At 32.3% G+C, this 461,373-nt stretch carries 422 protein-coding genes, 6 tRNA genes and 2 riboswitches; of the genes, 153 read left to right on the plus strand and 275 right to left on the minus strand.

Annotated elements, in window-relative coordinates; translation table 11 throughout:
- Nucleotides 1-95 precede the first annotated feature (95 nt).
- The 4 genes from mazG to AAFP94_RS04485 all read right to left on the minus strand — a co-directional run bounded on the left by mazG (nucleotide 96) and on the right by AAFP94_RS04485 (nucleotide 5,582).
- Nucleotides 96-893, minus strand: coding sequence for a nucleoside triphosphate pyrophosphohydrolase (gene mazG / locus AAFP94_RS04470; protein ID WP_316661278.1), 798 nt, complete (start codon nucleotides 891-893; stop codon nucleotides 96-98).
- 108 nt (nucleotides 894-1,001) lie between these two features.
- Complete coding sequence (locus AAFP94_RS04475) at nucleotides 1,002-3,266, minus strand: aconitate hydratase (RefSeq protein ID WP_316661279.1); 2,265 nt, start codon at nucleotides 3,264-3,266, stop codon at nucleotides 1,002-1,004.
- Between the two features lie 271 nt (nucleotides 3,267-3,537).
- Entirely contained in the window at nucleotides 3,538-4,674 is a 1,137-nt protein-coding gene (locus AAFP94_RS04480) for an acyltransferase family protein (protein WP_316661280.1), read from the minus strand.
- Nucleotides 4,671-5,582, minus strand: coding sequence for a MauE/DoxX family redox-associated membrane protein (locus AAFP94_RS04485; RefSeq protein WP_316661281.1), 912 nt, complete (start codon nucleotides 5,580-5,582; stop codon nucleotides 4,671-4,673). Before AAFP94_RS04485 ends, AAFP94_RS04480 begins: the two co-directional genes overlap by 4 nt.
- 171 nt (nucleotides 5,583-5,753) lie before the next feature.
- On the opposite strand from AAFP94_RS04485, the gene AAFP94_RS04490 reads away from it, so the two are divergent.
- A complete protein-coding gene (locus AAFP94_RS04490; RefSeq protein ID WP_316661282.1) occupies nucleotides 5,754-6,905 on the plus strand; it encodes a hypothetical protein in 1,152 nt (383 codons plus the stop codon).
- 3 nt (nucleotides 6,906-6,908) lie between these two features.
- Here the strand turns inward: AAFP94_RS04490 and AAFP94_RS04495 are convergent, their stop codons facing one another.
- From AAFP94_RS04495 to AAFP94_RS04510, 4 genes are read right to left on the minus strand one after another with little or no spacing between them, the layout of a single operon-like run.
- Entirely contained in the window at nucleotides 6,909-7,862 is a 954-nt protein-coding gene (locus AAFP94_RS04495; protein WP_316661283.1) for an AAA family ATPase, read from the minus strand.
- 1 nt (nucleotide 7,863) lies between these two features.
- The gene (locus AAFP94_RS04500; RefSeq protein ID WP_316661284.1) at nucleotides 7,864-9,357 is read right to left on the minus strand and encodes a peptidylprolyl isomerase; all 1,494 of its coding nucleotides are present in this window, start codon (nucleotides 9,355-9,357) and stop codon (nucleotides 7,864-7,866) included.
- Nucleotides 9,320-10,174, minus strand: a complete 855-nt coding sequence (locus AAFP94_RS04505) for a peptidyl-prolyl cis-trans isomerase (RefSeq protein WP_316661285.1) — start codon at nucleotides 10,172-10,174, stop codon at nucleotides 9,320-9,322. The genes AAFP94_RS04500 and AAFP94_RS04505 overlap by 38 nt, the downstream gene beginning before the upstream one ends.
- Nucleotides 10,175-10,179: 5 nt before the next feature.
- Nucleotides 10,180-12,093 carry a peptidylprolyl isomerase gene (locus AAFP94_RS04510; RefSeq protein WP_316661286.1) on the minus strand — a complete coding sequence of 638 codons (1,914 nt, stop codon included), beginning with the start codon at nucleotides 12,091-12,093 and terminating at the stop codon, nucleotides 10,180-10,182.
- 317 nt (nucleotides 12,094-12,410) lie between these two features.
- On the opposite strand from AAFP94_RS04510, the gene AAFP94_RS04515 reads away from it, so the two are divergent.
- Nucleotides 12,411-12,977 (plus strand): phosphatase PAP2 family protein, encoded by a 567-nt coding sequence (locus tag AAFP94_RS04515; protein WP_316661287.1) that lies wholly within the window; start codon nucleotides 12,411-12,413, stop codon nucleotides 12,975-12,977.
- A gap of 122 nt (nucleotides 12,978-13,099) precedes the next feature.
- Nucleotides 13,100-14,236 (plus strand): putative porin, encoded by a 1,137-nt coding sequence (locus AAFP94_RS04520; protein ID WP_316661288.1) that lies wholly within the window; start codon nucleotides 13,100-13,102, stop codon nucleotides 14,234-14,236.
- A gap of 2 nt (nucleotides 14,237-14,238) precedes the next feature.
- Here AAFP94_RS04520 and guaB read toward each other — a convergent pair whose 3' ends face one another.
- The 5 genes from guaB to AAFP94_RS04545 all read right to left on the minus strand — a co-directional run bounded on the left by guaB (nucleotide 14,239) and on the right by AAFP94_RS04545 (nucleotide 19,100).
- Entirely contained in the window at nucleotides 14,239-15,711 is a 1,473-nt protein-coding gene (guaB, locus tag AAFP94_RS04525; RefSeq protein WP_316661289.1) for an IMP dehydrogenase, read from the minus strand.
- A gap of 57 nt (nucleotides 15,712-15,768) precedes the next feature.
- Complete coding sequence (locus AAFP94_RS04530; RefSeq protein WP_316661290.1) at nucleotides 15,769-16,269, minus strand: hypothetical protein; 501 nt, start codon at nucleotides 16,267-16,269, stop codon at nucleotides 15,769-15,771.
- Nucleotides 16,270-16,797, minus strand: coding sequence for an FMN-binding protein (locus AAFP94_RS04535; protein ID WP_316661291.1), 528 nt, complete (start codon nucleotides 16,795-16,797; stop codon nucleotides 16,270-16,272).
- Between the two features lie 125 nt (nucleotides 16,798-16,922).
- A complete protein-coding gene (locus AAFP94_RS04540) occupies nucleotides 16,923-18,101 on the minus strand; it encodes a hypothetical protein (RefSeq protein WP_316661292.1) in 1,179 nt (392 codons plus the stop codon).
- 135 nt (nucleotides 18,102-18,236) lie between these two features.
- On the minus strand, nucleotides 18,237-19,100 hold the full coding sequence (locus tag AAFP94_RS04545) for a hydroxymethylglutaryl-CoA lyase (protein WP_316661293.1): 864 nt from the start codon (nucleotides 19,098-19,100) through the stop codon (nucleotides 18,237-18,239).
- Nucleotides 19,101-19,188: 88 nt separating this feature from the next.
- Between AAFP94_RS04545 and AAFP94_RS04550 the strand changes: the two genes are divergently transcribed.
- Complete coding sequence (locus AAFP94_RS04550) at nucleotides 19,189-20,106, plus strand: spondin domain-containing protein (protein WP_316661294.1); 918 nt, start codon at nucleotides 19,189-19,191, stop codon at nucleotides 20,104-20,106.
- Here the strand turns inward: AAFP94_RS04550 and AAFP94_RS04555 are convergent.
- From AAFP94_RS04555 to AAFP94_RS04575, 5 genes are all read right to left on the minus strand, one after another.
- Nucleotides 20,092-21,132, minus strand: coding sequence for a quinone-dependent dihydroorotate dehydrogenase (locus AAFP94_RS04555; protein ID WP_316661295.1), 1,041 nt, complete (start codon nucleotides 21,130-21,132; stop codon nucleotides 20,092-20,094). The genes AAFP94_RS04550 and AAFP94_RS04555 overlap by 15 nt on opposite strands.
- A 66-nt stretch (nucleotides 21,133-21,198) precedes the next feature.
- Complete coding sequence (locus AAFP94_RS04560) at nucleotides 21,199-21,861, minus strand: ion channel (protein ID WP_316661296.1); 663 nt, start codon at nucleotides 21,859-21,861, stop codon at nucleotides 21,199-21,201.
- Between the two features lie 4 nt (nucleotides 21,862-21,865).
- A complete protein-coding gene (locus AAFP94_RS04565) occupies nucleotides 21,866-24,979 on the minus strand; it encodes an efflux RND transporter permease subunit (protein ID WP_316661297.1) in 3,114 nt (1,037 codons plus the stop codon).
- A gap of 5 nt (nucleotides 24,980-24,984) precedes the next feature.
- Nucleotides 24,985-26,070, minus strand: a complete 1,086-nt coding sequence (locus AAFP94_RS04570; protein ID WP_316661300.1) for an efflux RND transporter periplasmic adaptor subunit — start codon at nucleotides 26,068-26,070, stop codon at nucleotides 24,985-24,987.
- Between the two features lie 26 nt (nucleotides 26,071-26,096).
- Nucleotides 26,097-28,439, minus strand: a complete 2,343-nt coding sequence (locus AAFP94_RS04575) for a TolC family protein (RefSeq protein ID WP_316661302.1) — start codon at nucleotides 28,437-28,439, stop codon at nucleotides 26,097-26,099.
- A gap of 139 nt (nucleotides 28,440-28,578) precedes the next feature.
- Here AAFP94_RS04575 and pepT point away from each other — a divergent pair, with 139 nt between their 5' ends.
- The 3 genes from pepT (at nucleotide 28,579) to AAFP94_RS04590 (ending at nucleotide 31,058) form a co-directional block, all read left to right on the plus strand.
- Nucleotides 28,579-29,817, plus strand: a complete 1,239-nt coding sequence (gene pepT / locus AAFP94_RS04580; protein WP_316661303.1) for a peptidase T — start codon at nucleotides 28,579-28,581, stop codon at nucleotides 29,815-29,817.
- Between the two features lies 1 nt (nucleotide 29,818).
- Nucleotides 29,819-30,322 carry a DinB family protein gene (locus AAFP94_RS04585; RefSeq protein WP_316661304.1) on the plus strand — a complete coding sequence of 168 codons (504 nt, stop codon included), beginning with the start codon at nucleotides 29,819-29,821 and terminating at the stop codon, nucleotides 30,320-30,322.
- Between the two features lie 136 nt (nucleotides 30,323-30,458).
- The gene (locus AAFP94_RS04590; RefSeq protein WP_316661305.1) at nucleotides 30,459-31,058 is read left to right on the plus strand and encodes a YdeI/OmpD-associated family protein; all 600 of its coding nucleotides are present in this window, start codon (nucleotides 30,459-30,461) and stop codon (nucleotides 31,056-31,058) included.
- A gap of 162 nt (nucleotides 31,059-31,220) precedes the next feature.
- Here the strand turns inward: AAFP94_RS04590 and yajC are convergent, their stop codons facing one another.
- The 3 genes from yajC to nusB form a co-directional block, all read right to left on the minus strand.
- A complete protein-coding gene (yajC, locus tag AAFP94_RS04595; RefSeq protein WP_316661306.1) occupies nucleotides 31,221-31,499 on the minus strand; it encodes a preprotein translocase subunit YajC in 279 nt (92 codons plus the stop codon).
- Nucleotides 31,500-31,505: 6 nt separating this feature from the next.
- On the minus strand, nucleotides 31,506-31,997 hold the full coding sequence (locus AAFP94_RS04600; RefSeq protein WP_316661307.1) for a DUF1573 domain-containing protein: 492 nt from the start codon (nucleotides 31,995-31,997) through the stop codon (nucleotides 31,506-31,508).
- A 113-nt stretch (nucleotides 31,998-32,110) separates the two neighbouring features.
- Complete coding sequence (gene nusB / locus AAFP94_RS04605; RefSeq protein ID WP_316661308.1) at nucleotides 32,111-33,055, minus strand: transcription antitermination factor NusB; 945 nt, start codon at nucleotides 33,053-33,055, stop codon at nucleotides 32,111-32,113.
- A gap of 230 nt (nucleotides 33,056-33,285) precedes the next feature.
- On the opposite strand from nusB, the gene AAFP94_RS04610 reads away from it, so the two are divergent.
- The gene (locus tag AAFP94_RS04610) at nucleotides 33,286-35,046 is read left to right on the plus strand and encodes an ABC transporter ATP-binding protein (protein WP_316661309.1); all 1,761 of its coding nucleotides are present in this window, start codon (nucleotides 33,286-33,288) and stop codon (nucleotides 35,044-35,046) included.
- Between the two features lie 73 nt (nucleotides 35,047-35,119).
- Complete coding sequence (locus AAFP94_RS04615) at nucleotides 35,120-35,515, plus strand: PUR family DNA/RNA-binding protein (RefSeq protein WP_316661310.1); 396 nt, start codon at nucleotides 35,120-35,122, stop codon at nucleotides 35,513-35,515.
- Nucleotides 35,516-35,561: 46 nt separating this feature from the next.
- On the opposite strand, the gene AAFP94_RS04620 is transcribed toward AAFP94_RS04615, so the two are convergent.
- Genes AAFP94_RS04620 through AAFP94_RS04630 form a run of 3 tightly spaced genes read right to left on the minus strand, consistent with a single transcriptional unit; the run spans nucleotide 35,562 to nucleotide 37,841 of the window.
- Nucleotides 35,562-36,551, minus strand: coding sequence for a lysophospholipid acyltransferase family protein (locus AAFP94_RS04620; protein ID WP_409628146.1), 990 nt, complete (start codon nucleotides 36,549-36,551; stop codon nucleotides 35,562-35,564).
- Between the two features lie 38 nt (nucleotides 36,552-36,589).
- A complete protein-coding gene (locus AAFP94_RS04625) occupies nucleotides 36,590-37,501 on the minus strand; it encodes a bile acid:sodium symporter family protein (protein WP_316661312.1) in 912 nt (303 codons plus the stop codon).
- Between the two features lie 4 nt (nucleotides 37,502-37,505).
- The gene (locus AAFP94_RS04630; RefSeq protein ID WP_316661313.1) at nucleotides 37,506-37,841 is read right to left on the minus strand and encodes a tRNA-binding protein; all 336 of its coding nucleotides are present in this window, start codon (nucleotides 37,839-37,841) and stop codon (nucleotides 37,506-37,508) included.
- A gap of 47 nt (nucleotides 37,842-37,888) precedes the next feature.
- Here AAFP94_RS04630 and AAFP94_RS04635 point away from each other — a divergent pair, with 47 nt between their 5' ends.
- The 4 genes from AAFP94_RS04635 (at nucleotide 37,889) to AAFP94_RS04650 (ending at nucleotide 40,236) form a co-directional block, all read left to right on the plus strand.
- Complete coding sequence (locus tag AAFP94_RS04635; protein ID WP_316661314.1) at nucleotides 37,889-38,443, plus strand: thioredoxin family protein; 555 nt, start codon at nucleotides 37,889-37,891, stop codon at nucleotides 38,441-38,443.
- A 118-nt stretch (nucleotides 38,444-38,561) separates the two neighbouring features.
- Nucleotides 38,562-38,966, plus strand: coding sequence for a helix-turn-helix domain-containing protein (locus tag AAFP94_RS04640; protein WP_316661315.1), 405 nt, complete (start codon nucleotides 38,562-38,564; stop codon nucleotides 38,964-38,966).
- A 25-nt stretch (nucleotides 38,967-38,991) separates the two neighbouring features.
- Complete coding sequence (locus tag AAFP94_RS04645) at nucleotides 38,992-39,387, plus strand: VOC family protein (RefSeq protein WP_316661316.1); 396 nt, start codon at nucleotides 38,992-38,994, stop codon at nucleotides 39,385-39,387.
- Nucleotides 39,388-39,552: 165 nt separating this feature from the next.
- Nucleotides 39,553-40,236: a hypothetical protein gene (locus AAFP94_RS04650; RefSeq protein WP_316661317.1), complete on the plus strand. Its 684-nt coding sequence runs from the start codon at nucleotides 39,553-39,555 to the stop codon at nucleotides 40,234-40,236.
- A gap of 286 nt (nucleotides 40,237-40,522) precedes the next feature.
- Here the strand turns inward: AAFP94_RS04650 and AAFP94_RS04655 are convergent, their stop codons facing one another.
- The 4 genes from AAFP94_RS04655 to AAFP94_RS04670 form a co-directional block, all read right to left on the minus strand.
- Complete coding sequence (locus AAFP94_RS04655) at nucleotides 40,523-41,068, minus strand: YfiT family bacillithiol transferase (protein ID WP_316661319.1); 546 nt, start codon at nucleotides 41,066-41,068, stop codon at nucleotides 40,523-40,525.
- A gap of 202 nt (nucleotides 41,069-41,270) precedes the next feature.
- The gene (locus AAFP94_RS04660; protein WP_316661320.1) at nucleotides 41,271-41,603 is read right to left on the minus strand and encodes a hypothetical protein; all 333 of its coding nucleotides are present in this window, start codon (nucleotides 41,601-41,603) and stop codon (nucleotides 41,271-41,273) included.
- Between the two features lie 98 nt (nucleotides 41,604-41,701).
- The gene (locus tag AAFP94_RS04665; protein WP_316661321.1) at nucleotides 41,702-42,403 is read right to left on the minus strand and encodes a tetratricopeptide repeat protein; all 702 of its coding nucleotides are present in this window, start codon (nucleotides 42,401-42,403) and stop codon (nucleotides 41,702-41,704) included.
- A gap of 116 nt (nucleotides 42,404-42,519) precedes the next feature.
- Entirely contained in the window at nucleotides 42,520-43,452 is a 933-nt protein-coding gene (locus AAFP94_RS04670; RefSeq protein WP_316661322.1) for a peptidylprolyl isomerase, read from the minus strand.
- Nucleotides 43,453-43,531: 79 nt separating this feature from the next.
- Between AAFP94_RS04670 and AAFP94_RS04675 the strand changes: the two genes are divergently transcribed.
- From AAFP94_RS04675 to AAFP94_RS04685, 3 genes are all read left to right on the plus strand, one after another.
- A complete protein-coding gene (locus AAFP94_RS04675; protein WP_316661323.1) occupies nucleotides 43,532-44,053 on the plus strand; it encodes a GNAT family N-acetyltransferase in 522 nt (173 codons plus the stop codon).
- 24 nt (nucleotides 44,054-44,077) lie between these two features.
- A complete protein-coding gene (locus tag AAFP94_RS04680) occupies nucleotides 44,078-44,518 on the plus strand; it encodes a hypothetical protein (protein ID WP_316661324.1) in 441 nt (146 codons plus the stop codon).
- A gap of 74 nt (nucleotides 44,519-44,592) precedes the next feature.
- Nucleotides 44,593-46,209, plus strand: coding sequence for a sulfatase family protein (locus tag AAFP94_RS04685; RefSeq protein ID WP_409628152.1), 1,617 nt, complete (start codon nucleotides 44,593-44,595; stop codon nucleotides 46,207-46,209).
- A gap of 30 nt (nucleotides 46,210-46,239) precedes the next feature.
- Here AAFP94_RS04685 and AAFP94_RS04690 read toward each other — a convergent pair whose 3' ends face one another.
- On the minus strand, nucleotides 46,240-48,441 hold the full coding sequence (locus tag AAFP94_RS04690) for a RecQ family ATP-dependent DNA helicase (protein WP_316661326.1): 2,202 nt from the start codon (nucleotides 48,439-48,441) through the stop codon (nucleotides 46,240-46,242).
- A gap of 202 nt (nucleotides 48,442-48,643) precedes the next feature.
- On the opposite strand from AAFP94_RS04690, the gene AAFP94_RS04695 reads away from it, so the two are divergent.
- Genes AAFP94_RS04695 through lptB form a run of 4 tightly spaced genes read left to right on the plus strand, consistent with a single transcriptional unit; the run spans nucleotide 48,644 to nucleotide 51,537 of the window.
- Nucleotides 48,644-49,609, plus strand: coding sequence for a KpsF/GutQ family sugar-phosphate isomerase (locus tag AAFP94_RS04695; RefSeq protein WP_316661327.1), 966 nt, complete (start codon nucleotides 48,644-48,646; stop codon nucleotides 49,607-49,609).
- Complete coding sequence (gene tatC / locus AAFP94_RS04700; protein WP_316661328.1) at nucleotides 49,609-50,442, plus strand: twin-arginine translocase subunit TatC; 834 nt, start codon at nucleotides 49,609-49,611, stop codon at nucleotides 50,440-50,442. The genes AAFP94_RS04695 and tatC overlap by 1 nt, the downstream gene beginning before the upstream one ends.
- Nucleotides 50,426-50,773, plus strand: coding sequence for a carboxymuconolactone decarboxylase family protein (locus AAFP94_RS04705; protein WP_316661329.1), 348 nt, complete (start codon nucleotides 50,426-50,428; stop codon nucleotides 50,771-50,773). The genes tatC and AAFP94_RS04705 overlap by 17 nt, the downstream gene beginning before the upstream one ends.
- A gap of 23 nt (nucleotides 50,774-50,796) precedes the next feature.
- The gene (gene lptB / locus AAFP94_RS04710; RefSeq protein WP_316661330.1) at nucleotides 50,797-51,537 is read left to right on the plus strand and encodes an LPS export ABC transporter ATP-binding protein; all 741 of its coding nucleotides are present in this window, start codon (nucleotides 50,797-50,799) and stop codon (nucleotides 51,535-51,537) included.
- A 50-nt stretch (nucleotides 51,538-51,587) separates the two neighbouring features.
- Here lptB and AAFP94_RS04715 read toward each other — a convergent pair whose 3' ends face one another.
- Together AAFP94_RS04715 and AAFP94_RS04720 are read right to left on the minus strand one after the other, a co-directional pair.
- A complete protein-coding gene (locus tag AAFP94_RS04715; protein ID WP_316661331.1) occupies nucleotides 51,588-52,457 on the minus strand; it encodes a DUF808 domain-containing protein in 870 nt (289 codons plus the stop codon).
- A 24-nt stretch (nucleotides 52,458-52,481) separates the two neighbouring features.
- Complete coding sequence (locus AAFP94_RS04720) at nucleotides 52,482-53,228, minus strand: CDP-alcohol phosphatidyltransferase family protein (RefSeq protein WP_316661332.1); 747 nt, start codon at nucleotides 53,226-53,228, stop codon at nucleotides 52,482-52,484.
- Between the two features lie 117 nt (nucleotides 53,229-53,345).
- On the opposite strand from AAFP94_RS04720, the gene AAFP94_RS04725 reads away from it, so the two are divergent.
- Nucleotides 53,346-54,416 (plus strand): putative type IX sorting system protein PorV2, encoded by a 1,071-nt coding sequence (locus AAFP94_RS04725; RefSeq protein ID WP_409628156.1) that lies wholly within the window; start codon nucleotides 53,346-53,348, stop codon nucleotides 54,414-54,416.
- Between the two features lie 11 nt (nucleotides 54,417-54,427).
- Complete coding sequence (locus tag AAFP94_RS04730) at nucleotides 54,428-55,600, plus strand: lipoprotein N-acyltransferase Lnb domain-containing protein (RefSeq protein WP_409628158.1); 1,173 nt, start codon at nucleotides 54,428-54,430, stop codon at nucleotides 55,598-55,600.
- Nucleotides 55,601-55,626: 26 nt separating this feature from the next.
- Here the strand turns inward: AAFP94_RS04730 and AAFP94_RS04735 are convergent, their stop codons facing one another.
- The 36 genes from AAFP94_RS04735 to AAFP94_RS04910 form a co-directional block, all read right to left on the minus strand.
- On the minus strand, nucleotides 55,627-57,021 hold the full coding sequence (locus AAFP94_RS04735; protein ID WP_316661334.1) for a sugar transferase: 1,395 nt from the start codon (nucleotides 57,019-57,021) through the stop codon (nucleotides 55,627-55,629).
- A 57-nt stretch (nucleotides 57,022-57,078) separates the two neighbouring features.
- Nucleotides 57,079-58,089 carry a glycosyltransferase family 4 protein gene (locus AAFP94_RS04740; protein WP_316661335.1) on the minus strand — a complete coding sequence of 337 codons (1,011 nt, stop codon included), beginning with the start codon at nucleotides 58,087-58,089 and terminating at the stop codon, nucleotides 57,079-57,081.
- Entirely contained in the window at nucleotides 58,052-59,422 is a 1,371-nt protein-coding gene (locus AAFP94_RS04745) for an O-antigen ligase family protein (RefSeq protein WP_316661336.1), read from the minus strand. The genes AAFP94_RS04740 and AAFP94_RS04745 overlap by 38 nt, the downstream gene beginning before the upstream one ends.
- Entirely contained in the window at nucleotides 59,419-60,558 is a 1,140-nt protein-coding gene (locus AAFP94_RS04750; RefSeq protein WP_316661337.1) for a glycosyltransferase, read from the minus strand. The genes AAFP94_RS04745 and AAFP94_RS04750 overlap by 4 nt, the downstream gene beginning before the upstream one ends.
- Nucleotides 60,555-61,658 carry a glycosyltransferase family 4 protein gene (locus AAFP94_RS04755; protein WP_316661338.1) on the minus strand — a complete coding sequence of 368 codons (1,104 nt, stop codon included), beginning with the start codon at nucleotides 61,656-61,658 and terminating at the stop codon, nucleotides 60,555-60,557. The genes AAFP94_RS04750 and AAFP94_RS04755 overlap by 4 nt, the downstream gene beginning before the upstream one ends.
- A 5-nt stretch (nucleotides 61,659-61,663) precedes the next feature.
- On the minus strand, nucleotides 61,664-62,992 hold the full coding sequence (locus tag AAFP94_RS04760; RefSeq protein WP_316661339.1) for a glycosyltransferase family 2 protein: 1,329 nt from the start codon (nucleotides 62,990-62,992) through the stop codon (nucleotides 61,664-61,666).
- Nucleotides 62,992-63,837 carry an FkbM family methyltransferase gene (locus AAFP94_RS04765; protein WP_316661340.1) on the minus strand — a complete coding sequence of 282 codons (846 nt, stop codon included), beginning with the start codon at nucleotides 63,835-63,837 and terminating at the stop codon, nucleotides 62,992-62,994. The genes AAFP94_RS04760 and AAFP94_RS04765 overlap by 1 nt, the downstream gene beginning before the upstream one ends.
- A 29-nt stretch (nucleotides 63,838-63,866) precedes the next feature.
- Nucleotides 63,867-64,415, minus strand: a complete 549-nt coding sequence (locus AAFP94_RS04770; RefSeq protein ID WP_316661341.1) for a class I SAM-dependent methyltransferase — start codon at nucleotides 64,413-64,415, stop codon at nucleotides 63,867-63,869.
- Between the two features lie 208 nt (nucleotides 64,416-64,623).
- Entirely contained in the window at nucleotides 64,624-65,787 is a 1,164-nt protein-coding gene (locus AAFP94_RS04775; protein ID WP_316661342.1) for a glycosyltransferase family 4 protein, read from the minus strand.
- Nucleotides 65,784-66,707 (minus strand): hypothetical protein, encoded by a 924-nt coding sequence (locus tag AAFP94_RS04780; protein WP_409628162.1) that lies wholly within the window; start codon nucleotides 66,705-66,707, stop codon nucleotides 65,784-65,786. Before AAFP94_RS04780 ends, AAFP94_RS04775 begins: the two co-directional genes overlap by 4 nt.
- A gap of 21 nt (nucleotides 66,708-66,728) precedes the next feature.
- Nucleotides 66,729-68,165, minus strand: coding sequence for an MBOAT family O-acyltransferase (locus AAFP94_RS04785; protein ID WP_316661344.1), 1,437 nt, complete (start codon nucleotides 68,163-68,165; stop codon nucleotides 66,729-66,731).
- An 11-nt stretch (nucleotides 68,166-68,176) separates the two neighbouring features.
- Nucleotides 68,177-69,289, minus strand: coding sequence for a glycosyltransferase (locus AAFP94_RS04790; protein ID WP_316661345.1), 1,113 nt, complete (start codon nucleotides 69,287-69,289; stop codon nucleotides 68,177-68,179).
- Nucleotides 69,282-70,676, minus strand: coding sequence for an asparagine synthase-related protein (locus AAFP94_RS04795; RefSeq protein WP_316661346.1), 1,395 nt, complete (start codon nucleotides 70,674-70,676; stop codon nucleotides 69,282-69,284). The genes AAFP94_RS04790 and AAFP94_RS04795 overlap by 8 nt, the downstream gene beginning before the upstream one ends.
- Nucleotides 70,677-70,720: 44 nt before the next feature.
- Complete coding sequence (locus AAFP94_RS04800; protein ID WP_316661347.1) at nucleotides 70,721-71,926, minus strand: glycosyltransferase family 4 protein; 1,206 nt, start codon at nucleotides 71,924-71,926, stop codon at nucleotides 70,721-70,723.
- Between the two features lie 85 nt (nucleotides 71,927-72,011).
- Nucleotides 72,012-72,875: a class I SAM-dependent methyltransferase gene (locus tag AAFP94_RS04805; RefSeq protein WP_316661348.1), complete on the minus strand. Its 864-nt coding sequence runs from the start codon at nucleotides 72,873-72,875 to the stop codon at nucleotides 72,012-72,014.
- A 139-nt stretch (nucleotides 72,876-73,014) separates the two neighbouring features.
- Complete coding sequence (locus AAFP94_RS04810) at nucleotides 73,015-73,929, minus strand: glycosyltransferase family 2 protein (protein WP_316661349.1); 915 nt, start codon at nucleotides 73,927-73,929, stop codon at nucleotides 73,015-73,017.
- A 3-nt stretch (nucleotides 73,930-73,932) separates the two neighbouring features.
- A complete protein-coding gene (locus tag AAFP94_RS04815; protein ID WP_316661350.1) occupies nucleotides 73,933-74,811 on the minus strand; it encodes a glycosyltransferase family 2 protein in 879 nt (292 codons plus the stop codon).
- Between the two features lie 7 nt (nucleotides 74,812-74,818).
- Complete coding sequence (locus AAFP94_RS04820) at nucleotides 74,819-76,327, minus strand: glycosyltransferase (protein WP_316661351.1); 1,509 nt, start codon at nucleotides 76,325-76,327, stop codon at nucleotides 74,819-74,821.
- A complete protein-coding gene (locus AAFP94_RS04825) occupies nucleotides 76,324-77,040 on the minus strand; it encodes an FkbM family methyltransferase (RefSeq protein ID WP_316661352.1) in 717 nt (238 codons plus the stop codon). Before AAFP94_RS04825 ends, AAFP94_RS04820 begins: the two co-directional genes overlap by 4 nt.
- Nucleotides 77,041-77,149: 109 nt before the next feature.
- On the minus strand, nucleotides 77,150-77,770 hold the full coding sequence (locus tag AAFP94_RS04830; protein ID WP_316661353.1) for a sulfotransferase family 2 domain-containing protein: 621 nt from the start codon (nucleotides 77,768-77,770) through the stop codon (nucleotides 77,150-77,152).
- Nucleotides 77,771-77,859: 89 nt separating this feature from the next.
- On the minus strand, nucleotides 77,860-78,861 hold the full coding sequence (locus AAFP94_RS04835; protein ID WP_316661354.1) for a glycosyltransferase family 2 protein: 1,002 nt from the start codon (nucleotides 78,859-78,861) through the stop codon (nucleotides 77,860-77,862).
- Nucleotides 78,851-80,068: a glycosyltransferase family 4 protein gene (locus tag AAFP94_RS04840; RefSeq protein WP_316661355.1), complete on the minus strand. Its 1,218-nt coding sequence runs from the start codon at nucleotides 80,066-80,068 to the stop codon at nucleotides 78,851-78,853. The genes AAFP94_RS04835 and AAFP94_RS04840 overlap by 11 nt, the downstream gene beginning before the upstream one ends.
- Nucleotides 80,069-80,077: 9 nt before the next feature.
- On the minus strand, nucleotides 80,078-80,830 hold the full coding sequence (locus AAFP94_RS04845; protein ID WP_316661356.1) for a hypothetical protein: 753 nt from the start codon (nucleotides 80,828-80,830) through the stop codon (nucleotides 80,078-80,080).
- A gap of 3 nt (nucleotides 80,831-80,833) precedes the next feature.
- Nucleotides 80,834-81,823, minus strand: coding sequence for a glycosyltransferase family 2 protein (locus AAFP94_RS04850; RefSeq protein ID WP_316661357.1), 990 nt, complete (start codon nucleotides 81,821-81,823; stop codon nucleotides 80,834-80,836).
- 8 nt (nucleotides 81,824-81,831) lie between these two features.
- On the minus strand, nucleotides 81,832-82,779 hold the full coding sequence (locus AAFP94_RS04855; RefSeq protein WP_316661358.1) for a glycosyltransferase family 2 protein: 948 nt from the start codon (nucleotides 82,777-82,779) through the stop codon (nucleotides 81,832-81,834).
- A 3-nt stretch (nucleotides 82,780-82,782) separates the two neighbouring features.
- A complete protein-coding gene (locus tag AAFP94_RS04860) occupies nucleotides 82,783-83,574 on the minus strand; it encodes a class I SAM-dependent methyltransferase (protein ID WP_316661359.1) in 792 nt (263 codons plus the stop codon).
- 27 nt (nucleotides 83,575-83,601) lie between these two features.
- Nucleotides 83,602-84,642 (minus strand): hypothetical protein, encoded by a 1,041-nt coding sequence (locus AAFP94_RS04865; RefSeq protein ID WP_316661360.1) that lies wholly within the window; start codon nucleotides 84,640-84,642, stop codon nucleotides 83,602-83,604.
- Between the two features lie 32 nt (nucleotides 84,643-84,674).
- Complete coding sequence (locus AAFP94_RS04870; RefSeq protein ID WP_316661361.1) at nucleotides 84,675-85,895, minus strand: glycosyltransferase family 4 protein; 1,221 nt, start codon at nucleotides 85,893-85,895, stop codon at nucleotides 84,675-84,677.
- Nucleotides 85,896-85,898: 3 nt separating this feature from the next.
- Nucleotides 85,899-86,807 (minus strand): glycosyltransferase family 2 protein, encoded by a 909-nt coding sequence (locus AAFP94_RS04875; RefSeq protein ID WP_316661362.1) that lies wholly within the window; start codon nucleotides 86,805-86,807, stop codon nucleotides 85,899-85,901.
- Nucleotides 86,808-86,810: 3 nt separating this feature from the next.
- Nucleotides 86,811-87,218 carry a GNAT family N-acetyltransferase gene (locus tag AAFP94_RS04880; protein WP_316661363.1) on the minus strand — a complete coding sequence of 136 codons (408 nt, stop codon included), beginning with the start codon at nucleotides 87,216-87,218 and terminating at the stop codon, nucleotides 86,811-86,813.
- Nucleotides 87,215-87,904, minus strand: coding sequence for a WbqC family protein (locus tag AAFP94_RS04885; protein WP_316661364.1), 690 nt, complete (start codon nucleotides 87,902-87,904; stop codon nucleotides 87,215-87,217). Before AAFP94_RS04885 ends, AAFP94_RS04880 begins: the two co-directional genes overlap by 4 nt.
- An 11-nt stretch (nucleotides 87,905-87,915) precedes the next feature.
- The gene (locus tag AAFP94_RS04890; protein ID WP_316661365.1) at nucleotides 87,916-88,983 is read right to left on the minus strand and encodes a DegT/DnrJ/EryC1/StrS family aminotransferase; all 1,068 of its coding nucleotides are present in this window, start codon (nucleotides 88,981-88,983) and stop codon (nucleotides 87,916-87,918) included.
- Nucleotides 88,984-90,267 carry an ABC transporter ATP-binding protein gene (locus AAFP94_RS04895; protein WP_316661366.1) on the minus strand — a complete coding sequence of 428 codons (1,284 nt, stop codon included), beginning with the start codon at nucleotides 90,265-90,267 and terminating at the stop codon, nucleotides 88,984-88,986. It abuts the gene before it with no gap.
- Between the two features lies 1 nt (nucleotide 90,268).
- Nucleotides 90,269-91,132, minus strand: a complete 864-nt coding sequence (locus AAFP94_RS04900; protein WP_316661368.1) for an ABC transporter permease — start codon at nucleotides 91,130-91,132, stop codon at nucleotides 90,269-90,271.
- 83 nt (nucleotides 91,133-91,215) lie between these two features.
- Nucleotides 91,216-92,226: an STELLO glycosyltransferase family protein gene (locus AAFP94_RS04905; RefSeq protein WP_316661369.1), complete on the minus strand. Its 1,011-nt coding sequence runs from the start codon at nucleotides 92,224-92,226 to the stop codon at nucleotides 91,216-91,218.
- A 38-nt stretch (nucleotides 92,227-92,264) separates the two neighbouring features.
- Nucleotides 92,265-92,996 (minus strand): glycosyltransferase, encoded by a 732-nt coding sequence (locus tag AAFP94_RS04910; RefSeq protein ID WP_316661370.1) that lies wholly within the window; start codon nucleotides 92,994-92,996, stop codon nucleotides 92,265-92,267.
- A 304-nt stretch (nucleotides 92,997-93,300) separates the two neighbouring features.
- Here AAFP94_RS04910 and AAFP94_RS04915 point away from each other — a divergent pair, with 304 nt between their 5' ends.
- Nucleotides 93,301-94,896 (plus strand): glycosyltransferase family 39 protein, encoded by a 1,596-nt coding sequence (locus tag AAFP94_RS04915; RefSeq protein ID WP_316661371.1) that lies wholly within the window; start codon nucleotides 93,301-93,303, stop codon nucleotides 94,894-94,896.
- Nucleotides 94,897-94,924: 28 nt separating this feature from the next.
- Nucleotides 94,925-96,370, plus strand: coding sequence for a hypothetical protein (locus tag AAFP94_RS04920; RefSeq protein ID WP_316661372.1), 1,446 nt, complete (start codon nucleotides 94,925-94,927; stop codon nucleotides 96,368-96,370).
- Nucleotides 96,371-96,523: 153 nt separating this feature from the next.
- On the opposite strand, the gene AAFP94_RS04925 is transcribed toward AAFP94_RS04920, so the two are convergent.
- Nucleotides 96,524-96,724, minus strand: a complete 201-nt coding sequence (locus AAFP94_RS04925) for a hypothetical protein (RefSeq protein WP_316661373.1) — start codon at nucleotides 96,722-96,724, stop codon at nucleotides 96,524-96,526.
- Nucleotides 96,725-97,637: 913 nt separating this feature from the next.
- On the opposite strand from AAFP94_RS04925, the gene AAFP94_RS04930 reads away from it, so the two are divergent.
- Nucleotides 97,638-98,387: a hypothetical protein gene (locus tag AAFP94_RS04930; RefSeq protein ID WP_316661374.1), complete on the plus strand. Its 750-nt coding sequence runs from the start codon at nucleotides 97,638-97,640 to the stop codon at nucleotides 98,385-98,387.
- 580 nt (nucleotides 98,388-98,967) lie between these two features.
- Here the strand turns inward: AAFP94_RS04930 and AAFP94_RS04935 are convergent.
- Nucleotides 98,968-99,936 (minus strand): SDR family oxidoreductase, encoded by a 969-nt coding sequence (locus AAFP94_RS04935; RefSeq protein ID WP_316661375.1) that lies wholly within the window; start codon nucleotides 99,934-99,936, stop codon nucleotides 98,968-98,970.
- Nucleotides 99,937-100,116: 180 nt separating this feature from the next.
- On the opposite strand from AAFP94_RS04935, the gene AAFP94_RS04940 reads away from it, so the two are divergent.
- Nucleotides 100,117-100,419, plus strand: coding sequence for a GIY-YIG nuclease family protein (locus AAFP94_RS04940; RefSeq protein ID WP_316661376.1), 303 nt, complete (start codon nucleotides 100,117-100,119; stop codon nucleotides 100,417-100,419).
- A gap of 99 nt (nucleotides 100,420-100,518) precedes the next feature.
- Here the strand turns inward: AAFP94_RS04940 and AAFP94_RS04945 are convergent, their stop codons facing one another.
- The 3 genes from AAFP94_RS04945 to AAFP94_RS04955 are packed head-to-tail and all read right to left on the minus strand — an operon-like array spanning nucleotide 100,519 to nucleotide 105,139.
- Nucleotides 100,519-101,808: a nucleotide sugar dehydrogenase gene (locus tag AAFP94_RS04945; RefSeq protein ID WP_316661377.1), complete on the minus strand. Its 1,290-nt coding sequence runs from the start codon at nucleotides 101,806-101,808 to the stop codon at nucleotides 100,519-100,521.
- A gap of 51 nt (nucleotides 101,809-101,859) precedes the next feature.
- Nucleotides 101,860-104,340: an exopolysaccharide transport family protein gene (locus AAFP94_RS04950; RefSeq protein ID WP_316661378.1), complete on the minus strand. Its 2,481-nt coding sequence runs from the start codon at nucleotides 104,338-104,340 to the stop codon at nucleotides 101,860-101,862.
- Nucleotides 104,341-104,344: 4 nt separating this feature from the next.
- Nucleotides 104,345-105,139, minus strand: a complete 795-nt coding sequence (locus AAFP94_RS04955) for a polysaccharide biosynthesis/export family protein (protein ID WP_316661379.1) — start codon at nucleotides 105,137-105,139, stop codon at nucleotides 104,345-104,347.
- Nucleotides 105,140-105,647: 508 nt separating this feature from the next.
- Here AAFP94_RS04955 and AAFP94_RS04960 point away from each other — a divergent pair.
- The 8 genes from AAFP94_RS04960 to AAFP94_RS04995 all read left to right on the plus strand — a co-directional run bounded on the left by AAFP94_RS04960 (nucleotide 105,648) and on the right by AAFP94_RS04995 (nucleotide 118,927).
- Nucleotides 105,648-107,510, plus strand: coding sequence for an ABC-F family ATP-binding cassette domain-containing protein (locus AAFP94_RS04960; RefSeq protein ID WP_316661380.1), 1,863 nt, complete (start codon nucleotides 105,648-105,650; stop codon nucleotides 107,508-107,510).
- A gap of 56 nt (nucleotides 107,511-107,566) precedes the next feature.
- Nucleotides 107,567-108,340 carry an O-methyltransferase gene (locus AAFP94_RS04965; protein WP_316661381.1) on the plus strand — a complete coding sequence of 258 codons (774 nt, stop codon included), beginning with the start codon at nucleotides 107,567-107,569 and terminating at the stop codon, nucleotides 108,338-108,340.
- Between the two features lie 65 nt (nucleotides 108,341-108,405).
- The gene (locus AAFP94_RS04970; RefSeq protein WP_316661382.1) at nucleotides 108,406-109,113 is read left to right on the plus strand and encodes an ABC transporter ATP-binding protein; all 708 of its coding nucleotides are present in this window, start codon (nucleotides 108,406-108,408) and stop codon (nucleotides 109,111-109,113) included.
- Nucleotides 109,114-109,173: 60 nt separating this feature from the next.
- Nucleotides 109,174-109,743: a cob(I)yrinic acid a,c-diamide adenosyltransferase gene (locus AAFP94_RS04975; RefSeq protein WP_316661383.1), complete on the plus strand. Its 570-nt coding sequence runs from the start codon at nucleotides 109,174-109,176 to the stop codon at nucleotides 109,741-109,743.
- Between the two features lie 155 nt (nucleotides 109,744-109,898).
- The gene (locus AAFP94_RS04980) at nucleotides 109,899-110,120 is read left to right on the plus strand and encodes a DUF2795 domain-containing protein (protein ID WP_316661384.1); all 222 of its coding nucleotides are present in this window, start codon (nucleotides 109,899-109,901) and stop codon (nucleotides 110,118-110,120) included.
- Between the two features lie 164 nt (nucleotides 110,121-110,284).
- Nucleotides 110,285-113,638: a preprotein translocase subunit SecA gene (gene secA, locus AAFP94_RS04985; RefSeq protein ID WP_316661385.1), complete on the plus strand. Its 3,354-nt coding sequence runs from the start codon at nucleotides 110,285-110,287 to the stop codon at nucleotides 113,636-113,638.
- Nucleotides 113,639-113,809: 171 nt separating this feature from the next.
- Entirely contained in the window at nucleotides 113,810-118,153 is a 4,344-nt protein-coding gene (locus AAFP94_RS04990; protein ID WP_409628177.1) for a malectin domain-containing carbohydrate-binding protein, read from the plus strand.
- A gap of 12 nt (nucleotides 118,154-118,165) precedes the next feature.
- Nucleotides 118,166-118,927, plus strand: coding sequence for a T9SS type A sorting domain-containing protein (locus AAFP94_RS04995; protein WP_316661387.1), 762 nt, complete (start codon nucleotides 118,166-118,168; stop codon nucleotides 118,925-118,927).
- Nucleotides 118,928-118,929: 2 nt separating this feature from the next.
- On the opposite strand, the gene AAFP94_RS05000 is transcribed toward AAFP94_RS04995, so the two are convergent.
- From AAFP94_RS05000 to AAFP94_RS05010, 3 genes are read right to left on the minus strand one after another with little or no spacing between them, the layout of a single operon-like run.
- Nucleotides 118,930-120,510, minus strand: a complete 1,581-nt coding sequence (locus tag AAFP94_RS05000) for a hypothetical protein (protein WP_316661388.1) — start codon at nucleotides 120,508-120,510, stop codon at nucleotides 118,930-118,932.
- A gap of 22 nt (nucleotides 120,511-120,532) precedes the next feature.
- Entirely contained in the window at nucleotides 120,533-121,111 is a 579-nt protein-coding gene (locus tag AAFP94_RS05005; protein ID WP_316661389.1) for a hypothetical protein, read from the minus strand.
- Entirely contained in the window at nucleotides 121,095-121,643 is a 549-nt protein-coding gene (locus tag AAFP94_RS05010) for an RNA polymerase sigma factor (protein ID WP_316661390.1), read from the minus strand. Before AAFP94_RS05010 ends, AAFP94_RS05005 begins: the two co-directional genes overlap by 17 nt.
- A 175-nt stretch (nucleotides 121,644-121,818) precedes the next feature.
- Between AAFP94_RS05010 and AAFP94_RS05015 the strand changes: the two genes are divergently transcribed.
- Both AAFP94_RS05015 and meaB read left to right on the plus strand, forming a co-directional pair.
- Nucleotides 121,819-122,376, plus strand: coding sequence for a DUF2911 domain-containing protein (locus AAFP94_RS05015; RefSeq protein ID WP_316661391.1), 558 nt, complete (start codon nucleotides 121,819-121,821; stop codon nucleotides 122,374-122,376).
- Nucleotides 122,377-122,378: 2 nt separating this feature from the next.
- Nucleotides 122,379-123,455: a methylmalonyl Co-A mutase-associated GTPase MeaB gene (meaB, locus tag AAFP94_RS05020; RefSeq protein WP_316661392.1), complete on the plus strand. Its 1,077-nt coding sequence runs from the start codon at nucleotides 122,379-122,381 to the stop codon at nucleotides 123,453-123,455.
- Here the strand turns inward: meaB and AAFP94_RS05025 are convergent.
- Entirely contained in the window at nucleotides 123,450-124,391 is a 942-nt protein-coding gene (locus AAFP94_RS05025) for an NAD-dependent epimerase/dehydratase family protein (RefSeq protein WP_316661393.1), read from the minus strand. The two genes, meaB and AAFP94_RS05025, sit on opposite strands and share 6 nt — an antisense overlap.
- An 89-nt stretch (nucleotides 124,392-124,480) precedes the next feature.
- On the opposite strand from AAFP94_RS05025, the gene AAFP94_RS05030 reads away from it, so the two are divergent.
- The 3 genes from AAFP94_RS05030 to AAFP94_RS05040 are packed head-to-tail and all read left to right on the plus strand — an operon-like array spanning nucleotide 124,481 to nucleotide 127,447.
- On the plus strand, nucleotides 124,481-125,194 hold the full coding sequence (locus AAFP94_RS05030) for a glycosyltransferase family 2 protein (RefSeq protein WP_316661394.1): 714 nt from the start codon (nucleotides 124,481-124,483) through the stop codon (nucleotides 125,192-125,194).
- Nucleotides 125,194-125,817 (plus strand): lipid-A-disaccharide synthase N-terminal domain-containing protein, encoded by a 624-nt coding sequence (locus AAFP94_RS05035; RefSeq protein ID WP_316661395.1) that lies wholly within the window; start codon nucleotides 125,194-125,196, stop codon nucleotides 125,815-125,817. The genes AAFP94_RS05030 and AAFP94_RS05035 overlap by 1 nt, the downstream gene beginning before the upstream one ends.
- Nucleotides 125,810-127,447 (plus strand): ArnT family glycosyltransferase, encoded by a 1,638-nt coding sequence (locus AAFP94_RS05040; RefSeq protein ID WP_316661396.1) that lies wholly within the window; start codon nucleotides 125,810-125,812, stop codon nucleotides 127,445-127,447. Before AAFP94_RS05035 ends, AAFP94_RS05040 begins: the two co-directional genes overlap by 8 nt.
- On the opposite strand, the gene AAFP94_RS05045 is transcribed toward AAFP94_RS05040, so the two are convergent.
- From AAFP94_RS05045 to AAFP94_RS05055, 3 genes are read right to left on the minus strand one after another with little or no spacing between them, the layout of a single operon-like run.
- On the minus strand, nucleotides 127,434-128,006 hold the full coding sequence (locus AAFP94_RS05045; RefSeq protein WP_316661397.1) for a phosphatase PAP2 family protein: 573 nt from the start codon (nucleotides 128,004-128,006) through the stop codon (nucleotides 127,434-127,436). The two genes, AAFP94_RS05040 and AAFP94_RS05045, sit on opposite strands and share 14 nt — an antisense overlap.
- Before the next feature lie 14 nt (nucleotides 128,007-128,020).
- Nucleotides 128,021-128,248: a hypothetical protein gene (locus tag AAFP94_RS05050; protein ID WP_316661398.1), complete on the minus strand. Its 228-nt coding sequence runs from the start codon at nucleotides 128,246-128,248 to the stop codon at nucleotides 128,021-128,023.
- Nucleotides 128,235-129,620, minus strand: coding sequence for an MATE family efflux transporter (locus AAFP94_RS05055; RefSeq protein WP_316661399.1), 1,386 nt, complete (start codon nucleotides 129,618-129,620; stop codon nucleotides 128,235-128,237). The genes AAFP94_RS05050 and AAFP94_RS05055 overlap by 14 nt, the downstream gene beginning before the upstream one ends.
- 340 nt (nucleotides 129,621-129,960) lie before the next feature.
- On the opposite strand from AAFP94_RS05055, the gene AAFP94_RS05060 reads away from it, so the two are divergent.
- Nucleotides 129,961-130,887, plus strand: a complete 927-nt coding sequence (locus AAFP94_RS05060; protein ID WP_316661400.1) for a TolB family protein — start codon at nucleotides 129,961-129,963, stop codon at nucleotides 130,885-130,887.
- 80 nt (nucleotides 130,888-130,967) lie between these two features.
- Here AAFP94_RS05060 and AAFP94_RS05065 read toward each other — a convergent pair whose 3' ends face one another.
- From AAFP94_RS05065 to bshC, 12 genes are all read right to left on the minus strand, one after another.
- The gene (locus AAFP94_RS05065) at nucleotides 130,968-132,200 is read right to left on the minus strand and encodes an FAD binding domain-containing protein (RefSeq protein ID WP_316661401.1); all 1,233 of its coding nucleotides are present in this window, start codon (nucleotides 132,198-132,200) and stop codon (nucleotides 130,968-130,970) included.
- Nucleotides 132,201-132,227: 27 nt separating this feature from the next.
- On the minus strand, nucleotides 132,228-132,551 hold the full coding sequence (locus AAFP94_RS05070) for an EthD family reductase (protein WP_316661402.1): 324 nt from the start codon (nucleotides 132,549-132,551) through the stop codon (nucleotides 132,228-132,230).
- 95 nt (nucleotides 132,552-132,646) lie between these two features.
- Nucleotides 132,647-133,588, minus strand: coding sequence for an NAD(P)H-dependent flavin oxidoreductase (locus tag AAFP94_RS05075; protein WP_316661403.1), 942 nt, complete (start codon nucleotides 133,586-133,588; stop codon nucleotides 132,647-132,649).
- 2 nt (nucleotides 133,589-133,590) lie between these two features.
- Nucleotides 133,591-134,379: a toxin-antitoxin system YwqK family antitoxin gene (locus tag AAFP94_RS05080; protein ID WP_316661404.1), complete on the minus strand. Its 789-nt coding sequence runs from the start codon at nucleotides 134,377-134,379 to the stop codon at nucleotides 133,591-133,593.
- A 24-nt stretch (nucleotides 134,380-134,403) separates the two neighbouring features.
- A complete protein-coding gene (gene mnmA / locus AAFP94_RS05085; RefSeq protein WP_316661405.1) occupies nucleotides 134,404-135,591 on the minus strand; it encodes a tRNA 2-thiouridine(34) synthase MnmA in 1,188 nt (395 codons plus the stop codon).
- Between the two features lie 74 nt (nucleotides 135,592-135,665).
- Entirely contained in the window at nucleotides 135,666-136,364 is a 699-nt protein-coding gene (locus tag AAFP94_RS05090) for a toxin-antitoxin system YwqK family antitoxin (RefSeq protein WP_316661406.1), read from the minus strand.
- Nucleotides 136,365-136,431: 67 nt separating this feature from the next.
- Entirely contained in the window at nucleotides 136,432-138,333 is a 1,902-nt protein-coding gene (gene yidC / locus AAFP94_RS05095) for a membrane protein insertase YidC (RefSeq protein ID WP_316661407.1), read from the minus strand.
- A gap of 65 nt (nucleotides 138,334-138,398) precedes the next feature.
- Complete coding sequence (locus AAFP94_RS05100; protein WP_316661408.1) at nucleotides 138,399-140,042, minus strand: CTP synthase; 1,644 nt, start codon at nucleotides 140,040-140,042, stop codon at nucleotides 138,399-138,401.
- A gap of 92 nt (nucleotides 140,043-140,134) precedes the next feature.
- The gene (locus AAFP94_RS05105; RefSeq protein WP_316661409.1) at nucleotides 140,135-140,680 is read right to left on the minus strand and encodes a DUF922 domain-containing protein; all 546 of its coding nucleotides are present in this window, start codon (nucleotides 140,678-140,680) and stop codon (nucleotides 140,135-140,137) included.
- Nucleotides 140,681-140,727: 47 nt separating this feature from the next.
- Nucleotides 140,728-142,656 carry a LysM peptidoglycan-binding domain-containing protein gene (locus AAFP94_RS05110; RefSeq protein WP_316661410.1) on the minus strand — a complete coding sequence of 643 codons (1,929 nt, stop codon included), beginning with the start codon at nucleotides 142,654-142,656 and terminating at the stop codon, nucleotides 140,728-140,730.
- Nucleotides 142,657-142,671: 15 nt separating this feature from the next.
- A complete protein-coding gene (guaA, locus tag AAFP94_RS05115; RefSeq protein WP_316661411.1) occupies nucleotides 142,672-144,207 on the minus strand; it encodes a glutamine-hydrolyzing GMP synthase in 1,536 nt (511 codons plus the stop codon).
- 55 nt (nucleotides 144,208-144,262) lie between these two features.
- The gene (gene bshC / locus AAFP94_RS05120) at nucleotides 144,263-145,855 is read right to left on the minus strand and encodes a bacillithiol biosynthesis cysteine-adding enzyme BshC (protein ID WP_316661412.1); all 1,593 of its coding nucleotides are present in this window, start codon (nucleotides 145,853-145,855) and stop codon (nucleotides 144,263-144,265) included.
- A gap of 142 nt (nucleotides 145,856-145,997) precedes the next feature.
- Here bshC and AAFP94_RS05125 point away from each other — a divergent pair, with 142 nt between their 5' ends.
- The gene (locus AAFP94_RS05125) at nucleotides 145,998-146,819 is read left to right on the plus strand and encodes a dienelactone hydrolase family protein (RefSeq protein ID WP_316661413.1); all 822 of its coding nucleotides are present in this window, start codon (nucleotides 145,998-146,000) and stop codon (nucleotides 146,817-146,819) included.
- A 30-nt stretch (nucleotides 146,820-146,849) separates the two neighbouring features.
- A complete protein-coding gene (locus AAFP94_RS05130) occupies nucleotides 146,850-148,142 on the plus strand; it encodes a carboxypeptidase-like regulatory domain-containing protein (protein ID WP_316661414.1) in 1,293 nt (430 codons plus the stop codon).
- 171 nt (nucleotides 148,143-148,313) lie between these two features.
- On the opposite strand, the gene rimO is transcribed toward AAFP94_RS05130, so the two are convergent.
- From rimO to AAFP94_RS05170, 8 genes are all read right to left on the minus strand, one after another.
- Entirely contained in the window at nucleotides 148,314-149,621 is a 1,308-nt protein-coding gene (gene rimO, locus AAFP94_RS05135; RefSeq protein WP_316661415.1) for a 30S ribosomal protein S12 methylthiotransferase RimO, read from the minus strand.
- Nucleotides 149,622-149,688: 67 nt separating this feature from the next.
- Nucleotides 149,689-151,374 carry an amidase family protein gene (locus AAFP94_RS05140; protein WP_316661416.1) on the minus strand — a complete coding sequence of 562 codons (1,686 nt, stop codon included), beginning with the start codon at nucleotides 151,372-151,374 and terminating at the stop codon, nucleotides 149,689-149,691.
- Between the two features lie 62 nt (nucleotides 151,375-151,436).
- On the minus strand, nucleotides 151,437-151,865 hold the full coding sequence (locus AAFP94_RS05145; protein WP_316661417.1) for an SRPBCC family protein: 429 nt from the start codon (nucleotides 151,863-151,865) through the stop codon (nucleotides 151,437-151,439).
- A 46-nt stretch (nucleotides 151,866-151,911) separates the two neighbouring features.
- Entirely contained in the window at nucleotides 151,912-152,865 is a 954-nt protein-coding gene (ftsY, locus tag AAFP94_RS05150) for a signal recognition particle-docking protein FtsY (RefSeq protein WP_316661418.1), read from the minus strand.
- 143 nt (nucleotides 152,866-153,008) lie between these two features.
- The gene (locus tag AAFP94_RS05155; protein WP_316661419.1) at nucleotides 153,009-153,161 is read right to left on the minus strand and encodes a DUF4295 domain-containing protein; all 153 of its coding nucleotides are present in this window, start codon (nucleotides 153,159-153,161) and stop codon (nucleotides 153,009-153,011) included.
- Between the two features lie 16 nt (nucleotides 153,162-153,177).
- Entirely contained in the window at nucleotides 153,178-153,360 is a 183-nt protein-coding gene (gene rpmG, locus AAFP94_RS05160) for a 50S ribosomal protein L33 (RefSeq protein ID WP_316661420.1), read from the minus strand.
- Nucleotides 153,361-153,385: 25 nt separating this feature from the next.
- Entirely contained in the window at nucleotides 153,386-153,622 is a 237-nt protein-coding gene (rpmB, locus tag AAFP94_RS05165; RefSeq protein ID WP_316661421.1) for a 50S ribosomal protein L28, read from the minus strand.
- A gap of 70 nt (nucleotides 153,623-153,692) precedes the next feature.
- Nucleotides 153,693-154,949, minus strand: coding sequence for a competence/damage-inducible protein A (locus AAFP94_RS05170; protein WP_316661422.1), 1,257 nt, complete (start codon nucleotides 154,947-154,949; stop codon nucleotides 153,693-153,695).
- Nucleotides 154,950-155,044: 95 nt separating this feature from the next.
- On the opposite strand from AAFP94_RS05170, the gene AAFP94_RS05175 reads away from it, so the two are divergent.
- Nucleotides 155,045-156,076 carry an acetamidase/formamidase family protein gene (locus AAFP94_RS05175; RefSeq protein WP_316661423.1) on the plus strand — a complete coding sequence of 344 codons (1,032 nt, stop codon included), beginning with the start codon at nucleotides 155,045-155,047 and terminating at the stop codon, nucleotides 156,074-156,076.
- 4 nt (nucleotides 156,077-156,080) lie between these two features.
- Here AAFP94_RS05175 and AAFP94_RS05180 read toward each other — a convergent pair whose 3' ends face one another.
- Genes AAFP94_RS05180 through AAFP94_RS05190 form a run of 3 tightly spaced genes read right to left on the minus strand, consistent with a single transcriptional unit; the run spans nucleotide 156,081 to nucleotide 157,813 of the window.
- Nucleotides 156,081-156,422: an Hpt domain-containing protein gene (locus AAFP94_RS05180; RefSeq protein ID WP_316661424.1), complete on the minus strand. Its 342-nt coding sequence runs from the start codon at nucleotides 156,420-156,422 to the stop codon at nucleotides 156,081-156,083.
- Complete coding sequence (locus AAFP94_RS05185) at nucleotides 156,423-157,034, minus strand: fumarylacetoacetate hydrolase family protein (RefSeq protein ID WP_316661425.1); 612 nt, start codon at nucleotides 157,032-157,034, stop codon at nucleotides 156,423-156,425.
- 2 nt (nucleotides 157,035-157,036) lie between these two features.
- Nucleotides 157,037-157,813, minus strand: a complete 777-nt coding sequence (locus AAFP94_RS05190) for a 3'-5' exonuclease (RefSeq protein WP_316661426.1) — start codon at nucleotides 157,811-157,813, stop codon at nucleotides 157,037-157,039.
- A gap of 240 nt (nucleotides 157,814-158,053) precedes the next feature.
- Between AAFP94_RS05190 and AAFP94_RS05195 the strand changes: the two genes are divergently transcribed.
- Both AAFP94_RS05195 and arsB read left to right on the plus strand, forming a co-directional pair.
- Nucleotides 158,054-158,710: a low molecular weight phosphatase family protein gene (locus AAFP94_RS05195; protein ID WP_316661427.1), complete on the plus strand. Its 657-nt coding sequence runs from the start codon at nucleotides 158,054-158,056 to the stop codon at nucleotides 158,708-158,710.
- Nucleotides 158,692-159,753, plus strand: a complete 1,062-nt coding sequence (arsB, locus tag AAFP94_RS05200; RefSeq protein ID WP_316661428.1) for an ACR3 family arsenite efflux transporter — start codon at nucleotides 158,692-158,694, stop codon at nucleotides 159,751-159,753. The genes AAFP94_RS05195 and arsB overlap by 19 nt, the downstream gene beginning before the upstream one ends.
- Before the next feature lie 51 nt (nucleotides 159,754-159,804).
- On the opposite strand, the gene AAFP94_RS05205 is transcribed toward arsB, so the two are convergent.
- From AAFP94_RS05205 to recR, 3 genes are all read right to left on the minus strand, one after another.
- A complete protein-coding gene (locus AAFP94_RS05205; protein ID WP_316661429.1) occupies nucleotides 159,805-161,136 on the minus strand; it encodes a dihydrolipoamide acetyltransferase family protein in 1,332 nt (443 codons plus the stop codon).
- Nucleotides 161,137-161,220: 84 nt separating this feature from the next.
- Nucleotides 161,221-162,318, minus strand: coding sequence for a glycosyltransferase family 2 protein (locus AAFP94_RS05210; RefSeq protein WP_316661430.1), 1,098 nt, complete (start codon nucleotides 162,316-162,318; stop codon nucleotides 161,221-161,223).
- Nucleotides 162,319-162,323: 5 nt separating this feature from the next.
- Nucleotides 162,324-162,941, minus strand: coding sequence for a recombination mediator RecR (gene recR, locus AAFP94_RS05215; protein WP_316661431.1), 618 nt, complete (start codon nucleotides 162,939-162,941; stop codon nucleotides 162,324-162,326).
- Nucleotides 162,942-163,021: 80 nt separating this feature from the next.
- Between recR and AAFP94_RS05220 the strand changes: the two genes are divergently transcribed.
- Nucleotides 163,022-164,485 (plus strand): sodium:solute symporter, encoded by a 1,464-nt coding sequence (locus AAFP94_RS05220; RefSeq protein ID WP_316661432.1) that lies wholly within the window; start codon nucleotides 163,022-163,024, stop codon nucleotides 164,483-164,485.
- Here the strand turns inward: AAFP94_RS05220 and AAFP94_RS05225 are convergent.
- Nucleotides 164,456-164,818: a CoA-binding protein gene (locus tag AAFP94_RS05225; RefSeq protein ID WP_316661433.1), complete on the minus strand. Its 363-nt coding sequence runs from the start codon at nucleotides 164,816-164,818 to the stop codon at nucleotides 164,456-164,458. The two genes, AAFP94_RS05220 and AAFP94_RS05225, sit on opposite strands and share 30 nt — an antisense overlap.
- A 110-nt stretch (nucleotides 164,819-164,928) precedes the next feature.
- Here AAFP94_RS05225 and AAFP94_RS05230 point away from each other — a divergent pair, with 110 nt between their 5' ends.
- On the plus strand, nucleotides 164,929-167,397 hold the full coding sequence (locus AAFP94_RS05230) for a TonB-dependent receptor domain-containing protein (RefSeq protein ID WP_316661434.1): 2,469 nt from the start codon (nucleotides 164,929-164,931) through the stop codon (nucleotides 167,395-167,397).
- Between the two features lie 339 nt (nucleotides 167,398-167,736).
- Here AAFP94_RS05230 and AAFP94_RS05235 read toward each other — a convergent pair whose 3' ends face one another.
- Complete coding sequence (locus tag AAFP94_RS05235; protein ID WP_316661435.1) at nucleotides 167,737-168,741, minus strand: 3-oxoacyl-ACP synthase III family protein; 1,005 nt, start codon at nucleotides 168,739-168,741, stop codon at nucleotides 167,737-167,739.
- Between the two features lie 163 nt (nucleotides 168,742-168,904).
- On the opposite strand from AAFP94_RS05235, the gene AAFP94_RS05240 reads away from it, so the two are divergent.
- The 11 genes from AAFP94_RS05240 (at nucleotide 168,905) to AAFP94_RS05290 (ending at nucleotide 179,705) form a co-directional block, all read left to right on the plus strand.
- Nucleotides 168,905-170,314: an aldehyde dehydrogenase family protein gene (locus AAFP94_RS05240; protein WP_316661436.1), complete on the plus strand. Its 1,410-nt coding sequence runs from the start codon at nucleotides 168,905-168,907 to the stop codon at nucleotides 170,312-170,314.
- 131 nt (nucleotides 170,315-170,445) lie between these two features.
- Entirely contained in the window at nucleotides 170,446-172,356 is a 1,911-nt protein-coding gene (gene htpG, locus AAFP94_RS05245; protein ID WP_316661437.1) for a molecular chaperone HtpG, read from the plus strand.
- A gap of 302 nt (nucleotides 172,357-172,658) precedes the next feature.
- A complete protein-coding gene (locus AAFP94_RS05250; RefSeq protein ID WP_316661438.1) occupies nucleotides 172,659-173,333 on the plus strand; it encodes an SGNH/GDSL hydrolase family protein in 675 nt (224 codons plus the stop codon).
- A gap of 211 nt (nucleotides 173,334-173,544) precedes the next feature.
- Nucleotides 173,545-174,888, plus strand: a complete 1,344-nt coding sequence (locus tag AAFP94_RS05255) for an OmpP1/FadL family transporter (protein ID WP_316661439.1) — start codon at nucleotides 173,545-173,547, stop codon at nucleotides 174,886-174,888.
- A 1-nt stretch (nucleotide 174,889) separates the two neighbouring features.
- Nucleotides 174,890-176,134 carry a type III sulfide quinone reductase, selenoprotein subtype gene (gene sqr / locus AAFP94_RS05260; protein ID WP_316661440.1) on the plus strand — a complete coding sequence of 415 codons (1,245 nt, stop codon included), beginning with the start codon at nucleotides 174,890-174,892 and terminating at the stop codon, nucleotides 176,132-176,134.
- 23 nt (nucleotides 176,135-176,157) lie between these two features.
- A complete protein-coding gene (locus AAFP94_RS05265; RefSeq protein ID WP_316661441.1) occupies nucleotides 176,158-176,466 on the plus strand; it encodes a TusE/DsrC/DsvC family sulfur relay protein in 309 nt (102 codons plus the stop codon).
- A 25-nt stretch (nucleotides 176,467-176,491) separates the two neighbouring features.
- Nucleotides 176,492-177,007 carry a DsrE/DsrF/DrsH-like family protein gene (locus AAFP94_RS05270; protein ID WP_316661442.1) on the plus strand — a complete coding sequence of 172 codons (516 nt, stop codon included), beginning with the start codon at nucleotides 176,492-176,494 and terminating at the stop codon, nucleotides 177,005-177,007.
- A 236-nt stretch (nucleotides 177,008-177,243) separates the two neighbouring features.
- On the plus strand, nucleotides 177,244-177,861 hold the full coding sequence (locus tag AAFP94_RS05275; RefSeq protein WP_316661443.1) for a hypothetical protein: 618 nt from the start codon (nucleotides 177,244-177,246) through the stop codon (nucleotides 177,859-177,861).
- On the plus strand, nucleotides 177,858-178,496 hold the full coding sequence (locus AAFP94_RS05280) for an MOSC domain-containing protein (protein ID WP_316661444.1): 639 nt from the start codon (nucleotides 177,858-177,860) through the stop codon (nucleotides 178,494-178,496). Before AAFP94_RS05275 ends, AAFP94_RS05280 begins: the two co-directional genes overlap by 4 nt.
- A gap of 3 nt (nucleotides 178,497-178,499) precedes the next feature.
- On the plus strand, nucleotides 178,500-179,000 hold the full coding sequence (locus tag AAFP94_RS05285; RefSeq protein WP_316661445.1) for a cupin domain-containing protein: 501 nt from the start codon (nucleotides 178,500-178,502) through the stop codon (nucleotides 178,998-179,000).
- A 153-nt stretch (nucleotides 179,001-179,153) separates the two neighbouring features.
- Entirely contained in the window at nucleotides 179,154-179,705 is a 552-nt protein-coding gene (locus AAFP94_RS05290; RefSeq protein ID WP_316661446.1) for a class I SAM-dependent methyltransferase, read from the plus strand.
- Between the two features lie 6 nt (nucleotides 179,706-179,711).
- On the opposite strand, the gene AAFP94_RS05295 is transcribed toward AAFP94_RS05290, so the two are convergent.
- Nucleotides 179,712-180,122, minus strand: a complete 411-nt coding sequence (locus tag AAFP94_RS05295; protein ID WP_316661447.1) for a hypothetical protein — start codon at nucleotides 180,120-180,122, stop codon at nucleotides 179,712-179,714.
- A complete protein-coding gene (locus AAFP94_RS05300; RefSeq protein WP_316661448.1) occupies nucleotides 180,115-180,768 on the minus strand; it encodes an RNA polymerase sigma factor in 654 nt (217 codons plus the stop codon). The genes AAFP94_RS05295 and AAFP94_RS05300 overlap by 8 nt, the downstream gene beginning before the upstream one ends.
- A gap of 64 nt (nucleotides 180,769-180,832) precedes the next feature.
- Between AAFP94_RS05300 and AAFP94_RS05305 the strand changes: the two genes are divergently transcribed.
- Together AAFP94_RS05305 and AAFP94_RS05310 are read left to right on the plus strand one after the other, a co-directional pair.
- Nucleotides 180,833-181,180 (plus strand): DUF6249 domain-containing protein, encoded by a 348-nt coding sequence (locus tag AAFP94_RS05305; RefSeq protein ID WP_316661449.1) that lies wholly within the window; start codon nucleotides 180,833-180,835, stop codon nucleotides 181,178-181,180.
- Nucleotides 181,181-181,507: 327 nt separating this feature from the next.
- Complete coding sequence (locus tag AAFP94_RS05310) at nucleotides 181,508-182,275, plus strand: ribosome maturation protein SBDS (protein ID WP_316661450.1); 768 nt, start codon at nucleotides 181,508-181,510, stop codon at nucleotides 182,273-182,275.
- Nucleotides 182,276-182,327: 52 nt separating this feature from the next.
- Here the strand turns inward: AAFP94_RS05310 and AAFP94_RS05315 are convergent, their stop codons facing one another.
- Entirely contained in the window at nucleotides 182,328-182,993 is a 666-nt protein-coding gene (locus AAFP94_RS05315; protein WP_316661451.1) for a M15 family metallopeptidase, read from the minus strand.
- Between the two features lie 62 nt (nucleotides 182,994-183,055).
- Here AAFP94_RS05315 and AAFP94_RS05320 point away from each other — a divergent pair, with 62 nt between their 5' ends.
- The 5 genes from AAFP94_RS05320 to AAFP94_RS05340 all read left to right on the plus strand — a co-directional run bounded on the left by AAFP94_RS05320 (nucleotide 183,056) and on the right by AAFP94_RS05340 (nucleotide 188,186).
- Nucleotides 183,056-183,688: an alpha-ketoglutarate-dependent dioxygenase AlkB family protein gene (locus tag AAFP94_RS05320; RefSeq protein ID WP_316661452.1), complete on the plus strand. Its 633-nt coding sequence runs from the start codon at nucleotides 183,056-183,058 to the stop codon at nucleotides 183,686-183,688.
- Between the two features lie 321 nt (nucleotides 183,689-184,009).
- Nucleotides 184,010-184,933, plus strand: coding sequence for an alpha/beta hydrolase (locus AAFP94_RS05325; RefSeq protein ID WP_316661453.1), 924 nt, complete (start codon nucleotides 184,010-184,012; stop codon nucleotides 184,931-184,933).
- 209 nt (nucleotides 184,934-185,142) lie between these two features.
- Nucleotides 185,143-185,877 (plus strand): outer membrane beta-barrel protein, encoded by a 735-nt coding sequence (locus tag AAFP94_RS05330; RefSeq protein ID WP_316661454.1) that lies wholly within the window; start codon nucleotides 185,143-185,145, stop codon nucleotides 185,875-185,877.
- A 242-nt stretch (nucleotides 185,878-186,119) separates the two neighbouring features.
- The gene (locus AAFP94_RS05335; RefSeq protein WP_316661455.1) at nucleotides 186,120-187,430 is read left to right on the plus strand and encodes a DUF819 family protein; all 1,311 of its coding nucleotides are present in this window, start codon (nucleotides 186,120-186,122) and stop codon (nucleotides 187,428-187,430) included.
- 51 nt (nucleotides 187,431-187,481) lie between these two features.
- A complete protein-coding gene (locus tag AAFP94_RS05340; RefSeq protein ID WP_316661456.1) occupies nucleotides 187,482-188,186 on the plus strand; it encodes a DUF4369 domain-containing protein in 705 nt (234 codons plus the stop codon).
- A 45-nt stretch (nucleotides 188,187-188,231) separates the two neighbouring features.
- On the opposite strand, the gene AAFP94_RS05345 is transcribed toward AAFP94_RS05340, so the two are convergent.
- Genes AAFP94_RS05345 through idi form a run of 4 tightly spaced genes read right to left on the minus strand, consistent with a single transcriptional unit; the run spans nucleotide 188,232 to nucleotide 190,432 of the window.
- A complete protein-coding gene (locus AAFP94_RS05345; protein ID WP_316661457.1) occupies nucleotides 188,232-188,498 on the minus strand; it encodes a hypothetical protein in 267 nt (88 codons plus the stop codon).
- A 28-nt stretch (nucleotides 188,499-188,526) separates the two neighbouring features.
- The gene (locus AAFP94_RS05350; protein WP_316661458.1) at nucleotides 188,527-189,498 is read right to left on the minus strand and encodes a type I phosphomannose isomerase catalytic subunit; all 972 of its coding nucleotides are present in this window, start codon (nucleotides 189,496-189,498) and stop codon (nucleotides 188,527-188,529) included.
- On the minus strand, nucleotides 189,498-189,911 hold the full coding sequence (locus AAFP94_RS05355) for a 6-pyruvoyl trahydropterin synthase family protein (protein WP_316661459.1): 414 nt from the start codon (nucleotides 189,909-189,911) through the stop codon (nucleotides 189,498-189,500). Before AAFP94_RS05355 ends, AAFP94_RS05350 begins: the two co-directional genes overlap by 1 nt.
- A complete protein-coding gene (gene idi, locus AAFP94_RS05360; RefSeq protein WP_316661460.1) occupies nucleotides 189,908-190,432 on the minus strand; it encodes an isopentenyl-diphosphate Delta-isomerase in 525 nt (174 codons plus the stop codon). Before idi ends, AAFP94_RS05355 begins: the two co-directional genes overlap by 4 nt.
- Before the next feature lie 125 nt (nucleotides 190,433-190,557).
- On the opposite strand from idi, the gene AAFP94_RS05365 reads away from it, so the two are divergent.
- Entirely contained in the window at nucleotides 190,558-192,147 is a 1,590-nt protein-coding gene (locus tag AAFP94_RS05365) for a peptide chain release factor 3 (RefSeq protein ID WP_316661462.1), read from the plus strand.
- 137 nt (nucleotides 192,148-192,284) lie between these two features.
- Entirely contained in the window at nucleotides 192,285-192,515 is a 231-nt protein-coding gene (locus tag AAFP94_RS05370; protein ID WP_316661463.1) for a (4Fe-4S)-binding protein, read from the plus strand.
- A gap of 50 nt (nucleotides 192,516-192,565) precedes the next feature.
- Here AAFP94_RS05370 and AAFP94_RS05375 read toward each other — a convergent pair whose 3' ends face one another.
- From AAFP94_RS05375 to AAFP94_RS05490, 24 genes are all read right to left on the minus strand, one after another.
- The gene (locus tag AAFP94_RS05375; RefSeq protein WP_316661464.1) at nucleotides 192,566-192,886 is read right to left on the minus strand and encodes a DUF3467 domain-containing protein; all 321 of its coding nucleotides are present in this window, start codon (nucleotides 192,884-192,886) and stop codon (nucleotides 192,566-192,568) included.
- Between the two features lie 5 nt (nucleotides 192,887-192,891).
- Entirely contained in the window at nucleotides 192,892-197,193 is a 4,302-nt protein-coding gene (gene rpoC / locus AAFP94_RS05380) for a DNA-directed RNA polymerase subunit beta' (protein ID WP_316661465.1), read from the minus strand.
- Between the two features lie 75 nt (nucleotides 197,194-197,268).
- Nucleotides 197,269-201,081 (minus strand): DNA-directed RNA polymerase subunit beta, encoded by a 3,813-nt coding sequence (rpoB, locus tag AAFP94_RS05385; protein ID WP_316661466.1) that lies wholly within the window; start codon nucleotides 201,079-201,081, stop codon nucleotides 197,269-197,271.
- A 134-nt stretch (nucleotides 201,082-201,215) separates the two neighbouring features.
- Nucleotides 201,216-201,593 (minus strand): 50S ribosomal protein L7/L12, encoded by a 378-nt coding sequence (rplL, locus tag AAFP94_RS05390; RefSeq protein ID WP_316661467.1) that lies wholly within the window; start codon nucleotides 201,591-201,593, stop codon nucleotides 201,216-201,218.
- Between the two features lie 62 nt (nucleotides 201,594-201,655).
- Nucleotides 201,656-202,177, minus strand: a complete 522-nt coding sequence (rplJ, locus tag AAFP94_RS05395; protein ID WP_316661468.1) for a 50S ribosomal protein L10 — start codon at nucleotides 202,175-202,177, stop codon at nucleotides 201,656-201,658.
- Nucleotides 202,178-202,196: 19 nt separating this feature from the next.
- Nucleotides 202,197-202,886 (minus strand): 50S ribosomal protein L1, encoded by a 690-nt coding sequence (gene rplA, locus AAFP94_RS05400; RefSeq protein ID WP_316661470.1) that lies wholly within the window; start codon nucleotides 202,884-202,886, stop codon nucleotides 202,197-202,199.
- A 19-nt stretch (nucleotides 202,887-202,905) separates the two neighbouring features.
- Complete coding sequence (rplK, locus tag AAFP94_RS05405; RefSeq protein WP_316661471.1) at nucleotides 202,906-203,343, minus strand: 50S ribosomal protein L11; 438 nt, start codon at nucleotides 203,341-203,343, stop codon at nucleotides 202,906-202,908.
- Between the two features lie 74 nt (nucleotides 203,344-203,417).
- Nucleotides 203,418-203,972, minus strand: a complete 555-nt coding sequence (nusG, locus tag AAFP94_RS05410) for a transcription termination/antitermination protein NusG (protein WP_316661472.1) — start codon at nucleotides 203,970-203,972, stop codon at nucleotides 203,418-203,420.
- A gap of 11 nt (nucleotides 203,973-203,983) precedes the next feature.
- Nucleotides 203,984-204,181 (minus strand): preprotein translocase subunit SecE, encoded by a 198-nt coding sequence (gene secE / locus AAFP94_RS05415; protein WP_316661473.1) that lies wholly within the window; start codon nucleotides 204,179-204,181, stop codon nucleotides 203,984-203,986.
- Between the two features lie 71 nt (nucleotides 204,182-204,252).
- Nucleotides 204,253-204,325 (minus strand) — tRNA-Trp (locus AAFP94_RS05420).
- A 63-nt stretch (nucleotides 204,326-204,388) separates the two neighbouring features.
- A complete protein-coding gene (gene tuf / locus AAFP94_RS05425) occupies nucleotides 204,389-205,576 on the minus strand; it encodes an elongation factor Tu (RefSeq protein ID WP_316661474.1) in 1,188 nt (395 codons plus the stop codon).
- Between the two features lie 64 nt (nucleotides 205,577-205,640).
- Nucleotides 205,641-205,712, minus strand: a tRNA-Thr gene (locus tag AAFP94_RS05430).
- Nucleotides 205,713-205,795: 83 nt separating this feature from the next.
- Nucleotides 205,796-205,868, minus strand: a tRNA-Gly gene (locus AAFP94_RS05435).
- A gap of 26 nt (nucleotides 205,869-205,894) precedes the next feature.
- Nucleotides 205,895-205,977: transfer RNA gene (locus AAFP94_RS05440), tRNA-Tyr, on the minus strand.
- A 34-nt stretch (nucleotides 205,978-206,011) separates the two neighbouring features.
- Nucleotides 206,012-206,085 (minus strand) — tRNA-Thr (locus AAFP94_RS05445).
- Between the two features lie 100 nt (nucleotides 206,086-206,185).
- Nucleotides 206,186-206,488, minus strand: a complete 303-nt coding sequence (hpf, locus tag AAFP94_RS05450; protein ID WP_316661475.1) for a ribosome hibernation-promoting factor, HPF/YfiA family — start codon at nucleotides 206,486-206,488, stop codon at nucleotides 206,186-206,188.
- 36 nt (nucleotides 206,489-206,524) lie between these two features.
- Complete coding sequence (locus tag AAFP94_RS05455) at nucleotides 206,525-207,415, minus strand: tyrosine-type recombinase/integrase (protein ID WP_316661476.1); 891 nt, start codon at nucleotides 207,413-207,415, stop codon at nucleotides 206,525-206,527.
- Between the two features lie 110 nt (nucleotides 207,416-207,525).
- A complete protein-coding gene (rpsU, locus tag AAFP94_RS05460; RefSeq protein WP_316661478.1) occupies nucleotides 207,526-207,723 on the minus strand; it encodes a 30S ribosomal protein S21 in 198 nt (65 codons plus the stop codon).
- 82 nt (nucleotides 207,724-207,805) lie between these two features.
- The gene (locus tag AAFP94_RS05465) at nucleotides 207,806-208,975 is read right to left on the minus strand and encodes an acyl-CoA dehydrogenase family protein (RefSeq protein WP_316661479.1); all 1,170 of its coding nucleotides are present in this window, start codon (nucleotides 208,973-208,975) and stop codon (nucleotides 207,806-207,808) included.
- A 20-nt stretch (nucleotides 208,976-208,995) separates the two neighbouring features.
- Nucleotides 208,996-209,865: a ComEA family DNA-binding protein gene (locus AAFP94_RS05470; protein ID WP_316661480.1), complete on the minus strand. Its 870-nt coding sequence runs from the start codon at nucleotides 209,863-209,865 to the stop codon at nucleotides 208,996-208,998.
- A gap of 12 nt (nucleotides 209,866-209,877) precedes the next feature.
- A complete protein-coding gene (locus tag AAFP94_RS05475) occupies nucleotides 209,878-211,515 on the minus strand; it encodes an alanine/glycine:cation symporter family protein (RefSeq protein ID WP_316661482.1) in 1,638 nt (545 codons plus the stop codon).
- Nucleotides 211,516-211,606: 91 nt separating this feature from the next.
- A complete protein-coding gene (locus AAFP94_RS05480; protein ID WP_316661485.1) occupies nucleotides 211,607-212,641 on the minus strand; it encodes a potassium channel family protein in 1,035 nt (344 codons plus the stop codon).
- A gap of 3 nt (nucleotides 212,642-212,644) precedes the next feature.
- Nucleotides 212,645-212,872 carry a PspC domain-containing protein gene (locus AAFP94_RS05485; RefSeq protein WP_316661488.1) on the minus strand — a complete coding sequence of 76 codons (228 nt, stop codon included), beginning with the start codon at nucleotides 212,870-212,872 and terminating at the stop codon, nucleotides 212,645-212,647.
- A gap of 8 nt (nucleotides 212,873-212,880) precedes the next feature.
- Nucleotides 212,881-214,158 (minus strand): DUF2851 family protein, encoded by a 1,278-nt coding sequence (locus AAFP94_RS05490; RefSeq protein WP_316661490.1) that lies wholly within the window; start codon nucleotides 214,156-214,158, stop codon nucleotides 212,881-212,883.
- Nucleotides 214,159-214,262: 104 nt separating this feature from the next.
- On the opposite strand from AAFP94_RS05490, the gene AAFP94_RS05495 reads away from it, so the two are divergent.
- The 5 genes from AAFP94_RS05495 to AAFP94_RS05515 all read left to right on the plus strand — a co-directional run bounded on the left by AAFP94_RS05495 (nucleotide 214,263) and on the right by AAFP94_RS05515 (nucleotide 218,433).
- Nucleotides 214,263-215,123 (plus strand): helix-turn-helix domain-containing protein, encoded by an 861-nt coding sequence (locus AAFP94_RS05495; protein ID WP_316661491.1) that lies wholly within the window; start codon nucleotides 214,263-214,265, stop codon nucleotides 215,121-215,123.
- Between the two features lie 137 nt (nucleotides 215,124-215,260).
- Nucleotides 215,261-215,794 (plus strand): hypothetical protein, encoded by a 534-nt coding sequence (locus AAFP94_RS05500; RefSeq protein ID WP_316661492.1) that lies wholly within the window; start codon nucleotides 215,261-215,263, stop codon nucleotides 215,792-215,794.
- Between the two features lie 174 nt (nucleotides 215,795-215,968).
- On the plus strand, nucleotides 215,969-216,796 hold the full coding sequence (locus AAFP94_RS05505; protein WP_316661493.1) for a cyclase family protein: 828 nt from the start codon (nucleotides 215,969-215,971) through the stop codon (nucleotides 216,794-216,796).
- Nucleotides 216,797-216,893: 97 nt separating this feature from the next.
- Nucleotides 216,894-217,652: a DUF6090 family protein gene (locus AAFP94_RS05510; RefSeq protein WP_316661494.1), complete on the plus strand. Its 759-nt coding sequence runs from the start codon at nucleotides 216,894-216,896 to the stop codon at nucleotides 217,650-217,652.
- A 4-nt stretch (nucleotides 217,653-217,656) separates the two neighbouring features.
- A complete protein-coding gene (locus AAFP94_RS05515; RefSeq protein ID WP_316661495.1) occupies nucleotides 217,657-218,433 on the plus strand; it encodes a DUF6090 family protein in 777 nt (258 codons plus the stop codon).
- A 229-nt stretch (nucleotides 218,434-218,662) separates the two neighbouring features.
- Here AAFP94_RS05515 and AAFP94_RS05520 read toward each other — a convergent pair whose 3' ends face one another.
- Nucleotides 218,663-218,878, minus strand: a complete 216-nt coding sequence (locus AAFP94_RS05520) for a hypothetical protein (RefSeq protein ID WP_316661496.1) — start codon at nucleotides 218,876-218,878, stop codon at nucleotides 218,663-218,665.
- A 330-nt stretch (nucleotides 218,879-219,208) separates the two neighbouring features.
- On the opposite strand from AAFP94_RS05520, the gene AAFP94_RS05525 reads away from it, so the two are divergent.
- The 3 genes from AAFP94_RS05525 (at nucleotide 219,209) to AAFP94_RS05535 (ending at nucleotide 222,764) form a co-directional block, all read left to right on the plus strand.
- Nucleotides 219,209-219,346, plus strand: a complete 138-nt coding sequence (locus AAFP94_RS05525) for a hypothetical protein (RefSeq protein ID WP_316661497.1) — start codon at nucleotides 219,209-219,211, stop codon at nucleotides 219,344-219,346.
- Nucleotides 219,347-219,688: 342 nt separating this feature from the next.
- Nucleotides 219,689-221,554, plus strand: a complete 1,866-nt coding sequence (locus tag AAFP94_RS05530) for a helix-turn-helix domain-containing protein (RefSeq protein WP_316661498.1) — start codon at nucleotides 219,689-219,691, stop codon at nucleotides 221,552-221,554.
- A 169-nt stretch (nucleotides 221,555-221,723) separates the two neighbouring features.
- Nucleotides 221,724-222,764 (plus strand): hypothetical protein, encoded by a 1,041-nt coding sequence (locus tag AAFP94_RS05535; protein WP_316661499.1) that lies wholly within the window; start codon nucleotides 221,724-221,726, stop codon nucleotides 222,762-222,764.
- A gap of 412 nt (nucleotides 222,765-223,176) precedes the next feature.
- Here AAFP94_RS05535 and AAFP94_RS05540 read toward each other — a convergent pair whose 3' ends face one another.
- The 6 genes from AAFP94_RS05540 to yiaA form a co-directional block, all read right to left on the minus strand.
- Nucleotides 223,177-223,959, minus strand: coding sequence for a hypothetical protein (locus AAFP94_RS05540; protein ID WP_316661500.1), 783 nt, complete (start codon nucleotides 223,957-223,959; stop codon nucleotides 223,177-223,179).
- 125 nt (nucleotides 223,960-224,084) lie between these two features.
- A complete protein-coding gene (locus AAFP94_RS05545) occupies nucleotides 224,085-224,489 on the minus strand; it encodes a hypothetical protein (protein ID WP_316661501.1) in 405 nt (134 codons plus the stop codon).
- A gap of 179 nt (nucleotides 224,490-224,668) precedes the next feature.
- The gene (locus tag AAFP94_RS05550) at nucleotides 224,669-225,493 is read right to left on the minus strand and encodes an alpha/beta hydrolase (RefSeq protein WP_316661502.1); all 825 of its coding nucleotides are present in this window, start codon (nucleotides 225,491-225,493) and stop codon (nucleotides 224,669-224,671) included.
- Entirely contained in the window at nucleotides 225,456-226,331 is an 876-nt protein-coding gene (locus AAFP94_RS05555; RefSeq protein WP_316661503.1) for an alpha/beta hydrolase, read from the minus strand. Before AAFP94_RS05555 ends, AAFP94_RS05550 begins: the two co-directional genes overlap by 38 nt.
- Before the next feature lie 78 nt (nucleotides 226,332-226,409).
- Entirely contained in the window at nucleotides 226,410-228,047 is a 1,638-nt protein-coding gene (locus tag AAFP94_RS05560) for a dipeptidyl-peptidase 3 family protein (RefSeq protein WP_316661506.1), read from the minus strand.
- Between the two features lie 153 nt (nucleotides 228,048-228,200).
- Entirely contained in the window at nucleotides 228,201-228,677 is a 477-nt protein-coding gene (gene yiaA / locus AAFP94_RS05565) for an inner membrane protein YiaA (protein WP_316661507.1), read from the minus strand.
- A 148-nt stretch (nucleotides 228,678-228,825) separates the two neighbouring features.
- On the opposite strand from yiaA, the gene AAFP94_RS05570 reads away from it, so the two are divergent.
- Both AAFP94_RS05570 and AAFP94_RS05575 read left to right on the plus strand, forming a co-directional pair.
- On the plus strand, nucleotides 228,826-230,337 hold the full coding sequence (locus AAFP94_RS05570; RefSeq protein ID WP_316661508.1) for a hypothetical protein: 1,512 nt from the start codon (nucleotides 228,826-228,828) through the stop codon (nucleotides 230,335-230,337).
- 74 nt (nucleotides 230,338-230,411) lie between these two features.
- Entirely contained in the window at nucleotides 230,412-230,882 is a 471-nt protein-coding gene (locus AAFP94_RS05575) for a Spy/CpxP family protein refolding chaperone (RefSeq protein WP_316661510.1), read from the plus strand.
- 84 nt (nucleotides 230,883-230,966) lie between these two features.
- On the opposite strand, the gene hemL is transcribed toward AAFP94_RS05575, so the two are convergent.
- From hemL to AAFP94_RS05590, 3 genes are read right to left on the minus strand one after another with little or no spacing between them, the layout of a single operon-like run.
- A complete protein-coding gene (hemL, locus tag AAFP94_RS05580; protein WP_316661511.1) occupies nucleotides 230,967-232,253 on the minus strand; it encodes a glutamate-1-semialdehyde 2,1-aminomutase in 1,287 nt (428 codons plus the stop codon).
- 5 nt (nucleotides 232,254-232,258) lie between these two features.
- Nucleotides 232,259-233,074: a glucosaminidase domain-containing protein gene (locus AAFP94_RS05585; protein WP_316661512.1), complete on the minus strand. Its 816-nt coding sequence runs from the start codon at nucleotides 233,072-233,074 to the stop codon at nucleotides 232,259-232,261.
- 4 nt (nucleotides 233,075-233,078) lie between these two features.
- Nucleotides 233,079-233,990 carry a 1-aminocyclopropane-1-carboxylate deaminase/D-cysteine desulfhydrase gene (locus tag AAFP94_RS05590; RefSeq protein ID WP_316661513.1) on the minus strand — a complete coding sequence of 304 codons (912 nt, stop codon included), beginning with the start codon at nucleotides 233,988-233,990 and terminating at the stop codon, nucleotides 233,079-233,081.
- 445 nt (nucleotides 233,991-234,435) lie between these two features.
- Between AAFP94_RS05590 and AAFP94_RS05595 the strand changes: the two genes are divergently transcribed.
- From AAFP94_RS05595 to AAFP94_RS05605, 3 genes are all read left to right on the plus strand, one after another.
- Nucleotides 234,436-234,594 (plus strand): DUF5522 domain-containing protein, encoded by a 159-nt coding sequence (locus AAFP94_RS05595; protein WP_316661515.1) that lies wholly within the window; start codon nucleotides 234,436-234,438, stop codon nucleotides 234,592-234,594.
- 162 nt (nucleotides 234,595-234,756) lie between these two features.
- Nucleotides 234,757-235,317, plus strand: coding sequence for a DUF4136 domain-containing protein (locus AAFP94_RS05600; protein WP_316661516.1), 561 nt, complete (start codon nucleotides 234,757-234,759; stop codon nucleotides 235,315-235,317).
- Nucleotides 235,318-235,436: 119 nt separating this feature from the next.
- On the plus strand, nucleotides 235,437-237,197 hold the full coding sequence (locus AAFP94_RS05605) for an aromatic amino acid hydroxylase (protein ID WP_316661517.1): 1,761 nt from the start codon (nucleotides 235,437-235,439) through the stop codon (nucleotides 237,195-237,197).
- Here AAFP94_RS05605 and AAFP94_RS05610 read toward each other — a convergent pair.
- The 3 genes from AAFP94_RS05610 to AAFP94_RS05620 are packed head-to-tail and all read right to left on the minus strand — an operon-like array spanning nucleotide 237,190 to nucleotide 239,997.
- A complete protein-coding gene (locus AAFP94_RS05610; RefSeq protein ID WP_316661518.1) occupies nucleotides 237,190-238,260 on the minus strand; it encodes a branched-chain amino acid aminotransferase in 1,071 nt (356 codons plus the stop codon). The two genes, AAFP94_RS05605 and AAFP94_RS05610, sit on opposite strands and share 8 nt — an antisense overlap.
- A gap of 32 nt (nucleotides 238,261-238,292) precedes the next feature.
- Nucleotides 238,293-239,045 (minus strand): enoyl-CoA hydratase/isomerase family protein, encoded by a 753-nt coding sequence (locus AAFP94_RS05615; RefSeq protein ID WP_316661519.1) that lies wholly within the window; start codon nucleotides 239,043-239,045, stop codon nucleotides 238,293-238,295.
- Between the two features lie 10 nt (nucleotides 239,046-239,055).
- A complete protein-coding gene (locus AAFP94_RS05620; protein ID WP_316661521.1) occupies nucleotides 239,056-239,997 on the minus strand; it encodes a pyridoxal-phosphate dependent enzyme in 942 nt (313 codons plus the stop codon).
- Between the two features lie 250 nt (nucleotides 239,998-240,247).
- On the opposite strand from AAFP94_RS05620, the gene AAFP94_RS05625 reads away from it, so the two are divergent.
- Together AAFP94_RS05625 and AAFP94_RS05630 are read left to right on the plus strand one after the other, a co-directional pair.
- Nucleotides 240,248-240,559, plus strand: a complete 312-nt coding sequence (locus AAFP94_RS05625) for a rhodanese-like domain-containing protein (protein WP_316661522.1) — start codon at nucleotides 240,248-240,250, stop codon at nucleotides 240,557-240,559.
- 42 nt (nucleotides 240,560-240,601) lie between these two features.
- Nucleotides 240,602-241,714 (plus strand): pyridoxal phosphate-dependent aminotransferase, encoded by a 1,113-nt coding sequence (locus tag AAFP94_RS05630; RefSeq protein ID WP_316661523.1) that lies wholly within the window; start codon nucleotides 240,602-240,604, stop codon nucleotides 241,712-241,714.
- 176 nt (nucleotides 241,715-241,890) lie between these two features.
- Here the strand turns inward: AAFP94_RS05630 and AAFP94_RS05635 are convergent, their stop codons facing one another.
- Together AAFP94_RS05635 and alaS are read right to left on the minus strand one after the other, a co-directional pair.
- Nucleotides 241,891-242,853, minus strand: a complete 963-nt coding sequence (locus tag AAFP94_RS05635; protein ID WP_316661524.1) for a GSCFA domain-containing protein — start codon at nucleotides 242,851-242,853, stop codon at nucleotides 241,891-241,893.
- 36 nt (nucleotides 242,854-242,889) lie between these two features.
- The gene (alaS, locus tag AAFP94_RS05640) at nucleotides 242,890-245,505 is read right to left on the minus strand and encodes an alanine--tRNA ligase (RefSeq protein WP_316661525.1); all 2,616 of its coding nucleotides are present in this window, start codon (nucleotides 245,503-245,505) and stop codon (nucleotides 242,890-242,892) included.
- A gap of 132 nt (nucleotides 245,506-245,637) precedes the next feature.
- On the opposite strand from alaS, the gene AAFP94_RS05645 reads away from it, so the two are divergent.
- From AAFP94_RS05645 to AAFP94_RS05680, 8 genes are all read left to right on the plus strand, one after another.
- Nucleotides 245,638-246,609: a M23 family metallopeptidase gene (locus tag AAFP94_RS05645; protein WP_316661526.1), complete on the plus strand. Its 972-nt coding sequence runs from the start codon at nucleotides 245,638-245,640 to the stop codon at nucleotides 246,607-246,609.
- A complete protein-coding gene (locus AAFP94_RS05650) occupies nucleotides 246,609-246,938 on the plus strand; it encodes a MerR family transcriptional regulator (protein ID WP_316661527.1) in 330 nt (109 codons plus the stop codon). Before AAFP94_RS05645 ends, AAFP94_RS05650 begins: the two co-directional genes overlap by 1 nt.
- 70 nt (nucleotides 246,939-247,008) lie before the next feature.
- Entirely contained in the window at nucleotides 247,009-247,608 is a 600-nt protein-coding gene (locus tag AAFP94_RS05655) for a LemA family protein (RefSeq protein WP_316661528.1), read from the plus strand.
- A gap of 5 nt (nucleotides 247,609-247,613) precedes the next feature.
- Nucleotides 247,614-248,054 (plus strand): TPM domain-containing protein, encoded by a 441-nt coding sequence (locus AAFP94_RS05660; RefSeq protein ID WP_316661529.1) that lies wholly within the window; start codon nucleotides 247,614-247,616, stop codon nucleotides 248,052-248,054.
- On the plus strand, nucleotides 248,055-248,867 hold the full coding sequence (locus tag AAFP94_RS05665) for a TPM domain-containing protein (RefSeq protein ID WP_316661530.1): 813 nt from the start codon (nucleotides 248,055-248,057) through the stop codon (nucleotides 248,865-248,867).
- Between the two features lie 139 nt (nucleotides 248,868-249,006).
- A complete protein-coding gene (locus AAFP94_RS05670; RefSeq protein WP_316661531.1) occupies nucleotides 249,007-249,786 on the plus strand; it encodes a DUF6090 family protein in 780 nt (259 codons plus the stop codon).
- A gap of 13 nt (nucleotides 249,787-249,799) precedes the next feature.
- A complete protein-coding gene (locus tag AAFP94_RS05675; protein WP_316661532.1) occupies nucleotides 249,800-250,900 on the plus strand; it encodes a hypothetical protein in 1,101 nt (366 codons plus the stop codon).
- Nucleotides 250,893-251,639 carry a DUF6090 family protein gene (locus tag AAFP94_RS05680; protein WP_316661533.1) on the plus strand — a complete coding sequence of 249 codons (747 nt, stop codon included), beginning with the start codon at nucleotides 250,893-250,895 and terminating at the stop codon, nucleotides 251,637-251,639. The genes AAFP94_RS05675 and AAFP94_RS05680 overlap by 8 nt, the downstream gene beginning before the upstream one ends.
- Before the next feature lie 43 nt (nucleotides 251,640-251,682).
- Here the strand turns inward: AAFP94_RS05680 and AAFP94_RS05685 are convergent, their stop codons facing one another.
- Together AAFP94_RS05685 and der are read right to left on the minus strand one after the other, a co-directional pair.
- Nucleotides 251,683-252,654, minus strand: coding sequence for a sugar kinase (locus tag AAFP94_RS05685; RefSeq protein ID WP_316661534.1), 972 nt, complete (start codon nucleotides 252,652-252,654; stop codon nucleotides 251,683-251,685).
- A 95-nt stretch (nucleotides 252,655-252,749) separates the two neighbouring features.
- On the minus strand, nucleotides 252,750-254,054 hold the full coding sequence (gene der / locus AAFP94_RS05690) for a ribosome biogenesis GTPase Der (RefSeq protein WP_316661535.1): 1,305 nt from the start codon (nucleotides 254,052-254,054) through the stop codon (nucleotides 252,750-252,752).
- 79 nt (nucleotides 254,055-254,133) lie between these two features.
- On the opposite strand from der, the gene AAFP94_RS05695 reads away from it, so the two are divergent.
- On the plus strand, nucleotides 254,134-254,628 hold the full coding sequence (locus tag AAFP94_RS05695) for a GTP-binding protein (protein ID WP_316661536.1): 495 nt from the start codon (nucleotides 254,134-254,136) through the stop codon (nucleotides 254,626-254,628).
- A 55-nt stretch (nucleotides 254,629-254,683) separates the two neighbouring features.
- The gene (locus AAFP94_RS05700) at nucleotides 254,684-255,415 is read left to right on the plus strand and encodes an SIMPL domain-containing protein (protein WP_316661537.1); all 732 of its coding nucleotides are present in this window, start codon (nucleotides 254,684-254,686) and stop codon (nucleotides 255,413-255,415) included.
- A 51-nt stretch (nucleotides 255,416-255,466) separates the two neighbouring features.
- Here AAFP94_RS05700 and AAFP94_RS05705 read toward each other — a convergent pair whose 3' ends face one another.
- Nucleotides 255,467-256,321: a hypothetical protein gene (locus AAFP94_RS05705; RefSeq protein ID WP_316661539.1), complete on the minus strand. Its 855-nt coding sequence runs from the start codon at nucleotides 256,319-256,321 to the stop codon at nucleotides 255,467-255,469.
- A 232-nt stretch (nucleotides 256,322-256,553) separates the two neighbouring features.
- The gene (gene era / locus AAFP94_RS05710; protein ID WP_316661541.1) at nucleotides 256,554-257,435 is read right to left on the minus strand and encodes a GTPase Era; all 882 of its coding nucleotides are present in this window, start codon (nucleotides 257,433-257,435) and stop codon (nucleotides 256,554-256,556) included.
- Nucleotides 257,436-257,568: 133 nt separating this feature from the next.
- Here era and AAFP94_RS05715 point away from each other — a divergent pair, with 133 nt between their 5' ends.
- Nucleotides 257,569-257,802 (plus strand): YgaP-like transmembrane domain, encoded by a 234-nt coding sequence (locus tag AAFP94_RS05715; protein WP_316661542.1) that lies wholly within the window; start codon nucleotides 257,569-257,571, stop codon nucleotides 257,800-257,802.
- 97 nt (nucleotides 257,803-257,899) lie between these two features.
- Here the strand turns inward: AAFP94_RS05715 and AAFP94_RS05720 are convergent, their stop codons facing one another.
- The 26 genes from AAFP94_RS05720 to AAFP94_RS05845 form a co-directional block, all read right to left on the minus strand.
- Nucleotides 257,900-259,552, minus strand: coding sequence for a solute:sodium symporter family transporter (locus AAFP94_RS05720; protein WP_316661543.1), 1,653 nt, complete (start codon nucleotides 259,550-259,552; stop codon nucleotides 257,900-257,902).
- Nucleotides 259,553-259,725: 173 nt separating this feature from the next.
- Complete coding sequence (locus AAFP94_RS05725; protein WP_316661544.1) at nucleotides 259,726-260,718, minus strand: T9SS type A sorting domain-containing protein; 993 nt, start codon at nucleotides 260,716-260,718, stop codon at nucleotides 259,726-259,728.
- A 110-nt stretch (nucleotides 260,719-260,828) separates the two neighbouring features.
- Nucleotides 260,829-262,187: a T9SS type A sorting domain-containing protein gene (locus AAFP94_RS05730; protein ID WP_316661545.1), complete on the minus strand. Its 1,359-nt coding sequence runs from the start codon at nucleotides 262,185-262,187 to the stop codon at nucleotides 260,829-260,831.
- Between the two features lie 165 nt (nucleotides 262,188-262,352).
- Nucleotides 262,353-265,646 carry a VCBS repeat-containing protein gene (locus AAFP94_RS05735; protein WP_316661546.1) on the minus strand — a complete coding sequence of 1,098 codons (3,294 nt, stop codon included), beginning with the start codon at nucleotides 265,644-265,646 and terminating at the stop codon, nucleotides 262,353-262,355.
- 121 nt (nucleotides 265,647-265,767) lie between these two features.
- The gene (locus AAFP94_RS05740) at nucleotides 265,768-266,715 is read right to left on the minus strand and encodes a glycoside hydrolase family 17 protein (protein ID WP_316661547.1); all 948 of its coding nucleotides are present in this window, start codon (nucleotides 266,713-266,715) and stop codon (nucleotides 265,768-265,770) included.
- 43 nt (nucleotides 266,716-266,758) lie between these two features.
- Nucleotides 266,759-267,643, minus strand: coding sequence for a glycoside hydrolase family 17 protein (locus AAFP94_RS05745; protein WP_316661548.1), 885 nt, complete (start codon nucleotides 267,641-267,643; stop codon nucleotides 266,759-266,761).
- 34 nt (nucleotides 267,644-267,677) lie between these two features.
- The gene (locus tag AAFP94_RS05750) at nucleotides 267,678-269,240 is read right to left on the minus strand and encodes an MFS transporter (protein WP_316661550.1); all 1,563 of its coding nucleotides are present in this window, start codon (nucleotides 269,238-269,240) and stop codon (nucleotides 267,678-267,680) included.
- Nucleotides 269,241-269,289: 49 nt separating this feature from the next.
- A complete protein-coding gene (locus AAFP94_RS05755; RefSeq protein ID WP_316661551.1) occupies nucleotides 269,290-270,783 on the minus strand; it encodes a glycoside hydrolase family 30 protein in 1,494 nt (497 codons plus the stop codon).
- A gap of 11 nt (nucleotides 270,784-270,794) precedes the next feature.
- The gene (locus tag AAFP94_RS05760; protein WP_316661552.1) at nucleotides 270,795-272,096 is read right to left on the minus strand and encodes a glycosyl hydrolase family 17 protein; all 1,302 of its coding nucleotides are present in this window, start codon (nucleotides 272,094-272,096) and stop codon (nucleotides 270,795-270,797) included.
- Between the two features lie 10 nt (nucleotides 272,097-272,106).
- Nucleotides 272,107-275,568 (minus strand): hypothetical protein, encoded by a 3,462-nt coding sequence (locus AAFP94_RS05765; protein WP_316661553.1) that lies wholly within the window; start codon nucleotides 275,566-275,568, stop codon nucleotides 272,107-272,109.
- Nucleotides 275,569-275,606: 38 nt separating this feature from the next.
- Nucleotides 275,607-277,121, minus strand: coding sequence for a sugar porter family MFS transporter (locus AAFP94_RS05770; protein WP_316661554.1), 1,515 nt, complete (start codon nucleotides 277,119-277,121; stop codon nucleotides 275,607-275,609).
- 138 nt (nucleotides 277,122-277,259) lie between these two features.
- Nucleotides 277,260-280,001 (minus strand): carbohydrate binding domain-containing protein, encoded by a 2,742-nt coding sequence (locus tag AAFP94_RS05775; protein WP_316661555.1) that lies wholly within the window; start codon nucleotides 279,999-280,001, stop codon nucleotides 277,260-277,262.
- Nucleotides 280,002-280,014: 13 nt separating this feature from the next.
- Nucleotides 280,015-280,929 carry a glycoside hydrolase family 16 protein gene (locus AAFP94_RS05780; protein WP_316661556.1) on the minus strand — a complete coding sequence of 305 codons (915 nt, stop codon included), beginning with the start codon at nucleotides 280,927-280,929 and terminating at the stop codon, nucleotides 280,015-280,017.
- 25 nt (nucleotides 280,930-280,954) lie between these two features.
- The gene (locus AAFP94_RS05785; RefSeq protein ID WP_316661557.1) at nucleotides 280,955-282,370 is read right to left on the minus strand and encodes an Ig-like domain-containing protein; all 1,416 of its coding nucleotides are present in this window, start codon (nucleotides 282,368-282,370) and stop codon (nucleotides 280,955-280,957) included.
- Between the two features lie 12 nt (nucleotides 282,371-282,382).
- Complete coding sequence (locus AAFP94_RS05790; protein ID WP_316661558.1) at nucleotides 282,383-285,532, minus strand: glycoside hydrolase family 2 TIM barrel-domain containing protein; 3,150 nt, start codon at nucleotides 285,530-285,532, stop codon at nucleotides 282,383-282,385.
- 383 nt (nucleotides 285,533-285,915) lie between these two features.
- Entirely contained in the window at nucleotides 285,916-287,019 is a 1,104-nt protein-coding gene (locus tag AAFP94_RS05795; RefSeq protein WP_316661559.1) for a glycoside hydrolase family 16 protein, read from the minus strand.
- 97 nt (nucleotides 287,020-287,116) lie between these two features.
- The gene (locus AAFP94_RS05800; RefSeq protein ID WP_316661561.1) at nucleotides 287,117-288,031 is read right to left on the minus strand and encodes a glucan endo-1,3-beta-D-glucosidase; all 915 of its coding nucleotides are present in this window, start codon (nucleotides 288,029-288,031) and stop codon (nucleotides 287,117-287,119) included.
- A gap of 40 nt (nucleotides 288,032-288,071) precedes the next feature.
- Nucleotides 288,072-290,126, minus strand: coding sequence for a PKD domain-containing protein (locus AAFP94_RS05805; protein ID WP_316661562.1), 2,055 nt, complete (start codon nucleotides 290,124-290,126; stop codon nucleotides 288,072-288,074).
- A 17-nt stretch (nucleotides 290,127-290,143) separates the two neighbouring features.
- The gene (locus AAFP94_RS05810) at nucleotides 290,144-291,628 is read right to left on the minus strand and encodes a RagB/SusD family nutrient uptake outer membrane protein (protein WP_316661563.1); all 1,485 of its coding nucleotides are present in this window, start codon (nucleotides 291,626-291,628) and stop codon (nucleotides 290,144-290,146) included.
- A gap of 9 nt (nucleotides 291,629-291,637) precedes the next feature.
- A complete protein-coding gene (locus tag AAFP94_RS05815) occupies nucleotides 291,638-294,670 on the minus strand; it encodes a SusC/RagA family TonB-linked outer membrane protein (protein WP_316661564.1) in 3,033 nt (1,010 codons plus the stop codon).
- Nucleotides 294,671-294,898: 228 nt separating this feature from the next.
- Nucleotides 294,899-297,709 (minus strand): triple tyrosine motif-containing protein, encoded by a 2,811-nt coding sequence (locus tag AAFP94_RS05820; protein WP_316661565.1) that lies wholly within the window; start codon nucleotides 297,707-297,709, stop codon nucleotides 294,899-294,901.
- Nucleotides 297,710-297,818: 109 nt separating this feature from the next.
- Nucleotides 297,819-298,562 carry an NIPSNAP family protein gene (locus AAFP94_RS05825; RefSeq protein ID WP_316661566.1) on the minus strand — a complete coding sequence of 248 codons (744 nt, stop codon included), beginning with the start codon at nucleotides 298,560-298,562 and terminating at the stop codon, nucleotides 297,819-297,821.
- Nucleotides 298,563-298,623: 61 nt separating this feature from the next.
- Entirely contained in the window at nucleotides 298,624-301,545 is a 2,922-nt protein-coding gene (locus tag AAFP94_RS05830; protein ID WP_316661568.1) for an FAD-binding and (Fe-S)-binding domain-containing protein, read from the minus strand.
- Between the two features lie 200 nt (nucleotides 301,546-301,745).
- A complete protein-coding gene (locus AAFP94_RS05835) occupies nucleotides 301,746-302,525 on the minus strand; it encodes a toxin-antitoxin system YwqK family antitoxin (RefSeq protein ID WP_316661569.1) in 780 nt (259 codons plus the stop codon).
- Between the two features lie 215 nt (nucleotides 302,526-302,740).
- Nucleotides 302,741-304,090, minus strand: coding sequence for a toxin-antitoxin system YwqK family antitoxin (locus AAFP94_RS05840; RefSeq protein WP_316661570.1), 1,350 nt, complete (start codon nucleotides 304,088-304,090; stop codon nucleotides 302,741-302,743).
- Nucleotides 304,091-304,118: 28 nt separating this feature from the next.
- The gene (locus AAFP94_RS05845) at nucleotides 304,119-305,558 is read right to left on the minus strand and encodes a toxin-antitoxin system YwqK family antitoxin (protein ID WP_316661571.1); all 1,440 of its coding nucleotides are present in this window, start codon (nucleotides 305,556-305,558) and stop codon (nucleotides 304,119-304,121) included.
- 270 nt (nucleotides 305,559-305,828) lie between these two features.
- Between AAFP94_RS05845 and AAFP94_RS05850 the strand changes: the two genes are divergently transcribed.
- Complete coding sequence (locus AAFP94_RS05850; protein ID WP_316661572.1) at nucleotides 305,829-306,836, plus strand: 2-hydroxyacid dehydrogenase; 1,008 nt, start codon at nucleotides 305,829-305,831, stop codon at nucleotides 306,834-306,836.
- Between the two features lies 1 nt (nucleotide 306,837).
- Here AAFP94_RS05850 and AAFP94_RS05855 read toward each other — a convergent pair whose 3' ends face one another.
- Nucleotides 306,838-307,779: a L,D-transpeptidase gene (locus tag AAFP94_RS05855; protein WP_316661573.1), complete on the minus strand. Its 942-nt coding sequence runs from the start codon at nucleotides 307,777-307,779 to the stop codon at nucleotides 306,838-306,840.
- On the minus strand, nucleotides 307,776-308,195 hold the full coding sequence (locus tag AAFP94_RS05860; protein ID WP_316661574.1) for a CBS domain-containing protein: 420 nt from the start codon (nucleotides 308,193-308,195) through the stop codon (nucleotides 307,776-307,778). Before AAFP94_RS05860 ends, AAFP94_RS05855 begins: the two co-directional genes overlap by 4 nt.
- A gap of 132 nt (nucleotides 308,196-308,327) precedes the next feature.
- Here AAFP94_RS05860 and AAFP94_RS05865 point away from each other — a divergent pair, with 132 nt between their 5' ends.
- On the plus strand, nucleotides 308,328-308,696 hold the full coding sequence (locus AAFP94_RS05865) for a hypothetical protein (RefSeq protein ID WP_316661575.1): 369 nt from the start codon (nucleotides 308,328-308,330) through the stop codon (nucleotides 308,694-308,696).
- A 7-nt stretch (nucleotides 308,697-308,703) separates the two neighbouring features.
- Nucleotides 308,704-310,407 (plus strand): ABC1 kinase family protein, encoded by a 1,704-nt coding sequence (locus tag AAFP94_RS05870; RefSeq protein WP_316661576.1) that lies wholly within the window; start codon nucleotides 308,704-308,706, stop codon nucleotides 310,405-310,407.
- A 78-nt stretch (nucleotides 310,408-310,485) separates the two neighbouring features.
- Here AAFP94_RS05870 and AAFP94_RS05875 read toward each other — a convergent pair whose 3' ends face one another.
- Nucleotides 310,486-311,091, minus strand: a complete 606-nt coding sequence (locus AAFP94_RS05875) for a hypothetical protein (RefSeq protein ID WP_316661577.1) — start codon at nucleotides 311,089-311,091, stop codon at nucleotides 310,486-310,488.
- Nucleotides 311,092-311,299: 208 nt separating this feature from the next.
- Here AAFP94_RS05875 and AAFP94_RS05880 point away from each other — a divergent pair, with 208 nt between their 5' ends.
- The 3 genes from AAFP94_RS05880 to AAFP94_RS05890 are packed head-to-tail and all read left to right on the plus strand — an operon-like array spanning nucleotide 311,300 to nucleotide 313,825.
- Nucleotides 311,300-312,082 (plus strand): MlaE family ABC transporter permease, encoded by a 783-nt coding sequence (locus AAFP94_RS05880; RefSeq protein ID WP_316661579.1) that lies wholly within the window; start codon nucleotides 311,300-311,302, stop codon nucleotides 312,080-312,082.
- Nucleotides 312,079-312,840 (plus strand): ABC transporter ATP-binding protein, encoded by a 762-nt coding sequence (locus AAFP94_RS05885; protein WP_316661580.1) that lies wholly within the window; start codon nucleotides 312,079-312,081, stop codon nucleotides 312,838-312,840. Before AAFP94_RS05880 ends, AAFP94_RS05885 begins: the two co-directional genes overlap by 4 nt.
- A 4-nt stretch (nucleotides 312,841-312,844) precedes the next feature.
- Complete coding sequence (locus AAFP94_RS05890; protein ID WP_316661581.1) at nucleotides 312,845-313,825, plus strand: MlaD family protein; 981 nt, start codon at nucleotides 312,845-312,847, stop codon at nucleotides 313,823-313,825.
- On the opposite strand, the gene AAFP94_RS05895 is transcribed toward AAFP94_RS05890, so the two are convergent.
- The 14 genes from AAFP94_RS05895 to AAFP94_RS05960 all read right to left on the minus strand — a co-directional run bounded on the left by AAFP94_RS05895 (nucleotide 313,822) and on the right by AAFP94_RS05960 (nucleotide 324,238).
- Nucleotides 313,822-314,289, minus strand: a complete 468-nt coding sequence (locus AAFP94_RS05895) for a pyridoxamine 5'-phosphate oxidase family protein (protein ID WP_316661582.1) — start codon at nucleotides 314,287-314,289, stop codon at nucleotides 313,822-313,824. The genes AAFP94_RS05890 and AAFP94_RS05895 overlap by 4 nt on opposite strands.
- A 71-nt stretch (nucleotides 314,290-314,360) precedes the next feature.
- Nucleotides 314,361-315,578 (minus strand): metallophosphoesterase, encoded by a 1,218-nt coding sequence (locus tag AAFP94_RS05900; protein ID WP_316661583.1) that lies wholly within the window; start codon nucleotides 315,576-315,578, stop codon nucleotides 314,361-314,363.
- On the minus strand, nucleotides 315,575-316,165 hold the full coding sequence (locus tag AAFP94_RS05905; RefSeq protein ID WP_316661584.1) for a CDP-alcohol phosphatidyltransferase family protein: 591 nt from the start codon (nucleotides 316,163-316,165) through the stop codon (nucleotides 315,575-315,577). The genes AAFP94_RS05900 and AAFP94_RS05905 overlap by 4 nt, the downstream gene beginning before the upstream one ends.
- 1 nt (nucleotide 316,166) lies before the next feature.
- Nucleotides 316,167-317,075: a mechanosensitive ion channel family protein gene (locus AAFP94_RS05910; protein WP_316661586.1), complete on the minus strand. Its 909-nt coding sequence runs from the start codon at nucleotides 317,073-317,075 to the stop codon at nucleotides 316,167-316,169.
- A 9-nt stretch (nucleotides 317,076-317,084) separates the two neighbouring features.
- Nucleotides 317,085-317,381 carry a chaperone modulator CbpM gene (locus AAFP94_RS05915; protein ID WP_316661587.1) on the minus strand — a complete coding sequence of 99 codons (297 nt, stop codon included), beginning with the start codon at nucleotides 317,379-317,381 and terminating at the stop codon, nucleotides 317,085-317,087.
- Nucleotides 317,378-318,271 carry a J domain-containing protein gene (locus tag AAFP94_RS05920; protein ID WP_316661588.1) on the minus strand — a complete coding sequence of 298 codons (894 nt, stop codon included), beginning with the start codon at nucleotides 318,269-318,271 and terminating at the stop codon, nucleotides 317,378-317,380. Before AAFP94_RS05920 ends, AAFP94_RS05915 begins: the two co-directional genes overlap by 4 nt.
- Nucleotides 318,272-318,325: 54 nt before the next feature.
- The gene (locus tag AAFP94_RS05925; RefSeq protein WP_316661589.1) at nucleotides 318,326-319,018 is read right to left on the minus strand and encodes an ABC transporter ATP-binding protein; all 693 of its coding nucleotides are present in this window, start codon (nucleotides 319,016-319,018) and stop codon (nucleotides 318,326-318,328) included.
- A gap of 1 nt (nucleotide 319,019) precedes the next feature.
- Nucleotides 319,020-320,282 (minus strand): ABC transporter permease, encoded by a 1,263-nt coding sequence (locus AAFP94_RS05930; RefSeq protein WP_316661590.1) that lies wholly within the window; start codon nucleotides 320,280-320,282, stop codon nucleotides 319,020-319,022.
- The gene (locus tag AAFP94_RS05935; RefSeq protein WP_316661591.1) at nucleotides 320,275-321,360 is read right to left on the minus strand and encodes an efflux RND transporter periplasmic adaptor subunit; all 1,086 of its coding nucleotides are present in this window, start codon (nucleotides 321,358-321,360) and stop codon (nucleotides 320,275-320,277) included. The genes AAFP94_RS05930 and AAFP94_RS05935 overlap by 8 nt, the downstream gene beginning before the upstream one ends.
- Nucleotides 321,361-321,362: 2 nt before the next feature.
- Entirely contained in the window at nucleotides 321,363-322,448 is a 1,086-nt protein-coding gene (locus AAFP94_RS05940; RefSeq protein ID WP_316661593.1) for a site-2 protease family protein, read from the minus strand.
- Nucleotides 322,449-322,462: 14 nt separating this feature from the next.
- Nucleotides 322,463-323,065 (minus strand): WG repeat-containing protein, encoded by a 603-nt coding sequence (locus AAFP94_RS05945; protein WP_316661594.1) that lies wholly within the window; start codon nucleotides 323,063-323,065, stop codon nucleotides 322,463-322,465.
- 81 nt (nucleotides 323,066-323,146) lie between these two features.
- On the minus strand, nucleotides 323,147-323,446 hold the full coding sequence (gene trxA / locus AAFP94_RS05950) for a thioredoxin (RefSeq protein ID WP_316661596.1): 300 nt from the start codon (nucleotides 323,444-323,446) through the stop codon (nucleotides 323,147-323,149).
- Entirely contained in the window at nucleotides 323,436-323,834 is a 399-nt protein-coding gene (locus tag AAFP94_RS05955) for a DUF302 domain-containing protein (RefSeq protein WP_316661597.1), read from the minus strand. The genes trxA and AAFP94_RS05955 overlap by 11 nt, the downstream gene beginning before the upstream one ends.
- Nucleotides 323,831-324,238 (minus strand): hypothetical protein, encoded by a 408-nt coding sequence (locus AAFP94_RS05960; RefSeq protein ID WP_316661598.1) that lies wholly within the window; start codon nucleotides 324,236-324,238, stop codon nucleotides 323,831-323,833. Before AAFP94_RS05960 ends, AAFP94_RS05955 begins: the two co-directional genes overlap by 4 nt.
- A gap of 120 nt (nucleotides 324,239-324,358) precedes the next feature.
- Between AAFP94_RS05960 and AAFP94_RS05965 the strand changes: the two genes are divergently transcribed.
- The 14 genes from AAFP94_RS05965 to AAFP94_RS06030 all read left to right on the plus strand — a co-directional run bounded on the left by AAFP94_RS05965 (nucleotide 324,359) and on the right by AAFP94_RS06030 (nucleotide 336,211).
- Nucleotides 324,359-325,603 carry a PAS domain-containing sensor histidine kinase gene (locus AAFP94_RS05965; RefSeq protein ID WP_316661600.1) on the plus strand — a complete coding sequence of 415 codons (1,245 nt, stop codon included), beginning with the start codon at nucleotides 324,359-324,361 and terminating at the stop codon, nucleotides 325,601-325,603.
- Nucleotides 325,600-326,643, plus strand: a complete 1,044-nt coding sequence (locus AAFP94_RS05970) for a response regulator (protein WP_316661601.1) — start codon at nucleotides 325,600-325,602, stop codon at nucleotides 326,641-326,643. Before AAFP94_RS05965 ends, AAFP94_RS05970 begins: the two co-directional genes overlap by 4 nt.
- A 172-nt stretch (nucleotides 326,644-326,815) precedes the next feature.
- Nucleotides 326,816-327,658, plus strand: a complete 843-nt coding sequence (locus tag AAFP94_RS05975; RefSeq protein ID WP_316661603.1) for a universal stress protein — start codon at nucleotides 326,816-326,818, stop codon at nucleotides 327,656-327,658.
- A 12-nt stretch (nucleotides 327,659-327,670) separates the two neighbouring features.
- Entirely contained in the window at nucleotides 327,671-328,057 is a 387-nt protein-coding gene (locus AAFP94_RS05980) for a hypothetical protein (RefSeq protein ID WP_316661605.1), read from the plus strand.
- A 388-nt stretch (nucleotides 328,058-328,445) separates the two neighbouring features.
- Entirely contained in the window at nucleotides 328,446-329,294 is an 849-nt protein-coding gene (locus AAFP94_RS05985) for a universal stress protein (RefSeq protein WP_316661606.1), read from the plus strand.
- Nucleotides 329,295-329,314: 20 nt separating this feature from the next.
- Nucleotides 329,315-330,166 carry a universal stress protein gene (locus AAFP94_RS05990; protein ID WP_316661607.1) on the plus strand — a complete coding sequence of 284 codons (852 nt, stop codon included), beginning with the start codon at nucleotides 329,315-329,317 and terminating at the stop codon, nucleotides 330,164-330,166.
- A 3-nt stretch (nucleotides 330,167-330,169) separates the two neighbouring features.
- Nucleotides 330,170-331,000 carry a universal stress protein gene (locus tag AAFP94_RS05995; protein ID WP_316661609.1) on the plus strand — a complete coding sequence of 277 codons (831 nt, stop codon included), beginning with the start codon at nucleotides 330,170-330,172 and terminating at the stop codon, nucleotides 330,998-331,000.
- A gap of 69 nt (nucleotides 331,001-331,069) precedes the next feature.
- The gene (locus AAFP94_RS06000) at nucleotides 331,070-331,924 is read left to right on the plus strand and encodes a universal stress protein (protein WP_316661610.1); all 855 of its coding nucleotides are present in this window, start codon (nucleotides 331,070-331,072) and stop codon (nucleotides 331,922-331,924) included.
- A 13-nt stretch (nucleotides 331,925-331,937) separates the two neighbouring features.
- Nucleotides 331,938-332,354 carry a hypothetical protein gene (locus AAFP94_RS06005; RefSeq protein WP_316661611.1) on the plus strand — a complete coding sequence of 139 codons (417 nt, stop codon included), beginning with the start codon at nucleotides 331,938-331,940 and terminating at the stop codon, nucleotides 332,352-332,354.
- Between the two features lie 59 nt (nucleotides 332,355-332,413).
- Nucleotides 332,414-333,265, plus strand: a complete 852-nt coding sequence (locus tag AAFP94_RS06010) for an ATPase (RefSeq protein ID WP_316661613.1) — start codon at nucleotides 332,414-332,416, stop codon at nucleotides 333,263-333,265.
- A 1-nt stretch (nucleotide 333,266) separates the two neighbouring features.
- On the plus strand, nucleotides 333,267-334,640 hold the full coding sequence (locus tag AAFP94_RS06015) for an MBL fold metallo-hydrolase (RefSeq protein ID WP_316661614.1): 1,374 nt from the start codon (nucleotides 333,267-333,269) through the stop codon (nucleotides 334,638-334,640).
- Between the two features lie 10 nt (nucleotides 334,641-334,650).
- The gene (locus AAFP94_RS06020) at nucleotides 334,651-335,067 is read left to right on the plus strand and encodes a hypothetical protein (protein WP_316661615.1); all 417 of its coding nucleotides are present in this window, start codon (nucleotides 334,651-334,653) and stop codon (nucleotides 335,065-335,067) included.
- 125 nt (nucleotides 335,068-335,192) lie between these two features.
- The gene (locus AAFP94_RS06025; protein WP_316661616.1) at nucleotides 335,193-335,696 is read left to right on the plus strand and encodes an Hsp20/alpha crystallin family protein; all 504 of its coding nucleotides are present in this window, start codon (nucleotides 335,193-335,195) and stop codon (nucleotides 335,694-335,696) included.
- A gap of 71 nt (nucleotides 335,697-335,767) precedes the next feature.
- A complete protein-coding gene (locus tag AAFP94_RS06030) occupies nucleotides 335,768-336,211 on the plus strand; it encodes a hypothetical protein (RefSeq protein WP_316661617.1) in 444 nt (147 codons plus the stop codon).
- Between the two features lie 436 nt (nucleotides 336,212-336,647).
- On the opposite strand, the gene AAFP94_RS06035 is transcribed toward AAFP94_RS06030, so the two are convergent.
- Nucleotides 336,648-338,612 (minus strand): toxin-antitoxin system YwqK family antitoxin, encoded by a 1,965-nt coding sequence (locus AAFP94_RS06035; RefSeq protein ID WP_316661618.1) that lies wholly within the window; start codon nucleotides 338,610-338,612, stop codon nucleotides 336,648-336,650.
- A 609-nt stretch (nucleotides 338,613-339,221) separates the two neighbouring features.
- Here AAFP94_RS06035 and AAFP94_RS06040 point away from each other — a divergent pair.
- Nucleotides 339,222-339,818 (plus strand): hypothetical protein, encoded by a 597-nt coding sequence (locus AAFP94_RS06040; protein ID WP_316661619.1) that lies wholly within the window; start codon nucleotides 339,222-339,224, stop codon nucleotides 339,816-339,818.
- Nucleotides 339,819-339,872: 54 nt separating this feature from the next.
- On the opposite strand, the gene AAFP94_RS06045 is transcribed toward AAFP94_RS06040, so the two are convergent.
- The 4 genes from AAFP94_RS06045 to AAFP94_RS06060 all read right to left on the minus strand — a co-directional run bounded on the left by AAFP94_RS06045 (nucleotide 339,873) and on the right by AAFP94_RS06060 (nucleotide 343,072).
- Nucleotides 339,873-339,945: transfer RNA gene (locus AAFP94_RS06045), tRNA-Met, on the minus strand.
- A 57-nt stretch (nucleotides 339,946-340,002) separates the two neighbouring features.
- Entirely contained in the window at nucleotides 340,003-340,182 is a 180-nt protein-coding gene (locus AAFP94_RS06050) for a CPXCG motif-containing cysteine-rich protein (protein ID WP_316661620.1), read from the minus strand.
- A gap of 71 nt (nucleotides 340,183-340,253) precedes the next feature.
- The gene (locus tag AAFP94_RS06055; RefSeq protein WP_316661621.1) at nucleotides 340,254-341,066 is read right to left on the minus strand and encodes a leucine-rich repeat domain-containing protein; all 813 of its coding nucleotides are present in this window, start codon (nucleotides 341,064-341,066) and stop codon (nucleotides 340,254-340,256) included.
- A 92-nt stretch (nucleotides 341,067-341,158) separates the two neighbouring features.
- Nucleotides 341,159-343,072, minus strand: a complete 1,914-nt coding sequence (locus AAFP94_RS06060) for an ABC-F family ATP-binding cassette domain-containing protein (RefSeq protein ID WP_316661622.1) — start codon at nucleotides 343,070-343,072, stop codon at nucleotides 341,159-341,161.
- 82 nt (nucleotides 343,073-343,154) lie between these two features.
- On the opposite strand from AAFP94_RS06060, the gene AAFP94_RS06065 reads away from it, so the two are divergent.
- Entirely contained in the window at nucleotides 343,155-343,544 is a 390-nt protein-coding gene (locus tag AAFP94_RS06065) for a DUF983 domain-containing protein (RefSeq protein WP_316661624.1), read from the plus strand.
- Nucleotides 343,545-343,546: 2 nt separating this feature from the next.
- Here AAFP94_RS06065 and AAFP94_RS06070 read toward each other — a convergent pair whose 3' ends face one another.
- The 8 genes from AAFP94_RS06070 to AAFP94_RS06105 all read right to left on the minus strand — a co-directional run bounded on the left by AAFP94_RS06070 (nucleotide 343,547) and on the right by AAFP94_RS06105 (nucleotide 354,000).
- Nucleotides 343,547-344,584, minus strand: coding sequence for an NAD(P)/FAD-dependent oxidoreductase (locus tag AAFP94_RS06070; protein WP_316661625.1), 1,038 nt, complete (start codon nucleotides 344,582-344,584; stop codon nucleotides 343,547-343,549).
- Nucleotides 344,585-344,670: 86 nt separating this feature from the next.
- Nucleotides 344,671-345,561, minus strand: coding sequence for a type IX secretion system ring subunit PorN/GldN (gene porN, locus AAFP94_RS06075; RefSeq protein ID WP_316661627.1), 891 nt, complete (start codon nucleotides 345,559-345,561; stop codon nucleotides 344,671-344,673).
- A gap of 49 nt (nucleotides 345,562-345,610) precedes the next feature.
- Complete coding sequence (porM, locus tag AAFP94_RS06080; protein WP_316661628.1) at nucleotides 345,611-347,158, minus strand: type IX secretion system motor protein PorM/GldM; 1,548 nt, start codon at nucleotides 347,156-347,158, stop codon at nucleotides 345,611-345,613.
- Nucleotides 347,159-347,207: 49 nt separating this feature from the next.
- Nucleotides 347,208-347,846 carry a type IX secretion system motor protein PorL/GldL gene (gene porL / locus AAFP94_RS06085; RefSeq protein ID WP_316661630.1) on the minus strand — a complete coding sequence of 213 codons (639 nt, stop codon included), beginning with the start codon at nucleotides 347,844-347,846 and terminating at the stop codon, nucleotides 347,208-347,210.
- Nucleotides 347,847-347,916: 70 nt separating this feature from the next.
- Nucleotides 347,917-349,284, minus strand: coding sequence for a T9SS ring complex lipoprotein PorK/GldK (gene porK, locus AAFP94_RS06090; protein WP_458256409.1), 1,368 nt, complete (start codon nucleotides 349,282-349,284; stop codon nucleotides 347,917-347,919).
- A gap of 164 nt (nucleotides 349,285-349,448) precedes the next feature.
- Nucleotides 349,449-350,615, minus strand: coding sequence for a formimidoylglutamase (locus AAFP94_RS06095; RefSeq protein ID WP_316661632.1), 1,167 nt, complete (start codon nucleotides 350,613-350,615; stop codon nucleotides 349,449-349,451).
- A 3-nt stretch (nucleotides 350,616-350,618) separates the two neighbouring features.
- Entirely contained in the window at nucleotides 350,619-353,093 is a 2,475-nt protein-coding gene (topA, locus tag AAFP94_RS06100) for a type I DNA topoisomerase (protein WP_316661634.1), read from the minus strand.
- 139 nt (nucleotides 353,094-353,232) lie between these two features.
- On the minus strand, nucleotides 353,233-354,000 hold the full coding sequence (locus tag AAFP94_RS06105; RefSeq protein WP_316661635.1) for a hypothetical protein: 768 nt from the start codon (nucleotides 353,998-354,000) through the stop codon (nucleotides 353,233-353,235).
- Between the two features lie 148 nt (nucleotides 354,001-354,148).
- Here AAFP94_RS06105 and miaB point away from each other — a divergent pair, with 148 nt between their 5' ends.
- The 7 genes from miaB to groL all read left to right on the plus strand — a co-directional run bounded on the left by miaB (nucleotide 354,149) and on the right by groL (nucleotide 360,786).
- On the plus strand, nucleotides 354,149-355,594 hold the full coding sequence (gene miaB / locus AAFP94_RS06110) for a tRNA (N6-isopentenyl adenosine(37)-C2)-methylthiotransferase MiaB (protein WP_316661637.1): 1,446 nt from the start codon (nucleotides 354,149-354,151) through the stop codon (nucleotides 355,592-355,594).
- Nucleotides 355,595-355,596: 2 nt separating this feature from the next.
- Nucleotides 355,597-356,856 carry a sigma-54 interaction domain-containing protein gene (locus AAFP94_RS06115; RefSeq protein ID WP_316661639.1) on the plus strand — a complete coding sequence of 420 codons (1,260 nt, stop codon included), beginning with the start codon at nucleotides 355,597-355,599 and terminating at the stop codon, nucleotides 356,854-356,856.
- A 9-nt stretch (nucleotides 356,857-356,865) separates the two neighbouring features.
- Nucleotides 356,866-357,366: an LptE family protein gene (locus AAFP94_RS06120; protein WP_316661640.1), complete on the plus strand. Its 501-nt coding sequence runs from the start codon at nucleotides 356,866-356,868 to the stop codon at nucleotides 357,364-357,366.
- Nucleotides 357,367-357,369: 3 nt separating this feature from the next.
- Complete coding sequence (locus AAFP94_RS06125) at nucleotides 357,370-358,320, plus strand: hypothetical protein (protein ID WP_316661642.1); 951 nt, start codon at nucleotides 357,370-357,372, stop codon at nucleotides 358,318-358,320.
- Between the two features lie 12 nt (nucleotides 358,321-358,332).
- Nucleotides 358,333-358,686: a preprotein translocase subunit SecG gene (gene secG, locus AAFP94_RS06130; RefSeq protein ID WP_316661644.1), complete on the plus strand. Its 354-nt coding sequence runs from the start codon at nucleotides 358,333-358,335 to the stop codon at nucleotides 358,684-358,686.
- Between the two features lie 145 nt (nucleotides 358,687-358,831).
- Nucleotides 358,832-359,110, plus strand: coding sequence for a co-chaperone GroES (locus AAFP94_RS06135; protein WP_316661646.1), 279 nt, complete (start codon nucleotides 358,832-358,834; stop codon nucleotides 359,108-359,110).
- A gap of 44 nt (nucleotides 359,111-359,154) precedes the next feature.
- Nucleotides 359,155-360,786 carry a chaperonin GroEL gene (gene groL, locus AAFP94_RS06140; protein ID WP_316661648.1) on the plus strand — a complete coding sequence of 544 codons (1,632 nt, stop codon included), beginning with the start codon at nucleotides 359,155-359,157 and terminating at the stop codon, nucleotides 360,784-360,786.
- A 59-nt stretch (nucleotides 360,787-360,845) separates the two neighbouring features.
- Here the strand turns inward: groL and AAFP94_RS06145 are convergent, their stop codons facing one another.
- Both AAFP94_RS06145 and AAFP94_RS06150 read right to left on the minus strand, forming a co-directional pair.
- Nucleotides 360,846-361,073 (minus strand): hypothetical protein, encoded by a 228-nt coding sequence (locus AAFP94_RS06145; protein ID WP_316661650.1) that lies wholly within the window; start codon nucleotides 361,071-361,073, stop codon nucleotides 360,846-360,848.
- A 532-nt stretch (nucleotides 361,074-361,605) separates the two neighbouring features.
- Entirely contained in the window at nucleotides 361,606-362,373 is a 768-nt protein-coding gene (locus AAFP94_RS06150; protein WP_316661651.1) for a hypothetical protein, read from the minus strand.
- 201 nt (nucleotides 362,374-362,574) lie between these two features.
- Here AAFP94_RS06150 and AAFP94_RS06155 point away from each other — a divergent pair, with 201 nt between their 5' ends.
- Together AAFP94_RS06155 and dnaG are read left to right on the plus strand one after the other, a co-directional pair.
- Entirely contained in the window at nucleotides 362,575-363,231 is a 657-nt protein-coding gene (locus tag AAFP94_RS06155; protein ID WP_316661653.1) for a DUF6090 family protein, read from the plus strand.
- Between the two features lie 99 nt (nucleotides 363,232-363,330).
- Nucleotides 363,331-365,283, plus strand: coding sequence for a DNA primase (gene dnaG / locus AAFP94_RS06160; RefSeq protein WP_316661654.1), 1,953 nt, complete (start codon nucleotides 363,331-363,333; stop codon nucleotides 365,281-365,283).
- On the opposite strand, the gene AAFP94_RS06165 is transcribed toward dnaG, so the two are convergent.
- Together AAFP94_RS06165 and nadE are read right to left on the minus strand one after the other, a co-directional pair.
- Nucleotides 365,278-365,904, minus strand: a complete 627-nt coding sequence (locus tag AAFP94_RS06165; protein WP_316661655.1) for a response regulator transcription factor — start codon at nucleotides 365,902-365,904, stop codon at nucleotides 365,278-365,280. The two genes, dnaG and AAFP94_RS06165, sit on opposite strands and share 6 nt — an antisense overlap.
- Before the next feature lie 107 nt (nucleotides 365,905-366,011).
- A complete protein-coding gene (gene nadE / locus AAFP94_RS06170; protein ID WP_316661656.1) occupies nucleotides 366,012-366,800 on the minus strand; it encodes an NAD(+) synthase in 789 nt (262 codons plus the stop codon).
- A gap of 93 nt (nucleotides 366,801-366,893) precedes the next feature.
- Here nadE and gldB point away from each other — a divergent pair, with 93 nt between their 5' ends.
- Both gldB and gldC read left to right on the plus strand, forming a co-directional pair.
- Entirely contained in the window at nucleotides 366,894-367,856 is a 963-nt protein-coding gene (gldB, locus tag AAFP94_RS06175) for a gliding motility lipoprotein GldB (protein ID WP_316661657.1), read from the plus strand.
- Complete coding sequence (gene gldC / locus AAFP94_RS06180; RefSeq protein ID WP_316661658.1) at nucleotides 367,857-368,189, plus strand: gliding motility protein GldC; 333 nt, start codon at nucleotides 367,857-367,859, stop codon at nucleotides 368,187-368,189.
- Nucleotides 368,190-368,194: 5 nt separating this feature from the next.
- Here the strand turns inward: gldC and AAFP94_RS06185 are convergent, their stop codons facing one another.
- The 13 genes from AAFP94_RS06185 to purH form a co-directional block, all read right to left on the minus strand.
- Nucleotides 368,195-369,139 carry an alpha/beta hydrolase family protein gene (locus tag AAFP94_RS06185; protein ID WP_316661659.1) on the minus strand — a complete coding sequence of 315 codons (945 nt, stop codon included), beginning with the start codon at nucleotides 369,137-369,139 and terminating at the stop codon, nucleotides 368,195-368,197.
- 59 nt (nucleotides 369,140-369,198) lie between these two features.
- Entirely contained in the window at nucleotides 369,199-370,257 is a 1,059-nt protein-coding gene (locus tag AAFP94_RS06190) for a formylglycine-generating enzyme family protein (protein WP_316661660.1), read from the minus strand.
- A 44-nt stretch (nucleotides 370,258-370,301) separates the two neighbouring features.
- The gene (locus AAFP94_RS06195; RefSeq protein ID WP_316661661.1) at nucleotides 370,302-371,348 is read right to left on the minus strand and encodes an HAD family hydrolase; all 1,047 of its coding nucleotides are present in this window, start codon (nucleotides 371,346-371,348) and stop codon (nucleotides 370,302-370,304) included.
- Between the two features lie 26 nt (nucleotides 371,349-371,374).
- The gene (locus AAFP94_RS06200; protein ID WP_316661662.1) at nucleotides 371,375-372,178 is read right to left on the minus strand and encodes a hypothetical protein; all 804 of its coding nucleotides are present in this window, start codon (nucleotides 372,176-372,178) and stop codon (nucleotides 371,375-371,377) included.
- Between the two features lie 73 nt (nucleotides 372,179-372,251).
- Nucleotides 372,252-373,820 (minus strand): arylsulfatase, encoded by a 1,569-nt coding sequence (locus AAFP94_RS06205; RefSeq protein WP_316661663.1) that lies wholly within the window; start codon nucleotides 373,818-373,820, stop codon nucleotides 372,252-372,254.
- A gap of 194 nt (nucleotides 373,821-374,014) precedes the next feature.
- Nucleotides 374,015-375,043: a DUF6515 family protein gene (locus AAFP94_RS06210; protein ID WP_316661664.1), complete on the minus strand. Its 1,029-nt coding sequence runs from the start codon at nucleotides 375,041-375,043 to the stop codon at nucleotides 374,015-374,017.
- 31 nt (nucleotides 375,044-375,074) lie between these two features.
- Nucleotides 375,075-375,803: a DUF2092 domain-containing protein gene (locus tag AAFP94_RS06215; RefSeq protein ID WP_316661665.1), complete on the minus strand. Its 729-nt coding sequence runs from the start codon at nucleotides 375,801-375,803 to the stop codon at nucleotides 375,075-375,077.
- Nucleotides 375,804-376,043: 240 nt separating this feature from the next.
- Nucleotides 376,044-377,321, minus strand: coding sequence for a rod shape-determining protein RodA (gene rodA / locus AAFP94_RS06220; protein WP_316661666.1), 1,278 nt, complete (start codon nucleotides 377,319-377,321; stop codon nucleotides 376,044-376,046).
- Nucleotides 377,321-379,180, minus strand: coding sequence for a penicillin-binding protein 2 (mrdA, locus tag AAFP94_RS06225; RefSeq protein WP_316661667.1), 1,860 nt, complete (start codon nucleotides 379,178-379,180; stop codon nucleotides 377,321-377,323). The genes rodA and mrdA overlap by 1 nt, the downstream gene beginning before the upstream one ends.
- On the minus strand, nucleotides 379,177-379,683 hold the full coding sequence (mreD, locus tag AAFP94_RS06230) for a rod shape-determining protein MreD (protein WP_316661668.1): 507 nt from the start codon (nucleotides 379,681-379,683) through the stop codon (nucleotides 379,177-379,179). Before mreD ends, mrdA begins: the two co-directional genes overlap by 4 nt.
- A complete protein-coding gene (gene mreC / locus AAFP94_RS06235) occupies nucleotides 379,676-380,497 on the minus strand; it encodes a rod shape-determining protein MreC (RefSeq protein WP_316661669.1) in 822 nt (273 codons plus the stop codon). Before mreC ends, mreD begins: the two co-directional genes overlap by 8 nt.
- 10 nt (nucleotides 380,498-380,507) lie before the next feature.
- Nucleotides 380,508-381,536: a rod shape-determining protein gene (locus tag AAFP94_RS06240; RefSeq protein WP_316661670.1), complete on the minus strand. Its 1,029-nt coding sequence runs from the start codon at nucleotides 381,534-381,536 to the stop codon at nucleotides 380,508-380,510.
- Nucleotides 381,537-381,590: 54 nt separating this feature from the next.
- A complete protein-coding gene (gene purH / locus AAFP94_RS06245) occupies nucleotides 381,591-383,123 on the minus strand; it encodes a bifunctional phosphoribosylaminoimidazolecarboxamide formyltransferase/IMP cyclohydrolase (protein WP_316661671.1) in 1,533 nt (510 codons plus the stop codon).
- A gap of 204 nt (nucleotides 383,124-383,327) precedes the next feature.
- On the opposite strand from purH, the gene AAFP94_RS06250 reads away from it, so the two are divergent.
- On the plus strand, nucleotides 383,328-384,578 hold the full coding sequence (locus AAFP94_RS06250; protein ID WP_316661673.1) for an ABC transporter permease: 1,251 nt from the start codon (nucleotides 383,328-383,330) through the stop codon (nucleotides 384,576-384,578).
- A gap of 4 nt (nucleotides 384,579-384,582) precedes the next feature.
- Here the strand turns inward: AAFP94_RS06250 and AAFP94_RS06255 are convergent, their stop codons facing one another.
- On the minus strand, nucleotides 384,583-385,044 hold the full coding sequence (locus tag AAFP94_RS06255) for a GAF domain-containing protein (RefSeq protein ID WP_316661674.1): 462 nt from the start codon (nucleotides 385,042-385,044) through the stop codon (nucleotides 384,583-384,585).
- An 89-nt stretch (nucleotides 385,045-385,133) separates the two neighbouring features.
- Here AAFP94_RS06255 and xrtF point away from each other — a divergent pair, with 89 nt between their 5' ends.
- From xrtF to AAFP94_RS06300, 9 genes are all read left to right on the plus strand, one after another.
- Nucleotides 385,134-385,682 carry an exosortase family protein XrtF gene (gene xrtF / locus AAFP94_RS06260; protein WP_316661675.1) on the plus strand — a complete coding sequence of 183 codons (549 nt, stop codon included), beginning with the start codon at nucleotides 385,134-385,136 and terminating at the stop codon, nucleotides 385,680-385,682.
- Nucleotides 385,679-386,107, plus strand: a complete 429-nt coding sequence (locus AAFP94_RS06265; protein ID WP_316661676.1) for an exosortase F system-associated membrane protein — start codon at nucleotides 385,679-385,681, stop codon at nucleotides 386,105-386,107. Before xrtF ends, AAFP94_RS06265 begins: the two co-directional genes overlap by 4 nt.
- A 57-nt stretch (nucleotides 386,108-386,164) precedes the next feature.
- Nucleotides 386,165-386,578: an HYC_CC_PP family protein gene (locus AAFP94_RS06270; protein ID WP_409628255.1), complete on the plus strand. Its 414-nt coding sequence runs from the start codon at nucleotides 386,165-386,167 to the stop codon at nucleotides 386,576-386,578.
- An 85-nt stretch (nucleotides 386,579-386,663) separates the two neighbouring features.
- Nucleotides 386,664-389,168, plus strand: coding sequence for a heavy metal translocating P-type ATPase (locus tag AAFP94_RS06275; protein WP_316661678.1), 2,505 nt, complete (start codon nucleotides 386,664-386,666; stop codon nucleotides 389,166-389,168).
- A 1-nt stretch (nucleotide 389,169) separates the two neighbouring features.
- A complete protein-coding gene (locus AAFP94_RS06280) occupies nucleotides 389,170-391,407 on the plus strand; it encodes a TonB-dependent receptor (RefSeq protein WP_316661680.1) in 2,238 nt (745 codons plus the stop codon).
- Nucleotide 391,408: 1 nt separating this feature from the next.
- Entirely contained in the window at nucleotides 391,409-391,762 is a 354-nt protein-coding gene (locus tag AAFP94_RS06285) for a heavy-metal-associated domain-containing protein (RefSeq protein WP_316661682.1), read from the plus strand.
- A gap of 16 nt (nucleotides 391,763-391,778) precedes the next feature.
- Nucleotides 391,779-391,997 (plus strand): heavy metal-binding domain-containing protein, encoded by a 219-nt coding sequence (locus tag AAFP94_RS06290; protein ID WP_316661683.1) that lies wholly within the window; start codon nucleotides 391,779-391,781, stop codon nucleotides 391,995-391,997.
- Nucleotides 391,998-392,135: 138 nt separating this feature from the next.
- A complete protein-coding gene (locus AAFP94_RS06295; protein WP_316661684.1) occupies nucleotides 392,136-392,810 on the plus strand; it encodes a hypothetical protein in 675 nt (224 codons plus the stop codon).
- Nucleotides 392,811-393,001: 191 nt separating this feature from the next.
- Nucleotides 393,002-393,871, plus strand: a complete 870-nt coding sequence (locus AAFP94_RS06300) for an alpha/beta fold hydrolase (RefSeq protein ID WP_316661685.1) — start codon at nucleotides 393,002-393,004, stop codon at nucleotides 393,869-393,871.
- A 138-nt stretch (nucleotides 393,872-394,009) separates the two neighbouring features.
- Here the strand turns inward: AAFP94_RS06300 and AAFP94_RS06305 are convergent, their stop codons facing one another.
- The 6 genes from AAFP94_RS06305 to AAFP94_RS06330 form a co-directional block, all read right to left on the minus strand.
- Nucleotides 394,010-395,074, minus strand: a complete 1,065-nt coding sequence (locus tag AAFP94_RS06305; RefSeq protein WP_316661686.1) for a coiled-coil domain-containing protein — start codon at nucleotides 395,072-395,074, stop codon at nucleotides 394,010-394,012.
- Between the two features lie 27 nt (nucleotides 395,075-395,101).
- Nucleotides 395,102-395,890 (minus strand): hypothetical protein, encoded by a 789-nt coding sequence (locus AAFP94_RS06310; RefSeq protein WP_316661687.1) that lies wholly within the window; start codon nucleotides 395,888-395,890, stop codon nucleotides 395,102-395,104.
- Nucleotides 395,877-396,452 carry an RNA polymerase sigma factor gene (locus tag AAFP94_RS06315; protein ID WP_316661688.1) on the minus strand — a complete coding sequence of 192 codons (576 nt, stop codon included), beginning with the start codon at nucleotides 396,450-396,452 and terminating at the stop codon, nucleotides 395,877-395,879. Before AAFP94_RS06315 ends, AAFP94_RS06310 begins: the two co-directional genes overlap by 14 nt.
- 53 nt (nucleotides 396,453-396,505) lie before the next feature.
- Nucleotides 396,506-397,483, minus strand: a complete 978-nt coding sequence (locus AAFP94_RS06320) for a polyprenyl synthetase family protein (protein ID WP_316661689.1) — start codon at nucleotides 397,481-397,483, stop codon at nucleotides 396,506-396,508.
- A 77-nt stretch (nucleotides 397,484-397,560) separates the two neighbouring features.
- Nucleotides 397,561-400,152 (minus strand): alkaline phosphatase family protein, encoded by a 2,592-nt coding sequence (locus AAFP94_RS06325; protein WP_316661690.1) that lies wholly within the window; start codon nucleotides 400,150-400,152, stop codon nucleotides 397,561-397,563.
- Nucleotides 400,152-400,310, minus strand: a complete 159-nt coding sequence (locus tag AAFP94_RS06330) for a hypothetical protein (protein WP_316661691.1) — start codon at nucleotides 400,308-400,310, stop codon at nucleotides 400,152-400,154. The genes AAFP94_RS06325 and AAFP94_RS06330 overlap by 1 nt, the downstream gene beginning before the upstream one ends.
- Nucleotides 400,311-400,513: 203 nt before the next feature.
- Between AAFP94_RS06330 and AAFP94_RS06335 the strand changes: the two genes are divergently transcribed.
- Nucleotides 400,514-401,401: a T9SS type A sorting domain-containing protein gene (locus AAFP94_RS06335; RefSeq protein WP_316661692.1), complete on the plus strand. Its 888-nt coding sequence runs from the start codon at nucleotides 400,514-400,516 to the stop codon at nucleotides 401,399-401,401.
- 142 nt (nucleotides 401,402-401,543) lie between these two features.
- Nucleotides 401,544-402,425: a T9SS type A sorting domain-containing protein gene (locus AAFP94_RS06340; RefSeq protein WP_316661693.1), complete on the plus strand. Its 882-nt coding sequence runs from the start codon at nucleotides 401,544-401,546 to the stop codon at nucleotides 402,423-402,425.
- Nucleotides 402,426-402,475: 50 nt separating this feature from the next.
- On the opposite strand, the gene rlmN is transcribed toward AAFP94_RS06340, so the two are convergent.
- The 7 genes from rlmN to rsgA all read right to left on the minus strand — a co-directional run bounded on the left by rlmN (nucleotide 402,476) and on the right by rsgA (nucleotide 408,180).
- Entirely contained in the window at nucleotides 402,476-403,552 is a 1,077-nt protein-coding gene (gene rlmN / locus AAFP94_RS06345; RefSeq protein WP_316661694.1) for a 23S rRNA (adenine(2503)-C(2))-methyltransferase RlmN, read from the minus strand.
- 5 nt (nucleotides 403,553-403,557) lie between these two features.
- Nucleotides 403,558-404,607 carry a tRNA preQ1(34) S-adenosylmethionine ribosyltransferase-isomerase QueA gene (gene queA, locus AAFP94_RS06350; RefSeq protein ID WP_316661695.1) on the minus strand — a complete coding sequence of 350 codons (1,050 nt, stop codon included), beginning with the start codon at nucleotides 404,605-404,607 and terminating at the stop codon, nucleotides 403,558-403,560.
- A gap of 70 nt (nucleotides 404,608-404,677) precedes the next feature.
- Nucleotides 404,678-405,901 carry a 3-phosphoshikimate 1-carboxyvinyltransferase gene (locus AAFP94_RS06355; protein ID WP_316661696.1) on the minus strand — a complete coding sequence of 408 codons (1,224 nt, stop codon included), beginning with the start codon at nucleotides 405,899-405,901 and terminating at the stop codon, nucleotides 404,678-404,680.
- Between the two features lie 37 nt (nucleotides 405,902-405,938).
- Nucleotides 405,939-406,265 (minus strand): nucleotide pyrophosphohydrolase, encoded by a 327-nt coding sequence (locus tag AAFP94_RS06360; RefSeq protein ID WP_316661697.1) that lies wholly within the window; start codon nucleotides 406,263-406,265, stop codon nucleotides 405,939-405,941.
- Entirely contained in the window at nucleotides 406,266-406,781 is a 516-nt protein-coding gene (locus tag AAFP94_RS06365) for a metal-dependent hydrolase (RefSeq protein WP_316661698.1), read from the minus strand. It lies immediately after the preceding gene.
- Entirely contained in the window at nucleotides 406,781-407,233 is a 453-nt protein-coding gene (gene dtd / locus AAFP94_RS06370) for a D-aminoacyl-tRNA deacylase (protein ID WP_316661699.1), read from the minus strand. Before dtd ends, AAFP94_RS06365 begins: the two co-directional genes overlap by 1 nt.
- Complete coding sequence (gene rsgA / locus AAFP94_RS06375; RefSeq protein WP_316661700.1) at nucleotides 407,230-408,180, minus strand: ribosome small subunit-dependent GTPase A; 951 nt, start codon at nucleotides 408,178-408,180, stop codon at nucleotides 407,230-407,232. The genes dtd and rsgA overlap by 4 nt, the downstream gene beginning before the upstream one ends.
- A gap of 79 nt (nucleotides 408,181-408,259) precedes the next feature.
- On the opposite strand from rsgA, the gene AAFP94_RS06380 reads away from it, so the two are divergent.
- Together AAFP94_RS06380 and AAFP94_RS06385 are read left to right on the plus strand one after the other, a co-directional pair.
- On the plus strand, nucleotides 408,260-409,300 hold the full coding sequence (locus AAFP94_RS06380) for a DUF4421 family protein (RefSeq protein WP_316661701.1): 1,041 nt from the start codon (nucleotides 408,260-408,262) through the stop codon (nucleotides 409,298-409,300).
- Between the two features lie 40 nt (nucleotides 409,301-409,340).
- A complete protein-coding gene (locus AAFP94_RS06385; protein WP_316661702.1) occupies nucleotides 409,341-409,790 on the plus strand; it encodes a hypothetical protein in 450 nt (149 codons plus the stop codon).
- A 38-nt stretch (nucleotides 409,791-409,828) separates the two neighbouring features.
- On the opposite strand, the gene AAFP94_RS06390 is transcribed toward AAFP94_RS06385, so the two are convergent.
- From AAFP94_RS06390 to AAFP94_RS06405, 4 genes are read right to left on the minus strand one after another with little or no spacing between them, the layout of a single operon-like run.
- Entirely contained in the window at nucleotides 409,829-410,911 is a 1,083-nt protein-coding gene (locus AAFP94_RS06390; RefSeq protein WP_316661703.1) for a bifunctional 3-deoxy-7-phosphoheptulonate synthase/chorismate mutase type II, read from the minus strand.
- Nucleotides 410,912-410,921: 10 nt separating this feature from the next.
- A complete protein-coding gene (locus AAFP94_RS06395) occupies nucleotides 410,922-411,773 on the minus strand; it encodes a prephenate dehydrogenase (RefSeq protein ID WP_316661822.1) in 852 nt (283 codons plus the stop codon).
- Nucleotides 411,773-412,915, minus strand: coding sequence for a pyridoxal phosphate-dependent aminotransferase (locus tag AAFP94_RS06400; protein WP_316661704.1), 1,143 nt, complete (start codon nucleotides 412,913-412,915; stop codon nucleotides 411,773-411,775). Before AAFP94_RS06400 ends, AAFP94_RS06395 begins: the two co-directional genes overlap by 1 nt.
- Nucleotides 412,912-413,739 (minus strand): prephenate dehydratase, encoded by an 828-nt coding sequence (locus AAFP94_RS06405; RefSeq protein WP_316661705.1) that lies wholly within the window; start codon nucleotides 413,737-413,739, stop codon nucleotides 412,912-412,914. Before AAFP94_RS06405 ends, AAFP94_RS06400 begins: the two co-directional genes overlap by 4 nt.
- Nucleotides 413,740-414,021: 282 nt before the next feature.
- Between AAFP94_RS06405 and gldA the strand changes: the two genes are divergently transcribed.
- From gldA to AAFP94_RS06425, 4 genes are all read left to right on the plus strand, one after another.
- On the plus strand, nucleotides 414,022-414,915 hold the full coding sequence (gene gldA / locus AAFP94_RS06410; protein WP_316661706.1) for a gliding motility-associated ABC transporter ATP-binding subunit GldA: 894 nt from the start codon (nucleotides 414,022-414,024) through the stop codon (nucleotides 414,913-414,915).
- A gap of 12 nt (nucleotides 414,916-414,927) precedes the next feature.
- Nucleotides 414,928-415,992, plus strand: a complete 1,065-nt coding sequence (locus AAFP94_RS06415) for a serine hydrolase domain-containing protein (protein WP_316661707.1) — start codon at nucleotides 414,928-414,930, stop codon at nucleotides 415,990-415,992.
- 219 nt (nucleotides 415,993-416,211) lie between these two features.
- Complete coding sequence (gene pta, locus AAFP94_RS06420) at nucleotides 416,212-418,302, plus strand: phosphate acetyltransferase (protein WP_316661708.1); 2,091 nt, start codon at nucleotides 416,212-416,214, stop codon at nucleotides 418,300-418,302.
- A 3-nt stretch (nucleotides 418,303-418,305) separates the two neighbouring features.
- Nucleotides 418,306-419,493 carry an acetate/propionate family kinase gene (locus AAFP94_RS06425; protein ID WP_316661709.1) on the plus strand — a complete coding sequence of 396 codons (1,188 nt, stop codon included), beginning with the start codon at nucleotides 418,306-418,308 and terminating at the stop codon, nucleotides 419,491-419,493.
- Here the strand turns inward: AAFP94_RS06425 and AAFP94_RS06430 are convergent.
- The 17 genes from AAFP94_RS06430 to AAFP94_RS06510 all read right to left on the minus strand — a co-directional run bounded on the left by AAFP94_RS06430 (nucleotide 419,479) and on the right by AAFP94_RS06510 (nucleotide 440,403).
- Entirely contained in the window at nucleotides 419,479-420,225 is a 747-nt protein-coding gene (locus tag AAFP94_RS06430; protein WP_316661710.1) for a head GIN domain-containing protein, read from the minus strand. The genes AAFP94_RS06425 and AAFP94_RS06430 overlap by 15 nt on opposite strands.
- 77 nt (nucleotides 420,226-420,302) lie before the next feature.
- Nucleotides 420,303-421,397, minus strand: coding sequence for an acyloxyacyl hydrolase (locus AAFP94_RS06435; RefSeq protein ID WP_316661711.1), 1,095 nt, complete (start codon nucleotides 421,395-421,397; stop codon nucleotides 420,303-420,305).
- Between the two features lie 33 nt (nucleotides 421,398-421,430).
- Nucleotides 421,431-422,384, minus strand: coding sequence for a methylenetetrahydrofolate reductase [NAD(P)H] (gene metF / locus AAFP94_RS06440; RefSeq protein ID WP_316661712.1), 954 nt, complete (start codon nucleotides 422,382-422,384; stop codon nucleotides 421,431-421,433).
- Nucleotide 422,385: 1 nt separating this feature from the next.
- Entirely contained in the window at nucleotides 422,386-425,064 is a 2,679-nt protein-coding gene (gene metH / locus AAFP94_RS06445) for a methionine synthase (RefSeq protein ID WP_316661713.1), read from the minus strand.
- The gene (locus AAFP94_RS06450) at nucleotides 425,064-425,345 is read right to left on the minus strand and encodes an antibiotic biosynthesis monooxygenase family protein (RefSeq protein WP_316661714.1); all 282 of its coding nucleotides are present in this window, start codon (nucleotides 425,343-425,345) and stop codon (nucleotides 425,064-425,066) included. The genes metH and AAFP94_RS06450 overlap by 1 nt, the downstream gene beginning before the upstream one ends.
- Complete coding sequence (locus tag AAFP94_RS06455) at nucleotides 425,336-426,346, minus strand: homocysteine S-methyltransferase family protein (RefSeq protein ID WP_316661715.1); 1,011 nt, start codon at nucleotides 426,344-426,346, stop codon at nucleotides 425,336-425,338. The genes AAFP94_RS06450 and AAFP94_RS06455 overlap by 10 nt, the downstream gene beginning before the upstream one ends.
- 52 nt (nucleotides 426,347-426,398) lie before the next feature.
- A riboswitch (SAM riboswitch) is annotated at nucleotides 426,399-426,515 on the minus strand.
- Between the two features lie 57 nt (nucleotides 426,516-426,572).
- Complete coding sequence (cysM, locus tag AAFP94_RS06460; protein WP_316661823.1) at nucleotides 426,573-427,460, minus strand: cysteine synthase CysM; 888 nt, start codon at nucleotides 427,458-427,460, stop codon at nucleotides 426,573-426,575.
- Nucleotides 427,460-428,191 carry a serine O-acetyltransferase EpsC gene (gene epsC, locus AAFP94_RS06465; protein ID WP_316661716.1) on the minus strand — a complete coding sequence of 244 codons (732 nt, stop codon included), beginning with the start codon at nucleotides 428,189-428,191 and terminating at the stop codon, nucleotides 427,460-427,462. Before epsC ends, cysM begins: the two co-directional genes overlap by 1 nt.
- A gap of 61 nt (nucleotides 428,192-428,252) precedes the next feature.
- The gene (locus tag AAFP94_RS06470; protein ID WP_316661717.1) at nucleotides 428,253-429,302 is read right to left on the minus strand and encodes an NAD(P)/FAD-dependent oxidoreductase; all 1,050 of its coding nucleotides are present in this window, start codon (nucleotides 429,300-429,302) and stop codon (nucleotides 428,253-428,255) included.
- A gap of 3 nt (nucleotides 429,303-429,305) precedes the next feature.
- On the minus strand, nucleotides 429,306-429,881 hold the full coding sequence (locus AAFP94_RS06475) for a precorrin-2 dehydrogenase/sirohydrochlorin ferrochelatase family protein (protein ID WP_316661718.1): 576 nt from the start codon (nucleotides 429,879-429,881) through the stop codon (nucleotides 429,306-429,308).
- 26 nt (nucleotides 429,882-429,907) lie between these two features.
- Nucleotides 429,908-430,699 carry a uroporphyrinogen-III C-methyltransferase gene (gene cobA / locus AAFP94_RS06480; RefSeq protein WP_316661719.1) on the minus strand — a complete coding sequence of 264 codons (792 nt, stop codon included), beginning with the start codon at nucleotides 430,697-430,699 and terminating at the stop codon, nucleotides 429,908-429,910.
- Between the two features lie 11 nt (nucleotides 430,700-430,710).
- Nucleotides 430,711-432,822 (minus strand): HEPN domain-containing protein, encoded by a 2,112-nt coding sequence (locus AAFP94_RS06485; RefSeq protein ID WP_316661720.1) that lies wholly within the window; start codon nucleotides 432,820-432,822, stop codon nucleotides 430,711-430,713.
- A 12-nt stretch (nucleotides 432,823-432,834) separates the two neighbouring features.
- Nucleotides 432,835-433,455 carry a phosphoadenosine phosphosulfate reductase domain-containing protein gene (locus AAFP94_RS06490; protein ID WP_316661721.1) on the minus strand — a complete coding sequence of 207 codons (621 nt, stop codon included), beginning with the start codon at nucleotides 433,453-433,455 and terminating at the stop codon, nucleotides 432,835-432,837.
- Between the two features lie 117 nt (nucleotides 433,456-433,572).
- A complete protein-coding gene (locus tag AAFP94_RS06495; protein ID WP_316661722.1) occupies nucleotides 433,573-433,980 on the minus strand; it encodes an RrF2 family transcriptional regulator in 408 nt (135 codons plus the stop codon).
- 27 nt (nucleotides 433,981-434,007) lie between these two features.
- Nucleotides 434,008-435,174 (minus strand): trans-sulfuration enzyme family protein, encoded by a 1,167-nt coding sequence (locus AAFP94_RS06500; RefSeq protein WP_316661723.1) that lies wholly within the window; start codon nucleotides 435,172-435,174, stop codon nucleotides 434,008-434,010.
- Between the two features lie 3 nt (nucleotides 435,175-435,177).
- Nucleotides 435,178-438,582: a bifunctional aspartate kinase/homoserine dehydrogenase I gene (gene thrA / locus AAFP94_RS06505; RefSeq protein ID WP_316661724.1), complete on the minus strand. Its 3,405-nt coding sequence runs from the start codon at nucleotides 438,580-438,582 to the stop codon at nucleotides 435,178-435,180.
- Between the two features lie 66 nt (nucleotides 438,583-438,648).
- Nucleotides 438,649-438,760, minus strand: a riboswitch (SAM riboswitch).
- A gap of 86 nt (nucleotides 438,761-438,846) precedes the next feature.
- On the minus strand, nucleotides 438,847-440,403 hold the full coding sequence (locus tag AAFP94_RS06510; protein ID WP_316661725.1) for a hypothetical protein: 1,557 nt from the start codon (nucleotides 440,401-440,403) through the stop codon (nucleotides 438,847-438,849).
- A gap of 146 nt (nucleotides 440,404-440,549) precedes the next feature.
- Between AAFP94_RS06510 and AAFP94_RS06515 the strand changes: the two genes are divergently transcribed.
- The 5 genes from AAFP94_RS06515 (at nucleotide 440,550) to ppgK (ending at nucleotide 445,745) form a co-directional block, all read left to right on the plus strand.
- On the plus strand, nucleotides 440,550-441,725 hold the full coding sequence (locus tag AAFP94_RS06515; RefSeq protein ID WP_316661726.1) for a 2-isopropylmalate synthase: 1,176 nt from the start codon (nucleotides 440,550-440,552) through the stop codon (nucleotides 441,723-441,725).
- A gap of 2 nt (nucleotides 441,726-441,727) precedes the next feature.
- Nucleotides 441,728-443,110 (plus strand): 3-isopropylmalate dehydratase large subunit, encoded by a 1,383-nt coding sequence (leuC, locus tag AAFP94_RS06520; RefSeq protein ID WP_316661727.1) that lies wholly within the window; start codon nucleotides 441,728-441,730, stop codon nucleotides 443,108-443,110.
- Nucleotides 443,111-443,701, plus strand: coding sequence for a 3-isopropylmalate dehydratase small subunit (gene leuD, locus AAFP94_RS06525; protein ID WP_316661728.1), 591 nt, complete (start codon nucleotides 443,111-443,113; stop codon nucleotides 443,699-443,701).
- A gap of 6 nt (nucleotides 443,702-443,707) precedes the next feature.
- On the plus strand, nucleotides 443,708-444,826 hold the full coding sequence (leuB, locus tag AAFP94_RS06530) for a 3-isopropylmalate dehydrogenase (RefSeq protein WP_316661729.1): 1,119 nt from the start codon (nucleotides 443,708-443,710) through the stop codon (nucleotides 444,824-444,826).
- Nucleotides 444,827-444,995: 169 nt separating this feature from the next.
- Complete coding sequence (ppgK, locus tag AAFP94_RS06535; RefSeq protein WP_316661730.1) at nucleotides 444,996-445,745, plus strand: polyphosphate--glucose phosphotransferase; 750 nt, start codon at nucleotides 444,996-444,998, stop codon at nucleotides 445,743-445,745.
- Here ppgK and argH read toward each other — a convergent pair.
- Genes argH through AAFP94_RS06580 form a run of 9 tightly spaced genes read right to left on the minus strand, consistent with a single transcriptional unit; the run spans nucleotide 445,742 to nucleotide 454,509 of the window.
- Complete coding sequence (gene argH / locus AAFP94_RS06540; RefSeq protein WP_316661731.1) at nucleotides 445,742-447,016, minus strand: argininosuccinate lyase; 1,275 nt, start codon at nucleotides 447,014-447,016, stop codon at nucleotides 445,742-445,744. The genes ppgK and argH overlap by 4 nt on opposite strands.
- 10 nt (nucleotides 447,017-447,026) lie before the next feature.
- Nucleotides 447,027-448,088, minus strand: a complete 1,062-nt coding sequence (locus tag AAFP94_RS06545) for a M20 family metallo-hydrolase (RefSeq protein WP_316661732.1) — start codon at nucleotides 448,086-448,088, stop codon at nucleotides 447,027-447,029.
- Nucleotides 448,085-448,861 (minus strand): acetylglutamate kinase, encoded by a 777-nt coding sequence (gene argB / locus AAFP94_RS06550; protein ID WP_316661733.1) that lies wholly within the window; start codon nucleotides 448,859-448,861, stop codon nucleotides 448,085-448,087. Before argB ends, AAFP94_RS06545 begins: the two co-directional genes overlap by 4 nt.
- A gap of 2 nt (nucleotides 448,862-448,863) precedes the next feature.
- A complete protein-coding gene (locus AAFP94_RS06555) occupies nucleotides 448,864-449,799 on the minus strand; it encodes a Rossmann-fold NAD(P)-binding domain-containing protein (RefSeq protein WP_316661734.1) in 936 nt (311 codons plus the stop codon).
- On the minus strand, nucleotides 449,796-450,923 hold the full coding sequence (locus AAFP94_RS06560; protein ID WP_316661735.1) for an aspartate aminotransferase family protein: 1,128 nt from the start codon (nucleotides 450,921-450,923) through the stop codon (nucleotides 449,796-449,798). The genes AAFP94_RS06555 and AAFP94_RS06560 overlap by 4 nt, the downstream gene beginning before the upstream one ends.
- A complete protein-coding gene (proC, locus tag AAFP94_RS06565; protein WP_316661736.1) occupies nucleotides 450,920-451,720 on the minus strand; it encodes a pyrroline-5-carboxylate reductase in 801 nt (266 codons plus the stop codon). Before proC ends, AAFP94_RS06560 begins: the two co-directional genes overlap by 4 nt.
- A gap of 10 nt (nucleotides 451,721-451,730) precedes the next feature.
- Nucleotides 451,731-452,708, minus strand: coding sequence for an N-acetyl-gamma-glutamyl-phosphate reductase (argC, locus tag AAFP94_RS06570; RefSeq protein ID WP_316661737.1), 978 nt, complete (start codon nucleotides 452,706-452,708; stop codon nucleotides 451,731-451,733).
- Entirely contained in the window at nucleotides 452,705-453,889 is a 1,185-nt protein-coding gene (locus AAFP94_RS06575; protein ID WP_316661738.1) for an argininosuccinate synthase, read from the minus strand. Before AAFP94_RS06575 ends, argC begins: the two co-directional genes overlap by 4 nt.
- Complete coding sequence (locus AAFP94_RS06580) at nucleotides 453,886-454,509, minus strand: GNAT family N-acetyltransferase (protein WP_316661739.1); 624 nt, start codon at nucleotides 454,507-454,509, stop codon at nucleotides 453,886-453,888. The genes AAFP94_RS06575 and AAFP94_RS06580 overlap by 4 nt, the downstream gene beginning before the upstream one ends.
- Nucleotides 454,510-455,097: 588 nt before the next feature.
- Between AAFP94_RS06580 and AAFP94_RS06585 the strand changes: the two genes are divergently transcribed.
- Genes AAFP94_RS06585 through AAFP94_RS06600 form a run of 4 tightly spaced genes read left to right on the plus strand, consistent with a single transcriptional unit; the run spans nucleotide 455,098 to nucleotide 459,771 of the window.
- Nucleotides 455,098-456,807, plus strand: a complete 1,710-nt coding sequence (locus tag AAFP94_RS06585) for a GMC family oxidoreductase (RefSeq protein WP_316661740.1) — start codon at nucleotides 455,098-455,100, stop codon at nucleotides 456,805-456,807.
- 4 nt (nucleotides 456,808-456,811) lie between these two features.
- Nucleotides 456,812-457,399 (plus strand): gluconate 2-dehydrogenase subunit 3 family protein, encoded by a 588-nt coding sequence (locus tag AAFP94_RS06590; RefSeq protein ID WP_316661741.1) that lies wholly within the window; start codon nucleotides 456,812-456,814, stop codon nucleotides 457,397-457,399.
- 4 nt (nucleotides 457,400-457,403) lie between these two features.
- Nucleotides 457,404-458,321 carry a hydroxypyruvate isomerase family protein gene (locus AAFP94_RS06595; RefSeq protein WP_316661742.1) on the plus strand — a complete coding sequence of 306 codons (918 nt, stop codon included), beginning with the start codon at nucleotides 457,404-457,406 and terminating at the stop codon, nucleotides 458,319-458,321.
- A 10-nt stretch (nucleotides 458,322-458,331) separates the two neighbouring features.
- Entirely contained in the window at nucleotides 458,332-459,771 is a 1,440-nt protein-coding gene (locus AAFP94_RS06600; protein ID WP_316661743.1) for a Gfo/Idh/MocA family protein, read from the plus strand.
- Nucleotides 459,772-460,033: 262 nt separating this feature from the next.
- Here the strand turns inward: AAFP94_RS06600 and AAFP94_RS06605 are convergent, their stop codons facing one another.
- Nucleotides 460,034-461,077: a fatty acid desaturase family protein gene (locus AAFP94_RS06605; protein ID WP_316661744.1), complete on the minus strand. Its 1,044-nt coding sequence runs from the start codon at nucleotides 461,075-461,077 to the stop codon at nucleotides 460,034-460,036.
- Nucleotides 461,078-461,373 lie beyond the last annotated feature (296 nt).

The following is a 461,373-nucleotide window of genomic DNA, read 5'->3' on the forward strand; positions in this document are numbered from 1 at the left end:
CTTTGCTTCTTCCATTTTTTTCATTTGAAAATCAGAGATTTTCCAATTCCCTATTTGGCAATCGCTTTGCTTCTTCCATTTTTTTCATTTGAAAATCAGAGATTTTCCAATTCCCTATTTGGCAATCGCTTTGCTTCTTCCCAAAAAATATCCATTTCAGCAAGTGACATTTGTTTTAAAGATTTACTTTGCTCTTTTGCTTTAGACTCCAAATACTGAAACCTTTTAGAAAATTTTTTATTAGTACGTTCTAATGCATTTTCTGGATTAATTCCCAAAAACCTAGCATAATTGACCATCGAAAATAAAACATCGCCAAATTCATTCTCTATTGCGACTTGATTACCTAGTTTAACTTCAGCTTTAAACTCATTAAGCTCCTCTTCTACTTTTTTCCATACTTGGTCTGGTTTTTCCCAATCAAAACCAACTCCAGCAACTTTATCCTGAATTCTATAGGCTTTAACTAAAGCAGGTAAACTCTGTGGCACTCCTTCAAGTACACTTTTCTTACCTTCTTTAAGTTTTAGATTTTCCCAATTTCGCTTTACTTCAGCATCATCTTTTACATTTACATCTCCGTAAATATGAGGATGCCTCCTAATTAATTTTTCACAAATTCCATCGCAAACATCGGCAATATCAAAATGGCTTGTTTCGCTTCCTATTTTAGAATAAAAAACAATATGCAATAAGACATCGCCTAATTCTTTTTTAACTTCTTGCAAATCATTATCCAGAATAGCATCACCAAGTTCATAAACCTCTTCAATGGTTAAATGCCTGAGGCTCTCCATGGTTTGCTTTTTATCCCAAGGACATTGTTCCCGTAACTCATCCATAATAGTCAATAAACGGTCAAATGCCTTTAGCTGTTTTTCTCTAGAATTCATGATCTTCGTTTTTTGTAAAAATACAATTATTAAAAAGTAAAATAGAAAGGATATAAAACAAAAAAGTCCAGTTTTTTAACTGGACTTTTTAACATGCATTGTTTTTTATTAAGAAGCATTTTCTTTCTTAATTAAGTTCAGCGCAGAACCTTCTTTAAACCATTCTATTTGAGAATGGTTATAAGTATGATTCAACTTGATAATATCTTTATTCCCATCAGAATGAACAACTTCTAGAGTTAATTGTTTTCCTGGTGCAAATTCATTTAAATCTAAAAAGTTAAATGTATCATCTTCAAGAATCAAATCATAATCATTTTCGTTAGCGAATGTTAAACCTAACATGCCTTGCTTTTTCAAATTGGTTTCATGAATACGAGCAAAAGATTTTACAATTACTGCTGCAACTCCAAGATGTCTAGGCTCCATAGCTGCATGCTCACGAGATGAACCTTCACCATAATTATGGTCACCAACAACTATAGTCTTAATTCCTTCGGCTTTGTAAGCTCTTTGAACATCTGGAACACCACCATATTCACCAGTTAACTGATTTTTTACAAAGTTGGTTTTTTTGCCAAAAGCATTTACAGCACCTATTAGACAGTTATTGGAAATATTGTCTAAATGACCTCTGAAGCGTAACCATGGTCCGGCCATAGAAATATGATCTGTTGTACATTTTCCAAAGGCTTTAATCAATAATTTCGCGCCTTTTATTTCATTGCCAATAGGTTCAAAAGGTGTTAATAATTGAAGTCTTTCAGAAGTTGGACTTACCGACACCTGAACACCACTTCCATCTGAAACTGGTTCTACATAACCTGCATCTTCTACATCAAAGCCCAAAGGAGGTAGTTCAATACCTCTAGGTTCATCTAGTTTTACATAATCGCCATTTTCGTTAATCAGTGTGTCGTTCATTGGGTCAAAATCCAAACGTCCCGAAATTGCAATTGCAGCAACCATTTCTGGAGAACCTACAAAAGCATGTGTATTTGGATTCCCATCGGCACGTTTAGAAAAGTTTCTATTGAAAGAATGTACTATGGTATTTTTCTCGTCACCTTTTAAATCACTTCTATCCCATTGACCTATACACGGTCCACAGGCATTCGTAAATACAGTAGCATCAAGATCTTCAAATATTTTGAGAATTCCGTCACGCTCTGCTGTAAAACGAATTTGCTCCGAACCTGGATTTATACCAAAATCAGATTTTGCCTTTATTTTTTTATCCACAGCTTGTTTTGCAATTGAAGCTGCTCTAGTTAAATCTTCATAAGATGAATTTGTACAAGAGCCAATAAGTCCCCAATCTACTTTAATAGGCCAACCATTGGCTTTAGCTTTTTCACCAAGTTCACCTACCGGCGTTGCTAAATCTGGTGTAAAAGGACCGTTTAAATGTGGACGTAAAGTATCTAAATCTATCTCGATAAGTTGATCAAAATATTGTTCTGGATTTTCATAAACTTCTGGATCTGCGGTTAAATATTCTTTAACTTGATTTGCAGCATCTGCAACATCTGCTCTGTCTGTTGCACGTAGATAACGTTCCATAGAATTATCATAACCAAACGTCGATGTAGTTGCACCTATCTCTGCACCCATATTACAAATAGTTCCTTTTCCTGTGCATGATAAGTTTTTAGCACCTGGACCAAAGTATTCTAAAATACATCCAGTACCTCCTTTAACAGTTAAAATACCAGCAACTTTAAGAATGACATCTTTAGCAGATGTCCAACCGCTCAATTTTCCAGTTAGTTTAACTCCAATAAGTTTAGGGAACTTTAATTCCCAAGCCATTCCAGCCATCACATCTACCGCATCTGCTCCGCCAACTCCTATAGCAACCATGCCCAAGCCTCCAGCATTTACTGTATGTGAGTCAGTACCAATCATCATACCACCTGGAAATGCATAATTTTCTAAAACCACTTGATGAATAATTCCTGCTCCAGGTTTCCAGAAACCTATACCATATTTATTTGATACAGAGGCTAAAAAATCAAACACTTCACTACTAACATCATTAGCTCTTTTTAAATCTTGAGCTGCTCCTTGTTTAGCTTGAATTAAGTGATCACAATGCACTGTCGTTGGCACAGCTACTTTAGGCTTTCCAGCTTGCATGAACTGAAGTAATGCCATTTGCGCAGTAGCATCTTGGCAGGCAATTCTATCTGGCGCAAAATCCACATAATCTTTACCTCGAACAAATGCTTTAGTTGGGTTGCCATCCCATAGGTGCGAATACAAAATCTTTTCAGATAGTGTTAACGGTTTACCTACAACTTCACGTGCTTTATCAACACGTTTAGCAACATTAGCATAAACCTTTTTAATCATTTCTATATCAAATGCCATAGTATATTTATTGAGTTTATTGTCCTATTTAAAAGTCTAGCAAAAGTACAAATAATAGTATCTTTTTTAAAACTTACACAAAATAGATTAATATTATAAAATATAGCAATTTTAAATGCTATTTTATTGTCAAAAATTATATTTTCTCAATTTGAGATATCGCAAATTATAAATCTGTCAAAAAATCACGCTTAACATATTGTGTTTTATGCTATTTAAATATTTAATAAGCAAATAATTAAAATCTATATCATTCATTTTCAACAAAAAATTATTTGTTCAAATATCGTTTAATAAAAAATGGTTTATCCCTTAAATTCATCATTGGTCTCTCATAAATAGTATATAAGATATAAGACAATAGTACTACTATACACAGATATACCAAAATATAAATTAGAGTATCAAAAATTGCTAAATTTTCAGTAGGTATATAGATTTTAAGCAGTTGTAAAATTATAGAATAGTGTAATAGATACATAGAATATGATATTACACTCAAAAAAGTAATAGGTTTTAAGATTAGTTTTGGTGCTTTAGTTAACTGACTTAAAAAAGGAAGCAAAAACATAATTGCAATAGTATTAATTGGTAGGTAAAATAAATTCCAAAATATATTATGAGACTCAATAAAAATTTGCCTAGCAGATATAAAGACATTCAAACTCAAAATAATTGCAATACCCAAAATTACCGACTTATATTTTATACTTTTCCAAAACTTTGGTTTGACCAATGAAATATAAGCTGCTAAAACACCGTAATAAATAGCATCTATCCTATATAAAACCACAGCTTTTAAATTAAGATTCCAATAATTCATAGTATTCATAGTATTGCCAATTGTATAGATGTATTTAGTGATCGTGAAAAATGAAATAATTATAATTGTTATGCCTAAAAACATTTTTGATCTTGAATATTTAGTTTTAACAAAAAGCCCTGAATACAACATCAAAGGACCAATGATGTACGCAAACTCTTCAATTGACAAACTCCATGATTCAGGAAAAAAATCAGGCATTTGCCAAGCAAAATTTTGAATAAAAAATGCATATTGCCAAAGATGTTCTGGAAATCCAATATTGAGGTAAATAGCAATAAAAATATTTATAGCAAGTACTAAATAATAATTAGGTAATGTTCTAAACCAACGACGAATCCAAAAATAAAATACTCTTGAAAAGTTAAATTTCTCTGATGTGTATAAATTGTATAAAATTCTTCCTATTAAAAACCCACTTAATACAAAAAACACTTCTACACCCAGAAATCCCGACAAACTCATCAAACTTGACAATAAGCCATCCATTTCTGGAACTATCCAATGAATATGTGATATAACAACCATAAAAATTGCCATAGCTCTCATTAAATCTAATCCAAAAATCCTGTTTGATACCCTCACTTTTTATATAACTGAATAGTTGTTGTTCCCCTTCCAGAAAATTGTTCTATATAAGACTGTAAACATGAATATACTCTGTCTTCTGGGTAACATAGCACTTTTACATTATTTACACTCCATTCGTTGACATTTAAATAATATTGTCCTTCATAAGTTCTCACTATTTTTTTTACACCATCAGGTAAGGTTTCAATAGCTTTTTCATTTTTAAAAATGATATTACAATAATCTGGTTTCCCAGAAAAATAACTAAACGCCAGAAAATGATCGTACAATCCCACGAAATTAAACGCTGGAAGAATTAAGGCATAAATCATAATCGATTTTAATTTTAAATTGATGTTTTTAAGATAAATTATCGTCCAATCCATACGATAACACAACCAAAAAAGAAATAGTACATTAATTACATTTAAAGGAAATACTGTAAAACCAATACCACTAACTAAAAATGTTATTAAAATCATTGAATGCATCAAAGCCAACATCCAGATGCCCAGTTTTCTCGTTTTATTGAACAGTAATGCTAACCCAAAACTAAATTCTAAAAAAGGGACCATCCAGGTAAATAGTTGTCTTAAAATTTGTGGGACAAAAGGAATCCTTTTTTCTAAACCTCCATACCACACTTCATAAAAAAAAGGATGTGCTTTGTGTAGACCACTCCAAATATAGGTTCCAGCCATTAGGATTAAAAATGCTGTTTTGAAGTGCTTAAAATCATTCCTAAAAAACCAATAGAGGAAAATAATGATAGCAATTTCAAAAAAAAAGGGTTGGATTCTTGTTTGGTCAAGCAAACATAAAAATACATAAGTGAGAAAAAAAAACAATCCTCCAAATCCTTTATCCTTTATTAAAAACCAGAGCAACGTAATTCCAAACACAATTAATAGAAATAGCTCCATCTGATAGTTTAAAATTTGTTCTGAAAAAATGAGAGGAACTCTTGGAAAAATTCTTTCAGACAGCCACACTGGAAACGTCCAAAAAAAAGGCAACAGAAAACTAATTACCAATAATAATCTAATAACAAAACGTTCTGTTCTTAGTGTTTTAAAAAACATTAATTTTACCTTATGAGAGCTAAAATAGTGAAATATTCAGTCTTGGTATGTCTAGTAGGATTTGTTATTTGCGGAATCTATTATTTAAACCTTTCAAACAGACATAAAGCTATAGTTAAAACGCAATTACTTCACAAACTTTCTATTATTGATAACTCTTGGGAAACTAACAAAACAGATACAATGATTTCTTTTACATCTCCAAGCCTTCTTGTAGATGGTATATATAAATCAATGGAAGGGCCAAAAGCCCAAGGTACATTTCAAATAGATTCAAACAAGGAAGATTTGGTTTGGCTAACTTCTTTCGAAACATTACCTATTAGCAGTAATGAAAAAGACACCCTGTCAACGGGCTTTATGTGTCATAGTAATATTGATTTTTTTGGAAACGATCATTTATTAAAATGGAATTTAAACAGTAGAATTGGAGAACAATACCCAAGATTAACGACAATGAGCAATGGTATTGAAAAATACAAATTACCTGAAGGTTTTGGTGTACCTATTTTTACAAACGAAAACCTGATATTAACTACACAAACATTAAATCACAATATTAAAAACGAAATTATAAATGTAAAGCACAGATTAAATATTGGCTACAAAAACCAAACCAACAAACTGAAGCCTTTAATGAGTAAAACTGTTTTTATAATGCTGCCTTATGATAGTCAAAACCCATTTAAAGGTCCAACCGAAAAAAACCCTTCTTTTTGTTTACCTGTAGAAACCAAGAATCATAGTTACTTAACCGAAAAAGGCGAAAGTCTATCAGGGCATTGGGTAATTTTTCCTGGGAAAGCAACTTTTAGTTATGACATAACGAATCAGTTGCATTTAAAAGATAGTACTACAATGCATTATATTGTTTCTCACTTACACCCTTTTGCAGAAGCATTATCATTTAGAGACAAGACATTAGATTCTACTTTGTTCACTTCCGTTATCAATAACTATAATGATAAAATCGGTTTACAAAAAGTTTCAGATTTTTCCAGCAGAAAAGGCATTATGCTCTATCCTAACCGTAAATATGAACTGGTTTTAAAAACCAATAATACAACCGCAATACAACAAGATATGATGGCAAGTATGTTTGTGTTTTTGTATGATAAGGAAATTGATGAGAAAATACAAGTAGATAAATTAATCAAAGATTAATGACTACAACAAATCTTTTATAATTTGTTCTTCTGAAATGCCTTCTGCATCAGCTTTATAATTCTTTATTATCCTGTGTCTTAAAATACTATCGGTAACGGCCTGAACATCTTCAATGTCTGGAGAAAATTTACCATGAATTGCTGCATGTGTTTTTGCTGCCAAAATTAAATTCTGTGAAGCCCTTGGCCCTGCACCCCAATCAATATAGTTCTTGACAAAATCTGTTGCAGATTCACCATTTGGTCTAGTCTTATTAACTAAATTTACTGCATATTCAATTACATTGTCAGCAACTGGAATTCTACGAACTAAATGTTGATAGCTTATGATTTCTTCAGCAGTAAACAATGGGTTAACAATTACTTCATCATCAGAAGTAGTGGATTTAACAACTTCTACTTCTTCTTTAAAACTTGGGTAATCTAAATTGATAGCAAACATAAACCGATCCAATTGTGCTTCTGGCAAAGGGTATGTTCCTTCCTGTTCAATTGGGTTTTGTGTAGCCAAAACAAAATAAGGCAAACTTAACTTATAATGATGCCCTGCAACTGTCACAGCCTTTTCTTGCATAGCCTCTAATAATGCTGATTGTGTTTTTGGAGGTGTTCTGTTAATTTCGTCTGCTAGAATAATATTTGCAAATATTGGACCTTTGATAAATTTAAAAGCTCTATTTTCATCCAAAATTTCACTTCCTAAAATATCACTAGGCATTAGATCTGGTGTGAATTGAATACGTTTAAAGTCTAGTCCCAATGCTTGGGCAATAGTATTGATCATTAATGTTTTTGCTAGTCCAGGCACCCCAATTAACAGCGAGTGACCACCTGAAAAAATCGAAATCAAGATTTGATTTACTACATCATCTTGCCCAATAATTACTTTGGCAACTTCTGCTTTTAGTTGTTTGTATTTTTTTACAAATTGCTCAATGGCTGCTACATCTGACATGCTATTCTTTTAACCAATTACTTGAAAAATCACAATTTTTATGCTCATCACTTATCTTAATATAAGTGTCCATGATTTTTTCATTTTGCCATTTTTCAATTTCTTTTAACCGTTTTTCGTTAAGCGCTAATTCTTTTATTTTTAGATAATCTCTTGCATAATCTGCTTCATGCTCATCAATTCTATCTGTAACTGTTAGAATTTTGAATTTGATTTTTCCTGTTCTATCTTGATCTGTAAGCACTAGACTAACTTCGTTATCTTTTAAGTTTTGAATTTGGCCATACAATTCAGGATCCATCTTGGTCAATTCAAAGTTATAATCTTGCGTTGCTGGATTTATAAGCTGACCACCATCATTCTTGGTTTCTTTTTCCTCACTAGATTCTCTGGCGGCATCTGCAAAAGATATATCTCCGTTTACAATGCGCTCCCTAATTTTAGTTAATTGTTCTTTAGCTTCATTTATAGCTTCATTGGAAACTTCGGGTATTCGTAAAATATGACTTACATCATATTCTTGTCCTCTAATCTTTTCTAAATAAATAATATGAAATCCAAACTCTGTTTCAAACGGTTCAGAAATTTCTCCTTCTTGTAATGAAAAAGCTACTTCTCTAAACTCTTTAACCATTCTTGGTTGTTTTCTGTTGAGTGTATATTTTCCTCCGCTTCTTATTGATGCTTTATCATCAGAGTACAGTACCACTTTAGACCTAAAGCTTGCTCCATTATCTTCAACATCGGCTTTAAACTCTTTTAACTGGTTTATAACTTTCTGCTTATCTTCTTCACTAACTTTTGGTTCAATAACTATTTGGGCAACTTTAAGTTCTGTACCAAACGTAGGTCTTTGATCTTCAGGTATTTTATTGAAAAATTGTCTTACTTCGTCTGGAGTAATTTCAATTTCATCAATAATCTTTGTTTGCATTTCACTTGAAAGCTTACCGCTTTTATTAATTTCGAACATTTCGTCCTTTAAGCTTTTTTCATCTTCTTTATTATATATTTTCAATAGTTCCTCCATAGAACCGTTGGTTTGTTGTAAAAAAGCCTGAATTTGCTGATCTACATAAGAACGGATTTCGGTATCTGAAACTACAATACTATCTTGAATAGCATGATGTGCATACAATTTATCTTCTAACAACTTACCAAACAATTGACAACGTGTAACGTCTGCCGTTGAAATTCCTTGAGCCTTTAATTGTTGCAGCGTTTGATCAATATCGGATTCCAAAATAATATAATCGCCCACTACGGCTGCAACCCCATCAACTTTAATCGGTTTGAATGAGTTTGTGGTGTCTGCAATTGCATTGGTAGTTTCAGAATTATTTGCGACTAAAGCTAAAGTATCTGCTTTTTTGTCTGTTTCATCTTCAATAACCTCTTGTGAAATTGAGGTATGGATTGTAGATAAAATTATACTTAACGTTAGTATATATTTTAGGCTAATTGTAAATTTCAAATTGTTTATTTTTAATAGCATCTTTTGTAATATCCTTTTCTAATTCTCGTATGAGCTCTAATTTTCTTTTATTAATAACGATTTGATCAATGGTCGGTTTTACATATTCTAATGGAGCTTCACTATTACGCAATAAAACATCATTAATTTGCATCAAATATACTCCTAATGAATCTTTGAGTTGTATAAAATTAGATTTTTTTAACAGTTGACTTTCATTTTCAATAGTAAGCGCAGGAATCTTGTCTATTACTTGTCTTACTTTTATCCAAATAGAATCGTTTAATGAGTACGATTTGAACTGAATTGAAATCGAATCTAATTCTTTTTTATCTTCTGCATTAAAACGTTTAAACTTTGATGTGATTTCGTCAAAATCTTGTCTGTTTTCACTGATATTTATGTATCTAAACTTGATGAGGTCTTCATTGAGTTTAAAGGCATCCGAATTTTGTTCATAGAAAATTTGGGCTTCTTCAATTGTAACAGTGGTATCAATACTTCTTTTGACCAAAGCTTCTAAATATGCTTTCGAAAACAGATCATTCTTGTATTGCTTTACAAGCTTGTTAAAGGTTCTTTGCTTTTCTTCGCTTAAGTTGACCAACGCGCCGTTGACCAGAAGTTGTTGAGTTGCCCAACGATTAATATAATTGGTAACCAATAAAGCACTATCTTCTTTTGTTGAGTTTTCTGGTATAATATTCTCAATGTCTTCTTTATATAAATAAATATCATTAACTCTTGCAATAGGTGTTTTATCTTCTTCCTTTTTAAAAAAATCACAGGAAAAAAATAAAACAAATAAAATAAGTACTATACTATTTTTGCTTTGCAATTCTATTAATTATTTATCTGATCTTTGACTTTGTTTAGAACGTCTTGGTTGACATTTACCTTATACTTGTTATGCAATTCTGAAAGCCATGTTTCTTCTTTGTATGCTTGATAATCGCTGATAATTTTTCCTTTAGAATCATCAAAAGATTTTAACTCTTTAGGCAAAACAGATTTGACTTTAACAATTACGAAACTATCATTATGTTTATATACTTCTGAAATTCCTTCTTTGAAAACAAGCCCTTCTGGAATTGATTGGTGTTTCCTTTCCATAATTCCAGTTGTGAAAATAACGCTAACCTTACCATTAATATTAAGAGTTTCTTTAATCTGGTCAGGTGTTTTGCCTTGTTTTAGCATTTCTAAAACTTTTTGGATGTCTTCCTCGTTTGCCGAAGATGCTACAATGGCATCTAATCTTTCATCGACAAAATAATTTTCTTTATTGCTTTCATAAAATGATTTCAAGCCAATAGAATCTGTTGTTGCAACATTCCAGATTCTGGTTTCCATCATGTCAAATAACAATAATCCATCACGATATTCTCCTACAATATTAGCAAAGTCTTCATTTTCATTCTCCAAATTATCTTCCTGAAACTGAATTAGATTTTGATTAAGAAAAATATTAAAGTTGTCAGAAATGATGTCTTTAAAAGACACGTTGGGCTTCATTCTGCGCTGGATTCTCAATAAAAAATTTCCAAACTCTGAATAAGGTACTGTCTTACTTTCAATTTTTACCAGAGTTTTGGATCCATCAAAATCGGAAGGTAAAGTCCAAGTTTTTTTATAATAATCATCATTTAGTATCGATTCAAAATAAGAAAGATCGTCCTGATTAACAGTAATTTGATATCTCTTCTTCAATTCGTCAACCAATGCATTATTAATTAACTTTGAGCGAGAATCACGTTTTACTTTTACTTCTAATTCTGGTTTAAGCTCTTCAAAAGACTCAACTTCTTTTTTATCAAAAAGCTTTATGATGTGCCATCCAAATTTAGTTTTGAAAGGAGCTGAAACGTCCCCTATATTTTTCAGATTAAATGCTTGATCCTCAAAAATTTCAGAGCTTAACTGTCCTCCTGAAAAAGGCTCCATTTTACCTCCTTTACTTGCTGAACTCTTATCATCAGAAAATTGTTTGGCTAAAGACTCAAAATCTTCTCCTTGAGACAGTTTTTTGTAAATATCTGCTATTCTTTCTTCAGGACTTCCTTGGAGAGAGTCTTTTTCAGTGGTACTTACCATAATATTTCCAACTGTAACTTCTCCTCGAGATTTACGTTTGTCATAGACCTGAACTATATGATATCCAAAATTAGTTCTAAAAGGCATTGATACTTCTCCTATATTGGTATTGTATGCTGCATTTTCAAAATCGTAAACCATTTTAAAACATGAAAAATAACCCAATCCTTCAGCAAAAATTCTTTTGCCATCATGAACATCGTTTTTCACATTTTCAAAGCCTTCATTAACTAATCTATCCCTTAATTTTAGAATTTCGTTATAAACTTCAAGAGTATCTTTTGGACTTGCATCTTCAGACAGTTTAATTAGTATATGACTTGCCTTAACCTCATTGATTGTTCTTTGATAAGCTTCAGCAATTAATTCATCTGTAACCTTATTGTCCGTTAAGTAATTTTTTGCTAGCTGCTTTTTATAATTGGAAAGCTCTCTTAAATATGATGCTTTCTTATCGAACTCTAGATCTTTGGCTTCTTTTAGTTTTAGTTTATAATTTATAAATAACTCTAAATAGGCATCTATATCTTTTTGGGATTCGTCTTGAACCAAATCTAAATTCTTATTATAAACTCTTACAAATTCTGTAGCAAAAACCTTGTCATCATCTACTGTAAAAAGAATGTCATCTTTTGAAACTTGAGCTATAGCTATAGATGACATGAATACGAATAAAAAAGTACAAATATGTTTTAATTTCATTTAATTAACCAGATTATAATTCATGCAAAAATAGGAATATTAACCTATAAAGCAAGCTGCAATATCAAACGATTTGATAGATGATTTAGTATTGACATTTAAGGTTTTAAAGAAACAAATTTTATGAAAATCTTTATAGTTTTTATAAGTAAACCTTTGATCTAACACCAAAATATCAACTTTCTTATGAAACTAAAGCGATTGATAACAATAATTTTTATGCTAATTAAGTTAATAAGACAGAAACATCTTATATGTCTAATTGTAAGAATCTCTGCATGTTAGTTTGCTTTATTATTTCGATAATAGGCATAAAATTCTGTAATAGTCAGGTAAATGATGGAGGCACTCATGAAAAATGGGAATATGTATTGGAAGATACTGGAGATATTTTACAACTTGCTTTACCAGCGGCTGCTGGGCTAACTACTATATTTAAAAAGGATTGGGAAGGAACAAAACAGTTTGCTTTTTCTTATGCTACAAGTTTTGTTGTAACTCAAGCATTAAAAAAGATTGTTAGAAAACCACGGCCTGAAGGTAGAAATCTATATGATGCATTTCCCTCTGGTCATACAACTTCAGCATTTACCGGAGCAGCCTTTATACAAAGACGCTATGGTTGGAAATATGGAAAATATGCTTATTTTCTAGCTTCTATTGTTGGTGTTAGTCGTATGGAAGGTCCTGACGGCTGGCACGATATCTGGGATGTTTTAGCTGGTGCAGGCATAGGAATTGGAAGCACATACCTTTTTACAAAACCCTATGAACAGAGCAAGTATAACATCTCATTATCTTATAATAAAAATCAAATATACTTTAGTTTCAACTATAGATTTTAACACAGCTCTTTTCTTTGTTTAAAACTAAATTTCCTTTATAAAAATCAAATAATATTTAGATGAATTTCTAAATTTAATAAATCTGCATACTTTTAGATTTCAAAATTTTGATTAAACCATTTATGAAAAAAATTGTTGCTGTACTCTTGCTTCTATTTATATATTCATTTTTAATTGCACAAGAGGATCAAAATACTTCAAAATTATCTTTTAACGGCGATTTTAGATTTAGAATTGAACAAGATTGGCATTCAAAAAAATCTGATGGAACTTATCGTGAAGACCGAACTCGTTTAAGATATAGATTAAGATTTGGGATTTCATACAGTTACAAAAATTGGGTATCTTTTGGTGCAAGGATAAGGACTGGTGACCCAAAAAAACAACAAGACCCTCAACTTACACTTGGAAGTGGTAATAAAGAATTTGGTGGTTTGCCAATAGCTCTAGAAAAGGCTTACGCTGAATTTTATCACAATTGGTTAACTGCCTGGATTGGGAAAAATACATATCCTTTTGAAAAACAAAACGAGCTCTTTTGGAGCGACAACGTATTTCCAGAAGGAGTTGCTATAAAAGCTAAATTTAATATTGAAACTTCTTTATTACAATCTATTTCAATTAATGCAGGACATTTTATTGTAATAACTAATGGCACATCGTTTCGCAAAGATAGTTACTTTCAAGGCTTACAAGCTGTAGGATCATTCTTAAATAATAAAATCATTTTTTACCCAAGCATTTATTATTTTAATAAAATGCCTGATATTCCCGATGGAAATGAAACCTATGCTATTAACTACTCCATCCTAAATTTAGGCACAAAGGCTCAAATATTAGATAAACCAAAAATTGTCACAGGCATTGATTACTATTTCAATTTAAGTGATTTGGAGAAAAACAGCTCTATACCTCAAGATTTCACTAATCAAAAAGAAGGCGTCATTGCTTCTTCTAGTTTAGGTAATTTAAATAAAAAAGGGGACTGGAAAGTTCTCGTTACATACACATATTTAGAAAAATATGCAGCTGTGGATTTTCTTGCTCAAAATGATTGGACGCGTTGGGATTATTCCTCTCAAGGCTCACCAGATGGTAGATTAACCAATTTTAAAGGGTTTGAATTTATGGCTGGTTATATGCTTGGCGAAAAAATGAACCTGAAATTAAGGTTTTTTGTAGTTAATCAACTTGTCCCGTTTGGAATAACCAAAGAATCTGGAAATAGAGTTCGGTTAGACTTTAATATAGCTTTATAATTTTACCTGGAATAATTAGGGGACTCTTTGGTAATAGTCACATTATGTGGATGGCTTTCATTAATCCCAGATGCGGTAATTTTCACAAATTGTCCAGATTCCTTTAATGTTGCAATATCCTTCGCTCCACAATAACCCATTCCTGCTCTTAAACCTCCAACAAATTGGTGAATACTTTCATACAACTCACCTTTGTACGGTACACGACCAACAATTCCTTCTGGCACTAATTTTTTGATGTCGTCTTCAACATCCTGAAAGTATCTATCCTTACTTCCTTGTGTCATGGCTTCAACAGAACCCATTCCACGATAGGATTTAAATTTTCTTCCTTCATAAATTATGGTTTCACCAGGAGATTCTTTTGTCCCAGCTAACAATGACCCTAACATCACACAGTCAGCTCCAGCAGCTATTGCTTTAGGGATATCACCTGTATAACGTATACCGCCATCGGCAATGACTGGTACTCCAGTTCCTTTAATAGCATTGGCAACTTCAAGCACCGCTGAAAATTGAGGGAAGCCAACACCAGCAACTACTCTAGTAGTACAAATTGATCCAGGACCAATTCCAACTTTTACAGCGTCTGCTCCTGCTTCAACCAAATATTTTGCTGCTGCTCCAGTTGCTATATTTCCAACTACTATTTCAAGAGAAGGAAATTTAGTTTTGATTTCTTTTAAAACCGAAACTACACCTTTTGAATGTCCATGGGCTGTATCTATAATTATGGCATCAATACTTGCATTTACTAATGCTTCAGCTCTTTTTATGGCATCTGGTGTAACACCAATCGCGGCTGCAACTCTTAATCTTCCATAAGTGTCTTTATTTCCAATTGGTTTTTGCGTAAGCTTTGTAATATCTCTAAAAGTAATTAGACCTACCAATTTAAAATCATCATTAACAACAGGTAATTTTTCAATTTTCTTTTCTTGAAGTATTCCTTCTGCATCTTTCAAAGATGTTCCAACAGCGGCTGTTACCAAATTTTCATTGGTCATCACCTCAACTATAGGTCGATCATTATTTTTTTCAAATCTTAAATCTCTGTTGGTTACAATACCTTTTAATATTCCCTTGTTGTCAACAATAGGAATTCCACCTATACTATGTTCCGCCATGTATTGTTTAGCATCTAAAACTTTAGCTGTTAAAGGAAGTGTTACAGGGTCTATTATCATACCGCTTTCGGCTCTTTTTACTTTTCTAACTTCCTGTGCCTGTTGTTCTATAGACATATTTTTGTGCAATACTCCAATGCCACCTTCGCGAGCGATGGCAATAGCCATTGCACTCTCTGTAACCGTATCCATAGCTGCCGAAGCTATTGGAATATTAATTGTAATATTCTTGGTGAATTTAGTTTGAATATTGACTTCGCGTGGTAAAACTTCTGAAAATGCCGGAACTAAAAGGACGTCATCGTATGTTAAGCCTTCTCCAACAATTTTATTTAGGTGTGATGTCATGTTGCAATTAAGATTTAATTGCGTGCAAATATACAACTTAAATCAGTAAATAAAGTATTATTTATAATGCTTCTTTTTCTCAAAAAGCTGAAAGAAAATTATAAGAATCGAAATTGAGTAAGACAGTACCATAAGCGAGCCAGAAAACATAACAATATATTTCATCCAGAGAATACCTTTCCAAAGTAGATAAATTCCTCCAAAAGTTAAAAGAACTGACACAAAAGGCTCAATCATCAAAAAAAGTTTTAAAGTTTTATTTAGTCGCGTAGTATAAACTATTATTGCTAATAAAAAGAATATGATTGCCATTGAAAGAACATGATTATGCACTAGTGTTAGCATTTCTTGATCGCTTTTCCTAAACTTCATAACTAAAGCATCCTCACTTTCTTCATTTCCTAAATATTGTTCTTCAATACCATTTGGGTTTACTGAAGACGTTTCTTCTACAAAAAGTAAACCTATATAAAAACCAATGCTTAATACTATTAAGAAAACACCTATTAAAAGCTTAATTTCTTTTGGAAATGATAGTATTAGCCCATTAGTATACATTTATATAATGTTTTTTTGATGAAGTATTTTAAGGGATTTCAGCAAGTTATTTATAGCTTTGGTCATTGATCTTACAGAAATTGTTGCTCCAGAAATTGCAACAATATTTTCTTCAAAAATAACTTCATCTGCTTTACTCTTTCCGTTAAACTGTTTGAGCCATCTCCTACTACCAATTTCACCTCCGTATTCTTCTCTATAAATTAGCACTTTTGTTTTAAGTACAAATAGCTCCTTGTCAAACAACACTAAATAATCAAACTCTGCAGTTTTGCTAGGTGCTTTAGAAATATAAGCATACCCTAATAATGAATCTTTTACTTTAATTTCAAATAAGTTTTGTTCTCCAAATGTCGAAGGTAAGTCTTTAGTAATTTCATCTGAAATAATCTTTTCTTCAAATGAAAACATTTCAACTTTAAATGTGGCACTAATCTCTTTATCTACTTTTTTCTGAATAATTTTTGGCAACCCAAATGACAAAAAGATAATTGCACTGGCCGATAAAATTAAATGTTTAAAATTCATTTTGCGAAGTTATTCAAATTTTTTGTTGTTATCAGTAAACAAAATACCAAAAACGAAAGTATAATTTTTGGACAATACTTTAGTTTTAATATTAACCCTTTTAAAGGAATTATAAATTTTACACTTTAGAACCAAACTCCAATTCCAAAGTTTAATCTGTCTTGTACATCTCCACCAGAAACGGCATTATCTCTAAACTGATAATCTCCTTTTAATACAACACCTGGTGCTATGTGATAACTAATGCCAGTAGTAATATCTGTTCTGTTATAAGCGTCATTTCTTATTAAATCTCCATCGGTATCTGCATGAGTATCGTATTTTTCATACCTTACAAAGGCAAATAAACGCTGCTTTTTATCCTGAGACAATAAGTTATAAGCCCCTTCTATATACCAACCTTGAAGCTGACTTCCTAAATCTCTGCCTGTTAATTCGTTATATGCTGCAGTATCGCTCAAACTAGTATGAACAAACTGTCCACGAGCCGCAAAACGTTGATATGCGTAACGAGCATCTAAGCCTATCATTGAAACACCTATGTTTGCGCCATCTATATCTTCAACATCATCTGTTGCTTGAGTCTTTCCAAAATATCCAGATAAGCCTAAACGTAATCCAGGAATTCCGTAATAATCTAATTTCGTTGACAATGTTGGACTATTTACGGTAGATTTAATTCCTTTTTGGCGTCCACCACGTAAACCACTAGATCCACCTAAAAAACCACTAACACCACCTTCACCATCTGCTGTTGTAGATTTAAATCCATTAAAGATATACGCTTGATAACCTAATGAAATATCATTAAATCTTCCCGTAACACCTACACCTATTTCTCGCCAAGTGGTTGGTATAATAACATTATCTACGGCAGGACGTTCTACTCCGTTAAAGGTTGTTGGTTCATGAAACTCGTTAACAATTCCCATCGGTACTAACATTAAACCTCCTCTTACGCTAAAATTAGGTGCAACAGCATAGTTCACAAAAGCCTGCTCTACAAAAACTTCTTCAACATGTTCTAGTTCTACTTCTGTTACAAATTGAGCTTTATCACTAAACTTATATCCAAACAATAATACCAACCTCTGTACATCAAGCTCACCATTAGACCCTTCAGGTTGATTGTAGGTAATTTCTCCATATGCTCCAACGGTCACTGCCTGGCCGTAATTACCAGATAAAAGACGTTGTGCAGCATTCAACTGTTGTTGAGGATTGAAGGTAATTGAATCTTGAACTGTTTGCGCCCAAAACATTGTTGGTATTAAAAATGCAATTGTATATAGTATTTTTTTCATTATTGTTGTTATTTAGACTTAATATAAATAGTTTACTATTTCATTGGCAAAAATAAAAATGAAAATGAAAATATCAAGACTTATTTAGAATTATTTTAAATAAAAAACTCAAGGCTTTGTTTATAAAATAGTTAACTAATGATATTGAGAAAAGATATAAGTCGCTTCATTGAAAGCACTTTCAAAACATAAGGCATTAAGATTGTTTAATTTCTTTGCAGTAAAATAAGATAATAGTTTTTCTGTAGGCATATTTCCTGTGAGTTCATCTTTTGCCATGGGGCAGCCTCCAAAACCTTGAATCGCTCCATCAAATCTAGAACATCCAGCCTTAAATGCTGCATCAACTTTTTCAAACCATGTCATTGGTGTTGTATGTAAATGTGCACCAAACTCAATATCTTGGTATTGTCGTATTAAATTGGAAAATAAATAATGAATATTTTCCGGATCTGAACTCCCAATAGTATCACTCAATGATAAAATCTTTACTCCCATGTTTGAGAGGTGTTCAGTCCAATTACCAACTATATCTACATTCCAAGGGTCTCCATAAGGATTGCCAAAACCCATAGAAATATAAACCACAACTTCTTTATTTGTTTTATTTGCTATTTCTAAAATTTCTTTAAGGGTAATTATAGATTGTGCAATTGTTTTATGTGTATTACGCATCTGAAAATTCTCTGAAATAGAAAATGGATAACCTAAATAATCTATTTGACTAAACTTGGAAGCATCACTAGCGCCTCGAGTATTAGCAACAATAGCAAGTAATTTACTTTTTGTAGTACTCAAATCCAAATGCTCTAAAACCTTTGCGGTATCTGCCATTTGCGGAATAGCTTTTGGCGAAACAAAACTTCCAAAATCTATAGTATCAAAACCAACACGAAGCAATGATTGTATATACTTTACCTTACTTTTGGTTGGAATAAAATCTTTAATACCTTGCATGGCATCTCTAGGACATTCTATGATTTTTATTTCAGAAGACATTCAAAAATTGATATCCTCAAAATTACCACTATTTTTCTGAAAGTAATATCTGTTTGTATCGACATATTTTAACATCAATCCCATTGTTATGAAAAAAAATGTCCTTTTACTTTTTTTAGGTATCAACTTATTAAATTTTCAATTCTTAAACGGTCAAAGTATTGCTACTTACGACATCACATTCACAAGTGTTTGGAATTCTAGTGACCATGGTACTTTGCCAAATAATCCTCACTGGTCTAATTTAGTTGGAGCAACACATAATAATTCAGTTACTTTTTTTGAACTTAATCAGATGGCTTCTTTAGGAATAAAGGATGTTGCAGAAGAAGGTATTAATACTGAATTTATGAATGAAGTAAATACAGCAATCTCAAATTCTTATGCAGACCAATGGTTGCAACAAAGTTTTTCAAGTGGCGCTTTGGGTTCCGCTACATTATCAGATGTTAAAGTGAGTGAAGATTTTCCGTTGTTGACCCTGGTGTCAATGATAGCGCCAAGTCCAGATTGGTTTATTGGATTAAATGGTTATTCGCTTTTAGATATGAGTAATGAATGGAAGACTTCAATTTCTATGGATATGTTCCCAACAGATGCTGGAACAGACAGTGGTGTAAATTATGAATCTCCTAATGAAGTTACCACACCCCAAGGAGATATAATTAGTCTTCAAGGTGTAAGTCCTTTTAATAGTAATAAAATTGGTACACTTACGATCACTTTGGTTTCGGTTTTAAATACAAAAGAATTTGAAAAACTTAATAAGATAGGCATTTCACCAAACCCGAGTCATGGTCTTATTGTGATTAGTAGCATTCAGGAAATGGATTTAGAAACTATTGAAGTGTACAATATTCTTGGAAAAATGGTGAATCGAAAAAAGATAGACAATAATACAGATTCAATACATCTAAATTTAGAATCTCAAATCTCCGGATTGTATCTATTGAAATTTATAACAGTTTCAGGAGAAAGCACCACTAAAAAATTAGTGATTAAGTAAGGCTTTATTTATCTCCTTAATTAATTTAGGACCTTCATAAATAAAACCTGTATAAACCTGAACTAAATCTGCGCCCGCTTTTATTTTTTCTAATGCATCAAACGCAGAATGAATACCTCCTACTCCAATTATTGGAAACGCTTTATTACTTTTATCCGCCAAAAATTTAATGACTTCAGTTGAACGTTTATTTAGTGGCTTTCCACTCAAACCTCCTGTTTCAGATTTATTGTTGCTTGTTAAACTTTCTCTAGAAATCGTTGTATTCGTGGCAATTACTCCATCTATCTTTGTTGTTTCAATAATATCTATAATATCAATTAATTGCTCGTTGGTTAGGTCTGGAGCTATTTTTAAGAGTAAAGGCTTTGGATTTGACCTCTTGAGGTTTTCCATTTTTAAAATGTTTAAAAGTCGTGTCAGAGGTTCTTTATCTTGTAATTCACGGAGATTAGGAGTATTTGGCGAACTTACATTAACCACAAAATAATCTACATAATCAAATAAGGCTTCGAAGCAAATTAAATAATCATCAACAGCATTTTCATTTGGGGTGAGCTTATTTTTTCCAATATTACCACCTATCAAAACACCTTTTGCCTTAAGCGCAGTCGGATGATTATTTTTTTTGAGCCTCTCTACAGCCTCAAAAACTCCGCCATTGTTAAAACCCATCCTATTTATAATTGCCGAATCAGCTTTTAGTCTAAATAACCTTTTCTTTGGATTACCCGATTGTGGTTTAGGAGTTAATGTGCCTATTTCTATAAAACCAAAACCAAAATTTGAAAGCTCATTGAATAGTTTGGCATCTTTATCAAATCCGGCTGCTAAACCAACTGGGTTTTTAAATGTCAATCCAAATAACTGTTTTTCTAATCGCTTATCCTCAACAAAATACATACTTCTTATAAATGAAGATAATAATGGGGTCTTATTCAGAAATCGAATAAGTTTAAATGTAAAATGATGTACTTTTTCAGGATCAAACCAAAATAAGATAGGGCGAATTAAAATTTTGTACATGCTCAAGTATTGAGTTGCAAAAATACAATTCTTATCATTTATTATTTGGCACAATGAAGTAAAATATTACTTGTTGCTGTGCCTAATATATTTTTCTATTACAACAGCTGTAATAATAACCAAATAAAACTGTCCAATCATAGCAAAAAATATGGAAGCCTTTTGTGAAAAAATATTGACTGGTGTAATATCTCCATATCCAATAGTCATTAAAGAAATGTAACTGTAGTATAATAAGGCATCTACTTTCTCTACCCTAATTCCATTATAGTCTATACCACTAAATGATCCTGGAATAATTAATTCGATACAGAAATAAGTAAAAAAACTTAAAAGCCCTAAAGCAATATAACCACTCATTAGGCCATAAATAACGCTTTTATTTACGCGTTCCGCGTTCCAGACTTGGCGAATAATTTCTAATGTTGTAAGGACATAAAAAATAAAGTATGCAATGAACCTTAAATAATTTAAAGATGCATTCTCCAATCGTGTAACCAATTTATAACCTAACACCAAAAGTACTATGAGAAATAATCCAAAAGTTATCCAAGATTGCCTTCTCTTTTCTATAAAGAATAATAAACCGGCTATAATATTAATTAAAAATAATATAGGTAAAATAGTATCTGCAAATAACGCTTTTGGAAAAAAAAGAGAACCAAATAATATGCTGACTATACTGAAAAAAAACAACTCGAAACGGTATGTGTGAAGTTTGTTTATCATACAACTAATCTTCCATTAAGGCATCATCAAACTTGTAATCTAAATAGCTTACCTTAAATAATATACTATAAAATGAAGGTATAAATAACAAAGTAATTATAGTCCCAAACAATAACCCAACCATAATACTCACAGCCATACCTTCCCACATTTCTCCACCACTTAAATATAATGGGATTAAACCAAGTACTGTGGTAAAAGTTGCTAATAAAATAGGTCTGAAGCGCTGCAAACAGGCTGCAATAATAGCATCTTGAATTGGACGTTTAATTTCGCTTTCTTCAATTTGAATTCTATCTATCAAAACTATCGCATTATTAATTACAATTCCAGCTAATGAGATAACACCTAAAAAGGGCATAAAACCAAATGGTTCTTGAAAAATTAATAATCCAATCACTACACCTATAATTCCCAATGGAATAGTAGAAGCCACCATAATAGTCTTTCTAACTGAATTGAACTGAATAATCAGTAAAAGAATAATAATAAATCCTGAAAGCGGAAGATATCCAATAACGGCTCCCATATTTTCTGCTGTATTTTCGGCATCACCACCAAACTTGTAGGTGTATTCTTCAGGCCACATCTTAATTTGTTCAGCCATCCAAGGGTTTAACTCTTTCATAATGGCTGAAGCATTTCCGCCTTCTTTTAACTCACTGGAGACTATAATGGTTCGATCTATATCTAATCGTTTAATTTTGGCATATTGCCATTCCGGTATAATGCTAGCTACCTGCAATAAAGGGACACTTTTACCAGTATTTTGCGCATAAATATTTAAGGTTTCAATAGATGCTAACGTCTGTTGTTGACTCACATCACTACGCATAATTATTGGTATAGACTTATCGTCTTCTCTGTATTCTCCTGTCTTAAATCCATCAAGTACTGTTTGTAAAGATGTTGCAATATCTTGATTGGATACTCCAGCTAATTGTGCTTTATTTTGGTCTATAGAAACTACAAACTTTTTACTTTTTGGTCCCCAATCGTCTTTTACATTTTTAGTTCCTGAAATTTGAGCAAGTTTTTGCTTAACCTGTTCAGAAAGTTCTGCTAAAACATCTGGATTATCACCAGAAATTTTTACTTCAATCGGTGTTCCACCACCACCAGAACCTAAAAGACTTACTTTGACATCTGCATTTGGGAAATTATTGAAACAAAACGCATCAAGTTTACCAACAATCATATTATTATAAATCGCATCAGACACATTTACTAACATATGGGCATAACTTGCATCAGGTTCATCGGGCGTATATCCTAGATCATAAGATTCAGGACCTTTTCCAACATAGGATGACCAATCGGTTATTCCATTTTCTCTGCTCATTGTCACCAATAATGAATCTCTCATAAAATCTTCAATCTCCTCAACTAAATTCTGTGTGGTTTCAATTCTAGTTCCTTGTGTTAAATTAATATCAACTGTTACCATATTCCTATCACTATCAGGAAAAAATATAAAAGCAATTTTTGTGAAACCAAATAAAGAAAGAATGAATAAAGCAACTATTCCGAGTAACACTAATTTTTTATAAGCAAGTGCTTTTAGAATTAAATCTTTATACAAATGCTTAAGTTTAAGAATAGCTTTATCAATAAAACTTGGCTTTTGTTCTGCTTTTGGTTTTACTTTTAAGAACAAATAACAGAGTAACGTAATTACTGTTAGCGCAATAATCCATGAAGAAAGCAATGCTAAAGAAATGACAACAAAAATAGGTCCTACAATATCGCCCATCGTGGATTCTGCTAAATAAAATGCTAAAAATGCCGCCGAGGTTGTTAGCGTAGAGATTAATAAAGGAGTAAATAATTCACCACAAGCTTGAATAGCGGCATCTTTTGCTTTAATACCGTTTTCCATTTTAACCATGATGGTTTCGGCTACAACAATAGCGTTGTCTACCATCATACCTAAAGCCATAATAAGTGCAGCTAATGTTACCTGATTAAGACCCATACCAATTACACCCATTAGCATAAGTGTCATTATAGTTACCATTGGTATAAGGCTAGCAATGATGCCTCCTGTGCGTAATCCTAAAAAGATTAACATGACAACCAAAACAATTGAAATAGACTGAATAAGATTAATAATAAAGTCGCTAATTTTTACATCAATATAGGTGTCCAAAGACGCTAATCTTTCTAATTCAAGACCAACAGGTAACTTCTTTTTCCATTTGTCGATTACTAAATCTATATCTTTTCCGAGCTGAATTACATTTGCACCTTCTTTTAAACTGACATGCATAGAAATGGCATCTTGACCATTGACTTTTACAATCTGTGTTGGTGGATCTATATATCCTTTTACTATGGTAGTTATATCTCCTAAATAAACCATTTGGGAGCCATCTCCAACCGGTACTAAAGTGTTTGAAATATCTTCAACAGAATTAAAGTTTCCCGTTGGTTCTAAAATAATTCGCTCGTCTTCTAAATTGACTTGTCCTCCAGAACTTAAAATATTAGTTGCGCTAATCGCGCTTTGTAACTTCGAAGCCGAAAGTCCATATTCTTTTAATCTAGCGTTATCAAATTCTACAAATACACGCTCATCTTGAACGCCACCTAGTTCAACCTTTGCAGCAAACTCAAGCTTTATTAAATCGTCTTTAATATCATCAACATATTCTTTAGATTCTGCATAAGAAAACCCATCTGAAATTAATCCTACCGCTATACCAAAAACTTCGCCAATGCCATCATCGTCTAAATTTGGACTAACACCAGAAGGTAAGCCTTGAATAGATTCTAATTTTCTTCGTAATCTATCCCAAACAGCTTGTAGTTTTTCTGGTTTAACTTCATCTTTCAATTCAACAGTTACTACAGACAAACCTGCTCTTGACGTACTTGATACTTCTTTAAGTTCTGGTAATTCTTGAGTTACTTTCTCAACTTTATCTGTTACTAAAAGTTCTACACGTTCTGGACTTGCTCCTGGAAAAGAAGATACTATGGTAGCAACTCTTACAGTATATGGTGGCATACTATCTCTAGATAAAGATTGGTACATAACCATACCCATTAATAGAATTGTTGCCAGTACAGTAAGCGTTATTCTATTTCTCTCTATTGAAAACTTGGCTAAATTCATTAAGCTTAATTAAGTTTTACTTTTTGACCATTAAGAAGGGTTTGTAATCCAGCAGTGGCTATTTTTTGACCTGCCTGCAATCCTGAAGTAACTTCAAAACCATCTGGTGTTAAATCACCTATTTCGATGGGTTGTTTTTTTACATAGTAACTATTGTCATTACCTTCTATTAGAAAAACAAAACGACCGTTGGCATCTTCTCCTACGCCGCTTGCAGGAATGATTAATTCTCTTTTAGAAATATCTTCATCTACAAACTCAAAATTTACATTAGCTGCCATACCACTTTTTATTCTTTCATCTGAATCTACAATGGTTATACGGACTGGATATGTAGATGTATTTTGGTCTAAAGCTGGTGCTACTTCCGAAACTATGCCCCTAAAAGTTGTATCATCTATTGCAGTAAACGTAACTTTTACTCCCATATCCTTTTTTACTGCATTTATAATGCTTTCTGGAATACCCAAAGCAATTTCTATAGCTGAACCAGCATTTAAGACACCAATGGTTTGACCAGGAGAAACATTTTCATCTACTTCTGAATTAACAGCAGCAATTGCTCCATCTTCAGGTGCATATAAATAGCCGTATCGTATTTGCTCTTGTTGAATGGCTACACTTCTCTTTGAAGATTCAAAACTTGCAACTGCAGTTCGATATGAGTTTTTTGCTGCCTCATAATCACTTAACGACGAACTTCCTTTTTCATATAGAGTTCTTATTCTATTTAGATTTAGTTTAGAAGTGTTCATTTGCGATTCAGCACTATTTTTCGATTCAATAGCACTTTCGTAATTTAAACGTGATTGAACATTGTCTAATTTTGCTAAAAGCTGTCCTTTTTTTACCTGTTGACCAAGTTTCATATCTAATAATGTTATGATTCCCGTATTTCTGAAACTTAAATTGATAATTTTCTCTGTCTTTGCCGTACCACTAAATATTCTAGCTTTATCACCGCCTAAAAAGGAAACTTCGCTGTATTTTACAGGTCTTAATATTTCTTCAACTAGTTTTTCTTCTTTACAAGAACTATTGAGTATGATTAAACAAAAAATGCTCAATATTCTGATTGTTTGATTTATCATTTTTGACTTCATTTATTAAATAGTCATTAATTATTATTGCTATATTCTAAAAATCGTGTTATAAATTCTTGTCGTTCTTCTTCAGTCTGTAATAAGAAAAAAGTTCCTAGAGCACGCTCTAATTCCATAGAACTTAATAAGTAATTATATGTAGCATTAGAACTGGCTAATTGAGCTTGTATATAATTATTTTGTGCATCTAATAATTGAACAATATTTACAGCACCATTGGCATAAGATGTCTGCGTCAGATCTAATGCCTCTTCTGCAGTCTCTTCAAAAATTTTAGAAAGTTCAATGTTTGCAATTTGATTTATTAATTGCAAAACGGCATCATTCATATTTCTTTGAATACTCAATTTTAAATTATCAATACTTGTATTTAATTGGTCTGATTGAATTGATGCAATTTGTTTATTAATATTTTGCTTATTCTGATTAAAAATTGGCAAAGTAACATTCAATCCAACATTGTAATAGCCATCTGGTGGCGTTGGAAAAATTGTGGGGTACTCAATACCAGCACCAGATCTGCTAAATTCATAATTATACTGTCCTTGTAATGCAATGGTTGGCAAAAATCGTCCAGAGCCATACAAACGTTCACTTCGCTGTGCTGCTTTTAAATTATAATCCAATAACTTTAACTCTGGAGCATTGGTAACAGCTTCTTGGACAAGAAAATCTATAAATGGTTTGCGCAATCTAGGGTCATCTAGAAAACTTCCTAGTTGCTTATAATTGTAATTACTAAATAAGCCTTCCTTTAATTCGGCTTCTTCAACATCAATCTTTGTATCTATTGGATTATTAAGGAGTTCATTCAATACATTAAAACCTTGCTTGAGTCTATTAAGAGCTTCAATCATAGTTTGTGTGTTTTGAGAAGCTTCACTTCTAAAACGCAATACATCAGATTTACCAGATTGACCGGCTTCATAATTGTGTGTTGCAATCTGTAAATTCCTTTTGGTAAGTTCTAAATTTTTACTTTGAATGAGATAGTTAGATTTTAACATCAATGCATTAAAATATGCCGTAGATGCATTAAAAACTGTATTTAATGCTTCACTGTTATAGTTTTCTTTTTGAGCCTGCTGTAATGATCTTTGAATGCTAATATTAGCATTGGCAGCTTCAGAAAAAACAGTTTGACTTAAGGTAATGTTACCAAAAGTAGAAACCTCCGGACTCTGACCATTGGCAACTTCTGCCAGTTTAGGATCTACATAGGCGCCTGTTGCCGAAGCATAAATATCGGGCAAATAATTACTTTTAGCCAATTTTAAATCTTGACTAGATAATAAGGTGTCTTGTGCAGTGGTCTTTAGCTTTAGATTTTCGTTGATAACTTCTTGCATTACATCAACTAAATTGTACTTCTTCTCTGCAATAATTTCAGTTGTATTCCCAATAATATTGGTAGTTGCAATTAAACTGTACTTTAAAGGAATGTCTAATTTCCTGGCTGTATTGTAATTAATTGTAAGATTTCTTTTAAGGTCTATGACCGAACTTGTTTTTGAAAACTCATTGTCTAAAACAATAGCTTCTACGTTTAAAGCGATACGCCTGAAAAATTGACTGATTTCAGTTGCATCATGGTTTGTTGCCAACAATCCATTCTCTACATCAATTAAAGGTGTTGTTGTAAATGAAGCTATTTTCTTTTTAATTAATTCATCCGCTAATGTTTTTATTTGATCATCTGTAAAATAAAATACCCCAACCAAATAAATGGCATCGTATCCATCTACTTTACTTAACAATTCTTCAAGTGTATTAAACGGAAGAATATCTAATTCTAAATTTAATTCATCACTAAAGTCAGCAAATGAATTTTCTAAATCTGATGTTTGTAAAAACGAATTTTCTACCATTACTCCAATACGTTTGGCAGACGTAATCTCTTTTAAAACTGCTAAATCTTCCTTATAAGACTGAACTGTTGCTATTGATGTAAAATTTTCAATTTTTTCTAAACTATTAAAAGGTGGTTGATCAATTAAGTCTTCACCTATTGTTCCAAATAAAATTGTAGGCTTATCGTACTTTTCCAATCCTGAAATAATTACATTGTTAACTGCTCCAAATGCAATAATAATATCTGTTTCATTTTCTAAAAGTTCATTATATCTCTTTAGAGCAAGATCATAATCAAAATTGTTTGTGAGTCTGTTTTTTTTTGAAAACTTGATTTCTGCATCTTCGCCTACAATAGCTTTAATTTCGTCTTCCAATTCATCTAACATTGACTCAAGGCCAGGATTGGTAGTGTCTACCAAAAACCCAATATCGTAAACTTTACTTTGAGAAAAACTTTGAAAAGAAAATAAAAGAAGAATAATGGTACTTAAAAACTTTCGCATTTTCAATTGTTGAATAATAATTAGCTAAAATTAATTGTAATTTATATTAAAACAAAGTTTAAACCAACTTTAAATTAAGGCCATATTATGCAATATTGTTATTTGAAGTTTTTATTTTTGACTAAAATCAGAACTAAACATGAACAAAGATCGAATTACTGATAGATTCATAAGCTATGTTAAAGTAGATACAACTTCAGATCCAGAATCCAGTACAACTCCTAGCACAAAAAAACAATGGGATTTAGCCAATAAGCTTGCGGAAGAGTTGAAAACCATTGGCATGAGTGATGTGACAATAGACGATAATGCTTATGTTATGGCAACATTGCCAAGTAACGTAGAACACGAGGTGCCAACTATTGGCTTTATTTCTCATTTTGATACGTCTCCAGATTATTCAGGCACCAATGTGAACCCTCAAATTATTGAAAATTATGACGGGAAAGATATTGTTCTTAACGAAGAAGACAATATTATTTTATCGCCTGATTATTTTGAAGACTTATTGCTATACAAAGGTCAAACTTTAATTACAACTGATGGTTCTACGCTTCTTGGTGCTGATGATAAAGCAGGTATCTGCGAAATTGTTTCTGCAATGGAATACCTTATTAATAATCCAGAAATCAAACATGGTAAAATCCGAGTTGGTTTTACTCCTGACGAAGAGATTGGTCGTGGTGCGCATAAATTTGATGTAGAAAAATTTGGGGCCGATTGGGCGTATACTATGGATGGAAGTCAGGTTGGAGAATTAGAATACGAAAATTTTAATGCAGCTGGAGCCAAAATACATGTGAAAGGAAAAAGTGTGCATCCTGGAAGTGCAAAAGGAAAAATGATCAACTCCATATACATTGCCACAGAGTTCATCAATTCACTTCCAAGGTTGGAAACTCCAGAACATACAGAAGGTTACCAAGGTTTTTTTCATTTATATTCTATAAAAGGAGATGTCGAGAACACTTATTTACAATATATTATTCGTGACCATGATAGAAAAAAATTTGAAGCTCGTAAAGCATTAATTCAACGCATTGCTGATGAAATCAATAATCAATATGAAGAAGAATTTATTACTGTTGAAATTAAAGACCAATACTTCAACATGAAAGAAAAGGTCGAGCCTGTAATGCATATTGTTGATATTGCAGAAGAAGCTATGAAACAGCTTAATATCAAACCTATTATAAAACCTATAAGAGGTGGTACTGATGGTTCACAATTAAGCTATATGGGTTTACCTTGTCCAAACATTTTTGCTGGTGGTCATAATTTTCATGGTCGTTATGAATATGTGCCTGTAGAAAGTATAATAAAAGCTACACAAGTAATTTGTAAGATTGCAGAACTCACGCAAAAAAAAGCTAAATAATATGAAATTCGTTCTCCAACAGCTCAAACAAAATAAAGAGGTCTTTTTAGGTCTTTTAAAGCATGTGGATAAAGACATGTACTTATGGAAACAAGTGCCTGAAAAATGGTGTTTGCTTGAGATTGTTTGCCATTTATATGATGAAGAGCGTGAAGACTTTCGTTTTAGAACACAATGGGTTTTAGAAAAACCGAACACCATACCTCCAGCTATTAATCCAGTAGGGTGGGTTACAGAAAGACATTATATAGAGCAAGATTATAATACCATGCTCCAAAAGTTTATTGACGAAAGAGAAAACTCAATACAATGGATTGAATCTCTTAAAAACCCTGCCTGGGAAAATGCTTATAATCATCCAAAAGTAGGCATTTTAACTGCAAAACATTTTTACGACAATTGGTTGGCTCACGATTATTTGCACTTTAGGCAGATAACAAAGTTAAAGTTTGATTATCTAAATCATCTTTCAGGAGAAGATTTAAATTATGCAGGAATTTGGTAAACTCATATTATTCAATATATCACATAGGTTGTAAACTTGACTTTCTTAAAAAAATAGACGAACTTCATTTAACTACAGGTATAAACAATTAAAAAAGTTCATACCAAAACATTAAACGAAACACCATAAAATGGCAATGAAAAAAGTAACATCAGTAGAAGAATATATAGAAACCCATGACAAATGGTCTGAAGCATTGGCCATTTTAAGAGACATTATAAATGCTACAGAACTTGAGGAAACACTTAAATGGAGTGCACCAGTTTATAGCTTGAATGGTAAAAACGTTTTGGGTTTAGGAGCTTTTAAGAACCATTTTGGCCTCTGGTTTTTTAATGGTGTGTTTTTAAAAGATGAAAAGAAACTCTTGCTTAATGCACAAGAAAAAACAAAAGCCATGAGGCAAATGCGTTTTGAATCTGTTGATGAGATCGATAAGAATGCTGTTTTAGATTACGTAAAGGAAGCGATAGAAAACCAAAAACTAGGTAAAGAAATAAAACCAGAGAAGACTACCAAGAAAGCCTTTACAATTCCTGATGAGTTACAGCAAGTTCTAAAGAAAAACACAGAATTAAAAACTGGTTTTGAAGCATTATCTCCCTATAAACAAAAAGAATATTGTGAGTATATAACTACTGCAAAGCGTGAAGCTACGAAACAAACCAGAATAGAAAAAATTGCACCAATGATACTTCAAGGAATTGGATTAAATGACAAATACAAGAATTGTTAGCTTATGGTTTAAAGAAAATAATATTCTGTCTGTCATTCCCATGAAAATGGGTATCCACTATTTAAAATTATCATGAATTGTGGATTCCGTATCAAGTACGGAAAGACAAAAAACAAAAAAGGCTTCCTATTTGGAAGCCTTTTAACTCATATTTTTTACAATTTAAGCATTTAACTTATTGCTCATTTCCATAGAAATGGCAGAACGCTCAAATTTAATTTTTCCAGCCATAGTTTCTATCACACAGCTTCCATCTTTTTCATTTAGATCCACAATTTTACCATGTAGACCACTTTTGGTAACCACACGATCACCTCGTTTTAACTCGGCTGCAAATTTCTTTTCTTTTTTAGCGCGTTTCATTTGTGGTGCAATCATAAAGAAATATACAACAACAAACATTAAGATAAACGGTAAAAAAGAACTCATTCCTTCTCCCATAGACTTTTATTGTGCTTGAACTGGAGAAGCTCCAGCAGCTGGTTGAGCATTAGGATCTGGCATAACAAAAGCTGTAATCTTTACAGTTTCTGTTCCTTTTTCTGTATTTGCTGTTACAGTAATGGTTTTTGATACCTTATTAGTTCCGCTACCATTAAACTTTACAGTAAAGTGACCTGTTTGTCCAACAGCCAAAGGCTCTGTACTCCAATCTTTAGGTACTGTACAACCACAAGAACTTTTAATATCTGTAATTACTAATGGTGCTTCACCTACATTGGTATAATTAAAAACCGTTTCAACATTTGTTTTAGCTTCAATCGTACCAAAATCGTGTTCTTGTTTATCAAATTGTATTACCGGAAATTTTGAAGCATTAGCATCTCTTTCTGCAGCTTCTGCTACATTAGTGTCATCAATTTTTTTTGTAGCATCGTCTTTACATGACGTAAATGCAATTAAGCAAACTGCACTTAAACATAACATAAATTTTTTCATAATAAGTATTTTATCGTTCGGTTGGTAAAAATAGCAATTATTTAATGGTTTAAAAACTTTTTATTTCATTCTTAACAATTGTTAGCTATTACAAAGCCTACTACACAGCATATTTATAGTAATCCACGACCAACTTTATTAAGCTTTCCATCGGCTTCATATTCTTTGACCAATTTATCTAAAATACCATTGATGAAATTACTGCTTTTGGGCGTTGAGTATTCTTTGGCAATTTCTAAATACTCATTAATGGTAACTTTTACAGGTATTGAAGGAAAATGTTTCAACTCACAAATCGCCATTTGGATCAAGACAAGGTCAATGGAAGCTAAACGTTCAGAGTCCCAATTTATGGTTTTGTGTTTTATTTCCTCATTTAATTCATTTTGATTAAGAAGGGTTTTTGTAAACAGATCTGTAGCAAACTTCAAATCGTCTTCGTCTCTATACAATTCTGGCAATAAGTAAGTCTTTGTAGGGTTTGGTCTTAACTTTTGCAGCAGCTTTAAAATAGTGGTATTAATTGTTGGTAAATCGTCTAACCAAGTTAGATTTTTGTCTTCTATATAATCATAAAGCTTATCGTTTGGCGCAATTACCTCTCTAAAAACGGTAGTAATAAATTCTTTGTCCTGCTGAAAATTAGACATTCTGGTCTTCATATAACTTTTATAAGCATTACTCGAAACGATGGCTTTGAAAATAATGTCTATGTACTCACTATCTAAATCCCAATCAATGGTTTCTTGTTGTTTAATTTTTTCTAAAATCAATTCGTTATCACCCATGAATTTTAGAATTTCGTTATTAACAAATTTTGTATTTGGATTTTTATCTTCTTTGGTGGCTAGATGCTTTTGTTTTTGTTTTCCAATCTGATCGATTCCTTTGTTTCTAACTTCAATAAAAATAGAAATCAATAAAATATAAAGATCGTACATGCTATATATGCTCTGCATTAAAAACTTTTGGTCTTTACTAAAATCTTCACTTTCTCCACCTAAATTGGCATAGAGCGATTGCATTACTTTTACACGTATATGTCTTCTGTTTAACATATTAACCAAAGAACTTTAAAAATTATGAATATAAAAGCTTAAAAACTTTGTCTGCAAAAATAGTGTTTTTTAATTATGCCAATGTTACAGATGTTTATTTTTCTGTTAAGTCTTATAGTTTTGTTAAATAATGAATACTTTACGATGGTTACTATTTCTATTTGTTCAATATTGTATTTAAACCTATATCTTTGTTCATAATTTGCAAATACTTTTCAGCAAAGTAATAGATGAGAGAACTACAACACTTAAACAAATACTTTTTTAAATATAAATTTAAGCTTCTCATAGGTATTGTCATTACTATAGTTGCAAGGATATTCCTATTATTTACGCCACGACTTGTAAAAGATATTTTTACGGTAGTAGAAAAATATAAAAATGGTTTGGCTTCTGGAGAACGAACCATTCAGTCTGAATTAGGAGAATTGATTCTTTATATTATTGGCGCAGCCATTATTGCTGGGATTTTTACTTTTTTAATGAGACAAACCATAATTAATGTATCCAGGTATATTGAATATGACTTGAAAAATGAGGTTTATCAACAATATCAAAAGCTCTCTCTAAACTTTTATAAAAGCAATAGAACTGGTGATTTAATGAATCGCATAAGTGAAGACGTAAGTCGTGTGCGTATGTATGCTGGGCCAGCAATTATGTACACCATCAATACAGCTACGTTGTTTATTATAGCATTAATTTACATGTTCAACGAAGCTCCAAAACTCACCTTATATACCATTATTCCTTTACCCATTCTTTCTGTAATTATATATAAATTAAGTAAAGAAATACACCAAAGAAGCACTATTGTTCAGGTATATTTATCAAAGCTATCTACGTTTACTCAAGAAACTTTTAGTGGTATTACCATTATTAAATCTTATGGATTAGAACCACAAACCACAACTAATTTTGATAATCTCTCTGAAGAAAGTAAAGAAAAGCAATTGAGTTTAGTTAGAGTTCAGGCATTCTTTTTTCCAATGATGATTTTACTTATTGGTTTTAGTAATTTGATAGTCATTTATATTGGTGGATTACAATATATTAATGGTGAAATTGAAAGTTTAGGAACTATTGCAGAATTCATCATTTATGTTAATATGCTAACGTGGCCAGTTGCCACAGTTGGTTGGGTAACTTCAATTGTACAACAAGCTGAAGCTTCCCAAAAAAGAATCAATGAATTTTTGAAACTACAGCCAGAAATTCAAAACAATGTTGAAGAACCAACCGAAATTCAAGGCAACATCGAATTTAAAAACGTGTCTTTTACTTATGGTGATACCAATATTGAAGCCTTAAAAAATATTAGTTTTAGATTAAAACAAGGTGAAACACTTGCCATTATTGGAAAAACCGGTTCAGGAAAATCAACAATATTAGATCTTATTGGACGCTTGTACGATGTTAGTTCTGGACAAGTTTTAATTGACGGAACAGATATTACCCAAACCAATTTGAGTAGTTTGAGAGAAAGTATTGGTTATGTTCCACAAGATGCTTTTCTCTTTTCAGATACTATAAAAAATAATATCAAATTTGGAAAGGCAGAAGCCACCGATGAGGAAGTTGTTAACGCTGCAAAATATGCACAGGTTCATAAAAACATAGTAAAATTTGCAAATACTTATAATACCATTTTAGGTGAGCGTGGTGTTACCTTATCTGGTGGACAAAAACAGAGACTATCTATAGCTAGGGCTATAATTAAAAATCCCGAAATATTGTTGTTGGACGATTGTCTATCTGCAGTTGATACAGAAACAGAAGAAAAAATATTGAACAATCTTAACGTCATATCAAAAGGGAAAACAACCATTATTGTAAGTCACAGAATTTCGTCTGCCAAAAATGCCGATAAGATCATTGTGCTAGATAATGGAGAAATTGTTCAAGAGGGCACACATGAAAATCTTATCAACACCGATGGATACTACAAAAATTTGTACTTAAAACAATTAAGCACAAAAGAAATACACTAATTTGTTGGCTGGTTTGTTTTTTTTTTAGATTTTTGATTCTTATAATTCAAATCTTATTAATACAAATACACTTATGAGTAACAATGATATGATGGAGAAAGAAGAGATTTTTTCTAAAGTTTTAAGAGCAGGAAGACGAACGTATTTTTTCGATGTAAGATCAACCAAGGCTGAAGATTATTACCTAACGATTACTGAAAGCAAAAAGTTTACTAATGATGATGGGTCTTTTCACTACAAGAAACACAAAATTTATTTGTATAAGGAAGACTTTTCAGAATTTAAAGATATTCTAGCTGAAATGACTGATTATATAATTAGTGAAAAAGGTAATGAGGTCATTAGCGAACGTCATCAAAAAGACTTCAAAAAAGAATATGATCAAGATAAATCTGATCAAACAGACGAAGAAGAAGTGGTTCACAAATCACCTGAAAGTTTTACAGATGTAGATTTTGATGATATATAATCCATTCTTTTAAAAACATAAAACCGTTACTTAAGTAGCGGTTTTTTTATGTCTTTACTGTAAGTAAGCTCAGACCCAAAACAAAGAATAAATACATCATAGCAAGTTGAAAACTCACCATTGAAGCTAATAACATTATGACTGCTAATATCCACATTGGCACCAAACTGATACCAACCGCAAATCTAAAAGTCCCAATAAATTCCTCTTCAATAATTTTTGGTTGTATCAATAATTTCCAAATCGCAAAGGGTACAATTAAGTTTATAATCAATACAAATTTTAAGAAAGTTTTTATAACTGATAATCTTTTAGTTTTCATAAACCCACATTCATTAAAATCATTTTTTATACAGGCATTAACTGCCTTTGGGTTTAAAAAATCGGCATTCAAAGCCTTTAATGTATTCAGCGTATCCTCGTAACCTTCACTTTCAATATGCGTTGTTAGTTTACTAATTTCATCATGAATATCCTCTTTTAAATCAACAACCGATTGGTTTCTGTCTTCAGTAATATACTTTTTAGCAGATATTGCTTTTCCATAAAAAATAGAACAACTATCTCCATAAGCTGTTGCGCTTTCAAAGTTTAAACCAACAGAAACAAGTTGTAATTCGGTTTTCGGATATTTCTCTAATGTATCAAAAACAATACGCGTAAAACCTTTGCTCAATGGTCTTACGGTACGCTTAAGATTATGGCTTCCTTCAGGAAAAATGACTACAGCTTCATTATTTTTTAACAATTCCGTACAACTTTCAAAAATTGGGTTATTATTTGTGAGATTGCTCCAACCATCTCGTATTCGATAAACAGGAAGCATCTGCAAGCTCCTTAAAAGTTTGATCACAATAGGTTTGGTAAAAACGCTAGCTCTGGTCAAAAAATAAGAAAATCTCCCGCTAGTTGTGGCAATAAGAAGCGCATCGAGTAATGCGTTCTGATGGTTGGATAAGAATAAAATAGGCTTGTCCTTTGGTATATTTTCAACTTTATAAACATGAATTCTTCTGTAATAAAAAAACAAACCCAACTTTATATAAAATTTGACACTATGTAACCAAAGTTTTTTCAATATACTTCTGTTTTAGATGACTTATAAGACCAGTAAAAAGCCAAGCACAAACCAGACAAAATATGCCAAATGCCCCAAAAAGCTGCCAAGATCGCCATGCCTCCTAATCCATTAAAAAATGTAAAAATCAATAATAGACCTAAACCAGAATTTTGAATACCAGTCTCTATAGCCAACGTTTTTTGATTCTTAAATGATAACATAAATGCCTTCGCCACAAAAAAACCTAATAACAAAGCTAAAATATTATGTCCTATCCCTATAAATAATACATAGTCAATATAGGAATTAAAAACATCAATGTTATTAGAAAACGCGATCACAACAATGGCTATGAATACTAAAATTGAAAAGGGTTTTAAAATTCTTGATAATTTTTCAGCCAATCTTATGTTTTTACTTCTCCATAACATTCCAAAAAAAAGCGGAATTCCTAAAATAAGAATGACCAGCTTTACTAATTGGAATGGATCCAGTTCAACACTTTTTAAAATTTGTGCAGTTGGTTCATATAACGAACCATAAAACTGAAAATTAAAAGGCGTCATAATCATAGCCAAAAATGTAGAAAATGCAGTTAAACTTACAGATAACGCGGTATTTCCTTGAGATAGATGCGTCATAAAATTTGAAATATTTCCGCCTGGACAAGCAGCAACCATCATCATTCCTAAAGCGATACTGGGCTGTGGTTTTATAAGTAACACCAAACCAAATGTTAACAAAGGTAACAGTACAAATTGCGACAACAAACCAGCAATAACCAATTTAGGCTGTTGCAATAACCGTTTAAAATCTGAAACAGAAATACCCAAAGCTACTCCAAACATAACAATAGCTAGAGCAATATTTAAAATCCATAGTTCACTGTTATCAAAGTTTATTTTTACATCATCAAGTTGTTGCATACACTTAAGCTACTGTAGAGCCATTTTTAACTTGCTGCTCTGGATTTAAGAGAATAACATCTTTTCCATCAACCGCACCAAGAACCAGACATTCGCTCATAAATGTTGCAATCTGCTTTTTTGGAAAGTTTATTATGGCTACAACTTGTCTATTCAGCAACTCTTCTTTTGTATATAAAGACGTTATTTGTGCCGATGACTTTTTAATTCCTAAATCTCCAAAATCTATAGTTAATTGGTAAGCCGGATTGCGCGCTTCAGGAAAATCGTTAACCTCTATAATGGTACCAACACGTATATCTACTTTTGTAAAATCTTCGAAAGTTATTGTATTAGTCATTTTTTAAAAATACGAATATTTGCGATATTTGAGCAAAATACTACAAAATGGCAAGAACTCCATCAAACATGTTACCATTAGGTACAAAAGCACCAGATTTTAGTTTAGTAAACACTATTGATAATACCTTGGTTCGTTTACAAGACTTTAAAGGTGAAAAAGGTACAGTTATCATGTTTATCTGTAACCACTGCCCTTTTGTAATACATGTCAATTCTATGTTAGTCGAAATTGCCAATACCTATTCAGATCATGGTATTGGTTTTATTGCCATATCCAGCAACGATGTCGTAAACTATCCTCAAGATGGTCCAGAATTTATGAAAGCACATGCCAAAATTGAAGGCTATCCATTTCCTTATTTGTATGACGAAACACAAGAAGTAGCCAAAGCTTACGATGCTGCCTGTACGCCTGATTTGTATGTATTTGATGATGAATTAAAATTAGTATATCGTGGGCAATTGGATGACTCACGCCCCGGAAACGACATTTCTGTTACCGGAAAAGATTTAATAAATGCACTGGATTGCCTTTTGGAAAATAAAGATAATACTACTTTACAAAAACCAAGTATTGGTTGTAATATTAAGTGGAAGTAATCATTTTATCATATTTATAAACCATAACTAAAGTTCTTTTTATTCAAAAAATAGTTGGTGATAATGTGTATATTAGTATACATATAACCAATTGGCAGTAATGTAGGAAAACCAAATAATGACATTTTACGAAAAAGAACTTAATAAAATTCGTAGCATTGTTTATTCAAACAAAGGACAAATTAATACAGTAATTGGAATTCGAAACTATATCGAAAATAATTATAATACCAATTTAAATTTGGACTTACTGTCGCACATTCAGAATGTTTCCAAGTATCATATGTTACGCTTATTCAAAAAATATTATGGACAAATCCCAAGACAATACTTAATTGACAAACGAATTGAAAAATCTAAAGAACAGTTAAAAAATGGAATGTCGGTAACTGAAGCCTGTTTTTCTGTTGGATTTGAAAGTTTAAGTTCGTTCAGTACTTTATTTAAAACGAAAACAGGCAAATCACCTACAGAATTTCAAAAAGAGCAACTTTCAAGAAGTAGAATAACAAAAGAATTCTGAAATTTGGAGTATAAATAAATCAAATATGAAAGTAACACTAATTAGCATTCCTGTACGAGACCAAGAAAAAGCTTTTAAATTTTATACAGAAAAGTTGGGCTTCTTAAAGAAGAAGGACTTACCATTAGGAGGTGGAAATAGATGGTTAACCCTAGTTTCACCAGAGTGGCAGGATGGACCAGAATTATTACTGGAACCAGGACCTAATCATTTCGAACCATGCAAAGTCTATCAAGACGCATTGATGGAAGCTGGAATGCCATACACTCAATTTGATGTTAAAAGTGTTGATGCAGAGTATGAGCGATTAACAAAACTTGGAGTAGAATTCAGTGTGAAACCATCCACAATGGGTACTTGGAAGTACGCAGTTTTTAACGATACCTGTGGAAACAATATTCAACTAGTGGAGGAATTGTAAAAACACAACTGCTATCAACGGCTATAAGTAACTCTTGTTCTCACCTACTTCTGAAAAACCTCAAGGATTTTCTATTCGGTTTTTATTTGCTATTTTAGTGTTTAACGAAAGTTTGTTGCTTCATCACAACAAATGTCATTAGCCAATGATGAAATACTTTAGAAAATGAAACAAATTATAGTAGTAATTGCTTTGGCTGGAGTTTTGATGTCATGCAATATATCAGACAAAACCAAAAACACAACAGTAGAATCTTCTGCACAGGAAATAACAAAAGACAGCACCTCAAATCCTATCAAAAACCGATATGTAGCTATTGATACTGACGAAGCTTTAATTGCCACAGCATTAATGGCTGCTCCAGAGGCAAGCCGGGATAAATGTAAAGTTATAGGTTATAATATGGCGGGTGAATTTGTAACGCTCAAAGAAGGAAATAACGAATTTATTGTTCTTGCGGATAATCCAAAAAAAACTGGATTTAATGCAGCCTGCTACCACAAAGATCTTGAACCATTTATGGCTAGAGGTCGAGAACTTAGAGCCGAAGGAAAGACAGCAGTAGAAATTTTTGATATCAGAGAACAGGAGGCAAAATCAGGCAAGCTTGATATGGGAAAACCTGGATCTACCTTGCATATCTATTATGGGCCAAATGAACTGTATGATCCAGAAACTTCCAAAGTAAAGGGAGCGCAATACCGCTATGTAGTATATTTACCATTTGCTACTGCTCAATCTACTGGGCTTCCTGAAAAACCCATAGGAGCAAACCATCCTTGGATTATGAATCCTGGAACACATAGAGCACATATTATGATTTCGCCTTTACCAGAAGATAGTGAATAATATTTAAGATAATTATAATAAAACGAAAGTATAAAAATTGTTGAAAATCGAAAATTCGTACATAAAAACAGAAAACTGTCGGTTATCCAATATCGATGCAAGCAATCTGAAGAAAACCTTTCAGCATAATCTTAATATTTATCTAAATTTATTCAGAGTGGCATCAAAATATAAACCATTTTTTCATAGAAATAGATATAGAAATATTATCTCTTTATTACAACGGTAAGAGAGATGACTGTAAATCTAAAATTCCAAAATCGCAATACCATTAGCATGTTTTTTGCTATAACCACCCTTTTCGCTTTAACAGGTTTTCAATATGCGCATAATGATGATTACTATGCCAAGCGTACACTGCTAAATTCTGCTTTAACTTGACCAATTTATTAGTTTCAGGGTGAACAAAGCCTTTTTCAAAATCTTCTACAGCCATTATCTTCAATAAATAAACCAGTTTTGCATGAATTACTTTTAAATGATCTAATGACATAGCAATTGGCGCCGATTTAGAATCTTCAAGTTCAGCCCAACGTTCTTCAAAATAGGCTTTTATTAATGGAGTATCTTCTGTAAGTGCCCATTTAAAACGCGTATAACTATGATGATGGCTATCAGATACATGATGTACTGTTTGTCTTACAGTCCAACCTTCTGGTCTGTATGGTGTGTCTAATTGTTCATCTGTGAGGTTTTCAACTAATGCATATAATCTGCTTGGAAATTGCTCTAAAATATCGATCCATTGTGCAATCTCGTTTTCAGTAATAGCTTCTGGCAACGAAAATCTTCCAATAGGATAACGTAATTGTTCTAATTCTTGATCTGTCATATTATTATTCTTTTAAACGATTAGCTTCATAAACCCAAATATCCTTCATAAAAATACCATCATCATATATTTTATCTTTTCTTACAGAAAAATGGTAATCAGCAATATTATAAATTACAAGCTTACCTGTATATAGTCCATACCAATCTTTGCCATAATCAATCTCAACAAAATGTTCACCTTGATAGGCTCCTTCTATATTTTAAACATCATGTCCAGATTCAGGATTCCAGCTCACGTCCCATCTTTCAGTTTTGTTATTATAAGTTCTAATGGTAGTTCCTATAACCTCAAAATTCTGGAACTTGACTCTCATATCTGCAAACAAAGAGTCTTTGGACTGATTATAATAGACATTCATTGTGCCTTTGCCATGAATGTAATGGATTTCGTTTTGCCTTATTTTAGCTTCAATATCCCAATTTCCTATCATGAAATTGAAGTCTTCATTAGGTTGAGCATAAGTAACAATTACTAAAAAAAGAAAGTAAAGAGTTAAGTGTTTTTTAATGTTAGTCATTTGATGATTAGTCATTGATTGATTTTACAAATTACAAAATAACACCCATAAAAAAACGTCTTTTTCTTAAAGAGACGTTAAAGTTTTAATAGTGTCACAGAAATTAAGGCAACCTATTTATGACTTTCGGCATAAGCGTTAACATACTTTTTTGCGCGTTCATTATCACTATTCATTTCAGAAGCTATTTTATAGTTGTTATAGGCTCGTAGGCTATCACCACTTTTTAAATAAGCTTCGGCCAAACTATCATACACATTACTACTACCTGGATATAATGCCACATTCATTTTGAATACGTCTATGGCATCCTCATTTTCATTATTACGTAATAATTGATAACCAAGTCTATTCAATTCTCCTTCGTCAATAAGTACACTTGTTGAATCTTGCTTTTTAATCTCTAGATAAGCCTTAAAAGCTTTTTTGTATTCTTTATCATTAAGATACATTCTTGGTGTTTTAAAAGAATCGCTAACTTTTAAATAATCGTAAGTGATTAGGTTTTCATTGTCTTTAGGTATTTTAGACAAGTAACGTTCTTTTGTTTCTGGATGCTGAACAAAATGGAGTTTTGCATACATGTCTGCAACAAAAAATACATTTTCGTTCATAATAACAGGTTTAATCTTTTCTGCACCTTTCCATTTTAAAAACAATTCATTGTCTTCATAATACACATCTATAACTTCTTCTTGATTATACAAATATCGTCCTGAAGTATTCTTAATATGTTCTGGCGAATAATTTACTGTTTTAGAGCAGCTTGAAATAAGAATAAATAGGAATAAAATAAATAATGGTTTGGTATTCATCGGTTTAATTGAATTGATTGATTCAGTATCTTAAATGTTTTGCAAAAAAAAGTCTCATTAAAAATGAGACGATTTATTTTACTATATGTTACTTTTTTCTGAATTAAATACATTAATTATTTAACGTTCATAAGCTCTACATCAAAAATTAAAGTAGCATTTGGTGGAATTACGCCTCCTGCTCCACTAGAACCATAACCTAAATCACTAGGTATGACGAATCTCGCTTTATCACCAACGTTCAAAAGCTGTATACCTTCGTCCCAACCAGAAATAACTTGCCCTACTCCTACTGGAAACTCCAAAGGCTGATTACGTTTGTAAGATGAATCGAAAACTGTTCCGTCAGCTAATTGACCTTTATAATGAACAGAAACCATATTTCCAGATTCTGCTTTTTTACCATTTCCTTTTTGAATAATTTGGTAACGTAAACCACTTTTTGTTTCTTCAAAACCAGCTGCAAGCTTGTCCAATTCTGCACGTTTAGCATCACGTTCTTCAGCAAGCCTTTTTTCACGAGAACCTTCAAAAGTTCTAAAAGCTTCAACAGCATTAAATGCTTCTGCTTCCTTACCGACTCTAACTATTTCTAAACGTTCTATAGCATCGTTTTGTCCGATGGCATTTACAACATCCAGACCTTCAATAACTTTTCCAAACACCGCATGGTTACCATCCAGCCAAGGTGTAGCTACATGTGTAATAAAGAACTGGCTGCCATTAGTTCCTGGACCAGCATTGGCCATAGAAAGGATACCTGGAGCATCATGTTTTAAATCTGGATGAAACTCATCATCAAACTGATATCCAGGATTTCCGGTTCCAGTACCTTGAGGGCAACCTCCTTGAATCATAAAATCTGGAATAACACGATGAAATTTTAAACCATCATAATATGGTGTTCCTTGCGATTTGGCTGAATTTTCTAAATTACCTTCTGCCAAAGCCACGAAATTGCCAACCGTACCTGGTGTTTTTTTGTACTCTAAAGCAACAAGTATTTCACCCTTGCCCGTATTAAATTTTGCGTATAATCCGTCTTGCATAGTTCTAAATTTTGAGGTGCAAATGTAGTGTTTTCATTTCAAAAAAAGAATGAATATATTTAACAAATAATAGTTTAAAATGAGTAATATCACAATTAGAAAAGCTTCAACAGACGATCTTGTTGCTATAGCACTTCTAGCGAGAGTTACCTTTAGAGAAGCATTTGGACATTTGTTTATAGACGATCAGAATTTAATTGATTATTTTTCTAAAACTTTTTCAATTGATGCACTTACCAAAAAAATAAATAATGATAACAATGTGTTTTGGTTGGCATTGTCTGATAATCTGCCGGTAGGCTACGCAAAACTTATCAAAAATTCTCCTACTAAATTTATTCGAGATTCTAAAGTATCAGAACTTCAACGTATTTATATTTTAAACGATTTTTTAAATCAAAAAATAGGACATCAATTACAAAATGTCATTTTTGAAGAAGTAAAGATCTTAAAGTCCAATCATTTATGGTTATCGGTTTATGTAGATAATTTTAAAGCAATTAGATTTTATAAACGATATGATTTTAAACAATTGGGAATTCATAATTTTAGCATTTTAAATCAGTCTTTTGATTTTTATGTTATGGATAAGGAGTTTTAATTAGTTTAGCTAAAAATTATTTGAATGAAATTTAAAATTGATAAATTATTAAGCGCATTTGGAAATAAGAGCGCTATAGAAAGTAATTATGCTGATAGCTTCACTAAAAATATTATCAATTCTATCAATGATGAACCTTATGCCATTTCAAAAGAAAATGTCATGTATGCTGCCGTGAAAGAACTTGGTGGATTTTTTTATTTTAAAACAATAATAGTTGGTTCTTTTAAAATCAAAACCATGAAAGGCGCTACCCTTTTAGTTTCTGGAAATGATATTGAACAAGAATTAAAAACCGATATGGATGAGTTTCAATCTGACTATTCTAACGTTTCTAATTGCTTCATAACAAGAATTGATTTTCAAATTGAAGAAAAAGAAGCGACTATTCTAGAAGCAAAAAATATTAAGATATTAACTTTAAAAGCCAAAAAGCACATTATTATTTTTGAAATGAGCCATTAAGATAACCTTTCATCTATAAAATGATAAATTAAAAGTTCGACTTAAGATATTTTGTAACAATATTTACTTTAATTATGAATATACATAACTTCTCAAGATATTATTTAATTGGCCTTTATTCATTAGTTCTAATGAGTTTAAGCTGCACGACTTCAAAAGAAGAAATTAAAAAGCGTCCAAATATTATATTCATTATGTCTGATGACCATGCTTACCAAGCTATAAGTGCATATAATAATACTCTAATTCAAACACCCAATATAGACCGGATTGCAAAAGAAGGCATGCTGTTTACCAATGCTTCGGTTACTAATTCTATTTGTGGACCTTCTAGAGCTGTAATCTTAACAGGAAAGCATTCGCATATCAATGGTAAAATAGATAATCTTTCTCCATTTGATACTACCAATGTTACTTTTCCACAATTATTCCAAAAAGCTGGATACCAAACCGCTATGTTTGGAAAGTTACATTTTGGAAATAACCCTAAAGGGTTTGATAAATTTAAAATTTTACCCGGCCAAGGTGATTATTACAACCCAAGGTTTATAACGGCCAAAGGAGACACCATTATTAATGGTTATGTAACCGATATAACAACCGATCTCACTTTAGATTGGTTAGAAAAAAGAAGAGATACAACCAAACCGTTTTTGTTGATGTATTTGCACAAAGCTCCGCATAGAAACTGGCTTCCTGCACAAAGGCATTATAAAACATTTACTCAAAATAAGTATCCTGTTCCCGAAACGCTTTTCGATAACTACAATACTAGGGGTACAGCCGCCAAAACTGCTGAAATGAATATTTTGAATCATATGCATTTAGCCTATGATAATAAATTGGATATAGAAACTATTAACAATTCAAATATCGAATACACAGGATTACTCAATAGATCTCTAGAACGGATGTCGGAAATTCAAAGAGCCAGTTGGGATTCAGTTTACGAACCTATAAATGATGAGTTTACAGCACTTTACCCAACCATGAACGATTCTACCCTAATGATATGGAAATATCAAAGATACATGCAGGATTATTTAGGAAGTATCGCTGCTGTGGACGAAAATGTAGGTAGATTATTAAATTATTTAGATACCAAGTCATTAAGTGACAATACTGTTATTGTATACACTTCAGACCAAGGATTTTATTTAGGAGAACATGGATGGTTCGATAAACGTTTTATGTACAACGAATCGTTTAAAACACCTCTTCTTATTAAATGGCCCAATCAAATTACACCGGGAACCACAGAAACAGAAATGGTACAAAACCTGGATTTCGCACAAACCTTTTTAGAAATAGCTGGGATTAAAGCTCCAAAAGATATGCAAGGCAAAAGCATGGTGCCATTATTAAAGGGCGAAAAAGAATTGTGGGAAAGAGATGCCGTTTACTACCATTATTACGAATATCCTGCGGAACACGCTGTGATGTGTCATTATGGTATTGCTACAAAACAATATAAATTAATTCACTTTTACTACGATGTAGATGAATGGGAATTATACGATAGAATTAATGATCCCAACGAAATAAACAATGTATACCAAAACCCAAATTATAGTAATATAGTAAAACAACTGAAAGTAAAGCTTGAAGATTTAAGAAGACACTATAAAGATTCGGATAGCTTAAACAACCACTACATTCAAATTTACAAAGACAAAGGCCTAATAAAATAAACTACTTTTCTATTACAATTAATTTTAGCCTTAATTGGCCACCTCACTAATAAATTTTATTCGATACAGGCGAAGTTCTTCATCATCATAATCACCATCAAACTCATCAATAGCTACATCAATTTTATCCGTGTCAGAATCCATAAAATAATCGTGGATTTCTTCTTGTTGGTCTTCATCAAGAATTTCATCAATCCAATAATTAATATTAAGTTTAGTACCAGAAAAAACAATAGATTCCATTTCTTTTATAAACTCTTTCATACTCATGCCTTTGGCTCTGGCAATATCGTCGAGAGGTAATTTTCTGTCAACATTTTGAATGATATAAAGTTTTAGAGCCGAATTACTTCCTGTAGATTTAACAACCATATCTTCAGGACGAATAATATCATTTTCTTCAACATAGTTGGCAATTAGCTCTACAAAATCCTTACCGTACTTTTTAGCCTTGCCATCACCTACACCATGCACATTAGATAACTCATCTAAAGTAATTGGATATTTTAAGGCCATATCTTCTAACGAAGGATCTTGAAAAATAACAAACGGAGGAACACCTAGTTTTTTCGCATTCTGTTTTCGTAAATCCTTAAGCATTTTCATTAAGGTCTCATCTGCAGACGCACCAGCTCCTTTTGTAGCAGTAATAATATTATCATCATGAATCTCATCAAAAACATGATCTTTAGACATCATAAAGGATTCTGGCTTTTTAATAAATGCTTTTCCTTGATCAGTCAACTTAATAACACCATAAGTTTCAATATCTTTTTTAAGCAATCCAGCAACTAGCACTTGTCTGGTTAATGCCATCCAATACTTATTATCTTGATGTTTTCCTTTACCAAAAAAAGCCTGTTCATTGGTTTTATGAGAGTTTATTAAAGCATTTTCTTTACCAATAATGACATTCACCAAATCCTTTGACTTGTATTTTTCGTTTGTTGCATCAACAACTTCCAGTAATAGTTTGACATTATCTTTAGACTCTTGCTGTTCTTTAGGATGACGAACATTATCATCCATATCACCACCTTCGCCAGTTTCGTTATCAAATTCTTCCCCAAAATAGTGTAGGATAAATTTTCGTCTTGAGATGGAGGTTTCTGCATAGGCAACTACTTCCTGTAAAAGCGCGTGACCTATTTCCTGCTCTGCCACAGGTTTACCGGACATAAACTTCTCAAGCTTTTCAATATCTTTATAGGCATAGAATGCCAAACAATGTCCTTCTCCTCCATCACGCCCAGCTCTACCTGTTTCTTGATAATAACTTTCTATACTTTTTGGAATATCATGGTGTATTACAAACCGAACATCTGGTTTATCTATGCCCATTCCAAAGGCAATAGTTGCAACAACAACATCCACATCTTCCATTAAAAACATATCCTGATGATTGGCTCTTGTTTTACTATCTAGACCAGCATGATAAGGAACAGCCTTAATACCATTTACTTGTAAAACCTGCGCCAATTCTTCCACGCGTTTTCTACTCAAGCAATATATAATACCCGACTTATTAGAGTTTTGTTTTACAAAACGAATGATATCTGCATCAACTTGCTTTGTTTTGGGCAAAACTTCGTAATATAGATTTGGTCTATTAAAAGACGCCTTAAAAGTTTTTGCATCAGGAATTCCTAAATTTTTGAGAATATCTTCTTGCACTTTTGGTGTAGCCGTAGCGGTAAGCCCTATAATAGGAATATTATCTCCAATACGTTTAATAATATGTCTTAAGTTTCTGTATTCTGGTCTAAAATCATGACCCCATTCACTAATACAGTGAGCTTCATCAACAGCCATAAACGAAATTGTAACAGATCTCAAAAATTCTACATTCTCCTCTTTGGTCAATGATTCAGGAGCGACATATAGTAATTTGGTTATTCCATCAAGAATATCAGATTTTACCTGCTTGATTTCGGTTTTTGTAAGGGATGAATTCAATACATGTGCAACACCATCTTCATTTGAAACACCTCGAATGGCATCAACCTGATTTTTCATTAAGGCAATTAAAGGAGAAACAATAATGGCTGTCCCTTCTTGCATTAAAGCTGGTAGTTGATAGCATAGAGATTTACCACCTCCTGTTGGCATAATAACAAACGTATTACGACCAGATAAAATACTTTTCACAACATTTTCCTGCAACCCCTTAAAATTACTGAAGCCAAAATATTTTTTTAATGCGGAATGCAGATCTCCTTCTACAACGAACATGTATTTATTAATATTAATTTACACAATAACTTATCCACAACACATAAAATCATAAAGTATTTTTAGTATTGTAGATAGAGAACCCTCATATTTTTTTCGTTAGATTTGTAGCGATTTATTTTGAACAAAAAAAACGATAGTGGATTGTTTACCTAAAGATAACAAAATCTTTAAAAGCATCAACCCAAAAAAATAATAAATTTTGAATAAAAAAGAATCTATTATATCTACTGCAAAGAAGACTATTGAAATGGAAGGTCAAGCCATTTCTAATCTAACAACATTGTTAGATAATGACTTTACAGAAACAGTAGAGCTTATCTATAAATCTAAAGGTCGTGTTATCGTTACTGGAGTTGGAAAAAGTGCTATCATTGCCACAAAAATTGTGGCCACTTTAAATTCAACTGGTACACCAGCCGTGTTTATGCATGCGGCAGATGCCATTCATGGTGATTTAGGTTTAATTTTAAAAGATGATGTTGTTATTTGTCTTTCTAAGAGTGGCGATACTCCTGAAATTAAGGTTCTTGTACCTTTAATTAAGAATGCAAAAAATAAGATGATTGCTATAACGGGTAATAGAGATTCTTTTTTAGGAAAGCAGGCAGATTATGTTCTAAATGCTTATGTAGAAAAAGAAGCTTGCCCAAATAATTTAGCGCCTACAACAAGCACTACGGCACAATTGGTTATGGGTGATGCTTTAGCTATTTGTCTGTTGGAATTAAAAGGTTTTTCTAAAAAAGATTTTGCCAAATACCATCCAGGTGGTTCTCTAGGTAAAAAATTATATTTAAGGGTTCAGGATATTTCTTCTGTAAACATGAAACCTCAAGTATTTCTAGATACTAGTATCAAAGAAGTCATTATTGAAATTTCAGAAAAAATGCTTGGTGTGACTGCTGTTATTGAGAATGATAAAATTTTAGGTATAATAACTGACGGTGATTTAAGGAGAATGTTAAGTAAAGTAGATAATGTGTTTGCATTAACTGCAAAAGATATTATGAGTTCTAATCCAAGACGTATTGAAGCTGATGCTTTGGCTGTAGATGCTCTAGAAATCATGGAAGCCAATGGTATTTCTCAATTATTGGTAGAAGAAAATGGTAAATATGCTGGTGTGGTGCACTTGCATGATTTGATTAAAGAAGGTATCATATAATGGCAAGAAAGAACGTTAACGAAATGTCTTTTTTAGACCATCTTGAAGATTTGAGATGGCATTTAATAAGAATATGTTTAGCCGTTGTAATAGTAGCAACTTTGGCATATATATTTAGTAGATACCTTTTTGACTTAATTATTTTTGCACCATTAGACATGAGTTTCCCAACGTATGATTTCTTATGTCGTACGGCTACTTTTCTAGGTGTAGATACAACTTTCTGTGCAGAAGAGATTCCCATGATAATTCAAAGTAGAACAATGGCTGGTCAATTTTCAGCAGATATCTGGACGTCTATTTTAGCTGGCTTTATCATTTCGTTCCCCTATACTCTGTATCAATTATGGAATTTTATTAGTCCTGGGTTACATTCTAATGAAAGAAAGCATTCACGTGGTTTTATAATTGTTTCATCACTTTTATTCTTTTTAGGTGTGTTATTCGGATATTATATTGTAACGCCTTTGTCAATTAATTTTTTAGCTAATTATAGTATTTCTAGTGTTGTTGATAATCAAATTGATATAAGCTCATACATTGGTTTGGTTCGAGCATCTGCTTTGGCATCAGGTTTAATTTTCGAGCTTCCTATTATCATATATTTTTTAACCAAAATTGGTCTTGTAACACCACAATTTTTAAAAAAATATAGAAAATATGCATTAGTGCTTGTTTTAATTCTATCAGCTATTATTACACCTCCAGATATTGCAAGCCAGGTCATTGTAGCAATACCTATTTTAATATTATATCAAGTAAGTATCTATATCTCTAAAATAGTTATTAAAAATCAAGAACGCAATACGAAAAAAAATGTCCAACCTAGTTAAAGAATTTAATGATTATCGTGCAAAAATGAATGACAAGATTCTTGCAGATAATAACAAAATAATAAAGCGTATTTTTAATTTAGATACTAATGCCTATCAAGAAGGCGCGTTAGATGTCAAGACCAAGGAATTATTGGGTTTGGTAGCTTCAGCGGTTTTAAGATGTGACGATTGCATAAAATACCATCTTGAAAATTCACACAAAGAAGGGCTTACTAAAGAAGAAGTTGTTGAAGCTTTGGGCATTGCAACACTGGTTGGAGGCACGATTGTTATTCCTCACTTACGAAGAGCTTATGAATATTGGGACGCACTGGAAACCAATAATTAAAAAAAATTGTCGTTATTGTAAATATGATTTTAAGAGCCAATAATTTAATGAAGTCCTATAGCGGGCGACAAGTTGTAAAAGATGTGTCGCTAGAAGTCAATCAAGGAGAAATCGTTGGGCTTTTAGGACCAAATGGAGCTGGAAAGACAACATGCTTCTATATGATTGTTGGGCTCATAAAACCAAATGGAGGTACCATTTATCTGGACAATACAGACATCACAAAATTCCCAATGTACAAACGGGCACAAAACGGAATTGGTTATTTAGCCCAAGAAGCTTCGGTGTTTAGAAAATTGAGCATTGAAGATAATATTTTGAGTGTTTTGCAATTAACCAAGTTGAGCAAAAAGGAGCAGCGCGACAAAATGGAATCGTTGATTGAAGAATTTGGTTTGGGACACATAAGAAAAAGTAGAGGCGATTTGCTTTCTGGTGGAGAACGGAGAAGAACAGAAATTGCTCGTGCTTTGGCTACAGACCCAAATTTTATATTACTGGACGAACCTTTTGCTGGTGTAGATCCAGTAGCTGTTGAAGATATTCAGCGTATTGTAGCCCAATTGACCAAAAAGAATATAGGTATTTTAATTACAGACCATAATGTACAGGAAACTTTGGCTATTACGGACAGAACGTATCTGATGTTTGAAGGTGGTATTCTAAAACATGGTGTTCCTGAAGATCTTGCAGATGACGAAATGGTACGTAAAGTATATTTAGGTCAAAACTTTGAGCTTCGTAAAAAGAAGATTAGAGATTAGGAATGAATTTATACAAAATTCATTCGATAATTGAATCTCAAGGAAAGAGGCTAGGACAATTTAATGATTATCCATTTGAGTCCATTAAAAATACAGAAGACCAAAAACCCAATACTCAACCCTATAGCAAAGTCCTTTAAAATACTTGGCAAAAATTCCAAAGCATGATGTAAAAAATCTATATTATGTGCAAAAATACCGCCTGCTACTACAAGTAATGCAAGGGTTCCAACTACTGAAAGGGCTTTTATTATTTTGGGTAAAACTTGAACTAAAAGATTTCCAATAAATTTTAAAAAACCCTTTCCACTGTCTATCTGTATTAAATACAAACCTAAATCATCCATCCTGACAATTAAAGCCACAATTCCATATACACCAATTGTAGCTATGATCGCAACTGTAGAAACTACCAATACTTGAAATAAAATTGATTCGCCAAGAACCGTACCTAATGCAATTATTACAATTTCTACAGACAGGATGAAATCGGTAATAATAGCCGATTTAATTTTCTTCTTTTCTTGTTCTAGAACTTCTTTTGCTGAATGCACTCTAGTTTTTAAACTATGTGGCTTCTTTTTGTGTGGAACAAAGAATTCATAAACTTTTTCAGTACCCTCAAATGCTAGATAAATACCGCCCATAACCAAAATAACCTGTACAGCCCAAGGTAAAAATGCACTCAATAAAAAAGCAATAGGCAAAATAATTAATTTGTTTAAAAAAGAACCTTTAGAAATAGCCCAAAGCACAGGTAATTCTCTCGAAGAGATAAATCCTGATGCTTTTTCGGCATTCACAGCTAAATCATCACCTAAAATCCCCGCTGTTTTTTTAGTTGTGATTTTACTCATGGCTGCGACATCGTCCATAAGTGTGGCAATATCATCTAAAAGTGCAAAAAATCCTGATGCCATTATATTAGAGTTATTTTATATTGATCACTTTACAATGAAGGATTGGTTGAGTAAGGATAATAAAATATATACAAGAATAATGACTGGAATGGCAATAAATTTAAATACCATTAAAAGTAAAAAGCTAACCATTATTAAGACATAGCGGAATGTATTGTTTTTCAAACTCCAGTTTTTAAACTTTAACGCCATTAGTTTTACACTTGAATTCAATAAATAGCAACTTAAAAAGGTAATCCCTATTAAAAACCACTTATTCAATAGTATAGAATCTATCAAACTACTATTGTGAAATTCAATAATTAAGGGCAATGAGATAATAAGCAAGGTATTGGCTGGTGTAGGTAATCCTTTAAAATAATCTTGCTGGTCTTCATCAATATTGAACTTGGCCAACCTGTAGGCGGATGCTAATGTAATGAGTAGTCCCAAAAGAGGTAGTATAGGTAACTTAAATCCAGTCCATTCTGTATAAGAAGACCATTCATTAATAATTTCAGAAGTATTTGTACTTATTGATAACAACTTAAACATTACCAATCCGGGCACTAATCCACTGGTCACCAAATCTGCTAAAGAATCCAACTGAATCCCTAACTCACTTTGCACATTTAGCTTTCTAGCAGCAAAACCATCAAAAAAATCAAAGAAAATACCTAAAAAAACGAATAACGATGCAACAACAAAATTGTTGTTAACGACATAAATAACAGCGATACTGCCACATAGTAAATTTAAAAGCGTTAAAAAATTAGGAATGTGTCTTTTCATAAAGTTAGTTTAGTACAAGTGTAAAAATAGGAAACAATTGGAGACAAAAACAATATCTGCAAGCTTTTCAAGTTAATTAGGAAGAAAATTATATGCATATTTGTAAAAATTTTGCGCTTGAATAAATACATAGTGACGCTTTTTCTGTTGGCATCTTTTACTGTGTCTTCACAAACGGTCAGAAAATATTCTAACGAGTTTATGAACATTGGTGTCGATGCTGCTGCATTGGGTATGAGTAGTGCTGTAACATCACATACTGCAGACGTTAATTCTGGCTATTGGAATCCTGCTGGTTTATTAGCATTAGAAGATAATCAATTAGCCTTAATGCACTCCAGTTATTTTGCAAGTATAGCAAATTATGACTATGCAGCCTTCGCTATGCCATTAGACGGTGACAGTGCAGTTGGGCTTTCTGTTATTCGTTTTGCAGTAGATGATATTTTAAACACCACACAATTAATAGATGAACAGGGCAACATCAATTACGATCGAATCAGCCTGTTTTCTGCCGCAGATTATGGCTTAACATTTTCGTATGCACGGCAATTACCTGTACAAGGATTAAAACTTGGAGTCAATGCGAAAGTCATTCGTCGTATTATTGGGGACTTTGCTTCTTCTTGGGGTTTTGGTTTAGACGCAGGAATACAGTTTGAATCCAACAACAATTGGAAATTCGGAGTCATGGCTAGGGATATTACAACCACGTTTAATGCCTGGAGTATTGACGAAAAAGAGTTTGAAACCATCAAAGATGCCGTTGAAGGGCAAAACCAGGAACTACCTGAAAGTACCGAAATTACGATTCCTAAATTGCAGATTGGAGTGTCCAAAAAATTCTATCATAATTATGATTATTCGTTGTTAGCAGCATTGAATTTAAATGTTCGTTTTGAGGAAAACAATGATATCATTTCTTCGTCGTTTGCAAGTATTAATCCAGCATTTGGTTTTGAATTTGGTTATGTAGATATGGTTTATTTACGTGGTGGTGTTGGTAATTTTCAGAACGAATTGCAAATAGATAATAGTGAGCAAGTAAGCTTTCAACCTAGTTTTGGTTTGGGTTTTAAATACAATGGTATTCAAATAGATTATGCGTTTACAGATATTGGAGATCAAAGCGTGGCGCTGTATTCTAATGTGTTTTCATTAAAGATCGATTTCAGTATCTTTAGATAATTTAATTCTGAATGATGAAAAAACTTTGGCTGCTCTTTCTTTACTTTTTTACCGTAGTAAAGATATGTTCACAAAATCCATTATCACCTGAAGCAAAAGTAAGTGTACTTACCATAGGCCCTGGAACATCACTCAATGATTCTTTTGGGCATTCTGCATTTAGAATACAGGATCAATCAAACGAACTGGATTTAGTTTTTAACTATGGCGTATATGATTTTGATACGCCAAACTTTTATTTAAAATTCGCTCAAGGAAAGCTAAATTATCTATTAGGTGTAAACTATTATGATGATTTTTTAGCCAGTTATATGGCACAAAATAGAACAATAGAAGAGCAGGTTTTAAATCTTACACCTTTTCAAAAACAAGATCTTTTTAATTATCTGTTAACAAATTATGAACCTAAAAACAGAGCTTACCTTTATGACTTTTTTTATGACAACTGTGCTACGCGAATTCGAGATGTAGCTGAAGATGTTTTAAAAGATGAATTGGTTTTCCATACACCTGAAAGTATAGGCGATAAAACATTCAGGCAACTCATTCAAGAAAATTTAAAAAGCAATTCTTGGGGAAGTGTTGGCATAGATATCGCTCTAGGAGCTGTAATTGATAAGAAAGCAAAGCCTGAAGATTTCATGTTTTTACCAGAATTCATTTTCGATTATTTTGATGTAGCAACATTGCAGAATTCCCAAAAATCTCTGGTAAAAGAAACCCATGTTTTGTATGAAAAAGTTGAAAGACCAATTTCCAAAAACTTTTTGTTTAGTCCGTTGATGATTTTCTCTCTGGTATCTATTGTACTTTTATATCTAACCTATTTAGATTTCAAAAAAGGCGAACGTACAATTTGGGTAGATGGTCTAGTTTTTATTATAACTGGTTTAATTGGTGTTTGTATACTTTTATTATGGTTTGCAACAGATCATAGTGCTACAGCAAACAATTATAATGTCCTTTGGGCTTTTCCATTCAACTTGATTGTACTACCTCAACTATTGAAAAAGACTTCAAAAAATTGGGTAAAAAAATACCTGAAGTTTTTACTGATCATGCTCTGTCTTCTCATTTTGCATTGGAGCATTGGTATTCAGGTATTTACAGTTACTTTAATTCCAATTTTAATGGCTTTGGTAATTAGATATCTATTTTTAATTACTTTTTTCAATAACCAATAGCTGCTTACTGCTTACTGAAAATTAAGTTATTGCCCTCTATAAAATAGAATAGTGCTCAAGGTCTTTACAATAACGTTGGCATCCAAAAAGAAACTGCGATGCTTGATATAATACAAATCGTATTGAAGTTTTACAAGACTGGCATCTACCGATGAACCATAGCGTTCATTCACTTGAGCCCATCCCGTTAAACCAGGCTTAATAATATGACGTGTTTCATAAAAAGGAATGATTTGAGATAGTTCTCTCACAAAAAATGGGCGTTCTGGTCTTGGTCCTATCAAACTCATTTCTCCTTTTAAGATATTGACAACTTGAGGAAGTTCATCCAATCTTGAACGTCTTAAAAATTTTCCAAATTTTGTGACTCTACTATCATTTTTTTTAGCCCATACTGCCCCATTTTGTTCAGCATTATCGATCATTGTTCTAAACTTTAAAATATTAAAAACAAGACCATTTTTTCCCACGCGATCTTGTCTATAAAATAGTGGTCCTTTATTACCTAAAGCATTGCCAAATAAAATAAAGGGTACAATACAAACACCAATAATAATGCATAAGATAGAAAAAACAACATCAAAAACGCGTCTGTAAAATAAATACAATTTGTTTTGATTACTTCTGCTAAATGGAAAGTATTTGTAAAAATCCTTTCCCACAAATTGAACTGGTACGCGATAGGTCATGTCTTCATAAACTTGAGTATATTCCTTGATAGGAAATCCCATTTCAAGAAGGCTAATTAAATCGTTATAAATGCTTGCTGTAATAGTTTCAGAGTTGTAAGAAGCAACAACAATTTCAGAAATATGTTCACGCTTTATAATATGATGTATTTCACTAGGATCATATTCTTTTACACCCTTAAATTTTACAGATTCTGGAGAGTTGCTTTCACAATTGATAAAACCAGAAATGACATAATTAGGATCGGCATCTTTAAAGGCTTCAACAATGGCTTCAATATTTGAAGTCTCTCCAATAATAAGTACTTTTTTAAAAAATCTTGGAGAAACAATAAATGTGAGGTAGGCAATTCTCCATAACAAAAGTGCTAAAACGATTGCAAAATAAAAATAGAGGATTTGCAAACGATTGGTAGGTAAAAAAGGAGTGAAAAATGGGGTAAGTAAATATACCAAAACAGTGACAGAACAAGTTAAAATAACATTGGCCACAACCTTTTCCAACTTACTCGATTTTTGAAGATCATAGAGTTCGAAAACTGTTCCAAACACAGAAAGGTAGATCGCCAACACTAGAGCCCAGGTCCAGTTTTCTTGTGAAAAGGTAAAATAGTCAAATTTAAATGTGTTACTGACAAAGTATAAACTACCAAGTACGAAAATAATATCAAAGATTCGCAATAATATCTTTCGTTCAGAAATATTAAAATGTATTCCTTTCTTTTGAGGCATGAGTAATAGCAAATGTAAAGTAAAGATAATAAGTATTATGTATTTATCAACATTATATTATTGCAGAGCTTTAAACCAAAGGTGTTTAATAACATTCCAATCAAACTGTTCAACCTTATGTCTGGCATGAACTCCAAGTAGATGTGCCATTTCAGGTTCTCGCATAATGTGCTTAATAGCATTGACGAAGGCATTCACATTATCTGGCTCAATTAAAATACCGTCATGACCATGATCTATCAAATATGGCATCCCTCCAACATTGGTAGATATCACAACCATACCTAAAGCCATCCCTTCTACAACACTTACAGGCATATTGTCAAAATTGGTCGTATTAATAAAGATATTATAATCTTGAGCCAGTTTTATCCATTCAGGTTTGCTTAATTTTCCTGGAAATTTAACATTCACGTCTAATTGCTTGGCTAACTTTTTCGTTTGCTTTAAAGTACCATCGCTATCAGGTCCTACCATACAGAGACTAGCATCAATCCCATCATCTCGAAGTACCTTAAGTACTCTAACAGCCAATAGCGGATTGTAGATAATTGAAAAAGACCTCACCCAAAAAAGATTGACTTGAGCAAATGAACGTTCTTTAAAGGGATAATGTTCTAATTCAATACTATTTGGTATATAATCAATATTGGTATATCCAAAATCCTCAAAAGCTTGTTTTAAAAATAAAGATGGAGATACATTCTTATAAGCATGATTAAATATGAGTCGACATAAAAAAGGGTTTTCTCGAAGTCGCTTGAGTAAATTTCCGCCATTTAAACTAGGAATATATTTTAGGTTTAAAATCCTGCATAATTGACTTACAAAAAGCGCATAATAAAAATTCAATGTACTATAGGTATCAATAATAACAACATCTACCCGTTGTCTATAACGCAAACAAGCCATAAGCATCTCCAAAAGTCGTAATACCTTATTCAATTGAGACGATGCATAATATAAGGTATAGCCTTCCTTTTCGAGTAATGGTACTAACGTATCAATAGAGGAGACATTGCGCTTTTTACTATGTAATTTGTTTCCTATGTATAGGATGTTTTTCATGTACAACATTTAATAAGGCTAAAGCATATAATAATGCTGGTGCAGCAATCCGCATGCCCGAATGATTAATAGTGGCAAACCAAAAGCATAAAAAGGCATAAAAATAAACATTACGTCTATTTGTGGTACGATATGCCAGTGGTTTAATAATTAATATTAATATTATAATAACACCTAAAAAACCATGTTCAGACAATAACCTCCCAATTTCATTATGGGATGGTAAGTCGTTTCCAGAAATTTCAACACGCGTATCCTTAACGCGGCTGGCGCCAATCCCTAAAAAAGGGCTTCCTAAAAACCCATCAATTTCTTCCATAAAAAGATCCAATCGACCAGTGGAAATGTCTTTCTTTTCTATGCCTTGGGCATTTTTATTTGTATAGCGCTTATCTATCAATCCATGGGTTTGGGTTGAGCTTATAGTCCAGGTTATCAAAATACCTATGCCAAATAAGATAAATATACCTATTAATCGTCCTCTCTGTACATTTGAAGATTTATTAAAAGCAATCCATAAGAAAGCAGCAATCACTATAATAGCTGCAAAAACACCACCACGACTAAAGGTCACAATAGCTCGAAAGGTCATGGCTCCCAAAATAATCAAATTTAGTAATTTTAGTATTAAACTGGGTGATTTTATAAACAATCTTACAGACATTGCAAACATTCCCAATCCGAGCGCAGTCGAAACCTGATTAGGGCCAAAACCACCCGATGAAGCTGCATTGGATGCAGTACCAGACAAGGTGTCTTTAATACTGGGATTATATAAAAATAAATAAACGGTCATGGCAATACAAGGCAACGCCAAATACATTATAACCTTCAAAAGTTGAGATTGTGTGATCTTTCTATCATAACAAAACAAGGCGGCAATGCCTAGGCATACTGGACCACTCAAAACAAAAGCAATATTAGTCCTGAAACGGGCATCAAAGCTTAAAGTAATAGATGCTACAATAACAGCTGGCACCAAAGCAATAAGATAAAAAAAATAAGGATATCCCTTTCCAGATAATCCTTTAAAAAACATGCCCATCATCATAAAGAGAATGACCAAATATTTGGAAGCCTCATAGGCGATTCCTCCTTTGGTCATTCTAAAAAGCACTTCAGCGCCAGCAAAATAGGCACATCCTAATAGGACTTCTTGGGTTTTTTTTGATGGAACAACAAGAATGATACGACCTAAAAAATATACCATGACCACCAAAAAATACAATCTAGACAATGGCTCAAATAAAAAAATAGCAAAGCCTATCACGATATGTAACAATACCAAACCAATATAACGATCGTTTTTATGTAACGCTGCTTTTAATCTCAAGGCGCTTTTAATTTTAAAAGTTCAGACGCAACTCGCTTATTATAGTGGGTAAATGTAAATGATTCTAATAGTTCCCTTTGTTTATTTATTAGAGCCTGATACTCTTTATCAGTTAAATTCATAATAACTTGAATTTGTCTAATTAAATTTACAACTGTAACTGGTTTTAATAAGAATCCATTGATATCATGTTTAATATAATACGAAATACAAGAAATATCTGACACTATCGGAATACATCCAAAATTCATAGCTTCTGAAATAACCTTTGGAAATCCTTCAGATGCTGTGGTGGGCAGTAAAAACACATGACTTTGGCTATAAACTTCAAAAACATCTTTCCGTGACAAGGCGCCATGAAATATAAAATGAACACCAGAATCTTCACTTAGTGTCTTATAATAATTACTGTTTTTTCCTTCACCAACCAAATGAACAATACCAACTTTTAATTTTTTATCGCTGGATAATTGACTAAATGCTTTAATAATGCGCTCAACACCTTTTTCTTTTTCTAATCGGCCTACAAAACAAAAAGAAATAGGCCTGTCAACTTTTTTTTCTTTAACTATCTCTCGTCCTAATGTAATATCTTTTAAAGTCAAACAAGGGTTTTCAAATGATAAACAGTGTTTTGGTTGATTGTCCCAATGACCATTAATAGTAACTTTACGTTTTTGATGTTTTAACAATAATCGTTGTAAACGGTAACCTAAAGGAGCATCTTTCTGATTCCAATTCCCTGCATACTTATACCAACCTTTTTTCTTTACGAAAAATGTTAAATACGGAATTAAGAAAACACCAATCCCCGTTGGAGTGCGCAGTTGAAAACAATCAACTTGATTTAATACCTTCGATACAGTTTTAATGATTCTTGGTGCATGCCATATAATCTTTAATTTTTCAAAAAAAGAATGCCCACCAACTGCTGGAATGGAAACAAAGGTAATGCGATCAGAATTGTAAGCCATCGTACTTAAAGGCGGATTTCCATCATTATGCATGGCAACATGAACTATAGATTCAAAAACGTCTAACAAATGATTAATCTCATTAATTGTTGGACTCCAGCCAACAATAGTCCCATCATGAGTTGTATAATGGTCAGTATGTGATATAATAGCTAACTTCATAGATTCATGGCATGAATATACTGCTTAACAATGAGATTCCAATCGTGTGCTTCTGCCCAGTCTTTGGCTTGTTTCGAGAACTGCACTTTATTATCTAAAATAGTCTTCAATGTATGAATTAAAGCCTGTGAATCATCATACTTAATTAACATTCCTGATGTATTTTGATCTATGGCATCTTCAATACCACAACCAATAGATCCAATTGCTGGAACGCCTAAAGCATTCGCTTCTAGAATAGCAATACCAAAACCCTCGACATCACCAGTTAAAGTTTCATTACTCAACATTATAAACACGTCACTTGTAACTAATAATTGCTGTAGTAAATTATCATCAACCTGACCATGAAATGTGACATGTTCTGACACTTGTAGATCTTTTGCAATTTTTATAAACCTCTTGGATTCAGTCGGAATCCCAACACAATGGTAATGCAAGTCAGGAAATACGTTTAGCAATTCTGGTAGATGTTTTATAACATGTAGTTGACCTTTTCTTTCCGTGATATTTCCAACCGTGATTAATTTGGGGTTTCCTTTTAGAGCGATACATTTCATTTGTTTAGATGACCACTTCCCAAAATCAAATCCATTTGGGATGATGATAATATTATTTAGATTTAAATGGTCTAGTAGCGATTTTGTATAATGAGAAACAGCAATAATTTTTGAAAATCGTTTTATACTTATATCTATAGAAAATTTTAATGGTTTAGATTTATAATTCACTTCGCTACCATGAATAATAGCAATATAATGTCGATTATAAAAAAGCCCACAGAAGGCAACAATCCATAACGAAAACTTACCTGAAGCAATAACAACTTCAGAAGTTTTAATATGCCTGAATAATAATTGAATCCTTCTAAAATACATTCTTAAGCGAATACGTCTTTTATTTACCCGATGTACACTGAAAGGTAAATCTTCATCAAAGCGCTTTTCTACTTCACCATTTCTAGAGCGATTATCAGATATAACTTTTATATTAAAACCATTTTGTTGTAAATATTTAGCAAGGTTAAATGCATGATTCCCAATCCCACCAGGTTGTGGAGGAAATTCAGAAGAAACTATAATAATACGCTTTAAATTCATGATTTTTATAACGATTCAATTAATGGGCCTTGTTTTAATTTAATGCTTGATAATCGCCAAGATTTAACCACTTGTAAAAACACAATAGGCGTCAATAAAAATGAAATAAAAATACCTAGAAGAATCATTCCTTTATGTGTCTTAAATTTATATGGCATGATTGATAAAGGTATAGTACGCCACAATGCTCGCTTTGCAGAGGCATTGCCATAGTATCTTCTAAATAAATACAACACACTAGGAATAGGGCGAGGAGCAAACCATTTGTTTGTACGAAAGGCATCCCAAATTCCCATATCACGTAATCCACCGGAATCAACTTTTAAGTGTAAACGTTTGGCAAATGGATTGGAAACATTCAAATACCCATGTAAATAAGCTCGCAACCCAAATTCACCATCACCCATACGTTGCTTTTCAAATTGCCGGTCAAATAAGCCTATGGTTTTAAACACATCTTTTTTAATAAGGACATTCCCTGTATCGAGTTGATCACTAATTCTAAAAAAAGAATAATGATCTGGAACTTTCGCACCAACCTTTGATATAGAAACACCTGATGATATATCGGCATTAAAAAAATCAAGACATTTCAAATGATTCCGAATCCAATCAGAGTCAATACGACTATCGTCATCAAAAAACAATAGATAATCAGCTTTTGATTTTCGAATTGCGGTATTTCGAGCCAACCATAACGCCTTCTCTTGTTGATGAGTAACTTGAATATCCAGCGCGAAAGAATTGTAAAATTGAACTTGAAAATCATCGGACTGATCAACAACAATAACTTCAAAATGTTTATAATCTTGTTGCTCTAAATCCTGAAATACATCTTTTAAATACAAATAACGATTTAGGGTTGGTATAACAACACTTACTTTAGGTTTTTCATTGAGTAAACCTGATTCAAAATGGCTCCAATCTTCATGTTCTATTGGGGTATTCACATAATTACTACGTTTTGTGTTTCGTGTTTTATACCAAGATTTGAATTCCTTTACAGGGTTTTTAAAACTCAATATTCTAAAAACCAACACATAAAACACCCAAAGAAAATGAAAATATTTTCGTAAAAAGAGATAATTATCTTCAATGGGCAAGCCTTCAATACTAGAATAAGTTTTTGCAGAACCTATATAGCCTTTTTGTAATGCCTGCCATGATAAATCGTATTGTGTAGCCACATTGCTATTAAAATGAGTATCAGATTCTAATTGCTCTATAATATGTTCAGGCAAATCAGCAATAATGGGAAATATAGAGTCGTTATTATTTCTAAATAAAGAAAAATAATGCGTTGGTTGCAAGTATGTTAAAAAATTAAAGAGCATTAACTAATCTTATTTGGGATACAGAATATGTTTAATGGTAATTCTGCATTTGGATGATAAGGGTTCAAATCCATATCAAAAACAAGATAATTACTTTCATTAAAAAATTCTATGATGCGTTCATCTTGATTTGTTTCAATGATAAAAATAGGTTTAAATTTCTTTAGGGTGTGAATACTTCCTTTTAAAATGTCATATTCAATACCGTCAACATCAATTTTAATAAGATCACATCTATGAATATTATTTTCGATACAATAACTGTCTAGAGTTACCACATCTATTTGTGTTTTAACGATGGAAGAGGTTTCTTCCTTTATTAAGTTTGATGTCGTATTATTAATAAAAAGATCAACATTTCCATTTTCAGAACCAACAGCTTTATTTTCAATTTTTATAATCTTTTTTAAGTTATTTATATTGATCGATTTTATAAAAGAATGACAGACATTAATATTTGGTTCAAACGCATATACCTTTCCGTTATTTTGACAAAGTGAAGTTCCCCAGACCAGACTTAAATATCCAAAATTTGCGCCAACATCAATTATAATACAATCATCTTGTTGCTTTTTATAATCATTCATGAGCTTTATAGAATTATTTAACACTTTATTCTCAATACCACTATCAACTGCTTTCGAAACGTCTTTTATAGATGCGAAAAACTTAAAATTTACATCATAATTCACATAAGTTCTAGAAACAAAAGCACTCGCTTCTCGATAAACACCATGCTTTTTTAAAACAATATCTCTAATAAAACGCAACCACGAAATATTACCAATATAGTTTCTAAATTTGTTCGGAATAGTGCCATAGAATTTAATTAATAGCCAACTCATTAATTCTTTATCAAATTATTATGTATAAATTATTTGTTAAAACACCAAACTACGTGCTCTTTAAGTAATCCAAACGTTTCCATTTTAATAGATTCAACTTTTTTCAAATCTAAAACTTTTGTTTTAAATCCAACGCTTTCAAAGCGTTTATAATAATCCAACCCACAACTTCTGCAATGATCATGATGACCATGAATCTTATAATAGTCTTTATAGTTTATACGATTATCTTCATAGGTCAATATACTGCCAATAGGATAAATAGGAACACTTACCAGTAAATAACCTGTAGGTTTTAAAACGCGATAAATTTCTGAAATAGCTTTTATATCGTCTTTTATATGCTCAAAAACATGCCAGGCAATAACAAGATTATAAGTGTTATCAGCAATGTTCATTTGCGTAATATCTTGTTTTATATTTGTATGTTTTCTTTTTTTAATATCCAATCGATCATAGCATAAAAGTGTATCAAAATTACTTTTTACATAGTTGTATTCATTTACATTCGGTGCAATATGCAGAATTTTAAGATTCTTTTTGATTAAGCCAAAATATTGCAAAGAAAAGGGAATCAAGCGTGTTCTTGGTTGAGAGTTACATCTAGGACATTTTTCATTAAAAAAATGTTGCCCATGCCACTTGCAAATAGCACAGTAAACTGTATTTCCAGAATAAAAAAAGGTTCTATAAATATTAGTACTCTTTTTTTGCAGAAGTAAACAATACGTTGTAATATTTTTTATAAAATTCATTGAAATATTGAACCTAAAATTAATCAAGATGTCAATTATAAAACTCTCTAAAGGTTTTTTGTTGTAAATCCAAACTAAATGCCTCAATAACTCTTTTTGTTGCATTTTTTCTGTATTCTCCTTTAACATCTTCAGGCAACAATATAACTTCCTGCAAAGCATTCGCTAATAGTTTTGGATTTCTTTTTGGAACAACCCATCCAGTTTGCCTGTGTATCACATTTTCAGGTAGTGCACCACCATCTGATACAACGCACAAACATCCCATCCCTTGTGCCTCTAAAACAGCATTACAGAAACCTTCTGAGATACTATATTGTATATATATGTCTGAAATTGTAAAATAACCTAATGTATCCTTATGTGTTTTCTTACCAAGAAGCCTAACCTCTTTAGTTAAACCTAATTGGGAAATTGCAAAAACAATGGGCTCATAATCAGGGCCAGAACCAATAATAGTATAATTAAATTTTACTCCTTTCACCTTCAATATAGCCAAAGCTTCTAAAGTATAAATCAATCCTTTTATCCAATGTAATCGCCCTACGGTTAAAAAATTAATGGGTTCTGATAATACCCTATTAACAGGATTAAACTTTAATAAATCAACAGCTGGTCTTATAATGGAATACGAAATCTCATTAGATAAACCTAATAACTTGGCCTTATCCAATAAATAATTAGAAATAGAATGTACTTTATCAACTTGTTTCCAGAGCAACGAATAACAATTAGGATGTTGCAATGCATACACATCAATATCAAAACCCCTTAAACTCACGGCCATTTTAGCATCAATAACTTGAGCAACATGTTCACTTTGTAAGGCCATAGTTGCAAAACCAAAATGTAACCAATCCAACTCTGCAGTTAATATATGTGCATTATTATAAATGTTTTTAAGGATTTGATGCCATGATCTATCCACTTTACGCTCTAATTTAATAAAATTTTGAAGTCTTATTAAAAAAGGTAACAACCTGAAAATAACTTGAAAAATCGCTAATATTTGTAAAAACTTATTCTTTCTGTAAAATCTTGGTGCTTGCACAACATTACACAATTTAAAACTTACATCCTCTTTTTGAACATAGAGCGAGACAACAAAACCATGTTTCTGTAATCCTCTTATTTTAGAAAGGAAAAAGGTTTCAGAATATGTTGGTGTTTTAGATAGTACAATGCCTACTTTCAATATAAGGTATTTAGTTTGTTATTTTTTATTTCACTCGCCAGGAAATTAGAAAATGCTTCTCCAGATGATAATTCCAAATGATGCCCATCGGTATATTTATATTTTTTTCGAAAAGGTATAGCGTTAATATATTCTATTTGATAGAACCGTGATAGTGCCTCCATTTTTACATCAAAATCTGGTAACAATTGTTCTTCTAAATATAACATATCATCATTCACTGGAAGCCTTACAAGATATACATCTCCATGATTCATTAATAACTCTATCGTTTTCTTTAAATAAAACATTCTATTTTGAGAATACCCAGAGTACATATCTAACTTTTTTTTATAAGACTTGATTTTATTAAGGGTTCTCTCTTGATTAGAAATCATATCTGATTCTATAGTAACTTCTAGCCAACCGTTATTATGAGTAAAAAATGTTTGGTAATCCCCTTTTCTTTTTTTATTGGTAATAATATCAATATTAAACCTATCATAAGATTCAACCAAATATTCTATATTAGGATTCAAATTAACGAAATATGTTTTATCAATGAAAGAACCATTCTCCCTAAAATGTAAAGAATCTTCAGAATGAATAGTCTTACTAGAAATTGTCCATGGATTAACACAAATTAAAAACAAGCCATTTTTACTATCTACATCCAATTTTCTCTTTATGCTCTCATAATAGACTTTTCCATAAGGTGTATGAGCTATAGTAAATGCATAATTATAAATATCGTAATCTAATTCTTTATTTTGTATCATTTGAGGGATAATCCCCTGTGCAGCTCTTGAAGAACCAACAATTAAAGAGCTCTGTTTGGATGAAGCAAATTTTAAGTAAAAAGCATCTGTTGTTCCATCTGCTAGAGAAAATATAGCAAAAAAACTTATACTACAAAATCCAAGAAAAAGACTAATTTTCAATAAAAATACTTTCATTATACATTAGAATTGAAAATAGATAAATTCTTGCTCTTTACCACCATATAAGAAAATAATCATCACAATGAAATAGTAAATTCCCCAGCGTAGAGCCTTCGGATAACCTAACCATAGAGTTTCAATGGCGTATAACTGTCGTCGTCCAAACCATTCAATCATTATAAATAATCCTATAAAAATAATTAAAAAAGTAGGTCGAATTTCAGGGATAGACAACAGCGATATATTGGTAATACGATGTACATAATCAAAGGCCATAGTTATATTGTCAGCTCTAAAAAAGATCCATCCCAAAGTTGTAAGTAAAAATGTCAACAACATCATCATTCCTTCTTTAACAGTAGGTAATACACCATGTTCTGCAGCGATATTGGTATGTATACGGTTTTTTCCAAATAACAATAAAGGCAAAAAATAAAACGCATTTAAAGCTCCCCAAACAATAAAGGTCCAATTGGCGCCATGCCAAAAGCCACTTACTAAAAAAATGACAAATACATTACGTATTTGATTTAATCTGGTGCCTCTCGAACCTCCTAAAGGAATATAGACATAATCACGAAACCAAGTAGACAGTGATATATGCCAACGTCTCCAAAATTCAGCGATATCTCTTGAAAAATAAGGAAAGGCGAAATTCTGTTTTAATTTAAATCCAAATAACCGTGCTGTTCCGATCGCAATATCACTATAGCCTGAAAAATCACCATAAATTTGAAACGCAAAAAACACAGCGCCTAATAATAAAGTGCTTCCTGAATAATCAGAATAACCGTCAAAAATAGTATTTACAAAAAAAGCACAATTATCAGCAATGACAATTTTTTTAAACAAACCCCATAAAATTTGCCGTAAGCCATCTACTGCTTGGCTATAAACAAATTGTCTCTTTTTATAAAATTGAGGTAACAAATTCGTAGCACGTTCAATAGGACCTGCAACCAACTGCGGAAAGAAACTGACAAAAGCAGCAAAAGCAATAAAGTCTTTAGTAGGTTGAAGCCTTTGTCTATAGACATCAATGGTATAACTCAAAGTTTGGAACGTATAAAAACTAATGCCTACTGGTAAAATAATATTTAAACTGTTTGGCTGGACCTCTGTTCCAAAAAAAGAAAAAGCTTGAGTAAAATTATCAATAAAGAAATTATAATATTTGAAGAAGCCTAATAATCCAATATTAACAAGAATACTTAACCAAAGTAAACCTTTTCTTTTAGATTGTTGGTTAGTTTTTTGCAACATCAGACCAACACTATAGTCTACAATAGTACTGAACAGAATCAATGCTAAAAAGCGATAATCCCACCACCCATAAAACACATAACTGGATGCAACAATAAGTAAATTCTGAAGTTTTAAATGCTTTCTGGTTGCAAACCAATAAAGTGCAAAAACGATAGGTAAAAATATAGCAAAATCAATCGAATTAAATAGCATGGTTAAATTCTTTAGGGTTTCTCAACTAATATTTTCTTATATAAAATCTCGTGTTCATTAATAAATGTCTTTATTGACAATTCCTTTTCAACATAGGCACGCATAGATTGTGCAAGAGCTTTTCTTTCAATAAATGACATTTGTTTTATTTGTTTTATTTTATCAGCCAAACCCGTTACATCACTCGCCTGAAACAAGCATTCAGGAAACGCTTTCAATACCTCTTTAATTCCAGAAACATTCGATCCTAAAACTATACGCTCAACAGCCATCGCTTCCATAGGTGCTACCGGCAAACCTTCTCTGCGTCCCTCATCCTTTGTAGGGATAACAAACACATCGGCTAAAGCTAGATAAGGTCTTACATCAAGCTGTTTACCAAAAAACATAATATTGCTATGATGATCATATTGTTCCTTTAAAGCAATTCCGTACTCATTATTATTATCGCCTACAACAAGAACTTTAATAGTAGCTTCATTTATTTTTAAAATAGCCTGCAATAATATTTCAATACCTTTTACTGGCACCAGATTAGCTACAGATAAAATGACAAAATCGTCCTTTTCAAATGACAAGCCTTCTGGTGACGTATAACTTTTACTTAAGGGTTTAAAATAATCAGTATCTACCACAAGAGGTATCTGCACTACTTTGTCATGCATGTTTGAAAAGTATTTATCTATCATCTCCTCATTGACAGCAACAATTTTAGTACTTAATTTAGAACGCCATCGCCAAGCCTTATTTCCCCAACCCATCGCTTTTTTAGTATAGACAAAAGGTATTCCTGCTAGTTTTGCAGCCAAAGGTTCCGAAAAATCAGAGCTCCAGTGCCAAGAATGTATAATATCCGCATTTAAAGATCTAAAAAACAGTGAGATTTTTAATACCCGTTGTGGAAAAGTTATGAGTGGATAATATGGCGTCGTAAATGGAAAAAGATGAGTTTTTACATTCAAGGTTTCAATTTTTGTAAAAAATTCACCCCGATTATGAAAACAACAAATTTCTGGGTCAAACAAGGCCTTGTTCAATCCCTTTACCATGTCATAAACAGAATTTCCGCTACCTGCGGTATCGAAATTAGGAATAGTAAATAAGATTTTTATTCGTTTAGACATATCTCGATGCTTGGTTAAATTTGGCCAGTACTAATAACATATTCATTGCATGCGCATTATTAATCGAGTCAATCCTAAAAAATTGTTCGGTGTATTTATTTATTAATTGTTTAGAAATCCATTGGTCTAAATGGCTCTGTTCAAGAGCATTTTTTAATTGATTTTCATTATCCCTACCCAAAAATTGCAACTCCCAATTGCGCTGAATATAAGGCATTCCCAATAACAATTTTAGTGTTTGCTGTAACCTATTAGATATTCTAAACGGTAAGTTAAAAGGCGATTTGTTAAATTGATAATTATTCAAATTAAATGGGTGATGGTCTTGCCATTCAATCTTTGCAATCTCTGGTGAACGTCGCTTTATATACCCTATTTGTAATAATCTATTTTTAAGATAAGCTTCTGGAATCGTACATATAAACTGACTCATGCGATTATCGTAATAAGGCAAAGAAATAGGATGTTTAGACTCGAATATGGCTAGATTAATTGACGTCCAACGAGGTGCCCAATACATTGATTTGAAAGCGCGAATTCTGGCATTAGGAGAATGTGGAATATCTATTCTCTTCATGAGACTATAAATACGATTATAAAAATAGTCATAAAAATCTCCTTTGAGTTCCCAAGATCGCCAAAGATGTTTACCAAAATCAAGACCTCCTTTTTTAAGGAGCTTTTTAATTAATATGTTCACTTGTTCATCTAAAGAAATGTTCTCACCTACTTTCATATCATCAAATAGTACATCGCCCCAATGTCCAAGAGAAAACATGTCGCCCATACTATTCATTTTATTATATATAGCCATTTGACGTGGTGAAGTGAAATCAGAGTAACCCTTATTTATTTGATATAATTCATCCAGGACTTGCCACAAATAACCTTTTTGTATTGAATAAGAATCATATTTAAAACCACAAGTTTGTGCAATTTGCTTGGCAATTTTTGTTTCTTGATAGCCATGTTCAAATTCATAACTATAAGAATAAACATCAGCTTTAATCTGCTTTAAAGCAACGGCTTGTGTCCTACTATCCAACCCGCCAGAAAGTGGTAAAATTACTTTTTTATTTTGTGTTTGCTCGAGTATTATAGTTTCAAATAATTCTGAAAACTCTTCTAAAGCTTGACTAAAGGAGATATCTCTTGGTGAGTAATGCCAATGAAACCAAGGTTTAGATTTTAAGAGTATATTAGAGGTATCAAGCACATGATCGGTTGCAGCTCGTAAAACAATGTCATCTTTCCAATAGGTATCCTGATCTAAAAAAAAACCTATAGCTGCAAAAACGCAAATTGCTTCTAAATGCAATTCATGAGGTGCATTTACTTTAGCAAAAACTTGTTTACTTGGTATAATTGGCGTGGTTAATTTAATCATGTTATTTGGCATACTAATATACTAAATCAATTGAAGCCATAAAATTAAGTTGAGGCTACCAATTCATAAAGAATTAGAAACTGTTTAATGCTGTCCTCTGAATTAAAATGTGTCTTTACAAAGTTATGTGCATTTTGAGTAATCCGTTGCATTTCAGATTCAGATGTTTCTGATACTTCAATAATGGCATTTGCAATAGCCTGTGGGTCGCGTACTGGCACCAACCATCCTGTATCTCGCGGTTTCACAACTTCACACATACCACCACAATCTGTAGAAATAACAGGGATTCCCAAGGCCATGGCTTCTAAGACCACATTAGCAATACCTTCTTCTAGGCTTGTTAATAACAAGAGATCAAATGTCTTCATCTCTTCTATTAAATCAGTCTGTGCAAGAGCCTCTTTAATTTTTATATGATCATTCAATCCTAACTGCTGAATTTGAAATAACTGCTCTTCATTAATGCTATTGGTAGTTATACATGAATATTCAAAACTAAATCCAGCATCTTTTAATATTATACAAGAATCAAAAGCATATTTCATTCCCTTAATCCAATGAAACCGTCCAACAGATCCAATCTTAAAAATAGGTTCTTCTCTTTTTTTAAAGCGCTGGTAATTTTCAAAAAAAAGTGAACGAATTGGCGAATGTATAATCCTTGTTATATCTTTAATTTCGCCATATTGTTGCGCCTCAATAACAATAGCTTCAGAAACTGCATGAAACGCATCCACTTTCGGAAATGTCTTTTTATATATGTCAGCTATATATGGTTCTACGATAGGTGAATAATTTACATGAGCACCTCTAAAACTAACCACTATAGGAATATGAAACCGTGTTTTTAAAAAAGTATAAAATTCTAAATCTCTAGTCCATTGCATATGAAATATATCTGGCCTGTAAAGTATGATTGGTAAAAATTTAGAATACCAAATCCATTTATCATATAATCGATTGTACCTTGAAATTTCTTGAAATAAGAGCAACAGATCATTTGGTCTTTTTAAAATTAGAAACAAAGTTCTATATAGTGATACTATTAAATTTGACCAATGAGTTTTCGGTGTTTTTAAAATTTTAATATTTTTTGAATAATATTTCGTAACCTGATCAACTACACCAAATAAAAGTATTTTATGATGTTTTGCTAATTCTTCGATAAAAGCTTCTATAAACATAGAGCTAGGAATGGCTCCTGAAAAAACTGCAATTTTAAAAATGTCTTTTTCTCCTTTTGCCATATTCTTTTAGTTCCTAATACTTTTTACTTCCTTTAAATAGCATTGCAGTAGTTCCTGTCGCAGTTTTAAAAAGAATTTGTTATTTCTATACATTTAACTCTCCAGATTTAATAGGATTACGATACTCTATCAAGTGGCTTCTTGCAAATGTCAAATTCAAACGATTGGGTAATTGTTTTTCCAATTTGAAGGCAAATCTTCTGAATTTTCTATCATATTTTTGCGGTAATAATCTATGAAACCGTTCAATACTTCCAAAAGGAATTATTCTTATTTGTTCAAAATAAACTTTCCCAATTCTTTCATAGTTTTTAGACGAATTATCTCTTTCAGGATGCGGATCATTCATTTTCCAGCTTTCAAATTCTTTTCTTTGAAGTTTTGAGGGTCTGCCTGAAACTGGAATCAGCCATCTCAACTTGTCTAAAAACTTACTATTAATAGCAGGTTCAAAATATCTTACTAGACCGTTTGGTTTCAATACAGTCACTATTTTTTCTATAAATTGTATCTCCTGATTTGGCGTAAGATGATGTACAAACGCTTTGCCAATTACAATATCGTAAAAGTTTGGTGTTAATTCAGATTCTAAAAAATCGCCTTTAATGAATGTAATTGGTGTATCAAATGGAAATTGTTCATTTAGGTTTTCAATAAACTTCCCCGCAACTTGCGAAATATCATTAGCATAAACGTCAGCTCCTAATGCGGCCATGATTGCAGCATTTGTACAATCGCCACAGCCAAGTTCCAAAACTTTCTTCCCTTTTAACTTGTTTTGAAAATCATCGTAATACATGCCAACCCAACTGGTATCTGTTTTGGTAGCATCATTTAAAAAGCTATGCAGATTATTAATTTTCTTTAAAATAGAGTTGATATTGACATTCAAATAAAGATGATCAAAATGCTCTTTATTTATAACAGTATTACTCTTTGAAGCAGTCATTATTTCAAAATTTTTGCAGGCGTCAAGGTTTTAACAATAGACAAATCTTTAAAAGCCTTAAACTTTTTTAATTTATTTTGTTGCAAAAAACCATCCAATTCTTTTAAATGCATTGTTTATTCTAGATCAAAACTCCAATTCATATTTTTTTCCTTAAGCGTCTTAAAAGAGGCAATCCAAGTTTTTTATTAATATGAGTAAATATAAAAACCAGAAATGACATAAAAATCCCATTATAAACTTTTAGCATCCCTATATTATTCGAATATAGTTTATAATTTTTAACATCATTAACCAATAAAGCAATTGTATTATTTAATATTAATTTAACCATATGTTTTCTAATTAATGTGTCATAAAAAAAAGGAGAGGTGCTTATTCTCTCTGCAATATATTTAATAGATGCATTTTTTTCTAAAGCACTATTATATGTGTTTTGGTTTGAAAGTTTGTCAATTCCTGTGGCATCATAATATACTAAAGCTTCATTAATAGCATAAATCTGATTACAATTAATGGCTGCACTTACATCAAATGCATAATCTTCCCAAGCCCTGGCTTCTATCCACTTTAGATCTTTTATAAGTTCTTTTCTCCAAACACAAGCACTAGTAAACCACGGTCGGCCATATTGCAATATGGTTGGTAAAATTTTATTTGATTTAGAAAAAACCTTCTTTAATTCTTTAATTTCTTCTTCATTTTCATCAACCGAATATCCTATAGCATATACCATAATGACACTTGAATATTTTTTTAGTTCAGCTACACTTTTTTTTAAAAAATTTTCATTCCAATAATCATCCGAGTCTAAAAAAACAACAAACTCACCCTTTGCTTTTTGCAATCCTATATTCCTTGCTACACCAGGCCCTTTGTTTTCTTGACATCTAATATAACTTACATTTTTTGAAGGACTGATATTAAAAGGTATATCAGAGGCATCGTCTACAATGATAATTTCGAAATCTTTATACGTTTGATTTTGAATAGAATCAATCGCTCTTTGTAATTTTATAGGCCTATTATAATAAGGTATAATTATTGAAACCATGCATTACGAAATTAACAAATGATATTTATATTTTAAAAATATAGAAAGATAAGTAAGGGTGAGCTTTTTTTTCTTTATTACACGGTTTCTTACTTTGTTAAACTGACGCGTTATATATTTTTTTCTAATTGCAGTTGTTATATCTTTTTCGTTATAATATAAAAGGTTTATTAGCTTTAAATGTTCGCTATAATATCTTTTATAATATGTAACACTCCTATTATCCAATAATGAAAGACTTCCTATATCCTGGCGGTAATAATTAACCGTATCTCTATTAAAGATGATATTTCTGTTTTTAAAAAATTCATAGTAAAAAACAATGTCTCCAATTATTCCATAATTTTGAAATGTTGATTTTTTAAGTTTGTTTTCTTCTATTCTTTCAAATATAATGGAGCTTACATTTGTAATAGGGCAATTAAAGCTAAAATTGCTTGCTTCCAATTTTATATTGTCTTTTTCCAAAAAAGCCGAATGCTGTATTTCGGTTTTGGTAATAATATTATTTTTCTGAATACATACTTTCGAAACTGCTACTTCAAAATTTTGCAGCGCATCCAGTTGTGATTCTAAAAAATTTAATTTACAACTATCATCACTCTCTGCAATCCAGGTATATTTACCTTTAGCAAGTTCTAACCCTTTTTTCCATTGTTTAAAAGGAGAACCCGTATTTTTAGAATTTACTATAAAATGCGATACTTTAACATGATTTTTATACTGGTTAAGTACCTCTAAACTATTGTCGGTTGAGGCATCATCAAGAATGATGACTTCAAAATCTTGATACGTTTGATTAAAAATACTATCTAATCGCTCCTTAAGATACGGGGCGTGATTATAGTTTGGTAATATTATGGATACTCTTTTGTATGTCACAAATGTATTATTTAAAAATAGATTTTAATCGTCGATAAATATCTCCTGTTTTAGAATATTTTTTAAACAATTTCCAGCGTTCTCTTGGATGTAAATGCCAAAAAATAGTTTTATAATAAATAGCTTGTAGCATTGGCTTCTCATTTATATTATTTTTATTATTTACAGCTGTAGCTTGATTAGAGTGCAATCTAAAAGTTACCAAGTTTTCATCAACAAAACCTATACTATAGTAAGGCATAAGCCTATACCAAAATTCTATATCCAAACTTTGTTTTAAATCGTTATTAAAATAACCAACTTTATCAAAACATGCTTTCTTTAACAATACAGCTGTTGGTTCTCCTATTTTGTTACTTGGAGAGCGCATAAAAAAGGCATCTTTTAAATATCGCTTACCACTAATAATACCATCTTTAATTTCTAAATTACACCAACTTTTATGCAAAACACTGCATTTGTTTAACCAAATCTTAAAATCGTCTGGATTTCCACTAATTAAAAAATCGCGAGTACAGTACACTAAACCTACCTTTTTATCTACTAAAGCCAATTGCATCATTTTATCTATACAATCTGGAGTCATTAAATCATCTTGAAATAAAAATTTAATATAGTCACCACTAGCATAGTGAACACAATTATTCCAATTTGCACCGATACCATTTGGAACATGATGAAAAACATGAATTGGAATATCAGTTAAATTCTTATATGATTCTATAATCTCTAAAGTATTGTCATCTGAATCATCATCAGATACAACAATTTCCAAATTAGTGTACGTTTGTACAATAGCAGATTCTAATGCTTCTGCAATAAATTCAGCGCCATTAAAAGTAGGAATACATATTGAGACTAATGGATAATTCTGTTTTCTATACTTTTTAAAAACTAAATCTTCGTTTTGAGAACTTAGGCCTCCATCCGCATAATTTGCAATCACTAAATCAACATACTTATGTGAAATTTTATCTGTAAAAAACCACCTTATATTGTGATCCCAATCTGCGTGATATTTATATTTTAAATTAAAATTACCTATTTCATCAAAAACTTTTTTATTTAAAAAAATAGCTTGGTGGCAAATGTTCTTTAAAATAATTTTTCTTGGGGTAAATTCTCCATCATAAATTCCTCCAAACCTTGGCGAAGTGATATTGCCATAAATGACATCAAGAGAATTAACATTATAAGTTTCAGAAATTTTTTTTAATATACAATTATCATATAATGCATCATCGCTACCCATAAAGTATATCCATTCTCCACTTGCCAATTTAATTCCTTTATTCATTGCATCATAAACCCCTTTATCCCTTTCAGAAGTAATAATCATATTTGGAAACTCCTTTTGATACCTTCTAGCAATATCTAAGGTAGAATCTGTAGATATTCCATCAATAATTAGTATTTCAATATTCCTGTAAGTTTGATTTACAACGCTAGCCAAAGCCATATCTAAAGTTGAACCTGCATTATAGGTTGGAATGATTATAGAAAAAAAAGGAGTCATATAAACCAGAAATCACGTTTAACCATTATAGCATTTAAGTTTGTATTGGCATATTCATAATAATCGTTCTGTTCAAGAAAGTTAATTATTTCATTTCTTCTTTCCCCTGAACCTATTGGAGAGTATTCTGCTGCTTCTATACAAATTATTTTAGGAGAAGATTCGGCAAAATTAATTGATTTAATAATTTCAAAATCCAAACCTTCCACATCTATAGATAAGAAATCAGGAAAAAGACCTTTATTATAAATGGACAACACCTCTTGTAATGTCGTAATTTTTATTAATTTTTTTTCTACTAATTTATATTTTCCTGTCTTTAAGTATTTTTGATATTCTACTTCAGAGAAAGTACTTAATGTTGAGTCGTTCATCACATAAAATATTTTATTGGAATTTTCAGAACCGATACCCACAGCTAAATTTACATCTTCGGGTCTCTCTTTCTTAAATCTTTCAATACAATTTGGATTTGCATCAATGTTTATTCCTCTACATCCTCTTTGGTAAAAGATATTTGTGTTATTTAAAAAAAAGGGGGCATTCGCTCCAATATCGATATAACTTGGTTTATTTATTCCTCTTAAATTGAAAATATAATCTACAAGTAAATCTTCACCACATTGAGAAAAACTAATTTTATGATACTGTTTAATTGGCTTATTTTTTTTGCCAGGAAGGAAACGCTTAACTATTTTTTTAAATAATTTCATAAGTCATAATTAAGATTAAACAAATATTTTGGTTTTTAATAAAAGAAATAAGCTAATCATTAATTTTAGATATTTATATTTTTTTTATTGGACTTACTTACTATTTAATTCATTTAAATATATTATCAAATGAGTAATTGAATTTTAATATATCCTCTTTGTACAATGAATTTACTTCTTCAATTGACTTTTGGTCATAATATTTTTGATAAGCTAATCTGTTATTTGATTTCTCTAAACTTTTTTTTATTTCAAATTTATCCTTGATTCCCAATTCTCGTTTAATAAAATTTAAGTCTTTCTCTAAATTTTCATATGTACCAATAAAGTCTATTTCTTTATCCAAAATATTTTGATAGACCATATTTTCTTTATGACGATTATTGACAATATCTTTAGCTTGATAGAATCTATAATCATACTCTACCAAAATAGGAAATTTAAATCTTTCTTTGTACAAATTAAAGTTCATTCTTTTATCAAATAAAATTCCAAAATATTCTGGGTGCTTAAGGCAAGAAACGGATCTATCCCATGGGTTTCTTACAAAGGAAAATTTAAAATAACTATCCCAATATTCTTGATAAATAGATTTCGCCTGACTTGCTAAAAGGTGTTTTGTTTGTTTGTCGATTTTCCACCAATCACTTCCACAAATCCACTTTTCAATCGATGAACCCGCAGTTCTAGGTATATGTATAAAAATACATTTGTATTTATGAGATATCATAATTTTTTATAATATATTAAGGGTTTTAGAATAACAGTCACTTAATAGTGAAAATATGAACAAATAAGGGTTCATTGGCATTTTTAAAATCATAACTTATTAGAATATAACTTAATAATATATATTTTATATACATTAGTTAGGTATAAAAAAGAAACAGCTTTTTTAGTTATTTTATTGCTTGTAAAATAAGAGGTTATAAACCGTTTCAGGCACTCATTTGCTACTATATTAAATTTTTCTTTAGGGAATTTACCTATTTTTTTATTGACTTTCTTTAAATTTTTGATCCATTTAATAAGTCGTCTTAATTCTATACCATGAATAGAATAATCGTGCGATGCCATGATTCGTATATGCTCATCATGATTTTTTAATGGTTTAAACCCAACTTTATGGTGTACAAATTTTGAAATAGACACATTGTGTTGTAATTGTTCTTGCCGCCTTCTAGCCGTTATACTTGTTTGATGCAATCTTACGTATAAAAGTGGTTCTTGTATTTGGTAAAATCGGCCTTGAAAAAGTAACCTACTCCATAGATCGTGGTCTTCGGCTGGTACCATTTCAGGACGGTATTTGTGTTTTAATAATATGGATTTTCTGATAAGCGCTGTTGGGTGAAATATAGGGTTTCTAAAGAAAAACAATCGCAATAATATATCGTCATGATGTTCTGGGCTTACTATTGGTTTTCCAGAATGATCTTGCGCAATTGTACCACAAAAAATAATGTTTGGGTCATTCTCTAAAACACGTAATTGCTTTTCAAATCGCATGGGCATAGACACATCATCGTCATCCATTCTGGCAATATATTTGCCTTTTGCTTTAGCAATTCCTGCATTTAAACTATCTGCGATTCCAGAATTAATCTCCTTTTTCACATAAATAATTCTATGGTCTTTAAATGAGTGAATAACCTGTGCCGTATTATCAGTAGAGCCATCATCAACAATAATAAATTCAAAATCCTTAAAGGTTTGATCTAAAATACTCTGTATGGCTTCAGAAATAAAACGCTCACCGTTAAAAGTTGCCATAACCACTGAAATTATTGGAGCAGTATTTGAGTTATCTTTAGGATTCAAATGACACTAGTGATTTATAATAGTTAATATTTTGCTTTATGACCTGTTTACGTTCAAAATTAGCTACTATGGTCTTTAAAGCTTGTTTTGAGATAGTGTTTATATCGACTGCTTGATTAAATACCTTCTCAACCAATTTTACATAATCGTCATCATTTTTAGCGATAAAACCATTCTCTTCGTGTTTTATAATTTCATGAAATGAAGGTATATCTGACACAATTACAATTTTACCCAAGGCCATAACTTCTAATAAGGCTATAGAGAAGTTCTCGCCAAAAGATGGAAATAAAACCACATGTGCGTTTTGTAAATAGTTATTTATCTCAACATTAGGTATGGCTCCATAATATGTGGTGTTTTGTAAAGCTTGTGTTGATAAAATATGCTTCGCATCAGTATTCCAATAATCGTTGTTATTATTTCCCAATACATGAAACGTGGCGTCAGGATATTTTACAACAATCGCATTAAAAGTTCTGCAGGCAATATCAATACCTTTACGCTCACGTATAGACCCAAAATAAAAAATGGTGTATGGAACGGTAGGTAAATCAATATATCTTGATTTTGACTTAGCACTTGGAACTTGGATACCACTATAAATGACTTTGGGCATTTTTTTAAGCTGAAAAGCCTGCTTGGTAGTTTCTGCCGAATATTTAGAAACAGCGATTACATGGTTATGAAATCGTTTAAAAAAATGCCTTTCAAAAATAAAGTCGGTGAGCCTTTTACCGTAACCCATAAACTGATGTAAGGTATTTGCCGAACCATGACAACGTACTATTTTAGTTATACGTCCAATAAAATAGGGAGCATCACCACCATAATCATGAAATTCTATCACATCAAATTTATGTTTCAAAACAAATACCGATAAATACATGGAGATATAAAAGCGATTTATAAACTCTAAAATTAACTTCACGGTAATATAACCAGGAACTTTATGTCTTCGTAACGGAGCCTTAATCCATTCATTAAAACGACTTAAATCTCTAATCCTAACTATATTTGCACCAGCATCATTAAATTTTAATGGGTTTGCCCCAAAAGTAAAAATGACGATGTCAAAATGATGCTGTTTAAGTTCTTGTGTAAACTGCTTTAAAAACACACCAATACCACCAGTTTTACCCATGTGAGGATGGGCATATTCTCGTGTAACAAAACAAATTTTTATGTTCTTTTCAAAGCTTCCCATATAATGAGCTTACTTTCCCAATAAATATTTTATTTGATGCTTCAACCAATATTTAGAAGAAGGCTTAAAATAGTATTTCTTCGTGAGTTTTTTTATTTTATCTGGATCTAAATTTTCAATCGTGTAAAGTGTACTTGTTTTCTTAAAAGGAAAATCAAAATCTTTCTCTTGCCTCTTTTTATTTAAAAAGGCTTCTATTCTAGGTAAGGTCGTATTTTTGAATACCTCGTTATTTTCCAAATGGTCTTCATAATAAAATAACAATGTATTGGGTCTTTTTTTAAGTGCATAATACCAATTTTGCTTTTGCCTGTAAAACCATTTTGCAAGGGCTTCTACTTCGTCATAATTTATTTGTATAACAATATTTTTATTTCTCAACGCTTGATGCTCTTCTTTTTTAACATGAGGAGGAATCACCTGTTTTTTCATGATCCAGTAGCTAATGGCCTGTGCCAAAGAATCTTTCCGGATTAAGTGTATCACTGGGATATGCTTTGGTAAATTACTGGTTTTCCCTAAATGAATATACATCACTTTTCTATGTGAATTTGGAGACATTCTATTAATCAATGCGTCAGGATTATCTAAAACCATTTTCATAGCCTCTTCATAATTTTCAGGAAGACCAAGGTTTAGCCTTGTTTTAGCGTGAACAATCCACTCATCAGGACCATCATAGTTTTCAGAAAAAATATTGATCAATAAATGCCTTAACAAATCACTACCTGACCTACTTGTTGATAATAAAAAGTATTTCATGTTTTATTTATGCTTAATATAAACTGCCTTTTGTGTAAGTTTATCCATTGGCTTACCCATGATTAATTTACTTGTAATATAGATTTTTAATCTTGCCGTTAAATCCATCCATTTAAGACCTGAAATTATGTTATGGATTTTAAACATGTTAAGTAGTTTCATTGACTGTATAATATCTTTAGAGTTTGAAGGAACATAAACATATTTAAACCAATAATGTAAATATCCAATTAAATAAAACCTGTAACTATAGTTATTGGACTTTTTTAGGTTTGCAACCGTATCTGGAATAAAAAGTTGTAGACTTTTATATATTTTATTGATGAAAATGGTATCCTTTTTTATACTAGGTGAAAAAACCGAGTCATAATTTAAATCATGTAATACCTTAAAATTAACATTATGGTGTAATAAAGCTCGAATCATTAATTCGGGATCGTTAAATCGAGGATAACCTTCAGTAAAACCATTTAATTTTTTGATAAAAGATTTTTTCCAAATTGGACACATGGTTTGCCAAATAACATTAGCTGATAAGAATTCAACTAAATACAAGTTATTTGTTGACATGTCTTTTTTCTTTATATTATTTCTTTTTTTTACGCCCATAGGAAACACCAAGAAATCACAATTAGGATATTGCTTAATTGCTTCAATACGTTTCTCTAAACAAAAGGGTAATAAATAATCATCAGAATCTAAAAAAATGACATAATCACCCTTGGCATTATTTAAACCAATATTTCTGCAGGTTGGTGCGCCTTTAGGTTTACGATGTCTTTGAAAACACCTTATTCTTTTATCATTTTGACTATAATATTTTATAGAATCTATAGTATTGTCTGTTGAACCATCATCTACTACCAAACATTCCCAATGATTATATGTCTGATTTAAGACTGAATCCAAAGCGATTTTTATAAGATTATGACGATTAAAAACGGGAATAATTATTGTAACTAATGGCAAATCAATATTTTTATGTTCAATCATAAAATATATTATTTTCTTTCTAATTTATTTATAAACTTATCTCCTTTTCTAAACATCACAAAACTCAACATTGAAAGAATGAAATAAAAATGCTGTTTAATTGTATAGGTTTTATCTGTAATCAATGCCATTTTCCATACATTATATGATTTATTGTATTGTTTATATCTTAATAAAAGTTTAAATGAATTTAAAAAATAACATTTAAGATATTCAATATTTTCAAAAGAAAGTGAGTCTTTAAATTTTACATAAATTTTATAACGTGCCAAAAAATAATACCAAAGTTGTTCTTCATTCTTACCTCTTGAGGTATTATTTTTATGTTGGCGCAAATATACCAGAGGTTTTTCAATAGGAATATAATTACTATTATTAAATAGTATTCTGGAAAACATTTCCCAATCTTGTCCAGCTTGTAGATCTTCATCAAATAGATAATCATTTTCAATTAAAAAATCCTTTCTAAATATTGGAGATTGGGTTAACCAAACTATCTTTTTTGTTAAAAAATCATCAAAAGGCGATTTGGAAGTAATAAAATCGGTTTGAAACCCGATAACGTTTTTAATATCATTTTTAAAAATATAGGATTGACACACACAAAAAGGATTATTGCTAGATTCTAATGCTTCTATTTGTAATCGTATTTTATCAGGATGCATGATATCATCACTATCAAACCAATTAATATAAGTACCATTGCTTAATTCAAGTCCATAATTCCGACATGCATTAGCGCCTTTAGGTTTATTGGATGGTCGAATAAATACCTTAACTCTATTATCCTTTGTTAAATATTTTTTTATTTCATTAACCGTTAGATCTGTGCTTCTGTCATCAATAACTAAACACTCCCAATGCTCATAAGATTGAGCAGAAATAGATTCAAGTGTCTCTAATATTAATTTTTCACGATTAAAAACAGGAATTATTACAGAAACTAAAGGTGTCATATATTAAGTTTTACTGCAATGATATATTATTTCATTTTCTTCAAATCCATATTTATAAATATCCTCAACTGTAAAGGTTTTTGCATATGACTCCTCATTCACTTTAAATCCTGCATTTTCCAGACGTAATTTAAAATCTTTCCCATAAATCCTGACGTGATTATCTTGCTTAAATGCCTTTAATCGTTCTTCTGGTGAAGCTATTGAAAAATCCTCATAAGTATGTTCCCTGCTATAATCTAATGGCACCAAAAAAATACCATAACCATCTGGTTTCATAACTCTTAAAAGTTCTTTCATCGCTTGTTTATCATCTTCAATATGTTCTAATACGTGACTACATAGAATGAAATCGAAAGTATTATTATTAAATTCAATATGATTGATATCAATCTTTATGACTTCTGTTTTACCATTCTTATAATTATAAATATCTGGGGCAATATCACAAGGGAAATAATCAATATGATTACAGGAATCAAAGAGTTTATAAAAAAACTTTTCTGGAGCAAAATGCAAAATTTTTATTTTTTTTCCACTCTTTAATAAGTCTGTTTTATTATGAATATAACTCCAAATAAGTCTATGTCTTTCCAGTGAACCACAGTTAACACATAACGCATTAGGTCTTACATCAATACCATAAGATCTAAAAACTCTATATTGAGACTTACATATAATACATGACACCTTATTTCCTTTATTATAATAATAATTTATGATGGGTTTAAAAAAGGTATAAAGCTTTTTCTTCAAAGATTTTGATAGTAATTCTTTAACTTTATTTTTAATCATTATTAAATTTTAATCATATACTTATTATTAATTATAAGGTGTTTTATTCTTTAATTTATATTCAGTTATATCCTTTTGCTTTTGTAATATTACAGAATCTATTGTTTCCGATGTAACTAATACTCCAAACTCACTACGTTCTTCACGGAAAAGTCTATCTAACATCATATCTCCAATAAATGGCCTAAAATGAGATGTTTCATAGTAGTTATAATTATCAATGGTAATAGCATTAATACCACTAAAATCATAAAACGAAGTAAGTTGAGATAACTGTAATAAGAATTCAGAATAATCTTTAAAATGCTGCTTTAAATAAGTTTGAACATGCAACGGAGTAAAAAAAAATGTAAGATCAATATTTTCTTGTTTACAAATTAAAATGATTGCTTTAATTTCATCAAGTGCAGGCTCAATTCTACTCTTATACAAATCTTCATCCCATTTTGGTACCAAAAATTTAGGATCGTTGATATGAGCTTCAGGATGACGTTCTATCCAACCATCCTTACCCAAAAAATGACTAACTCCAGAATCATAAATATCATAAAACCCTTGAAATCGTAATTTTTTCCTTAATTCTCTAGTTTTAATAAACTCTATTGAGGGTATGAGCGAAATGTATTCAATTAAAGGATTAAATCTATTTTTAAAAGGTTTTCTCAAATCTTGAGTCAAGTGAATCTGTGGATCAATATAATATGAAAGGTCATCTATTCCAATAACTAGATTTTCAATACACACTCCATTTTTTTTCATTGTCTTCAGATCATACAAAAAATCTCCTGGAACTCCTGCAGAATATGACAAATTATACCATGTATTATTATCGTTAATTTTTTTAGTATTAATAAAGGATACTCTTGAAGAACCAAAGAAATATGAATTATATAAATTTGGATTTTGTATTACATGCTTAACTTTTAAATAACGTTCATTTGGAGTAGTAAATTGCTTGCTCATATCACCCCTGATAACGCCATATGGATCAATTACAATATTGTAAACTGCTACCGTTATCAAAATTAACAAACTGAAAAGTAATAATTGTCTTAATAATTGTGTCATAATAATTATAAACCGAAATAAAATTCAGATTCTTATCTGTATAAATCTAGTAATTGTTGACCTAAAACTGATATATCATAGTTTTTTACAGCAAATTTTCTTCCTGCGCTACCCATGGCAATCCGCTCTTTTGGATGCTCTATTAAATACAGAATACACTTTACAAAGGCATCAATATCATGAGCTTTAAGTACAAATCCAGTTTTACCATCTAAAACACCATCTTTCATACCACCTACATCAGAAATAATGACTGGCAACTGCATAGCCTGCGCTTCTTGAATAACGAGCCCTTGAGCTTCAGCTTTGTTATTATCATCTTTAATTCCCGGTAACAAAAACATATCTGAACTATTCATCAATTCAACAATTTCAAGCTGATTTTGACTCCCTTTTAAAGTGATATAAGGCTCTAATTCATGACTAACAATATAATCTTCACACCTTTGGAACTCTTCACCATCTCCAACAATGGTAAGAAGCAAATTTGTAATATTTTGATTTACTAATTGCTCAATAATTTTAATCGCTAATAAAGGAGATTTTAACACCACTAAACGTCCTACAAAAAGGATATTAAACCTTTCTGATTTTTTAAGGTTTTGTGTTGGTTTAAAAAAATTCGTGTCTAATCCGACTGGTAATATGGTTATCAGATGATCAGGAAATCCTAAATCAATAATCTTGTCCTTTGTATATGCTGTGTTAGTAGTATAACAAATAGTTTTAAGTTTTAATAAACCGTTGTAAAATTGGTGATCATAATTATGGGCATCAAACCCATGAAAACTAACGATGATTCGTTTTTGAAATATTTCTAACTGTCTTAAGAGTCTTACCGCATGATTTGCAAAATGAACATGCACAACATCATAGTTGTTGATCTCAAAATAAAGTTCAAAATAACGTCTAAAAAAAACATACCCATTAAAGGCATCTTTTTTATATTTAAAAAGATTAAACCTTTTAATAAGATCAAGTCTGATAGAAAAATTTATAGACTTTATTAGAATAGAAAATATTTTAAAAAAACGTTTTAATTTATTTTTTGGCATAAAGTGTTGCCATTCAAGAAGCTTTACATCCTTAAAATGTATGTCGTCACTAGGGTGAATACCAATTTTTATTTTTTTAAAACAATATATATGTACCTGATGACCTTGTGATTTCAAAAACCTTATTTGGTTGACTATAAATGTTTCTGAAATCGTCGGAAATTGTCCTACAACCACGGCAATTTTTAAAGGTGGCATTTTTTAGTTTTTAATTGCTTTTGTTAGAATACGTTTTAAGTTTTTTAGAAATTCAATGAATGACCAATTTATAATGAAAAGCTGAATGCTCATTTTAAAGGCTTTAAACAAATAACCTTCTTGTATATTGGCATTAATAAAATTACGAAACCATGATACGTATTTTTTCTTTAAAAATTGGTTACTCGGATTGCTTAAATAAATTTCTTTATAGGTTTCATAACCTATTCTAAAACCATCATATTTACTAACAGAGCTATGTATCCCTTCATCATGTATTCGATATGTAGCTCCTACAAAATTCAAGCAAGCTCCTTTCCCTTCTTTTAGAAGCATTGCTATTAAATGAGCATCTCTAAAATATTTAAATTCATTAGTTTTTTGAATATAAAAAAAAGCATTTCTAAACATTAGTGTTTGATTACCTATATGCCAACCTTTATAGAATTTTTTAAAATCAAAATCTATAAAGGCTTTTGAGTCTATTTCACTGAAATATTTTTGATTAAAATCTAAAGATAATACTTTCGTTTTTTCATTAAAAGTATTAAAGCGTGTAAAACATAAACTATAATTGGAGTAGGCCTCTAAAAAATCAACTTGCTTTTGTAATTTTAAATCGTCTATCCAATAGTCATCACCTTCGCACAATGCAATATAGTCTCCTGTTGCTTTAGAAAATGCAAACTTAAAATTAAGGTGCATCCCAATATTTTCTTGATGCGAATAATATTTTATATGGGTATTTTGCTTTAAATAAGATTTAATAATACCATCGGAATCATCTGTAGAACAGTCATTAGCAATTATAAGTTCAAAATCAAAATCCGTTTTTTGAGATAAGACACTTTCTATGGCTTGGCTTATATACTTTTCATGATTGTATGTTATCATTAAGACACTCACTTTCATGCTTTATAAGGGTTTTTCCATGTATAAAAAATCACCACGGGACTTAATAGTTTTAAAGCCTTGATTTTCATAAAATTTAAATGCTTGAAAATTATTTTTTAAAACTTCCAAGCCATACTTCACAAATCCTTTATCTCTAATATCCTTAATTGATAAATCTAATAAATGTTTCCCATAGCCTTCATTCTGATATAATGGCTTAACAGCTAACATAGTTAAATAAGCAGTTTCACTTGCAATATCATTAGCATAGTAGGCAATAAAACCAACAAGAATACCCGATTTATCTACTTCAATAAGTACGGCTTTTTTTAAAATTTTATCAACATAGTCATTAATATCGGTCTCTACAAAATAACCATTATTAACGCTGTTGAGTTCTTCTAATAATCCTACAATTTGTTGTCTCATACTAGTTCAAATTGATTTATTAGTGATTCAATGTCCTCAATGGAATTAAACATGATAACATCAATGATAGATAATCCTGGCACAAAAATATTATTAAATTGCTTATAGATTATTTGCTTCGGTTTTATAAAATTAATGTGTATATCATGCTCTTCAAAATCTTCTTTGTCATATAAATCAAATCCGCCAATAGAATTGATATAGGTCAAAGCTTTTTCGTGCTTAGCTATTTGAATAAGCCTAATCTCCTTTTTTAATAGTTTTGAGTCATCATGATTTTGAGAACTAATCCTCCACTGCTTTTGTATATTTAAATAGTTTGTGATACACTTCACACTATCTATTGCTAATTCAGATATAGATTGTGAGGTGTCATTAACAATAAAACTTTCTATCAATGGAAATACTTTATCAAAAAATGGTGCTTTTTGATAAGCATGTTGAATGGTTTTTAAAAATGTAACTTTAGCCTTTTCAGTAAAAGCCAATTCAGTATCCTTGATTAATTTATTTTGACTAATTGATTTACAAGGAATTGTAAACTGAAAACTTGTCCCATTAACTAAAATAGAATTGCGATTTATAAAACCCTTTTTAATAAACTGAACATCATCGTAAAACACAAAAGTATCGACAGCGTGGATAAGCTGAAAATAACCTATATAAGGAAAAATGTAGGGTTGCATGATGGCAATTTTCATAACTGTGCTCTAATAATAGTGCAAATACGTTTTATTTTCTCATGAGATAACCCATAGTATAACGGTAAACAGAGTATGGCCGGTGCAACGCCATCAGTTATAGGGCAATCTATATGCTTAACATAAGGCAATGTATTTAAACTTGGATAAAAATAACGTCTAGGAAAAATGTGTTCAGCATTTAAGGCACTTTTTATCTTTAGCAACTGACTCTCATCACTAAAAATAACTGGATAATACCCATAATTCCAGGAAGTTTCTGGACGTATTTTAATTGTAGGTAACAATTTTAGATTATCCTTATAATACGCTACTAATTCTTTTCTTGCCTCTAAAATAAGATTTATATAAGGCAAAACAGCCAAACCCATGGCGGCCTGCAATTCACTCATTTTGGCATTGATGCCCAAGCCTTGAAAATGTTCTTGACCATGATGCCCAAAATTATGATGTGAAAAAAGAGAGGAAGATAAGGTCTCTGAATTAGTGAATAAGGCGCCTCCTTCTCCCGTATGAAACAGCTTGGTTGCATGAAAACTGCAGGTACTGACATCACCATAGTTAAAGATCGATTGTTCCTTGTATGTTACTCCAAAACAATGCGCTGCATCATAAATAACTTTTAAATTATGTTTTTTGGCGATAGTATCAATAGCCTCAACATCACATGGGTTACCAAACACATGCGTGACTAAAATAGCAGTGGTTTCAGATGTTATAGCAGCTTCAATTTTAGACTCATCTATGGTTAAATAATCAGGATGTATATCTACAAATACTGGTTTACAACCTTCCCATACAATACTGGAGGTAGTAGCAACATAACTAAATGCCGTAGTAATAATGTCGCCTTTTAATTCTAATGCCTTAATAGCAATTTGCAGGGGTAAGGTCCCATTAGTGGTAAGAATAATGTTTGGCACAACCAAATGCGTCTTCAATTTTTCTTCCAACTCCTGTACCAAAGCACCACGATTGGTGATCCAACCAGTATCCCATGCCTGTCTTAAAATAGCTTGGTATTCCGATTGATCTGGTAAAAAAGTCTTTGTTACGTTTATCATTTAATTGAGTTTTCTCCATTCAAAACGTGGTCGAATAGACCCAGGTTCTCTACCCATATAGGTGCCAATCTCTCTTCCTGAATCTACAACGACAAAATTAAGAATATCCCGTTCAATAAAAATGGCTCTTTTCTTATTCTCTACGATGAATAGTGATAAAAAATACTGTCCTGACTGTAAAAAAGACTCTGGAAAATAACAGGCCAATATATTTTGTCCATTAAGCAATTGATTATCTTCACCTATATTTGAAAATGAGAATAAGGGTTCGCCATTTTCATTAAATAAATGATACGTGATATGATACTTTTCAGGTTGTTCAGATTTAATTTCAAGATTGATGGTAAACTCAATAGGTTTGTTTTCAACGATTGGTGAACCAAGCTCACGATCTTTATTTTTTACAGAAATTTGATGTATTTTAAAAATTGAAGACTCAAACGATTCGCTTGCAAATGCTTTAGCAACAGTTGTTAAAGAGCCCTGTTTTAAATAATAATCAATGGCATGATCAGTATCACCATTAAAAACAATATTACCATGTTCTAATACAATTGCTCGAGTGCATAAAGATTTTACCGATGCCATATTATGGCTTACAAATAAGACCGTACGGCCTTCGCCTTTACTAATATCTTGCATTTTCCCAATAGCCTTTTTTTGGAATTCTGCATCACCAACCGCTAACACTTCATCAATCACTAATATATCTGGTTCGAGAAAAGCGGCTACAGCAAAAGCCAAACGGACACGCATACCCGAACTATAACGTTTTACTGGCGTATCAATATAGAGTTTACACCCGCTGAAATCAATTATTTCTGCTTCTTTAGACTTAATTTCTGATTTGGTCATTCCTAAAATGGCCCCATTTAGATAAATATTCTCAACTCCAGTAAGTTCTGGATGAAATCCGGTACCAACTTCTAACAAGGATGCAATGCGACCTTTAGTTTTTATAGTTCCAGTAGTTGGCATAGTAATTCGGGACAACAATTTTAACAAAGTGGATTTACCAGCACCATTTTTTCCAATAATTCCTAAAACCTCACCATTTTTGACTTCAATATTGATTTCTTTTAACGCCCATACATAATCAGCGTCTAAACTGGCAGTACGATCATTGAGCACACCCACTTTTAGAAAAGGATCCTCTTTGCCTCGTATAGTATACCACCAACGTTTTAAATCATCACTTAAAGTGCCAGTTCCTACAAGTCCTAATCGGTATTGTTTAGAAACATCTTCTATTTTTAATATGATATGGTGATCTGGTTTCAACATATTAAATAGTATCAATAAAGCTTTTTTCGGTTTTATTAAAAATCGCAATGCCAACAATCATTATTAAAAGTGTTGCTAGTGTTGTAAAAAGTAACCCTTTTACAGAAAAATCTCCCGAACTTAACAACATATATCGAGCAGACTCAATGATATACGCCATCGGATTATATTCAACCAACCACGCAAAACGTGGTAATTTTTCTCGCATCAGACCTAATGGATACATAACAGCCGAAGTATACATAAGCAGTTGCACACCAAAATTGAGCAAGTACTTCAAATCACGATATTTTGTAACCATGGAAGATATGATCATTCCTAATCCTAAACCCAATAGTCCCATCAAAATGATGAGTGCCGGGAACAATATGATAGTGGAATTAATTTTTACTGCGGCACCGCTACTGACATAATACCAATAGAAGCCTATAAAAATGACTAACTGTATGGCAAATTTAACTAAATTGGAAATAACGACTGATAAAGGGGAAATAATTCTGGGGAAATAAACCTTGCTAAAAATACCTGCATTACTACCAAAGGTGTTGGAAGTAGAGGTCAAACAGCTTCTAAAATAGTTCCAGATTGAAATACCAGCCAAATTAAATAGAAATGGAGGCACACTTCCTGTTTCAATATTGGCAACCTTATTAAAAATAATGGTAAATGTCAAGGCCGTAAATAAGGGCTGTATTAAATACCATAAAGGTCCTAAAATAGTTTGTTTATAAACAGTAACAATATCTCGTTTCACAAATAACATGAGTAAATCGCGATATTGCCAAATCTCCTTAAAATTAAAAACAATAAGCTTGCGTTTGGATGAAATGGTATAAAGCCACTCCTCGTCCTTTAAAGTGTTCAAATCATCGGGGTTTCAATTCAAATGCTAATATAATAATTTTATCCCATCAGAGTGGTGGAAATAATATATTAAACGAAGCTGATTTATTCAAAGTCGTTAATATGCATAACATCGTGAATCCAGCATTCAAGTAAATTCATTTCAGAGGCATCAATAAGTTCCAAATCGATAAATTTTTGATAGCATATTATCATATTAGTAGCAATGTTTTCAATGCCTTCTTTTAAATCTAAATCTCTCAAGCTTTCATAGATGCGTTGAGCATTCGCATATCCTGAAATTTCATCATTAAAATCATTTAAAAGATTATGATCATTTCGGTCTTGCCAAACAGTACTTCCATGAAATAAAACAGACCAACCACAAGTCCATGCAATGCGTTGAGCAATATAGGATCTCCAGATGTCTGTCATTCTAAAACTACAATAGGATGGTAAATATAAAAGTAGAAAGGCTTCTTTAAACCAAGTGGTATTCTGACTATTAAATGGACAAAATGCATTAAGACCTAAACCAAGATTATCCGATTTCATAAATTTTATGGGCAACGGTTGAGTAAATCTATATATGGCATCTACATCTGGATTTTCATCAGCCAATCCTTGCTGTATTGGGCTATTCAAAGTAATTTTATCATTGAGTTCAGGAAATTCATCCTTAATTCTTTCAAGGGCAAATCCTCTTGGCCAAATATGAGCATCCGTAAAATGCTTATACGCATTCACCCATCCTTTTTCAGTTAATAAATGTGCCTTAACTTGTTTTTTCCTAATATCCCAAAAGCTCTCAAACGGAAAGTTATCATCATCTGTTTCAATGATAATTTCAGCACCTTGTTGCATAGCCAATAAATAACCCAAATTTTTACGTGCATAATGCTTAAATGGTAATGCTTCGTTCAGTTTAAAGGGCAAAAGTTCTTGACGCTTTATGGAATAATAATCACAACCTGATAATTTAAATTCTTTTGGGCTTTTGGTATCTCCAATGACAATAAACGAAACATTGTTTTCAACAGATTCTTTGGCATATTGTATAAGAACTGGATGATTCTGTTTCGCAATTGAGGTAATAATTAAAAAAGTGTTCTTCATTAATGATTTAGATTTTAATGTGATAGAAAATACATTTCCTATCCAATGGCTATTGCATTAAACTTAATCCGTTTCAAAAAATAAAAAAACAGAACATGCAATGAATTATGAATTGCCCTTTTTGAGACACTAGGTGATGGTGCTCTATAATGAATTGGAATTTCAGCATAACGCGTTTTACGCAGCAGATAACGCAATTCTGTTTGATAAAAATGCGCTTTTGATAACAAATCATATTCTAGAAACCTACTAACAATATCCGCATGAAATCCCTGAAATCCAGAGGTCATATCATACATGTTTGTTCCCAATAATACATTAGATAAAATTGTTCCTACCTTTGAAAGAAATGATCGCTTCCATGTTGACTCAAATATAGATCCGCCATTAATAAAACGACTTCCAAATGCACATTCATTGCCTTCATTAAGAACTCTTAAAAACATGGGCAAAGCCCTTGGGTCATGTGATAGTCCTGCATCCATTTCTATAATAAACTGGTGATTATTTGATAAAGCTTCTTTATAACCTCTCATATAAGCATCGACCACATTGTTGTTTTCAGGTGCCCAAATAGTTGTAAATCGCTGATCCTTCGAAGATAAATCCTGACATAATTCTAAAGTATTGTCTTTTGAAATAGTGTCAATAATAAAATAAATGCAGCCACATTTTAATTTATTTAAGACCGCTTTCAAAGAACTCACAAATGGTTCGAAATCATTGGACTCGTTTGCCATAGGAATGATGACTGCAAAATCAAATTTCATAATGAATTGGGAATAAAGAAGGTGTAAATTTGTTATATTAATTCGCGTAAATATATTATAATTAATTCACTTCGAACAATTCTAACTTTATTTTAATTATGAGACAATGTCGTCATTTATCAATTAAAATCACTGAAAAAAAATGTATTTTTAGAACCTAATCATTTTTACTTAAAATAAATATGGACTAATCACAAACTAATGAATTCACTACCAGAAGAAAAAATGTAAATAATGAAGTTCAGTAGAAGAATAAGATTGATAATTAAAAATATTCTCGATTTCCAATTTAAAAAGGGAATTTATGAATAAAAAAGTATTGGTGTTTAGGAAACCAATAATTATCTTAATAATTGGAATTTTTATTGGTGTTTTTTTACTAAAATGGCAAGCTAGTGTTATACCGGTAATTTCGTATGCTGATGGTGTTTCATATATAAGTGCTGCAGGAAATCAAGGATATTACGAGCATAATACACTTACTGGCACATGGGTTCATGCATCACAATGGAAAGAATTCTGGAAAGAATCGTCATTTTTTCAATTTGACAAAATTCGATATGATATTGCACATTATGATATTCACCCACCACTATATTTCTGGATTCTTCATATATGGAGTTATATAGTAGGTATAGATTTAAGCACTGGACCGATTTTAAATATATTTTTCCATGTATTAACTTCAATCTTAATATTTATTATTTGTCGAAGATTACAATGTTCTTATCTAATCGCAGTTGCAGCAGGATTACTTTGGTTACTTAATGGGTCTATTGTTAGTGCTGCACAAGAAACAAGGCAATACAGTTTATTAGCACTATGTTCTGTACTTTATCTATGGTGCTTACTGGCCTATTTACAAAAAAAATCAGTTCGAACTTTAATTTATCTCACAATAGCGGCAGTTTTAGGAATGCTCACCCACTATCATTTTGGGTTATTAGTAAGTACGTCAGTAATGTATGTAGCAATATATATGATTTCAAAAAAAAACTGGGTGCATTTATTTAGGTTTGTTGTGGCATTAGGTATTGCAGCACTTATTTTTTTTATGATCCATCCTGAATTTTATGTATCCTTTGAAAGACAGGTGTTTCAGGCACAAGCTTTTTCTGTTGAAAATATGATACCTAGAGCTATAAATTGTAGAAATACCATCATTGAATTATTTAAACCCAAGATTCCTATCGGCTGGTTACAAAAATTAGCATTATTTATAGCTTTTACAGGAAGTGTCATATTGGGTATCAAATACACCAAAAAGCAAAAAAATAAAGTCAATTCATTAAAACATTTTTTTAGAACGCATAAAGGGTTACCCATTTTCGCGGTATTAATCATTACAAGCATAAGTTTTGCGCTTTATATTTTCCAGTATAGTCCATTACATGCAATGAATGTAAAATACATGATGCTTGTAGTCCCAATCTATTTCATTCTAATTGGTCAATTTTTCCACCTGGTAATACCTCAAAAACTAATGGCATATATGTTTATACCAATAATAATTTTTCAAACCATTGATACCTCAATTAATATTAAAAGATATGAAATAAATTCCAAAAAACTAGAGAAAGCCATATCTGAAAATATTGCAACAGGAACTCCTATTATTCTTGATTCTTCAGGAAGAGGAGTTTTGCCACGTATATTGTGGCATGTAGATGACAATACAAATGTTTATGCAACAACCCAAAGTAATTTAATATCAGAATTTCCCGAATTAAAAACATATTCTCACATCTTATATGTGAGCAACCTTGAATATCATGGGAATAATTTAGAGAATCAAATGGCAATATTGGAAAAATTTGATAAACAAGGATATAAATTAAAGGGGGAAATAACGAATCTAGTAAATTCTAAAATTTTTCTTCTAATAAAAACGGATAAATGATTTTTAAAATAGTAAAACCAAAGATAAAATGATACTAAATAATAATTATAAAAATCATTATTTGTGGTTTTCATTTGTAGCACTTGTAGTGGTTTTACTACAAAGCAAACTAGGCATAAGATATAGTTATGATAGTAATTGGTATATCATTTTTGCAAACAGAATCAGCGAAAATTTAGATTTTACGCATCAACCTGTATATGCTCCACTTTATAGTTGGTCTCTAGGGTTTCTCAATCTAATTGGATTAAGTACTATATTAAGTATTTTGGTCTATTGGTGGGTATCCTATTTTTTTATTTTAATTGGATTTTATTTATTATTAAAAAATATTGGCTTTTCAGTATTAGGTCTTTTCGTAGTCCTTAGTAATTTGACTGTCTCGAGTTTATTTCGATTTGTTTGGACAGAACTTGGTTATAGTGTACTCTTAATATTCTCTGTACTATCCCTTTATAAACTAATTAATTCCAGTAATAAGAATTATAAAGTTTTATTTCTTCTATCAATTTCACTTTTACCTTTACAAAGGTATATTGGCGGATTTATAAGTGTTTATTTAGGTTTAATTTATCTTTTTTTTAATAATAAAAATATTCTTAAAAAAAGTTTTGAGTTATTTTTAGCGACAATTCCAATTTCCACAGTTGTTATTTGGAACTTATTTGTTTCAGGGTTTATTTCTGGCAAAAGAAAAAGTGCAACTAGTTCTTTGATAGATAATTTAAAACAAACTTTAAATGTTTTATATCACAACTTCAGTCCAGAATGGCTTATTTTTATTTTTATCTGCTTTGTTATAATTATTTTGATTACTAAAAAAAAGAAGATATCTCCAATTTTGTTTTTTATATTCTTCACTCCAATTATTCAAGTATGCGCACAAATTTATAGTAATTCAACATATTCCATAGATGCAATTCAACCAAGATATTTTATTGTAATTACTCCTTTGATTGTGCTTTTATTGATGCTTTTTCTAAACGAAATATTCAAAAAGAAACATGCTTACTTTCAATATTATTCTTTCCTCTTATTTTTTATTCTCGTTTCATGTAATTTATTTACAATAAACAAAAGACATCATTCAGTAAATAGTAATAATGAAGTTTCCTACAAAGAAATAAAAAGATATATAAACACAATTCCAGAAGATTCAAAAATTGGAGTATTTGCAAAAAATACAATATGCCGTCAAGCAGAATTAATTTTAACTTCAAAAATTATCCCTATCACTCATTGTCAAAATTATAAGATTAATGGCGACTATATAACAGAAGACCTAATATACACACCTACATGCAATAATTTAAAAGGTCATGTTTATGTTCCAATTAATTATGATTCTAAAATTAAACCCAATTATATAATCATAGATAAAATAGGGTTAAGTCATGACTGGAAAATGTATTTTAAAAATTACAACATAGTAGACCTAGGTTCTTTTTTTGGATTGATTAAATCAAATTTATAGGTTATAAAAAATTTTAGATGTTGAATAACAAAAAAGATAATTCAAGATTTTAGTCAGAATTGGTATACTTGTTATAGTATAATAAAGGCTATCTCAAGGTTAACTATATTATAAAGTAAAACCAAAAAAAATCAATCATTCCTATTAAAATGATTAAATTTTATTTATCATTTTAAAAACATCATCATAAGGCAAGCCTATATAATCACAAAACTCTTTAATGGTGACAAGCTGATGCTTTTCTTTTTGGTGTAACAATTTAATGTCTCGTATAATTTCACGAGCACAGCGTGGACTCTTTCCAGTGATCCATTCAATATCTTTCGGATTAATACATAAACGCCTCAAAATCATATCAATCAATTTAACTCATCTTAAAAAATAAATTGACAACACTTAATCAATAAATGCTTATATGTGATTTCTAAATTTGATCCTATAGGCACTATTACTAGTGAGATAGAATTTGGAGCAATTTTATAATTTTGTCACATAATTTTACTTTTTTATTTCAATGGTAAATTATGACGGAAAATTAAAAATTCGATACAATAATAAATTCATAAAATCAACTTTTTTCGATGAATTACATTTTTTGTGTAATATTTTTCTTAATTATATAGTATTTAATCGATGTTTTTTATTTTATAATCGATTAATAATAAATCTGTGAAAAACTAATAATGTAATTGAACCATGAATATGCAGTCAATTTATTATAATACTTTAATACAATAATTAAATAAACTGCTTAAACAATATATTCTAACACATCAACAGACAAAATTTATTCTGAATTTAAATGACAAATAGATAACAGTAAAATATGTTCTACTTGTAGGAACCATAATAGATTAACAAATCTATTGTCTTGGATTTACTCAAGACACCCTAAAAATACCTATAGATAAAGTATAGATCAAGTATGGCTAATGTATAGATAGTGTATGGTATAAGCAAATAAACAAAAACAGCAAAAACAGCAAAAAACAACAAAACTAAATCCATACCATCAAAAACGAACATAAGACACAAAAGTAGATGATGACTTCAGTAAAGGATTAAAATATTACTATATCTGTGAATTAAGCAAAAGTAGAATATTCCGGATAAATCAACAAACACCCGCTCAATTTATGATTTAAGTTGCAATAGCTATCAGTGTTTTGGCAATAAACTATCGTTGTAGAGGCCTATACAACAAGTAATAAATGAACTTCAACACCATAGCAACAAATGAATGTTTAATACTTTAAATTCCATAAAAATGGCAAAATTAAAAAGCATAATAAAGATCGAAGGCACCCTAGACGATCTTACCTTTTACAAGGGCAAAGAAGGGTATTTAGTAAAAACCAAAGGTGGTGTAAGTGCAAATCGTATTAAAAACGATCCATCCTTTGCAAGAACAAGAGAAAATGGCACCGAATTCGGAAATGCTGCTACAAGTGGCAAAGAGTTACGAAGAGCCATACTCGACCTGTTAACCGATGCGAAAGACGATAGGGTAACCTCGCGTTTAACGCAGGTAATGAGCAGAGTAAAAAATGCAGATACGATCTCTCCAAGAGGACAGAGAAATGTGGCAGTAGGGATCACTACACCGCAAGGAAAGTTGAGTCTAATCGGTTTCAATTTTAACATTGATGCAATTTTAAGTGCTGTACTCTTAACAGATTACACCTTAAATGCAACAACAGGTGAAGTTGAAATTATCGATTTTATTCCAGATCAAAACTTGAGCAAACCAGAAGGGGCCACACATTTAAGCCTTACATCTGGGTTCTTAAATCTCGATTTTGCATCTGGTGATCATGATTTGATAACAAGTCCGGTGGTCAACTTACCAATAGACAACACGACGTCTACGGTAACCTTAACACCACCTTCAGTGCCTACAGGCAGTGGAAATTCATTTTACTTTTTAAAAATAGCGTTCTATCAGGAAGTAAACAGCATTCAATATGCCCTAAATAACGGAGCATATAATGCTTTACAATTGTTGGATATTATTTAAATTAATAAAAGTGAATGTAAAAGAGGATGCTTTGCATCCTCTTTTTTCTGTCATTCAGAAGGAGTGCACATGACTGAAGAGTCCCTTGTCATTCAAAGTGAGTACACTACCGAAGAATCTCTTTGTAATTGAGAAGGAGTGCACATGACTGAAGAATTCCTTGTCATTCAGAGGGAACCTGCGACTGAAGAATCTCACCAATCAAAACAAACTGTCATTGCGAGGAATACAGACCGAAGTATTTGGAGACGTGGCAATCTCTAGCTTGTCATTACAATACAGACATTTACCGTCTATAGTTCAATATATATAATAAAACACAATCAACTTGAATTTCCAACAATTTCGGAATAAATTGCCATCGTTTTAGACTTCGGGACCCGTAGCTGAAATATCCGTTTAAACAAAAGCTGTTTAAAATTCCGTATTACGGAATTGAGTTCTTTTTGTTTAGGATATAAAGCGTGACGGGTGAACAAAAAAACGAAGGCTAGACTTTTTTGTTACTTTTTTGGGCAATGCAAAAAAGTAAAAGACACCAACTAAAAAGATTAATTATTAAAAAAGAATAAAGTTAACTTCACTTTATAAACCAATCCCAAGCACGCTTCAAACCTTCTTCAACAGAAACCTCCGGTTTATACCCTAATAACCGTTCAGCTTTAGAAACATCAGCCAAACTATCCTTAACATCTCCTTGTCGTTGAGGGCCATAAGTAGCTTCCAAATCAGATTGTGCAGCAGATCTCAAAACATGCCATAGAGTGTTAACACTAATGCGTTCACCACAGGCCACATTAAACACCTCGTTAGAGGCCTCTTTAGGAGCAAAAAACCCCTTAATATTAGCTTGCACAGCATTATCAATATAGGTAAAATCTCGGGTTTGCTCACCATCACCATGAATGGTTGGACGCTTGCCATCTTTTAAGGCTTGCATAAACAAAGGAATGACAGCAGCATAAGCACCATTAGGGCTTTGTTTGGGTCCAAAGACATTAAAATAGCGCAGTCCAATGGTATCAGTGTTATAGGTTTTACCAAAAACTTCGGCATAGAGTTCGTTCACATATTTAGTAACGGCATAAGGTGAGAGCGGTTTACCAATACTAGCTTCAACTTTTGGCAAAGCCTTGCTGTCTCCATAGGTTGAACTGGACGCAGCATATACCAAGCGTTTCACAGTGTCACTATCTTTTAAGGCAATAAGCATATTCAAAAAGCCATCAATATTCACTGTATTGGTAGTAGCTGGATCATGGATAGAACGCGGTACAGAGCCCAATGCAGCTTGATGAGAGACATAATCCATACCCTGCATAGCGTCTTTACAAGTTTGCAAGTCCCTGATATCACCTTCAATCAATTCAAATGCTGGATGACTCTCAAATTCCATTAAATTCTCTCGATACCCATTTGAAAAATCATCCAAAACACGCACCAATTTGGCTTCATGATCTAATAAATATCCCACAAGATTAGAGCCGATAAACCCGGCTCCACCTGTAACTAAAAATGAATATTTTGAAAGGTCTTTTTTATGGTACATATATTAAGATTGGGTTAAAATGTAAATGTAATGTTTTTTACAGTATTTTGTAATAACGAATTATAACATTGAGTTAATCTTTGAATGTGGCCAAAATGAAGACTGAAACCTATTTACTAACCAAAAGCCTACTTGTCATTCCTGCGAAGGCAGGAATCTACTGATTAAGCTAATACTGTAATGCATAAAACCATACACCAATATTACCTTTACATTTTAACCAATAAAACTTGCGGTACTTTGTATATTGGAGTTACAAACGATTTGGAGCGCAGAATGTTCGAGCATAAAAACGAACTGATTGAAGGCTTTACCAAAAAATACGGTTTAAAAAAATTAATCTATTTTGAAACGTTTCAATATATAAATGATGCGATAAAACGGGAAAAAAATATGAAAAAATGGAAACGAGAATGGAAAATAAGTTTAATAGAAAAGGACAACCCTAATTGGGTTGATTTATCCAAAGATTGGACATTTTAAATTGATTGACGGAGTTTAATACCTTAAAAACATTATAACTTTTAAGTGGATTCCTGCCTTCGCAGGAATGACAATATGACTTAATTTTGATAAACTTATTTACAACCTCGCATCAACCAAGTGTCTAGGAAACAACGACTTCACATCAAATACTACCGCAGTATCAGATTTTAACCGTTCTAGATCAAGCTCCAGAAATTCCCGGTGCCCAACCGCCAGAACAATAGCATCATACGTAGTATGCAATTTTGTAGGACATGATAATAAATTCAATTGATACTCTTCTTGAACCTCATCAGCCGACGCCCAGGGATCATAAACATCAACGGCAACATCATAGGTTTCAAATTCACGAATGATATCAATAGCTCTTGAATTTCTGATATCCGGACAGTTTTCCTTAAAGGTAATGCCCAAAACCAAAGCCCTACTGTTTTTAATGCGCGTCCCTTTTTTGATCATCATCTTCACCGTTTCAGAAGCGACATAACTTCCCATACTGTCATTCATCTTACGCCCTGCTAATATGATTTCGGGGGTATATCCTGTTTCAATGGCTTTTTGAGCCAGATAATAAGGGTCAACACCAATACAATGCCCACCAACCAGACCAGGTGTAAAATTAATAAAGTTCCATTTGGTCCCAGCGGCTTCAAGCACAGCTTTGGTATCAATATCCAACAATCTAAATATTTTAGATAGCTCATTAACAAAAGCAATATTGATGTCACGCTGTGAGTTTTCAATGACTTTGGCAGCTTCAGCAACTTTAATGGATGGAGCCATATGGGTTCCAGCAGTGATAATAGACTTATACAAATCATCAACGCGTTGAGCAACTTCTGGAGTCGAACCAGAAGTGACTTTAAGTATTTTAGTTACAGTATGATTCTTATCTCCTGGATTGATACGTTCTGGTGAATAACCAGCATAAAAATCTTGATTAAAGACTAAACCAGACTGTCTCTCCAGAATGGGAACACAGATATCTTCTGTAACACCAGGATACACTGTAGATTCATAGATTACTAGATCACCAGGTTTTAGGACGCTTCCTACAGTTTCACTGGAAGTAATTAGCGGTATAAAAATAGGCTTATTCAAATCGTCCGTAGGTGTTGGCACCGTAACGATATAGATGTTAGCAACTTTGAGCTCATGGATTTGATCGGTGATAAATAGACCATTAGCATCTGACATTTTATGTTGCAACACCTCTTGCAAAACTTCCTGTTCAACCTCCAGTGTTTTATCTATACTCCTATTAAGTTCTGCAACACGTTTAGAGTTGATATCAAAGCCAACAACGGGAAATTGTTTGGCGAATTCCACAGAAAGTGGCAGGCCAACATACCCTAATCCAATAATAGCAATTTTAGTGTTCTCCATAGAAAAGATTAAGATTCAAAATTAAATAAGTAAAGTTCATGATTAGTTTGCTCAAATACGTTTTATAAAGGTTTTGATTCTTCCTAACAGGGTATTAGATTTCGAATTCTCAAGATAAGTATTACCATATTGGCCATAACCGTAACCATAACCATAACCGTAACCATAACCATAGCCATAATTATGATTTGTCTTATGTTTATAAAAATTCAAAACAAAATGTACGTTCTTTATTTCACCGATCTTGTGCTTTATATTGACAATTTGCAACATCCCTTTTTTAGTATAATCTAAACGCACCATAAATAAAGTCGCATCGGCATGCTGTGTGAGTGTGAGTGCATCAGTGACAAGAGCAATGGGTGGTGTGTCTAAAATGATAATATCATAGGTTTCTCGCAAACTTGTTATGAGTTCATTTAGTTTAGGATCCATCAAAAGTTCAGAAGGGTTGGGTGGCACTGGTCCTGACGTTATAACATCAAAATTATCAATATGTGTATGATTCAATACATCATTTAAGGACCTATCCTCAATGAGATAATTAACAATACCCTTATCGTTCGTGATATCAAAGTCGTTGAATATTTTAGGCTTACGCAAATCCAATCCTAATAATATGGTTTTTTTTCCTGACAAAGCGTATGCAGTAGCAACATTGATAGAACAAAAAGTTTTGCCCTCACCACTAACAGATGAGGTAATCATGAGCGTTTTACCACCTTTTGTCTTTTGTTTTTTGAATATAAACTGTAAACTGGAGCGAATAGAACGAAAAGACTCAGACACAGCAGATTTAGGTTTTTCATAGACAACAAGATTATTATGATAACGATATTTTCCTATCAATCCCAAAATAGGAATTTTTGAAAGACGCTCAATTTCATCGGAACCATGAATAGTGTTGTCTAATAGAAAAACAATAAAAATTAAGAGCATTGGAGTAAAAAAACCAACCATCAAAGCCAACCAATAATTCAAACTCTTATTAGGTCCAATGAGACCAGCACCAATATCTTTAGCCTCATCAATGGGTATAATATCAGATACATTGGCAGCTTTGACTATCGCAGCCTCACTGCGTTTGTCCATATAAACATTATAAGACTCCTGCCCAATATCCAGTCTTCGTTGGATTCTTAAATATTCCTGCTGATCTTCTGGTAAATCACTCAACTTGGATTCTAAATTAGCTATATTCCGATTAAGAGAACGTAAATAATCACGAATTGTATTTTTGGTAGCATCAATAGTTTCTAATAAAACATTCTTTTCGGCATCGATCTGCCGATCAATATCTTTAAACAAGTCAGATTCTTCACGTGTAGTATATTCCAAATTTTGCCTTTCTATAGCCAAACTGGTAATTTTACCAACGCCACTGACAATATTGCCTTCAGTGATACCAACAGAAGTTGGTGCAGCTATATTCGTATAGTCTGTTTTTGTTTGTAAATAATCTTTCAGCGCATCCAAATAATTGAGTTTGGTTAGCTCATCTTCTTTGTTAAGTTCAAACTGCCGTAATTGCGATGAAACCTGTGCCATTTCATCATCAACATCAAACACCTTATTTTCTTTTCTAAAGGTATTCATCTCATTAATTACATTTTTTAAATCAGTGCTCACTGCTGCAAGACTACTATCAATAAACTTAATTGTGTTCGTAGCATACAAGTTTTTTCGCTTCAATTCAGACTCGCTTAAAATAACAGTCGTAGTATTTAAATAATCAACAATCATGGATTTATTAGTACCAGATAAAGCTAATTGCAAAACAGAAGAAGATCCTCCTAATGGTCTAACCGCAATGCCATTTTTATAAGTATTTACAATCCCATCAAAGTTAGAAAATTGCACATAAAACTCAGAATTTGGTGAGATTGGATTCGAATTGCGTTTATACAAAGTAAAGTTTAAAAACGGTAGAGAAACTGCCTCGCCTATTTTAAACTTTTGACGAAAATCACCTAATGGCAATGCTGTGCGGTATTTTGATTTAGTATTATCATATCGCTGCACAGTTGCATTCTCAGATTCAAAAGTTGCAAAAATTTCATATTCAGTATCATTTAAAAATCGAATTCCGATAGGAAAATGCAATATTTGACCTTGACTTTTATCAAGTTCAAGATAAAAAGGGGCATTTTTATAAATATTTTCTAGTCTGTATCTTCCTTGCACATAATATCCTAAATAGAACTGCAATGAATCAACGACCAGTTCATTATGACTTCGTGTTTTAAGAGATGTAATAACACGACCAACCTTACCTGATACACCACCCCAATTAAACGAAATGCTAGTATTAGCTGTAAAAAATGGATTTTGCTCATTTTCGATAGAAACCAGTGAACTTAAACGATAGACATTTTGTTTGCGAACATTGATAAAATAGGCAATAATAAACGAAACGCCAATGCTCAAAAAAACGAGCTTCCAGAGATTTAAAGCCTTAAATAAAAAGCCTCGAAAATCAAAAGTCATGCCTCTAACTTCTTCCTGTCCTAAATCATCAAACTCTGAATCCATAACTTTATAGTTTAAATATTAAGATTACAGTTGTAATGACTGAAACTACAGTGAGCACAGAAGTTAAATTTTGCAAGGCAGTTGTTCCTGCTCCTAAAGCCTTTACTTTTAAAGGTTTGACATAAATCATGTCATTCGGCTGTATATAATAGTAAGGGGATTTCATAACATTGACATCTGTTAAGTCCAAATGATGGATTTGCTGTCCTTGCGGATACTGTCTAATAATTAACACGTCTTTTCGATCACCAGTATCTCTAATCTCTCCTGAATTAGCAATGGCCTGAAAAATATTAACTCGTTCTTGATAAAGGGTTTTGGTACCAGGGCCACCAACTTCACCGTTAATTGAAAAACGTAATCCAGTCAATTTTACAGTGACAAATATATTTGCGGTTTCTTTAAACTGTTCATCTAATAGTTTTGACTCTATCATTTTCTCAATTTCTTCAGTAGTATATCCTAAAACATGAATTTTCCCTAATGTAGGCACTCTAATATCACCATGTAAATCCACAGTAAAACCATCAAAATAAGCGCGTTGCTCATTTGTAGCATTCAAGTTTTGCTCTCCTATAGGATTGAATATTTGCACATTATCCTGATCCAATGCCTTAACACGAATATTCAAAATATCATTGATTTGTACACGATACGGTTTTTGCGCTTCTGTAATAATCTGTGTAGTATCGTTCAAAGCAGTTTCCTTAACTTGCAAATAAACAGTATCCTTATAGGGTACACAAGATGCAAAAAGTATAGCTATAAGAATATTAGCAATAACCAAAAATCTCTTCATATTGAGGCAATTTGTCAATACACAAATCTACATATTTTTTTTATTTAAGACTTATAGTATAGTTTTTAAAATTAATGTCATAAAATGAAAAAATAACTTGACTTGAAGAGGATAGGATAAAACCTTAAATCGACCTACTAAAACTTGTCGTGAAATTTGAAATGAAGAATTTGTTAAAAAACTTCTGCTTGTTCGAATTCAGCTTTAGCTGAAAAGGTCAGAAGGTTTAGAATTCAAATAATAAATTTACATGAGTTTTAGTAAGTCTAGACTTTTTTGCTTCTTTTTTGGTCAATGCAAAAAAGAAGATATAAGACACAACCTTCTTCAATAACTCCTTAAAAGCAATACTATCTTGAGTTTATTGAAGACAAAATGAAACCTATTAACAAACAATCTTTACGATCAACTCAAGATAGAGTACAAGGCAACATTAATATACAACATGGTTTAATAACAACAAATAGGAGATGTTCCTATTTTATCCGTTCTTTGCAAAAAACAAATTTTGAATTACATCAACGTAGAAAATATTTCAAAATCCTATGGAGAACTCACACTATTCTCTGATCTATCATTCAGCATTCACAAGGATCAAAAAATAGGCTTCATTGCTAAAAATGGTAGTGGCAAAACCACCATTTTGAATATTCTCAACAAAACAGATCAACCAGATACTGGTCAGGTGATTTATAGAAATAACATCACGCATGCCTATTTACCTCAAGAACCAAAGTTACAGGAAAATTTAACTATTGAAGAAAGCATTTTTAGTTTTAACAATCCTGTTTTAAAAATCATCAAGCAATATGAAGAGGCTCTTAAAAATCCTGATGATTCTGAAACTTATCAAAAGGCATTCGAGCAAATGGAAATTCATAATGCATGGGATTTTGAAACACAATACACGCAAATCTTATCACAGCTAAACTTAAATGATGTATCTGTAAAAATAAGTACCTTGTCTGGTGGGCAGAAAAAAAGGGTAGCATTAGCCAATGTATTAATTACAAGACCAGATGTGCTCATTTTGGACGAGCCTACAAACCATTTAGATCTTGAAATGATTGAGTGGTTGGAAGATTTTTTTGCCAAAGAATCCATTACCCTATTTATGGTCACACACGATCGCTATTTTTTAGAGCGTGTGTGCAACGAAATTATCGAATTGGACGAAGGTCAGTTGTACAGTTACAAAGGAAATTACCAGAATTTTCTGGAAAAACGTGAAGCCCGAATAACCTTGCAAACTATTGAAACAGGTAAAGCGCAACAGTTATTCAAAAAAGAATTAAACTGGATGCGTCGGCAACCCAAAGCACGAACCACAAAATCAAAATCCAGAATTGACGATTTTCATGAGATTAAACAGCGAGCACATCAACGTAGAAATGATCATGAAGTGCAATTGGAAATAAATATGGAACGCTTGGGTAGTAAAATTGTGGAACTTCATAACATAAGCAAATCTTTTGGGGCACATATACTTTTAAATCAATTTGAATATACTTTTAAAAAGGGAGAACGAATCGGGATTATTGGTAAAAATGGTACGGGAAAATCAACCTTCTTAAATATCATAACTCAATTGCAAAAACCTGATACTGGCAAAGTGGTTATTGGTGATACCGTAAAATTTGGATATTATACACAAAAAGGAATAGAAATAAAACCTGAACAAAAGGTCATTGAAGTCATAAAAGAGTTTGGCGATTATATTCCGTTAAAAAAAGGAAGGCAGATAAGTGCGCAGCAATTACTAGAACGTTTTTTATTTGATAGGAAAAAGCAATACGATTTTGTTGAAAAGTTAAGCGGTGGCGAGCGTAAACGACTCTATTTGTGCACGGTACTGATTCAAAATCCTAATTTCTTAATTTTGGATGAACCAACCAACGATCTGGATATTGTGACACTCAATGTACTTGAAGATTTCTTGTTGGATTTTCCCGGATGCTTGCTGGTCGTGTCGCACGACAGATATTTTATGGATAAGATTGTAGACCATCTTTTTGTGTTTCGTGGTCAAGGTATTGTCGAAGATTTCCCTGGAAATTATACAGATTTTAGAACTTATGAAGCGAGTCAAACTATGGTAGACGTTATTGAAAATAGTCCAAAAGAGAAAAAGCAATGGAAAAAAGATGAGAATAATAAATTATCTTACAACGAACAGAGAGAACTCAAAAATATTGAAAGTAAACTAAAAACATTAGAGTTTGATAAAGCCGAAATAGAAGTCAAATTCAACAATTCTGATATGACTGAAAAACAGATTAAAGAATTATCTCAACAACTAGAAAAGATTATGAATGAAATTGAAATCAAAGAAGAACGTTGGTTTGAGCTAACCACAAAAATGGAATCATAAATAAAACGTCATTTCGAGTGAAACGAGAAATCTCTTTTAATTTTTTGTCTTAAAAAATGTGGTATTCACTTTTTGCATATATTAAGTTCCTAACGAATTCAACCAAACAACATGGTGTGCATTCACCTTTTGTTTTTGATGTAGTGACCAAATGTTTCTATGATAAAAAACAATATTTTGATTACAAAGAACTCATCAACTATAGAAATGCATTATTAAGATCGGATCTAGCTATTAAAATTACCGATTTAGGTTCGGGTTCAAAAAATACCAAAAACAATGTTCGCAAAATATCTAGCATTGCAAAAAACTCCGGAAGCACATTAAAACGGACAAAATTATTATACAGATTAGTCAATTATTTTCATATTAAGAACATTTTAGAATTAGGCACTTCACTAGGCATCGCTACTCATGCTATGAATTTAGCAAATCCTCAAGCCACCATAACAACCGTCGAAGGGTGTCCAAATATTTCAAAATTTACAAAAACCAATTTTGAAGTCATTGGGCTTAAAAATATGATGCTAATAAATGAGGATTTCGATACACTTGTTCCAAAGCTAACTAACAATGCATACGATTTGGTTTTCTTTGATGGCAATCATCAAAAACAAGCAACACTAAAGTATTTTAACACCTTGCTTTCAACGGTGCATAATGACTCTATATTTATATTTGATGATATTTATTGGTCTAAAGATATGACAGAAGCATGGCAAGACATAAAACAACATCCTAAAGTCACCATAACCATTGATACTTTCTTCTGGGGTTTTGTGTTCTTCAGAAAAGAACAGGCAAAAGAACATTTTACAATTAGAATGTAACAACAAGTTAAATCCTGCGTCATACTAAACAAAAAACAATATTTTTACAGGACAAAAGAAATCTCATGAGCAATCTTATAAAGATTAGGGGTATTATACGCGATTTTAAATTAGGGCAGGAAACAGTTCATGTGTTAAAAGGTATTGATTTAGATATTGAAAGAGGCGAATATGTTGCGATTATGGGACCTTCGGGTTCTGGAAAATCCACACTCATGAATATTTTGGGTTGTTTAGATACACCAACAGCTGGAAGCTATATTTTGAATGGAAAGGATGTAAGCAAAATGAGTGACGATGAATTGGCAGACATCAGAAATACAGAAATCGGATTTGTGTTTCAAACCTTCAACCTACTACCTAGAACTACAGCATTAGACAACGTCGCCTTACCAATGATTTATGCAGGCGTTTCAAAAAGTGACAGAATAAAAAGAGCTCAAGAAGTACTTGCTAATGTAGGTTTATCCGATAGAATGGACCATAAACCCAATCAATTATCCGGAGGTCAACGCCAACGTGTTGCGGTTGGCAGAGCATTAATTAACAAGCCATCTATCATACTTGCTGACGAACCTACTGGAAATCTGGATTCTAAAACCTCTTTAGAAATCATGGAGCTTTTTGACGATATTCATAAATCTGGAAACACTGTGATTATGGTCACTCATGAAGAAGATATTGCTGCGCGTGCACATCGTATTATCAGATTAATTGATGGCATGATTGATAGCGACACCCGAAAAAATAAAAGTCTTGCCAAAAAAATATAACGATTTACATTTTACTTTTTAACTTTTAACTTTTAACTTTCCAAATATTATTGATTAGGAATGAAAATTTATACCAAAACAGGAGATAAGGGTACAACGGCTTTGTTTGGAGGTACTCGAGTGCCAAAACATCATATTCGAATAGAGAGTTATGGCACGGTGGATGAGTTAAACTCTCATCTCGGTTTAATAAGAGATCAAAAAATTGATGAACAATATCAAAAGATTATCATTCAAATTCAGGAAAACTTGTTCACAGTTGGAGCTATTTTGGCAACAGATCCTGAAAAAGCTATTCTAAAAAGCGGTAAAGAACGTTTAAACATTCCTAAAATCTCTTCGGAAGATATTGCATTACTTGAAAGAGAAATGGATGTAATGAATGAAAGTCTTCCTCCTATGACAAACTTTGTACTTCCTGGAGGGCACCAAACGGTGTCATTCTGTCATATAGCGCGCTGTGTATGCCGTAGAGCAGAGCGTTTAACATCAGCACTTAACGAATTTGAACCAGTAGAATCTCATACTTTAATATATCTTAACCGACTATCTGACTATCTTTTTGTGTTGGCACGGAAGTTGTCTCATGACTTGCAGGTAACAGAAATTAAATGGGTTCCCAAAAAGTAATATTTAAAGAATCCAAAAGTATTGTTTTCGCCTTTTGAATATAAAATAGACAGTACTAAAGACCGTTCTTTAAAATAATGATTAAATAATTCATTTTTTTCTTGCTTGTTTAAACTAAAAAATTATTTTTGCAAAAAATTTAAATTGAATTACAAATGTATTGGACACTAGAATTAGCATCGTATTTAAGTGATGCACCTTGGCCTGCAACAAAGGATGAATTAATAGATTATTCTATTAGAACAGGAGCGCCTTTAGAAGTTGTTGAAAATCTTCAAGCAATAGAAGACGAAGGTGATTCTTACGATTCTATTGAAGAAATTTGGTCCGACTATCCAACAGATGAAGATTACCTCTGGAACGAGGACGAATATTAATAACTTTAATTAAACATAAAAAGTCTCTTCATGAGGCTTTTTTTGTGCCTTTACATTAATTAATCATAACAACAAAACGTATCTTTGAATGACAAATTTACTGTTTAAAGATTTTACAATAAAATAAGGGTAGACAATTAACTACCGTTTAAAATAAACAACACATGAGTTTATTAAATTCAGTATTAAAAGTATTTGTAGGAGACAAATCAAAACAAGATGTTAAGGCTATCATGCCTATTGTCAATCAAATTAAAACATTTGAATCGGCTATAGAAGCTTTATCACATGACGAATTAAGAGCTAAAACTACATCTTTTAAAAATATCATAGCAGAAGCTAATAAGGACACTGATGACCAAATAGCTAAACTTCTACAAGAAGCAGAAGCAACAGATGATATTGACAGACGAGAAGACATTTATCAAGAAATAGATAAGCTAAAAGACGAAGCTTACAAAATTACAGAAGACGTTTTAAACCAAATATTGCCAGAAGCTTTTGCAGTTGTAAAGGAAACTGCAAAGCGCTTTGTAGATAATACCAGTATTACAGTTACAGCGAATACCTTTGATAGAGAATTATCTGGAGAAAAAGATTATATAACACTAGATGACGATAAAGCCATATGGTCTAACTCTTGGGATGCAGCTGGTAAACCGGTTACTTGGGACATGGTGCATTACGATGTACAACTTATTGGTGGTATTGCCATGCATCAAGGAAAAATAGCAGAAATGCAAACTGGTGAAGGTAAAACTCTGGTCGCTACACTTCCTATGTACCTCAACGCATTATGTGGTAAAGGAGTACATTTGGTCACGGTAAATGATTATTTAGCAAAACGTGATAGTGCTTGGATGGCTCCTATTTTCGAGTTTCATGGCTTAAGTGTTGATTGTATAGACTACCACCAACCTAATTCTGCTGCTCGAAAAAAAGCTTATAATGCCGATATTACCTACGGAACCAATAACGAATTTGGCTTTGATTATCTACGAGATAATATGGCACATTCACCAGACGATTTGGTGCAACGTCCTCACCACTTTGCTATTGTAGATGAGGTCGATTCTGTATTAGTAGATGATGCACGTACACCATTGATTATTTCTGGTCCAATTCCTCAAGGCGACAGGCACGAATTTAATGAACTAAAACCTAAAGTGGATGATATCGTTAGTGTTCAGCGTAAATATCTAACTGGAGTTTTAGCTGAAGCAAAAAAATTAATTGCAGAAGGAGACACTAAAGAAGGTGGTTTTAAATTATTACGTGTATTTCGTGGAATTCCAAAAAATAAAGCATTAATTAAGTTCTTAAGCGAAGAAGGAGTTAAGCAGTTACTGCAAAAAACTGAAAACTTTTACATGCAGGACAACAACAGGGAAATGCCAAAGGTAGATGCAGAACTTTATTATGTTATCGATGAGAAAAATAATCAAATAGAATTATCAGATAAAGGGGTTGAATATCTTTCCGGAAAGGATGATCCAGACTTTTTCGTAATGCCAGAAATAGGCGTCGAAATTGCTAAAATTGAAGATCAAGGTTTACCAACTCAAGAAGAAGCAAAACTAAAAGAAGAATTGTTCAGAGATTTTGGGGTCAAATCAGAACGTATTCATACATTGAATCAACTGCTTAAAGCTTACGCACTTTTTGAAAAAGACGTTCAGTATGTCGTCATAGACAATAAAGTCATGATTGTTGACGAGCAAACAGGTCGTATTATGGATGGACGTCGTTACAGTGACGGTTTACATCAAGCGATTGAGGCTAAAGAAAATGTAAAGATTGAAGCGGCTACCCAAACATTTGCCACCATAACACTTCAAAATTATTTCAGAATGTATCGTAAATTGTCTGGTATGACAGGTACTGCGGTAACTGAAGCTGGAGAATTCTGGGAAATCTATAAGTTGGATGTAGTAGAAATTCCTACCAACAGGCCAATTGCCAGAGACGATAAACAAGATTTGGTTTATAAAACCAAACGCGAAAAATACAATGCAGTTATTGATGAGGTAACCAAATTATCACAAGAAGGACGTCCTGTTTTAATTGGAACAACGTCTGTTGAAATTAGTGAGTTGCTGGCAAAAATGCTAGCCATTCGTAAAATTCCTCATAATGTATTAAACGCAAAACTGCATAAAAAAGAAGCAGACATTGTTGCAGAAGCTGGACAATCTGGTCAAGTGACTATTGCTACAAATATGGCTGGTCGTGGTACAGATATCAAACTTTCAGACGAAGTGAAAAAAGCTGGAGGTCTTGCTATTGTGGGGACAGAACGTCATGATTCACGTCGTGTAGATAGGCAGTTACGAGGACGTTCTGGTCGTCAAGGAGATCCTGGAAGTTCTCAATTTTATGTGTCGTTAGAAGACAATTTGATGAGATTATTCGGTAGTGAACGTATTGCCAAAATGATGGATAGAATGGGCCTTAAAGAAGGTGAAGTTATTCAACATTCCATGATCTCAAAATCTATTGAGCGAGCACAGAAAAAAGTAGAAGAAAACAACTTCGGAATTAGAAAACGTTTGTTGGAATATGACGATGTTATGAACGCACAACGTGAAGTCGTTTATAAACGTCGCTATCATGCTCTTTTTGGTGAGCGCCTTCGTGTTGATTTTGCCAATATGATTTTTGACACGGCTGAAATTATTGCAGACACTAATAAGGCAGCTAACGATTATAAAAACTTTGAGTTTGAGTTGATTCGTTATTTTTCAATGAGTTCCCCAATTAATAAAGAACAATTTGAAAAACTCTCGGTTCAGGAAATTGCATCTAAAGTTTACAAAGCAGCTTTTGATCATTATAAAGAAAAAATGCAACGTAATGCTGAAATTGCATTTCCTGTTATCAAAAATGTCTATGAAAATCAACGAGATAAATTTAAACGTATTGTAGTTCCTTTTACAGATGGTGTTAAAACATTGCAAGTGGTTACAGATCTTGAAAAAGCATACGAATCTAAAGGAAAGCAATTAATTACCGATTTCGAAAAGAACATCACTTTGGCCATCATTGATGATGCATGGAAAACGCATTTACGCAAAATGGATGAGTTAAAACAATCCGTTCAATTGGCTGTGCATGAACAAAAAGATCCACTTCTTATTTATAAGTTTGAAGCTTTTGAATTGTTTAAAAGCACTATAGATCAAGTGAATAAAGATGTTATTTCATTCTTGTTTAAAGGTGAATTACCAACAGAAGAAGGAAACATTAGTGAAGCAAGACAAACTCGCAAAAGAGAAAAACTTGAAACTACCAAAGAAGAAATTCCAAACTTGGATGAACGTTCTGCACAAAATAGAGCAGCCGGAAACACCCAACGACAACCAGAAGTTGTTGAAACCATTGTTCGAGACAGACCTAAAATTGGAAGAAACGATCGTGTTACAATTAAACATGTAATGAGCGGTGAAAATAGGACTCTAAAATATAAACAGGCGGAGCCTCTAATTACTAAAGGCGAATGGGTTTTAATTGAAGATTAATAAAAACATAAAAATCAGTTAAATAGTTTTTTTTATAGCATTGAACTGTATATCCGATTATTTACTGTTTTTAACGAAAACTATTAAAAGTACCTGCTAGTTTTCTGCTTTTTTTTTAAATTCACGCTTCAAAGTTTTCCCTAAAATTTTAATACTAAATCGGCCCAAAATTTGACCAAACAAGAATCTATTATGTTACTTAATCTTCAGCATATAAAAAGGGAGTACTATATTTTTTTTCTAGTAATTTTATCATTTGTTTTATTTAGTTTCTCACCCATAAAAGCACAAACCATTAGCTTCGGTTCTTCTGGGTTAATAGGAGAAACTGTTACTAATCCAACGTCGTTAGAATTTGGCCCTGATGACAGACTTTATGTTTCACAACAAAATGGAACCATTTGGGCCTATACAATAGAAAGAGATAACGCTGCTATTGGAAGTGGAACATACTCTGTTACCAATTCAGAAGAAATTACCATTATTAGAAATTCGATAAAAAATCATGACGATTCAGGCAATATTACTCAAGCTCTAACTAGACAAATTACTGGGATTATATTATCAGGTACTGCTCTGAATCCCATTATATATGTAACATCATCAGATAATTTAATCGGTGGTGGCGGTGGTGGTGAAGACAGTAATTTAGATACTAATTCAGGTGTGCTGTCTAAACTAGAATGGGATGGAAATCAATGGAATAAGATTGACTTGATACGTGGCTTGCCTCGTTGTGAAGAAAATCATTCCACCAATGGTATGCAATTGTTTGAAAGAAATGGTACACGATATATGTTACTTAATCAAGGAGGTAATACCAATAAGGGAGCGCCATCCAACAATTTTGCAGGTACACCAGAATACTTTTATTCAGGAAGTGTACATATCATAGATTTAACACAATTGGAGTCTATGATGGTTTATACTGATCCAAGAACTAACACAGATTATGTATACGATTTACCAACATTGAATGACCCTAGTCGAGCAGATATAGATAATACAGATCCTAATTTCCCATATCCCATTGGTCACCCAATGTATAATGCCACAATAGATATTGGTGATCCTTTTGGCGGTAATAACAGTTTAAATCAGGCTTTTTTTGAGGCCGGAAGCCCAATTCAAATATTTGCTCCAGGATTTAGGAATCCTTACGATACCCTTATAACCGAAAATGGTAGAATTTATTTATCAGATAATGGTCCAAATTCAGGTTGGGGTGGATTGCCTAAAATTTATGATGTCAACACCGATACATTTTTAGGAGATCAAAGTACAGTCGTTGGAGGATACGATCCGATTAATCATTATGTAACAAACGAAATAAATGAAAATGGTAGCTCGTTACATGGTGATCCGCTACATTTTGTTGGAACAATAAATGATTCCAATGGTACGTATTTTGGCGGCCATCCTTTACCAATTAATGCATTTCCATCAAGGGCCAAGATTATTGCTTATGAGAATAATGGAGGTACATGGAATGAATTATACAATACTGATTTAGCAACATTATTAGTAGGGTGTTCTGGATATTTTAATAGTTCTTTTACTGTTGCAGATTTTCCAGACGATCCAAGATTAGGAGAATATTTAATGGATGAGCCTGTAGGAAGTACTAAAGTTAATATTTTGGATATCATTAATGCTTCAACAAATGGTATTGCAGAATATACCGCTTCAAATTTCAACGGAGCCATGCAAGGTAATATTCTAACTGCATCATTTAATGGGAACATTAATCGTTATGTACTTAATGCTTCTGGAGATACTGTGGTTGAATATGAAGCTACTTTTAGTGGATTTGGCAGTATACCTTTAGATGTTATAGCTCAAGGCGATTCAGATATTTTTCCAGGAACAGTTTGGGCCGCCACTTATGGTTCAGATAGTATTACAGTATTCGAACCATCTGATATTACCTGCTATCAGCCTGGAGATCCTGAATACGATGAGATGGCAGACTATGATATGGATGGTTTTACAAATTATGACGAAACAGAAAATGGTACCAATATTTGCTCTCAAGGAAGTAAGCCAAGTGATTATGATGGTGATTTTATTTCGGATTTATTAGATAATGATGATGATAATGATATGATCCTAGATGTAAATGATGTATTTGCATTGGATGCAGACAATGGTTTGACAACCTCATTGCCTATTAGTTACCCTTTTTGGAATAATGATCCTGGAACTGGCATTCTTGGATTAGGATTTACGGGATTAATGTTAGATCCTTCTGGATCAACAAATTACTATAATCAATTTAGCACTAATAATTTATCATTTGGCGGAGCTGCAGGAAAAGCAACAGTTGATATAGTAACCAGTGGCGATGCTTTAGAAGCCAATAACAATCAGGATAACGGTTTTCAATTTGGAATAAACGTAGATAGCAATTCTAATCCGTTTACCATTCATTCAAAAATTGAATCCCCTTTTTTTGGTATTAGTGGTTCTCAAAGTAACCCAGTAGATTTCCAATCTTATGGTATAAGCATAGGAAATGGTGATCAGGACAATTATCTGAAAATTGTTTTGATGAATGGAGTGACTAATGCCGATTCTGAATACGGAATTCAAATTCTGCTTGAAGATGGTGGTGTAGTTACTCATGATTCCAAATATGATATTACCGATATTTTAAGTGCCAACGCCATTAATATGTATATTTCGGTTAATCCTGCCGGCAATACTGCACAACCTTTTTATTCTATTGATGGAGGTTTAACATTAAATCTATTGGGATCACCAATAACTCTTCCTATTAATTTTTTAGATGATAGTGACAACCAAGGTTTAGCAATAACCTTAATTTCAACATCTAGAAATTCTACTGAATTTACTGCGACTTGGGATTTTATTGAAGTTTATGAAAATCAGAACGGAATTTTAACATATAATCCTAATAATTTAGATTTTGGCTTAACTCCTACTACCAATTCATTGAGAACAAAGTATGTAACCTTAAAAAATGAAGGAGGCCCAACAGACGATGTTATCACTGTTACTGATTTAAATTTTACCGGAACCGATTCAGGCTTATTTTCTAGTGATATAAGCCTTCCTTTCGATATAAATCCTGGAGTTAGTGTCTTGGTTCCTATACATTTTATTTCATTTGCCTCTTTAGGAGTGAAAAGTGCTAACCTCGAAATAACCCATTCAGGCAACAACTCTCCTAATTCATTACAAGTGTCAGCAGAGCTTACTGATGCCTTTGTTCCAGTGGTAAGAATAAATACGGGTGGAAATTCTGTAACAGCTACAGATGGTGGTCCAGATTGGGAAGCTAATCCAGCAGGTGATGGTGGTATTGGTGAATCCTTTATTGTTGATGAAGGTGGTGGCACCTTTTCAATTGGAAGCATTGATTATAGTTCAAAAGACATTTCAATTCCCGGTTATATAGATCAAACGACGTATGAGGCTCTTATGGTTTCTCAAAGAAATTCATCAAGTTTCACTAATAATATGATTTATCATATTTCGGTACCCAATGGCGATTATATTGTTAATTATTATGGTGCAAATATTTATAATGGTACGTCCCTTCCAGGTCAAAGAGTTTTTAGTGTAAATATTGAGGACGAACGTAAAATTGACCATTTAGATTTGTCAGACCAATATGGAAATGAAGTAGCTGGAATGATACAGCATAACGTAACAGTTACAGACAATTCATTGGAATTAGAATTTATTAGAGAAATAGAAGCTCCAGTTGTAAATGCCATTGAAATTTTAGGACTTCAATACCCTATAATTCAAGTAGATCCAATTTCAGACATGATAAGTTTTGAAGGTGATTATTTAGATTTTACAGTTGTTGCAAGTGGCGGAAATCCTGCTGACAATTTTTCATATTCGATTTCTGGGCAACCTGATGGTATTGCAATAGAGCCTACAAATGGTTTAGTGTCTGGAACCATTCAATCTACGGCCGTTACTGGTGGACCAAATAGTGATGGAATTCATAATGTAACCATTACCGTCTCCAAACCAGGTAGCGTGCCTGTTGAAGTAGAATTTCTTTGGACAATTAAAGAATATTTTGATTTAAATTTAGATGTTTCTCTCCAAGGAAGATCTGATTATAGTGGAACCTATTCCATTATTTTCTATGAATTGAATGATTTGGAGAATCCTGCCTATAGCTTTTCTGAAACCGCCGATGAATTTGGACAAATAGTATTAAGTTCTCAAGTTGCAGAAAGCGATTACAAACTATTAGTAAAACATCCACAATACTTGCAAGAACTAGTAAATTTAAACCTAATAAATGATGATTCGATTATTGTTCCTGAATTATTGGCAGGTGATGTTAATGATGATAATAAAGTAAACATTTCAGATTTTGCAATACTGGCAGGTTCTTACAATCTGGAAAGTGGTGATAGTGAGTATGATGATAGAGCAGATCTAAATAGCTCTGGAAAAGTTGATATTTCAGACTTTGCTTTATTAGCAGGTAATTACAACATATTTGGTAAAACAGAAAATGATTAAAAAAATAGAATTATGAAAAATAATTACAACTTTAAAAAATCAATTATTGTATTTATATGCATCCTTTCAGGTTTTGTAAGCTTTGCTCAAGTAGATATGGTAGCTGCAGTAGATGTAACCCCACCTGTAACAAATGGTCAAACTTTTAATTACACACTTGAAACCGTTTCAACCGGAACAGTATATAATGCGGTAAGGGTATTAATTACCTATAATCCAAGTGTTATCCAGGTCAATTCTTTTATCCCAAGTGGAGCTTTTAATTTGGTTTTGGTAAATGACATATCTGTCCCTGGTGAAATTAGATATGAAGCGGCAAAAACTGGATCTAACTTTAATGACACACGAGCTGTTTTTTCTGCAGAGTTTGAAGTTTTAGATGAGACTCAAAACATTGTGATTGTAAATGATACAAATCCAACTGATGGTGCATTTGTTTCAAACCCAGGCGGAAATCAAGTATTAGGCACAACTAATGACATAGACTTTAGTACACTTTCTGTGAGCAATAAAGTATTTCGAGATAGTTTAATTGTTTATCCTAATCCAGCACGTGGTGAATTATTCATTAAAGTAAACTCACAATTATCTTCTAAAATTGAAAGTCTAAAAATATATTCTATTGAAGGAAAATTGATTGAAAGTAGAAATCAATTAACTGCCATACAAGGAGAAATTGCGATTGATATTTCTAGATTAAGATCTGCATTCTATTTTATGACAGTTACTGCTGAAGATGCAAGACAGGCAACTTATAAAATTTTAGTGAAGTAAAACTATTTCAATATAACGTCACTGTATTTGGCGTTAACAACAATGGTTTTATTGCTTTCGGTATTGCCTGAAGAAAAAGAAGGTATTGAAGTTTTTGAAACATTTTCAGGATGTTTTAAATGCGATCGATTCCCTTGATATTGTAAATTAAAATCTTTATTACTTGGTAAATGAATTAAGACATCACTATTTTCTATAACCAAAGTAAGGTTATTAAAGGTTTCATTTATTTTACCAATTTCAAAATCTCCAAAACTTCCACTAATACTTGCATTGCCAGCTAATTCTTTTAATATAAGATTAGATGAATTAGAATTTAACATCAATTTGTTGACGTATTTTAATTGAGCATTTTCTACAAAATTTAATTTTAGTTCTCCTAAATTCCAATTGGTAATTATAACAGGCGAATATGAAGCACTGATGGAAGTATCTCTTCCATCAATGCTATTTGCTATGAGTGTTGTATAGGCCAAATCTGCCTTTGCATTGTGAATAACAGATGCAAATTTAAGCTCACCATGACGTACATTCATTTTAAGTTTAGCCCTTTTAGGCATTTTAATTTTTATAGTTTTAATAACGTTGGTACGCTTTGTTTCATGAATTCTTTTCACCCTTTCCTCGTGTCTTTTTTCTATTGATCGAACTCTTTCTTCTTGGCGCTCCACTATAACTTCTTGGCGTTTTTCTAACTCTTTTTGTCTCGCCTCTAACATTTTTTCTCTTTCTTGCATGCGCTTTTCAAACTCTTCACCAAAGCGTTCACCATATTCTTCTCCCCATTTTTCCATTTTTTCAGCCCAACCACCTTCTTCCAATCGTTTTGCATACTCTTCTCCCCATTTTTCCATGTCTTTGGCGTATTGTTCTCCAAACTTTGCTCCAAACTTCTCACCCCAAATTTCCATGTCTTTTGAGTACTTGTCAAAATCGGTTTTAGCAAACTCTTTAGCCCAAACCTTCATTATTTCTTTGTACTCTTTTCCATATTTTTTTTCGTATTCTTTACTCCACTCGTTAAGATATTTTTCACCATCTTTTTTGTACTCATCAAAATCGAAATTTACACCTTCCATACCTTCTGGAAGTTCAGGTAGTTCTGGAAGTTCAGGTAGTTCTGGCATTTCTGGCATTTCTGGCATCTCTGGCATTTCTGGCATCTCTGGCATCTCTGGCATCTCTGGCATTTCAGGAAAATCTGCCATTTCAAACCGAAAATCATGCAAAGCGTCAAAAGCAAAATCGTTTGCGAAATCAAACTCCCAATCAAAAGATCCGTGAGACCCATGAGTAACTATGGTAATGTTTTCCCCAGAACCTTCAATTTCTACTTGCCAATTGTCCAAAACTTTTTGGAGTTCTTCTTTTGTAAGCTCGTTGCTTTCTACATAAGCTTCTATCTCAACTACATCTTTATTCCAAGTATCGATTTCAATATTGGTGTAGTTAGTATTTAAATTGATTACAGCTTCTTTATCCGCTTTGATAGATTGTGAAGCTTTCTCCAGCCTTTGCTGTGCATTTGTAGTGAGCACAAACATAAAAGCTAGAACAAGTGATATACATTTATACTGTTTCATTTTTTGATAAATTTTTAATATGTTATAACTGTGATTCTTCATATGTGCTTTCAGGATTATTAAATTCATTCAATTTATCTCTTAAGCGATACAATAGGTTTAGACGAAATTTAAGATTATCTATTAGTGCATTTACAGTTAGTTCATTAGGTCCAGACTCAATAAGTTCTTTAGACAAGCGGTTATATTCTTTGTTTAACTCTTCAAGTTTTGACAAATAACCATCAAAAAGCTCTTTACTTTCTGGTGTGACCTTCATCTTTGACAACTCATAATTAATACTGGCCAAATAGTAATCTTCAACTTTTTTCAATTGTGGTGAAACATCTTTTAAGGATTTGGTTTCTACCACCAAAGGTTCATCATTAGGAATAATGGTATCTGGTTTATCTGAATTAAAAATTTTAAAACCACCAAAAGTTAACCCAAATAATAGTACAATTGTAGCTGCAATGTTTAGAAATGTAAATTTGCTTTTGGTTTTAGGCAATGGAAATTCTTTATCCAGTTTATTTACAAATCTACCTTCATGACCTTTAGGCATATCTATTTTTTCTAATTGCTTGTTTTGTTGTACTAAATCTCTAATATCTTGTGCCATCTTTCTCCAGTGTTAAAAGTTTTTGCAATTTTATTTTTCCCCTTGATAATTGGGTCCGTGATGTAACTTCGGAGATATCCAAAATTTCTGAAATCTCTTGATGATCATATCCTTCAATTAAATATAATGTTACAACGTACTTGTACTTATCGGGCAGTTTATTTATTGCTTCTTTTACTTCGTCTATTGTAATAGTATCTTCAACCAACCATTTGTCATTATCTGTATCAACAACTTTTAGATGTCTTTCTTCAAGGTCAACTAGTTGTTGTTTTTTAGATTTTAAAAAATCTATACACTTATTAATGACAATACGTTTAAGCCAAGCACCAAAAGTAACTTCGTTTTTAAACTGATGAAGTTTAGAAAATGCTTTTATAAAAGCATCTTGCAGAACATCTTCTGCATCCATATCATCTTTTACAAACCGTTTGGCAACAATATACATGCCATTGCAGTACTGGTTGTATAACTGCATTTGTGCCTTACGGTTATTCTGTTTGCATTTTTCAATGATGTCTACTTGAAACATGCGTAATTTACTTTTGGTTTTTAGCTAGTTCAATTTTAAAGACGAGACAAATTTCAATGTGTTGCAAAAAGATACATATTTTTTGCAGGTTATAAGAAGTAAAATAATTTTTCGTTAGAATTATAACAGAATTTACTTTTAAAGTATCTTTATAATCAAAAATCACAATTTGTAAATGTTAAATAAGTTTTTAAAATGGCTCGTAATTTTTTTAACCCTTACAGCCATAGGTCTTTTTTTCTACTCCTACTTGAATGATGGGTTGTTTAAAAAGCCTTTAAGTCCTAAAGATACCGTTGAGTTTAAATTAAATGATCTAGAGTTAGAAGTGTTTTACAATAGACCTTCAAAACGAGGTCGTGAAATATTTGGTGCTTTAGTACCTTATAATCAGGTTTGGCGTACCGGTGCAAATGAAGCAACTACATTCGAAACCAATAAAGGTCTAAAAATAGGTGTTGATTCGCTTAAAGCAGGTATTTATACACTGTGGACCATACCGAATGACACGTCATGGAATGTTATATTTAACTCAAAACAATATGCTTGGGGTGTTGATGAGACCATGAAACCCATGAGAGATTCAGTTTTTGATGTTATAAACCTTTCTGTTCCAGTAGAAAAATTAAACCATAGAGTTGAACAGTTTACTATTTCTTTTGATAATTCCACAGATAATTTATCTTTAACAATGGCTTGGGATGACATAAAGATTTCAGTTCCTTTAAAATAATTTTGACCAAGGATAATAAACATAAAAAGTCTATCGAAGAAAAAGAAGGGATTCCTCAAATAGGAATAACTAATAATTCTTTGATTTCAGAAATTCAAAAAAAAAGAAAATCACATCCTGAAGTTCAAAACCTTATCGATGGTATTTTTAAAGGTGATATAACTTCGTTAAGCAGAAGTATAACGCTTGTAGAGAGTACCCATAAAAATCATTTAAAAAAAGCCAATGCTATTATTAAAGCTTGTTTGCCAAAAGCCAACAACTCGATACGTATTGGTATAACTGGAGTACCAGGTGTTGGGAAAAGTACTTTTATAGAAGTCTTTGGCAAGTATCTTACATCTTTAGGAAAAAAAGTTGCTGTTCTTGCCGTAGATCCTAGTAGTTCATTAACCAAAGGTAGTATTCTAGGAGACAAGACTAGAATGGAAGCTTTAGTAAAAGACAAAAATGCTTTTATTAGACCTTCCGCTTCTGGAGAATCTTTAGGAGGCGTTGCCAGAAAAACTCGCGAAACCATTATTCTGTGTGAAGCAGCAGGATTTGATACAATTATCATTGAAACAGTTGGCGTTGGTCAAAGTGAAATTGCTGTAAGTAGCATGGTTGATTTTTTTCTACTGTTAAAACTTGCTGGTGCTGGTGACGAGCTACAAGGAATTAAGCGTGGCATTATTGAAATGGCAGATGCTATTGTAATTAACAAAGCTGATGGCGATAATATAAAACGAGCCAAACTCGCGAAAGTAGAATTTGATAGAGCATTACATTTATATCCTGAAAAAGAATCTTCATGGCAACCCAAAGTTTTAACATGCAGTGCATTACATCATGAAGGTATTGAAGATATTTGGGATATAATTTCTGAATATAAAAATCTTACTGTAACAAATAATCATTGGACTTCGAAACGTAACCATCAAAACAAATATTGGTTAATTCAAACCATAGAAAATCAATTAAAAGAAAACTTCTTCAATAGCGATAAAATAAAAAAAGAATTGAAATTGCAAATTAAACTCATTGAGGAACAAAAAACTACACCTTTTGCAGCTGCAGAGCATCTATTGAGTTTATAAGAAATTTTCTTTGTACCATTTTACTTGACTTTTTACGCTTTCCAATAAAGTTGTTTGTGGATTGTAATTAAGCAATTTTCTTGCTTTATCAATATTGGCTTTAGTTCGTAACTGGTCACCTGCACGTTTGGCTATAACGTTGATGTTTATTTTTATGCCCAGAACCTCCTCTACAGCTTCAATACCATCTTGAGTTGTATGTTCAACTTCAGTGCCTAAATTTATAATCTCTCCATCTACAATACTTTCTTTTCCAACAACACTTACAACACCATCTACTATATCTCCAACATAAGTAAAACTCCTTAAATGCTTATCACTTCCTTCGTGCAATGGGAAAGCCTCGTTGTTAAAACCACAAGCTATTAATTTTGTATACATCTTTTCTGGTCTTTCCCTTGGGCCAATTACCGAATATAATCTCAATGAGCACGACTTTAATTGCTTTTCGCGACTCTTTTGAAGTGTTAACTGCTCGGCCGCTAATTTAGTAACGCCATAATGAGATGCAGGTTTGGGAGCGAAATCTTCCGGAAAGGTCGCTTCAAGACCATAAATAGAAGATGTTCCGATATTTACAAAAAGTTTCAAGTCTTTGCATTGTAACGCATAGTCTATAAGATTTTTTGTACCTATGATATTGTTACTAAAATAATCTTCAAAAGTAGAGTTAGAAGATATGCCTGGTTGAGCTGCAAAATGAAAAATATAATCTACATCTCTTGGCAAAACATCTTTTAAATCATCATCTCGTAAATCTTTAGCCAAAAAAGAAACACCTTTATCAAGCAATGCTTTGTGGTTTAATTCTTTAAGTTCTAAACTATAATAAGGTGAAAAATTATCCAATCCAACAACTTCATGACCCAATGTTTGCAAACGTTCTGCTGTATGTGAACCAATGAATCCTGCTGCTCCTGTTACTAATATTTTCATATAAATAATATCTTGTGCAAAGAAACATTATTTTTTTAAATTTTCTGTTTTCTAAAAAAGAATACATTTGTAAAACCAACGACTAATCGATGAGTTACCAATTTACAATTGTTGTCCCAGTTTATAATGAAGAGGATAACTTATTACGAGTTGAAAAAGAACTACTCGCCTATATTAAAATAGCAACTAAAAAAACAAATGTGTTATTTGTTAATGATGGTTCTAAAGATAAAAGTCAAGATTTAATTGAAGCCATTTGCCAAAGAAATTTAGAATTCAATTACATTAGTTTTAAGGAAAATCGAGGCTTGAGCGCCGCTATCAAAGCTGGATTTGATTATGTAGATACCGAACTGGTTGGCTATATAGATTCTGATTTGCAAACATCTCCAAACGATTTTAATCTACTTTTAGAAAATATTGATGAATTTGATTTAGTAACTGGCGTGCGATCTAATAGAAAAGATTCGTTCACCAAAAATATGTCTTCAAAAATTGCCAATGGTATTCGTAGAGCTTTTACTCATGATGGTATGGATGATACGGGTTGTCCTTTAAAAGTCATTAAAACAGAATATGCCAAGAGAATACCCATGTTTAAAGGGTTGCATCGATTTTTACCAGCAATGATTTTGCTTCAGCATGGAAAAATAAAACAAGTCCCTGTGCAACACTTTCCTAGAATGGCTGGTCAAGCAAAATTTGGTTTATGGAACAGGCTACTTGGCCCATTAGCAGATTGCTTTGCTTATTTATGGATGAAGAAAAAATACATTAATTACGAAGTCAATAAAAAAGGTTAATGAGCGATTGGATTATATATAGTATTGGTTTTATTGCTCAACTCTTATTCTCCTCAAGATTAATAGTGCAATGGGTAACTTCAGAAAAATACAGACGTGTTGTTACACCTTCTCTTTTTTGGGTATTAAGTTTAATTGCATCTTTTCTTTTGTTCATATATGGTTATTTGCGACTTGATTTTGCAATTATGTTGGGGCAAGCACTCACCTATTTTATTTATATCAGAAATTTACAATTGCAAAATCAGTGGCAAAAAATTCCAACCGTGTTACAATGGTTTTTATTATTAGTGCCAACCTTTATAGTCATTTATTACTTCAACAATAATAGGTTTGATGCGATGTTGCTTTTTAAGAACGAAAATATTCCTCTGTGGTTATTAATTTTAGGCATTGTGTCACAAGTAGTATTTACATTGCGTTTTGTATACCAATGGATTTATTCCGAAAGACATAACAAATCTGTATTACCTTTTGGGTTTTGGATGTTAAGCTTAATTGGTTCTCTATTAATATTATCCTATGCCATTATAAGAAAAGATCCTGTGTTGTTTTTAGGACACATTTTGGGTGCTACAATTTATGTCAGAAATTTAATGTTACTCCGAAAAGTTAATGCTTAAAACCATAAAGAAATATCCGAATCTCACTATATGCTTAATAGTTGCCATTATGCTATTACCTAATATTAATGTATTAGGTGTATCAATAATGGAAGCCAGAAACTATATCACAGCAAGAGAGATGGTTACAGACGGAAATTGGCTTCTAACTACCATGAATGGTGAAGCGCGTTATGAAAAACCACCACTACCTACCTGGTTGGCAGCTTTATCTGGTATGGTTTTCGGTTTAAAAAGCTTGTTTGGTTTGAGGTTGCCTGCTGTAGTCATGATTATGGTTATTGGATGTTTTACCTTCAAACTATCCAAAAAGTTATTGAGTAATATTTCTCATAGTATTATCAATGCTCTTGTTGTAATTTCTTCATTTTATGTTATCGGAATTATCATAGAAGCACCATGGGATATTTTCACTCATGGATTTATGCTAATTGCAATTTATTATTTGTACGACTTTTTTGAAAGTAACAACACAACTTACAAAAGTGCTTTACTATCTGGAGTTTTTATTGGGTTATCGTTTATGTGCAAAGGACCAATTTCAATATATGCTTTATTAGTTCCTTTTGTATTGGCTTATGGATTTTCTTATAAATACAAGAATTTTAAAAAGAAAATACCATTAATGATACTCATTTTAATTATTTCTTTGGTCATTGGAGGATGGTGGTTTGTCTATGTGAGGCTTCAGGATCCTGAAACTTTAATAGCTATTACAAAGCGAGAAACTGGGAATTGGTCAAGTTATAATGTAAGACCATTTCATTATTATTGGAGCTTTTTTACACAAAGCGGATTGTGGGCGATTCCTGCTTTTATAGGTTTGTTATATCCTTATTTAAAAACCAGAGTTTCAAACTTAAAAGCTTATAAATTAAGTATTCTTTGGACATTTTTTGCTGTAATTCTCTTGTCGGTAATTCCAGAAAAAAAATCGCGATACCTGATGCCTGTCCTTATTCCATTGGCCTTTAATACAGGTTTTTATATTGAATATTTAGTCTCCAATTTTAAAAATCTAAAAGATAAAAGAGAAACACTACCTGTGTATTTTAATTTTGGTTTGATTGCCATAATTGGAATCACTTTTCCGATAATAGCTTATGTCATCTTAAAAGACAATTTATCTGGTTTTTGGTTTTGGTATATAGCATCATCTTTATTGTTAATGAGTATAGGAATTTTAATTCTCTCTCAACTAAAAAAGAAAAATATCAGGAAGGTTTTTCTTCTTACTGTGGCTTTCTTTACATGTTTGTTAACTTTTGGTTTGCCTTTGTCCAATGCTACTAAAAGTGACAATTATAACCCAATTACGAATTTAAATCTGAAAGCAAAACAGCTAAATATTAAGATCTATACACTAGATTATGTTTCACCAGAAATAATTTGGCAATATGGTGATAAGATCCCTTCAATAAAGCTTGAGGATAATACTTATAACTTTCCGAAAGAAGAAAAAATTGGTTTGCTAGCTAATGATATAAATCCTGAAGATGAAAAGTTGCTGAAATCTTTATATAAAATTGAAAAAATTACTACTTACGATTTAAATAGTATACCACAAACTAATAGAAAACACAAAGATCGTCTTTTAAATCATTATTATATATTAACTAGGATTCAGTAAACCTATGTATCAAATATTTTGATAGTCTGTAAAAAGAATATCCGGATAAGGCTCCAAATATCATCCCACAAAACACGTCTAATGGATAGTGAACTCCAATATAAATTCTACTGTAACCCATTGCAGCAGCCCATAATAATAGTATAAAAATAAGATATTGGTATTTTTGCCTTAAAAGTAAACCTACAAAAACTGCTACTGCCATTGAATTTGAAGCATGCCCAGAGAAAAATCCAAACTTTCCTCCACATGATGGTTTTACAAGTCGCATAATATCTTGAAGATTTGCTTCTTGGCAAGGTCTAAAGCGTTCTAAACCATGCTTAAACAAATTAGTGATTTGGTCTGTAAAAAGCACCATTAAAACCGTTATGGCAAGTATGACTAAAAACGATCTCTTATTTTCTTTTTTATATATTAAATACAATAAGATAGCATATAAGGGAGCCCAATAAAATTTGGTAGTATATACCATCCAGAATCCATCCCAAGATTCTGATCCCAAACCGTTTAAAAATAAAAACAATTCTTTATCGTATTGTAATAATTGATCCAGCATAACTTGTTTTAAAATTATTCCTCATATCGCGAAACCTCACGATCATAAAAATCCGTAGCTTGCTTTATTAAATTTTCTGTTTCAATCTCTAGTTCCTTTTGGTCATGTTGATCAAAATCTTCAAACCATTCTACTTCATCATTTTCCAAATTGATAATAAACCTAGGGAATTCTGTATGAATTACAAAAATGGCATTAGGCAAATCTGTATTATCTCCAAGTATAAATTTAGGAAGTTCCATTTTCTGCAGTTATTAATTTTTTAGTTAAATAATTAAATCGAATATACAATAAAATAGCAGCAGTTGTTAGACCGGCCAGCAATCCTAACCAAATACCAAAACTTCCATAAGCTTCTGCTTTTCCTAAAAAATAACTGATAGGAAACCCGATAACCCAATAGGATATAAATGTAATGATAGTAGGTATTTTAACATCTTGCAATCCTCTTAATGCTCCTAAAATGATAACTTGTAAACTGTCACTTATTTGAAATATTGCAGCCGCAATCAATAATGTGGAGGCTATTTTTACAACTTCGGTGTTATCGGCTAAATTGGTTATATCATTATAATCGACATATAATTTAGGTAAATAATTATGCAAGGCAAAGAACATAATCCCAAATAAAACTGCAAAGATAGCACCCAAAATAAAAATAGAATAGGCTATTCTTCGTAATTCAAAATAAGCTTTTAGTCCTTTCTGATTTCCAACTCTAATCATTGAAGCTACACTTAATCCCATTGCAATCATAAAGGTCATAGAAGATAGGTTTAATGCTATCTGGTTTGCTGCTTGAGGATTTTTTCCCAACAAACCACTTAACCAAATGGCTGCCGTGAATATGGCGACTTCAAAAAACATTTGCATGGCGCTAGGTGCTCCCAAATTCAATATTTTTTTGATCATCAATTTATCTAACACAAATAATTTAATATGTGTTACATACAATTTCGATTTTTCATTTCCTTTCAAAATCCACCATAAAAACCCAACCATAATAAAACGGGATGCCAAGGTACCATAAGCTGCTCCTACAATACCTAGTTGAGGAAAACCAATCTTTCCAAATATGAGCAAATAGTTTAAAATAACATTAACTATGTTAGCCAATATTGTGGCGTACATTGGGTAGCGTGTCATAGACAAACCGTCACTAAATTGTTTGAAAGCTTGAAAAATAATTAATGGAATTAATGAAAATGCAACCAAATCTAAATACGGAATAGCAAGCTCTACAACCTCAACAGGTTGCTTCATTAAATACATAAGTGGCTTTGCAAAATAGATCATGAGGAATAAGGCAATTCCTAATACTGTACATAAAAACAGACCATGTTTAAAAGCTGACTTCCCTTTTCTAAAATCCTGTTCAGCATCTGCTTCCGCGGTTAATGGTGTTATGGCAGTAGAAAATCCTATACCTAAAGACATCGCAATAAACATAAAGCTATTGCCCAAAGATACTGCCGCAAGTTCGGCTGTACCCAATTGTCCTACCATAATATTATCAACAAAACTAACAAATGTATGACCCAGCATACCTAACATTACTGGAGCAGCAAGTTGCCAATTATATTTGAACTCTTTGGTATAAATTCCTAATTGCATTTGGCAAAAGTAGTATATCCAAATGGCAATAACCAAATTCAAAAACTATAGTTGTAGAATAACTTCTTGAAGTTAGATGTTGTTAATAAGTTATTCTAATTGACTTATAACTAGGCTACTATTTTTTATATCTTTATTTTTTAGTACGTAAAACATCATTTTTTATACAATACAAAGAAACATTTAGCTTTTATTTTAGAGGGATTTATAAATAAACTGCGAGTTAAAGGTTTCAAAAAAAAGAGGAATAAAATTCCTCTTTTTTATTGCTTATAATTAACATTCCTTTTAGATTTCTTCAGCAAAGCATTAAGTATATTGCATACTTAAAGCTATCTATATGAAACATTTTTTACTCGTAGGCTTACTCATTTTCTTACAAAATGCCTTTACTCAAAATATAGCCAAACCTTTTTTACCAGATATTATTTCACAATTTCCAAATGTTAGAGATATAGCTATTTCTCCAGATGGCAATGAGATCATGTTCTCTGCACAAAGTGTTATGGGAAACTTATCTGCAATTATTTCAGTAAAAAAAAATGGTGATATCTGGAGCAATCCAAAAGTGGCGTCTTTTTCAGGACAACACTTTGATTTAGAGCCGTTTTTTTCACATCATGGATTAAAACTATATTTTGTATCAACAAGACCTTTAGATAGCAATTCTTCTGAAGCAAAAGATTTTGATATTTGGTATGTAGAAAGAAGTACAATTGAAGGTCATTGGTCAGAACCCAAAAATTTAGGAAGTCCAATAAATACAGAACATGGTGAATTTTACCCTTCAATTGCCGAAAACGGTAATTTCTATTTTACCAGAGACAATTCAACTCTAGGCAGTAAGGATGACTTATATGTAAGCGAATTCATAAATGACACATATACCGAACCAAAAGCCTTACCAGATACTGTAAACTCTGAAGGTTATGAATATAATGCCTTTATTGCACCTGATGAGTCTTACATTTTATTTGGTACTTATAACAGAAAAGACGGTTTTGGAAGTGGTGATCTATATATTAGTTATAATTCTGAAAACGGTTGGACAGAGGCCAAAAATTTAGGCAATACCATAAATACTAATAAAATGGATTATTGTCCATTTGTTAAGGGCAATACGCTATACTATACCAGTAAACAAGATGGTACTCAAACAAAATTTGATACGGCCTTATCCATTGAACAACTTTCACAAGAATTTAATAAACATAATAATGGCTCAAGCAGATTGTATCAAATATCTGCTGATACTATAATAAAATAATTGACAAACAAAATGCAGGCCATATGAATAGAGTAATAATGATTGTATGAAGACTGCATTCTTCGCACATAGATAGCTGGCTAACTTGAGCTACCCCCATAATTAAAATTATCGGGGAAAGTTACAGAAGCTTTCCACCAGTTTATTATATCTTCTTTAGATGTGTTAGCGAAATCTGGTTGTTCCCAAATAAATGCTTTTTCCATTTGTTCTCCGAGAGCTAAAAGCTTTTTACCAGTTATAAGTTGTTTTTTATTCCAAGCTTTTAAAGCTTCTTTTAGAGAATTATTTTCTTTAAGCGAAACTATTAAATCCTTGATATTGTTATAACCCTTAAACACTCCAGAACCTGTAAATGGTTGAACCACGATTCCTGCATCTCCTATCAAACACATATTGTTTTTATAATAGCTATCAAGATCTAATGTATAAATAACCTGAATATAACTTTTTGTTGTTTTATTGACAATATCTGCATAATGCTCAGGAATCTTTTTAGATAAAAAATGTTTTAATTTATTCTCAATTTTAATAGTTAACTTACCTGGAGGCAAAGTTCCATTTCTAACTCTACCATTTACATCGGTCATTATTTCATTTAAGTCTTTTTCCTGAACAGCAATATATGCAGCCCAATTAAATATGCGACTTCCTGTTGTGGTTGAACCTTTTTTGTTTGGTATAAAATACAAGACATTATGACCTGGTTGATTCTTATAAGATAATCTTAGAATTTCATCTTTTAAAGGACTTTTTTCCAAAATTTCTGATTCTGGTAACAAACCTCTCCAAAGGACATAACCTCTGTATTTTAATTTCTTCTCTGGAAATAACAAACTTCTTCCTAAAGAATTGTAACCATCTGCAAAGACAACTAAATCAAATTGTTCCTTTTTTCCTTTATTAGTTGTTAATTCTACTTTTGCATTTTCCAATAAGACGGAATTTGTTATTTTAATTCCACCTTTAAAATATTTATTAGGAAGATTGTTTCGAAGCTTTCTCCATAATTCATTCCATTGAAAAACATGAAAATTCATAGGCATTTCCCATGCTATTTTGCCATAAGGCTCATAGTCTTCATTCTTGCCAATAAAAGGCATTCTATTTATTTGAAAAAAAGAAAAATCATCAGGTATTAAACCATCTTGTTTAATTTGCTTTATTAATTCACTTGGGGTTCCAATTCCTCCACCTCTTCCAACTAACGATGTATTAGACCTTTCAAATACCGTGACATCATAGCCTTCTTTCAGCAATAGAATAGCTGCTGAACAACCGGCAATAGAACCACCAACTACACCAATTTTCATCTTAATAATTTAAAAGAAAAACAATCGTTAAAGTTTAACCTCACTAATCTGAATTATGGGTTCGATATTGGTGTAATTTGGAATATCGCCCATGATTTGTTCGGCATTTGCACCAAATGAAGTTTGAAAATCTTCAACAGAATTAAAATAGATACATCCAATAGCCGCATATGGCGCATCGGCTCCAGGTTCCGCAGTCCCAATACCTTCTTCTATTTCCGCGTACTTAAGAGCATCACCCAACAGATTAGAAACCATTGGTACGTGTTTATTAACATAGTAGTTAATATCAAAATGTTTTCCTTCAGAATTTGGGTACAATACAGTTACTTTAGTCATTCCTACTTTCATAATCAGATAGTTTAAAGATTTAAAAAATGTAGATTAATTAAATGTTAGAATTTAAGCTTGAATAAGATACTAAAAATTCAATGAAAATGAGCTATTTATAAGCTGCTAACTTTACTTTTTGCCTCCTCGAACTCACGTAGCATATCCCTTACTATCTGAGATACAGGCTTTATATCATGTATCAATCCGGCAACTTGTCCGATTTCCAATTCGCCTTCTACTAGGTCGCCTTCAAACATACCTCGCTTTGCTCGTGCTCTGCCAAGAAGCTCTTTTAACTGTTCTGGTGTTGGTGATGTTTTGTATAGCTCTTGAACGTCGTTATAAAACTTGTTTTTAATTATGCGTACTGGAGCTAATTCTTTTAGAGTTAATTGTGTATCTCCTTCTTTGGCATTTACAACTACCTTTTTAAAAGCATCGTGTGCAGAACTTTCTTCACTAGCCACAAACCTACTGCCAACTTGTACTCCATCTGCACCCAAAACCATTGCTGCCAACATAGCCTGACCTGTAGCAATACCTCCAGCCGCAATAAGTGGTATTTGAATTTGCTCTTTTACCATAGGTATCAGCGCTAATGTTGTAGTTTCATCACGACCATTATGACCACCAGCCTCAAAACCTTCTGCTACTACAGCATCTACGCCAGCTTCTTTTGCTTTTAATGCGAATTTTACACTACTCACAACATGCACTACTGTAATCCCTTTATCTTTAAGCCATGATGTCCATGTCTTTGGATTTCCTGCTGAAGTAAAAACTATCTTAACGTCTTCTTCAACAATAATATCCATGATTTTTCCAATATCTGGATATAACATGGGAACATTAACTCCAAAGGGATTATCGGTTGCTTTCTTACATTTTTGGATATGCTCACGCAATACTTCAGGGTACATACTACCAGCTCCAATAAGACCTAAAATACCTGAATTGCTCGCTGCTGAAGCCAATCGCCAACCGCTATTCCAAACCATACCTGCTTGAATGATTGGATATTTTATATTAAATATTTGAGTGATTTTGTTTGGCATTTCTATTGAGCCTTAAAACCTATCGGAATAGTTTGATGAATCGGAATTTTTCTATTCATATGAATCGCTGGTTCCCAACCTTCAATGGCTTCGAAAAAGGAAACAATATGTTTATTAAGTTCTTCAGGTAATTCTTCATCAATAATCACATCTTTAATTTCTCCATGAACACCTATAATATAATGAACGTTAATTTTTCCATTTATTTTGTAACCGATATCTTTACTCAACTTTTTTATTTTTGAATAAAAACTTTCGATTCCTCCTTTAAATTTAGGTTTGCTACTCAACAAAGGAACATTAAATTGATTTCCTTCTTCATCAAAAACAATGGCTTTTAAGATTGAATCGTTTTTGTAATATACTCGGCTAGCTTCTTTACCATTGAAATGGTAATACTTCCATGCGCCTTCTTTTTTGTCACCTAAATAAATACCATCGAAGCTTAATGTACCTGTATCAAACCAAGCCTGTGAACGCCCTTCTCGTTCATTTTTATTATTGTAAAATAAAATATCTGAAGTCTGTCCATTTCTGTGATATGTTACAAACTCACCAATACGTTGTTTCTTATCCTTATTTTTATAATGCCCAATATTTTTAATTTTACCATTTCCAAAATATGTGGTTACAAGCCACAGGGAATCTTTCTTAACCAAAGTTTCTATTTGAGTAGCATACTTTTTATTAACAATTTTTCCTTTTCCATCTAAATAATTAACAATGGAGTCTTGAGAATGAATACTAGAAATTAAGGTTAAGGCTAGGAATAATAATAGATTGTTTTTCATCTGATAAGGTATTTGAATGAAAAGTTACGAAATTATTCCTGAACCAAGTAATTCCTCCTTTTGATACCACGCAACAAATTGACCTTCGGTTATGGCTGATTGAGGTTTTTCAAACTCTACATACAAACCACTTTCTACTTTATACAATGTCGCATTTTCTAGTGGTTGCCTGTAACGAATTCTGGCTTTGACTGTCATAGTTTGATCTACCGCTAAAGCTAAATCTTCTCTTACCCAATGTAACTCTTTATTAGTAACAAACAATGCTTTTTTTAGTAATCCTGGATGATCTTTACCTTGTCCTGTATAAATCACATTCTCCTCAACATCTGTATCAATTACAAATAAAGGTTCTGCAGTTCCGCCAACGGCTAATCCTTTACGCTGACCTTTAGTAAAATAATGTGCTCCTTGATGTTTACCAACAATTCTACCTGAATTTACATTATAGTCAATTTTACGTGATAAATATTTTAATTTTTCTTCTGTTGAAGAAAACTCTGAAACTGTTTCACTATACGTTTCAATTTCTTTTGGCACCTCAACAATAAGACCTTCTTTTGGCTTTAATTGCTGTTGAAGAAAGTCTGGCAGCTTTATTTTACCAATAAAACAAAGACCTTGTGAATCCTTTTTATCAGCCGTTGTTAACCCAATTTCTGACGCAATTTTTCTAACTTCTGGTTTGGTTAATTCACCAATAGGAAACAAAGATTTTGCTAATTGCGCTTGTGACAATTGACACAAAAAATAGGATTGGTCTTTATTTGTATCCTCTCCAGCAAGTAATTGATAAACTGTTCTGCCGTCTTTTTCAATTATTCCTTTTTTACAATAATGACCTGTAGCGACATACTCTGCTCCAAGTTCTAATGCAATTTTCATAAACACATCAAACTTTATTTCTCTATTGCAAAGTACATCTGGGTTTGGCGTTCTGCCTTTTTCATACTCATTGAACATATAATCAACTATACGTTCTTTGTATTGTTCACTTAAATCTATTGTTTGAAATGGAATACCCAGTTTTTCAGCCACTAACATCGCATCATTGCTATCATCAAGCCAAGGGCATTCATCTGAAATAGTTACAGAATCATCATGCCAGTTTTTCATAAATAGGCCAATAACTTCATAGCCTTGCTGCTTCAATAAATAAGCCGCAACGCTTGAATCAACTCCGCCAGAAAGTCCTACTATAACACGTTTCATGCTGCAAATTTACAAATAAAAAAAGGCAACTTTATATTACTGCCTTTTTAAAATAATTTAATGGATATTCTACTTTATTTTTTCTTCTTAAGCTTTCCTTCTGGCGAAAAGTTTTTCTCCTCAACTAGTTTGCCGTTTTCATAATATTTCCAGATACCATGTTTTTTGGCGCGTTTGTATTGTCCTTCAATAATCAAATCGCCAACTGGGCTATAATATTTTGATAAGCCATGTAGTTCTCCATTTTCATAAAGCATTTCCTTTATTAAAACTCCATCTTCAGCATACCATAACGAAACACCATGTAATTCTCCGTCTTTATAGTTTTCTTTTTGAGCTATTTGTCCATTTTCATAATATACTAAACGTCTGCCTTCAAGTTTACCAAAGTCATTATAATGTTCTAAACTCAATAATTGTTTAGAGTTTTTTTGATAATACTTCCATTCACCGACATATTGTTTTCCTCTCATCTTTCCTTCGCTAATGACTTTTCCAATCGATGAATAAAAGGTAACATCGGCTAAATCACTATCGTCATGAAACTTTCTTGTTGCGGTTAAAGTGGCTTTTCCATCTAGATTCTGGTAGAACTTAAAAGTACCAACTTCTTTTCCATGAAAAAATTCTCCTTCATACCGAAGTACTTTGGTGTTTTCAAAATTTTTCCTCCAAATACCATGACGATTTCCATCTTCATCAAATTGGTTAATCTCTTGAGAAAATGTCAAGTCTGCTATAAAAAAAAGAAAAAGTAAAACTTTTATTTTCATATTGTAATTAACGATTTATCTTATCTAAAATTGTATAACAAAAAAGCTGCCAAAAGGCAGCTTTAAACTATTTTTTGCGTCCTTTTACTTTCTTTTGTTGTTCTGCCTGCTCCATCATTTCTGCCATTTTTTTCTGGAATCTGTTTTGTTTTTTAGGCTTTTTCTTATTTTCCTGAATTTTGTCGTGAATCTTATCTTCATCGATAATGTAATTTTTAATCACTAACATTATCCCAATGGTAATTAAGTTAGATACAAAATAATACAAGCTCAATCCAGATGCATAATTATTAAAGAAAAATAACATCATTAGTGGTGAGAAGTAAATCATATACTTCATCATTTTTTGCATATCTGGCATACCTTCTTGTGTTGGTTGTGATGCCATTTGCTGTCCAGTGGTCATTTTCATATAAATGAATATGGCAATAGACGCCAATATCGGAAACAAACTTACATGATCACCATAAAAAGGAATGTGGAAAGGCAATTCTGCAATAGTATCGTATGACGATAAATCTTCAGCCCAAAGGAAGCTTTTCTGCCGTAAATCGAATGCTGTTGGAAAAAACATAAACAGCGCATAAAATACAGGAAGTTGTACCAGTGCTGGCAAACAACCAGCCATTGGACTAGCTCCTGCCTTACTATACAATGCCATAGTTTCCTGTTGGATCTTTATTTTGTTATCCTTGTGTTTGGCTTGAATTTCTGCAATTTCTGGTTTCAGAATTTTCATCTTGGCTTGTGAGACATACGATTTATATGTTACTGGAGACATCACAATCCTTACAAGGATGGTCATTATAATAATAGCAATACCATAAGGAAAAATACCACTCAAAAATGCAAACAACGGAATAAAAACTGATTTGTTTATCCAACCAAAAATTCCCCATCCAAATGGAATGCTTTCTTCAAGGTTCTTCTTATATTTTTTAAGTATTTTACTATCTGTAGGTCCATAATAAAAGCTTAAAGCCTGATTAACTTCTCCTCCTTCTAGACCTAATGGAAATTTAGAAGTGTATAATTTGGTATAAACTGTATCTATTTCTTCATCTTCAACTAAGTTGTTAGATATCAGTTTTACTTTTTCTAATGGTTTTTCTGACAACAATATACTACTAAAAAAATGTTGCCTGTAGGATAGCCAATTCACTTCTTCTTCATCTTCCTCATCGTCTCCCATTTGACCAAGTTTGCTAACTTTATTGCCTTCATGCTGATAAGTAAGTCTTGTATATCTATTCTCATATTGTACACTTTTATCATGTCGATAGCCTTTAAGTGTCCAGTCTAAATTAATTTCTTGGGAACTGTTTATTACATCATTAAGTCCTTGAGATCGAATAGTAAAACCAATCATATAATCATTTGGTTTTAACTCATATCTATACTCTAAAAACTTACTTTCAGATACTTTTAGTTTCATTGAAACTATAGTGTTCTCTCCATTTTTGGTTATGGAAGGCTGAAAGTGTAAGTCTCGTGTATTTAAAATCCTACTATCTGTCGTTCCAAAATTAATATTGAAGTTAACATTTTTATCTTTAATTAAGTAAATAGGAACCGAATCATAATTCACATAATTTTTTAGCATGACTTCAGAAAGGTATCCACCTTTGCTACTAAACTTTAATCTTAAAACTTCATTTTCTACTGTGGTTTCTTTTGTTGTAGCTGAAGGTAATGAAGCTGAATAAGAAAAAGCTCCTAACTTGTTTCTTAAATCGGTTAATTGTGTAGAATCTGGTTCTGAAATTGTTGAAAAATCCTCTGAAGAAGTTGCTAATGAGCTTTCTTGATTTTCTGCTTTTTGCTCGGTCTCAACCTGCTCTTGTTTTGCTTTCTCTTGTGCTTCTAATTCTTCTGGCGTTGGTTGGTTTTGCCAAAGCATATACATTAAAATTCCAAAAATAAGTACGAAACCTATTATTGAATTAATGTCTAGTTTTTTTTCTTCCATATTTATGTGGTAACCTTTCCTTTATAGTGAAAGAGACAAAGCTCTTTTAATCAAAAAGTAATCCGTTATTCATTTTGTGCCATCTTGACACTATTTTTATTTTTCTTTCTATTTAAAGCTGCCTTAACAAATGCCACAAAAAGTGGATGTGGATTATCAACAGTACTTTTATATTCCGGATGGTATTGCACACCGACAAACCAAGGATGGCTAGGCAGTTCAATAATTTCAACAAGATTGGTTTCTGGATTAAAACCGGTTGCAATCATACCAGCATCTTCAATTTGCTTTTTGTACTTGCTATTAAATTCATAACGATGTCTATGTCGTTCTCTTATCGTTTTGCTTTTGTAAACTTTTTCAACTATTGAGTTTTCTTTAAGCTCGCAAGCCCAAGCTCCTAAACGCATCGTGCCACCTTTGTCTGTAATGCTTTTTTGTTCTTCCATTAAATCTATCACAGGATAAGGCGTTTCTAAATCCATTTCTGTAGAGTTAGCGCTTTTTAAGCCTAAAACATTTCTTGAAAATTCTATAACTGCCATTTGCATACCCAAACAAACACCTAAAAATGGAATATTGTTTTCTCTCACATATTTTATGGCTTCAATTTTTCCTTCAATACCTCGCTCTCCAAAACCTGGAGCGACCAAAACGCCATCAAGATGTGATAGTTTTAATTTAACATTATTTTCATTTAAATATTCTGAATGAATGGATTCTACATTTACTCTGACTTCATTTTTTGCTCCTGCGTGTATAAACGATTCAAGGATAGATTTGTAAGAATCCTGAAGTTCTACATACTTCCCTATTAAGCCTATATTAACTTCTGTTATTGGATTTTTATGGCGCTGTAGAAACTTATTCCAGTTGGTTAAATCTGGTGTTCCACTTTTTAAATCCAACTTTTTAAGCACTACCTTGTCCAATCCTTGTTCTAACATTAGATTAGGAACATCGTATATGGTTGAAGCATCTATAGATTGAATAACAGCTTCTTCTCTAACATTGCAGAATAATGCTAGTTTAGATCTTAACTCTTTTGGTAATTCGTGCTCTGTACGACAAACCAAAACGTCTGCCATTACACCACTTTCCATAAGTGTTTTTACACTATGTTGCGTTGGTTTGGTCTTTAATTCTCCAGCAGCCGAAAGAAATGGAACTAACGTCAAATGAATTACAATAGCATTATGTTCACCTAAATCCCATTTTAATTGACGTACAGCTTCAATGTAAGGTAAAGACTCTATATCACCTACTGTACCTCCAATTTCGGTAATAACAATATCATAATCACCTGAATTGCCAAGAATTTGGATTCGGTTCTTAATTTCGTCTGTGATATGCGGAATGACTTGTACTGTTTTACCTAAAAACTCTCCTCTTCTTTCTTTATTTATAACACTTTGATAAATTCTACCTGTAGTAACATTATTTGCTTGACTCGTAGGTGTATTTAAGAAACGTTCATAATGTCCTAAATCCAGATCTGTTTCTGCTCCATCATCTGTTACGTAACATTCACCATGTTCATACGGATTCAAAGTCCCTGGATCTACATTAATATATGGGTCTAATTTTTGAATGGTAATTCTATATCCTTGAGCTTGTAATAGTTTGGCGAGAGAAGCGGCGATAATACCTTTACCTAGAGATGAACTAACTCCACCTGTTACAAATATATATTTTGTAGTCGTAGTCATGTTGCGCTATTAAACGCAGGCAAATTTACAAAGAACTATTGAGAAATAGCAATCTATCTTTGATATTAATTTAGAAAACTGATAAATCTAAATTATTCATAACTTATTAAACGAAATGCTCTTAACTTTTTAAGTTCTTTTGTGATATAATCTTCCCATTCTTTTTGCACTTCAATATTTATTGAATGGTTGGTCTCAAAATCATATTTATCTTGTGTTATTTTTAATTCTTCATTAATATCATCATTGAGTTGATTTAATTCAGACCTTATTTGTTTTGTAAATGTAGTTTCTGCAATACGTTTTCTTAATTTTCTTGCGTACAGTTCTGTTAGGTCAAAATGTAGTTGTTCGTGCTTCAAAATATGATTATTTGATACTTCTGCCTTATACCATGATTTTTCTGGGTAAAAATGAGCTTCTACAAACGTTTGATATCTGTAATCTTCATTGTCATTTTGAGAAAGTGAATAACTAAATGAGATGCCAGAAACGGTTAAAGCAACTGCATCAACTTCAAGTCTTGGATGTGCTTTGAAATCCTTCCAAGAAAGCTTGTAGTTTTCATTCCAAAGTAGGCTATCATTTTTTCCATGAATTAGCAAGCCAAATAACATTACTAAAAAAATCCTTAACATGTTATTGAAACGAAAATTCTAAAAAAATATTGAATTAGATAAAACCTTTATTCTACCTCGACTATTTTAAGATTTTGATATTTTACGAGATAGACTGTGTCATTGTAATACCCTCCAAAAAGTTTCTTTTTGTAAGCAAACTTATTCTCAACATATTCAGTTAATGCAGTATCTTTTGCAGACATATAAAGATTTTCTGAAGTAACTAAACGCAATACAACATCCATGGTTAAATCAAAACCTCTAACTGCTTTTTTATTTGGAGTAATATCATATTGTTTAAGATATGTTTTTACAAAGGTGTTGTATTGGTCTTCATCATAAGATTTTGAAGCTGTCCCAAAATGAAATTGCAATTTTGAAAGATTATAATTTGAAACCTCATCGCTTTCAAATGCAGTATTATAGTTAGTTGTTACCAACACAATATCTATTGCTACCTGTTTTTTCTCAAAGTCTTCTTCTTGAATTAATGAATTTAAAATACTGGTAACATTTGATGCAAACCCTACATTTTGAGTTTCTAAAAAAACAATATTTCTACCTGGCTTTAATTTTAATTTAATATCATCTACTAGAACATAATTAGCATCTTTACCATCTTTATTTTTTCTCGAAAAAACTTGAGGAGCAAAATTAAATTCTCGCTTTAAAGCATTACTGACATCAACATTTTTGCTGTCTGAAATGATAATAACGTTATCCTTTAAACTATCTTTTTTAACAAACTCAATTACTTTATTTTTAAGCAAATCATCTGATGGCATCGTTTGAAAAACATTGTCATAAAGTTGTATGCTCTTTGAGTTTGGAGAAATTACGGGAATATTCAAGCCAGATAATTCTAAAGCTGCTTTATTTAAATTATTAGGCATTAAAGGTCCGATAACAGCATCTACATCTTCAAAATTGTTTGAATTAATTATTCTTTGGACTTCACTTAGCTGATTCTTTGTATCGTAAACATCTACTTTTAGATTAATACCAAGTTTCTTTAATGAATCTAAAGCCACTAATACTCCAGAATAAAAATCAAGAGATGTATTGAGGTAAGGGTCTCTCTTTATTTGGTTTTTTGTTTCGGCAATTGAATCAAAAGTGACTCTGTTTAGCCTGAATGGCAACATAATAGCAATATGTTTTTGACCAAAATCATTAATCTTGCTTGTAAGATGGTCTGTATTTAAATCTTCAATTTCTGAAATACTTGCTACAGCTGAATATGGAACTTTAAGAATCATTCCTTCTTTTAAACCACTTTTATCTAAACCAGGATTTAAGGCTTCCAATTCGTCTTGATCAATACCCAATTTTAGTTTTAAACGATAAAAACCTTCTTTGGGTAACACTTTGTAATAACCATAAGTATCATCAATTTCTCTCTGATCATTAGTTTCAATATTAGGCACATTCAACAAATCACCTTCTTGCAGAACCTCTTTCATATCTGGATTTAAAGCTTCCAATTCGTTTATTGTTATTCCAAATTTATAAGCTATTCTCCATTTACCTTCTTTTGCTAAAACTGTATACTTTTTTGTGAGTTCTGTGGTTTCGGTTGTTTTAACTTCTATATATACTGGAATTTGTAAATTATCTCCTTTACGCAAATTATTTGCATACAGAAATGTATTATGTTTTTTGATGTCTTCTTCACTTACATCATACCTTTTAGATATGCTGTATAATGTTTCTTGACGCTTTACTCTATGTCTTTTAAAACCGTTCAATTTTCTTTCTACGGTTACTTTAGGTTCTGTACTAATTTTAGATTTTGGAATAATTAAAACCGAATTTACTTTTAGTTCATTTTTTGCATCAGGATTTAAGGAATAAATATCGAAAGGAGAAACATTATAAAGTTTTGAAATAGATTCTATGGTTTCACCTTGTTTTATTTTGTGAGTGCTATAATTTTGACCATTTGTAGTATTAAAAGCCAAAAGAAAACATAAAACCAAAAAAATATTTTTCATAAATAAGTGTTTAAATTATTCCCATTCAATAGTAGCTGGAGGCTTTGAACTGATATCATATACTACTCTATTAACGCCCTTAACTTTATTTATTATATCGTTAGAGACTTTTTGTAAAAACTCATAAGGTAAATTTACCCAATCTGCTGTCATACCATCTGTACTTTCAACGGCACGCAAGGCAACACATTTTTCATACGTTCTTTCATCGCCCATAACACCTACACTATTTACTGGCAGCAACATTGCTCCTGCTTGCCAAATTTTATCGTATAAATCCCATTCTTTCAATCCGTTAATAAAAACAGAATCCACTTCTTGCAAAATACGAACTTTTTCAGAAGTTATATCTCCTAGTATCCTAATTGCTAAACCAGGACCCGGAAATGGATGTCTTCCTAATATACTGGAATCTATACCCAAAGAAATACCAACTCGCCTAACCTCATCTTTAAACAATGCCTTAAGTGGCTCAACAATTTTTAGCTTCATAAAATCTGGTAATCCACCAACATTATGATGACTTTTTATAGTTGCACTTGGTCCACCTGTTGCGGAAACACTTTCTATTACATCAGGATAAATTGTGCCCTGTGCCAACCATTTTACATCTTCAATTAAATGTGCCTCATCATCAAAAACCTCAATGAATGAGCGACCGATCGCTTTTCTTTTTTCCTCTGGATCATCAATTCCTGCTAAAGCATTCAAAAAGCGTGCCGAAGCATCAACGCCCTTTACATTAAGACCCATTCCTTCGTATTGTTCCAATACACTTTCAAACTCATTTTTACGCAACAAACCATTATTTACAAAAATGCAGTACAAATTTTTTCCAATTGCCTTATGCAATAACACCGCTGCAACTGAAGAATCTACACCTCCAGAAAGTCCTAAAACAACTTTATCATTTCCGAGTTTATTTTGAAGCTCGTCAACGGTTTCTTCTACAAAAGAATCTGGTGTCCAGTCTTGATCTAATTTAGCAATCTTCACTAAAAAATTTTCCAGTAATTTTTTGCCATCAGTAGTATGATACACTTCTGGATGGAACTGAATAGCATAGGTTTGTTCACCTTCAATTTTATAAGCAGCATTTTTAACATCATGAGTACTGGCTAATAAAATGGCATTGGTTGGTAATGTTTTTATGGTATCGCTATGACTCATCCAAACCTGACTATTATTTGGAATATTCTCAAAAAACAATTCACCTTCTTTTATGTAACTTAAATTGGCTCGGCCATATTCGCGTGTGTTTGAAGGCGCAACTTCGCCTCCAGAAAAATGTGCTAAATATTGTGCTCCATAGCAAACCGCTAATAACGGTATTCTTGCTCTTATTGCTGACAAATCTGGATGAAGTGCTTCATCACTCCTTACAGAAAACGGACTTCCAGAAAGAATCACGGCAGTGTAATCTTGAATACCTGATGGCATTTTGTTGTATGGGTGAATTTCGCAATAAATGTTGAGTTCTCTTACTCTACGTGCAATAAGCTGTGTGTATTGCGAACCGAAATCTAAAATAAGTACCTTGTTATGTTGCATGCGCAAAAGTAACAATTGTTTTAAAAATTTGAGTGTAGATGTTGGGTTTTTTATGCTATAATGTTAACACCTTAAAATTCATTTCCAAAGGGTTTATATTTTCAATAAGTTGCTTGATTAATAACTCTCCATATTGCAAATACAATTCCGAAAAATTAGTGTTTCTTTCTTGCAAACTTTGGTTAGGAAATAATTGATTTTGAATTTCTGTCATTCTGGAAACTTGATCGGCCAATTTTCTTTTTTGAGCCTTTAATAAACGTTTTTCAAGATGTTCTAAACCTTTTATTTGCTTACGTTCTTGAGCTTTAACTGCTCCTAAAAATGATTTATCGGTTTGTTTTGCTAATTCATATAGTTGTTTGAATTGCTCTTGTAAATGTTCTTTTTGAGGTGTAAAGTCAATATCAACATTAGATATTTCCCTTACCTTTTTGTTTATAAATGCGTCACGTTTTAAAAACAAATCTTGAGTAGTTATATTTAATTTTTTAAGTTTTTTTGATTGTTTTTGTGTTTGTATTAGAAGTGAATCACGTAACAATAATATTGGAAAAGTAACATTTACTTCATTGAAGTATTTTTTGAGCTGAAACCAATAAGCCAGTTCACCAGCTCCTCCTATGTAGCAAAGGTTAGGCAAAATAACCTCCTGATATAAAGGTCTCATAATTACGTTAGGTGAAAAACGCTCTGGATGATTATTTAATTCAGTGAGAATTTCTTTTTCCGAAAACTTTATATCTGTGTTATTTACTAGGTAACTCTTATTTTCTTTTGTAATGCGTTCGCGTAAATTTTCTTTTAGATAAAAAAGATTTATTTCTCTTGGGGTTACCTGTATGTTACTATGTTTATAAAGTTCTTTATTAGTTTTAGTAACTTGATTGTATGATGTGTTGTTTAATAATTCTTCTTTAATAAAAGGAACAAATAATCGTTTTAAATCGGTGTCATTTGCATCAATAATAACCAACCCATACCCTTTAAATAATTCATTAGCTAAAAATCTTGTTGCATCAGCTAAACTTTCATTTTTCAAATAAGCTTCATTGAATAGATTTTCTAAATATTTAGCATTTTTGCTTCCACCCAATTCTAACGAGAGTAAATTAAAAACCTCTTTTAAACCTGCAGTATTAAGTTCTCCAACTGCTCCTTTTGCCGGTCTATTCCAGTGAATCTTTTTCCCGTTAACATTAAAATAATTTATCTCTTCAAAGTCATGGTCTTCAGTAGCCATCCAATACACAGGGACGAAATTGAATTCAGAATATTTTTCGTTTAGTTCTTTACATAAATTAATAGTTGAAATAATTTTATACAAAAAATACAATGGGCCAGTAAATAAATTTAACTGATGTCCCGTTGTAATAGTGAAAGTGTTCTCTTGTGATAATAAATGAATGTTTTGTAATGTAGCTTCACTACTGCTTAAATTAGCATATTGGATTTTAAGTTTCCTAACTAAAATTTCACGATGATCTACAGGATAGTTTAGTTCTTTTTCTTCAATTTGATCTTTAAAGTTATGAATATCTGGAAACCGATGATAAAACTGTTTTAGTTTTTCGTTTTCATCTAAATAATCACAAATTAAGTTTGAAAAATAATTTGTATTTCTAAACGGAATAAAGTCTAGATGCATGTTACGTTTTTATATTTTCTGTAAAGATAATGTCTTTTAAAGATTATGCTTAAAATTGTGCTTTTTAGTATTTTTTTAACAAAATTAACAGAATTTGTATGCCTTATATTAGTATTTTCACATAACTTTAATAAAAAAATTTATGAGAAATATTAAGCCTATCTCAATATGCTTATTATTGATATTAATATTATTTAATTGTAACAACGAATCTGTATTTCAGGATCCTAACATTCCTGATCCTGTTGTAGATGATGGACCAAGAACCTACGCCGATGTTCAAGAAGACTTTGATAATTTTGAATTTACTACTGGTGTCAACGATGTTACTTTAATAAATATTGATGGTGATGAATGGTCCTTTAGAGTTATCATGCCCGATGTTGATTTTACAAATAATGACAGACCTTTAGTAATTTCTATGCATGGTTGCGCCTCATGTGGTATACAGCCTACAGCGCATCAAAGTACTGCTTGTTTGGCAGAACCAGGTTTTGAGGCTATCGCCCCTATAATCATTAGTCCAAATAGTAACGGGAAGTTATGGCCTACTGTGGAAAATAATGACCAAGTGTTAACACTCATTGATTTGGCAATTGATTACCTTCCAGTAGATTCTGAAAAAATTGTGGCTCACGGTTATAGTGATGGAGGTAACGGCAGTTGGTTTTTTGCAGAAACTCAATCTAGTTTATTTTCTGCAGCAATTCCAATGGCAAGTCATTGGAATACTACCAACAGCGGTGTAGGAAGATTGATCCCTATTCCTATTTACGTCGTTCATGGTGAAAATGATGCTACATTTCCAGTTCAAGAAGTTCAGGGTTGGGTAGATGCGAGTGTCACCTCTGGCAGTGATATTACATTTGTTATTGCACCTGGACTTACGCATACAGAACCTTGCAATTATGTTGACTATCTTAAAGTTGCTGCAGACTGGTTAGTAAATTCGGTTTGGAATTGAACATAAAATTATTCATTAAATCTTAAAACAATGAAAAACATATATTTAAAAACTCAAGTTAGAAGGCTTCTTCCTCTTTTGATTTTCTTTTTCGTTGTAGGAATTAACCAAAATATAGAAGCTTTCCAAAACAATAATCAACAAGATACCTTTACCGAGTTTAAAGGATTGGTGGTAGACAGTAGAAATAATGATCCTCTAATTTATGCCGATTTAAATGTAAACGGAACAAACATAAGATCCATTACAAATACTGAAGGAGAATTTTCACTCAAAGTTCCAAAAGAACATCTAGAAAAGTCAGTGACTGTGTCTTTTTTGGGTTATAGAACCCAAACCGTTTCTTTGTCTGAATTTAATAGAGAAAGTACTGTAATCAAACTCTCTGTAGTTGCAACAAAACTTACAGAAATTAATATAAGTACTGTTAAAGATCCTAAAAAACTTTTCCAAGAGGTTCTTAAAAGAAAAGCGGAAAATTATTATGGTAATGAATCATTAATGACAGCATTTTACAGAGAATCTATTAAAAAAGGGAAGAAAAATGCATCATTATCAGAAGCCGTTTTAGAGATTTACAAGAATCCAACGAAATCTCTAAAAAAAGACAATTTAATATTGATTAAATCCAGAAAAAATACAAACTATTCAAGATTAGACACATTGGCTTTAAAATTACAAGGTGGTCCGTTTAGCACTTTATATACAGACCTTATGAAATATCCTGAATATGTATTTACAGATGAAAATATGGAATATTATGAGTTTAGTTTTGATGGAAGATCACAAATAGATAATCGTCAGGTTTATGTGTTGAGTTTTAAGCAAAAACCTAACGTTTTATCTCCATTCTATTTTGGTAAATTGTATGTTGATGTAACATCATTAGCACTTTTAAGAGCAGATTACCAACTTAATGTTTCTAATAGAGCTATGACAGGTGCTATGTTTGTAAAGAAAAAGCCGAAAAAAGTAAGGGCTTATCCACTTGAGGCTTCCTATCGTGTTGACTACAGAGAAAAAGATGGTAAATGGCAATATGGCTATAGTAACATTAAACTGGTATTTAGAGTTAAATGGAAAGGAAGACTATTTAACAGTACTTACTCTTTAGATAGTGAAATGTTGATAACAGATTGGCAACAGAATACAGCTGGAATTAAACCTCAACAAACATTAAAACCTAATGTCATTTTAACCGATGAAGCTTCTGGTTTTACAGACCCAGAGTTTTGGGGAGAATACAACATCATTGAACCTGAAAAATCTATAGAAACAGCCATTAAAAAAATAAGCCGACAACTAGAAAAACTGAAATCTTAATTCATTTTTATCAACTTGACTTTCTTAAAAAAATAGTCGAACTTCGTTTAACTATTGATATAAACAATTAAAACAGATTTATATCATAACATTAAACGAAACTCATAAATACAACTTCAGCATATAAATCAACCTTTCGACTTTAGTTTATCTTAAGCGGAGCCGAAAGACTCAAGATGACACAACTTCTGCATACAAATCAAAATCGGCGGCTTCAGTAATTTTAACCTTGGTAAATTCTCCAGTTTTTAAATAGCTCCTTGTAGCATCAATCAAGACTTCGTTATCCACATCTGGAGAGTCATATTCTGTACGTCCAACAAAGTAGTTGCCTTCTTTTCTGTCTATTACCACTTTAAACTCCTGTCCTATTTTCTCCTGGTTCAGTTCCCATGAAATTTGAGATTGCAATTCCATAATCTTGTTGGCGCGTTGTTGCTTTACGTCTTCTGGAACATTGTCTTCCAGATTATAGGCATGTGTATTTTCTTCATGCGAATAGGTAAAACATCCCAAACGTTCAAAACGCATATCTGCAACCCATTGTTTCAACTCCTGAAAATCGGCTTCAGTTTCTCCAGGATAACCAACAATCAGCGTGGTTCTGATAGTCATATTGGGTACAATTTTTCTAAACTCTTGCAAAAGCTTCGTCGTTTTTTCTTTGGTTGTACCTCGACGCATACTCTTTAATAAATGGTCAGAAATATGTTGCAACGGAATATCTATATAATTGCAAATTTTAGCTTCTCTGTTCATCACATCCAAGACATCCATTGGAAAACCTGTTGGGAACGCATAATGCAACCTGATCCATTCTATACCTTCAACTTTCACAAGTGCTTCGAGTAGTTCTGCAAGGTTTCGTTTTTTGTAAAGATCGAGTCCGTAATAGGTTAAATCTTGAGCAATAAGAATCAATTCTTTGACGCCATTGGCAGCTAATTTTTTAGCTTCAATAACGACATCTTCAATAGGTGTACTTTTATGTTTTCCACGCATTAATGGAATGGCACAAAAGCTACAAGGTCTATCGCAACCTTCAGCAATTTTTAAATAGGCGTAATTCTTTGGTGTCGTTGTTAAGCGTTCACCTATAAGCTCATGTTTATAATCAGCACCAAGTGCTTTTAATAATTGCGGTAATTCTGTGGTACCAAAATATTCATCAACATTTGGAATTTCTTTTTGTAAGTCTGGTTTATAGCGTTCTGAAAGACACCCAGTCACAAAAACTTTATCAACTTCTCCAGCTTCCTTTTTCTGCATGTATTCCAGAATGGTATTCACGCTTTCTTCCTTGGCATTATTTATAAATCCGCAGGTATTAATCACCACAACATTACCTTCTTCTTCATGGACGACATCTTTGCCACTGGCTTTAAGTTGCCCCATAAGCACTTCGCTGTCGTAAACATTTTTGCTACAGCCAAGCGTTACAACGTTGATCCTATTTTTTTTAAGCGACTTTGTTCTCATTCAAAAAAAGTTGAGCGCAAAGATAGGCAATGAATAACAATAAAGATTAAAAATTGAACAGAGAAAACTATTTATAATCTTCAGGTATTTGTCTCATTTTTGAGGCTTGCTCATAAGCGTAAGCCCATTGTAACAAGAATTTCTCCTGTAATGGTCTTGCAATTATGGTTAGCCCTTCTGGTTCTCCATCTGAATTATAACCCATTGGAATGGTCATGGCTGGATATTCTGCTACTGCGGCAAATCCGGCGTGGTAGTTGTTTATTGAAAGAATTCCGTTTAAGTTATTTTCATTCATTGGTTTGTTAAGATACTTTATACCATTATTTTTCAGCGTGCTTTTTATGTTTTCAAATGCTGAATCTGTAGCTGAATCTGCAACAATTCCTTCAAATAGTTTCTGTCCGTAAGGCATTCTGCTTATTGAATCTTCTTTATTGAAATCGATTATATCACTAACCGTTCTTACCTTAATACTGTCGCTAGCATTTTGAGAAAGATAAACTGGTAAATCCTTTTTCATATCCAAATTCAACAATCTTAAAAACTCTGGCAGTTCAATTTCTTCTTCTTCAAATTCAATTACTTCAGCACCAAGATTTTTTAAAACCGTAATAGCATTGACATACAAACTGTCTTCCAAAAGATGTTTAAAAGCACCAAATCGTTTTCCTTTTACACCATTTTCTTTAAGTTGTTCTGTGTAAAATCCTAGGTCCAATAAAGCATCAATCGTTTTGCTATCGCTTTTATCTACACCAAACATAGCGTCCAATAAGTATGCATTGTCAACCACATTTTTGGTCATTGGTCCTGGCGTATCTAAAGTAGATGAAATAGGTACGATTCCGCTTCTGCTTAACAAACCAATGGTTGGTTTTAGTCCGACAAGAGAGTTTTTACTTGATGGTGATAATATAGAACCAGACGTTTCACTACCAACAGCAGCAACACAAAAATTGGCTGCAACTGCAACACCACTACCCGAACTAGAACCACCAGTATCTATCATTTTTCTACCATAAGGATTAAGGGTTTGTCCACCAATGGCACTGTAACCGCTAGGACAATCGCCACAGAAAAAATAAGCCCATTCGCTTAAATTGGCTTTTCCAAGAATTAATGCTTTATTCTCTTTAAGTCTTTGAACAATGAAAGCATCATCAGCCATATTATTTTCAAGAGCTACAGCACCAGCAGTTGTTGGCATGCCTGAAGCATTGATGTTATCTTTTAACAGAATTGGCATACCAAAAAGCTTTGGCTTCACCATTCGATTTAAAAATTCTTTGTCTCTTTGCTTCGCTTCCGCAATAACATTAGGGTTCAAAGCAATGACTGAATTTAAGGACAAGTCATTTTCCCGATCAAACTTTCTGATTCTGTAGAGATAAAACTTGGTGAGTTGCTCATAGGACAATTTTCCTTGAGCTATATTTTTTTGAATCGTGGGAATATCCTGTTCTAAAATAAAAGGCTTTAAACTATTGTAAATAGACTCTGTAAAATCTTTTAAGTCTTCACTAAATGGTTCCCACAAAGCAGAAGCATCAATATATTTTGAATCCAGTACCTTAAAATCGTAAAATGGTTTGGTTGAAATATCACTAACATCTGAAGAATCATTAACAACAATTGAATCTTTTACAGATTCTTCACTAGTACTTTCTTGAGTTGCAGGTTGATTATTTTTATTGTCATTACAAGAAATTGTTATGAGAAAGACGCAAATAAGAAGCTTTAAATATTTCATGGTTAGTATTATTTTTTTAAAAATACCAATTTTAAAAATACTCTTTGATAAGAAATTTGAAGTTAATTTCTTTCTGCAAAAGGAATAATGATTCCTTTTTCAAGATAGTTTTTAAGCCCGTAAAGCAACATAGCCCAGCAAAACGAAGCAATCTTAAAATGTTCGTTGGTTTCTTGCCAATTGACATGACTGAATCTTACATAGGTTCTGTTTTCTTTTTCTTCCAAATCAAAACCAAACGTGGTTGGATCCCAATCGTTGTCACTTTTGGTCATTCTTAAATGAAAGGAATCAAAAGGATTACAAACTGATACTTGACAGTACCAATCATATTCATCAGTAAAATTTAAGTTGTAAGTATTACCCATTTCTGGCATACCACTACTCTTTAGAGTCCACCAATTGTTTAAATGTTCTGGTACGGAAACAGCATCAAAAACCTCTTGTTTAGTAGCTTTTATTAAAAGATTATGGTAAATATTAAAACTCATATTTAATATACATCTCGACAACGCTCGATGTGACAATTAAAATCTATTATTTAAAAAACGAATCTACAAACTCATATTTATTAAAAACTTGCAAATCCTCAATCTTTTCTCCAACACCAATATATTTTACTGGAATTTGAAATTGATCACTAATTCCAATAACAACTCCACCCTTTGCAGTTCCGTCCAATTTAGTAACTGCCAGACTTGTAACTTCTGTCGCTGCTGTAAACTGTTTGGCTTGCTCAAAAGCATTCTGTCCTGTAGAACCATCTAGAACTAGTAAAACATCATGAGGAGCATCTTGAACTACTTTTTGCATGACACGTTTTACCTTAGTTAGCTCATTCATGAGATTGACTTTATTATGCAAACGTCCAGCAGTATCTATAATAACAACATCAGCATCTTCTGCTACTGCACTTTGTAACGTATCAAAAGCCACTGAAGCAGGATCACTTCCCATAGATTGCTTTACGATTGGTACATCTACTCTATCTGCCCAAACTTGTAACTGGTCTATAGCTGCAGCTCTAAATGTATCTGCTGCACCAAGTACTACTTTAAGTCCTTGTTTTTTAAACTGATAAGCCAATTTACCTATGGTTGTTGTTTTACCAACACCATTAACACCTACAACCATAATAACATACGGTTTTTTATCTTCAGGAATGGTAAATTCGGTAGCTTCGCCCAAATTGGTTTCAGACAATAATGCTGCTATTTCTTCACGAAGAATTTGGTTTAACTCTTCAGTACCTAAATATTTATCTTTAGATACACGCTCTTCAATGCGCTCAATGACCTTAAGTGTTGTATTAACACCAACATCACTGGTTACCAAAACCTCTTCAAGATTATCTAAAACTTCATCATCAACTTTAGATTTTCCAGCAACTGCTTTACTTAATTTATTTAAGAATGTTGTTTTGGATTTTTCTAATCCTTTATCTAGTGTTTCCTTTTTTTCTGAAGAGAATATTTTTTTAAAAAAACTCATTATTTAATTCAATTTTAAAACTAATAACAAACTTCTTGCCTAGAGTTGAAAACGGAAAGTTTGTCAGGAGTGTAAATATAAAACAAAAGCTGCTTTCAAGGGTATTGAAAGCAGCTTAAAATATTTTTAAGAGTAACTACAGATTATTGCTTACTCATCCATTCGTTTACTTGTTCTGGTGCCATAATTGACTCAACGAACATATATGCTCCAGTTTTAGGTGATTTTACCATCTTTATTGCTTTTGTAAGCCTTTTAGATCCTGTCTGTAATGATGCTACCGATTTCTTTGCCATGACTCAATTACTTTACTTATTTAATTTCTTTATGAACAGTCATACGTTTTAAGATAGGATTGAATTTTTTTATCTCCATTCTATCTGGCGTATTCTTTTTGTTTTTAGTTGTAATATAACGTGAAGTTCCTGGTTGTCCAGTAGCTTTATGCTCTGTACACTCTAATATTACTTGAACTCTATTGCCTTTCTTTGCCATTTTCTTAAATCTTTAAATGTGGCTATTATTTTAAAATCCCTTTAGATTTTGCATCTTTTAACACAGCAGAAATACCTAATTTATTAATGGTTTTTAATGCTGATGTAGAAACTTTTAAAGTTATCCACTTATCTTCTTCAGGTATGTAGAAACGTTTCTTTGCCAAATTAGCATTAAATTTACGTTTAGTTCTGTTTAATGCGTGAGACACGTTGTTTCCAACCATCGCCTTTTTCCCAGTAATTTCACAAACTCTTGACATTATTTCTAACTTTAAATATTGTTATTTCGAAACGAGGTGCAAATATACAAAATCTTTAATTTACGACAACTTAATTTTTATCAATTTTTAAAATTTCTTTTTGTAGCATTTCAAAAGCTTTATTTACGGCTTTATTTATGACCTTAATTCTGTGATTCCCAAAGCTGAATTTTTCTGAAAACACCTTATTTTTTGTAGCTATAGCAATAAAAACAGTACCTAATTCTGCATCTGCATCACCTTTTGTTGGTCCAGCATTTCCTGTAGTTGCAATAGCATAATCTGAATCAAAAATTTCCCTGACATTTTGCGCCATAGCTTCTGCAACTTGCTTACTAACAACAGAATACCTTTCTATAATATCTTTAGGAACCTTTAAAACATCTATTTTTGTTTGGGTTTCGTAACTTACTATGCTACCTTTAAAATAAACGGAAGCTCCAGCATTTGCAGTAATTTGTTCGGCAATTTTTCCGCCTGTACAGCTTTCTGCCGTAGCTAATGTTTTGTGTTGTAATGCTAATTGTTTACCAATACTTAACTCGATAGAATCCTCTTCTTCAAAACCAAAATAAATACCATCTAATAGTGGTAGCAATTTTTGTATTTGATTATCAATTTCCAATTCAATTTCTTTTTTATTCTTTCCCTTTGCAGATAGACGTAATCTCACCTTACCTAAATTTGGTAAATACGCTAGTTTGATGAATTTCGGCAAATTATTTTCCCAAGCTTCAATTTTTGAAGCAAGCATACTTTCTCCAATACCATAAACAACCAGAGTTTTATGTAATATATATGGAAATTTATATTTCTGCTGAAGTTTAGGAATCACTTCATTTCCTAATAAAGCTTTCATCTCATAAGGAACACCTGGAAGCGAAATAAAAACCATGTTACCTTTTTCTATCCACATGCCTGGAGCACTTCCTAAACTGTTCATCAATACAATAGATTTTGATGGTACTAAAGCTTGGTCGATATTAACCTGCATTAAAGGTTGATTGATATAGTTTTTCCAAAGTGATTTAATGTTGTCCAAAACAGCATCATTTTGTATTAAAGTATCCTTAAAATATTCTGCTAAAGTATGTTTGGTAATATCATCTTTTGTTGGACCAAGACCTCCAGTTATAATGATAATATCGGCATTGTCTTCTGCTTCTTTTAAGGCTTTAAGTATATGCTTTTTATCGTCCTGAACAGATGTAATTTGATATACTGAAACACCAATTTTATTAAATTCTTTTGAGATAAAAGCGGAATTAGTATCAATAATTTGACCTATGAGGATTTCGTCTCCAATAGTGATTATTTCAGCGAGCAAAATATATAATTGTGTTAAGTTAAAACGTCAAATTTAAGGTTATTTGTTTATTATTTCTTATTTTTAAAAGGCTTAATTTATTTTAACTACCAACCATGTGCAAAAGCCTTCTGTTATCGTTGTTTTTTATTGTTCCAATACTTTTCATATCCTGTAAAGATGAAGGTAAAGACCAAACACACTCAACTACTAAAATTGAAAAGAGTGTAAATGAGATAACACCTGAATTTACTTTAACCAAAGATCAAACGCATAATAAGTTCAGCAGTGCCATTGAACCCATTTTAAAGGTCAAATCTGGAACTATTATTGAAGCTTTTACAGAAGATGCCAGTGATGAGCAATTCAATCTAAACTCTAAAGTAGAAGATTTAAAGAATTTAAGTTTTGAGCCAATACATCCTTTAACTGGACCTGTTTATGTTGAAGGTGCTTCTCCAGGAGATGTTTTAAAAGTAACGCTGCATCAGATTGAAGTTGGTGATTGGGGCTGGAATGCTATTTACCCAGGTTTTAGCTTTGTTGCCGATTCTATAAAAGGAGAATATTTAAGAATTTATCAATTGGGTAAAGATAGAACCCATGTTGATTTCAACGAAAATATTAAAGTTCCATTGAATCCTTTTTTAGGTGTTATGGGCGTCGCTCCTCCAACTGAAGAAATGTTATCTACAATTCCACCAAGAGCAAATGGTGGAAATATGGACGACCCAAATCTTACTCAAGGTACTATTGTTTATTTTCCGGTTTTTGTTGAAGGCGCTTTATTTTCGGTTGGTGATGGACATGCTGCACAAGGGCTTGGAGAAGTATGCGGAACTGCCATTGAAGCACCTTTAAGGGTCGTTTACCAGTTAGACATTATAAAAAATAAAATATTAAAAGAGCCTCAATACGAAACCAATGATTATTATGCAACAACAGGTTTTGCAACTACTATTGATGAAGCTGCTAAAAAGGCAACCTTATACATGATAGATTATTTAATGCAGGAACATAATTTAAGTGAGAATGAAGCCTATGCTTTATGTTCTTTGGCTGGCGATTTAAAGATTGCTGAAACTGTAGATGTACCACATATGCTTGTTGCCATGCATATATCTAAAGAAGTGCTTGGAATAAAATAGAAAACTACAAATTAAAATCTGATCGTAATTCGTTTGAAGCTTGTTCTACTGCAGCGAGTACAATGTCCAATTTGTCTGTAATATCAACGTCTGTTTTTGTGAATTTTCCCCAATCTTGAACCTCAATTAAATCCTGAAGCACACCAAGTTCAAATAAATCTATTGTTGGTTTCATTTTATGAGCTGCTTGATAGGCTTCTTGATAGTTTTTTTCTGAAACAGCATTTTTTAACCTTTCAGCATCTGGCGGTACTTCTTCCAAAAAAGTTTGAGCTAATGCCAATATAAATTCTTGGTCATCACCTGCTAATTCGCGAACCCTAGATAATTTGTAATGTTGTTCCATTTATTTTACTGTTATTGAAAACATTTGTTTGTTTTCTATGTAACCTTTAAGTTTATCGTCAGCAATTACTTTGCCAACTCCTGCTGGTGTACCGGTAAATATAATATCTCCAATCTTTAAAGTAAAATATTTTGAGATATATTCTATCAATTCATCAATTTTCCAAAGCATATTGGCTGTATTTCCTTGCTGAACTAATATATCATTTTTCTTCAATGAGAAATTTATATTGTTAATATCTCCTATTTCTTTTTTTGGTAACCAATTGCCAATAACTGCTGCACCATCAAAGCCTTTGGCCTTTTCCCAAGGCAAACCTTTTTCTTTTAATTGAGCCTGAATATCTCTAGCCGTGAAATCGATACCTAGGCCAATTTCATCATAATATTTATGTGCAAATTTTTTATCGATGTGCTTCCCTAATCTATTTATTTTAACCAAAATTTCCACTTCATGATGTACATCATCAGAAAAATCTGGTATAAAAAAAGGCTGTTTTTTTAACAATATAGAAGTGTCTGGTTTTAAAAAAACTACTGGATCTTTAGGTTTTTCATTTTCCAATTCTTTAATATGTTCGGTATAATTTCTACCGATGCAGATAAGTTTCATTCTTAATCTAACTTATTATTAAAACTGCGAAGCTTAATAGCTGTTAATACCTTTTTGGTGTATAATGGGAAGTCTGCATTAAGCAACCAACCAAAATAACCGGGTTCTTTTTCTAAAACCTCAATTACCGTTTTGTTTTTGTGCTTACCAAACGAAAAGCATTCTTCTCCTTTTTTATTGTAGGCGATAAAACCTGCAAAATCCGCAAACTTTTTTCTTGAACTGAACTCTGCCAGAAACTTGGAGTTGTTTTCCAATTCGTCATATTTCTCAACCTGCGCTTTTAAGACTTCAAAGGTGGCTTTAGTATCTGCTTCTGCACTGTGTGCATTGTCTAAATCTTTATCACAATAAAATTTGTAAGCGGCACTCAAGGTGCGTTGTTCCATTTTATGAAAAATATTCTGAACATCAATAGCCAATCTGTTTTTCATATCAAAATCTATTTCTGCTCTTAACATTTCTTCCGCTAATAATGGAATATCAAATCTGTTGGAGTTAAATCCTGCCAGATCAGAATCTTTAATCATGACAAATATCTCTTTGGCCAGTTCTTTAAACGTAGGTTTATCTGCAACATCTGCATCAGAAATACCATGAATGGCAGTCACTTCTTTTGGTATTGGCATTTCTGGATTTACCAACCACGTTTTACTTTCTTCATTTCCGCCTGGATTAACTTTTAGGATTGAAATCTCCACAATACGATCTTTAGAAATATTAACACCTGTGGTTTCAAGATCAAAAAAACACAATGGTTTTGTTAAATTAAGGCTCATGCACTACAATTTTGTACAAATGTAATTAGAATAAACAAAACAATGATTTGACTTTATAAGGAAAATAGTTGAACTTTGTTTGACCACTTAAAGAAGCTAAAAAAATTACATCATTACCCACAAGTTAAAAGCAACCACAGTAAAAACACATTCATTGTTGTCTAAAATAAAGAACCATTTTTTGTCAAGTCTCTAAAAAACTTTGACCTTTTGAATATTAATCGTATAATCGCAAAAAGTATGATAACAACAAAACCAATCCTATATTCAGAAATAGTAAACTTAATTAAAGAATTAAATCCTCAAACTATTTCAAACAAGCGTAAAGTAGTTTTACAATTGTTAATTGATTTTATTCAGTCAAAAGTTTCAAAAAATCAAGAAATCCGTATCAACTTTATCTGTACGCACAATTCGCGAAGAAGTCATTTATCACAGGTTTGGGCACAAACAATGGCATATTATTTTGATATTAAAAATGTGTTTTGCTATTCGGGTGGAACAGAAGCTACAGCTCTATTTCCAATGGTTGCAGAAACGTTACAAAATTCTGGTTTTCAAGTAAAAATGATTTCAGAAAGTAACAATCCGATCTACAGCATTAAATACACAGACAACGAGCATCCTATCGTCGGCTTTTCAAAAAAATTAGATGATGTATTTAATCCGAAATCTGAATTTGTGGCAATTATGACCTGCGACTCTGCAAATGAAGCATGTCCGTTTGTTTCTGGTGCAGAAAAACGAATTCCAATAACTTTTGAGGACCCAAAAGCATTTGACAATACACCACAACAAGCAGAAAAATATAATGAAAGAAGTCTTCAAATTGCAACCGAATTGTATTACGTTTTCTCTCAAATAAACTCCTATAAAAAATGGCAACAAAAAAATTAAGTTTTCTTGATAAAAATTTAACCCTTTGGATTTTTATAGCCATGACTTTTGGAGTTGGACTTGGGTATTTCATTCCAACATTCCCGAATATTATTAACTCGTTTAGTAGCGGAACAACAAATATTCCGATTGCCATCGGGTTGATAGTAATGATGTATCCGCCTTTAGCAAAGGTTAATTATGCGTTATTGCCAAAAGTATTTAGAAACACAAAAATCCTTTCTATTTCCCTTATCCTAAATTGGATAATTGGACCTGTTTTAATGTTTGTTTTAGCCATTACTTTTCTACGTGATTATCCAGAATATATGGTCGGCCTGATTTTGATTGGTTTGGCACGTTGTATTGCTATGGTCTTGGTTTGGAACGACCTAGCCGAAGGTAGTAGTGAATATGGAGCAGGTTTGGTTGCATTAAATAGTATTTTTCAAGTTTTTGCGTACAGTTTTTACGCGTGGATTTTTATAACCATTCTACCACCCTATTTCGGGTTTGAAGGTGCAATCGTTGATATTTCAATTGGAACAATCGCTGAAAGTGTAGCCATTTATTTAGGCATTCCGTTCGTAACAGGAATTTTAAGCAGACTCATTTTAGTAAAACTAAAAGGCGAAAATTGGTACACAAAAAAATTTATTCCGGCCATTTCACCATTGACTTTAATTGCATTGCTATTTACCATTATTGTGATGTTCTCGCTTAAAGGAGAGTTAATTGTGGAAATCCCAATGGACGTTCTGATCATAGCAGTTCCTTTACTTATCTATTTTACGATAATGTTTATCATTGGATTTTTCTTTACCAAAGCAACAGGAGCAGAATACGACAAAACAGCTTCAGTTGCGTTTACCGCAGCTGGAAATAATTTTGAATTAGCTATTGCCGTTGCCATTGCAGTTTTCGGACTGAATTCAGGACAAGCATTTGCAGGAGTAATAGGACCATTGGTAGAAGTTCCTGCTTTAATTTTATTAGTTCGAGTTTCTTTTTGGTTGCGAAAAAAATATTATGGAAAAGGCAAGCTGACGGCTCTTAAAAAATAGCTGTTTGGATGCTAACCTGAATTGCTTTTGCTTTTAATTAGAAAAATGCTGTTAAATCTGTCTATTAGAATCCCAAGCCTCCAAATAATCCTTTACAGCCTTTACGAATTGGCCTCCTAAAGCACCATTTACCACGCGATGGTCATAAGAATGCGATAAGAACATTTTGTAACGTATACCAATAAAATCGCCTTCAGAAGTTTCTATAACCGCTGGTACTTTTCTAATAGCTCCTAATGCTAAAATCCCTACTTGAGGTTGGTTGATGATTGGTGTTCCCATAATGCTACCAAAAGAGCCAACATTAGTAACAGTGTAGGTTCCACCTTGTACATCATCTGGATTTAGTTTATTCAAACGAGCTCTATTAGCCAAATCGTTTACTTTTTTGGTCATACCAACCAAATTTAGTTGGTCCGCGTTTTTAATGACTGGAACAATTAAATTTCCATCTTGCAACGCGGTTGCCATACCCAAATTGATATTTTTCTTTTTGATAATCTTATCACCTTGAACTGAAATATTCATCATTGGGAAATCTCGTAACGCTTTGGCTACAGCTTCCATAAAAATAGGTGTAAAGGTTAAGTTTTCACCTTCCTGTTTTAAGAACTGATCTTTAACTTTTTGCCTCCAAGTCCAGATTCTGGTCACATCTGCTTCAATAAAACTTTGTACATGAGCAGAGGTTTGAATCGACTCAACCATGTGATGTGCAACGAGTTTACCCATTCTGGTCATTTCTATAATTTCGTCTTCTCCGCTAGAAATTATAGGAGCAACTGGCTGTTTTATAATGGGTTCTGGTTGAGGAACTGGTTGCGGCTTCTCGGCAGAGTATGAAGTAACAGGAACTTGTTTGTCTCTATTTTCTAAATAAGCAAAAATATCGCTTTTAGTTACACGACCATCTTTTCCCGTTCCTGGAAGCGCATCCAATTCTTGTTGCGAAATACCTTCTTCTTTGGCAATATTCTTAACTAAAGGTGAGTAAAAACGGCCTTCAGTAGAACTTATTGAACTTACTGTCTCAACAGCTTTTGATACCATATCTTCTGCCTGTTGTACACTTTCTTCAACTTGAACAGGTTCTTCATTTTCAGTACTTTGTTCAGTAATTGGAGCAGCAACTTCTTCTCCATTTTGAGTATCTATAATGGCTAACGTTTGCCCAACTTGAACTATTTCATTAATATCGAATAACTTTTCGGTTAAAACACCTTCTACCTCACAAAGTACTTCGCTATCTACTTTGTCTGTAGCAATTTCAAGAACAGCTTCATCAACTTCAATGGTATCTCCTACATCTTTTAACCAAGACGTGATTGTTGCTTCTGCAACGCTCTCTCCCATTTTAGGTAATTTAAGTTCAAATTTTGCCATATATATAATGTAAAGCTATTTTTTTAGTTTCAGAGTGCAAAATTAATAAAAAAAGACGTGTTTTATTAATTATTCTTGATTGATTTAAAAAACAATGACCTCACCTCTACTTTTATTACTGTTACTTCCGATTATAAAATTAGAGTTTTTTGGAAGAATTTTAAACGTTACTAATTTATTTTTTCCAATTGCAGCCATTTGATTAATTATTTCTTTGTACGACATATAGTTGGCATCAAAAATAATTTCGGTGAAATTTTGGACATCGGGCAAAGGAATATTATACATAATAGGTTTATTTAATTTAGAAGATAATTTAACCCAAGTTTTATCCGACAGCAAAGCATATCTATCTATTTGTTTTGTTTCGTCTTGTACATCAGATTTAAACATTTTAGCAAAAAACAAAACCAATGAAACCAAACCATCAAACAACATATTCTTTTTAAAATGTTTTTTATAGAAAATCTTCATCGCACCATAAAAATGTTTAGTATACGTATTGTCTTTTAACGTACTTTCTCCTTTAAAATGAAGAATCGTTGTTTTTCCAAAAAAATAATTATCATAGCTTGATTTTAAAATTTTATAGGATAAGTCTATATCTTCGCCATACATAAAATAGTCTTCATCAAAACCTCCAACTTTTTGATAAATATCTTTTTTAAGCAACATGCAGGCGCCAACTAAAATATCTGCCTTTGCAACATCCTCCTCCTTAATATGGTTTGCATAATAACTACTTGAATTCCCAAATATCTTTTTAATAGAGATCTTTGGTGTAGGAATATTTCGCTTACTTTCTGGTAAAAATTGTCCTGAACCATCTATTAATTTGCAACCAACTATACCAAGGTTTTGTTTAGAATCTGCAAAGTGCATTAACTTTATGAGTGAATCTTCTGCAACAACTATATCTGGATTTAAAATGAGAATGTACTCACCTTTTGAAACTGCTACGCCTTGATTATTTCCTTTGGAAAAACCCAGATTCTTGTGATTCTGGATAAGTGTTACTTCTGGAAAGAGCTTCTTTACCATCTGACAGCTTTCATCTGAAGAATTATTGTCAACAACTATAATTTGTGCCTCTATATCTTTAGCCGCTTCTTGTACACTTTTTAGGCATAGCTCTAAAAAATATCTAACGTTATAATTTAATATGACAACCGAAAGCTTCAAAAAAACTATGCCTTTAATGAAATTTCAAAAGGGATTCTATTAACGATACTTCTACCTAAAGTGATTTCGTCTGCATATTCAATTTCATCACCAACAGAAATACCTCTTGCAATAGTTGATGTAAAGATATTATAATCTTGTATTTGCTTATAGATATAAAAATTGGTTGTGTCGCCTTCCATCGTAGAACTTAATGCAAATATTAGCTCTTTCACATGACCTTGCTTCACTTTTTCTACCAAAGGGTCAATGCATAGTTCGCTAGGTCCAATACCATCCATTGGAGAAATTTTACCGCCGAGCACATGATACAAACCCTTAAAAGAACTTGTGTTTTCTATAGCCATGACATCTCGAACATCTTCTACAACACAAATAATGCTTTCGTCTCTATTTGGATTTGAGCAAATTTCACAAATGTTTAAATCGCTGATATTATTACATGATTTACAAAATTGTATATCGCTTCTCATAGTGCTCAAAGCTTTTGATAATTGTAACGTTTGCTCTTGGGGTTGGCGAAGCAAATGCAAAACCAAACGCAGTGCAGTGCGCTTGCCAACACCTGGTAATTGAGACATTGCATTTACAGCATTTTCAAGTAGTTTTGAAGAGAATTCCATAATTGCGAATTTACAATTTTAGATTTAAGAATTACATTTATAAAGTTGTAATTTGTATTTTGGCATTGAAATAAACTTTTATGACTGCTACGCAAATTCTAATACTTATTGCAGCCTACTTTGGTGTCCTTATTTTAATCTCTCATTTTACAGGGAAAAATGATAATAATGTTGACTTTTTTAAAGCTGGTAAAAAGTCTCCTTGGTATGTCGTTGCCTTTGGAATGGTTGGTGCCTCGCTTTCAGGTGTGACATTTATTTCTGTTCCTGGTTGGGTGGAAAGTTCTCAATTTAGTTATCTGCAAGTTGTCTTTGGTTATATGTTTGGCTACTTTGTTGTAGCTTATGTCTTATTGCCAATATATTATAGGCTCAATGTGACTTCTATATATGAATACTTATTGGACCGTTTTGGAGTTGTAAGTCATAAAACGGGTGCATTCTTCTTTTTCGTTTCTAGAGTTTTAGGTGCTGCCTTCAGGTTGTTTTTGGTGGCTATTGTGTTGCAACAATTTGTATTCGACGAGTGGCATGTGCCGTTTGAGATTACTGTTGTTATCTCAATTTTATTAATTTGGATTTATACCAATAAAGGTGGCATAAAAACTATTGTTTGGACAGACACTTTACAAACTTTATTTATGATTGTTTCAGTGTGCTTGTCTATTTACTTTATCAACAAGGCTATTGGATGGAGTTTTTCAGAGTTTCTTGCTTCAGAAGATTTTAAAGAATATAGTAAAGTTATTTTTACAGATAGCTTTTTAGATAGAACACATTTTATAAAATCGTTTCTAGGCGGAATGTTTATTACTATTTCTATGACAGGTTTAGATCAGGACATGATGCAAAAGAATCTAACATGCAAAACCCTTAAAGATGCACAAAAAAATATGGTGTCTTTTAGTTTTGTGTTGGTTTTTGTTACGGCACTGTTTATGGCTTTAGGAGCACTCTTGTTTATATATTCAAAAGCGAATGATATTACAATTCCATTAATGGATGGTTCTCCAAAAACAGATCTCTTATTTCCGGAAATAGCACTAAATAGCGGTTTGGGTCTAACAGTCGCAGTTACTTTTATGTTAGGTTTAATTGCAGCAGCATATAGTAGTGCAGATAGTGCTCTAACATCATTAACTACGTCTTATTGCGTTGATTTTTTAGATATTGAAAATAGACCCATTGAGCTTCAGAAAAAACTTCGTAAAAAAGTTCATATTATAATGAGTATTGTGCTAGTTTTAGTCATTATAATATTCAAACATGTTTTAAATAAAAATGTTATTGATAGTTTGTTAACTGTAGCTGGTTATACTTATGGTCCTTTACTCGGTTTATTTGCCTTTGGAATTTTTACTAAATTCAAGATTAATGATAAATTAGTTTGGATAGTTGCCTTATGCTCTGTAATCATTACCGCAATTATAGGTAATATACCTTCAGAAAATTTGGGAGGCTATGTTGTAGGTTATGAGCTTTTACCTATTAATGGTTTACTTACTTTTCTTGGCTTAATACTGATTCGTAGCAAGAAGGGTTAATGTACAAGCAACTTCAAAGTGTATTTTATTCTCCTTGAGAAGCTTGTAAAACTTTGAGTTTTCGGTTCCAGGATTAAAGATGACCCTTTTAGGCTTTAATGAAATTATATAATCGTAGTATTCTTTTTGATGTTTTAGACCAACATATAGTGTAACTGTATCAATATTCTTATAATGGTACAATTCTGTAGAAATTTGAATTCCATTAACTTCAGCATTTTTTGTGCCAATGGCAAGGACTTCATGGTTGTTTTTTAATAATTTATGTATTGCCAAATTAGAATATCTATTCCTCTTCTCTGAAGCACCAATAACTAAAGTTTTCTTATTCATTTGTTAAAATTGTTAATCAGTTGTTAAATAAAGTAACGAAATTCAATATTAACCGTCTCTTTGTAAAGTAAAGTAAATACATCAATCAATCAAAAAACAAAACCAATTAAATGAAGAGAATTATCTTATTTAGCTTTATTTTTTTATTATCAGTACTAAAAATTCAAGCAGAAAAAATCACAGACTTTAAAGATGGCATTATTACCGGAATGGTTATAGACGCCGTTTTAAATGAACCCCTACCATATGTAAACATATTAGTGAACAATTCTGAAGGAAAAACTGTGACCGGTGGCATTACAGATGAAGAAGGAGTATTCAAGATTTCTAATATTCCTGAAGGAAGTTACACCATTACGGCACAGTATATAGGTTATAAATCTGAATCTAAAGAAATAACCATTTCCAGAAGAAATTTTAAAATAGACCTTGGCGAAATCTCTCTTACCGAAGAAGCTGAAGGTCTTGATGAAGTAACTGTTGTTGCTGAAGTTTCAACCATACAACAAAAAATAGACAGAAAAGTAGTTAATGTTGGTAAAGATCTAACTACTTCTGGTGCTACTGCCAGTGATATTATGAATAATATTCCTTCAATAAATGTTGATCAACAAACCGGTAACATTAGCATGAGAGGAAACGAAAATGTACGTGTCATGGTAGATGGTAAATTGAGTAATATTCCAGTGGCACAACTTTTAAAACAAATTCCTTCAACATCAATTAAACAAATCGAGCTGATTACTAATCCTTCCGCCAAATACAACCCTGAAGGTATGAGCGGGATCATCAATATAATCCTTCATAAAAATACCAACATTGGCTTCAATGGTAATTTAAATTTAGGACTTACTAAAGAAATTAATGCACGCTTCAATAGTTCTATAGACATGAACTACCGCAATGGCAAATTTAACGTCTATGGAAATTATGGAAATAATATAGGCTACAGCAGTAATTATGGTTTTGTTACTAGAAGCACAGAAAATCTAGATCAAATCTTTACATTTGGAAACAACAATAAGTCTCACCTATACAAAGTTGGGATGGACTTTTACTTGGATGACAAAAACACTTTTTCAGTTTTTACGAACCAAAACTTATATGATGGAAAAGGTTTTGGAAATACACAAATCATTTACGGAACATTTGAAGACAATTCACAAATGTTCAATAATGTTATGGATAATGTTTCTTCCCAGTATAATTTTGTATACCGACACGATTTTGACAAAGATGGAGAGCGTTTGGATTTAGAAGCAGACTATAATGACTTTATTCAAGATGAAAGCGCTAATTTCAGTTTTATAAATTCTCCTTTTCCTCCAAATTATATGGATTTTGTAGACACCAACAGAGATCAAACTACCATTAATGTAGACTATGTAAATCCATTAACTGACAATTCTAAACTTGAAGTTGGACTTGAAGCTAGACTATTTGGTTCAGATATAGATTACATATCTACTGGGCAAAGCTTTGATGAAAATGGAAATGTTATACCTACTCCAGCCACCGACTTTGTTTATGATAGAGATATTTATTCATTTTATGCGACATATGGGAAAAACCATGATACATGGAGCTATCAAGTTGGTTTAAGAGCAGAATCAGTTACTGTTGATAACAATGCTACTCAATTTAATGATGATGGTACTGTAGAAGAATTTCGTTTTGAAAACGATTATTTTAAAGTATATCCATCTGCTTTTCTTACTTACACACCAACTGAAAAAAACTCGTATCAAATTAGTTACAGTCGCCGTGTTGACAGACCTGGCGTTGGACAAGTAAACCCAATTCGTGAATGGAGCACACCATTAGTATCTTCTTATGGAAATCCTGAATTGGAGCCACAATTCACCAACTCTGTTGAAGTAAACTATACGAGAAACCTTGAAAAAGGAAATATAACTGCTGGTGTTTTTTACAGGATAATTGAAGATGAAATAAACAGGTCTTTATTTATAGACAGACTAGATCCAGATTTAGAAAAAGTCATTCTTACCTTTGATAATTTTGACAATACTTCTGCCTACGGATTTGAATTATCGTCAAACTATCGTCCTGCAAAATGGTGGAGTTTAAATGGAAGTTTTGATTTATACTCCCAAAAAACTTCAGGCTTTGCCGAAGAGTTTACCAACCCAGAAGAAGGCACTCATACTATTGACGATATTGTGCAACGAAAAATAGAAGTAGATAACCTGGTTTGGAATGTACGCGTAAACAATAATTTTAAAGCTACAAAAGAATTGACTTTCTCGCTCTTTGGCATGTATCGTGGTACACAACAGGGATTACAGTTTGAAAGAAAACCTATGTATTTTGTAAATACTGGTGTGCGTTACAACTTCATGGAAAACGCAACAGTAAGCTTTAACTACAATGACGTTTTTAATACTATGAAGTTTGAATTTGAAAGTACTAGGCCTTACCCATCATCAGGTGAGTTCAATTGGGAAAGTAATTCATGGTATATAGGGCTCTCATATAGATTTGGTGGCAATAAGTATAGGGCTATTCAACGTAAAAGACGTGACAATAATGAAAAATCTGGTGGTGGCGGATTTATTTAAAGTATACCAATTTAATAACCGGCATAATAATTTGATGGTTAGTGTTTATGCTAGGTTGTTAAATAAGAAAACCCAAAGTAATACTTTGGGTTTTTGTTTTATGTTAAAAATGTTAAAATTGGTTAAAGTTTGATAATCAATGTAATAAAATCGAATTTTTTACGTCTTCATTATATACATACACTATATAAAAACTTTGTATTGTAAAAATTTGAATTAGTCCTCAACAACTCAAAACAACGTTTTAAAATTTAAAGTTAAGTGTTAGTTAGATTAATAGCAAAAGTCTGAAACTAAATCTCCCCAAGTTTCAGACTTTTTTTTATTGATTTCTTTGATTTACCACTTAATAATGACGCTTCCCCAAGTAAAGCCGCTACCAAAAGCCGCTAAAACTACATTATCACCATCCTTTATTTTTCCTTTTTCCCAAGCTTCTGTAAGTGCAATAATGACCGAAGCTGCCGTAGTATTTCCATATTTCATGATATTATTGAACACTTGATCATCACGTAATCCAAATTTTTTCTGAATAAATTGAGCTATACGTAAATTTGCCTGATGAGGAATAAGCATATCAATATCTTCTTTTTTAAGATTGTTTTTTTGTAAGCCTTCCTTTATAACTTCACTAAATCTTACAACGGCATGTTTAAAAACAAAAGTACCATCCATATAAGGAAAATATGAAATGTCTTCACCATTAGATTCTATAATTTCTGGCACCCAATTTCCTATACTTGGAGAAGCAACAATTAATTTATCAGCATACTTACCTTCACTATGTAAATGCGTGGATAATATTCCTCTAGTATTATCTTCTACTCTTGATAGTACACATGCTCCTGCGCCATCTCCAAAAATAACCGAAACGCCTCTACCTCTAGTTGTTTTGTCCAAGCCGTTTGAATGGTATTCGGAACCAACAACAAGAATGTTTTTATACATACCTGTTTTTATGAATTGATCTGCAGTAGCGATAGCATATACAAACCCAGAACACTGATTTCTTACATCAAGTGCGCCTACTGTTTTCATTTCTAACATGTCTTGTATTTGTACACCACATCCAGGAAAATAATAATCCGGGCTCAAGGTTGCAAAAACAATAAAGTCTATATCATCTTTTGTTAATCCAGCTCGTTCTATAGCTATTCTAGAAGCTTTGGCTCCCATTACAGCTGTAGAATCATCTGTGCCCTTTTTAATCCATCTTCGTTCTTTAATTCCTGTTCGCTCCTGGATCCATTGATCATCCGTATCCATCATTTTTGACAAATCATCATTAGTAACAATGTTATCTGGCACGTAATATCCTAATCCTACAATTTTTGAATTATACATAAACTAAATATTAATAATTGGAGTTTTTTTAGCAAATATAAATGAATAGTAAATTTAAGAATAAATTATGGTCTTTGAAGTTTAAAGATGTATTTGTTATAGGTATTGTAATTATTTATATCTTTTAATTCGAAATTGTTTGACTTACAAAAAACCTAAATTAATGGATTACAGTAACAATCGTTATTTCGATTTGTTCAGAAAGCAAAAAGAAAATCAATATAAAGTTGCAAATACTAATTATAAAGGGCGCACAAAAAAGTTAGTTGCAATTAAACACGCTATAGAAGTAACTTACAAAGATCAAATAAGAGAAGCTTTGTATAATGATTTTAAGAAGCCTTTTGCAGAAACCGACCTTACAGAAATCTACCAAATAATTGGTGAAATAAAGCATGCCAAAAAATATTTGAAATCTTGGATGTCTAATCATAAAGTGAGTACACCTTTAGCTTTATTTGGAACCTCATCATGGTATAAATATGAACCTAAAGGCGTGTGTTTGATTATTTCTCCTTGGAACTATCCTCTTAATTTAACTTTTGATCCTTTAGTTTCTGCAATTGCCGCTGGAAATACCGTAATTATAAAACCATCTGAATTAACACCAAATATCTCTAGTGTAATGGCTAAAATCATCAAAGATTTATTTCATGAAAATGAAGTTGCTTTGATTCAGGGTGAAGTAGAAACCTCACAAGAATTATTAAAACTACCTTTTAATCATATTTTCTTTACAGGTTCACCAAAAGTTGGAAAGATTGTCATGGAAGCTGCTGCCAAAAATTTAAGTTCTGTTACATTAGAACTTGGAGGAAAATCACCAACAATAATTGACGAAACGGCAAATATCAAATCAGCTGTTAAAAAAATAGTTTGGGGCAAATTTTTAAACAATGGGCAAACCTGTGTTGCTCCCGATTACATCTTAATTAATGAAACTATTAAAGATGATTTTATTCAAAGTTTTAAAACACAATTAGAACATTTTTTTACTAAAGATGTCATTAATTCAAATTCCATTTGTCGAATTTTGAATTCAGACCATTTTGATAGACTCATAAACCATTTAGAAAATGCAAAATCCAAGAATGCAACTATTGAAATTGGTGGAAAAAGTGATTCTGACAAAAATTTTCTAGAACCTACGGTTATCTCAAACTTACCTGAAGATGCATCTTTATTAGAGAGTGAGATATTTGGCCCTATACTTCCAATTAAAACTTACAAAACTCTTTATGAAGCAATAAACTATATCAATTCCAAAGAAAAGCCATTATCTCTTTACATATATAGCAGTAACAAAAAAAATATTGATTTTATTTTAAATAATACAAGAGCTGGAACTACATGCATTAACAACAATTTATTGCAAGCTTCTAATCATTATTTACCTTTTGGTGGCTCCAATAATAGTGGCATGGGTAAGTCTCATGGCTTTTTCGGTTTTCAAGAATTTTCCAATACACGAGCTATATTAAAACAAAACTTTAAAGGTTTTATTGAGAATTTTTATCCACCATACACTAGTGCTAAACAAAAATTAATTGATTTGACCATTAAATGGTTTTAGACATCAGTTTTAAAAGCCATTTGGCCTATTATCTTCCCTTTTCAGTGTCAGTTTGTCACATTTTCTAAATTGGCATTTTTGTTGCCATTCCTTTGAACAGAATTATAAATCATATTAAAACTTAAAATATTATGGCAAAAGGAAATATCAATGTTTCAGTAGAAAACATCTTCCCTTTAATTAAAAAATTCCTGTACAGCGATCATGAAATCTTTTTACGCGAGCTTATAAGTAATGCGACAGATGCAACTATGAAGTTGAAACATCTTACTAATATTGGTGAAGCCAAAGTAGAATATGGTAATCCACAAATTGAAGTTAAGGTAGATAAGAAGAAAAAACAACTTCATATCATAGATCAAGGTATTGGTATGACGGCTGAAGAAGTTGAAAAATACATCAATCAAATCGCTTTTTCTGGTGCTGAAGAATTTCTAGACAAATACAAAGACAAAGTTGACGATGCTGGAATAATTGGGCATTTTGGACTTGGGTTTTATTCGGCATTCATGGTTGCTGACAAAGTTGAAATCATTACAAAATCTTATAAAGACGAACCAGCAGCACATTGGACATGCGATGGTTCGCCAGAATTTTCATTGGTTAAGGCCAAGAAAAAAGAAAGAGGCACTGAGATCATTCTACATATTGCTGATGATGAAAAAGAATTTCTTGAAGAATCAAAAATTCGTGAACTTTTATTAAAGTATAATAAGTTTATGCCTATTCCAATCAAGTTTGGAACCAAAGAAATAAACGATCCTAACTTTACTCCAAAAACTAAAAAAGACAAAGACGGTAAAGAAACAACAGAACCTCATAAAAAAATTACCGTTAATGATATCATTAACAACACAAATCCAGCATGGACAAAACAACCAACGGATTTAAAAGATGAAGATTACAAAGACTTCTATCGCGAGTTGTATCCAATGCAGTTCGAAGAACCTTTATTCAACATTCACTTGAATGTAGATTATCCATTCAACTTAACAGGCATCTTGTATTTCCCAAAGATGACCAACGATTTAAACATTCAGAAAGACAGAATTCAACTGTATCAAAATCAGGTTTTTGTAACCGATAACGTTGAAGGAATCGTACCAGAATTCTTAACCATGTTAAGAGGTGTAATTGATTCGCCAGATATTCCATTAAATGTATCTCGTAGTTACTTACAAGCCGATGGAGCTGTTAAGAAGATTTCCTCTTACATTACAAGAAAAGTGGCGGATAAGTTGAAATCACTTTTCAATAATAATCGTGAAGATTTTGAGAAAAAATGGGACGACATCAAAATTGTCATCGAGTACGGTATGCTTTCTGAAGAAAAATTCTTCGAAAAAGCTGATGATTTTGCTTTGTACCCAACAGTAGATGGTAAATATTACATCTATGACGAATTATATAACAAAATAAAAGCCAAACAAACAGACAAGGACGATAAGCTTGTTATTCTGTATGCTTCAGATAAAGATGCTCAACACAGTTATATAGAAGCTGCAAAAGCCAAAGGGTATGAAGTCTTATTTTTAGATTCTCCTATTGTCTCTCACTTAATGCAGAAATTAGAAACTACAAAGGAAAAGATTTCTTTTGCTAGAGTTGATGCAGACCATATTGATAATTTAATTAAGAAAGAAGATACTAAAATTTCTAAATTATCTGATGAACAGAAAAAACAACTGGATGAACTATTAAAAGAAGTCATCCCTTCAGAAAAGTTTATGGTTCAATTAGAACCAATGGATAGTACTGCATCTCCTTTTATAATTACGCAGCCAGAGTTTATGCGTAGAATGAAAGAAATGCAACAAACTGGAGGTGGTGGCATGTTTGGTATGGGCAATATGCCAGACATGTACAACTTGGTCGTGAATACAAATCACGAATTAGTTAATGAAATTATTAATACCAAAACTAGAAAGAAACAAGAACGCTTAATAAATCAAAGTTTAGATTTAGCACGTTTATCTCAAGGTTTGCTTAAAGGTGAAGAATTAACCAATTTCATTAAGCGTAGTTACGAAATGATAAAATAGTTGACGCGCTGAAAATATTCAGCATCCTATTATATATAAAACCACTTCAAATTAGAAGTGGTTTTTTTATACTCATTTAAAAAGGCGTTTTATTCACTAAAAAAAACAGCATTCAATAAATGTATTATTTAACAGACAAATTCAAACAAAATGATGTTATGATGTATAATTAAATGTTGAAAACGATATTGTTACAACCTATACAATAGAAATAACTAAAAGTTAAATAATTGTGAAAGACATATAATAGTTTTCTCAGGATAATTAACTTGAATGCATAACAAGATTAAGTATCTTTAAAAATGATGAAATTGCTAAAAATTGCATTAATATTATTCACGTGTTTTAGTTCTTACAACTGTTCCAACAATACTTCAAAAGCTGAAGCGCCAAGTGAAACCTATATTGATGTCAATTTAAATATTGATAATCTAGACGACACAGATTACAATATTCTGTTTATTGGCAACAGTCTTACTTATACAAACAACCTACCCAAATTAATAAAGCAAAAAGCAAGTGAAAAAGGCATAAACCTTGGTATTAAAACAATTGCAAAGCCCAACTATGCTATTTTAGATCATTGGGCAGAAGGTGATGTACAACAATACATTAAAAGCAAAAAATTCGACTATGTAATTATACAGCAAGGACCTTCCTCACAACAAGAAGGCAGAGAGATGCTTATTGAAGGTGGAAAAAAATATGCTGAATTATGTGCTGCAAATAATACAAAACTCTGCTACTTTATGGTTTGGCCTTCATTAACGTACTACTATACTTTTGATGATGTTATAAAAAATCATGAAGACGCTGCATCAATAAATAATGCCATTTTATGTCCTGTTGGTATCATCTGGAAAGACCATTTTGATGCTACGAACGAATTTGATTATTATAGTTCAGATGGATTTCACCCTTCATTATTAGGAAGTCAAATTGCAGCCAATGTTATTGTGGCTACCCTTTTCAACTAGTCAAGTATCCAAAAACATTTAACTTATATACTACTCCTTTAACTTGCTTTTCTGTGGTTAATATAAACCGTTTCTCTTGTGTAACTTTTGTTACATAACCTACTGATATTTATCATATTAAATCATCACATAACGAGGTAATTTTATAATCCATTAAAAGGGGAAATAATCAAACAATATTTTAAATATATGTTTATAAAATAAAAATATCATGAGAACAATTTTATTAAAATTATGTGTCTTACTATTTAGCACTTCACTAATCGCACAAAGTGGTCATGTTTTACAAGGTGTAGGATCAGTAAATATGTCGATGGGTGGTGCTGCAACTGGGCAACCTCTGGACATTTCAGGTGCTTTACAATGGAATCCAGCATCTATTTCAACATTTGACGAAACCGTATTAAGCTTTGACATTGGATTATTCTTTTCTTCTCCAGTATTATATTCTACTGTTCCAGAATTCGATAATATGGGACAGCCTACAGGAAATTTCTTTTCTGGAAAAACAAAAGATGATAGAGGAACATCACCAATGCCAGCATTGTCTGTTGTTTGGAGTAAAGAAAACAGCAAACATACTTTTGGTGCTTCAGCATTTGGCATAAGTGGTTTTGGTGTTACTTTCCCTGAAAGTATGACCAATCCAATAAATATGCCTCAAAGTATGGGTGGCTTTGGCAGAGTAGAATCAGATTATATTTTACTCCAAATAGGTTTTGCTTGGGCCTACCAATTATCAGATAATTTTTCTATCGGTGTTCAACCCAATTTCGATTATGCAACATTAGAGTTAATGCCTAATCCAACGGCTAATCCAAATATGGCTGGTTATCCATCGACCGATAAAGCTGCAGCAACTGGTTTTGGAGCACAATTTGGAATATTCTATGATTCCCATAAAGGATTTAAAGCTGGTGCGTCATATAAAACAACACAGTCGTTTAGTGATTTCGAGTTTGATAATACCTATTTAGATGATTCTAAAAGTAAAAATGAATTTAACATGGATTACCCTGCAATCTTTTCTGTAGGTGTAGGCTATTCCCAAACTAATTTTGATCTAGCATTGGATTATAGATATGTTGATTATGAAAATACAGACGGATTTTCCACAGCAGGATGGACTCAATCCGCTTCAGTAAAAGGATTTGGTTGGGAAAGTATTTCAATAATATCAGCTGGAATACAATATAAAGGCGTTAATAAGCTCCCTATTAGATTGGGATATACATATAATACAAATCCTATCAGTTCAGATGTTGCTTTTTTTAATATACCAGCAACCGCAATTAATCAAAATGCTTTTCAAGTAGGACTTACTTATCAAGTTAATGATAATTTTAATTTGAACGCAGTTTACCATCATGGCGCTAGTGAAGGCAAAACATCTGGCCCACTACTTAATCCAATGTTTGCACAAAGTTTTCCTCCTTATGGAGCAATCCCTCAAAGTGATGTCTCTTACGACATGACTACAGATTTGATCATGGTAGGATTTAACTACACATTTAAGAGTAAAGAGAAAGAAAATATAGATAATAAAAATCAATAAAATGAAAGAGTTACTCATATTAGGAGCAGGAACGTCTGGAACAATGATGGCTAATCATTTACGAAGAGCTTTACCAAAAAAAGCTTGGAACATAACAATCGTAGATCAAGAAAAAACACATTATTATCAGCCAGGTTTCTTATTCCTGCCTTTTGACCTTTATAAAACAAAAGATGTCAAAAAGAAAATTGATAAGTTTATTCCTAAAGGAGTAAATCTTATTCAGGAAAAAATAAATCGAATTGATAAAGATAACGATACTGTAATTCTAAAAAACAATAAATCTCTTGAGTACGATATTTTAATCATTGCAACTGGAACCAATATTGCTCCTCAAGAAATTGAAGGTATGTTAGGCAATCATTGGCATAAATCTGTTTTTGATTTTTACACCTTTGAAGGTGCTCGAAATTTACGGAACAAATTAAGAACCTGGAAAGGTGGTAAACTTGTTGTTCATATTGCTGAAATGCCAATTAAATGCCCTGTTGCTCCATTAGAATTCGCATTTTTGGCAGACTCCTATTTTATTAATAAAGGCATAAGAGAAAAAGTAGATATTACTTTTGTAACACCAATGTCTGGCGCATTTACAAAACCAAAAGCCACAGAAGCACTTGAATATTTATTAAAACAAAAAAACATTAAAGTAGTTCCCGATTTTAATATAGAGCATGTTGATGGAGAAAATAAAAAGATTGTAGACTACGCAGAGCAAGAAGTGGAGTACGATCTTTTAGTCACAGTTCCTACAAATATGGGAGATGAAATGATAGAACGTTCTGGTTTTGGAGACGAATTAAATTATGTCCCAACCGATAAAGCTACACTTCAAACAATGGTAAAAGATAATATCTTTGCTATTGGAGATGCCACCAATATTCCAGCATCTAAAGCTGGTTCTGTAGCTCACTTTGAAGCAGAGATTCTAACAGAAAACATAAAACGTTTTATCAAAAGTAAAGAACTTAAAAAAGAGTTTGATGGTCATGCCAACTGCTTTATTGAAACTGGACATGGCAAAGCTTTACTTATAGATTTCAATTACACTCAAGAACCTGTAAAAGGAACATTCCCTTTTGCTGGCATCGGACCTTTAAGCCTATTAAAAGAAACTTACATGAATCACATGGGTAAGTTAGCATTCCGTTGGATTTATTGGAATATGCTCATAAAAGGAAAACATATTCCATTTGTATCTGCAACTATGGATACAGCTGGAAAACAAATAGAAGAAGCAGTTTAATAATTATATAAATTTTAAAAATCATGGAAAAAACATATGCAAACGTTATTATAGATTGTAATGACGAAGGATACTTAAAAAATTTTCAGCAATGGAATCAAGAAGTTGGATTGGAAATAGCAAATGAAGAAGGCATCGCAATGACAGGCAGACATTGGGAAGTTATTGAATACCTTCAAGATCAATACAGAAAAGAAGTGCCATTAAGTATTAGAAAAATTGGTAAAAGTGGTGTGGTAAGCATTAAGGAATTTTATCAATTGTTCCCTAAAGGACCTTTGAAAATTTCCAGTAAAATAGCTGGAATTCCAAAACCTGTGAGTTGTATATAATTAAATTATTTAAAATACTAATAAAATGGAAAATACTATAGAGAGTCCGGTAAATAAAAAAGTGGACGAAAAAAAGCCAATTAAAAAAATGATGCTCATATTGTCTAAAGCAACCATAGATAATGTATATGCTTGCTTTATATTGGCAAACGGAGCCAGAATGGAAGGTATAGAGTCTGAAATTTTCTTTACATTTTTTGGATTAGAAGCTATTACAAAAAAGAAACTGGAGCATTTACATGTTGCAACAGTAGGAAATCCTGGTATGCATATACCTACCATGCTTGGTGGTCTTCCAGGAATGGAAGCTTTGGCAACCAAAATGATGAAATCTGAAATGGAAAAACTTGATATTCCGCCAGTAGGTGAGTTTTTAGAAATACTAGCAGCCTCTGGAACCAAACTTTGGGCCTGTAAATTAGCAATGGATATGTTCCATTTGGATAAAGATAAATTAATAGATGATCTAGATGGTGTATTAACTGTCGGAGATTTTTACGCTAGGGCACAAGGTGATGGTACACACCTACTCTTTATTTAGTTAGTTGGTCTAAATTAATTTCAAACCACTTCAAGTATGAGGTGGTTTTTTTTATTGCCTTTCTTATAAAAAAAGTCGAACCTCGTTTAACATTTGATATAAACAATTAAAATATTTCATATCAAAGTATTAAACGAAACTCCAAAAAAACGTAATAACCAAATGCTTTTTTTCTTTATTTCTTTTCTTTCCAATAAGTTTAACTAAATTTATAGGAAGTTAAAAACTAATACTTTATGAAGCACTTTCTTGTCGTTTTAATGTTTACATCATTGTTTATGTCTGCTCAAAATAACACCAAACATATTTTCTATTTACATGGTATGATATTAGAAATTCAAGGTGTTAATGCAGTAAGCGAAACCTTCGGAGAATACAGATATAACAATATCATTGAAGCTCTTAAAAATACTAGTGCAATGGTTCATCATGAAGTAAGGACTCAACAAACAGATTACAATACATTTTGTGAAAAAATCTCTTCACAAATTGATAGTCTTATTGCAAAAAATGTGAACCCAAAAGACATAACTGTTATTGGAGCTTCTAAAGGCGCAATCATGACCATGACCATTTCCAGCATCAATAAAAATCCTATAAATTATATATTATTAGGTGCGAATAGTGATCGTCTGGAAAAACAAGGAGATTTCACTTTACATGGCAGAATATTGGGCATTTATGAAAAAAGCGATACCATTGCAGGAAAGGATTATCAGTTTTGGATTGATACATCTAATGAGGTCGAAGAGTTCAAACAACTTGAAATTAATACAGGCTTAAGTCATGGATTCTTATATCGTCCTTATGAAGCATGGCTTAAACCAGCTAAAGCATGGATAGGAATTAAATGAAAGTTATATCTACCAACATAGCAGAACCCAAAATCATTATATATAATGGTCAGGAAGTTACAACTGGTATTTTTAAAAAACCTGTTGAAACACCTATTTTTCTTGAAAAAGAAAATGTGAGAGGTGACGAAGTTTCAGATCGCAGAGTTCATGGAGGTGAGTTTAAAGCCTGTTATTTGTTTTCTGCAGATTACTATCCGTATTGGAAGAATTTATATCCAAACTTAGATTGGGATTTTGGTATGCTGGGTGAAAATCTAACCATTTCTGGTTTAGATGAATCTAACATAACAATTGGAAGTATTTATAAAATTGGTAATGCATTAGTGCAGGTTACCCAACCACGAGAACCTTGCTTTAAATTTGGTGTTAAGTTTGTAAATCCTGATGTTTTAAAACAGTTTATAGAGCACAGACACCCAGGCTTTTATGTGAAAGTTTTAGTAGAAGGTCATGTAAAAAAAGGAGATAAAATAACATTGGTTGAACAAGCTGAAAATAGCATAACCATTAGTGAATTCTATGGTTTATTATTTGATAAAATTAAAAATCAGAAACATTTAAAATTGGCCATAAATAATGAAACTCTACCCGAAAGAAAACGTGTTAAGCTTATGGCTTTTTTGAAACCATAAACTATGGATATTGAATATTTAATTAAAGAACTGGATCTACAACCTCATCCGGAAGGAGGCTTTTTTAAAGAAGTCTACAGAAGCACTGGAACAATTGGTAGCGAATCTTTGGATTCAAGATATAGTGGGAAAAGAAATTATGCTACGAGTATTTATTTTTTGTTAACATCTGATACGTTCTCTGCGTTTCATAAAATAAATCAGGATGAAGTCTGGCATTTTTATGATGGTTCACCTATTAAAATCCATATGATTTCTGAAGATGGTGAATATTCTTATGTGATCGTAGGCAGAAATTTAAAGGATGGTGAGAAACTTCAATTTGTAGTTCCAGGTGGATCTTGGTTTGCAGCAAATGTTATAAACCAAAATGATTATTCTTTGGTTGGATGTACTGTTTCACCCGGATTTGATTTTAAGGATTTTCAACTGGCTGATAGAAATGAATTGATAGCACAATACCCAAAATACAAGGAGATTATCTTCAATTTGACCATAGCTTAAATAAAATTGATATTTTATTCATAAGACATTTCGACAAAAATCAATTATTTTTGTTAAATATCTGGGATTCAACTACTCAACTTCAATATGAACTTATACAACAAATATATTCTTCCTAAAGTAATCGATTACGTCTGCAAACTGAAACCCACTATGTACCAAAGAGAAAAAGTCGTTCCATTAGCTAAAGGTCACGTATTGGAAATTGGTATTGGTTCTGGATTAAATTTACCATTCTACAATTCAGTAAAAGTTAAACAGTTAACAGCCATAGACCCTTCAGAAGAAATTTGGAGTAAAAATGAAATTGACGTCAGCAAACTAGAATATGGTTTTAAATTTATAAAAGCCTTTGCTGAAGATATTCCAGAAAACAACAACACGTTTGATTCAGCAGTAATAACTTATACGCTTTGCACTATTCCAGATGTACAAAAAGCTCTTACAGAAATTAAAAGAGTTTTAAAACCTAATGGTGAAATTATTTTTTGCGAACATGGTAAAGCACCTGATAAAACTGTAGAAAAATGGCAGAATTTAGTAAATCCATTGTGGAAAAGGCTTGGAGGTGGATGCAATTTAAACAGAAACATTCCTTCAATTTTGGAGAACAATGGTTTTAAAATATCCCAAATGGAAACGATGTATATTCCAGGATGGAAACCAGCTAGTTTTAATTATTGGGGAACTGCAATTCCAAATTAATATAATTTAAACTAAACGTTTGTCATAGTAGTTTTTAAGTACTGTAATTTGTATTAAGCACATAAGAGCTAAAGATAGAATTGCATAGGTAAATGTATTTGACAATTTTATACCAACAAGCATTTGCGTTAATTTATTATTAAAGAGGTAATCAAAATTTATTGTAATCAGGGATTCAGAATCCTGCCAAGTAATTCCAAATACTAAATAACTCATAAAAACAATAAAGCCGAAGCTTAATAATATCCAAACCGATTTAGAAATTAACGGTTTGTATGCAATAGTTTTTTGTGTTGAAAGGTCAAAAACTTTAGCCATAAGATTAGCTTCAAAATTTTCTGAAGGTGTTTCTAAAGAGACATCTTTCATCATTTTATTCACTAATTTATCTAAATATTTATCTGTTTTGTTAATCATAATTTCTAATCATTTCGGGTTCTAATGTTGATCTTAAAATTGATGCCAACTTTTTTCTACTTCTAAAAAGTTTAACTTTTACATTATTTGCTGTTAAACCAACAATTTTAGAAATCTCATCTAGCGAATGCTCTTCAAAATAATATAAGGTTAATAAAAAACTATCATCTGATGACATCCTATTGATACAATCTTGGATGGTTTGCTTTCTATCTTCATGTATCATATTATCAAGTGCATTATCCAAACTCTTTACTTTGTTTTCTGTAAATTCATCTATTGGCACATTAACATATTCTTTTTTGTATTGCTTTAGTCTATCTAAACAACTGTTGTAAACAATTTTATAAATCCAAGTTGACAATTTCGAGTCTCCTTTAAACTTGTGTAAAGATTTATATATCTTAATAAATACATCTTGAGAAACTTCTTCTGCTTCCTCCTTATTTTTCAACATTCTCAAGGTCAAACTATACACTAAATCTTTATAATGATACACCAATACCGAAAACGATTTGGTGTCGCCATTAATAATTTGATTGATTAAAAGTTGTTCGTTGGTAGTGGTCATTTTGGTATTTGACGACAATGCATCCTCTTGGGTTACAGAAGCAACTAAAAAATATTTTGAAAAAGTTGTAACCATAATTGAAAAACAATCGTCATAAGCTATGAACCATTTAAAATTAATCAATTAAAAACAAACAATTATGCATTCAGAATTAATTATAGTACCTATTATGTTTGGAGTGATTTTTGGAATTTTCTATTTATATCTATCCACTCGAAACAAAGAACGTTTGGCTCTTATTGAAAAAGGTGCAGACGCAAGTATTTTTATGAGAGGCAGAAGCCAGAAAGCTGCACCAATATGGAAAGTTCTAATCTTAAATCTTGCCCTTTTATTAATGGGAATTGGAATTGGCGTATTTATTTCTGCTTTATTAGTAAATATGGGAATTGATGATAATGTAGCTGAACCTGGAACTATTTTCTTAATGGCAGGAATTGCCCTTTTTATTGGCTTTACCATGACCAAAAATTTAGACAAGAATTAAACCAGCCTAGCTTCAAACAATCATCAAAACTGCTCTCAATTTCCGATAGCAGTTTTTTTATGTTATCAATTATTCCTAGAATTGTATCTTTAAAACACAATACTAATTAATAAAGCAATTAAAAATTTATTTCGTTATATATTATTTATCATAACTGTTTGCAAGGTTTCATCTCAAACGCAAGTTTTAGAAATTCAAACGGAAAAACCAATATCATTTGCAACCATATCTTTTGGTAATGGAAATGGTATCTTTGCGGATGACGAAGGTATTTTCTTATTTACAAAAAAATTATATCCGGATATCGATTCTCTTTATATTTCTGCTTTGGGTTATAAAGATCTTATTATACCAACACATAATTTACCTAAAACCTTGATATTAGATACTCAAACCAATATACTTGATGAAGTTCTTATTAGCGTAGAATTAGATAGGAAATATAAGGAAGAATCCCTTAAACCATATTTAGATGACGATTATTACAAATGTTGGTTACCAACTATTGAATCTGAAATTGCAGTATTTTTTCCAAACAATGATAATAACCTCAAGAAGATTACTAATATTCATTTTCCGATTACTCTAGAATCCAAAGATTGGGAAAAGCGCAATCGAAAAAATTCTGATAAAAAAGCTTTTTCAACGTTGTTTAAAGTCAAACTTTATAAAAATGACAATGGATTTCCTGGAGAGGTAATAAGTTATGATAATATTGTTTTTAGGGCAACCGAAAAAAATGGAGATGTATTCAATCTTGATGTTTCTTCAAATGATTTATTTATTCCTAAAGACGGCTTTTTTGTGTCTTTACAAGTTCTTGGCTACACAGACAAAACTGGAAAACTATTGCCAAATAAAAAATATAAGGAAATAAAATCTAAAGGAGGTGTTGTAAAAATCCCAACCAATTTTAGACCTTTGTTACCATTTACCGATGAAATTTTAGAACATAATACCTTCATCAAACGTGTGTTTGTAAACAACAACCAATGGGTGCAATTTAAAAGAGGTATTGTAGATAGTTCTCTATTGAAATCTGGTCTTAACAATTATGGAGTTGGAGTAACTTATAGGGTTTACAAGGAAGATTGATTTTTATAAAACATAGAAATTCATCAAACTCATTTAAAATTTATGAAGCTGTTCACTCAACAATAAAGTCAAAATACGTTTCTGGAAAAGGCTCACCAACCAAAGTAAAATGCCACCATTCTTGTGGGTAATTTCTAAATCCGTGTTTACGCATAATACTTTGCAACATTTGTCTATTTTGTTTTTGATTTTGAGTAAGTTTATCAAATTCTACCCAAGAAGGTTCACCAAAGAAATCATACGGACTTCCCATATCTAATGGTTTACTAGTATTACCATCAATAATAGTTAAATCTAGCGTACTACCTCTGCTATGGCCTGATCGAGAAGCGATATAACCATCACGAAACAAATATCGTTTTTCTACATTGGGGTAAAACTCTTGTTTATTAATAGTATCATTCAAATCTCTTGCCCATTGTATAAAATTGTTGACAGCTCTTTGCGGACGGTAACCATCATACACTTTTAAACACAAATTTTGTTGTTCTAATTCCTCTTGCACCTTTTTTAAAGCTTCAGCCGCTTGTTGAGTTAAAATAAGTTTATTGGCTTTATAGCCTTCAATAGTATCTCCGACAAAATTGTGTGTTGAAAAATAACGTAGTTCAACATCTAAATCTTTAATGATGTCATTTACATAAACAAAGCCTTTTGGAAGTTGAGCTGAAACAACTTCAAAGACTAAAAAAACAAAAATGGTTAATCTGAACTTCATTAATATACATTTAATGCTAATTTAGAGAAATTAATGTTTAGTCTATTTAATAAATTATACTAATGCTTTTTCCAGAGAAATATATTGATTTAAACATGCCAGATGCTGAAGTTAGATATTATCCTGAATTCTTATCAAAAGACAATGCAGATAGTTATTTTAAAAGATTAAAAAAAACAATTGATTGGCAACAAGATAGCATCACCCTTTTTGGAAAAACTTATTTGCAACCCAGATTAACTGCTTTATATGGGGATAATGGAATACCATATACGTATTCTAACATAACCATGCATCCAAAAAAATTCACTAAAGATCTATTGTTCATAAAAGCAGCAATAGAAAATCTAATTCATATTCGTTTTACAAGTTGCCTGGCAAATTTATATAGAAATGGACAAGACAGTAATGGATGGCATGCTGATGACGAAAAAGAATTAGGAGATAACCCAATAATTGCTTCAGTAAGTTTTGGTGCAGAGCGTAAATTTCATTTTAAACATAAGTTTGACAAGACACTAAAAACAAAATTAATTCTAAAACATGGTAGTTTATTAGTCATGAAAGGTAGCACTCAAAAATTTTGGCTACATCAAATTCCTAAATCCAAAAGAGAAATTGACCAAAGAATAAACCTAACTTACAGAATTATACAACAAAAAAACCGGGATCCCTCAATCCCGGCTCTTTCTTAATTTGCTTTTTACTTACGAAGTTAGATTTAGGGTCTCTATATCAACAACATAATGCAAATATTAATTAATTAATCCATTGAACTAAAAAGTAAATTCTAGTACATTTCAAAAGTAAAATTATATTTCATATATACCGTTTAAAAGCTATTATTTTCGATGAAATACACTTTTTTTTAACATTTATCGATGTAAATATCATATTTATCGATGAAATACATTTCTACAAATGTTAAAGAGGGCTAAAAAAATAAATAAATTTCTTACAGTTAAATAATAATTTTATCTTTTGAGGGTTATTATCATAAATTGGGTATTGAAAAAATGAAACTTAAATTTTTAATATTTTCTTTGTTGTTTCATGTGATTGTTTTTAGCCAAGAAAAACAGTTTGTTTCAACTGATATTTCAATTAACAAATTTATAGAAGGCACATTACTTATACCTAATGACAATCCAAAACCTGACCTAGCTATTATTATTGGAGATTCTGGCCCAACAGACAGAAATGGCAATCAGAATTTTCTTAAGAACTATTCATTAAAAAAATTAGCAGAAGCTTTAAGTAAAAATGGCATTGCTACATTTAGATATGATAAACGAATTGTTAAACAAATAAGAAATAATTATTTAGACAAAAATATTGTTTTCGATGATTTTGTTACTGATGCAATATCTGTTATAGATTATTTTAAAACTTCTAATACTTATAATAAAATCTTTGTCATTGGTCATGGACAAGGTAGTTTGGTTGGTATGTTAGCAAGTAGAGAATATATCGATGGTTTTATTTCTATTGCTGGAGCTGGTCAATCTATAGATAATGTTATAATTGAACAGATAGAAAAAACGGCTCCAATGTTTACAGAAGATGCCAAAAAGGTTTTCATGGTATTAAAAAATGGCCAAACTACAAGTAATTATCCTGAAGCATTAAGTTCAATTTTCAAAGAAGATATTCAAACATTTATGTCTAATTGGATGAGGTACAATCCCCAAGAAGAAATAAAAAAATTAAGTATTCCTGTTCTAATTATTAATGGCACAAAAGATTTACAAGTATCTGTTGAAGAAGCAACTCTATTAGAAAGTGCTGCCAATCAGGCTAACTTAAAAATTATAGATAATATGAACCATATCATGTTTATTATTGATGGTGATGATTTAGAAAATTCTAAATCTTATAACGAATCCTTCCGATCTGTTTCTCGAGAGCTTATTGAAACAGTGGTGACTTTTTTAAACTAGTTTACCACCTTTTATAATCAAATTTTAACTTCATTAAAACATTAAGCACTTCCTTTTGAACAATTTCAAGCTTGCTTTTCATCGCAAAAAATAAACCTTTAATCCTAGCTATATCTCAATCAACGGATAAAACTAAACCATTGACGAAAAAATTACGAATCTCTCATAATCACTATTAGATTTACATTCAGAAACCCAAATCTATTACAATGAATAAGCGAATCCTACTTTTAGCTTTTTCCCTCTTTAGTTTTTTATATATAAATGCACAAGAATATGCCTTTGGTGTTAGAGGCGGAATCAATACCTATAGCATTGGAGATATTGTTACTGTTGGATCTAATGGTCCAGATGGTCCTGTCGCTGGTTTAGTATTTGAGCCAACAAAAGATATTGGTTATCAGTTTGGAGGTTATTTTTATGCAAAGTTTGGTAAATTCTATATTCGCCCAGAACTAAATTATACATCCTCAAAAAATCATTATGACTTTCCTAACAAAAAATCAAACTGGACAACATCAAAAATTGATCTTCCAATTTTGTTTGCTTATGACATTTTTGAACCTGTATCTGTATACGCAGGACCTGGGATTAGTTTTTATGGAGATACTGAAATAGAAGGTGTTCATGAAACAAGTTTTACAACAGGATCTTTAGGACCAGATCTAGACAAAACAAGTTTTAGTGTTAATATCGGCATTATGCTCCGTTATAAAAGGCTAGGCTTTGATTTGAGATACGAAATGGGTCTTAAGGAAACTGCAGAAGAACGTGAAGACTTTAATAGGTCTGGTTGGGGAGTCAATCTAGCAGATCTTAAGCCATACAAACCTAAAGTTTTAAGTTTAAGTATTTTCTATGATATTTTTAGAACTGACTCTCAAAGTATAGGAGGAATATTTTCAGGACTCTTTGAAGGAGACAAATGCAAATGCCCATATTAAAAAATGCTGTTTTAAATACCCAATTTAAATAACATTTAATAAAAAAAGCATCCTAAATTAGGATGCTTTTTTTCAACTAACCAACCAAAAAATATGAAATTACTACCATTTAAATAAAGTAACCACACTTTAATAAATTCTATTTGTAGTAACTGCTTTATTTAATTCAATCTTCGTGCCAAACTTTAAAAGAATTATATTACTAGCTAATTTTGTATTTTGCAAATATTAAAAATTTATTTATGGATAACCAACCTCTTTTTACTGACGACACTATTGTATTTGGATTATTAATGTTAGCATTAGGATTAGTATTTTATACTGAATCCTTAAAAGGAGGCTTTTGGGAAAAGTTCTATAAAATTATTCCAGGACTTTTTATGGCCTATATGGTTCCAGCCTTATTGACTACAGTTGGCCTTATTGCGCCCGAATGGTCTACAACTAATGATGTTGGTGAAGAAATTAAGCACAGTACAAACTTATATTATGTATCAAGCCGATATTTGTTGCCTGCAGCTTTAGTACTGATGACATTGAGTATCGATTTAAAAGCAGTTTTCAATCTAGGTTGGAAAGCTTTAGTTATGTTTTTTACTGGAACAATAGGTATTGTATTAGGAGGTCCAATAGCTATTCTTTTAGTCTCAATTTTTTCTCCTGAAACAGTTGGAGGTGCTGGACCAGATGCAGTTTGGAGAGGTTTGTCTACTCTTGCTGGAAGTTGGATTGGTGGAGGTGCTAATCAAACTGCAATGCTTGAAATATATGGGTACAATCAATCTGAATATGGAAAAATGGTATTTGTAGACATTTTCGTTGCCAACGTCTGGATGGCTGTTCTACTTATAGGAATATCAAAATCTAAACGAATTGATAAATGGTTAAATGCCGATACTTCTGCAATTGAAGCATTAAAAGAAAAGGTTACCAGCTTTGCCCAAAGCGTTAAACGTAACCCATCACTTACAGATTTAATGATTATCGCCGCTATAGGTTTTGGCGCCGTAAGTTTTGCACATTTATGTGCCAATTTTATAGCACCATTCTTTGATGGTATTGTTGCGAATATTGAATCTATAACAACAAGGAATATTTTTACTTTTTTAGGCTCTGAATTTTTCTGGATGATAAGTATTTCTACTATCATAGCTATTATATTGTCATTCACAAAAATCAAAAATTATGAAGGTGCTGGTGCTAGTAAATTTGGAAGTGTTTTTATTTATATACTAGTTGCATCTATTGGTATGAAGATAGATTTAATGTCTATTTTTGACAATCCTGGTCTAATAGCGGTTGGAATCGTGTGGATGGCTATTCATGCCGGACTTTTAATTCTTATTGGAAAACTTATTAAAGCACCATATTTCTTTTTAGCTATAGGTAGTCAAGCAAATGTTGGTGGTGCAGCTTCAGCTCCTGTAGTTGCTACGGCCTTTCACCCATCTTTAGCAACAGTTGGTGTTCTGCTTGCCGTATTGGGTTATGCTATTGGCACCGTCGCTGCTATTGGTTGTACCATTTTAATGCAATTAGCCGCTACTAGTTAGTTTTTAAAGAATAATTATAAGATATTTGCGGTCTTAAATTCAGAATTGTAAATGAAAAATATTGTAGCTCTTTTAATTTTGATATCCATTTTCTCTTGTCAAAAGGAGGAACAGCGTGATTTAACAGTAAAAGTAAATATTGAAGGTTTAAAGAAAGGAATTATATATCTTAAAAAGGCTCAGGACACTGCTTTAATAGTCGTGGACTCAATATATATTGATCATGGTAATTCAATTTTTGAACTGCATAGTGATTTAAATTCTCCGGAAATCTTTTATTTAACTTTAGATAAAAAAGTTAACGAGCAGTTTAAGATTCCTTTTTTCGCTAATCGTGGCATTACTGAAATTAGTACCTCTTTAAAGAATTTTGAGATTGATGCAAATATTAATGGTTCAGAACAACAAAAGACTCTTGAAGAATACAAAAAAATGATTAGTAGATTTAATGAAAGAAATCTAGAACTCATTAAAGAAAACTTTGAAGCACAAAGAGATCAAGATTCGGCAAAACTCAATGCCAATGAGACCGAATATAACAATCTACTTAAAAGAAAATATTTATATACGGTAAACTTTGCTATTAGTCACAAAGACAGTGAGGTAGCACCTTATTTAGCTTTATCAGAAATTTATGATGCTAATGTTAAATGGTTAGATACTATAAATAATTCATTATCTCCTGAAGTTAAAGATTCTAAATACGGAAAAGAACTTCAGTCGTTTATAGAGAAAATTAAAGAAAGTGAAAAATAAAAAAAGCCCTTCAGAACCTGAAGGGCTTTTATAACTACAATAGATTTAAAGTTTATTTATCTTTTCTATTAACTTTCTACCTCTATCTTCAAGTTCTTGATTAATTGCTTTAAAATGAGCTTTTTTATCTTCTACATTCTTAACATTTATTTTTGCGATTAACTCGTCAAACGTCTCTATAGCTTCATCAATAATTGCTTCACTCTTTTTTGTGTCTTTATCTGTATTTGCATATTCCCATACATAGACAGCTTCAATAATATCACCTAAAACGTAATTAATATCTTTTTTTAGGTCTCTAACATTTGCCATAATTCTTTATTTTAATTTGACCACAAAATTACACATAAACTTCCAATAGTTTGGCATTTTCAGACTTAATTTGATAAGCTTTAATACATGCTGGAATTAATATAGTTTCTCCGGTATTAATTGTTTCCATAGTTAATTCAGTAATTATTTCTGCTTGACCTTCTACACAAATATAAATCATGAAAGAATCGTGATGATTTTCTTTTTGAAGGGTTTTTGTAACATCTAAATAGTTGGTTGTAAAATATGGACAACTAACCATTATATTTGGTTGGTTTTTTGTTTTTGAATAACTGACTCTAAAATCATTTTCCATATCAAAATCTATGGCATCTATGGCTAAATCGTTATGCAAGTCACGTCCATTTCCATTTTCATCAAATCTATCCCAATCGTAAACCCGATAAGTAATATCACTTGTTTGCTGTATTTCGGCCAGCATTACTCCAGCTCCAATTGCATGTACACGGCCTACTTCTATAAAATAAGTATCTCCTTTTTGTACTTTGTCAAAATTTAAAATTTGTGGTAAGGTTTTATTTTCTAAATGTTTCAAATAGATTTCTGGATTTACCTTTTGGTTGAAACCTACTATTAAATTAGAATCTTCATCAGCCTGCATTATATACCACATTTCTGTTTTTCCAAAAGAATTGTGTCGTTTTGCCGCTAATTCGTCATTTGGATGTAGCTGTATTGATAAATCTTCTTTAGCATCTATAAATTTAATTAGCAATGGAAATTTATTGCCAAAAACTTTGTAATTCTGATGCCCAATTAAATCTGATCGATAAGTCTGCAACAAATCTTGTAAAGATTGTCCTTTTAAACTTCCATTAGAAACAACTGAAATATCTCCTTCTACATCACTAATTTCCCAGCTCTCTCCAACATTAAGTAAATCACTTTTTTTATTTAGAAGACTTCTTAATTTCTGTCCACCCCAAACTTTGTGTTTTAATATTGGAGTGAATCTTAATGGATGCAAATCTTGTTTCATTAATGCATTCCTGAATAGGTTACAAAATTACGTGGAGTTTCATAGAGTATTATTTCTAAATCAAATTCAAGATTCAATCTTGGTTTAATTTTATTAAAAATAACAACAGCTATATTCTCGGCAGTTGGATTTAGATTTTCAAATTCTTTAACTTCAATATTAAGGTTTTTATGGTCAAATGCATCTTCTACCTCTTCTTTGATAATATCTTTTAAAGTTTTAATATCAATAACATAACCTGTTTCTCTATCAATCCTACCTGTAACACTTACTACAAGTTCGTAATTGTGCCCATGATAGTTAGGGTTACTACATTTACCAAATACCTGCCTATTCTTCTCATCTGTCCATTCTATTCTGTGCAAACGATGCGCAGCATTAAAATGTGCTTTTCTGCTTACTGTTGCAATCATTTTTTTACATTTATGTGTTGGTAGAATTTATCAAAAATAATTTTAAACCATTCTGTATACAATTCAGGTTGTAGTGAAATATCTGCTTTAATTTTGTCTAAAGACATCCATTTCCAATCAGCAACTTCATCAGAATTTATATCTGGTTCTCCATTATAATAACCTATCAAAACATGATCGTATTCATGTTCTGTGAGGCCATTGTCAAAAGGTGCAGTGTAAATAAAGGAAATAACTTCTTCTAGATCTGTCACAAAACCCATTTCTTCTCTCAATCGTCTTTTTCCTGCATCAATGTTACTTTCTCCTTCTCTTTGGTGGCTACAACAGGTATTGGTCCATAGACCAGGAGAATGGTATTTATGCACAGCACGTCTTTGAAGCATTAATTCATTTTTATTATTAAAAATAAATACAGAAAATGCTCGATGCAGTAATGCTTTTTGATGAGCCTCAAGCTTTGGCATCAAGCCAATTTGTTCATCATTTTCATTAACCAGAATAACTTGCTCTTCTATCATAATGTAAAAATACCAATCAAAAATTAAAAATAATACATTCTTATCATAAAATTAAAAAGCATGAATAACAATCATTTTTATTGTTTTTAATAATAGTATATTTGCATCCCATTTGAAAGATTATTATGAGTTTCATTAAGGAAATTGCGAGAAGGAGAACCTTCGGAATTATTTCACATCCTGATGCCGGTAAAACTACATTAACTGAAAAATTATTGCTATTTGGTGGTGCAATACAGGAAGCTGGCGCTGTAAAAAGTAACAAAATAAAGAAAGGTGCTACTAGCGATTTCATGGAAATTGAACGCCAACGTGGTATTTCTGTGGCTACCTCTGTTTTAGCTTTTGAATATAACGGTATAAAGATTAATATTCTAGATACTCCTGGACATAAGGATTTTGCTGAAGACACCTTTAGAACACTTACTGCTGTTGACAGTGTAATAGTTGTAATAGACGTTGCCAAAGGTGTTGAAGAACAAACTGAAAAATTGGTGGAAGTTTGTCGAATGCGAAATATTCCAATGATTGTTTTTATAAATAAATTGGATAGAGAAGGTAAAGATGCTTTCGATTTATTGGATGAGATTGAACAAAAGCTTGGACTCACTATCACGCCATTAAGTTTTCCAATAGGTATGGGTTACGATTTTAAAGGTATTTATAATATTTGGGAGAGAAACATCAATCTTTTTAGTGGAGATAGTCGTAAAAACATTGAAGAAACTATCAAAATTTCAGATTTAGGTTCTTCAGAATTGAATAAACTTGTTGGAGATAAAGCTTCTGAAACATTAAGAGAAGAATTAGAATTAGTACATGGTGTTTATCCTGATTTTGATAAAGACGAATATCTTCATGGCAAACTACAGCCCGTTTTCTTTGGGTCTGCACTTAATAATTTTGGTGTTCGTGAGCTTTTGGATTGCTTTGTGGAGATTGCTCCAAAACCAAGACCTAAACAAAGTGAAGAACGTCTTGTAAAGGCAGACGAAAAAGATTTTACAGGTTTTGTTTTTAAAATTCATGCAAACATGGATCCAAACCATAGAGACCGTTTAGCCTTTGTGAAAATTGTTTCAGGGCAGTTTAAACGGAATACGCCTTATCTTCATGTTAGACATGGAAAAAAGTTGAAATTCTCTAGCCCAAATGCGTTTTTCGCAGAAAAAAAAGAAATCGTTGATGTTTCTTATCCAGGTGATATTGTAGGTCTTCATGACACCGGCAATTTTAAAATTGGCGACACCTTAACTGAAGGCGAAACCATAAACTATAAAGGGATTCCAAATTTTTCTCCAGAACATTTTAGATATATTAACAATGCAGATCCGTTAAAATCCAAACAACTTTTTAAAGGTATCGATCAATTGATGGACGAAGGTGTTGCGCAATTATTTACTCTAGAACTTAATGGCAGAAAAGTAATTGGAACCGTTGGAGCACTACAATATGAAGTTATTCAATACAGATTAGAACATGAATATGGTGCAAAATGTACTTATGAAAACTTAAATGTACATAAAGCATGTTGGGTTGAAACTCAAGACGAAAGGAGTGAAGAATATCAAGAATTTTTAAGAGTAAAACAACGCTATTTAGCCAAAGATAAACAAGGACAACTTGTGTTTCTGGCAGATTCTGCATTCTCCTTACAAATGACACAACAAAAATATCCAAAGATTAAATTTCACTTCACTTCAGAGTTTGATTAAATTTCAAACGTTTTCGTAAGAATAATACTTCAAAATAGACTTTTATCATATTTTAAAAGTAAAATATCGAAAATTTTGCATATAATTGATGTGAATTTATACATTCATATTGATTATAACCCCAAAATAATCTACTTATGGACATACAATCTAACTTGTTCAGTAATGATGATATTACTGTAACTTTCGAACCCGAGATCTGTATTCATGCAGAGCGTTGTGCTCGCGAACTTTCTGAAGTTTTTAGAACTTCAGTTATTCCATGGATAAAATTAGAAGGCACTGAAACCGACAGGATTATTAATCAAATTAATCGATGTCCTTCTGGTGCATTAAAGTATTGTCGTAATACTAAAAAAGCTAGTTAAAAATTAATTTAAATAAAAAAGCCCATTGAAATTTCAATGGGCTTTTTTATTTATGCTTGACCTGTTGGACCAAAGTTCAACGGTATAGGTGGTTGCTCATAGTCTTTAATTTCTCCATGTGCATTTTCAAACCTATGTATGTTATCTCCTAATGCTTTAAGTAATCGTTTGGCATGTTGTGGAGTTAAAATAATTCTAGATTTAACCTTACTCTTTGGTGTCCCAGGCATGATACTTACAAAATCAACAACAAACTCTGAAACTGAATGATTAATAATAGCTAGATTTGAATAGGTGCCTTCTGCAACTTTTTCATCTAGTTCAATATTAATTTGTCCCTTCTTTTGTTTGTTGTTTTTGTTATCGCTCATCTCTCTTAATTATAATTTACTTCTTGTTTTGCCTGCATCATTTCATCAAATTCCTCTTTTGAACCAACTATGATATTTTCATAAGCTCTCATACCGGTTCCTGCAGGAATTCTATGACCAACGATTACATTCTCTTTCAATCCTTCAAGAGTATCTACTTTAGCGCTTACTGCTGCCTCATTAAGGACTTTCGTTGTCTCTTGGAAAGATGCAGCAGAAATAAATGATTTTGTTTGAAGTGATGCTCTAGTAATACCCTGTAATACTGGTGTTGCCGTCGCTGGCTTTGCATCTCTAGCAACTACAATATTTTTATCTTCACGCCGTAAGACAGAGTTTTCATCTCTTAACTGTCTTGGTGTTATGATTTGCCCAGCTTTAAGATTTACAGAATCTCCAGAATCCTCAACTACTTTCATTCCAAATATTTCATCATTCTCCTCGATAAAATCTGATTTGTGAACCAATTGATCTTCTAAAAACAATGTATCACCCGAATCTATAATTCTAACTTTACGCATCATTTGTCTTACCACTACTTCAAAATGCTTATCATTGATTTTCACACCTTGTAGTCTATAAACTTCTTGTACTTCATTTACTAAATATTGCTGAACTGCTGAAGGTCCCTTGATATTTAAAATATCATTTGGAGTTACAGAGCCATCTGAAAGCGGCATACCTGCTTTTATGTAATCATTTTCTTGAACTAGAATTTGATTAGACAATTTAACTAGATATTTTTTAACATCACCCAATTTAGACTCAACTATAATCTCGCGGTTACCTCTTTTAATCTTACCAAAAGAAACTACACCATCTATAGCACTTACAACAGCCGGATTTGAAGGATTACGAGCTTCAAATAATTCTGTCACACGTGGTAAACCTCCAGTAATATCACCTGTTTTAGCTGATTTACGTGGAATTTTAACTAATACTTTACCTATTTTAATTTTTTCTCCATCATCAATCATAAGGTGTGCGCCTACTGGTAAGTTGTAAGAACGCATAGTATTTCCTTTACCATCTTCTATATGAAGCGTAGGAATTAACTTTTTATTTCTAGATTCTGAAATTACTTTTTCCTGGAATCCAGTCTGCTCATCAATTTCAACTTGATAAGTTATACCTTGTTCAATATTCTCATATTTTACTTTTCCAGCAAATTCAGAAATAATTACACCATTATATGGATCCCACTGACAAACAACATCACCTTTAGAAAGCTTATCTCCATTTTTAACAAAAATAGTTGAACCATAAGGTATATTATTTGTGCTTAAATTGATGCCAGTTTTTGGGTCTACTAATTTAATTTCAGATGTACGAGAAATGACAATGTCAGCAATGTTACCTTCACTATCTTCTCCTTTAACTGTTTTAAGATCCTCTATCTCTGCAATACCATCAAATTTTACTGCTAATTTATTTTCTTCAGAAATATTACCAGCAATACCACCGACGTGGAAAGTACGCAATGTTAATTGTGTTCCTGGTTCTCCAATGGATTGAGCGGCAACAACACCAACGGCTTCACCTCTTTGCACCATTTTACCAGTTGCTAAATTTAGACCATAACATCTAGCACATATTCCTTTTTTGGCTTCACATGTTAAAGCAGAACGAACATCAACCGATTCAATAGGTGAATTTTCTATTTCTTTAGCAACATTATCATCAATTAATTGACCTGATGCTGCTAATAATTCTTCAGTAATTGGATTGTAAACATCATCTAGAGAAACTCTACCTACTATGCGCTCTTCAAGAGTTTCTACTACTTCATCGTTTTTCTTCAATGCAGAAACCTCTACACCTCTTAAAGTACCACAGTCTTCACTATTTACAATAACATCTTGAGATACATCAACCAAACGGCGTGTTAAGTAACCTGCATCTGCTGTTTTAAGTGCTGTGTCGGCAAGACCTTTACGAGCACCATGCGTAGAAATAAAGTATTCTAAAATTGACAGCCCTTCTTTAAAGTTAGAAAGAATTGGATTCTCAATAATCTCTCCTCCTCCTGCTGTAGATTTTTTCGGTTTTGCCATCAAACCACGCATACCTGTTAACTGGCGAATTTGTTCTTTAGAACCTCGAGCTCCAGAATCAAGCATCATATACACAGAGTTAAATCCTTGTTGATCTTCACGAATACGTTTCATGGACAATTCTGTCAATTCAGCATTGGTAGAAGTCCAAATATCAATCACCTGATTATAACGCTCATTATTTGTAATTAGACCCATGTTATAATTCGCCATAATACCATCAACTTGCGTGTTGGCACGAGCAATCATATCATGCTTTTCAGGTGGAATAATTATATCTCCCAAACTAAATGATAGTCCTCCTTGGAAGGCAAATTTATAACCTAGTGTTTTTATTTCATCAAGGAAATCAGCAGTTTCAGGTACCGAAGTTACCTTAAGTACATCTCCAATAATATCTCTTAATGATTTTTTAGTAAGAACCTGATTAATATATCCAGCGGCTTGTGGCACTTTATCATTAAATAATACACGACCAACTGTTGTTTCCAAAATAGTTGGAGCCAACTTCCCGTCTTCATTGATATCTAAAGTTCTTACTTTAATTGTAGCATTTAAATCTACTCTTTTCTCATTATAGGCAATTACAACCTCTTCAGGAGAATAGAATGTAAGTCCTTCTCCTAAAACAGATACTTCAGGAGTTGAAAGCCTTTGTTTAGTCATATAATAAAGACCCAGTACCATATCTTGAGAAGGTACAGTAACTGGTGAACCATTTGCAGGATTCAAGATATTGTGAGAAGCCAACATTAATAATTGTGACTCTAATATAGCTTCAGGCCCTAATGGTAAATGTACAGCCATTTGGTCACCATCAAAATCGGCGTTAAATGCAGTACACACTAATGGATGTAACTGAATAGCTTTTCCTTCAATCAATTTAGGTTGAAAAGCTTGAATACCCAAACGGTGAAGTGTAGGAGCACGATTAAGTAATACCGGATGTCCTTTTAGAACGTTTTCTAAAATATCCCAAACTACTGGCTCTCTTTTATCTATAATCTTTTTTGCAGATTTTACAGTTTTTACAATACCTCTTTCGATTAATTTTCGAATCACAAAAGGCTTGTAAAGTTCGGCTGCCATATTTTTAGGCAAACCACACTCATATAACTTCAATTCTGGACCAACAACGATTACCGAACGTGCAGAATAATCGACACGTTTACCTAACAAATTTTGACGGAAACGCCCTTGTTTTCCTTTCAATGAATCTGACAATGACTTAAGTGGTCTGTTTGAATCAGTTTTAACAGCTGATGCTTTACGTGTATTATCAAACAACGAATCTACAGATTCTTGAAGCATACGTTTTTCATTACGCAAAATCACCTCTGGAGCTTTGATTTCAACCAACCTTTTAAGACGATTGTTGCGAATAATAACACGGCGATATAAATCATTTAAATCTGAAGTTGCGAAACGTCCTCCATCTAATGGGACTAATGGACGTAATTCTGGTGGAATAACCGGAATTACTTTCATAATCATCCACTCTGCGCGATTTTCTCTATTGTTATTAGATTCTCTTAAAGCCTCAACTACTTGTAAACGTTTTAAAGCTTCTGTTTTACGTTGTTTAGATGTTTCAGTATTTGCTTTGTGGCGTAACTCATATGATAATGATTCAAGATCTATTCTAGAAAGTAATTCAATTAAACATTCAGCACCCATTTTAGCCAAAAACTTATTAGGATCTGTATCTTCAAGATATTGATTTTCTTGAGGAAGTGATTCTAAAATATTCAAGTATTCTTCTTCAGTTAAGAAATCCATTACTTGTAAAGGGTCTCCCTCAGCGTTTTTAGCAGTACCTGGTTGAATTACTACATAGCGTTCGTAGTAAATAATCATATCCAGCTTTTTGGATGGTAATCCTAATAAATAACCTATCTTATTTGGTAAAGAACGGAAATACCATATGTGCGCAATAGGAACAACCAGATTAATATGTCCTACTCTATCACGACGTACTTTCTTTTCTGTAACTTCAACACCACAACGATCGCAAACTATTCCTTTATAACGGATACGTTTGTATTTTCCACAGGCACATTCGTAGTCTTTTACGGGACCAAAAATACGCTCACAAAATAGCCCATCTCTTTCCGGTTTGTGTGTACGATAGTTAATCGTTTCAGGTTTTAAAACCTCACCACGAGATTCAGCTAATATTGATTCTGGAGATGCTAATCCAATTGAGATCTTATTAAATCTCTGTACTTGATGCTTATCTTGTTTTCTAGCCATAATATATGGTAATATAGAATTATTTTGTAAACTTTTTAATCATCATTTTAAATGCAAATGATGTGAAATATTATCTTATTCCTCTAATCTGATATCTAGTCCTAATCCTTTCAATTCATGCATTAATACATTAAAAGATTCTGGAAGGCCTGGTTCTGGCATTGGTTCTCCTTTGACAATACTTTCGTAAGTTTTGGCTCTACCAATAACATCATCAGATTTAACTGTAAGGATTTCTCTTAAAGTGCTTGATGCTCCATAAGCTTCAAGTGCCCAAACTTCCATTTCTCCAAAACGCTGACCACCAAATTGTGCTTTACCTCCTAGAGGCTGTTGCGTGATTAATGAGTACGGTCCAATTGAACGAGCATGCATTTTATCGTCAACCATGTGTCCTAGTTTCAACATATAAATAACACCTACGGTTGCTGGTTGGTCAAAACGATCTCCTGTACCACCATCATACAAATATGTATGTCCGAATTGTGGAACACCTGCTTCGTCTGTCAATTCATTTATCTGATCTATTGTTGCACCATCAAAAATTGGTGTTGCAAAAGTTCTACCAAGCTTTTGTCCAGCCCAACCTAAAACGGTTTCATAAATTTGACCAATATTCATACGAGATGGTACACCAAGTGGATTTAATACTATATCAACTGGAGTTCCATCTTCTAGGAATGGCATATCTTCTTCTCTTACTATACGTGCAACAATACCTTTGTTACCATGACGCCCAGCCATTTTATCACCTACTTTAAGTTTACGTTTTTTAGCTATATAAACTTTAGCAAGTTTGATAATTCCTGCTGGTAACTCATCACCTACTGAAATAGTAAACTTCTCACGTCTTAATGAACCCTGGAGGTCATTTTCTTTAATCTTATAATTATGGATTAAATCTGCAACGAGTTTGTTAGTATGCTTATCTGTTGTCCAAGTTCCTGACGTTAAATGTGTATAATCATCAACAGCATTTAACATTTTAAGAGTGAATTTCTTACCTTTTGGTAAAACTTCCTCACCTAAGTCATTGAAAATACCCTGCGATGTTTTACCTCCAACAATAGCAAATAATTTCTCTACTAAAATTGCTTTTAAATCATCAAATTTAGTATAGTAAATTGCCTCAAGCTGTGCAGTATCTTCCTTGTCTTTTGCTCTCTTACGTTTATCTTTTATTGCACGAGAGAATAACTTTTTATCTATTACTACCCCATTTAATGAAGGTGAAGCTTTTAATGATGCATCTTTTACATCTCCAGCTTTATCACCAAATATTGCACGTAAAAGTTTCTCTTCTGGTGTTGGATCACTTTCACCTTTAGGTGTAATTTTTCCAATTAAAATATCGCCTGGTTTTACTTCTGCACCAATGCGAATCATTCCATGCTCATCCAAATCTTTAGTAGCTTCTTCAGAAACATTAGGAATATCATTAGTTAATTCTTCATTTCCTAATTTAGTGTCACGAACTTCTAATGAATACTCATCTATATGGATTGAAGTAAAAATATCTTCACGTACAACTTTTTCGGAGATTACAATCGCATCCTCAAAATTATATCCTTTCCAAGGCATAAATGCCACTTTCATATTTCTACCAAGAGCAAGTTCTCCATTTTGAGTAGCATAACCTTCACATAAAACTTGTCCTTTAACTACTTTGTCACCTTTTTTAACAATTGGCTTTAGATTAATACAAGTTCCTTGGTTAGTTTTTCTGAATTTTACTAATGGATATTTTTTAGTATCGCTATCAAAACTCACCATTGCTTCGTCTTCAGTACGATGGTATTTAATAACAATTTCATTGGCATCTACATACTGCACAACACCTCCACCTTCTGCATTAATCAATACCCGAGAATCTGACGCTACTTGTCTTTCTAATCCGGTTCCTACAATTGGTGATTGTGGTAATAATAATGGTACTGCTTGACGCATCATGTTAGAACCCATCAATGCTCGGTTAGCATCATCATGCTCCAAGAATGGTATTAAAGAGGCTGAAATTGATGAAATCTGGTTTGGTGCAACATCTGTATAGTTAACAGAAGTTGGTTCAACAACTGGGAAGTCACCTTCTTGTCTTGCAATAACTTTTTCATGCAATATTTTACCTTTGTCATCAACTTTTACAGTTGCTTGCGCTATAAGTTGTTCTTCTTCCTCTTCAGCACTCAAATAAATTGGATCACCTTTGATATCTACAACTCCATCGGTTACTTTTCTATATGGGGTCTCAATGAATCCCATTGAATTCACTTTCGCAAATACTGAAAGTGATGAAATCAATCCAATATTTGGACCTTCAGGAGTTTCAATTGGGCACAAACGACCATAATGCGTAAAGTGAACATCACGAACTTCGAAACCTGCTCTTTCTCTAGATAAACCACCTGGTCCTAAAGCTGATAAACGACGTTTGTGAGTAATCTCTGCTAATGGATTGGTTTGATCCATGAATTGAGATAACTGGTTTGTTCCAAAGAATGAATTAATTACAGACGAAAGTGTCTTCGCATTAATCAAATCTATTGGCGTAAAAACCTCATTATCACGTACATTCATACGCTCACGAATTGTACGAGCCATACGAGCAAGACCAACACCAAATTGAGAAGACAATTGCTCACCTACAGTACGTACACGACGGTTAGATAAGTGATCAATATCATCAATCTCTGCTTTAGAGTTAATTAACTCTATTAAATATTTTATTATGGTAATGATATCTTCTTTGGTAAGCACTTGTTTGTCCATACCAATATCAAGACCTAATTTTTTGTTCATTCTGTAACGACCTACTTCTCCTAAAGAGTAACGTTGGTCACTAAAGAATAATTTGTCAATGATGCCACGTGCTGTTTCCTCATCTGGTGGTTCAGCATTACGTAATTGACGGTAAATATGCTCAACAGCTTCTTTTTCAGAGTTTGTTGGATCCTTTTGAAGCGTATTATGAATAATTGCATAATCTCCTTGTTGTGCATTTTCTTTGTGCAACAAAATTGTTTTAGCATCTGCATCAAGAATTTCAACAATATTGTCTTTATCAAGAACTGTATCACGATCCAAAACAATTTCGTTTCGTTCAATTGATACAACTTCACCTGTGTCTTCGTCAACAAAATCTTCATGCCATGTGTTCAGAACACGAGCAGCTAACTTTCTTCCTAGATATTTTTTAAGTCCAGTTTTAGATACTTTAATTTCTTCCGCTAAATCAAATATTTCAAGAATATCTTTATCACGTTCAAAACCTATAGCTCTAAATAATGTTGTAACCGGTAATTTTTTCTTACGATCAATATATGCATACATCACATTGTTAATGTCTGTAGCAAATTCGATCCAAGATCCTTTAAAAGGAATTACTCTTGCAGAATATAATTTTGTGCCATTAGCATGAAATGACTGACCAAAGAAAACTCCAGGAGAACGATGTAATTGAGAAACTACCACACGCTCTGCTCCATTGATTACAAAGGTACCACTAGGCGTCATGTATGGGATTGTTCCTAAATACACGTCCTGAACAATCGTTTCAAAATCTTCGTGTTCTGGATCTGTACAGTATAACTTTAATCTTGCTTTAAGAGGTACACTATATGTAAGTCCTCTTTCAATACACTCTTCTATAGTGTATCTAGGAGGATCAATAAAGTAATCTAAAAACTCTAAAACAAATTGATTACGTGAATCTGTTATTGGATAGTTCTCCATGAAGGTGTTATATAAACCTTCATTACTTCTTTCTTCTGATTTTGTTTCTAATTGGAAAAAATCCTGAAAGGATTTTATCTGAATATCCAAGAAATCTGGATAGTCTGTTCTATTTACAATAGACGAGAAATTTAATCTTTCAGCTTGTGTTACTAACATCAATGGACGAAATTATGATTAAAAAATATGTTGAAAGCGTATCTTACTTATATATACGCAAAATGGTCTAGGTCTTTATCTCGTTTTAAAAACGGGACAGACCTAAACCTATATGATCTTTGCTTGAGATAAGCTTATTTAAGCTCAACCTCTGCTCCTGCTTCTTCTAAAGAAGATTTAAACCCTTCAGCCTCATCTTTAGAAACACCTTCTTTAATTGGGCTTGGTGCGTTATCAACTAATTCTTTAGCTTCTTTTAAGCCTAAACCAGTTAATTCTTTTACTAATTTAACTACAGCTAATTTAGAACCACCAGCTGCTTTTAATATAACATCAAATTCAGTTTGCTCTTCACCAGCTTCATCTCCTCCAGCAGCAGGGCCAGCAGCAACAGCAACAGCTGCAGCAGCAGGCTCTATACCGTACTCCTCTTTTAATATAGTAGCTAACTCATTAACTTCTTTTACTGATAAGTTAACTAATTGTTCTGCGAAATCTTTTAAATCTGCCATTTTTCTATCGTTTTAATAATTTTTTAATTTAATATAATTGTAAAAAGTGCGTACTTATTAATTTATCCCTCTTTTTGAGATAATGTTTTTAAGATACCTGAAAGTTTTCCACCACTTGATTGAAGTGCTGAAATAACATTTTTAGCAGGAGATTGTAATAAACCTATAATCTCACCTATCAATTCTTCTTTAGATTTGATATCTACTAACATATCTAACTGCTCATCACCAATGTAAATTGCTTCTTCAATAAACGCTCCTTTTAATAAAGGCTTGTTTGATTTTTTTCTGAAGGCTTTAATTACTTTGGCTGGAGCATTTCCAGTTTCAGAATACATTACTGAAGTGTTTCCTTTTAAAACAGTTGGAAGATCTCCAAAATCTCTTTCAGATGCTTCCATAGCTTTTTCCAATAATGTATTTTTAACCACTGCTAACTTTACGTTCGCTTTAAAACAAGCTCTACGTAAATTTGAAGTGTTACCTGCATCTAATCCCGAAATATCTGCTAAATAGATATTAGTATTATCAGCTAATTGTGCAGTTAACTCTTCAATTACATTTGATTTTTCTCCTCTTGTCATAATAAAAGTTTTTAACTACTTAACCAATTTTAGGATTAACTGCAACACTAGGACTCATTGTGCTAGACATATGTATACTTTTCACATAAGTTCCTTTAGCAGTTGTTGGTTTCAATTTAATTAATGTTTGAATTAATTCATTTGCATTACCTGCAATTTTATCAGCACTAAATGATGCTTTTCCTATAGCAGCATGAACGATTCCGGTTTTATCAACTTTAAAGTCAATTTTACCAGCTTTTACTTCAGAAACTGCTTTAGCAACGTCCATAGTTACTGTGCCTGTTTTTGGGTTTGGCATTAAACCACGAGGACCTAATACCCGTCCTAAAGGACCTAATTTACCCATAACACTTGGCATAGTGACAATAACATCTACATCTGTCCAACCTCCTTTAATTTTGTCAAGGTATTCATCCAACCCAACATAATCAGCGCCTGCTTCTTTCGCCTCTTCTTCTTTATCTGGAGTAACTAATGCTAAAACTTTCATGTCTTTACCTGTACCATGAGGAAGTGAAACCACTCCTCTAACCATCTGATTTGCTTTTCTTGGGTCAACTCCCAATCTTACAGCTATATCTACAGATGAATCAAATTTTGTATTGGTAATTTCTTTTATTAATGCTGATGCTTCTTCAAGAGAGTATAATTTATCTTTCTCAATTTTAGCTACAGCTTCTTTTTTCTTTTTTGTTAATCTTGCCATTTTAAATGTCTTTAATAGATTAAGATGGGAATTTCCCTATTACGGTTATACCCATTGATCTTGCAGTACCGGCAACCATTTTCATAGCAGAGTCAATAGTAAAAGCATTTAAATCTACCATTTTATCTTCTGCAATAGTCTTAATTTGGTCCCAAGACACTTTAGCTACTTTTTTTCGATTTGGTTCTCCTGAACCTTTTTTCACCTTGGCCGCTTCTAATAATTGTACAGCTGCTGGCGGAGTCTTGATTACAAAGTCAAACGATTTGTCTTTGTAAACAGAAATTACAACAGGTAATACTTTACCTGGCTTATCTTGGGTTCTTGCGTTAAATTGTTTGCAAAACTCCATGATATTAACTCCAGCAGCACCTAAAGCGGGTCCAACCGGTGGCGATGGATTCGCTGCACCTCCCCGAACTTGTAACTTAACTACTTTACCTAATTCTTTTGCCATTTTTAATAATTTAGTTTAATGCATATCTTATAAATTGGAAGCATAAGAATACATCTATCTTTGTGTAACAATTATTATACTTTTTCTACTTGCATATAACTCAATTCTAACGGTGTTTTTCTTCCGAAAATCTTAACCATTACTTCAAGTTTGCGTTTCTCTTCATTTATTTTTTCAATAGTACCGTCAAAACCATTAAAAGGTCCATCTATTACTTTGACTGTTTCTCCTTTAGTAAATGGAATAGCCACATTTAAATCTCCTTCTATAGACAACTCATCAACTTTACCTAACATTCTATTAACTTCCGATTGACGTAATGGTACAGGATCTCCTCCTTTTGTTTCTCCTAAAAACCCAATCACATTGGTAACAGATTTAATGATGTGGGGAATTTCTCCAGTTAAGTTTGCCTGAATCATTATATAACCAGGAAAATAAACCTTTTCCTTATTGATCTTTTTTCCGTTACGAATTTGAACAACCTTTTCAGTAGGCACCAATACCTGATCAACATAATCTTGATATCCCAATCGGGCAATTTCGTTTTCAATATAAGTTTTGATCTTATTTTCTTGACCACTTACTGCTCTAACTACATACCATTTTTTTTCACCTACTTCTGCCATAAAATCTTTCTTTAAGCTTTAATCCATTTAAAATAAAGTTCTACAACATGACTAAATACTGTATCAACACCCCAAATAGCAAGCGAAAAAATTATTGAAAATACTGCTACAAGAACTGTTAAACTCTGTGCTTCTGACCAAGTAGGCCATGAAACATGATTTTTAAGCTCTTCAAACGATTCTTTAATATAATTTACTATTCCAGCCATTTGTTATTTGTCTTAATTTTTAAACAGGTTGAAGCCTAATTATAAAGTTCTTCTCACCTCGTTCTGTTTTGCACGGGTTGAGAGGCTCGAACTCCCGACACCTGGTTTTGGAGACCAGTGCTCTACCAACTGAGCTAAACCCGTAAATATAAGTCAAGGTATTCCGATAAACAGAATACCTTTAACTTAATATTTGTTAAACTTTGTTTAGTCTAAAATTTCAGTTACCTGACCAGCTCCAACTGTTCTACCTCCTTCACGGATAGCAAAACGAAGACCAACATTCATTGCAATTGGTTGAATTAATTCAACTGTAATTGTCAAGTTGTCACCTGGCATAACCATTTCTACTCCTGATGGTAAAGCAATATTTCCCGTTACATCCGTTGTACGAACATAGAATTGTGGACGATAATTGTTATGAAAAGGAGTGTGACGACCACCTTCTTCTTTTTTAAGGATATAGACCTCTGCTTTAAATTTAGCATGAGGTGTAACAGAACCTGTTTTACAGATTACCATCCCTCTAGAAATTTGAGTCTTTTCAATACCTCTTAATAAAATACCTACGTTATCACCAGCTTCACCTCTATCTAATATTTTACGGAACATTTCAACTCCAGTAATAGTAGATGTTAATTTTTCAGCTCCCATTCCAATGATATCAACACTATCACCAGTATTAGCGATACCTGTTTCGATACGACCAGTTGCAACGGTACCACGACCAGTAATAGAGAATACATCTTCAATTGGCATTAAGAAAGGCTTATCTACATCTCTTTCTGGTAATTCAATCCAGCTGTCAACAGCTTCCATCAATTCCATTACAGTATCAACCCATTTTTGCTCGCCGTTAAGTGCGCCTAAAGCAGAACCAGAAATTACAGGGCCATTATCACCGTCGTACTCATAGAAGTTTAATAAATCTCTAACTTCCATATCAACTAATTCTAAAAGCTCTTCGTCATCCACCATATCAACTTTGTTTAAGAAAACAACGATACGAGGAATACCAACTTGACGACCTAATAAGATGTGCTCACGAGTTTGTGGCATTGGACCATCAGTAGCAGCTACTACAAGAATAGCTCCATCCATTTGAGCAGCACCAGTTACCATGTTCTTAACGTAATCCGCGTGACCTGGACAGTCAACGTGAGCATAGTGACGATTTGCTGTTGAATATTCTACGTGTGATGTATTAATTGTAATACCTCTTTCTTTTTCTTCTGGAGCATTGTCGATAGAATCGAAACTTCTTACTTCAGACAATCCTGCATTAGCCAATACTGTAGTAATAGCAGCAGTTAAAGTTGTTTTACCGTGATCTACGTGTCCAATTGTACCTATATTTAAATGTGGTTTGGAACGATCAAAAGTTGCCTTTGCCATGTTTTAATAATTTAATCTTTAGTTTATATAATATTAGTGTGTGTTATAATCTTTAATTTAATAGAGCCAATGACGGGATTTGAACCCGTGACCTCTTCCTTACCAAGGAAACGCTCTACCCCTGAGCTACACCGGCTTTAGGTTTCAGGTTCAAAAGTTAAAGTTTAGAGTTACAATTTTAACTTAACAACTATTGTCTAATAACCATTAACTCATTAGAGCGGGAGACCGGGTTCGAACCGGCGACATTCAGCTTGGAAGGCTGACGCTCTACCAACTGAGCTACTCCCGCAATTATTTATTTATATTTTAATTATGTGGGGAGAGCAGGATTCGAACCTGCGAAGGTGAAAACCAACAGATTTACAGTCTGTCCTCGTTGGCCGCTTGAGTATCTCCCCTTAATTAAAACGTTTCATTCTGTTTAAGAACTTGAGCCGATAGAGGGACTCGAACCCACGACCTGCTGATTACAAATCAGCTGCTCTAGCCAGCTGAGCTATATCGGCTTTTATTAACTTTTTTTCATACAAAAAAGCCCGTTATTTCTAACGGACTGCAAATGTATCGATTTATTTTTTTATTCAAAACATTTTTTGAAATATTTTATCATAAATATGTTCTTAATTTTTCTTTACGTTTTTTTAATTGTCTTTCTAGTGACGCAACTGCAATATCTGTCCCTTCTTCGAAGGTTTTGCATTGCTTTTTCACTACTAAACTATCGCCTGGCACACTAAGTCTTGCTTCGAAAATTTTATTTTGTTTTTCGCTAGTATTTTCAACTTTTAAATAAACATCTGTTTTAATTACTTTGTCATAAAACTGTTCTAATTTGTCCATACGTTTTTGAATAAAATCTATTAATTTTCGATCTGCATTAAAATTAACTGATTGTGTGTGTACTTTCATTTTTTTGTATTTAGGGTTAGACAAAAGGTTTTGCTATTACTTTTTACTTCTAGGATGTGCATTTAAATACACTTTTTTTAATTCTGCTATACTGTTGTGCGTATAAACTTGCGTAGCTGCTAGGCTAGAATGTCCTAAAAGTTCTTTCACAGCATTTAAATCTGCACCTTGGTTTAATAAGTGAGTTGCAAAAGAATGCCTTAATATATGAGGGCTCTTTTTCACTTTGGAAGATGCTAAACTAAAATAATCATTTATTATTCTGTAAACAAGTGTTTCGTAAATTTTCACACCCTTTTTTGTTAAAAATAAATAATCATTGTCAACAATAATATTCAATCTGTTTCGATATTCTATATATTTATGGATAGTATCTATAACTGAACTTAACAACGGGACAAATCTCTCTTTATTTCTCTTACCTAATACTTTTAACGTTTTATTATTAAAATCTAAATTTTGAAGTTTTAATTGAACCAGTTCTATACGACGAATTCCAGTAGAATAAAACAATTCTATAATTAATTTATTACGCAGTCCTTCAAATGTATCTTCATGATGAATTTGGTCTAAAACACTCGTTATCTCAATTTCTGAAAATGGAATCTGAACCTTTTTATTGGTTTTTAATGCTCTGTGCTTTGCTAAAGGGTTTGAATTTAAATCACCTACTTTTAGAAGAAACTTGAAATAGGAGTTTAATGCAGATACTTTTCTATTTACACTTCTGTTAGAAATTCCTTTCTCAACCAAACTAACTATCCAACTTCTAATTTGAGGATAATGAGCGTCTTTAATTTCATTTGTATCAAATTCTATTTTTAAAAATTGCAGGAAATCTCCTAGATCCTTTTGATAAGCTTTTACAGTGAGCTCGGAATATTTTTTTTCTAACAAAAGATAATTTATAAATGATTTGAAAGGCATTTCTAAATTTATAAGTATAAAGCTAAAAATACGAAGATTTATTGGTATTTAAATCTAGGGCAAAAAAAATTCCTGAACATTCAGGAATTTTAATTTTATCTGTTTAAAGATTACATATTTTCTTCTGCGTCTCTCAAACGCTGAATATACTGCGCTTTTTGAATTTGAGCTCTACGTTCTACAGAGGGTTTTGTAAACTGTTTGCGCACTTGCAACTGACGTTTCGTACCAGTCTTATCAAACTTACGCTTAAAACGTTTTAACGCTCTATCTATATTTTCTCCTTCTTTTATTGGTATAATTAACATAGTATCTTAACCTCCTCTCTTTTAGAATTTCGGTTGGCAAAGATAATTACTAATTCTTAAATTACAATTAAAAATTAAAAAATTATTTTGTAGCTGGTTTGTATTCTTTTTTATCAATAACTATTTTAGAAATAATCTCGCGAAGTATTTCTGATGTACCTCCTCCAATTGGTCCTAAACGGCTGTCACGAAATAAACGAGCCATTGGATACTCTTCCATATAACCATAACCACCTAAAAATTGTAGGCATTCGTAAACAACCTCGTCTGCCATTTTTGTAGATTGAAGTTTGGCTATGGTAGCTTCTTTTACAACATATTCTTCTTTATTTAATCTATATGCGACAGAATAGTTGTATTCTTTACAAATTTCCATCTGACTATACAAATCTGAAAACTTGTGTCTCAATGCTTGATATTGAGTTAAGCTTTTACCAAAAGTTTTTCTGTCGTTCATATATTGCAGTGCATATTCTAATGCATATTCTGCCCGTGCATGAGCATTAATGGCCATTACTAATCGCTCTAACGCAAAATGCTGCATGATATAAGAAAAGCCTTTTCCTTCTTCTCCCATTAAGTTAGCTACAGGAACATTAACATTATCAAATGCTATTTCGGCCGTATCTGAAGCTCGCCAACCTAACTTATCTAATTTAGTAACAGAAATTCCAGGGGTGTTGCTATCAACTACAAACATACTAATACCCTTATTTCCTAACTCTGGATTTGTTTTGGCAGCAACTACCATATAATCAGAATAATAACCATTAGTAATAAATGTTTTAGAACCATTTAGAACATAATTGTTTCCACTTTTCACAGCAGTTGTTCTCATACCAGCCACATCACTACCACCAAAAGGTTCGGTCACACAAAGACATCCAATTTTTTCTCCAGAAATACTAGAGGATAAATATTTTTCCTTTATATCGTGGTTTCCCTCTTTATTAAGGTGCGTCATTGCTAAATAACAATGTGCCCAAATAGCAGCAGCAAAACCTCCAGAGTTTATTTTTTGAAGTTCCTCTAATAAAATTACTGTATAAAAAAGATCTAAATCCAAGCCTCCATAGGCATCAGGATATGCTAGACCAAAATAACCCATTTTTCCAAACTTCTTCCAAATGAAACGTTCTATACTTCCATTTTTCTCCCATTTTTCAATATGTGGCACCACTTCTTTCTGTAAAAAATCCTGAAGGCTTTTTCTAAAAAGTTGATGTTCTTCGCTGAAGTACATACTATTCATACATGCAATTTTTAAAATATTTAATCGAGGGTCAAATATAATTTAATTATCTCAATTTTATTTACAGGAAAGTCTTTTACTTTTAATAATTCATCCAGGGATTTATATCCTTCGCGCAAAGTTTTTTGCTCAATAATATTGTGCGCCAGTTGGTAGTCTATATGTTGGATGGTCACTAATTGTTCCGATGACGCGGTATTCAAATTTATTTTTTCAATCTGTCTTGGGGTTTTTACAGTAAACTGTTCTCCTATTCTTTCAATAACTTCAGGCGATAAACCATATACATCTTGTAGCTGAACATCTGCTATAAAGCCACCAACAAATTTACTCCTAAAATTTACTATTCGTTCAGAGAGTGCTTTACCAATACCATTTACTCTTTGAAGCTGACTTGCAGTAGCAGTATTTAAGTCTAGTTTCTCTTCAAAAGATCTTGGAGTATTATAGTTTTTAAAAGCACTAGTATTTTGAGATTTTGGGTTTGTAACCCAATCTGGAAATTTGAAATAAGGTGAAATTGCATTAAGTAAAGAATCTGAAACTTGAGTAACTTCTTGAAATTGCTTTACAGAATTAATCCACAAATTTTGTTCTCTATATTTTAACAATCTGTCTATCTCTTCATTACTCATTCCTAATGTATATCCCTTATAATCTGTAATAAAATTTGGATTGAAAGGATATATTACAGGCTTTCTATTTTCAATTTCAACTAGACGTAATGAATCTATTTCTTTTTGAAATAATTCAAATTCAGCCTCATTATATTTAATTTCTTCTGAAGAAAAGTCTATAAAAAAATAGATGCATTGAAAAACTATGATAAGAAATAACAATAAAAAAATCCCATTTCGTTGTCTTTTTGAAAACGTGAAATAGGATTTCATATTTAATTTAAATTAGTTTATCATTTTTTCTCTAATAGCACTGACATAATTTGCCATTTCCTCTCTAACTTTAGGGAATAGGAAAAATAACCCAATCATATTAGGGAAAACTAAAGCTAAAATCATTGCGTCAGAAAATTTGATTACAGCATCTAACGTTGCTGCAGCTCCTATTACTATAAAGATTAAGAATAAAACTTTATAAACAGTATCTGCCGTTTTACCTTTACCAAATAAATATTTCCATGATTGCAGACCATAATATGACCAAGATATCATCGTAGAAAAAGCAAATAAAACAATTGCAATAGTTAAGATATAGGAGAATCCTGGAATTACTGAGTCAAAGGCCATAGAGGTTAAATCTACTCCTCCAATTGAACTTCCATCAGCATTTAGTAAAACACTACTTGCCGAATCTCCAGCTGCTCCGTATTGAAAAACACTTTGCATATTACCACCATCAATATTAAAAAAGATGATTACTAAAGCTGTCATCGTACAAATAACAACCGTATCAATAAATGGTTCTAAAAGTGCTACTACACCTTCAGATGCAGGGTAATTTGTTTTTACTGCCGAATGTGCTATGGCTGCAGATCCTGCTCCAGCCTCATTAGAAAATGCTGCACGTTGAAATCCAACAATAAGCACACCTACCAAGCCACCAAGTCCAGCCATTGGAGTAAATGCACCATTAAAAATTAAGCCAAAAGCAGTTCCTATATCACTGAAATTCGCAATAATTATAACTATTGCAGCTAGCACATAAATCCCTGCCATAAATGGGACAATTTTTTCGGTAATACTTGCAATTCTTTTAATTCCTCCTATGATTACAATACCAACCAATACTGCTAAAATAATTCCGATAACAAAACCCATAGAGCCACCTTCAAGTCCTAGCATAGAAGAAATTTGAACTGTTGCTTGATTTGATTGAAAAGCATTACCTCCTCCAAAAGACGCTCCAATACAAAGAATAGCAAATAAAGCCGCCAACACTTTTCCAATTCCCGCAAAACCTCTTTCTTTTAATCCTTTAGACAAATAATACATTGGCCCTCCATATACAGTACCATCTTCACCAACATCTCTATACTTTACACCTAAAGTACATTCTACAAATTTTGTTGACATTCCAATTAATCCACAAACAATCATCCAGAATGTAGCACCTGGACCACCAAGTGCAATAGCAACTGCAACACCTGCAATATTTCCTAAACCTACTGTTCCTGAAACTGCTGTTGCTAAAGCTTGAAAGTGCGATACTTCTCCTTCTTTACTTTCGTCTCTAATGGTGTCTGGAATATCACCATCTATTGCCATTTCAGGATCTCCTGCTGCATGACCTCCTTCAATCTCATCATATTTTCCTCTAACAGTATTTATTGCTAATGCAAACTTTGTGAAACTCGGGAATTTAAAATATACTGTAAAGAACGTAGCTCCTAATACTAAAAGAATTACTACAAAAGGAATATTATAAGAACCTAATGGTACGGTTGTTAAAACAAGATGTTCCCAACCATCTGCTATCGGCATAAACCAATCGTTAATACGCTCATCTAGGCCTTTTTCAGCTTCTTGCGCAAATGTGATTAATGGTAAAAAAAGTGTGAAAATTGAAAGAAGATATTTCTTCATAATAGTGAAAATATTAGTTAGTATTTTTAAAGAAAATTAAATTGATGCTGACAAGATGCTAAAAAAAATTGGTTTTTTAAAACATCGCTCGTTAAAATGATGAGGGCTGTTCTAAATTGTATAACGTATTAAGATTCTGTATTTGTTCTGGTTTTCCTAGAACAATAACTTTTGAATTTGGTATTAATTTTATATCTGCTTCTGGGTTTACAATATATTCACCATTTGGGTCTTTAAAACCAATAACACTACAACCGGTCTTCTTTCTAAAGTCAAGCTCTTTAAGGGTTTTTATTTTCTTTGTATTATAAAGTTTTTCAACTGCAACTTCTTCAATATTAATGTTAGATTTTCCAACAATGGATAAATTATCAATAAATTCCATCAATCCTGGAACAACCACTAATGATGCCATGTGGTCACCACCTATTTTATCTGGTAAAATAACATTATCTGCTCCTGCAAACTTTAATTTATCATATGACGATTCTTGAGATGCACGGCTAATAATAGTCATGTCCTTATTCATTTGTCTTGCTGAAAGTACAATAAACAAATTATCTGCATCACTTGGCAAGGCAGTAATAAAACAAGATGCTCTTTCAACTCCTGCTTCCAGAAGAACTTCATCTTCATTAGCATTTCCCATAACATAAGGCACATTATCCATTTGTAGTCTAGATTCAATCTTTTCATCCTTTTCTATAACTACAAACGATTTATTATATGCTAATAATTTTGTAGCAGCTTGTTTTCCATTTCTACCATAACCACAAATAATAATATGGTTCTTTAGGTTATCAATCATTTTTTGCATCTTTTTTTGTTTTAATTCTTCAAAATCATTTTTACTCAAAATATATTCTGTAATTATTGTTAATGCATAACCGACAATAATAATACTTGTTAAAATTAAAAATACAGTAAATATTTTGGAAACTTCATCTAATGGATTAACCTCGGCAAACCCAACCGTTGTTATCGTAATAACTGTCATGTACAACGCATCAATCCAAGTATAATTTGAAAGAAGTTTAAAGCCAAAAATACCAATGGCTAACAAGACTATTAACAATAAAACTGCAGTGTAAATTCTTGATCTGAAAAGTTTGATAATCGGATTCATAGATTATAAGTCGAATACTGATGAACGTTTAGTATAAACAATATCTTTAATACGCATCCAAAAAGCTATAAATAAATATAAAGCAAAACCAAAACCTAGAGTCACAAAGGTTAAATACATAAATGATGTTCTCACCACTTTTGCTCTTATTCCTAATCTGTCGGCTATTCGTTGGCAAACGTAGTATCCATGCTTTTGAAAATAGAGTAATGTATTGTAAAAAATATTCATGCCGCAAGTTAATCAATTCCTGTTAAAAGAGAATTCCCAATTTCGCATTGCAAACATTTATTTTTATCACAATAATTTGCTTTTAATTGAATTAGTCCTTGTGATTGAATCGCCGATTTTGAAACAGGTTTTAATGTGTTAAAAGTTTCAACAATACTATTCTTTTCAGATGATATTTCTGAAATCAGTTTAATTATTTCATCGTTTATATCTTTACCTTGATATTTTGCAAAGCTGAATTTTATAGGGATTATAGTATTTATTAAAAGTAAATCGACAAACTGTTTGGTTAGTCTTTTTTTTGATGGTTTTGAAGTCTTGCCGAAGGCATAATGTGTTTGCCAATACTCCGAAGTATCTGAAATTAAAAGTGTGTAAAATTCTTCTTTTGAATGGTTTTCTATGACTATTGAAAATAGATTTTGACGTGTGTAGTACAATTTTGCAAATTGCGATAATCTAATCGTTGGGAAATTAGGGGGTCTCAATCTAAAAAATTTCAGAGGTATAACCCCAATAGTATTTAAGTTGAATTTTTGCATTAAAAATTGATATTCATTTTGAAGTTTTATGTAGTAGGTGTCTTGAAAATCATTTTCAAGTAGTCCTGCTTGACCAAAAAACAAAGCTTCAATTGAAGCTAATTTAGATTGTGATTTTTTTAAAACTGAAAAATCAAAAGAATTGGCAATACTTAAAAAAGAAACAGCATTAACCTTAAGTCCAAAACTTTTAAATAGCATTTTAAACAAAACTGCTTCCCAATTATTTGTTTCATATTCAAGTAAGTTTACAATATCGATATATTTTCTCTCTAAGCGTTCAAAATACAGGCGTTCTAACCAGCTTTCAATCAAAAAATCATCAACAGTTGAGAAATCATGCTCACAATTAATCCATTTTTGTGATTTAGAAAATAGTTTTTCATAATTATTCAAAGTAGATTTTGAAACATATTCTTTGAGTTCTAAAGTTGATATTACTGTGTTGTCCTTTCTATAAATATCTGTATCGTACTTCCAAACCACATGAAGAATTACATTATCATAAGCTCTGTCATTCTCATGATTATGAATATACCAATCACTAGAATTCATATGGATTTCAACATTACCAGCCCAAAATTGTTCATCGGTTTTAAGTTGCGAATTAAAAAAATCAGGTCCGGAATTTAAATTATGCTGTCCAGTTGAAACAATGTTAATAGCCTCTCCATTTATAGTTTTTAAATCTGAAGTATCAAATTTCTTATGTTCCCATATATAATGGAGAAAGTTTTCTCTCATAAATCTAAAGTAATCCTACTCTGGTAAAAATGCAAATTCATTATTCTATAAATACTTGACTTTAAACTTAAAATCAACTAAATTAACTATTTCAATAGTATTTTATGATTGTTGATTTATTTGAATATTTTAAGAAGAATCCAAAATACAATAAGGTAGCTGGAGATGACTATCTTATTGTTGAGTATAAATGTCCTATAAATTCTGAGGAGTTTCAACTTTGGACGGAAACAAACATGATAACTTATGTAATTAGTGGGAAAAAAGATTGGATTGCTCCAGATAAAAAATATGAGATAACTTCTGGTGATGCCTTATTTATTAGAAAAGGTGTTTATACAACCAAACAATATTTTGAAGTTGACTATTGCGTGATGCTTTTTTTCATCACTGATGATTTTATAAGAAATTTCATTAAAGAACTTAATCCCGATAGCTCCTTAATTAATAATACAGAATTTCCACAAATCTTTGAAATTGCTGTGAATGACTCTTTTCAATCTTTAATCCTTTCTGTCTTTAATTATCTTAAACAAGGCAATGAAATACCAAAAGAACTTATTGAAATGAAATTTAAAGAACTCTTATTCAATATTGTTTTAAATCCTCAAAACCATAATCTCACAAAATATTTTAAATCACTTGAGCAAGTTACAAAAGTGAACTACGAGCAAATTATGCATAAAAACTTTCAATACGATTTAAAATTAGAGGACTTTGCCAAGCTATGTAACACAAGTCTTTCCACGTTTAAACGTGAATTCAAAAATCATTTTGGAGATACACCTGCAAATTGGTTAAAACACAAACGCCTGAAATATGCGACATCACTTTTAAACAATACAAGTTTACAAATTAATGAGATCTGCTATGAAAGCGGATTTAAAAATGCTTCACATTTCAATAAAGTATTCAAACAAAAATATGCTATTACTCCAAATCAATTTCGTTTGAAAAGCACTTAATTACCAGAAATTTAGACTAAATATTTATTTGAACTTTTAAGAACATCATTTGAGCCTAATGGAAAATCCTATGCTTCATTTTTGAAACATCTTTGTATCTGAAAACAAAATAGTATTAACCTAAAAATTCAAATATTATGAAAACTTTATTTTTAACCTTTATCAGTTTAATTAGTTTATTAAACTTACAAGCCCAAGAATTGGCAATGGCTAACTTGACATCCAATTTAGATTCTTTTATCGGAAATCGCAATTTAACAAAAAGTAATTCAACCTATTTTTTTGCAGTGAACAATTTTGAATTACCTAAAGTAGTTAAAGAACTTCAGGCGGACGCCAGAAACTACAATATTAAAGAAGCCAAAGTTTATGAAAGTTCAGAGCCAGCAGTTTACAATGTAAAACTAAAAAAAGGGAAGCACACTTTAAATTTAACTTACAACAACAACGGGCAAATTTTAAACTCGAAAGAAGTTTATAAAAACATTGCATTACCAGTTAATTTAAGAGTTAAACTTTCAAAAAAATTCCCAGATTGGATATTTTCAAAAACAAAGCTTACTATTTCATTTAATCATAATAATGAAACTCAATTAATTTATAATATAACCTTACAAAAGAATAATGATATAAAAGAGCTAACAATAAATGACAAAGGCGAACTAATATAATAAACAGCCGCAAAATTTATATAAGCCCTTAAATTTTATTCAGGGTTATAGAAATCAAACTACGGTTTAATTAAAAAATATTAGCAACTATAAATAAAAAATAAATAACTTTACTTAAATACTTATACCACCAATATTGAAAAAGTAACTCAAGTCAAATGATACTATAAGATTATGAGATCAAACTCCTTAACACTGTTTGCCCTGTTTACAATATTAACTTCTTGCAAAAACAATTCATCAGACATTAATAACATTAAAGAAGAACCACAAAAGAATATTTTGGAACGGAAAATTGTCGATCTTTCTCATGACTATTCAAGTGAAACCATTTATTGGGTAACAGCAAAAGAGTTTAAATTGGATACTGTTTTTAACGGAAAAACTGACCAAGGATTCTATTATTCAGCAAATAACTTTGAAACTGCAGAACATGGAGGCACTCACATTGATGCGCCAATACATTTCTCTGAAAATTCTGAAACCGTAGATCAAATTCCTTTAGAAAAACTAGTTGGTAAAGCTATTAAAATTGATGTTTCTGAAAAAACCATAAGTAATCCTGATTATCTGATAAGTATTGAAGATTTGATGAATTGGGAAACAAAAGAAGGTATACAAATTCCAAACGAAAGTATTGTGCTTTTAGAAACAGGTTTTTCTAAATTTTATCCAGATGTTTTAAAGTATCTAGGCACTGATAAACGTGGCCCAGAAGCTGTAAAAGAGTTACATTTTCCAGGACTTTCACCTGAAGCTGCAACATGGATAATTGAGAACAGAAACATAAAAGCTATTGGTATTGATACAGCAAGTATAGATTATGGACAATCTCAAAATTTTCAAACACATGTTAACCTTATGTCTCATAATATTTCTGCCTTTGAAAACTTAACAAACCTTAATAAATTACCTAGTAAAGGTTTTCACATTGTGGCATTACCTATGAAAATAAAAGGAGGTTCTGGGGCGCCGTTAAGAATTGTGGCTTTTATAAATTGAATGGTATTACTAATAAATACTGTGGTAATATAAAATAAATCGATTACTTTTAGATTTCTCCAAACATCTAGTCTTAAACCTCTTTTAAGTTTTTAAAATGATTCAGTTCTTTAGAAGAATTCGAAAGACATTAGTAGACGACAACAAGCCTATTAAATATCTGCGCTATGCTATTGGTGAAATTGTGCTGGTGATGATTGGTATTTTATTGGCTTTACAAGTGAACAATTGGAACCAAGACAGACAGCAACGGCAAAAGGAGAAGCAAATACTTATTGAACTTAAAAGGGATTTGGTATCAAACGATTCCATTTTACAAAATACAATAGAAATTCAGCAAATCATTACTGGTGAAATCACCTCACTGATAGCACATTTAAAAAATAAAGAACCATTCAATGACACCATTGGAATGTATTTAAATCATGCCTATTTTGTAGAAAGAATTCAGTTTACTTCTTCAGCTTATGAATCATTAAAGTCTATCGGTATAGATATTATTTCTTCAAACAACTTAAGGGCCGATATCGCCAATTTATTTAGCAATGAATTCCCCAATAAAACTTTATGGATGAGTGAAGCAGGACTATTACAGACATCAGCAATTAAACCTTATTATACAAAATTTTTGGAGGCAATAGATGAAAAAAACCCGGTCAAATCAAGTCTAGGACATCCTGAATATCAATATATAGTTGATTATGTAAATCTTTTGAAAAGCAGAGAATTTATAAACGAATTAGCCGGAAGAAAAAGGTTCAAAAGAGCAATCTGTTTTACTTTGGAACAGTTGCAGGACAAGGTAAAGAAAACCGTAAACGAAATAGACAAAGAACTGGAACATTTTAATCCATAGACCCATGATAAAATTTTTTCGTGCTATCCGCCAAAATCTTCTCAACGAAGGCAAAACCGCCAAATACTTTAAATATGCTATTGGCGAAATCGTGTTGGTCGTGATAGGTATTCTTATTGCCTTGTCTATAAATAATTGGAACGAAAAGCGCAAGATTATTATAAAAGAGAGAAGTTATATTCAATCTATTTACAAAGATTTAAAGAATGACATAAAAAAAATTAATGTGTGTAGAACCATGTTATCCAATCACTATAACATTGGAATAGAAGTTCTAAAAGCTATTGAACAAAAAGATCTGCAAATAATGGATTCTATTAAGATAGCTACTTATCTCGGCTGGGATTTATCAGAAGTATTGCCAGTGGACAGAGATGAAAATACTTGGGATGGTTTAAAGATTTTAGGTAAAGAAACCTATCTGATAAACGATTCGCTTACTTCACAGCTAAATAAGTTTTATGCTCATTACGATACCCAAATTGTACGGTTTAATCAATTACCAAAAAAGGCTCGACAGGAATTGCGTGAATTAACAGGTAACTGCCATAATTCAGAAGGATTAGAAGTTATCTATAAAAATGGTGTAGATTTTTATGGCGCATCATCTCCATATACACGTCATTGTATTTTGTCAATTGAGAATTCATCAAAGGTTGTTGGTATCATTGTAATGTCATCAATTGTTCATTTAAGAATTTATGAAAAATTAATAAATAATGCCGAGAGCGTTAATTCATATTTGGAAGCCAATTATAGTCAAGAATTAAATCTAAAGTAAATAGATTGAGATACAAGAAGAGTTGGAAAGAATATTAATAATACATTGGAAAAACTTTCACTCACATTATATATGCATAGCGTATACATTTGGAGTTTTTATATTTATTAAAAATCAGTTATAAATTTAATGAACAATTAAAATCCAACTAAAAGATACTACCATATTGTCTTATTGGTAATGCGCATCTTTTTTATTATTTCCTTTATCACCAATATTCTTAATTCAATCATTGTAGATGTAAAAGAAAGTTTCGATTTAAGTTTAGTATGACAGGCTTTTTATCATTTTCATTATTTTTAGCGCATAGTGTAATATCTATTCCTGCTGGCTTTCTTTTAGAAAAATATGGCGCCAAGTTGTTACTGATTTTTTCCTTTGTGCTTATGGTAATCACTTCTTTGGTTTTTGTTATAGCACCAAGTTTTGTGGTTTTTAGTTTCACCTTGTTTGTACTGGTAGCTGTATGTCAATATTGCAAGTAATCATAAATCCTATGTTTCGCGTTCCTGTTGGACAAGAACATTTTGCATTTAATTCGGTTGCTGCACAATTGGTTTTTGGGCTAAACCGTTGATAACAAATAAAAACTATAGGTTGAAAAAGAAACAATGTATGTTAATAGTAATTGGTAAGGAAGGATTGTTTATATCTTTAACCAACAACCAATCCAATCAAGAAATATTATTCTTCCTTTAGGTTAGACCAGAAATATCAAATTGATTTAAGCGATAATGAAAAGCCGTTTTCAATATCCTTAAAAACCCAAAAAAGAATGAATCTATCTGATCAAAAAACTCAATCTGGTTTAAGCAACAAAGGTTGGGTTAAAGGTATGAAAGGGCTAGCCAAGCATGGTTTAACCAAAGTAACTAAAACTGCTGATTCTTTGATTGTAGAACTTCAGGAATAATCAAAATCTCTCATTGAGCTAATTGAAGCGAAATCGAAAGGCTATTATATCAACAAAGGGTTTACATTTTAAGTAAATTCTTTGTTATTTATATTTTCTATTTATACACATTAATAATGTTATTCTTTGTCGAAACAGATTTTAAAAATGTTATATGTATTTAGTCGGCTCAAAACTGATAAAAATCATAAAAATTTATACCTATTATTTCTAAATTAAAACGCTTAAAGCAAAAGTATGAATCGCAATGCTTTAGAATCACTTCATTTTTTAATTTATTGACCACAGGATTCTTTAAAAAACAGTGATATGAAGTAAATAAAACTTTATTTTATTAAAAGCATGGATGAAAATAGGTTTTTAAATAAAATAAAAAGAATAATTAATTCAAATATCGGTAAAGAAGATTTTGGTGTAAGAGAACTTGCATCAGAACTTGGTTTCAGTCGTTCTCAAACCTTAAGAAGAGTAAAAGCATTAACTGGTAAATCAGCAAATCATTTTATTCGTGAGACAAGACTTAAAAAAGCCATTGAACTTTTGAAAGAAGATACCTATACGGCTTCTGAAATTGCCTATAAAGTTGGCTTTAGCAGTCCATCTTATTTTAACAAATGTTTTCATGATAGCTTCGGAATAACTCCTGGAGATTATAAAAATCACAGAGTTGATAAAATTGTTCATCTTCCAAAAACGGCAAAAATAATACACAATCGCAAAGCTTTGATTGCATTCATTTTAATATGTTCAGTTCTTATATTTATTATTTATACTGCTTTTCAATCAGATTCAAAAAGCACACGTGTTGATTCTATACTTAATGAGGCATCAATTGCTGTTCTACCTTTACTCGACCTTTCTAAAAATAAAAACATGGAATATATGGCCATAGGTCTAACCGATGCTATTACACTGGAACTCTCCAAAATAAAGGGGTTAAGAGTTATTTCCAGAGGCTCAACCATGATTTTCCAGGACTCCATTATTCCCTATTCTCAAATAGCTGAAAATCTAAATGTAAATTTATTGCTAGAAGGGTCTGTAATTTTCAGTAGTGATAGTTTAAGGGTCACTGTCCAATTAATTGAGCCCCTACCTAAAGAAAAGCATATATGGGCAAATAAATATGAACAGAATTTTTCAAATATTATTGAACTAGCTGATAATATATCAACCCAAATAGCAAATGAAATAGGCCTAGTTTTTAATAATGAAAGTGAAAATTCAAATTCAAGTAAGGTCAACCCAAACGCTTATAAATATTACCTTAGGGGTAAACTTTTATGGCAAAATCAAAACCCTGAATCTATACAAAAAGCAATCAGTTACCTTAATAAATCTATTCAAATTGACTCAACATTTGCACCTTCCTATTCTTGTCTTGCAGATTGCTATGTAATTATGAATAAATTTATCCAAAACAATGAAGACAAATTTAAGAATAGGCTAGAAAGTCATTTGGCTGCAAATAATGCAATGAACAAAGCTATCGGTCTAGATAGTTCTCTTGCAGAGGCCTATATCACAAAAGGAAAAATATTTGGGAAATTGGACTGGAACTGGGAAGAAATGAAAGAAATGGCTGATAAGGGTTTGGGTTTAAACCCAAATAATCCTTATGGTCATATACTTTTATCAAAATATTGGGCAATAAAAGGGAATCAGGACAGGTTGCTAAAAGAGGCCATTACTGCAGAGCATCTTGACCCTCTAAACCCTATGACAATATCTTGGGTTTGCTACAGCTATTTGTTAACAGGGAAATATAATGAAGCAATAGAAAAATATCATCAAGTGTTAGAACTTTTCCCAAATCACGGATTAGCTTGGAATGATCTTGGAATTGCCTATTATCTTCTTGGAGAAAAGGAAAAAGCTAAAGAATCTTGGAAAGAATTACATGAAATTATGGGAAATTATTCGATGGCAAAATATTTCGAGAATGAAAATTTTGATAATTCAGTGAATCATTGGCTATTAGAAGCCACAACAGGTTCAAAATTATATTGTTCAAACCCTTCAATTATTGCAATTGCTCATCTCTTTGTAAACCAAAAGGAAGGAGCTCTTGATTACCTTGAATTAGCATATAAATATAAAAATGAAGATTTACCTCTAATCATGTTAAATCCGGTTTTTAAGAATTTATACGATGAACCAAGGTTTAACAAAATTGCCCACAAAGTAGGCATTACTAAAAAATTTTAGTTCTTCTTTTGGTCGTTTCTATCCTGACATTTTAGATATGAATTCAAATCCATGCTTCAAAATTATAATTGATGCTTTAAAATTTAAAAGGAATGCTTCCCAATTGATAAGTTGACATCACAAATAATTCTGAAATTTGTATTAGTTCTAATATTTAAATTATATACAAATGAGAAACATATATTTATTAATGTTATTGGCTTTAGTTTCATTTTCATTTACTTCCTGTGATAAAGATGAAATAATCAAGCCTGAACAAGAAATGGAGCTTTTAAGTAGTAAAGCTAATAAAGACAAGTTAACAGGTGTTGATGAATGGGGATTTAACTTCCAAGCCCACCATTTTGATAATTATCTTATTAATGCCATTTTGGGTGATCCCGCTTTTGCCAACTTCCCGCATTACAAGCAAACAATTTACAATGGCGAAGGCATTTCTTTTTGGAACGACTTAATTAGTGATTATGATTATATTCCGTATATGATGCCAGTAGATCTGCTAGATTGCAAATTAATTATGCATTGGAATGAAGGACTATTGTCTAAAGATGGAATTTATCCAGATACTTGGATAGATTCAAATGGGTGGATTACTTTCCATTTCAAAATGAATAAAGATGGTGAAAAATGGTCATATTTCAGGAAGCTAGTTTCGAGTCGTTCAACAGACTATATGGCCGATGGAATTTGGTATGACCAATACGGTAATGAAATTGGAGTCCAATCATATGATTGGCCAACACTTATAATTACCCAAATTGTAAATACGGGAGATGTTCCTTTCTTTTTTGATCAAACATATACTAGTCCTTATGGTCCAGGTTTTGGTAAATATAAATTAAAATCACAACATGAAGCTAAAAATGTTGAACAAGGATGGTTTTCAGGTTCATACTGGTCACCAATATTTTGTAATGGCGATATGGTTGATTTTTTGGAAGGAGGCACATTAAGAATTCATTATGTGATGCGCTACGAACCAAATGTGATTTATAAAGAAATAGATCAAATAAAAGGAGAAGTAACAAGTAGCTTAACTGGAGAGACATTTAAAATAAGAGAAATTGATAGGTATTTGGGAACCCCTGATTCTTTTATAGGCACATGGCATTATAATCTCATTGGAGACATGGGAACACATTACATTGGAACCCTTACAATGGATATGAATACTGGAGCAATTACAATTGAACAAACTGTTTGTAATTAATTTTTTTTCTAATGAAACTAACATAATCAGAAAATGTATCTATAAAAATACTTTCTGGTTGGTTAGTAAAGAGATAAGTCTAGGTTAGGAAAATATAAATGAGGAAAAATGTAATTACATTTTGAACTCATATCTTAAGGAAATAATTATATAATTATTCGCTTTTAACATCGTTCTGCTTTAGTTTTCAATTTCTTATTTCTGTATGCCAGAAAAAGTTTAGTGTTCCCGAAGTCAGGGCAGATGAAAAAATTGAAGCACTGTATAATCATTTGATTGCATATGTAATAACTGGTTTACGATTTGCAAAAATATAGATTACATGGAATCACAGTTTTAATTTAAAATATATACAAGCAAAAAAGAACCGCTTAAGCGGTTCTTTTTATTTTATTAATATAATTAAAATTAATTATCGGACCTTTTTCACTAAAGTCCCCATAACTCCAGATTTTAAATCACGTGTTGCAATACCGTCCTGAACAGCCTTTTGTTGCGCTTCTGTCAATGTTCCCATACCTGAACTTCTATCACTTATCGCCTGGTCAATATCTTTATACATATCATAGGTTATATGCGTTGCGTATACATCACTACCATATGGAAGCATAAATCTCAATAGACCCCATGCACTCCTATTTCCATCGTCAACAGATTTTTGATGCATTGGTTGGAACACTTCTGTTTCGGCTTTCTCATAAGCTCCGTATTTACCCATTTCTACTTTCATATAATTGATAAAAGCGATTGAACCTAAAGGCATATCGAACGATTCATTCGTGGTCGTTGCGATTTGTCTTAAATAAATACGTACTGCAAGGTCTCTTGATTTTGAAGTATGTTCAAACTTTTTTCTTAAATCTTCTTCCGACAAATCAGGGTATGCCTTTTTTACATTTTCCATAAAATTACCTCCTTGAAACATGCCTTTAGCACTGTTAAAAAGTGTCACAGTCATATATTGAAACCCTTGTGTTTCTCCACCTGGTGATAATTGCCAAAGATCCCATCCAACAATATCTCCATTATTGACGCGTTGTTGATGAATCTTTTCCCAGAAATTTTCTGTTTCCCAATACGCTTGTTCTTGTTCATTGTCGACTTTCATTAGTTCAAAAACAAGAAATAGATCGTCTTGTGCAATAGCACTGAATGACAGTGATACTACTACGAATAATGCTAAAAATTTTTTCATAATTTGTTGGTTTATTTAGTTAATAAGACGATTAATTTACTAATTTTTATTGACTTATAATTTCTTTTAACACAAAAAGCCAGTAATTTTAAATTACTGGCTTTTCAAATTATATAGATTTTAATTTATCTCACTCCAATTAAATCACCTTTACCTTTTAATGGATTAAACTCTTTAGGTAAGTATTTAGAAGTGTCAAAATCAAGATTGACCTCTTCTTCTATTTCGATTAACTCAATTTTGCTCCAATCTAAATCGTCTTTACCTTTTAATGCATTAAATCCTTCAGGCAGATACTTTGTAGTATCAAAATTTAAATTAACCTCTTCATCTATCTCAACTAAATCAATTGTGTTAATATCAATTTCTTTATAATTTCTTGATTTATCATAATCTAGAAATAAGACTTTAGATAAAGTACATTCTTCAAAACGATCTAAATTACATGAATTATAGTTATCTGTGTTATTTGTTAAAGCATTAAGATTTAATACTAAAAACATGCTTAATAATAAGGCTGGCTTGTACATAATATATTTGTTTAATTATTTAAATTTTATATCACAATTGACGTTCCAAAAAAGATATAGTTACAAACATTTAGAAATATTTAACAATAAATATTACTTTTTATATTTTAATTAAGAATTATTCTCTTTTTTGAAAGGAGGTGAGATTTAGAATCACAAAATTGTAATTGAACTTAATCTTATTGAAGAAGTAGGTCCTTAATGGCATTATGATATTCTTCAAAGTTAATTAAATCATTGTGGCTTGCACCTTCAATAGCTATGAACGTTGTTTGATTTTCTGGAGCGACTTCAAATAGTTTTTCAGCAGAGCTTATTTTTATGACTTTATCTTCTGAACCATGTAATATTAAAATATTACAATCAATTTTATTCATAAAACTGTATGTTGGTAATTTGTACTTCAATAAATATTTAGTTGGCAAAAGTGGGAAACGTAATTTTGCAACATCGGACATGCTGTAATAAGGCGTTTCTAAAATAATTTGCTTCGGGTTGTTTTTGGATGCAACAAACGCTGCAAATGTTGTGCCTAAAGAACGACCATAAACAGTGATATACTCTTCAGGATAAGATTTTTTTAAATAATCATAACAAAATTGTGCGTCTCTATAAAGCCCTTCTTGAGATAAAGCACCAGTGCTTTTTCCGTAAGTACGATAATCCATAACTAAAACATCATAATTCAGTTGAACAAAATATTCCATGATTTTTCCCCAACGACTTAAATCTCCAGCATTTCCATGAAAATATAGAATAACGCCTTTAGGTTTTATATTCGTAAAATGAAGTGCATTAATAACTACTCCTTCTTCTGGATTTAAGAATAATTCTTCAAAAGGATACGAGAATTTATATTCGAAATCTTTTGCTAAAACTGTTGGTCTAAACAAAATGTTATCCTGTAAAAAATATAATGTAGAAGCAATTCCTAAATACATAATAACAAAAATGATTATGACTTTTTTAAGCTTTGGCTTTTCTCTTTGAGGAATGAATGACATTGATGCTAGTCGTTTGAAGATCTATTTCTTTAGGTTTTTTGTTAAGTATGTCGTCCAACATATTGTGATATGATTCAAAATTATTCAAGTTTTTGTGTCCGCCACCGATAACTGTATGCAATTTGGTTAATTTAGGGTTTACTTTAGATAGTTTAACACTTGTTTTATAAGGAATAAGCTTATCGTTTGTTCCATGTATAATATGAATTGGACAACAAACATACCTTAACCATTTATAGGTAGGTAAAGGATATTTCATCAAAACGGATAAAGGCATAAATGGCATATATCTGGCGGTCACTTTTGTTAAACTATAATACGGAGCATCAAGGATGAGCATTCTCGGATTATTCATTGATGCCAATTTTGCTGCAAATCCTGAACCCAAAGATCGACCATAAAGAATAATATATTTTTCGTCTATTAATTCTTTTAGTTTATTATAAACCACTTGCAAATCTCTCTTTATAGCTTTTTGTGACCGTTTTCCTGTACTCTTTCCAAAGCCTCTGTAATCAACCATAAATACATTAAAATTGTGTCTTGTAAAATCGACAGCAAACTTTCCCCAACCTTTTATACTTTTAGAATTTCCCTTAAGATAAAGTACAACACCTCTTGGTTTTTCTTTAGATTTAAAGAGAACTCCATTTAATGTGGCACCATCACGAGTTTCCATATTGTACTCTTCTGTTTCTTGATTTTCATAATAAAATTGGAAATCTTTCGGGAGTTTTTCAGGCTTAAACAACAAGTAGTCTTGTAAATAATATAGTGCAACACTAATTATTATATACACAATTACAATGGTCAAAATAGTAGAAATCCAATAAGCCATTTTAAATTATTTCTAATACAAGATATAAAAAAAGGCTTTAGCAAAAAACTAAAGCCTTTATATCAATAATTTAAAAGTTTATAAACCTAAAACTTCTGTGCCTTGTTCGAAAATAACATCAACAGGAATATCTGCAGAACTTAATCTATCTAAATCTGCTTGCAATTCTTCTGTTACAATACCCATTTCTGCAACTAGTTTGGCAACTCCTTCGTAATCGCCATTACCCTGAAGTGTTAATATTAAATTAGATAGCTCTGTCATAGCAGTTTCCATATTTTCAAAATTAACTTTATAAGTTCCATCTTCATTTCGACTAAAAGCACCTTTTTCTTTAAAGAAATTGAAACGAATCATATTGGCCTTACCATGAGCACTGGAAGCTCCAAAACGAACAGACCTAAAAATACCTGCCATAAAGGTAACCATATGGTCTTTAATGTCTTCCGTTAGTTCTCCTTTCTTTGTTAATTGCTGAATCATATACAACCCAAGAATATCTGCTTTACCTTCTTCTAAAGCGCTAGAATGCTCTTGTAATGCAGTTCTTACAGTTCCTTTATCATTAATGGTGTTTTTAATTCCCAAACCATGTGCAACTTCATGAAACATTGTATTTGCAAAAAAAGCGTCAAAAGTGATATGTTTGCGCTGACTTGAATCGATTAAAACTTCAGAAATCGGCACTAATATCTTATCAAACTTGGCTTTCATGGCATTTTTAAGCTGAAGACGTCTAGTCCCTTTTTGCAACTGTACTTCTTCATCGTTTGGTAAATTGATAGCAATAGTTTTGCTACCGGCATTACAATCTCCTGCATAATAGACTACATCGTAAGCATTGAGATCTGAATCTGTACCAGGTGTTTCTTGCTTATAGGCTTCATCAACTGGTAAGCCTTTTTGTAACTCTGGCAAGTATGCACTGAATTTTGCCAGTCGTTCACTCCATTCCTGATCCTTTATGAGCACATAAGCTTCATGAGCTGCTTTATTACCAAACAATTGGTCTTCATAGGTCTCAATTGGACCAATAACAATATCAATAGTATTGGTTTTCATGTCCATCCATGCCAAATCGCTTTCTTGATATTCATCATCTAACAATGCTTTCGCTCTCAATTCTAAATACTTTTGCAAACCTTTATCTTCTGCTAATTCTGAAGCTTCTAATAGCAATGCCGAGACTTCTTTTACTTCGCTTTCAAATTGTTTATGATATGGTATTGAATAGAGTTTTCCAGTTTCATCACGTCGTACAAAATTATAGATACTAGACTTATCGTCAATTTCAGAAGCTTCAAATTCTTCTTTGGACATATCCTGTGGATAAAAATTAGCTCCAGCTGGCTTTTCACTAACAGACTGTACAAAAGGTTTATTACCATTTAATCTATCCCAAGGGCCATAATTAATCATAATAAATTTTTTGGTATCCTCATCGCTTATAGAATTCAATAACTCTGTATTATCCCCATAAGCTTCGTGCCAGAACAAACTATTCATTTTATTAGCCGCTTTGATCAGAATAGGAATCATTTTGCGTTCATTCTCTGAAAGTTTGGCTAAATCTGTAGTAAGTTTTACGCTTACGTACTTACTTAAGTTCTTTTGCATTTCAGTTTGTGTTTTTTCTTCAACTTTTTCTTCTTGTTTATCTTGTTTGCATGAACTAAAAAGTAGAAGCATTGTAAAGATCATCGCTATGTTTTTCATTGTATATACTAAATTTATTTATCTGTCAAAGTTAACTAATTTCAACTTGAAATCAATAATGAAAGTTACCTATTAGCTAATCTAATTTATTACAATATTTAAAGCCTTGCAAGACTCTGCAAGGCTTTAAAATTAACAAAATTAATCTCTTTATTAATCGTCTTCAATATGCCTGTCTATATATTGTACATCCCTAATGTTTTTTTGCACGGCTATGGCTGCAAAAATACTTAATGTGAAAGACATCCCATAAAAACCTTTTTCACTTAAATACAGATCGGCATTCCAAAGCCCTATAATCAATAACAGAACTGAAGTAATTGTTGTAAACCAACTAATACCAAAATAAACCTCTGTAATTGGTATATTTTCTAATTTATCTCTTACTGCTTTCTGCAAAGAGATTACAGAAAATAATCCGAAAAGTAATATTGTAAAATAATATCCTTTTTCATTGAGTTGCATATCAGCATTCCATAAGCCAATACAATAGGAGGTCATGCCTGTTAATAATGCCAGCCAAGAAGCCGCAATAAAAGCAGGAGTTGGTTTTTGATCAAAAACCTTCATCTCTTTTTTAAACTCTTCATTTAATTCTTCCTCATGGGAAACTGTTGTTTGATATTTCATAATATTCTATTTTAAATATGTGTCAAATTTGTAATTATAAAATGAAGTATAAAACACGATTTTTTTAAATTACTGACGATATATTTTAGTAGTTTACTATTTTAATATTTATAAATACTATATTTATTAAATAATTACTGATGATTAAATGAATAATTTGAATAATATAGTTTCCACGTTATCTTCTGATGACAAGCAACGCTTTATAACCTATTTAGAAAGAAAAAATAAGCGTAAAGACATTAAAAACATTCAGCTATTTAAACTTTTGATTAAGAATGAATTGAGCTCAAAAGATATTTGTTTTAGGCTTTATCAATCCCATAAAAAAGATGCCTACCATGCTCTAAGAAAAAGATTATATCAATCTTTAATTGATTTTATTGCCAACTTGAGTTTAGATGAGGAAAAGGCTTTGGATATGCAAATCATTAAATTGATATTGGCATCAAGAACTTTTTTTTTACATAAGCAGTATAAAGTAGCTTATAAAATTTTAGACAAAGCTGAAGAACTGGCGGAGGAAAATTATCTATTTCCATTGCTAAATGAAATTTATCATACAAAAATCCAGTATGCTTATTCAAATCCATCAATAAAACTTAATGAACTCATTGAAAAATTTAATTCCAATCAAAAAAAACATAACCTAGAGGATCGATTGAATATAGTGTATGCCAAAATTAGGCAAGAAATAAATGAAGTAACTATCAATAGCCAATTTATAAATTTCCAAAATTTAGTAATTAATACGCTTAAGGAATATAATATAGATTTAAAAGAAATGTCATTCAAATCTCTATATCAATTAATGAAAATAGTTAGTATTTCTGCTTTTGCCACAAACGATTACTTAAAGATAGAACCCTTTTTAATCAATACATATGAGTCAATATTAACTCATAGAAGTAAATCAAAACAATTATATTATCACCTACAGGTACTCTACTTAATATCATATACATTATTTAGAAATAAAAAATTTGATGAATCTTTAAATTTTTTGCAGGAGTTACATGAACACATGTTCCTTAAGCAAAGAAAATATTATAGCTCCCTTAAACTAAAATATCATTTACTATTAGCGCTCAATTTAAACTTTTTAAATCAACAAAATAAAGCCATTGAAACTTTAAAACCGTTTATTATTACAAAACATCCAGACATCCAATCTTTATTAGATATTTATTTGAGTTTAGTAATGATGTATTTTCAAAAAGGTGAATTTAATAAAGCAAGACACATCTATTCAAAATTTTATCATACCGATAACTGGTATATTTCAAAAATTGGTAAAGAATGGGTAATAAAGAAAAACTTAATTGAGATTTTATTATATATAGAACTTAAGAATATAGATTTGGTTGAATCTAGATTGTTAAGCTTTAAAAGGAATTATTATAGGTTTCTAAAAGAAATAAATCAAAAAAGAGTTATAACGTATCTAAATCTTGTAACTGAATACTATAAAGCTCCAGAAAATGTTTCATCATTGGCTTTTAAAAATAAAGTTGAAAATTCATTTACATGGGTTGGAGGGCAACAGGAAGATATTTTTGTTATGAGCTTTTATGCTTGGTTAAAAAGTAAAATGGAAAAAGAAGATGTCTATCAAACTACATTAAAATTAGTTCAATTATCACAAAATGTTAATTTATAGTTAAAGAGACATAGCTAATTAAACTATTCGATTTTATATTAGTCATAAGTACAAAAGATAAAATATCAAAAAAAATGAAAAATCTATTCATTATTGCTTTAGCTTTAATAACCATTCAGGTTACTGCACAAGAAAAGCAAAAAGAAGAATATAAAGCTGGAAAAGAACGCATGTACAAACGCAGCCCAATGAATCCAGAAGAGGCAGCAATAATGCAAACAAAGAAAATGACATTAGCTTTAGACTTAACTGAAGAGCAGCAAGAAAAAATACAAAAGATAAATCTTGAGAATGCCAAACAACGTAAAGCTAAGATTGAAGCACATAAATCTATGAAAGAAAATGCTGGGTTTGAAAAGCTTACTGATGAGCAAAAATTGGAACTGAAAAATGCGAGATTAGACAAACAAATTGCTCACAAAAAACAAATGAAAGAGATCTTAACCGAAGAACAATATAAAAAATGGAGTGAGAACATGGAAAAAAGACATGAAAAAGGCAAGGAGAAAATGAAAGCCTATAAGCATAAAAAAAATAAAGAGTAAAGCTGAAATGTTAAATTGATTTTTCAGTTAAATTGGTTGGTTAGTTAGTTTGAAAAGCAGGGATTAAAAAATCCCTGCTTTTTTTTATAGGTTTTTTGATACTACGTCAACTACTTTAATGGTCTCGTCCAAATCTTTGTAGGTAAGAGCATCTGTTATAAACCAGGTTTCAAAAGCACTTGGTGCAATATATATCCCTTGTTTTAACAAACCATGAAAGAACTTTTTAAAGGTTTCGTTATTTCCTTTGGCAGAGGTTTCAAAATCTACAACTTTCTCTTCAGCAAAGTGAACAGAAATCATAGAGCCTACTCTATTAATGGTGTGAGTAATATTATTTTCAGTTAAAACTTTAGACAAACCGTTGTGTAAATATGCTGTCTTTTCTTCTAATCTTTTAAAAAGTTCAGAATCACTATCAATTGTTTTTAACATAGCTAATCCAGCAGCCATCGCTAACGGATTTCCACTTAATGTTCCTGCTTGATACACTGGCCCAATAGGTGCCAGATAATTCATAATTTCGTCACGTGCAGCAAAGGCTCCTACAGGCAGACCTCCTCCTATTACTTTACCAAAACAAACAATATCTGATTTAATATCAAATAATTCTTGAGCACCTCCTTTTGCTAATCTAAACCCTGTCATCACCTCATCAAAAATTAACAAAATATCATTGGTATCACACAAACCCCTTAATCCTTCAAGAAATCCTTCAAGCGGTGGAATACAACCCATATTGCCGGCAACTGGCTCAATGATGATGCAGGCAACTTCATTTGTATTAGCTTCAATTAATTCTGCAACATTTTGCAAATCATTATATCTAGCCAACAAGGTGTCTTTTGCAGTGCCTTCTGTAACACCTGGACTATTTGGTGTACCAAATGTCACGGCACCACTGCCCGCTTGAATTAAGAATGAATCGCTATGCCCATGATAGCAACCAGCAAACTTTATAATTTTATCTTTACCTGTAAAACCTCTTGCCAAACGTACAGCACTCATACAGGCCTCTGTACCAGAATTCACAAAACGGATTTTATCAATATTAGGCACCATAGAAACAGCAAGCTTTGCTATTTCTGTTTCTATTTCTGTTGGCATTCCAAAAGATGTTCCTTTTTTTGCCTTATCAATGACTGCATTTACTACTGGCTCAAAAGCATGACCTAATAGCATTGGGCCCCAAGAGTTTATATAATCAATTAGTTTGTTACCATCTTCATCATACAAATACGCTCCTTTAGCTTCTTTCACAAAAATAGGTGTTCCACCTACTGCTTTAAATGCTCTTACTGGTGAGTTAACTCCACCTGGTATTACCTGTTCGGCTTCTATGAATAAATCACTACTTCTTTTATAAATCATAAAAATTAGAAATCTTTTGATGAAGGTTTTACATTCAAAATCTGACCTATTTTGATATCGTTTGTGTTAAGTCCATTGAGTTGTTGAAGTTCTTGTACTGTTAAATTAAAGCGTTTGGATATGGAATATAGTGTGTCTCCTTTTATAACCACGTACTCTCTAATTTCAGCAGTTTCTTGGTTTTGTGCTTCGGTATTTACAAATTTATCAAACTTATATAATTCATAACGCTCAATTAGGCTAATTAATTTTTCTGGATACCTCTTGTCCGTGGCATAACCAGCTGCTTTCAACCCTTTTGCCCAGCGTTTATAATCATCTTTTCTTAAATCAAACAATCCAGCATAACGTCTCCTTTCGGTTAAGAACAATGAATGATCTCTAAACGAATATTTGGCATCTATATATTTTCTAAAACATTCTTGAGACTCATCGTCATCGTGATAAATTCTTGCTCCTGTCCATTCATGACATTTAATGCCAAAATGATTATTAGCTTCAGTTGAAAGCCTTCCCTTTCCTGAACCAGATTCTAAAATACCTTGGGCTAAAGTAATACTTGCAGGAATGCCGTATAGTTTCATTTCTTGCTGTGCAATAGCACTGTACATATCAATATAATCTTCGTTAGAATTCGGTATATCTATTGTTGGTGTAAGAATTTCGTTTGTCTCTTCGATTACAGTTTCTTCTTCTTTAGTTTCATGAACCACAACTTCTTCTCTTTTTTGCCTTTCTACTTCACGTTGAGCTACCCTTTTTTTAGTACCACAACTAAACATGAATATACCTATAAATAATACTGCCAAAAATCGCTTCATATGTTTAACCAATTAACGGTAATTTTCTTTTTCTTAATCTAAAATTCATTCCATCAATTCCTTGTAGACCTCCAGTATGGATCATTAAAATTTTTGATTCTTCAGGGAACAACCCTTTTTTAATTAAATCAAAAACACCATACATCATTTTGCCTGTATATATTGGATCCAATGGAATATCATGATTTTCTTTAATCTCATTAATAAAACTTATTAATTCCAAATTTATTTTGGCATAACCTCCAAAATGATAATCAGCAATAAGTTTCCAATTTGATTTGGTCACAAATTTACTAATATCATCTTTTAAAAAACTACCTTTTAAAGCAGGAAATCCTAAAACTTGTTGACCAGGTTGTGAACAATTTATAAGACCAGCAATGGTTCCACCTGTTCCAACCGAACAGCAGATGTAGTCAAAATGAATATCTTGATTGTTTAATATTTCTTCACATCCTTTTACAGCCAAATCGTTGGTGCCACCTTCAGGAAGCAAATAAAACTGACCGAACTCTGCTTTTAAACCAGCAATAAACTCGTCAGAATCCTTATTTCTATAATCTTCACGAGACACAAACTTAAATTGCATTCCATTATCTGAAGCATGCTTTAATGTAGGATTTTCATCAATCATATTTGTTAACTCTTCACCTCTTACAACCCCAATGGTTTTAAATCTAAATTCAGTTCCAGCCACTGCAGCAGCTACAATATGATTGGAAAAAGCACCTCCAAAGGTAAGTAAGGTTTTATAGTCTTGTTTTCTGGCTTCAATAAGATTGTATTTTAGTTTTCTGTATTTATTGCCAGAAATGATTGGATGAATATTATCTTCACGCTTTATAAAAAGTTCAACATTATATTTTTTAGGCAAAATAATAGGTTGATTAACGCTATTTTCTAGACTGAAATTCATTGCTGCGAATATACTTTAAAAAACGCAAAAATTTCCTTGACTTTAAATAATCAAAATTGTTTTCATTCTGGTGAGCTTCACGTTCAAAGGAAATGTTCTTATAAGCTAAAGTCCAGTTTTTGTATTGCAAAAGACGAAATATAAACTCCATAGCATAAAACAAATAAAAAGGTATGAATAATAATTCCAGCTGTTGTCTTAAATGAATTTTTTCATGATTAATTAATACAATATCAGATTTTAACCTATCATATTTCAACACTAAAAAAGGGAAAATTGTTATCGCTGAATAGCCTTTAGGAACTAAATATTTAGAAATCAAAATCATACTCTATACAGTTCAAAAATCAATCCATTTTTATTTGACCAGAATGACAACTTATTTGAAACCTTAACTACAAAGTCAAATAACATTTTCTTAAATTTACGCTATCTTTACAAAATAATGAAAGACCATATTCCAATCGAAGAAGGTGATTACTATTTAACACCCGAAGGTTATAGATGTTTTACAGAACAATATCATTTAAAACGTGGATATTGTTGCCAAAGTTCATGCAGGCATTGCCCATACGATTACAACAGAAAGACAAATTCGTTATAAACCAAATCTGTTCCATTAAGCTTTTATTGGTATGATTCTTGATGCTTAAAAAGTAAATTAAAAATTATCAAAGCTCAATGTTTTGTAAACTTAATATTTTTGGTTTCACAAAAAGATAAGGGATAATTTATTAAATTCGTTATAACTACAAACAAAAAAATTATGAAAAAGTTAATTCAAAAAGCATCCTTTTTGGTAGTATTATTAGTAATAACTTCTTGTAGTTCTGTTAAAGTCGCTACAGATTATGACAAGAACGCAAATTTTGGTGATTACAAATCGTTTGCATTTTATAAACCTGGTATTGACCAAGCCGAAATCAATGATTTGGATAAACGTAGATTGTTAAGGGCCATTGAAACCGAATTGCTTGCAAAAGGCTATATAAAATCAGAAAAGCCAGATCTTTTAATTAGCCTTTTTACGAAATCTCAACAACGTGTTGATATATATAACAATGCTTGGGGAATGGGTGCTTGGGGTTGGGGCGGATGGGGCCCTTATGGAGCTTATGGTCCAGGTTGGGGTTGGGGTTGGAATCAACCTTCTGTTTCAACAAGTATAGAAGGCACATTATACATAGATTTAATAGATGCTAGTAAAAAAGAATTGATCTGGCAAGGTATGGGAACTGGCTATTTATCTAAAAATATGGAGAAAAAAGAAGAGCGAATTAAAGAATTTGTTTCTAAAATAATGGAACTATATCCTCCTGGTTCTTAACGGTAAAACAATAAAAAAAGCGACTGAATAGTCGCTTTTTTTATTTCATAATCTTGAGCTGAAATTTCAATTACTACAGCTTAATTTCGTATTTTTACAATACTAAAAAATATTAATTCATGTATCCCGAAACTATAGAATCCAACGAAATTCTTGAACGTTTACCCAAACATCTTCGCCAATATATCAAACCTCAAAACTATGAAGAATATTCTGCAATAGATCAGGCAGTTTGGCGATATGTAATGCGTAAGAATGTAGACTATTTAAGTACTGTAGCACATGATTCTTATGTTGATGGTTTAAAAGTTACTGGCATTTCAATAGATAGTATCCCAAACATGTATGGTATGAACCGTATTCTAAAAGAAATTGGTTGGGCTGCAGTTGCAGTAGATGGTTTTATTCCACCAAATGCCTTTATGGAATTTCAAGCGTATAATGTTCTGGTTATTGCCAGTGACATCAGACAATTAGAGCATATTGAATATACACCTGCTCCAGATATCATTCATGAAGGTGCTGGACATGCTCCCATTATCGCTAACCCAGAATACGCAGAGTATTTAAGACGCTTTGGTGAAATAGGTTGCAAGGCTATTTCGTCTGCTAAAGATTATGAGTTGTATGATGCGGTAAGACATTTATCTATTATTAAAGAAGCTCCTAATTCAAACAAAAAAGATATAGTTGAAGCTGAAAAAAAAGTAGAATACCTTCAGAATAATATGGGAAAGCCAAGCGAAATGGCTTTAATCAGAAATTTACATTGGTGGACTGTTGAATATGGCTTAATAGGCAGTCTTGAGAACCCTAAAATATATGGTGCTGGACTGCTTTCTTCTATCGGTGAAAGTGCATGGTGCATGACAGATGAAGTAAAAAAATTACCCTATAACATTGAAGCAACTTATAAAGAGTTTGATATTACCAAACCACAACCTCAGCTCTACGTTACACCAGATTTTGCTCATTTAAGTCTAGTCCTGGAAGAATTTGCAAATACAATGGCCTTAAGAACTGGAGGTTTGTCAGGAGTTAAAAAACTTATAGAATCTGATGCATTGGGTACTATAGAGTTTAGTACAGGATTGCAAGTTTCAGGCGTATTTACAGAGGTTTTAGAACATAATAACAAGCCAATTTACGTCCAAACTTCTGGAGCAACAGCTTTAGCTTACAGAGGAAAAGAAATCATTGGTCATGGTACCAATTATCATAAACATGGTTTTGGAACACCAGTTGGAAAATTAAAAGGGATTAATTTAGCTATTGAAGATATGAGCCCTAGAGATTTAAGGGCTTATGATATTTATGAAGGCGAAACCATTGAACTTGAATTTGAAGGCAACATTAAAGTGAAAGGAGAAATAATTACTGGAAAACGCAATCTTCAAGGTAAAATAATTCTAATTAGCTTTAAAAATTGCACGGTAAACCATGGCAATACTATTCTTTTTAAACCCGAATGGGGAACTTACGATATGGCTATAGGTAAAAGTATAATTTCAGCATTTTCCGGACCAGCAGATTTACAAAGTTTTAATATGGTAACACACAAATTAAGTTCAGAAACCATTCATATTAAAAAATCTAAAAAACGTTTACAACTAGAAGAACTTTATCAACAAGTTCGTGATTTTAGGGAAGGCAAAAATCGTTCTGTATCCAGAACTAAAATTTTGGAACAACTTATTGAAGATTATCCTGATGATTGGTTATTGTCTGTTGAATTATATGAATTGGCCTATAAAGGAAATGAATCAAAACTTTGTGCGAAAATTGCAAGCCATTTAGAAACTGTTAAACTTCATAAACCAGAATTCGGCAAGCTCATAGATAACGGTATTTCAATTATTGAAAAAAGTTTGGTTAATTAACTAGACTATTTTCAACTTTTAGCATCCAATTCAGTTCGTCTTTCATTTTCCCTGAACGAACACCATTAAGCGTGTCTAAAAGCATTTGAGCTATAGGAAAGCTATCTGAAACTTTTATTGTAGAATCTTTATATCCTATTTCCTGAATCATCGTAATACCAACAGCTGTACCTGTGCCAAAAGCTTCTTCTAGCGTTCCATTCTTTGAAGCTTCAATAATTTCTTCTATATGTATTGGACGTTCAGTTACCTTAAATCCTTTATGTCTTAATAATTCAATAATACTCATTCTAGTAATGCCAGCAAGAATACAACCATCAAGGCTTGGTGTAATAAATTCACCATTGATTTTGAAGAAAATATTCATGGTTCCAACTTCCTGTATATAATGGAACTCACGAGCATCCAACCACAGAACCTGATCATATCCTTTTTGTTTCGCAATTTCTGTTGGTTGCACTGCTGCAGCATAATTTCCTGCTGCTTTAGCTTCTCCAGTGCCTCCATTGGCTGCTCTAATAAATTTGGTTTCGGCATACAAACGCACAGGTTTATTATAAAGCGGTTGTGATGGTGATGCCATGATGATAAATTTGTAATGTGTTGCAGCTCGCATACCAATAAAAGCTTCATCTGCATACATGAATGGTCTTAAGTATAAAGCACTTCCTTCTTGTGGCGGAATCCAATCATGGTCTAAAGCCACTAATTGTTTTAAACCTTCAACAAACAAGTCTTCAGGAAATGTTGGCATTCCCATTCTCGAAGCACTAAAATTTAACCTAGAAGCATTTTTTTCTGGTCTGAATAACATTGGTGTTCCTTCAGCATCTACTGTAGCTTTCATACCTTCAAATATGGCCTGACCATAATGCAATGCCATAGCTGCAGGATGTGTTGGAATTAAATGTAAAGGCTCAATTCTTGGGTTTGTCCATTCTCCATTTTCATAATCACAAATAAACATGTGATCTGTAAATGTTTTACCCAAATGAACATTGTTGAAATCTATTGTTGAAACTTTAGATTCTTTTATTTTATCGATTGTAATATTATAGTTCATCACTGAATTTTAAGACTACAAAGTTGAGACTTTTATTTGTATCTTTTCAATGTTTCTTTGGTAAAATCGCTTAAAGCTAATTTGCCACTGATCGCAGCACGTTCAATGAGCAAATCATCCCAATGTTCTGTATTTGTCCAAAAGACAGATTTCATTTGTTTCATAGCGTCTGGACTGTATGTTGCAAGTTTTTCTGCAAAAGCTTTTACAGCCTCATCCAGATCTTCTATAGTTTTAAAAACTTCAACAAATAATCCTTTCTCTTTTGCCCATTCAGCCGATTTAAAATTGGTAGCATCTATAGACAATTGTGTCATATTACTCAAACCTATTTTCCGTGTTACAGCAGGTTCAATGACAAAAGGACCAAAAGCCAAAGACAATTCACTTAATTTGATGGAAGCAAATTTAGATGCTAAACAATAATCTGTTGCAGACGCCAAACCAACACCACCGCCAACTGCTTTACCTTGCACTCGACCAATAATAAATTTAGGACACTTTCGCATTGTGTTTATAAGGTTTGCAAATCCAGAGAAAAATGCCTTTCCAGATTTCTCACTATCTATAGCTATTAATTCCTGAAAGCTTGCTCCTGCACAAAATGTTCTGTCTCCACCACTTTTTAGAACAATGGTTTTAATGTCATCATCATTACCAGCATTTACAATAGCATCTTGTAATTTACCCAATACATCTGATGGCAAAGAGTTGTGTGAAGGATGGAAAAATTCGATATATCCAACTTGATTTTCTATATGTGTTTTGACGTATGAACTGCTCATGTTATATCTATTATCTTGCAAAAGGTAAATTTACTAAATCTACATTGCCTCCAGAAATAATAACACCAACCTTTTTGGTTGTAAATGTATCTTTTTCTTTCAGCAAAGCCGCAAAAGCCACTGCACTCGAAGGTTCAATAATAATTTTCATGCGCTCCCAAATCAATTTCATTGCATGAATGATCTCATCTTCTTCGACCCTTATAATCCGCTCAACATGCTCTTTAATTATTGGAAAATTTTGATCTCCAAGAAACGTGCGCAATCCATCTGCAATGGTATTTACGGTATCATTATATTCAATTTTTCCAGATTTTAAAGAACGGTAAGCATCATCTGCATTCATAGGTTCTCCACCAATTACTTTACAGTTTTCAGAGAAATATTTTGCGGCTAAACACGTTCCAGCAATTAAACCACCACCACCAACTGGTGTAACAATGTAGTCTAAATTGGGTTCTTCTTCTAACAATTCAATTGCTGCTGTTCCTTGTCCAAAAATAACTTCCAAATCGTTTGAAGGATGAATAAAGGTTGCTTTCTTTTCTTTCCTGATTTTCTCTGCTATTTGTTCTCGAGCAATAGCTGTAGATTCACATACTATAATGTTTCCTTCATAGGCTTCTACAGCATCTTTTTTAGATTGTGGCGCGTTTTCTGGCATCACAATATAAGTTTTTACCCCAAGTTGTTTAGCTGCTAAAGCTATGGCTTGTGCAAAGTTCCCGGAAGAATGTGTTACCACACCTTTTTCTTTTTGCTCATCAGATAAACTTAAAAGTGCATTGGTAGCACCTCGCATTTTGAAAGCTCCCATTTTCTGGAAGTTTTCGCATTTAAAATACACACTAGCGCCAACAATTTCATTTATAAGATAAGATGTAAGAATTGGAGTACTATGAATATATGGCTTAACTCTATTATGTACTTGTTGTAAGGTTTCTTTATTCATTGAAGTTATACTATAAACAAAGCATGAAGATAAAGAAAAAAAGCCTTGTAACTCTTGTTACATTCAATTCACAATAAAAAGCAGTAATTTGCGATAAGCAAACTTTACTTAAAGGTTCAGTTTGAAAATGTATTGTCATTCCTGCGAAAGCGGGAATCTAATAAAAACAAGAATAAGTAAGTGGATTCCGCATCTAGTGCGGAATGACAACATCATTTAAAGAAGTCATTTATAATAAAATAAGAACAACATGGGATTACTGGATTTTCTTTTTGGAGGCAACGACAAAAAAATTAAGGGTTATCTAAATAAAGGAGCTATTCTTTTGGATGTAAGAACAGTAAGGGAATTCAATGCAAATTCTTTACCTAAATCTCAAAATATTCCTTTACAGGAATTACATCATAATGTCGAGGAACTAAAACAAATGAACAAACCATTTATTGTGTATTGTGAAAGTGGCGTACGTTCGGCTAAAGCCGCAAAATTCCTAAACTTAAATAATATTGATGCCATTAATGGTGGTGGCTGGAGAAGAGTACAAAGCATTCTTGCTAAATAGCCTCTTATTGAGTATCTTGGTGATATACTTCAATATATCATTATGGAACTCAATAGAAGACAATGGCTAAAAACCGCCTCGCTTGTTGGTGGTTTTACTTTATTAAATGGTTTTCAGACTTTATCTGCTGAAGAAATTATAAAATTCAATCCTAGAAAATTAGTCAAACCTATTCGGTTAAGTTCTAATGAAAACCCTTATGGGCCTTCAGAGCGTGTTAGAAATGCTGTTAAAGTTGCGTTTGACGATGGTTGTCGCTATCCTTATTCCTATGCCGATGATTTGGCGGAACTGTTGGCCAATAAGCATGGCGTGTCTAAAGAAAGTATTATTATAACAGGCGGTTCAACTGAAGGCTTAAAAATAGCTGGAATCACATTTACAGCTAATGGTGGCGAAATTATTGCTGCAAAACCCACTTTTTTGGCCATGATGCAATATGCCGAAATGTGGGGCGCTAATATTAATTGGGTGCCTGTTGATGAAAATTTAGGATATGATTTAGAAGAAATTGAAAAAAGAATTTCCTCAAACACCAAAATGGTTTTTGTCTGTAACCCTAACAATCCTACTTCTACGCTTTTGCCAAAAGACACTCTATTGGATTTCTGCTATTCGGCAGGTAAAAAGACTATTGTATTTAGCGATGAAGCTTATTATGAATATATTGAAGATCCAACCTATCCTAGTATGATAGAGCTTGTAAAAAAAGGAGGGAATATTGTAGTATCTAAAACATTTTCTAAAGTTTATGGGATGGCTGGAATGCGTATTGGCTACCTCATTGCCAAACCAGAATTAGCAAGAAAAATACGCAGTAATATTGTTGCCATGAGTAATGTCTATGCTATTGAAGGTGCAAAAGAAGCTTTGAATGATCAAGAGTTTTATGATTTCACAATTCACAAAAACAAGGAAGCCAAAACAATTATTTACAATACTTTGGACCATTTAGGCCTAAAATATCTAGATTCAAGCACAAACTTTGTCTTCTTTAAATCTGGGAAGGACATTAATGGGCTTGGAAAACTGATGTATGACAAAGGTGTACGTATTGGAAGAGCTTTTCCTCCGTTTTACAATTGGTGCCGTATAAGTACAGGTACACTTGAAGAAATGGAATTGTTTTCAAAAAGTTTGATTTCTCTGTATTAAATACGAATAGAGTATTTTTAAAAGCAAAAAACATCAATTTCAAATCATTTTACAGATCCAATCTTGATGTTTTTAAGTATATTGATTAATAGCTCAAGAAAGATAACCCGAGATATCGATTTGTCAGCCAATTTTTCGACAAAATGGTATTAAAAAAAGATGAAGTGTATTTTAAATTATTCGTCAAAACTAATGTACTTATATAATGCTTTTAAATTCCTTTTTTTGGCATCGAGTACGGCTAAAAATTTCTGATGCCCTTCAGAATTTGGACTGAATGCTTTGTGAAGTAATCCTTTCTGAATGTCGTCAACATCATCCATCGATTCTTTTGCAAGAGGAGAAATCCAGACCTGTTGAAACTTTTCCCATATATAATTTATTGCCGTTGCATTAGGGTGAATCATATCTTCAGCATAAAAGCGATAATCCCGAAGCTCATCAAGCATGATTTCAAAAGAGGGAAAATAATGACATCTCGACTGCGCTCGATGTGACAAAACAGAATGTAATGCAGAAAATAAATGTGATTTGCTTTGTGTGTTTTCAATAAAACCATCCCTTAAATGGCGAACTGGAGACACTGTTAAAATAATTGTTGCTCCAGAGTTCACAGTACTTATTAAATTAATAATTGCATTTAAAGATTGTGAAATTTCATCAACAGTCAACAACTCTTTTGAAAACTCTTTTTGAGATATTTTATGACAATTAGCAACATAACTATTTTGCTCAATGTGCTTGTAAACCCAAGAAGTACCCAATGTTATAATTATATGACTGGAATCCATAATATAATTGCGAGTTAAATCAAGTTGTTGGTTTAATTCTTTGAGTAGATTGTCTTTTGAAACATCTGATAATTTTGAATGTGCATCATAACAATGCCATTGTTCATTATGAAAGAAAATGTCCCTTTCGGTATACTCTTTTTTTTCAACAGATTTGAATATTAGGTTTTCAATCGCCAAGGGATGAAACATAATACCAAATGGATTAATTAGGTTTTGGAATTTGAAATATTCTAGTTTTCCGCCTATATTTTCAACAAAACAAGACCCTAACAGCAGAATTTTAGATTGATAGTCTATTAGATTTTCAGACTGTTGTTGTAATGGTATTTGGGTTTGTAACTTCATTTTTTTTGAGATCCTGAATCAAGTTCAGGATGACAATTATTTTAAAATGTAATCTTTAGCTTTTTCTAAAGCCTGATCAATTCCTTTGGGATTCTTTCCCCCTGCTGTAGCAAAGAATGGCTGACCACCACCACCTCCATGAATAAATTTTCCGAGTTCTTTTACAATCTGTCCTGCATTGAGGCCTTTGCTTGAAACTAGTTCTTTTGAAATATAACAAGATAGCAAGGCTTTACCATTGTTGCTTGTTCCAAATAACAAGAATAGATTATCAAACTGTTGACCTAATTCAAAACTCACATCTTTAATTCCAGATGCATCCAAATCTAGTTGCCTAGCTAGAAATTGAACTCCGTTAATTTCAGTTAATTCATTGATAAGTTCTCCTTGTATGTTTTTAGCTTTATCTTTCAGTAACTGCTCTATTTGCTTTTTAAGATTTGAATTTTCCTCCTGAAGGTTTTGCAAAGCTTTGACAGGTTCTTTTGCATTATTGAGTAAATCTTTCATTTCATAAAAAGCCCTATTGTTTTCATGATAAAAATCTTTTACGGCATCACTAGTAATAGCTTCAATACGTCTAATTCCAGCAGCTACAGCACCTTCAGATACAATCTTAAAATGCCAGATATCCGAAGTGTTTTTTACATGTGTACCACCACAAAGTTCAATAGATTGCCCAAAACGAACAGAACGAACAGAATCACCATACTTCTCTCCAAATAAAGCCATTGCTCCTTCATCCATTGCTTCTTGCATTGGTATATTTCGTTTTTCAATTAATGGTAATTTTCCATCAATTCTAGCATTTACAAAATTCTCAACATCACGAAGTTCTTCGACAGTCAACTTTGAAAAATGTGAAAAATCAAAACGCAGATATTTAGAGTGAACAGCACTTCCTTTTTGTTCAACATGATCTCCTAAAACCTCTCTTAATGCTTGATGTAATAAATGGGTTGCTGTATGATTTGCTTCAGTTCTGTGGCGTTGTTTTGCATCAACAACAGCCTTAAATGTTTCATTCAAATGCTTTGGTAAATTCTTTGTAAAATGAATAATAACGTTGTTCTCTTTTTTAGTGTCGAGAATATAAACCACATCACCATGTGTATCTTCTAAATAACCTTTATCGCCAACTTGTCCTCCACCTTCTGGATAAAAAGGTGTTAAATCAAAAACCAGTTGATACATTTCTCCATCCTTTTTAGAAGTTACTTTTCTATAACGCGTTATTTGGACATTGACCTCTAAAGTATCATAACCTACGAATTCCTCTTTTGTATCTTCCGATAATACAATCCAATCGTCTGTACTCATCTGGCTTGCTGCACGCGAACGCTCTTTCTGTTTTTTCATCTCTACATGAAAACCGGTTTCATCAAGAGTAAATTCTTTTTCACGAAGAATTAATGAAGTTAAATCTAATGGAAAACCATACGTGTCGTACAACTCAAAGGCTTTTTCTCCAGAAATAATTTTATTTTTGGAATCTTTCACAATACGATCAAGCAATACTAATCCTTGATCTAAAGTTCTTAAAAAAGAATACTCTTCTTCTTTTATAACATTTTCAATGAGATGTTTTTGAGATTTTAATTCAGGAAAAGCAATACCCATTTTGTTACTCAATACATCGATCAGTCTATATATAAAAGGCTCTTTTTGATTTAAAAACGTAAAACTATAGCGTACAGCACGACGTAAAATTCTTCTAATCACATAACCTGCTCCTGTATTGCTAGGTAATTGTCCATCGGCAATTGAAAAGGCTACAGCACGAACATGATCTGAAATCACTCGAATAGCTACATCAACTTTTTCATTTTTACCATACTGTTTGTTAGTAATGGTTTCAATTTCTCTAATTATAGGTATAAAAACATCAGAGTCATAATTAGATTTTACGCCTTGCAATACCATACACAAACGTTCAAAACCCATACCAGTATCAATATGCTTGTTAGGTAAGTTTTCTAGAGTACCATTTGCTTTTCTATTGTATTGCATAAAGACCAGATTCCAGATTTCTACGACTTGAGGATGGTCTTTATTAACCAAGTCCTTGCCAGAAATCTTTGCTTTTTCATCATCAGACCGAATATCAACGTGTATTTCACTACAAGGTCCACAAGGTCCTTGATCTCCCATTTCCCAGAAATTGTCCTTTTTATTTCCCATTAGGATTCTGTCTTCAGAAATGTATTCTTTCCAAAAATCGTATGCTTCTTGATCCATCGGCAGACCATCTTCCTTATCGCCTTCAAAAACGGTTACATAGAGAATATTTTTATCTATTTTATAAACTTCTGTCAATAATTCCCAAGCCCAAGCTATGGCTTCATTTTTAAAGTAATCGCCAAAACTCCAATTGCCAAGCATTTCGAACAAAGTATGATGATATGTATCATATCCAACCTCTTCCAAATCATTGTGCTTACCAGAAACACGTAGGCATTTTTGCGAATCGGCTATTCGGTTATCCTTTGGTTCGGCATTCCCTAAAAAAAATTCTTTAAAAGGTGCCATACCAGAATTCACAAACATTAAGGTGGGATCGTCCTTTAACACCATTGGTGCAGATGGTACAATGGTGTGTTTCTTTTCTTTGAAAAAGTTTAAAAAATTAGAGCGAATATCTTGAGACTTCATGTACTTTTAGTGCTAATCTTGTTTCAGTTAAAATTATTTTAATTACGAAACAATTTTTATCTTTGAACGTTATGCTAATTAATCCATGTTTAAACAGATGTAATTAATGACAAAAATAGCATAAATAAAGAAATGAGTAAGGTAAAATATTATTACGATTCTGAAACTCTTTCATATAGAAAGATTGAACGCAAAAAAAGAACTACTCTTAAATATATATTTGGTTTTTTATTATCCTCTGCCTTGTTTGGTTTCATCTTTGTTTTTATTGCCAGTCAATTTGTTGAATCACCAAAAGAAAAAGCCCTTAAACGAGAATTGGCAAATATGGAATTTCAATATGAGCTGCTAAATAAAAAAATGGACGAAGCTGAATCTGTTTTGGCTAGCATAGAAGATAGAGATAACAATATTTATCGTTTATATTTTGAAGCAAATCCAATTCCGGCTGAACAACGCAGAGCTGGTTTTGGTGGTATAAACAGATACAAAAACCTTGAAGGCTTTGATAATTCCAAGCTAATTATAGAAAGTAACAAGCGTATAGATATTCTTCAAAAACAGATTGTTGTACAATCGAAATCTTTAGATGAAATTGTAAAACTTGCCGAAGAGAAAGAAAAGTTCTTGGCCGCTATTCCTGCAATCCAACCCGTAAATAATGAAGATTTAACTAGAATGGCATCAGGTTTTGGTATGCGTTCAGATCCGTTTACCAAAGCTAGAAAAATGCATTGGGGAATGGACTTTACTTCTCCAAGGGGAACACCTGTTTATGCTACAGGTGATGGCGTGGTAAAACGTGCAGATGCAGGAGCTGCAGGATATGGTAGGCATATTAGGATTGACCATGGCTATGGTTATACTAGCCTATATGCACATTTGTACAAGTATAATGTAAAAAAGAACCAAAAGGTTAAACGTGGAGATATTATTGGGTTTGTCGGTAGTACTGGAAGATCTGAAGCACCACATTTACATTATGAAATCTTTAAGAACGAACAACGCATAAACCCCATTAATTTCTATTATGGTAGTTTGACCGCTGAGGAGTTTAATGACCTATTAGAACAAGCATCACAAGAAAACCAATCGTTAGATTAATGTATATAGACTTACCAGAGAAAAGATATTATGGTATTGGCGAAGTCGCCAAAGCCTTTGGTGTTAACACCTCCTTAATTCGATTTTGGGAAAAGGAATTTGATGTCATTAAACCCAAGAAAAATGCCAAAGGCAACCGTAAGTTTACTCCCGAAGATATTAAAAATCTACAGTTTATCTACCACTTGGTTAAAGAGCGTGGTTTCACTTTAGAAGGTGCTAAAACCCATTTAAAAGAAGAGAAAAAGCAGTCTCTAAATAATTTCGAAATCATTAGCAAATTAGAAAACATTAAGACCCAACTTATCAAAATTAAATTAGAGCTGTAACATTTCTTTCTATTAGATACTAATAGAGTAGATTATAACATTCTAAACACTAACACAAAACATACGTACTATGAAAAAATGGCTTATCCCTTTAATAATAATTGTCATTGTTATTTTTGGAATTTACAAATGGGCAGTAGGAATCAATAATACATCTGTAACATTAGAGGCTGACGCAAAAACCGCGTGGTCTAATGTTGAGAGTTCTTACCAACGAAGAAACGATCTGATAGGCAACCTTGTAAAAACCGTTCAAGGTGCTGCAGATTTTGAGCGTACTACTTTACGCGAAGTTATTGAAGCTCGTGCCAAAGCAACCTCTACAACTATTGATGCCAATAATATTACCGCAGAGAATATGGCTGCATTTCAACAAGCTCAAAGTGGATTAAGTGGTGCTTTATCTAAATTATTAGTCTCTGTTGAGCGCTATCCAGAACTTAAAGCAAATCAAAATTTTCTTGAATTACAGTCTCAACTAGAAGGTACGGAGAACAGAATTAATGTAGCTCGTGATCGTTATAATGAAGCCGTAAACAAATACGATATTTATACCACTAAATTTCCAAATAAAATATTGGCTAGCATGTTTGGATTTAAAGAGATGGCGCGTTATAAGGCAGATCCAGGAAGCGAAAACGCACCTAATGTAGATTTTGATTTTAATTAATCATCATGTCTTTAAATATTGAAGAATTTTTAAGCACAACAGAAGAGCAAGAGATTGTTGAGGCCATTCGTATTGCCGAACAAAACACTTCGGGTGAGATACGTGTTCATTTAGAAAATTCATCAAAAGGCAATATTGAAAAAAGAGCTTTAGAAGTTTTCTATACTCTAAAAATGGAAAACACCAAACTCCAAAACGCTGTATTGATTTATGTTGCTGTAAATGATAAACAATTTGCCATTTATGGTGACCAAGGTATTAATCATGTAGTGCCCTCAAATTTTTGGGATAGTACTAAAAATCTTATAGAACAACATTTTAAGAAAGGACAATTTAAACAAGGGTTGATTGATGGTATCTTGAAAGCTGGAGAGCAGCTTAAACTTCATTTCCCAATTGCTATAAATGACATCAACGAATTACCAAACGATATAACTACATCCTAAATGAAATCTATTCAACATATATGGCTTTTAGGATTTATACTTTTTTCGTCCTTACAGATAAGTTATGCGCAGTTTGACATACCTAAAAAACCAGAATTTCAAACCAGTGTTTACGATTATGTTGATCTTCTTTCTTCTTTTGACAGATTAAATTTAGAGGAAAAACTAATTCAATATTCGGACACAACTTCCACCCAAATCGTCATTGCTATTATTAGTTCAACCGAAGAAGAAAATATCAATTATCTTGGTGCTCAATGGGCACATTCATGGGGCATTGGTCAAGCCAAAGAAGACAATGGGGTTTTTATTCTTTTAGCAAAAGATGACCGAAAAATAGGGATCAATACAGGCTATGGTGTAGAACATTTATTAACCGATGCCATGTCTAAACGAATTATAGAGCGAGACATTATTCCTTATTTTAAAAATGGTGATTATTATGGTGGTTTAAATCGAGGTTCTGACGCTATTTTTGAAGTCTTAATGGGAGAATATCAAGGGTCTAGACCATCAAGCTCAAATGGTTTCCCAATTGGATTGTTACTTCTCTTATTCATCATATTCATCATCCTTATTATTGCACTTTCTAAAAGCAGACGTGGAGGTGGAAGAAACAAAGGAAACCGATCAGGAGGCATTAGCATTCTGGATGCCATTATTTTGAGCAATATGGGCCGAGGCAATTATAAAGGTCGTTCTTCTGCTGGTGGCTTTGGTGGTTGGTCTGGCGGTAGTAGTTCTGGCGGTGGCTTTGGAGGAGGTTTTGGCGGCGGAGGCTTTGGTGGTGGCGGTGCCTCTGGTGGTTGGTAATTTCAGTATTCAGTTTGCAGTAACCTGTTGGCAGTCCTCAATTGCAGTAGTTTCTATTTCTTTTTAATCGTTTCAAATTTTATTCCTACATTTAGAAAACCAACTATCTACTCATTTCCTACATTACTAATTTTAAGTAATGATTAATTTCTTCAGAAAAATTCGTCACACTGTTTTAAGTGAAGGAAAAACAATTAAGTATTTTAAATATGCTGTTGGAGAGATTATTCTTGTTGTTGTTGGTATTTTAATTGCATTGCAGATTAACAACTGGAATGAAAATAGAAAGGAAACTAATTTAGAACTGAAGTATTTGCAAAGCATACAAAAAGACCTCAACAATGATATCAAATATTATGATCGCCGGATAAAGGAGGCCCAAAATAATATTGAAAATTATTATAGAGTAGTAGACGGAATGTATCAAACGCAAAAAAACTTCGAAGAGTATGCAAGACTATTCGAATCCTTTGATTTCCCTGCAGAGCATCTTACTATTCAAAATTTCACATTCAACGAATTGGTGAGCAGTGGAAATATTGGTATAATAAAAAATAAAGTACTTAAAGATTCCATTGCAAGCCTATATAAAATATCAGAAGAAAAAGCGAAATATATTCAAGAGTTTAACGAATTTACAGCGAATAACATATTGAACATATGGGGACATCCTGACTTGCCTTTTTCTTGGCTATATGCTAGCCGAAAAAACGTATTATTCAATAAAAAGGTCATGTCTCATGGTTTGGAATGGGACTTTATTAATGACCCAAATTCTCTACCTTTCAAACTAATAAGAAATAATATTGGTCTATATTATGTTAAACTCAAGGACTTTATAGAAAAGTTTGAAAACTTAAGAACAAAATCAATTGAAACGGTCGATATGATACAGAACGAACTGTACAAAAGAACGTGAATAAATTATTAGTATGATTAACTTTTTCAGAAAAATACGTAAACGACTAGCTGACGAAAACAAATTTTCAAAATATTTTAGATATGCCTTTGGAGAAGTCGTACTTATTATGCTTGGTATTTTTATGGCATTACAATTAAATAATTGGAACGAAAACCGTAAGCAGGAGGCACAATTTAAAGTAACGTTAGAGCAATTATATAGCTCCATGACTTACGATGTTCAGATAATTGAAGGACATATAAAGCTTACAAGCAGACAAATTGAGAATATGGATTTTATTTATAATCATCCTGATTCTATACCTAGCATTGAAAATTATTTAAATAACCATTCACGTACCAAAGATTTACCTTATCTCTTAAATTTTATCGCTATAGATTATTCAAATTATTTTGTTTCAGAAACTAAATATCATGCCGAAATCTTAAGCTTTAATCCTAATAACAAAAGTCAGAATGAAATTTTTAAGCATGTCATTAACTATGTTAATGAAGTTGACAATGAAATCCTTTACCAAGATTACTTACATCCATTATACTATGAATACAATTTAGCATCACCTAAAGTCAATTCAAATGATGGTGTAATTAATCGTTTTGATAAATTAGATTCTCTTTATTATAATGATCAAGATATTTTAAACGTTATTAAATTAGTTAACTCTAATGAGTTTAGAATAGCTAAAAACAATACCAGAAATAATAAAGTTAATTATCGATCTACCTTATTAAATCGCTTAGGCAATGTAAAATCCATATTGCAGATTATTAAAAATTATTATCCCGAAGTAAAAATTTTATATCAAGATGTAGGTATTATTGGTACTTCGCTAGACGGATTTACTGATGTTGGAGGTAAATCAACACCTATGGTTCTCACTGATATTGAAAATGACATTTGGGAAATTGATTTGTTTTTAAAAGAAGGTCGTGTAAAGTTTAGATGCCGTGATAGCTGGGCACAAAATTGGGGTGTTTTTGGGAATAACGATTTTCCAAAAGGAAAATCAGTACAAGATGGAGATGATATTGATATACCCGAAGCCGGTAATTATCATATTATTTTTAAACCCATAACAGGAGAATTTGAATTTATAAAACAAGATGATTAAGCTTTTTAAAAACATACGTAGGCAACTTGTTAACGAAAATAAATTCGGAAAATATCTGCGCTATGCCATTGGTGAAATTATTCTTGTTGTAGTTGGTATTTTAATTGCTTTATGGATTAATCAAAAAGCCAATTATAATGAAGAACGCAATAGTGAAATTGCAATTCTAATAGAAATTCAATCTAACCTAGAAAGAGATTTAATAGAAATTAATGAAGATATTGCTTTCATGGATTCAGTAAATGACGGAAGTCATTTTATTGTACATTATTTAGAACATTTTGATAAGCCTAATTCAGAATTCAACCACAATGTTTTAAAGTTAAGAACAACGCCTCATTTAAACCCAAACACTAGTGGTTATCGCCTATTGGTTTCAAAAGGTGTTGAGATCATTCAAAACGATAATTTGCGGCAAGCCATTTCAGACCATTATGAATCCTACTATCCATATTATCTAAAATATGAGCAAGAACGTATTGATTTCAGGATTAAGTATATAGAATCTGAACTGTTAAAATATTTTTCATGGACAGCAACAAATCATACTCTCTGGTTAGGCGAATATCGAATAACCGATCATGATTATACCTTACTTAAAAATGAAGGCACATTCTATAAGCTGACACAAGCAACCAAAAGAGAAAACAATTTAGTGCAAAACAGAGCTTTGAGGATTAAACAAAATATGATTGATCTTTTAAGTTTATTAGCGAAGGAATTAAGTACAAAAATTTAACTTGTTAAAAATACTTTAGAATTTGAAATGCGCAATTGAACAATTATCTGTTGAAGCGTCCCGAAATATTACCTTCCAGTAAGGTATTAACTTCATTTACTGTAGCATAATTAACATCACCCATGTACGTGTGTTTTAAAGCACATGCAGCACTTGCAAAATTCATCGCCTTGATATCGTCAAAACGCTGTAAACCGTGTATCAATCCTGCAGCAAAGGCATCACCAGTACCAATTCTATCTACTACATGTGTAATATCAAAATCCTGTGTTTCATAAAACTCTTCACCATTCCACATTCTAGCACGTATTTTGTGCCATGATGCGTTAATGGAAGTTCTTATTTTATCGAATACTTTTAGAATCCTCGGAAATTTTTCCATCAATACTTTACTGGCTTCAATAAATTCTTCATTAGAGCTTCCGCAAGTTGTTCCTAATACTTCATTCATTTCATTAATACCGCCAATAAAAATAGTTGAATATGACAATAGCTCTGTTAATGCATCTTTTGGTTCAGCCCCATATTTCCATAATCCATTTCGATATGTAGGATCTGAAGAAACTTGCATTCCTTTTTTACTTGCTAACTTTAATCCTTCTCTTAAGGTATCAAACGTGCCTTGTGTTAAGGCTGGTGTAATACCTGTCCAATGAAACCATGTTCCGTTCTCCAAAGCATTTTTCCAATTAACCATACTAGGATTAATTTCAGAAAACGCAGAATGTGAACGATTGTAAGATATATTACTTGGCCTCATTACAGCTCCTACCTCAAGAAAATAAGCTCCCAAAGGTCTTTTAGAACGTACAACAGCAGTGGTGTCTAAATCGAATTTATTCATATAGGCCATAGCTGTATCACCAATAAAATCATCAGATATACAAGTGATATGTTTTACATTGTCACCAAAATTAGCTAACGAAAGTCCAACGTTTAATTCTGTGCCACCAAAATAAAACTCTAAGCGATTAGCCTGAATAAATTTTCTGTTACCAAGTGGAGAAAGACGCATTCATACTTCTCCAAAAGTGATGATTTGATTCATGAGTTATGATTGTTAGACTAAATTAAGGATTATTACTTAAATCTTAAACGAAATTTAGGAGATTACTTCTTGCGCATATACACTGTAACAGGTACACCATGAAAATCGAAATGCTCTCGTAGTTTATTCTCTAGAAAACGTTTGTATGGTTCTTTTACGTATTGTGGTAAGTTGCAGAAAAATGCAAATTGAGGTTGTGGTGTTGGTAATTGGGTAATAAATTTAATCTTAACGTATTTTCCTTTTAAAGCCGGTGGCGGATAATTCTGAATGATAGGTAACATCACATCATTAAGAAGACGTGTTTTTATTTTTTTGCTTCGATTTTTGTAAACCTCAACTGCGGTTTCAATAGCTTTAAAAATACGTTGTTTGGTTAATGACGAAATAAAGACAATTGGCACATCTGTAAATGGTTCTATTTCTTTTCGAATAACCTTTTCGAAATCTTTCATAGTCCTGTTATCCTTTTCAACCAAATCCCATTTATTTACCAGAATAACAATACCTTTTCTATTGCGTTCTGCCAACCAAAAAATATTTTGCACTTGGCCATCAAAGCCTCGATTGGCATCAAGAACGACTAAACACACATCGCAATGTTCAATAGCACGTACACTTCGCATTACAGAATAAAATTCCAGATCTTCCTTTACTTTAGCTTTTCTTCTAATACCGGCGGTATCTACCAAATTGAATTCAAACCCAAAGCGGTTGTACTTTGTATCTATTGAATCTCTTGTAGTTCCAGCAATATCTGTAACTATATATCTTTCTTCTCCAATAAGTGCATTGATAAAAGATGATTTACCAGCATTAGGACGACCGACCACTGCAAAACGTGGCAGTTCAGTTTCTTCAACCTCTTCTTTTTCTGGCAAGGCTTCTACCAAAGCATCCAATAATTCTCCTGTTCCGCTTCCATTAATACTTGCAATGGTATAATATTCGCCCAAACCTAAAGCATAAAATTCAACAGCATCTTCCGCTCGTTTGGCATTGTCCACTTTATTAACCGCTAGAAAAACAGGTTTGTTTACTTTTCGCAATAGTTTGGCCACATCTTCATCCATGCCTGTGACTCCACTTTCAACATCCACCATAAAAATAATAGCATCGGCCTCATCAATCGCCAATTCTACTTGTTTATCAATTTCAGCCTCAAAAATATCGTCACTTCCTTTAACATAACCACCAGTATCAATCAATGAAAAATCCTTTCCGTTCCAATCACTTTTTCCATAATGTCTATCTCTAGTCACACCACTAACTGCATCAACAATGGCTTCTCTTCGTTGAATTAAACGATTGAAGAAGGTTGATTTCCCAACATTTGGTCTTCCTACTATAGCTACTATATTGCTCATACTCTATAAATTGGCTGCAAAGGTAGTGTTTCCTATTTGAAGAAAAAACACTAATTTAATATCTTAAAATAAAATCTATATGTCTTCAGCCAATGCTATTGTTTTACGTCCGAGATTTAAAATAGAATTAAAAAGAAATAATGAAGATGCATTGCGAATTTTTGAAGACATAAAAAAGACACAATCAGATTTTATTATTAATCGAATAGATGACCATGTCTTTATTAAATTTCCAAAGGAAAAGCAACATTTTTGGTCACCTCAATTGCATTTAGAGATTAACGCCGTTAATTCAAAAACTTCTATTTTACATGGCTTATTTGGACCAAACCCAACAGTTTGGACCATGTTTATGTTTATACATTTTATTGTTGCTGGATTATTTATTGCATTCGGAATTTGGGCCTATACCAACTGGTCATTAGAAACTGATTACACCATGCAATTGTTTGTGGTCATTCTAATGATTGTTTTTTGGATTGTTCTTTATTTTGTTGGAAGAATAGGTAAAGCAACTGGAAATGAGCAAATGCATATACTTTATGATTTTATGAATAAAGCTCTAAAGTTGTAAAATATTCGTATATAATTTACAGTTACATTATTACTCATTTTTTAATATTTCAACAATGAAAAAAAGTCTTACTGCAATCATTTTTGGTTTGTCTATTGTTATCTCTTCATATTTACTTGGAAATTCTATTGTAAATAGAAATAAAACTGATGGCACAATTTCAGTTACAGGTTTGGGTAAAGCCGATTTTACATCCGATTTAATTGTTTGGGAAGGTTCCTTTTCAAAAGAAAGTTCAAATTTACAACAGGCATACGCCGATCTTGAAAACGACAAGAAAGTCATTTCAGAATATTTATTATCAAAAGGCATAACAGATAAAGAATTGGTATTTAATGCCGTTAGAAGTAGAAAAAATACAAGAGGAAAATATACAGGTGATGGAAAATATATAGGTGAAGAATTTTTGGGTTACGTTCTCACCCAAACTCTTCAAATAGACTCTAAAAATGTAGAAAAGGTCGAAAAGATCTCCAGAGAAGTTACCGAGCTTTTGAATAAAGGTATTCAATTTTACTCTCAAGAACCGCGATATTATTATACACAACTTGCCGATCTAAAAATTGAAATGATCTCTAAAGCTACTGCCGATGCCAAAACACGGGCAGAAAAAATTGCTGAAAATTCTGGAGGCACTTTAGGTAATCTAATTTCTGCAAAAATGGGTATATTTCAAATAACAGGACAAAACTCAAATGAAGATCATTCTTGGGGTGGAACCTATAACACCTCTTCAAAAGAGAAAACGGCATCCATAACCATGAAACTGGACTATGAGGTTGATTAATTAGTTTTGATTGTAACCAAAACTATTTTATAATTTACTAATCATCCACATTTATATTTTATTTAGATAAAAAACAACACCCAATTCTGGAGCATAGTCAGTAGCTTTGCTTGTAATTCCTATGGCATTATTTACTCTAATAAACATCCAGGATTTGATATGGAATTGTAAATCATTTATTAATTCCCACTCATCTTGAGTTCCTTCAACACCTATATAAAACCTGAACCAATCATTGACCTTTCTTAAATACTCAAGTGCCATTTCACCAAGCTCAAATTTGTCTTCAGCTCCGTCATATTCTGCGGCTATTCTAAAGGTCATTGTACCAAACTTGAATCCTTTTAGAATACCAGATCCTAACTTGAATTCCCAGTCGCCTGTTCCAGTTAATGGTTTATCTGGTGTAAAAGGAAACACAAATTCGAGGTAAGAAAAGTATTCGGGTTTTTTTAATGTTTCCATATTATATCTCCATCTTACTTGTCCTTCTACATCGCCTAAACCGCTTTCTTTTATTTCATCTGGCATTTGCGATGTATCATCGGTTGATTTTTCCAATTTACCACTTATAACAGCGGCTTCAAGTTCTACCATAACCCAATCAGATATTCCTAGCCCAAAATAGATCAGCCCTTCATGGGCTGTATATTTACTGCGATATTCAATTTCTGAACCATAGCCAAATTCGAAGGGTTCATATTCAAAATCTTTATCATAATAGTATTCATAAAAAGGATAAAGAATGATATCTCCTTTTTCTGCATATGTTCCAAACATTGAAGTTGGTATTCCGTTACTACCTCGATCACGAAGAAAGTTCCTATCATCATCTTGGCAAAAGCTTTGACCTAAACCAAATAAAAGCCCAATCAAAGCCACTAAAAAGTTTTTGAAGGTATACATAATAAATTAATTTAATTAAGAAGACTTAATACCATGAATTAGTTTCATGTAATGGATCAGAAAGCAACGTAAACTTTCAACAATAAAACATTAGTTCGGTTAAGTCAATGAGGTAGAAGTTATTAATTAAATTATATAATGTAGGATGCCCAGTAGAATGTTGTATAAAAGGTACAAAAAATAAGCGAAAAAGACTAGAATTAAAATCTTTAAATATCTTCAATCATTATTATTAAGACTGATTATAACCAAAACGTCTCAATTGGTTTTGATTACTTCGCCAATTCTTGTTCACTTTCACATACAACTCCAAATGCACTTGTTTACCAAAGAATTTCTCTAAATCTTTCCGGGACTCTACACCTACGCGCTTTAGAGCAGAGCCTTTATGACCAATTATTATTCCTTTTTGGGTTTCGCGCTCCACCATTATCACTGATCGCATTCTTATAATAGTGTCTTCTTCAAAGAACTCTTCGGTATCTACTTCAACAGCATAAGGGATTTCCTTTTTATAATGCATTAAGATTTTTTCTCTAATGGTTTCGTTTACAAAAAAGCGTTCAGGTTTATCTGTTAATTGATCTTTAGGATAAAAAGGTGGTGACTCTGGAAGTAATTCTATAATTCTATCAAAAACTTCTTTTACTTGAAACCCTGTTAAAGCTGAAATAGCAATAATTTCGGCGTTGGGAACTTTTTCTTGCCAGAGTTGTACTTGTTCTTCTAACTGATTTTGGTCGGACCTGTCAATTTTGTTTAGAAGTAGTAATATTGGTATTTTTGAATTGGTTATCTTGTTAAAAAAAGCTTCGTCTTTTAATTCTTTCTCACCTATCTCAACCATATAAATTAAAACATCGGCATCATCAAAAGCAGATTTTACAAAATCCATCATGGATTCTTGTAACTCATAGGCCGGTTTAATAATGCCTGGTGTATCGCTTAAAATGACTTGAAAGTCTTCTCCATTGACAATACCCAAAATACGATGCCTTGTTGTCTGCGCCTTTGATGTAATAATGGATAATTTTTCGCCTACAAAAGCATTCATCAAGGTTGACTTACCCACATTCGGGTTACCAATAATATTTACAAAGCCTGCTTTGTGCATTCGTTTTAAATTTGGTTGCAAAGATACTGCTAAAAATTTAAGATTTTTGGTATAATCATAAAGTTAATGAATGCTGAAATTTCGTATATTTGGAAAGTATATATTTAATAATCAACTATTTAAACTAACTATTATGACAACAAATCGTACAAAAAGTAAAATTAGATTACACGATGCTATTGTTGGAATACTTTATGGCGTCAGTGTTTTACTAGCATTTCAAGTTAACATGCAATGGCTGTATTTGGCCGCAGGAGTTGCTGTCTTACAAATTATTAGTCCTGTTACCAAGTTTTGTCCGGTTTATTTTGTACTGAACAAAATGATGCCTGATTCAGACCCTATTCAAGACGGCAAAAGCGAATAAAAGCGTTTTAACTACTAAAATTATCTTTGATTTTTTAAGCTAAAAACAAAGCCCTTCAGTATCATAAAGAGCTTTTAATGTCTATAAATCAATTGTTTTATTTCGCAAAATATATATAGATACAAATTACAACCAAAGTAATTAATCCGCCAACAAGCTTGACATGTTTCCAAGGTTGAATATCCACTTGCTCCGTGTATGTTTGAATATAGGCTTCTTTGTTGGGATAAAATTTGCCAATTAGCAACATGATTAAAATATTGGCGGTAAACAATATTGCCATGACATGTAAAAAATGTGGATAGGCTTCTGCTTCTACTAATCTTAAAGCTGCTGGATCGGTAATTCCCGATGCTTTTGCTGCCTCTAGTGCTGCAGATACCTTGTTAGGACCAATAATAAACTGACTTATTATATACAATACAGATCCTGAAATAATTCCAATCTTTGCTGCAATTGCTGGAACTCTTTTGGTTACATATCCAACCACAATGATGGTTAAAATAGGAATACTGTAAATACCATTTATCTGTTGCAAATAATTAAATAAACTTCCTGCATTTGCAATCATTGGTGCAATAAACATAGCTGCTAATGCTAAACAAATACCAAAGATTTTTCCATACTTTACTACAGTTCTTTCATTAGCTTCCTTATTAACATGCTGTTTGTAAATGTCTATTCCAAATAAAGTTACAGAACTATTTAAAACACTATTAAAAGAACTTAAGATCGCGCCAAACAATACAGCCGCAAAAAATCCAACGAGAGATGTTGGTAATACTGCACGCACTAATTCAGGATATGCTAAATCGCTTGAAGCCAATTCTCCATTAAAATAATGGTAAGCTATCATGCCAGGAAGTACCAAAATTAGTGGTCCTAAAATTTTAATAAAAGATGCCAGTACCAATCCTTTTTGTCCTTCGGCCAAATTCTTCGCTCCTAAAGCTCTTTGTATGATTTGTTGATTTGTTCCCCAATAAAATAACTGCACCAACATCATTCCTGTAAAAATCGTCGCGAAAGGCACTTCTTGACCTGGATTTCCAGTTGAATCAAAACGTTCTGGATTGGTAGTCATTAATGCATCTAAACCTGCTAAAACAGACCCATCTCCAATAGCCATTAATCCAAAAATTGGTATTAATATCCCACCAGCTAACAAACCAATGGCATTTATTGAATCTGATACCACAACTGCTTTTAAACCCCCAAAAACTGCATATATTGAGCCTATTATACCAATTCCCCAAATACAAATTACTAACGCTGTAGAGTCTGAAACATTTAGTAAAGTTGGCACATCAAACATACCACTAATTGCCACGGATCCAGAGTATAAAATAACTGGCAGTAGCACCACAACATAACCTGTTAAGAATAGTGCTGATGTAATGGTTTTTGTAGCAACATCAAACCTATTTGCTAAAAATTGAGGAATGGTGGTTAAACCACTTTTTAGATATCTTGGTAATAAAAAAATGGCAGTTACAATCATGGCAATTGCCGCAAGTGTTTCCCATGCCATAACAGACAATCCATCTTTATAGGCACTACCATTTAAACCTACAATTTGTTCAGTAGATAAATTTGTAAGCAATAAAGAACCTGCAATTACACCAGCCGTTAAACTTCGTCCACCCAAAAAATACCCATCAGAAGAATTCTCATCTGTTTTTCGGGTTGCTATATAAGAAATAATTGCTACTAATGCTGTAAAGCCAACAAAGGAGAGTATGCCAATCATGAATCTAGTTTTAGTTTAGTTAGACAATAAATTTATAAATAATATTGAGTATTCTACATTTGTAGTACTATTTCTTTATAAAATAACTTTTTAAGATTTCATATTACGTTTAATTATTGCCATAAAAAAAGCCATACTATACATATGGCTTTTAACTCTTTTATATTGGTTTTTTAATGCTTTACCAATTTTAAGGTGTCGCTTCCTAACTCTGAAGTTACTTTTGCAAAATATAAACCTAATCCCAAACTTGACCCATCTATAACAGCTTCGTTAGAGCTTGGATTTAAAGACATCACATTTTTACCTAACACATCAAACACTTGAATGTTTATAATACTGTTATTAGCTGCCTTAATCGTCCAACTATCACGTGTTGGATTAGGGAACGTTTTAAAGCTGTTAATATTTAAATCATTAGCTTCAGCACTTAAAATTTGTGGTGTGTTCCAAACTAAATTAATTGTTCTGTCACCATACATTTGAATATATCTATTTGTATTACCATCATTCGTGACGGTTCCCGGATCGAATTGTGCGAAAAATTCTTGATCCGTCCATCCATCTACTGTAATTTTAAATTCGTAAGTATACTCTTCCAATGGTATGGTCGCTGACCAAATATTACTTCCCATATCAACTAATGGAATACAAGGGCCACACCAATTACCTAGTCCTTGACTATTATAATTTTGACCATTAATATTAACAGCTGTATTTATAGAACCACCATAAGCACTCATATCTACATTAACTATTAAACTATGTGGTCCTGGGTTTGATGCAGATTCTACACAACCACTAAAAGGAGCTGTTGGTAAGGTTTTATCTGAACCAGCAACAACTAAAATCCTGTTATGGTTACCGCCACCATTGGTAATTGTACAAACATCTCCTTGAGAAAACGCCTCCTGCCCTGTCCAATTATCATAAGTGAATTTATATTCATGTTCACCATCTGCTAATGGAAAAGTCGCTTCCCAAATACCACTCCCCATATCTACTAATGGGTTTGACGTTCCGCTCCATCCATTAAAACTTCCACTAACATAGGCTTGCGTAAAAGTTTGACCAGTCATATCAACACTAAAGGTGATATTGCTCTGTGCAGATAAGTGTAATGTTAATAGAAATAGAAATAGAAATAAAAGGTAATTTTTTTTCATAGTTTAATTAAATTTAGAATTAAAATTTTTCTCGTAAACTCTAAGATAATAAAAAAATAAAAAAAAGCCATATTATTCATATGGCTTTTAAAATAGAATGCACTAATTTATTATTTCTTAACAAGCTTTAAAGTACTGGTCCCTAAATCTGAAGATACTTTAGCGAAATACAAACCAGATCTTAAATTTGATCCATCTATAACCGCTTGGTTAGATCTTGGATTTATTGACATTACATTTTTTCCTAAAATATCGTAAATCTCAATAGCAGATATCACTTCGGTATTAGTAGCAATTGTCCAACTATCTCTTGTTGGATTAGGATATGCTTTAAAAACTGCTTTTGCAAAATCTTCTGAACTAGCAGTTGCTGTTTGCACAATATCATCAAAATAATATGTTGATGTTGCTGTACCATCACCTAAAACACCAAGATTTGGAATAATAACGAATCTCCTATGAATTGTAGTCCCAACTCCATCAAAATCAAAGGTTAGAGTTTCCCAATCTCCTGTTACAGTTGTATTCATCGTTTTATCACCACTATTGTTACCACCATCACCAATCTGTTCTGTTTTTACTACAATTGGAGTACCTATGGCCGCATCTGTCCAAATTCTTAATTGAATATACCTTTCTGCAGTAAAATCAAAATCCTCCGGAGCATCAACAAAAGCTCCTGCCCAAGGTTGACCACCACTTCTAACAAGTTTAGCTAAATTAGTACTAGAATTACCTATTGCTTGAGGTCCTGAAGGAGCTTCTAAAGTTGCCGTACAACCATCAAACCCAGTAATAGGTGGTGATGATTCAAAATCTTCTGAAAAAGAAGCTATAGGTGGACATGCAGGACAAACGCCACCACAATCTACACCAGTTTCGTCTTGGTTTTGTATACCATCCATACAAGTTTCTGCTGGAGGAGCAGACAATGTAATTTTAACATTATCATAAAACATTTGAGCCGTAGAACCTACATCAGCTGATGTTGTAGCAGTTAACTGAAACGTTACGCCTCCACTTACATCCGGACCTGTAGTAGTTGTAAAAGAAAAACTTGTCCACGTATTAGGGTCAGCATTTATGCTCAAAGGTCCACCTCCCAATATCACAGCTGATGATGTACCTCCTCCGCTGATTTCTGAAAAAAACTCTGCAAAAGCTACGCCACCAACACCTAAAGTACCACGTGCATCGAATGTTATTGTGACATCTTGGCTAGGTACTACCGTTCCTATTCCTATATTGGCATTTTTTATTAAGCTGGCAGATTGTGCCACATTGTTATTTAATTCAGCACAAAATGTTCCGTCTGAAGGATTCGTATTAATTACAGTTTGCGTACCACTAGGAAATTGTGTCCAATCAGTAAAATCTCCTGTTTCGAAACTTCCATTTAAAGCAATATCGGTTTGAGAGTACCCCAATGAAAATGTCAATAGAGCAAATAATAAGGTAATTTTTTTCATAATTTTATAGAGTTTTGTTAAAAAATATTTAGTTATTGTAAATATGCCATAAAATGTTTACAAAAGAGGATAAAAGACCTATACAAAAACAATACAACCTCATTAAATTAACATAATTAGTTGTTTTTTATACAAAATAGCCGCTAATTATGATAAAATCGATAATTAATTAACTTTTGACTGAAATAATGATAATGGTTTATTATTGTTTGATATAACAAGAGTGTATTTTTTATTATTTTGCTTTAACAGCTTAATATCTCTACTATCGTAAGGTACATTAAAACCACTTTTAGCTGTATGTAGAGCTTTAAAATTATTCTTTCCATCACCTAATAATATTGCTCCTATACCAGCATCATAACGCGTAGTTTCTACTTCTACCCCAAAATGATTGCCTACTATTATTATATCTTGATGCCCATCGTTATTAACATCTATAACTAATGATGACTTTATTGGCGATACTTGTGCCTGATTAGGTAAAGCCTGTCTTGTTAATTTACCATTGTTATTTATTAAAATAATACTTTCGAAGTTTTTTATTTCATAAATAACGGCATCATCTACTTTATCTTCTGGTAAGATATCTACTAATTTGGAAGATGCAAAACTATGATAGTCTTTAAACTTGTCTGCAATAAATGGCATTTGCTGGCTTGTACATTCTCTTCCTCTTACGGGCACATAATCGTCTTTATAGAATTTGGCTAAAACAACATCGTTCGTACCATTACTATCAAAATCATTTACAAAAACTTTAAAAGGATGTTTCTCTGATGCTTTAAATTTATTATTTAATCCTAGATTGCCAATTATATAATCATCATCACCATCTTTATCTATATCATCGGCTGTAATGGACCACCATAAGCCTCTTGTGTTTTCTAAACCGTAGTCTTGTTTATTATTTGTAAACGTCCCATCTGTATTTGTTAAGACTTGTATTTCCATCCATTCACCAACAATTATCAAATCGTCATCATTATCCTTATCAATATCTGTAAATACAGCATCAGTTACCATACCTATATTCTCAAGATCTGGTGCTGTTTGTTTAGGAGCTTTCTTGAAAGTGCCATTATTGTTCAAAAGTATATAACTACTTGATGGAAATCCGTACTTACCAGATATTAACCTAGTGCCTACAAACAAATCTAAATCGCCATCGTTATCTATATCTGAAGCCTTAACACATTGGGTACTTTCGTATATGTTAGGTAAAGCCGCGTTGTTTTTTGTAAACTCACCTTTACCATTGTTTATATATAATCTGTCCTTTAACAATGGATTACCTCTTTTATACTCACTGCCACCACTAGTAACATATAAATCCAAATCATTATCGCCATCTACATCTAAAAACAATACACCCAAATCCTCTGATGCTTTGTCTAATTGCCAAGGCTGTGAATCATTTTCTTTAAACTTACCATCTTGGGATTGTAGGTAAAGTATTCCCTCGTGACCAACTGAACCTCCAATAAATATATCTTCTAAATCATCACCATTAACATCTCCTACACTTGTAAATGGTCCATTTTGCGACACATTATGAGGTAACAATATCTCATCTTGGTACTCATCAAATTCATTCTCCTTGTGCGTATAGTCTATTCCTATAGTTTCTGAATTGACTTTAACAAATAAAGGTGTTTCTTGTTCTTTTGAAGTTTTTCTGATAATAGCTGCTTTAGAATATTTTGCTGTAAGTTCTGTATTCGCACTTACTTTTTCAAAGACATTTGTTTTTCCATCAGGCCATAATACCTCTACTTTACTTACCTCTGTATCCTTGCCCAATCCAAAAAATACACCGGGTTCAACAGATGATAAATAGCCTCTAGTTACCATGTTTTCTCCAACCTGTATATTGTCTCCGTGGTAAATGATAGCTTTTGCTCCATAACCAAATGTATTATTAGTTGAACCCTCAAAACTGATTTTTAAAAAGTTTCCAGTAGCTTTATTTTCGTATACAAATGCAGGTGACTCCATATTATTAATTACTACATCTAAATCGCCGTCATTATCCAAATCGCCATAAGCCATACCGCTTGAAAAACTTGGCGTATCAAATCCCCAATCATAAGTTACTTTATCAAATTTTAAATCTCCTCTGTTTTTAAATACATAGTTTGGTAATGGTACAGACGGTGCCTCTTTAGCAATTTCGAAAAAAGTTTCTGATGATATATTTTCATCAAGGTTTCTGACTTTTGTTAAGTAGTCATTATTTCTTACGTCTTTTTTAACACCATTAGTAATAAGAATATCTCTAAAACCATCATTATCTAAATCCACCATTAAGCTAGCCCAGCTCCAATCTGTTCTTGCTAATCCAACCATATCTGCAACATCCGAAAATGTCCCCATACCAGAATTAATCTGTAATGCATTTGCCATATATTGATAGTGTCTGCCTGTCTTCACACGATCCATAAAATCTTTGGTGCTCATCGTCTGCATATTGGTTTTAGATCTGTAATGATCCTCGGGCGTCATGTCTATAGTAATGAGGTCCATAAACCCATCATTATTAATATCGCCCGTATCTGAACCCATGCTTAAATTAGTCATATGATTCATTTTCTCATGAGCAACATTTTTAAAAGTTCCATCACCGTTGTTATAATACATCAAATCTGGTTCCATATAGTCATTAGCTATATATATATCCATCCAACCATCATTATTAAAATCTGTAGCATTAACGCTTAGACCATAAGATCCAATATTGTGAGATATTCCAACTTCTCGGCTAACATCTTGAAATCTTCCATTATTATTCTTGTATAACCTATCTGCAAAAAAATGGTAGGTATTCTCCGGAATATTGTTCCTTAAAAATAGTTTTTGATCAGCTGGTTGGTTGACTTGGTACATATCTAAATCACCATCATTATCCATATCAAAGAATACTGCTTGAGTTGAAAAACCAGCATCTGCCAAGCCATATATCATAGCCGCTTCTGTAAATGTGAGGTCTTGATTATTAATATAGAGTTGATTTTTTCTATCTTCAGGATTCATAGACTCTCCATTTCTACTAACGTATATATCTAGATAGCCGTCTGCATTTACATCGGCCATAGTAACGCCCCATGTCCATCCAGAATTAATAGCAGTTTTAGATTTTTTGGTAATATCTTCAAATCGAAAATTACCTTTATTTAAATATAATCGATCAGAAACCTGATTACCCGCAAAAAAAATATCTGGCAACCCATCATTATTAATATCACCTATGGCAACTCCAGCTCCATTATATATTTGACTGAAATAAAAATGATTTACACCTTTAGTTTCTCTAATCGTGTTATTGAAATCAATTCCTGTTCTTTCTGAAGATAATAATTCTAATCCACCAATTAAATTTTTAGGATTAAGATTTCTTTCTACCTGATTGCACGTCATAATTACCACACTAACAAAAAGTAAAAGAACATTTTTTTTCATGTTTTTTAGACTTAATTTCATTAAAAAATACTAATCAATTCTCTATTGTATAAAGATTCAATGTTAAAATTATGTAGCTATTTTATTATTTAATTTATTTCTAAAGATTAAATATTTAATACTATTTTGACATATTAAAACCCGAAAAAAAAGACTCCATAACCAATTTTGGCATTCTATCGACTTTAAACAGCCCCCAATGTTTTTCAGGCTCAAGAGCTTCGCTTGAGCCCTTCCAAGATTCATCAAATGCTTCGAATACAAACGTTAAGATGGTAGCCACATGACTCCAATTCACAAGATCGTTAATGTATGTCTTTTGGTATTCTTCACTCACATTATTTGGGTCTATTCCGCGTCCGTTGGAATAGGTTGTCCAGCCTGCTTCAGTAATAACAACGGGTTTATGAGGATAGGTATCAGCAACCGAATAGTAATTTTCCTTTGTATATTCCATCGCTTCATGAATGTTCTTATATTCCCAAACAGGGTATGTATGAATAGAAATAAAATCTATTTCTTCTACCAAAGGTTTTAACTTATTCAACCACGGTACATAATTTTCGCAAAATGTCACTGGTTGTTTTGCTCCTTGCTTAATCATTCTTACATAATTAATCACACTTTCAACAGGTACATAATGGTCAGTCCATTCCACACAGGCCTCATTTCCTGCAGACAATGAAAAAATGATATCTGGATATTGATTTGCCAAGCGAATCAATTTTTTAATCCTATTCTCATTATAAATTTTATTCTTCTCTAGTTTTTCTTTTGGATATGTACCACCTCCCCATGGACATCCATAGTTATTTTTTTCAGCTACAATATAGGCGCCGAGCATCACTTTAAAATTTAACTTTTCCTTTTTGATTACTTCTAAAACAGTTTCGGAATGCTCATCACAATCATATAACCTTAAATACTTCCAATGACCGTTTAGTAGCAAAAGATCTTCCTTTATTTGTTCATAACTTGGATAAACCAAACCAGGACATTGTCCCTCCCTAAAACCAGAATAGCAGATCGCATTTCCAGGTTCTATATTCAAAACTTTCGTATAATTCATTTAATAATTATTAGTAAAAATCGAATGATTTTTTAAAGATGATCTAAAATTTTAATTTTTCATTTTTATCCCATAATCCCCAAAATGCTCCAACATCACCTTCAGCTCCTACTTTCCATGATTCATCAAATGATGAAAAGTAGAACATTTCTATATCTTCGGTATCAGACCATTGTTGTGCATGTATAAAGTATTTTATTGCATTTTCAAATGAAGGTTGAGCACCTTGTAATCCGGTTCCAAGATTTGGCCATCCTGTTTCAGAAATAATCACTTTTTTACCGTTAGCGGCACTTACAGCTTGATGATACATCTGTTTCATGTACACCAATGAATATTCTATGCTGCATCCTTCCCAGTATGGGTAACAATTGGCCAAAACCACATCACAAGCTTCAGTAATTCTAGGACGATGAGAAAATTCATAATACGCATCGACATATCCAACCGGAATTCCAGGAATCGCTTCTTTAACTTGATAAATAAATGCTAAAAGTTCGTCTTCTGTTAGATCTTGACGATACATAACTTCATTTCCAACGGCAGCAATATCCACAAATCCATCTTTTGCTAATTTTATCAGTCCTGCAATTTCTTTTTTGTTGATCTCTGGATCATCTCCCAACCAAGCTCCAACTAAAGTTTTAATTCCAAATTCTCGAGCAATTCTGGGAATAGCTTCATTACCATCTGTACATGAAAAGGAACGAATCCATTTTGTATATGGCTTAATAATCTTCATACGCCTACGAATCTGATCCTCACTAATCAACATACCAGGTTCTTGTCCTTCTTCATAAGGACTGAAACACAATCCGTGCATCCCATTTTTTAAAACTCTTTTAAATAGGTTTTGTAATCCTTTTGTGGTTTTTCCGTCGAGATTTATTCCTGCCAACGACCTTATTTTATCTACTCTGTAAGACATATCTATTTTAAAATAAAATTATATTAATTATTAACTATAATTCGCCTCTTCGGGCAATCAATTCTGCTTTAATTTCTCTAGCTTTGGTTTCTGTAAGGCTATACTTAACCATCACCCAAATTGCTAAACCTGCTGTAAACGCAGGGATTACTACATCAGCTATTCTTAAATTTGTCATCGTTTCCATAGTCTGTGTTGGTGCATCAGAAATAAAGCCTACCAATTTCAATACAAGCCCTCCTAACACCAAAGCTATCGCTTGACCAAGTTTTACCATCCACCAATAAATGGCTCCAAATGTTCCTTCTTTTCTAGGCATCCCATTTTTTAATTCATCCAGATCACATACATCCGCTGTCATGCTCATCATTAAAGTAAATAATCCACCAAGCCCGAAAGCCATTAATGGCAAAGGTAGGAAAATTAGCCAAGGTGCTCCTTGACTTGTATCAATACTAAACCATGACATGCCAACACTCTCCAAATATGGATTTAAAAATTCAAATAAAGAACCAACGGCATTGTTTAAAGATTGACCTAACCCTGTTTTGTTAAAATTTGCGTTTAAAGTAGTATCAAATCCCCACCATTTTAATATATAACCTATAATAGACAACACTGTTGAAATAATAAATGCTTTTCTTTTGCCCCATTTATTAGACATCCAAGAAATAATAGGAATCACAATGAAAGCAGTTAAAACTGCAGTAATTGTAGAAAACCATGCTGGCCAAGTACCTGCTCCACCATAGTCACCATTATACATATAAAAGACTATAATATAAAAACTGAATGCCGCTACCATTTGAAAGCCATTGAATACTAAAAATGTAGCGCCACAAAGTTTCATGAAAGGTTTGTTCTTTGATACTTGAACAATGCCCTTAAATAAATCTTTCAAATTAGACGCCATTGTTTTAAATGAAAGTTTCTTTCGGTTCTCCATTTGAGAAGCATCAATTCCTTTACAAAAAATGGCAGGTAAAATCCCTAAAACAATACAAAATCCAGCTACAACGGTTGACATTGTTCTTACACCTTCAGCCTGATCCGCAAATAAATTTGGATCAGCAATAATTACCCAAAACCATGGAACTATCATCCATGCAATTTGACCTACAGTATTGGCAAAGGCCATTAAGCGAGTACGCTCATTATAGTCTGAAGTCATTTCATATCCCAATCCAACTAATGGAGTAGCATACATGGTATTTCCAATTAAAAATAACAATGATAAAATAAGAAAATACCAGAAGTTATAGGTTTGAGAATTATCAGCATTCAATTGCCAAAGAGCAGCGAATAATAACCCACTCAAAATCGCACCAATAAAGATGTATGGCCTCCTACGACCCCATCTCGATTTTGTGTTGTCCGAAATAAATCCCATTATAGGATCTGTCAAGGCATCAAAGATTCGAGGTAGACCTCCCAACAAACCTGCAAGAAAAGGATCCATCCCAAAGGCTGTAAGCAAGAAAAACATAAAGAATCCCAGTGCTCCTGGTAATAAATTCAGTACGAAATGACCAGCACCAAAGGCGGCTTTTTGACCTAATGGAACTTTATCTTTCGCTTCAGTTTTGTATTGCGACATAATATTTAAATTTTAGTTTTTAACAGTTCTATTATCATTTTTTAAATTATTATGATTTGGGTATTACTATTGTTTGAATTGCTTGTGCATTAATTGTGATCTCTTTGCTTGTATTGTTTAAAAACAAATCGAAACTCTTAGTTTTTTCACCTTCATTAAAGAGTATAACTGCAATAGAACCATCTGGATTATGAGCCGCAGTGACCATTAACTCTTTATCTGAATTTTCTAAGCCAATAATTTTGGCTTCTGGCCTAATGTATTTACTAAAATGCATTAAAGTATAGTACAATGGTGTAAAATAAACTTCATCATTTTCAATATCGACGATAACAGGAGCCACACACCAATTTTTAAACCAATTAGGCCCACCTTGCTTATCAAGCACCATATTCCAATCAATCCAACCATCGACCCAATTATTAAGACAACCAATAATATCTCTGGCATAGCGATTTACAGGTGCATATTTTGGATGATAGTGTTTGTCTTGTTCTGGCGCCCAATCCCAACCCCAATCTGTAGCTTCTTTTTTCCAATACCAAGTATCATTTTTCCATCTTGGAATTTCGGCATCTACGCATGCTTCTGATTGTATCAGATGTTTATTTGGTGATTTATTATGCGCGTATTGTAACTCTTCTGGAAAATAATCATAGGTACTTGCATACCAATGTATGGCTGTGCCATCGTAATATTTTGAAGAAGCCTCATCTTTGAACATTACATCAACCCAATGTTTTAAATGCTCCCTATTTTGATCATATCCCAAAATCTTAACCTCATGTCCATCTTCTTCTAACTTTGGCCCTAAATAATCTTTTACAAAATTGGTCATTTCTTCAGGAGTGTAATGCATACTTTCCCAGTTATTGCCATTACCTAATGGTTCATTCTCCACTGTAAAACCCCAAATATCTATTCCTTCAGCTTTGTATGCTTCAACGTATTTCGAAAAAAACAATGCCCATGTATTATAGTATTCTGGCAGAAGCTTTCCACCAACCCAGCTTTTGTTATCTTTCATCCATGGTGGAGCGGTCCACGGAGAGGATAAAATTTTAAAACCATCTTTTGAAACAGCCATGGCCTCTTTTATCATTGGGATGATATCATCCTTATCTTCTTTAATCGAAAAGTGTTCGAGGCTCTTATCGTCTTCTACTGGTGCATAGGAATAATTGCTCAATGAAAAATCACATGAATTCATATGTGTTCTAGTCAGTGAATATTTTGCTCCTTCTTCACCGAAATAGGCCTGAATAATCTTGTCTCGATTGGATTTACTTAATTGATTTAATAAATATGCCGTAGATTCTGTGAATGAGCCACCAAAACCTGTAATGGTTTGATAGGTTTCTTCTGGTATTAATTTAATACTTCCTTTGTTTTCTTCTGGTAAAAATTCGGTGATTTTAGTTAACTTATTTCCACTAGCTGATGTTTCATAAAGTTCAACCTTCAACTGCTTTTGTTCTTTGCTACAACTCATAAACAATGTAATCAATAAAAATGAAAAGAAATATTTTGATAGCGATTTCATATTTAAAATAATTAATGAGGTATTGTGACTTCAGAAGCCATTGGTGGTACCAAAACATCTTTCATTAACGCTTCTTTATTACCATTATAAGTTTTAGATATTGAGTTCCCATTTCTAGTTAACCCTTTAAATGTTCCTTTATCAACCTCATCCCAAAGCACATATTTTGCTTTTCCATCTACAGTGAATAAACCAAAGTGTTTTTCAGAATTTCCCGAATTCTCTCCTCCTTTCCATGGTTCATCAAATCCTTCAAAATAAAAACACGACATTCCTACGTCGTTGGTCCAGTCTCTCATATGTTTGTAATAAAGTGCTTCTTTATACTCGTCACATGCTTTTGATCCATCGGGACCATAATGACCTGTAGAAACACTTGCCCATCCAGTTTCACCAATATGAATTGGTTTATTAACTCCAAGGCTTTCCATATATTTCTTTACGTCTTCATATTGCATCATGGCATATTCTTTAGCTCTTAACATGGAAATTTCAATTTTTTCCATATCGGTTTTACCTTCCATACCATCAGAATTTAACCAAAATTCTGGTTGATAATGCGTATCATGCATAGGATAGGTGTGCATAGAAATATAATCTACAGCCTTAATTAGTTCGTTTAAATCTTCAACATGGTATTCTTCTCCACCGCCTCCCCAAGACGCAAAATTATCTGAACTAGTTATCCAAATGTCATTGGCTAAATCTCCTTCTTTTTTAAGGTTCTGTAAATATTTAACCCATTTTAATATAACCCAAGGTTCAACATAATAACTCGTTGCCCATTTTACCATGGCTTCATTACCTACAGCAATTATTTTTATAATATCTGGAAATTTTCCGGCTAGCTTCACAGCTCTTTCAACTTCTGCTGCATTATCTTCGCTTTCCTCATTATGGATTGGTTCTCCATTTTCCCAGCTGAATGCATTTTTGCAATTAATCCATACGCCTAACATCACATACATTTCAAAATTAGGGTCTTCATTTTTTAATTCACTTATTGCCTTAACTAGGTTTGATGCATGAGGTTTAGTTAGTTTATATGTTCGAACAATTTTTACTCCTATTGCAGAGAGCAACTTCATGTCTTCTTTTAATTCCTGCAAAGTTGGTTCTATGCTATGGTCTGCATATCTGTAACCTCCATAAGACATTGCTAAATAATTCGGATTACCTAAAATATCTTTAGCCGTTAAACTTGCTTTTTCTTTCATTACATCAATTTTCCTATCTTTTTTAGTTTGATTTTGACATGAAAACACAAACATTATTGCAATCAATAAAACCGATGTCTTTATGTATTTTTCCATGCTATTATATTTATTTTTCCAATAAAACTTCTATATGATCTATTTCACCCGTTCTTTCAAAAATCTTTTTACTGGCTGTTAAATCAAGTCTTAAGTTTTCAAATGTAGTTATCATATCGCTAGTATAATGGACATTGATACTATTTTGGTTTGAAAGTTTATAAATTACAGGAACTTGACAATAGGTAAAACAAATTGAATCTTGATTAAGTCTAATTGTTTTAATTTCCTTGTTTAAGTCTGTATATGAGAAAACTTTCGATTCTTTTAAAAATTCCTCTCTGCGCAGTAATTGCGGATTAAATTGAAGCACACCATTTTTCACAGACACACCCAATTCACCACGTCGGCTCAAAATATCTTCTTTTACCTGACCGGTCATTCCTGGTTGCTGTGCTCCTTTCCCGAAAGGAGTATGAGAGTAAGGATCTGTTGGAACCGCTCCGTATAATTCTGGTGACTTGTGAGCACCAATGCCTTCATTAATTTCGAAGTAGTGGTCAAACAATTTGCCAATAATGATCTGACTCTCGTTGTTCTCTAAAGCCGATAAACAAGTTTCCTGAACTGCTAATAATAGTTTAGATACCATGTGCCAATAAATGGAGCCAAGACCTTCATATCCGAAAAAAGTGCCCGATCTACCTGTAAATGATTTGTGATCGAAAATGCTCTCAAAAATGTCATAGACTAATTGAGATTCATTTTCAACCAAAACTCCATATTTGTCTTTTGGAAGTTTCCGCAATGCCTGTTTTACGCTTCCGACATTGTTGAAATTACCATTAAAATGAAAATTTCCAAGTACATCCTTCTCAATCACCTGTGTATTACCATCTTTTAATAACTGTTGTAAGAGTTCTGATGATTCTACACTTTTTAATTCTATATTATTCTTATTTATAAATCTTGGCAATTCTTTGTTTGGATAAAGAATATAGCTATACTGGTCTGGTCTAAATAATGCACTGTTTTTTAGAGCATCCAAAAGTCTAACAGAAGATTCAGAAGAAATATATCCAGAACTTAAAACAGCCACTTGGCCCTCCAACATTTCTGGTAAATAAGAAATAGATATTTCTGTTTCACTTTTAATAGTCATTAAGTTATACGAATGATACAAATTATCTTGCCGCTTATTGGCATTGATAGAATGTTCTAAATAGGATTTAGAAATCTTCAAAAATTTAAGCAATGTTTTTTTGCTAATATTTGATTTTTCACTTGAGAATCCATTTTCATAAATACCCATTCTATAACTGCTTCCAGCAATTCCAAGACTATCAAGAATAGTTTTTCTATCTGCATCAGACACTTTCCCAGAAAGGATAGAACTATTTTTATCAAGAGTATCTAATACTCTATTAAAGAATTCGCTCAACTCTGTTGAAATATTAAAATTCTCCACAGTAGAATTGGAGGCAATGATTTCAAAGAAATTTAAAAAACGTCTTAAATAATACAATGTTACCATAGAAACACCATTACCTACCAACGCATTATTTGCATCATTCCACTCTGGTCTCTGGGTGTTCATCCATATTCCTGCTTCTGGAATAAAATTGGAAATTTTAGCCAGTACCGTGGCCAATAATTTCTCTAAAAGATTAACTCTATAAATAACCGATGTTTCATCTCTAAGAATTGCTCCGTCGGCACCTAATTCTTCCCTTTCTGCACGAATTTTTCTATCGAGCCTTTCATCAAATATTATGGTGTCTTTTGGATTCTTTATTATCTCTTTGTAACTTTTTATTTTATAAGGCACATTAGCATATACAAAGATGTCCTCAACAAAATAATCCGTTAGTTTATTAGGATAATAATCTTCAATAAATTCAAGGAACTTTAAGAGATAAATTATTTGATGATCTCCCCAATATCCTATATAGGACCAGGGATCGTCTGGTTCAATAATTTCCCAGTCAAAACCATCTTTAGTAACTCGATAAGGATTATAACCATCAAAAGTTGAGGCATTTAAAAACTTATGAATCATGCTATCTATAAATTCTGGATAGGAATGTGCTAACGCTTCCCAGTTTTGAAAAATATCTCTCCAATTACCTTCATAATCCAGTATTTTGGAACCATCAATTTCACTTCTGGTATTAATTGAGAATCTATTCCATGGTCTGCTTGGATCACCATGTCTTCTGCTAAACTTTAATGGCATATATTCTAAAGTTAATCTCTTAAAGTCTACATCACAATCATCTTCAATGAAAGTTTTTAAATACTTGTATTCAAATTCTTCAGGTAAGTTATTTAAGAAATCCTTCTCTTTTTGATACACTCTTTTATTTGCGTTCTTAATATATTTTATAAAATCATGTTTTTCAATTTTATAATTATCGTCAAATATTCCACCTCGCATTATATTGAATAAGGTATTCGCCAAATGGCGTGAGTTTCTTAAGGTATCTGACGTTAATTGAACACCATCAGAAGCTTCAATCAATTCAGTTAATCGTTGAGCGCCTAAATCAATGTCATCCTGAATCTTTGCTGAAAGATTATTTTCATGTTTAATCTTTTCGGAAATTTCATTTATTGCTGTGATTGATTGATTGACATTGGCAATAATCATCCATGATTTTTCAGCTTTTGGTTGTAGTATAATTTCCGAACTTATAAAATAAGCCCCTTTTTCAGCTTTTACATCAATCTCTTCTCTTATTTCATTCCCCTTTCTAAACTCATTAAGCTGTAATGAAGAGATAAGGTGTTTTACATTTTTTAATCCTGTAGACCAAGCTATTGTAGCTTTTAATGCTTCACTTGGTTCAGCCTTATCTACTATTATTGCACTTAACGCATATATACCTACTCCTGTTTCTTTTTCTAATTCATTTTTTTTGTAGGCATCTACTAAATTGCTCGATCTATTTTGAGTATCTGAAGGAACTCCATAAGGAACGATATTTTGTATTCCATCTAAAATGGTTATTTCGATTGGCTCATCTGTATTATTTATTAAGTTAGCCTTTTTTACAAACCCGAAGGAATTGCTAGAATTCCATTGATACCAAAAAGTTAATCCTAAATCCTCATTAATTTCTTCGAAGACTATCTTATTACCAATACCATTCTTATATAAATTCCTTTGAATTTTATATATTCCTGTATATTTTTCTGAAAAGGGTTCCCATAAAAAAAGTTTATTATTTAGGTGCACCTGAAAAATGGATTTGCTACCAGTAATTTCTGATGATTCGGTTATCTTATCGTCTGTATAATAAGGAAAGAGAGAATACTCGCTATTTTTTCGTCCAGCAGTTAAGCCTCCATTACTAGAAATAAACATCCAGTGATTAGAATCACTCACAATACTCATAAAGAAAGGTCTCATGGCATCTGCATTACTAATTTTATAGTAACTCTCACCAGCAAATTTTACTAAATTCCCTTTAATTTGCTTTTGATCAAATTGACTAGGTTCTTTACCTATATATATGGCTTCTTTACTCATTCTATTCTAATTTTGAGTTTAAAAATCAATATTTTAATTTAAGTTCTAATTAATAGTTTTTCTAATTCTTCAAGTGTTTTACCTTTAGTCTCTATTACAAATTTGTATACAAAAATTATAGCACAAAAGGATAATGCGGCATAAATACCAAAGGTTATTGTTGGCCCCAGGGTTGATAGCTCCCAGGGAAATACTTGTGTTACAGAAAAACTTACCAAGGAATTGAAAAACCCTACAACTGAAATTGCGATTCCTTTAATTTTATTTGGAAACACTTCTGATATCAAGGTCCACATTACGGGGCCTAATGATATTGCAAAAGATGCTACATACAACAAGATAGCTATTAAAACCAAAGTCGCATTAATTTGAATAAAATTTGTAATCTCATTTCGCTTGAAATTTAAGAATTGCTCATTCTTCAATTTTGGTTTAACAGCCTCAAATAATTCTGTCTGACTTTGAAAAGATTTTCCATCAAAATCCATTAAAATCGTTTTGATTTCTGTGTTACTTACCTGATTTATTGTATTGGAATTAAAATCATAAGTTGCACTATTAAATGCAAATGTTGCCATTATTAAAGCTACCGTCATAAAACTAGATCCTATTAAGAGTAAAGGCTTCCTTCCCAGTCTATCTATTAACCAAATGGCAACCAAAGTGAACACTAAATTGGTTAGTCCTACCACTATGGCTTGTAAAAAGGACGAATCTGTGCTTCCGCCAGCTTGTTCAAATATTGTAGGTGCATAATAGAAGACAGCATTAATTCCTGTAATCTGTTGAAAAAAAGCAATGCCTAAAGCAATGATCATAATGGTTGAATACTTACTTTTTAAAATATCTGAAAGTTTAGCCTTCTTCTCCTTCTTATCTATTCCTCTTTGTATTTCAGAAGTTGTTATTTCGGCATATTTGTCACCACCAATTTTTGTGAGCGTTTTTCTTGCAAGATCTACTTTATTCTTTTTCAGGATTAACCACCTTGGGCTTCTAGGCACTGTCCAAAGTGCTAGAAAATATATTATTGCGGGAATAGCTTCTACGCCTAGCATCCAACGCCAACTTTCGTCTTGAATATTGACAAGAAAATAATTAGAAAAATACGCTACTGAAATCCCAATAACAATGTTCAATTGATTGAATGACACTAAACTTCCCCGAAGTTTTGGCGGTGCTATTTCGGCAATATAAATTGGCGCAATTAAAATCGCTCCGCCTATACCAATACCCCCAATAATTCTGGCAATTATAAATACGGTATAATCGGTCGCCAATGCAGACCAAATAGCAGAAATAGTGAACAAAGCTGCGACAATTATCAGTACCTTTTTTCGTCCCAGTATATCACTTATTGGACCAGCCATTAAATTTCCAGCCATAGCTCCAAACACCACGCAGCCTACTGAAAATCCCAGCATGGCATCTGTCATTTCAAAATATATGGTAATTCCTTTAACCGCTCCTGAAATCACAGCACTATCAAAACCGAGTAAAAACCCACCGAGAGCGACAATAAGACTTATTAAAATTGTATAAGATTTATTCATCAATGTTTAAAAATTGTTTATAATATTTCAATAACATTGGGACAGATAAAAATCATGATTAATTAAAATATTTTTCCATTAATTAACCAAAGGCGACAAAGATTTATCTCTGTCGCCGATGGATTTTTTATTCAAAGATTACGGATTAAGGGTTACAGATACATTATCAATATTTGCCGAAACACTGCAACCTGCTGCTCCACCGCAAACCGTCTCAATTAAAAATGAAATACCTTCAGATACATCTGTTCCTCCAGGAATTGTAAATGTTCCTGTAAACGTGGTCCACGAACCAGAAAGTATTGGTGCAGGATTAAAGACATGTGTAAAAGGAACAGCTCCTCCAGCACCTTCACCAAATAATAAAACATTGAATACTCCACCTTCTCCAGCGACTGCACCAATATGATCGAAACTAATTTGAACTACATCACCTGCAGCAACAGTTCCTGCACCTATTCTTTCTTGTTTAAATGCTGGATTACTAGGCCCACCTGTTTCAATTTTGCCAGAATATGAACCACCATTGTTAATACTGTTATCTATTATGGCTGTTCCACCATTCTGGAATAATAACCATCCTGTATCATCACCTGTTTCAAAACCTCCATTTAAAGCAAGGTTATCACCGGTGCCTCCACCACCACCGCCTCCGCCTCCGGAGCCGCCGTCACAATCAGAACATGTGAGTACTACATTATCAATAACTACCGTACCTACTTCAGCACCCATATCAAACAATACACGACTGTTAGCTCCTCCAAAAGATGCCGTAAAGTTATACGTAAACTCCTGTGTTGTAGTTGTTAAATTTGCTGTTTCTGTATCTGAAGTCCAAGGAGCTTCATTGAGACCTATACCAGCTATTATTGTTCTGCTTACATTAGAGGATGCATCGAATGTTAATGTGTAATTTTTACCTTGTATTATTTCTAATACTTGACTTAAGTTCACATCAAAAGCATTTCCTGCAGCAGTCACATCCGCAAAATTGAAAGAATTACCACCTTCGGTAACAACATTAGCTGCATTCCCAGTCCATCCTGTCGTTCCATTTTCAAAATCGCCATTAGTTACTAAGTTATCACCAGTACCTCCACCGCCACCGTTTCCGGCTCCATACAGCATAAGATCATCAAAGAAATAAGCGTCAGTATTATTTGCATTTAGGTCAAAGAAAATAACAATCTTATCAAATTTACCACTGTCGGTGGTTTCAAAAGGGAATGTCAATTCTTCCCAAGCACTTGTCGTTGACATATTTAAAAACTTTTCAACATTATTTCCTGGATTTCCAATTTCTTCAAGTTTAATTCTAACTTCAGTATTTGCTCTTCCTGACCATACTTTAATTTTTAGACCTTCATTCGCGTTAAAATCTAGTTTAGCATCCAGATCTATTTGGTTATTGTCCCAAGGGTTTGCTCCTAATTTTGTGATTTTACCTACTTTACAAGACTTGTTAACATCATTATCGAAATCTGGATTATCTATCCATTCAAAATCACCTCCATCTTCAATCACATTGCCAGTTTGATCTGACATAAAAGTGATATTTAAATCTGATGCACTAGTTGATTCGTTAGTCTCTGCCGTACAGGAACCACCTCCACCAGAACCATAAAGCATTAAGTCATCAAAATAATAGACATCTGTATTCTCTGCATTTAAATCAAAGAAGATTACTATCTTATCATATTTATTGCTGTCTGAACTTGTAAACGGAAATGTTAATTCTTCCCATGCACTAGTAACGGAAGTTGTTAAGAACTGCTCTGTGCTATTGCCTGAATTTCCAATCTCCTCAAGTTTAATTCTGACTTCAGTATTTTCTATAGCAGACCATACTTTAATTTTTAATCCTTCGTTAGCATTGAAATCCAATTTAGCATCCAAATCTATTTGGTTGTTGTCCCATGGGTTATTTCCTAATTTCGTAATCTTTCCAACTTTACATGAAATGTTTACATCATTTTCAAAATCTGGATTATCTACCCATTCAAAATCACCGCCATCTTCAATAATATTTGCCGTTTGGTCAGACAAGAATGTAATATTTAAATCTGCTGCACTCATTGATTCTGCAGATTCTGCAACACAGACTACAGGAGTTTCTATTTGAGTTATATCATCAAGATAAAATGTACCAGATGTTGTACCCGGACCATCAGCAAATACGGTTAATCTTGAATAGCGATCTGATGAATTAAAATTAAAAATAATTGTTTCCCATCCAGTGCCGCCATGACTCATTGTAGTTTCTATATCCGGTCCCGTTCCTTCTTCAAGTTTTAATAAAATATCTACCGGTGCATCAGCCCAAAAATTCATTGATATACTTTTTTCTGTGGTTAAGTCTATATCGGCTCCTAAACCAAAACTAATACCTTCATAAGCAGCTCCTACATTTGTAATTTTACCTACCTTGGATACCTCAGGATTAGCACCTGATGGATCTGGATTATCAACAAATTCAAATGAAGCGCCACCAAAGACATCAGCATCATATCTCGTATTAGCACCATCAAAAGTAATTGGCAATGTTGCTATTTCTGGAATTAAAATTGTTATCTCATCTCGAAAAATATCTGAATCACCAGCCCCATTAGACGCTGTTAAAACAACGGAATAGGTTCCATTTGAATATACTTTTACAGGATCTATAAGTCTTGAGCCGCTACCATCTCCAAAATCCCATTCGAATTTTGTTGCCTCTGTCGAAATATTTATAAATGTTACTGTTCCATTATCAGCATTTATAGTATATGTAAAACCAGCAACAACTTCTGGTAAAACCGCGTCATCATCTTCGCAACCCACAAAGGATATTGCCAAGATTAAAATTGAAATTTGCTTAACTTTTTTAAGAAATTTTTTCATAATTTTTTTATTATTAGTTATTGTCATACATATTTTTATATACTCTTACATAATCTACCAACATACTTTGAGGAAAAGTTGTATTGGCATCTGGTACTCCTGGAAAATTACCTCCAACAGCTAAATTGATTATAATGTAAAATGGCTTATTATACACCCATTCACCCAAAGCTCCTGGATTATCTGGGTCTTCAGGTGTTATTTCAAGATCAGCTGGTGTTATTTGATTATATAAGGCGTCATCTACATAAAAATTGATGTATTCTGGACCCCATTCAATGCCAAAAATATGAAACCCATTATCGAAGCGATCGTTTTGTAAATCATAGCTTTTAGTAATCTGCCCTTGAGGATCAGTAAGCCCTGAATAACCAGGTCCATGAACTGTACCACTTACGCTAGTTGGTTCTTGTCTACGATATTCCATTATATCTATTTCACCGCACAAAGGCCAATTGGAATCAATACGTTCTCCAACACCATCGCAATCAGCACCCAAAAGCCAGAATGCTGGCCAAAGACCAGATCCTCTAGGCACTCTGATTCGCGCCTCAAATCGTCCATACTTTTGTTCAAACAATCCTTTGGTGGTAAGTCTAGCAGAAGTATAAGAAGCGCCATTATAATCTTCTTTTAAAGCAGTAATAAGTAACACTCCGTTCTCTACTTTTACATTTTCACTTCTGCTTGTATAGTATTGCAACTCATTATTACCCCAGCCATCAAATCCAGTTCCTGTATCATAACCCCAAATAGAGGGATCAGGAGCACCATCAACATCAAACTCATCTGCCATGATCAGTTCGGTAAATGTAGTCACCGTCTGTGTATTGTCAGTTTCGCAGTCTGTGAACATAATAAATGAAATCAATAAAAAAGAGTAAAAAACGAGGGTTTTGCTTACTGTATATTTTTGAGAATTATTCATCTTCTTGTTTTTTTATTTAGTTTGATTATCTATAGTAATAAATGTTGTCAACAAATATATTTGAGATCGTAGCATCTGAAATAAAGAATAACAACCCTATTCTAGTTAGATCACCCATTCCAAAATCAGCAATAGGTATATCTAAACCAACCCATTGATCTTGTACAAATGAGCTTGCTCCAAACGGTATTGTACCAGAAGTTTCATTACCTCCAACATCATTAATTAGCTGTATGTTGATATAGTCACCACCATCAATTGGTTCATTGACCTTAATGTCTATATGAAGGTGTGTCATGCTAGTGATATTGACAGGTGAAACATCAAAAAATGTTCCTATGCCCACAAAATTCAATTCTGTATAATTAATAATCATGTCTCCATTAAAATCTAATGGTGGAGCCCCTCCTTGCGTTGTTTGGAAAGGAGCAAAAAATCCATTATAATAATCTACAGGAACATTATCATAAGCATCACTAAATATTGAGATTACATTTGCCGCATCACGGCTAGGTGGTTCTGGAGCTGCTTCAAAACTTCCAGAAGATTCGATAGTTAATGAGCCCACCGCTTGAACACCAGCTAGAGAGGCTGTAATTACAGCAGTTCCAGAATTTAATACAGTTACAAGACCATCTTCACTTACACTGGCAACACTTGGATTTGTAGATTCAAAACTAAAATAAGAAGGATATGTTGCGACAAGTTGGTCTTCTCCTGATGGCAGATTAAAAATACATGCAGATCTTTGTAAGTCGTCAATAGTTGTACCTATGAAAGAGTTCATTGTAACATCTTCTCCTAACATAATTATTGGCAATGGTTGCCCTACAGTACCTAGCTTTTCAAACTGTAATTCGTCTATCCAAAAAGTATATCCATAACCATTAGTATTCCGTGTGCCAGTGGAATAACTGAACATCCCCCTTTCTTCAAAAAGTTTTGAAGGATCCGGTATTGGAATAATATATTTGGTCCAAGAAGTACTTAAGTCTACATCTGGAATAACTGCAACGAATTTATCTTCCAAAAAATCCGTACCAAAACCAAATTGTCCAATTGTAACACCTTGGGATGCTTTAGCCCAAAATGTAAGTACATCAAATTCTGTCAAATCACGACCAGCACCATCAACTCTAAAAATCGCTCCAGCATAATTACCTTCTGGATCGTTAGCGTTAGGTACGTCAAAACGCATTGATGAGGTACCTTTATAACTTACTTCATCATCTACAGACCATGCAGTTGGTTTAGAGCCCTGATAAGGAAAATAAAAGTCACTTCCCATACCAATTGGACTATCTGTAAAGATTTCTCCTACCTTTGAAAATGTAGCAAAAACTACCTCGTCTGATAAATCTCTTTCACAGCTAACTAAAGCAGTGAAAAGCAACGCTTGAAGGCATATTATTTTCAAATAAATAAATTTTATATTTTTCATTTTCTTTATTTTTTATTTTCCGATATTGATATGTATGTATGTCCTGATTTCCCATTCCTGACCTTTATCAAAACCTACTGGACTTAATATGGGTTCTGGAGGGAAAGTATTTGGTGGAACAGCGGTTGGAGCATATCGATTTGAATACTTATCAAGGGATCTCCAAGTTCCACGAATTCCGATTTTTGTATCAGGTAAAATGAACCAATCTGGTTTTCCAACCGTTGTAGATAAATCCAACATTAATTGTACTGGATAAGTTAGGTTGAAATCCCTGTGATAATCAAACGGACCCCAATCGTCAATCTTAAAAGAATGAACCAATTTAATCTTATTATAAATTAACCTGATATCTCCTCCTAGACGAGTAATGAGTCTTTCATCACTACCATTTGCTTGTCCATTACCAGCATAAAGATTTGCAATGATTCCTAAATCAGGATGAACCTTTGAAACAATTCTAGAATGCACTTCCCAAAGGTCTTCTGCAGGAGCAGCGTTTGGAAACGCAAACGATGTACGATCATCCAAAAATCCAATAGCTGCATCCATAGTTGTTGGATGGTGACGATAGACAAAACCCAAATTTAGGGATAGTGGTGCATCTTCCGATCTATCATTATCCCACTCATAAAACCATGTTCCAGGTGTAGGGTCAAAAGTGAACAGAATTTCTCCAGCAGTGGTTTCCCTATTGGCCCTCACCGCAAATGGGTCGTCTTGAATGTTTCTTAATCTACCTGGTGCTTGTACATCATTTGGCATGGCTTCAACAATGGGTTTTTGCCATAAAAAGTTAGGAGCTATTTGGAAGTTACCCAATGTTAAAGCGAAACCCGTTAAGAAATTAGTTTGATTTCCACTACCAGTATCTTTTAGCTTCCAACCAGTAAATGTTTGTGTTTGATCATATCCACCATTTGCAACCAAACCTTGTGCAGTTCCTTGGGCATACCAATTAAATTTTCCATTTTGATATGTAATTTTTGCCTTACCTCCCCAATTATCTTCGGAATTGATTTTATCAGTATAAATAATGTAATTACCTGACTGCCCCTTTGCTACCTGAAACTCTCTTCCATTTAATGGTTCACCTCCCCAAATTGCACCCAACTGAACATCGAAGTTTCCAAATTCTCTTTCTACTGAAATTGTCGCCCTTCTTGTTTTAGGTAATGGTATTGCAATGGATGTTACTGTTTCACTTTGTTCTGCTACATCTTCATGGAAAATAGCGGAAACATCGAAATGACCAATTTTTCTGTTATACTTTAATAAAACTGCAGGATTAGCTCCCCACCATAATTGGGGTCCAAAAGCAGCTTTTATTCCATCGAGACCCTTTTTTCCATCTATCTCAATTCCTGATATTACACCTTGGTATATATCAAGGTTTGGACCATAATTTGCTTCAGGATAAAGACCAAAAAAATCACCTTCATATCCCCAATGATAATGTCCAGTTCGATAAAAACCTCTTAAATCAAAGTCTTTAGCATTCCATTCAAACTCTGCATTATAGACTTGTACTCTATTCCCAGTAGTTATATCGACTGGACCATCTTCTGTATTAACACTCACTGGTCTTGCTCTATTTTCATAAAATATTTCATCAATAGGGTTTTCAGCAACATTCCCCAAAATATTTAAGTTTAAGTTGGCCCTCATATTAGATGAGGGGTTGCCTTCAACACCCACAAAATAGGATTCCATGTGATCAAACCCAAGCTTATTGGGATACTCATTGGTATCTGGATTTTCACTATCTGGAGTAGTAATTAAACTACCTCCAGTATTGAAAGTTGTAAATTCTGCTCTTAAATTACTTAACCGAAGTTTTTTATTACTTTCTGCCATTAAAGAAGCTTTGTCTCCTCGTGCTTTTAATACAGCATCCATAATTTGAATTCTGTCAAAATAATTATTGACAAAATCTAAAGTAACTCCTTCATCATATGGATTTAGTTGGTGAGCTTCCTTTAATGCATAATACGCTGCGCGAGGATACAGCTCATATAATCCTCTTTCGTTGGTTGGACCTTTAGCACAGATTCCAAACCATTCTTCATTCATGTTATTCTCTCCTTCCATATAATCTCTTAAATATCCTCCATTTGCCCATGATGCATTATTATCATGAATATCTGCATTTTCTCTCTTATCAAAGCCATATTTCCACCAACCATCACTAAATTGAAAGGTAAATCCACCAATTGAGTTTTCAGCTTTACCTAAACCAGCAGCATTTTGATAAATTTCCTTCCAGTTTTCAACCATGTAATACGCTTGAGAAAACTGGTCTTCCTTATTTTCAATTGCATTGAACGCATCAGCTCCAAATTCTGTAAACATTACTGGTTTATTAAGTTTCTGTTTAACAACTTGAAACATATCTGTAAACGATGGCCCCCGATAAGAATTAACGCCATATATATCTATGTCTTTACATTCTTCAGCAATAATATCTATGAATAGCACGTCGCCATTACAAATCGCCACAGGATGTGATGAATCTAAAGCCTTCATTTTTTTTGCAGCCTCATTCATCAATTTATACATAGGTCTTCCTCGGCTTTCTCCGATAAACTTCTTTTCTTCTTCACTATCAGGAAAATCTTCAGTTTCTGCTCCAGCCCAAAACAAACCGTAGTTATTTTCATTACCTAACAAGTACAATAATAGACCTGGTGTGTTTTTGTAATCCTTAACCAATTGCTCGATTTCATTCATTAGGAATTCCTGCGTACGAGGTTCGGAATAAACAGTAACTGGAGTCCAAACACCATCAAGAGTTAATCCATAACGTCCAAAAGAATGATTAAGCATGGTATAAATACCATAGTTTTCATAGATATACTTAATCCATCTCGCTGGTACTCCCGTATATTGGCGTATTACATTTACATTCATGTTTTTTAGAAGAGACATTTCTGTGTCGAGCCCGGCTTTAATAACATCATCGGATTTGTTCCAAAAATCGGCATTGACTGTATTGGTACCTATTGGTATATAATCCCAGTTCATTCCATTTATCATAAAGTCTTCACCGTTCACCACAAGCTTAACACCTCCATTAACCTCTTCAACTGAAACTTTACTTACTTGAGCCAAAACTGTAGCTGTAAATAGAAATAGAATTAAATTCAAAAAATTATTTCTCATAATATTTTTATTTAAGATTGTCATTGTCATACAAAAAGATCCCTCAACTTTAAACCTAACCTTTTATATTGATAAAATGGCAAAATACACCACTACAAAAAGCATACATAACAATAAAAAGCGAGTTATTTTATGAATTTCTCAAATAATTAATTACTTTAGTATGCTTTTATTAGACTTCACTTAAGGCTTTTCATTAATTAATAAAAGGATTGTTGTGGTAATGTATGGGTATTTTTTGGGTATGTAGCGTACTTGAAATTTCTTTGTATCATTTAAATGAAGTCTTAACACATTTTACTTTATTATTAAATTGGCTTGAAACGCAAATTCTGATAATTCAAAATGCAATTAGAGTTTTCAATACAATAAATTTTAAACGCTTATTGATAAACTCTTACATAATCTATTTCCATAGTATCCTCTGTAAATTCAGGGTCAATATCACCACCTAAAGTTCCGCCCATGGCCACATTTAAAATTATAAAAAATTTATCATGAAATGGTGAATTCTGAATTTCTGAATTGGCAATATTTATGGCATAATATTGTGTATCATCAACAAATATTTTAATGGTTGAAGCATCCCATTCCATTGAATAAATATGAAATTCTGTAGTGGCAGTATTTATAACAGTATTGAGACCATAACTTGCATTGGATGAGCTAGCACTATCAAGCCAGTGACATGTTCCTAAAATTGTGTTTTTATCCCATCCAGTTTGTTCCATAATATCTATTTCACCACATGTTGACCATCCTACAGTATCAAAATTTGCTCCAAGCATCCATATAGCTGGCCAAGTACCTAGCGAAGATGGTAATTTTGCCCTAACTTCGACCCTTCCATATTTGAATTCATACAAATTTTCTGATTTTATTCTTGCAGAGGTATATTCTCCATCTTCTGCTCGTGCAATAATTTTTAAAACACCATCTTCTACTATTACATTTTTATTTGTGCTTGTATAAGTTTGGACTTCATTATTACCCCAGCCACCATCTCCAAGATCATAAGTCCAGTTAGAAGGCTTTGGTGCACCACTATAATTAAACTCATCAGACCAAGTTGCACCAGATTGGTTATTTACTAAAACTGCAACAATTTTAGATGAGCTAATAACATTATTAGAACTTGAGTATGCAAAAACAGAAATAACATAACTATTTAATCCTACATTAGAAAATGTGTATTCTATATCTCCACTTTGGCTTTGTATTTCAACACTATTATCAAATTTAAACCCAAACTTTACTGCGTTTGTTGCTGTCGCAGTACATCTTACCTGTCCAGAACCATTTCCATTTGGATTATTTGCATCGGCACCAATAATTTCAACATTTAAAATGAGATTAGATGGAATAATCTCTTGTGGTCCTGGAGGTATATCGGGAGAATCATCTCCTCCATCAGAGCAGGATAACATTATTACACTAAATAAACCAAACACAAGCAATTGGGTAATATGTTCTATTTTTTTAAACATAAACTTTTCAATTGTGTCGTTATTATTTGAGTTGTGTATCGATAAAAAAGGAGCTCAATTTTTTAGCTCCTTTTTATATTTAACACTTAAAAAATCATTATTCAGGAACCAAAATAAACCACCACTCAAATTCATTATTTCCATCAGTGGTGCTTAATATCATCTCATCAGCTGATCGGCTAAATATCCTATATTTATGGTTACCTCCTGTATAATATCCAATAAAACCAAGTCCAGTTAAACTTATAGTTTCTACGCCTCCTGGAGCGGTTAAAGTATATTGTCCGGTATAATCGTCCAAAGGATAATTTAGAATATCAGCTCCATCTGGTGTTCCTCCTGCACCACCTAGCTCCTCAATTAGAACTTCACGGCCAAAAACGGTACCAGTTGGGTCGTCTCCAGATCCGTCATTCTCATTATTGGTTATGTGTTTAAATGTTCCATCTACATTGAAAATATATCGATCGTCATACATGCCTGTACCCTCTTTATCAAAAGCACCGGCACCATACCACTCACTAAGCGTTCCGCCTAAAACTGGTCCTAAACCAAAATGTTTAGCTTCTTCTGCTTTTATTCTCCAAGTTCTAGAGCTATTAGAATTTAACATTTCGACCAAATCTGCTGGAGGAGCATATGTAGCCAAAACCGTTACTTCTATAGTTTTGGTAGAGGAAATTCCTCCGGTTCCAAATGCACTAACAGTAATTTCATAGTTGTTTAAACCTAAAATCGAAAAATCATAGGTTTGTTTTCCACCAGGTGCTGATGAAGTAATACCATTATAATAAAATTGATAGGATATGGCATTATCTGCAGTTGCTGTAAAATGTACTGTACCACTTCCGTCACCATTTGGATTTGCAGCATCAGCTCCAACAATATCTACTTCTACCCGTATATTTGAAGGCACAATTAAATCTCCTACAGAAACATCATCTTCTTGACAATTAGTAAATATTAATGCTATTAAAAGCATAAATCCGATACTATATTTAAAGTTTTTCATGTTTATAAATTTTGTATTTAAAATTTTTTTTATGACAGTGCTAATTTGTTAAAGTATATTCATCAAAGTAATATATTGAGTCGTCACCGGCATTACCAAAATCGAAGAAAATAACGACTCTAATGTAGTCTGCAACTGGCGCTCCACTAAAATCATAAGTTAACTCTTCCCATGCATTTGTTGTACTCGTAAACAAATCTTGTTCGTGAACAATACTAGCATCACTGTTTTCTAATTTTAACTTTACCATAGCTCCATTTACTGGTGACCAAGTTTTTACGCTTATCTTGCTGTATGTTACAAGATCAAGAGGTGCAGCGGTTTCAAAAAACGTTCCTGCCCATACTTCTGATCCAGCTGTTTTGGTAAGTTGAGCCACATTAGCTGTTGTATTAATTCCGGAAATATCTGGATTTGCAATGACTTGAGTATCTGCTATATTTCCAAATACCGTAAAAGTTGGAGGTGTTCCCTCAAAATCCTGAAATATGGAGGCAGGTGGTCCACCATCATTATTTACCAATTCAATATCATCATAATAGTAAACTGAATCATCACCGCTATTACCAAAATCGAAGAAAATAACAATACGCACATAATCTGCCACTGGTGCACCACTAAAATCGTATAATAAATTCTCCCAGGTATTAATGGATGTAGTAAATAAATCTTGTTCGTGAACAATACTTGCATCAATGTTTTCAAGTTTTAATTTTACCATGGCTCCGTTTTTAGGAGACCACGTTTTAACGTTAATCTTATTATAGGTCGCCAAATCCAAAGGCGCAGCGGTTTCAAAGAATGTTCCTGCCCATACTTCTGAACCTGCTGTTTTTGTTAGTTGTGCAACGTTGCCACTTGTATTAATTCCAGATGCGTCTGGATTGGACACCACTTGAGTGTCAGCAATATTACCAAAAACTGTAAATGTCGGAGGTGTACCTTCAAAATCTTCGACCATAGAGGTAATAACTCCAGAAGGTTCTTTATAAAAATAAATATTATCAATAAAGACGGTACCTCCGCCAGAGAATGGGTCTCCAACATATTTTAATTGATGAATGTCACCAACTGTCAAACCTTGATCTGTCCAAGCAGAAATAGGAATATCAATACTAGTCCAGCCATTAGGTGTTAAATCTACCCAAACTGGTTTTTCTCCATTACTTACACTTATCAATGAAATTTCTACCCTAGACAATACATCGGCTGTCCAAAGATCAATGTGCATATATTCCATTGCTGTAAGGTCAACGGGAGCACTTAATTGATTACCTTGATAACTTAAATTGATATATTGCAACATCTCATCTCCGTTTAAATCAAACGTTGTCCAACCACTTCCACAACATCCGCCTTGACCCCAGTCAGGGAAAAAATCTGTGCCTGGTAAATCATCATATCTTTCACTGTATAATGATATTACATCTCCAACTCCTCTAGAAGGCTGTTGAGGTGCTGAAGCTAAAGGTTGCAGTATTGCAGTCACTTCAAACTCCTCTGTATATTCTGTAGTCTCAATGGCTGCTCCCATAACTACTATTCTAATTGTATAGGTTCCTGGGTCTTGATAAACATAAGAAACAGTTTCTCCAACATTGGTTGTTACAGGTGTATCATTTCCTAATTCACCGAAATAGACATCATAAGAAATTGCAAAATCGGCGTTTACAGTTACATTCACTTGTTTAGAAACTGCAGCGTCATTCTCTATCACCACATCCAAATTTTCTGGAGCATTAAATGACACTACCAATTCTTTTGTTATTTCACTTATAAGTCCAGTTATTCCAATAGCCTCAATTTTAACCGAATATGTGCCTTCGGCATAAGTATGAATAATATTTCGTCCTTGAATCACCTCAACTGGTTCTGAAGTATCATCTCCTAAATAGACCATATATTTTGTTGCTCCATCACTATTTGGCGTAATGGTTACTATTCCTGTATTATCTTGAGTCACTTGAAATACTGCCGTGACGTTTGTTGGTGGCGCAACGGATTTTAAATAGTCGAAATTGGCATCGTCGTCTGAACAATTTATAAAAGCCAATATTACGATACTACAGCTTAATAAATATTTAAATGTTTTCATAGTTGTATTTTTTATTTTTAGTATCCTGGGTTTTGAGACCATCTACCACCAGACAATTCTATTTCTTCTATTGGTATTGGAAATAATTCATGTTTACCTGCTACAAATCCATCTATTTCTTGTGCCGCTCTACCAGTTCTTACTAAATCAAAGAAACGGTGCCCTTCTCCTACTAGTTCTACTCTTCGTTCTTTATAAATGGCATTCGTTAAATTATTCCCTGTAAAATTTACATTAGGAAGCAATGCTCTACTTCTAACTTGGTTTAAATATGTTAATGCTCTAGTATCACTTATACCTCCACGATTTAATGCTTCAGCAGCCATAAGTAAAACATCTGCAAATCTAATGGCTCGGTAGTTATCAGGATTTGTTAATGCCGCATCCCCAATATTTAAATCCCCTAGACGTGCTATATATTTTCTGTTGAAATATCCTGTTTGTTCGTATCCAGCATCTTCTTCATAACTTGAACCTGGATTATCGATTATGTACTGTTCGATATCAAGTATAGAGGTTTCATAACGAAGATCGCCTGGTTCAAAAGCATCAACGACTTCTTGTGTGGGTACATTAAAACTATAACCTGCATCAAATTTTCCTGCAGAATCAACAAAGCCTCTTGGACCATTAAAATATACCGAATAATTGCCTTCAAGACATTGGAAACAATCAAAGCTTCCTCCATCAACATCAGAATACTGTACTTCAAAAACTGATTCTATATTATTTTCCCAATCGCGTTCAAACAAATTTGGGTATTCTACAGAGGTTAATAATCGGTGCGGACCATTATTTATTAAATCTTCCAGAACGTTTGCAGCTTCCGAAAATTTGTCTTGATACAAATATGCTTTCCCCAACAAAGCTTGAGCGGCAGCTTTAGTAACACGTCCTGTTCCTAATTGTGAATTATCTAAATTTGCTGCTGCAAAGATTAAATCGTCTTCAATTAAAGCATAAACTTCTGCTTTAGGTGTTCTATCTATATTAAATTGATCACCAAATTGAATGCGTTCATCAATTAACATCGGTACATCGCCCCACCATTTAACCAAGACAAAATTATAGTATGCTCTTAAAAATCTAGTTTGAGCAATCACATTGGTTTTATTAGGAAAATCTGTCTTATCTTGAAATTCCATAATATAGTTACAACGGTTTACCGCTTCGTACATCCATTGCCACATTGTTCTTAAACCACCATCACTTTGTCCAACTGGCGTATGAATCATATCATCTATTTGTTGAATATATGGCGAATCAGTAGCACTTTCTCCACCACACAAAGTATTATCTGAAGCAATTTCTCCAAATTGGTAAAACTTGGACATAGTTTGCAAATAATCATAAGCTGCAACCAAGGCCAGTTGATAATCTTCTTCTGTATTAAAGAAGGTTTCAGAATTTTGATCTTCAGAATCCACGTATACAAAATCGTCACTACAAGAAAGTAGCATAAGTAAGGCAACGAGGATATTTACAATTTTTAAATTTTTCATAATGCTTAATTAAAATTTTACGTTAACGCCTAATAAAAATGTTTTTGCGCTTGGATAAAAACCATTATCAATTCCGCCTCCAATAGGAGCGCCATTGCCAACTGATGGATCATAGCCTCTGTATTTAGTTAAAGTGACTAAATTACTTGCGGAAACATATATTCTAAACTTATCGAATAAAGGATCATCTTCCGAGTCATTGGAAAACGTGTACCCTAATTGTACATTTTGTAAACGGACAAAAGAACCGTCTTCTACATAAAAATCAGAAAAAACAGTATTGCCATTTGCACCAATCGTATGTCTTGGCGCCGAATTATTTGTACCTGGACCTGTCCAACGATCTAAATACCAATTAGGTTTATTTACTAATTGCTGATTACGTTCATAATTTCGTACTATCTCATTACCTAAAGATGCAAATGCATATGCTGCAAAATCAAACTTTTTATAATCCAACGATATATTAAGGCCCATTGTAGCATCTGGAATTGGATTTCCAAGATCTATTCGATCATCTAAATCAATAACTCCATTACCATCTTGATCCACAAATCTGAAATCACCAGGTTGTGGCGCTACGTCGCCCACTGCAGCATTATCGATCTCCTCTTGAGATTGAAAAATTCCATCGGTTTCAAAACCAATAAAATATCCTAACGGGAAACCAGCTTCCATTCTGGAAATTGCTGGTTGAGATATGCCAAATCCACCACCTTCAAGGTATTCGCCTTCTCCACTTACAGAAACTACTTCATTTTTTATTGCAGTAACATTATACTTAACACTAAAACTAAAGTCATCACTGAAGTTATCTGAATAGCCAATTGCAAACTCAAATCCAGTATTTTCAACTACTCCAGCATTTACAAATGGAGGTGCTCCAGTCCCAAGTAATCCAGAGATTTGAGGTGACACTAATAAATCTTCTGTTCTTCTTTTAAAATAATCTGTAGTGATATCCACTTTATTGTTTAAGATTCGCATGTCCAATCCAATATCCAAAGTTTTTTGTTTCTCCCATTTAATTTGAGGATTTGCAATTGGTCCGCTAGCAATTCCAAAAATTTGGTCTTCTTCATCATTTCCTCCGAAAAAATAAGTGCCTTCTCCATTTAGCAGTGATACAAATCTGTAATCACCAATTCTGTCATTACCTAAAATTCCATAAGATGCTCTCACTTTTAATAAATCGAAGAAATTACTATCACTCATAAAGTTTTCATCTGATGCTACCCATCCAATAGATCCTGATGGAAAATATCCAAATTTGTTACCAGGGCCAAATCTTGTGGAACCATCTCTACGAATCACAGCAGACAGCAAATACTTACCTTTGTAATCATATTGTAATCTTGCGAAATATGACAATAATCTACCATCGAATTTTGGATTACTTCCACGTTCTTGATAAATATCTTCTGGATCATTTATAAGAGCCTCTTGAGCATTTGCAACATCATTATCACGGATATTGTTTGCGGTTATTCCAGATAGAACACCAGTAGTTTTGAAAACAGAAGTTCCTAAAAGCACATTAACTTTGTGGGCATCTTTGAATGTATTTTCATATTTGATAAAACCATCGAATGTGTAATCTCTATATATGTCAAAACCTTCAAAAGCTCCATTTGTAACCGTATTAAATACTTTTCCAATTCCATAAAAATCTATTGGATCAAATGAAAAGGTTGTTACTTCGGCATAGTTGAACTGTATATTTGCTTCTGCAGTAAAATGATCTAGAAAGTTATACGATAGTCCACCGAAACCATTAAGCTTCATGACTTTAGTTCTATTGTACGTATTTGCCATTTGTGCTATTGGGTTAATGACCTCACCACCAAGTCCATCTGCTAAAGAATATTCACCATTTTCATCTCTTACGGGAATATTAGGTGCCATATTTAGAGCATTAAAAAGTACAGACCCTAAAGCATTTTCTGGAAGTCCTCTTTTATTTGTTCTTGTTAATGTAAGTCCCGATTTAAATTTAAAATTATCTAAAAAATCTAAATTATAGTTAGCAGTATTTGTGTAACGTGTAAAATTCGATTTATTCCCACCAACAATACCATCTTGAGTTAAAAAAGAACTGCTATATAAATAAGATGATTTTTCTCTTCCACCCTTAAGCGTAATGCTATGTTCTGTTATCGGTGCGGTTTGAAACACTTCATCCTGCCAATCAGTTCCTTCACCTAAAACCGATAAATCATCAAAAGGAGGAAGGCTACCTCCAGCGGCATAACCTTCATTAACTATAATACCATATTCCGTTGCATTTAATAAAGGTATTTCTCTTGTTGTTTGTTGAAAACCTATATAGCCATTATACTCAAGTGTTAGTGGCATATTTTTACGCCCCGTTTTAGTTGTAATTAAAATTACTCCATTTGCTGCTCTTACTCCATAAATACCAGCCGTTGCATCCTTAAGGATATTCATGCTTTCAATATCGTTTGGGTTAACAACACTAAGATCTTCAACAACATTACCATCAACCAATATTAGTGGTCTACTATCACCATTGGTTGACACACCTCTAATACTAATTGTTGAGCCACCTCCTGGAGTACCAGAGTTTGTTGTAACATTAACACCAGCAACCTGCCCTTGCAGAGCCTGTTCAATACGAGTCGGTTTTAAGGCTTCAATTGTTTCCGAACCTACAACAGATACGGCTCCTGTAATTTCTTTTTTAGTTTGAGTACCATAACCAATTACAACAACCTCATCAAGTGTTGCAATATCCGGTTCTAACTGAATATTTAAGCTTGAATTATCATTTACCACGACTTCATAGGTAAGATATCCAACATAACTAAAAGATAGAGTTGAACCAGGTTCTACATCAGATATGGTAAAATTACCATCAAAATCTGATACAGTTCCTTTTGTTGTATTCTTAACCAAAATGTTTGCGCCAGGAACTGGGAAACCACTTTCTGCATCTGTTATTGTTCCACTTATATCAATATTCTGCCCACTGGCATAAGTAAAGAAACACAGAGTTAGAATTTTTAGGAAAATTTGTCTCATCGGAAATCAAGTTTATAATTTTGTTAAAACTATGTAAACAAATTACGATAATGACAAACTATACCTCAACAAAAAATATACAAAATAAAAAAATAAGTGTTTTAATGCAAATTCCTTAAAATAACTGCTGATTTGATAGAAAATAGCAATAATATCAATACTCACAATCTAACATCTAAAAAGCAATGTTGTGGTAATGTTGTGGTCTTTGTAAGAATTGTTGTGTGATTAAATTTCTAAAATATAATCTGTTAAGCTCTCCTCGTGCGGTAAATCTATTTTTTTCCTTAACCTATATCGTTTTACTTCTACACTTCTGGATGAGATGTTAAGTAAAGGGGCTATTTCTTTGGAAGATAGATTAAGCCTTAAATAAGCGCACAATCTTAAATCATTATGAGTTAAATTTGGGTGTATGCTCTTCATTTTTTTTAGAAAGTCTTTATCTGCATTATTAAATGCTTGTTCAAACACATTCCAGTCATCTGAATGGTTTAAGTTTTTATCTATAATCTTTATAACACCCTTTAGATTACTAACATTCTCTATTTTCTTGAGTTCGCTTTTAATGTTATTTAAAAATTCGTTCTTCTTTATTAAACTCATCGTAGAAATATTAAGCTCTCTATCTTTATACTCGATATCCTGTCGCAATTTTTCATTATTGAACTGCATTAATTGTTGCTGGTTTTCGAGTTTTATTAATTCAAGCTCTTTTGTTGTTTTTTCTAGTAATTTCTCTCTTTGTTTTCTGTAATATCTTTTGTAGACATTATGCATAAACAACGAAAATAGTGATACTATTAAAATGTAAAATATAATTGCTGTGTTAGACAAAAACCATGGTCTTGCAATTATAAAGCTGTATTCTGCAGTATTGTCTGAATTTATATATGCACTGCGCCCTCTAACTTTGAATGTATAATCCCCAAAAGGCAGGTTTTCAAATTTTTCAATTGAATTGATTGACCAATCACTCCAATTATTATAGATTCCTTCAAGTTTATATTGGTACTCTGTCTTATAATATTTTTGATATTCTGGAATACTAAATGAAAATTGAATATTATTTTGATTGCTCTTAAAATCTCCAAAAGCATTCTTATCTATTAATTTTAAAGAGTCTTGACTTTTATACTTATTAATTCCAACCGTGGAAATGGCTATATTATATTTTCTCTCTTGAAAATTATTTAAATCCAACATAATATAACCCGATGATGTACCTATAAGATATTGATTGTCTATAATATGCGTAATATTTTCTGAATCGGTAACATCTTTGCGTAGTTCTATTGGGAACGAGATCCTTTTTATTTCTGGTTCTCCTAAAAATTTCCCTTGTGTAATATAGCTTAACCCATTGGCAGAAAAGCTCCAAAGTGTATTCGTTTTATTTTCGTTGACTAACTTTCCCGATGTATATTCATTCTTGTTAAAAATCTGACTATAGAGAGAATCTTTTTTAAAAACACCTTCTGAAGCATAGAATTTAAATACACCATCTCGGTAGGCGTATAAAATATCACTGTTGTATTTTACAAGGCTCGAATTTAATCCTCGCGCAACGGAAGATTCTATTTTATAATCAAGTACTTTCCTATAATCCTTATCTACCGTTAAATTAAATACACCTTTATATTCGTGACTTACAAATATTTGATTACGCTCTTTTAGGATTTCAAAATATTTACTTGAAATATCAAATCCTTCAATTTTATTTTTGAAACGCCACTTACCATTTTGCTTTTCAAGAACATTAAGTCCATTGTAATTTCCTTGAATCAATAAATTATTATTGCGATCAATTGATTTTATATTCCATGTACCTGAAATATCAAGAATTTTTTCGGCGTTACTGTCTTTTATAATAAATGTCCCAGTGTTATGACCACAAAACAGTGTGTTATCAATTTCGACCAGACACCAAACCTGACCTTGAGTTCCTTTTACAAATTGAAATTGTTTATTCCCCAGTAGTGCTTTATAAAAGAGGCCTTGATTAGTTCCTAAATACACCTTGTTTTCATACACTGCTGAAGCATAAACTGTTCCGATTGTTCCAATATTATCGTTATAAACTTTAAAAGGTGACTTGATATTAATACAATTAATACCATTATCCAGACCAAGCCAAATATTATTTTCAATATCTTCGAATATAGAAAGCACTGTATTGTTGCCTAACCCATTGGATCTATTAATATCATAATTAATTTCTCCATTTGGTGTAAGATGTAGCATACCATCTGATATGGTCCCTAAAATGAAACTAGAATCTTGCAGTTGCATACTATTATATACACTTACACTTGATAAAATTTCATTGGCCGGAATATCCCATTTGGTAATTTTATTGTTTCTTAATTTATAAAAACCTGCATCTTGAGTTTGTAGTAAATAACCATCATTAATATCAAACATATTAACTAGCAGGTTTTTACTTAACACGGGATCGCTAATAATTTGTTTCAGCTTTCCATTTTCTATTTTATATAATCCTTCATTCGTTTTCTGAAAATAAATACCATCTGATAACTTAAATATTTTTGAAGCCTGTGAATCTATAAAGCTGTAGCTATTATCACGATTATTATAGATATAAATCCTCTTTAACGATTGAAACAGTATCCATCTATCTAATTTAATAATATTCCATATTTCTTCATCATCTAAAAACGGTATGGAAAGATTTTGAGATAAAGATGTGTACGCTAACTCACCCGATACTGTTGGCTGCCAATAACCAAATTCACGATAACAACCTGTATAAATTTTATCATCGATAACATTGACAGACCTCATTATAGTTTCGTTTGGTGAATCATAGAATTTCCATTCAGCACCATTAAACTCTAATAAACCTTTATTGTTTGCTACATAGATGTACTTGTTACCTGCTTGAGTTATGCTCCAATTTTGGTTTTCGGCTCCGTAAATTTCGGGTGAGAATATCTCAATAGGTGGGATTTCTTGTCCAAAAATATACAAAGACAAAAAAAAGAATACCACAACATTATATCGAAAGCACCTCAACATAAAAAAAATTTGAGACTAATTTAAACAAAATAAAGTAATAAAGTCAATAATACAGTGTTTACATACCAGAACACTATGATAGATTTTTTATAATCAGGCTGAATGCAAACTATAATTGTGAATAAGGTAGCGGCTTTAAGAATACGCGTGTTATATCGTTCATGGCATTATCATATTCTTTAAGTTTAATAATGCGTTGCCATTCCGGGTGTGCTCCAAATTTAGACCAAATTTGCGAATGCTCTTCTTTGTTTTTAAACGCTAATAAATAGGTTAAACAAGGCATTTGATGTCCAGAAATATTAGCACCAAAAAACACTGTGTTGAGACCAACATCTTTAAAAATATCAAACTCACTGTCGTTGAACATTTTCACTTTTCGTCTTAAAGCATCTTCATTATAACTTTCATAAATGCGCAATTCAAAAAAATCCAAATCATCTGCTGGTTTTACTAAATTGGGAAAGCCAGAGACAGATCTAATAAATATACTTTCATAACGATTATATGGAATTTCTTTAGGTTCTATAGTATTATAGAACTCTGAATCTTTTTTAAACTGATCATCTAAAGCTAAAGCATCAAAAACTTCTTGATGTGCCTGCATTGTTTTGTAAGAAATCAATACGTATATCTTTGGCGGTAAGGCTTCTCCACTTTCTTCAAATACACCAACGTTTACAACTCCTTGTCTATTTAATGCAGGAATAAGTGCTTTTTGAAGATAATCATGCAAAATATCTGCTGATCTAAAAAGCTCCATATCATAAACTCGGAATTCATAAATTTCAGATTGGCTATTAATAGGTAAATAAAAGAAAAGAGCGAGAGCAAAAAGAATAAAGCGTTTCATGATGGAAAAATTAAATTAGAGTTTCAATGCTTATTAAATATACAGCTTTTTGAAATAAGTACTATTTTAAGGCCATTCTTAATATACTAATGGGGTGTTGTGCTATTCTGTTTGTTCCATCCAAAATTTGATGTCTACAACTTGTACCAGACGCAGCTATAGAAATGGATTTATCTATATTTCTTATTTTAGGAAATAAGGTATCTTCACCTATTTGCATACTAATATCAAAATGCTCTTTCTCATAACCGAATGAACCGGCCATACCGCAACATCCAGAATTTATAATAACAACAGAATAATTTTCAGGCAGATTTAGCATTGCGAAAGTAGGCTCAATACTACTTAATGCCTTTTGATGGCAGTGCCCATGAATTTTAATTGACTTTGCTTCACTTGTAAATTGATGAGATGCAATTTTGCCTTTTAAAATCTCTTGTTGCATAAATTCTTCAATCGTATATGTACTAGATGCTAGTTTTTGGGCTTCACTTTTATTATCTGCTAACCTTAAATACTCATCTCTAAATGATAGGATGGCAGATGGCTCTAATCCTACTAAAGGTATTTCTTGGGAAATAAGCTTATTGAAGATTGCAATATTTTTATTAGCTATTTCTTTGGCTTCATCTAAAAACCCTTTAGATATATAGCTTCTACCGCTTTCTTCATGTTCCGTAATCAGAACTTTATATCCTAATCGTGTTAAGAGTTCAAAAGTATCAATCCCAGTTTGAACATCATAATAATTAGTAAACTCGTCAACAAACAAACACAATGTGCCTTTATCTAAATCAGCATTTAAAAATTTATTATTATGCCCTTTATACCATGTCCTAAACGTCTTTGACGCTAACTTTGGCATGCTTCTTTTGGTTGCTATTCCTAATATTTTCTTTGCTAATGATGTATTTAGGATGGTATTTGTGATGTTAGGAAATAGGCTTCCAAATTTATTGTATCTTGCATTTTTGGCTATTGCTGTGTCTCTAAAAGACGAACCATTCTCCTTTTGATACTGATACAAAAATTCTGCCTTAAAGCTTGCTACATCAACATTACTCGGACACTCACTAGCACATGCCTTACAACTTAAACAAAGGTCAAAAACCTCTTTTAGTTCTTTATGGTTGAATCTATTTACTTTATTAGAATGAGTTAAAAACTCTCTCAATGTATTGGCTCTAGCTCTCGTAGTATCTTTCTCATTTCTAGTAGCTCTATAACTAGGACACATAGCGCCTCCAGCTGAAGGTAACTTTCTACAATCTCCAGAACCATTGCACTTTTCTGAAGCTCTTAAAATGCCTAATGAATCAGAAAAATCCAATACGGTTTCTATCTTGGGTTCTTTTCTATCAACTTCGTACCGTAGTGATTTATCCATGGGATATGGATCTATTATTTTGCCTTTGTTGAAAATATTTTTCGAATCGAAAGCTCTTTTAATTTGCTCCAGCAATTGATAATTCTTTTCACCAATCATTAACGGTAAAAACTCACCACGAACAATCCCATCGCCATGCTCACCACTTAAAGAACCTTTATATTTTTTGACAAGTTTGGCGATTTGTGTAGTTATTTCTCTAAAAAGCGAAACATCATTTTGGTCCTTTAAGTTTAATATTGGTCTTAAATGAATTTCTCCAGCTCCAGCATGTGCATAATAAACCGCTTCTTGCTTGTAGTTATCCATCATGTTTGTAAATTCTGAAATGTAATTTGGCAAATCCTGTAGGTCTACCGCTGTATCTTCAATACATGCAACAGCTTTGGCGTCTCCAACAATATTACCTAATAATCCCAAGCCTGCTTTTCTTAATTCTATTATTTTATTGATATCGTCGCCATAGAGTTTGGGATGAGCATAACCAAAATTTTGAGTTTTTAAATCTTCAATTAAATGATTAGCTAAAACTTCCGCTTCTTCTCTTGAATCTGATCTGATCTCTAACATTAAAATGGCTTTGGGATCTCCTTCAATAAAAAATCTGTTTTTAGCTTGTTCTCTGTTATTTTTTGTACAATCTAATATGGTCTTGTCTAACAATTCACAAGAATACAAGTTGTGCTTCATAGCACTTACAGTTGCTTCCAAACTCTTTTGAATACTTCTAAAATGTGGTATAACAAAGACAGCTTCTTTAGGAGGTAATTCATCTAACTGTAAAGTTATTGACGTTGTGAATGCCAATGTTCCTTCACTTCCACAAAGCAACTTTGCAATATTCAGTTTATTTGTTAAACCACTTTCTTGATTGCTATCAAGAAAAACGTCTACCGCATAACCCGTATTTCTTCTATGTATTGAAGCTTTTGGAAATTCCTTATATATTTCAGCCTGAGTTTCTTTTTTAGATAGTTCATCCAAAATAGTTTTATAAATAACACCTTCAATATTGTCTTGCGTGCTTTTGGTTTTGAATTCCTCTTGCGAAAGATCTTTGAAAACAACTTCAGTGCCGTCAGCCAAAATAGCTTCAAGTTCCAATACTTTATCTCTGGTTACACCATACTTAATTGATGTTGAACCAGAAGAATTATTGCCAACCATTCCTCCAATCATACAACGATTACTGGTTGAAGTATTCGGTGAAAAAAACAAACCATAAGGTTCCAAAAAATTATTTAACTCATCTCTTATAATTCCAGGTTCTATTACAATAGTTTTCTGTGCTTCATTAAAGCTTAAAATTTTTGTGAAGTATTTTGAAATATCTACAATAATGCCATCTCCAACACATTGACCTGCCAACGATGTACCAGCAGCTCTTGGAATGAGCGTGACACTTTCCTTATCTGCAAATGCGATTAATTGCTTAATATCATTTTTATCCTTTGGGTGAGCAACTGCCAAAGGTAACATTCTGTAAACTGAGGCATCTGTAGCATACATGCTCTTATGCAATGCATCAAAAAAAAACTCTCCTTTTAATGTTTTAGAGAGAGAATTTAGTTTATTATCAATAGATATTTGTGGCATTTAAATAAAATCAAACTATGTTTTAAATTATGGAGTTTTAAGATATATATTTTGTTCTAATGTAATGAGATAAAATCAATAATAAAATTTGGTTAATAACTAACAGTTTAGATGAGTGATTTTTAAAGACCCTTCAACAAGCCGAAAACAAAGCTGGTTTTGGTCTTGATGTATTAAATTTTAATAACAACTCAAAATGATCAGTTATTATAGTTTTCAGTTAAAAGTAGTTTTCCATTATCGTCAAAATATTTCCATTCGCCAATCATACGATCATCCTTATATAGCCCTTTACCCTTTAGCTGGCCGTTAGCGTGATATTGCTCCCATTGGCCATCTTTAACTCCTTCCTTATAATTTTCTTTTCTCATTAATTTTCCGTTTTCGTAATATTCTTGCCAAAGACCGTCTTTCTTTCCATTAATATAAACTCCTTTGCTTTCAAGATTTCCATTAGAATAATGTTGTTCCCAAATGCCATTTTTCTCTACCTTATGATCAACCATATTATTTTCCAATACTTCAACTTTATAACTCCTATCTCTTGGTTTTTCTATAACAGAAGCATTAATATTAGACTGAAGATCTGTAGTAATATCGTTTCTATCGGACATTTGATCATCATATTTCACTATTGGATCTTCAATAGATCCAATAACAATACCTTCTTCATTTACAACATTAACGGTATTTTTAGTTTTTAATTTTTTATCTGGTTCTTGATACTTCTCTTTTATTTGAATCCATCCAAAACTATCTGGTTTCCCATTTGAAACTAAAACATAACTCTTAGCTTTATTATTTTTATTATAACGAATGATTCTACCAGTAACTAAAGTTGAATCAACTTTATAATATACTAATCCATTGATTTCGGTGACATCTTTAAAATTCACCTCTTGAATAATATCTGACACTACTGTTTGCCCTTGACAAACAAAAGAAAAAGTAAGTAATATTAAAAACAATTTAAGTTTCATACGTTAGCATAAGATACAAAAATAGCTTCATATTTCTGTGAAGCTATTTTTAGTGTTGTTAAATGCGCTCGAAGCAGTACCTTTTTGGCTATAAGTTCTTAATTAACCCAGATTTTTGATTGTGTTTCATTGTGCTAACATAACCTTTATTATTGAGGGTTTTAGAAACAGTCCATATTGAAGGTGATTAAATTTAATTCACATTGTATCAAGTACTAATTGAAACTTTCAGTTTTGATTAACTTTCCTTCTTTATCATAAATTTTTGATGCTCCAGTAATTTTACCATTCTTATATTCCATTTCTCGAGCTACCTGGCCATTATCATGCCACCATTTCCAAATTCCATCTCTTATACCTTCAATATAAATATGTTCATACCTTAATCCGCCATTTTCATGCCACCCTTTCCAAATTCCATCTTCTTTATTGCCAATGTAAGTATGAGCATGCAATAATTGCCCATTCTCACGAGTCATGGTCTCAACATTATCCCATCTACCATCCTTAAATGAAATTTGATGAGATAATTGTCCATTCTCGTCCCACCATTTCATGACTCCTATTGGCTTGTCTTCCTTATATGTTTTCTCAGACCGTAATTGATCATTCTCGTCCCAGCTTTTAAAAACCCCATCACGTTTATTATCTTTGTAGTTCCCTTCAGATGATAATTGCCCATCCTCATACCACCCTTTCCATGCTCCATTTAATTTACCATCTTTGTAGTTACTTACATATAATAATTGCCTATTCTTATAACTCCGACTTATTTTACCAGTAAACCAAGTTTTTTCAATTTTGGAATAATCGATATTATCCAATTTCTTTTCAATACCGCTGTCAATCGTTAAAATTGTATAATCATCATCAATACTTTCTTCATTACCATAAGAAAAATATAATATTAAATAACCTTCATGATTCCAGCTTATATGAGCACCATATTTTTCACCATCTTTGTATCCTTCTTCAGATTTTAATTGCCCATTCTTATCCCATTCTTTCGAAACACCATCCTTTTCACCATCCTTGTAGCTTTCTTCCGATCGTAATTGTCCGTTTTCATGCCAGGTTTTTCTAACGCCATCATATGAGTTACCTATAACCGTACCTTCCTCCTTTAATTCTCCATTCATATACCAAACTTTCATTGCACCATAGGGTAAACTATTCTTCCACTTTGTGTTGATAACAGCCCTTAATTGTCCATTTTCATACCAATTTTTCGAAACTCCAACCTTTTTGTCATTGATATATATTGATTCTGACTTCAATTGTCCGTTCTCATGCCATCTTTTATAAGCACCATCCCTCTTTCCATTTTTATATACAACTTCTCTTTCTAACTGGCCATTTTGGTATGATTTATTTGCAACACCGGTAAATGGATTTCCTTTATATAAATAGATAGATGACCCCAATGAATCCCTTATTTCTTCTATTTCCTCATAAGCAACACTTTTTGTCTGCCCATTACATTGGTAATTGCCTAGTATTAGGAAAGCTGTGAACAATAACACATTCAACTTGAGATTTATAATCCTTTTCGTTTTTAATTTCATAATTGTGATGTATGTTTGCTTATTAATTTTAATATCTCTTTTCTGAAATAAACTCACCATTTTCATACCAGGCTTCGTAGGTTAGTTTTCCATCAAAATCCCATTCTTTAATACTTTTTAATTCACCATGCTTATATGTTTCTTCTCTGGCTAACTGTCCATTGTCATGCCAATTTTTCCAAATGCCATCTTTAATACCATCTTTAAATACGGCTTCTGAAATTAATTGTCCGTCATAATTCCACTCTTTCCAAACACCATCATCTTTACCATCTTTGTAGGCTTGTTCACTTTGTAATTGTCCATTGTCATGCCAGCTTTTCCAAACGCCTTCTTTATCGGGGTAAACAAAGTTTCCTACGTATATACCTTCCTCTTCTACTTGTCCATTGTCATGCCAACTTCTCCTTACCCCAAACATTTCACCTTCCTTATAGAACTTTTCCTCTTTTAATTGGCCATTATCATACCACTCTTTCCAAACACCTTCTGGCATATCATCTTTATACACAACTTCCGTTTTCAATTGCCCATTATAATACCATTCTTGCCAATCGCCATCCTTCATACCATCCTTATATTCTGCTACTGAACTTATTTGCCCATCATAATCCCAATTTTTCCAGACACCATTTTCTATCCCGTCCTTGAATTGTGCTACCTCTTTTAATTGCCCATTATCATGCCAAAATTTTGCAATGCCTTCTGGCTTACCTTCCACGTAGTTGACTTCAGACAATAATTGCCCATTATGATGCCATCCCTTCCAAACCCCAAACTTTTTACCATCCTTGTAATTACCTTCCAATTCAAGTTTTCCATTCTCAAAATATGCTTTCCAAGTGCTATCAATGATACCATCCAGGTAAGTGTATTCACGTAATAATTGTCCATTTTCATACCACATTTTAAAAACACCATTCGGTATACCTAGAATGAATGTTTCTTCCAGCAATAATTTTCCGTTATCATTATACCTTTTTTGAACATCATTCACATCCACATTATCATCCTTAAAGGACTGTTCCTTTTTTAATTGTCCATTCTCATACCAATCTTTCCAGTTACCATTCGCAATGCCAACGTTGTATATTTTTTCAGATGCTAATTGCCCGTTCTCATGCCACTCTTTCCAAATACCATCACTTTTACCATCTTTAAATCTCAGTTCTTCTTTTAATTGCCCATTATCATACCACGTTTTCCAAACTCCATCCGCTTTACCTCTTTCAAACGTTCCTTCTCTTTTTAATTGTCCATTATCATAATATTCATTGGCAACACCAGTAAAAGGTTTTTCTTCAAATAGATACATCTGGTCATCAAATAAATCAGTAATTATCTCTAATTCGTTATAAGAAATACTTTTTGTTTGAGCATTAGCCTGATTATCTGCTATTACTAGAAAAGTTATAAATAATAACAAATTAAAATTGAGATGTGTTACCCTTCTTATATGTGACTTCATAAAGTGATTATTGTTTTGATGCGTAATATAAAAAATTAAGCATAAAAAAAAGAGTAACCATTTCTGATTACTCTCATTTTGTAGCAGGAACTGGACTCGAATTAGTGACCTTTGAATTAGACACTCTATGTTTAAGTTTTATTAGAAACATGATAAAATGTCATATTCAAAGGTCTAATACCCAAAGTCAATTTTAGTAATAGATATGATATATATCATTGTTCTTGTTTCAATATTCAAATAATTTTAAAAACATAAAATCATAGAATCTTGAAAGTACTTGTATATAGTGCGAAGAATTTTGAAGTTCCTTATTTAGAAAAGGCTAATAGAAGAAAGCATAAACTATCTTTTATAAAAGAATCTTTATCATCTGATTCTGTAATGAAAGCCATTGGATACGATGCTATATCGATATTTTCAGCAGATGAGGCTTGCTATATTACTTTAGAAAAACTCAAAGATTTTGGAGTCAAATACATAACGCTGCGTTCTGTTGGTTATGATAATGTAAACCTATCTGCGGCTTCTAGGTTACATATTAAAGTAGCTAATGTTCCTGATTATTCTCCTTATTCTGTTGCAGAACATGCAACAGGTTTATTATTAGCTCTTAATAGAAAACTAATTGAATCAAACCATCGTGTTAAACATTATAATTTTGATCTTAATAATTTAATTGGTTTTGATTTAAACAATAAAACTGTAGGCATTATTGGTGCTGGTAAGATAGGAGGAGTAATGACCAAAATAATGCATGGGTTTGGTTGTAATTTGCTGGGATATGATATTAAGGAAGATATGAATTTAAAAGAACAATTTGGTATGCAATACACTACCTTAAAGGAGTTATGTAAGTTGTCCGATGTTATTTCTCTACATGTTCCTTTAACTACTGATACCCATCAATTAATTAATGAAGATCTGATTTCAGAAATGAAAGAAGGTGTTATAATTATAAATACCGCTAGAGGCAATGTGATTAATACAGAACATGTAATTGATGGCTTAAAGCAAGGGAAGATAGGAGCTTTAGGTATTGATGTCTTTGAGAATGAAAAAGGAATTTTCTTTAAAGATCATTCACATGAGATTATAAATGATGATTTACTGCTAAAGTTAAATACCATGCCAAATGTAATTATTACCGGGCATCATGCTTTTTTAACTGAAGAGGCTTTAACAAATATTGCTGAAACTACATTCTATAATTTAGATTGTTGGAATGCAGGAAAAGAAACGGAAAACGAATTAACTGAAATAATTGAAGCCATTTAACCTATCGACCTCTGTTATAAATATCCTTTAAAACTATTTGGTTCCCATTTTCATCAAAAACCTTTAAATCGTAGCGTATTCTAATTTTAGTATGAATTGGCGCATAATAGTAAATAACCCAGGCATCGGCTTCTTTAGTTCCTATACATCCATTAGAATATGCTTTTCCGAGTGTAATAGGGTTTGTTGTAGGATGAATTAGTTGTCCATTACGCAATCCATTTATTTCAGTTTCAATAAAAGGAATTTGAGGTAGCTTGGTCACTTTATTATCGTCTCTTTTGGTAACAAAATATTGATGATTATTTACTGGATTAACATATCTTGGGTTTAGAACATAATTTACAATGTGACCTTTACCGGTTTTGGTTTTTAAATCTTGAATTCTGCCAGACATTTCTAAATATTTCTTTTCATTTCTTCCCACTCTTATGGGGAACTCATAAAGCTTAACAGAATCTTTGAGAATACGGAGTTTAAATTCAGGAATATTGATATCTATAATTGTTTTTTGAAACGAATTATGAATCTTTTTGGCAGTAGTAGAATCTGGAATAATTATAGATGCTCCTTTTGGTAATACAATCATTTTCTTTTGATCATAAACAAATGAATCACGTATTATCATTCTATAATAATCGGTGCTTTGAAGTGTATCAATGATCCAGGGATTAGCTCTCACAATCAAGTGTTCAGTCAATTTATAAGGCGTATAGGAATCATGCCTGTTTGCCAATGAATCCATAAATTGAAAATAATTTTCAATAGTTACTGCCCTTCTAATCAAAATCCGGTTTACTATCGAATCATGATAGTAAACTTGACTTGAAAACATTGTATTTTTTGTTAAAGACAATGTGTTTCTACTCTCAAAACTTGAGCCAACGAATACTGTTAATAATATTATTATAAAAGCAAATATTAGCTGTATTAATCTTTTCACTTAACAAGTGTTTTAGTTTTGTTTAGAAAATACTTAATAATGTCAGCAGTCGATACAATGCCAACTATATTATCGTTTTCTAAAACAGGAACTGCATGGTAATTTCCTTCTGCCAAAACTTTAGAAACATCACTAATGGTAGAATTAGTAGTTAAATAAAACGGATTTTGAGTCATTATATCTTTAACCTTTAACTCATTATATACCTTATTATCATCACTAATACCTGCTCCAGAAATATTATACATAAAGTCTATTAGACTAACCATACCAACTAATTTTCCATGCTCTTCAACTGGTATATGGTGATGAAAATTTTGCTTTTCATAAATGTGTTTTACATCTAGAAGGTATTGCTCTGGTTTCACGCAAACCACGTTCTTTGTCATTACTTCGACTATCGAATTAGTTCTCATGTTATTAATGTTTTATTCTAAATAATATATTTAAAATTAAGGCTTTATTAAATTCCTATATATGATTAATATCATATTAAAAAAAAGTGCTTTTTAATACATTTATTATTAGTTTAAGTTAAATACATTTTTATGAAAACTAAAACCATTTTAGAGCTGCTCACTTTAAGTTCTAGTCTTTATTATATAGTTAGAGATCATCAATTATTAGATAAAATAAATCAGTATTCAGAAAAAGGAAAAGATAATATTAATAGGATTTTATCAGAGTCTCAATTGGATGAGAATGGGAACGAATTGGAGTTTATAGACAAAATAATTTTGAAAACTCATGAATTAAAAGAAGAACTTGACGAAAAAGTTGAAGAATTAGTAGTAAAATTTTACAAAAAAATAAATGTAGCTCATTTAGATGAAATTAAAGCTCTAAATGAAAAAATCGATAACCTAGAAGCAACAGTAGCGCTAATAGAAGCACGATTAAATAAATTGGAAGCATAATAAAGCAATGGGGATTATAGCAGGCATTGGAAAGAACTTTAGATCTATCTCCAGATATAACCAAATACTTAAAGTCCTGATAAAATATGGTTTTGAAGATTTTGTTGATTATCTGGAGGAGAATAAAAAATACGTTTTTTTACAAAAATTAATTCCTAAAGCGTCTAGAAAACATGCAACACAATTCAGCAAATGGGCAAAAATGAGATTGGTATGCGAAGAATTGGGCCCTACGTTTGTTAAGTTTGGACAAATTTTGAGCAACAGACCAGATTTAATTCCTCTTGAGCTAGCATTAGAATTAGAAAAACTTCATGACAATGTGCCTCCAATGCCTGAAGATGTTGCCAAACAAATTGTAGAATCAGAGCTAAATGATACAGTAGAAAATTTATTTGCGTGGTTTGAACCTACACCTTTTGCATCAGCTTCGATAGCACAAGTCCATAGAGTAACCTTGCATTCTGGTAAACGTGTTGCACTTAAAATTCAGCGCGCAGGAATTCATGAAATTATTGAAGAAGACATTAAGGCAATGTACAGAATTGCGGAGATTTTAGAACAAAGATTGCCTTCCTTAAAAAGTTTTGACCCTGTTGGACTGGTTAATAATTTTGAGATTTCTATTTTAAAAGAGATTGATTTTATAAATGAATCTATTAATGTTCAAAGGTTTTATAATAATCTAGAAAATGACTATTCTTTAGATCAATTTGCCGAAGCTCCAAAGGTTTACCCTACTCTTACTACAACAAAAGTTTTAGCTTTAGAATTTATTACTGGAATTAAAATAAATCAAATTGAGGAGTTAATTGCTAAAGATATTGATACTAAAGTCATTGCTAGACGACTTGCTATCAGTTATTTTAAGCAAATTTTTGAATATGGTTTCTTTCATGCTGATCCACATCCTGGGAATTTATTAGTACTCCCAAACAACCATATTTGTTATTTAGATTTTGGTATGATGGGAAGCATGCTCCCGAGAGATATTTCGATTTTTGGGAAATTATTTATATCTATTACTAACAAGGATGTCAAAAATGTAATTAAAACCTTACAGCAATTATCAAATAATGCACCTATCCCCAGTATGAGAGATTTGGAGTTTGATATCAATGAATTTGTAGAAAAATATTATGTAAGAGAAATTCATGAAAATGAAATGAGTACGATTTTACTTGAACTAAAAGATATTATTATTAATCATGGTTTAAAAGTACCCACATACTTTTTTCTTTTTGCTAGATCCTTAGTAACTCTTGAAGGTGTTATTAGTAAACTAGATCCAAAATTGGAACAATTTGAAATTGTAAAACCGTATTTAAGAAAAAGTGTAATCAAAAAATACAACCCAATAAAAATAGGGAACAAAGTTGTTAATTCTATTGTAGAAATCACAGATTATATGGAAGAATTTCCGTCAGATTTGAAAAATGCGATACGAAAAATTAATACAGGTAGGGTTAAAGTTGATTTAACACATAAAGGCGTAGACCCAATGTTACACACCCTACAAAGAATTACAAAACAATTAATTGCAGCTTTTATTATGGTAGCTCTTATTATTGGAGCCTCTTTATTTATTGTTTTTGAAATTGGTTCTCTTTGGAATGGTATTTCGGTATTAGGTATGGCGAGTTTCACATTGGCTGTAATTCTCGGTTTCGGCATGATTAAAAACATAAATAAAGGAACCTATAAATATTAGCTTTCCAATGTAATATATAGTTTAGTCAAAAAGAAAAGCACACTAACTAGTATGAGTGTGCTTTTTAAAATTTAGGATTTAAGGTTTAGAAAATGCTTTTTTAAAATGACTGAAAGCTTCGGAAATTTCACTTTGAAAATGTTCTAATTTCGTTTCTTCTTCTTTCTTTTTTCCATATTTCTCTTTTATCTTTTCTATAAAGGTATGAAAGTCCTTTTTTCCTTTTTCAAAAGTATCTTTTGCCTCATGCTTTTCTTTATCAAACTTTTGCTCTAAAATTTCTAATTGAATTTTAAATTGCTCTATTTCAATAAGTGTTAAAGCATACATTCTATTTAGCGTTTCGTTGGCCTTAATTTTTACCTCAATATCGTGTAAAGTTAAAAGTAATTGTTTTTTTTGTTTTTTAAATACCTCTTTAGTCTCTGCTTTTCCTAATGCTAATTGTACTCGTAGCTCGTCAAATTTGGCATTAAGCTCATCTATCTTCTCTTTAACTCCTTTTATTTTAAACTCGCTGTCGTGTACAAATAAGTTAAATTTCTTTTTAACTTCTTCAAACTTATCTTGTGCTTCAGCTTTTCCCAAAGCAGCTTGCACTCGAAACTCCTCTATCTCGGTGGCTGTTTTTCTAAGTGATCCAATCACTTTATCCACAAATTGTAGGTCTTCCTTTTTTTTCATGACTTCTATTTTTATAATGTAATTAAATGTCAAAATAAAACAACAAATACACAATGATAAATATCAGTTTTAAACCCATTTCGACAGGCTTTTGAAGATATATTCTAAACATAGCAAAATACCAATTTACAATTATGATGAGATGATTAATATCATTTTATTCATCAACCATTTCCTATACATTTGATAAGATTGTTAAGAATTTAACATGTCAGGTTTCAGTAATATAAAAGCTCAATTAAAATCTTTCTTGATTGAAATTGGAGATCTTAGTTTTTTCACTAAAAGGTGTTTTAAAGAGTTAGTTAAAAGACCTTTTGAGTTTAAGGAATTGCTACGTCAGTGCTACAATATGGGAAACCGTTCCTTATTCTTAGTTGCTATAACAGGATTTATAATTGGACTTGTACTTACTTTGCAAACTCGACCTACATTAATGGAATTTGGAGCGGTATCATGGATGCCATCCATGGTAAGTATTTCTATAGTAAGAGAGATTGGACCTATAATTACTGCATTAGTTTGTGCTGGTAGGATTGGCTCAGGTATTGGTGCTGAATTAGGCTCTATGCGAGTTACCGAGCAAATTGATGCTATGGAAGTTTCTGGAACAAACCCATTTAAATATTTAGTGGTAACTCGTGTTTTAGCCGTAACACTAATGCTCCCACTTTTGGTAATTATTGGAGACGTTATTGCCATATTTGGCTCTTTTTTAGTTGAGAATGTTAAAGGAAATGTATCTTTCATGCTCTATTTTAATCAGGTTTTTGATGCATTGGAGTTTGGCGATTTTATTCCTGCAACAATTAAATCTTTCTTTTTTGGATCAGCCATTGGCATAGTAGGATGCTTTAAAGGTTACAATTGTGAAAAAGGTACCGAAGGTGTTGGTAAGGCAGCTAATTCAGCCGTTGTATTTACATCTTTACTCCTTTTTATTCTCGACTTTATTGCAGTTTTTGTAACAGATATTTTTTATGACTTATGATTGAGCATGATAACGTATTAAAAAGAGACATTGTTCTTGAACTAAAAGATTTACATAAAAGCTTTGGTGATAATCATGTGCTAAACGGATTTAACATGCAGCTATTTCGAGGAGAGAGCCTTGTAATTATGGGGAAATCAGGTTCTGGTAAATCAGTAATGATCAAATGCTTGGTTGGTTTAATGGAAGCAGATAGTGGCACTATCTCGGTTATGCGTAACGATATATCGAAACTTGACCAACACGCTTTGGATATCTTGAGAGCAGATATTGGATTTCTATTCCAAGGCAGCGCATTATACGATTCTATGACTGTTCGAGAGAATTTAGAATTTCCATTACGTCGTCATACGAAAAAATTCGGAGACCATTTAGATACTGAAACTATGGTAATTGAAGCATTAGAGAATGTTGGATTGGTAAGTGCTATAGATTTAATGCCTTCGGAATTATCAGGTGGAATGAAACGTCGAGTAGCTTTAGCTCGTACACTAATTTTACAACCAAAAATCATTTTATACGACGAACCTACAAGCGGTTTGGATCCTATAACTGCTAAAGAAATTATTATTTTAATGCAAGACATTCAAAATAAATATGGCACCTCATCACTAATTATTACACATGACGTGGATTGTGCACGAGTCATTTCAGACAGAATGATATTGCTTATAGATGGTATTGACTACGCATCTGGAACATATGCAGAATTATCTGCTTCCACAGATCCTAAAATCAAAGCTTTTTTTAAACACTAATACTATGAAAAATACAAACTCTCAAAAATTACGCTTAGGACTGTTTGTGATAACTGGAACAGTACTATTTATAGTTGGAGTATATCTAATAGGACAGCGCCAAAATATGTTTAAAAAGACCTTTACCATAAGTGCATATTTTCAAAATGTAAATGGTTTACAAAAAGGCAATAATGTACGTTATTCGGGAATTGATATTGGAACCGTTAAAGATATTATTATGATTAACGATTCTACTATTAAAGTAGATATGAATATTGATGAAAAAATAATTACTCATATTAAAAAAGATGCTATTGCCACTATTGGGTCTGATGGATTAGTTGGTAACATGATTTTAAATATTGTACCTGGAAATGGTCATTCAGATATTATTAGTAATGGTGATACTATAGAGTCGTACAGTAAGATTGGAGCAGATGACATTTTAAGCACTTTAAGTGTGAGTTCAGAAAATGCTGCTATATTGACATCAGATTTATTAAAAATAACCACAGCAATGCTTAAAGGGAAAGGTACTGTAGGTTTATTGCTTAATGATACGATTATGGCACAAGATTTAAAACAATCGGTTAACAATCTTAAAAAAGCAAGTAGAAGTGCTACAAACACCATAAATGAATTAAATACAATTATTTCTTCATTAAAAACAAATGACGAAACCGTCTTGGGTATGTTAATGAATGATACCATTTCTGGTGAAAAGCTTAAAAAAATTGTTGATCATCTTGAAACATCAAGTTTAGAGATTGAAAATATATTATCAGGTATAAATGCTACAGTAATCGATTTTAATTCAAGTGATGATGGTGCTTACCACTATATACTAAAAGACACCTCGTTGGTGAATAGCTTGAAATCTACACTAAAAAACATTAATGAAGGCACTGATAAGTTTAATCAGAATATGGAAGCCTTAAAACATAATTTTTTGACAAGACGCTATTTCAGAAAAATGGAGAAAGAAAAAAGTAAAGAAAATTAGTTAACGTTGGTAGTGTTTCTTTTTTTTCCGGTTATTTCTGTAATTCTTATCAGGAATACTGCTGGAATATTATCTTTGTAAATTTTGCTTGAAAACTCACTAATAAAATTAGCTTTTTTTTGCTCTTTTTCAAGTATGATGTCTTTAATGCCTAAAGAAAATTTATGTAAATAGGCTTTTGCATTACTTCCAAAATGCTGTTCAAAAGTACCATGCACTAATACAGATTTCCAATTGGTTACAGATTTTATCTCTCCTATTTGAAGCGATACAGCATTATTCTTTCGCATGGCATTCATTTTATGACCATCTCCCGAATAACAAATAATAATATTACTCTCTTTATCAAAGAAATATGTAATTGGAATAACATAAGGTCTATTATTATAGATATAGCCTAACTGACCAATATAATTGTTTTCTAAAATAAACTGTATTTCTTTATCCTCAAGATTTTTAAACATTACCAATTATATTATATGAATAATGATTAAGATACATGCTTTAATTTTTTAAATCAATGATAATAATCAGTCTATTTTACTTTTAGCTCTATTAAAGTGATTTCTGGCCGCATTCCAATTCGACCAGGGAAACCCAACCAACCTAAACCTCTATTTATATAAAGATATTGACCGTTATGGTCATACAACCCTGCCCAATGTTTATGTTTATATTTTATAGGGCTCCATTGCATATTTTTGTAGTGAAAACCTAATTGCATACCATGGGTGTGACCAGATAATGTTAGTGAAATATTGGTCTTAAATAGAACTTCTTCGCTCCAATGTGATGGATCATGTGACAATAATATTTTAAAAGAAACGTTTTTTACATTTTGCATTGCCCTTTTTAGGTCACCATACTGTTTAAAAGGCTGTTTACCCCAATTCTCAACTCCAATAATAGCTATATCTTCATTATTTTCTGAAATGATAACCGATTCATTAAGTAATAGTTTAAAACCTATATCATTGTAGAATTGTTTAATGTTATTAAAATTATCTTGTTTGTTCTCTATTGATTCCCATTTACTATAATCTCCATAATCATGATTACCTAAAATAGCTAACTTTCCTTTTTTTGCTTTTAATTTTTTAAAAACCGTTTCCCAGCCTCTCAACTCCCAAGCAAAATTATTTACCAAATCACCTGTAATAATGATATAATCTGGTTGCAGGTGATTAATTTTTGTAAATGCTTTTTCTAAAATTTTGTAACGATAATTAAAACTTCCTATATGAAGATCTGATATCTGTACAATCTTAAGGTTATGAAATGATTTTGGCAAATTTTTGAACGAAATGACATGATGATGTGTTTTATACCTATAAGCAGCCTTAAAAATTCCATATACAATTACAAAAAAAGGTAAGAAACCAGAGAAAAGACCAACTAAAGGAACAATTATAAGCGATTGTCTTTCGGAGAAGAGATAATTTGTAAAGTAAAGTATAGTAATGATGGTAACAAAAATAAGTTTTGGAATAAATGAAGAAACCGTAAGACCATATAATGATGAAATGAGTTGTTGTTTTCTGAATGGGTTAATATCGTCTAAAACTAATTTTAATACTATAATTGCTGTAATTAACCCTATTGTAAACACCCAAAATAATATATGTATGCCTTTTTGTAATAACGTAGAATCTATTAGTTGCGTAATTGTTTGCAGCCAGTAAAAAGCCAAGATATCTACAACTAAAATAGCTACGCATAGCAGGAGGATCGTAAAAAGAGAAAAAGACCTCATTTGGTTTTTTTTATTCGACGATTGTCTCTTAATGCCCAGTAAATACCTTTAATGTCAGAAGCCCAATTATCATACATAAATATAAGTGCGATTTCTTCTATTGTTTCCAATATTCCAATACCAATCATAATATAAAATAACACGTCCTCTGGACTATAAAATAGGGACCATAAAATGAAAACGCTCTGTACAATAGCAGAAAACTTTGCGAAATAGGTGTGAAATGCTGTAGCCCTTCCATATTTAAGATAGGCAATTATCATTTGAATAATATAAGGCACAAAAGCTATTAAAATTAAAATGAAATTGCTTCTAATAAAGTCTGTTTCGAAATAAAACAACCCTATGAGCCCAATAATTAAAGTAATCTGATCACCAAACGAATCTAACTGTGAACCTCTTGGACTGGTGATTTTAAGGGTACGAGCCAAATATCCATCTATAGCATCTGTCGAATAGCTAATTAATAATAACCATGTAAATATTAACCTCTGATCTAACCAAATTAATGCCAATAAAAAAGGAGCTGCAAAAATACGATAGAACGAAAACCAATCGGCTATATTAAAGTTTTTAAAGGTTAACACATTAATTATTATTTTGTTTTATGTCAATTTTTACTTCTGGTATTTTAATAAGTTCTAATGTAGTAGAGGCTAAATTAACTTTGCCATTTGATTTTAAAACTTCTTTATGGATTTCATTATTTATAATATGCTTGATAGCACGTCTTTTTTTATAATCGACAATGTATCGTAAGTTGAATTGAATCCAATTATCGGTTAATGTTATAGCTAATGTTGGATCTACTAAAGCATCTTCAATATAATATTTATTGACTACATCTTTCCACTGCGATTTTGAATTAATGGTATATTCTGAAAGGATTTCAGAAGCAATTTTAATAACAATAGACTTTGCTAGTTCAACATCAGAGCCATATCTAATAGGTAAATTAAATTCATCCCATATGAATGGAAAGTCTTGCGAATAATTGTAAATGGGGCCTTTAAAAACAAATGCATTACTTAATTTTACAATACGACCACTATAATTATCAGAACTTACCCATTGCCCAATTTCCATCATTGTAGTGTAAATACTATCTACATCTATAACATCGCCTTTTATGCCATTAATTTCAATTCTGTCTCCTGGTTTATATACCTTAACAATAAATATGTATAACGATCCCGCTATGCTTAAAATAAGTTCTTGCAGTGTAAAAGCTATGCCTGCACTAAATAATCCAATGGCAAGGGTGAAATCCTTAATGCTCCCTGTGAAATATGAAAAAGATAAAATTATTAAAACCGCGTAGCCAATAATTTCTATGCCCTTTTGAGACTTGTATCGTGCAGTAGTATCTAGAACATGTTTCCTTAAAAGTCTTCTTATTATTTGTATTATAATTAAAACAACAGAAACTAGTAAAACATATTTTATGATACTAAATAATGTAGGGTTTTCAATAAGCCAATTTTTTATTTGTTCCATGGTAATTATTTATAAATCTTCATACAACCGTAGTTTATTATGCAACATTGTTATTTCTTCTTTTAAATTATCTAGCTGATCCAATAAATTATAAATAGCATCAATACCTTCTAAATTGATGTCTAAATCGTAATGCAACCGAGCTATTTTTTCAAACTTGTTTAATTGTTTTTTATGCATAAAAAAAGTATCCTTTTCTATGGTTAATTCTATAAGTTGAAACTCTTGTAATGCGTTTATAAAAGCAACGGGGATTTTATAATGTTTGCAAACTAGCTCAATTGGTATTAAATCTGTCGGTTTCATAATGCTCGCAATTTCTGTAACTCTTTAATTAATTCTTTTTCCTTGTTCGTAATATTGGTAGGCAATTTAATCTGATAGGTAACAAACAAATCTCCAAACTCTCCCTCTTTTTTATACTTTGGAAATCCTTTACCTTTCAACTTTACTTTTGTTCCGTTCTGGGTTTCTGGCTTTACTGTTAGTTTTACCTTTCCATCAAACGTATCAACCATAAGTTCTCCACCTAATAATGCTTTATATAAATCTAAATCAACTGTGGTATAAAGGTTGTCTTTATCTCTTTTGAATTTTGAATGATTTATAATTGAAAATTGAATAAATAAATCTCCATTAGGACCACCATTAACACCTTTGCCTCCGTGTCCCTTTATTCTAATAATTTGCCCATTTTCTACACCTGCTGGGATAGTAATTCTAATATTTTTATTGTTAATAGTTAGAGTACGCTTATGTTTTCTGTAAACATCTTTTAACTCTAGTTGAAGTTCTGCATTGAAATCTTGACCTCTAAATTTTGCTCGCCTGCCTCCTCCTGTTTTAGATGAATAACCTCCAAACATGCTTTCGAAAAAATCTGAAAAATCTTCTTCTGAAAACCCACCTGCAGAGCCTTGATAACTTCTTTGATATTGATTTTGCTGCTTCGCTTTTTCATATTCTTCGGCATGTTGCCAATGCTCGCCATATTCATCATATTTTTTTCGATTTACAGGATTGCTCAATACTTCATTGGCTTCGTTGACTTCTTTAAATTTCTTTTCAGCAGCTGCATTATTTGGGTTTAAATCTGGATGATATTTTCTAGCCAATTTTCTATACGCCTTTTTTATATCATCTTCAGAAGCCGTTTTTGGTAAACCAAGTATTTTATAATAATCTATAAATGGCATTTGTTTCTATATTAATTCAGAAAGTTAATACCCTTATCAGTCAAAAAAAATGATTTAAATCATTTGCCGTGAGTTAGTGACTATCCTGCCATCTTCCATCATAATTATATTATCTGTGCGATTAGCAAAATCTTTATCATGTGTCACAACTAACAGTGAAAGGCCTTCTTCTAAACTTAGCCTTTTAAAAATATCGAAAACATTCTCAGAATTGTAGCTATCTAAATTGCCTGTTGGTTCATCTCCCATAATTAAAGTTGGGTTATTAATTAGAGCCCTAGCTATTGCTACACGCTGTTTTTCTCCTCCTGATATGCAAGAAGCCTGCTTTTTGGCCAAATGACCTATATTTAAGGTTCTTAACTTTTCGTAAGCGTCAAATTCAATTTCTTGAAGAGATTTTATCGCCAGTTTTTTTGCTGGAAGCATCACATTTTCCAATACCGTAAAATCAGCTAATAAATAATGAAATTGAAATACAAATCCTATATATTTATTTCTTATATAGGATAAATAATCCCTACTTCGGTTTGTGATAAGTTTATCATTTAAAATAAGTTCACCTTCATAGTCGGTGTCCATTGTAGACAAAATGTATAACAAGGTGGACTTACCGCATCCTGATTTTCCCATAATTGAAGTAAATTCTCCTTCTTCTATTTTAAAACTAATATCCTTTAAAACATGAAAAAGAACAGGTTTTTTAAAATACTTGTTAATATTTTTTGCCTCTAATACTGTAATCATCTTATTGGCCTCTAATAATTTTAATCGGATCTATTTTTCTAGCTCTTTTTGATGGCATATAACCAGCTAAAAAAGTGGATAGCATTGCAAAGGAAAACCCAATAATAAAAAATAATGGATTCATATTTATTGGATAAGTTTCAATTGTTGGCAAGGCTTCAGTTTTAAATGGAATAGTGTCTATTAAACTAACTAATCCAAATCCAATAATTAATCCTATTATACCACCAACAAATCCAATAATCATCGCTTGGCTCATAAAAACAAACTGAACATCTCTGCCAGAAAATCCAATAGCCTTTAAAATGGCTATGTCATTCATCTTTTCATAGATAAGCATATTTAAAATGTTATAAATACCAAATCCTGCAACTATAAGCAGGGTAATAGAAACCGCATAGGTAATAAGATTTCTTATAGCCGTACCTGTTTCAAATTGTGCATTGGCCGTTTTAATGTCAACTGCTTCTAAATTAAATTGCCGCTGTATTGTTTTTGATAAAGGAATTGCATGTTCAATATCGTATAGTTTAACATTTATATCAGTTAAATAATTATTGGGTCGACCTAAAATACGCTGTACGGTTTTAATATTTGCAAAACTTTGAATAGCATCTACATCTGAAATCCCACTTTGATAAAAGCCAACTATTTTTAATGGAAAAACATCACCCCCAATTGGACTAACTTGGACCCGATCGCCAATTTTTAGTGACATTTTTTTTGCTATACCAATCCCTAGTAAAATCCCGTTATCAGTATTTTTTAACGCTTCAGCCGAACCTTTAACAATATAATCTCCAATATTAAACAACCGTACCTCTTCAATTGGATTTATTCCGGTTAGATTACCACCCATTTCTATGGAACCAGCGATATAAAAAATTTGTGACTTTATTTGTGGAATAGCTCCTTTAACATGTTCGTTTGCATTTAAATAATGAATAATTGGAAGTGCATTATGAATATTTTTCTGACTTAACTTCGGTTTAATGGAATGTACTATATTAAAGCTGTTCTTAACTTCATAATACATGTCAATCGGTTGTTCTTGAGAAGGTTCTATTTCATTATATATATGTATGTGCGGTGTTTGATTTAAAATTAAGTTATCCAACATAGCATTCAACCCAGTCATGAAACACACCAAAGTTATATAGGAACCAATACCAAAAGTTACTCCTAATGCAGCAATTGAAGTTTGCTTTATTTTTGTCAATAAATGTGTTTTCCCAATACTCAATATAAGAGCCCAGTTAGTCATTGCTCGGTTTATAAATATAAGTGTCTCCTGTTAATCCAGATTGAACCTCAATATCCTTCATGTTTTGTATTCCCAAGGTAACGGTTACTAAACCTTCATTAGTTATCACTTTATTACCATCTATCAGGTATGCCTTTGGAATAACTAATACGCTTTCTTTTTTTGATATAACAATATTTGCCTCACCCGAAAGCCCAGGATATAACACTTGGGGTGGCTTGATAAAAACTGCCTCAATTTTAAAAGTTTGGTTACGTTGATCTTTTTCAGGATAAATTTTTGACACCACTCCATTAAAGACCTCTCCATAATATGCATCTAAATGAATTAAAACATTTTGGCCTACTTTTATTTTTACAATATCAACTTCATCCACCAACATTTCAACCAAAAAATCAGAAGCACTACCAATAGAAACGAGAGGGTCCATACTACTTACAATTTCTCCAGGCTCTTTATAAAGAGCATATACCTTACCATTAATCTTGCTTTTTACAGTAAAATCTTTGGAACCAATTAATGCTGCCCTGTAATTGTTTTCCGATTGCTTGACCAGAGTTTGTAATTCGTTTTTTGTTCTCTGATAATTATTGTTAAGTGTAAGTAGATTATTTGAAGCCAGATCATAATTAAGTTTTTTGGTGTCATAATCTATTCTAGATCCTATATTTTGTTCCCAAAGCTTTTTTTGCCTGAAATAATTTAATGAGTCGTTTTTATATTTAAGAATAGCAGTGTTAATTTGATCTTGAATTCCCATTAAAATGGTTGCTTTACCATTATAGTTTTCTCTTGCCAAATCTAGAGCAAGTTTAGCAGTTTGGGCATTGAGTTTAGATGTACTGTTTATAATTTGAACAAGTGGATCTCCTATTGAAACCGTATCACCTTCCTCAACCATATTAGCCTCCAATATACCCGCTACTATAGCGTAAGCTTGATACATACTATCTGGCTGAATAGTTACCGATGAGTACACTGATTCGGTTAAAGATCTTGCAGTCGGAAGAATGCCATCCAGCCTATTAGAACATGATGTAATAAGTACAGTCAGTATTAATATTTTAAAAATCTTCATAATCAATAGACTAACCTGGCTTGCAATAAAATATATTCATTTAAGTTGGTTGCATCAATAACACCTAATAGTTTTTCGTCTTTTAAAACAGGTAAAAATGAATTTTTTTTAGAAAAAATAATAGTGTACACTTCGTTAAGATTATCTGTGCTCTGTACCGTTTTAAAATTGGTTTCCATAACATCTTTTACTAAAACATTTTTGTTAGAATTATTAATAATGTTTTTATGATATAAAATACCTTTGATTTTATGATCCTCAACTACAACGAAGTTGGTTTCTGTTCCTGAAATAATTTTGTTTACCACTAAATCTATAGAGTCTTCAGGTTTAAAAGTTGTCATGCTAATTATCATAGCCTCTTCGACGGTATGCCCTTTAAGTAATTCCAAATGATGCACTAATTGGTTTTCACCATAAGCACCTAAAAAAATAAAAAGTGCAATAAATATTAAAAAAGGATTATATAATAAGCCAACTAATAAAAAAATGACAGCAATAAATTGCCCAATACTTGAGGCAATTTGTGTTGCTTTTAAACGATTTAGCTTCATTGCTAATAAAGCTCTTAAAATACGACCACCATCCATTGGGAAAGCTGGAATAATATTAAATATCACTAACCCAACATTAACTATGAACAGATAAAATAGAAAATTCTGAAAGGTAAAACTACTTAAAACCTCAAATGTTTCAGTAAAATTTAGATGTAATAATTCCTGAATTGGTATTATTAAATAGAGTATAAGGGCGATTAATATATTAATTAAAGGTCCTGCAATAACTACAAAAAGCTCTTGTTTAGGAGATTCAGGAATTCTATCTAAACTTGCCATACCGCCAATTGGTAGTAAGGTGATTTTTTGAGTTTTAATACCAAAACGTTTTGCAGCTAAAGCATGTCCTAACTCATGCAATACCACGCAAAAAAAAACGGCTAATACAAATAGTACATTAAACAAAATACTTTTTGCATTTCCACCACGTTTTAATTCATCAAAAATTATCCAAAGAATTAAAAATAAAAATGTCCAATGTATCTTGAATTTAATACCTGAAGCACTACCAAGATTTAGGTTTGCCTTCATCTTCAAATAGATTATTACTTAACAATTCTTTTAATTGTCCACTTGTCATTTTCACCGGCTAAAGACACCAGGTTTTCAGAAATAAATTTTGATGTAATTACAGGTGGTGTTCTTATGTATTTATCAGAAAGTGTGATATGGGTTGGTTGTGTCAAATAGTTTATTGTTTCACCATTTAAGTTGATAACAACTTCAATATAGCTATATGAAACTACGGGCTTTCCTAATAGATCGTTTCTTCCTAATTCTTCTTTTTCAAGCTTTACAGCAATTGCATATTCGTTATTAAAATTTGTGACGTTTAAAAATTCTGGTTTAATTACTATTTTACCTGTTGTATCTATAAAACCAAAATAGGTAATACCTTCTTTTTCTTTTACAATTTTGCATCGATCAGCATTGAAAACAGGGTAGTTATTGTTATCTAGTACTAAATCAAATCTAAAATCTATTATTATATCACCTTTAGTATTTATAAAAGCCCATTGTTCTCCCTTTTTTACGGCAGCAATGTCATTGTGAAATGGAGAAATATAGTCTAGATTTTCTAGAGTTTGTGAAATACCATGGAATGGTATTATAGCGAAAATAAAAAATAAAAAAAATACTTTTTTCATGACTATCATATTTAGATTTATTTGTCAAAAATAAAGCTGATAATACTGTAATAAAATGATATTCATCATGAATAATATATTTTAAGAATGATCTTTTATAATTGCAATAATATTATCTTTTGGTAGAACTCCAGATTGCCTCCAAATTTGTTTTCCATTTTTAAAAAGCAACATGGTTGGTATACCACGAACTTGATATTTTGCAGCCAGTAATTCATTTTTATCGACATCTATTTTAATTATTTTTATTGCTTCCCCAAGCTCTTCTTTTACTTGTTCTAAAATAGGGGCCAACATTTTACATGGACCACACCAACTTGCAAAAAAGTCAACCAAAATAGGGGTCTCTGAATTTATTAATGCATTAAAACTACTTCTCATTTTTAAGTTTTTTTATAACATTTTCAAGTTTTGAACTAACCTCATTTGCTATATTTTCAAGTGCTTTATTTTTTATAGATTGCATAGATACTAAAGGATTTATTGAAGACACTTCAATAGTATTTGGTGCAATTTCTTGCACAATAATATTGCATGGTAACAAAGTACCTATTTTGTTTTCTGCTTGTAAAGCCTTGTATGCAAAAGAGGGATTGCAAGCACCTAGTATTTTGTATTTTCTGAAATTAACATTTAATTTATTTTTTAAAATCTGTTGCAAGTCAATTTTATTTAAAACTCCAAAACCTTCATCTTTTAATAATGCAATAACCTTGGTTTCTATTGTTTTAAAACTACCGTTAGTAACTGAAGTGAAATAATAATTCATAATTGTCTTTGTTTTAAGTCCATATTAAGGTTTGCAAGCATAATTAATTCAGATTTATTCTGCTTGGCAAAAGCTGAAGCTATAGTCCCAGCTGTTTTTAATATTAAAGAATTCATCTCTTCTGTAAAAAAATAATAGTGTTCATTTTTGTATGCTATGAATTCATCATAACATGTCTTGGCATCTAATTCTTTAGTAGTTAACCAATCAAAAACAATTTCTATCTGATAGGCAGAATCTGTGTTATACTTATCTTCAGTGTCGTCAACTGAAAGCCATTCTCTTTTTACTATTTCTTTTAAAGCACAAAACTCTTCATCTCGTACAACTTTGTCTGATGCCGCTATCGCATAAAAGAGTTTTGCAATATTTTGATAAAAATTAATATTTAATCGTTTGTGCATCAGGGCTTTAATTTAATACTACAAAAGTAAGGTATAGCTTTTTTATTAATAATGATATTAATCAGTATTGGACTTTTTTTCGTATTTTTAATATCCAATTTTATAACCCTAATCAGTCAAATGTTTCGGCAAGATCAAGAAATCTTTAATCTTCTTTTAGGAACAATATCAGAAGGCGTTATTGTTGTAGATGCACATCAAAATATTGTTGAAACAAATGATTCTACTGATCAAATGTTTGGATATCCCAAAGGCAAGCTCATAAATCAACCACTCAATATATTAATTCCTCAAAACTATCATGATAAACATGGCAATTACTTTAAAGATTTTTTAAAAAACAAAAAGAAACGCTCTATGGGTCAAGGAAAGTGTCTTTATGGAACACGTAAAGATGGCACTGTTTTTCCTGTTGAGGTAGGTATAAATCCGTTTAAAATTTACGATAAAACTTTTGTAATGGCTTTGATTGTTGATATTTCTACCCGTAAAGCATATGAGGAAAAGATTGTTGAGCTAAATACAAATTTAGAAAAAAAGGTTAAAAAACGAACTGAACAATTAGAACAAGCTATAAAAGAACTTAAACTTGTAAATATTGAATTATCCGTCGAAAATAAAAAAAGAATTGAGGCAGAAGAAGAGGTGAAAAGTGCATTGATAAAAGAACGTGAACTAAACGAACTTAAAACTAAATTTTTATCAATGGTTTCTCATGAATTTAAAACACCTTTAAGTGGTGTTTTAACATCTGCAATGTTATTAAGTAAATATAAATTATCTGAACAACAAGAAAATCGCGACAAGCATATAAAGACTATAACAGATAAAGTACACTATTTAAACAATATTCTAAACGATTTCCTATCAGTTGAAAAATTAGAAAAAGGGCAAGTAAAATACACGCCAACAACTTTTAAGTTAAGTAAGGTTGTTAATGAGGTGGTCTATAGTGCAAATATGCTTTTAAAAGAAGGTCAAAAAATTAATTACCCAAACAATATAGATGAATTATCGTTATATCAAGATGATAAAATCATAGAATTAACTTTAACTAATTTGGTGCAAAATGCTATAAAATATTCGCCAGAAAATACACAAATAGATATTATTATAACCCAAAATAATCACTCAACCATATTTAAGATAAAAGATAACGGAATTGGAATTCCAGATAAAGATCAAAAAAATATTTTTAACCGTTATTTTAGGGCAGAAAATGTTTTGTTAACTCAAGGTACAGGTATAGGTTTAAATATTGTTAAAGATCATTTAAAAAATATAAATGGCACTATTTCTTTTGTAAGTAAAGAAGGAAAAGGGACAACTTTTACTGTGGCCATACCAAATACATTTAAGCAATGAAAAAAGTTCTATTAATAGAAGACGATACGGCTTTAAGAGAAAACATTGCTGAACTATTAGAGCTTTTTAACTATAATGTTATTACTGCTTCAAATGGTAAGATTGGTGTTAGTTTGGCTATTAAACATTTACCAGATATTATAGTCTGTGATATTATGATGCCAGAATTAGACGGTTATAGTGTACTTGAAGCACTTTCAAAAAACGAAAATACGAGATTTATTCCTCTTATATTTCTATCAGCCAAAACCGAACGACACGATATTAGAAAAGGAATGGATTTAGGGGCAGATGATTATATCACAAAGCCCTTTGAAGAAGACGAACTTATTAGCGCTATAGAAAGCCGATTAGCAAAAGCTGCAATTTTAAAAGACGAGATAAATAAATCGATAGATGCAACAAATGAAGAAGAATTAAAATCTCTTAAAGATTTAAAAGGTTTTTTTAATGATAATGGTGAATTATTTGAGTTTAAAGAAGGTGAGCTTATATATAGTGAAGGTAGTAATTCTAACTACATCTATTTAATAAAAAAAGGGGTTGTAAAATGCTATAAGTTTGATGAACAAGGTAAAGAGCTAATTACGGCATTATATAAAGAGGATGAACTATTTGGCTACACTTCTTTTACTCAAAACATTCCTTATATAGAAACTGCAACTGCTGTAAAAAAAACTACATTGCTGGGTATTTCAAAAATGGAGTTAAAGACACTACTTGATAATAACCATCAGTTAACTTTAGAACTTATTGAACTACTAGAAGAAAACCTCTCTGGAGTAAAAGAACAGTTATTACAAATGGCATATAGTTCGGTAAATAAAAAAACAGCAGGAACTATTATAAAATTTGCCAAGAAACTAAACAAGAAGCCTGAAGACCCTATAAAAATTTCTAGATCCGATTTGGCTAGTGTAGCAGGTATCGCTACAGAAACTCTAATTAGAACCATGTCAAATTTTAAAAAGGAAGGTCTTATTGAAATGGAAGGCAGAAATATTAAAATTTTAAATCTTCAAAAACTACAAGAGATTTAATAATTTTTTTATTAAAAATCAAATATGACCAATATCATGTTATATAGTAGGTCTTCTTTTTAGTTTTGCTTTATAAATAGGATTAATTAAATCAATACATTAATCAATTTTTTTTAGAATTAGAATAATTTGAGATTATATCCGTCCGTTTTGTTGAAGCAATTTTTGACAGATGAAGAATATATTATTACCAACAGACTTTTCTGAAAACTCATGGAACGCCATTGTTTACGCACTTCAATATTTTGAAAAATCGAACTGTAGTTTTTATTTGTTACATGTAAATAGATTAAGCAATTTTGTTACAGGAGATACTCCTTACATACCTACAGAAGAAACCATAGAGAATCTTTATACAATCCCGGCTAAAAAAGAATTAAGACATCTGTTAAAGCGCATTGCCAAACAGTTTCCAAAGCATAAGAATCACAAGTTCTATTCGCTAACAGATTATAATTTTTTTATAGAATCTATTAGAAAACATGTGATTGAAAAAAACATTGATATGATTGTGATGGGAACCAAAGGGGCATCAGGGCTAAAAAAAATTGTTGTTGGAAGTAATACAGGTGATGTTATAACAAAAGTGCAGTGCACTACTTTAGTAATTCCTGAAAATGCAAAATTTACTAAAATAAACGAAGTGGCATTTCCAACTGATTTTGCTTTGTCATACGATTTAAGAACATTACAGCCAATTTCCGAAATTTTGGAAACCTATAATTCGTCGTTAAGGATATTACATATTAGTAAAAAAGGTGAGAAATTAAATTTAGATCAACAAAAAAACAAGGAACTATTAGAAGATTATTTTAATGATGATGATTATACTTTTCATTTTTTAACTAATAAAAAAATTGAAGCTGCGGTACAATGTTTTGTGGAAAGTAGAGATACAGATATAATCGTTATGGTAGCAAAAAATCTGAATTATTTTCAAAGAATATTATTCTTGCCAACTGTAGAAGAGATTAGCTATCATACGGATGTGCCATTTTTAGTACTTCATGAATAAAATACAAATATTATGGATGTTTCACTTTTTTTAGCAAAATTCTGGGGATGGTATCTTATTATTTTCTTTTTAATTTTAAGCTTCAATCCAAAACGTATTAAACAAATATTTAATGACTTAAAGGACGAAAAGTTCTTAATTATTTCTGCCTTTGTAGCTATTATAGTTGGATTATTAAATATATTGTTCCACAATTTATGGGAACCGAACTATAAACTTATTATTACTCTTATTGGTTGGATTTCTTTATTTATTGGGGTAAACCTATTCATTTTTCCTAATCGAATTGTTGCTTGGCTGGAGTTTATAAATATTAAACTAGTTCAGGTTATTTATACACTGTTATTTTTTACGGGTTTGTTTTTGCTTAACATAGTATATAATATTCTAATTTTTTGATTTTTTCTTTTAAAACTGATATTAATCAGTTTATATGTTTGTCCTCTTTATTATTTTAGTATAATTAATATACGTTCTTTGAATCACTTAATAAACTTTTAAACACAAGCCTTAATTTCCAATTTAGGTAATTAAGGAGGTCATGAAGAATTATTATGTTTTTAAACTTTTAGGTTTTCTAACAAATTAATTTCTTCTGGAACGGGAAGTTTAGGCTTCCCGTTTTTGTTTTTAAACAATCTCTAAATTTCTTCAATAAGTATTGTATAATTCCACAAAAATCTTGCTTAATATTAAGCAAAGTTGACAATAGTTTTCAATCTGATATATATCATTGTTTTCTTATTCACTACAAAGTAATTTTATTATTGAATTAGATTGAGTAGTTATGAGAAAGATATTGATTCCTACCGATTTTTCAGAAAATGCAATGAACGCTATAAAGTTCGCACTAGAACTTTTTAAATATGAAATAAGCGAATTTTTTTTAATGCATGCATATCAAGATGAAATATATGCTAATGAAGAATTATTAACAAGAGAAACACTTGACAATAGTACTAAAATTGTAAGCGACAAATCTGCAAAATTATTAGAAGAAACCTTACAAAAAATAAAAGAGATTTCACCAAATCCTAGACATACGTACCGAAAAATATCTGCAAATAATTTGCTTATTGATGAGGCCGATAAAATTGTTGACGAAAGAGATATTGATCTTATTGTTATGGGGACTCGAGGTGAGACCAATGATCGAAAATTAACTTTCGGAAGTCATACTTTACAAGTTCTAAAATATGTTCAATGTCCTGTTCTTGCTATTCCTGAAAATTATAAATATACACAACCAAAGCATATTCTTTTCCCAACTAATTATATGATTCCATATAAAAGAAGAGAATTAAAATTATTGTGTGAAATGGTATGTCCATATCGTGCCGAGATAGATTTGTTATATATCTCAAAGAGCAATAATCTTTCGATTAGGCAAGAAGATAATAGAACTTTTATAAAAGAAGTACTCTATAAAAACACATTAAACTTTAAAATAATTAACAGTAAAAATATTAGTAAAACTATATTCAAATATATCGAAAGTCATAATATAGATATGTTGGTTATGGTTAATACAAGACATTCGTTTTTAGAAAATATACTATTTCAATCTGTATTAGATAAAATGACTTTAAATATTAAAATTCCTTTTTTGGCAATGCAAAATATAAGACGCAGTTAGTTAATTATAACCCAAAAATCATGAAAAATATTCTTTTACCAACAGATTTTTCAGATAACTCATATAATGCAATAAAATATGCTCTAAAACTATTTAAAAGTGAGAGATGCACTTTTTATGTACTGAATGCGTACATACCCAAAATTTATAATATTGAATATGTTTTAGTAAACCCAGCACAGTTTGGACTTGCCGATGTAGTTAAAGACAAATCTTTAATTGGTTTGGAAGACACAGTTAAAAAAATCAAAAGCAAATTTAACAACCCTAATCATCAATTTAAGACTATAGCAGCTTTTAATAACCTCATTCTTGAAATAAAGGAAACCGTAGAAGAAAAAAAGATAGACTATATTGTTATGGGGACAAAAGGAACCACAGGCGCTAAAGAAATTTTATTTGGGTCAAATACCGTTCAAACTTTTAAAAATATTAAGTGTCCCGTTCTAGCTATACCTAGTAATTTTGTGTTTGAATCACCGCTTGAAATATTATTTCCCTCAGATTACGAAATTAATTTTCAAGACAAACATTTACAACCAATCATAGATATAGCTTCTACTTATCATTCTAGAGTAAATATTTTAAATGTCTCTTATGGTTACGACTTAACTAAAGCTCAAGAAAAGAATAGATTAAAGTTAGAAATATATTTTAAAAATATTGCACACTTATTTCATAGTGTTAGCAATCAAGATATTACCCAAGCTATTTCAAATTTTCAGTTAAAAACAAAAATCAATTTATTGGTTATGATTAATAACAAGCATTCATTTTTTGAAAACTTGTTTTTTAAATCGACGATTAATCAAATAGGATTTCATTTAAATATTCCCTTTTTAGTGATTCCTTCTATCAAGAATAAAAAATAGATTGTGAAAAAGAATATTCTAATACCTACAGATTTTTCAGATAATGCATGGAGTGCATTAGTGTATGCTTTAAAATTATTTGCAGAAGAAACTGCTACATTTTACTTCTTAAATTCAGTTAGAATAAAAGTTTCATCAATGTCAAATATTTCCAACAAATTATTAAGAACCATGTGTGACAGTGCTTTAAAAGAGTTGTTGGAACTTAAAAAAATGGCAGAAGTAGCAAATAATAACATGAAGCATGACTTTAAAGTTATTTTGAGCACCGAAGATTTGATAATAGCAATTAATGAATCTGTTACAAAGCATAATGTAGATATGATTGTTATGGGTACTCAAGGAGCATCTGGTGTCAAAGAGTTGTTATTTGGAACCAACACGGTTAAAGTTATAAATCAAGTCAAGAAGTGTCCTGTGTTAGTAATTCCTGATGATTATAATTTTGTAATTCCAGAACAAATTGCTTTTCCAACAGATTTTAAACGATTTTATGATGATAAAGAAATAAATCCATTAAAAGAACTAGCAACTCTTTATAATTCAAAAATAAAAGTTCTAAATATTAAAACAGAAAAACAATTGAACGAAATTCAACAGTATAACTTGACCATGTTAAAAGAATATTTAGAAGATTTTTCATGCAGCTTTCATATTATGCCAGATTATACTAAAAAAGCTAAAGAAATTAATGTTTTCATTGAAGATATTAAAATTGATATACTAGTCATGGTCAACTATAAACATAGTCTAATAGATCACATTATTAAAGAGCCTGTTATTAAAAAAATAGGGTTTCATCCAAAAGTGCCTTTTTTAGTAATACCGTCTTAAGTTGATATTTATCATTGTATCTGCCCAGTTACATTATTAACTTTAACTGTAACCTAAATCAATAATATCATGAGGCGGAAAATATTATTGCCCACAGATTTTTCAAAAAATGCGTGGCATGCTATAAACTATGCTTTAGAATTATTTAAAGATGATGACTGTGATTTTTACCTTTTAAATGTGTTCTCAATACCTAATAATATTTTTGAAGCGCTACTAAATATGGAACCTGGGAGCGAATTTTATGAAATGGCTAAATCTAAATCAGAAAAAGGATTAGGAAATCATCTTGATATGTTAATGTTGGATGAACATAGTAACCCAAGGCATCAGTTTAAAAGCATTGCTACATTTAACAATATAATTGAGGGCATTAAAAGCATTGTTGATGAAAAAGATATTGAAATGATTGTAATGGGAACCAAAGGTGAAACCAGATCAAGAAAAACAATCTTTGGTAGTACTGCGATTTTTGTTATGGAGAAAGTAAGAAACTGCCCAGTAATTGTTGTACCTGAAAAATCCAAATGCACAATGCCAAAAGAAATTGTGTTTCCTACCAATTACAAAACAAATTTTAAAAGAAGAGAACTTATTTATCTAACTGAAATAGCAAAAAAATGCAATGCTAACATCGCTGTTCTGCATATTTCAGATAATGATTATTTAGATAAACAACAAAAACGAAATAAAGAGATGCTTGAAGAATATTTAGAAGACGTTTCACACTCTTATCATATACTTTCAAATTATTCAGTAGAACCAGCAGTTAATTTGTTTATTGAAAGTAGAGATAGTGATATGGTAGCCTTTATTAACAAAAAGCATAGGTTTTTTGGAAGCATTTTAACCAATGCCATGGTTAAAGGTATTAGTTTTCATTCTAAAGTTCCAATTCTTGTAATGCATGATTTAATAAATTAAAAAAACTTATAAAATGAAAAAAACAGGCATTTGGCTAGACATGGATAAAGCTTTAATTGTTACCATAGAAAATAATAAGGATTCTTTTATAACTATAACTTCAGACGTTGAGCATTTTCACCAACAAGGCAGTTTTGGAAATCGGATAACGAGAAACCCTTTAGATATTATAAAAGAGAGTAGTATTCTAGAACGGAAACAACAACAATTAAAAGCTTATTTTAAAGAAATCGTCTCATATATTAAAGACACAGATGCTTTGGTAATTATTGGACCCGCACAAACCTACAAAAGGTTTAAAAGTGAATTGGATGAAAATTACAATACAATCAGTAAAAAAATTAAAGCAGTAAAGAAAGTAGATAGCATGACTGATAATCAGGTAAAAGCTTGGGTTAAGGAATTCTTTAAAGAAAAATCTAACACCTAATCTTCTTTCAAGAATATAATATAAAGCTAATAATTTCTTTATTCTAAAATTCATTAAAAATGACTTCACATCAAATAGAAATAATTAAGGCTTCTGGTGAAAAAGCAATATTTTCATTTGATAAATTAAAAGCATCTTTAAACAGAACTGGTGCCAGTAACGAATTAGTTGACATAATTATTGATAAGGTAAGTGAAGAATTATATCAAGGAATCTCTACTCAAGAAATCTATAACAGAGCTTTTGCTCTACTTAAAAAGAGTAATAGCTATTTAGCTTCAAAATACAAACTAAAAAAAGCTATTTATGAATTAGGGCCAACTGGTTACCCATTTGAGCGTTTTATAAGTGCAATTTTAAAATATTCGGGGTATTCAACACATGTTGGTCAAATTTTACAAGGTAAATGTGTTACACATGAGGTAGATGTATTAGCTGTTAAAAATAATCTATTAACTATTATAGAATGTAAGTTTCATGGTCAACAAGGTCTAAATTGTAACGTAAAAATTCCGCTATACATAAACGCAAGATATAATGATATAAAAGCACATTGGAAGTCAGACACTCACAAAAACGAAAAGTTAACAAATGGTTGGGTTGTTACAAATACAAGATTTACCAAAGATGCTTTGCAATATGGCAAGTGTTGTGGTTTGTATTTATTGAGCTGGGATTATCCTTTAGATGATAGTTTAAAAAATAGAATTGATAGATTAAGTTTATATCCCATAACCGTTTCTACGTTACTAACCAATAGAGAAAAACAATTTCTATTAAGTAGAGATATAGTGCTTTGTAGAGATCTCATTGGCGATGTTTTTTATTTAGACCATTTAGGAATTTCGGATATCAGGAAAGAAAAGATTTTGAGCGAAATAATGCAACTATGTAATATTAAAAATCATTAATATGGAAAACTTTGCAAGAATCAATTTTTTAGGTGCTGCAGGTGTAGTTACAGGTTCTAAAATTCTTATTGAAACTTCAGAAAAAAATATTTTAATTGATTGTGGCATGTTTCAAGGTCTTAAAGAGCTACGAGAACTTAATTGGAGAAATCTCCCTATAGATGTTGAAACTATTGATGTAGTTTTGCTTACACATGGACATTTAGACCATGTAGGATATTTACCGCGCCTTATAAAACAAGGTTTTTCAGGTAAAATTATTGGTACTGCACCAACATTAGCTATTGCAGAAATTATTTTACTCGATAGTGCCAAAATCCATGAAGAAGAAGCCGAAAAAGCAAATAAAGAAAAATATACTAAACACAATCCTGCTTTACCTTTTTATACCAATCATGATGCAGAAAATACCATAAAATGCTTTCAAGTTGAAATTGAAGATAAATGGGTTTCTTTATCTGAACATATCTCCTATCGTTTTCAGTACAATGGTCATATTATTGGAGCTACGTTTATTGAATTAGATATTAATTCAAAGCGATTTGTTTTTTCAGGAGATATTGGAAGACAGAACGATTATCTATTAGACGATCCCAAAACACCTGAATGGGCGGACTTCTTATTTGTTGAAAGTACTTATGGAAACAAGATGCATCCAAAAGAAGATATAGACACAATATTAGCTACAATTATAAAAAATACGATCCGTAAAAAAGGTAATCTTATAATTCCAAGCTTTGCAGTAGAACGCTTACAAACGCTCATGTATATTCTTTGGAAACTTTACAAAAAAAATGCAATTCCCAATATTCCCATTTTTATTGATAGCCCTATGGGAAATAATGTATTAGACGTGTTTAAAAGATTTCCTAAATGGCATAAATTATCTAATCAAGATTACAAAGCCATGTGCAATCATGTAATCATTAATCAATCGTATAAAGAAACATGGGAAACTATAGATGATAAAAGGTCTAAAATTATTATAGCTGGAAGTGGAATGATAACAGGAGGAAGAGTGCTTACTTATTTGCAACAACTAATAGACGAACCATCAACTACAATATTATTGGTAGGTTATCAAGCTGAAGGTACTCGTGGTAGACAACTTCAAGAAGGAGCTCATGAGATACGTTTTTTCGGAAGATATTATCCGGTAAAAGCTACTGTGAAAAATATTGAAAGTTTATCTGCTCATGCAGACCAGCAAGACCTTTTAAACTGGATGAAAAATATTAAAAACATTCCTGAAAAAGTGTACTTAATACATGGAGAACCAACAGCATTAGACTCCTTTAGAGTAAAAATAAAAGATGTTTACAAATGGAATGCTACTATTCCTAAAATTAAGGATGTTGATAAAGTAATGTTATAAAAAAATATTTATGAAACCTCAAGAAGAATACAAAAGTTTTAATAGTAAAAAATCTATTGAAGAGTTGCAATATATTATGCTTCAGTATAATAAAAGATTGCTAGAACTGGAAACAGAACAGAATTTTTATAACTTTTTGATTGGAGCATCTGTCTTCAAGAATCAAATACTTAATGTATTTGAAATATTAGAACAGTTTAAAAATGAATTGAATATTAATTTAAAAACAATTAGAGAATTATTGGATAAAGTAGATTCGCAAATCGATTTGATTAGTAAAAAGATTGAATGTGACAACCTTTTATGTGATAGTTTTTTTGTTAGAGAGTATGATGATTTAGAGCTAGAAATCTATAGTTTTTTTCAAAATATTTCTGATTTCAAATCACAATTTTTTAGTTACATGGAGAGCACTATCAAAAGTTGAAACTGTCTTGAAAAAATAATCAATTTATATTGCCATACTGATATATATCATTGCATAAAAGATCTATCAAGTCTAACTTTAAAGTGTTACATGAAATTATAAGTTTAACCTTAAATCGAAATATTATGACTACACTTATTAAAAGAAAAAATCGAAATCGATTATTAACTCCTAGGTATGAGAGAATGTTTACACCTTGGACTAATAATTTTTTTCCATTTAAAAATGATGCAGTAAGTAGCTTACTAAATTTTGAAGATCCATTTAATGGAGATTTTATTGATGAAGAAAGCTTATTACCTGCTATGAATGTTAAGGAGCATAAAAACGACTTCGCAATTGAGTTTGCAGCTCCTGGGTTTACAAAAAATGATTTTGAAGTTTCAATAGAAGACAATGTACTTCATGTTGAAGGAGAAAAAAGCGAAAAAGAAAAAGTAAAAGAAGAGGATTTTACTCGTAAAGAGTTTAATTATAAATCCTTTAAAAGATCTATCGCTTTACCTGAATCAGTAGATTTAAATCAAAAAATTAAAGCTACTTATAAGGATGGAATACTTAATGTTAAGTTGTTAAAAAAAGAAGAAGCAGTAAAAGGAACTTCAAAAAAAGTCATTGAAATTGCATAATTGTTTGTTAAGCAGCAAATAGAACATTAAATGTTCTATTTGCTGCTTTTTAACTTTTAAAAATTATTAACATGAAAACAAAAGATAAACAATTAAAATATGAAGAATGGTTAAGTGCAGAAAATATGCATGAAACTTCGCAGAAATGGTTATCTGAATTGGAATTTATAAAAGATGAATGCCTATTTTTTGATGATCTTATAAAATCTTATACTTTACAGATGTTAGATTCCAAACATTTTGTAGAAAGTAAAAAAATGATAGATAAATTAAGTAGCAACCAGAAAGAAACGGATAATAAAATTAAGAGTATTAAGGCTCACGAACGTGAATTAAAAATAATGGTAGATGGTATAGACCAGCTTAAAGAAGAGGCGGTCTACAAAGAGCAACATCGAAAGTTAATTATTAATGTTAACGAATTTCTAAAAAATTACAGAGCGTTTAAAACACAATTGTTTAATTTAATTAAGAAAATTATTAAAGAACAAAAGCAAAAAAGGTTGTTGCAGTAATTAAAAGAGCATGAGATATATTGATAATATTAACTAGTTTATTTTTCAAGTGTTGTATTTCTGAAAACTTATTGAGAATTTAAAAAATCCAGACATAGATTCTTACAAACCAAACAAAGTATTAGTAGAAGGTCTTAATTCTAAAATTGTAGTATAGCGTACCTATGAAGTACAAACTGAAAAATGAATAGGAAATAAGAGGAGCTAAAGCTATTATAAGATTGGTGACCAAAAATTATGGTAAAAAAAATATTCGAGATGAATTGAAGTTATGAAATTGAGTAAAATTCAAGTTCAGAAATTGTTCTAAAACAAAAAAGTCCAACAAATAGATTTTCAACCTGTTAGCCCTTTAATTAGTAGCGGGAAGGCTCGAATTATCGAACCTAAATGAGTTTGTGAGTGATTTTTTAAAGATTATAAAATTTTCAAGTATTTAATTCGTTTTAAGCACACCATTTTCCCAAATCTCCTTTTTATCAATAGTACCATCTTCATTGTAATAAGTATAGATTCCATTTTTTTTACCATTGGTATAATTACCTTCTCTCATTAATTGACCATTATCATACCATTCTTTAGCCAGTCCATCCGGTTGTCCATTTATTAAAAATGCTTCTCGCTCCATCTGACCATTTTCATACCAATCTCTATACAAACCTTCAAGAGCCCCATTTTTTAAATTAACTTCTTGTTTTAATTTGCCATTTTCATGCCATTCTCTATTTATACCTTCTGCTTGCCCTTCTTTGAATAACTGTTCCGTTTTTAACTGACCATTATCATACCAAAATTTACTAATACCTTCTGGCTTTCCCATTTTAAATAGTTGTTCTGCTTTTACCTGACCGTTTTCATGCCATTCTTTGAATACCCCTTCTTGAACTCCTCCTATAATGTTCGCTTCTTGTTGCAATTGGCCATTGTCATACCATTCTCTACATAAGCCGTCTGGTTTGCCATTTTTAAATGGTTGTTCTATTTTTTGCTGGCCATTGTCATACCATTCTGTTGATAAACCATCCTTAATACCTTCTATAAAGCTTGCTTCTTTTGCTAATTGACCATTTTCATACCCTACCTTACTTAAGCCATGTGGCTTACCTTCTTTATAATTTGCTTCTCCTTGAAGCTGTCCATTTTCATACCATTCTCTTAATAAGCCTTCTTGTTTACCTTTTATAAATATTGCTTCAGCTTTAAGTTTGCCATTTTTATACCATTTTCTAATCAATCCATCCTGTTTGTCATTTATAAAATTCACTTCTTCTTGAAGTTGTCCATTTTCGTGCCATCCTCTTAATAATCCCTCCTGAATACCTTCTTTATAAAATTGTTCTGCTTTTTGCTGTCCATTTTCATACCACATTTTACCCAATCCATCCTGTTTACCTTCTTTATAATTTCCTTCAGTCTTTAATTGCCCATTTTCATGCCATTCTCTAAATAAACCTTCTTGTTTACCTTCTTTAAAATTCACTTCTTTTTCTAATTGGCCATTTTCAAACCACCCCCTACTTATTCCTTCTGGTTGTCCATTTTTAACAACTATTTCAAATTTCGGTTTTCCATTTTCATACCAGAATTTAGTACTTCCTTCTTGTTTACCTTCTTTATAATTTACATCTATCATTATTCTATCATTAATGTCATAATCAATAACCTTACCTGTTACTAGAGTCGTGTCCCCTTTTTTATAAAGTAAATCGTTCACTACCATAACTTCATCATTACTATATATTTGTAATGGAACATTACCTATGTCAACCGTTGACTCATTACTTTGTTTATTGAGATTTAAACTGATAGAATTTGACTTTTCAGTATGGGGCCTATAGGGAGAAACTAATTTTATATTTGTAACTTTTATATTTGCTATGTCCCAAACAGCAAAACCAAAGTATCCTTCTTTAGGAACGGCACCTTCATCATAGATTGCTTTAGCATATTGTTTACCATCAACATAATAAATTGCTGAGCTTTTATGTATAACACATGTTACATTAAACAACTTTCCAATTTCGATTTTAATGTTTTCTCCTCTTTGCACATTTGGATTAGATTTAAAAAGTCCAGTTCTAAAAGTAAAATTCCTGTTTTGTGGAGATAAAAACCAACTTAATGCATCTGGTGAGGGATTAATATTACCCCACTTAACTTTATTATATGAATAGACGGGTATGAATGGACCACTTCCATCATCAAACTTGACGTCATAAGATATCACCGCTGGTAATGAGACTAATTTTGGAAGCCAAATATATTCATCTGTAATTGTAAGACTTGATGGAATGGAAATTGCACTATTAGATAATGATTGCGTTTTTACAACATTCTTGTTTTGGGCATTAAGATTAAGAACTAAATTACTTGCTAGCAATATTATATATAATTTTTTCATAAAGCATAAAATTTAAATAACAGCTAATAACCGTTTAGCTTTTACATTGTAATGTGTATACTAAAAACGATAATGGCTCAAGGGGAAAGTATTATGGTCAGTTGTAAGGTTGGTCGGTCCAATATATGAAATAATAGTGAAAACTCTTGATATTGAAATTTTTATTATATTATTCAATATTAGAACTAATTTAAATGCATAAAAAAACCAGTTGTTTTCACAACTGGTTTTACTTGTAGTGGTAAGCTTCGAATTTTCGAACCAAAACACCCTTATCAGTGACTTCTTCAAAATCATTGATTTTGAAAAATCAACAACCAATTAAACCATCATTGGTATTAGTGATTAAAGACATAAGTATTAAATATGACAGCCTAGTATTCGGTGAAATTTTCCAATTCAAGATAGCTAAATAAATTTATTTACCTTTAAAGGAATAAACATAATGGAGATAAATACAATTTGCTTATTCCAACGTTTTAGGCAACTTTGAAAGTTATACCCGACAAACTAAAGGACAGAATATAGAATGAATATTGAATCAAATATCAAAATTATGTATAAGAAACTTTTTTAAATTTAATTTTGATCAATATGGGTTAATTAAATATGAAAAATATTAATAACATTTGGATTAAATCAATCGGTATTTTTTTAATACTATTTCCTATTTCTGTTTTTTTTCATGAAATAGGACATTGGATTATATATGAACTCAATGGTGTAGACAGTTGGATAAGCTTACAAAAAGTGAACCCTATTAATCCCGATAAATTAACTGATGCTATCTTTTTAAATTCGTTATTTGGAGGTCCAATAATAACAATTCTGATTGCATTAATTTCTTATTTATTTTTAAGAAAGTATCGTAATTCTATTTGGCTTTTAGTTTTAGGTATCATTAATGCAGCATTTAGAATCATACCGACAACTTTCGGAATTTTTAGAGCAGCGAGAACCGACAATCTAGGATTTAGTGACGAAGGAAATATAGCACTAAGATTAACTGATAGCGTTTTTTTAAGACTAACAATAATGTTATTATATATAACCTTTTGCATCTTTCTTATTATTAGGATTTATAGAACATTTAAGTTTCCTGAGAATTTTAAAAGGAGGATATTATTAATAATCACCCTTTGTATTTTGACAGTCCTAATTAGTATGGCATATCCAATTTTAGACAACCTTATATTTGAATTTTAATATAGAAAAATTATAGAAAACAAAAGCCTCTTGAATACTCAAGAGGCCTCTACGTAGCGGGAACTGGACTCGAACCAGTGACCTTCGGGTTATGAGCCCGACGAGCTACCTACTGCTCTATCCCGCGATATTGGACTGCAAATATACAATGCTTTTTTCTTTTAACAAGAGTTTCGTTAAAAAATTATTGAATAGCTTTTACTTCAAAACTGCTTAATTCTTTATTAGTAAATTCAATTAGAAGTTCTATAGGATTACAGCAAATTTCACAATCTTCAATAAAACTTTGTTGTCTTATTGAACTATCAAGCAACATAGAAATATTTTGCCAACAATATGGACAAGTAAAGAAATGCTCTATCATAATTTATAAAAATAAATAAAGGCAACAAATAATTGTTGCCTTCTAAAACTTATATAAAACGATTTGTCAAATTAATTTCTTGTAACTATTATTGAAGGTCCATGTAATTGCATTTGCAAACCACTTGGATTGTTTATTATACTAATTGGTTCTTCACTCAAGTTATTATCACTTAACATTAGCGTATTCAAATTAGCTAATTGATAAAGCTCTTGTGGAATATTACCAGTTAAGGAATTGCTAGACAATATTAATTCTTCTAACAATACTAATTGGCCTAATTCTGAAGGGATTTCTCCTTCTAATTTATTATCAATTAAACTTAACGTTTCTAATTGTGTTAACATTTGAACTTGAGTAGGAATCTTTCCAGTTAAAAAATTACTCCCTAACTCTAAATGCTTAAGGTTCGATAAATTTCCGATTGTTTTTGGAATTTCACCTGTAAAAGTATTACTGTACAATTTTAACGATTCGAGATTTTTAAGATTCCCTATTTCGCTTGGAATGTTACCTTCAAATTTGTTCATGAACAATTCTAACGAAACTAAATTTGATAAATTACCAATAGAAGATGGCAATTTACCATCTATTTTATTGAAACCTAAATTCATTCTTTGCAAGTGGATCAAATTCCCTACTACTTCTGGTAAGTTACCTTGAAGGTTGTTAAATTGTAAATTAAGTTCAACTACCTTATTGTCTTTTACAACAACACCATACCAAGCATCAACAGATGCATTTAAATCCCATGTGTTGTTCCATTGATCACCTTGTGTTGAGTTGTATAAGGAAACAAGAGCCTCCTTTTCAGTATTTGAAACATTAGCAAATGAAAGAAATGCAGATAAAAAGCAGATAATGAATAGATTAAAAGTCTTCATGTTAAATAAATTTGGGTTTTATTTCTAACAATATTACTTTATAAGACGTCTAAAACCTATTTTATTCGATGAAATACATAAAATTTTAACATTTAACAATCGTTAAACTGCTCTATTTCAAGTTGAATGTCTTCCCAATTTTGCATTAAATCATGTAATTTGGTTTTCTTTTCTTGGTATTTTTCAAAAAAATCTGGTTTGGTAGCAACTTTATCATAATTAATTTGAAGCTCAAAATCTATGTCTTTAATGTCTTTTTCTAGATCACTAATTTGTGATTCTACTTTACTTAATCTATTATTTAAAGACTTCAATTTTTTCTGATCTTGGTAAGATTGATTCTTACCTTCCTTTGGTCTGTTTATAACCTTATTTCGCATTTCGGCCTCTCTTAAATTATTTAATTGGCGTTGTTCTAAATAAAAATCTATATCACCTAAATATTCCTTTATTTTATGATCTTTAAATTCATAAACTTTGTTACATAATCCTTGTAAAAAGTCACGGTCATGAGATACCAAAATTAAGGTTCCTTGAAACTTTTTTAGTGCTTCTTTTAATACATTCTTTGATTTAATATCAAGATGATTGGTTGGCTCATCCATAATTAAGACATTGAAAGGTTGTAATAGCAATTTAGCTAATGCTAATCTATTACGTTCTCCACCAGAAAGTACTTTAACATATTTTTCTACCTCATCTCCTCTAAATAAAAAAGCGCCTAGAATATCTCTTACTTTAGTCCTATTAGTTTCGTTGGCAGCATCTGTCATAGTATCTAAAACTGTCTTACTACCATCCAAATATTCTGCCTGATTTTGTGCGAAATATGCAATTTGAACATTATGTCCTAATTTAAGATGTCCTTGATGTTTTATCTCGCCAACAAGAATTTTTGCCAGTGTTGATTTTCCTTGACCGTTTTGACCAACAAATGCTATTTTACTATCTCGCTCAACAAATAAATTGATATGTTTTAAAACTTGTTTTTCATCATAATTCTTTGATATATTTTCAGCTTCAATTACTACTTTACCAGGTGTTACAGAAATTGGAAAATTAAGAGTCATGACACTGTTATCATCTTCGTCTACTTCAATACGGTCAATTCTATCCAACTTTTTAATAAGTGATTGAGCCATTGTCGCTTTTGAAGCTTTTGCCCTAAACTTTTCAATTAACTTTTCTGTATGCTCTATATGCTTTTGTTGATTTTTTTGTGACGCCAGTTGTTGTTCTCTAATTTCATTTCGAAGTATCAAATATTCTGAATACGGTTTAGGGTAATCATAAATTCTGCCTAAAGAGATTTCAATGGTTCTGTTGGTAATATTGTCTAAAAACATTTTATCATGCGACACAATAACTACGGCTCCTGGATAATTCTTCAAAAATCCTTCCAACCAGATAATAGATTCTATATCCAAATGATTAGTTGGTTCATCTAGGAGTAAAACATCATTGTTTTGAAGTAAAAGTTTTGCAAGTTCTATACGCATACGCCAACCTCCAGAAAAGGTATCTGTGAGTTTATCAAAATCTTCACGTACAAAACCTAAACCTTGAAGAACCTTTTCGGTATCTCCTTTATAGTTATAACCACCTATGATTTCGTATTGATGCTGAATATCATTTATATCAATCATTAATTGATGGTATTCATCGCTTTCATAATCTTCACGCTCGGCTAACTCTATATTAATAGCTTTCATTTTTTCTTCCAAAAGCTTTATTTCTACGAATGCTTCATAAGATTCTTTAAGAACTGTTTTACCAAATTCAAAATCCAAATCTTGTTTTAAAAAGCCTATTTTCAATTCTTTATCAACAGCAATCTGACCAGAATCTGGTTCTAGTTCTTTTGCTAGAATTTTTAACATTGTTGACTTGCCAGCACCATTTTTTCCTATTAAGCCTATACGATCTCCATTGACTAACTTGAATGTTATATCTTCAAATAAATATTCGCCTTGAAAAGAAATAGAAAGATTGTGTATGTTAAGCATTTATGTGACTATAGTTACAGTATTTCACTAAATAAATAGTAATTTTGACCCTTAAATAAAAAGCAAAAATACACTAAATAAAATGTTTAAAAAAGGAAGTGCATTATACAGTATTTTAACTGGTGTTTGTCCAAAATGTCATTATGAATCTATGTATATTAATAAAAATCCTTATATCCTTCAGGATACTTTAAAAATTCATGACCACTGTTCTCACTGTAAAACTAAATACAGATTAGAACCTTCATTTTTTTATGGCTCAATGTACGTGAGTTATGGCGTTGGTATTGCTTTTGCAGTCGCTTCTTTTATAATTAGTTATTTGTTTTTAGGAACCAGCTTAAATTTATCATTTATTTCTATCATTATTACTTTGGTTATTTTTGGCCCGGTAATAATGCGCCTATCTAGAAATATTTGGATCAATCTTTTTATGAAATATGATAAGACTCTTGCCAAAAAAGAATCTTAAACTTAATTGAATCTGTCTATATTAATCTCTTTATCTAATGGTTTATTGTATTGAATAAAGTTATACAATTCGTTAGCCACATAAGGACCAATCATTACACCTCGAGTACCCAAACCATTCAAAACAAACATGTTATTTATTATTGCATGTTTTCCAACTAAAGGTCTTCTATCTATAACAGTCGGTCTAATTCCTGCTAGTTGATTTACTACTTTATATGAACAAGTAAGCACTTTTTTTAATTTAAATTCAAGTTCTTCTCTAGCCTTTTTGGTAATCATATTGCTATCATCTTCCCACTCGTAGGTTGATCCTACACTATAAAAATTATTCCCTATTGGAAGAATAAAAATATCCGATTTTAAAACATAATCTAGATGAAGATCTTGCGCAGAAATAGTCAGTAATTCACCTTTAGATTGCTTTAAGGGTAATGAATTAAAAAAAGGGTTTTTCTTAACACCATAGCCTTCTGCAAAAACTATATTATGTGCTTCTATGTCCAAATATTGAATAGAATTTCCAATTTTCAGTCTATCATAATGAAATTCATTTTCTACCAATTTATTGTCTTCTAAAAGCTTTTCTTTGCATGAGCTTACTAAAACTTGAGTATCTATTCTACCTGTTTTAAGCACTTTACCTAACCCAAAAGGCGCATTAATTTGTGAATTGTTGTTTTTAATAATTTTAATAGATAAATATTGATTTAAAGTTGGCTTGTCTGATGCAATAAACCAATTGTTTTGTTCTTGGGTAGAAGCAAATCTTCTCAATACTGGAATTTTATAATCTAACTTTTTTTCGAGCTGTTTTTCTAGAGATTCATACATGGGAAGAGCAATTGCTAATTGTTCCCTACATTTCCAAACTGGAGTGAATCGTTTTAAAATGACTGGATTATATAGGCCACCGGCCACCAAAGATGATTGCTGTGATTGGTTATCAAAAACTATAAAAGATTTGTTATTGGCTTTTAAAATTTCACAGAAACTAATTCCAGCCAAACCATACCCAACTATTATATAATCTACTCGCATAAAAACGAATATACGCAGATTAATGTTTTTTAAAACAAAAAACGCTCACTAAAAAAGTGAGCGTTCATAATATTCCTTATGTGGTATTAATAGGTCCACATATCAAGTTCAAAGTTTCTAATTTTTTCTTTTATTCTATCTGATTCCAGTAATTGCATCAATGCATTTTCAGCTACATATTCACTTATTTTTCTATCACCATAAACATTCTCTTCTCTATAAATATAGCCATTGAAATGCCTTGAGTTTAACAAGTGATCGAATGAATGCGGAATTGCACTGTTATCATTATTGAATGCCTTAAACTCATGCAATACTTCTCTTGCATCTGGGAAAAACACCCAAAATAATGGTACTAAATCTGGAGTATCTGAATCTATAAAATTAACGTCTGGTGCTACTGGAGCAATCCCTAATATTCTATATTTTAATTCGGCTTGACGTTTATCAAAATACCAGAATCCTTTTACATGATACTCTTTGATATCTGCTGCAGTAATATCTCTTCTATTGATATATTCTGCGGAAAGCACTTCACCTGCATTTATTTGCTCAATACCCAATTCTGTAGTATCAATTTTGGATAAAGCAGCTTCAATATCTTTTAGAGTGCGCTTTGCTGTAAAATAAGAATCGTCATAAATATTTTTTATTTTCCCATTTTTCACACTACTGTAGAGTACATCATACAAAGATCGTCTATTCTTACCTATATTATTAGTATCAATAGGGTAATACAGTGGAAAATTAACGCGTTCGTCCAAAACAACTCTTTCCCAAGTCATTTTTGCAAATAGAATATCTCTATCATCAACATAACCATACTCTAGTGGCTTATCATTGTCAATTGCTATTTGCTCTGGAGTTCTAACACCGATTTCCTCAGGGCTTTTAGCATTTAGAATATTTGCTTGTGCAAACATGCTTGATGCTATAAAAACACCTAAAACGGTTAATAAAAAACTTTTATAATTCATCTGTTTTAATTTAATCATTATTTAGGTACAATAATCAGATTATAATCTATTAGTTTGTAAGTTCAATAATTACAGGAGATACTTTTTTAAGTATCACACTAACACCACTAGCTTTAGCATCAATGTCGAATATTTGAACATCAGATCCACGCTTTGCTTTACGCAAGGCATTTTTAGCTCTATCATTTAGCTTACTACCACTAACTTCTATAGTAGGTTGACCTGGAACTTTAAATTTAAATCCTCTAACGTTTAATGGTAACTCAAAATCAAAGTCATCAAATTTAGCACCAATGGTAGATATTTCAAGGCTGTTACGTTGCATTTTAATTGAACCGTCTTCACCTCTAACTGTACCTATTGGTTTTGGTAAATCTTTAATTCTAAATTTAGCAGCATCGCTTACCTTTTGTCCATCTGGTAATGTACCAGTAACGTTAATTGTAACTTCTCTACCTTTTACAGAAGTAACATCCATTATATACTTACTAACACCAGAAATCTTACTTAAACCTGGAGCACTAGCAGATACATTATTATCTGAAACTCCTGCAAAAGAAATCGTCATTGGGTTTTTAACACCACGATATACCACATTCATTTTATCTGCAGAAATTGTTGCCGAATTTGGTTTAGGTACTACAGCATATGTACTATTAATAGGAATTGTGAATGTTTCACCTCCTTCTGTAAAGTAGAATTCACCTTTAATTTCACGCTCACCTACAGAACCTGCAGGAAATTCTAATATTGTTTTACCGTCTTGCATAGACTCTGCAGAAAGCTCCTGACCATTTACAACAACCTTATCTGCTCTAAGTGTATTATCCTTTTTACCAAGAATAATTTTACCTGTGAAATTCTCACCAGAAAAGAAAGCTGTTTTGTCTGGGACAACGATAGCATCAAAATTTGTTAAAGATGCTTCTATCTTTAGCTTACCTTGTAACATTGTTGACATTACTTCAGACTCTGTTGTCTTAACGTCTGCCTGTAATTGTGTCATTTTAGTTAATGAGGCTACAAGTGGAAATCCTTTGTAGTGATAATCTAACCAAGGGATTACATTATTATCTCTATTAGTTACATCGTCTGTTGCAAATTTCTTTTGAACATCTGCAGCAATTCCTGGGTAACTCTCGCCGATAACATTTTGTATACCTTCTCTAAAGGTTTTCATTTGATCTATAAACGCTTGTCCTTCAGGTTTTAATTTTTCACCAATAAAGAAATGTTTATCAAGAAAATCACCTTTATCCATGATTTCGTAATCTTCAGGATCATCAACTGTAGCAGTCATTTTACCTTTTAAATCTTCCAAATAAGTATTAAAATCTGTTGCTAACTTACTCACTTGTTCAGCTTGTGCTTTCAAAGGAAGATATTTATCAGGCTGTTCATTAGCCTGTTGTTCTAAACCGGCCATAAATGCCACATTACGTTCTGTAGCAGCTTCATTGGACTCGGTTAATTTTTCGTTCATTAATCCAAATGCAGAAAGGACTTCTTTTGACATATTTAATGCAAGCATTGCAATAAATATTAAATACATCAAGTTAATCATTTTCTGTCTTGGTGATAAGTTTCCTTGTGCCATGTCTAATTAGTTTTTGTGGTTAATTAATAAATTTGGAACTAACTACTAATTAGCCTTTACTGTTCATGGCAGACAACATTCCACCGTAAACACCATTTAAAGATGATAAGTGTGATGCTAATGACTGCATTTGTTCTTTAAGTTTAGCTGCATTTTCTACAGACTCTTCATTTATTGTAGCCTGACGGTTTGCACTTTCTAACTGTACTCTATACAAACTGTTTAAAGATTCCATTTGTGCTGCTGCGTGAGCAATTTCTTCACTATATTTTTTGGTAGCTGAAATTGAATCTACGGTTGGGGCCATATTTTTTGCAGCGTCTTCAAAATTCTTGATACTATCGCCTAAACTAGCCATTAATTCGCCATCGATTCTAGCATCTTTTAATAATTCATCTAATTTTTTAGACAATAATCCTTGTGGATTAGATTCTTCTTTATCTGAACTTTCAGCTCCAGCCAATTCTGGATATACTAATGACCAATCTAAATCGTCATCAACTGGTTCAAATGCAGATATTGCAAATATAATTGCTTCTGTTACCAGACCAATAGTTAACATTACATTACCTGTAAGAGGCCCAATTTCAAAATGAATAATCTTGAAAAGTGCTCCAACAATTACAATTGATGCGCCTAATCCGTAGGCCATGTTCATAAATTTTTTACTTGCTCTTGACTGTCCCATAATATTTGGTTTTTAAGTTAAGTATGAATACTTAAGTAGGTTAATTAAATAGTTATTTGTTTATTTTAGTTTATTTATTTTTTGAATTTTTTGTTACATCTGTACCCATATAATCCTGTACAGTTCTAAATCCTATATAACTTCTTGCAGAATCTGCATATTCGTAGTCTCTCGTACTCACTTGTAAGAAATAAGCAACATCTTTCCATGATCCTCCTCTAACAACTTTTCTTTGATTGGTAAGATCGTTCAATACAGGATTTGCTGTTGAAACATACTCATAAGATGATGGATCATAAGATCCGTTTACCCATTCTGAAACATTACCAGCCATATTATATAAGTTATAATCGTTTGGCTCATAAGATTTTGCTTCTACAGTATATAATGCCTGATCTGCCGCGTAGTCTCCACGAACTGGTTTAAAATTAGCCATAAAGCATCCTCTGTCATTTTTAGCATATGGTCCACCCCAAGGGAAGGTTGCAGCTTGTAAACCTCCTCTAGCAGCATATTCCCATTCTGCTTCATTAGGTAATCTGAATGAATTTACAAATTGCTTATTAGCAGATTTTTGAAATGCATTTTTGTTTAATGTTCTCCATTGGCAAAAAGCTTTTGCTTGTTTCCAGGAAACTCCAACTACAGGATAATCTCCATATGCATCATGCCAAAAATAATCGTTATGCATTGGTTCGTTGTAGGAGTATGAGAAATCCCTAATCCATGTTGTGGTGTCTGGATATACTTCGATCTCTTCTTTTACTAAAACATCCTTACGAGTTAAATTTCTGTTTTTTGCAGCTTTTTGAATATCCATATAGGTATATTGAAACTTAAACTTCTTAACATCCCAAGTTCTTTGGCCATTATAAGAAAGCTCAATTGGCAAATACATGGTATCCATAACCTCTGCATAATATTCATCAGGATATTCATTCACATCAAAGATGATATCAACATCCTTATTTAATTTTCTTCCTTCATAACCCGTTGGACCTAATCCAACATAGTTATCATACATGTATTTTTCATACACAGTCATGTTTTCTGGATCAGCATCTACAAAAGCAAACTGACCTATACCAGCTTCATCACCAGGAGCAGCTCCTACTTCATCAGCAAGTATTGCAAGTTTAGTCCTTATTGTTGAATCTCTAACCCAATTAACAAACTGACGATACTCGCTATTTGTTATTTCAGTTTCATCCATATAAAAGGCTCTCACAGTAACCGTTTTTGCAGGTGCATCATTTATACCCGCAAGATCGTCATCTGCTTTACCCATAATAAATGCTCCTCCAGGTACGAGTTCCATACCATAAGGTTTTTCAGGATGCCATTTTTTTCCTTTAACTCCGACTAGCTCGCCTCTATCTTTAGAACCACAACTAGCGACTAAAATTAAAATTCCGGTTAATATTAAAAACTTCTTCATATCCATATAAAACTCAAGGTTAATTAATTAAGCTTAAAATTTGAGAGCGTAAACATATTTATATATTTTTTAAAAAACAACTATTTTGATAAAAAATTTACGTTTCATCGTAAAAAATATGCATTTCATCGATGATTTTGTCATTTTTACCTATACTTTTCTTACTACACACTATTCTTCTGAAAAGCTTTATACCAACGTTCTGGAATAGTATTATTACAGGCGTTTACATAGTCTTGATGCATACAGGGTAATAACGTATGCTTCTTTAATTTATTATTAACTTTCGATAAAAAGGGGATTTCTATCCACCAACGACCAGTTTTAACACTTTTGTAAAAGATTAGTTCTTGGGAGTCGACTAAAGTAATGAATTTTTGGTAATGATTTTCATTATTAAAATCATCATCTTTAACTCTAAAATTTACTCCTTCTATAAAGTACCAAATAATTTGTGCAACTAGCATAGAAGTATTATCATCTTTTTTAGATGGTTTATACTCATATATGCCAAAAGAAGACACCTTGTTACTTATTCCAGCATAACGAGCAATAGCACATATTTCTTTACCATCAAATCCATTGGGTGAATGCTTTTGATTTTGACTTACTTCAGATGCTTTTACAGAATTTAAGTCAATACTTACAATGTTAGCATCTCGCATAACTGGTTCGACTAACGTAATGTCTTTAGAAATTTCTCCTAATCTATAAGATTCAAAATAGAGTTTCTCTATTAAATCTATTTCTTCTTGTGGATTGAAATAGGTTTGATATCCTATAATTGAATAGTTAAATAAATTATATGGTTGGTCTAAAATAATCTTTCCAATGAAACTATTGTTTTTAATTGGCTTGGACGAATCTCCGAGATCAAATTTACTATCTACATTAACAATATTAACCATTGGCATTACAGAATCGTAAGCTCTATAATTCGCATAAGTTATATCTTGGCTTCCTCCTAAAATTATAGGAATAATATTTTTTGTCAATAAAATACTTAAAATTGTTTTTAATGCGAAAAAGGTGTCTTCAGTTGAATCTCCTTTGTTAATGTCTCCTAAATCGGCTATTTCTGTTCTCCAACTACCAGGAAATAGAGAGTAGAATGTTTTTCTTATTTCATCCAAACTAAAATCCTCACCTAAATAATTAATGTCATTCCTGTTTTCCAGAACACCAATTATAGCTATTTGCACATCGTCAAGATCTGGAATCCCATTTTGAAGAGAATGAATTTTTAATTTTCTGCCCAGAGCTTGTTTAGCCTGCAATTGAATATGAGCTAAAACTGAATCTGAAACAGGTGATAGAAAATTAAAATTCATATACTATTTCTTTTTTGAAGCCTTTTTCTTTTTAGGAGCATTCTTTTCTATAAGTTCCTTAACTTTTTCTAGGGTTAATTTAGATGCATCTACTTTTTTGTCTAACTCTATTTTTGTTTTTCCTTTTATAATATGGTGTCTTCCCCAGCGCGCTTTTTCTACTCTAATACCTTCATCTTCCCAACTGTGCACTAATTTATCTTTTTCTTTTTGAATTTTATCTTCAATTAATGTTATGATATCGTTATCTGATAAATTATCCCAATCGTATTTTTTACTTACATTAATAAACATGTTATTCCACTTTATAAATGGGCCAAAACGTCCTTTACCTTTTTGAACTGGTAATCCTTGATATTTATATATAGGAGCATCAGCTTCTTTTTTCTCTTTGATCAATTCAATTGCATCTTCTAGCTCAACACTTAATGGATTAACACCAGTAGGTAGTGATACAAATTTTTTCCCATATTTAACATAAGGTCCAAATCTACCATTATTGACCTCAACAGATTCTCCTTCGTACTTTCCTAATTGTTTTGGAAGTTCAAAAAGACCTAATGCCTCTTCGAATGTAATGGTATTTAGTTGCTGGTCTGGTGAAAGGCTTGCAAATATTGGTTTTTCTTCTTCTTCTGCTACTCCAATTTGTACCATTGGCCCAAATTTACCCAATCTAACGCTTACCTGTCTTCCTGTTTTTGGATCTGTTCCTAAAACCCGCTCTCCTGATTCTCTGTCGGCATTTTCTTGCACATGTTCAACTTGTGGATGAAAATCGTTGTAAAATTCTTTCATCATTTTAGTCCAATCTACCTTTCCATCTGCAATGTCGTCAAAATCTTCTTCAACTTTAGCAGTAAAATTATAATCTAAAATATGCTCAAAATGAGTAACAAGAAAGTCGGTAACAATCATACCAATATCTGTAGGAACTAATTTTCCTTTATCAGAACCCACTTTTTCTGAAAGCTTTTCTTCTTTTACTGATCCATTTGTTAAAGTTAATTTTGAATATTTTCTTTTCTCACCTTCAACAGTCCCTTTTTCAACATAGTTTCTGTTTTGAATAGTTGAAATGGTTGGAGCATAAGTAGAAGGACGACCAATACCTAATTCTTCTAACTTTTTTACAAGAGACGCTTCTGTATATCTATATGGTGCACGTGTATATCTTTCTGTAGCAGTAATATAATTATTATGAAGCATTTCGTTAACTTTTAATTCAGGTAACATTCCTTCCTGTTCTATGTCTTCATCATCTGTACCTTCAAGATATACCTTTAAAAATCCATCAAATTTTATGACTTCTCCATTTGCAATAAAACTCTCATTATGGTTTGATGCATCTATTTTTACATTTGTTCTTTCTAATTCAGCTTCACTCATTTGAGATGCAATAGATCTTTTCCAAATCAACTCATATAAACGATCTTGATCTCGATCAACATTAACTGAATGCCGCGAAAAATCTGTTGGTCTAATAGCTTCGTGAGCTTCTTGGGCACCTTTAGATTTACCTTTAAAATTTCTCGATTTACTATACGTTTTTCCAAAAGCACTTTCAATAGCTGTTTTTGCACCTTTACGCGCTTCATCAGACAAATTTACACTGTCTGTTCTCATATAAGTTATTAGTCCAGCTTCATAAAGTCGTTGAGCATTTGTCATTGTTCTACTAACCGAAAAACTTAATTTTCTTGATGCTTCCTGCTGTAGCGTCGATGTTGTAAACGGTGCTGCAGGAGATTTTTTTACAGGTTTCTTTTCTAATTCACCAACCTTAAAACTTGAAGAAATGTTTGAGTTTAAAAATTGTTGAGCTTCAGATTTTAAAGAAAAGTTTTTAGCCAATTTAGCTTTGAAAGACTGACCTTCTTCATTTGAAAATTCTGCATCAATTCTATAAAAAGCTTCTGGTGAAAAATCTTGAATTTCTCTTTCTCTTTCTACAATTAGTCTTACTGAAACGGATTGAACACGTCCTGCAGATAATCCGCCTTTTACTTTACGCCAAAGCACAGGAGACAATTCATAACCAACTATTCTATCTAATACTCGACGGGCTTGTTGGGCATCTACAAGATCGTAATCAATTCCTCTTGGGTTTTCAATGGCTTTTTGTATAGCTGATTTAGTGATTTCATGAAAAACAATTCTCTTTGTTTTCTCTTTATCCAATTTTAAAGTTTCTGCAAGATGCCAAGCTATAGCTTCTCCTTCTCTATCTTCATCACTTGCCAACCATACCATATCGGCTTTTTTGGCCAAATCCTTTAGCTTTTTGACAACATCTCTTTTATCTCTTGAGACCAAATATTTAGGCTTGAAATCACCTTCTACATTAACACCTAGTTCTTTTGATGGCAAATCTGCAATATGCCCAAAACTAGACTCTACTTTAAAATCTTTACCTAGAAATTTTTCAATAGTTTTTGCCTTGGCAGGCGACTCAACTATAACTAAATTCTTTGCCATAAATGCTTTTTTTCAAGTTGCAAAGGTATATGAAAAATAATTTAAGTGCCTAATTTAATAAGCATCGATATATAAATTATTAAAAAAAATAAGAAAGCCTGAAAAAATCAGGCTTTATATTATGAATGATAAAATATAGTTATTCTGTTATTTCTAAATCACTATAAATATCAAAACCAACTACTTCTTTATATATTAAATAAAATGGTAAATAAATAAATGGCGATAAAAATATAGATCCAATACCACATGTAACAAAGCTTAATACCATAACAAGCAAATACAATACTATGAATAATCCAAAAGACAATAGCCATTTTTTGGTTCCAAGTTTGAAACTCGCTTTTACAATATCCATTGTTGGCATGCTAGTATTAAATGTGTAAATAACTATAAAATATGACATTGGAATAAATGCATAAATTAAAGGTAAAAAGCACAATAAAGCAGCTATTAAAGCAACAATAAAAGTTGCGATCATTAACACTGTAACACCGCCAAAATATTTACTTTTTAAAAAATGAAATAAATCAGAAGCTTTTACTTCTATACCATGGTCAATATTCTTGATAATTCTAAAAAAACCAGCTTGAAGTGCCAATTGAATAACTGCCACAGCAAGAATACCAACAATAAAAATCAAAAGATAAAGACCCGAAAGACCCGCAAAAATCTCACTATAAATCTCCGAATCCGATAGTCCAGTTTCAGATTGCGCAATCATAGCCATTATAAAAGGCACATAAAAGATTATAAAAAAGGGAATCATTAGAACTAAAAGAAAAAGCTGAAATAAAAATCCATATAACCAACTTTTCTTAAATAATTCAACAGAACTATTAAAAAGATTACCAAAATCTAAAGGATTTGCATTTTCAATTTTAGCAAGTATTTCTTGTAAAGTCATTTTCTTCTTTTAAATGGTTAGTGTTCAAAAGTAACCATTTAGTTACACTTTTTTTTGAAAAAATTAACACTCTGACACTTTGTCATAAATTTCAAAATAATCGTATCTTTGCACACTTATTGACTGATTAATGTCTTTCAGTAGATTTATGGAAAAAATTATAGACGAAAATAAACAAGGCGAAAGCTTAATTTTAGAAGCAAAAGAAGGTAACTCAAGAAAACTTTTTATTGAAAGTTATGGATGCCAAATGAATTTTAGCGATAGTGAGATAGTAGCTTCTATATTGGCTAATGAAGGTTTTGATACAACTCAAAATCTTGAAGATGCTGATCTGGTTTTGGTGAACACCTGTTCCATTAGAGATAAAGCCGAACAAACTGTTCGTAAACGCCTTGAAAAATATAATGCCGTAAAGCGTATCAACCCAAAAATGAAAGTTGGTGTTTTGGGTTGTATGGCAGAACGCTTGAAAAGCAAATTTCTTGAAGAAGAAAAGATAGTTGATCTTGTTGTTGGGCCAGATGCATATAAAGACTTACCAAATCTTATTGCCGAAGTTGACGACGGCAGAAATGCTGTAAATGTCATCCTTTCAAAAGAAGAGACCTATGGAGATATTTCGCCTGTAAGATTAAATAGTAATGGTGTTACAGCTTTTGTTTCGATAACTCGTGGCTGTGATAATATGTGTACATTTTGTGTTGTACCATTTACAAGAGGCCGTGAGAGAAGTCGCGATCCACAAAGTATCATTGAAGAAGTTAATGACCTTTGGAATAAAGGCTTTAAAGAAATCACCCTTCTTGGACAGAATGTAGATAGCTACCTATGGTATGGTGGTGGACTGAAAAAAGATTTTGAAAAAGCCAGTGATATGCAAAAGGCAACTGCAGTAAATTTTGCAAAACTTTTAGAACTTTGCGCTACAGCACAACCTAAAATGCGCATTCGTTTTTCAACATCCAATCCACAGGATATGACTTTGGATGTTATAGAGACTATGGCAAAGTATCAAAATATATGTGATTATATTCATTTACCTGTGCAAAGTGGAAGCAATAGAATTTTAAAAGAAATGAATCGTCAACATACAAGGGAAGAATATTTTGAATTGATTGATAATATTCGTCATATTCTCCCGGATTGTGCAATTTCTCAAGATATGATTTCAGGATTCCCAACAGAAACTGAAGAAGACCATCAAGATACATTAAGCTTAATGGAATATGTGAAATATGAATTCGGATTTATGTTTGCTTATTCCGAAAGACCTGGAACACTTGCAGAACGTAAAATGGAAGATGACATTCCTAATGATGTAAAGAAAAGAAGACTAAACGAAATCATTCAACTGCAACAAAAGCATAGTTTATACAGAACACAACAACATTTAGGTAAAGTTGAAGAGGTTTTAATAGAAAAAGAATCAAAAAAATCTGACAAACATTGGTCAGGTAGAAATACACAAAACACAGTTGTTGTTTTTCCAAAAGAGAATTATAAAGTCGGTGATTTCGTCAATGTAAAAATTAATGATTGTACTACAGCTACACTTATTGGTGAAGCTGTTGGATATTCAGATAATAATTAATTATGGAATCAATTCAAGCTATAAAACAACGATTTGGAATTATTGGAAACGATCCAAAACTTAATCGTGCCATAGAAAAAGCCATTCAGGTTGCTCCAACAGATATTTCGGTGTTGGTTACTGGAGAAAGCGGTGTTGGTAAAGAGAGCATTCCTAAAATTATACATCAGCTTTCTCATAGAAAACATGGTAAATACATTGCTGTAAACTGTGGCGCCATCCCAGAAGGAACCATAGACAGTGAGTTGTTTGGGCATGAAAAAGGGTCATTTACTGGTGCAACACAAACACGTTCTGGTTATTTTGAAGTTGCCGATGGCGGTACCATTTTTCTTGATGAGGTTGGTGAGCTACCTTTAACTACTCAAGTACGTTTGCTTCGTGTTCTTGAAAATGGTGAATTTATAAAAGTTGGAAGTAGTAAAGTCCAAAAGACCAATGTTCGTATTGTGGCGGCAACCAACATTAATATGTTTGACGCCATTAACAAAGAAAAATTCAGGGAAGATCTCTATTATCGTTTAAGCACAGTAGATATACATATTCCTCCACTTCGAGAACGTAAAGAAGATATTCATTTACTATTTAGGAAATTTGCAAGCGATTTTGCATTAAAGTATAAAATGCCAACCATTAAATTAACAGATGATGCGGTAGACATTCTTTTAAAACACAGATGGAGTGGAAACATCAGGCAATTACGTAATGTAGCTGAACAAATTTCTGTTTTAGAACAAAATAGAACTATAACACCTGACGTTTTAAAAGCATACCTGCCAATGTCAGGCAGTAATTTACCTGCTGTAATTAGCAAGTCAAAATCTGAAAGCGATTTTAGTAGTGAAAGAGAAATCTTGTATAAGGTCTTGTTTGATATGAAAAGTGATTTAAACGATCTTAAAAAACTCACTATGGAGTTAATGAAAAGTGGTAATACACGTGAGGTTGAAAAAGACAATGAACACCTAATTCAAAAAATATATGGTAAAAATGATAAATCGCATTATGATGAGCAGAATGATGTTGAAGTTATTTCAATTCCAGAACATAACATAAGTGAACATCAAGCTAGTGCCACTCAAGATAAATACCATTTTGCTGAAGAAATTGAAGAAGAAGAAACATTATCATTACATGATAAAGAATTAGAACTAATAAAAAAATCTTTGGAGCGTCATAATGGCAAACGCAAATTAGCTGCTGCCGAACTAGGTATAAGTGAACGTACACTCTACAGAAAAATTAAACAATTCGATCTTTAAAACTTAAAAATGAAATTATTTAAATTCGTTTTATTATTTATAAGTTCACTTGCAATTTTAGGCTGTGGAGCATACTCTTTTACTGGAATTGATACTGATGCAAAAACTTTTCAGGTGAATTATTTTCAAAATAATGCCCTATTGATAGAGCCTGGCTTGGATCGGGATTTTACAAATGCCCTTACCGATTTAATACTGAATCAAACCAATTTAAGCCTAGTAAAATCTAGTGGAGATTTAATTTACGAAGGTGAAATCACTACTTATAGAATTTCGCCAACAACTGCAACAGCAAACAATACAGCTGCCCAAAACAAATTAACCATAGCCGTCAATGTTCGTTTCTATGATACCCGTGATGAAGAGAATGATTTTGAACAAACATTTTCTTTTTTCTATGATTATCCTGGTGAGGCACAACTTATTGGTAGTCAAAAAGACTCAGCACACGAAGAGATTTTTGAACGCTTAACCCAAGATATTATTAATGCATCACTTGCCAATTGGTAATCAATGAACAAAACAGATTTCATATCCCTTTTGCAGAATCCAGTTACTATACAGCAGGAGCAAACCGAAAATTTAAAATCTGTTATTGACGAATTTCCATATTTTCAATCAGCAAGAGCCATATACCTTAAAGGTTTAAAAAATTCTGAAAGCTATAAGTACAATCAAGAATTAAAAGTAACTGCTGCATATACTGCTGACAGAAGCATTCTTTTCGATTTTATTACTTCTGAAGAATTTACACAAAATGAAATTTCAGAATTCATTAAACAAAACACAGAACATCTAAAAGATATTGATGTTACTGTTGAAGAGGTAAGTGTTTATAAAAGTTTAAAAATTGATGAGGCGCTCCAAAATCAAATAAAAGACGCTGAAAAAATATTAGACCCATCATTATTTCAACCTAAAATAACACCTTCCAGAATTGCAAATTTTGAGCTGGATAAAGATCAAGATATTGAAAATGCTGGTGAAGAAGAAAACATTTCCACGGAAGAATCTTCTTTTGACATTTTAAACCTTGGGAAGCCACTACAATTTCATAGAAGTGAATTACACTCTTTTAATGAATGGTTAAAACTTACGAGTTTTAAACCCATAGAACGAGAAGAAAATAATATAGAAAAGGTTAAGAATGTTGAAGCTTCAACAGATAAATCTGAAGCTTCGAAGAATTTGGGTAAAAGAAAGAAATTTGAACTTATTGATAAATTCATATCAAAAAATCCTAAAATAGATCCTTCAAAAGAATCTAATGTAAAGCATAATATTGCAAAGGAACAAATGATTCAACCCGAGAGCTTAATGACAGAGACTTTGGCAAGAATTTATGTAGAACAAAAAAACTATAAAAAAGCTATTCAATCTTACAAGATTTTAAGTTTGAAATATCCAGAAAAAAGTGGTTTCTTTGCAGACCAAATTAAAGCAATTAAAAAATTACCAGAATAATAATAAAGAATAATGAATACGTTTACCATATTTTTAGCATTAATAGTTGTTGTAGCATTTCTATTGGTTATAGTCATTATGGTTCAAAACCCTAAAGGTGGTGGCTTGTCATCTTCTTTTGGCGGTGGTGGAACACAACAACTAGGCGGCGTGAAAAAGACGACCGACTTTTTAGATAAAAGTACATGGACATTAGCAACGCTAATGCTTGTACTTATTTTGTTGTCTAATGTTGCAATCAACAAAGGTGGTGCTAGTTCAGAATCTAAAGTTTTAGATCCTGATGCTACTACTACAGCACAACCATTACCTAATGTGCCTGCTCAAACTGACAATACAACAGCTACAGACTCAACTGCAAACTAATTTAATGCAGAAAACCATATACAAAATGCCAGCTATTTTAGTTGGCTTTTTTGTTTTCTGAAACTTTGTCAGTCAAAAGGAGTTGGCATAATTTTCGAACAACGCTAAAGCATTAATTATAAAACTAATTTAAAAATATAACAACATGAGTAAAGTAAACATCAAACCACTTGCAGATCGTGTACTAGTAGAACCACTTCCTGCAGAAACCCAAACAGCTTCTGGACTTTTTATTCCAGATTCGGCACAAGAAAAACAACATAAAGGTACAGTTGTAGCTGTAGGGACAGGTAAAAAAGATGAACCACTTACTGTAAAAGTTGGAGACCAAGTACTCTACGGAAAATATTCAGGTTCAGAAATTTCTTTAGATGGTAAGGATTATTTAATGATGCGAGAAGAAGACATCATGGCAATAATCTAATACTAACTTAAACTTTAATTAATTCAAAAAATCATTCATTAAAAATGGCAAAAGATATAAAATTTGATATAGAAGCACGCGACGGTTTAAAGCGTGGTGTTGATGCATTGGCAAATGCAGTAAAAGTAACATTAGGTCCAAAAGGAAGAAACGTAATTATTAGCAAATCTTTCGGTGCACCTCAAGTCACAAAAGATGGTGTAACTGTAGCTAAAGAAGTAGAGCTAGAGGATGCACTAGAGAACATGGGAGCACAAATGGTAAAAGAAGTAGCTTCAAAAACCAACGATTTGGCTGGAGATGGTACCACAACAGCAACCGTTTTAGCCCAAGCTATTGTAAAAGAAGGTTTAAAAAATGTAGCTGCAGGTGCAAATCCAATGGATCTAAAACGTGGTATAGATAAGGCTGTTGAGGCTATTGTATCGGACTTGGCAAAACAAAGTAAACAAGTTGGAAACTCTTCAGAAAAAATTAAACAAGTTGCATCTATTTCTGCTAATAATGACGATGTAATTGGTGATCTTATTGCAAATGCATTTAATAAAGTTGGTAAAGAAGGTGTCATTACTGTAGAAGAAGCCAAAGGAACAGATACTTATGTAGATGTTGTAGAAGGTATGCAATTTGATAGAGGTTATTTATCTCCTTACTTTGTAACTGATAGTGAAAAAATGATTGCCGATTTAGAAAATCCTTACATCTTATTGTATGATAAAAAAGTGTCTACAATGAAAGATTTACTTCCTATTCTTGAGCCAGTTGCTCAATCTGGAAAACCTCTTTTAATTGTTGCAGAAGATGTAGATGGGGAAGCATTGGCAACTTTGGTAGTGAACAAATTACGTGGTGCACTTAAAATTGCAGCTGTTAAAGCACCTGGTTTTGGAGACAGACGTAAAGCGATGCTTGAAGATATCGCTATCTTAACTGGTGGAACCGTTGTTTCTGAAGAAAGAGGATTTACTTTAGAGAATACTACTATTGATATGCTTGGAACTGCAGAACGTATAACCATTGATAAAGACAACACTACTGTGGTAAATGGTGCTGGTGAAAAAGGTTTAATCAAAAACAGAGTGAACCAGATCAAATCGCAAATTGAAACTACTACAAGCGATTACGATAAAGAAAAACTTCAAGAGCGTTTAGCTAAATTAGCTGGTGGTGTTGCAGTATTGTATGTTGGTGCTGCAAGTGAAGTTGAAATGAAAGAAAAGAAAGATCGTGTTGATGATGCATTACATGCAACTCGTGCTGCGGTTGAAGAAGGTATTGTTGCTGGTGGTGGTGTTGCATTTATAAGAGCAAAACCAATTTTAGAAAAACTTACAACAGAAAACCTTGATGAGGTAACAGGAATTCAAATTGTGGCTCGTGCTATCGAATCACCATTACGTACTATTGTTGAAAATGCGGGTGGTGAAGGTAGCGTAGTTGTAGCTAAAGTCATGGATGGCAAAGGAGATTTTGGTTTTGATGCCAAATCTGAAACCTATGTGCAAATGCTAAAAGCGGGAATTATAGATCCGACTAAAGTAACACGTATTGCATTAGAAAATGCAGCGTCTGTTGCTGGCATGATTCTAACCACTGAATGTGCTTTGGTAGATATTAAAGAAGATGCTCCTGCTATGCCTCCAATGGGTGGCGGCGGAATGCCAGGTATGATGTAAATTAATAATCACAATAAAAAAAGCCCACATTATTAATGTGGGCTTTTTTTATTATAATATTATTTTTGTGGTTTGTAAATAGCTCCTGTTGCAAAATCAACAATTGCTCCAGGCCAAAAAAGAACAATGTCAGCTATAAGGGCCACAACTCTTACATTTCTTTGTGGTTCACCATCAGCAGGTTTTGTTTTTTGATACTGTGTTACTTTACCGCCAAATATTGTAGCACAATTTGTTAGCATTAATGTCATTAATAAGACGGCCAAAAATTTTGAGAATTTTTTCATGTGAATTAATAAGTTAGTTAATAGGATATATATAAGAACAAAGAACGATAATTTTAATGATAAGAACAAATTTATTTTTATTATTGAAAAATATAAAACCACCTTAAGAAGGTGGTTTTTTCTGAATTAAAGTTTATCGAAATAAACCATACACAAGTTACTTCTTCTTTGCAGGAGTCTGTGGAGTCTTTTTTACCACTTGTTTAGGTAAAGCCGACTTACTTTTTGACTTTGATTGTCCCATAATATTATAAATTTAAGAACACTATAAATGTAAGTAGAAAACGAACTCGTTATCATTCCTTTGGCTAAAATTTAACTAAAATTCTATATGATTCTGTAAACAAATTTGTTTTAGTGAAATGACAATAGTTTAGCATAAAAGTTGACAAATAAGTCACAGACTGAAAAACCCAACCTGAAATTTGATTTAGCAATTATTTTGTATAGAACTTCCTTTGGTAATCTTCTTGGATATGAGAATCTATTTTCTCCCTCATAATTAGACTATTATAATTGAATTGCTATATAATTAATAAGCTATTGTAAGCATAGAAGTACATAAAATTAATTTGGTAATTGCATCTAATCCAGGTTTTAGCCATATAGAATGTTCATCATCAAAAGTAACGGCGCCTAATGATATTCCATTTTCTAAAAATTCATAAAAAATTGTTCTTTCGGTAATATCATTATTTACATTAATATTTTTGTTACTATCCAAGTTGGTTCTGATTATTTGTATAAATCGTTCACAATATTTGAGACTGCCAACTTCTACAAATAAAAAAGATTTCTCGTTTATAACTTCTAGATTTAAATCCCATTTATTGCTTGAATCTCCATTGGTAGTAATGAAGCCCTTTATTTTCTTTGGAAAAAAGACCATACTTTGAATTTCTTCGGCCTCTATGCCAACATTTAATACTCTGTTTAATAAGATGTCTTCTTTAATAACAGTTTCATCTTTTTGAACAGTTTTTACTTGTAAAGTAGAAGAATTTTTGTCAGGGTCTGATAATTTAATTGAGATATTTTGTTTCGTTTTTGAATAATGAACCCCTTTCTTTCTATCCGTTTCAGTTGAGGTGATGCCTTCTTTAATTTTGGCAACGCCATAATTCTCGAAAATAACTTTTGATTTATTAAACCAATACGTTCTTGGAAAGATTAAATTTAGTTTTTCTGAATTAATGGGTAGTGGTTCAATTATTTTTATAGAGTCTTGTGCAAAGATCACAGTAGTTATGAATACTAGTATTAAACTACAAGTTGTTTTTAAAGCAGCTACAATTTTCATATTTCACCTTTAATTAGCAGTAAGTCAAAGCAATACCAAACCAATCATAATTTTAAGACTTATGAGACATAGTAAAACGAAGTTCGACTATTTTTAGTATAAAGTAAAATTTGTAAACTATATTCATTTTAAAAAACAATGAAAAACCTGCAGATAGGTAATAAAATATTTTATAGATTTAAGGAACATATCCTATTCAATATGAAAAAAATAGACTGGCAATATACCTTTGGGGAAATACTCATTGTCATTATTGGTATTAGTATAGCATTTAGTTTAAATAAATGCTCTGAAAACTCGAAAAACGAAGATCAAAGAAAACTGTATCTAACAAGCATTAAAAATGACGTTGAGGCAGATAAGCTTACTCTGGAAGACAATGTAAAAACACTTGAAGATAAAATTAAAATCACAAACGAAATTCTACCTAAACTCAACACAAATTCACCAGACAAAATGAGTATTACTGGAAACATATTTAATATTGTTTCATTAGTAAATTTTACTCCAAACGACAATACTTATCAAGCACTTGTAAATTCTGGAGACTTTAAACTCATTGATGACTTTGAGTTAAAAACTGCAATTGAAAAACATTATGCTACCTACGAAATCATGGCTCAAAGCTATGAACGATTAGAAAACATACAGAAAAAATATGTCGGTGATTATTTTATATACCATATGGATTATGACGCTTTTCAAAAAGGAGAGTTTGGTTTTAAAGATGAAAAACTATTGAAAAATATCATTTTAAGTATGCGTGGCGCCTTTGATATTAAACTTAAAGCAACAAAAAATGGTATTGCAAGTTGTGATAGTTTGACTTCTGTATTGAATAAAAAGTTGGCGCCATAAACAAAAAATTGAAACTGGCTTTCATTTCAAAAGTCATTAGTTTATATTACTTTTACAAACCTGTCGTTCAAACCAAAATTCAATAAATATTTATAGCATTTGATATCCAAAAACACCATAGACCAAGTATTTGAAACTGTTCGCGTAGAAGAGGTTATTGGTGATTTCGTTCAACTCAAAAAAGCTGGAAGTAATTTTAAGGGATTAAGTCCTTTTAGTGACGAGCGCACCCCAAGTTTTATGGTCTCTCCTGTAAAACAAATTTGGAAAGATTTCTCCAGTGGTAAAGGTGGAAATGCTGTTGCATTTTTGATGGAACACGAACATTTTACCTATCCCGAAGCCATTAAATATCTGGCCAAAAAATACAATATTGAAATAGAGGAAACAGAGCAATCAGACGAACAAAAGCAAGAGGCAGATGCTCGTGAAAGCTTGTATTTGGTTAGTGAATATGCCAATAAATATTTTCAGAAGATATTACACAATACAAACCAAGGAAAATCTATTGGTTTAAGTTATTTTAAAGAGCGTGGTTTTACTGATGACATCATCAAAAAATTCGGATTAGGTTATTCTTTAGATGATTGGCAAGCATTTACTGATGAAGCCTTAAAAGATGGTTACAATATTGAATTTCTTGAAAAAACAGGATTGACCATTGTAAAGGAAGATAAGCGGTTTGACAGGTTCAAAGGTCGTGTTATGTTCCCAATACAAAGTATGAGTGGTCGAGTTTTAGGATTTGGTGGAAGAATTCTAACCAATACTAAAAAAGCTGCCAAATACTTAAATTCACCTGAAAGCGACATATACCATAAAAGCAAAGTATTGTATGGTATCTTTCATGCCAAACAAAGTATAGCAAAAGAAGATAACTGCTTTTTAGTAGAAGGTTACACAGATGTTATTCAGTTTTATCAAACAGGAATTAAAAATGTCGTTGCCTCTTCTGGAACTGCCTTAACACCAGAACAAATACGCCTTATAAATAGACTAACCAAAAACATTACGGTCTTATTTGATGGTGATTCAGCAGGAATTAGGGCCTCGTTACGAGGCATAGACCTTATTTTGGAACAAGGTATGAATGTTAAAGTTTGTATGTTTCCAGAAGGTGAAGATCCAGATAGTTTTGCTAAACAAAACACCTTTGAAGAATTGACTCTTTTTTTGGATGAAAATGCACAGGATTTTATTCAATTTAAAGCATCACTACTCGTTAAAGACTCAAAGAACGATCCTATCAAAAAAGCTGAAACCGTTAGAGATATAGTCAACAGCATTTCTAAAATTCCTGATCGGATCAAAAAGGAAATTTACATTCAGGAATGCTCTAAAATAATGGATATTAGTGAGGAAGTTCTGTTTAGCACTTTAGCTCAAATCAATAAAAAGGAATATCAAGACGCTAATAAAGCCTATAAAAAAGAGCAACAATCTTTTCAAGTCTTTAAAAATGAACACGCTGTCAAAAAAGTTAATATTCAATATGAACTTGAGCGAAAAATTATTGAAATCTTATTGCTTTATGGCAATAAAACCGAAGATTTTGAAGACCTAATTTTAAAAGAAACGGAAACCAATGAATTAGTTCTTGAGCCTGTAATACAGCAAGCTCAAGTATTCGAAAAAATTTATTTGGACCTTCAAGATGATGAAATGGAGTTTTCAAACCCAAAATTTAAAGAGCTGTATTACACCATAATTGATACCCTTAATCAAAACCCTGATTTTGCTCTGGAGTCTTTTGTAAATTCTGTTGACCAGAATATGGCTAACGAAATTACAAGTATTTTAATGGACGAGGAAAAGTATGCTTTACATAATTGGGAAAGCAAAAACATTTATCCAAAAGATAAATCTAAAAGTATCGCCCAGTTGGTTAGTGAAACTATTTTAAACTTACGTTGTTTTTTAATTGAACAGAAAGTAATCGATTTTCAAAAAGAAACCATGGAAAGTAAAGACAATAAAAATGTCTTGCAAGAAGTCAAAGACTATTCTAATTTAAAAATGCTTTTGTCCAGAAAATTAAACAGGGTATTATAATTCAAGAAGCTTTGCCTGTGTAATGAGATCTACAATATTATCCACATTCAATTTTTTCATAAGGCGTGTTTTGTAAGTACTTACGGTTTTTTCATTGATCTCTAACTCTTGAGCAATATCTTTATTTTTCTTCCCAATAGATAATAGCTTCAGGACTTCTACTTCTCTAGTTGACAATTTTTTATATGAAAGTCTTCTTCCTGTAGAACTATAACCTAATGCGCTACTATGTGCTAAATCATTACTTAAATAAATACCTCCTTCGGCAACTTTGGCAATAGCTTCTTTTAAAGTAATTACATTGGCCGTTTTACAGACATAACCTGAAGCTCCAGCTTTTATAATATTAATAGCATAAACAGCTTCTGGATGGGCACTAAAAATGATAACTTTTATATTAGGATATTCTACCTTAAGCCGTCTTAAAGCTGTAATACCATTAAGCTTTGGTAAATCTATTTCGCTCAAAATAATATCAACAGATTCCCTTCTTAAAAAATCGAAAATTGCTTCACCATTATCCAAAGTCCCAACTACCTTCATGTTTGCAGAAGTAACAAACAAAAGCTCTAACCCTTTCCTAATGATAGGGTGATGATCCACTACTAACAGTTTAATCATAACTTAGATGTTTTTTATTATATCATGGTTGGAGAGACAAGTAAACACCATAACTGATTAACCTACACTCGTAAATATACTAAATTTTGATGAGTATTTGATAGTGATTATCTTAAATAATTAGGGATTTCACAAACTGGTATAGGTATCATTTTGTGCTTATTCGCAGTATTAAAACGTTTATAAATGTTGAAAACCTCTTGTTTTCTTCCAGTAAAATCATCTTTAGTTTTACCCATATCATTCATTTTCATGGCCCATTCCAATTCTGGATAGGAAGCTCCAATTTGGTCTTCATCGGTTCTGTTGTCTCCCCAAAGGCCATCAGTTGGTGCAGCATCGATAATCTCTTGGTTGACGTTTAAATGTTTTGCTAACTCATAAACTTCCGATTTAAGTAAATCTGCTATCGGGCTTAAATCTACACCGCCATCACCATACTTGGTATAAAAACCAACACCAAAGTCTTCTACTTTGTTACCTGTTCCAGCAACCAAACACTTATTAAGTGCTGCAAAATAATAAAGTGTTGTCATTCGTAATCTTGCTCTTGTATTAGCCAAAGACATAAAACGCTCTTCTTCATTTTCTACTTTTGGTAAAGCATCTATTAAACTGTCGAATACAGGTGTTAAATTAACCTCTATCTTACTCACATTCGAGAAATTATTCTGAAGCCAACTTATATGGTTAAAAGCTCTACTTACTTGTGAAGGAGCTTGGTGAATGGGCATTTCAACACACAACAAGTCTAGGCCTGTTTTAGCACAAAGTGTAGATGTTAATGCAGAATCAATGCCTCCAGATACACCTATTACAAATCCATTAACCTTTGCGTTTACAGCATAATCTTTAAGCCAATTAACGATATAATCTATAATTTTTTCTGTCTGCATAATAACTTGAAATTAATATAAAGAATGGTAACTTTGTCAAACAAAAATAAACCAAACTAATAATTAATAAAAATTAACAACGTTTAAGTTTTAATGAAAAAATTATTATTTCTAGCGACTTTCCTAATTGTTCTTATTTCATGTAAAAAAGAAAATCAAATTGAAAAAGAAATTGCTAAAGTAGATATTAACATTTCTGTTGAGCGATTTGACAAGTTATTTTCGGAAGCTATGCCATCGGATTTACCTGACTTAAAACAGGCTTATCCATTTATGTTTTCAGAAAGGTATAGTGATTCTACTTGGATAGCAAGAATGAATGATACGTTACAAAAAGAATTGCATGAAGAAGTAAAGAAAGCGTTTTTAGATATTGAAAGTCTTGAAGATGAAATTCAAAAGTTTTATCAGCATTTAAAATATTATTTTCCAGAAACAAGAAGTCCAAGAATTATCACCTCAACTTCAGATATAGATTATAGAAATAAAATTATAGTAACAGATACTATCGTTTTAATTGCGCTTGACACCTATTTAGGAAATGACCATAGGTTTTATGAAGGTATTCAAAAGTATTTAACTCACAATTTTACAAGAGAGCAAATTGTTGTTGATCTATCAGAAGCTTATGGAGAAAAATATGTGTTTCAAACACAAAGAAAAACCTTACTTGATGAAATGATCTATACAGGTAAACTTTTGTATTTTAAAGATATCATGATTCCTTTTAAAAGTGATGCTGAAAAAATTGGATATACTCAAGAGCAATTAGATTGGGCAGAAGCTAATGAAAGTTATATCTGGAGATACTTTGTAGAACGTGAATTACTATACAGTACCGATTCTAAATTACCGAGTAGATTTATTAATCCTGCTCCTTTCTCTAAATTTTATTTAGTTGAAATAGATAACGAATCTCCCGGAAAAATAGGGCAATATATGGGTTGGCAAATTGTAAAAGCATACATGAATAATCATGATGCTTCGCTAAAAGAAATGCTTAATTCAAGTCCTGAAGATATTTTTAATAATTCAAAATTTAAACCAAACAAATAGATGACAATACACAAATCGAATATAGAATTAAATATAGAACTGGACGAAAACAGAGTGCCTGAAAAACTATTTTGGACAGCTCAAGATGGTGGCATTACAAACGAGGAAGCCAAGGCGATGTTGCTTTCGGTTTGGGATAGTAAATCGAAAGAAACTTTACGAATAGATTTGTGGACTAAAGATATGCCTGTAGACGAAATGAAGATGTTTTTTCATCAGACTTTGGTTGCCATGAGTGATACTTTCAACAAAGCTACCCAAGACGAAAAAATGACGGCTACAATGAAAGATTTTTGTGATTACTTTGCTGAAAAATTAGAACTAAAAAAATAAAATATCTACTCCTGGTATTCTTGCCAATAGTTACCAAACAATTCATCTGTTAACCATGTAGCCTCTTCAGGATTATCTGGATAATTGCTAAATAAAAAAATCTCTTTTGTTTCATTATTTCCTAACCAGCCAGAATTTTCTGGAATATCATTTAATTCATTTGTTCCATTAGAAACTCTTAAATCTAAAACAGCCGAAAAAAACTTCTTGGCTAAAAAATTAGAAGCATCAAGACTGCTAAAATGTTCAGCACCAGGTTCTATGGCATAACCCCAAACACCACCTATTGTTCTGTTCGTATTAACCACATTAATCATCCGTTCTCCTCTTGTAGGAGCATCATTTTCACCTATAAGCATTAATCCAGGTACATGCTTGTTTTCAGGCGTATCTACAGAAATGCCACCACCTCTAATATTTACAAAGGCTACAACTCTTTCTGGTTTCCAATGAGAAAAATTATAACTAAAAACGCCACCTGCCGAAAATCCTCGCATAATAAAAGGTAAATTGTAGACTTCAGGAATATTATTTCGACTTGTAATAGAATCTAGTGCAATTAATAGCGCATTTCCACTACCTCCAACAGGGTTTGTATAGCTACCACCTTTAAAGCTAACTCCAATCAGACCGATGTTTTCTTCATTGGCATAATCTTGCCAACCCTGATTATTTTCAAAACCCAAGGCACTGGTGTTAGCTCCATGAAGTAAAATTAACAGCGCTCTTAAATCGGTTACATCGTCAGGAACCCATAATCCAAATTGGGCAACTTCAAAATTGTCATAAGGTTCAGGATTAACACTATAAGCCCAATCGTTTAAAAACTCACCAGATAATTGTGGTTCTGTAGGTAGTTGAGATGAAGGTTTAGGTTCTTCAAAATCAACAATGTTACAAGAGAATAATAAAAACATCTGTAAGAGTAAAGAAACTCTTAATATATGCATAGCTTTAGTTTTTCAAATAAAGATACAAAATTGGTATTAGAAAATATTAAATTAATCTGTTACTCAATGTTTCTAACACACCTGAATCCTAAATGATTTTGGCCAGAATCTATTGATGTTGCCATCCTTGAAGTTGATCTGTAATTAGAACAGTATTGTATACTACATAAAAAAGAACCACCTTTTATTACACGTTTTTGAGTAACATAAGGATCGTTAGGATCATAACTATTATCTGGTCCTTTTGGGTTAATACAGAGTTTTGATGCATTAACCAAATACAGTTTTTTGGTATCTGGTCTATACCAATCACTAGTCCATTCCCAGACATTGCCAATCATATCATATAACCCATAGGTATTATGAGGAAATGATTTTACAGGTGCAGACGTCTCAAAACCATCGGCTTGAGAATTGTTATGTGGAAAATCCCCTTGAAAGAAATTAGCTAAATACGTATTTTGTGGTGTTAATTCATCTCCCCATGCAAATTCTGAATAATTACCTTTTCCTCTTGAAGCAAATTCCCATTCTGCTTCTGTGGGTAATCTTTTTCCGGCCCAATTTGCATAAGCAACGGCATCTTCATAAGCAATCTGAACTACAGGATGATTATCTTTTCCTTCAATATTAGAATCTGGTCCTTGAGGATGTTTCCAGTCGGCGCCATTTACCCATTGCCACCATTGGCTATAATCATTTAAGTCAACCGCATGATTAGGAGGTGAAAACACTAAAGAACCTGGCGCTAAAATAGAATCATGAGGTTTAGGCGTACCAGGCGGTAAATCTAACTTTATTTGCTCCCAATCTACTGGACGTTCTGCAACCGTTACATAGCCTGTTTCTTTTACAAACTTTTTAAATTGAGCATTTGTTACTTCTGTTTCATCCATAAAAAATGGATCGACTTTCACTTGTATTTCTGGACCTTCATCATTCTCTGCATAATCTGCATCACTTCCCATTATAAAAACACCACCTGGAATATATACCATACCTTTTGGTGCTTCTATATTCAAATCAGCATTATCAATTTTTACTTGGTTTTCAGTTTTTTTACAACTAAAAAATATTAAAAATACGAATAGGGTACTTATTCTTATTGAATGCTTCATAAAGATTTGCGGTTAAAAAAGAGTTTTGTAAAGGTACTTTATAATTATTCTAGTTCAAACGGAAAAATCACTTTCCAGTCGTTTTTCATGTCAATAACAGTCCAGCTTTTTTCCATAGCTTCATCCAACCCTTTGTCAAAACGTCCTATATGAGAATCTCTGTCATAGGCCCATTCGCGTTCGCCATCTGTATGATGCACATACAATTGAAATGATTTATAGGCGTTAGAATCTGCCCATTGCATCATTTGCAAATCACCATCAGAATTACCAGAAGCAAAGACAGGTTTTTTTCCAATTATTTTTTGGATATTTAAAGGCTTCCCTTCTTTATCATCAATAAAATCTAGTTCTGGTAAACGTCTAATTACTGGATTTCCATCATTATAATCGTATTCTGTTTTAATTCTACTACCAATTATCTGTTCTTTAGGAATACCATATACTTCAGTTACAAAAGCTCTCATAAAATCGACGCCACCGGCTGAAACAATATATGTTTTAAAATCATTGGCTCTTAAATATTGTAATAATTCTAGCATAGGTTGATACACCAACTCATCGTATCCTACATTCTTTGTTGGGTGTTTTGTATTCTTAACCCAATCTTTTACGATACTATCAAAGTCATCTGTTGTTATTCCAGCATGTGAAGCCATGACTATTTCACAAATCCCTTTCATGCCAGATTGCATTAATGTTTTCATATCGTTTTCTAATACTGCTTTATATGGTTGCTTATCTTTCCATTCTGGATGATTAGCAGCCAACACTTTTACTCTATCAATAGCAAAGAATAACTGGAAATAAGCGGGTTGTTCAGCCAATAAGTTACCATCGTTGTCAAATGTGGCAATTCGGTCTGTAATAGGAATAAAATTTGTACTAGTTGTATTTGTAACGTCCTCTACATATGATATAATTGCAGATTTACTTTGGCTTTCATTCCATGATGGTAAAGGATCTACTAGTTCTTGAACCTCTGAACTATTTGACTCAACATTTTTTGATTCTACATTTTCCTTACATCCTGTAGAAAAAACTAGAAGAAATATAATTAATAGAATACTTAATTGTTTTTGATTTTTCATTTTCAAAATTTTTATCATTCACACATTTATTTTGGAAATAAGAGAATAATATTTGCTCTAATTCCCCAAGTTGGATTAAATGGGTTGTTCCCATAATACACCTTTGGACCAGCGCCTATTTGTACCATTTGTTTACCAAATGAAGTTACTTTATTATAATATGCTCCAATAAATCCGCCAAAAATATCATTATCCCAGCTTTGGGTGTTTTCTGAAGATATCGTAATTGAAGCACCACTTTTAGAAGCATAGGTAAGGAAAGGTTGGAAAAATGTTGCATTAATGTCGGTATTACCATTTCCGGCATAAGACCACATGTGATTTACCAAACCGCCATAAGTCCATTGCCCTTTTATTTTTAGTAAAAGCGCATTAGGTCCAGCAGCCCATTTGTTTAAACCCAAAACATCGTCGGTTGCTGTTGGAAGTAATAATACTGGACCAACACCCCAAACAAGTCCATTTTTGGCCTCTTTAGGTGAAAAATAAATGCTTTGTGCAATATCGCCCAACCCAGTTTCATTGTTACCTTTTTCCGTAACATCACTTTGAGTGATTATTGGAATGATTGTTCTACTAATCATATTCCATTTTTCATTAATAGAAATAGGGATTACTGGTTGAACATTCAAATTATATCTAAACCCATCTAGTGGCCCAACATTAAAATCAAAATTATTTTGAAATGGTACGCTAATTAATGCAGCAACTGGATTAGCCAATTGTTTTGCCAATTCTTCAGCTGAAGATGATTTTGTTGTTTCTTCTGTTTGTGCAAATAAATTATTTATAACAAACAAAAAAATTAAGATTATTGTTTTTCTAAACATAAATGATGACTATACAAAGCTTTTTAATAAATATAGGGCAGAGATAACTCTGCCCTATATATTGTAAATATTATTAATTACTTTTGGAAACCATTTCTTCAATTTGCTTTTCTACTTTACTTAAGCTCCAATCACCAGCTGTTTGACTAGGAGGATAATCTTTAAATGTTGAAAGGAAATTAAATGCGTAACCTTGAATAGCTATTAGAATATAAGCTCTATCGATGTACCAATCATAATAAGTATTAGAGCCTTCATAAGCCTTTTCAAAAGGATCACGACGTAAATTTGTTAATAAAGGTGCTCTTAATTCAACAAAAGGTTCTAACCAAATTTGTAACTGTCTAGCTCTATTTTCTAAAAATGTTGCTTTCCAATCTCCATATCTTAAAGCAGCAATTGAACCCGCATCATTAACATAAATAAATCCTTCCCTTGGAGATTCTTTAACTTTTCCTGTTAAGTAATCTAATTGATTATAACCATCTATATGATTTTTATAAGTTCTACCATTTAAAGTAGTGCCTTTACGTAATCGCTCTTTTACAGTAGTGTCTCCTGCAATTGCAGCAAAAGTAGGCAACCAATCTTCGTGAGAAACTATACCATTTAGAGTTACATTTTCAGGGAAATGACCTGGCCATTTTATAAAAGCAGGCACACGGTATGCTCCTTCCCAATTACTATTTTTCTCTCCATGAAAAGGTGTAGTTCCAGCATCTGGCCAAGTATTATAATGAGGTCCATTATCTGTTGAATACATTACAACAGTATTATCAGCAATTCCTAACTCTTCTAAATAATCTAATAATTGACCTACATGCATATCGTGCTCAATCATACCATCTGTATATTCATCATTTCCAGGGTGACGTCTGTCTTCTTTTACATGGGTTCTAAAGTGCATACGCGTTCCATTCCACCATGTAAAAAATGGCTTACCTGCATCAACTTGCTTTTTTATAAATTCTTTGGTAGCAGCAATACTTTCATCGTCAATTGATTCCATTCTTTTTTTAGTTAATGGTCCTGTATCTTCAATTCTTTGACCACCTTTACCATCTGCCCAACTATGAATTACACCTCTCGGTCCAAATTTATCTTTAAATGTTGTGCCATCTTTTAGAACCATATCACCTGGATAATCAAAATTTTCTGGTTCCTCTTCCGCGTTTAAATGATATAAATTTCCAAAAAACTCATCAAAACCATGCATTGTTGGTAAATGTTCATCTAAATCACCTTGATGATTTTTACCAAACTGTCCTGTAGCATAACCTTGAGATTTCATTACAGTCGCCATTGTAACATCCGTTTTTTGCCAACCTTCTTTGGCTCCTGGCATTCCAACTTTAGTCATCCCAGAACGAACAGGCACTGAACCACTAATAAATGCTGCTCGCCCAGCAGTACAACTTTGCTGTGCATAATAATCTGTAAAGCCTACTCCTTCTTTAGCAATACGGTCAATGTTTGGCGTTTGGTAGCCCATCATGCCACGATTATTATGGCTGATGTTCCAGGTTCCAATATCGTCACCCCAAATAACTAGGATGTTTGGTTTGTCTTGTGCTGATGCCATGAATGGAATAAGGCAAACAAGAAAAAATAAATGTTTAAGCTGTGCTAAATTTTTCTTCATAATTTTAATTTAAAAAAGTTAAATGTTAATGGATTAATACTATTTGCTATTTGAAATTCTTAATTTGAGTCAAAAAGTTTATAATATTTGTGGATAAAAAATTTTGAATTAAGCCTACAAAATATATAAAATAGTTGATTCTAATACCCTTTTTTGTTTAGTTTTTTTTTAATAATCAGTCATTTAGACGATAATCATTCTTTCTTCACTTCTACAATTTCGTACATATTTTTACCATCTACTTGTATGGGTTGGTAGTATGTTTCTCCAAACTGCACATAGGTTTGCTCTCCTATTTTGACTTCTTCGCCACCTTCAGGTAAATTAGGCACAATGGTCCCGGCTGTTGCAGGCACTACAATATAACCTTCAGAATTTTGCTCATAAAAAGCACCACCATAATAGTAGTTTGTCGTATTGTTGACTTCAACTTTTTCTGCTTCTTTCGGAATTTCTGGCACTTGTGCCCCAACAGGTGCTTGAACAGCTTCAAAACCATCTTCTGTTTTTAAATAATATGTACCATTCTCGTAATGATATTCATCATCGTCATCATCCTTATCATCATTTACAATGGATACAATTATCGCTGTAGTAGCTAATGAAGTCACAAAATATCCCCAAGGGTGATAATATGGTCCCCAGTAAAATGGTCTATAAGGGAAATAGAAGTATGGATGGTGACAATAATATCCAAATCCACCATAAATATATGGAGGCCTTACATAAACCCTAGTGCTAGACCTTACCACGGTATTTCTCCTATTAATATTAATGTTTTTACTATTGTCAATCTTTATATTTCTATTACCTACTCTATTACCATTATTATTACTTATTTTATTACCACTTCTGTCTTTAATATTTGAAGTTTTCTTTCGATTAACATCTCTTGTGACTGGACTATTAGTAACCTTTTTGTCATTTATTTTTTGTTTATTATTTGAATTATTTGGTCTAGTTACCGATTTGTCCCTATTAGCATTTGAAGGTCTCGAAATACTTCTATTTTGAGATTTATTATGTCCTCCATTAATACTTCTTCTTTGAGTGGCAGATCTATTAGGCATTGAATGCGTAGTATTTGGTCTTGAAAAAGATTGTCCGCCACGAGATGCATTATGCCTCATGCGTTGTGCAAAAACATCTGTTGGCATAATAAACGTGAGCAGCAAAATGACTAATACTGCCTTTAAAGTTGTAGTTGAAATATATTTAATCATAATATTGTTTTTAATAGTGGAATGATATTTCTTAAGATTTAGCCAAAATACTAATGAGTCTAGCATTTGGTGGAGGTAAGAAATCAAAAACAGATTCAGGAATATTTGGATTGAGACTCCAGTCTGTAAAAGTAGATTCTATTTGTAAGTTATTTTCGTTTTTATCCATTATAAGCAGCTTTTTTGGCAACATCCCGGTGTCATTAGAAATCCAAATTTGAACATGCATTTCATTATTGGTTGCCATAATATGGAAACATTCTTCTCCTTCAACTATTTTTTTCCCAATATATTTAACAGTATCAAAAGCATCTATGATATCATCGGTAAACGAAGGGTAGAAAAAATCTGCTGCCGGGAATTTAAAGTCAAATTTCACGTGCATACTATCAATCATGGTTATGATATTATCTGGTGCTTCTAAAGTCACATAATTATTTTCGTCAAAAGAATAATATGAAATAAAAGCGCCATCATACCAAATGCCATAGTTGCCTCTGTCTCCTTTGGTTCTAGACATCAATTTATCAGGGCCAACCATGCTTACACTACTGGTACTAAAATGTGTTTCAATATTCTGTTCGACATTTATTTTGTCTGAAGAAGTCGCAACGTTAAAACTTACAGATTCTAAATCACCTATAATGTCATTCATTTTATCTAAAATGAAAATAGCAGTTGAATCTATTTTTTTTGATTCTTGAGCAAAACTTAAAAAAGGTAAAAAAGTTAGTACTATCAATAAAAGGCGTTTTTCCATAAAAGCAATTATTTAAATTTTTTATACATAGTTCGTTTTACGAAAACTAATTGTTTTCATTAAATCATTTTATGTAAGACTCCGTAAATGCATTACAGACAGAGTAAATGCATAATAAATTCAGACTTACTTTATTTTGCAATTATTAGGATAGGGGATTATAAAGATACTTTTTTTTAGAAATTTAACAATTAAAACCAAAAAATTAAATTAAGGTGAATTTTATCGATAACCAGTAGCTTACCATTCATTGATTCTATTTGAATCAAGTTTAATAAATACAAAAAGTAAAATAGTAAAGCCCCAAAGACCGGAGCCCCCATAACTAAAAAAAGGTAATGGTATACCAACTGTAGGAATTAAACCCATGACCATACCAACATTAATCATAAAATGAATAAACAATATAGATGCGACGGAATAGCCATATACTCTACTGAATTGTGATTTCTGAAGCTCTGCCAATCTTAAAACGCGTAACAGCAACAACACAAACAATACAACTACTGCAGTACTGCCTAAAAAACCCCATTCTTCTCCAACTGTACTAAAAATATAATCCGTATGCTGCTCTGGCACAAATTTTCCGGTGGTTCTAGTGCCCTCTAAAAATCCTTTTCCGGCAAATCCACCTGAACTAATTGCTTTTTCAGACTCATAGAGATTATAGAGAATGTCTTGCCTCATTTGTTCAATCTTTGCTGGGTCTTTTTCTAATCTCAACCAAAGACTAATCCTATCCTGTTGATGCGGCTTTAAAATATTACCATAAAAAAACTGAACCCCAAATGAAATTACCAAACATGCAATAGTAATAATAATTGGTTGCAAAATAGTTGGTTTCTTCTTCCTAGTAAAATGATATGTAAATACTATTATAGCAGCAATTATTGAAGTTATAATTGAATTAAATTTTAGGGCCGAAACAGATAATAAAATTAAAAGCACTCCTATATTTAAGTATTGTTTTGGAAGTCCTTCTCTATAGAGTACAAAGAAAAATGAAGCATAGACAATGGTACTTCCTGCATCGTTTTGGAATAAGATTAAAACCGCTGGTATGAATATAATGATGAATATTTTAATTTGATCGCTAAACTTCTTTATGTCTGTATTTAAATCGCTTATATATTTAGCAACTGCCAAGGCAGTCGCCGCTTTGGCGAATTCACTCGGTTGCAAGGTCATACCACCAATTGCATACCAAGATGTAGCACCATTAACGTTTTTACCAAATACAAATAACCCAACCAAGGAAAGCATTGAAACCAGATAAATAATACTTGAAAAACGTTCGTAAAATTTAGTGTCAATAGCTAAAATTAGTACAATAAGTAAGAACGTTAGAAAAATAAAAACAAGTTGTTTACCATAAGGTTGAGAAAAATTAAAATAGTCGACTGTTTCACCAACATGAGAAGCCGATAAAATGTTAAGCCACCCAAAACCTACTAAAAGCAAAAAAATAATGATTGTAATCCAATCAAATTTAAAATGTTTATGGGTTTCTCTTAACATTATTGGTTTATTGAAAATGGTTTCCCAGAATATGGTTTAAGATATTCTTCCTCAAGGCTTTTTTCTAAAACTAGTTTTTCCATTTGCTTAAGTGTTACTTCTCCTTTAATATATTTTTCTATCATTAAACTAGTTATTCTACCAGCCCATCTGGCTCCATAATAACCATTCTCGACAAATACTGCAATAGCAATTTCAGGATCATCTTTGGGTGCAAAAGCAATAAAAATAGAATGGTCTGTTAATTGTGTTCTTACACCATTAATTTTTGTGAAATTTTCGGCCGTACCTGTTTTACCACAAATTTCTATTCCAGGAACTTGCAAAAACCAAGCTGTACCTTTATTATAAACATCATAAAGACCTTGTACGACTGGTTCAAAATGACGTTTATCTATAGTAGTGTGCTTGGGTGTTGTGAATTTTTCATCGATAGTTTGACCTTCTATATTTTTAATAATATGTGGTGTGTAATAAAAACCTCTGTTGGCAATAGCTGCTGTAACATTAGCCAATTGAATAGGTGTTACCAACACTTCGCCTTGCCCAATAGAATTTGAAATAATGGTTGTTGATCCCCATTTAAAATCTGGATACCATTTATCGTAATAATCGCCATCAGGAATATTACCTTTCTTTCCAATGGGTAGATCATAACCTAAAAAATCTCCTAAACCAAAACTTTTTATATGGTCGCTCCAAATATCCATAGAGTGATTAGAATCATCATATAAATCAATTGTTTTTCGAAAAGCATTTGCAAAGTAAGAATTGCATGATTTTGCAATCCCTAAATTTAGGTCCCTTCTTCCACCACCACAATGGCAGCCCATAGTTCCTCTTCTACCATAACGATAAACTCCAGAACAAGTTACTGTTGTTTCTGGTGTTATTGCACCTTCTTGTAAAGCAGTCAATGCAATTAGTGCTTTAAAAGGAGACCCAGGTTCGTGCATACGCAACAGACCTCTATCAATAAGTGGTCTACTAATCGTATCATTATAAAGTTTAGTATAATTTCTAGAGCGTTGTCTGCCTACTAAAAGATTTGGATTATAAGTTGGAGCAGAAACCAAAGTAAGTATTTCTCCTGTACCTGGCTCAATGGCTACAATACCTCCTCTTTTGTTTTGCATTAACAATTCGCCATAAGCTTGTAAGTCTGCATCTATTGTAATAGTAATATCCTTGCCTTGTTGTGGTATCGTGTCATAAACTCCATCTTTGTAAGGGCCAATATCTCTATTGAATCTGTCTTTTTGTATGAATTTAATTCCTTTTACACCTCTCAATTCGTGTTCATAAGATAATTCAACACCTTGTTTACCAATAAGATCTCCCATTTTGTAATAAGGATTTTGCTCAATTTGATTTGGACTAGCTTCAGCAATAAAGCCTAAAACATTGGCGCCAATTGTTGTTTGATAATCTCTTAATGATCGTTTTTGAATGTAAAACCCTTCAAATTTTCGCATTTTCTCCTGTAAAACTGCATAATCTTCTTTAGACAAATGAGAAACAAAAACCGATGGCAATCTAGGTGAGTAATTGTATGCTTTTCTATAAATGTCTTTAAATCTCTCTTTATCAATTTTTAATAAAGAGCAAAACTCTAATGTATCTAGTGATTTAACTTCACGCGGAATAACCATAATATCATACGAAGGTTGATTGGCCACTAGAAGTTTTCCGTTTCTGTCGTATACAAATCCTCTTTTCGGATAATCAAAAACCTTTCTTATGGCATTGTCTTCATATAAGTCATGAGATGGAGAGCTATACACTTGCAAGTAAAACAATCTTGAAACAAATGTTAGTCCAACAACAATAATAACTATGAATAATAAAAATTGCCTCATTTAGAATTCTTACTAAAAATAATGGTTATTAAAACGCATAATAAAATAGTAAATACACTTGAAAATAACGTTTTTTGAAGCGTTAAAATTATTTTTGAAAGGTTAAAAATTTCAAGTGAGAACAAAATAAGATGATGTATCAATGTAAGAATGGCTATGTACATTGTCTTCGCCCCAAACTCTACATTACTAAATTTTACAGCTTGGTGTTCATATATCATTCCAAAACAAAACTTTAAAACTACTGGTCTTATATAAGCTATTGTTACACACGCTGCTGCATGCACTCCTCCAGAGTCTGAAAACAAATCGATTGTTAGACCAATTAGAAAGCTTAAAAAAATAAATAAGGTTCTGTTATTCTTAATAGGATATAAAATAACAAACAAAATGTATAGATACGGATTTATATAGCCTAAAAAATTGATATGGTTTAAGATCAAAATTTGGACCAAAACCAAAACCAGAAACCTAACACCATTTATAGAAACAATACTATTCATTTATTCCATTTAATAGGTTGTCTATTTCTTCTGCATCAATATTTTTAATAACATATACATGCTCTATGTTGGTCATGTCATTAAAGAGCTTGATATTTATGTTATAATAGTTTTCGGCAGCATCAAGTTTAAAATCATTGACAACACCTATTTGTATTCCTCTTGGAAAAATTGTAGAACGCCCTGAAGTTACAATGGTATCACCTATTTCGACTGGTGCAATTTTTGGAATATCTATGAGTTGTATAAACTCATGAGATTTACTATCCCAAGCCAATGACCCAAAATGATTTGTTTTTTTAAGCTTTGCGCTTATACTAATACTTGAATTTAAAACAGAAATAACCGTTGCATATTTTTTGCTTACATTATCAATAATACCTATAATACCTTTAGAATTAATAACCCCAAAATCTTGAGCTAAACTGTCGCGTTTGCCTTTGTCTATCAATAAAATATTGTTTGACAATGAATAGCTGTTTTTGATAACTTTTGCAGCTGTGAATTCGTATGGAATACCAAACTTACTGCTGTCTAAAACAAATGCCGAAATTGAGTCTTCTCCATTATAAATCAATGTATTTAATCTAGAGTTTTCTTCAGATAAAATTTCATTTTGCCTTTTTAAACTAAAATATTGGCTGATATTATTGGCCGATTTATAAATACCGCCACTTAAAAAATTTGCCGAATGAACAAACTTACTTTGATGATAAGAATGAGATTGAATTGTTAAAACTAAAGAAATGACAAATAGCAACAAAAACAATAAAAACGTTTTGTTTCTAATAATAAAGTTTACTATTTGTTGCATAGCTTTCTACCTATTTTATCAATACGCTTTTGTATTTAGGTAAGTTCTTTAATGTAATTCCTGTACCGCGCACAACAGCTCTTAATGGGTCTTCGGCTATATATACTGGCAAGTCTGTTTTTTGAGATAAACGCTTGTCAAGACCACGTAACATGGAGCCTCCTCCTGCTAAATAAATTCCTGTATTATAAATGTCTGCAGCTAATTCTGGAGGTGTTTGAGATAATGTTTCCATAACAGCATCTTCAATTCTAAGAATTGATTTATCCAGGGCTTTTGCAATTTCTCTGAAGGAGATTTGCACTTGTTTTGGTTTTCCAGTTAAAAGATCTCTTCCTTGTACACTCATATCTTCTGGCGGAAGTTCTAAATCTTCAGTTGCTGCACCAATTTGTATTTTTATCTTTTCGGCTGTGCGTTCACCAACATAAAGATTGTGTTGAGTACGCATGTAATAAATTATATCGTTTGTAAAGACGTCACCTGCAATTTTAACAGACTTATCACAAACAATTCCACCTAAAGCAATCACGGCAATTTCAGTGGTTCCTCCACCTATATCCACTATCATATTCCCTTTTGGTTGCATAATATCTACGCCTATACCTATAGCAGCTGCCATAGGCTCATGAATTAAATAGACCTCTTTACCATTGACACGCTCAGCACTTTCTTTTACAGCGCGCATTTCTACTTCTGTAATTCCTGAAGGTATACAAATGACCATTCTCAATGCAGGAGTAAACCATTTCTTTTTTAAAGCAGGTATATTTTTGATGAACATACTTATCATCTGTTCTGAAGCATCAAAATCTGCAATTACACCATCTTTTAAAGGTCTGATGGTTTTTATATTTTCATGGGTTTTTCCTTGCATCAAACTTGCTTCTTTTCCAACATGAGTTATCTTACCAGTAGTTCTATCTCTGGCAACTATTGATGGACTATCTACCACAACTTTATCGTTGTGAATAATAAGTGTATTGGCTGTACCTAAATCTATTGCAATTTCTTCGGTCAGGAAGTCAAAAAATCCCATATGTTATAAGTGAATATTTGAGGTTAAAAACTATATCTTGTAAATGTAATAAAATTAATGTTTAAAATGACGTGTTCCCGTAAATACCATAGCAACATTATTTTCATTACAATAGTCAATACTTAATTGGTCTTTAATTGAGCCTCCGGGTTGAACAATTGCTGTAACTCCAGCCTTGTTGGCAATTTCTACGCAATCTGGAAATGGAAAAAATGCATCACTTGCCATAACTGCACCTTCAAGTTCAAAATTGAAAGACTTTGCCTTGTGTATTGCCTGATTTAGTGCATCAACTCTGCTTGTTTGTCCTGTCCCACTGGCGCATAATTGTTTGTTCTTTGTCAATACTATGGTATTTGATTTGGTGTGCTTACATATTTTTGAAGCAAACATTAAATCTTCTAACTCACTTTTACTTGGTTTGTTGTTAGTCGGATAAGTTAATTCTTCATGGGTATCCGTAATAAAATCTTTATCCTGAACCAATATACCATTTAGACAGGTTCGAACTGAAGTTTTAGGTAATTCCATATTATTCAGAATCAAAATAATTCTGTTCTTTTTCCTTTTTAAGATTTCCAATGCTTCAGAACTATATGAAGGTGCAATGACGACTTCGCAAAATAGCCTATGAATTTCTTCAGCAGTCGCTTCGTCTATTTCAGAATTACTAATCAAAATTCCTCCAAAAGCCGAAACAGGATCTCCAGCCAAAGCATCAATATAGGCCTGCTTAATGGTGTCTCTTTGTGCCAAACCACAAGCGTTATTATGTTTTAATATTGCAAATGTTGGTACATCGTTTTTAAATTCGTTCATCAGGTTTACAGCAGCATCAACGTCAAGTAAGTTATTATAGCTTAACTCTTTGCCATGAAGCTTGGTAAACATGTCATTAAAATTTCCATAAAAAATGCCTTGCTGATGTGGGTTTTCTCCGTATCGTAAAACTTTTCCATTAATCTCACTTATCTTAAGCGCTGCAACCTCTTGATTTTTATTAAAATAATTAAATATAGCAGAATCATAATGTGAAGAAACATTAAATGCTTTTGTTGCAAATTGCTTTCTATCTGATTCTGAAAGCACACCGTCTTGTTCTGTAATAAGCTTAAGAAAATCTGAATAATCATCTACTGAAGCTACACAGATAACATCGGCATAATTTTTTGCTGCGGCTCGAATTAAGGAAATACCACCAATATCAATTTTTTCAATAATATCTTGCTCATTTGCACCAGAAGCTACTGTTTTTTCAAAAGGGTATAAATCTACAATAACTGCATCTATCTGTGGAATTTCAAATTCAGCTAACTCTGCGATATCAGTATCTACATTCTGTCTATTCAAAATTCCTCCAAAAACCTTTGGGTGTAGGGTTTTAACACGTCCGCCTAATATTGAAGGATAAGATGTAACATCTTCAACAGGAACTACACCAATTCCTAATTCGTTAATAAATTTTTGTGTACCGCCAGTTGAATATATGGTGACATTAAGTTCATTGAGCTTTCTTACTATAGGCTCTAAACCTTCTTTGTTGAATACCGAAATAAGAGCTGATTTGATCGTTTTATTGTTGTTCATTTAACCAGGTTTGAATTGATTTTCGTTTTTTGAAAATCAAAATTTTACATCATTTTTTTGAATGAAAATATTTGATTGCAAAAGTAATTATTTAAAGTAAAAATTCATGGTTTATGGGCTATTTTGTTTAGACTATTTTGTAACGAATGTTTTTAAAAAACGTCTTACATTTATATTTAATAAAAGTAACCCATAAAAAACAGCATGCTCGTTTATTTGCGTCTTTTTAAAGAAAGCTTTTCTTTTGCGCTAAATGCATTAAGAAACAATAAACTGCGTACTTTTTTATCTCTACTAGGTGTTACCGTAGGTGTGTTTTCAATTATCGCGATTCTGGCAGCAGTAGATTCTTTAGACCAAAGCATAAAGGGACAATTGGATGGAATTGATAAGAACGTCATGTATGTAACAAGGTTTTCTTTTGGTCCAAGTGATATTCCTAATTGGAAAAGAGAAAGTTTTCCTCAAACAGATTATGATGATTACGAATTTGTAAGAAACAATGTTGGAGATATTGAAGCCTGTGCCTATGCCATTGTTGGGAAAGCAGAAACCATTAAATACCAGGACAAAACACTATCTAATGTTAATGTAACACCTGTTTCTAATGAAGTTTATGAAATCGATAATTTAAAAATCCATAAAGGAAGGTTTTATAACGAAAAAGAATCTAATACTGGAGCACCTGTAGTGGTTTTGGGTTATAGCTTGGCAGAAAATCTATTTGAAAATGAAGAGCCTATTGGCAAAGTGGTTCGCATTTATGGAAGAAAACTAACAGTGATTGGTGTGCTTGGGAAGTTTGGAGGTGTAAATTTTGATTCTCCAGATGAAAAAGGTTTTGTCCCTGTGAATTTTGTTCGGCAGTTTATGAATACTGCATCAAAAAATGTATTGACAATAATAATTATTAAACCAAAGGCAGGAGTAGATGTTAATGCTTTTGAAAGTGTTTTAAGGCAGAAATTCAGAAATCACAGAGGCTTAAAGCCAGAGGACATCGATAACTTTTTTATTCTTAGACTATCAGGTTCAATTGAGTTTATTAATGCCATAATTGGATTCTTAAATACTGTTGGATGGGTCATTAGCGGTTTTTCTTTGCTGGTTGGTGGTTTTGGTATAGCCAATATTATGTTTGTTAGTGTAAAAGAGCGAACTAACTTAATAGGTATCCAAAAATCTTTAGGAGCAAAAAATCGATTTATTTTATTTCAATTTTTATTTGAAGCTATTATTCTTGCGTTTATAGGCGGATTGGTTGGGTTATTTTTGGTTTGGATAATGATCATATTGGGAAATCAACTCACTGAAGACTTTGAATTTATTCTTTCTTTCGGAAATATATTTCTGGCATTTACCATATCTTCAATTATAGGGTTGGTTTCTGGTATAATTCCAGCAATATCTGCCTCAAAACTTGATCCCGTTGAAGCTATAAGAGCTGGAGGATAAAAGTTTATGAAAGCATTTTAGACACCAAAGAACATACGTATTCTAGAAAACGTTCATCCTCTTCTGTAAAAGGATCTAGAGTATTTGAATCTATATCAATCTGACCAATATTCTCACCATTAACAAATATGGGAATCACAATTTCAGCTTTCACAGTTATACTACAAGCAATATAATTATTTTGGGCACTTACATCTGGCACTACAAAGTTTTTATTACTTACCGCAACTTGACCGCAAATTCCTTTTCCGAATGGAATAATTGTATGGTCTGTTGGTTGTCCAACATAAGGACCAAGTTTCAATTCATCTTTATCACCATTTTTAAAGTAAAAACCCACCCAATTGTAGTGTGGCACGTTAGCTTCGAGTAACTTACAAATTTGTAACAAACAATCATGTAATTCAAGTACATTGTGATTGTTAACTATTTTCTCAACTCCTGACTTTAATTCTTCAAATGTCATTTGGTTAAAAGTTTTGGTAAAAGTATTTAAAAAGGTGTAATTTATGACCGCAAAAGACATAAATTTAACCCCAAAATGTCATTCTTTTTTTGAAAGAACTATTTATAAAATATAAGCTTGTAGTAAGATTTATTATTAAATTCTTATTGGTCTATGGCATACTTTCCTTGATGTATAGAGGATATTTGGAATACTCAAACACTTCGACGTACTATCCAGATTATATGACCAATTTGGTCGGAAGACAATGTAGAGACTTGTTAGAGTCGGCAGATTATCGCGCATTTATCATACCACACCCTGACGAGCCTTCATTAAAACTTATAATTAATGAAAAGTATGTTGCCAGAATTATTGAAGGTTGTAATTCTTTAAGTGTAATAATTTTATTTGTCTCCTTTATTATTGCATTTTCTGGAAAATTCAAAACCACCTTTTTTTATATTCTATCAGGAAGTGTTTTAATATATGTTGCTAATTTAATTCGTGTGGTAATTTTGGCTGCTGGTTTATATCATTATCCATGGCGCAAAGATATTTTACATACCGTGATTTTTCCCGCTATAATTTATGGAATGGTATTTTTGCTTTGGGTACTTTGGATAAACAGATTTTCTAGACTAAAAAAGCAAGAATGAAAAATTACTTAAAATATCCGCTATTAATATTTTTGGTAGGGTTGCTTGTTTTAATTCGAATTTTTGAAAATGATTTGTTTTATGACCCCTATTTATTATTTTTTCAAAATGACTATTTGTACATAGACTCGCCACGAAGGGAAGTTTTTAAGCTCACACTATTTACATCCTTGCGCTACTTGATGAACACCTTAATATCATTGGCTATAATGTTTGTAGTGTTTAAAGACAAGAATATTATAAAATTCTCGGCTATTATTTATACATTTTCATTTATTGTACTGATTTTGTTGTTCTTGTATTTCGTGACAGATCCCAAACGTGAGCAATATTATTTGTTTTTCAATATTAGAAGATTTCTAATTCAGCCGATTATTTTATTGCTCTTATTGCCTGCATTTTACTACAATAAATTAAAACAGTAAGTGTTAACAATATTGTAAATCTTACATAAATCATCATCTTTTCATTAACTTTGTAATATGTTAAAGCAGTTCATACACAAGAGTTTCTCAATACTAATGGCTCTTTTAGTATTAATTTCTACGGTTTCTTTTACTGTAGAAAAGCACTATTGTGGAGACGTACTAGTGGATGTGTCTTTATTTACTGAAGTCCAAAAATGTGGCATGGAAGCTTTAGAAATGGAAATGGCAGCCATTACAAAAATGTCTTGTTGTAAAGATACTGTTGATATTGTTCAAGGTCAGGACGAATTGAGTTTTAAAACATTTAACGATTTAGATTTTAATCAACAGATATTCCTAGTTAGCTTTTCATATTCTTATTTAAACTTATTTGAAGGATTGCCAGAACAGGTAATTCCTCATAGAGATTATTCTCCTCCAAACTTGATTCGAGACATACAGGTTTTAGATCAGGTTTTTATCATTTGATTTTTTAGTATTCGATTTCTATTTAAGATAGATCGTTATTGTATTGAATCTTCAATACAGATAATTTCATGTTTAATACGAAAAAATGAAACACACTTATCATATACACGGAATGACCTGCAACGGTTGTCGTAGTCACGTCGAAGAAACGCTTTCAAAAGTAAAAGGTGTTTCCAATGCTATAGTTAACTTGGAAAAGGCTGAAGCTGCCATTGAAATGAAACAGCATATTCCTTTAGAAACCTTTCAAAATGCATTGAAAGAAGATGGTGGACGATATAGTATACATAATCAAGGTGAACATCACCATCATTCAGAACCGAAAAAGGAAAAGCAATCCAAAGCGAAAAGTACAGGTTCTTTTTATTGTCCAATGCGTTGCGAAGATGATAAAACTTACAATGAACCTGGAGATTGTCCGGTTTGCGGTATGGATTTGGTAGAAGAACAAAATCTATCGACAGCATCAGCACAACAATGGACTTGTCCAATGCATCCCGAAGTTGTAAAAGATGAAGCAGGTTCGTGCCGTATTTGCGGTATGGATTTAGTGCCAATGCAACCGGATCTTTCGGCAGAAGCAAAGACCTATAAAAAGCTATTGAAGAAGTTTTGGATAGCATCTACATTTACGTTACCTATTTTCCTAATTGCAATGAGCGAAATGCTTCATAATAATCCATTGTACAATCTAATGGAACAGAAATATTGGAATTGGATTCAGTTTGGATTATCCATTCCAGTAGTATTTTATGCCACTTGGATGTTTTTTGAACGTGCTTATAGAAGTATAAAAACGTGGAATCTCAATATGTTTACACTCATTGGGATCGGCGCTGGTGCGGCGTGGTTATTTAGTGTTTTTGGCATGTTATTTCCAGATGTTTTTCCTGCACAATTTAAAACAGAATATAGTGCTGTACATGTCTATTTTGAAGCTGCAACGGTAATTCTAACATTAGTTCTTTTAGGGCAGCTATTAGAGGCTAGAGCACATAGTAAAACTAATTCTGCCATAAAAGAGCTATTAAAACTAGCTCCAAATAAAGCCACTAAAATTAATAAAGATGGCGAGGAAATAGTAAATATAGACGAAATCGAAATTGGAGATTTGCTTCGAGTTAAGCCTGGAGAAAAAATTCCAGTTGATGGAGAAATTACCGAAGGTGAAAGTTCAGTGGATGAATCAATGATTTCAGGAGAACCTATACCAGTTTTAAAACAGGTAAAAGATAAAGTAAGTTCTGGAACTATAAATGGCAATAAAGCCTTTATTATGAAAGCTGAAAAGATAGGCTCTGAAACATTGCTTGCTCAAATTATTTCTATGGTTAATGATGCTAGCAGAAGTAGAGCTCCAATTCAAAAATTAGCAGATAGAATTTCAAAGTATTTTATACCAACAGTAGTCATAATTTCTGTTATCACATTTATTGTTTGGAAATATTTTGGACCAGAACCATCTTATGTTTATGCTCTTGTAAATGCAATAGCAGTTTTAATAATAGCTTGCCCTTGTGCATTAGGTTTAGCAACTCCAATGTCAGTTATGGTAGGTGTTGGACAAGGAGCTAAACAAGGTGTATTAATTAAAAATGCCGAAGCTTTAGAAAAACTGAACAAAGTAGATACCTTAATAATAGATAAGACAGGCACTGTCACAGAAGGAAAACCTTCAGTAGAAGAGATCATACTATTTTCTGATTCATATAGTAAAGATCAAATATTAAAAATGATTGTTTCGGTTAACAGTTTAAGTGAACATCCTTTAGCAAATGCAACCTTAAAGTTTGCTGAAGAAAAAAATATTACACCAAACAAATCTCAAGCTTTTGAATCTGTGATTGGAAAAGGAGTCAAAGCAGAAGTTGATGGTAAAATTGTTGCTATTGGCAATGAAAGTTTAATAGAGGAATTGAACATTCCTTTTCCAGAAAATCTTAAAATAAAGTCTCGAAAGAAACAAAATGAAGGTAAAACTGTTCCTCTTGTAGCTATCGAAAATTCTGTTGTTGCAATGATTGTAATTCATGATAAAATCAAAGATTCAAGTAAAAAAGCTATTTCAGAATTACAACAATATGGTCTCAATGTAATAATGCTAACAGGAGATAACGAGTCTACAGCAGAAGTGGTTGCAGAGAAAGTTAATATTAAACAATTTAAAGCAGAATATCGGCCTGAAGATAAAATGAAGTTTGTTGAAGGGCTTCAAAAACAAGGTAAGTTTGTTGCCATGGCTGGTGACGGAATAAATGATGCACCAGCATTAGCAAAAAGTGATGTAGGTATTGCCATGGGAACAGGTACTGACGTTGCTATAGAAAGTGCTATGGTAACTTTAGTGAAAGGTGACTTACAAGGTATTGTTAAAGCAGTAAATCTAGGTAAAGCAGTTGTTAAGAATATCAAACAAAATTTATTCTTTGCTTTAATTTACAATACCATAGGAGTACCAATAGCTGCTGGAATTCTTTATCCAGTCCTCGGAATTTTATTATCTCCAATGATTGCTGCATTAGCAATGAGCTTTAGTTCTGTTTCCGTTATAGGAAATGCTTTAAGATTAAAGAACAAAAATTTAAATTAAAATGAAAAATCTAATATATATATTATTAATTCTTCCTTGGATGGCCTTTACTCAAAATGAAGTGAAAGGGATGATCATGGAAGCAAACGACAAAAATGAGCATAGACCTTTGCCTGGTGCAAATGTATATTGGCTCGATACAACTGTAGGCACAGTAACAGATATTGATGGTAAATTTTCTGTGCCTTATGAGTCTTCCTATACGCAATTAGTAATAAGTTATGTAGGTTTTAAAACTGATACATTAGCCATTACAGAACCAAAAATGGTTCACCATTGGTTGCAACCTACAAACAGTTTAAATGAAGTTACTGTTAAAGGCAAAAAGAAGGCAGCAGCTAAATCTTTTTTACAATCTCAAAATGTAATTATGGTGAGTAGTAGCGAATTGCTAAAAGCAGCTTGCTGCAATCTTTCAGAAAGCTTTGAAACCAACCCATCAATCGATGTGAATTTTGCTGATGCAATTTCAGGTACTCGACAAATTAAAATGTTAGGTCTAACTAGTCCATATATTTTAATAACAACCGAAAATATTCCATCCATAAGAGGCGCATCACAAACCTATGGCTTAAGCTTCATTCCAGGCACTTGGGTTGAAAGTATTCAAATTACAAAAGGAGCTGGAAGTGTTGTCAATGGCTTTGAAAGCATTGCTGGGCAAATTAATACCGAATTGCAAAAACCTTCAACCGATGACAAGTTGTTCGTGAATCTGTACGGAGCAAGTAATGAACGTTTAGAATTGAATACCCATTTTAATACTAAAGTAAGTGACAAATGGCATACAGGTTTGTATGTACATGGTAGTACCCAAAATAAAAAACATGATGTAAATGATGATGGTTTTATGGATATGCCAATTTATAATCAAATTAATTTGATGAACCGCTGGCAATATACGAACCCTGTAAGAGGTTTTGTAAGCTTTATAAATTTGAAATTCTTAAACGATGAAAAGCAAACAGGTCAGCTAAACTTTCACCCAAAAACAGATAAATTGACGACCAATGCTTGGGGAAGCGAGATAGATACAAAACGTTATGAAATTTCCGCAAAATTAGGTTATGTTAATCCAGAGATTCCTTATCAAAGTCTTGGTGTTCAAACAGCATTTAGTAGTCATAAACAAGATTCTTATTTTGGGCTGAACCTTTATGATATCACTCACAACAGTCTTTATGCCAATGCCATTTATAATTCGATTATTGGTGATTCTCGGCATAAAATAAAAACAGGAATAAGCTATACCTACGACCATTATGATGAGCTTGTAAATACTACAGATTATGAACGTACCGAAAATTCTATCGGTGCATTCTTTGAATACAATTTTGACAATTTGGAAAAAGTCAATCTTTCTGCAGGTGTTAGAATTGACCAACATAATTTGCTAGGCTTTTTTTTCACTCCAAGATTTCATTTGCGTTATACACCATGGGAGAAATCTGCTTTTAGAGTGTCTTTTGGTCGAGGCAAACGAAGCGCTAATATTTTCACCGAAAATCAGAGCATGTTTTCAACATCCAGACAAATTAATACTCTAAATACTAACGGCGAAATTTACGGTTTAGACCCAGAAATAGCGTGGAATTATGGTATCTCTTATTTACAAGGATTTGATCTCTTTAATAGAAGAGCAAACTTGAGTTTTGATTTTTACAGAACAGATTTTAATAATCAGATTGTAGTAGACTATGAAAACCCACAGGAAATAAACTTTTACAACTTACAAGGTGATAGTTATGCCAATAGTTTTCAGGTAGAATTTGATTATAATGCCTTTGAGCATTTTGACTTACGTTTAGCATACAAATATTATGATGTCAAAACACAATACAATTCTGGTAAACTAGAAAAACCATTAACACCAAAACACAGAATTTTTGTTAATGCTGGATATGAGACTAATGAAAAAGACAATGGAAGCAAATGGAAGTTTGATGCGACCTTTAACTGGCTCGGTGAACAACGTTTTGCTTCAACAGCAAGCAATCCAATTCAGTATCAATTACCTGAATACACACCAACAGTTTCAACCTTAAATGCTCAAATAACCAAAGTATTTTCTCCTAAATTTGAAGTATATTTAGGTGGTGAAAACATAACCAATGTTAAACAAGACAATCCTATAGTAGGAGCTAATGATCCTTTTGGACCATACTTTGATACAACATTTGTTTATGGCCCAATTTTTGGAAGTACTTATTACGCAGGATTACGATTTAAAATTGAATAAAATGAAAAATATAATAATCACTTTAACTTTACTAATTACTTTAACAACATTTGCACAAAACAAAAATGCCAAAGCTTCTATAGAAGTCGATGGCGTTTGCTTAATGTGTAAAGAACGTATAGAAAAAGCAGCCATAAGGACCAAAGGTGTTAAAGCTGCAGACTGGAATGTAGAAACTCACGAATTGAAATTGTTTTATGACGAGCGTAAAACAGATTTAAAAACCATTCAGGAAAATATAGCTGCAGTTGGTCATGATACACAAGAGATTATAGCTACTGAAGAGGTATATAATAGTATCGATGCTTGTTGTAAATACAGAGACGAACAAGTAGTAAAAGACCATCAAGATTAACCTTAATTATATACCAATGAAAAAAACAATATTAGCTTTAGCCTTAATTTTTGGATTGAGTACAGTAACGTTTTCATGTAAAGACAAAGAAAAGCAAGTTTCAGAAACCGAAATGCACGAAGCACAACACGACAAGTATAAATGCCCAATGGAATGTGAAGAAGAAAAGACATATGATGAACCTGGCAAGTGTCCTGTTTGTAAAATGGACTTACAAAAAGTGAAGGAAGAATAATAATATAAACATCTGTTTACAAAAAGCCCAAATCTGAAAATATTTTGGGCTTTTTGTTTTATCTGTAATTTGATTTTATATAAAAATAAACGACCTTCGTTTGGTCAAAAACCTATTTATCTGTTAATCTATAAAACCATGAAAAGCAACTTAACCCAACTGTTTTCTCTACTTCTATTTATTTTTTCACTAAATATAATAGGTCAAACACAAGCTGTAACCGTTGAAGGTGACACCATCTATGTTTACAATAATGGTGCCTGGAGCTACGAGCTTCTTGACGAAATGCCAATAATAAATGAATTTGAATATTTAGAAGCAGAGCTTGCTATCGATACGATACAAACACCTTTTCAGTTTTCAGATAAGACCAATAAAGAAGTCATTAATGCAAGTGGCCAATTCAGAATAAAATATGATGGCAAAGCTTGGAAAAGAGTTCCTGCCGTGACCTTAAATGAAGAAGCCGAATTTGGATTTGAGTCTAAATCGTCTGATATCTGGTGTGTTGTGATTTCTGAAGAAACTCCAATTGAAACGACTATGTTATTTAAGATTGCAAAAAAAACATTGGAAGAGAATTCTGGAGCCGAAGCGAAAATTATTAAAACAGAACTCATTACCGTTAACGGAGCAGAAGTATTAAGAGGTGTCATGAATATTAGCTTTTCCGGAATTTCTTTTATATTCGATTCTTATTATTTTTCAAATGAAAAAGGATCTGTACAATTTACAACATGGACAAGTGCAGAAGTCTGGAAACGAAATGAAAACGAGATTCAGGATTTTCTGCATGGTTTTGTGGTAGATTAACCAAATTGTTCTCCTCATTGTATTTGACTTTCTAAAAAAAATAGCCGAACTTCGTTTAACGACAGATATAAACAATTAAAAATAGATTTATATCAAAGCATTGTGACCAATTAAAAACATACTCTGAGGTCAAATTATTTTTTAATTATTAACAAGTATTTCTTTATTAACTAAACACTTTGCAGATTATTATGAAACTAATTAATCCAATTTTAACCTTTGTTTTTATTGTATTTCTATTCATGATTAATGGTTGTAAAACTGAAATAATTACAACAGTTAAGTCATTTGACGGAGTAAGTATCAGCTTTGATAATGAGGGTAAGGGTGAACCTGTTATTATTTTGGTTCATGGTTGGTCGAACAATAAAAGTATCTGGGAAGCTCAGATATCACACTTTTCAAAAAAGTATAGGGTAATTGCTATCGATCTTCCAGGTTTTGGTGAATCTGGAAATAATCGCAGTGAATGGACAATAACATCGTATGGGGAAGACGTATCCAGTATAATTCAACAACTTAATCTTAAAAAAGTAGTGCTTGTAGGTTTTTCAATGGGAGCTCCCATTGTTATAGAAGCTGCTAATAAAGCACCAGATCATGTTATCGGCTTAGTATTGGTGGATCAACTGCAAGAAGTAGAAATGCAGATTCCTCCTCCAATGGCCCTTTATCTTGACAGTGTGATGATGGATTTAGTTAATAATCCTACCAAGGAGAAAATGGTTGGAGGTGGATTCATTAAAAATAATGTTGACTCATCTTTTAATCGAATTGTATCATTTTTAGAGGGTGCTTCACACATTGGTTGGAGAGAATCTCTAGAAGACTATATAAAATGGCAGAATGAACATTGCATACATTCGGTCAAAACAGTCAAGGCTCCGATTATTTCGATAAATTCCGATCTGCAGCCCACCAATGTAGAAGCCTTTAGAAAGTATGTTCCTACATTCAAAGCTAAAATTGTTGAAGATGTAGGACATTTAATAATGTGGGATGACACAGAGGAGTTTAACCGGTTGTTGGAAGAGAGTATACAGGATTTTATAAAGGAGTAATGGAAGATCTGGCAGAAAATAAGCGCCAAATGCTAACTGGGCACAACAATGTATAAAACGCATTAAAACGCATTTTATACTAATCGTTAAACGAATCCATAAAAAAAGCCTCAAATGTTGAGGCTTTTTTTATAGTTTTTAGTCCATGTCAAACCGGATGCCTAATGAAATATTATTTTGGTCTATGGCTTGGTCTTTAAAAATTGGAGATAGGTCATATTTGGCATATATACCTACATTACCCCAACCAAAATATGTGCTTAAACCATACACAAAATTGTTGGTGTTAAACCCTTTGTATTTGTCTTTTTCTCTGTGACCATCTTCTTTGTATTTTATTTTCTGCATAGACTGTAAGACAAATCCACCATAAGCTCCTACTCCCATTTTAAACTTCTTATGTGTCGAGTACCTAAAATAATTGTCGTATTCTCTCTTCTTTGAAGGTCCAAATTCAAAATGCACAGGAAACACCAAGTTTGTGGTTCTGAATTTTGATTTAATGACATTATGAGGAAACTCTTCAAGCATAACGACATCATCAACTTCATTAAAATAAAGATCATCCTTAATGTCTAATTTATTCCATTGAAATGAAAAACCGTATTTAAAACGTAATGCATTGGTGTTTTTAAAAACTCGTGTTTTCCAAGCCCATCCCATTTCTACAAATCCAGAACCTGCCAGTTTGTATGGAGAATCGTTTAGAGATTCACCTTCTATAATGGCATTGTTGAAACCAATGGCAAAAACAAAATCGTTTGTTGTGCGTCTGTCATATCGTCTTGGTAAGTTTTTACCATTTATTCTAACACCTGCAAAAGTACCTTCTCTTCCACCAATAGAAAACCCTACAACATCTCCTTCATCTACATCATTACTATAGCCATTTTCATTACGCCTTAAAAGCGAAATTTTATTGTCAATAATGGCTGTTCTGTTTTCAATATTCAATGCTCTTTTTTCGGCAAGTTCTTGCTTCAATTGGTCGGCTTGTTCTTGAGTAATTGCTCCAGCATCCAAGCGTTTATTAACTTCTTCTACTTCAACTTTTAGGTAATCACGTTCTTCGTTTTCTACTTTTTGTTTGGCATTTTCTAGAATTTCTATTTTTGCCTTGTTATTTTCTGTTTCTTGAGCATTGATGAGATGCGCATTCAAGACTAAAACTACTAATACAATGTATTTTGTAATGGTTTGCATAATTGTTCGTTTTTTAATTGATGAATATTAATCGTTGCGTTCTATAACTGCTAGCTTAACACTTTCGTAACTTGATTTTAATGTCTCAAGTACTTTATCTCTAAAAGATCGATCTAACTCTTGCTCAACATCTTGAAGCAAACTATTGGCATCAACCGTATTGGTAGATTGATCAGATAATCGTTTTTGCTTAATTTGATTTTCGGCTAGTAGCAAAAGCTGATCTATTTCTTCTTCTGTGATGTCTTTATCTTGGTTTTGTAAATCCTTAATCTGTGCAACAACCTCCTGAATTTTTTGATCTTCGAAAGACATATTGTTAGGTTCTATTTGAATGCTTTCTTCAGACTCCAATTTAGGTTCTTGAGCCACATCTGCAACAACTTGGTCGATATTGGTATCTTTATCCTCTGGCACAATAGAACTCTGTATAGGTTGGCTTTTAGTTTCCTTTATCTCGGGAGTTTTTTCACTTTTTGTACTTACAACTGGCTGACTTTTTTCAAGTTCTTTAACAACATTATTTTTATCTATACTTGGTGATGCATCATCTGTATTCTTGGTCTTAACTTCTTGTTGCGTTTCTACAACTATTGGTGTGTTATTTTCTAAAGAATTTTCAGTATTTCTTAAAAAGAAAAACAAAACACCAACAATACTAGCTGCAATACCAAGCCACCAAATTTTAGTATTTGACTTATTTCTATCAATTATATCTAACTGTTCAGAAAGTTTATTCCAAGCTTCTTCAGTTGGTTTTATGGTTCGATTTTCAAGCTTGTTCTTTATGTTATTATCAAAATTATCTGCTGCCATAGCTTGTTTTGTTTAATTCATTAATCATTTGTTGCAAAAGCTTTCTAGCTTTAAATAGTTGGGATTTTGAAGTGCCTTCAGAAATATTCAAAATTTCAGCAATCTCATGGTGTTTATATCCTTCAACGGCATACATTATAAATACCATTTTGTACCCTTTGGGCAGTGAGTCTATACACTGTTGGATTTCATCTACATTGTAAAACGAATGTTCAAAATAATAATCCTCTTGGTTTATTTCTACCTCTTCAAAAGAAAGCTCAACTTTTTTTTGTTGTCTCAAATAGGAAATAGATTCGTTGACCATGATGCGTCTTATCCAACCTTCAAAATTACCTTTGCCTGTAAAAGCCTTTAAATTTGAAAATACTTTAAAAAAGCCCTTGAGCATTACATCTTCAGCATGTTGTAAATCTTTGATGTAATATCTACAAACACTTAACATTTTGGGAGCATACAAATCGAATATCGCTTTTTGAGCTTCACGATTATTTTGTGAGGCTTTTTTAATTAAAGTGTTTTCGTTTTTATACAATTGAATGACTTTCAAAAGCGATTTCATTTTAGCTTCTGTTTATAGAGACGCAAATTTTATGCAAAAGGTTGCCTGGTGATTTATTTTTTTCTGTCAATAACATAATTCACCATAAGCTCCAATGAATTTCTGTAATCTGATTCAGGGTATTTTTGAAGTATGTATAAAGCTTCATTTTGATAGTCTTTCATCTTCTGGATGGCATAGTCCAAACCACCTTTGGACTTCACAAAAGCAATAACCTCTTTCACCCGATTGGAGTCTCTGTTGTACCTTTTTATGGAGTTTATTAACCAGCTTTTGTCTTTATTAGAAGCATTGTTCAACGCATAAATTAAAGGCAATGTCATCTTCTGCTCCTTAATATCAATTCCTGTGGGCTTCCCAATTTGAGTTTCACCATAATCGAACAAATCGTCCTTTATTTGAAATGCCATACCAATGAGTTCGCCAAACTTTCGCATCGTTTCTACATCTTGCGATTCTGGCTTAACAGAAGCGGCACCTAGACTGCAACAAGCAGCAATAAGCGTTGCTGTTTTCTGGCGAATAATCTCGTAATAAACATCTTCAGTTATATCAAGTTTACGAGCTTTTTCAATTTGAAGCAATTCGCCTTCACTCATTTCCCGAACTGCAATCGAAATTATTTTTAGTAAATCGAAATCATTATTATCTATTGATAGTAATAACCCTTTCGATAATAAATAATCACCAATAAGCACAGCGATTTTGTTTTTCCAAAGGGCATTGATAGAGAAGAAGCCACGACGCCTATTACTATCATCCACCACATCATCATGTACTAAAGTTGCTGTATGAATTAACTCTATCACAGAAGCGCCACGATAGGTACGTTCACTGATCTCACCATTTGATACCATTTTTGCGACCAAAAACACAAACATGGGTCGCATTTGCTTTCCCTTTCTATTGACTATGTAATGCGTTATTCTATTAAGAAGAGCTACTTTACTAGACATAGACAATTGGAACTTTTGCTCGAAAAGTTCCATCTCAAAAGCTATAGGTTGTTTTATTTGCTCTACTATTTTCAAAGAAGAAGTTTAGTGTAATTGTACTATAACAAACGTACTAAAAAAGCTTGTGAAATGCTATTTAGGCTTCTAAAAGCTTAAACCTTATTTCTGTAAAGTGATTTATCTATACATTCCGCCATTTTATCTTTGTTCAAATTCACACCAATGAAAGCGTTGATCTTGTTTATAGACTCTTCTGAATTTTCCAAAATATCCTTATAGTTTAAATACAACAGCTCAACTCCAGGTTCTTTGTCTTTCCAGATTTCAACTTGCTTTAGGTGTTTTTTATACGCGTCAAAAAGTCGTGTTGGTAACGTTTCAGGATCTTTGCCTATCATTTTTTGTTGTGATTTTACAATTTCCGTTAAATCTCGGTTCATAAAAATGACTTTATAGCGATATTTAGGATCCAAAAATTTAAGCAATGGCGCGACCACTTTAACAGATTTGTCTTTAGCTTTAGCTAGCCAAGAATTATCTTTATGAATAGACATCACTGGATTGTACTCAAAATATCCTTTAGGATTAGAATCGTCAGCCTTTCTGTTTTTATCCGTTAAAGCCTCAAGACCACCATGATGTAGCATTTGCATCATCAAAGATGTACCAGACCTTGGCAAACCAGAAACAACTACAATCTGTTCCTTATGATATTTAAAACTGCTCTTATCTTTTAGTTTTATGTCAACATTTTCAATAGCCTTTTCTGCTCTGTAATGCGTTTGTGGTTTTAGTTTTGCCGCAGTATCGTATGCCATTTTCGCATTTTCTAAATCTCCCAATTTTTCCAATGCCTCGCCTAAAGTGTAATGTGCTTCTGGATAATATTTTACTAATTCTATAGCTGTTAAGGCATGTTCTGCAGCTTCTTCATAATCTCCAAGTCGTATTAAACATGTCGCCAAAGATTGATGAAATTTGGCTTTATCAACCTCAAATTCCAATGCATTTTCAAAGGCTTCTCTGGCATCTTCAAATCTATTAGTTTGCATGTATATTTTCCCAATTTGATACCAAACTTCAGAATTAGGTCTGTTATTTTTTGCTTTCGTTAAAACCTCTAATGCTTTTTTTACCTTGCCTTTTCCCAAAAGAATTTTTGCTTCAGAGAAATAGGTTATAATCTCAAACTTTTTATCTCTTGCTCTTAATTCGTTCAAATACTCTTCAGCTTTCTTAAACTCATTTTCGGCTAAACTTATAGTTAATAAATCCATATAAAAAGGAATGACATCCACTATAGAATCTCCAACTTTAAATGGTGGTTGCTGATTTGTTTTTTGCATGTTTTCTTTCCATTTTTCAAGGTCCTTTTCCTCGTAAACTGGATAAGTTTCATTTATCAGTTCATGCAATAACTCTTTAGATTTTACATAATCTTTCTTTCCTAAATACACACGAGCTAAGTTATGTTTTAGATCGCACCTAGTTTTTAATATTGCGTTTTCAATTTTTTCATCTGGTTTATCAATATATCCTAAATCTATAAGCTGCTGCATGGTGTCTTGGTCTGATAACTGGTCCTCTTCTTTAGTGCTTTGATGCTCACCAAAATCACCTTCAACGTCTTCCCAGCTATCTATATAGCTTGGAGGATTAATCTCTTTGAAAATATCCAAAGCTGGTTTTCCGTCCATATCTTTACCAATTGGTAAATTGAACATGTGTAAAATGGTTGGTGCAATATCTATTAATCCTAACCCAAAAACCTTTTCGCTCTTTTTGATATTTGGTCCAGCAGCAACAAAAATTCCAAATTGCCGGTGCTCTAGCGCAGGTGCTGCCGGATACTTTGGCATTTTTAAAATACGTCTGTGACCAGATTCAAAACCGTGATCGGACAAGACAATTATGGTGGTATCTTTATCAACCAATTCTAAAGTACGTTCTAACATCATATCCTGAAAGCGATAAGCTCCAACCACACCGTCTTTATAAATGTCAAATAATTTTTGAGGTATTGGTTTCTGCTTTGGTGGATGAAACTTCATAAATGCATGACAGAAATGGTCTATTAAATCGTAATAAATTGCCATGAAATCCCACTCCTTTTCACGCATTACATAAGTAGAAGCCGCATGAACAGATGTGTTTTCTGCCATTATTTTGGCGAAAGATTGTAATCCTTTGTCATTTTCCTGATCTATTTCTGCCGCTTTAGGAAAAAAGGGAAAGATGTGTGCGTCTGTGATTTCATAAGGGAACATCCGCAAATCATGTAAATCTTTTGTTAACGATTTAGGATGAATAGTTCCGCTTAAAATTGGACTTTTCTCTTTTGGATTTACCTTGACTTTTTGAAACTTATCTGAAACCACAACACCATTTATAGGTTCTGCTGGAAAACTAGGCCACCAACCAACAACATTACTTTTGTAGCCTTCATGATGTAAAATGTTCCATAAAGCTTTAGCTTTTCTAGAATTAACAGTTACAGGCCTAATACCTTTCATATTTGGCATCACTTCAATAAAACCATGAACGCCATGTTTATCTGGTGTTTTTCCAGTGGCTACAGAAGACCATAACATTGGAGAATACGGAGGGTTCATTGTTCCCATATTTCCATAAACACCTCGATCCATCAATTTTTTAAGTGCTGGCATTTGACCTTGGGCAATGAGAGGCCAAATGAGTTTCCAGTCTGCCGCGTCCCAACCAATCAACAATACTTTTTTGCTCATTAAGAATCTTTTTTATAAAATTCTCTCTTTACTTTTCGCCAAGCTCGTAATCCTTTATCTCCATAAGCTAAAAGACCTAATGAGCCTTTTTCGGTAATTTTGTATTGAATATTTTTAAGTTTATTATTCTTCTCCATTTTTCCAATTAAATATCTCATAAAAAAACAAAACAAATTGTCTTAATCCAAACAAAGGTTAAAAAACTTGACCTTTTATTTTTTTATATCGAAACACAAGGGTAAATAGTAGATGTTTTTTTAAAGAATATAAATTGTGGAGGATTGATTTTAAGACATCGATTAGGAAAGCTTAAATTTTATTTATAGATTTAAGGAGCTATTATTAATTAATCCTTTTAAATATGAAAAAAATTACTTCTCAAAAACTTGCAAAACGTTTAGCACAATATGGAGCCCTGTCTCTTGCTGTGACTGGAATTGCTGAATCTAATGGTCAAAATATAATTTATACAGATGTCGACCCAGATGAAGGTGGCCCTGGTTATCTTTATTTATTAAATATGGACGGTGGTTTAACTCAAAATGACTTTGCTCTTAGACATTTTAATAGTGCTACTTCAGGAGGTGGCAATTATAATGTTTTAGTAGGTGGTGTTTATAGTTCTTCTGCACAACCTAATAATGCTATATTTGGATATGATCAAGGCGTTTGGCAATACCCATTCGCTTTAGATAGTGGTGTAACCATAAGCAATAGTATGATGGTATCTTCTACCTCAAATTTTGGTTCCATGGTTCCTGGAGCATGGGTATATGATGGTTTTCAAACCTTAAATTATGCCGATTGCACATTCTCATTTGATAATTGGTGCCCAAACCAAGGCGATAAATATTTAGGTCTTAGATTTGAAATTGCTGGGCAAATCCATTTTGGTTGGGCAAGGATAGAAGTTGGCACCACAGCAGGTGATTGGCTAATTAAAGATTACGCTTATCACGATACACCTAACGCACCAATAAATGCCGGTCAAACTGTATTGGGTATTGAGGATAATATTTTAAATCAGGTGAAAGTAGTAGCTTTAAGTAAAAGCATAGCTCTTTATAATTTACCTGATGTTTCTCGTTACAATATTATTAATATGACAGGGCAACAAGTTTTAAAAGGAGAAACTCAAAATAGGGATTATGTTATTGAAGCGCCTTCATTAGCCTCTGGAGTTTATATTCTTGAGCTTAATGATATTAACTCTGATGCTGTTTTGAGGAAAAAAGTAGTTTTACAATAACTATAGATTTTTATAATATTAGAAAGCCACAAAATTGTGGCTTTTTTTTATTCATATTGTTAAAAACATCTTTACAACTTCTAAATTCTTAACTCAACCATTATTTATAAATTATTATTTTAGCTCAAATAACTTTTTAAAAATGAAAAAAATTACTTCTCAAAAACTTACTAAACGTTTAGCACAATATGGTGCATTATCTGTGGCTATAGCCAGTGTTTCTGAAACTGATGCTCAAGTACAATATTATGATATTGGGGCGGCTGGCGGACTCAATCAATTATTTGAAATCGATCTAAACCAAGACACAACTCCAGATTTTCGTGTTGTAGATTTAGCACAAGGATCGGCATCATCTGCAGGTTGGGTGTTTATTTACAATGGGTCTTTAGCTGCTTCATTCCCAGCTTTGGCTTCAAACTCATTTCTTGGTTCACAACCAGGCGCTTATATCTACCCTTTTGCATTAAGTAGTGGTCAACCAATAAATTCAACTCAAGGAACTTGGTTTAATGCCGTATCTAATGTAGGGACTATGAATTTTGCCAGTTGCTTTGGTGGCTCTGGATCTAGTAATTGGTGTGGCGAAACCGAGAAGTTTTTAGGTTTAAGAATTACAATACCTAATGGTCCTGGCCCATTTGATGATGAAGTCTATTACGGATGGGCAAGAGTAACTGTTGCTTTTGATGCCATGTCTTGGGAAGTACTAGACTTTGCTTATGAGCAAACTAGTGGAATTGGTATAAATGCTGGTGATGGTCTTCCTACTGCTGGAATAGATGACAATGCATTTTCTAAAATTAAGGTTGTTGCCTTAAACAAAAGTATTGGGTTATATAACTTACAGGATTCTTCTCGCTATAGTGTAATAAATATGACTGGTCAAGAAGTTTTAAAAGGAGAAACTCAAAATAGAGATTACGTTATTGAAGCCCCTACATTAGCTTCAGGTGTTTATATTATTGAGTTAAATGATACAAACTCTGACGCTGTAATGAGAAAAAAAATAGTCTTACAATAATTATAATTTAATATTAAACAAAAAAGGCCACAATTTGTGGCTTTTTTTGTTTAGCTTTTGTTCGCCAATTGTCCGCAGGCAGCATCTATATCTTTACCTCTGGAACGCCTTACTGTAACTGTTATATGCTTTGCCTCAAGCATAGAAACATACATGTTAATAGTTTCAGATTTTGCTTGTTTAAACATACCATCATCAATAGGGTTATACTCAATTAAATTGATCTTACTTGGTGCAAACTTGCAAAACGCTATCAATGCTTCAACGTCTTTTTTGGTATCGTTTATGCCTTCCCAAACCACATACTCGTAAGTGATTCTGTTTTTTGTTTTCGCATACCAATATTGCAAAGCTTCTTTTAGGTCTTTCAGTGGAAATGTTGCGTTAAAAGGCATAATGCTGGTTCTAACCTCATCAATTGCAGAATGCAAAGAGACCGCCAATTTAAATTTCACTTCATCATCAGCCATTTTTTTAATCATTTTTGGCACTCCAGATGTTGACAACGTAATACGCTTTGGTGACATGCCCAATCCTTCAGGTGAAGTAATTTTATCAATTGCCTTTAAAACATTATTGTAGTTCATGAGTGGTTCTCCCATACCCATAAACACAATATTGGAAAGTGGTCTATCAAAATATAAACGGCTTTCATTGTCTATAGCCACAACCTGATCTACTATTTCATCTGGGTTAAGATTACGCATACGTTTCAATCTAGCTGTTGCACAGAATTTGCAATCTAAACTACAACCCACTTGTGATGACACGCAAGCCGTTGTTCTTGTTTTGGTTGGAATTAATACTGACTCTACAACTAAACCATCATGTAATCGAACTGCATTTTTTATAGTACCATCAGAACTACGTTGTATGGTATCTACCTTAATATGATTGATTACAAAATCAGATTCGAGCATTTGCCTTGTCTCTTTTGAAATATTGGTCATATCATCAAAAGTATGCGCAGACTTTTTCCAAAGCCATTCATAAACCTGATTACCTCGAAATGCCTTATCCCCATTTGCAACAAAAAAATCACGAAGCTGATCTTTGGTTAATGCTCGTATGTCTTTCTTCTTTTCCAACCTTATTAAGATAAAAAAGCCTCGAAAATCGAGGCTCATTTAATTTATAAAATTAACATGGCATCGCCATAACTGTAAAATTTATACTTTTCTTTTACAGCCTCATCATAAGCCTTCTTTAAAAAATCATGCCCTGCAAAGGCTGAAGCCATCATCAGTAATGTCGATTTTGGCGTGTGGAAATTAGTAATCATACAATTGGCAATACTAAATTCGTATGGAGGAAAAATAAATTTGTTGGTCCATCCATCCATTTCGTTTAATGTTCCACTAGACGATACCGAACTTTCTATAGCTCGCATGCTTGTGGTACCTACTGCACAAACACGTTTTCTGGTTTTAATACCATTGTTGATGATATTTACAGCATGTGCATCTATAGTAACTTCTTCACTATCCATTTTATGTTTTGAAAGGTCTTCAACTTCAACAGGATTAAAGGTTCCTAGTCCAACATGTAATGTAACTTCGGCAAACTTAACACCTTTGATTTCTAAACGTTTAAGTAGATGTTTAGAGAAGTGCATACCAGCAGTTGGTGCAGCTACAGCTCCTTCTTTTTTAGCAAAAATAGTTTGATAGCGCTCTTCATCTTCAGGCTCTACCTCTCTTTTAATATATTTAGGAAGTGGCGTTTCTCCTAGTTCTGTTAACTTGTTTCTGAATTCTTTGTAAGAACCATCAAATAAGAAGCGTAAGGTTCTTCCTCTTGATGTTGTATTATCTATTACTTCGGCTACGAGCATGTCGTCGTCACCGAAATACAATTTATTACCTATTCTAATCTTTCTTGCAGGATCTACCAAAACATCCCAAAGACGTTGTTCTTCGCTTAACTCTCTTAAAAGAAAAACTTCGATTCTAGCTCCTGTTTTTTCCTTATTACCAAAAAGTCTTGCAGGAAAAACTTTGGTATTGTTAAGAATCATCACATCATCTTCATTAAAATAATCGATTAAATCTTTAAAGTGTTTATGTTCTATAGTTTGTTTTTCTCTATTCAAGACCATTAATCGGGCCTCATCTCTGTTTTCTGGTGGATATTCGGCTAATAAATCGTCTGGTAAATTGAAGCTAAAGTGTGATAATTTCATATAATTGTCTTTTTTGCAAGGTGCAAATATACAATCTTGAAACAGGCAAAGTCAAGTAATTAACTGATTATTATTTTTCTATTTTGAAACCAAGAGATTTTAAATCGTTCCAATAATCTGGATATGATTTTGAAACTACATGAGAATCTTCAATGGTAATAGGAATTCGTAATGCCAAAGGCGCGAATGCCATGGCCATTCTGTGATCATTATAAGTAGCTATTGACACAAATTCTTTAATTGTGGTTGAGGCCATCAAATGAAGTGAATGATCGGTTATTTCAACAATACCACCTAATTTTTCAATTTCAGTTTTTAAGGCATTCAATCTATCTGTTTCTTTTATTTTTAAGGTATGCAAGCCTGTTAAAAAACATTCAATACCCAAAGCCAAACAAGTGACTGCTATGGTTTGTGCAATATCTGGTGCTTTAATTAAATTATAGGTGAAGTGTGAAAAATTATGAGAAACTTTTTTAAGTTTAATTTTATTCTTTAAAAATGTAGTTTGCACACCAAAACTAATGTAAATTTCAGCTAAAACAGAATCTCCTTGAAGTGAATCTGATTTATAATGAGACAATGATATTTCTGTACCAATATCACTTAATGCGACAATACTATAAATATAAGAAGCTGAAGACCAGTCTGATTCTACCAGCAAGTTTCTAGTTTTAAGATTTCCATTAAAAGGATAAACACGTATATTATTATTTACAAAGTTAGTCTTAATACCTATTTGCCTTAATAAACCTAGTGTCATGTTTATATATGGAATTGAAGTAACCTCACCATCCAATGTTAGTTCTAATCCGTTTTCCAACTTTGAAGCTATCAGTAAAAGTGCCGAGATATATTGACTACTTACGTTGGCTTTTAGTGTTACTTTAGTCTTTGTTATTTTTTTACCTCTAATCTTTATAGGCGGAAATCCATCTTTTTCAACATATTGAATATCAGCACCTAAATGCTTTAAGGCATCCACTAAAATCTTGATTGGTCTTTCTTTCATTCTAGAAGAACCAGTTAAAACAACTTCACTGTTTTCCTTAACCGCAAAATAAGCAGTCAAAAACCGCATAGCTGTGCCAGCATGATGAATGTCAACAACATTACTATTCCCTAAAAAAGCGTTTTGCATGAGTTGAGAATCGTCTGAATTTGAAAGATTCTCAATTTGAATTTCTGGATATAATGCTTGTAGCAACAACAATCTATTGGATTCGCTTTTTGAACCTGTTATGTTTACTTCTGAAGGAGACCTAACTATAGACTTTTGTATTGTTATATTCATCAATTAACGAAGATGTAGTATTTAATTTATAATATCATTATTTTAACTTGTCATTATTATGATGCCTATCATGATCACGTTTTGCTTTTTTCTCCATACGTTTATTGAAAGCTTCTTGTAAATCAACATTGGTTTGATTTGCCAAACATAAAACTACAAAAAGCACATCAGCTAACTCTTCACCCAAATCCTTGCCTTTGTCACTTTCCTTCTCACTTTGTTCTCCATATCTACGCGCAATGATACGTGCTACTTCGCCAACTTCTTCTGTAAGTTGAGCCATGTTGGTTAACTCATTAAAATAACGCACTCCATGCTCTTTTATCCAATTGTCAACAATAAGTTGGGCGTTTTGTATATCCATTTAGACTTTTTTATTATTGAAATGCAATATTAGTAAAACAAATACAGAAGGTAAAAAGATATACTTTAATTCACTTAAAATAACCTGAAAACCCCATTCTGAAAAAAATCTATCTACACCTAGAGGAGATACCATTATTTCTCTGAATGGAAAGAAAAATCTGTCGTGATTGAAGGGAATAAAAAATCCTACACCTCTACCTCCAGAAGTCATGGCATCCAGAATACCATGAGATAGTGTTGACAAAAAAATGACAAGAAACCAAAGCTTTTTATTTTTTCTTCCTAAAGTATAGGTTATTAAAGTTGACCAGATTAAAGCAAAAAGTATAGAATGTGAAAATCCTCTGTGACCAAATGGGTGTTCATACGGAATTCCGAAATTAAAAGCTAAAACATCTAGATCTGGAAGTATAGCAGAAACGATTGCCAAAAGAATTAATAATCTTGAATGATTATTATCAAATAATTTTGTAATAGTAAGCGCAACAATACTATGACCAAATATTGAAGCCATTACTCTTTGTTTTTTGAGTCAATGATAATGGTAACTGGTCCATCGTTTAAAAGCTCTACTTTCATGTCTGCTCCAAATTCTCCTGTTCCCACAGATTTTTCTATAACTATTTCAAATTGCTTAACAAATGAATCGTACAACGGTACTGCAATTTCTGGTTTCGCTGCTTTTAAATAACTTGGTCTGTTTCCCTTTTTTGTACTAGCATGAAGTGTAAACTGGCTAACAACTATAGCATCTCCTTGGATATCTATCAGTGATCTGTTCATAATACCCAAATCATCATTAAAGATTCTTAAGTTAACTATTTTTTTAACTACCCAATTAATGTCTTCTATCGTATCTTCATTTACAATTCCCAGTAAAATTAGAAGTCCATTTTCAATTGAGGCTACTTGGCTTTCTTCAATAGTAACACTCGCCCTTGAAACACGCTGAATTACTGCTTTCATTCTTTATCCCAATTATCTGTTCTGTAATTTTCACTTTCATTCTCTAAAATTGACAAATAACTTCGGTAACGAGAAAAAGCTATTTTGTCATTATCTAAAGCTTTCTTAACTGCACACTTTGGTTCATTAAGATGAAGGCAATTGTTAAACTTGCAGTTTTCTTTAAGTTTAAAAAACTCTGGGAAATAATCGCCAACTTCTTCTCTGTCCATATCTACCACTCCAAAACCTTTAATTCCTGGCGTATCAATTATTTTTGCCCCAAAACTTAAGTCAAACATTTCTGAAAAGGTTGTAGTATGTTGACCTTGCATATGCTGTAAGGATATTTCTTGAATCTTCAAATCCAGTTCAGGCTCTATCTTATTTATTAAAGTTGACTTACCAACACCTGAATGCCCTGTAAACATACTTACTTTATCTGTCATAAGCTGTTTAACCTTATCAACATTCTTACCTTCTTTAGCCGAAATTTCATAACACTGATAGCCAATATTTTTATAAAGAGATTTTAAATATTTTACTTCCAGCAAATTGTTTTCATCATAAGTATCAATTTTATTAAAAAGTAAGATTGCTTTAATTGAATACGCTTCTGCTGTAACTAAAAACCGATCTATAAAACTTGTAAAAGTAACTGGGTTATTTATTGTTACTAGTAAAAAAACCTGATCTATATTTGAAGCAATAATATGTGTTTGCTTTGATAAGTTTACAGACTTCCTAATGATATAATTCTTCCTGTCATATATATTGTGAATTATTCCAGTTACTTCATTATTATCGGTTTCGAGCTCAAAATCTACAATATCACCAACTGCAATTGGATTAGTGCTTTTTATACCTTTAATACGAAACTTGCCTTTTATTCTGCATTCATAAATCTCCCCAAGTTCTGTCTTTACGGTGTACCAACTTCCTGTAGATTTATAAACTATTCCTGTCATTAGTCACAAAGATGTAAATTATTACTTTGTAATACAAGACAAAAGCAAACGATTAGAAATAGTTTTTTTATTACCTTCAATGAGTCAAAAAAGACGTCATTTTGAAATGAATTGGTTTCCTAAACATTTACTACTTTATGTTTTTCTAATTTCTGTTAATTTTTATGGACAAAATGCAACACAGAAAGACTCAACTTCAATTGTTTCTTTTGCAGACAAAATAATTATAAAAGCAAATCTTAGTACACAAACAGATACCTATATTTTAAGAACAGACAATACTGTTGATTTGAAAGTAGAACCAAACAATAATTATAAGTTGTTTTTGTCTCTTGACTATCAATTTATTGGGATAAGCCTAGGGTTTGCACCCAACTTTATTACTGATAACCAAGATGATAATCTCAAAGGAAAATCTTCGTTTAGCGACCTTCAATTTAGAATGTTCTTAGGCAATTGGGTACAAGGAATCTATTATAATAAAATTAAAGGTTATTATATTAAAAATACTCATGATTTTGTTGATGATTGGATTAAAGGTGAAGACCCTTACATCCAAATTCCCAATTTAAAAAACGTGACTTGGGGCATGTCTACAGCCTATGTTTTCAATCCCAAGTTTTCTTATAGGAATCTAGTATATCAGACCGAATGGCAAAAAAAGAGTGCTGGCAGTTTTGTGCCAATTCTTTACTACAATTATAATAATTCTGGATTTACTTTTTTAGGTAGTGAAAGTGAAGAAAAATCGTTTAATATTCGGTTAGCTACCAATTACTATTATACCCTAGTAATTAAAGAGAATTGGTTTATTTCGCCATACGTGTCACCATCACTAGGTGTTAGGTTTGTTAATGATAAAAGTATAATTAATGATATAAAATCAACTGAATATAAAACATTAATCACACGTCAGCTAGAAGGTGGCTTGCAATTAGGATTCAGTTCTAAAAGAATAATTTTTGGAGGAAGCTATAATTTTAGCGCTAACTGGTACAATGAAGACAAAAATTCCAATACAGAGAATGACAGAATATATGGAATACTATATTTTGGGTATAGATTTGATACGCCTAAATTTATTGAAAATTCATACAATTGGCTTACAAATAAATTTTAAAGAATTGTATATTGCTGCTTAATTTTTAAAACCAAAATCTATGAGAAAAATTTTATTACTTATAGTGTTTCTTTTTATATCAATAGTAGAAGTATATGCTCAAGTTGAGTATAAAGTTATTACTAGTGTTGAATCTATTGTATCTAGTGGACTAGGCAGATCAAGAATAATTTCGGCTGAAGCTGAAAGGGATTATACTGAATTTGCTTCTGAACAAACGGAAGAAGATAATACAAGAAACAAGTCTAAAAGATCGGACATAAGGGTCAAAGATTTTGAAGAAACTAAATTATTGAATTTTTTTAATATTGGTGGAATTAGATTTCAAAACATTGCCTCCAATGATGCAGTAATTTCGTCTAAAATAAATTCCATGATTGAAGAAGGTTGGGAACTAGCTTTTATAACAAGTGCTGTTGAAAGTGACGCTGGAAAAGATGATGGCAGTGGTATCTTTATTACGCGCTATATTTTTAAAAGAAATAAATAACTTATTTAAAAAGCCTCACATTTGTGAGGCTTTTAACTTTAACCATTAATAATTTTTTCCTGATGATTTATAGATTCCTGATGAATCGCTTTAAACATCTTAAGGACAAATTCTTCGCTTAATCCTTTTTCTTCGCCTTCAAGAACCATTTTACCAAGTATTTCGTTCCAACGTTTACTTTGTAAAACAGCCACGTTCTTCTGTTTCTTTAATTGACCAATACCATCAGATACTTTCATTCGTTTTCCTAATAATTCTATAACTTGATTGTCAATAATATCAATATTTGCTCTTAAATTATTAAGGCTAGTATTATATTCTGCTTCAGGATCAGATTCTTTTCTTATTCTTAAATCTTTCATGATCTGAACCAAAGTATTTGGTGTTACTTGTTGTGCAGCATCACTCCAAGCATTGTCAGGATCACAATGAGTTTCAATCATTAAACCATCAAAATTAAGGTCTAATGCTGTTTGAGATACATCAAAAATCATATCTCGTTTTCCAGTAATATGAGATGGATCATTTATTAAAGGAATATCTGGGAACCTATTTTGAAACTCAATAGCCATTTGCCATTCAGGAATATTTCGGTATTTTGTTTTTTCATAGGTTGAAAAACCTCTGTGAATAGCCCCAATGTTCTTAACTCCAGAACTATAAATACGCTCAATACCACCAAGCCATAACGACAAATCTGGATTGACAGGATTCTTAATTAAAACTGGTTTATCGGTTCCTTGTAAGGCATCTGCAATTTCTTGCATGATAAATGGACTCACTGTAGAGCGAGCTCCAATCCATAACATATCTATATCATGTTCTAAAGCCAACTTAACATGCGTTGCATTTGCAACTTCGGTAGTGGTCTTCATACCGGTTTCAGACTTCACTTTTTGTAGCCATTTTAAACCCAATGCTCCAACTCCTTCAAAATTTCCTGGTCTTGTTCTGGGTTTCCAAATACCTGCCCTAAAATAATTAACGTCTGTATCTTTAAGCTCGTGCGCTATTTTTAATACTTGTTCTTCTGTTTCTGCACTACATGGCCCAGCAACAACCAGTGGATGACTTAAATTCATATCATCCAACCATTTTCTCATTTCTTTCGTGTTTTCCATAATTTACTTTTTAAGCAATTCCTTCTAAAATTTGTTTTATATAATTTGTGTCTTTCATTTCGTTATAAATGGCTTCAAAATCATCTTGTTCCATAAACTGTTTAAACTGTCTTAAGTTGTTTATATACTCATCAAGTGTTTCTATAACATTGACTTTGTTTTGTTTAAAAATAGGCGTCCACATTTCTGGTGAACTTTTTGCCAGTCTTACAGTAGAAGCAAATCCACTACCAGCCATATCAAAAATATCTCGCTCGTTCTTTTCTTTTTCAATGACTGTTTTACCTAGCATAAAAGAGCTTATATGCGATAAATGTGATACGTAAGCTATATGTTTATCATGAGCTTCAGGATTCATGTATCTAATACGCATACCTAGAGATTCGAATAACTTCAAAGCCTTTTCCTGCAGCTTGAACGCTGTTTTTTCAACTTCGCAAATTATGTTTGTTTTACCTTCAAACAAACCACTAATGGCTGCTTCAGGTCCAGAATATTCGGTTCCAGCAATAGGATGAGATGCTAAAAAATTTCTTCTTTTAGGATGGTTTTCAACAACTTTACAGATATCCTTTTTTGTAGAACCAGCATCTACTATCAAACCCGTTTCTGGAATTTTATCTAATAGCATTGGCAACATTTTTACCGTCGTATCTACAGGAATAGCCACGATAACTAAATCTGCATTAACAATATCTTCCAACGTCGCCTTCTTATCAATTAAATTAAGAGATAGTGCTTTATCAAGGGTTGTCTGCTTTCTGCTAATTCCGTGAATTATTACTTCTGGATCTAACTTTTTAATATCTTTTGCTAGACTTCCACCAATTAATCCAACTCCAATTATGTATATATTCTTCATCATATTCTTACAATTGCTTCTTCCAAATCTTCAGTTGTTACACATAGTGAAATCCTAATATAACCTTCTCCTTTGCTGCCAAATATAGTTCCTGGTGTAATAAAAATATGATTGTTCTTAAGAATGACATCTATAAATTCTTCCGACTTTACAAAAGGTGGCAATTTTGCCCAGACAAAAAGACCAGACGAATTTTTATCGTAAGTACAATTTAAAGCCTCTGCCAATTTCCAAACTAATTCTCTGCGTTTTTGATACACACTGTTTAACGTTGCATACCACATTGACGAACATTTTAAAGCTTCAATAGCTCCTTTTTGAACACCATAAAACATACCTGAATCCATATTGCTTTTTACCTTTAAAATATTAGAGATATGACTATGGTTTCCTAAAACCATTCCTACTCTCCAACCTGCCATATTAAAGGTTTTGCTTAACGAATTCAATTCTAAACATACCTCTTTTGCTCCTCTTACACTTAATATGCTTTTTGGTTTGTCATTCAAAACAAAACTATATGGGTTATCGTTTACTAATAGAATATTATGCTTTTTGGCAAAAGTAACAATGTCTTCAAACAATTGTTCTGTTGCATTTGCTCCAGTTGGCATATGTGGATAATTAAGCCACATTAATTTTACCTTACTTAAATCCAATTGTTCCAGAGCCTTTAAATTAGGTAGCCAATTATTTGATTCATCCAATTCATAGAATATTGGCTTTGCTTCCATTAATTTTGTGACTGAAAGGTATGTTGGATATCCAGGATTTGGTATTAATACCTCATCACCTTTATTTAAATAAGCCATTGAGATATGCATGATACCTTCTTTACTTCCCATTAACGGAAGAATTTCAGTTTCAGCACTTACATGAACATTATATTGGTCTTTATAAAAAGCAGCCATGGCTTCTCTCAATTCTGGAAGACCTTGATAACTTTGATATTTATGAGCGTTTTCATCATACAATCCAGCAGCAAGTGCTTTAATCACTTTTTGTGGAGGCTGCATATCCGGACTGCCAATACCTAAATTGATAATAGGTTTACCACTTGCTTTAAGCAAGTTTACTTCCCTTAACTTTTTAGAAAAGTAGTACTCTTCAACACTATGCAATCTGTTAGCCACTTGTATCATATCCTTGCATTTTTATATTCTCCCAAAATTTTAAAATCTTGAGCCATGATGTTCATAATTGATTTTGCCTTTATACAATCTTTATAATCTGCAAAGGTGACATCAACAAAAAAAGCATATTTCCAAGGTGTATCTATAATGGGTAATGATTGTATTTTAGTTAAATTCAACTTACAGTCACTCATAACATTAAGTATGGTTGCCAAACTACCACGTTTATGGTCTAACGAAAACTTAAAGGATGCTTTGTTGATTTCGATTTCAGGTATTTCGTGATTTTCACGTTTTACAATTACAAACCTTGTCTCATTATGTGCGATGGTTTGAATACTTGGTGCCAAAATTTCCAACTCAAATAATTCTGCTGCCAACTTACTTGCAATAGCACCAATGCCTTTTAATTGATTTATATGAATGCGTTGTGCTACTTCTGCTGTGTCTTTATCCTCAACCAATTTTATGCTTGGATAATCTTTAAAAAACTCTTTACATTGTAACAATGCCATTGGATGAGAATATACTTCTTCAATATCATCAATGGTTTGGTCTGACAAAGTCAACAAATTATGTTGCACATCCAAATAATGTTCACCAACAATATATAAATGGTAACTATCGATCAAAGCATAATTAGGAATAATTGAGCCTGCAATAGAATTTTCTATGGCCATAATAACAGCATCGCTCTCTTTATTCATAAGACTTTCTACCGCCTTATCAAAAGTGAGGCACTCAATAACATTGATTTCGTTTTCAAAATATTGTTGGGATACAATATGATGAAAAGATCCTTTTATACCTTGTATTGCTACTGTCTTTATCATGTAAAAAAAAAGTCCCGATTTTACATCGAGACCTATACTTAAATTTATGTTTATAAATTACACATACAACGTCTCGATCTTTCTGCTAAAAAAGAAATAAAACCAGTTATAATATGTATAATCTACTGTTGTTCTCATAATTATGTGGCTAATGTAAATAATATTTTCAGAAATCAAAATAGTAAAAAGGATTTTTTATGGTTTTAAACGAAGTTTTGAAGAAAATGAAATAAAAGTCTGTTTAAATTATATTATGTTTATTTTTGAAGATATTTCGCAATCATGTCTATTGAAGTTCAAAACATAACAAAAACCTACGGAAATCAGAAAGCTCTTGATGATGTTTCATTTAAAGTTGAAAAGCCAGAGATTGTTGGTTTTTTGGGACCAAATGGTGCTGGAAAATCTACCATGATGAAAATCCTGACCACGTTTATAGAAGCCAATGAAGGTTCTGCATTAGTAAATGGTTATGATGTGAAGGCAAACACCAGGAGCGTACAACAAAGTGTTGGTTATTTGGCGGAACACAACCCTTTGTATTTAGATATGTTCGTGCGTGAGTATTTAGCTTTTAATGCCTCTGTTCACAAAGTACCTAAACAGAGAATTCAAGACGTCATTGATTTAACCGGATTAACTCCAGAAGCTCATAAAAAAATTGGTCAATTGTCTAAAGGTTACAGGCAACGCGTTGGTTTGGCTAATGCCTTACTGCATAATCCAGATGTGTTGATTCTTGATGAACCTACTACTGGATTAGATCCAAACCAATTGGTAGATATTAGAAATTTGATTAAATCTATTGGTAAAGAAAAAACGGTTTTTCTATCTACACATATCATGCAAGAGGTTGAAGCTATGTGTGATCGTGTCATCATTATTAATAGAGGTGAAATAGTCGCTAACAAAAAACTCAAAGATCTACGTATCCAAAAAGAACAAACCGTTATTGTAGAATTTGATTATCGTATAGAAGATACTTTTCTTAAAAACCTCCCAAAAGTAAAACAGGTGATTAATACACATGATTTTGTGTATGAAATCACGTTTTCTACTTCTGAAGATATGCGATCTTATGTGTTTGATTTTGCACACGATAACCAATTAAAAATTCTCCAATTGAACCAAAAGAATGCAAGTCTAGAAAGTTTGTTTAGGGAGTTGACATCATAAAAAATATAGGTTATGAATTTAAAACTATTTTTCTTTTTTTGGCTACTGCCAATAACTTTAACTATTGCGCAAGAATTCCCTCAAGATAAATGGAATTATCATGACAATCCTGAAGATGATGGTTGGAGTATTAGCAAATCACAAGAATTTACTCAATACCTTATTGATAGCACGAACATCACTGGTTTTATAATTGTTCACAAAGGAAAAATCGTTTTTGACTACGGCGATATTTCTGAAAATAGTTATATCGCTTCATGTCGAAAAAGCGTTCTCGCAATGCTATATGGTAAGTATGTTAACAATGGCCAAATCGATTTAAATAAAACGTTACTAGAATTAGAAATTGATGATGTTCAAGGGTTAAAGGATATAGAAAAGAAAGCAACCATAAAAGATCTCATTTCAGCAAGATCAGGTGTCTATCATCCAGAAGGTTATCCAGGTGGCATGCAACAATTTGCACCAGAAAGAGGTAGTGTTAAGCCAGGAAGTTATTGGTTATATAGCAACTGGGATTTTAATACTGCTGGTTTTATTTTCGAGCAAGAAACTAACAAAAATATTTATGATGTGGTTGAAACTCAATTAGCTATTCCATTAAAAATGCAAGATTGGAAACGTGAACTGCAGAAAAAAGAAGGAGACACAACTATTTCTAAATATTTGGCTTATCCGATGTGGTTTTCAACAAGAGATATGGCAAGAATCGGATTGCTAATGCTCAATAATGGAGATTGGAATGGCACAGAAATAATAAATAAAAATTGGGTTAATGAAATGATTACTGAACGTACATCACATACAGAATTAAATAAAAACGTACCTGTTTTTAAAGACACACGCGTTGATTTTGGCTATGGATATATGTGGTGGCTTTGGCAAAATACAAAAGATTATAGGCTTAAAGATGCATATTCTGCTTTAGGATACATGGGACAAAGTATCACCGTATATCCAGCTATTAATGTTGTCGTTGCCTATAAAACCAAAGCTGCTTACGGTCGTACAAATACTATTAAAACACGGCTGGATTTGCTAAAAAAAGCTGTGGAAATATATGATAGGAAAAATTAATTTTTTTTAATTTTAAAAATAAGCTGCCCATTATAGATTTGTTCAAATCCCATAATAAACTTCTATCGACAAAATATAGTATGATAAAAATCATATTTATCAAAACAAAGAGGTAGTAATTTTACTGTATAATAGATCATTTAATTTTTTAAAATTAGAATACTTATTTCATCCAAAAAGTAAGTAAATAATTATCTTTACAACACTGTAAAACCAATTATGAACAAAGGAATTTATGTTGCAACCATAGAGCCTAACAGCGGTAAATCTGTTGTTGTTCTGGGCTTAATGCGTATGCTCTTGGGAAAAACTGCCAAAGTAGGTTATTTTCGACCAATTATTGAAGATGTGGACGTTGGTGAGAAGGACCATCACATTAATACTGTACTGTCACACTTTGAGATTGACATTAGCTATAAAAAAACGTATGCCTTTACTAGAAAACAAGTACTCGATTTATATAATCAAGGGAAATCTGGTGACGTAATTGATGAAATTATCCGAAAGTATAAACACCTAGAAGATCGATTTGATTTTGTTTTGGTGGAAGGAACCGATTTTTCTCATGAAGGTGCAATTCTTGAGCTGGATATCAATATTTTAATCTCAAAAAATTTAGGTCTTCCTGTAATCATCGTCTCTCATGGAGATAAAAAAGAATTTAATGAAATTGTTGATAGTGTTCAATTGGCTTTTGACACTTTTAAACAGGACGTTGATGTGCTTTCAATAATGGTCAACAAAACAGATCCTGAAAATATCATCACGTTAAAGGGTTTATTAAGATCTCGTATTAATGATGGTACTGACATAACAGTGATCCCAAAAGTGAATAATTTATCAAGCCCAACAATAAAAGAGATTGTAAGTGAATTGAATGGCAAAATCATCTTTGGAAAAGATATGATAAATAACCTGTCTGAAAATTTTAGTGTTGGTGCTATGCAGTTGCGGAATTACCTGACTCACCTTAAAGAAAATGCTCTTGTCATCACACCAGGAGACAGAGCTGACATTATTCTTGGAGCTCTGCAAGCCAATATATCAAACAATTATCCTAAAATTTCTGGAATTGTACTCACTGGTGGTCTGTTACCAGAAGCATCTATTTTAAAACTCATTGAAGGTCTTTCAAGCGTTGTACCAATAATTAGTGTAAATGGTGGCACCTATCATGTAACCAATAACATTGGTAAGATTAAAGCAAAAATATATGCAGATAATACTGAAAAAATCACAACCTCTATTACCACATTTGAAAAACATGTAGATACTAATAAATTAGCTGACAGCTTAATTACATTTAAATCTGAAATATTAACACCTAGAATGTTTCAGTATAATTTATTACAGCGTGCTTTAAAAAACAAGAAGCACATTGTCCTACCAGAAGGTTATGATGAGCGTGTTTTAAGAGCAGCGGCAAGATTGGTTAATGCGCATGTTGTTGAATTGACATTAATTGGAGATGAAGAAAAAATTAAAGAACGCATCAAGAAATTTGATATTTTTTTGGACACCAATGCAATAAATATAGTTTCTCCTTCCAGTTCTCCTCACTTTGAAGATTATGTCAACACCTTTTATGAGTTAAGAAAACATAAAAACGTGAATTTAGAAATGGCACGAGATGCCATGTCTGATGTTTCTTATTTTGCAACCATGATGATCTATAAAGGCCATGCAGATGGAATGGTGTCTGGCGCTATACATACTACTCAACATACCTTGAGACCTGCTTTGCAGTTTATTAAAACAAAACCTGGTGTAAATATTGTTTCTTCCGTATTTTTTATGTGCCTTGAAGACAGAATTTCCGTCTTTGGAGATTGTGCCATCAACCCAAATCCAAATGCAGAAGAGTTGGCAGAAATTGCTATTTCATCTGCACAAACTGCAAAAGAGTTTGGTATAGATCCAAAAATTGCTATGCTTTCATATTCCTCTGGTGCTTCAGGGAAAGGTGTTGATGTTGAAAAAGTAAGACATGCTACAGATATTGCAAAAACTAAAATGCCAGATTTAAAAATAGAAGGTCCTATACAATATGATGCCGCTGTCGATATGCGAATAGGAAAAAGCAAAATGCCAGATTCAGAAGTAGCTGGAAATGCCAGTGTTCTAATTTTTCCAGATCTGAATACCGGAAACAACACCTATAAAGCCGTGCAAAGAGAAACTGGAGCATTAGCTATCGGCCCAGTATTACAAGGTCTAAACAAACCTGTTAACGATCTTAGTAGAGGATGTACAGTAGATGATATTTACAGCACTGTTATCATAACAGCTATTCAAGCTCAAGAAATTTAATTCATGCAGGTATTAGTACTTAATTCAGGAAGTTCTTCTTTAAAATTTCAGTTGTTTGCAATGCCAGATGAAACCATTTTATGCTCTGGTTTGATTGATCGTATTGGTTTTGATGATGCGAATTTCAAATTTAATACTCAAAACGAGAACATTAAATTGAAAACACCAATTCTAAACCATAAAATGGGACTGGAACTTTTAACTAAACAACTTTTAGACAAAAATAACGGAATACTTAAATCTCCTGATGAAATCGCAGTTGTAGGGCACAGAGTAGTACATGGTGGAAAACATTTTACTGAAACCACAGAAATTACAGCTGTGGTGAAAGAAAAAATCAAAGCGTTGTCTATGTTAGCACCTCTACACAATCCTGCAAATTTAGAAGGCATTGAAGTGGCAGAAGATGTATTTCCAAATGCAAAGCAAGTAGCGGTTTTTGATACTGCTTTTCATCAAACTATTCCAGAATATGCTTATAAATATGCCATTCCGAATGAGTTTTTGGACACGTACAATATTCGCATGTATGGATTTCATGGTACAAGCCATAAATATGTTTCAGAAAAAGCAATAGGGGTTTTAAATAAAAAAGAATCTAAAATAATAACAATCCATTTGGGAAATGGTTGTAGTATGACAGCTGTTAAAAATGGCAAAAGTATTGATCATTCTTTAGGCTTCTCTCCTTTAAGTGGTTTAATTATGGGAACACGTTCTGGTGATATTGATCCTTCCATTATTTTTTACCTAAATGAGAGATTGGGAATAGAAATAGACGATATAAAATCAATTTTACAAAAGAAAAGCGGCATGCTTGGCCTTACTGGTTTTAGCGATTTAAGAGATATACAAAGTGAGGCAGAAAGTGGTAACAAAGCATGCCAATTAGCATTGAAAATGAATGCTTATCGCATAAAAAAATATATTGGCAGTTATGCTACTATCTTAAATGGATTGGATGCGATTGTATTTACGGCAGGAATTGGTGAAAATTCACATTACATGAGAACATTAGTCTCTGAAGAATTAGATTTTTTAGGCATTCAACTTGATAAAGACAAAAACGAAATGGAATCTAGTAGCATTAGAACCATACATCATACAAATTCTAAAGTTAGCATTTTGGTGATTCCAACAAATGAAGAATTAGAAATAGCAAAACAAGCTATGTCTTTATTCAAAAATTAAATTTCCCGTGTATACAACTTCAACATCAACAATTGAGGGTTGATTTACAGAAATTAAATCTCCTGTCCCGAGAAGTTGTCCAGTTAAGGATAATTGCGGATTTACAATCATAGTGTTGCTTCCTCGATGATACACCTCTACATTTTGGGCTAATAGGTTTCTGCCTTCAAACCGTCCGGATCCTGCATAAAATCCAATGTTCGCATTTTCAACTGTTCCTGAAATATAAAATGACGATAAGCCATTAGCTGTAATGTTCAAATTCGCTGAATTGATTTCCAACCGGAAATCTCCAATGGTAAATGTATCAGGCACATTAAAATCTTCTGAAAGTAACCTTAAACTGCTATAATTCAACACACCTTCTGAAACAATATCGTATTGTGTAGAGCTTCTTATTTCTGTAACATTTGGAGCGGAGACATATATGGTGGTAATTCCGTAGTCACGAACATAATTACAAGTATTATCATCATTTAGAATAAGTTGATCATTTATAACTTTGATCTTAACATCATTCATGAGGTTTTTCCCTGTTTCAATAACAACTTTATAATTTACATCTTGTTTTACTACCAACTTTATATCTCTATTTACTAGAATTTTTTCGAAAGCTTCTATTGTAACTTCTTGTTGAATTAAATTTCCTGAAGTTTGAAAACAATCACCAGCGTCTTCACTATTGCACGTAAAAAGTAAAATAAAACTCGTTATGTAAACTATTTTCTTCATTTTTTCATTCTGCACTACGATGCAGAATCTATGTTATTTTTTTTGAATTCCGTATCAAGTATGGAATGTCAAATCATTTATAATCTTACTCCAATACCAAATTCTACAGCTTCTGCCCTTGCTCCATGCGATTTTAAGGTTATTGCACCAAACCATTTTTCTCCGAAATACCGTTTTAGTCCAATTCTAATATAGGTTTTACCTTCAAAATCGTAAGGATAATACACATAATAACCATATTGAGTCACCAAACTCAACTTATTGATGAAAAGTTCGTGCCCAGCAAAAATGCCAACACGTTTGTAATCTTCTTCACCTTTTACATTCTCTTCAGGAAAAGCAATGGATTTATAATAAATCAATTCCTTTAAAAAGTTTGAAAAGAACACGTCTGTTCCAAATTGTAAGGCACTTTTCTGATTAATGCGTTTATCTGCATAACCCGAAAACACATAAAAAGGAAATTGACCACTACCAATAATATCGCTTTCGTTGATTCCGCTTCTAAACGCTAAATTGAATTTAATAGGTTCCGTAAACTTTTCTTTGGTAACTGTTTTAATGAATTCATGATTTTCATCATCTAAATTATACGTAATTCCAACATTAAAAGTTATTGAATTGACACTTGTATTTGGTGCCTTTACATTGGCATTCGAATAATGAATTAAGCTCAAACCTGCTTGCAAACCAAATCTATCAAAGATACGTTCTCTCTTATAATTAATCATGGCGTAGGTACTGCTCATAAATTTAGACCCAAAAGCAATGTTTTTATGATTACTATCTTCATCATAAGGATTTGTAGTAAAAGCAATACCTTGACCTAATCTTAAAAAAGCATGTCGATTTAAAAAATAAAAATTGACATGACCATAAATAGAATAATTATTCCCTAAAACGTCATTTTTTAAATCTTGGTAAGCGAACGAAATTCCATAATCGGGATACCCAAAACGCTGTTCCCATTCTTTATTTCCAAAAGTTTTCTTGTTCCAACTAAAAATAAAGCCTTCAGGATGACCCGTAATTAAATGAAGAATATCATCATTATGTAAAGCAATATTGCCACTAAAGTAATTGACATCTAAATAAGATGAAGACACCTGCTTCTCTTGAGAAAAGCCCATAGCAAAAAAGAAACAAAAGAGATAAGCTAAAAGTTGCTTCATGTAATTTATTCTAAAACAAAAGTAATAGAATAATTAAAATACTTGCGAAGCTATCGCTTTTATATTATCGCTCTTACCCATAGAATAATAATGCAATACAGGAACGCCTGCCGCTAGTAGCTCTTTAGATTGCTCTATACACCACTCTACACCTAATTGCCTAACTTCTTTATTGTTTTTACACTTTTCAACTTCGGCAATTAAATCTTCGGGTAAATCTATTTTAAAAACTTGAGGCAATAATTGTAAATGTCTTTTTACAGCAATAGGTTTTATTCCTGGAATTATGGGTACATCAATTCCAAATTCTCTAGCTTTTTTCACAAATTCGAAATACTTTTTATTCTCAAAAAACATTTGAGTAACTACGTAATCTGCACCTAATTCTACCTTTTGTTTTAGTCTTTTTAAATCTGATTCCAATGAAGGAGCTTCAATGTGTTTTTCTGGATAACCAGCAACACCGATGCAAAAATCAGATTTATTGGTAGCTTCAATGACTTCGTGCAAATATTTTCCTTTATTTAGATTTTTAATCTGAACAACCAAATCTGAAGCAAACTCATTACCTCCTTTGGTGGGCTCAAAATATTTTTGATGACTCATAGCATCACCCCGTAAAGCCATAACATTTTCTATTCCTAAATAATGGCAATCTACTAGGAGATATTCAGTTTCTTCTTTTGTAAATCCGCCACAAAGCACATGCGGAACAGTATCTACTTCATATTTGTGTTTTATGGCAGCACAAATACCTACAGTTCCTGGACGCATTCTGGTAATTTTCCTGTCTAATAGTCCATCTCTATCTATATATACGTATTCTTCACGAGATGTTGTAACATCTATAAAAGGTGGATTGAATTCCATTAACGGATCAATGTTATCATATAATTCTTGAATGCTGGTTCCTTTTTGAGGTGGAATTATTTCGAAGGAAAACAATGTTTTCCCATTAGATTTCTTTAAGTGTTCTGTTATTTTCATATTAATCTGCTAAATTAGGGCTTAACCATTTTTCTGCTACTTCTTCACTAATATTTCTACGCTTGGCATAATCTTTTAATTGGTCTTGAGTTATTTTTCCTAATCCAAAATATTTAGCTTCTGGATTTGCAAAGTAATAACCACTTACACTGGCAGCTGGCCACATAGCCAAACTTTCTGTAAGTTTAACTCCTATGTTTTCTTCTACTTTCAATAACTTCCATATGGTTTTCTTTTCTAAATGATCTGGACATGCAGGATAACCAGGTGCTGGACGAATACCTTTATAACTTTCTTTGATTAATTCTTCGTTAGATAGGTTTTCATCTTTGGCATAAGCCCAATAATTTGTTCTTACTTCTTTATGTAGATATTCTGCAAAGGCTTCAGCCAATCTATCTGCCAAAGCTTTTATCATAATAGAATTGTAGTCATCATGATTTTTCTCAAATTGTTTTGCTAGTTCATCTGTACCAAATCCAGTAGTCACACAAAAAGCTCCAATATAATCTTGAATACCAGAATCATTGGGTGCAATAAAATCTGCCAATGCAAAATTAGGAACGCCTTCGCGCTTGTCTAATTGCTGACGTAAGGTTAAGAATGTTTGAACTAGCTCACCAGATTCATCATATACTTCTATATCGTCATCATTAATGGCATTAGCCGGAAAAAGACCAAAAACAGCTTTTGCTGTGAGAAGTTTTTCTGAAAAAATTCGCTTTAACAGGCTTTGTGCATCGTTGTATAATTCTGTTGCCTGTTCTCCTACAACTTCATCTTTTAATATTTCAGGGAACCTTCCATGCAAATCCCAGCTTCTGAAAAACGGACTCCAATCTATATAGTTCTCCAATTTTTCAATATTAAAATCATTCAGAATTTGAATTCCTAATTGATTTGGTTTTACAATATTTGAATCCTTCCATTCAATTTTGAATTTTCGTTTTCTGGCTTCTTCAATAGTCACATAATCTTTCTTTTTTCCTCGCTTTAAAAATTGCTCTCTAAATTTTTCGTACTCTTCACGAATTTGTTCTTTATAAACTCTACTGTCCTTTTGAAGCAAATTACCAACAACCGTTACTGCTCTTGAAGCATCGTTGACATGAACCACAGTGTTTGAATAATTAGGTGCAATTTTTACTGCAGTATGAGCTCTGGAAGTGGTCGCGCCACCAATGAGTAAAGGCACATTGAAGCCTTGTTTTTCCATTTCTTTAGAAACATAGACCATTTCATCTAATGAAGGTGTAATGAGGCCACTTAAACCAATAATATCTACTTGTTCTTTTCTGGCTGCTTCAATAATCTTTTCAGGTGGAACCATGACACCTAAATCTATGATCTCGTAGTTATTACAACCTAAAACCACACTAACAATATTCTTACCTATGTCATGGACATCACCTTTTACGGTTGCCATTAAAACACGACCAGCAAATTCTTGTTTTCCATCTTTTTCGGCTTCAATAAATGGCTGTAAATAAGCGACAGCCTTTTTCATCACACGAGCGGACTTTACGACTTGAGGAAGAAACATTTTTCCGCTTCCAAATAAATCGCCAACTACATTCATCCCAATCATTAAATGTACTTCTATGACTTCAATAGGTCTTGAAACACTTTGTCTGGCTTCTTCAACATCCTCTACAATGAAGGCATCAATGCCTTTTACCAAACTATGTGTAATTCTATCTTGCAAAGGGTCATTTCTCCATTCTAATACTTTCGTTTCATCTTGCTTTTCGTTCCCTTTTACAGTTTCGGCAAAATCTAATAATCGTTCTGTTGCATCATCTCTTCTATTGAGGAGAACATCTTCTACTTGTACTAACAAATCTTTAGGAATTTCATCATAAACCTCCAACATGGTTGGGTTTACAATTCCGAGATTCATTCCATGCTGAATCGCATGATACAAGAATGCTGAATTAATAGCTTCACGAACTACATTATTACCTCTAAATGAAAACGAAACATTACTTACTCCTCCTGAAACATTGGCATAAGGTAAGTTTTCACGAATCCATTTTGTTGCATTGAAAAAATCCAACGCATTTAGTTTGTGCTCTTCCATACCTGTTGCCACAGGGAAAATGTTAGGATCGAAAATGATATCTTGAGGAGGAAAATTAACTTTATTCACTAAAATATCATAAGAACGCTTACAAATGTCTATTCGCCTTTGGTAAGTGTCTGCTTGTCCTTCTTCATCAAATGCCATAACAATCATTGCTGCTCCATAGCGCTTTATCAATTTAGCATGATGAATAAAAATGGCTTCACCTTCTTTTAAACTAATGGAGTTAACAACAGATTTTCCTTGAACTACCTGCAATCCAGCTTCAATGATTTCCCATTTAGAGCTATCTATCATAATAGGAATTCGCGCAATATCTGGTTCTGATGCAATAAGATTTAAAAAGGTTACCATAGCATGTTTACCATCTAGCATACCTTCGTCCATATTGACATCCAGAATTTGCGCGCCGCCTTCAACCTGATCTCTGGCAACATCTAAAGCTTCTTCATATTTTTCCTCTTTTATTAGACGCAAGAATTTACGGGAACCTGTAACATTTGTACGTTCACCAACATTTATAAAGTTACTTTCTGGAGTTACAACCAAAGGCTCTAAACCTGAAAGTGTAAGATATTTTTTATTTCTTAAATTCATTATTTGTAATGTTCGACAATTGGAAATGGTTCATAAAAATGATGCAAAAGAGATTTCCATAGTTGGTACTCATTAGATGTTCTAAAACCTATTTCATGGTCTTCAATGGTTTGCCAATTGACAAGTAATATATATTTATCTTCAACTTCAACACATTTTTTTAATTCGTGAGAATTATATCCTTTCATTGATGCTATAATTGTTTTTGCTTTTTCGAAAGCTAATTCGAAATCTTTTGAAAGGTTTTTCTTTATATTTAATATGGCAACCTCTAAAACCATAAAACTTCTACCTCTAATTTTCGAGGCTTATACTTTGCTGCAACTTCTGCAATAGCTTTTATATGTTCTGGTGTTGTACCACAACAACCTCCTATAATATTGACCAGTTCATCTTTTAGGTAATTCTCAATAAGTACCTGCATTTGGTCTGGCGTTTGGTCATATTCTCCAAAAGCATTGGGCAATCCTGCATTTGGATGTGCTGATGTATAAAAATCAGTGGTTTTTGATAACCTTTGTAAATATGGTTGTAATTGATCTGCCCCAAGCGCACAGTTAAAACCAACGCTCAATAGAGGAATATGAGAAATTGATGTTAGAAAAGCTTCAACTGTTTGTCCAGATAATGTTCTTCCTGATGCATCTGTAATAGTTCCGGAAACCATTATTGGAATATCTATATCACGTTCTTCTTTAACTTGGTCTATCGCAAATAAAGCGGCTTTTGCATTGAGCGTATCAAAAATAGTTTCAACCAATAAAATATCAACTCCTCCGTCTATCAACGCTTCTACTTGTTCTTTATAAGCAACTCTTAATTCTTCAAATGTAATCGCTCTGTATTCGGGCTTATTGACATCTGGTGATAAACTCGCTGTTTTATTTGTTGGTCCAATGCTTCCTGCAACAAAGCGTGGTTTATTTGGTTCCTGTTTTGTGAACTCTTCTGCTACTTGTTTTGCTATTTTAGCCGATTCAAAATTGAGTTCATAGACCAGATTTTCCATGTTATAATCTGCCATGCCAATGCTTGTTCCCGAAAATGTATTTGTTTCTACAATATCTGCTCCTGCTTCAAAATATTTTTTATGAACTTCGGCAATTGCTTTTGGTTGTGTAAGAGACAACAAATCGTTATTACCCTTTAAAGAAGTTGGATAATCCTTAAATCTGGAGCCTCTATAATCTTCTTCAGAAAAATTATAGCGTTGTAGCATGGTTCCCATAGCGCCATCCAACACTAAAATTCTATTTTGTAAAACTCGTTTAATATTTGACATCTTATCTGTAATTTACTGTAAAATGTCATCAGGAAAGTAAGGGATTTACTTGTGGTTATCTGTCTTAACATCAAAAATGATCGATATAAAGTAGAATTTAGCACCTTCTTTTAATAAAGGGTTGCCAAGGCTTCACAGGGTCTATTCCCTCTGCCTTTCGTGATAACATCAATACTAATTATGAACTAGAGCGTAAAATAACGTAATAAATAATATATAACCAATTTTATTCAAATAAATCTGAAGATAAATACCTATCACCTATATCACAAATCACGGTAACAATGATACCTTTATCAATTTTTTCGGCAACCTTTAAAGCACTAAAAACTGCTCCTCCACTGCTCATGCCTGCAAAAACACCTTCTTCTTTTGCTAATCTCCGAGTCATGTTTTTTGCCTCTTCCGCACTCACCTCGATAACATCATTTAATTTTGATCGGTCAAAAAATTTGGGGACATAATCTGGTGACCATTTTCTAATTCCGGGAATGCTAGCTCCATCTTTTGGCTGTGCTCCAATGATTGAAATATCTTTGTTTTTCTCTTTTAAATAGGTTGATACTCCTGTAATAGTTCCTGTTGTTCCCATAGCCGAAACAAAATGTGTTATATCGCCATTTGTATCTCTCCAAATTTCTGGACCCGTGGTTTTGTAATGCGCTTTCCAGTTATCATCATTTTCAAACTGGTTCAGCAAGGTATAACCTTTGGTATCACGAAGCTCGAAGGCTAAATCTCTTGAGTCTTCAATACCATTTTCAGAATTGGTTAAAATGACTTCTGCTCCATAAGAACGCATAGTTTTAACACGCTCTATAGTAGAGTTTTCAGGCATAATGAGCACCATTTTCAATCCTAATAACTGTGCTATAAAAGCCAGAGCAATTCCTGTATTTCCGCTTGTAGCTTCAACCAAAGTATCTCCTTTTTTAATATCTCCTCGTTTTAATGCTTCATTAATCATGTTATATGCTGGACGATCCTTTACACTTCCACCAGGATTTTTTCCTTCCATTTTTAAAAATAAGCGTACATCTTTTTTAGAAATAATATGCCTGGCCTCAACCAGAGGTGTATTACCAATTAAATCTAATATGCTTTGACTCTGAATCATTTTTTTCTAGTACTTATTTTAATTTCGGACTGGTACGTTACTAAAGAATTTTCTGGAACAGATTGGGTTATCCAAACATTAGCACCAACAACACTGTTTGCTCCAATAGTCACATCTCCTCCTAAAATAGTTGCATTAGCATAAATAGTCACATTATCTTCAATAGTTGGATGTCTTTTAGTTGCTGACAAACTTTTCTTAATAGATAGTCCTCCTAAAGTAACGCCTTGATAAATCTTGACATTATTCTTAATTATTGAGGTTTCACCAATGACAATACCTGTTCCATGGTCAATAAAAAAAGAGTCTCCTATAGTTGCTCCTGGATGAATATCTATTCCTGTAATACCATGAATGTATTCGCTCATCATTCTGGAAATGATTGGCAAATTTAGTTTAAATAATTCATGGCTTAACCTGTACACCGCAATGGCGTGAAAACCTGGATATGCCAAATATACTTCTTGAAGTCCTTTACATGCTGGATCGTTCTGCTCTGTAGCTAGAGCATCTAAAGCGATACTTTTTTTGATTGAAGGCATTTTCTGTATAAATAAATCCCAAAGGGTTTCTACATCTTCTTCCGAAGTATTGGATACTATTTTACAAAACGTCTTACCTAATTCTGAAAATTCCTTTTTCTGTGTTTCAGCATCATCACACAAGGCGTAAAAAAGTCGTTTGGTGAAAATTGCAATGTCGTCCTTTAAACGAAGGTTATAACCCATAGCAGTAATTAATTAAAAAATAAATTTACTTTTTAATTCTGAAAAAAATCAAAATTTAAAGTTAATTTATGGCCTGAACTACTGCTTTTGGCGCTTCTTTCCTACTTCCATCAAAACCATTAATACCACTTACAGTTGTATATTTTAAAACATGCTTTTTACCTGGATTGACAATCTTGAATGCCGATTGGCACATTAAAGTAGCCTCATGAAAACCACAAAGAATTAATTTCAACTTACCTTCGTAAGTATTTACATCACCGATTGCAAAAATACCTGGAATGTTAGTTTGATAATCTACAGTATTAACTTTTATAGCATTTTTTTCAATCTCCAATCCCCAATTTCCAATAGGTCCTAATTTAGGTGATAAACCAAATAGTGGAATAAAGTAATCTGTTTCAAGTAATAATTTTTTACTATCTTTTGTAACGGTTAAACCATCTAACTTTTTATTACCATGAAGCGCAGTAACTTCAGCTGGTGTGATCAGATTAATTTTACTCAATAGTTTTAATTCCTGAACTTTCTCTACAGAATCTAAAGCACCTCTAAACTCAATTCGTCTATGAATTAATGTGACTTCTGATGCTACATCTGCCAAGAAAATACTCCAATCTAAAGCAGAATCTCCACCTCCAGAAATAACTACTTTCTTATCTCGATAAATTTCAGGGTCTTTAATAAAATAATCAACGCCTTTATCTTCATAATAAGCAATATTTTCTATTAAAGGTTTTCTCGGCTCAAAAGAACCCAAACCTCCAGCAATAGCCACGACAGGAGCATGATGTTTTGTTCCTTTGTTGGTTGTAACAATAAACGAACCATCTTCTAGTTTGTCTATAGTTTCTGCACGCTCTCCTAAAGTAAATCCTGGTTGAAACTGTTTGCCTTGTTCTAACAGGTTTTTGGTTAAATCACCTGCCAATATTTCTGGAAACCCAGGAATATCATAAATGGGTTTTTTAGGATAAATCTCTGAACATTGTCCACCTGGTTGCGGTAAAGCATCTATTAAATGGCACTTCAATTTTAATAATCCTGCTTCAAAAACGGTGAATAAACCTGTTGGTCCTGCACCTATAATGAGTATATCTGTTTTAATCATTTTTTACTTGTTAATTAAGGTTTCGGTAATTTTATTCAACCTTGAAACTTTCTTCTCAAAATTACCTTTAATTGTTTTTCTAAAGTGATTCAGGTTTATAACCAGATCGTCTATATTGTCTGGAATGACATCCTCGAAAAATTGACGTAATCGTTTCGCTATAGTTGGTGATTTTCCGTTGGTAGAAATAGCAATTTTAATATTACCTTTGGTAACTATTCCACCAAGGTAAAAATCACATAGCTCTGGAGTATCAGCAACATTTACTAACAGATTTCTTTGTTTAGCATCGGCATAAATCCTATTGTTTACCTCTAAATTATCTGTGGCTGTAATTACTAAATCCTTTTTATTTAAAAATGCATCGTCATATGCAAGGGTAATCATATCAATTTCAAATTTATTGGCTAATGCAATGGTTTCTGGACGAAAAAATGTAGCTACCATCTGAACATTGGCATCCGGGCTAGATTTCAATAAAAAAGTTAATTTCTCCAACGCCACATTTCCGCCTCCAACAATTAATACCTGAAGTTTGTGCATTTTTAAAAATATCGGATACAAATTATTTCTTTCCATAGTCTTCTTAATAATTTTATCTCGAATTATATCTCGATTTGGTTTGATACAACTTTTTGATTTTGAATAATCTCTTCTGAAATTGAATTCAATTTAACACGCTCTCTTACAACATCTCCAATAACAATGATAGCTGGAGATGATAATTGCTTTTCTTTTACAATATTTCCAATAGTTTCAATGGTGCCAATTCCTACTTTTTCTTCTTTTGTCGTTCCGTTCTGAATTATTGCAATTGGTGTTTTTTGTTTCCCTTCTGATGAAAATATGCTTACTATCTCATCTAATTTTCCCATGCCCATTAAAATAACAACTGTTGCCGTAGATTTTGCTGCTAAAGCTACATCGTTAGATAATTTGTGAGATTTTGTTGTGCCTGTAATAACCCAAAAGCTTTCTGAAGCTCCTCGTTTAGTTAATGGAATGCCTCGATATGCAGGAACAGCAGCCATCGAAGAAATTCCAGGTACCACATACGTTTCAATACCAAATTGCTTTACATAATCTATTTCTTCTGCACCTCGCCCAAAAATAAAAGGATCGCCTCCTTTGAGCCTTACAACATGTCCGTGACTTTTAGCTCTGGCTACTATTAATTCATTTATTTGTTCTTGTTGAAATGCATAACAACCTTTTCTCTTTCCAACAAATATCTTTTCAGAGTTTATAGGCGCATATTTAAGTAATTTGTCATTTATAAGAGCATCATACAAAATAACATTTGCCGATTCTAGCGCTTTTATGGCTTTGAGCGTGATTAGATCTGGATCTCCAGGACCTGCTCCTACTACTGTTAATTTTGGATCTCCAGAAATCATAATCAATATTTTTAAACTGCTCTTTTAATAATTTCATTCTCTTCCACTTCCTTTTCTCTAAAAGACTTCACAATTTTCAAAAAACTTTTTGAGTTTTCTATATATTCAGCAGCAAATTCTTTAGAAGGAGCATATTTTTTAATTTGATACACCAATTCTGAAAATGAAGTCCCCAATTCAATTTTATTATTTGAAACGAAAGTTTCATCAAACTGACTTATGATTCCAGCTTGGGTATTGGTTTTTACATTTTCTGCCAACAACAATGCTTTAGCAGAATTCACCATAGAACTATAGGCATGATAAATTGCACCTGAATACACTTTATTGTGAAAAGATGTGATTGCTTCATCAATTTTTTCTTCACTTTCTAAAAATAAAGTAGAAACTAAATCGATAACTACACCAGCACATTCGCCAATACCAATTGCTTTTTCATATACATCTTCACTTCCCCAATCAATAAAATCTTCTTGCGAAAGATTTGAAATATCTGAAAGATCTGTTAAAAGCTCATAAAAATATCTTTCGCCTTGCTGTCTATAATAGTCCACAAATAAGGTGTTTTTCGCATTGGCTTCATAGTCATTTAAAATACGTCTTAAAGCATCTGGTCCTCTTCTACTAGGAATCTTAACTACTTTATCCGCAAAATAACCCTTACCATTGCCAAGGTTACCACCTCCTAATAACACTTGTAATGCTGGAGCAACCAATTTGTCTTTTGTTCTTATAGACATTCCTTGAAAACCAATATTAGCCATATTGTGCTGACCACAAGCATTCATACAACCACTTATTTTTATAACTAAATCGTTATTATCTAAATATTGTGGGTATTCACTCTTGATAACTCTTTCAAGCTCATCTGCAATTCCAGTACTGCTAGCAATTCCTAAATTACAGGTATCTGTTCCTGGACAAGCCGTAATATCTACTGCTTTATTGTAACCAGCTTCAGCAAAACCAATTTTGTTTAATTCTGTATAGAAAAAAGGAACTAATTCTTCTTTAACAAATGGAACTAAAATATTTTGTCTTAAGGTTAAACGTATTTCTCCAGCAGCGTATTTTTCAACCAAATCGGCTAATAATCTTGCTTTGTCAGTATAGAAATCTCCTAATAAGACTTTTATTCCAATAGCAACATATCCTTTTTGTTTTTGAGGAACAATATTGGTAGATTTCCAAAGATTGAAAACCTCCTGATCTTCAATTTCAACTTGAGGAGTTTCAACACGGACTGGAGCTGAAGCAATGTAAGATTCTGCATCAATAGGCACTGACTTAAATTCTATAGCGTGTTGTTCAGCTTTGACTAATTCTTTGAAAGCATCCAGTCCAATGTCTTTTAGTAAAAATTTAATTCTTGCTTTGGCTCGGCTTCTGCGTTCACCATGACGGTCGAAAATCCGCAAAACACCTTCCATGACAGGAATGATTTTGTCTGTCGGTAAAAAATCATATAATACGTCTGCATGTCTGGGTTGTGAGCCTAAACCTCCACCAAGCATTACTTTAAAACCACGAACTCCATTTTCATTTTTAGCAATAAAACCAAGATCGTGCATATATGAGAGACCAGTATCTTCATCTGATGATGAAAATGAGACTTTAAACTTACGACCCATTTCTTGGCAAATTGGATTTCTTAAAAAGAATTTGAAAACTGCATTTGCATAAGGTGATACATCAAAAGGTTCTTTAGGATCTATACCAGCAGTTTCCGAAGCCGTTACATTTCGAATTGTATTCCCACAGGCTTCGCGTAGTGTAATGTCATCTCGTTCTAATTCTGACCAAAGCTCAGGTGTTCTTTCAAGACTTACATAATGAATTTGAATATCCTGTCTTGTCGTAATATGCAATCTACCACGAGAATATTCGTCTGAAACATCACAAATTCTGTGTAATTGCTTACTTAATACTTTTCCGTAAGGCAATTTAATTCGAACCATTTGTACACCTTCCTGACGCTGACCATAAACACCACGTGCCAAACGAAGGCTTCTGAATTTCTCTTCATCAATTTTTCCATTATTAAATAGCTCAATCTTTTTAGCTAACTCAACAATGTCTTTTTCTACAACTGGATTTTCTATTTCGGTTCTAAAACTCTGCATAATCTATTTCAATTATTGAAAGTGTATACCACATTCTCTATTAGCAAGGACTTTAGTGACATCAAAATATGAATCATTTTTCGTGAGATTATTTTCTTCTACATAACGATCTAAATCACCATCTGTCCAGTAATAAAAAGGGCTTATTTTTAAAATTCCATCTTTACTAAAACTTAAAATATCTTTTTTGCTTCTTAACTCTGTTTGTCTTACTCTAATATTTGTAAACCAAACTTTTGGTTGATGTTCTTCTAGAGCTCTACGGAATGGTTCTAATTTCACAATTTCGGTGAACGCTTTATGTTTTGGGTCGTCAACTCCAGGTAATCCTAAAGTTGAGTCAATATATTCTCTGCTCTTTAGAGGAACATATGTATGCACATTCAATTTATATTTATTGATAATGTTGATTGCATGGCCATAGGTTTCAGGAGTGTTAAATAAGGTATCACACCAAATAACCTTAATGTTCTTGTCTTTTCTTAAAAAGGTACTTAACAAGACTTCTGAATAAACTCCAAAGCTTGTAGTTACTATTCTTTCTTCAGTTAGCGTTAAAGCCCAATCGATAATTTCATCTGGTGTCTTATCTCTTAATACCCTATTTAACTCTTCTATATTTAAGTTTTTCATAACTATATATTCCAAATTTTAATTTTATTAATCTCATTATCCTATCGGAGTAGTAGATTATTAAACAAAAGTATTCAAAAATTTATACTATGCAAATATTTTTTTAATAAAAATTAGTTAAATTAAATCTGCTAAAGACTTATTATTGAAGATATTTAATGTACTATCTCTCACTTCTATCATTAAATTATGAACAGCACAAGCGTTCTCATCTGGACAATCTGAACAAGTTTCGTAAAAATTTAAACTCACGCAAGGCACCATTGCTATTGGTCCTTCAAGGATTCTCATTACTGGAGCCATTTTAATATCTTTTGGATCTTTCAATAAATAATAACCCCCACCTTTTCCTTTTTTTGAACCTAAAAAACCATTCTTACGAAGGGTTAGTAAAATACTTTCTAAAAATTTTTGTGAAATATTTTCATGTTTTGAAATAACACTTATTTGAACAGGCTTTCTATCTTCCTGTCTAGCTAAATAAGTCATCGCTTTTAGCCCGTATTTTGTTTTCTTTGAAATCATTCTTTCAAAGATAACTAAAATATCAAATTATTGTAATGCCTGATTCAAATCGTTAATTACATCTGAAACATCCTCTAATCCAACCGAAACTCTAACTAATCCATCAGAAATACCAACTTCCAACCTATCTTCTTCACTTAACTTGCTATGGGTTGTACTAGCAGGATGAGTAACAATGGTTTTTGTATCACCCAAATTTGCCGAAAGTGAACATAATTTAATCGAGTTTAAAAAACTTCTTCCTGCTTCAATACCTCCTTTAACCTCAAAAGCTACAATATTACCTCCTTTTTTCATTTGTTTTTTTGCAACTTGATATTGAGGATGTGATTTTAAAAATGGATATTTTACCCAATTCACATTTTCATGATTTTCTAAAAACTCTGCTACCTTCAACGCATTCTCACAATGTTTATCTACTCTAACAACCAGTGTTTCCAAACTTTTAGAAAGTAACCATGCATTAAAAGGTGATAATGATGGACCAGTGTTTCTAGAAAACAAATAAATCTCTCTTATTAAGTCTTTTCTACCTACTGTTATTCCTCCAAGAACACGACCTTGACCATCCATAAGTTTGGTAGCTGAATGAACAACTAAATCTGCACCAAATTTTATGGGTTGTTGCAAATAAGGTGTTGCAAAACAATTGTCTACAACTAATATTAGATTATGCTTATTTGCAATTTTTCCTAATAATTCCAAATCCAGAACATCAACTGCAGGATTTGTTGGAGATTCAGCAAATAAAATTTTCGTTTTCGGTGTAATTAAACTTTCTATTGTATCAGGTTCGTTTACATTAAAATAGCTTGTTGTGATATTCCATTTAGGAAAATAATTTGTAAAAAGAACATGTGTAGACCCGAACACAGATCGTGCAGAAACTATATGATCTCCACTATTTAGCAGTGCTGCCAAACTTGAAAATATAGCAGCCATGCCAGTTGCAAATGCAAAGCCATCTTCTGCGCCTTCCATTTTACAAACTTTATCTACAAATTCTGAAGTATTTGGATTTGTAAAACGACTGTAAATATTTCGTTCTTTTTCTTCTGTAAAGGAAGCTCGCATTTCTTCAGCATTCTCAAATACAAAGCCTGAAGTCAAGTACAGTGGACTTGAATTCTCTAAAAATTGTGTGTGTTCTATTTGCGTTCTTATTGCGCTTGTTTCAAAATTATCTTTGCTCATTATTTAAATGTTTTTTTCTGTTAATCTTAATATGTCCCCAAATACACCTCTTGCTGTAACCTGTGCTCCAGCTCCAGCTCCTTGAATAACTATAGGATGTTCACCATAAGATTCGGTGTAAATTTCAAAAATGGTGTCTGAACCTCCTAAAGAACCTAAAGGTGAATTTTCTGGAACTGAAACCAATTTTACTTCTAATTCTGCACCATACTCATTCTCTAAATTACCATGTAAATCTCCTACATACCTTAAAACTTCATTAGGTTTTAGATTCTTTTTTAAATCTTCAAATTGTGCATTGAGTCCATTCAATAAATCTAAAAATGTTTCCAATTGAATCTCTTTTAAGTTTTCTGGAATTAAACTTTCAATCTGAATATCAGAAATTTCATTATACAAATCAAGCTCTCTAGCTAAAATAAGTAGCTTTCTTGCTACATCCTTACCAGATAAATCTTCACGAGGATCTGGTTCTGTTAATCCAAGTTTCATAGCTTCCTCTAATATTGTTGAAAACTGTTTTTCTTCGACAGAAAACTTATTAAACAGATAACTAATAGACCCAGAAAAAACACCTCTAATTCTTGTAATATTTTCTCCAGATAGATGCAGCAGTTTAATAGTATCTATTAAAGGTAAACCTGCACCAACATTGGTTTCGTACAGATATCTCTTTTGATATTTTTTAAGGTTATCACGCAATGAATTATAGAAGTCTAAATGAATTGTGTTTGCGGTTTTGTTTGAAGACACCAGATCAAAACCATTCTCAATTAAAGTATTATAATTTTCTACGAAATCTTTACTGGCAGTATTATCTATTGCTATTAAATTTTCCAAATGATGTTCTTTAGCAAAATTAAGAACATCTGTTATTTGATAGCTATGGGCATGAGATTGCAAGTCTTTTTTCCAATTGTTACCTACTCCGTTTTTATTCAACAAGGCATGTTTAGAATTGGCTATGCAAAAGATGTTGAGTTTAATTCCTTTTCGTTTTTCAATATCGTCTTGAGATGAAATCACCTGATCTATCAATGCACCGCCAACCAAACCATGACCAAAGACAGCAAGGTTCACTTTTTTAGATATGCCAAAGATTTCACCATGAATAACATTAAGAGCTTTATGTAATTCTTGTTTTTTAACCACCAAACTCACGTTGCTTCCAGTAACTGTGTTATTGAATAAAAGTGGTATGATTTGATTTCTAATTAAAGCATTGAAAGGTTTATGGAAAGTGCTTAAATCCTGCCCTATTATAGAGATTACAGAAACATTGTCAATAATTGAAATGTTATTTACATCTTTTGAGTAGAAGTCATTTTCGAATTCTTGCTCTAAAGCAATAACAGCATCTGAAGCTTTTGTGGCATCTACAACAAGGCCTATTCCTCTTTCCGAAGAGCCTTGAGAAATAATACTAACACTAATATTTTGATTACTCAATGCCTTAAAAATTCTGGCATCTACACCAACTTTTCCAAGAAGTCCTCTTCCTTCAAAATTAACCAACGCTACATTTTCTAAAACCGAAAGTGACTTAATACCCTTACGATTTGTCCTTGCTTTTATCAGTGTTCCTTGATCTTCGGGATTGAAGGTGTTTAAGATTCTTAATGAAATATTCTTCTCTAATAAAGGAATTATGGTTTTGGCATGTAAAACTGTGGTTCCAAAATTAGCAAGTTCATTAGCTTCGCTATAAGATAGTTCATCTATCCGTTTTGCGTCATGAACCAAATCTGGATTTGCTGTATATATACCATCGATATGTGTATAATTTTGTAGCTCTTCAGCGTCTAAATAATTAGCTAATAAAGATGCTGTATAGTTGCTTCCGTTTCTACCTAACGTTGTGGTTTCGTTGTTTTTATTAGAGGCTATAAAACCCGACACAACATTGACAACATTTCCGTTTTTTTGCTTAAAATATTTTAAAATATTTTCTTTTGAAATGTGAAGGTTAGGCTGCGCTTCTCCAAAAACATCGTTGGTTTTTATTAAGTTTCGTGAATCTACAGCTTCGGCATCTATATTATTCTGTTTTAGCAAGTATGATATCGTTTTTATCGATAACAACTCGCCTTGAGCTAAAACTTCATCTTTAGTCTTTTTGCTATAGTCTCCAATTAATTTTACACCATTAAAAAGGCGCTCCAAAGTTGAAAACTCTTCTGAAAAGTCTATTTCATTTATTCCATATTTTTGATATTCTTTAAAGCTTTCAAATTCTTCATCATAAGATAGATTGTTTCTTGCTTTATCTAAAATGGTTTCAAGTTGGTCTGTTGCATTACCTCTAGCAGAAACAACAACCGTTATTTTTTCACCTTCTTCTATTTTATTTTTTATAATAGAAATGGCTCTATCTAAACCATTTTCATTAGCAAGGGATTTTCCTCCAAATTTTAATACTTTCATTCTTTTACTTTCTGAATTTGGTCTGAAAATGCTTTCAATAATCTTTTCAAGTTGTTCATATTCTATTAAAAAGGCATCGTGTCCATGCACCGAATTAATTTCATTATAGGTTACGTTAGGATGTGTTAATGCCAATTGCTTATATGTTTCTTTATTTTCTTCTGCTGTAAAAAACAAATCCGAATCTACTCCAATAATATGTATGTTTGAATTGATAGAATCCAACACATTAAAATCTTCCTGTCTATCTTTTGTAGCATCAATAGTTTTTAACAATTGATTCATTAATTTATATGCGGACAACTGAAAGCGTTCCTGTAATTTATTGCCATGATGGAGTAACCAACTCTCTACATTAAAGATTTTTAATTCTTGATTTTTGGTGCGTTGAAATCTTTCTTTAAAAGATTTTGGTGTTCTATAGCACAGCATAGCATGCATTCTGGCATCATGAACAGGATTGTTGGAATTTAGTAGAAATTGCTCCTGTATCTGACAATTTGCAATGAGCCAATCCGTACTCTTCCAATCTGTAGCAATAGGTATAAGGTGTTCAGTGATATTAGGATTAATCACTGCCATTTCCCAGGCAATGCCACCGCCTAAAGAACCTCCTATAACAGCGAAAAGTTTATCGATTTTTAAAGCCTCAATACCTAAAAGAAAAATCCTGGCAATATCTCTTGCTATAAAATCTTTATAATTTTCTATCACAAAACCGTCATAGCCATTTCCGGGAATATTGAATGCAAGTAAAGTATAAGAATTGGTGTCAATTACTTTTTTATTTCCTATAAGATCCTTCCACCAACCATCTTTTCCACATACATTACTATTTCCGGTTAAGGCATGGTTAACCAATACAACAGGTGCTTCACCCAAAGGTTTACCAAATAACTGATAACTTAAACGAATTGTCTCATAAGAAACTTTATTTTCAGTTTTAAAATTAGATAATGTAATATGTTTTAAATCACTTTTCAATGCGATGCATTTTAATATTTACTAAATGCTATCTGAAAAGTGTATTACTAAAATTGAAGTAATATTTGGTTATCTATCAATACCTAAAGAGGTATAAGTAGAATTTAGCACCTTCTTTACTAATAAAGGGTTGCTAAGGCTTCAAAGGGTCTATTCCCTCCACCTTTCTTGATAACAATTCAGTAAATGTTTGAACTTTGTGCCACAAATATTCAGTTAGAAAATTTTAAAAACCAAATTTTTTATGACTTATTTTAAAAATTTCTAAATTTTTTCTCTTTCCAATTGTTCTAAAAACTTGGTTCTAATAATCTGATCTACAGGTTTATTTTGGATCTTACTTTCTAGCCATGAAATAATATCTAAATACAAAAATGCGCGTCTCTCATATGGATGGTCTTCATACTGTTTTAACTTTTCATGAAGGTTGATGAAGGCTGTTTTTAACTCATGTGGATAAATATCTCCCAATCCTCTTAAGAATTTAATCATCTCTTTTTGAACTTCATATAGGTCTTCCATTTTGATTAAGAACTTATAAGTGCTTCTTATCTGAATATCCAAATTATAATCCATACCCGCTTCGTAATGTGCAACCAGATTTAATATTCTTGAAAAACACAATAGATCTTCACGCATTTCAAGAGACTTATTATTAATTATTTTGGTTAAATAATCAATGCATTTCTTAAAATCACCAGCTCCAAAATATAAACTGGCAATCTTGTAATAGAATACCATAACATGATGCTCATCAATTTTGTTTTTATACTTTTTAAGGTTTTCCAAAACTTCTACTACCAATGATAACCCTTCATGAAATGTGCCTTCCATAAAATGAAGATTGATTTTATTATTGTATACATACATAAAAATCAACCCGTTTACATTATCATCTATCGGAAACCATTTCTCTTTGGTTATTGTCTCTAAATTATTTAATGTGCTTTTAAATTTTTCGTGATAATTAATGTAAAAGAGAGTCTCTAGCAAGTAATGATTTCCTCTCAAGAAAAAAACTGGATTCAATTCAATCATATGCTTATTTTCATAAAATAAATCAACCCACTTGGAAGCATATTTGTAACACGATAAAAAATCATGAGTTAAAAAACTATACCACAGATAGGCTTTATAAAGCCATAATTTTTCTCGAAAACCTAATTTATTGATATCATATTTAGGTAATCTTGCATGAAAGTATTTAGTAATGCGTTTATTCTCCTTATCATTTTTTACATAACCTGTCTTTAAAAATAACCCATATAGTTGAAGTGATAAATTCGAAAGTTTACTAGCTAAAACATTTTGTACACTCAATTCTTTAGCCTGTATAGTAAGCTCATCTGCTCTACTGCTGATACTTCTGGTTATATATTGCGATTCTATAACCTTTTCAAGCTCAATGATTTCATAAGCTATATTTTTCTCTTCATTTTCTATGGCAAGAGTTTTTGCTTTATCTAAAATCTTTAAGCTTTGTTTATACAACCCTTTATGGTAAAGAATGGTGGCAAAATCCAATTGTTCACGTATTTGAATCCGGATGTTTTGATGTGAAGGGTTTAACCTTAAACTAATCAAGATTTGCTTGTATAAATGTGCTTTTAGGTTTGAAAGTTGTTGCTTTTTAACAAAATCATTTTTTAAAATGGTAGGTTCATCATATACAGTTAATTTATCTAAAATATTAAAGAGCATCAAAAATTTTGAATCCTCATTTACTCCCAATCTTCCAACATAAAGTTTGAATTGTCTTTTTTCAGATTTGGACAAGGACTTTATCAGAATAAACAAATTATCTTTTTGCTCTTTAGTCATAGTATAAAAATCAATTTATATAATTGATTATCAAGAATATAACAAAATATTTCTTAATTAAACATCGTAAAATCATAATGATTAATTCTCATTAGAGAAATCCAAAATATAAATTCGTATAACAATACGAAAATATATTTAAACAAATGTCTATTTCTAACATACATATTTTTGATACAACGCTACGTGACGGCGAGCAAGTACCTGGCTGTAAACTCAATACCGAACAAAAATTAGTTATTGCAGAACAACTTGATTTTTTAGGTGTTGATATTATAGAGGCAGGTTTTCCTATTTCTAGTCCTGGTGACTTTATATCAGTTGAGGAAATATCAAAAATTGTGAAGAATGCAACAGTTTGTGGTTTAACAAGATCTGTAGAAAAAGATATAAAAGTAGCCGCAGAAGCTTTGAGATATGCTAAAAAACCGAGAATTCATACAGGTATAGGCACATCAGATTCGCATATCGTTCACAAGTTTAAATCAAATAAAGAAGATATTATCAAACGTGCTGTAGCAGCCGTAAGCTATGCAAAATCTTTTGTTGAAGATGTCGAATTTTATGCTGAAGATGCTGGAAGAACAGATAACGAATACCTGGCAAGAGTTTGTGAGGCCGTTATAAAAGCAGGAGCAACTGTTTTAAATATTCCAGACACTACAGGATACTGTTTACCAAGTGAATATGGTGCAAAAATGAAATATCTTAAAGAGAATGTCGAAGGTATAGAGAACGCCATATTGTCCTGTCACTGTCATAACGATTTGGGTCTGGCAACAGCCAATTCCATTGAAGGTGTTATCAATGGAGCAAGACAAATAGAATGTACCATTAATGGTATTGGTGAACGTGCAGGTAACACGGCTCTTGAAGAGGTTGTTATGATTTTAAAACAACATCCATATTTAAAACTAGATACTAATATTGATACATCAATGTTATATGGTATTAGTCAATTAGTATCAGACAGTATGGGAATCTATACGCAACCAAACAAAGCCATTGTTGGAGCCAACGCATTTGCACATAGCTCTGGTATACATCAAGATGGTGTGATAAAAAATCGTGAAACTTACGAGATTATCGATCCAAAAGATGTAGGTGTTACAGAATCTGCTATTGTTTTAACCGCAAGAAGTGGTCGAGCAGCATTGGCATACAGAGCTAAAAATATTGGTTACGAACTAACTAAACTTCAACTTGATGAAGTTTATGCCAACTTCTTAAATTTTGCAGATAAAAAGAAAGAAATAGACGATTCTGACATTCATAAAATAATAGAAACTAGTAAAGTTTATAACGAAATCATAAATTCATAATAATGGGTAAAACATTATTCGATAAAGTTTGGGATGCACATGTGGTCGATTCAATAGAGAATGGACCACAAATTTTATATATAGACAAACATTTAATTCATGAAGTTACAAGCCCTCAAGCTTTTAACGAATTAAGAGAACGCAATATTCCAATTGCAAGACCAAAACAAGTAATTGCAACAGCAGATCATAATACCCCAACAATAGACCAACATTTGCCGGTTAAGGATGAACTATCTAGAAAACAGTTAGAACAACTTTCAACAAATTGCAAGGAAAATGGTATCACACTGTACGATTTAGGTCATCAATACAATGGTATAGTTCACGTCATGGCTCCAGAATTGGGTATCACACAACCTGGAATGACGATGGTCTGCGGAGATAGTCACACTTCTACTCATGGTGCATTTGGTGCTATTGCTTTTGGGATAGGCACAAGTCAGGTTGCACAAGTTTTTGCAAGTCAATGTTTGTTATTACAAAAGCCAAAAAGTTTACGCGTAAATGTTAACGGAACATTGAAAAAAGGTGTCTATCCAAAAGATGTTATTCTCTATGTCATTTCAAAATTAGGAACCAATTCGGGTACAGGTTATTTCTGTGAATATGCTGGAAATGTGTTCGAAGAAATGAGTATGGAAGGCAGAATGACCGTTTGTAACATGAGTATAGAAATGGGAGCTCGTGGTGGTATGATTGCACCAGACGTAACAACTTTTGAATATGTAAAAGGAAGAGAATTCGCGCCAAAAGGTGAAGAATTTGACAAAAAAGTCGCTTACTGGAAATCTCTTCCTAGCGATGCAGATGCTGAATTTGACAAGGAATATTTCTTTGATGCAGCAGATATTGAACCTATGGTTACTTATGGTACAAATCCTGGAATGGGAATTAAAATAACAGAAAATATTCCCGAATTAAACGATGCCTCTTTTGAAAAATCTTTGAAATATATGAACTTTCAAAAGGGTGAATCTTTAATCAATAAACCTATCAACTATGTGTTTATTGGAAGTTGTACCAACTCCAGAATTGAAGACTTTAGAGTTGCTGCAAACTACGTAAAAGGCAAGCATAAAGCCTCAAATGTTACCGCTTGGTTAGTTCCGGGAAGTAAACAGGTTGAAGCTCAAATAATAAAGGAAGGTTTAAAAGATATTTTTGACGAAGCAGGTTTTAAACTACGCCAACCTGGATGTTCAGCTTGTTTAGCAATGAATGATGATAAAATTCCACAAGGTGAATACTGCGTTTCTACATCCAATAGAAATTTTGAAGGTAGACAAGGACAAGGCGCAAGAACTATATTGGCGAGTCCTTTGGTTGCTGCAGCAACAGCTGTTGAAGGAAAAATTATAGACATAACAAAACACTTAAACTAAATGGAAAAATTTACAACATTACATTCCACCGCAGTTCCTTTAGATATTAAAGATGTAGATACAGATCAAATAATTCCTGCTCGTTTTTTAAAAGCAACAGACAAAAAAGGATTTGGAGATAATGCTTTTAGAGATTGGAGATACGATAAAAATGGAAAGCTCAATGAAGATTTTGTTTTAAACGATTCAACCTATTCAGGAAATATTTTAGTTGCTGGTGATAATTTTGGTTGCGGTTCCAGTCGTGAGCATGCACCATGGGCTTTAGTTGGTTATGGTTTTAAAGTCATTGTTTCAAGTTTCTTTGCCGATATTTTTAAAGGTAATGCTTTAAATAATGGTTTATTACCAGTACAAGTGTCACCAGAGTTTTTAAAAGAGTTAATGTCTGAAATTATAAACAATCCAGAAACAATTGCTACTGTGGATTTGGGGGCACAAGTGATTTCTGCTAAAAATGGTTCTTTATCAGAATCTTTCGAAATTGATCCTTATAAAAAAACATGCATGATTAATGGCTATGATGATATTGATTTTTTGTTGAGCAAAAAAGATGCTATCGAAGCCTTTGAAGTTGAAAATCAATTTTAGTTAACAATGAAATTAAACATTGCTGTTTTACCAGGTGATGGTATTGGTCCAGAAGTTACAAATCAAGCAATTAAAGCCTTGAAAGCTATTGCGATTGAATTTGACCATACGTTTAATTTTAAACAGGCTCCTGTTGGAGCTATTGCGATTGACAAACATAACAATCCTTTACCTGATAGCACTTTAGACTTATGTAAGTCTACCGATGCTATTTTATTTGGAGCTATTGGTGATCCTAAATATGACAATGACCCAACAGCAAAAGTAAGACCAGAGCAAGGATTATTAAAACTTCGTAAAGAACTCGGGTTGTTTGCAAATATTCGTCCGGTAAAAGCTTATGATACTTTAATATCAAAGTCGCCTTTAAAAAAGAATGTCATTAAAGATACAGATATCTGTATTTACAGAGAACTAACTGGAGGCATTTATTTTGGTGAGAAGAAATTAAGTGATGATGGTGATACTGCTTCTGATTTATGTGAATATTCAAGATACGAAATAGAACGGATTGCTCATTTAGCCTTTAAATCCGCACAGAACAGAAAGAAAAAGGTGACGTTGGTTGATAAAGCCAATGTACTTGAAAGCTCAAGATTATGGCGTAAAGTGGTTGGAGAAGTTGCAAAAGATTATGCAGATGTGACGTTAGATTTCTTATTTGTAGATAATGCAGCGATGCAGATGATTTTAAACCCGAAACAGTTTGACGTCATTTTAACAGAAAATATGTTTGGCGATATTATTAGTGATGAAGCCAGTGTGATTGGAGGTTCTATTGGTTTATTGGCTTCAGCTTCTGTTGGAGAAAAGTATGCTATGTTTGAGCCAATTCATGGCTCCTATCCACAAGCCAAAGGAAAGGGTATAGCAAATCCTATTGCATCTATTTTATCGGCGGCAATGCTACTAGACCATTTTGAATTATTTGAAGAATCAGAACTGATTAGAAAAGCTGTTGAAAAGGCATTGAAGTTACATGTCACAACACCAGATATAAACACAAAGTATCATCATGTCACAACTACGAAGGTTGGTGATTTTATTGAAGATGTTATTAATAATCCTAATGATAGTAACTTAAATTTTACTAACATACATTTAGGGCAATCTACAATCATTTAGTTATTTAGGTTGGCTATAGCTTAATGATGTATTCCGAAAAAGCGCATTTTAAAATGCGCTTTTTTATTTTCATTTATGGAATAATAAAGTTAATTCAGTAAATAAAGAAACCCTTTTTATGTCAACCTAAAAGTTTTATTACTTTTGAAAAAATAACTAAACACAAAGTATGGATGTTCTTGGTATAGATATAGGTGGCACTGGAATGAAAGGCGCACTAGTAAATTCAGTAACAGGAAAATTAGTTTCTACAAGGTATAGAATTAAAACCCCAAAATCAAGACATCCTCATGAGATGGCTCAAGTCTTCAAGAAAATTGTAGAACATTTTAACTATAACGGTCCTGTAGGATGCGGATTTCCAACAGTCATTAAACATGGTGTCTGTAAAAGCTCTGGCAATTTAGATGATGAATGGGAAAATCTAAATGTAAAAGAATTATTCACTAATGCTTGCGGTTTACCAGTTACTATTATTAACGATGCTGATGCCGCAGGATATGCTGTAATGAATTATGGTATTGGTAAAGGTAAACTAGGTTTGGTGCTTATGATTACTATTGGTACTGGGTTGGGAAGCGGTGCATTTTTAGATGGTGAACTTATCCCTAATTTTGAATTGGGTCAAATTCCTTACAAAAAATATAAGAAGATTGAATCTTGGGCTTCTGCTGCTGCCAAGAAAAAAGAAAAATTAAGTTATAAAGAATGGGGGAAACGTTTTAATAAATTTTTAGAGTTAGTTGAATTAATAGTTTGTCCAGACATCATCTATCTTGGAGGTGGCACTTCTGATGATTTTGACCAGTTTAAAAAATGGATTACTATTGAAACACCTGTTATCCCAGCACATTTAGGAAACCACGCCGGTATTGTAGGAGCTGCCGCCGCTGCCTTACATCAAGGCCCTAAAGATTAATTAGGAAATTTTTCTCTAATCTTATCTAAACTTAAATTGCCTATACTGCCTACATGAGTATGCCGTTTTGAAGTATCTGGTTTGTAAGTTCCGTCTTGAACTTGACCTCCAATTTTTTGGTAAGCTTCTCTAAAACTCATACCACTTTCTACTAAAGTGTTTATATTATCAACAGTAAAAAGGTATTGGTATTTGGTGTCGTTTAAGTCAATCTCATTGACATGTACTTGTTGAATGGCATAATTAAAAATATCTAATAGATCTTTTACATCTTCAATAGCTGTTATCATGTTTTCCTTTAATAACTGGAAATCACGATGGTAACCACTTGGCAAATTATTGGTTATTAAGACCATTTCAGTATGTAACGCTTGTATTTTATTTGACTTACCTCTTATCAATTCAAATACATCTGGATTCTTTTTGTGTGGCATGATGCTGCTGCCTGTAGTCAATTCGTCTGGAAAAGTAATAAACCCAAAATTCTGGCTGTTGTACAAGCAGACATCCATAACAAATCGAGCCAAAGTGTTACATAAACTTCCGAGAGCTAAAGCAATGGTTCGTTCGCTTTTTCCTCTGCTCATTTGTGCAGCAACCACGTTGTATTTTAAAGTGGAAAATTGTAATTCTTTGGTTGTAAAATCTCTGTCTATTGAAAATGAACTTCCGTATCCAGCAGCAGAACCTAACGGGTTTTGGTCAACGGTTTTTAAAGCCGCTTTGAGTAAATATACATCATCAATCAAAACTTCTGCATATGCAGAAAACCATAAACCAAATGAAGATGGCATGGCAACCTGTAAATGGGTATAGCCAGGTAAAAGTTTGGATTTATGAGTTTCAGCCAGTTCTAAAAGTGTATCAAAAAATATTCTAGTTTTTTGCTGAATATCTATTAATTGCTCTTTATAAAAAAGCTGAAGAGCCACTAAAACCTGATCGTTTCTTGAACGAGCTGTATGTATTTTTTTGCCGACATCACCAAATGTTTTTGTGAGTTCAAATTCAATTTTAGAATGCACATCTTCAAACTGCTCTTCTATTACAAAAGTACCTGCTTCAATTTGTTTTGATAAAACGTCCAGACCTTGTTCTAATTGTTGCAATTCTTCAGCAGATAATATTCCTATTTTATGTAACATCCTTGCATGAGCTAAAGACGCCTGTACATCATATTTTGCAATGTATAAATCTATTTCTCTATCGTTACCCACTGTAAATTGTTCAATCTTTTTATCTATGCTTATGCCTTTGTCCCAGAGTTTCATATCGTCTAATTTAAAGTACTTTTTTCAACAATTCAATATATATTTTAATACCTTCTTCAATCTCATCCAAATAAATAAACTCATCTGCCGAATGCGAACGCGTGCTATCTCCTGGCCCTAATTTTAATGACGGACAAGTTAATACTGCCTGATCTGAAAGCGTTGGTGAACCATAGGTTGTTCTTCCTAATTCCAATCCAGCTTTTACCAAATTATGCTCTAATGGAATGGATGATGAATTCAATCTTAAACTTCTCGGCATAATGCTATCACATGGTGATTCTTTTTGAAGGATTTCAACAATTTCTTTGTTAGAGTATTTGTCATTCACACGAACATCTACAACCAAACTCACCTCTGCTGGAACTGCGTTATGTTGTTTCCCAGCATTAATTTGTGTGACAGTCATTTTTACATCACCCAAAACAGGGGATGCTTTTTTAAACTTATAATCTTTAAACCATTGCAATACTGAAATAGTATTGTAAATGGCATTATCTTTATTTGGGTGAGCCGCATGACTTGGTGTTCCTTTTACAACAGCATCAAATACCACGAGACCTTTTTCGGCAACTGCAAGATTCATTAATGTAGGCTCACCTACAATTGCTACATCTACTTTTGGAATAATAGATAACATGCTATTCAATCCATTGTCACCACTGCTTTCTTCTTCAGCAGAAGCTACAATGACCAGATTGTATTTCAAATCTCGTTCATTATAAAAGTAGGTAAACGTTGCAATTAAAGACACCAAACAACCTCCTGCATCATTGCTGCCTAAACCATATAATTTTCCGTCTTCAACAATAGCTTTAAACGGATCTTTGGTGTAACCATTATTAGGTTTTACAGTATCGTGATGTGAATTGAGTAATAATGTAGGCTTGCTTTCATCAAAATATTTATTGGTTGCCCAAACGTTATTTTTTGTTCGTGTGTACGAAATGTTATGACGTCTAAACCAATACTCAATATGAGCAGCTGTTTTATCTTCTTCTGAAGAAAAAGATTCAGTCTCGATGAGTTTTTTCAATAAATCTATAGCATCTGTCGTTAAATCCTGTATCATTTGGTAAGCGTTGTGTGTTTTGAGTTATCATTAAAAAGCATTTCTGGTTTCCCAATACATACTTTATTTACATGATGGTTAATGGCATGAAAACAATTATTCAATTTTGGCAACATACCATCTGCAATAATACCTTCATCTATTAAACCCTTATAGGTTTTTGAATCGATATGTTGAATTACAGAATGGTCATCATTTACATTTTTTAATACACCGTTTTTTTCAAAGCAGTAATATAATTCAACTTTAAACTTTTGTGCGAATCCAATAGATAATTCTGATGCTATTGTATCTGCATTGGTGTTAAATAATTGCCCATTTTCATCGTGAGTAATGGCACAAAAAACAGGTGTTACACCATTATTTAAAAGTATTACAAGTGTATCTGTATTTACTTTTACTACATCACCAACATAGCCATAGTCAATGGATTCTACAGGTCTTTTTATTGATACGATTGTATTACCATCAGCACCGGAAAACCCAATAGCATTACAATGGTTTGCCTGTAATTTCGCAACTATGCTTTTATTTATTTTACCAGCATAGACCATAGTTATAATATCCAAAGTTTGTGCATCTGTAATACGTCTACCTTCAAACATTTTTACTTCAACATTCATTTGTTGAGTTAATTGTGTTGCTAATTTTCCGCCACCATGCACAAGGATTTTTGGTGATTCTATTTTAGCAAAAATTTCTAAAAATGAATGTAAAGCTCCTTCATTATCAATAATATTCCCTCCAATCTTTATAACCTTGAGTGTTTTCATTATTATAGGTTTTCCAAGATTTTCTTTAAAACAATTTGAGCAGCATAAGTTCTATTATTTGCCTGTGGAATAACCACTGAACTCTCACTGTCTAGTACTGCATCTTCAACAACAACATTTCTTCTTACTGGTAAACAGTGCATGAATTTTGCATTTCCTAATTTGCTTTTGGTCATCATCCAATTTTCATCTTGACTTAAAATTTTTCCATAGTCATTATAACTACTCCAGTTCTTCACATAGACAAAATCGGCATCTTTTAAAGCTTCTTCCTGATTGTAGTTAATAGGTGTGTCTTTTACAATGCCCTTATTCAACTCATAACCTTCTGGATGTGTGATTGTAAAATCTACATCCAAATTTTGCATCATTTGCACAAACGAATTTGCAACAGCTTGGGGTAATGCTCTTGGATGAGGCGCCCAAGACAAAACAACTTTAGGTTTAGGTTTATCTGTTAATTCAGTAATAGTAATGGCATCTGCCAAAGCTTGCATTGGATGTGCTGTTGCACTTTCCATATTTACTACAGGAACTGTAGCATACTTCACAAAACTTTTAAGTATGTATTCAGACTCATCTTTTGCTTTATCTTTTAAAGTTGGAAAAGCTCTTACAGCAATAACATCTGCATATTGAGAAATAACTTGAGCTGCTTCTTTGATGTGTTCTGAAGTATTCATGTTCATAACTGTTCCATCCTCAAATTCTAAACTCCAAGCATCACTAACATTAAGAACCATAACGTCCATTCCTAGATTTTTCGCTGCCTTTTCTGTACTCAATCTAGTGCGTAAACTTGAGTTGAAAAACAACATGACTAGGGTTTTATTTTTTCCTATTTCTGAATACCCATAGGGATTCATTTTTAATAAAATGGCTTCCTTCACCATTTCAGAAATGTTAGAAATATCGTTCATGTTCGTATATTTTTTCATTGTAATTCTTGCTTTAAAGCTTCAAAAAAAACATCAATATGTTTTTTCTGAACTGTTAGAGATGGAAGAATTCTAATCAAATTTGGATTTTTAGAGTTTCCAGTAAATATTTTGTGTTTGTTGATTAAAGTTTTTCGTAATTCAGCAATTGGGAAATCAAATTCCAAACCAAGCATCAAACCTCTTCCTTTAACAGTTTTTATTTTTGAAATTTCTTTTGCTTTTTCTTTAAAGTACACTGAAATTTCTTTTGCATTCTCCAGTAGATTTTCTTTTTCCAAAACATCTAAAACTGCCAATGATGCTGAACATGCCAAATGATTGCCTCCAAATGTAGTTCCTAATAATCCATAGGATGCTTTAATATTTGGATGGATTAAAATGCCTCCAATAGGAAATCCATTTCCCATGCCTTTTGCCATAGAAATAATGTCTGGAGTTATACCATGTTTTTGATAGGCGAAGAAATCTCCGGTTCTACCAAATCCACATTGAATTTCATCAGCAATCAATAACGTATTGTATTGTTTGCATAGTTTTTCCAATCCTTGATAAAATTCAGTTGTACTTTCATCCAAACCGCCAATGCCTTGAATGGTTTCAATAATAACGGCGCAAGTTTCGTTTTGCTTTAAAACAGATTCCACGTTATACAAATCACCAAATTCAGAAAAATTAACTTCTTGCTGTGTGTTTATAGGTGCAATAATTTTAGGATTATCTGTTGCTGCAACTGCTGCCGAAGTTCTGCCATGAAAGGAGTTTTTAAACGCTAAAACTTTCTTTTTATCGTTGTGAAAAGAAGCTAATTTCAATGCGTTTTCATTGGCTTCAGCTCCAGAGTTACACAAAAACAATTGATAATCTTTACATCCTGAAAGTGCTTCTAACTTTTCTGATAATTCTTCTTGTAACGGGTTTTGAATAGAGTTACTATAAAACCCTAATTTGCTAACTTGGTTGGAAATTGCTTTAACATATTTTGGATGAGAATGTCCAATAGCAACCACTGCATGTCCACCATACAAATCCAAATATTCAATATTGTTTTCATCGTAGACATAAACATCTTTAGCCTCTACTGGCGTAATATCAAACAATGGATACACATCAAACAAACTCATATCTGTTCCTTTTTAATGTTATTTATTTTATTAAAGGAAGCTACCATGCCTTGAATTAATGAGGAACTTAATCCTTTATGTTCCATTTCGTTCAATCCTTCTATGGTACAACCTTTTGGAGTGGTCACTTTGTCTATTTCCTCTTCAGGATGATTGCCATTTGTGATTAATAAATTGGCTGCTCCTTCACTAGTGTACATAGCTAATTCTTGAGCTTCTTTTGAATCGAATCCTAACTGAATTGCAGCTTGCGTAGTGGCTCTAATTAATCGCATCCAGAACGCAATACCACTGGCACAAACGACCGTTGCTGCTTGCATTTGAGATTCAGGAATAGCTAACGAATGTCCTAAACGGTTGAAAATAGCTTCAGCAACCTTTATACGTTTCTCTCCTTGCTCATTACAGCATAAACAGGTCATAGATTTTCCTACAGCAATTGCGGTGTTAGGCATAGACCTAATGATAAACTTATCACTTCCAACTTGTCCTTCAATTTTCGAAATAGTGTACCCGGTAATCGTTGAAATAATTACATGCCTTTCAGTTAAGTAAGGCGTAACGTCTTTTAATATTTTTTCAAAATGTGCAGGTTGTACAGCAAATATTAAAATATCTGATTGTTGAACTGCAAGGACGTTATCTGTAGTTACAGTAACGTTTTTATAACCTTCAAATTCTGAAAGTGCATTTAAATGCCGTCTTGTTAAATACAATGTTGTTATGGCATTGTTGGTAATTAAACCTTTTGCTATTGAGCGTCCTAAATTTCCTGTTCCTATAATGGCAATTTTCATAATTTCGGTTTTAAAAAAAGTTAGCTTTTAATTGTAATCCTTCGGTCTCTGGAAAGCCAAACATTAAATTCATATTCTGAATGGCTTGTCCAGAAGCTCCTTTTAAAAGATTATCAATAATACTAGTAATTAATAATTTGTTGTTGTGTTTATGCAAATGAATAAGGCATTTATTTGTGTTTACAACTTGCTTTAAATGTATTTGCTCATCTGACACAAATGTAAATTCAGCATCTTTATAATAACTTTGATAAAGGCTTTTTACGTCATCTTGAGAACCTTCAAATTTTGTGTAAGCAGTTACAAATATACCTCTAGAAAAATTTCCTCTATTTGGCATAAAATTGATTTCGGACTCAAAACTATTTTGCAGTTGTTTTATGGACTGATTAATTTCTCCAAGATGCTGATGTGTAAAAGGTTTGTAGTAGGAAAAGTTATTGTCTCGCCATGTAAAATGTGTAGTTTCAGACAAAGATGTTCCAGCTCCAGTTGAACCGGTAACTGCATTAACATGTAAATCTTCCTTAATTAAATTTGCTTTTGCTAATGGCAATAATGCCAACTGAATTGCAGTAGCAAAACAACCTGGATTAGCAACATAATTAGCATTTACTATTGCTTCCTTTTGCAGTTCTGGAAGACCATAAACAAAGGTTTTATTTTGAATTGTTTTATCTGCTTCTAACCTAAAATCGTTACTTAAATCGATAATTCTTGTTCTATTTGAAAACTGATGCTTTTCTAAAAACGCTTTTGAGTTTCCATGGCCAAGACATAAGAACAAAACATCTACGTTTGGATTGATTTCGCTTGAAAACACCAAATTTGTAGAGCCTATTAAATCCTGATGTACTTTACTTACTTTATTACCAGCGTTTGATGTACTGAATACAAAATTGATTTCAGCTTCAGAATGATTCAATAATAATCTAATAAGTTCTCCTGCTGTATAACCAGCTCCTCCAATAATGCCTACTTGTATCATAATTCTGAATTTACTTGATGATAAATTTTATTTTGATTGCCTAGAATTTTTATAAATCCTTTAGCTTCATCTGCTGTCCAGCCTTTGTTCATTTCACCATAACTTCCAAATTTTGCATTCATTAAATCGTGATCTGAACTGATTCCATCCAACGAGAAATGATATGGTTTTAAGCTTACAAATACATCACCAGAAACTTGTTCCTGACTGCTTTCTAAAAATGCTTCAATGTTTCTCATCACAGGATCCAAATATTGGCCTTCGTGAAGATGCATTCCGTAGAAACTTGATAAATACTCTTTATGCTGTAATTGCCATTTGGTTAATGTATGTTTTTCTAACAAATGATGTGCCTTTATGATTACTAATGCTGCTGCTGCTTCAAAACCAACACGTCCTTTAATGCCAACAATTGTATCACCAACATGAATATCTCTACCAATGGCATAAGCAGAGGCCAAATTATTTAAGACTTCAATATTGACTTCAGGTGTATTTTCAATACCATTTACAGCAACCAATTCACCCTTTAAAATGGTTAGGGTTACTTTTTCAGGTTCAGCATGTTTTAATTGGGAAGGATAGGCTGAATCTGGTAAAGGTATATTCGAAGTCAATGTTTCTTCTCCACTAACACTTGTACCCCAAAGCCCTTTATTGACAGAATACTTTGCCTTATCCCAAGACATATCAATCCCATTGGATTTCAAATAATCTATCTCTTCCTGTCTTGATAATTTATTATCTCTAATTGGTGTAATGATTTCTATTTCAGGCGCTAATGTTTGAAAAATCATATCAAAGCGTACTTGGTCATTACCTGCACCTGTACTTCCATGAGCAATATATTTGGCATCGATACTTTTGGCATATTCCACAATCTCTATGGCCTGAATAATTCTTTCCGCACTTACTGAAAGTGGATACGTATTATTTTTTAAAACATTTCCGAAGATCAAATATTTAATTACTTTATTGTAATACGATGTAACAGCATCAATATTCTTATAGGTTGAAACACCCATTTTATAGGCATTTGATTCAATGTTTTTAATTTCTTCTGTAGTGAAGCCTCCTGTATTAACACTTACTGCATGCACATCATAACCTGCTTTTGATAAACTCACGGCGCAATACGATGTATCTAATCCTCCACTATATGCGATTACTAATTTTTTCATTTCTTATTCTTTTTTAAAAACATGTTCTGTTTAATATTTTTTAAACGTGTCCAAACCTTCTTATCATAATTATGCTCATGTCCTTTTGAACCTTCTTGGTTAGAAGGATCATATAACATGCCTGTACACAAACACATTTTTTGTTCTGTACGTTGCAGCACATCATAATTCTTACACGTTTGGCAACCATTCCAAAAAGATTGATCATCTGTTAGTTCAGAAAATGTAACTGGTTTGTAACCCAAATCACTATTCATTTTCATCACAGCAAGACCAGTTGTGATACTAAATACCTTAGCATTTGGGAATTTATCTCTAGAATGTTGAAATATTTTGTGTTTAATCAATTTAGCTACACCTTGTCCTCTGTAATCAGGATGTACAATTAAACCAGAGTTAGCTACAAATTTACCATGTCCCCAAGCTTCTATATAACAAAAGCCCACAAATTTTTCACCATCAAGAGCAATGACAGCATTGCCATTTTCCATTTTAGTAATAATGTATTCTGAAGTGCGTTTAGCAATACCAGTTCCTCTAACACTCGCTGATTCTGTTATAGTATCTGAAATTATTTTTGCATGTACTGTATGTGATTTATCTGCTATAACAATTTCCATTGTCTTATTCTTTAATTAAATTTAAAATAATACTTTTCTGAAAACGGAACTGGACTCACCTGAAGCTCCAAAAATAGAAACACACCCTTACGGGCGACGCGGAAAAATATAACGCATACGAAAATTGCTATTTAGATAAATAACTAAATCTTGGAAGGCTGATATTATAACTGAATTGTACAAATTGAAAAAAATAAAATTAAACGTAATAATTAAGGTGCTATTAAAGAGTATTAGCTACGGCGATGGCGCAAGCGCAATCTGGGATGTGTACTACGTATTTTATTTTTGAGATAATTCATGACTGTAAAATTATTAATTTATTCTTCAAAAGCGCTTCTACCTCTAATTTTTTTGAAAAAATTATCAAAATCCATATTATCTAATGTTTTTTTTAGAATAATTCATTAAAAATGAAGAATTACTAAAATTCTTCAATGGTTTGTAATTGACATTTGAAAGTCAAAACTGTTTAATCCGTCAAATTACAAACTTGCCCGAAGCTCTAATTTTTTAATACTAATTAATTTATCTATTTTTAAAAACTATATATACTTCTGCTAATTTTATTAAAAATAACTTCTATATATGACAAAAAATTTAGATTATCTTGAAAGCTATGATGCAATAGTTGTAGGCACTGGTATTTCTGGAGGTTGGGCTGCAAAAGAATTGTGTGAAAATGGATTAAAAACTTTGGTACTAGAAAGAGGCCGAATGGTTAAACATATTGAAGGTTATCCAACTGCTAATCTTGATCCATGGGATTTACCAAATGGAGGAGCTCCAAAAAGAGAAACAAGGATTAGAAAATTTAAACAAGATAGAGATAGTTCAGCAACGGATGAAGATGTTCAGCATTTTTTTGTTGACGACATAAAACATCCTTATAATGAAGATAGACGTTTTGATTGGATTAGAGGTTATCATGTCGGTGGTCGTTCTATAATGTGGGGACGACATAGTTATCGGTTAAGCGATTTAGATTTTGAAGCCAATAAAAAAGAAGGAATTGCAATAGATTGGCCTGTTAGGTATAAAGATATTGCTCCATGGTATGATCATGTAGAAGAATTTATTGGTGTAAGTGGTGAAAATCTAGGCTTAAGTCACTTTCCTGATCAAAAATTATTGAAACCAATGCCCTTAAATTGTATTGAAGAAGATTTAAAAGGTGTTATTAAGGAAAAATTTAATGATAGAGTATTAACAGTTGGTCGTGTTGCACATATTACTGAAGGAACCAAACCTGGAATGGGAAGAAGTACTTGTCAATTTAGGAATAGATGTAAAAGAGGTTGTCCATTTGGTGCCTATTTTAGTAGTAATTCATCTACATTGCCTACAGCAGAAGCTACAGGAAACATGACATTAAGACCAAACTCAATAGTTTATGAAGTGGTCTATGATGAACAACTTGGTAAAGCTACAGGAGTAAAAGTCATTGATTCTGAAACCAATGAAAAATTCGAATTCAACGCAAAAATAATTTTTTTGTGTGCTTCAGCCATTGCTTCAGCTTCAATTTTACTTCAATCAAAATCTAAAAGATTTCCAAACGGATTAGGAAATGATAGTGGGGAACTCGGTCATAATATCATGGACCATCATTTTAAAGTAGGCGCTAAAGGAATTGCCAAAGGCTATGAAGATAAATACTATAAAGGAAGGAGGCCAACTGGCACTTATATGCCAAGATTTAGGAATATAGGAGGAGATACAAATCAAAAATCTTTTTTAAGAGGTTATGGATTTCAAGGAGGAGCAAGTCGAAGTGGAACTTCAGAATTAGTAGCCGAATTAAAATATGGAGCTCAATTAAAAGAAGAAATTTTAAAACCTGGAGAATGGCAAATGGATTTTCATGGCTTTGGTGAAACACTTCCAAATCATGACAACAGAATGTATCTTAATTATGAGAAAAAGGATAAATGGGGTTTACCCACTGTAACTTTTGATGCCGGTTTTGGAGAAAATGAATTAGCAATGCGTGAGGATATAAAACAACAAGCAGTTAAAATGCTTGAAGCTGGAGGTTTTAAAGATATTAAGACGTATGATGAAAAAATAGGTATGGGTCTTGGAATTCACGAAATGGGAACTGCAAGAATGGGGCATGATCCAAAAACTTCTGTTCTTAATAAATACAATCAAATTCATGCATGTACAAATGTTTATGTAACAGATGGTTCATTTATGACTTCAGCTGGAAATCAAAATCCATCTTTGACCTATATGGCTTTCACAGCAAGAGCAGCAAATTATGCAGCTGAAGAATTTAAAAAAACAAACGCTTAATACTATGAAAAGAAGAGAAGCATTAAAAAATATTGGTCTTTCGACAGGTTTTGTTTTGGCAACGCCTTCTGTTTTTAGTTTATTACAAAGTTGCAAAAGCGATGTCGCAGCATGGACTCCTACATTTCTAACTGAAGAACAAGGTATGGTATTAAAAGGTTTGATTGATGTTATATTACCTAAAACAGAGATTCCTTCAGCAAACGATGTGAATGTTGCTGAATTTATTGACAAGTATTTTGATGAAGTCTTAATGGAAAATGAACAAGATGAATTAAAAACTAGTTTTGATAATCTTACATCATTTTTGAAAACTAATTATAAAGATAATTTGTCAAAAATCAAGAGTGAAGACTATATGGATCTTCTTGACAATCATATGATATTAAATTCAGATGGAACTAAAGAACTTGATTCTAAAGCAAAAGATGTTTCAGGTTTACTAAATAGAATAAGAAGTATGTGCATTCATGCATACAGAATTTCAGAAACTGTAGGAGAAAACATTTTAGCATACGATCCTGTTCCTGGTGCTGCATATTGTGATGACCTAGAGAAATTGACTGGAGGAAAGTCCTGGTCATTATCATAATATCTTGAAACGTCGTAATTTTTTAGAAAAAAGTTTACTTACCACATTAGGTGTTTCTGCAACGCCTTTGTTTGCAAATTCTATCACTTCTGATAAAAAAATTACTTCAACCTTTAAATTAAAATTCGCGCCTCATATTGGAATGTTTAAGCACCATGCTGGTGATGATATTTTAGATCAAATTCAATTTATGTCTGATCAAGGCTTTACAGCTTTTGAAGATAATGACATGAAAAAAAGATCTATAAAAACACAAGAAGACATTGGCAAACTTTTACATAATAATAATATGGAAATGGGTGTCTTTGTAGCCCACAAAATTTATTGGAACCGACCCAATCTGACTGCAGGAAACATAGATTTAAGAAATGAATTCTTAAAAGATATAAAAGACTCTGTAGAAATTGCAAAAAGAGTCAATGCCAAATGGATGACTGTAGTTCCTGGTTTTGTAGATTTAAGCAAAGACCTCAATTATCAAACTACAAATGTTATTGAAGCTTTAAAAAAAGCTTCAGAAATTCTTGAGCCTCATGGATTGGTTATGGTTTTAGAGCCTTTAAACTTTAGGAATCATCCTGGTATGTTCTTAACAGGTTCGGCTCAAGCTTATCAAATTTGTAAGGCTGTAAATTCTTCGTCTTGTAAAATACTATTTGATGTTTATCATCAACAAATTCAAGAAGGTAACTTAATACCAAATATTGAAACATTTTGGGATGAAATAGCATATTTTCAAATTGGTGACAATCCTGGAAGAAATGAACCAACAACAGGAGAAATAAATTATAAAAACATTTTTAAATTTATACATAACAAAGGTTACAGTGGTATTTTAGGTATGGAGCATGGAAATTCTCAAAAAGGTAAAGAAGGAGAACAAGCCATAATTGAAGTCTACAAAAGCATCAGTGAATTTTAAATAAATAACTATGAAAAATAAACACACTAGCAGAAGATCATTTGTAAAAATGACCACATTGAGTACCGTTGGCATTTCAATAATCCCAAGGCATGTTATGGGAAAAGGGTTTATTGCACCTAGCGACAAACTAAATATAGCTGTTATTGGTGGTGGTGGCAAAGGTTATTCTGATGCGGTAAACGCCTGGAATAATGGTGCTTCTAACATTGCTGCAATTTGTGATGTGGATTGGAATCAGGCTTCAAGAGCGTTTGAAAAATTCCCAAACGCAAAAAAATACAAAGATTTCAGAAAAGTACTGGATGAGGTGAAAGACATCGATGCAATTACAGTTTCAACACCAGATCATACGCATGCCGTTATTGCTATGACAGCCATAAAATTGGGCAAACACGTCTATGTGCAAAAGCCCTTAACCCATAATATTTATGAAGCGAGAATGCTTACAGAAGCGGCAAACAAATATAAAGTGGTTACCCAAATGGGAAATCAAGGTGCTTCAAGCAAAGGTGTAAAACAAATGATATCTTGGTTTAACGAAGGTTTGATTGGAAAGGTAAATAAAGTTCATGTATGGACCAATAGACCTGTTTGGCCTCAAGGTATTGCAACACCAACAGATAAACCTGAAATGCTGGATGGTTTGGATTGGGATACTTGGATTGGACCAGCCAAAATGGTAGATTACCATCCGTTATACCATCCTTTTAAATGGCGTGGTTGGTGGAATTTTGGCACGGGTGCTCTTGGCGATATGGCTTGCCATTTAATAGATCCTCCTTATAGGGTTTTGGGTCTTGGCTACCCTACAGAAGTAGAAAGTAGTGTTGGAGCTGTATTTAAACGAGATTGGTCTCCAGAATATTTCCCTGAATCATGTCCAGTTTCGTCGAGAACTCAATTAACGTTTCCAGCATCAGATAAAAACCCAACCAGTTTAAAAATGACCTGGACCGATGGTGGTTTAAGACCCTTTCATCCAGATTTAATTCCAGCAGACCACCCAATAGGTGATGAAAATAGTAGTAATGGTGTTATCATGATAGGTGAAAAAGGTATTATGACTTGTGGTACTTATGCCAGAAACCCAAAAATATATTTTAATAATGGTGGCGTTTTGATTCCTGCAGCCGCAGTAAACGAGGATACCAGTCTTCCAGAAAATGGACATCAAGTCGCTTGGGTTGAAGCCTGCAAAGAAGGTTTCAAAAAAGACAAACATAATGCGCTAACGTCCTCGTTTGATTATGCCGGACCGCTTACAGAAGCCATTTTAATGGGTAATCTCGCAATTAGAAGTTATGATTTGCGCGAGAAAGCTGGAAATGGTTTTGAGTATCCTGGTCGTAAAAAATTACTTTGGGATGGTACCAGTATGAGAGTTACCAATTTTGAACCAGCCAATCAGTTTGTAAAAAGAGAATATAGAGAAGGCTGGAGTTTATAAAATTTACTTACATATTGCCTCCAATAGCTTTAATTCAGACAAGAATCCTATTGATTTGTAAGAATTTTATTTAATTTTAACCGAATAAACATAATGGATATAAACACAATGTGTTTATTCCTACGTTAGCCTTCATTATTACCAACCGTTATCCAATGATAAAGTTTTATATAAAAATTAGACAAAATTGTTGACTAAAAATAAAATAAGCTATTACCTTTTTTATGCAATTGAATTAATAATCCGATAATTAATAAATAGATCACATGCTAGCTAATGTTGTTGATGGATTTCTCTCATTGCCCAACTCTTTTAACCTTCGAAAGTGAGAGGCGAGTGCACTAAAAACATTAGGCTTCAAATTATAAGTGAACCCATATTCTTCAGAAGTTTTTTTAATAATATCGGCAATCGCAGGATAATGCACGTGGCATATATTTTGAAAAAGGTGGTGCTCAATCTGATAATCCAGCCCACCAATATACCAACTGAATAGACCATTCTTTCTTCCAAAATCAGATGTGGTACGAAGTTGGTGTACCAGCCAGTCGTTTTTAATTTGTTGGTCTTCTTCGACAAGAAGTTGATCCGTACCTTCAACCACATGTGCCATTTGAAATACGGTGCTCATAATCATACCAGCAGTTATATGCATGGCAACAAAGCCAATTAATATTTGCCAAAAAGAAAAATCTGTAAAATATAAGGGTAGACCAATAATAACAGCAAAGTAGATGACCTTAATGACTATAAGCTTCACCAGTTGCCATATAGGATTAACATTTTGCTCCTTGGTAATACCTTTTTTGTTATACTCCAGTAATACTCCAATTTCACCAAACAATCTTGCAAATGTCATGAGTCCATATAGTGGAAAAGCATAAAAATGTTGGTAACGGTGATACTTTTTAAGTGGGCTATATTGACATAAACGAATAATCTTTAGGTTAGAAATATCAGGGTCATAATTATAAATATTAGTAAACGAATGATGTTTAATATTATGCTGTATTTTCCAATTAAAAATATTACTACCCAAAAGGAACATGGTAGACGAAGCGAGGTTATTTACCCATTTTTTTGAAGAATAGGCATGATGTACCCCATCATGCATGATTGACATCCCTACGCCTGCTTCGCCTATACCCATGATAACAGCTAAACCCAAAGCTGCCCAAGGTGATACGGATTTGGTGAGCAGCATTATAAAAGGCACTAAATAAACACCTAAAATAACAACCGACTTCAGATACATACTAAAATTACCATAAATAGACTTATTATTATCCTTGAAATAAGAACGCACCCGTTTTCTAACCTCATAGGCAAACTCCCGTTCCTTATTGTTTTGCCTCACAAACTTAACGCTTTCCATTATTCTTGATTAAATTAATTTTACCCTTACAATTTATTTAAAATCGACTATATGAGGAAATGATTTTTGTCAGTTTCAATAAAAAAATTGGAACTCTAGGCTTATTAAAAAGGAATTACAAAAATAACGAAAGGCTAACACCGTGTATAAAACATAGCTATTATAGGCTTTCCGAGAGGTTTTTGTATATTTACAAAGTACGCCAAATTTTTTATTTGGTTATATTT

This window comes from Gilvirhabdus luticola, assembly GCF_040117515.1.
Classification (GTDB): Bacteria; Bacteroidota; Bacteroidia; order Flavobacteriales; family Flavobacteriaceae; genus Gilvirhabdus; species Gilvirhabdus luticola.

Excerpts from the sequence above, each read along its gene's own strand:
- mazG (WP_316661278.1), bottom strand. The coding sequence starts at position 893 with ATGAATTCTAGAGAAAAACAGCTAAAGGCATTTGACCGTTTATTGACT.
- AAFP94_RS04475 (WP_316661279.1), bottom strand. The coding sequence starts at position 3,266 with ATGGCATTTGATATAGAAATGATTAAAAAGGTTTATGCTAATGTTGCT.
- AAFP94_RS04485 (WP_316661281.1), bottom strand. The coding sequence starts at position 5,582 with ATGGAGCTATTTCTATTAATTGTGTTTGGAATTACGTTGCTCTGGTTT.
- AAFP94_RS04490 (WP_316661282.1), top strand. The coding sequence starts at position 5,754 with ATGAGAGCTAAAATAGTGAAATATTCAGTCTTGGTATGTCTAGTAGGA.
- AAFP94_RS04495 (WP_316661283.1), bottom strand. The coding sequence starts at position 7,862 with ATGTCAGATGTAGCAGCCATTGAGCAATTTGTAAAAAAATACAAACAA.
- AAFP94_RS04500 (WP_316661284.1), bottom strand. The coding sequence starts at position 9,357 with ATGCTATTAAAAATAAACAATTTGAAATTTACAATTAGCCTAAAATAT.
- AAFP94_RS04510 (WP_316661286.1), bottom strand. The coding sequence starts at position 12,093 with ATGTCATCTATAGCTATAGCTCAAGTTTCAAAAGATGACATTCTTTTT.
- AAFP94_RS04515 (WP_316661287.1), top strand. The coding sequence starts at position 12,411 with ATGTTAGTTTGCTTTATTATTTCGATAATAGGCATAAAATTCTGTAAT.
- AAFP94_RS04520 (WP_316661288.1), top strand. The coding sequence starts at position 13,100 with ATGAAAAAAATTGTTGCTGTACTCTTGCTTCTATTTATATATTCATTT.
- guaB (WP_316661289.1), bottom strand. The coding sequence starts at position 15,711 with ATGACATCACACCTAAATAAAATTGTTGGAGAAGGCTTAACATACGAT.
- AAFP94_RS04530 (WP_316661290.1), bottom strand. The coding sequence starts at position 16,269 with ATGTATACTAATGGGCTAATACTATCATTTCCAAAAGAAATTAAGCTT.
- AAFP94_RS04535 (WP_316661291.1), bottom strand. The coding sequence starts at position 16,797 with ATGAATTTTAAACATTTAATTTTATCGGCCAGTGCAATTATCTTTTTG.
- AAFP94_RS04540 (WP_316661292.1), bottom strand. The coding sequence starts at position 18,101 with ATGAAAAAAATACTATATACAATTGCATTTTTAATACCAACAATGTTT.
- AAFP94_RS04545 (WP_316661293.1), bottom strand. The coding sequence starts at position 19,100 with ATGTCTTCTGAAATAAAAATCATAGAATGTCCTAGAGATGCCATGCAA.
- AAFP94_RS04550 (WP_316661294.1), top strand. The coding sequence starts at position 19,189 with ATGAAAAAAAATGTCCTTTTACTTTTTTTAGGTATCAACTTATTAAAT.
- AAFP94_RS04555 (WP_316661295.1), bottom strand. The coding sequence starts at position 21,132 with ATGTACAAAATTTTAATTCGCCCTATCTTATTTTGGTTTGATCCTGAA.
- AAFP94_RS04560 (WP_316661296.1), bottom strand. The coding sequence starts at position 21,861 with ATGATAAACAAACTTCACACATACCGTTTCGAGTTGTTTTTTTTCAGT.
- AAFP94_RS04565 (WP_316661297.1), bottom strand. The coding sequence starts at position 24,979 with ATGAATTTAGCCAAGTTTTCAATAGAGAGAAATAGAATAACGCTTACT.
- AAFP94_RS04570 (WP_316661300.1), bottom strand. The coding sequence starts at position 26,070 with ATGATAAATCAAACAATCAGAATATTGAGCATTTTTTGTTTAATCATA.
- AAFP94_RS04575 (WP_316661302.1), bottom strand. The coding sequence starts at position 28,439 with ATGCGAAAGTTTTTAAGTACCATTATTCTTCTTTTATTTTCTTTTCAA.
- pepT (WP_316661303.1), top strand. The coding sequence starts at position 28,579 with ATGAACAAAGATCGAATTACTGATAGATTCATAAGCTATGTTAAAGTA.
- AAFP94_RS04585 (WP_316661304.1), top strand. The coding sequence starts at position 29,819 with ATGAAATTCGTTCTCCAACAGCTCAAACAAAATAAAGAGGTCTTTTTA.
- AAFP94_RS04590 (WP_316661305.1), top strand. The coding sequence starts at position 30,459 with ATGAAAAAAGTAACATCAGTAGAAGAATATATAGAAACCCATGACAAA.
- yajC (WP_316661306.1), bottom strand. The coding sequence starts at position 31,499 with ATGGGAGAAGGAATGAGTTCTTTTTTACCGTTTATCTTAATGTTTGTT.
- AAFP94_RS04600 (WP_316661307.1), bottom strand. The coding sequence starts at position 31,997 with ATGAAAAAATTTATGTTATGTTTAAGTGCAGTTTGCTTAATTGCATTT.
- nusB (WP_316661308.1), bottom strand. The coding sequence starts at position 33,055 with ATGTTAAACAGAAGACATATACGTGTAAAAGTAATGCAATCGCTCTAT.
- AAFP94_RS04610 (WP_316661309.1), top strand. The coding sequence starts at position 33,286 with ATGAGAGAACTACAACACTTAAACAAATACTTTTTTAAATATAAATTT.
- AAFP94_RS04615 (WP_316661310.1), top strand. The coding sequence starts at position 35,120 with ATGAGTAACAATGATATGATGGAGAAAGAAGAGATTTTTTCTAAAGTT.
- AAFP94_RS04625 (WP_316661312.1), bottom strand. The coding sequence starts at position 37,501 with ATGCAACAACTTGATGATGTAAAAATAAACTTTGATAACAGTGAACTA.
- AAFP94_RS04630 (WP_316661313.1), bottom strand. The coding sequence starts at position 37,841 with ATGACTAATACAATAACTTTCGAAGATTTTACAAAAGTAGATATACGT.
- AAFP94_RS04635 (WP_316661314.1), top strand. The coding sequence starts at position 37,889 with ATGGCAAGAACTCCATCAAACATGTTACCATTAGGTACAAAAGCACCA.
- AAFP94_RS04640 (WP_316661315.1), top strand. The coding sequence starts at position 38,562 with ATGACATTTTACGAAAAAGAACTTAATAAAATTCGTAGCATTGTTTAT.
- AAFP94_RS04645 (WP_316661316.1), top strand. The coding sequence starts at position 38,992 with ATGAAAGTAACACTAATTAGCATTCCTGTACGAGACCAAGAAAAAGCT.
- AAFP94_RS04650 (WP_316661317.1), top strand. The coding sequence starts at position 39,553 with ATGAAACAAATTATAGTAGTAATTGCTTTGGCTGGAGTTTTGATGTCA.
- AAFP94_RS04655 (WP_316661319.1), bottom strand. The coding sequence starts at position 41,068 with ATGACAGATCAAGAATTAGAACAATTACGTTATCCTATTGGAAGATTT.
- AAFP94_RS04660 (WP_316661320.1), bottom strand. The coding sequence starts at position 41,603 with ATGACTAATCATCAAATGACTAACATTAAAAAACACTTAACTCTTTAC.
- AAFP94_RS04665 (WP_316661321.1), bottom strand. The coding sequence starts at position 42,403 with ATGAATACCAAACCATTATTTATTTTATTCCTATTTATTCTTATTTCA.
- AAFP94_RS04670 (WP_316661322.1), bottom strand. The coding sequence starts at position 43,452 with ATGCAAGACGGATTATACGCAAAATTTAATACGGGCAAGGGTGAAATA.
- AAFP94_RS04675 (WP_316661323.1), top strand. The coding sequence starts at position 43,532 with ATGAGTAATATCACAATTAGAAAAGCTTCAACAGACGATCTTGTTGCT.
- AAFP94_RS04680 (WP_316661324.1), top strand. The coding sequence starts at position 44,078 with ATGAAATTTAAAATTGATAAATTATTAAGCGCATTTGGAAATAAGAGC.
- AAFP94_RS04685 (WP_409628152.1), top strand. The coding sequence starts at position 44,593 with ATGAATATACATAACTTCTCAAGATATTATTTAATTGGCCTTTATTCA.
- AAFP94_RS04690 (WP_316661326.1), bottom strand. The coding sequence starts at position 48,441 with ATGTTCGTTGTAGAAGGAGATCTGCATTCCGCATTAAAAAAATATTTT.
- tatC (WP_316661328.1), top strand. The coding sequence starts at position 49,609 with ATGGCAAGAAAGAACGTTAACGAAATGTCTTTTTTAGACCATCTTGAA.
- AAFP94_RS04705 (WP_316661329.1), top strand. The coding sequence starts at position 50,426 with ATGTCCAACCTAGTTAAAGAATTTAATGATTATCGTGCAAAAATGAAT.
- lptB (WP_316661330.1), top strand. The coding sequence starts at position 50,797 with ATGATTTTAAGAGCCAATAATTTAATGAAGTCCTATAGCGGGCGACAA.
- AAFP94_RS04715 (WP_316661331.1), bottom strand. The coding sequence starts at position 52,457 with ATGGCATCAGGATTTTTTGCACTTTTAGATGATATTGCCACACTTATG.
- AAFP94_RS04720 (WP_316661332.1), bottom strand. The coding sequence starts at position 53,228 with ATGAAAAGACACATTCCTAATTTTTTAACGCTTTTAAATTTACTATGT.
- AAFP94_RS04730 (WP_409628158.1), top strand. The coding sequence starts at position 54,428 with ATGATGAAAAAACTTTGGCTGCTCTTTCTTTACTTTTTTACCGTAGTA.
- AAFP94_RS04735 (WP_316661334.1), bottom strand. The coding sequence starts at position 57,021 with ATGCCTCAAAAGAAAGGAATACATTTTAATATTTCTGAACGAAAGATA.
- AAFP94_RS04740 (WP_316661335.1), bottom strand. The coding sequence starts at position 58,089 with ATGAAAAACATCCTATACATAGGAAACAAATTACATAGTAAAAAGCGC.
- AAFP94_RS04750 (WP_316661337.1), bottom strand. The coding sequence starts at position 60,558 with ATGAAGTTAGCTATTATATCACATACTGACCATTATACAACTCATGAT.
- AAFP94_RS04755 (WP_316661338.1), bottom strand. The coding sequence starts at position 61,658 with ATGAATTTAAAGCGTATTATTATAGTTTCTTCTGAATTTCCTCCACAA.
- AAFP94_RS04760 (WP_316661339.1), bottom strand. The coding sequence starts at position 62,992 with ATGCTCTTTAATTTTTTAACATACTTGCAACCAACGCATTATTTTTCT.
- AAFP94_RS04765 (WP_316661340.1), bottom strand. The coding sequence starts at position 63,837 with ATGAGTTGGCTATTAATTAAATTCTATGGCACTATTCCGAACAAATTT.
- AAFP94_RS04785 (WP_316661344.1), bottom strand. The coding sequence starts at position 68,165 with ATGCTATTTAATTCGATTGATTTTGCTATATTTTTACCTATCGTTTTT.
- AAFP94_RS04790 (WP_316661345.1), bottom strand. The coding sequence starts at position 69,289 with ATGTCTAAACGAATAAAAATCTTATTTACTATTCCTAATTTCGATACC.
- AAFP94_RS04795 (WP_316661346.1), bottom strand. The coding sequence starts at position 70,676 with ATGATTAAATTAACCACGCCAATTATACCAAGTAAACAAGTTTTTGCT.
- AAFP94_RS04800 (WP_316661347.1), bottom strand. The coding sequence starts at position 71,926 with ATGGCAAAAGGAGAAAAAGACATTTTTAAAATTGCAGTTTTTTCAGGA.
- AAFP94_RS04805 (WP_316661348.1), bottom strand. The coding sequence starts at position 72,875 with ATGACTGCTTCAAAGAGTAATACTGTTATAAATAAAGAGCATTTTGAT.
- AAFP94_RS04810 (WP_316661349.1), bottom strand. The coding sequence starts at position 73,929 with ATGGTTTCAATAATTATACCTTATTATAATAGGCCTATAAAATTACAA.
- AAFP94_RS04820 (WP_316661351.1), bottom strand. The coding sequence starts at position 76,327 with ATGACTCCTTTTTTTTCTATAATCATTCCAACCTATAATGCAGGTTCA.
- AAFP94_RS04825 (WP_316661352.1), bottom strand. The coding sequence starts at position 77,040 with ATGAAATTATTTAAAAAAATAGTTAAGCGTTTCCTTCCTGGCAAAAAA.
- AAFP94_RS04830 (WP_316661353.1), bottom strand. The coding sequence starts at position 77,770 with ATGATATCTCATAAATACAAATGTATTTTTATACATATACCTAGAACT.
- AAFP94_RS04840 (WP_316661355.1), bottom strand. The coding sequence starts at position 80,068 with ATGGGAAGCTTTGAAAAGAACATAAAAATTTGTTTTGTTACACGAGAA.
- AAFP94_RS04845 (WP_316661356.1), bottom strand. The coding sequence starts at position 80,830 with ATGAAATACTTTTTATTATCAACAAGTAGGTCAGGTAGTGATTTGTTA.
- AAFP94_RS04850 (WP_316661357.1), bottom strand. The coding sequence starts at position 81,823 with ATGATTGAACATAAAAATATTGATTTGCCATTAGTTACAATAATTATT.
- AAFP94_RS04855 (WP_316661358.1), bottom strand. The coding sequence starts at position 82,779 with ATGACACCTTTAGTTTCTGTAATAATTCCTGTTTTTAATCGTGAAAAA.
- AAFP94_RS04860 (WP_316661359.1), bottom strand. The coding sequence starts at position 83,574 with ATGATTAAAAATAAAGTTAAAGAATTACTATCAAAATCTTTGAAGAAA.
- AAFP94_RS04865 (WP_316661360.1), bottom strand. The coding sequence starts at position 84,642 with ATGACACAATTATTAAGACAATTATTACTTTTCAGTTTGTTAATTTTG.
- AAFP94_RS04870 (WP_316661361.1), bottom strand. The coding sequence starts at position 85,895 with ATGCCACCTTTAAAAATTGCCGTGGTTGTAGGACAATTTCCGACGATT.
- AAFP94_RS04875 (WP_316661362.1), bottom strand. The coding sequence starts at position 86,807 with ATGAAAGTGAGTGTCTTAATGATAACATACAATCATGAAAAGTATATA.
- AAFP94_RS04880 (WP_316661363.1), bottom strand. The coding sequence starts at position 87,218 with ATGAGACAACAAATTGTAGGATTATTAGAAGAACTCAACAGCGTTAAT.
- AAFP94_RS04885 (WP_316661364.1), bottom strand. The coding sequence starts at position 87,904 with ATGCAACCCTACATTTTTCCTTATATAGGTTATTTTCAGCTTATCCAC.
- AAFP94_RS04890 (WP_316661365.1), bottom strand. The coding sequence starts at position 88,983 with ATGATAAACGTAACAAAGACTTTTTTACCAGATCAATCGGAATACCAA.
- AAFP94_RS04895 (WP_316661366.1), bottom strand. The coding sequence starts at position 90,267 with ATGTTGAAACCAGATCACCATATCATATTAAAAATAGAAGATGTTTCT.
- AAFP94_RS04905 (WP_316661369.1), bottom strand. The coding sequence starts at position 92,226 with ATGAAGAACACTTTTTTAATTATTACCTCAATTGCGAAACAGAATCAT.
- AAFP94_RS04910 (WP_316661370.1), bottom strand. The coding sequence starts at position 92,996 with ATGAAATTTGATTTTGCAGTCATCATTCCTATGGCAAACGAGTCCAAT.
- AAFP94_RS04915 (WP_316661371.1), top strand. The coding sequence starts at position 93,301 with ATGAATAAAAAAGTATTGGTGTTTAGGAAACCAATAATTATCTTAATA.
- AAFP94_RS04920 (WP_316661372.1), top strand. The coding sequence starts at position 94,925 with ATGATACTAAATAATAATTATAAAAATCATTATTTGTGGTTTTCATTT.
- AAFP94_RS04925 (WP_316661373.1), bottom strand. The coding sequence starts at position 96,724 with ATGATTTTGAGGCGTTTATGTATTAATCCGAAAGATATTGAATGGATC.
- AAFP94_RS04930 (WP_316661374.1), top strand. The coding sequence starts at position 97,638 with ATGGCAAAATTAAAAAGCATAATAAAGATCGAAGGCACCCTAGACGAT.
- AAFP94_RS04935 (WP_316661375.1), bottom strand. The coding sequence starts at position 99,936 with ATGTACCATAAAAAAGACCTTTCAAAATATTCATTTTTAGTTACAGGT.
- AAFP94_RS04940 (WP_316661376.1), top strand. The coding sequence starts at position 100,117 with ATGCATAAAACCATACACCAATATTACCTTTACATTTTAACCAATAAA.
- AAFP94_RS04945 (WP_316661377.1), bottom strand. The coding sequence starts at position 101,808 with ATGGAGAACACTAAAATTGCTATTATTGGATTAGGGTATGTTGGCCTG.
- AAFP94_RS04950 (WP_316661378.1), bottom strand. The coding sequence starts at position 104,340 with ATGGATTCAGAGTTTGATGATTTAGGACAGGAAGAAGTTAGAGGCATG.
- AAFP94_RS04955 (WP_316661379.1), bottom strand. The coding sequence starts at position 105,139 with ATGAAGAGATTTTTGGTTATTGCTAATATTCTTATAGCTATACTTTTT.
- AAFP94_RS04965 (WP_316661381.1), top strand. The coding sequence starts at position 107,567 with ATGTGGTATTCACTTTTTGCATATATTAAGTTCCTAACGAATTCAACC.
- AAFP94_RS04970 (WP_316661382.1), top strand. The coding sequence starts at position 108,406 with ATGAGCAATCTTATAAAGATTAGGGGTATTATACGCGATTTTAAATTA.
- AAFP94_RS04975 (WP_316661383.1), top strand. The coding sequence starts at position 109,174 with ATGAAAATTTATACCAAAACAGGAGATAAGGGTACAACGGCTTTGTTT.
- AAFP94_RS04980 (WP_316661384.1), top strand. The coding sequence starts at position 109,899 with ATGTATTGGACACTAGAATTAGCATCGTATTTAAGTGATGCACCTTGG.
- secA (WP_316661385.1), top strand. The coding sequence starts at position 110,285 with ATGAGTTTATTAAATTCAGTATTAAAAGTATTTGTAGGAGACAAATCA.
- AAFP94_RS04995 (WP_316661387.1), top strand. The coding sequence starts at position 118,166 with ATGAAAAATAATTACAACTTTAAAAAATCAATTATTGTATTTATATGC.
- AAFP94_RS05000 (WP_316661388.1), bottom strand. The coding sequence starts at position 120,510 with ATGAAACAGTATAAATGTATATCACTTGTTCTAGCTTTTATGTTTGTG.
- AAFP94_RS05005 (WP_316661389.1), bottom strand. The coding sequence starts at position 121,111 with ATGGCACAAGATATTAGAGATTTAGTACAACAAAACAAGCAATTAGAA.
- AAFP94_RS05010 (WP_316661390.1), bottom strand. The coding sequence starts at position 121,643 with ATGTTTCAAGTAGACATCATTGAAAAATGCAAACAGAATAACCGTAAG.
- AAFP94_RS05015 (WP_316661391.1), top strand. The coding sequence starts at position 121,819 with ATGTTAAATAAGTTTTTAAAATGGCTCGTAATTTTTTTAACCCTTACA.
- AAFP94_RS05025 (WP_316661393.1), bottom strand. The coding sequence starts at position 124,391 with ATGAAAATATTAGTAACAGGAGCAGCAGGATTCATTGGTTCACATACA.
- AAFP94_RS05030 (WP_316661394.1), top strand. The coding sequence starts at position 124,481 with ATGAGTTACCAATTTACAATTGTTGTCCCAGTTTATAATGAAGAGGAT.
- AAFP94_RS05035 (WP_316661395.1), top strand. The coding sequence starts at position 125,194 with ATGAGCGATTGGATTATATATAGTATTGGTTTTATTGCTCAACTCTTA.
- AAFP94_RS05040 (WP_316661396.1), top strand. The coding sequence starts at position 125,810 with ATGCTTAAAACCATAAAGAAATATCCGAATCTCACTATATGCTTAATA.
- AAFP94_RS05045 (WP_316661397.1), bottom strand. The coding sequence starts at position 128,006 with ATGCTGGATCAATTATTACAATACGATAAAGAATTGTTTTTATTTTTA.
- AAFP94_RS05050 (WP_316661398.1), bottom strand. The coding sequence starts at position 128,248 with ATGGAACTTCCTAAATTTATACTTGGAGATAATACAGATTTGCCTAAT.
- AAFP94_RS05055 (WP_316661399.1), bottom strand. The coding sequence starts at position 129,620 with ATGCAATTAGGAATTTATACCAAAGAGTTCAAATATAATTGGCAACTT.
- AAFP94_RS05060 (WP_316661400.1), top strand. The coding sequence starts at position 129,961 with ATGAAACATTTTTTACTCGTAGGCTTACTCATTTTCTTACAAAATGCC.
- AAFP94_RS05065 (WP_316661401.1), bottom strand. The coding sequence starts at position 132,200 with ATGAAAATTGGTGTAGTTGGTGGTTCTATTGCCGGTTGTTCAGCAGCT.
- AAFP94_RS05070 (WP_316661402.1), bottom strand. The coding sequence starts at position 132,551 with ATGAAAGTAGGAATGACTAAAGTAACTGTATTGTACCCAAATTCTGAA.
- AAFP94_RS05075 (WP_316661403.1), bottom strand. The coding sequence starts at position 133,588 with ATGCCAAACAAAATCACTCAAATATTTAATATAAAATATCCAATCATT.
- AAFP94_RS05080 (WP_316661404.1), bottom strand. The coding sequence starts at position 134,379 with ATGAAAAACAATCTATTATTATTCCTAGCCTTAACCTTAATTTCTAGT.
- mnmA (WP_316661405.1), bottom strand. The coding sequence starts at position 135,591 with ATGAAACGTGTTATAGTAGGACTTTCTGGCGGAGTTGATTCAAGCGTT.
- AAFP94_RS05090 (WP_316661406.1), bottom strand. The coding sequence starts at position 136,364 with ATGAAAATAAAAGTTTTACTTTTTCTTTTTTTTATAGCAGACTTGACA.
- yidC (WP_316661407.1), bottom strand. The coding sequence starts at position 138,333 with ATGGAAGAAAAAAAACTAGACATTAATTCAATAATAGGTTTCGTACTT.
- AAFP94_RS05100 (WP_316661408.1), bottom strand. The coding sequence starts at position 140,042 with ATGACTACGACTACAAAATATATATTTGTAACAGGTGGAGTTAGTTCA.
- AAFP94_RS05105 (WP_316661409.1), bottom strand. The coding sequence starts at position 140,680 with ATGTTAAGGATTTTTTTAGTAATGTTATTTGGCTTGCTAATTCATGGA.
- AAFP94_RS05110 (WP_316661410.1), bottom strand. The coding sequence starts at position 142,656 with ATGAAAAATATTTTTTTGGTTTTATGTTTTCTTTTGGCTTTTAATACT.
- guaA (WP_316661411.1), bottom strand. The coding sequence starts at position 144,207 with ATGCAACATAACAAGGTACTTATTTTAGATTTCGGTTCGCAATACACA.
- bshC (WP_316661412.1), bottom strand. The coding sequence starts at position 145,855 with ATGCATCTAGACTTTATTCCGTTTAGAAATACAAATTATTTTTCAAAC.
- AAFP94_RS05125 (WP_316661413.1), top strand. The coding sequence starts at position 145,998 with ATGAGAAATATTAAGCCTATCTCAATATGCTTATTATTGATATTAATA.
- AAFP94_RS05130 (WP_316661414.1), top strand. The coding sequence starts at position 146,850 with ATGAAAAACATATATTTAAAAACTCAAGTTAGAAGGCTTCTTCCTCTT.
- rimO (WP_316661415.1), bottom strand. The coding sequence starts at position 149,621 with ATGAGAACAAAGTCGCTTAAAAAAAATAGGATCAACGTTGTAACGCTT.
- AAFP94_RS05140 (WP_316661416.1), bottom strand. The coding sequence starts at position 151,374 with ATGAAATATTTAAAGCTTCTTATTTGCGTCTTTCTCATAACAATTTCT.
- AAFP94_RS05145 (WP_316661417.1), bottom strand. The coding sequence starts at position 151,865 with ATGAGTTTTAATATTTACCATAATCTTTTAATAAAAGCTACTAAACAA.
- ftsY (WP_316661418.1), bottom strand. The coding sequence starts at position 152,865 with ATGAGTTTTTTTAAAAAAATATTCTCTTCAGAAAAAAAGGAAACACTA.
- AAFP94_RS05155 (WP_316661419.1), bottom strand. The coding sequence starts at position 153,161 with ATGGCAAAGAAATCGGTAGCATCATTACAGACAGGATCTAAAAGGCTT.
- rpmG (WP_316661420.1), bottom strand. The coding sequence starts at position 153,360 with ATGGCAAAGAAAGGCAATAGAGTTCAAGTAATATTAGAGTGTACAGAG.
- rpmB (WP_316661421.1), bottom strand. The coding sequence starts at position 153,622 with ATGTCAAGAGTTTGTGAAATTACTGGGAAAAAGGCGATGGTTGGAAAC.
- AAFP94_RS05175 (WP_316661423.1), top strand. The coding sequence starts at position 155,045 with ATGTGCAAAAGCCTTCTGTTATCGTTGTTTTTTATTGTTCCAATACTT.
- AAFP94_RS05180 (WP_316661424.1), bottom strand. The coding sequence starts at position 156,422 with ATGGAACAACATTACAAATTATCTAGGGTTCGCGAATTAGCAGGTGAT.
- AAFP94_RS05185 (WP_316661425.1), bottom strand. The coding sequence starts at position 157,034 with ATGAAACTTATCTGCATCGGTAGAAATTATACCGAACATATTAAAGAA.
- AAFP94_RS05190 (WP_316661426.1), bottom strand. The coding sequence starts at position 157,813 with ATGAGCCTTAATTTAACAAAACCATTGTGTTTTTTTGATCTTGAAACC.
- AAFP94_RS05195 (WP_316661427.1), top strand. The coding sequence starts at position 158,054 with ATGATAACAACAAAACCAATCCTATATTCAGAAATAGTAAACTTAATT.
- arsB (WP_316661428.1), top strand. The coding sequence starts at position 158,692 with ATGGCAACAAAAAAATTAAGTTTTCTTGATAAAAATTTAACCCTTTGG.
- AAFP94_RS05205 (WP_316661429.1), bottom strand. The coding sequence starts at position 161,136 with ATGGCAAAATTTGAACTTAAATTACCTAAAATGGGAGAGAGCGTTGCA.
- recR (WP_316661431.1), bottom strand. The coding sequence starts at position 162,941 with ATGGAATTCTCTTCAAAACTACTTGAAAATGCTGTAAATGCAATGTCT.
- AAFP94_RS05220 (WP_316661432.1), top strand. The coding sequence starts at position 163,022 with ATGACTGCTACGCAAATTCTAATACTTATTGCAGCCTACTTTGGTGTC.
- AAFP94_RS05225 (WP_316661433.1), bottom strand. The coding sequence starts at position 164,818 with ATGAATAAGAAAACTTTAGTTATTGGTGCTTCAGAGAAGAGGAATAGA.
- AAFP94_RS05230 (WP_316661434.1), top strand. The coding sequence starts at position 164,929 with ATGAAGAGAATTATCTTATTTAGCTTTATTTTTTTATTATCAGTACTA.
- AAFP94_RS05235 (WP_316661435.1), bottom strand. The coding sequence starts at position 168,741 with ATGTATAATTCAAAAATTGTAGGATTAGGATATTACGTGCCAGATAAC.
- AAFP94_RS05240 (WP_316661436.1), top strand. The coding sequence starts at position 168,905 with ATGGATTACAGTAACAATCGTTATTTCGATTTGTTCAGAAAGCAAAAA.
- htpG (WP_316661437.1), top strand. The coding sequence starts at position 170,446 with ATGGCAAAAGGAAATATCAATGTTTCAGTAGAAAACATCTTCCCTTTA.
- AAFP94_RS05250 (WP_316661438.1), top strand. The coding sequence starts at position 172,659 with ATGATGAAATTGCTAAAAATTGCATTAATATTATTCACGTGTTTTAGT.
- AAFP94_RS05255 (WP_316661439.1), top strand. The coding sequence starts at position 173,545 with ATGAGAACAATTTTATTAAAATTATGTGTCTTACTATTTAGCACTTCA.
- sqr (WP_316661440.1), top strand. The coding sequence starts at position 174,890 with ATGAAAGAGTTACTCATATTAGGAGCAGGAACGTCTGGAACAATGATG.
- AAFP94_RS05265 (WP_316661441.1), top strand. The coding sequence starts at position 176,158 with ATGGAAAAAACATATGCAAACGTTATTATAGATTGTAATGACGAAGGA.
- AAFP94_RS05270 (WP_316661442.1), top strand. The coding sequence starts at position 176,492 with ATGGAAAATACTATAGAGAGTCCGGTAAATAAAAAAGTGGACGAAAAA.
- AAFP94_RS05275 (WP_316661443.1), top strand. The coding sequence starts at position 177,244 with ATGAAGCACTTTCTTGTCGTTTTAATGTTTACATCATTGTTTATGTCT.
- AAFP94_RS05280 (WP_316661444.1), top strand. The coding sequence starts at position 177,858 with ATGAAAGTTATATCTACCAACATAGCAGAACCCAAAATCATTATATAT.
- AAFP94_RS05285 (WP_316661445.1), top strand. The coding sequence starts at position 178,500 with ATGGATATTGAATATTTAATTAAAGAACTGGATCTACAACCTCATCCG.
- AAFP94_RS05290 (WP_316661446.1), top strand. The coding sequence starts at position 179,154 with ATGTACCAAAGAGAAAAAGTCGTTCCATTAGCTAAAGGTCACGTATTG.
- AAFP94_RS05295 (WP_316661447.1), bottom strand. The coding sequence starts at position 180,122 with ATGATTAACAAAACAGATAAATATTTAGATAAATTAGTGAATAAAATG.
- AAFP94_RS05300 (WP_316661448.1), bottom strand. The coding sequence starts at position 180,768 with ATGGTTACAACTTTTTCAAAATATTTTTTAGTTGCTTCTGTAACCCAA.
- AAFP94_RS05305 (WP_316661449.1), top strand. The coding sequence starts at position 180,833 with ATGCATTCAGAATTAATTATAGTACCTATTATGTTTGGAGTGATTTTT.
- AAFP94_RS05315 (WP_316661451.1), bottom strand. The coding sequence starts at position 182,993 with ATGAAGTTCAGATTAACCATTTTTGTTTTTTTAGTCTTTGAAGTTGTT.
- AAFP94_RS05320 (WP_316661452.1), top strand. The coding sequence starts at position 183,056 with ATGCTTTTTCCAGAGAAATATATTGATTTAAACATGCCAGATGCTGAA.
- AAFP94_RS05325 (WP_316661453.1), top strand. The coding sequence starts at position 184,010 with ATGAAACTTAAATTTTTAATATTTTCTTTGTTGTTTCATGTGATTGTT.
- AAFP94_RS05330 (WP_316661454.1), top strand. The coding sequence starts at position 185,143 with ATGAATAAGCGAATCCTACTTTTAGCTTTTTCCCTCTTTAGTTTTTTA.
- AAFP94_RS05335 (WP_316661455.1), top strand. The coding sequence starts at position 186,120 with ATGGATAACCAACCTCTTTTTACTGACGACACTATTGTATTTGGATTA.
- AAFP94_RS05340 (WP_316661456.1), top strand. The coding sequence starts at position 187,482 with ATGAAAAATATTGTAGCTCTTTTAATTTTGATATCCATTTTCTCTTGT.
- AAFP94_RS05345 (WP_316661457.1), bottom strand. The coding sequence starts at position 188,498 with ATGGCAAATGTTAGAGACCTAAAAAAAGATATTAATTACGTTTTAGGT.
- AAFP94_RS05350 (WP_316661458.1), bottom strand. The coding sequence starts at position 189,498 with ATGAAACAAGATTTGCATCCATTAAGATTCACTCCAATATTAAAACAC.
- AAFP94_RS05355 (WP_316661459.1), bottom strand. The coding sequence starts at position 189,911 with ATGATTGCAACAGTAAGCAGAAAAGCACATTTTAATGCTGCGCATCGT.
- idi (WP_316661460.1), bottom strand. The coding sequence starts at position 190,432 with ATGATAGAAGAGCAAGTTATTCTGGTTAATGAAAATGATGAACAAATT.
- AAFP94_RS05365 (WP_316661462.1), top strand. The coding sequence starts at position 190,558 with ATGAGTTTCATTAAGGAAATTGCGAGAAGGAGAACCTTCGGAATTATT.
- AAFP94_RS05370 (WP_316661463.1), top strand. The coding sequence starts at position 192,285 with ATGGACATACAATCTAACTTGTTCAGTAATGATGATATTACTGTAACT.
- AAFP94_RS05375 (WP_316661464.1), bottom strand. The coding sequence starts at position 192,886 with ATGAGCGATAACAAAAACAACAAACAAAAGAAGGGACAAATTAATATT.
- rpoC (WP_316661465.1), bottom strand. The coding sequence starts at position 197,193 with ATGGCTAGAAAACAAGATAAGCATCAAGTACAGAGATTTAATAAGATC.
- rpoB (WP_316661466.1), bottom strand. The coding sequence starts at position 201,081 with ATGTTAGTAACACAAGCTGAAAGATTAAATTTCTCGTCTATTGTAAAT.
- rplL (WP_316661467.1), bottom strand. The coding sequence starts at position 201,593 with ATGGCAGATTTAAAAGATTTCGCAGAACAATTAGTTAACTTATCAGTA.
- rplJ (WP_316661468.1), bottom strand. The coding sequence starts at position 202,177 with ATGACAAGAGGAGAAAAATCAAATGTAATTGAAGAGTTAACTGCACAA.
- rplA (WP_316661470.1), bottom strand. The coding sequence starts at position 202,886 with ATGGCAAGATTAACAAAAAAGAAAAAAGAAGCTGTAGCTAAAATTGAG.
- rplK (WP_316661471.1), bottom strand. The coding sequence starts at position 203,343 with ATGGCAAAAGAATTAGGTAAAGTAGTTAAGTTACAAGTTCGGGGAGGT.
- nusG (WP_316661472.1), bottom strand. The coding sequence starts at position 203,972 with ATGGCAGAAGTAGGTGAAAAAAAATGGTATGTAGTTAGAGCAGTAAGT.
- secE (WP_316661473.1), bottom strand. The coding sequence starts at position 204,181 with ATGGCTGGAATAGTAAATTATATTAAAGAATCGTTTGAAGAGCTTAAA.
- tuf (WP_316661474.1), bottom strand. The coding sequence starts at position 205,576 with ATGGCAAAGGCAACTTTTGATCGTTCCAAACCACATTTAAATATAGGT.
- hpf (WP_316661475.1), bottom strand. The coding sequence starts at position 206,488 with ATGAAAGTACACACACAATCAGTTAATTTTAATGCAGATCGAAAATTA.
- AAFP94_RS05455 (WP_316661476.1), bottom strand. The coding sequence starts at position 207,415 with ATGCCTTTCAAATCATTTATAAATTATCTTTTGTTAGAAAAAAAATAT.
- rpsU (WP_316661478.1), bottom strand. The coding sequence starts at position 207,723 with ATGTTAATTATACCAATAAAAGAAGGAGAAAATATAGATAGAGCGTTA.
- AAFP94_RS05465 (WP_316661479.1), bottom strand. The coding sequence starts at position 208,975 with ATGAATAGTATGTACTTCAGCGAAGAACATCAACTTTTTAGAAAAAGC.
- AAFP94_RS05470 (WP_316661480.1), bottom strand. The coding sequence starts at position 209,865 with ATGAAATCCTATTTCACGTTTTCAAAAAGACAACGAAATGGGATTTTT.
- AAFP94_RS05475 (WP_316661482.1), bottom strand. The coding sequence starts at position 211,515 with ATGAAGAAATATCTTCTTTCAATTTTCACACTTTTTTTACCATTAATC.
- AAFP94_RS05480 (WP_316661485.1), bottom strand. The coding sequence starts at position 212,641 with ATGAATCCGATTATCAAACTTTTCAGATCAAGAATTTACACTGCAGTT.
- AAFP94_RS05485 (WP_316661488.1), bottom strand. The coding sequence starts at position 212,872 with ATGAATATTTTTTACAATACATTACTCTATTTTCAAAAGCATGGATAC.
- AAFP94_RS05490 (WP_316661490.1), bottom strand. The coding sequence starts at position 214,158 with ATGAGAGAAAACTTTCTCCATTATATATGGGAACATAAGAAATTTGAT.
- AAFP94_RS05495 (WP_316661491.1), top strand. The coding sequence starts at position 214,263 with ATGATTGTTGATTTATTTGAATATTTTAAGAAGAATCCAAAATACAAT.
- AAFP94_RS05500 (WP_316661492.1), top strand. The coding sequence starts at position 215,261 with ATGAAAACTTTATTTTTAACCTTTATCAGTTTAATTAGTTTATTAAAC.
- AAFP94_RS05505 (WP_316661493.1), top strand. The coding sequence starts at position 215,969 with ATGAGATCAAACTCCTTAACACTGTTTGCCCTGTTTACAATATTAACT.
- AAFP94_RS05510 (WP_316661494.1), top strand. The coding sequence starts at position 216,894 with ATGATTCAGTTCTTTAGAAGAATTCGAAAGACATTAGTAGACGACAAC.
- AAFP94_RS05515 (WP_316661495.1), top strand. The coding sequence starts at position 217,657 with ATGATAAAATTTTTTCGTGCTATCCGCCAAAATCTTCTCAACGAAGGC.
- AAFP94_RS05525 (WP_316661497.1), top strand. The coding sequence starts at position 219,209 with ATGAATCTATCTGATCAAAAAACTCAATCTGGTTTAAGCAACAAAGGT.
- AAFP94_RS05530 (WP_316661498.1), top strand. The coding sequence starts at position 219,689 with ATGGATGAAAATAGGTTTTTAAATAAAATAAAAAGAATAATTAATTCA.
- AAFP94_RS05535 (WP_316661499.1), top strand. The coding sequence starts at position 221,724 with ATGAGAAACATATATTTATTAATGTTATTGGCTTTAGTTTCATTTTCA.
- AAFP94_RS05540 (WP_316661500.1), bottom strand. The coding sequence starts at position 223,959 with ATGAAAAAATTTTTAGCATTATTCGTAGTAGTATCACTGTCATTCAGT.
- AAFP94_RS05545 (WP_316661501.1), bottom strand. The coding sequence starts at position 224,489 with ATGTACAAGCCAGCCTTATTATTAAGCATGTTTTTAGTATTAAATCTT.
- AAFP94_RS05550 (WP_316661502.1), bottom strand. The coding sequence starts at position 225,493 with ATGTCATTCATTCCTCAAAGAGAAAAGCCAAAGCTTAAAAAAGTCATA.
- AAFP94_RS05555 (WP_316661503.1), bottom strand. The coding sequence starts at position 226,331 with ATGGCTTATTGGATTTCTACTATTTTGACCATTGTAATTGTGTATATA.
- AAFP94_RS05560 (WP_316661506.1), bottom strand. The coding sequence starts at position 228,047 with ATGAAAAACATAGCGATGATCTTTACAATGCTTCTACTTTTTAGTTCA.
- yiaA (WP_316661507.1), bottom strand. The coding sequence starts at position 228,677 with ATGAAATATCAAACAACAGTTTCCCATGAGGAAGAATTAAATGAAGAG.
- AAFP94_RS05570 (WP_316661508.1), top strand. The coding sequence starts at position 228,826 with ATGAATAATTTGAATAATATAGTTTCCACGTTATCTTCTGATGACAAG.
- AAFP94_RS05575 (WP_316661510.1), top strand. The coding sequence starts at position 230,412 with ATGAAAAATCTATTCATTATTGCTTTAGCTTTAATAACCATTCAGGTT.
- hemL (WP_316661511.1), bottom strand. The coding sequence starts at position 232,253 with ATGATTTATAAAAGAAGTAGTGATTTATTCATAGAAGCCGAACAGGTA.
- AAFP94_RS05585 (WP_316661512.1), bottom strand. The coding sequence starts at position 233,074 with ATGAAGCGATTTTTGGCAGTATTATTTATAGGTATATTCATGTTTAGT.
- AAFP94_RS05590 (WP_316661513.1), bottom strand. The coding sequence starts at position 233,990 with ATGAATTTCAGTCTAGAAAATAGCGTTAATCAACCTATTATTTTGCCT.
- AAFP94_RS05595 (WP_316661515.1), top strand. The coding sequence starts at position 234,436 with ATGAAAGACCATATTCCAATCGAAGAAGGTGATTACTATTTAACACCC.
- AAFP94_RS05600 (WP_316661516.1), top strand. The coding sequence starts at position 234,757 with ATGAAAAAGTTAATTCAAAAAGCATCCTTTTTGGTAGTATTATTAGTA.
- AAFP94_RS05605 (WP_316661517.1), top strand. The coding sequence starts at position 235,437 with ATGTATCCCGAAACTATAGAATCCAACGAAATTCTTGAACGTTTACCC.
- AAFP94_RS05610 (WP_316661518.1), bottom strand. The coding sequence starts at position 238,260 with ATGAACTATAATATTACAATCGATAAAATAAAAGAATCTAAAGTTTCA.
- AAFP94_RS05615 (WP_316661519.1), bottom strand. The coding sequence starts at position 239,045 with ATGAGCAGTTCATACGTCAAAACACATATAGAAAATCAAGTTGGATAT.
- AAFP94_RS05620 (WP_316661521.1), bottom strand. The coding sequence starts at position 239,997 with ATGAATAAAGAAACCTTACAACAAGTACATAATAGAGTTAAGCCATAT.
- AAFP94_RS05625 (WP_316661522.1), top strand. The coding sequence starts at position 240,248 with ATGGGATTACTGGATTTTCTTTTTGGAGGCAACGACAAAAAAATTAAG.
- AAFP94_RS05630 (WP_316661523.1), top strand. The coding sequence starts at position 240,602 with ATGGAACTCAATAGAAGACAATGGCTAAAAACCGCCTCGCTTGTTGGT.
- AAFP94_RS05635 (WP_316661524.1), bottom strand. The coding sequence starts at position 242,853 with ATGAAGTTACAAACCCAAATACCATTACAACAACAGTCTGAAAATCTA.
- alaS (WP_316661525.1), bottom strand. The coding sequence starts at position 245,505 with ATGAAGTCTCAAGATATTCGCTCTAATTTTTTAAACTTTTTCAAAGAA.
- AAFP94_RS05645 (WP_316661526.1), top strand. The coding sequence starts at position 245,638 with ATGAGTAAGGTAAAATATTATTACGATTCTGAAACTCTTTCATATAGA.
- AAFP94_RS05650 (WP_316661527.1), top strand. The coding sequence starts at position 246,609 with ATGTATATAGACTTACCAGAGAAAAGATATTATGGTATTGGCGAAGTC.
- AAFP94_RS05655 (WP_316661528.1), top strand. The coding sequence starts at position 247,009 with ATGAAAAAATGGCTTATCCCTTTAATAATAATTGTCATTGTTATTTTT.
- AAFP94_RS05660 (WP_316661529.1), top strand. The coding sequence starts at position 247,614 with ATGTCTTTAAATATTGAAGAATTTTTAAGCACAACAGAAGAGCAAGAG.
- AAFP94_RS05665 (WP_316661530.1), top strand. The coding sequence starts at position 248,055 with ATGAAATCTATTCAACATATATGGCTTTTAGGATTTATACTTTTTTCG.
- AAFP94_RS05670 (WP_316661531.1), top strand. The coding sequence starts at position 249,007 with ATGATTAATTTCTTCAGAAAAATTCGTCACACTGTTTTAAGTGAAGGA.
- AAFP94_RS05675 (WP_316661532.1), top strand. The coding sequence starts at position 249,800 with ATGATTAACTTTTTCAGAAAAATACGTAAACGACTAGCTGACGAAAAC.
- AAFP94_RS05680 (WP_316661533.1), top strand. The coding sequence starts at position 250,893 with ATGATTAAGCTTTTTAAAAACATACGTAGGCAACTTGTTAACGAAAAT.
- AAFP94_RS05685 (WP_316661534.1), bottom strand. The coding sequence starts at position 252,654 with ATGCGTCTTTCTCCACTTGGTAACAGAAAATTTATTCAGGCTAATCGC.
- der (WP_316661535.1), bottom strand. The coding sequence starts at position 254,054 with ATGAGCAATATAGTAGCTATAGTAGGAAGACCAAATGTTGGGAAATCA.
- AAFP94_RS05695 (WP_316661536.1), top strand. The coding sequence starts at position 254,134 with ATGTCTTCAGCCAATGCTATTGTTTTACGTCCGAGATTTAAAATAGAA.
- AAFP94_RS05700 (WP_316661537.1), top strand. The coding sequence starts at position 254,684 with ATGAAAAAAAGTCTTACTGCAATCATTTTTGGTTTGTCTATTGTTATC.
- AAFP94_RS05705 (WP_316661539.1), bottom strand. The coding sequence starts at position 256,321 with ATGTATACCTTCAAAAACTTTTTAGTGGCTTTGATTGGGCTTTTATTT.
- era (WP_316661541.1), bottom strand. The coding sequence starts at position 257,435 with ATGCACAAAGCAGGCTTTGTAAATATTATTGGTAACCCGAATGTGGGT.
- AAFP94_RS05715 (WP_316661542.1), top strand. The coding sequence starts at position 257,569 with ATGACAACAAATCGTACAAAAAGTAAAATTAGATTACACGATGCTATT.
- AAFP94_RS05720 (WP_316661543.1), bottom strand. The coding sequence starts at position 259,552 with ATGATTGGCATACTCTCCTTTGTTGGCTTTACAGCATTAGTAGCAATT.
- AAFP94_RS05725 (WP_316661544.1), bottom strand. The coding sequence starts at position 260,718 with ATGAAAAAAAATTACCTTTTATTTCTATTTCTATTTCTATTAACATTA.
- AAFP94_RS05730 (WP_316661545.1), bottom strand. The coding sequence starts at position 262,187 with ATGAAAAAAATTACCTTATTATTTGCTCTATTGACATTTTCATTGGGG.
- AAFP94_RS05735 (WP_316661546.1), bottom strand. The coding sequence starts at position 265,646 with ATGAAAAAAAATGTTCTTTTACTTTTTGTTAGTGTGGTAATTATGACG.
- AAFP94_RS05740 (WP_316661547.1), bottom strand. The coding sequence starts at position 266,715 with ATGAATTATACGAAAGTTTTGAATATAGAACCTGGAAATGCGATCTGC.
- AAFP94_RS05745 (WP_316661548.1), bottom strand. The coding sequence starts at position 267,643 with ATGTCTTACAGAGTAGATAAAATAAGGTCGTTGGCAGGAATAAATCTC.
- AAFP94_RS05750 (WP_316661550.1), bottom strand. The coding sequence starts at position 269,240 with ATGTCGCAATACAAAACTGAAGCGAAAGATAAAGTTCCATTAGGTCAA.
- AAFP94_RS05755 (WP_316661551.1), bottom strand. The coding sequence starts at position 270,783 with ATGAAATCGCTATCAAAATATTTCTTTTCATTTTTATTGATTACATTG.
- AAFP94_RS05760 (WP_316661552.1), bottom strand. The coding sequence starts at position 272,096 with ATGGAAAAATACATAAAGACATCGGTTTTATTGATTGCAATAATGTTT.
- AAFP94_RS05765 (WP_316661553.1), bottom strand. The coding sequence starts at position 275,568 with ATGAGTAAAGAAGCCATATATATAGGTAAAGAACCTAGTCAATTTGAT.
- AAFP94_RS05770 (WP_316661554.1), bottom strand. The coding sequence starts at position 277,121 with ATGAATAAATCTTATACAATTTTAATAAGTCTTATTGTCGCTCTCGGT.
- AAFP94_RS05775 (WP_316661555.1), bottom strand. The coding sequence starts at position 280,001 with ATGAAAAAATTTCTTAAAAAAGTTAAGCAAATTTCAATTTTAATCTTG.
- AAFP94_RS05780 (WP_316661556.1), bottom strand. The coding sequence starts at position 280,929 with ATGAATAATTCTCAAAAATATACAGTAAGCAAAACCCTCGTTTTTTAC.
- AAFP94_RS05785 (WP_316661557.1), bottom strand. The coding sequence starts at position 282,370 with ATGAAAAATATAAAATTTATTTATTTGAAAATAATATGCCTTCAAGCG.
- AAFP94_RS05790 (WP_316661558.1), bottom strand. The coding sequence starts at position 285,532 with ATGAGAAATAATTTTTTGAATTTAATTCTATTTCTATTTACAGCTACA.
- AAFP94_RS05795 (WP_316661559.1), bottom strand. The coding sequence starts at position 287,019 with ATGTTTAAAAAAATAGAACATATTACCCAATTGCTTGTGTTTGGTTTA.
- AAFP94_RS05800 (WP_316661561.1), bottom strand. The coding sequence starts at position 288,031 with ATGAAAAACTTTAAATATAGTATCGGATTTATGCTTTTAATAGCATTA.
- AAFP94_RS05805 (WP_316661562.1), bottom strand. The coding sequence starts at position 290,126 with ATGAAAACATTTAAATATTTATTAAGCTGTAGTATCGTAATATTGGCT.
- AAFP94_RS05810 (WP_316661563.1), bottom strand. The coding sequence starts at position 291,628 with ATGAAAAATTTAAAAATTGTAAATATCCTCGTTGCCTTACTTATGCTA.
- AAFP94_RS05815 (WP_316661564.1), bottom strand. The coding sequence starts at position 294,670 with ATGAGACAAATTTTCCTAAAAATTCTAACTCTGTGTTTCTTTACTTAT.
- AAFP94_RS05820 (WP_316661565.1), bottom strand. The coding sequence starts at position 297,709 with ATGTTGAGGTGCTTTCGATATAATGTTGTGGTATTCTTTTTTTTGTCT.
- AAFP94_RS05825 (WP_316661566.1), bottom strand. The coding sequence starts at position 298,562 with ATGAAACGCTTTATTCTTTTTGCTCTCGCTCTTTTCTTTTATTTACCT.
- AAFP94_RS05830 (WP_316661568.1), bottom strand. The coding sequence starts at position 301,545 with ATGCCACAAATATCTATTGATAATAAACTAAATTCTCTCTCTAAAACA.
- AAFP94_RS05835 (WP_316661569.1), bottom strand. The coding sequence starts at position 302,525 with ATGAAACTTAAATTGTTTTTAATATTACTTACTTTTTCTTTTGTTTGT.
- AAFP94_RS05840 (WP_316661570.1), bottom strand. The coding sequence starts at position 304,090 with ATGAAATTAAAAACGAAAAGGATTATAAATCTCAAGTTGAATGTGTTA.
- AAFP94_RS05845 (WP_316661571.1), bottom strand. The coding sequence starts at position 305,558 with ATGAAGTCACATATAAGAAGGGTAACACATCTCAATTTTAATTTGTTA.
- AAFP94_RS05860 (WP_316661574.1), bottom strand. The coding sequence starts at position 308,195 with ATGAGAACTAATTCGATAGTCGAAGTAATGACAAAGAACGTGGTTTGC.
- AAFP94_RS05865 (WP_316661575.1), top strand. The coding sequence starts at position 308,328 with ATGAAAACTAAAACCATTTTAGAGCTGCTCACTTTAAGTTCTAGTCTT.
- AAFP94_RS05870 (WP_316661576.1), top strand. The coding sequence starts at position 308,704 with ATGGGGATTATAGCAGGCATTGGAAAGAACTTTAGATCTATCTCCAGA.
- AAFP94_RS05875 (WP_316661577.1), bottom strand. The coding sequence starts at position 311,091 with ATGAAAAAAAAGGAAGACCTACAATTTGTGGATAAAGTGATTGGATCA.
- AAFP94_RS05880 (WP_316661579.1), top strand. The coding sequence starts at position 311,300 with ATGTCAGGTTTCAGTAATATAAAAGCTCAATTAAAATCTTTCTTGATT.
- AAFP94_RS05885 (WP_316661580.1), top strand. The coding sequence starts at position 312,079 with ATGATTGAGCATGATAACGTATTAAAAAGAGACATTGTTCTTGAACTA.
- AAFP94_RS05890 (WP_316661581.1), top strand. The coding sequence starts at position 312,845 with ATGAAAAATACAAACTCTCAAAAATTACGCTTAGGACTGTTTGTGATA.
- AAFP94_RS05895 (WP_316661582.1), bottom strand. The coding sequence starts at position 314,289 with ATGTTTAAAAATCTTGAGGATAAAGAAATACAGTTTATTTTAGAAAAC.
- AAFP94_RS05900 (WP_316661583.1), bottom strand. The coding sequence starts at position 315,578 with ATGAGGTCTTTTTCTCTTTTTACGATCCTCCTGCTATGCGTAGCTATT.
- AAFP94_RS05910 (WP_316661586.1), bottom strand. The coding sequence starts at position 317,075 with ATGGAACAAATAAAAAATTGGCTTATTGAAAACCCTACATTATTTAGT.
- AAFP94_RS05915 (WP_316661587.1), bottom strand. The coding sequence starts at position 317,381 with ATGAAACCGACAGATTTAATACCAATTGAGCTAGTTTGCAAACATTAT.
- AAFP94_RS05920 (WP_316661588.1), bottom strand. The coding sequence starts at position 318,271 with ATGCCATTTATAGATTATTATAAAATACTTGGTTTACCAAAAACGGCT.
- AAFP94_RS05925 (WP_316661589.1), bottom strand. The coding sequence starts at position 319,018 with ATGATTACAGTATTAGAGGCAAAAAATATTAACAAGTATTTTAAAAAA.
- AAFP94_RS05930 (WP_316661590.1), bottom strand. The coding sequence starts at position 320,282 with ATGACTAACTGGGCTCTTATATTGAGTATTGGGAAAACACATTTATTG.
- AAFP94_RS05935 (WP_316661591.1), bottom strand. The coding sequence starts at position 321,360 with ATGAAGATTTTTAAAATATTAATACTGACTGTACTTATTACATCATGT.
- AAFP94_RS05940 (WP_316661593.1), bottom strand. The coding sequence starts at position 322,448 with ATGAAGGCAAACCTAAATCTTGGTAGTGCTTCAGGTATTAAATTCAAG.
- AAFP94_RS05945 (WP_316661594.1), bottom strand. The coding sequence starts at position 323,065 with ATGAAAAAAGTATTTTTTTTATTTTTTATTTTCGCTATAATACCATTC.
- trxA (WP_316661596.1), bottom strand. The coding sequence starts at position 323,446 with ATGAGAAGTAGTTTTAATGCATTAATAAATTCAGAGACCCCTATTTTG.
- AAFP94_RS05955 (WP_316661597.1), bottom strand. The coding sequence starts at position 323,834 with ATGAATTATTATTTCACTTCAGTTACTAACGGTAGTTTTAAAACAATA.
- AAFP94_RS05960 (WP_316661598.1), bottom strand. The coding sequence starts at position 324,238 with ATGCACAAACGATTAAATATTAATTTTTATCAAAATATTGCAAAACTC.
- AAFP94_RS05965 (WP_316661600.1), top strand. The coding sequence starts at position 324,359 with ATGTTTCGGCAAGATCAAGAAATCTTTAATCTTCTTTTAGGAACAATA.
- AAFP94_RS05970 (WP_316661601.1), top strand. The coding sequence starts at position 325,600 with ATGAAAAAAGTTCTATTAATAGAAGACGATACGGCTTTAAGAGAAAAC.
- AAFP94_RS05975 (WP_316661603.1), top strand. The coding sequence starts at position 326,816 with ATGAAGAATATATTATTACCAACAGACTTTTCTGAAAACTCATGGAAC.
- AAFP94_RS05980 (WP_316661605.1), top strand. The coding sequence starts at position 327,671 with ATGGATGTTTCACTTTTTTTAGCAAAATTCTGGGGATGGTATCTTATT.
- AAFP94_RS05985 (WP_316661606.1), top strand. The coding sequence starts at position 328,446 with ATGAGAAAGATATTGATTCCTACCGATTTTTCAGAAAATGCAATGAAC.
- AAFP94_RS05990 (WP_316661607.1), top strand. The coding sequence starts at position 329,315 with ATGAAAAATATTCTTTTACCAACAGATTTTTCAGATAACTCATATAAT.
- AAFP94_RS06000 (WP_316661610.1), top strand. The coding sequence starts at position 331,070 with ATGAGGCGGAAAATATTATTGCCCACAGATTTTTCAAAAAATGCGTGG.
- AAFP94_RS06005 (WP_316661611.1), top strand. The coding sequence starts at position 331,938 with ATGAAAAAAACAGGCATTTGGCTAGACATGGATAAAGCTTTAATTGTT.
- AAFP94_RS06010 (WP_316661613.1), top strand. The coding sequence starts at position 332,414 with ATGACTTCACATCAAATAGAAATAATTAAGGCTTCTGGTGAAAAAGCA.
- AAFP94_RS06015 (WP_316661614.1), top strand. The coding sequence starts at position 333,267 with ATGGAAAACTTTGCAAGAATCAATTTTTTAGGTGCTGCAGGTGTAGTT.
- AAFP94_RS06020 (WP_316661615.1), top strand. The coding sequence starts at position 334,651 with ATGAAACCTCAAGAAGAATACAAAAGTTTTAATAGTAAAAAATCTATT.
- AAFP94_RS06025 (WP_316661616.1), top strand. The coding sequence starts at position 335,193 with ATGACTACACTTATTAAAAGAAAAAATCGAAATCGATTATTAACTCCT.
- AAFP94_RS06030 (WP_316661617.1), top strand. The coding sequence starts at position 335,768 with ATGAAAACAAAAGATAAACAATTAAAATATGAAGAATGGTTAAGTGCA.
- AAFP94_RS06035 (WP_316661618.1), bottom strand. The coding sequence starts at position 338,612 with ATGAAAAAATTATATATAATATTGCTAGCAAGTAATTTAGTTCTTAAT.
- AAFP94_RS06040 (WP_316661619.1), top strand. The coding sequence starts at position 339,222 with ATGAAAAATATTAATAACATTTGGATTAAATCAATCGGTATTTTTTTA.
- AAFP94_RS06050 (WP_316661620.1), bottom strand. The coding sequence starts at position 340,182 with ATGATAGAGCATTTCTTTACTTGTCCATATTGTTGGCAAAATATTTCT.
- AAFP94_RS06055 (WP_316661621.1), bottom strand. The coding sequence starts at position 341,066 with ATGAAGACTTTTAATCTATTCATTATCTGCTTTTTATCTGCATTTCTT.
- AAFP94_RS06060 (WP_316661622.1), bottom strand. The coding sequence starts at position 343,072 with ATGCTTAACATACACAATCTTTCTATTTCTTTTCAAGGCGAATATTTA.
- AAFP94_RS06065 (WP_316661624.1), top strand. The coding sequence starts at position 343,155 with ATGTTTAAAAAAGGAAGTGCATTATACAGTATTTTAACTGGTGTTTGT.
- AAFP94_RS06070 (WP_316661625.1), bottom strand. The coding sequence starts at position 344,584 with ATGCGAGTAGATTATATAATAGTTGGGTATGGTTTGGCTGGAATTAGT.
- porN (WP_316661627.1), bottom strand. The coding sequence starts at position 345,561 with ATGAATTATAAAAGTTTTTTATTAACCGTTTTAGGTGTTTTTATAGCA.
- porM (WP_316661628.1), bottom strand. The coding sequence starts at position 347,158 with ATGGCACAAGGAAACTTATCACCAAGACAGAAAATGATTAACTTGATG.
- porL (WP_316661630.1), bottom strand. The coding sequence starts at position 347,846 with ATGGGACAGTCAAGAGCAAGTAAAAAATTTATGAACATGGCCTACGGA.
- porK (WP_458256409.1), bottom strand. The coding sequence starts at position 349,284 with ATGAAGAAGTTTTTAATATTAACCGGAATTTTAATTTTAGTCGCTAGT.
- AAFP94_RS06095 (WP_316661632.1), bottom strand. The coding sequence starts at position 350,615 with ATGAATTTTAATTTTCTATCACCTGTTTCAGATTCAGTTTTAGCTCAT.
- topA (WP_316661634.1), bottom strand. The coding sequence starts at position 353,093 with ATGGCAAAGAATTTAGTTATAGTTGAGTCGCCTGCCAAGGCAAAAACT.
- AAFP94_RS06105 (WP_316661635.1), bottom strand. The coding sequence starts at position 354,000 with ATGACTTTACAAGAAATACTTGCTAAAATTGAAAATGCAAATCCTTTA.
- miaB (WP_316661637.1), top strand. The coding sequence starts at position 354,149 with ATGGAAAAAATTATAGACGAAAATAAACAAGGCGAAAGCTTAATTTTA.
- AAFP94_RS06115 (WP_316661639.1), top strand. The coding sequence starts at position 355,597 with ATGGAATCAATTCAAGCTATAAAACAACGATTTGGAATTATTGGAAAC.
- AAFP94_RS06120 (WP_316661640.1), top strand. The coding sequence starts at position 356,866 with ATGAAATTATTTAAATTCGTTTTATTATTTATAAGTTCACTTGCAATT.
- AAFP94_RS06125 (WP_316661642.1), top strand. The coding sequence starts at position 357,370 with ATGAACAAAACAGATTTCATATCCCTTTTGCAGAATCCAGTTACTATA.
- secG (WP_316661644.1), top strand. The coding sequence starts at position 358,333 with ATGAATACGTTTACCATATTTTTAGCATTAATAGTTGTTGTAGCATTT.
- AAFP94_RS06135 (WP_316661646.1), top strand. The coding sequence starts at position 358,832 with ATGAGTAAAGTAAACATCAAACCACTTGCAGATCGTGTACTAGTAGAA.
- groL (WP_316661648.1), top strand. The coding sequence starts at position 359,155 with ATGGCAAAAGATATAAAATTTGATATAGAAGCACGCGACGGTTTAAAG.
- AAFP94_RS06145 (WP_316661650.1), bottom strand. The coding sequence starts at position 361,073 with ATGAAAAAATTCTCAAAATTTTTGGCCGTCTTATTAATGACATTAATG.
- AAFP94_RS06150 (WP_316661651.1), bottom strand. The coding sequence starts at position 362,373 with ATGAAAATTGTAGCTGCTTTAAAAACAACTTGTAGTTTAATACTAGTA.
- AAFP94_RS06155 (WP_316661653.1), top strand. The coding sequence starts at position 362,575 with ATGAAAAAAATAGACTGGCAATATACCTTTGGGGAAATACTCATTGTC.
- AAFP94_RS06165 (WP_316661655.1), bottom strand. The coding sequence starts at position 365,904 with ATGATTAAACTGTTAGTAGTGGATCATCACCCTATCATTAGGAAAGGG.
- nadE (WP_316661656.1), bottom strand. The coding sequence starts at position 366,800 with ATGCAGACAGAAAAAATTATAGATTATATCGTTAATTGGCTTAAAGAT.
- gldB (WP_316661657.1), top strand. The coding sequence starts at position 366,894 with ATGAAAAAATTATTATTTCTAGCGACTTTCCTAATTGTTCTTATTTCA.
- gldC (WP_316661658.1), top strand. The coding sequence starts at position 367,857 with ATGACAATACACAAATCGAATATAGAATTAAATATAGAACTGGACGAA.
- AAFP94_RS06185 (WP_316661659.1), bottom strand. The coding sequence starts at position 369,139 with ATGCATATATTAAGAGTTTCTTTACTCTTACAGATGTTTTTATTATTC.
- AAFP94_RS06190 (WP_316661660.1), bottom strand. The coding sequence starts at position 370,257 with ATGAAGCATTCAATAAGAATAAGTACCCTATTCGTATTTTTAATATTT.
- AAFP94_RS06195 (WP_316661661.1), bottom strand. The coding sequence starts at position 371,348 with ATGAAAAATCAAAAACAATTAAGTATTCTATTAATTATATTTCTTCTA.
- AAFP94_RS06200 (WP_316661662.1), bottom strand. The coding sequence starts at position 372,178 with ATGTTTAGAAAAACAATAATCTTAATTTTTTTGTTTGTTATAAATAAT.
- AAFP94_RS06205 (WP_316661663.1), bottom strand. The coding sequence starts at position 373,820 with ATGAAGAAAAATTTAGCACAGCTTAAACATTTATTTTTTCTTGTTTGC.
- AAFP94_RS06210 (WP_316661664.1), bottom strand. The coding sequence starts at position 375,043 with ATGATTAAATATATTTCAACTACAACTTTAAAGGCAGTATTAGTCATT.
- AAFP94_RS06215 (WP_316661665.1), bottom strand. The coding sequence starts at position 375,803 with ATGGAAAAACGCCTTTTATTGATAGTACTAACTTTTTTACCTTTTTTA.
- rodA (WP_316661666.1), bottom strand. The coding sequence starts at position 377,321 with ATGTTAAGAGAAACCCATAAACATTTTAAATTTGATTGGATTACAATC.
- mrdA (WP_316661667.1), bottom strand. The coding sequence starts at position 379,180 with ATGAGGCAATTTTTATTATTCATAGTTATTATTGTTGTTGGACTAACA.
- mreD (WP_316661668.1), bottom strand. The coding sequence starts at position 379,683 with ATGAATAGTATTGTTTCTATAAATGGTGTTAGGTTTCTGGTTTTGGTT.
- mreC (WP_316661669.1), bottom strand. The coding sequence starts at position 380,497 with ATGCAACAAATAGTAAACTTTATTATTAGAAACAAAACGTTTTTATTG.
- AAFP94_RS06240 (WP_316661670.1), bottom strand. The coding sequence starts at position 381,536 with ATGGGATTTTTTGACTTCCTGACCGAAGAAATTGCAATAGATTTAGGT.
- purH (WP_316661671.1), bottom strand. The coding sequence starts at position 383,123 with ATGAACAACAATAAAACGATCAAATCAGCTCTTATTTCGGTATTCAAC.
- AAFP94_RS06250 (WP_316661673.1), top strand. The coding sequence starts at position 383,328 with ATGCTCGTTTATTTGCGTCTTTTTAAAGAAAGCTTTTCTTTTGCGCTA.
- AAFP94_RS06255 (WP_316661674.1), bottom strand. The coding sequence starts at position 385,044 with ATGACATTTGAAGAATTAAAGTCAGGAGTTGAGAAAATAGTTAACAAT.
- AAFP94_RS06265 (WP_316661676.1), top strand. The coding sequence starts at position 385,679 with ATGAAAAATTACTTAAAATATCCGCTATTAATATTTTTGGTAGGGTTG.
- AAFP94_RS06270 (WP_409628255.1), top strand. The coding sequence starts at position 386,165 with ATGTTAAAGCAGTTCATACACAAGAGTTTCTCAATACTAATGGCTCTT.
- AAFP94_RS06275 (WP_316661678.1), top strand. The coding sequence starts at position 386,664 with ATGAAACACACTTATCATATACACGGAATGACCTGCAACGGTTGTCGT.
- AAFP94_RS06280 (WP_316661680.1), top strand. The coding sequence starts at position 389,170 with ATGAAAAATCTAATATATATATTATTAATTCTTCCTTGGATGGCCTTT.
- AAFP94_RS06285 (WP_316661682.1), top strand. The coding sequence starts at position 391,409 with ATGAAAAATATAATAATCACTTTAACTTTACTAATTACTTTAACAACA.
- AAFP94_RS06290 (WP_316661683.1), top strand. The coding sequence starts at position 391,779 with ATGAAAAAAACAATATTAGCTTTAGCCTTAATTTTTGGATTGAGTACA.
- AAFP94_RS06295 (WP_316661684.1), top strand. The coding sequence starts at position 392,136 with ATGAAAAGCAACTTAACCCAACTGTTTTCTCTACTTCTATTTATTTTT.
- AAFP94_RS06300 (WP_316661685.1), top strand. The coding sequence starts at position 393,002 with ATGAAACTAATTAATCCAATTTTAACCTTTGTTTTTATTGTATTTCTA.
- AAFP94_RS06305 (WP_316661686.1), bottom strand. The coding sequence starts at position 395,074 with ATGCAAACCATTACAAAATACATTGTATTAGTAGTTTTAGTCTTGAAT.
- AAFP94_RS06310 (WP_316661687.1), bottom strand. The coding sequence starts at position 395,890 with ATGGCAGCAGATAATTTTGATAATAACATAAAGAACAAGCTTGAAAAT.
- AAFP94_RS06315 (WP_316661688.1), bottom strand. The coding sequence starts at position 396,452 with ATGAAATCGCTTTTGAAAGTCATTCAATTGTATAAAAACGAAAACACT.
- AAFP94_RS06325 (WP_316661690.1), bottom strand. The coding sequence starts at position 400,152 with ATGAGCAAAAAAGTATTGTTGATTGGTTGGGACGCGGCAGACTGGAAA.
- AAFP94_RS06330 (WP_316661691.1), bottom strand. The coding sequence starts at position 400,310 with ATGAGATATTTAATTGGAAAAATGGAGAAGAATAATAAACTTAAAAAT.
- AAFP94_RS06335 (WP_316661692.1), top strand. The coding sequence starts at position 400,514 with ATGAAAAAAATTACTTCTCAAAAACTTGCAAAACGTTTAGCACAATAT.
- AAFP94_RS06340 (WP_316661693.1), top strand. The coding sequence starts at position 401,544 with ATGAAAAAAATTACTTCTCAAAAACTTACTAAACGTTTAGCACAATAT.
- rlmN (WP_316661694.1), bottom strand. The coding sequence starts at position 403,552 with ATGAGCCTCGATTTTCGAGGCTTTTTTATCTTAATAAGGTTGGAAAAG.
- queA (WP_316661695.1), bottom strand. The coding sequence starts at position 404,607 with ATGAAATTATCACACTTTAGCTTCAATTTACCAGACGATTTATTAGCC.
- AAFP94_RS06355 (WP_316661696.1), bottom strand. The coding sequence starts at position 405,901 with ATGAATATAACAATACAAAAGTCTATAGTTAGGTCTCCTTCAGAAGTA.
- AAFP94_RS06360 (WP_316661697.1), bottom strand. The coding sequence starts at position 406,265 with ATGGATATACAAAACGCCCAACTTATTGTTGACAATTGGATAAAAGAG.
- AAFP94_RS06365 (WP_316661698.1), bottom strand. The coding sequence starts at position 406,781 with ATGGCTTCAATATTTGGTCATAGTATTGTTGCGCTTACTATTACAAAA.
- dtd (WP_316661699.1), bottom strand. The coding sequence starts at position 407,233 with ATGAAAGCAGTAATTCAGCGTGTTTCAAGGGCGAGTGTTACTATTGAA.
- rsgA (WP_316661700.1), bottom strand. The coding sequence starts at position 408,180 with ATGACAGGAATAGTTTATAAATCTACAGGAAGTTGGTACACCGTAAAG.
- AAFP94_RS06380 (WP_316661701.1), top strand. The coding sequence starts at position 408,260 with ATGAGTCAAAAAAGACGTCATTTTGAAATGAATTGGTTTCCTAAACAT.
- AAFP94_RS06385 (WP_316661702.1), top strand. The coding sequence starts at position 409,341 with ATGAGAAAAATTTTATTACTTATAGTGTTTCTTTTTATATCAATAGTA.
- AAFP94_RS06390 (WP_316661703.1), bottom strand. The coding sequence starts at position 410,911 with ATGGAAAACACGAAAGAAATGAGAAAATGGTTGGATGATATGAATTTA.
- AAFP94_RS06395 (WP_316661822.1), bottom strand. The coding sequence starts at position 411,773 with ATGAAGAATATATACATAATTGGAGTTGGATTAATTGGTGGAAGTCTA.
- AAFP94_RS06400 (WP_316661704.1), bottom strand. The coding sequence starts at position 412,915 with ATGATACAAGTGGCTAACAGATTGCATAGTGTTGAAGAGTACTACTTT.
- AAFP94_RS06405 (WP_316661705.1), bottom strand. The coding sequence starts at position 413,739 with ATGATAAAGACAGTAGCAATACAAGGTATAAAAGGATCTTTTCATCAT.
- gldA (WP_316661706.1), top strand. The coding sequence starts at position 414,022 with ATGTCTATTGAAGTTCAAAACATAACAAAAACCTACGGAAATCAGAAA.
- AAFP94_RS06415 (WP_316661707.1), top strand. The coding sequence starts at position 414,928 with ATGAATTTAAAACTATTTTTCTTTTTTTGGCTACTGCCAATAACTTTA.
- pta (WP_316661708.1), top strand. The coding sequence starts at position 416,212 with ATGAACAAAGGAATTTATGTTGCAACCATAGAGCCTAACAGCGGTAAA.
- AAFP94_RS06425 (WP_316661709.1), top strand. The coding sequence starts at position 418,306 with ATGCAGGTATTAGTACTTAATTCAGGAAGTTCTTCTTTAAAATTTCAG.
- AAFP94_RS06430 (WP_316661710.1), bottom strand. The coding sequence starts at position 420,225 with ATGAAGAAAATAGTTTACATAACGAGTTTTATTTTACTTTTTACGTGC.
- AAFP94_RS06435 (WP_316661711.1), bottom strand. The coding sequence starts at position 421,397 with ATGAAGCAACTTTTAGCTTATCTCTTTTGTTTCTTTTTTGCTATGGGC.
- metF (WP_316661712.1), bottom strand. The coding sequence starts at position 422,384 with ATGAAAATAACAGAACACTTAAAGAAATCTAATGGGAAAACATTGTTT.
- metH (WP_316661713.1), bottom strand. The coding sequence starts at position 425,064 with ATGAATTTAAGAAATAAAAAATATCTTACACTTTCAGGTTTAGAGCCT.
- AAFP94_RS06450 (WP_316661714.1), bottom strand. The coding sequence starts at position 425,345 with ATGGTTTTAGAGGTTGCCATATTAAATATAAAGAAAAACCTTTCAAAA.
- AAFP94_RS06455 (WP_316661715.1), bottom strand. The coding sequence starts at position 426,346 with ATGTCAAATATTAAACGAGTTTTACAAAATAGAATTTTAGTGTTGGAT.
- epsC (WP_316661716.1), bottom strand. The coding sequence starts at position 428,191 with ATGGGTTATAACCTTCGTTTAAAGGACGACATTGCAATTTTCACCAAA.
- AAFP94_RS06470 (WP_316661717.1), bottom strand. The coding sequence starts at position 429,302 with ATGATTAAAACAGATATACTCATTATAGGTGCAGGACCAACAGGTTTA.
- AAFP94_RS06475 (WP_316661718.1), bottom strand. The coding sequence starts at position 429,881 with ATGGAAAGAAATAATTTGTATCCGATATTTTTAAAAATGCACAAACTT.
- cobA (WP_316661719.1), bottom strand. The coding sequence starts at position 430,699 with ATGATTTCTGGAGATCCAAAATTAACAGTAGTAGGAGCAGGTCCTGGA.
- AAFP94_RS06485 (WP_316661720.1), bottom strand. The coding sequence starts at position 432,822 with ATGCAGAGTTTTAGAACCGAAATAGAAAATCCAGTTGTAGAAAAAGAC.
- AAFP94_RS06490 (WP_316661721.1), bottom strand. The coding sequence starts at position 433,455 with ATGAAAAACTTAAATATAGAAGAGTTAAATAGGGTATTAAGAGATAAG.
- AAFP94_RS06495 (WP_316661722.1), bottom strand. The coding sequence starts at position 433,980 with ATGATTTCAAAGAAAACAAAATACGGGCTAAAAGCGATGACTTATTTA.
- AAFP94_RS06500 (WP_316661723.1), bottom strand. The coding sequence starts at position 435,174 with ATGAGCAAAGATAATTTTGAAACAAGCGCAATAAGAACGCAAATAGAA.
- AAFP94_RS06510 (WP_316661725.1), bottom strand. The coding sequence starts at position 440,403 with ATGACTAAAGAGCAAAAAGATAATTTGTTTATTCTGATAAAGTCCTTG.
- AAFP94_RS06515 (WP_316661726.1), top strand. The coding sequence starts at position 440,550 with ATGTCTATTTCTAACATACATATTTTTGATACAACGCTACGTGACGGC.
- leuC (WP_316661727.1), top strand. The coding sequence starts at position 441,728 with ATGGGTAAAACATTATTCGATAAAGTTTGGGATGCACATGTGGTCGAT.
- leuD (WP_316661728.1), top strand. The coding sequence starts at position 443,111 with ATGGAAAAATTTACAACATTACATTCCACCGCAGTTCCTTTAGATATT.
- leuB (WP_316661729.1), top strand. The coding sequence starts at position 443,708 with ATGAAATTAAACATTGCTGTTTTACCAGGTGATGGTATTGGTCCAGAA.
- ppgK (WP_316661730.1), top strand. The coding sequence starts at position 444,996 with ATGGATGTTCTTGGTATAGATATAGGTGGCACTGGAATGAAAGGCGCA.
- argH (WP_316661731.1), bottom strand. The coding sequence starts at position 447,016 with ATGAAACTCTGGGACAAAGGCATAAGCATAGATAAAAAGATTGAACAA.
- AAFP94_RS06545 (WP_316661732.1), bottom strand. The coding sequence starts at position 448,088 with ATGATACAGGATTTAACGACAGATGCTATAGATTTATTGAAAAAACTC.
- argB (WP_316661733.1), bottom strand. The coding sequence starts at position 448,861 with ATGAAAACACTCAAGGTTATAAAGATTGGAGGGAATATTATTGATAAT.
- AAFP94_RS06555 (WP_316661734.1), bottom strand. The coding sequence starts at position 449,799 with ATGAAAAAATATACGAACATGAACGATATTTCTAACATTTCTGAAATG.
- AAFP94_RS06560 (WP_316661735.1), bottom strand. The coding sequence starts at position 450,923 with ATGAGTTTGTTTGATGTGTATCCATTGTTTGATATTACGCCAGTAGAG.
- proC (WP_316661736.1), bottom strand. The coding sequence starts at position 451,720 with ATGAAAATTGCCATTATAGGAACAGGAAATTTAGGACGCTCAATAGCA.
- argC (WP_316661737.1), bottom strand. The coding sequence starts at position 452,708 with ATGATACAAGTAGGCATTATTGGAGGAGCTGGTTATACAGCAGGAGAA.
- AAFP94_RS06575 (WP_316661738.1), bottom strand. The coding sequence starts at position 453,889 with ATGAAAAAATTAGTAATCGCATATAGTGGAGGATTAGATACATCGTAT.
- AAFP94_RS06580 (WP_316661739.1), bottom strand. The coding sequence starts at position 454,509 with ATGGAAATTGTTATAGCAGATAAATCACATACAGTACATGCAAAAATA.
- AAFP94_RS06585 (WP_316661740.1), top strand. The coding sequence starts at position 455,098 with ATGACAAAAAATTTAGATTATCTTGAAAGCTATGATGCAATAGTTGTA.
- AAFP94_RS06590 (WP_316661741.1), top strand. The coding sequence starts at position 456,812 with ATGAAAAGAAGAGAAGCATTAAAAAATATTGGTCTTTCGACAGGTTTT.
- AAFP94_RS06600 (WP_316661743.1), top strand. The coding sequence starts at position 458,332 with ATGAAAAATAAACACACTAGCAGAAGATCATTTGTAAAAATGACCACA.